Annotated in this window: 411 protein-coding genes, 6 tRNA genes and 74 pseudogenes (2 of these 491 cut by a window edge); 254 read left to right on the forward strand and 237 right to left on the reverse strand. The window is 42.0% G+C overall.

Annotated features, from left to right (window positions below):
* The 4 genes and pseudogenes from VL20_RS12995 to VL20_RS13010 all read left to right on the forward strand — a co-directional run.
* Positions 1-415: pseudogene (locus tag VL20_RS12995) on the forward strand (ISL3 family transposase) (it extends 799 nt beyond the left edge of the window).
* A 257-nt stretch (positions 416-672) separates the two neighbouring features.
* The gene (locus tag VL20_RS13000) at positions 673-927 is read left to right on the forward strand and encodes a hypothetical protein (protein WP_052276743.1); all 255 of its coding nucleotides are present in this window, start codon (positions 673-675) and stop codon (positions 925-927) included.
* A gap of 244 nt (positions 928-1171) precedes the next feature.
* Positions 1172-1519 (forward strand): PIN domain-containing protein, encoded by a 348-nt coding sequence (locus VL20_RS13005; protein WP_052276744.1) that lies wholly within the window; start codon positions 1172-1174, stop codon positions 1517-1519.
* 178 nt (positions 1520-1697) lie between these two features.
* Positions 1698-2474 carry a class I SAM-dependent methyltransferase gene (locus VL20_RS13010; protein WP_052276745.1) on the forward strand — a complete coding sequence of 259 codons (777 nt, stop codon included), beginning with the start codon at positions 1698-1700 and terminating at the stop codon, positions 2472-2474.
* On the opposite strand, the gene uvrA is transcribed toward VL20_RS13010, so the two are convergent.
* Positions 2431-5343: an excinuclease ABC subunit UvrA gene (uvrA, locus tag VL20_RS13015; RefSeq protein ID WP_052276746.1), complete on the reverse strand. Its 2913-nt coding sequence runs from the start codon at positions 5341-5343 to the stop codon at positions 2431-2433. The genes VL20_RS13010 and uvrA overlap by 44 nt on opposite strands.
* A 97-nt stretch (positions 5344-5440) precedes the next feature.
* On the reverse strand, positions 5441-6214 hold the full coding sequence (gene cysE, locus VL20_RS13020; RefSeq protein ID WP_052276747.1) for a serine O-acetyltransferase: 774 nt from the start codon (positions 6212-6214) through the stop codon (positions 5441-5443).
* A 214-nt stretch (positions 6215-6428) separates the two neighbouring features.
* Here cysE and VL20_RS13025 point away from each other — a divergent pair, with 214 nt between their 5' ends.
* Positions 6429-8054, forward strand: coding sequence for a choice-of-anchor I family protein (locus VL20_RS13025; RefSeq protein ID WP_052276748.1), 1626 nt, complete (start codon positions 6429-6431; stop codon positions 8052-8054).
* On the opposite strand, the gene tsaB is transcribed toward VL20_RS13025, so the two are convergent.
* The 3 genes from tsaB to VL20_RS13040 form a co-directional block, all read right to left on the reverse strand.
* Entirely contained in the window at positions 8055-8657 is a 603-nt protein-coding gene (gene tsaB / locus VL20_RS13030; protein ID WP_002785414.1) for a tRNA (adenosine(37)-N6)-threonylcarbamoyltransferase complex dimerization subunit type 1 TsaB, read from the reverse strand.
* A 25-nt stretch (positions 8658-8682) separates the two neighbouring features.
* Positions 8683-8754 (reverse strand) — tRNA-Lys (locus tag VL20_RS13035).
* A gap of 63 nt (positions 8755-8817) precedes the next feature.
* Positions 8818-9690 (reverse strand): aldose epimerase family protein, encoded by an 873-nt coding sequence (locus VL20_RS13040; RefSeq protein ID WP_052276749.1) that lies wholly within the window; start codon positions 9688-9690, stop codon positions 8818-8820.
* On the opposite strand from VL20_RS13040, the gene VL20_RS13045 reads away from it, so the two are divergent.
* Positions 9670-9957, forward strand: a complete 288-nt coding sequence (locus VL20_RS13045; protein ID WP_284526143.1) for a hypothetical protein — start codon at positions 9670-9672, stop codon at positions 9955-9957. The genes VL20_RS13040 and VL20_RS13045 overlap by 21 nt on opposite strands.
* 503 nt (positions 9958-10460) lie before the next feature.
* Here the strand turns inward: VL20_RS13045 and VL20_RS13050 are convergent.
* Entirely contained in the window at positions 10461-11147 is a 687-nt protein-coding gene (locus tag VL20_RS13050) for a diacylglycerol/polyprenol kinase family protein (protein WP_052276750.1), read from the reverse strand.
* 55 nt (positions 11148-11202) lie between these two features.
* On the opposite strand from VL20_RS13050, the gene yidD reads away from it, so the two are divergent.
* Complete coding sequence (gene yidD / locus VL20_RS13055) at positions 11203-11433, forward strand: membrane protein insertion efficiency factor YidD (RefSeq protein WP_002757748.1); 231 nt, start codon at positions 11203-11205, stop codon at positions 11431-11433.
* Between the two features lie 154 nt (positions 11434-11587).
* Here the strand turns inward: yidD and VL20_RS13060 are convergent, their stop codons facing one another.
* The gene (locus VL20_RS13060; RefSeq protein WP_081417871.1) at positions 11588-12346 is read right to left on the reverse strand and encodes an LmeA family phospholipid-binding protein; all 759 of its coding nucleotides are present in this window, start codon (positions 12344-12346) and stop codon (positions 11588-11590) included.
* A gap of 198 nt (positions 12347-12544) precedes the next feature.
* Between VL20_RS13060 and VL20_RS13065 the strand changes: the two genes are divergently transcribed.
* Entirely contained in the window at positions 12545-13684 is a 1140-nt protein-coding gene (locus VL20_RS13065) for a ferrochelatase (protein WP_052276752.1), read from the forward strand.
* An 88-nt stretch (positions 13685-13772) separates the two neighbouring features.
* Positions 13773-13845: transfer RNA gene (locus tag VL20_RS13070), tRNA-Arg, on the forward strand.
* 546 nt (positions 13846-14391) lie between these two features.
* Here VL20_RS13070 and VL20_RS28560 read toward each other — a convergent pair.
* Positions 14392-15047 (reverse strand): annotated as a pseudogene (locus VL20_RS28560) (IS1 family transposase).
* Between the two features lie 325 nt (positions 15048-15372).
* Positions 15373-15810 carry a DUF29 domain-containing protein gene (locus VL20_RS13080; RefSeq protein WP_052276754.1) on the reverse strand — a complete coding sequence of 146 codons (438 nt, stop codon included), beginning with the start codon at positions 15808-15810 and terminating at the stop codon, positions 15373-15375.
* Positions 15811-16515: 705 nt separating this feature from the next.
* On the opposite strand from VL20_RS13080, the gene VL20_RS13090 reads away from it, so the two are divergent.
* Positions 16516-18432, forward strand: a complete 1917-nt coding sequence (locus VL20_RS13090) for a pentapeptide repeat-containing protein (protein WP_052276756.1) — start codon at positions 16516-16518, stop codon at positions 18430-18432.
* A gap of 50 nt (positions 18433-18482) precedes the next feature.
* Here the strand turns inward: VL20_RS13090 and VL20_RS28565 are convergent.
* Together VL20_RS28565 and VL20_RS13095 are read right to left on the reverse strand one after the other, a co-directional pair.
* Positions 18483-18548, reverse strand: a pseudogene (locus VL20_RS28565) (DUF29 domain-containing protein); the annotation flags it as partial.
* Positions 18549-18870: 322 nt separating this feature from the next.
* Entirely contained in the window at positions 18871-25992 is a 7122-nt protein-coding gene (locus VL20_RS13095) for a LamG domain-containing protein (RefSeq protein ID WP_052276757.1), read from the reverse strand.
* Between the two features lie 504 nt (positions 25993-26496).
* Here VL20_RS13095 and VL20_RS13100 point away from each other — a divergent pair.
* Positions 26497-26754, forward strand: coding sequence for a ribbon-helix-helix domain-containing protein (locus VL20_RS13100; RefSeq protein WP_249264916.1), 258 nt, complete (start codon positions 26497-26499; stop codon positions 26752-26754).
* Positions 26744-27190: a PIN domain-containing protein gene (locus tag VL20_RS13105; protein ID WP_052276759.1), complete on the forward strand. Its 447-nt coding sequence runs from the start codon at positions 26744-26746 to the stop codon at positions 27188-27190. Before VL20_RS13100 ends, VL20_RS13105 begins: the two co-directional genes overlap by 11 nt.
* Positions 27191-27351: 161 nt before the next feature.
* Here the strand turns inward: VL20_RS13105 and VL20_RS13110 are convergent, their stop codons facing one another.
* The 5 genes from VL20_RS13110 to VL20_RS28570 form a co-directional block, all read right to left on the reverse strand.
* Positions 27352-28218, reverse strand: a complete 867-nt coding sequence (locus tag VL20_RS13110; RefSeq protein WP_052276760.1) for a transglutaminase family protein — start codon at positions 28216-28218, stop codon at positions 27352-27354.
* Positions 28218-29219 carry an alpha-E domain-containing protein gene (locus VL20_RS13115; protein ID WP_002785396.1) on the reverse strand — a complete coding sequence of 334 codons (1002 nt, stop codon included), beginning with the start codon at positions 29217-29219 and terminating at the stop codon, positions 28218-28220. The genes VL20_RS13110 and VL20_RS13115 overlap by 1 nt, the downstream gene beginning before the upstream one ends.
* Before the next feature lie 68 nt (positions 29220-29287).
* Positions 29288-30724: a circularly permuted type 2 ATP-grasp protein gene (locus VL20_RS13120; RefSeq protein WP_052276761.1), complete on the reverse strand. Its 1437-nt coding sequence runs from the start codon at positions 30722-30724 to the stop codon at positions 29288-29290.
* Between the two features lie 41 nt (positions 30725-30765).
* Entirely contained in the window at positions 30766-31830 is a 1065-nt protein-coding gene (locus VL20_RS13125) for an RNA-guided endonuclease InsQ/TnpB family protein (protein ID WP_284526145.1), read from the reverse strand.
* 100 nt (positions 31831-31930) lie between these two features.
* The gene (locus VL20_RS28570) at positions 31931-32410 is read right to left on the reverse strand and encodes an IS607 family transposase (protein ID WP_002747192.1); all 480 of its coding nucleotides are present in this window, start codon (positions 32408-32410) and stop codon (positions 31931-31933) included.
* Positions 32411-32692: 282 nt separating this feature from the next.
* Between VL20_RS28570 and petB the strand changes: the two genes are divergently transcribed.
* Positions 32693-33361: a cytochrome b6 gene (gene petB / locus VL20_RS13130; RefSeq protein ID WP_002738970.1), complete on the forward strand. Its 669-nt coding sequence runs from the start codon at positions 32693-32695 to the stop codon at positions 33359-33361.
* A 51-nt stretch (positions 33362-33412) separates the two neighbouring features.
* Entirely contained in the window at positions 33413-33895 is a 483-nt protein-coding gene (gene petD, locus VL20_RS13135) for a cytochrome b6-f complex subunit IV (RefSeq protein ID WP_004267928.1), read from the forward strand.
* A 164-nt stretch (positions 33896-34059) separates the two neighbouring features.
* Here the strand turns inward: petD and VL20_RS28575 are convergent.
* The 4 genes and pseudogenes from VL20_RS28575 to VL20_RS34075 form a co-directional block, all read right to left on the reverse strand.
* Positions 34060-34182: pseudogene (locus VL20_RS28575) on the reverse strand (transposase); the annotation flags it as partial.
* A gap of 16 nt (positions 34183-34198) precedes the next feature.
* Positions 34199-35413, reverse strand: a complete 1215-nt coding sequence (locus VL20_RS13140) for an ISL3 family transposase (RefSeq protein ID WP_052276763.1) — start codon at positions 35411-35413, stop codon at positions 34199-34201.
* Positions 35414-35810: 397 nt separating this feature from the next.
* Positions 35811-36617: an FkbM family methyltransferase gene (locus tag VL20_RS13145; RefSeq protein ID WP_052276764.1), complete on the reverse strand. Its 807-nt coding sequence runs from the start codon at positions 36615-36617 to the stop codon at positions 35811-35813.
* A gap of 258 nt (positions 36618-36875) precedes the next feature.
* Positions 36876-37010, reverse strand: a pseudogene (locus VL20_RS34075) (IS30 family transposase); the annotation flags it as partial.
* Between the two features lie 190 nt (positions 37011-37200).
* Here VL20_RS34075 and VL20_RS28580 point away from each other — a divergent pair.
* A pseudogene (locus tag VL20_RS28580) lies at positions 37201-37921 on the forward strand (IS1 family transposase); the annotation flags it as partial.
* A gap of 47 nt (positions 37922-37968) precedes the next feature.
* Here VL20_RS28580 and VL20_RS28585 read toward each other — a convergent pair.
* Positions 37969-38808: pseudogene (locus VL20_RS28585) on the reverse strand (IS30-like element ISMae39 family transposase); the annotation flags it as partial.
* 227 nt (positions 38809-39035) lie between these two features.
* Here VL20_RS28585 and VL20_RS13170 point away from each other — a divergent pair.
* Positions 39036-39368 (forward strand): annotated as a pseudogene (locus tag VL20_RS13170) (zinc ribbon domain-containing protein); the annotation flags it as partial.
* A gap of 56 nt (positions 39369-39424) precedes the next feature.
* Here the strand turns inward: VL20_RS13170 and VL20_RS13175 are convergent.
* The 3 genes from VL20_RS13175 to hmpF form a co-directional block, all read right to left on the reverse strand.
* On the reverse strand, positions 39425-40234 hold the full coding sequence (locus VL20_RS13175) for a squalene/phytoene synthase family protein (protein WP_052276767.1): 810 nt from the start codon (positions 40232-40234) through the stop codon (positions 39425-39427).
* Positions 40235-40503: 269 nt separating this feature from the next.
* Positions 40504-40728 carry a hypothetical protein gene (locus VL20_RS13180; RefSeq protein ID WP_002757610.1) on the reverse strand — a complete coding sequence of 75 codons (225 nt, stop codon included), beginning with the start codon at positions 40726-40728 and terminating at the stop codon, positions 40504-40506.
* Positions 40729-41149: 421 nt separating this feature from the next.
* Positions 41150-42790, reverse strand: coding sequence for a pilus motility taxis protein HmpF (hmpF, locus tag VL20_RS13185; protein ID WP_052276768.1), 1641 nt, complete (start codon positions 42788-42790; stop codon positions 41150-41152).
* A 788-nt stretch (positions 42791-43578) separates the two neighbouring features.
* On the opposite strand from hmpF, the gene VL20_RS13190 reads away from it, so the two are divergent.
* The 8 genes and pseudogenes from VL20_RS13190 (at position 43579) to VL20_RS13225 (ending at position 54011) form a co-directional block, all read left to right on the forward strand.
* Complete coding sequence (locus tag VL20_RS13190) at positions 43579-44766, forward strand: RNA-guided endonuclease InsQ/TnpB family protein (protein ID WP_052276769.1); 1188 nt, start codon at positions 43579-43581, stop codon at positions 44764-44766.
* A 349-nt stretch (positions 44767-45115) separates the two neighbouring features.
* Positions 45116-45426: pseudogene (locus VL20_RS13195) on the forward strand (helix-turn-helix domain-containing protein); the annotation flags it as partial.
* A 737-nt stretch (positions 45427-46163) separates the two neighbouring features.
* Positions 46164-46812: pseudogene (locus VL20_RS28620) on the forward strand (RNA-guided endonuclease InsQ/TnpB family protein); the annotation flags it as partial.
* Between the two features lie 416 nt (positions 46813-47228).
* Positions 47229-47594, forward strand: a complete 366-nt coding sequence (locus tag VL20_RS13205; protein ID WP_002785387.1) for a response regulator — start codon at positions 47229-47231, stop codon at positions 47592-47594.
* Positions 47595-47685: 91 nt separating this feature from the next.
* Positions 47686-48216: a chemotaxis protein CheW gene (locus VL20_RS13210; RefSeq protein ID WP_002757615.1), complete on the forward strand. Its 531-nt coding sequence runs from the start codon at positions 47686-47688 to the stop codon at positions 48214-48216.
* A gap of 89 nt (positions 48217-48305) precedes the next feature.
* The gene (locus VL20_RS13215; protein ID WP_052276771.1) at positions 48306-50939 is read left to right on the forward strand and encodes a methyl-accepting chemotaxis protein; all 2634 of its coding nucleotides are present in this window, start codon (positions 48306-48308) and stop codon (positions 50937-50939) included.
* A 73-nt stretch (positions 50940-51012) separates the two neighbouring features.
* Positions 51013-52224: a glycosyltransferase gene (locus VL20_RS13220; protein WP_052276772.1), complete on the forward strand. Its 1212-nt coding sequence runs from the start codon at positions 51013-51015 to the stop codon at positions 52222-52224.
* A gap of 449 nt (positions 52225-52673) precedes the next feature.
* Complete coding sequence (locus VL20_RS13225) at positions 52674-54011, forward strand: AAA-like domain-containing protein (RefSeq protein WP_052276773.1); 1338 nt, start codon at positions 52674-52676, stop codon at positions 54009-54011.
* A 21-nt stretch (positions 54012-54032) separates the two neighbouring features.
* On the opposite strand, the gene VL20_RS13230 is transcribed toward VL20_RS13225, so the two are convergent.
* The 4 genes from VL20_RS13230 to VL20_RS13245 all read right to left on the reverse strand — a co-directional run bounded on the left by VL20_RS13230 (position 54033) and on the right by VL20_RS13245 (position 63238).
* Complete coding sequence (locus VL20_RS13230) at positions 54033-59816, reverse strand: AAA family ATPase (protein WP_052276774.1); 5784 nt, start codon at positions 59814-59816, stop codon at positions 54033-54035.
* A gap of 72 nt (positions 59817-59888) precedes the next feature.
* A complete protein-coding gene (locus tag VL20_RS13235; protein ID WP_052276775.1) occupies positions 59889-61268 on the reverse strand; it encodes a radical SAM/SPASM domain-containing protein in 1380 nt (459 codons plus the stop codon).
* Positions 61269-61472: 204 nt separating this feature from the next.
* On the reverse strand, positions 61473-62129 hold the full coding sequence (locus tag VL20_RS13240) for a hypothetical protein (RefSeq protein ID WP_052278461.1): 657 nt from the start codon (positions 62127-62129) through the stop codon (positions 61473-61475).
* 23 nt (positions 62130-62152) lie between these two features.
* Positions 62153-63238, reverse strand: coding sequence for an amidohydrolase family protein (locus VL20_RS13245; protein ID WP_052276776.1), 1086 nt, complete (start codon positions 63236-63238; stop codon positions 62153-62155).
* 294 nt (positions 63239-63532) lie between these two features.
* On the opposite strand from VL20_RS13245, the gene VL20_RS13250 reads away from it, so the two are divergent.
* Both VL20_RS13250 and VL20_RS13255 read left to right on the forward strand, forming a co-directional pair.
* Complete coding sequence (locus VL20_RS13250; RefSeq protein ID WP_045357897.1) at positions 63533-63805, forward strand: BrnT family toxin; 273 nt, start codon at positions 63533-63535, stop codon at positions 63803-63805.
* The gene (locus VL20_RS13255) at positions 63789-64043 is read left to right on the forward strand and encodes a BrnA antitoxin family protein (protein ID WP_002738362.1); all 255 of its coding nucleotides are present in this window, start codon (positions 63789-63791) and stop codon (positions 64041-64043) included. The genes VL20_RS13250 and VL20_RS13255 overlap by 17 nt, the downstream gene beginning before the upstream one ends.
* Before the next feature lie 88 nt (positions 64044-64131).
* Here VL20_RS13255 and VL20_RS13260 read toward each other — a convergent pair whose 3' ends face one another.
* Together VL20_RS13260 and VL20_RS13265 are read right to left on the reverse strand one after the other, a co-directional pair.
* Positions 64132-64347 (reverse strand): hypothetical protein, encoded by a 216-nt coding sequence (locus tag VL20_RS13260; RefSeq protein ID WP_002757627.1) that lies wholly within the window; start codon positions 64345-64347, stop codon positions 64132-64134.
* Positions 64344-64670 carry a DUF4258 domain-containing protein gene (locus tag VL20_RS13265; protein WP_202861585.1) on the reverse strand — a complete coding sequence of 109 codons (327 nt, stop codon included), beginning with the start codon at positions 64668-64670 and terminating at the stop codon, positions 64344-64346. The genes VL20_RS13260 and VL20_RS13265 overlap by 4 nt, the downstream gene beginning before the upstream one ends.
* A 479-nt stretch (positions 64671-65149) precedes the next feature.
* On the opposite strand from VL20_RS13265, the gene VL20_RS13270 reads away from it, so the two are divergent.
* From VL20_RS13270 to VL20_RS13305, 8 genes are all read left to right on the forward strand, one after another.
* Positions 65150-66517: a hypothetical protein gene (locus VL20_RS13270; RefSeq protein WP_052276777.1), complete on the forward strand. Its 1368-nt coding sequence runs from the start codon at positions 65150-65152 to the stop codon at positions 66515-66517.
* Between the two features lie 110 nt (positions 66518-66627).
* Entirely contained in the window at positions 66628-68439 is a 1812-nt protein-coding gene (locus tag VL20_RS13275) for a hypothetical protein (protein WP_052276778.1), read from the forward strand.
* 223 nt (positions 68440-68662) lie between these two features.
* Positions 68663-68950, forward strand: a complete 288-nt coding sequence (locus VL20_RS13280; protein ID WP_052276779.1) for a BrnT family toxin — start codon at positions 68663-68665, stop codon at positions 68948-68950.
* Positions 68928-69200, forward strand: coding sequence for a hypothetical protein (locus VL20_RS13285; RefSeq protein ID WP_002799473.1), 273 nt, complete (start codon positions 68928-68930; stop codon positions 69198-69200). The genes VL20_RS13280 and VL20_RS13285 overlap by 23 nt, the downstream gene beginning before the upstream one ends.
* Positions 69201-69464: 264 nt before the next feature.
* Positions 69465-69755 (forward strand): type II toxin-antitoxin system TacA family antitoxin, encoded by a 291-nt coding sequence (locus VL20_RS13290; protein ID WP_002778803.1) that lies wholly within the window; start codon positions 69465-69467, stop codon positions 69753-69755.
* Entirely contained in the window at positions 69752-70246 is a 495-nt protein-coding gene (locus VL20_RS13295) for a GNAT family N-acetyltransferase (protein WP_052276780.1), read from the forward strand. Before VL20_RS13290 ends, VL20_RS13295 begins: the two co-directional genes overlap by 4 nt.
* Before the next feature lie 234 nt (positions 70247-70480).
* On the forward strand, positions 70481-70825 hold the full coding sequence (locus VL20_RS13300; RefSeq protein ID WP_002798095.1) for a type II toxin-antitoxin system RelE/ParE family toxin: 345 nt from the start codon (positions 70481-70483) through the stop codon (positions 70823-70825).
* Positions 70826-70827: 2 nt separating this feature from the next.
* Entirely contained in the window at positions 70828-71127 is a 300-nt protein-coding gene (locus tag VL20_RS13305; RefSeq protein WP_012266232.1) for a helix-turn-helix domain-containing protein, read from the forward strand.
* A gap of 34 nt (positions 71128-71161) precedes the next feature.
* On the opposite strand, the gene VL20_RS13310 is transcribed toward VL20_RS13305, so the two are convergent.
* Complete coding sequence (locus tag VL20_RS13310) at positions 71162-73459, reverse strand: TOMM precursor leader peptide-binding protein (RefSeq protein WP_052276781.1); 2298 nt, start codon at positions 73457-73459, stop codon at positions 71162-71164.
* Positions 73460-74013: 554 nt separating this feature from the next.
* On the opposite strand from VL20_RS13310, the gene VL20_RS13315 reads away from it, so the two are divergent.
* The 6 genes from VL20_RS13315 to VL20_RS13340 all read left to right on the forward strand — a co-directional run bounded on the left by VL20_RS13315 (position 74014) and on the right by VL20_RS13340 (position 76236).
* On the forward strand, positions 74014-74361 hold the full coding sequence (locus tag VL20_RS13315; RefSeq protein ID WP_052278463.1) for a rubredoxin: 348 nt from the start codon (positions 74014-74016) through the stop codon (positions 74359-74361).
* 106 nt (positions 74362-74467) lie between these two features.
* Positions 74468-75460, forward strand: coding sequence for a photosynthesis system II assembly factor Ycf48 (locus VL20_RS13320; RefSeq protein WP_052276782.1), 993 nt, complete (start codon positions 74468-74470; stop codon positions 75458-75460).
* A 78-nt stretch (positions 75461-75538) separates the two neighbouring features.
* The gene (gene psbE / locus VL20_RS13325) at positions 75539-75784 is read left to right on the forward strand and encodes a cytochrome b559 subunit alpha (RefSeq protein ID WP_002749269.1); all 246 of its coding nucleotides are present in this window, start codon (positions 75539-75541) and stop codon (positions 75782-75784) included.
* A 25-nt stretch (positions 75785-75809) separates the two neighbouring features.
* Positions 75810-75944, forward strand: coding sequence for a cytochrome b559 subunit beta (psbF, locus tag VL20_RS13330; RefSeq protein ID WP_002736175.1), 135 nt, complete (start codon positions 75810-75812; stop codon positions 75942-75944).
* Positions 75945-75954: 10 nt separating this feature from the next.
* A complete protein-coding gene (locus VL20_RS13335; protein ID WP_002735805.1) occupies positions 75955-76074 on the forward strand; it encodes a photosystem II reaction center protein PsbL in 120 nt (39 codons plus the stop codon).
* A 42-nt stretch (positions 76075-76116) separates the two neighbouring features.
* Positions 76117-76236, forward strand: coding sequence for a photosystem II reaction center protein J (locus tag VL20_RS13340; protein ID WP_043995402.1), 120 nt, complete (start codon positions 76117-76119; stop codon positions 76234-76236).
* A gap of 240 nt (positions 76237-76476) precedes the next feature.
* On the opposite strand, the gene psbB is transcribed toward VL20_RS13340, so the two are convergent.
* Positions 76477-78003, reverse strand: coding sequence for a photosystem II chlorophyll-binding protein CP47 (gene psbB, locus VL20_RS13345; RefSeq protein WP_002785360.1), 1527 nt, complete (start codon positions 78001-78003; stop codon positions 76477-76479).
* A gap of 636 nt (positions 78004-78639) precedes the next feature.
* Here psbB and VL20_RS13350 point away from each other — a divergent pair.
* Positions 78640-79891 (forward strand): annotated as a pseudogene (locus VL20_RS13350) (IS1634 family transposase); the annotation flags it as partial.
* Between the two features lie 50 nt (positions 79892-79941).
* Here VL20_RS13350 and VL20_RS13355 read toward each other — a convergent pair.
* Positions 79942-81006 (reverse strand): annotated as a pseudogene (locus VL20_RS13355) (ISKra4 family transposase).
* A gap of 424 nt (positions 81007-81430) precedes the next feature.
* Between VL20_RS13355 and ltrA (VL20_RS13365) the strand changes: the two are divergent.
* The 4 genes and pseudogenes from ltrA (VL20_RS13365) to VL20_RS13380 all read left to right on the forward strand — a co-directional run.
* A pseudogene (gene ltrA / locus VL20_RS13365) lies at positions 81431-82792 on the forward strand (group II intron reverse transcriptase/maturase); the annotation flags it as partial.
* Between the two features lie 180 nt (positions 82793-82972).
* Positions 82973-83971, forward strand: a complete 999-nt coding sequence (locus VL20_RS13370; RefSeq protein ID WP_052275630.1) for an IS630-like element ISMae24 family transposase — start codon at positions 82973-82975, stop codon at positions 83969-83971.
* A 48-nt stretch (positions 83972-84019) separates the two neighbouring features.
* Entirely contained in the window at positions 84020-84421 is a 402-nt protein-coding gene (locus VL20_RS13375; protein WP_128575212.1) for an HNH endonuclease, read from the forward strand.
* A gap of 297 nt (positions 84422-84718) precedes the next feature.
* Complete coding sequence (locus VL20_RS13380) at positions 84719-85474, forward strand: HMA2 domain-containing protein (RefSeq protein ID WP_260441324.1); 756 nt, start codon at positions 84719-84721, stop codon at positions 85472-85474.
* A 321-nt stretch (positions 85475-85795) separates the two neighbouring features.
* Here VL20_RS13380 and VL20_RS13385 read toward each other — a convergent pair whose 3' ends face one another.
* The 7 genes and pseudogenes from VL20_RS13385 to VL20_RS13420 form a co-directional block, all read right to left on the reverse strand.
* The gene (locus VL20_RS13385) at positions 85796-86587 is read right to left on the reverse strand and encodes an IS5 family transposase (protein ID WP_052276784.1); all 792 of its coding nucleotides are present in this window, start codon (positions 86585-86587) and stop codon (positions 85796-85798) included.
* 381 nt (positions 86588-86968) lie between these two features.
* Positions 86969-87389, reverse strand: a pseudogene (locus VL20_RS28645) (IS1634 family transposase); the annotation flags it as partial.
* Positions 87390-87445: 56 nt separating this feature from the next.
* A pseudogene (locus VL20_RS13395) lies at positions 87446-88510 on the reverse strand (ISKra4 family transposase).
* Positions 88511-88567: 57 nt separating this feature from the next.
* A complete protein-coding gene (locus tag VL20_RS13405; RefSeq protein ID WP_284526148.1) occupies positions 88568-88933 on the reverse strand; it encodes a transposase in 366 nt (121 codons plus the stop codon).
* A 371-nt stretch (positions 88934-89304) separates the two neighbouring features.
* A complete protein-coding gene (locus VL20_RS13410) occupies positions 89305-89991 on the reverse strand; it encodes an ISAs1 family transposase (protein ID WP_052275253.1) in 687 nt (228 codons plus the stop codon).
* A 154-nt stretch (positions 89992-90145) separates the two neighbouring features.
* A complete protein-coding gene (locus tag VL20_RS13415; RefSeq protein WP_052275585.1) occupies positions 90146-91258 on the reverse strand; it encodes an IS630 family transposase in 1113 nt (370 codons plus the stop codon).
* 53 nt (positions 91259-91311) lie between these two features.
* On the reverse strand, positions 91312-91683 hold the full coding sequence (locus VL20_RS13420; RefSeq protein WP_052276786.1) for an ISAs1 family transposase: 372 nt from the start codon (positions 91681-91683) through the stop codon (positions 91312-91314).
* A gap of 171 nt (positions 91684-91854) precedes the next feature.
* Here VL20_RS13420 and VL20_RS28650 point away from each other — a divergent pair.
* Positions 91855-92028 (forward strand): annotated as a pseudogene (locus VL20_RS28650) (IS1/IS1595 family N-terminal zinc-binding domain-containing protein); the annotation flags it as partial.
* A 60-nt stretch (positions 92029-92088) separates the two neighbouring features.
* On the opposite strand, the pseudogene VL20_RS28655 reads toward VL20_RS28650, so the two are convergent.
* Positions 92089-93333 (reverse strand): annotated as a pseudogene (locus VL20_RS28655) (ISL3 family transposase).
* An 86-nt stretch (positions 93334-93419) separates the two neighbouring features.
* On the opposite strand from VL20_RS28655, the gene VL20_RS32700 reads away from it, so the two are divergent.
* The gene (locus VL20_RS32700; RefSeq protein WP_052276787.1) at positions 93420-94508 is read left to right on the forward strand and encodes an IS4 family transposase; all 1089 of its coding nucleotides are present in this window, start codon (positions 93420-93422) and stop codon (positions 94506-94508) included.
* A gap of 168 nt (positions 94509-94676) precedes the next feature.
* Positions 94677-94952 (forward strand): annotated as a pseudogene (locus tag VL20_RS13440) (transposase); the annotation flags it as partial.
* 166 nt (positions 94953-95118) lie between these two features.
* Here the strand turns inward: VL20_RS13440 and VL20_RS13445 are convergent.
* The 3 genes from VL20_RS13445 to VL20_RS13455 form a co-directional block, all read right to left on the reverse strand.
* Positions 95119-96015, reverse strand: a complete 897-nt coding sequence (locus tag VL20_RS13445) for a tRNA (5-methylaminomethyl-2-thiouridine)(34)-methyltransferase MnmD (RefSeq protein ID WP_052276788.1) — start codon at positions 96013-96015, stop codon at positions 95119-95121.
* Positions 95975-96769: an alpha/beta fold hydrolase gene (locus VL20_RS13450; RefSeq protein ID WP_052276789.1), complete on the reverse strand. Its 795-nt coding sequence runs from the start codon at positions 96767-96769 to the stop codon at positions 95975-95977. Before VL20_RS13450 ends, VL20_RS13445 begins: the two co-directional genes overlap by 41 nt.
* Before the next feature lie 184 nt (positions 96770-96953).
* A complete protein-coding gene (locus tag VL20_RS13455) occupies positions 96954-97553 on the reverse strand; it encodes a superoxide dismutase (protein WP_002765257.1) in 600 nt (199 codons plus the stop codon).
* Positions 97554-98006: 453 nt separating this feature from the next.
* Between VL20_RS13455 and psbH the strand changes: the two genes are divergently transcribed.
* From psbH to glgB, 3 genes are all read left to right on the forward strand, one after another.
* The gene (gene psbH, locus VL20_RS13460; RefSeq protein WP_002736544.1) at positions 98007-98201 is read left to right on the forward strand and encodes a photosystem II reaction center phosphoprotein PsbH; all 195 of its coding nucleotides are present in this window, start codon (positions 98007-98009) and stop codon (positions 98199-98201) included.
* Between the two features lie 104 nt (positions 98202-98305).
* A complete protein-coding gene (locus tag VL20_RS13465) occupies positions 98306-98554 on the forward strand; it encodes a TatA/E family twin arginine-targeting protein translocase (protein ID WP_002743526.1) in 249 nt (82 codons plus the stop codon).
* Positions 98555-98870: 316 nt separating this feature from the next.
* A complete protein-coding gene (gene glgB, locus VL20_RS13470) occupies positions 98871-101150 on the forward strand; it encodes a 1,4-alpha-glucan branching enzyme (protein ID WP_052276790.1) in 2280 nt (759 codons plus the stop codon).
* A 169-nt stretch (positions 101151-101319) separates the two neighbouring features.
* Here glgB and VL20_RS13475 read toward each other — a convergent pair whose 3' ends face one another.
* From VL20_RS13475 to VL20_RS13485, 3 genes are all read right to left on the reverse strand, one after another.
* On the reverse strand, positions 101320-101589 hold the full coding sequence (locus tag VL20_RS13475; protein WP_052276791.1) for a hypothetical protein: 270 nt from the start codon (positions 101587-101589) through the stop codon (positions 101320-101322).
* A gap of 163 nt (positions 101590-101752) precedes the next feature.
* Positions 101753-102154 carry a fasciclin domain-containing protein gene (locus tag VL20_RS13480; RefSeq protein WP_002803963.1) on the reverse strand — a complete coding sequence of 134 codons (402 nt, stop codon included), beginning with the start codon at positions 102152-102154 and terminating at the stop codon, positions 101753-101755.
* A 70-nt stretch (positions 102155-102224) separates the two neighbouring features.
* Positions 102225-102488, reverse strand: a complete 264-nt coding sequence (locus tag VL20_RS13485) for a hypothetical protein (RefSeq protein WP_128575213.1) — start codon at positions 102486-102488, stop codon at positions 102225-102227.
* 476 nt (positions 102489-102964) lie between these two features.
* Between VL20_RS13485 and VL20_RS13490 the strand changes: the two genes are divergently transcribed.
* Together VL20_RS13490 and VL20_RS13495 are read left to right on the forward strand one after the other, a co-directional pair.
* Positions 102965-103921 (forward strand): ribonuclease Z, encoded by a 957-nt coding sequence (locus VL20_RS13490; protein WP_052276792.1) that lies wholly within the window; start codon positions 102965-102967, stop codon positions 103919-103921.
* A gap of 2 nt (positions 103922-103923) precedes the next feature.
* Positions 103924-107159: pseudogene (locus VL20_RS13495) on the forward strand (tubulin-like doman-containing protein).
* A gap of 317 nt (positions 107160-107476) precedes the next feature.
* On the opposite strand, the gene VL20_RS13500 reads toward VL20_RS13495, so the two are convergent.
* A complete protein-coding gene (locus tag VL20_RS13500) occupies positions 107477-108568 on the reverse strand; it encodes an ISAs1 family transposase (protein ID WP_128575457.1) in 1092 nt (363 codons plus the stop codon).
* A 384-nt stretch (positions 108569-108952) separates the two neighbouring features.
* Here VL20_RS13500 and argF point away from each other — a divergent pair, with 384 nt between their 5' ends.
* Positions 108953-109879, forward strand: a complete 927-nt coding sequence (argF, locus tag VL20_RS13505; protein WP_052276793.1) for an ornithine carbamoyltransferase — start codon at positions 108953-108955, stop codon at positions 109877-109879.
* Positions 109880-110010: 131 nt separating this feature from the next.
* Positions 110011-110436 (forward strand): hypothetical protein, encoded by a 426-nt coding sequence (locus tag VL20_RS13510; RefSeq protein WP_052276794.1) that lies wholly within the window; start codon positions 110011-110013, stop codon positions 110434-110436.
* Positions 110437-110486: 50 nt separating this feature from the next.
* Here VL20_RS13510 and malQ read toward each other — a convergent pair whose 3' ends face one another.
* Complete coding sequence (gene malQ, locus VL20_RS13515; RefSeq protein WP_052276795.1) at positions 110487-111989, reverse strand: 4-alpha-glucanotransferase; 1503 nt, start codon at positions 111987-111989, stop codon at positions 110487-110489.
* Positions 111990-112167: 178 nt separating this feature from the next.
* The gene (locus VL20_RS31750) at positions 112168-112332 is read right to left on the reverse strand and encodes a hypothetical protein (RefSeq protein WP_167341546.1); all 165 of its coding nucleotides are present in this window, start codon (positions 112330-112332) and stop codon (positions 112168-112170) included.
* Between the two features lie 621 nt (positions 112333-112953).
* Between VL20_RS31750 and VL20_RS13520 the strand changes: the two genes are divergently transcribed.
* The 10 genes and pseudogenes from VL20_RS13520 to VL20_RS13570 all read left to right on the forward strand — a co-directional run bounded on the left by VL20_RS13520 (position 112954) and on the right by VL20_RS13570 (position 121365).
* A complete protein-coding gene (locus VL20_RS13520; protein ID WP_052276796.1) occupies positions 112954-113826 on the forward strand; it encodes a hypothetical protein in 873 nt (290 codons plus the stop codon).
* A 647-nt stretch (positions 113827-114473) separates the two neighbouring features.
* Entirely contained in the window at positions 114474-114800 is a 327-nt protein-coding gene (locus VL20_RS13530; protein ID WP_052276798.1) for a DUF433 domain-containing protein, read from the forward strand.
* Positions 114797-115156 carry a DUF5615 family PIN-like protein gene (locus VL20_RS13535; RefSeq protein WP_052276799.1) on the forward strand — a complete coding sequence of 120 codons (360 nt, stop codon included), beginning with the start codon at positions 114797-114799 and terminating at the stop codon, positions 115154-115156. Before VL20_RS13530 ends, VL20_RS13535 begins: the two co-directional genes overlap by 4 nt.
* Positions 115157-115210: 54 nt before the next feature.
* Complete coding sequence (locus VL20_RS13540; protein ID WP_052276800.1) at positions 115211-116134, forward strand: RpnC/YadD family protein; 924 nt, start codon at positions 115211-115213, stop codon at positions 116132-116134.
* A 169-nt stretch (positions 116135-116303) separates the two neighbouring features.
* Entirely contained in the window at positions 116304-116528 is a 225-nt protein-coding gene (locus tag VL20_RS13545) for a hypothetical protein (RefSeq protein ID WP_016516632.1), read from the forward strand.
* Positions 116512-116934 (forward strand): type II toxin-antitoxin system VapC family toxin, encoded by a 423-nt coding sequence (locus VL20_RS13550; protein WP_052276801.1) that lies wholly within the window; start codon positions 116512-116514, stop codon positions 116932-116934. The genes VL20_RS13545 and VL20_RS13550 overlap by 17 nt, the downstream gene beginning before the upstream one ends.
* 436 nt (positions 116935-117370) lie before the next feature.
* Positions 117371-118732: pseudogene (locus VL20_RS13555) on the forward strand (molybdopterin-dependent oxidoreductase); the annotation flags it as partial.
* An 81-nt stretch (positions 118733-118813) separates the two neighbouring features.
* A pseudogene (locus VL20_RS13560) lies at positions 118814-119811 on the forward strand (IS630-like element ISMae24 family transposase).
* A 6-nt stretch (positions 119812-119817) separates the two neighbouring features.
* Positions 119818-120693: pseudogene (locus VL20_RS13565) on the forward strand (molybdopterin dinucleotide binding domain-containing protein); the annotation flags it as partial.
* 246 nt (positions 120694-120939) lie between these two features.
* On the forward strand, positions 120940-121365 hold the full coding sequence (locus tag VL20_RS13570; protein ID WP_052276802.1) for a lysozyme inhibitor LprI family protein: 426 nt from the start codon (positions 120940-120942) through the stop codon (positions 121363-121365).
* Positions 121366-121424: 59 nt separating this feature from the next.
* On the opposite strand, the gene VL20_RS13575 is transcribed toward VL20_RS13570, so the two are convergent.
* The 7 genes from VL20_RS13575 to VL20_RS13605 all read right to left on the reverse strand — a co-directional run bounded on the left by VL20_RS13575 (position 121425) and on the right by VL20_RS13605 (position 129034).
* Positions 121425-121495 (reverse strand) — tRNA-Gly (locus tag VL20_RS13575).
* Between the two features lie 85 nt (positions 121496-121580).
* Positions 121581-122318 carry an HAD family hydrolase gene (locus VL20_RS13580; RefSeq protein WP_052276803.1) on the reverse strand — a complete coding sequence of 246 codons (738 nt, stop codon included), beginning with the start codon at positions 122316-122318 and terminating at the stop codon, positions 121581-121583.
* Between the two features lie 695 nt (positions 122319-123013).
* Positions 123014-125074, reverse strand: coding sequence for an AAA family ATPase (locus VL20_RS13590; RefSeq protein WP_284526149.1), 2061 nt, complete (start codon positions 125072-125074; stop codon positions 123014-123016).
* A 62-nt stretch (positions 125075-125136) separates the two neighbouring features.
* Positions 125137-125664: a hypothetical protein gene (locus tag VL20_RS28685; protein ID WP_284526150.1), complete on the reverse strand. Its 528-nt coding sequence runs from the start codon at positions 125662-125664 to the stop codon at positions 125137-125139.
* 429 nt (positions 125665-126093) lie between these two features.
* Complete coding sequence (locus VL20_RS13595; RefSeq protein ID WP_128575398.1) at positions 126094-127185, reverse strand: ISAs1 family transposase; 1092 nt, start codon at positions 127183-127185, stop codon at positions 126094-126096.
* A gap of 238 nt (positions 127186-127423) precedes the next feature.
* Complete coding sequence (locus tag VL20_RS13600; RefSeq protein ID WP_052276805.1) at positions 127424-128719, reverse strand: S1 family peptidase; 1296 nt, start codon at positions 128717-128719, stop codon at positions 127424-127426.
* Between the two features lie 9 nt (positions 128720-128728).
* Positions 128729-129034, reverse strand: a complete 306-nt coding sequence (locus VL20_RS13605; protein WP_002762380.1) for a CU044_2847 family protein — start codon at positions 129032-129034, stop codon at positions 128729-128731.
* 219 nt (positions 129035-129253) lie between these two features.
* Here VL20_RS13605 and VL20_RS33785 point away from each other — a divergent pair.
* A pseudogene (locus tag VL20_RS33785) lies at positions 129254-129464 on the forward strand (hypothetical protein).
* 142 nt (positions 129465-129606) lie between these two features.
* Here VL20_RS33785 and VL20_RS32705 read toward each other — a convergent pair.
* Both VL20_RS32705 and VL20_RS13610 read right to left on the reverse strand, forming a co-directional pair.
* Positions 129607-129822: a hypothetical protein gene (locus VL20_RS32705; RefSeq protein ID WP_071825119.1), complete on the reverse strand. Its 216-nt coding sequence runs from the start codon at positions 129820-129822 to the stop codon at positions 129607-129609.
* Between the two features lie 14 nt (positions 129823-129836).
* Positions 129837-131342: a UbiD family decarboxylase gene (locus VL20_RS13610; RefSeq protein ID WP_052276806.1), complete on the reverse strand. Its 1506-nt coding sequence runs from the start codon at positions 131340-131342 to the stop codon at positions 129837-129839.
* Between the two features lie 180 nt (positions 131343-131522).
* Between VL20_RS13610 and VL20_RS13615 the strand changes: the two genes are divergently transcribed.
* Both VL20_RS13615 and VL20_RS13620 read left to right on the forward strand, forming a co-directional pair.
* Positions 131523-132617, forward strand: coding sequence for an AAA family ATPase (locus tag VL20_RS13615; RefSeq protein WP_002762378.1), 1095 nt, complete (start codon positions 131523-131525; stop codon positions 132615-132617).
* The gene (locus tag VL20_RS13620) at positions 132610-133311 is read left to right on the forward strand and encodes a DUF3226 domain-containing protein (protein ID WP_002762377.1); all 702 of its coding nucleotides are present in this window, start codon (positions 132610-132612) and stop codon (positions 133309-133311) included. Before VL20_RS13615 ends, VL20_RS13620 begins: the two co-directional genes overlap by 8 nt.
* A 52-nt stretch (positions 133312-133363) precedes the next feature.
* On the opposite strand, the gene psbV is transcribed toward VL20_RS13620, so the two are convergent.
* Positions 133364-133849 (reverse strand): photosystem II cytochrome c-550, encoded by a 486-nt coding sequence (psbV, locus tag VL20_RS13625; protein ID WP_012264644.1) that lies wholly within the window; start codon positions 133847-133849, stop codon positions 133364-133366.
* Positions 133850-133977: 128 nt separating this feature from the next.
* Positions 133978-134184, reverse strand: coding sequence for a hypothetical protein (locus tag VL20_RS13630; RefSeq protein ID WP_002735525.1), 207 nt, complete (start codon positions 134182-134184; stop codon positions 133978-133980).
* 458 nt (positions 134185-134642) lie between these two features.
* Between VL20_RS13630 and remA the strand changes: the two genes are divergently transcribed.
* Positions 134643-134912, forward strand: coding sequence for an extracellular matrix/biofilm regulator RemA (remA, locus tag VL20_RS13635; RefSeq protein ID WP_002737924.1), 270 nt, complete (start codon positions 134643-134645; stop codon positions 134910-134912).
* Between the two features lie 12 nt (positions 134913-134924).
* Entirely contained in the window at positions 134925-135479 is a 555-nt protein-coding gene (gene gmk / locus VL20_RS13640; protein ID WP_002762373.1) for a guanylate kinase, read from the forward strand.
* 1131 nt (positions 135480-136610) lie between these two features.
* On the opposite strand, the gene crtH is transcribed toward gmk, so the two are convergent.
* Positions 136611-138122, reverse strand: coding sequence for a carotenoid isomerase (gene crtH / locus VL20_RS13645; protein ID WP_052276807.1), 1512 nt, complete (start codon positions 138120-138122; stop codon positions 136611-136613).
* Between the two features lie 758 nt (positions 138123-138880).
* On the opposite strand from crtH, the gene VL20_RS13650 reads away from it, so the two are divergent.
* The gene (locus tag VL20_RS13650) at positions 138881-140785 is read left to right on the forward strand and encodes a polysaccharide biosynthesis protein (RefSeq protein ID WP_052276808.1); all 1905 of its coding nucleotides are present in this window, start codon (positions 138881-138883) and stop codon (positions 140783-140785) included.
* 333 nt (positions 140786-141118) lie between these two features.
* Here VL20_RS13650 and VL20_RS13655 read toward each other — a convergent pair whose 3' ends face one another.
* Positions 141119-141307: a hypothetical protein gene (locus tag VL20_RS13655; RefSeq protein WP_052278468.1), complete on the reverse strand. Its 189-nt coding sequence runs from the start codon at positions 141305-141307 to the stop codon at positions 141119-141121.
* 201 nt (positions 141308-141508) lie between these two features.
* On the opposite strand from VL20_RS13655, the gene cobW reads away from it, so the two are divergent.
* From cobW to VL20_RS13690, 8 genes are all read left to right on the forward strand, one after another.
* Entirely contained in the window at positions 141509-142543 is a 1035-nt protein-coding gene (gene cobW, locus VL20_RS13660; protein ID WP_052276809.1) for a cobalamin biosynthesis protein CobW, read from the forward strand.
* Between the two features lie 950 nt (positions 142544-143493).
* The gene (locus VL20_RS13665; RefSeq protein ID WP_002759920.1) at positions 143494-145545 is read left to right on the forward strand and encodes a M3 family metallopeptidase; all 2052 of its coding nucleotides are present in this window, start codon (positions 143494-143496) and stop codon (positions 145543-145545) included.
* A gap of 293 nt (positions 145546-145838) precedes the next feature.
* Positions 145839-146063 carry a hypothetical protein gene (locus VL20_RS13670; RefSeq protein WP_052276810.1) on the forward strand — a complete coding sequence of 75 codons (225 nt, stop codon included), beginning with the start codon at positions 145839-145841 and terminating at the stop codon, positions 146061-146063.
* On the forward strand, positions 146060-146341 hold the full coding sequence (locus VL20_RS13675) for a type II toxin-antitoxin system RelE/ParE family toxin (RefSeq protein ID WP_004163338.1): 282 nt from the start codon (positions 146060-146062) through the stop codon (positions 146339-146341). Before VL20_RS13670 ends, VL20_RS13675 begins: the two co-directional genes overlap by 4 nt.
* Positions 146342-146729: 388 nt before the next feature.
* Positions 146730-149030 carry a sensor histidine kinase gene (locus VL20_RS13680; protein WP_052276811.1) on the forward strand — a complete coding sequence of 767 codons (2301 nt, stop codon included), beginning with the start codon at positions 146730-146732 and terminating at the stop codon, positions 149028-149030.
* Positions 148975-149421, forward strand: coding sequence for a response regulator (locus tag VL20_RS13685; RefSeq protein ID WP_052276812.1), 447 nt, complete (start codon positions 148975-148977; stop codon positions 149419-149421). Before VL20_RS13680 ends, VL20_RS13685 begins: the two co-directional genes overlap by 56 nt.
* A 3-nt stretch (positions 149422-149424) precedes the next feature.
* On the forward strand, positions 149425-149568 hold the full coding sequence (locus VL20_RS31180; protein WP_158499349.1) for a hypothetical protein: 144 nt from the start codon (positions 149425-149427) through the stop codon (positions 149566-149568).
* Positions 149569-149571: 3 nt separating this feature from the next.
* Positions 149572-150747: a hybrid sensor histidine kinase/response regulator gene (locus VL20_RS13690; RefSeq protein WP_052276813.1), complete on the forward strand. Its 1176-nt coding sequence runs from the start codon at positions 149572-149574 to the stop codon at positions 150745-150747.
* Between the two features lie 51 nt (positions 150748-150798).
* On the opposite strand, the gene VL20_RS13695 is transcribed toward VL20_RS13690, so the two are convergent.
* A complete protein-coding gene (locus VL20_RS13695; protein WP_052276814.1) occupies positions 150799-151674 on the reverse strand; it encodes an N-acetylmuramoyl-L-alanine amidase-like domain-containing protein in 876 nt (291 codons plus the stop codon).
* An 822-nt stretch (positions 151675-152496) separates the two neighbouring features.
* On the opposite strand from VL20_RS13695, the gene VL20_RS13700 reads away from it, so the two are divergent.
* The 4 genes from VL20_RS13700 (at position 152497) to VL20_RS32710 (ending at position 158373) form a co-directional block, all read left to right on the forward strand.
* Positions 152497-152853 (forward strand): pentapeptide repeat-containing protein, encoded by a 357-nt coding sequence (locus VL20_RS13700; RefSeq protein WP_052276815.1) that lies wholly within the window; start codon positions 152497-152499, stop codon positions 152851-152853.
* Between the two features lie 76 nt (positions 152854-152929).
* Positions 152930-153238 (forward strand): pentapeptide repeat-containing protein, encoded by a 309-nt coding sequence (locus tag VL20_RS13705; protein WP_052276816.1) that lies wholly within the window; start codon positions 152930-152932, stop codon positions 153236-153238.
* Between the two features lie 551 nt (positions 153239-153789).
* Positions 153790-157776, forward strand: coding sequence for a magnesium chelatase subunit H (locus VL20_RS13720; protein ID WP_052276819.1), 3987 nt, complete (start codon positions 153790-153792; stop codon positions 157774-157776).
* A 60-nt stretch (positions 157777-157836) separates the two neighbouring features.
* Complete coding sequence (locus VL20_RS32710; protein WP_284525780.1) at positions 157837-158373, forward strand: bZIP transcription factor; 537 nt, start codon at positions 157837-157839, stop codon at positions 158371-158373.
* Here VL20_RS32710 and VL20_RS13730 read toward each other — a convergent pair.
* Complete coding sequence (locus tag VL20_RS13730; RefSeq protein WP_052275466.1) at positions 158363-159517, reverse strand: ISL3 family transposase; 1155 nt, start codon at positions 159515-159517, stop codon at positions 158363-158365. The genes VL20_RS32710 and VL20_RS13730 overlap by 11 nt on opposite strands.
* Before the next feature lie 33 nt (positions 159518-159550).
* Here VL20_RS13730 and VL20_RS28710 point away from each other — a divergent pair, with 33 nt between their 5' ends.
* Positions 159551-159688 carry a hypothetical protein gene (locus tag VL20_RS28710; RefSeq protein WP_284525781.1) on the forward strand — a complete coding sequence of 46 codons (138 nt, stop codon included), beginning with the start codon at positions 159551-159553 and terminating at the stop codon, positions 159686-159688.
* 7 nt (positions 159689-159695) lie between these two features.
* A complete protein-coding gene (locus tag VL20_RS13740; protein ID WP_052276821.1) occupies positions 159696-160205 on the forward strand; it encodes a hypothetical protein in 510 nt (169 codons plus the stop codon).
* Positions 160206-160919: 714 nt separating this feature from the next.
* On the opposite strand, the gene VL20_RS13745 is transcribed toward VL20_RS13740, so the two are convergent.
* The gene (locus tag VL20_RS13745) at positions 160920-161954 is read right to left on the reverse strand and encodes a hypothetical protein (RefSeq protein WP_052276822.1); all 1035 of its coding nucleotides are present in this window, start codon (positions 161952-161954) and stop codon (positions 160920-160922) included.
* A 468-nt stretch (positions 161955-162422) separates the two neighbouring features.
* Between VL20_RS13745 and VL20_RS13750 the strand changes: the two genes are divergently transcribed.
* Positions 162423-163289, forward strand: coding sequence for a 6-pyruvoyl trahydropterin synthase family protein (locus tag VL20_RS13750; RefSeq protein ID WP_052276823.1), 867 nt, complete (start codon positions 162423-162425; stop codon positions 163287-163289).
* A 61-nt stretch (positions 163290-163350) separates the two neighbouring features.
* On the opposite strand, the gene VL20_RS13755 is transcribed toward VL20_RS13750, so the two are convergent.
* From VL20_RS13755 to VL20_RS13780, 5 genes are all read right to left on the reverse strand, one after another.
* Positions 163351-164160 carry an SDR family NAD(P)-dependent oxidoreductase gene (locus tag VL20_RS13755; RefSeq protein ID WP_052276824.1) on the reverse strand — a complete coding sequence of 270 codons (810 nt, stop codon included), beginning with the start codon at positions 164158-164160 and terminating at the stop codon, positions 163351-163353.
* Positions 164161-164684: 524 nt separating this feature from the next.
* Complete coding sequence (locus VL20_RS13760; protein WP_052276825.1) at positions 164685-165155, reverse strand: hypothetical protein; 471 nt, start codon at positions 165153-165155, stop codon at positions 164685-164687.
* Between the two features lie 18 nt (positions 165156-165173).
* Positions 165174-165560: a hypothetical protein gene (locus VL20_RS32715; RefSeq protein WP_284525782.1), complete on the reverse strand. Its 387-nt coding sequence runs from the start codon at positions 165558-165560 to the stop codon at positions 165174-165176.
* A gap of 283 nt (positions 165561-165843) precedes the next feature.
* A complete protein-coding gene (locus VL20_RS13770) occupies positions 165844-166701 on the reverse strand; it encodes an IS5 family transposase (RefSeq protein ID WP_052278013.1) in 858 nt (285 codons plus the stop codon).
* Between the two features lie 792 nt (positions 166702-167493).
* On the reverse strand, positions 167494-168648 hold the full coding sequence (locus VL20_RS13780) for an ISL3 family transposase (protein WP_052275466.1): 1155 nt from the start codon (positions 168646-168648) through the stop codon (positions 167494-167496).
* Between the two features lie 17 nt (positions 168649-168665).
* Between VL20_RS13780 and VL20_RS13785 the strand changes: the two genes are divergently transcribed.
* From VL20_RS13785 to VL20_RS28750, 4 genes are all read left to right on the forward strand, one after another.
* Positions 168666-168899, forward strand: coding sequence for a UPF0175 family protein (locus tag VL20_RS13785; protein ID WP_052276827.1), 234 nt, complete (start codon positions 168666-168668; stop codon positions 168897-168899).
* Positions 168892-169119, forward strand: a complete 228-nt coding sequence (locus VL20_RS13790; RefSeq protein ID WP_260441178.1) for a PIN domain-containing protein — start codon at positions 168892-168894, stop codon at positions 169117-169119. Before VL20_RS13785 ends, VL20_RS13790 begins: the two co-directional genes overlap by 8 nt.
* Positions 169120-169290: 171 nt before the next feature.
* Positions 169291-169620: a PIN domain-containing protein gene (locus VL20_RS13795; protein WP_260441177.1), complete on the forward strand. Its 330-nt coding sequence runs from the start codon at positions 169291-169293 to the stop codon at positions 169618-169620.
* A gap of 715 nt (positions 169621-170335) precedes the next feature.
* Positions 170336-171030 (forward strand): IS1 family transposase gene (locus tag VL20_RS28750; RefSeq protein ID WP_128575271.1). Its coding sequence is split into 2 segments (ribosomal slippage): positions 170336-170678 and positions 170678-171030, totalling 696 coding nucleotides; the frame shifts between segments, so codons are not numbered across the junction.
* Between the two features lie 205 nt (positions 171031-171235).
* Here the strand turns inward: VL20_RS28750 and VL20_RS13805 are convergent.
* Positions 171236-171571: a type II toxin-antitoxin system PrlF family antitoxin gene (locus tag VL20_RS13805; protein ID WP_052276828.1), complete on the reverse strand. Its 336-nt coding sequence runs from the start codon at positions 171569-171571 to the stop codon at positions 171236-171238.
* Between the two features lie 274 nt (positions 171572-171845).
* Here VL20_RS13805 and VL20_RS13810 point away from each other — a divergent pair, with 274 nt between their 5' ends.
* From VL20_RS13810 to VL20_RS13825, 4 genes are all read left to right on the forward strand, one after another.
* Positions 171846-173024 (forward strand): AI-2E family transporter, encoded by a 1179-nt coding sequence (locus tag VL20_RS13810; protein ID WP_002770865.1) that lies wholly within the window; start codon positions 171846-171848, stop codon positions 173022-173024.
* A 1092-nt stretch (positions 173025-174116) separates the two neighbouring features.
* Entirely contained in the window at positions 174117-174626 is a 510-nt protein-coding gene (locus VL20_RS13815) for an inorganic diphosphatase (RefSeq protein WP_002770856.1), read from the forward strand.
* Between the two features lie 203 nt (positions 174627-174829).
* Positions 174830-175873, forward strand: a complete 1044-nt coding sequence (locus VL20_RS13820; protein WP_128575216.1) for an IS630 family transposase — start codon at positions 174830-174832, stop codon at positions 175871-175873.
* A gap of 122 nt (positions 175874-175995) precedes the next feature.
* Complete coding sequence (locus VL20_RS13825) at positions 175996-176679, forward strand: N-acetylmannosamine-6-phosphate 2-epimerase (protein ID WP_052276829.1); 684 nt, start codon at positions 175996-175998, stop codon at positions 176677-176679.
* A gap of 161 nt (positions 176680-176840) precedes the next feature.
* Here VL20_RS13825 and VL20_RS13830 read toward each other — a convergent pair whose 3' ends face one another.
* Positions 176841-177890 (reverse strand): aromatic ring-hydroxylating oxygenase subunit alpha, encoded by a 1050-nt coding sequence (locus VL20_RS13830; RefSeq protein ID WP_052276830.1) that lies wholly within the window; start codon positions 177888-177890, stop codon positions 176841-176843.
* An 87-nt stretch (positions 177891-177977) separates the two neighbouring features.
* Positions 177978-178229, reverse strand: a pseudogene (locus VL20_RS13835) (zinc ribbon domain-containing protein); the annotation flags it as partial.
* A gap of 91 nt (positions 178230-178320) precedes the next feature.
* Here VL20_RS13835 and VL20_RS13840 point away from each other — a divergent pair.
* Positions 178321-179364: an IS630 family transposase gene (locus tag VL20_RS13840; protein ID WP_128575217.1), complete on the forward strand. Its 1044-nt coding sequence runs from the start codon at positions 178321-178323 to the stop codon at positions 179362-179364.
* A 5-nt stretch (positions 179365-179369) separates the two neighbouring features.
* Here the strand turns inward: VL20_RS13840 and VL20_RS13845 are convergent.
* The 3 genes and pseudogenes from VL20_RS13845 to speB all read right to left on the reverse strand — a co-directional run.
* A pseudogene (locus VL20_RS13845) lies at positions 179370-180329 on the reverse strand (RNA-guided endonuclease InsQ/TnpB family protein); the annotation flags it as partial.
* Positions 180330-180562: 233 nt separating this feature from the next.
* Positions 180563-180636 (reverse strand) — tRNA-Val (locus tag VL20_RS13850).
* A 46-nt stretch (positions 180637-180682) separates the two neighbouring features.
* The gene (speB, locus tag VL20_RS13855; RefSeq protein ID WP_052276832.1) at positions 180683-181582 is read right to left on the reverse strand and encodes an agmatinase; all 900 of its coding nucleotides are present in this window, start codon (positions 181580-181582) and stop codon (positions 180683-180685) included.
* Between the two features lie 658 nt (positions 181583-182240).
* On the opposite strand from speB, the gene VL20_RS13860 reads away from it, so the two are divergent.
* Both VL20_RS13860 and VL20_RS13865 read left to right on the forward strand, forming a co-directional pair.
* On the forward strand, positions 182241-182573 hold the full coding sequence (locus tag VL20_RS13860; protein WP_052276833.1) for a hypothetical protein: 333 nt from the start codon (positions 182241-182243) through the stop codon (positions 182571-182573).
* A gap of 22 nt (positions 182574-182595) precedes the next feature.
* Positions 182596-183024: a hypothetical protein gene (locus VL20_RS13865; RefSeq protein WP_052276834.1), complete on the forward strand. Its 429-nt coding sequence runs from the start codon at positions 182596-182598 to the stop codon at positions 183022-183024.
* A gap of 635 nt (positions 183025-183659) precedes the next feature.
* Here VL20_RS13865 and VL20_RS13870 read toward each other — a convergent pair.
* Both VL20_RS13870 and VL20_RS13875 read right to left on the reverse strand, forming a co-directional pair.
* Positions 183660-184055, reverse strand: a pseudogene (locus VL20_RS13870) (type II toxin-antitoxin system VapC family toxin); the annotation flags it as partial.
* Positions 184052-184297, reverse strand: a complete 246-nt coding sequence (locus VL20_RS13875) for a type II toxin-antitoxin system Phd/YefM family antitoxin (RefSeq protein ID WP_008201147.1) — start codon at positions 184295-184297, stop codon at positions 184052-184054. The gene VL20_RS13875 and the pseudogene VL20_RS13870, both read right to left, overlap by 4 nt.
* Positions 184298-184353: 56 nt before the next feature.
* On the opposite strand from VL20_RS13875, the gene VL20_RS13880 reads away from it, so the two are divergent.
* Together VL20_RS13880 and VL20_RS31190 are read left to right on the forward strand one after the other, a co-directional pair.
* Positions 184354-184620 carry a DUF433 domain-containing protein gene (locus VL20_RS13880; protein ID WP_052276835.1) on the forward strand — a complete coding sequence of 89 codons (267 nt, stop codon included), beginning with the start codon at positions 184354-184356 and terminating at the stop codon, positions 184618-184620.
* Positions 184601-184927, forward strand: a complete 327-nt coding sequence (locus tag VL20_RS31190; protein ID WP_052276836.1) for a DUF5615 family PIN-like protein — start codon at positions 184601-184603, stop codon at positions 184925-184927. The genes VL20_RS13880 and VL20_RS31190 overlap by 20 nt, the downstream gene beginning before the upstream one ends.
* Positions 184928-184959: 32 nt before the next feature.
* Here the strand turns inward: VL20_RS31190 and VL20_RS31195 are convergent.
* A pseudogene (locus VL20_RS31195) lies at positions 184960-185262 on the reverse strand (arginase family protein); the annotation flags it as partial.
* Positions 185249-185377, reverse strand: a complete 129-nt coding sequence (locus VL20_RS32720) for a hypothetical protein (RefSeq protein ID WP_284525783.1) — start codon at positions 185375-185377, stop codon at positions 185249-185251. The gene VL20_RS32720 and the pseudogene VL20_RS31195, both read right to left, overlap by 14 nt.
* A 234-nt stretch (positions 185378-185611) precedes the next feature.
* On the opposite strand from VL20_RS32720, the gene VL20_RS13890 reads away from it, so the two are divergent.
* The 10 genes and pseudogenes from VL20_RS13890 to VL20_RS13930 all read left to right on the forward strand — a co-directional run bounded on the left by VL20_RS13890 (position 185612) and on the right by VL20_RS13930 (position 191898).
* Positions 185612-185839 carry a hypothetical protein gene (locus VL20_RS13890; RefSeq protein ID WP_052276837.1) on the forward strand — a complete coding sequence of 76 codons (228 nt, stop codon included), beginning with the start codon at positions 185612-185614 and terminating at the stop codon, positions 185837-185839.
* Positions 185836-186109: pseudogene (locus VL20_RS28770) on the forward strand (ParE family toxin-like protein). Before VL20_RS13890 ends, VL20_RS28770 begins: the two are co-directional and overlap by 4 nt.
* Before the next feature lie 361 nt (positions 186110-186470).
* Positions 186471-187100 (forward strand): hypothetical protein, encoded by a 630-nt coding sequence (locus VL20_RS13895; protein WP_128575219.1) that lies wholly within the window; start codon positions 186471-186473, stop codon positions 187098-187100.
* A 141-nt stretch (positions 187101-187241) separates the two neighbouring features.
* Entirely contained in the window at positions 187242-187532 is a 291-nt protein-coding gene (locus VL20_RS13900; protein WP_046661678.1) for a type II toxin-antitoxin system RelE/ParE family toxin, read from the forward strand.
* 9 nt (positions 187533-187541) lie between these two features.
* Positions 187542-187832: an addiction module antidote protein gene (locus tag VL20_RS13905; RefSeq protein ID WP_002757266.1), complete on the forward strand. Its 291-nt coding sequence runs from the start codon at positions 187542-187544 to the stop codon at positions 187830-187832.
* Between the two features lie 269 nt (positions 187833-188101).
* Positions 188102-188902 carry a uroporphyrinogen-III C-methyltransferase gene (gene cobA, locus VL20_RS13910; protein WP_052276839.1) on the forward strand — a complete coding sequence of 267 codons (801 nt, stop codon included), beginning with the start codon at positions 188102-188104 and terminating at the stop codon, positions 188900-188902.
* A gap of 10 nt (positions 188903-188912) precedes the next feature.
* Entirely contained in the window at positions 188913-189332 is a 420-nt protein-coding gene (locus tag VL20_RS13915; RefSeq protein WP_002757262.1) for a secondary thiamine-phosphate synthase enzyme YjbQ, read from the forward strand.
* A gap of 132 nt (positions 189333-189464) precedes the next feature.
* Positions 189465-189959 (forward strand): photosystem I reaction center subunit III, encoded by a 495-nt coding sequence (locus VL20_RS13920; RefSeq protein ID WP_002735968.1) that lies wholly within the window; start codon positions 189465-189467, stop codon positions 189957-189959.
* Positions 189960-190004: 45 nt separating this feature from the next.
* Positions 190005-190133 (forward strand): photosystem I reaction center subunit IX, encoded by a 129-nt coding sequence (gene psaJ / locus VL20_RS13925; RefSeq protein ID WP_002738148.1) that lies wholly within the window; start codon positions 190005-190007, stop codon positions 190131-190133.
* Between the two features lie 166 nt (positions 190134-190299).
* On the forward strand, positions 190300-191898 hold the full coding sequence (locus tag VL20_RS13930) for a peptide ligase PGM1-related protein (protein ID WP_052278471.1): 1599 nt from the start codon (positions 190300-190302) through the stop codon (positions 191896-191898).
* On the opposite strand, the gene VL20_RS13935 is transcribed toward VL20_RS13930, so the two are convergent.
* Both VL20_RS13935 and sipA read right to left on the reverse strand, forming a co-directional pair.
* Positions 191899-192846, reverse strand: coding sequence for a hypothetical protein (locus VL20_RS13935; RefSeq protein ID WP_052276840.1), 948 nt, complete (start codon positions 192844-192846; stop codon positions 191899-191901).
* 66 nt (positions 192847-192912) lie between these two features.
* Positions 192913-193125, reverse strand: a complete 213-nt coding sequence (gene sipA / locus VL20_RS13940) for a regulatory protein SipA (RefSeq protein WP_043996918.1) — start codon at positions 193123-193125, stop codon at positions 192913-192915.
* Positions 193126-193482: 357 nt separating this feature from the next.
* Between sipA and VL20_RS13945 the strand changes: the two genes are divergently transcribed.
* A complete protein-coding gene (locus VL20_RS13945; RefSeq protein WP_052276841.1) occupies positions 193483-194223 on the forward strand; it encodes a PEP-CTERM sorting domain-containing protein in 741 nt (246 codons plus the stop codon).
* A gap of 141 nt (positions 194224-194364) precedes the next feature.
* Here the strand turns inward: VL20_RS13945 and VL20_RS28780 are convergent.
* Positions 194365-195145 (reverse strand): annotated as a pseudogene (locus tag VL20_RS28780) (IS1 family transposase).
* Between the two features lie 405 nt (positions 195146-195550).
* On the opposite strand from VL20_RS28780, the gene VL20_RS13960 reads away from it, so the two are divergent.
* Positions 195551-195931 carry a type II toxin-antitoxin system VapC family toxin gene (locus VL20_RS13960; RefSeq protein WP_052276843.1) on the forward strand — a complete coding sequence of 127 codons (381 nt, stop codon included), beginning with the start codon at positions 195551-195553 and terminating at the stop codon, positions 195929-195931.
* Here VL20_RS13960 and VL20_RS13965 read toward each other — a convergent pair.
* Positions 195928-196971, reverse strand: coding sequence for an IS630 family transposase (locus VL20_RS13965; protein WP_052276844.1), 1044 nt, complete (start codon positions 196969-196971; stop codon positions 195928-195930). The genes VL20_RS13960 and VL20_RS13965 overlap by 4 nt on opposite strands.
* A gap of 340 nt (positions 196972-197311) precedes the next feature.
* Here VL20_RS13965 and VL20_RS13970 point away from each other — a divergent pair, with 340 nt between their 5' ends.
* Positions 197312-197542: an addiction module protein gene (locus VL20_RS13970; protein WP_052276845.1), complete on the forward strand. Its 231-nt coding sequence runs from the start codon at positions 197312-197314 to the stop codon at positions 197540-197542.
* 183 nt (positions 197543-197725) lie between these two features.
* The gene (locus VL20_RS13975) at positions 197726-197944 is read left to right on the forward strand and encodes a type II toxin-antitoxin system RelE/ParE family toxin (protein WP_284525784.1); all 219 of its coding nucleotides are present in this window, start codon (positions 197726-197728) and stop codon (positions 197942-197944) included.
* Between the two features lie 222 nt (positions 197945-198166).
* Here the strand turns inward: VL20_RS13975 and VL20_RS13980 are convergent, their stop codons facing one another.
* Both VL20_RS13980 and VL20_RS13985 read right to left on the reverse strand, forming a co-directional pair.
* Positions 198167-199066: an amino acid ABC transporter substrate-binding protein gene (locus VL20_RS13980; RefSeq protein WP_052276847.1), complete on the reverse strand. Its 900-nt coding sequence runs from the start codon at positions 199064-199066 to the stop codon at positions 198167-198169.
* Positions 199067-199107: 41 nt separating this feature from the next.
* Positions 199108-199314, reverse strand: a complete 207-nt coding sequence (locus tag VL20_RS13985) for a hypothetical protein (RefSeq protein ID WP_002732891.1) — start codon at positions 199312-199314, stop codon at positions 199108-199110.
* A 445-nt stretch (positions 199315-199759) separates the two neighbouring features.
* Here VL20_RS13985 and VL20_RS13990 point away from each other — a divergent pair.
* The 5 genes and pseudogenes from VL20_RS13990 to VL20_RS14015 all read left to right on the forward strand — a co-directional run bounded on the left by VL20_RS13990 (position 199760) and on the right by VL20_RS14015 (position 202998).
* Positions 199760-200696 (forward strand): annotated as a pseudogene (locus tag VL20_RS13990) (IS110-like element ISMae40 family transposase).
* 187 nt (positions 200697-200883) lie between these two features.
* Positions 200884-201510: a TenA family protein gene (locus VL20_RS14000; protein WP_052276849.1), complete on the forward strand. Its 627-nt coding sequence runs from the start codon at positions 200884-200886 to the stop codon at positions 201508-201510.
* Positions 201511-201525: 15 nt separating this feature from the next.
* Positions 201526-201933, forward strand: coding sequence for a DUF2605 domain-containing protein (locus tag VL20_RS14005; protein WP_081417918.1), 408 nt, complete (start codon positions 201526-201528; stop codon positions 201931-201933).
* 101 nt (positions 201934-202034) lie between these two features.
* Entirely contained in the window at positions 202035-202340 is a 306-nt protein-coding gene (locus VL20_RS14010) for a DUF2973 domain-containing protein (RefSeq protein WP_052276851.1), read from the forward strand.
* Between the two features lie 11 nt (positions 202341-202351).
* Positions 202352-202998 (forward strand): annotated as a pseudogene (locus VL20_RS14015) (YqiA/YcfP family alpha/beta fold hydrolase).
* Positions 202999-203335: 337 nt separating this feature from the next.
* On the opposite strand, the gene VL20_RS14020 reads toward VL20_RS14015, so the two are convergent.
* Entirely contained in the window at positions 203336-203902 is a 567-nt protein-coding gene (locus VL20_RS14020) for a hypothetical protein (RefSeq protein ID WP_002757226.1), read from the reverse strand.
* 499 nt (positions 203903-204401) lie between these two features.
* Complete coding sequence (locus tag VL20_RS14025) at positions 204402-205904, reverse strand: hypothetical protein (RefSeq protein WP_052276852.1); 1503 nt, start codon at positions 205902-205904, stop codon at positions 204402-204404.
* Positions 205905-206370: 466 nt separating this feature from the next.
* Between VL20_RS14025 and psaA the strand changes: the two genes are divergently transcribed.
* The 8 genes and pseudogenes from psaA (at position 206371) to VL20_RS14055 (ending at position 214398) form a co-directional block, all read left to right on the forward strand.
* A complete protein-coding gene (gene psaA, locus VL20_RS14030; protein WP_002734764.1) occupies positions 206371-208620 on the forward strand; it encodes a photosystem I core protein PsaA in 2250 nt (749 codons plus the stop codon).
* Positions 208621-208798: 178 nt separating this feature from the next.
* The gene (gene psaB, locus VL20_RS14035) at positions 208799-211012 is read left to right on the forward strand and encodes a photosystem I core protein PsaB (RefSeq protein ID WP_002785240.1); all 2214 of its coding nucleotides are present in this window, start codon (positions 208799-208801) and stop codon (positions 211010-211012) included.
* Between the two features lie 57 nt (positions 211013-211069).
* Complete coding sequence (locus VL20_RS14040) at positions 211070-211561, forward strand: DUF29 domain-containing protein (RefSeq protein WP_052276853.1); 492 nt, start codon at positions 211070-211072, stop codon at positions 211559-211561.
* Positions 211562-211878: 317 nt separating this feature from the next.
* Positions 211879-211959, forward strand: a pseudogene (locus VL20_RS28795) (nucleotidyltransferase family protein); the annotation flags it as partial.
* An 81-nt stretch (positions 211960-212040) separates the two neighbouring features.
* A protein-coding gene (locus tag VL20_RS14045; protein ID WP_223213110.1) for an ISAzo13 family transposase occupies positions 212041-213241 on the forward strand; the annotation gives its coding sequence in 2 pieces (ribosomal slippage) (positions 212041-213042 and positions 213044-213241; 1200 coding nt in all).
* Positions 213242-213363: 122 nt separating this feature from the next.
* Positions 213364-213576, forward strand: a pseudogene (locus VL20_RS14050) (nucleotidyltransferase family protein); the annotation flags it as partial.
* Positions 213566-213733 carry a HepT-like ribonuclease domain-containing protein gene (locus VL20_RS31755; RefSeq protein ID WP_167341547.1) on the forward strand — a complete coding sequence of 56 codons (168 nt, stop codon included), beginning with the start codon at positions 213566-213568 and terminating at the stop codon, positions 213731-213733. The pseudogene VL20_RS14050 and the gene VL20_RS31755, both read left to right, overlap by 11 nt.
* Before the next feature lie 452 nt (positions 213734-214185).
* Positions 214186-214398: a HepT-like ribonuclease domain-containing protein gene (locus VL20_RS14055; RefSeq protein ID WP_284525786.1), complete on the forward strand. Its 213-nt coding sequence runs from the start codon at positions 214186-214188 to the stop codon at positions 214396-214398.
* A gap of 63 nt (positions 214399-214461) precedes the next feature.
* Here the strand turns inward: VL20_RS14055 and VL20_RS14060 are convergent, their stop codons facing one another.
* The 5 genes from VL20_RS14060 to VL20_RS14090 all read right to left on the reverse strand — a co-directional run bounded on the left by VL20_RS14060 (position 214462) and on the right by VL20_RS14090 (position 218982).
* Complete coding sequence (locus VL20_RS14060) at positions 214462-214650, reverse strand: PEP-CTERM sorting domain-containing protein (protein ID WP_052276856.1); 189 nt, start codon at positions 214648-214650, stop codon at positions 214462-214464.
* Entirely contained in the window at positions 214650-215114 is a 465-nt protein-coding gene (locus tag VL20_RS14065) for a hypothetical protein (protein WP_284525787.1), read from the reverse strand. The genes VL20_RS14060 and VL20_RS14065 overlap by 1 nt, the downstream gene beginning before the upstream one ends.
* A gap of 454 nt (positions 215115-215568) precedes the next feature.
* Positions 215569-216522, reverse strand: a complete 954-nt coding sequence (locus VL20_RS14080; RefSeq protein ID WP_284525788.1) for an IS4 family transposase — start codon at positions 216520-216522, stop codon at positions 215569-215571.
* A 115-nt stretch (positions 216523-216637) separates the two neighbouring features.
* Complete coding sequence (locus VL20_RS14085; protein ID WP_052275229.1) at positions 216638-218143, reverse strand: IS5 family transposase; 1506 nt, start codon at positions 218141-218143, stop codon at positions 216638-216640.
* 290 nt (positions 218144-218433) lie between these two features.
* Positions 218434-218982 carry a DUF262 domain-containing protein gene (locus VL20_RS14090; RefSeq protein ID WP_369800475.1) on the reverse strand — a complete coding sequence of 183 codons (549 nt, stop codon included), beginning with the start codon at positions 218980-218982 and terminating at the stop codon, positions 218434-218436.
* Positions 218983-219056: 74 nt separating this feature from the next.
* Between VL20_RS14090 and VL20_RS14095 the strand changes: the two genes are divergently transcribed.
* Positions 219057-220257, forward strand: a protein-coding gene (locus VL20_RS14095; RefSeq protein ID WP_223213110.1) for an ISAzo13 family transposase whose coding sequence is annotated in 2 segments (ribosomal slippage) — positions 219057-220058 and positions 220060-220257 — 1200 coding nt in all. Because the reading frame shifts where the segments join, the coding sequence is not laid out codon by codon here.
* A gap of 181 nt (positions 220258-220438) precedes the next feature.
* Here VL20_RS14095 and VL20_RS14100 read toward each other — a convergent pair.
* From VL20_RS14100 to VL20_RS28815, 10 genes are all read right to left on the reverse strand, one after another.
* Entirely contained in the window at positions 220439-220774 is a 336-nt protein-coding gene (locus VL20_RS14100; RefSeq protein WP_002741682.1) for a ribulose bisphosphate carboxylase small subunit, read from the reverse strand.
* Positions 220775-220789: 15 nt separating this feature from the next.
* Positions 220790-221188 (reverse strand): RuBisCO chaperone RbcX, encoded by a 399-nt coding sequence (gene rcbX / locus VL20_RS14105; RefSeq protein ID WP_002732424.1) that lies wholly within the window; start codon positions 221186-221188, stop codon positions 220790-220792.
* 130 nt (positions 221189-221318) lie between these two features.
* The gene (locus VL20_RS14110) at positions 221319-222734 is read right to left on the reverse strand and encodes a form I ribulose bisphosphate carboxylase large subunit (RefSeq protein WP_002753365.1); all 1416 of its coding nucleotides are present in this window, start codon (positions 222732-222734) and stop codon (positions 221319-221321) included.
* 551 nt (positions 222735-223285) lie between these two features.
* On the reverse strand, positions 223286-223948 hold the full coding sequence (locus VL20_RS14115; protein WP_052276858.1) for a beta-carboxysome scaffolding protein CcmN: 663 nt from the start codon (positions 223946-223948) through the stop codon (positions 223286-223288).
* Between the two features lie 131 nt (positions 223949-224079).
* The gene (locus VL20_RS14120; protein WP_052276859.1) at positions 224080-226038 is read right to left on the reverse strand and encodes a RuBisCO small subunit-like domain-containing protein; all 1959 of its coding nucleotides are present in this window, start codon (positions 226036-226038) and stop codon (positions 224080-224082) included.
* A 70-nt stretch (positions 226039-226108) separates the two neighbouring features.
* The gene (locus tag VL20_RS14125) at positions 226109-226420 is read right to left on the reverse strand and encodes a beta-carboxysome shell vertex protein CcmL (protein ID WP_002734360.1); all 312 of its coding nucleotides are present in this window, start codon (positions 226418-226420) and stop codon (positions 226109-226111) included.
* A 32-nt stretch (positions 226421-226452) separates the two neighbouring features.
* On the reverse strand, positions 226453-226794 hold the full coding sequence (locus VL20_RS14130) for a carbon dioxide-concentrating mechanism protein CcmK (protein ID WP_002733426.1): 342 nt from the start codon (positions 226792-226794) through the stop codon (positions 226453-226455).
* 64 nt (positions 226795-226858) lie between these two features.
* Positions 226859-227170 carry a carbon dioxide-concentrating mechanism protein CcmK gene (locus tag VL20_RS14135; protein WP_002734613.1) on the reverse strand — a complete coding sequence of 104 codons (312 nt, stop codon included), beginning with the start codon at positions 227168-227170 and terminating at the stop codon, positions 226859-226861.
* Between the two features lie 885 nt (positions 227171-228055).
* Positions 228056-228340, reverse strand: coding sequence for a Nif11-like leader peptide family natural product precursor (locus VL20_RS14140; protein WP_002759324.1), 285 nt, complete (start codon positions 228338-228340; stop codon positions 228056-228058).
* 81 nt (positions 228341-228421) lie between these two features.
* Positions 228422-228640 carry a hypothetical protein gene (locus tag VL20_RS28815; protein WP_284525789.1) on the reverse strand — a complete coding sequence of 73 codons (219 nt, stop codon included), beginning with the start codon at positions 228638-228640 and terminating at the stop codon, positions 228422-228424.
* Positions 228641-228698: 58 nt separating this feature from the next.
* Here VL20_RS28815 and miaB point away from each other — a divergent pair, with 58 nt between their 5' ends.
* Entirely contained in the window at positions 228699-230039 is a 1341-nt protein-coding gene (miaB, locus tag VL20_RS14145) for a tRNA (N6-isopentenyl adenosine(37)-C2)-methylthiotransferase MiaB (protein WP_052276860.1), read from the forward strand.
* 64 nt (positions 230040-230103) lie between these two features.
* Positions 230104-230490, forward strand: coding sequence for a C6orf136 family protein (locus tag VL20_RS14150; RefSeq protein WP_052276861.1), 387 nt, complete (start codon positions 230104-230106; stop codon positions 230488-230490).
* 9 nt (positions 230491-230499) lie between these two features.
* Here the strand turns inward: VL20_RS14150 and VL20_RS14155 are convergent, their stop codons facing one another.
* Entirely contained in the window at positions 230500-231912 is a 1413-nt protein-coding gene (locus VL20_RS14155) for a slr1306 family protein (RefSeq protein ID WP_052276862.1), read from the reverse strand.
* 177 nt (positions 231913-232089) lie between these two features.
* On the opposite strand from VL20_RS14155, the gene rpmG reads away from it, so the two are divergent.
* From rpmG to VL20_RS14195, 8 genes and pseudogenes are all read left to right on the forward strand, one after another.
* The gene (rpmG, locus tag VL20_RS28820; protein WP_002734724.1) at positions 232090-232284 is read left to right on the forward strand and encodes a 50S ribosomal protein L33; all 195 of its coding nucleotides are present in this window, start codon (positions 232090-232092) and stop codon (positions 232282-232284) included.
* A gap of 40 nt (positions 232285-232324) precedes the next feature.
* The gene (gene rpsR / locus VL20_RS14165) at positions 232325-232540 is read left to right on the forward strand and encodes a 30S ribosomal protein S18 (RefSeq protein ID WP_002732313.1); all 216 of its coding nucleotides are present in this window, start codon (positions 232325-232327) and stop codon (positions 232538-232540) included.
* Positions 232541-233045: 505 nt separating this feature from the next.
* The gene (locus tag VL20_RS14170) at positions 233046-235274 is read left to right on the forward strand and encodes a sensor histidine kinase (RefSeq protein WP_052276863.1); all 2229 of its coding nucleotides are present in this window, start codon (positions 233046-233048) and stop codon (positions 235272-235274) included.
* A gap of 76 nt (positions 235275-235350) precedes the next feature.
* Positions 235351-235423: transfer RNA gene (locus VL20_RS14175), tRNA-Phe, on the forward strand.
* Between the two features lie 440 nt (positions 235424-235863).
* On the forward strand, positions 235864-236607 hold the full coding sequence (locus VL20_RS14180; protein WP_052276864.1) for a HEAT repeat domain-containing protein: 744 nt from the start codon (positions 235864-235866) through the stop codon (positions 236605-236607).
* Entirely contained in the window at positions 236591-237208 is a 618-nt protein-coding gene (locus VL20_RS14185; RefSeq protein ID WP_052276865.1) for a flavin prenyltransferase UbiX, read from the forward strand. Before VL20_RS14180 ends, VL20_RS14185 begins: the two co-directional genes overlap by 17 nt.
* A 223-nt stretch (positions 237209-237431) precedes the next feature.
* Positions 237432-238046, forward strand: coding sequence for a LapA family protein (locus VL20_RS14190; protein WP_052276866.1), 615 nt, complete (start codon positions 237432-237434; stop codon positions 238044-238046).
* A 499-nt stretch (positions 238047-238545) separates the two neighbouring features.
* A pseudogene (locus VL20_RS14195) lies at positions 238546-239535 on the forward strand (RNA-guided endonuclease InsQ/TnpB family protein); the annotation flags it as partial.
* A gap of 127 nt (positions 239536-239662) precedes the next feature.
* On the opposite strand, the gene VL20_RS14200 reads toward VL20_RS14195, so the two are convergent.
* Positions 239663-240817, reverse strand: coding sequence for an ISL3 family transposase (locus tag VL20_RS14200; RefSeq protein WP_052275346.1), 1155 nt, complete (start codon positions 240815-240817; stop codon positions 239663-239665).
* A 598-nt stretch (positions 240818-241415) separates the two neighbouring features.
* On the opposite strand from VL20_RS14200, the gene ltrA (VL20_RS14205) reads away from it, so the two are divergent.
* The 4 genes and pseudogenes from ltrA (VL20_RS14205) to VL20_RS14215 all read left to right on the forward strand — a co-directional run bounded on the left by ltrA (VL20_RS14205) (position 241416) and on the right by VL20_RS14215 (position 246419).
* A complete protein-coding gene (gene ltrA / locus VL20_RS14205; RefSeq protein ID WP_052275675.1) occupies positions 241416-243227 on the forward strand; it encodes a group II intron reverse transcriptase/maturase in 1812 nt (603 codons plus the stop codon).
* 101 nt (positions 243228-243328) lie between these two features.
* Positions 243329-243478, forward strand: a pseudogene (locus tag VL20_RS32725) (RNA-guided endonuclease TnpB family protein); the annotation flags it as partial.
* 49 nt (positions 243479-243527) lie between these two features.
* A complete protein-coding gene (gene ilvN / locus VL20_RS14210; RefSeq protein WP_002743360.1) occupies positions 243528-244052 on the forward strand; it encodes an acetolactate synthase small subunit in 525 nt (174 codons plus the stop codon).
* 114 nt (positions 244053-244166) lie between these two features.
* The gene (locus tag VL20_RS14215) at positions 244167-246419 is read left to right on the forward strand and encodes a PBP1A family penicillin-binding protein (protein ID WP_052276867.1); all 2253 of its coding nucleotides are present in this window, start codon (positions 244167-244169) and stop codon (positions 246417-246419) included.
* Positions 246420-246628: 209 nt separating this feature from the next.
* On the opposite strand, the gene VL20_RS14220 is transcribed toward VL20_RS14215, so the two are convergent.
* A complete protein-coding gene (locus VL20_RS14220) occupies positions 246629-247315 on the reverse strand; it encodes a calcium-binding protein (RefSeq protein ID WP_284525790.1) in 687 nt (228 codons plus the stop codon).
* Between the two features lie 58 nt (positions 247316-247373).
* Between VL20_RS14220 and VL20_RS31480 the strand changes: the two genes are divergently transcribed.
* On the forward strand, positions 247374-247634 hold the full coding sequence (locus VL20_RS31480) for a hypothetical protein (protein ID WP_162490491.1): 261 nt from the start codon (positions 247374-247376) through the stop codon (positions 247632-247634).
* Here the strand turns inward: VL20_RS31480 and pgsA are convergent.
* Both pgsA and VL20_RS14230 read right to left on the reverse strand, forming a co-directional pair.
* Positions 247620-248153 carry a CDP-diacylglycerol--glycerol-3-phosphate 3-phosphatidyltransferase gene (pgsA, locus tag VL20_RS14225; protein WP_002759356.1) on the reverse strand — a complete coding sequence of 178 codons (534 nt, stop codon included), beginning with the start codon at positions 248151-248153 and terminating at the stop codon, positions 247620-247622. The genes VL20_RS31480 and pgsA overlap by 15 nt on opposite strands.
* Positions 248154-249237: 1084 nt before the next feature.
* On the reverse strand, positions 249238-250332 hold the full coding sequence (locus VL20_RS14230) for a fatty acid desaturase family protein (protein ID WP_052276869.1): 1095 nt from the start codon (positions 250330-250332) through the stop codon (positions 249238-249240).
* A 245-nt stretch (positions 250333-250577) separates the two neighbouring features.
* On the opposite strand from VL20_RS14230, the gene VL20_RS14235 reads away from it, so the two are divergent.
* From VL20_RS14235 to gyrB, 7 genes and pseudogenes are all read left to right on the forward strand, one after another.
* Positions 250578-251726 carry a helix-turn-helix domain-containing protein gene (locus VL20_RS14235; protein ID WP_052276870.1) on the forward strand — a complete coding sequence of 383 codons (1149 nt, stop codon included), beginning with the start codon at positions 250578-250580 and terminating at the stop codon, positions 251724-251726.
* 16 nt (positions 251727-251742) lie between these two features.
* On the forward strand, positions 251743-253107 hold the full coding sequence (locus tag VL20_RS14240; RefSeq protein ID WP_052276871.1) for a DUF1822 family protein: 1365 nt from the start codon (positions 251743-251745) through the stop codon (positions 253105-253107).
* Positions 253108-253139: 32 nt separating this feature from the next.
* A complete protein-coding gene (locus tag VL20_RS14245) occupies positions 253140-255758 on the forward strand; it encodes an ABC transporter substrate-binding protein (RefSeq protein WP_052276872.1) in 2619 nt (872 codons plus the stop codon).
* Between the two features lie 107 nt (positions 255759-255865).
* Positions 255866-256585: a PspA/IM30 family protein gene (locus tag VL20_RS14250; protein ID WP_052276873.1), complete on the forward strand. Its 720-nt coding sequence runs from the start codon at positions 255866-255868 to the stop codon at positions 256583-256585.
* A gap of 11 nt (positions 256586-256596) precedes the next feature.
* On the forward strand, positions 256597-257946 hold the full coding sequence (locus tag VL20_RS14255) for an ABC transporter substrate-binding protein (RefSeq protein ID WP_052276874.1): 1350 nt from the start codon (positions 256597-256599) through the stop codon (positions 257944-257946).
* 253 nt (positions 257947-258199) lie between these two features.
* Positions 258200-258910, forward strand: coding sequence for a response regulator transcription factor (locus VL20_RS14260; RefSeq protein ID WP_052276875.1), 711 nt, complete (start codon positions 258200-258202; stop codon positions 258908-258910).
* Positions 258911-259250: 340 nt separating this feature from the next.
* Positions 259251-261916: pseudogene (gene gyrB / locus VL20_RS14265) on the forward strand (DNA topoisomerase (ATP-hydrolyzing) subunit B).
* 78 nt (positions 261917-261994) lie between these two features.
* Here the strand turns inward: gyrB and VL20_RS14270 are convergent.
* On the reverse strand, positions 261995-262192 hold the full coding sequence (locus VL20_RS14270) for a hypothetical protein (protein WP_052276876.1): 198 nt from the start codon (positions 262190-262192) through the stop codon (positions 261995-261997).
* 63 nt (positions 262193-262255) lie between these two features.
* Complete coding sequence (locus VL20_RS14275; RefSeq protein ID WP_052276877.1) at positions 262256-263470, reverse strand: aminotransferase class V-fold PLP-dependent enzyme; 1215 nt, start codon at positions 263468-263470, stop codon at positions 262256-262258.
* Positions 263471-263749: 279 nt separating this feature from the next.
* Here VL20_RS14275 and VL20_RS14280 point away from each other — a divergent pair, with 279 nt between their 5' ends.
* Both VL20_RS14280 and VL20_RS14285 read left to right on the forward strand, forming a co-directional pair.
* Positions 263750-265183: a TM0106 family RecB-like putative nuclease gene (locus tag VL20_RS14280; RefSeq protein WP_052278472.1), complete on the forward strand. Its 1434-nt coding sequence runs from the start codon at positions 263750-263752 to the stop codon at positions 265181-265183.
* Positions 265184-265285: 102 nt separating this feature from the next.
* On the forward strand, positions 265286-265528 hold the full coding sequence (locus VL20_RS14285) for a hypothetical protein (RefSeq protein ID WP_002738501.1): 243 nt from the start codon (positions 265286-265288) through the stop codon (positions 265526-265528).
* Between the two features lie 10 nt (positions 265529-265538).
* Here the strand turns inward: VL20_RS14285 and VL20_RS14290 are convergent, their stop codons facing one another.
* Entirely contained in the window at positions 265539-265919 is a 381-nt protein-coding gene (locus tag VL20_RS14290) for a hypothetical protein (protein ID WP_002760482.1), read from the reverse strand.
* A gap of 357 nt (positions 265920-266276) precedes the next feature.
* Between VL20_RS14290 and mtnB the strand changes: the two genes are divergently transcribed.
* A complete protein-coding gene (gene mtnB / locus VL20_RS14295; protein WP_052276878.1) occupies positions 266277-266912 on the forward strand; it encodes a methylthioribulose 1-phosphate dehydratase in 636 nt (211 codons plus the stop codon).
* On the opposite strand, the gene VL20_RS14300 is transcribed toward mtnB, so the two are convergent.
* A complete protein-coding gene (locus VL20_RS14300; protein WP_052276879.1) occupies positions 266897-268183 on the reverse strand; it encodes an RNA-guided endonuclease InsQ/TnpB family protein in 1287 nt (428 codons plus the stop codon). The two genes, mtnB and VL20_RS14300, sit on opposite strands and share 16 nt — an antisense overlap.
* A gap of 336 nt (positions 268184-268519) precedes the next feature.
* A tRNA-Cys gene (locus VL20_RS14305) sits at positions 268520-268590 on the reverse strand.
* A gap of 134 nt (positions 268591-268724) precedes the next feature.
* Here VL20_RS14305 and VL20_RS14310 point away from each other — a divergent pair.
* The 5 genes and pseudogenes from VL20_RS14310 (at position 268725) to VL20_RS14330 (ending at position 272543) form a co-directional block, all read left to right on the forward strand.
* On the forward strand, positions 268725-269060 hold the full coding sequence (locus tag VL20_RS14310; RefSeq protein WP_052278473.1) for a hypothetical protein: 336 nt from the start codon (positions 268725-268727) through the stop codon (positions 269058-269060).
* A gap of 637 nt (positions 269061-269697) precedes the next feature.
* Positions 269698-269940 (forward strand): annotated as a pseudogene (locus tag VL20_RS14315) (winged helix-turn-helix domain-containing protein); the annotation flags it as partial.
* A gap of 179 nt (positions 269941-270119) precedes the next feature.
* Positions 270120-270800: pseudogene (locus VL20_RS14320) on the forward strand (restriction endonuclease); the annotation flags it as partial.
* A gap of 75 nt (positions 270801-270875) precedes the next feature.
* On the forward strand, positions 270876-271457 hold the full coding sequence (locus VL20_RS14325; RefSeq protein WP_002803416.1) for a phycobiliprotein lyase: 582 nt from the start codon (positions 270876-270878) through the stop codon (positions 271455-271457).
* A 333-nt stretch (positions 271458-271790) separates the two neighbouring features.
* Positions 271791-272543, forward strand: coding sequence for a phycobilisome rod-core linker polypeptide (locus VL20_RS14330; protein WP_016515545.1), 753 nt, complete (start codon positions 271791-271793; stop codon positions 272541-272543).
* Positions 272544-272632: 89 nt separating this feature from the next.
* On the opposite strand, the pseudogene VL20_RS14335 reads toward VL20_RS14330, so the two are convergent.
* The 5 genes and pseudogenes from VL20_RS14335 to VL20_RS14355 form a co-directional block, all read right to left on the reverse strand.
* Positions 272633-272995 (reverse strand): annotated as a pseudogene (locus VL20_RS14335) (aminomethyltransferase beta-barrel domain-containing protein); the annotation flags it as partial.
* 231 nt (positions 272996-273226) lie between these two features.
* Entirely contained in the window at positions 273227-275584 is a 2358-nt protein-coding gene (locus VL20_RS14340) for a CHAT domain-containing protein (RefSeq protein WP_052276881.1), read from the reverse strand.
* 119 nt (positions 275585-275703) lie between these two features.
* On the reverse strand, positions 275704-276321 hold the full coding sequence (locus tag VL20_RS14345; RefSeq protein ID WP_052276882.1) for a COP23 domain-containing protein: 618 nt from the start codon (positions 276319-276321) through the stop codon (positions 275704-275706).
* 46 nt (positions 276322-276367) lie between these two features.
* On the reverse strand, positions 276368-277357 hold the full coding sequence (locus VL20_RS14350; protein ID WP_052276883.1) for a serine/threonine-protein kinase: 990 nt from the start codon (positions 277355-277357) through the stop codon (positions 276368-276370).
* Positions 277358-277486: 129 nt separating this feature from the next.
* Positions 277487-277636: pseudogene (locus VL20_RS14355) on the reverse strand (IS630 family transposase); the annotation flags it as partial.
* A 1-nt stretch (position 277637) separates the two neighbouring features.
* Here VL20_RS14355 and VL20_RS28845 point away from each other — a divergent pair.
* Positions 277638-277763: pseudogene (locus VL20_RS28845) on the forward strand (phycobilisome rod-core linker polypeptide); the annotation flags it as partial.
* Positions 277764-277852: 89 nt separating this feature from the next.
* On the opposite strand, the gene mnmA reads toward VL20_RS28845, so the two are convergent.
* Positions 277853-278911: a tRNA 2-thiouridine(34) synthase MnmA gene (gene mnmA / locus VL20_RS14360; protein ID WP_052276884.1), complete on the reverse strand. Its 1059-nt coding sequence runs from the start codon at positions 278909-278911 to the stop codon at positions 277853-277855.
* Between the two features lie 102 nt (positions 278912-279013).
* Here mnmA and VL20_RS14365 point away from each other — a divergent pair, with 102 nt between their 5' ends.
* Positions 279014-279658 carry a hypothetical protein gene (locus VL20_RS14365; protein ID WP_052276885.1) on the forward strand — a complete coding sequence of 215 codons (645 nt, stop codon included), beginning with the start codon at positions 279014-279016 and terminating at the stop codon, positions 279656-279658.
* A gap of 477 nt (positions 279659-280135) precedes the next feature.
* Here VL20_RS14365 and VL20_RS14370 read toward each other — a convergent pair whose 3' ends face one another.
* Positions 280136-281113 (reverse strand): alpha/beta fold hydrolase, encoded by a 978-nt coding sequence (locus tag VL20_RS14370; RefSeq protein WP_052276886.1) that lies wholly within the window; start codon positions 281111-281113, stop codon positions 280136-280138.
* Positions 281114-282133: 1020 nt separating this feature from the next.
* Between VL20_RS14370 and VL20_RS14380 the strand changes: the two genes are divergently transcribed.
* A complete protein-coding gene (locus VL20_RS14380) occupies positions 282134-282988 on the forward strand; it encodes a universal stress protein (RefSeq protein ID WP_052276888.1) in 855 nt (284 codons plus the stop codon).
* Positions 282989-282991: 3 nt separating this feature from the next.
* Here VL20_RS14380 and VL20_RS31765 read toward each other — a convergent pair whose 3' ends face one another.
* Complete coding sequence (locus VL20_RS31765; protein ID WP_167341548.1) at positions 282992-283165, reverse strand: hypothetical protein; 174 nt, start codon at positions 283163-283165, stop codon at positions 282992-282994.
* Between the two features lie 481 nt (positions 283166-283646).
* Positions 283647-284615, reverse strand: a complete 969-nt coding sequence (locus tag VL20_RS14385; RefSeq protein ID WP_052276889.1) for an integron integrase — start codon at positions 284613-284615, stop codon at positions 283647-283649.
* A gap of 298 nt (positions 284616-284913) precedes the next feature.
* On the opposite strand from VL20_RS14385, the gene VL20_RS14390 reads away from it, so the two are divergent.
* From VL20_RS14390 to VL20_RS28870, 8 genes are all read left to right on the forward strand, one after another.
* On the forward strand, positions 284914-285177 hold the full coding sequence (locus tag VL20_RS14390; RefSeq protein WP_052276890.1) for a hypothetical protein: 264 nt from the start codon (positions 284914-284916) through the stop codon (positions 285175-285177).
* Between the two features lie 26 nt (positions 285178-285203).
* A protein-coding gene (locus VL20_RS28860) for an IS1 family transposase (protein WP_128575271.1) occupies positions 285204-285898 on the forward strand; the annotation gives its coding sequence in 2 pieces (ribosomal slippage) (positions 285204-285546 and positions 285546-285898; 696 coding nt in all).
* 74 nt (positions 285899-285972) lie between these two features.
* Complete coding sequence (locus VL20_RS28865; protein ID WP_284525792.1) at positions 285973-286986, forward strand: YwqG family protein; 1014 nt, start codon at positions 285973-285975, stop codon at positions 286984-286986.
* Between the two features lie 55 nt (positions 286987-287041).
* Positions 287042-287410 (forward strand): hypothetical protein, encoded by a 369-nt coding sequence (locus tag VL20_RS14405; protein WP_128575221.1) that lies wholly within the window; start codon positions 287042-287044, stop codon positions 287408-287410.
* Positions 287411-287653: 243 nt separating this feature from the next.
* Positions 287654-288082 carry a putative toxin-antitoxin system toxin component, PIN family gene (locus VL20_RS14410; protein ID WP_079209789.1) on the forward strand — a complete coding sequence of 143 codons (429 nt, stop codon included), beginning with the start codon at positions 287654-287656 and terminating at the stop codon, positions 288080-288082.
* The gene (locus VL20_RS14415) at positions 288079-288324 is read left to right on the forward strand and encodes a hypothetical protein (RefSeq protein ID WP_052276892.1); all 246 of its coding nucleotides are present in this window, start codon (positions 288079-288081) and stop codon (positions 288322-288324) included. Before VL20_RS14410 ends, VL20_RS14415 begins: the two co-directional genes overlap by 4 nt.
* A 224-nt stretch (positions 288325-288548) precedes the next feature.
* A complete protein-coding gene (locus VL20_RS14420; protein WP_052276893.1) occupies positions 288549-289679 on the forward strand; it encodes a caspase family protein in 1131 nt (376 codons plus the stop codon).
* Between the two features lie 15 nt (positions 289680-289694).
* Positions 289695-290389 (forward strand): IS1 family transposase gene (locus tag VL20_RS28870; protein WP_128575271.1). Its coding sequence is split into 2 segments (ribosomal slippage): positions 289695-290037 and positions 290037-290389, totalling 696 coding nucleotides; the frame shifts between segments, so codons are not numbered across the junction.
* 437 nt (positions 290390-290826) lie between these two features.
* On the opposite strand, the gene VL20_RS14430 is transcribed toward VL20_RS28870, so the two are convergent.
* The 3 genes from VL20_RS14430 to VL20_RS14440 form a co-directional block, all read right to left on the reverse strand.
* Positions 290827-291219: a pepsin/retropepsin-like aspartic protease family protein gene (locus tag VL20_RS14430; RefSeq protein ID WP_002753443.1), complete on the reverse strand. Its 393-nt coding sequence runs from the start codon at positions 291217-291219 to the stop codon at positions 290827-290829.
* Positions 291212-291430, reverse strand: a complete 219-nt coding sequence (locus tag VL20_RS14435) for a hypothetical protein (RefSeq protein WP_002753442.1) — start codon at positions 291428-291430, stop codon at positions 291212-291214. The genes VL20_RS14430 and VL20_RS14435 overlap by 8 nt, the downstream gene beginning before the upstream one ends.
* 191 nt (positions 291431-291621) lie before the next feature.
* Positions 291622-291846 carry a DUF433 domain-containing protein gene (locus VL20_RS14440; protein ID WP_002753441.1) on the reverse strand — a complete coding sequence of 75 codons (225 nt, stop codon included), beginning with the start codon at positions 291844-291846 and terminating at the stop codon, positions 291622-291624.
* A gap of 124 nt (positions 291847-291970) precedes the next feature.
* Between VL20_RS14440 and VL20_RS14445 the strand changes: the two genes are divergently transcribed.
* From VL20_RS14445 to VL20_RS14465, 5 genes and pseudogenes are all read left to right on the forward strand, one after another.
* A complete protein-coding gene (locus VL20_RS14445) occupies positions 291971-292828 on the forward strand; it encodes an IS5 family transposase (RefSeq protein ID WP_052278476.1) in 858 nt (285 codons plus the stop codon).
* 606 nt (positions 292829-293434) lie between these two features.
* On the forward strand, positions 293435-293632 hold the full coding sequence (locus tag VL20_RS14450) for a type II toxin-antitoxin system HicB family antitoxin (RefSeq protein ID WP_043995943.1): 198 nt from the start codon (positions 293435-293437) through the stop codon (positions 293630-293632).
* Positions 293633-293634: 2 nt separating this feature from the next.
* The gene (locus tag VL20_RS14455) at positions 293635-293847 is read left to right on the forward strand and encodes a type II toxin-antitoxin system HicA family toxin (protein ID WP_002763902.1); all 213 of its coding nucleotides are present in this window, start codon (positions 293635-293637) and stop codon (positions 293845-293847) included.
* Between the two features lie 316 nt (positions 293848-294163).
* The gene (locus VL20_RS14460) at positions 294164-294439 is read left to right on the forward strand and encodes a hypothetical protein (protein WP_002776327.1); all 276 of its coding nucleotides are present in this window, start codon (positions 294164-294166) and stop codon (positions 294437-294439) included.
* Between the two features lie 8 nt (positions 294440-294447).
* Positions 294448-294615, forward strand: a pseudogene (locus VL20_RS14465) (clan AA aspartic protease); the annotation flags it as partial.
* A 219-nt stretch (positions 294616-294834) separates the two neighbouring features.
* Here VL20_RS14465 and VL20_RS14470 read toward each other — a convergent pair.
* From VL20_RS14470 to VL20_RS14480, 5 genes are all read right to left on the reverse strand, one after another.
* Positions 294835-296838, reverse strand: a complete 2004-nt coding sequence (locus VL20_RS14470; protein ID WP_052276894.1) for an aromatic acid exporter family protein — start codon at positions 296836-296838, stop codon at positions 294835-294837.
* Positions 296835-297065, reverse strand: a complete 231-nt coding sequence (locus VL20_RS14475) for a hypothetical protein (protein WP_158499351.1) — start codon at positions 297063-297065, stop codon at positions 296835-296837. The genes VL20_RS14470 and VL20_RS14475 overlap by 4 nt, the downstream gene beginning before the upstream one ends.
* 34 nt (positions 297066-297099) lie before the next feature.
* Positions 297100-297276, reverse strand: coding sequence for a hypothetical protein (locus VL20_RS31770; RefSeq protein WP_002735384.1), 177 nt, complete (start codon positions 297274-297276; stop codon positions 297100-297102).
* A gap of 64 nt (positions 297277-297340) precedes the next feature.
* Positions 297341-297781 carry a hypothetical protein gene (locus VL20_RS32735; protein WP_284525793.1) on the reverse strand — a complete coding sequence of 147 codons (441 nt, stop codon included), beginning with the start codon at positions 297779-297781 and terminating at the stop codon, positions 297341-297343.
* 38 nt (positions 297782-297819) lie between these two features.
* Entirely contained in the window at positions 297820-298848 is a 1029-nt protein-coding gene (locus VL20_RS14480) for a biotin/lipoyl-binding protein (protein WP_284525794.1), read from the reverse strand.
* Positions 298849-299465: 617 nt separating this feature from the next.
* Here VL20_RS14480 and VL20_RS14485 point away from each other — a divergent pair.
* The 6 genes from VL20_RS14485 (at position 299466) to VL20_RS14510 (ending at position 304641) form a co-directional block, all read left to right on the forward strand.
* On the forward strand, positions 299466-300089 hold the full coding sequence (locus VL20_RS14485) for a DUF3782 domain-containing protein (RefSeq protein ID WP_052276896.1): 624 nt from the start codon (positions 299466-299468) through the stop codon (positions 300087-300089).
* Positions 300090-300335: 246 nt separating this feature from the next.
* Positions 300336-301001: a DUF3782 domain-containing protein gene (locus tag VL20_RS14490; protein ID WP_052276897.1), complete on the forward strand. Its 666-nt coding sequence runs from the start codon at positions 300336-300338 to the stop codon at positions 300999-301001.
* Between the two features lie 165 nt (positions 301002-301166).
* The gene (locus VL20_RS14495) at positions 301167-301727 is read left to right on the forward strand and encodes a DUF3782 domain-containing protein (RefSeq protein ID WP_052276898.1); all 561 of its coding nucleotides are present in this window, start codon (positions 301167-301169) and stop codon (positions 301725-301727) included.
* 165 nt (positions 301728-301892) lie between these two features.
* Positions 301893-302453 (forward strand): DUF3782 domain-containing protein, encoded by a 561-nt coding sequence (locus VL20_RS14500; RefSeq protein WP_052276898.1) that lies wholly within the window; start codon positions 301893-301895, stop codon positions 302451-302453.
* A 205-nt stretch (positions 302454-302658) separates the two neighbouring features.
* Positions 302659-303750 (forward strand): ISAs1 family transposase, encoded by a 1092-nt coding sequence (locus VL20_RS14505; RefSeq protein WP_128575373.1) that lies wholly within the window; start codon positions 302659-302661, stop codon positions 303748-303750.
* Positions 303751-304254: 504 nt separating this feature from the next.
* Positions 304255-304641: a hypothetical protein gene (locus VL20_RS14510; RefSeq protein WP_284525795.1), complete on the forward strand. Its 387-nt coding sequence runs from the start codon at positions 304255-304257 to the stop codon at positions 304639-304641.
* 523 nt (positions 304642-305164) lie between these two features.
* Here VL20_RS14510 and VL20_RS28875 read toward each other — a convergent pair.
* The 5 genes and pseudogenes from VL20_RS28875 to VL20_RS28880 all read right to left on the reverse strand — a co-directional run.
* Positions 305165-305275 (reverse strand): annotated as a pseudogene (locus VL20_RS28875) (ISKra4 family transposase); the annotation flags it as partial.
* 15 nt (positions 305276-305290) lie between these two features.
* On the reverse strand, positions 305291-306484 hold the full coding sequence (locus VL20_RS14515; protein WP_052276899.1) for an IS4 family transposase: 1194 nt from the start codon (positions 306482-306484) through the stop codon (positions 305291-305293).
* 97 nt (positions 306485-306581) lie between these two features.
* Positions 306582-306921 (reverse strand): annotated as a pseudogene (locus VL20_RS14520) (ISKra4 family transposase); the annotation flags it as partial.
* Between the two features lie 3 nt (positions 306922-306924).
* A pseudogene (locus tag VL20_RS14525) lies at positions 306925-308061 on the reverse strand (IS630 family transposase).
* A 90-nt stretch (positions 308062-308151) separates the two neighbouring features.
* Positions 308152-308789 (reverse strand): annotated as a pseudogene (locus VL20_RS28880) (ISKra4 family transposase); the annotation flags it as partial.
* A 316-nt stretch (positions 308790-309105) separates the two neighbouring features.
* Here VL20_RS28880 and VL20_RS14540 point away from each other — a divergent pair.
* The 14 genes and pseudogenes from VL20_RS14540 to VL20_RS14605 all read left to right on the forward strand — a co-directional run bounded on the left by VL20_RS14540 (position 309106) and on the right by VL20_RS14605 (position 314698).
* A complete protein-coding gene (locus VL20_RS14540) occupies positions 309106-309687 on the forward strand; it encodes a DUF3782 domain-containing protein (protein WP_052276901.1) in 582 nt (193 codons plus the stop codon).
* A gap of 45 nt (positions 309688-309732) precedes the next feature.
* Positions 309733-310083: pseudogene (locus VL20_RS14545) on the forward strand (tetratricopeptide repeat protein); the annotation flags it as partial.
* A 72-nt stretch (positions 310084-310155) separates the two neighbouring features.
* Positions 310156-310377, forward strand: coding sequence for a hypothetical protein (locus VL20_RS14550; protein WP_052276903.1), 222 nt, complete (start codon positions 310156-310158; stop codon positions 310375-310377).
* Positions 310355-310612, forward strand: a complete 258-nt coding sequence (locus VL20_RS14555) for a ParE family toxin-like protein (protein ID WP_052276904.1) — start codon at positions 310355-310357, stop codon at positions 310610-310612. The genes VL20_RS14550 and VL20_RS14555 overlap by 23 nt, the downstream gene beginning before the upstream one ends.
* A 16-nt stretch (positions 310613-310628) precedes the next feature.
* A complete protein-coding gene (locus VL20_RS14560) occupies positions 310629-311066 on the forward strand; it encodes a tetratricopeptide repeat protein (protein ID WP_052276905.1) in 438 nt (145 codons plus the stop codon).
* Between the two features lie 79 nt (positions 311067-311145).
* A complete protein-coding gene (locus tag VL20_RS14565) occupies positions 311146-311388 on the forward strand; it encodes a DUF433 domain-containing protein (protein WP_002744173.1) in 243 nt (80 codons plus the stop codon).
* Positions 311385-311753 (forward strand): DUF5615 family PIN-like protein, encoded by a 369-nt coding sequence (locus tag VL20_RS14570; protein WP_002744172.1) that lies wholly within the window; start codon positions 311385-311387, stop codon positions 311751-311753. Before VL20_RS14565 ends, VL20_RS14570 begins: the two co-directional genes overlap by 4 nt.
* Before the next feature lie 136 nt (positions 311754-311889).
* Positions 311890-312147 carry a hypothetical protein gene (locus tag VL20_RS14575; protein ID WP_002770064.1) on the forward strand — a complete coding sequence of 86 codons (258 nt, stop codon included), beginning with the start codon at positions 311890-311892 and terminating at the stop codon, positions 312145-312147.
* A gap of 1 nt (position 312148) precedes the next feature.
* The gene (locus VL20_RS14580; RefSeq protein WP_052276906.1) at positions 312149-312589 is read left to right on the forward strand and encodes an HNH endonuclease; all 441 of its coding nucleotides are present in this window, start codon (positions 312149-312151) and stop codon (positions 312587-312589) included.
* Between the two features lie 37 nt (positions 312590-312626).
* Positions 312627-312848, forward strand: a complete 222-nt coding sequence (locus VL20_RS14585) for a tetratricopeptide repeat protein (RefSeq protein ID WP_052276907.1) — start codon at positions 312627-312629, stop codon at positions 312846-312848.
* 193 nt (positions 312849-313041) lie between these two features.
* Complete coding sequence (locus tag VL20_RS14590) at positions 313042-313284, forward strand: hypothetical protein (protein ID WP_002760184.1); 243 nt, start codon at positions 313042-313044, stop codon at positions 313282-313284.
* Positions 313285-313286: 2 nt separating this feature from the next.
* Positions 313287-313712 (forward strand): type II toxin-antitoxin system VapC family toxin, encoded by a 426-nt coding sequence (locus VL20_RS14595; protein ID WP_052276908.1) that lies wholly within the window; start codon positions 313287-313289, stop codon positions 313710-313712.
* 276 nt (positions 313713-313988) lie between these two features.
* Positions 313989-314303 carry a nucleotidyltransferase domain-containing protein gene (locus VL20_RS14600; protein ID WP_024971013.1) on the forward strand — a complete coding sequence of 105 codons (315 nt, stop codon included), beginning with the start codon at positions 313989-313991 and terminating at the stop codon, positions 314301-314303.
* Entirely contained in the window at positions 314300-314698 is a 399-nt protein-coding gene (locus tag VL20_RS14605) for a HEPN domain-containing protein (protein WP_052276909.1), read from the forward strand. The genes VL20_RS14600 and VL20_RS14605 overlap by 4 nt, the downstream gene beginning before the upstream one ends.
* 294 nt (positions 314699-314992) lie before the next feature.
* Here the strand turns inward: VL20_RS14605 and VL20_RS14610 are convergent, their stop codons facing one another.
* The gene (locus VL20_RS14610) at positions 314993-315529 is read right to left on the reverse strand and encodes a DUF2062 domain-containing protein (RefSeq protein ID WP_052276910.1); all 537 of its coding nucleotides are present in this window, start codon (positions 315527-315529) and stop codon (positions 314993-314995) included.
* Positions 315530-315582: 53 nt separating this feature from the next.
* Here VL20_RS14610 and mnmE point away from each other — a divergent pair, with 53 nt between their 5' ends.
* Positions 315583-316956: a tRNA uridine-5-carboxymethylaminomethyl(34) synthesis GTPase MnmE gene (gene mnmE / locus VL20_RS14615; RefSeq protein ID WP_052276911.1), complete on the forward strand. Its 1374-nt coding sequence runs from the start codon at positions 315583-315585 to the stop codon at positions 316954-316956.
* A gap of 62 nt (positions 316957-317018) precedes the next feature.
* Here the strand turns inward: mnmE and VL20_RS14620 are convergent, their stop codons facing one another.
* The 3 genes from VL20_RS14620 to VL20_RS14630 all read right to left on the reverse strand — a co-directional run bounded on the left by VL20_RS14620 (position 317019) and on the right by VL20_RS14630 (position 318126).
* On the reverse strand, positions 317019-317315 hold the full coding sequence (locus VL20_RS14620; protein ID WP_052276912.1) for a polyhydroxyalkanoate biosynthesis repressor PhaR: 297 nt from the start codon (positions 317313-317315) through the stop codon (positions 317019-317021).
* A gap of 113 nt (positions 317316-317428) precedes the next feature.
* Positions 317429-317737 carry a DUF4164 family protein gene (locus tag VL20_RS14625; protein ID WP_052276913.1) on the reverse strand — a complete coding sequence of 103 codons (309 nt, stop codon included), beginning with the start codon at positions 317735-317737 and terminating at the stop codon, positions 317429-317431.
* A gap of 113 nt (positions 317738-317850) precedes the next feature.
* Positions 317851-318126: a polyhydroxyalkanoate biosynthesis repressor PhaR gene (locus VL20_RS14630; RefSeq protein WP_052276914.1), complete on the reverse strand. Its 276-nt coding sequence runs from the start codon at positions 318124-318126 to the stop codon at positions 317851-317853.
* Positions 318127-318492: 366 nt separating this feature from the next.
* On the opposite strand from VL20_RS14630, the gene alr reads away from it, so the two are divergent.
* Together alr and VL20_RS14640 are read left to right on the forward strand one after the other, a co-directional pair.
* A complete protein-coding gene (alr, locus tag VL20_RS14635) occupies positions 318493-319689 on the forward strand; it encodes an alanine racemase (RefSeq protein ID WP_052276915.1) in 1197 nt (398 codons plus the stop codon).
* Positions 319690-320022: 333 nt separating this feature from the next.
* Positions 320023-321327 (forward strand): cytochrome P450, encoded by a 1305-nt coding sequence (locus VL20_RS14640; protein WP_052276916.1) that lies wholly within the window; start codon positions 320023-320025, stop codon positions 321325-321327.
* Positions 321328-321449: 122 nt separating this feature from the next.
* Here the strand turns inward: VL20_RS14640 and VL20_RS14645 are convergent, their stop codons facing one another.
* From VL20_RS14645 to glyS, 8 genes and pseudogenes are all read right to left on the reverse strand, one after another.
* Positions 321450-323441, reverse strand: coding sequence for an ABC1 kinase family protein (locus tag VL20_RS14645; RefSeq protein ID WP_052278477.1), 1992 nt, complete (start codon positions 323439-323441; stop codon positions 321450-321452).
* Between the two features lie 401 nt (positions 323442-323842).
* Positions 323843-324931 (reverse strand): glycosyltransferase family protein, encoded by a 1089-nt coding sequence (locus VL20_RS14650; RefSeq protein ID WP_052276917.1) that lies wholly within the window; start codon positions 324929-324931, stop codon positions 323843-323845.
* Positions 324932-325005: 74 nt separating this feature from the next.
* Positions 325006-325695 (reverse strand): HNH endonuclease, encoded by a 690-nt coding sequence (locus VL20_RS14655; RefSeq protein ID WP_052276918.1) that lies wholly within the window; start codon positions 325693-325695, stop codon positions 325006-325008.
* The gene (locus VL20_RS14660) at positions 325692-327062 is read right to left on the reverse strand and encodes an AAA family ATPase (RefSeq protein ID WP_052276919.1); all 1371 of its coding nucleotides are present in this window, start codon (positions 327060-327062) and stop codon (positions 325692-325694) included. Before VL20_RS14660 ends, VL20_RS14655 begins: the two co-directional genes overlap by 4 nt.
* A 127-nt stretch (positions 327063-327189) precedes the next feature.
* Positions 327190-328263 carry a magnesium chelatase ATPase subunit I gene (gene bchI, locus VL20_RS14665; protein WP_052276920.1) on the reverse strand — a complete coding sequence of 358 codons (1074 nt, stop codon included), beginning with the start codon at positions 328261-328263 and terminating at the stop codon, positions 327190-327192.
* Positions 328264-328346: 83 nt separating this feature from the next.
* Positions 328347-328736, reverse strand: a complete 390-nt coding sequence (locus VL20_RS14670) for a hypothetical protein (RefSeq protein ID WP_052276921.1) — start codon at positions 328734-328736, stop codon at positions 328347-328349.
* 47 nt (positions 328737-328783) lie between these two features.
* Positions 328784-328971: pseudogene (locus VL20_RS33790) on the reverse strand (hypothetical protein).
* Between the two features lie 160 nt (positions 328972-329131).
* Positions 329132-331264: a glycine--tRNA ligase subunit beta gene (gene glyS, locus VL20_RS14675; protein WP_052276922.1), complete on the reverse strand. Its 2133-nt coding sequence runs from the start codon at positions 331262-331264 to the stop codon at positions 329132-329134.
* 270 nt (positions 331265-331534) lie between these two features.
* Here glyS and VL20_RS14680 point away from each other — a divergent pair, with 270 nt between their 5' ends.
* Positions 331535-332038: a DUF3122 domain-containing protein gene (locus tag VL20_RS14680; RefSeq protein WP_044034850.1), complete on the forward strand. Its 504-nt coding sequence runs from the start codon at positions 331535-331537 to the stop codon at positions 332036-332038.
* Between the two features lie 46 nt (positions 332039-332084).
* Positions 332085-332669 (forward strand): MiaE family protein, encoded by a 585-nt coding sequence (locus VL20_RS14685; protein ID WP_052276923.1) that lies wholly within the window; start codon positions 332085-332087, stop codon positions 332667-332669.
* Positions 332670-332699: 30 nt separating this feature from the next.
* Here VL20_RS14685 and VL20_RS14690 read toward each other — a convergent pair whose 3' ends face one another.
* Positions 332700-333890, reverse strand: coding sequence for a GNAT family N-acetyltransferase (locus VL20_RS14690; protein WP_052276924.1), 1191 nt, complete (start codon positions 333888-333890; stop codon positions 332700-332702).
* 36 nt (positions 333891-333926) lie between these two features.
* Positions 333927-334607: a RibD family protein gene (locus tag VL20_RS14695; protein WP_052276925.1), complete on the reverse strand. Its 681-nt coding sequence runs from the start codon at positions 334605-334607 to the stop codon at positions 333927-333929.
* A gap of 91 nt (positions 334608-334698) precedes the next feature.
* Here VL20_RS14695 and VL20_RS14700 point away from each other — a divergent pair, with 91 nt between their 5' ends.
* Positions 334699-336627 (forward strand): sensor histidine kinase, encoded by a 1929-nt coding sequence (locus tag VL20_RS14700; RefSeq protein WP_052276926.1) that lies wholly within the window; start codon positions 334699-334701, stop codon positions 336625-336627.
* A 41-nt stretch (positions 336628-336668) separates the two neighbouring features.
* Here VL20_RS14700 and pheA read toward each other — a convergent pair whose 3' ends face one another.
* Positions 336669-337523: a prephenate dehydratase gene (gene pheA, locus VL20_RS14705; RefSeq protein WP_052276927.1), complete on the reverse strand. Its 855-nt coding sequence runs from the start codon at positions 337521-337523 to the stop codon at positions 336669-336671.
* 157 nt (positions 337524-337680) lie between these two features.
* Positions 337681-337986 carry a ribonuclease D gene (locus VL20_RS14710; RefSeq protein ID WP_072924041.1) on the reverse strand — a complete coding sequence of 102 codons (306 nt, stop codon included), beginning with the start codon at positions 337984-337986 and terminating at the stop codon, positions 337681-337683.
* Positions 337987-338004: 18 nt separating this feature from the next.
* On the opposite strand from VL20_RS14710, the gene VL20_RS14715 reads away from it, so the two are divergent.
* A complete protein-coding gene (locus VL20_RS14715; RefSeq protein WP_052276928.1) occupies positions 338005-338493 on the forward strand; it encodes a universal stress protein in 489 nt (162 codons plus the stop codon).
* Positions 338494-338502: 9 nt separating this feature from the next.
* Here VL20_RS14715 and lepB read toward each other — a convergent pair whose 3' ends face one another.
* The 7 genes from lepB to VL20_RS32740 form a co-directional block, all read right to left on the reverse strand.
* Complete coding sequence (gene lepB / locus VL20_RS14720) at positions 338503-339078, reverse strand: signal peptidase I (protein ID WP_002770106.1); 576 nt, start codon at positions 339076-339078, stop codon at positions 338503-338505.
* Positions 339078-339911, reverse strand: a complete 834-nt coding sequence (gene mazG / locus VL20_RS14725) for a nucleoside triphosphate pyrophosphohydrolase (RefSeq protein ID WP_052276929.1) — start codon at positions 339909-339911, stop codon at positions 339078-339080. Before mazG ends, lepB begins: the two co-directional genes overlap by 1 nt.
* Before the next feature lie 502 nt (positions 339912-340413).
* Complete coding sequence (locus VL20_RS14730; protein ID WP_002760125.1) at positions 340414-340785, reverse strand: hypothetical protein; 372 nt, start codon at positions 340783-340785, stop codon at positions 340414-340416.
* A gap of 694 nt (positions 340786-341479) precedes the next feature.
* Entirely contained in the window at positions 341480-341881 is a 402-nt protein-coding gene (locus tag VL20_RS14735) for a phosphomannose isomerase type II C-terminal cupin domain (RefSeq protein ID WP_002760121.1), read from the reverse strand.
* A gap of 126 nt (positions 341882-342007) precedes the next feature.
* Positions 342008-342304 carry an Asp-tRNA(Asn)/Glu-tRNA(Gln) amidotransferase subunit GatC gene (gene gatC / locus VL20_RS14740; protein ID WP_002770116.1) on the reverse strand — a complete coding sequence of 99 codons (297 nt, stop codon included), beginning with the start codon at positions 342302-342304 and terminating at the stop codon, positions 342008-342010.
* Positions 342305-342491: 187 nt separating this feature from the next.
* On the reverse strand, positions 342492-343013 hold the full coding sequence (locus tag VL20_RS14745; protein ID WP_002770118.1) for a photosystem I assembly protein Ycf3: 522 nt from the start codon (positions 343011-343013) through the stop codon (positions 342492-342494).
* Positions 343014-343191: 178 nt separating this feature from the next.
* Positions 343192-343416 carry a hypothetical protein gene (locus tag VL20_RS32740; protein WP_081417815.1) on the reverse strand — a complete coding sequence of 75 codons (225 nt, stop codon included), beginning with the start codon at positions 343414-343416 and terminating at the stop codon, positions 343192-343194.
* Positions 343417-343828: 412 nt separating this feature from the next.
* Between VL20_RS32740 and VL20_RS14755 the strand changes: the two are divergent.
* From VL20_RS14755 to VL20_RS14765, 3 genes and pseudogenes are all read left to right on the forward strand, one after another.
* Positions 343829-344831, forward strand: a pseudogene (locus tag VL20_RS14755) (IS630 family transposase).
* A 451-nt stretch (positions 344832-345282) separates the two neighbouring features.
* A pseudogene (locus tag VL20_RS34080) lies at positions 345283-345639 on the forward strand (helix-turn-helix domain-containing protein); the annotation flags it as partial.
* Positions 345640-345885: 246 nt separating this feature from the next.
* Entirely contained in the window at positions 345886-346749 is an 864-nt protein-coding gene (locus VL20_RS14765; RefSeq protein ID WP_284525796.1) for an RNA-guided endonuclease InsQ/TnpB family protein, read from the forward strand.
* Positions 346750-346831: 82 nt separating this feature from the next.
* On the opposite strand, the pseudogene VL20_RS28910 reads toward VL20_RS14765, so the two are convergent.
* The 6 genes and pseudogenes from VL20_RS28910 to VL20_RS14790 all read right to left on the reverse strand — a co-directional run.
* Positions 346832-346957: pseudogene (locus VL20_RS28910) on the reverse strand (PEP-CTERM sorting domain-containing protein); the annotation flags it as partial.
* A gap of 243 nt (positions 346958-347200) precedes the next feature.
* Positions 347201-348418, reverse strand: a pseudogene (locus VL20_RS14770) (IS1380 family transposase); the annotation flags it as partial.
* Positions 348419-348610: 192 nt separating this feature from the next.
* Positions 348611-348880, reverse strand: a pseudogene (locus tag VL20_RS14775) (transposase); the annotation flags it as partial.
* A 210-nt stretch (positions 348881-349090) separates the two neighbouring features.
* Positions 349091-349714, reverse strand: a complete 624-nt coding sequence (locus VL20_RS14780) for a hypothetical protein (protein WP_052276934.1) — start codon at positions 349712-349714, stop codon at positions 349091-349093.
* A gap of 243 nt (positions 349715-349957) precedes the next feature.
* A complete protein-coding gene (locus VL20_RS14785; protein WP_052276935.1) occupies positions 349958-351367 on the reverse strand; it encodes a hypothetical protein in 1410 nt (469 codons plus the stop codon).
* Between the two features lie 289 nt (positions 351368-351656).
* The gene (locus VL20_RS14790) at positions 351657-352598 is read right to left on the reverse strand and encodes a glycosyltransferase family 2 protein (protein WP_002788812.1); all 942 of its coding nucleotides are present in this window, start codon (positions 352596-352598) and stop codon (positions 351657-351659) included.
* A 47-nt stretch (positions 352599-352645) separates the two neighbouring features.
* Between VL20_RS14790 and VL20_RS32750 the strand changes: the two genes are divergently transcribed.
* The 9 genes from VL20_RS32750 (at position 352646) to VL20_RS14835 (ending at position 361048) form a co-directional block, all read left to right on the forward strand.
* Positions 352646-352777, forward strand: coding sequence for a hypothetical protein (locus VL20_RS32750; RefSeq protein WP_284525797.1), 132 nt, complete (start codon positions 352646-352648; stop codon positions 352775-352777).
* A 378-nt stretch (positions 352778-353155) separates the two neighbouring features.
* On the forward strand, positions 353156-354595 hold the full coding sequence (gene glmM, locus VL20_RS14800; RefSeq protein WP_052276937.1) for a phosphoglucosamine mutase: 1440 nt from the start codon (positions 353156-353158) through the stop codon (positions 354593-354595).
* Positions 354596-354652: 57 nt separating this feature from the next.
* Positions 354653-356380, forward strand: a complete 1728-nt coding sequence (gene hpsL, locus VL20_RS14805; protein WP_052276938.1) for a hormogonium polysaccharide biosynthesis protein HpsL — start codon at positions 354653-354655, stop codon at positions 356378-356380.
* 3 nt (positions 356381-356383) lie between these two features.
* Positions 356384-356608, forward strand: coding sequence for a hypothetical protein (locus VL20_RS14810; RefSeq protein ID WP_052276939.1), 225 nt, complete (start codon positions 356384-356386; stop codon positions 356606-356608).
* Positions 356609-357286: 678 nt separating this feature from the next.
* Entirely contained in the window at positions 357287-358282 is a 996-nt protein-coding gene (gene hpsN / locus VL20_RS14815; RefSeq protein WP_052276940.1) for a hormogonium polysaccharide biosynthesis glycosyltransferase HpsN, read from the forward strand.
* The gene (gene hpsO, locus VL20_RS14820; RefSeq protein ID WP_052276941.1) at positions 358279-359448 is read left to right on the forward strand and encodes a hormogonium polysaccharide biosynthesis glycosyltransferase HpsO; all 1170 of its coding nucleotides are present in this window, start codon (positions 358279-358281) and stop codon (positions 359446-359448) included. Before hpsN ends, hpsO begins: the two co-directional genes overlap by 4 nt.
* 126 nt (positions 359449-359574) lie before the next feature.
* Positions 359575-360159, forward strand: coding sequence for a sigma-70 family RNA polymerase sigma factor (locus VL20_RS14825; protein ID WP_002788823.1), 585 nt, complete (start codon positions 359575-359577; stop codon positions 360157-360159).
* A complete protein-coding gene (locus tag VL20_RS14830; protein WP_052276942.1) occupies positions 360159-360533 on the forward strand; it encodes a hypothetical protein in 375 nt (124 codons plus the stop codon). The genes VL20_RS14825 and VL20_RS14830 overlap by 1 nt, the downstream gene beginning before the upstream one ends.
* A 20-nt stretch (positions 360534-360553) precedes the next feature.
* Complete coding sequence (locus VL20_RS14835) at positions 360554-361048, forward strand: Spy/CpxP family protein refolding chaperone (RefSeq protein WP_052276943.1); 495 nt, start codon at positions 360554-360556, stop codon at positions 361046-361048.
* A gap of 101 nt (positions 361049-361149) precedes the next feature.
* Here the strand turns inward: VL20_RS14835 and VL20_RS14840 are convergent, their stop codons facing one another.
* The gene (locus VL20_RS14840; protein WP_052276944.1) at positions 361150-362301 is read right to left on the reverse strand and encodes an NAD-dependent epimerase/dehydratase family protein; all 1152 of its coding nucleotides are present in this window, start codon (positions 362299-362301) and stop codon (positions 361150-361152) included.
* A 945-nt stretch (positions 362302-363246) separates the two neighbouring features.
* Complete coding sequence (locus tag VL20_RS31200; RefSeq protein ID WP_158499352.1) at positions 363247-363387, reverse strand: hypothetical protein; 141 nt, start codon at positions 363385-363387, stop codon at positions 363247-363249.
* A 172-nt stretch (positions 363388-363559) separates the two neighbouring features.
* Between VL20_RS31200 and VL20_RS14845 the strand changes: the two genes are divergently transcribed.
* A complete protein-coding gene (locus VL20_RS14845) occupies positions 363560-365410 on the forward strand; it encodes a polysaccharide deacetylase family protein (protein ID WP_052276945.1) in 1851 nt (616 codons plus the stop codon).
* Between the two features lie 160 nt (positions 365411-365570).
* Here the strand turns inward: VL20_RS14845 and VL20_RS14850 are convergent, their stop codons facing one another.
* Genes VL20_RS14850 through VL20_RS32760 form a run of 3 tightly spaced genes read right to left on the reverse strand, consistent with a single transcriptional unit; the run spans position 365571 to position 366382 of the window.
* The gene (locus VL20_RS14850; RefSeq protein WP_052276946.1) at positions 365571-365987 is read right to left on the reverse strand and encodes a hypothetical protein; all 417 of its coding nucleotides are present in this window, start codon (positions 365985-365987) and stop codon (positions 365571-365573) included.
* Positions 365984-366211, reverse strand: a complete 228-nt coding sequence (locus VL20_RS32755) for a hypothetical protein (RefSeq protein WP_249264888.1) — start codon at positions 366209-366211, stop codon at positions 365984-365986. Before VL20_RS32755 ends, VL20_RS14850 begins: the two co-directional genes overlap by 4 nt.
* A 45-nt stretch (positions 366212-366256) precedes the next feature.
* The gene (locus tag VL20_RS32760; protein ID WP_283160180.1) at positions 366257-366382 is read right to left on the reverse strand and encodes a hypothetical protein; all 126 of its coding nucleotides are present in this window, start codon (positions 366380-366382) and stop codon (positions 366257-366259) included.
* 38 nt (positions 366383-366420) lie between these two features.
* On the opposite strand from VL20_RS32760, the gene VL20_RS14860 reads away from it, so the two are divergent.
* On the forward strand, positions 366421-367113 hold the full coding sequence (locus VL20_RS14860; protein WP_052276947.1) for a Uma2 family endonuclease: 693 nt from the start codon (positions 366421-366423) through the stop codon (positions 367111-367113).
* Here the strand turns inward: VL20_RS14860 and VL20_RS14865 are convergent.
* The 10 genes and pseudogenes from VL20_RS14865 to VL20_RS14910 form a co-directional block, all read right to left on the reverse strand.
* Positions 367110-367888, reverse strand: a pseudogene (locus tag VL20_RS14865) (DUF1350 family protein). The gene VL20_RS14860 and the pseudogene VL20_RS14865 sit on opposite strands and share 4 nt — an antisense overlap.
* A 161-nt stretch (positions 367889-368049) precedes the next feature.
* On the reverse strand, positions 368050-368598 hold the full coding sequence (locus tag VL20_RS14870) for a response regulator (protein WP_002788834.1): 549 nt from the start codon (positions 368596-368598) through the stop codon (positions 368050-368052).
* A gap of 252 nt (positions 368599-368850) precedes the next feature.
* Positions 368851-370623, reverse strand: a complete 1773-nt coding sequence (locus tag VL20_RS14875; RefSeq protein ID WP_052276948.1) for a S8 family peptidase — start codon at positions 370621-370623, stop codon at positions 368851-368853.
* A gap of 134 nt (positions 370624-370757) precedes the next feature.
* A complete protein-coding gene (locus VL20_RS14880; protein WP_052276949.1) occupies positions 370758-371192 on the reverse strand; it encodes a VOC family protein in 435 nt (144 codons plus the stop codon).
* Between the two features lie 231 nt (positions 371193-371423).
* Positions 371424-372779 carry a 5-histidylcysteine sulfoxide synthase gene (gene ovoA, locus VL20_RS14885; RefSeq protein ID WP_052276950.1) on the reverse strand — a complete coding sequence of 452 codons (1356 nt, stop codon included), beginning with the start codon at positions 372777-372779 and terminating at the stop codon, positions 371424-371426.
* Between the two features lie 40 nt (positions 372780-372819).
* Positions 372820-373830: an L-histidine N(alpha)-methyltransferase gene (gene egtD, locus VL20_RS14890; protein WP_052276951.1), complete on the reverse strand. Its 1011-nt coding sequence runs from the start codon at positions 373828-373830 to the stop codon at positions 372820-372822.
* A gap of 230 nt (positions 373831-374060) precedes the next feature.
* A complete protein-coding gene (locus VL20_RS14895) occupies positions 374061-374345 on the reverse strand; it encodes a DUF7734 family protein (protein ID WP_002788842.1) in 285 nt (94 codons plus the stop codon).
* 32 nt (positions 374346-374377) lie between these two features.
* Positions 374378-374971 carry a DUF3177 family protein gene (locus tag VL20_RS14900; protein ID WP_002770135.1) on the reverse strand — a complete coding sequence of 198 codons (594 nt, stop codon included), beginning with the start codon at positions 374969-374971 and terminating at the stop codon, positions 374378-374380.
* A gap of 173 nt (positions 374972-375144) precedes the next feature.
* Complete coding sequence (locus VL20_RS14905) at positions 375145-375369, reverse strand: Calvin cycle protein CP12 (RefSeq protein ID WP_002788843.1); 225 nt, start codon at positions 375367-375369, stop codon at positions 375145-375147.
* A 376-nt stretch (positions 375370-375745) separates the two neighbouring features.
* Entirely contained in the window at positions 375746-376069 is a 324-nt protein-coding gene (locus VL20_RS14910) for a hypothetical protein (protein WP_052276952.1), read from the reverse strand.
* Positions 376070-376302: 233 nt separating this feature from the next.
* Here VL20_RS14910 and VL20_RS14915 point away from each other — a divergent pair, with 233 nt between their 5' ends.
* Positions 376303-376431 carry an element excision factor XisI family protein gene (locus VL20_RS14915; RefSeq protein ID WP_002770124.1) on the forward strand — a complete coding sequence of 43 codons (129 nt, stop codon included), beginning with the start codon at positions 376303-376305 and terminating at the stop codon, positions 376429-376431.
* Between the two features lie 12 nt (positions 376432-376443).
* Positions 376444-378096, forward strand: coding sequence for a DNA mismatch repair endonuclease MutL (mutL, locus tag VL20_RS14920; RefSeq protein WP_052276953.1), 1653 nt, complete (start codon positions 376444-376446; stop codon positions 378094-378096).
* A 147-nt stretch (positions 378097-378243) separates the two neighbouring features.
* Here the strand turns inward: mutL and VL20_RS14925 are convergent, their stop codons facing one another.
* Positions 378244-379350, reverse strand: coding sequence for a sensor histidine kinase (locus tag VL20_RS14925; protein ID WP_052276954.1), 1107 nt, complete (start codon positions 379348-379350; stop codon positions 378244-378246).
* A 576-nt stretch (positions 379351-379926) separates the two neighbouring features.
* Between VL20_RS14925 and VL20_RS14930 the strand changes: the two genes are divergently transcribed.
* Positions 379927-380343 (forward strand): DUF1816 domain-containing protein, encoded by a 417-nt coding sequence (locus VL20_RS14930; RefSeq protein ID WP_002788849.1) that lies wholly within the window; start codon positions 379927-379929, stop codon positions 380341-380343.
* Positions 380344-380369: 26 nt separating this feature from the next.
* Here the strand turns inward: VL20_RS14930 and VL20_RS14935 are convergent, their stop codons facing one another.
* The 4 genes from VL20_RS14935 to VL20_RS14950 all read right to left on the reverse strand — a co-directional run bounded on the left by VL20_RS14935 (position 380370) and on the right by VL20_RS14950 (position 384517).
* The gene (locus tag VL20_RS14935; RefSeq protein WP_002770192.1) at positions 380370-380564 is read right to left on the reverse strand and encodes a hypothetical protein; all 195 of its coding nucleotides are present in this window, start codon (positions 380562-380564) and stop codon (positions 380370-380372) included.
* 411 nt (positions 380565-380975) lie between these two features.
* A complete protein-coding gene (locus VL20_RS14940; protein ID WP_052276955.1) occupies positions 380976-382637 on the reverse strand; it encodes an NAD(P)H-quinone oxidoreductase subunit 4 in 1662 nt (553 codons plus the stop codon).
* Positions 382638-382760: 123 nt separating this feature from the next.
* Entirely contained in the window at positions 382761-383462 is a 702-nt protein-coding gene (locus VL20_RS14945; RefSeq protein WP_002788859.1) for an ABC transporter ATP-binding protein, read from the reverse strand.
* 350 nt (positions 383463-383812) lie between these two features.
* The gene (locus VL20_RS14950) at positions 383813-384517 is read right to left on the reverse strand and encodes a septal ring lytic transglycosylase RlpA family protein (protein WP_052276956.1); all 705 of its coding nucleotides are present in this window, start codon (positions 384515-384517) and stop codon (positions 383813-383815) included.
* A 515-nt stretch (positions 384518-385032) separates the two neighbouring features.
* Between VL20_RS14950 and VL20_RS31205 the strand changes: the two genes are divergently transcribed.
* On the forward strand, positions 385033-385209 hold the full coding sequence (locus VL20_RS31205; protein WP_158499353.1) for a hypothetical protein: 177 nt from the start codon (positions 385033-385035) through the stop codon (positions 385207-385209).
* Positions 385210-385476: 267 nt separating this feature from the next.
* Here VL20_RS31205 and VL20_RS14955 read toward each other — a convergent pair whose 3' ends face one another.
* The 6 genes from VL20_RS14955 to VL20_RS14975 all read right to left on the reverse strand — a co-directional run bounded on the left by VL20_RS14955 (position 385477) and on the right by VL20_RS14975 (position 390380).
* Complete coding sequence (locus VL20_RS14955; RefSeq protein WP_052276957.1) at positions 385477-385809, reverse strand: DUF5615 family PIN-like protein; 333 nt, start codon at positions 385807-385809, stop codon at positions 385477-385479.
* A complete protein-coding gene (locus VL20_RS14960; RefSeq protein ID WP_002745983.1) occupies positions 385806-386030 on the reverse strand; it encodes a DUF433 domain-containing protein in 225 nt (74 codons plus the stop codon). Before VL20_RS14960 ends, VL20_RS14955 begins: the two co-directional genes overlap by 4 nt.
* A 338-nt stretch (positions 386031-386368) precedes the next feature.
* Complete coding sequence (locus VL20_RS14965; RefSeq protein ID WP_052276958.1) at positions 386369-386674, reverse strand: DUF1257 domain-containing protein; 306 nt, start codon at positions 386672-386674, stop codon at positions 386369-386371.
* Between the two features lie 78 nt (positions 386675-386752).
* On the reverse strand, positions 386753-386905 hold the full coding sequence (locus tag VL20_RS34085; RefSeq protein WP_284525799.1) for a hypothetical protein: 153 nt from the start codon (positions 386903-386905) through the stop codon (positions 386753-386755).
* Between the two features lie 822 nt (positions 386906-387727).
* A complete protein-coding gene (locus VL20_RS14970; protein WP_284525800.1) occupies positions 387728-389932 on the reverse strand; it encodes an NACHT domain-containing protein in 2205 nt (734 codons plus the stop codon).
* A gap of 61 nt (positions 389933-389993) precedes the next feature.
* Complete coding sequence (locus tag VL20_RS14975) at positions 389994-390380, reverse strand: DUF29 domain-containing protein (RefSeq protein ID WP_052276959.1); 387 nt, start codon at positions 390378-390380, stop codon at positions 389994-389996.
* A gap of 123 nt (positions 390381-390503) precedes the next feature.
* Here VL20_RS14975 and VL20_RS14980 point away from each other — a divergent pair.
* Positions 390504-391710 (forward strand): annotated as a pseudogene (locus tag VL20_RS14980) (RNA-guided endonuclease InsQ/TnpB family protein).
* Here VL20_RS14980 and VL20_RS31485 read toward each other — a convergent pair.
* Together VL20_RS31485 and VL20_RS14990 are read right to left on the reverse strand one after the other, a co-directional pair.
* A complete protein-coding gene (locus VL20_RS31485) occupies positions 391672-391887 on the reverse strand; it encodes a hypothetical protein (protein ID WP_052276960.1) in 216 nt (71 codons plus the stop codon). The pseudogene VL20_RS14980 and the gene VL20_RS31485 sit on opposite strands and share 39 nt — an antisense overlap.
* Before the next feature lie 316 nt (positions 391888-392203).
* Entirely contained in the window at positions 392204-392911 is a 708-nt protein-coding gene (locus tag VL20_RS14990; protein ID WP_052276961.1) for a hypothetical protein, read from the reverse strand.
* Between the two features lie 573 nt (positions 392912-393484).
* On the opposite strand from VL20_RS14990, the gene VL20_RS14995 reads away from it, so the two are divergent.
* From VL20_RS14995 to VL20_RS15005, 3 genes and pseudogenes are all read left to right on the forward strand, one after another.
* Positions 393485-394213: a Uma2 family endonuclease gene (locus tag VL20_RS14995; RefSeq protein ID WP_052276962.1), complete on the forward strand. Its 729-nt coding sequence runs from the start codon at positions 393485-393487 to the stop codon at positions 394211-394213.
* A pseudogene (cobJ, locus tag VL20_RS15000) lies at positions 394210-395653 on the forward strand (precorrin-3B C(17)-methyltransferase). The gene VL20_RS14995 and the pseudogene cobJ overlap by 4 nt, the downstream one beginning before the upstream one ends.
* A gap of 697 nt (positions 395654-396350) precedes the next feature.
* Positions 396351-396716 (forward strand): DUF1815 family protein, encoded by a 366-nt coding sequence (locus VL20_RS15005; protein ID WP_002764683.1) that lies wholly within the window; start codon positions 396351-396353, stop codon positions 396714-396716.
* 42 nt (positions 396717-396758) lie between these two features.
* Here VL20_RS15005 and VL20_RS15010 read toward each other — a convergent pair whose 3' ends face one another.
* The 8 genes from VL20_RS15010 to VL20_RS32770 all read right to left on the reverse strand — a co-directional run bounded on the left by VL20_RS15010 (position 396759) and on the right by VL20_RS32770 (position 403816).
* A complete protein-coding gene (locus VL20_RS15010) occupies positions 396759-397724 on the reverse strand; it encodes a glycosyltransferase family 2 protein (RefSeq protein WP_052276963.1) in 966 nt (321 codons plus the stop codon).
* A 231-nt stretch (positions 397725-397955) separates the two neighbouring features.
* Positions 397956-398204 (reverse strand): hypothetical protein, encoded by a 249-nt coding sequence (locus VL20_RS15015; RefSeq protein WP_052276964.1) that lies wholly within the window; start codon positions 398202-398204, stop codon positions 397956-397958.
* A gap of 29 nt (positions 398205-398233) precedes the next feature.
* Entirely contained in the window at positions 398234-399511 is a 1278-nt protein-coding gene (locus tag VL20_RS15020; RefSeq protein ID WP_052276965.1) for a glycosyltransferase, read from the reverse strand.
* Positions 399512-399651: 140 nt separating this feature from the next.
* Entirely contained in the window at positions 399652-400722 is a 1071-nt protein-coding gene (locus VL20_RS15025; protein WP_052276966.1) for a formylglycine-generating enzyme family protein, read from the reverse strand.
* Positions 400723-400905: 183 nt separating this feature from the next.
* Positions 400906-401880 carry a methyltransferase domain-containing protein gene (locus VL20_RS15030; RefSeq protein ID WP_052276967.1) on the reverse strand — a complete coding sequence of 325 codons (975 nt, stop codon included), beginning with the start codon at positions 401878-401880 and terminating at the stop codon, positions 400906-400908.
* Positions 401881-402159: 279 nt separating this feature from the next.
* Positions 402160-402324, reverse strand: coding sequence for a hypothetical protein (locus tag VL20_RS31210; protein WP_158499354.1), 165 nt, complete (start codon positions 402322-402324; stop codon positions 402160-402162).
* 35 nt (positions 402325-402359) lie between these two features.
* Positions 402360-403373: a glycosyltransferase family protein gene (locus VL20_RS15035; RefSeq protein WP_284525801.1), complete on the reverse strand. Its 1014-nt coding sequence runs from the start codon at positions 403371-403373 to the stop codon at positions 402360-402362.
* Positions 403310-403816, reverse strand: a complete 507-nt coding sequence (locus tag VL20_RS32770; protein ID WP_284525802.1) for a hypothetical protein — start codon at positions 403814-403816, stop codon at positions 403310-403312. Before VL20_RS32770 ends, VL20_RS15035 begins: the two co-directional genes overlap by 64 nt.
* Before the next feature lie 533 nt (positions 403817-404349).
* Between VL20_RS32770 and VL20_RS15040 the strand changes: the two genes are divergently transcribed.
* From VL20_RS15040 to VL20_RS15060, 5 genes and pseudogenes are all read left to right on the forward strand, one after another.
* Positions 404350-405720: an ArnT family glycosyltransferase gene (locus VL20_RS15040; RefSeq protein WP_052276968.1), complete on the forward strand. Its 1371-nt coding sequence runs from the start codon at positions 404350-404352 to the stop codon at positions 405718-405720.
* Positions 405721-405759: 39 nt separating this feature from the next.
* Positions 405760-407363, forward strand: a pseudogene (locus VL20_RS33795) (hypothetical protein).
* A gap of 64 nt (positions 407364-407427) precedes the next feature.
* A complete protein-coding gene (locus VL20_RS15050; RefSeq protein ID WP_052278479.1) occupies positions 407428-408285 on the forward strand; it encodes a glycosyltransferase in 858 nt (285 codons plus the stop codon).
* Between the two features lie 238 nt (positions 408286-408523).
* A pseudogene (locus tag VL20_RS32785) lies at positions 408524-408823 on the forward strand (hypothetical protein); the annotation flags it as partial.
* 68 nt (positions 408824-408891) lie between these two features.
* Positions 408892-409425: a MogA/MoaB family molybdenum cofactor biosynthesis protein gene (locus tag VL20_RS15060; protein WP_004159364.1), complete on the forward strand. Its 534-nt coding sequence runs from the start codon at positions 408892-408894 to the stop codon at positions 409423-409425.
* Position 409426: 1 nt separating this feature from the next.
* Here the strand turns inward: VL20_RS15060 and VL20_RS15065 are convergent, their stop codons facing one another.
* Complete coding sequence (locus tag VL20_RS15065; RefSeq protein WP_052276969.1) at positions 409427-410038, reverse strand: hypothetical protein; 612 nt, start codon at positions 410036-410038, stop codon at positions 409427-409429.
* Between the two features lie 129 nt (positions 410039-410167).
* On the opposite strand from VL20_RS15065, the gene VL20_RS15070 reads away from it, so the two are divergent.
* The 4 genes and pseudogenes from VL20_RS15070 to VL20_RS15085 all read left to right on the forward strand — a co-directional run.
* The gene (locus VL20_RS15070) at positions 410168-410833 is read left to right on the forward strand and encodes an urease accessory protein UreF (RefSeq protein ID WP_052276970.1); all 666 of its coding nucleotides are present in this window, start codon (positions 410168-410170) and stop codon (positions 410831-410833) included.
* A gap of 149 nt (positions 410834-410982) precedes the next feature.
* Positions 410983-411933, forward strand: a complete 951-nt coding sequence (locus tag VL20_RS15075; RefSeq protein WP_052276971.1) for a glycosyltransferase family 2 protein — start codon at positions 410983-410985, stop codon at positions 411931-411933.
* A 5-nt stretch (positions 411934-411938) separates the two neighbouring features.
* On the forward strand, positions 411939-412529 hold the full coding sequence (gene hpsU, locus VL20_RS15080; RefSeq protein WP_052276972.1) for a hormogonium polysaccharide biosynthesis acetyltransferase HpsU: 591 nt from the start codon (positions 411939-411941) through the stop codon (positions 412527-412529).
* 269 nt (positions 412530-412798) lie between these two features.
* A pseudogene (locus VL20_RS15085) lies at positions 412799-413107 on the forward strand (helix-turn-helix domain-containing protein); the annotation flags it as partial.
* A 6-nt stretch (positions 413108-413113) separates the two neighbouring features.
* Here VL20_RS15085 and VL20_RS15090 read toward each other — a convergent pair.
* Positions 413114-414326: pseudogene (locus VL20_RS15090) on the reverse strand (ISL3 family transposase).
* Between the two features lie 182 nt (positions 414327-414508).
* On the opposite strand from VL20_RS15090, the pseudogene VL20_RS15095 reads away from it, so the two are divergent.
* Positions 414509-415523, forward strand: a pseudogene (locus tag VL20_RS15095) (RNA-guided endonuclease InsQ/TnpB family protein); the annotation flags it as partial.
* 38 nt (positions 415524-415561) lie between these two features.
* Here the strand turns inward: VL20_RS15095 and VL20_RS15100 are convergent.
* From VL20_RS15100 to VL20_RS15155, 13 genes are all read right to left on the reverse strand, one after another.
* Positions 415562-417313 carry a mechanosensitive ion channel family protein gene (locus VL20_RS15100; RefSeq protein ID WP_284525805.1) on the reverse strand — a complete coding sequence of 584 codons (1752 nt, stop codon included), beginning with the start codon at positions 417311-417313 and terminating at the stop codon, positions 415562-415564.
* A 171-nt stretch (positions 417314-417484) separates the two neighbouring features.
* Positions 417485-418888: a glutamate decarboxylase gene (locus tag VL20_RS15105; RefSeq protein ID WP_052276974.1), complete on the reverse strand. Its 1404-nt coding sequence runs from the start codon at positions 418886-418888 to the stop codon at positions 417485-417487.
* A gap of 28 nt (positions 418889-418916) precedes the next feature.
* Positions 418917-419525, reverse strand: coding sequence for a DUF1345 domain-containing protein (locus VL20_RS15110; RefSeq protein WP_052276975.1), 609 nt, complete (start codon positions 419523-419525; stop codon positions 418917-418919).
* Between the two features lie 54 nt (positions 419526-419579).
* Positions 419580-420341 (reverse strand): Coq4 family protein, encoded by a 762-nt coding sequence (locus VL20_RS15115; protein WP_002760903.1) that lies wholly within the window; start codon positions 420339-420341, stop codon positions 419580-419582.
* 51 nt (positions 420342-420392) lie between these two features.
* Positions 420393-420998, reverse strand: a complete 606-nt coding sequence (locus VL20_RS15120; protein WP_052276976.1) for a hypothetical protein — start codon at positions 420996-420998, stop codon at positions 420393-420395.
* A gap of 96 nt (positions 420999-421094) precedes the next feature.
* Positions 421095-421769 carry a MarC family protein gene (locus VL20_RS15125; RefSeq protein ID WP_052276977.1) on the reverse strand — a complete coding sequence of 225 codons (675 nt, stop codon included), beginning with the start codon at positions 421767-421769 and terminating at the stop codon, positions 421095-421097.
* 89 nt (positions 421770-421858) lie between these two features.
* Complete coding sequence (locus tag VL20_RS15130; protein ID WP_052278480.1) at positions 421859-424228, reverse strand: arylsulfatase; 2370 nt, start codon at positions 424226-424228, stop codon at positions 421859-421861.
* Between the two features lie 56 nt (positions 424229-424284).
* Positions 424285-424443: an addiction module toxin, HicA family gene (locus tag VL20_RS32790; RefSeq protein WP_128575227.1), complete on the reverse strand. Its 159-nt coding sequence runs from the start codon at positions 424441-424443 to the stop codon at positions 424285-424287.
* Positions 424424-424663, reverse strand: a complete 240-nt coding sequence (locus VL20_RS15135; protein WP_002788899.1) for a type II toxin-antitoxin system HicB family antitoxin — start codon at positions 424661-424663, stop codon at positions 424424-424426. Before VL20_RS15135 ends, VL20_RS32790 begins: the two co-directional genes overlap by 20 nt.
* Positions 424664-424862: 199 nt before the next feature.
* Positions 424863-425060: a hypothetical protein gene (locus tag VL20_RS15140; RefSeq protein ID WP_002788900.1), complete on the reverse strand. Its 198-nt coding sequence runs from the start codon at positions 425058-425060 to the stop codon at positions 424863-424865.
* Positions 425061-425105: 45 nt separating this feature from the next.
* Positions 425106-425585 carry a BrnT family toxin gene (locus VL20_RS32795; RefSeq protein WP_249264923.1) on the reverse strand — a complete coding sequence of 160 codons (480 nt, stop codon included), beginning with the start codon at positions 425583-425585 and terminating at the stop codon, positions 425106-425108.
* 232 nt (positions 425586-425817) lie between these two features.
* Positions 425818-426147, reverse strand: coding sequence for a DUF5615 family PIN-like protein (locus VL20_RS15150; protein ID WP_002788902.1), 330 nt, complete (start codon positions 426145-426147; stop codon positions 425818-425820).
* On the reverse strand, positions 426131-426367 hold the full coding sequence (locus VL20_RS15155; RefSeq protein ID WP_002788903.1) for a DUF433 domain-containing protein: 237 nt from the start codon (positions 426365-426367) through the stop codon (positions 426131-426133). Before VL20_RS15155 ends, VL20_RS15150 begins: the two co-directional genes overlap by 17 nt.
* On the opposite strand from VL20_RS15155, the gene VL20_RS32800 reads away from it, so the two are divergent.
* Positions 426353-426475 (forward strand): hypothetical protein, encoded by a 123-nt coding sequence (locus VL20_RS32800; RefSeq protein ID WP_284525806.1) that lies wholly within the window; start codon positions 426353-426355, stop codon positions 426473-426475. The two genes, VL20_RS15155 and VL20_RS32800, sit on opposite strands and share 15 nt — an antisense overlap.
* Before the next feature lie 100 nt (positions 426476-426575).
* Here the strand turns inward: VL20_RS32800 and VL20_RS15160 are convergent, their stop codons facing one another.
* Positions 426576-427037, reverse strand: a complete 462-nt coding sequence (locus VL20_RS15160) for a hypothetical protein (RefSeq protein ID WP_052276978.1) — start codon at positions 427035-427037, stop codon at positions 426576-426578.
* 303 nt (positions 427038-427340) lie between these two features.
* On the opposite strand from VL20_RS15160, the gene VL20_RS31215 reads away from it, so the two are divergent.
* Positions 427341-427505 (forward strand): hypothetical protein, encoded by a 165-nt coding sequence (locus VL20_RS31215; RefSeq protein WP_158499355.1) that lies wholly within the window; start codon positions 427341-427343, stop codon positions 427503-427505.
* On the opposite strand, the gene VL20_RS15165 is transcribed toward VL20_RS31215, so the two are convergent.
* The 4 genes from VL20_RS15165 to VL20_RS15180 form a co-directional block, all read right to left on the reverse strand.
* Complete coding sequence (locus tag VL20_RS15165) at positions 427490-427981, reverse strand: YMGG-like glycine zipper-containing protein (protein WP_052276979.1); 492 nt, start codon at positions 427979-427981, stop codon at positions 427490-427492. The two genes, VL20_RS31215 and VL20_RS15165, sit on opposite strands and share 16 nt — an antisense overlap.
* Positions 427982-428149: 168 nt before the next feature.
* Complete coding sequence (locus VL20_RS15170; protein ID WP_002764743.1) at positions 428150-428674, reverse strand: type IV pilin-like G/H family protein; 525 nt, start codon at positions 428672-428674, stop codon at positions 428150-428152.
* Between the two features lie 24 nt (positions 428675-428698).
* Positions 428699-429391, reverse strand: coding sequence for a hypothetical protein (locus VL20_RS15175; protein ID WP_052276980.1), 693 nt, complete (start codon positions 429389-429391; stop codon positions 428699-428701).
* Positions 429392-429764: 373 nt separating this feature from the next.
* The gene (locus VL20_RS15180; RefSeq protein ID WP_052276981.1) at positions 429765-430547 is read right to left on the reverse strand and encodes a DUF2092 domain-containing protein; all 783 of its coding nucleotides are present in this window, start codon (positions 430545-430547) and stop codon (positions 429765-429767) included.
* A 372-nt stretch (positions 430548-430919) separates the two neighbouring features.
* Between VL20_RS15180 and VL20_RS15185 the strand changes: the two genes are divergently transcribed.
* Together VL20_RS15185 and VL20_RS28940 are read left to right on the forward strand one after the other, a co-directional pair.
* A complete protein-coding gene (locus tag VL20_RS15185; protein ID WP_052276982.1) occupies positions 430920-431936 on the forward strand; it encodes an AraC family transcriptional regulator in 1017 nt (338 codons plus the stop codon).
* 658 nt (positions 431937-432594) lie between these two features.
* A pseudogene (locus tag VL20_RS28940) lies at positions 432595-432804 on the forward strand (helix-turn-helix domain-containing protein); the annotation flags it as partial.
* 202 nt (positions 432805-433006) lie between these two features.
* Here the strand turns inward: VL20_RS28940 and VL20_RS32805 are convergent.
* Together VL20_RS32805 and VL20_RS15190 are read right to left on the reverse strand one after the other, a co-directional pair.
* On the reverse strand, positions 433007-433219 hold the full coding sequence (locus VL20_RS32805) for a hypothetical protein (protein WP_052275239.1): 213 nt from the start codon (positions 433217-433219) through the stop codon (positions 433007-433009).
* Positions 433194-434027, reverse strand: coding sequence for a transposase (locus tag VL20_RS15190; protein WP_284525807.1), 834 nt, complete (start codon positions 434025-434027; stop codon positions 433194-433196). Before VL20_RS15190 ends, VL20_RS32805 begins: the two co-directional genes overlap by 26 nt.
* 380 nt (positions 434028-434407) lie before the next feature.
* Between VL20_RS15190 and VL20_RS15195 the strand changes: the two genes are divergently transcribed.
* Positions 434408-434797: a reverse transcriptase/maturase family protein gene (locus VL20_RS15195; RefSeq protein ID WP_284526175.1), complete on the forward strand. Its 390-nt coding sequence runs from the start codon at positions 434408-434410 to the stop codon at positions 434795-434797.
* Positions 434798-434803: 6 nt separating this feature from the next.
* Here VL20_RS15195 and VL20_RS15200 read toward each other — a convergent pair whose 3' ends face one another.
* The gene (locus tag VL20_RS15200; protein ID WP_052275466.1) at positions 434804-435958 is read right to left on the reverse strand and encodes an ISL3 family transposase; all 1155 of its coding nucleotides are present in this window, start codon (positions 435956-435958) and stop codon (positions 434804-434806) included.
* 271 nt (positions 435959-436229) lie between these two features.
* Here VL20_RS15200 and VL20_RS15205 point away from each other — a divergent pair, with 271 nt between their 5' ends.
* Positions 436230-436895, forward strand: coding sequence for a group II intron maturase-specific domain-containing protein (locus VL20_RS15205; protein WP_284526176.1), 666 nt, complete (start codon positions 436230-436232; stop codon positions 436893-436895).
* 109 nt (positions 436896-437004) lie between these two features.
* The gene (locus VL20_RS31780; protein ID WP_052276984.1) at positions 437005-437355 is read left to right on the forward strand and encodes a hypothetical protein; all 351 of its coding nucleotides are present in this window, start codon (positions 437005-437007) and stop codon (positions 437353-437355) included.
* A 75-nt stretch (positions 437356-437430) separates the two neighbouring features.
* Here VL20_RS31780 and VL20_RS15215 read toward each other — a convergent pair.
* Positions 437431-437598: pseudogene (locus VL20_RS15215) on the reverse strand (transposase); the annotation flags it as partial.
* Positions 437599-437766: 168 nt separating this feature from the next.
* Between VL20_RS15215 and VL20_RS15220 the strand changes: the two are divergent.
* The 4 genes and pseudogenes from VL20_RS15220 to VL20_RS15235 form a co-directional block, all read left to right on the forward strand.
* Positions 437767-438955 (forward strand): annotated as a pseudogene (locus tag VL20_RS15220) (IS1634 family transposase); the annotation flags it as partial.
* A gap of 136 nt (positions 438956-439091) precedes the next feature.
* Positions 439092-439617: pseudogene (locus VL20_RS28955) on the forward strand (IS1634 family transposase); the annotation flags it as partial.
* A 246-nt stretch (positions 439618-439863) separates the two neighbouring features.
* A pseudogene (locus tag VL20_RS15230) lies at positions 439864-440544 on the forward strand (ISL3 family transposase); the annotation flags it as partial.
* 520 nt (positions 440545-441064) lie between these two features.
* Positions 441065-441577, forward strand: a complete 513-nt coding sequence (locus tag VL20_RS15235; RefSeq protein WP_052276987.1) for a dihem cytochrome c family protein — start codon at positions 441065-441067, stop codon at positions 441575-441577.
* 110 nt (positions 441578-441687) lie between these two features.
* Here VL20_RS15235 and VL20_RS15240 read toward each other — a convergent pair whose 3' ends face one another.
* On the reverse strand, positions 441688-442551 hold the full coding sequence (locus VL20_RS15240) for a helix-turn-helix domain-containing protein (protein ID WP_052276988.1): 864 nt from the start codon (positions 442549-442551) through the stop codon (positions 441688-441690).
* A gap of 264 nt (positions 442552-442815) precedes the next feature.
* Between VL20_RS15240 and VL20_RS28960 the strand changes: the two are divergent.
* The 3 genes and pseudogenes from VL20_RS28960 to VL20_RS15255 all read left to right on the forward strand — a co-directional run.
* A pseudogene (locus VL20_RS28960) lies at positions 442816-443279 on the forward strand (RNA-guided endonuclease TnpB family protein); the annotation flags it as partial.
* Positions 443280-443412: 133 nt separating this feature from the next.
* A pseudogene (locus VL20_RS32810) lies at positions 443413-443622 on the forward strand (hypothetical protein); the annotation flags it as partial.
* 518 nt (positions 443623-444140) lie between these two features.
* A complete protein-coding gene (locus VL20_RS15255; RefSeq protein WP_002760891.1) occupies positions 444141-444611 on the forward strand; it encodes a DUF4079 domain-containing protein in 471 nt (156 codons plus the stop codon).
* 190 nt (positions 444612-444801) lie between these two features.
* Here VL20_RS15255 and VL20_RS15260 read toward each other — a convergent pair whose 3' ends face one another.
* Positions 444802-445356, reverse strand: coding sequence for a hypothetical protein (locus VL20_RS15260; RefSeq protein WP_002788909.1), 555 nt, complete (start codon positions 445354-445356; stop codon positions 444802-444804).
* Positions 445357-445630: 274 nt separating this feature from the next.
* Here VL20_RS15260 and VL20_RS15265 point away from each other — a divergent pair, with 274 nt between their 5' ends.
* From VL20_RS15265 to VL20_RS28970, 4 genes and pseudogenes are all read left to right on the forward strand, one after another.
* Positions 445631-446785, forward strand: a complete 1155-nt coding sequence (locus tag VL20_RS15265) for an ISL3 family transposase (protein WP_052275466.1) — start codon at positions 445631-445633, stop codon at positions 446783-446785.
* A 172-nt stretch (positions 446786-446957) separates the two neighbouring features.
* Positions 446958-447701 carry a transposase gene (locus tag VL20_RS32815; RefSeq protein ID WP_284525808.1) on the forward strand — a complete coding sequence of 248 codons (744 nt, stop codon included), beginning with the start codon at positions 446958-446960 and terminating at the stop codon, positions 447699-447701.
* Between the two features lie 64 nt (positions 447702-447765).
* Positions 447766-447978, forward strand: coding sequence for a hypothetical protein (locus VL20_RS32820; protein ID WP_052275239.1), 213 nt, complete (start codon positions 447766-447768; stop codon positions 447976-447978).
* Positions 447979-448156: 178 nt separating this feature from the next.
* Positions 448157-448862: pseudogene (locus tag VL20_RS28970) on the forward strand (IS630 transposase-related protein); the annotation flags it as partial.
* Positions 448863-449108: 246 nt separating this feature from the next.
* Here the strand turns inward: VL20_RS28970 and VL20_RS15285 are convergent.
* From VL20_RS15285 to VL20_RS15295, 3 pseudogenes are all read right to left on the reverse strand, one after another.
* Positions 449109-450769, reverse strand: a pseudogene (locus tag VL20_RS15285) (IS1634 family transposase).
* A 168-nt stretch (positions 450770-450937) separates the two neighbouring features.
* Positions 450938-451417: pseudogene (locus tag VL20_RS15290) on the reverse strand (ISL3-like element ISMae37 family transposase); the annotation flags it as partial.
* 213 nt (positions 451418-451630) lie between these two features.
* Positions 451631-452033, reverse strand: a pseudogene (locus VL20_RS15295) (bluetail domain-containing putative surface protein); the annotation flags it as partial.
* Here VL20_RS15295 and VL20_RS15300 point away from each other — a divergent pair.
* The 4 genes from VL20_RS15300 to VL20_RS15315 all read left to right on the forward strand — a co-directional run bounded on the left by VL20_RS15300 (position 452017) and on the right by VL20_RS15315 (position 455704).
* The gene (locus VL20_RS15300) at positions 452017-453018 is read left to right on the forward strand and encodes a hypothetical protein (RefSeq protein ID WP_284525810.1); all 1002 of its coding nucleotides are present in this window, start codon (positions 452017-452019) and stop codon (positions 453016-453018) included. The pseudogene VL20_RS15295 and the gene VL20_RS15300 overlap by 17 nt on opposite strands.
* Before the next feature lie 108 nt (positions 453019-453126).
* On the forward strand, positions 453127-453984 hold the full coding sequence (locus VL20_RS15305; RefSeq protein WP_052278013.1) for an IS5 family transposase: 858 nt from the start codon (positions 453127-453129) through the stop codon (positions 453982-453984).
* Between the two features lie 264 nt (positions 453985-454248).
* Positions 454249-455382 (forward strand): CHAT domain-containing protein, encoded by a 1134-nt coding sequence (locus VL20_RS15310; RefSeq protein ID WP_284525811.1) that lies wholly within the window; start codon positions 454249-454251, stop codon positions 455380-455382.
* Positions 455372-455704, forward strand: a complete 333-nt coding sequence (locus VL20_RS15315; RefSeq protein WP_052276991.1) for a hypothetical protein — start codon at positions 455372-455374, stop codon at positions 455702-455704. Before VL20_RS15310 ends, VL20_RS15315 begins: the two co-directional genes overlap by 11 nt.
* A 92-nt stretch (positions 455705-455796) precedes the next feature.
* Here VL20_RS15315 and VL20_RS15320 read toward each other — a convergent pair whose 3' ends face one another.
* From VL20_RS15320 to VL20_RS15345, 7 genes and pseudogenes are all read right to left on the reverse strand, one after another.
* Positions 455797-456324 (reverse strand): hypothetical protein, encoded by a 528-nt coding sequence (locus VL20_RS15320; protein WP_052276992.1) that lies wholly within the window; start codon positions 456322-456324, stop codon positions 455797-455799.
* Positions 456325-456329: 5 nt separating this feature from the next.
* Entirely contained in the window at positions 456330-456611 is a 282-nt protein-coding gene (locus VL20_RS15325; RefSeq protein WP_052276993.1) for a hypothetical protein, read from the reverse strand.
* Between the two features lie 274 nt (positions 456612-456885).
* Complete coding sequence (locus tag VL20_RS15330; RefSeq protein WP_052276994.1) at positions 456886-458103, reverse strand: ATP phosphoribosyltransferase regulatory subunit; 1218 nt, start codon at positions 458101-458103, stop codon at positions 456886-456888.
* A gap of 180 nt (positions 458104-458283) precedes the next feature.
* Positions 458284-459626: pseudogene (locus VL20_RS15335) on the reverse strand (chloride channel protein).
* A 149-nt stretch (positions 459627-459775) separates the two neighbouring features.
* A pseudogene (locus VL20_RS33800) lies at positions 459776-460014 on the reverse strand (hypothetical protein); the annotation flags it as partial.
* 104 nt (positions 460015-460118) lie between these two features.
* Complete coding sequence (locus VL20_RS15340) at positions 460119-460574, reverse strand: peroxiredoxin (RefSeq protein WP_002760875.1); 456 nt, start codon at positions 460572-460574, stop codon at positions 460119-460121.
* A gap of 50 nt (positions 460575-460624) precedes the next feature.
* Positions 460625-461373, reverse strand: partial view of an ABC-F family ATP-binding cassette domain-containing protein gene (locus VL20_RS15345; protein ID WP_052276995.1) — the 3' portion only. It continues 946 nt past the right edge of the window; only the last 749 of its 1695 coding nucleotides appear in the window; its start codon lies off the right edge, out of view; its stop codon occupies positions 460625-460627.

Raw genomic sequence — 461373 nt, forward strand, 5'->3', positions numbered from 1 at the left:
GAAGCTAGAAGTTTTAAAGCGAAGTAAATATAGTCTGTTAAAAAATGAAGAAGATTTAACGGAAACTCAAAAAATCAAACTAGAAGCTATCAAAGAAAAATTCCCAAATTTGAAAAAGATGCAGGAATTAAAGGAAGAATTTAGAAAGATTTATGAAACCTCAGAGAATTCGACAGAGGGAATGCTATCCATCTCGGAATGGTTGGCAAAATCCTCCAGTGTTTTTACCAAGAGTTGTCAAACAATCCGAAACTGGTTTGGAGAAATCATTAGTTATTTCGAGCGAAGGACAACGAATGGGGTGGTCGAGGGAATCAACAATAAACTGAAACTAATAAAACGGAGAGCCTATGGCTTGAGAAACTTTCGTAATTTTTGGGTTAGAAGTATGTTATCTTGGCATCTTGTCTGTTGATTTAGCATAAATAGTAACGAAGAGCCATCTTTTCTTAAAGATGGTAGTAGGAAAGAGCGGCTACCGTGAGAGAGTAGTATCCATCGTCTCGGTCTTGAGTGGGATGTATGGCCATTCTCATCGGATGGTGGTTTCTGTCATGTCCGACCTGTTTGGGGTGAAGATGTCTTTATGGTTAAAAGATCGCAAGGGACGCACCTTGTCAGGCGAGGACATATTACACTATCCTTATGATAGTAGTAACCTGAGCCGAAACCATGAAAACAATTAGTTTTAAAACCCATGTAGGAGAAGATGGAACATTACAAATATCTTTACCACCTGAACTTAAAAACACAGATTTAGAAGTCACCTTAGTTGATCAGCCAATATCTCTAAAAGAAAAAGAAGAAAAAACCACATTTAGCCAATGGCAAGAAGGCTTTTTTGAAGAAGTAATTGGCGGTTGGGAAGGTGAATTATTAGTAAGAGAAAAACAGCCAGATTATGAGGAAAGAGAACAACTACTATGACTTATCTGTTAGTACAAATGTTTGTATTAAGCTACTTAATAATAGTAGTTTGGCTGTTACTCATGAGTTAGCAAAACATCAGCCAGACGAGATTTATTTATCTACTGTGGTACAATTAGAATTATATTATGGGGCTTATAAAAGCAGTAGAAAAGAGCAAAATTTAGGTTCTTCGGTTTGTGTTATGCAATGTACGGGGGTTATAAGGGATGGAACCCCTATATAGAAAAGCATTTAGCGATTTTTGTCAATTATTTTCGATCTAGAGCGAACTAATCAATTAAATCCCTTGCCAGATAAGGATTTAGTCGATTTATGCCCCCCTATCGAACCATACCAAGTAACGAAGAGCCAAAATTTAGCGAAGCTAGAGCGTTTCTTTAATCAATTTAAGATTTTACCTTTTGACCAAAATTCTGCAAAAATTGCTGGAAGAATTCGGTCTCAATTAAATCAATTAGGTATTCCTGTCGGTGGTTATGATTTACAAATTGCAGCTATTGCTATGGCTAATGAGTTAATTTTAATCACTCATAATATCCGTGAGTTCAGTCGTATAGATGGTTTAAAATATGAAGACTGGGAGATTTAATTATGGCTAATACTATAAAATAACTTTACATTTCTTTTATCACTTTTGGAAAATGCTATCCTTGTAGATAAGACAAAAGAACTAAAAATCTCCATTGATGCCAATTGGATAATTTAAGCGCATCTTATGATAGTCTAAATCTTTTCTTAAAGATGGTAGTAGGAAAGAGCGATCGAGAATGATTAAGGACAAAAATCAGCAAACCTATAGAGACCCTAGTATTGTCGGTTATTATGCCCAATTAACCGCGCTACAGCCGGCAGAAAGGACAATTTTAACTCTGCTGCAAGAGCGTTTATCGACGATGAAAATGCTTGATTTAGGGGTAGGTGCGGGACGGACTACGAAGTATTTTGCCCCTCTTGTGGGAGAATATATCGGTGTTGATTATTCTACGGAAATGATCGCCGCTTGTCGTCAAAAATTCCCCCATTTAGTCTGGCAAGTGGCTGATGCCAGAAATCTAGAACAATTTGCGGATAATTATTTTGACTTTATTCTCTTTAGTTTTAATGGCATTGATTATATTTCCCATGCTGACCGTTTTCTAGTTTTAGAGGAAATTAGCCGCATCGGTAAAGCGGGTGGTTATTTTTGCTTTTCTAGTCATAATCTTCAGGGAATTATCCCAGAATTCGATTGGAAAAAAAAGATTAGTTTCAATCCTTTTAGTAGCTATGTCAATTTAGTCATCTGGGCGATTTTGCGGGTCTGTAATCCCTCTCTTAGCTACCAACAGTTATTGACTGCTGACTATGCAATTATTCGGGATGAACCCCATAATTTTCGTCTGCAAAATTATTACGCCACACCCAAAGAACAATTAAGACAGTTAAGGTCTTACTTTCAAGATATTAAAATTTATTCTTGGAAAACCGGTCAGGAAATTAACAGCGAACAAGAGTTAAATACTAATCTTGATCATTGGCTTTATTATCTCTGTGTTCTTCCCTAACATTATCCCGCTTTTTTGGGGGATATTGAAGTAATGCTTGGGCAAGATAATGACCAGTGTAGGATTTTTCACATTTAGCCACGGTTTCCGGTGTTCCCACCGCGATTAATTCTCCTCCCTTGTCCCCTCCTTCTGGTCCCAAATCAATAATCCAATCGCTACAGCGAATCACGTCGAGATTATGTTCGATGACGATAATCGAATTACCTTTATCGACCAATCTTTGTAACACATCTAAGAGATGATGCACATCATAAAAAGATAAACCCGTAGTCGGTTCATCGATCAAATATAGGGTTTTTCCCGTGGCCCGTCGGGATAATTCGGCCGCTAATTTCACCCTTTGCGCTTCTCCACCGGATAAAGTGGGCGCGCTTTGACCGAGTTTACAGTATCCTAAACCCACATCCACGAGAGTTTGTAATCTGGTGGTGGCCCGGGGGACATTTTCAAAGACCTTTAATGCTTCCTCGATCGTCATATCTAAGACATCGGCGATCGAATAACCTTTATACTTAACCTGTAGGGTTTCCCGATTGTAACGCGCCCCTTTACACACATCACACTGCACATAGACATCGGGGAGAAAATTCATCTCAATCACGTTTACCCCTTGGCCTAAACAAGCTTCACAGCGTCCTCCCTTAACATTAAAAGAAAACTGCCCCGCTTTGTAACCCCTAGCTTTTGCTTCGATGGTTTCGGTGAAAATCTCGCGAATAATGTCAAAAACCCCCGTATAGGTGGCAGGATTTGACCGAGGAGTGCGTCCTATCGGTGATTGGTCGATGACAATTACTTTATCAACCGCGTCCAATCCTTCCACTTTATCTAACTCTTTGGGGAAGGGAGTTAAACGGGTTAAATGATGTTGTAAAGCTGGATATAATAACTCATTAATTAAGGTGGATTTGCCCGAACCAGATACCCCCGTAATCGAGACTAATTTTCCTAAAGGAATCGTTACATCAATATTTCTTAGGTTATTTTGATGGCAATTTTTTAAGACTAAAGCATTACCATTCCCAGACCTTCTTTGGGGAGGAGTTTCAATAACTTTGCGTCCCGATAGGTAGGCCCCTGTTATCGATTTTTTCGACTTTAAAAGACTTTTAAAACTGCCTTGACAGATGATTTCTCCGCCATGAATCCCCGCTTTTGGACCAATATCGACCACATAATCGGCTGCCCGAATCGTTTCTTCATCGTGTTCGACGACAATTAAAGTATTACCTAAATCTCGCAATCTTTGCAGGGTTTCTAACAGTTTACTATTATCTCTTTGGTGTAATCCAATGCTAGGTTCATCGAGAACGTATAATACTCCCGTTAATCCCGAACCGATTTGAGTAGCTAATCTAATTCGTTGGGATTCCCCCCCGGATAAAGTCATCGCTGGTCGATCGAGGGTAAGATAATCTAATCCCACATCGATTAAAAATTGTAGTCTCGCTTTGATTTCTTTGAGAGCTAATTCCCCAATTAATGCTTGTCTTGGGGTTAAATGACAATCATTAATTCTCTGCAAACAATCCCGAATCGGAACTCCGGTAAAATCCGTGACCGTATATTGTCCTAAACGTACCGATAAAGCTTCTGGTTTTAATCTTTTTCCGTGACAAACTTCACAGGTTTGGTTAACAATATATTTCTCTAGTCTTTGTTTGATAACTTCCGAGGTGGTTTCTTGATAATTCCTATCTAAGATATTGATAACTCCCGCAAATTCTCGATAGTAACCGCGGCCAGTATCGTAACGGTAATCATCTTCAAAATAGATCGGTTCTTTACTCCCATAGAGAATGATATCTTGCTGGGTTTTTGTGAGTTTCTGCCAAGGAGTTTGAATTTCAAAACCTAAAGCTTGCCCTAAACCGTAGAGGAGAGAAAGATAGTAGGAGTTATCCTTATCTGACCAGGGGGCAATAGCAGAATATACCGGTTGTTTCGGGTCTGGAATGACTAAATCTGCCGAAAATTTCCGTAAACTGCCCAATCCGTGACAGTTGGGACAAGCACCATAGGGAGAATTAAAAGAGAATAAACGGGGGGATAATTCTTCCATAACTGCCCCGTGTTCGGGACAGGCAAATTTTTCGGAAAAGACAATTTCTTTGGTAACTTCGGGATTATCTTCGTTATTCTCATCGAGAATTTCCACAATCGCTACACCGTCGGAATGCTTTAAACAAGTGGTTAAAGAATCCACTAATCTTTCCTGTAAACCCTCTTTTTTGATCAGGCGATCGATAACAATTTCAAGATCATGAAGATGTTTTTTATCTAACTCGATGCCCTCGGATAATTCTACTACCTTGCCGTCAATCCGCACCCGGGCAAAGCCTTGGGAGGCCAAACTAGAGATTAATTGCTTATGAGTGCCTTTTTTGCCGCGAATTACTGGGGCTAAGATTTGAAATCGGGTTTTATCGGCTAATTCCATCACTCGATCGCACATTTGATCGATGGTTTGGGGGGCAATATTGCGATCGCAATGGGGACAATGGGGTTCCCCAGCACGACCGAACAATAAACGCAAGTAATCGTAAATTTCCGTTACAGTTCCCACACTAGAGCGGGGATTGTGGGAAGTGGATTTTTGGTCGATGGAAATAGCCGGACTTAAACCCTCGATCGCATCCACATCGGGTTTATCTAATTGTCCTAAAAATTGGCGCGCGTAGGCGCTGAGGGACTCCACATAGCGGCGCTGTCCCTCGGCAAAAATAGTGTCGAAAGCGAGGGAAGATTTGCCCGATCCCGAAACTCCCGTAAAAACAATCAACTGATTGCGGGGTAATTCGATATCAACATTTTTGAGATTGTGTTGTCGGGCGCCACGGATACGGATCGAGTCAGTTTGAGCCATCGGATGGTGCCAAGTAGTCCTTAACAATAATAGCTTTGACGAATGGATTTCAGCCACTAGAAAACCAGTCTTCTATCATATCAAAAGATTCTCGGGGTTAAACCGCTCTTTCGAGAAACTCGCGCATATCTTGATCGGCCGCGGGACAACAGCTATGACTCGCTTCTTCTTCTAAATGGGCTAAAACTGGGCAATTAATCCGATAATCTGGTTCTTTTGACCGTTCTAGCCGCAATTCGTACACTTGTTTTTCCAGTTGTTCAATGCGGTCAACCAAAGCGCGAATAGCCACCGCTTCCGAGTCGGGTAAATCACCGTGTTCGAGGGGTTGCACCCGCGTCCCAGCGCGATAGATTAAACGACCGGGTACACCAACAACGGTACAATCGGCGGGAATATCGCGCAGCACCACAGAACCAGCGCCGACGCGAACGTTATTACCCAGATAAATATTACCTAAAACCTTAGCCCCGGCACCGACGACCACATTTTCCCCCAGAGTCGGGTGACGTTTACCGCTTTCTTTCCCCGTCCCTCCTAAAGTAACTCCTTGATAGATGAGGGCATAATCACCGATAATGGCGGTTTCTCCGATGACAACTCCCATGCCATGGTCGATAAAAACACCCTGACCAATTTGGGCACCGGGGTGAATTTCGATACCAGTCAGAAAACGGGCAAAATGGGAAATTAAACGGGGAATAAAGGGAATCCCGAGCTGATATAGCCAATGGGCGAAGCGATGGCACAGTAAAGCTTGTAATCCAGGATAACAAAACAGTACCTCTAACCAGTTGCGGGCAGCGGGGTCACGTTCAAAAATGATCTTGAAATCGGCTAGGAGAGTGGATAACACGAGTCTTGATTCCATATTGATCGAGCTTATACTAAACCATGTTATCACCCTGGTAAATGAGCCGTTCAACTAAAAAGCGATCGAGTAAGCTGTTTTCCTAGTTCTCTTGTACTTGCATTAGCCAAATTTTGAAGATATCCTTAATTTCCCTCTTGTTTAATCTTCCTTTAACTTGGGGCTGAAAAAATGCGATTGTTTAGCCTTTTTTTGCAGGTTTTTAGCTAAAAATATGATTCATCCTATCTATCGTCACCATTGGCAATTTTTATTAACCTTGCTGTCAATTGCTGGCAGTATCAATATTGTTACCGAATCTGCCTCAGCTTTAAATATCACCCGATTGAGCAGTCTTGGCAATAGTACAACTGCTGCTAATAACTTCGGGGCAGAAATCCCCGCTTATGACCCAGCTAGTCGAAAATTATTCGTGACCGGTCCTAATAATCGTCTAGATATTGCCGATATCAGCAATCCCGCTAGTCCAATTCGCTTACCCTCGATCGATCTTAGTCCCTACGGTGCAGGGGTTAACAGCGTTGCCATCAAAAATGGTATCGTGGCCGTGGCCATGGAAGCTAGTCAGATTACCAATAACGGCAGTGTGGTCTTTTTCAATACTAATGGTGTCTTTCAGAGTCAGGTTACTGTGGGTGCTTTACCAGATATGTTAACCTTTACTCCTGACGGTAATCGGGTTTTGGTCGCTAACGAAGGGGAAGCAAGAGGGGCGATCGATCCCAATGGTTCCGTTAGTATTATTGACCTTAGCACTGGTGTTCTCAATGCCACGGTCAACACTGCTACCTTTACCCGTTTTAATGGTCAAGAGAACACTTTAAGAAATCAGGGAGTCCGTATTTTTCCCGGTCAAACGGTTTCCCAAGATGTGGAACCAGAATACATCACCGTTTCCGACGATGGAACCACTGCATGGGTGTCTCTACAGGAAAATAATGCTGTTGCCGTAGTCGATGTTGCTAACGCTCAAGTCACCAGTATTGTACCCCTAGGAGCCAAAAATTTTAACGCACCAGGTAATGGTTTGGACCCTAGCGATCGAGATGGAGGGGTAAATATTAATAATTGGCCGGTTTTTGGCTTATACCAACCGGATACGATCGCCACCGTTACCATCGCCGGACAAACCTATTTAATTACTGCCAACGAAGGGGATACTAGAGATGAGGCCAGACGAGTTTCTAGTTTAACCTTAGACCCCAATGTTTTTCCTAATGCCGCCGAATTGCAATTAGCCCAAAATCTCGGCCGTTTGGATGTTTCTAGCATCGACGGACGTAACGACCAAGGTCAATATAGTCAACTTTTTGCCTACGGTGGTCGTTCTTTTTCGATTTGGAATGTCACTAATGGACTGTCCCAAGTCTTCGATAGCGGCGATGATTTTGAACAAATTTTGGCGGCTTTTTCGGCAACTCCCCTAACTCCTAGTATCTTTAATTCCGATGGTACTCCTAGTAGTTTCGATAGTCGTAGCGATAACCGCGGCCCAGAACCGGAAGGTTTAGCCGTGGGAACTGTAGGCAATCGTCTCTATACTTTTGTGGGAATAGAAAGGGCTGGCGGTTTCATGGTTTATGATATCACCAACCCTAGTCATCCTTTCTTTGTTGATTATATCAACGATTGGCAATTAGGTGATATCTCTCCCGAAGGATTATTATTTATTCCCGCTGCCGATAGTCCCAATGGTACTCCCCTGTTAATTGTGGCCAATGAAGTTAGTCGTAATCTGGCGATTTATTCCGTCAAACCTGTCCCAGAACCCAGCGCAGTTTTAGGATTGCTAACCCTCGGATTAGCTGGTTATAGTTTGAAAAAAAGAGGGAATTGCTAATCACATCCCGTAAAATGGTAGCGCCTCCGACCAATGGGGGCGTTTTCCCGTTTGCCAGTCCAAATGGGCTAAATCGAGGATATCGGGGGCATTTATGCCTAAATAACTGGGTGTAGCTAATCTTTGATAGGAAATAGTTAAGTTTTCTAAAGTGTGCTGCCATTGTTCCAAAGTCATCAGGCTATCAGCTAAATAAACCCGATTACCCCGATAGATACCCACATACAATTGTCCCCTAGTGGCGGGCATTTCTAGGGCTAGATGGGTATCAAGGGGATAAAAATCCCGTTGTGACCAAGCAAAGGCCGCTAAACTGGAGACGGTAAAAATCGGTAGCTGTAATTGTTGTGCTAGGGTTCTAGCGGTGACTATACCGATGCGGGTACTGGTAAAGCTCCCCGGCCCCTTAGCAGTGGCTAGAAAGGCTAAATCAGCCCATTTTTGCGGGGCTAGGAACTGTTTTAGATAGGGGTGGAATAGGTTTGATAAGTCCCTGTCTAAGTCCCAAGTTTGTTGACGACTATCATCGCTGAAATTAGAGAGGGCCAGTCCTAGTTGGGGACTGCTGGTATGCAAGGCTAATCCATAGACAGGGGAAGACAAGTCAATCTTTATCAGTAAGTTTTTATGGGTCGCCTGGGATTCGAACCCAAGACCAATCGGTTAAAAGCCGAGTGCTCTACCGCTGAGCTAGCGACCCGTTTCGTGTTCTGCACACGATTTATCAATATAACATCTTATCTGGGCTAAGTCAAGGGGTAATTTAAATTTGATTGACTCGCATTTCCACGATCGCCTCACGGCTACTATGGGGTTCTAGGTAGGTCAAATGTTCGCCTGTGTTAAGGGCGTTGCGGGGGGCGCTCCAGGGTTCGAGACAGATATAATTTTTGTCTTTCAGGGTCCAAAAAACTATAGTTGTATAGAGATCGTCGTAACCGATAACAATTTGACGTTGATGATAGGAATCGCTAAAACTACTTTGATGGCGCGTAATTTGCAGAAAAGCGGCATCAATTTCTTCGAGATTAAAGTCAAAGTTGCCGGAGTAGGAATGGAGGGTCTTCGTGCCTTGGTCGAGGTATTGGGAGGAGGGAATATCAAAGGATAATCGGGTTTTATCTGTCACTTTAAAATAGGGATGAAACCCGATAGAAAAGGGCATTTTTTCGGGGGAAAGATTAATTACTTTTTGGTGAATTTTGAGGCTGTTTCCTTGCAATTGATAGGTAAAGATTAATTTAAAATCAAAAGGATAGACTTGACGAGTGGCTTCATTACTGTTTAATTCTAGGGTTAAATTAGCGGCAGTTTCGGTGCTTTGTTTGCTCACTTGCCAGGGTAAATCACGAGCAAATCCGTGTTGTTTCAGGGTATAGTTTCGGCCTTGGTGTTGATAGGTATTATCGGGTAAGTTGCCACAGATAGGGAATAAAATCGGGACTCCTCCGCGGACGCTGAGGTTAGGATCTTTGAATCTTTCTCTGTCCAGATAGAAAATATCTTCTCCGCAAATTTGCCAACGGGTGATGATTCCTCCCCTAGCGGGAACCACTTCCAGATAAGCGTCAGCCTCTTCATCCTTGAGACAATAGGTAAGATATTGATTTTGGTTTTGAGTGATAGTAAAGGTCATATCAGTTATCAGTTATCAGTTATCAGTTATCAGTTATCAGTTATCAGTTATCAGTTATCAGTTATCAGTTATCAGTTATCAGTTATCAGTTATCAGTTATCAGTTATCAGTTATCAGTTATCAGTTATCAGTTATCAGTTATCAGTTATCAGTTATCAGTTATCAGTTATCAGTTATCAGTTATCAGTTATCAGTTATCAGTTATCAGTTATCAGTTATCAGTTATCGGCTCTTCTGGTTTCTGTGTGGAAACGAGGTCTATACTGATAGAATATCCGCAAAATAGTCTTAAAAGTCTTGTCCAGTAAGCATTTCACGATTCCATAAGCAAAAATTATCACACAAAGCCGAGAAGAGCCAGTTATCAGTTATCAGTTATCAGTTATCAGTTATCGGTACAGCTGACTAAAAAGCTGATTGCTAACTATAGAACGTAGGTTGGGTTGAAGCATGAAACCCAACACCCGCTCATGTTACGCTACCACTAACCCATCCTAACAAATAATTGTGCCTCCCTACTTAGCTTAACCAATGAGGTTATCAGTTATCAGTTATCAGTTATCAGTTATCAGTTATCAGTTATCAGTTATCGGTACAGCTGACTAAAAAGCTGATTGCTAACTATAGAACGTAGGTTGGGTTGAAGCATGAAACCCAACACCCGCTCATGTTACGCTACCACTAACCCATCCTAACAAATAATTGTGCCTCCCTACTTAGCTTAACCAATGAGGTTTTAGATTCGGCCCTTGTGAATAAGCTGAGATAGACTAGCTTGAGATGAAAATTTGGGTAAGAAAATAGGCAATGGCGGCGCTACCAATCGGTACAGTGAGATTATCTATACCTAGTTTCGAGAAAGTTTCTAGAATAGTAGCTCCGATCGCCGTTAATAAAGATACTAGAATAATTGGCGGATTAATGCCATTAATAAAAGATAAAATAATCAAGCTGACTAGAAAGCTGACTCCTAACATAGTCAGGGAACCTTCCAGACTTTTGCCACTGCCGAAAATTTTGTAGGGATGTTGACCAAAATTTTGTCCCACTAGGGCTGCTAATCCGTCTCCTAAAGCCATAATTAAAATACCCATTGCTGCGTATTCGGGGTGAGAAATTGGCCAAAAATAAGCCACGAGAACACCGATACTAACAGCATAAAAAAAAGTTCCCCAACTGCGGCGACCGACACTATTAAGACTGGGTAAAATGGGGAAAAAATAGGATAGGATAGCGATACTTGCCGCTAGGATGGCCGCACTTATTCCCACCCAAGCGGGGATATTTAACCACCAAGCAAAAAGGATGACGTTTCCCGTGCCAATGTGGACAACTTTGCGGGTAATTTCGCCATCGGTACTGAAAACACTTTTTAATTTTTCAGCGATCAGAATCAAAACAGCTAGATAACAGGCGACCAAACCGATCGAAAATAGGAGAGAGTGGGATAGTTCCACGTGGCAAAAGCGAAAATTGACTATCTATTTAGTTTAGGCGATCGAGGTGACATCGATGAAAGGAATTTTTATTGGCTTAATTGAGGGATATAGACGGTTTATTTCGCCGCTATTTCCCCCTTCCTGTCGTTTTCAACCCACCTGTTCCCAGTATGCCATGGAAGCGATTGATCGCTTTGGTGTGCTGCGGGGTTCTTGGTTGGCAATTAAGCGTATTCTCCGTTGTCATCCCTTTCACCCCGGAGGTTACGATCCTGTGCCTCCCTGTAGCCACAAGCACGATTGAAACCTACAGCAGTTATCTCAATGGTGAGATACGAGGTTTTCGTTTTGGGGATTCAGGAGTCAGGATTCAGGAGTCAATACCAAATTAGGTTATACTTCATCTTTAGGGTAAAGTCTGTAAAACTATTGATATTTTTACACCCGTTGATGATTGCCTATTTTCTTTGGGGAAAACGCTCGATATCGGCGATACCATAAAAGATAATCTGTTTATCTTTTAAACGTAGTCGATCGACCCTTAATTGAGTACCATCGAGGGCAAATTTATCTAAATCCATGAGGTTGTTAACGTGGCTGATTAAAGCTTCTCCTAAAGCTTTCGATCTTTCGTCGCCTTGATAAACCACCTCAACAAATTGAATTTTTCGCCGTTCTTCCACAACCACAGCAGTGGTCATTTCTAGAAGAATTGGTTCTTCTTCTCCCAATTTGATGAGACTTTTCAGAGTTAAAGTTTTATCGTCATTGAGAATTAATTCCGTGTTCTGACAGTGAATTGATTTACCTTCGTACTCTAATCTTTGCAGTTTTTCGACAATAAAAGGTGTATTAAAAGAGGTGGTTAAGTCTTCTTCCGTTAAAACTACCCGCAAAGTGGCCCGCGTCGGTTGACGGAGTTTTACCTGTCCGGTAAAAATGGCACTAAAATCGATCGCCACCGCTTGTACATACAATTCCATGGCTTCGATGCGTAGGCCATTGTACATCAGCATCGACTGACCGATAAAGTCAAAACCGTCGATACTGCCTTGCAGTAATTTGGCTACGGGTTCGGCGCGGACAGTCGCTGTCAGCTTGCCTGTGCGTTTGAATAATGCAGCGATCGCAGCACTCACCGCCTTACTGATGAGTTGATCGCCGCTCTGATTGGGAAAAGGTAAGCTACCAAACACGCCTGCTGTCATATCTCTCATAGGTGGGACTGCAACGATCTTAACATTATTTAAAGTTTCTTTACATATCGTTTTGTTAATGAAGATGATAAGCAATCTGTATGATTCTGTAGAGGTTATAAATTTTTAGCGGTCTATCCCGTGCGAGGGGATAGGATAGAAAAGTGCTACTATCCCAGTGATATAGCGTTTTTCACTTAGAAAATCGGGGTTAAAAACGTGGTTGCCATTTCAGATCAACAACAGTTAGCCGCTACCCACAACCACAGCGATCGAGTGGCGGTATTATTGATGGGATACGGGGAAGTGGAGAGTTATGAGGACTTTGCCAACTATAATGAACAGGCCTTAAATTTGCTGACGGCTAAGTTCGCTCCTGTACCGACTTGGGTTTATCCTCCCCTAGCGAAATTATTGGCCCTATTTGACCTACACGAATGGCAGCACCAGCATAATCACTTTATTTCGCCCCATAACCACATTTTCGAGCATCAAAGACAGGAAATCGAGCGCAATTTACAGGCAAAATGGGGTAATCGGGTGGAGGTATTCAAAGCGTTTAACTTCTGCGCGCCTTTTTTACCGGCACAGGTGTTAACGGAAATCCGCGAACGGGGATTCGAGAAAATTTTGATCTATCCTCTCCTCGTTGTTGATTCTATCTTTACCAGTGGCATTGCGATCGAACAAGTTAACAAAGCTTTAGCTCAGGGACAAACGGGGGAACATTGGGTCAAAGGATTGCGCTATATTCCCTCGTTTTATAACCAACCCGCTTACATAGAGCTAATGGCGCGGTTAGTGGAGGAAAAAATCGCGGCCGAGGTAGCTAGTAGCTGTCTTCCCTCGCAAATTGGCATTATTTTAATGAATCACGGTTGTCCCCACGAAGCTAAGGGATTTACGTCGGGAATCGATGAAAGTCAAGCTTTATACGAGTTAGTCCGGGAAAAATTAATCTATCGTTATCCCTTGATTTCTGTGGGTTGGTTAAATCACCAAACCCCTTTAATTAAATGGACGCAACCGAATGCAGAGTTAGCGGCGAAGAATTTAATCGAATTGGGGGCCAAAGCTTTAATTTTCATGCCAATTGGCTTTGCTACGGAAAATCACGAAACTTTGCTGGATGTGGAGCATATTATCGAAGCTTTACGCCGCAAACACAACCAGGTTAATTATGTGCAGATGGCCTGTGTCAACGATAACCCCGAATTTTGCCAGATGGTCGCCGATTGGGCCGAGGAACATATCGAAGCTTTACTATCACAAGAGGCTTTATCTGTCAATAGTTCTGTAACAATTCCTCACATTCATTCCGATCACCATCATCACCACGGACATCACCACCATCATTAAGCTTGGACAGTGGCAAAGAGGGGCAACGGCGAAAATTAGTCCTACCACTTGTCACTGTTGGAGCTATAATCTATAATTGTGCTTTCTTGGGTACGTAGCTCAATGGATAGAGCATCCGCCTTCTAAGCGGACGGTTGTAGGTTCGATCCCTACCGTACCCGTTATTGCCGACTAGGTATGGGAAGGCGGATGTGGTGGGCTGCCAATTGCGAATCAAGTTGCTCTGATGAGCTTCTGGTCTGGCATTGAACTTGAGGTGGTGTGAATTCTGCGTAGAGGAATGAAATTTGGGTAGTGATTTTATTGTAGTGGTGATAGCTCAAACCTTTGCTAATTGGGCATTGTAGTCATGAATAAAATACCAAAGGGTTCCCCAACGTGATTCTCCATTTTTTTAGAGAAAGATAGACTCTCTCTCACCAGCCGAGAAATCCTTTGTCGAAAGGTATTATTTAGGGTCTGCTGAAAAAGTTTTTCCTGGGGGTAGGAGTCAGTAGCCGGTCGTCAGGAGTCAGGAGCCGGTCGTTTTAGGCTTTGTTGCCCTTGTTTTTTGTACCAAGCGATGTACTACAAGAAGGATAATGCAAGGTTTTTGAACGTCCCAATCCTATTTTCTTGCACTAACATCGGACTTTAACAGGTCAAAAGCCTTATTTTAAAAGGGTTTTACCATTATTCAGCAAACCCTATTTAATCCTTCAATAGGATTAGTTTGACCAGTTTCTTTCCCGACCGGTCGATGACGTTTACTGGGAATTACTGTCTTATAAGACTCCCAAAAGTCTGTGTAAGCAACCGCGCATTGTCGGTAAACACCGGGTAAACTAGCCCCAAAGTTTTTGGGCTGATTGACGACTCCTATCTCCGCGCATAGCAACCAATAATTTCTTGCGTAGTTCTATCGATAGCTAACCAAATATATACCTTGATTTTCTGACAAAATACGAATGACCATAACTCATCACATTCTCTGATTAATTTGCCTTTAGGTTTGTCTGTTACCTATACCTGGCGGGGAACTTGGCTAAATTTATTATTAACATAGTTTGGTAACCATGACTAACTCACTCCAGTTACTCTAGCAATTCCTCGTCAGGAAATTCGTTCGAGCAAGAGTTGATCAATTAATTGTTTGGTTTCGTCAGAGACGGTTTTATTAGTGGGATTGATCACAAACGGTTGACCACATTCTTTACCTTGACGTTTGGGTTTTCCCTTAGGAATATAACCATTCTTGATCCTATGGTGAGAACCACAATTAGGACAGGGGAATAGAGGTGAAGGGGGGATTTTGTTCGGTGCTAGACTGATATTTGAGTAAGCCAGACAGGAGCCAGAAAAAGATATTTATCAGAAAAGTCATGAGCAAGCTAGAGGTTTAAAGACTGAGCGGGTTCCAATTATTTTTATTCATAAATATTTTACACAATTCATACCAGGTAAGCAAGAGAGCTACGCCACTACTACCGAATCATTACCTATACTTCAACTGGCTATGGTCGGCAAAGTCCGCAAGCAAATTTATATCTTTGTCTTTCATAACTAGCCTATACTCAACGGATTTAGTATTAAGTACCTAAGCAAAATTAATTACACATATCTAACCACCTCTTGCCTCTTGCCCCTTGCCTCTTGCCTATCTTCACTAGGAAATTAATTTTGCACGACTACTTACTCCTAATGAAGAACTATTTTTCAGCCGAGGGAAACCAATTATCATCTAATATTTGTTCTAGGGATATATGAGCGTCTGAATTGAGGTAAAAAAGCTGAGAAACTGATTTAATCGCCACTGGATAAACTTTATCATACATAGCCGCTAATTCTGGCCGTAAGCTGGGACTATCTTCTAAACGATGCTGAATTTGGGCGCGAAAATTGACTATTTCTGCCGCCCAATGATTACCTGACCGTTTTTTTTCTTCTTGCCAATAAGCCAGCTTTAAAAGATGTTCGATAAGACGGGTTAACAGACTCATTAAAGCTCGTCTATCACTTTTCCCCATACTCTCGATTTCTTCAATTAAATTATCCCAATCTACCTGCTCAAAATTGCGCTCTCGTAACTGTTTTACCGTCTCTTTTAGCCATTGATTATAATCAGTTTCGTAGGCAGTTGACGACATAAGACCTCTTGTAAAAATCAAAAATTGTTGTTGGGGTTAGGAGTCAGTAGCCAGTAGTCAGGAGTCAGGAGAATTAAGAATGAATAATAATTCATTAAATGGTCTATTTACATATTTTATGCAATTTAATCCTTATTTTTGCCGTTTTTGAACCCTGAAAAATTAATTATGCAACAGGTTTATAATTTAACTCTCCATAGAAAATTACTTAAATGGCTTTCTAAGTAGGTAGGTGTTAAAAGTTCTCAGAAACCCCCCTTATCAAGGGGGGCAGGGGGGATCGAACCCACAATCCATAATTTAATTATAACCAGCTACTTATCTAGGGTTGGCTGAATAAATCTACTTTTCTGGCACAGGAGAATTAGGGTCAGTAAATTCTAGCAAATATACTCCATCCCCGTCTATTAAGAAATATTACAAGAAACATGAGTAGATTAAGAAAGGTTAATGGGTGTATCCATTGATAGATAGGGGTTTTCGGCTATTGTAGTAGATATCTATGGGGGAAATCCAGATATATTCTAGAACGCGAGGTGTGGAACCTAACGCGATTGCCCATAAAAATGCCAGGTTTTTGAACGTGGACTCGTTGAACCAAGAATCCCGAAGCGCTGGGGTGGGAGTATCAATCGGATTCTCTCAAGAAACCCGCTTTCTGACTTGTAGTAAGATTGAGGGCATAGTATGGCAATTTCGTAGGCGATGAAGGCAGCGGCAGTTATTGAACAGTACAAAAACGGGCGGCGGGATTTCCGGGGGGAATCCTTGCGAGGAGGTAACTTTCGCGGTGCGGACTTAGCGGGGGCGGATTTTAGTGGCTGTGATATACGCGGGACAAATTTTAGTCGGGCGAATTTGACGGGGGTGAAGTTTGCTGGTGCGAAGGCGGGATTGCCGAAGCGGTGGCTGGTGATTTTGCTGGGGTTGGCTTTGGTGTTAATTCTGTTTTCGAGTTATTTCTCCACCATGGCTGGTTATCTGGTGGGCTTAATTTTTGATTCATCCAGTACACAAAACCAAGTTATTGGTTGGTCAATCTTAATTCTTCTCATCTGTTTTTGCGCTGTCACTTGGCGTAAAAATATTTTGGCCGGAGCCGTAGCCGGAGCCGGAGCCGTAGCCGGAGCCCTAGCCCTAGCCGTAGCCGGAGCCGTAGCCGGAGCCCTAGCCGTAGCCGGAGCCGGAGTCGGAGCCGTAGCCGGAGCCGTAGCCAGAGCCGTAGCCGGAGCCTTGACATTACTTTTCTGTTGGCTCGGTTGGTTGACCCTTAAACAAGAACACCGCGATCCTTGGTTGCGTAAAATTGTGATAGCCTTTGCTGCTATTGGTGGCACATCCTTTTTTCAAGCCAATTTAACCGCAACAGATTTTACAGGAGCCACCCTAAAAAGTACCAATTTTAATCAGGCAATCTTGAATAAAACAATTTTTAAACAAGCAATTAAATTGGAATTAGCCCGCCCCGGCAATACCTTATTAGCCAATCCCCGGGTTAGAGAATTTTTGATTGATTCCCGCACCGGAAGCGGAAAAGACTTTGCCCAAGCCGATTTACGGGGGGCATATCTGGAGGGGGCAAACCTGCAAGCTGCCAACTTGCGCCTAGCGAATATCAGTGAAGCCAGCTTGCAATACGCCAACCTTGCGGGGGCAAATCTCACCGAAGTCAACGCCGTCAATGCCGATTTGCGCCATGCTACTCTGACGGGTGCTTGCGTGGAAAATTGGAATATTGATGCCACCACCCAACTGGATGAGGTGGACTGCCAGTACATTTATCTGCTTAATGGGCAGAAAGAGCGCCGCCCCAGCAGTGGCGAATTTCAACCGGGCGAATTTACTAAATTATTTGCCGAAATGTTCGACACCGTTGACCTGATTTTCCGCAATGGGGTAGATTGGAAAGCTTTCATCGCTGCCTTAAAAGAAGTACAAGTGCAGAATGAAGATACGCCGCTTCAGATACAGAGCATTGCCAATAAAGGAGATGGCGTGATAGTGGTAAAAGTCCATGTACCGCCCGATACTGATAAAGAGAAAATTCATCAAGAATTTAACCAAAATTATCAACTACAACTCGCAGCCATTGAAGCCCAATATAAGGCACAACTCACCGCCAAAGAGACAGAAATTGCCATCTATCGCCAACAAAGTGTTGATATGATGGAAATTACCAAAACCCTCGCCAACCGTCCCATCCATGTAGAAGCAAAAGCCATGAGCCACAGTAACGACAGTTCCCCAAATATTACCATCCGCGATATTAATAATTCCGCCGTCAATTTCGGCGAAATCATCGGCGATGTAACTAATACCATTAACCAAATTGCAGCCGATGCTTCCCCAGAAAATGCCCAACTTAAAGCTTTACTGCAAGAACTAACCCAGGCGATTGAAATTGACAGCCATTTAGATGAAGAAGAAAAAGCCGAAGCCGCCAACCAAGTGAAAAAGATTGCCCAAGCTAGTCAAAATCCTGATGATGCCGGACTACAAAAGAAAGCCCAACGAGCGGTTAATTTTCTCGAAACAATTGCTAAAGCTTTGGAACCTGCCAGCAAACTTGCCCAAGCCTGTCAAAAAGCCTTACCGATAATTTTGAAAACATTAGGCTTCTGATAGGTTTGTAGTTGCGCTTTAGCGCAGTTCTAGTTAGGGCTATAGCATCCTCGTAACTGTTTTACCGTCTCTTTTAGCCATTGATTATAATCAGTTTCGTAGGCAGTTGACGACATAATTTAACTCTCCATAGAAAATTACTTAAATGCCTTTCTATCTAAGGCCAGCTGAATAAACCTAAATGAGGGATTAAGAGAATTTCTCCTATCCCGTTACTGGGTACAAATCAAGGAAACCCCTAATAAATCTAAGGCCTTTTCTTGCAGAGGAGAATGACTGTTAGGAACTTTTTCTATCTATATGACTGCCATTCTAGCAAATATACTCCATCCCCGTCTATTAAGAAATATTACAATAAAAATGCAAGGTTTTTGAACCACATTTTGCTCAAAACCTTGCACCTAATTTGAGATTTATTTGGCAGATCCTAATGAGCAATTATTTCTGCCCTTTCAACAAACTGATGATAGTATCCAGTTTCTTCTCAAGTTTTTGGTTTTCTTCCTCCAATTTAGCAATCTTATCCAACAGTGCTTGATTGTCACTGACTGCCGCAGCAGCGCGTAATTTACGCACATCCCGACCAAAGCCCATCAATGCCGGACGTTCCACATAAGTAACCCGGTGCAGTACCCGCCAGGCTTTATTGGGTTTACCTGCTTGGGCCTGACGCAAAGCCACCGCTTCCTCATCATTACTGCGTAACCATTCAGGATCGACGACATAGTTAAAGAAGTCGTGGAAGTGATTGGTACTGCCTTCGAGGTAGAAACTCATAAAGCGATAGCGATCTACTTTTTCCCCAGGCATAATCGGGCGATCGTTGTAATCGGTGATGCCTTTATACTCTAAACCACTCAGATCTACACTTAACTCAAAACCCTTACTCCGAGCTTCAGTTTTGCTCATGGTTTGGGTGAGGTTAACAGTGGCTAGGGCGGACAATTCAAACATAGCACCAGCTACACCAACATTCGCTTCTCCTCCCAAACTTGCATTCATGCTAAAAGAGCCACCAATGGTATGCTCTACCGTATTCGCAAAGCTTTGTTGCTCCGTTCGCAAGCCCCCATCAGCATCCCAAACGTAGGTATTGACGATGTTGCGTTTGCCAGCCCGAATTTGCAAACTTTCCATCCGTTTTTGCCAACCAGCAAAACTGTTCGTTGCTTGGACTCGTTTCTCTTGGTCGGCAATTTTGCTTTGAATTTCTGCTTGTTTCTGCTGGGAAGCGGTTTCTTGCTGCTTGGTTTTTGCTGCGGCTTCAGCTTTTTCCTCCTGAAGTTTTTCCTCCTCAGCCTTTTTCTTCTCCTCATCACTCATCTGAGTGCTGGGTTTATCTTCTTCCCGTTGTAGCCCAATAGTGCTTGGTCCCTGACCACTATCGATATTCCGATCTAAAGAGAGTTCATCGACTAAACGCACATCAAAGTTAGAAAAGTAAGATTCTCGGCGTTTATCTTCCGCTTCAATTTGGCGTTTTAATTCATAAGCCTCTTTCAGGCGATAGTAACTAGCGGGATAGAGAGAACCGTACTGGCTACGCATTTCGGGAACGTGCTTGAAGAAGCGCTGGCTCGTGGCAATGCTGCCGGTCATCCCATCCAAGCTACCGTTCATCGTGTAGGCAGGATTCATCAAAAAGGTGATGGTGTTGACATCTGGAGGAATGCCATCTACCGGCTGCACTTGGTAGCCGACCATTTTGCCAGTGCGGGCGAGTCGGGTGACAAACACATCTGCCAATGCAGAAACAACCAACGCATAGCCAATGTTTTTGGGAATAAATCGTGTCCCCAAATGGGGGAACTTAGTGCTTTCTTCTGGTGTGCCGCGTAGTTCCAGTTTATCGGTCATGCTCAGGGATGAACTGGAGGTGATACTACTCTCATTCTGGAATTGGTAGCTGAAGTCAAAGTTGGCTTTGTAACCCGCACGGAATTTGGCAATCCTTTTGGAAACTACAACCCCTCCCTCGACTTCATCATCTAATCCAGCAAAAGCTTCTATACTTCCACCCAAACCGCTATCTTGCGATCGGTTCCAGCTAAACTCGACATCTTCAGACATGGTTAATTCCACAGAAGTCGCACCATTGTAATCGTCTGACAAGGTTAGGTTTTCACTGGGTACGGGGGGTGGACCCTCAATATACCCCAACAAAGTGGGAGCAAATTGGGCGTTACCAATCCATTTAAGTTCTAAGGTTTCAATCCGCTTATCTGGTAGCAGGGTGACTCCATTAGTAGCAGGATAAGCAAAGAAGCGCCGCATGATGGCCACCTTGGTTTTCGTGGATGATTCCACAGTCACGGTGCTGTACTCAGCAGAAACTAGGGCATCGCTACCAATGGGTGGGGTATTATTATCATTGTCAATTTTGCCAATGGGTGCCGTACAACCCCACCAATTTGCCCCGGATACCGTGGCATTATAGCCATTACCGGAATAGTCGCGCACTTCCACTCCTGTGGCTTCACTCATGGGATAGTAAGCCAACAAACCTGGTTCGTTGCCACTCAGAAGTAGGGTGCTGTTGACAGCAATTTCATCATCACTTAGGGCAACTTTCCAAATACGGACTTCTGCCAATTTACCGAACTGCTCACCTCGGATGAAGGGGGCAATAGATAGGGTTTGATCCTGCACGATGTTCGCTTCCACCACAGTGCCACGATTATTCGCCACTAGGTCTAAAACTTTACCTCCTTCGAGCTTATTCAGGGGATAGTAAGCCACTAAATTTGCTTCTTTTCCACTAAGGCGTTGGGACATATTCGCCTTAATTTCTGCTTGGGTGCGGGCTGTATTCCAGATGCGGACATCGGTAATTTGGCCATTAAAATATTTGTCAATAGACCAGTTACTTCGGCCAATATAGTTAGTCGTCCGTTTCAGGGGATTGGGAAGATGCACTTTGGCTGTTTGAATCCGCTCACCATTTTTATAAAGGGTTGCCATTCCTGAAGCATCAATGGTTGCGGCTATATGAATCCATTTTTTTGTTTCTAATGCACCTGTTGCCGCAACTAGCTGTTCGGTGGATTGCCGATATATGCCAAAGCGTAGTGTGTTAGATGATCTTTCATTGCAAAGCAGGATATTTTCATTAGCAGCGCCATTACCAAAGTCAATAATTCTGGACCAAGATTGGAAACTGTCATACCATACCCAAGCTTCGACGGACATTCCTTGGGATAAGTCATAGTTGATTTCTGGTAAAGATACACAATCATTTACCCCATCAAACTTCATCACTGAATAATCAGGAGACTGATTAATAGCTAAATGATTGTTCGCGATCGCATAAACATCGCTCTTAGATTTCAGACTAGCTTTCTTAATGTCTTCAACCTTTTGCTTCGCGGCGGCATCATTGGAGTTTTTATTCAGATTCTCTTCCGCATCTTTTAGGGCTTTTGCTTTCACATCACCCACTTTTTTGCCATCAACATAAAACAGAGTCGTATCTCCCCGACCGACAGCAGCGACATGATGCCATCCCTCGGTTAACAACTCCATATTGAAACCGCTATCATAGAAATAGCCCCCCAAGGAATCATTGGTCAGATAAATCCCTAACTGTTTACGATTTCTGACCAGAATGTGATGATCGGCATCTTTTCCTCGGATTAAAGTATTCCATTCTGCCGTTTCTGTTAATGGATAAGCGAACCAAGCTTCAATACTCCAGTCTAAGGGAAGATACAAAGGTTGATTTAAGTTAACGACACTATTGCTGTTGCTAAATTTCAAACAAGCCCGTTGAGCATCAGGAATCCACTGTTCAAAGGTCGCATTTTGACTGTCCGCAGTGGCATCATAGTTGGTTTGCCGCATCCGTCCTTCGCTGTCCACATAACTCAATTGGACATTGCCTTCACAAGTTTCAATGGCATTCAGACGGCTTGCCGGTTGCACAAAACCAAGTAACGCTCCTTGAGTCACTAACCCCTTGCTATCTTTAGCAACTTGGGGCATAGTTTGGGGAGTTTGTTGGGTGTTTTTGAAAGCATTCAGGAAGTCAGTGTTCAGGGTACTTAACTCAGTTTGAATCGTGGTGAGTTCTGCCTTGACTGCATCCAGGCGCTTCTGAAGTTCGGCTTTCTTAGCATCTTGATTACTTCCATCCAACTTTAAGAGGTTTAGTTCATTTTCAAGATTTCTCAAACGTTCTTGCGCTGTTTTCAACTCTGTTTGCTTCGCCAACAAAGCTGAGTGAGCATTGTAAATATTGTTATTACTTTGCCCTCCAATGATCACAATTTTCCACTGTTCCCATGTTACATTACTTTCAGGCCAAGTACAAACTCCATAATCGCCACCACCCCGATTTAAGACCTCTCCATTTGATCGTTGACGAATTAAATAATAATCACCCCAAAGTTTTTCAGGCCTCCATTCATACTCCCAGCCAATACCATATCCGCTATATACTTGAGCTTTTGAACCTCCATACAAGGCTCGATCCTCATAATATGAGACAATCCGATAATACCCACTATCTGTTGCTACAAACTTGAACTCGTTGTTAGAGTAGTAAGGGTTGCCATCAGCCCCGACATCAGCATAAAGAAGCCCCTTTGATTGAGTGTAAATACGAGCAATCCAGCTTTCATTAACTCGGCAGACTAATTTACACCAATAGTTTAAGGGATTATTCTGCTCTGTTTCATAAGTATTTTGGCATAGACTTATTTGCTGATTGATGTCGCTAATTGTCGTTTTTTGCTCACTAATTTCATTGTTTTTGGCAGTTATGGCGTATTCCTTTTGCGCTCCTTGAAGACTCAGATTAGCGATATCTAGTTCTAATTGTCGCTTTTCTTTGAGTAATACTCTTTCCTGCTTCTCTTTCAACTCCAGTGCTTTTAACTTCGCCGCTAATGTGGCATGGTCATCCACCAAAGTTGCCAAAGTCACACCATCTGTGTACTTCGCCTCTGTAATACTATCGGACAAAAAACGAATGCGGTGTTTGCGAATTTCTAACGATTGCCAATCTCCTTGAACATTGGCAATTTCAAAGGAACGTAACAGACTCACTTCATCGGGAATTGTCACATTACAGGAAGCGCGATACCAGCCATTCCCCAAGTCTTCAAACTTATTCTGCACCGCCGAAATGGTCTTTTTCTCTTCCGCACTGCGGCTGGTTTTTCCCCAATAGGAAAAGGTAAAAATCTTGGTGTCAATATTTTTACCATCGGCATTGTCTAGATAGGCTAAATTAACCGGATTTGCTGAGTTAATCTTAAACTCAAAACTTTCCTCATAAGTTGCCCGTTCGCTGACGGCAAATAGCTCAGGATTGCTATATTTAACCGCTGCGGTTCCTCCGGCAAGTTTGCGGTTGAGAGTTGCCGCACTGACATAAGGTTCACCATAAACGGTGCCGTCATTGCCGTTCACAGAAAAGTCAACTACTTTGCCTTCAGAGATACCACCTAAGCGCCAATACCCTACTAAACCGACTTCTTTGCCCGTCAGTTGTAGGTACATACTGTTTTTAATGTCTTCAGCAGTCCGGACTATTTTCCAAACACGGAGATCCGCAATTTGCCCTTCAAAATTCGTGACTCCTTCCCGACTATCACGCCCGATTCTGTGAGCAATTACAGCCTGCTTATCAGAAACTGCTCCAGAATATTCAAAATCAAGCACACCATCAATGTAGCCTGATATCTTTTTGTTTTCCCGATCTCTGACAAAGCTGATAAAATGCCATTGATTGTCTCTTAAATCTTTGGCTCCAACTAGACTCTGTTCACCACCCCAGAAAAACCGTAGTTTCCCCTCGGCCGAAACTTCAAAATTAACGTCAATTGACTTCGGTAGTTGATAGTCTCCTAGCAAGACACCTCGGTTGGAATTTGCGGGAACTTTTACCCACATAGAAATCGTGAATGAACTGGAAAAAATCGGCAGTGGTTGCGTCAGTTCAATATAATCATCCACGCCATCAAACACGATCCCCCGCCGCTTTTGGGACACCAATTTCACATTGACAGCCTCTCCGATTGCCCATTTGCGTTCGATGACAAAATGGGTATCATCAATTTTTCGCACGGGGTAGCTGTCTTTGTAGTCTTCTGTGCCGGTAATTTGGACGCGATCGCCATTTTCCAAGCCATGATTAGCACAGGTGACTCGTAATTTGCCATCGGCAGTTTTTTGATAAGCGGTAATCATGCCATCAAAAATCAAACCACCTTCTTCTTGGTCTTCTTTTTCCCAATAACCCAATCCGCGATCCAAGGGGATGTCAATATCAAAGGTATCTTGATCTACTTTAATCGTCCGATATAACCCTTGATAATCACTGGTGCCGCTGATTTTTACTAAGTCGTAATTGGCTAACTCTGAAGCGCCGCCATTGGTAGATATTTTAACTAAATCTTCGATATCTTCCTCATCAGTTCCTGCGGAGAATCCGCTAATAATTCCTTGGGGAGGAGGGGTTTTGTCACCAATTGCTTTAATTTCATCTAAGGTGTTTAAAGGCAACAAAACTTCTCGCTGACGACTGCGAATAAGCTTGCTATCGGGGGTTTCGTCAATTTCTCCTAAAGTACCATCTCCTGCGATCGCAAAACTGAAAGCGGCCGCCCCTTTATCGGTGGGAATCGCTAACATTAATCGCGTGGCAGTTTTCAACAGTTGTTCTTCACCAGACTGGGTTTGCTGGGCCTGTTGTAAATCATATTTAGTGGCAGATAAACCGTTGGTGACTGTCACCCCATTAATGTCTAAAGTCCGCTTAATCACCCCCGGAATCCGCCGGGGAACTAGGCTATCGTTTGATTCTTCAAAAACGGTGTAATCTTGAACGTCAAATAGTCCTGCTTCCGAGGCGCGAATGGTGGTTACTTCCACTTTCTGGGTTTGGCTGTTGTAGGCGAAAATATGCCAGCGATAAACATCATTTTCAATCGTCGGAACCAATACGACGGAAAACCAGCCCTTATGCAGGTTATTGACTAAACTTAATTCGGTAGTGGGTTCATAGAAAAAGCTACCGTTGGCATCACGAAAGTCTAAGGTATCAATATCAATCAGTCCACTAGACCCCCGTTTCATATTTTTCGTGGGGGTGTGTTTCTGCTTACTCCGCTTAAACCGAACTTCTAGCTTGCGGTTCAGCTTATTGGTCATGCCGTCTAACACAAATCGGTCCACTAATAGCGTGTTAGATTTGGACTGACGAAAAACGTAAATATGTTCCAGGGCGGCAATGACTTGTACTGGCGCAACTGCGGTTATATTTTCGGTTTTGTAAAGGGATTTGAGGAGATATTGACTGGGATTTTGTTGGTGAGTCAGTTCGGCTTTTTCTTTCTCAATTACCGACTGGTCATCAGCTTCATCGGGGAATTCTAGAGTTTTCCAGTTTTCCCAGCCGGTTCTTTGGTCGGCGGGGGTGTTGAGGTAGCTATCTTCAAACCCATCTTGCTTGACTGTGTAGGAAATTTTCCCCTCGGCATCGGTGGCGAACACCACTATCTTGCTCTCGTGGGTAATCGTACTAATATGTTGTAGTTTGTCTTTGAGTAGGTACATAAGCGTCTTTTCAGTTAGTTGGTTTACAGATCCGACAAAACAAAAACGATGACCGCACTATCCCCGGCCATCTAGCCTAATCGGCCTTTGGGTTCCGGGATAACTACGGATTATTCAGGAAAGTTTCCTTGACTTTTACCTTTAATCCGCCAGCCATCCGTAATCATAATTACCGATTATCCGCCCGATTCATATTTGTTGCAAATCTTCACTTTTAACCGTTCAGGAGGGAGATGAAGGAGAAATAATAAACTACCAATTAGCGCATTGGCTCTTCTGGTTTCTGTGTGGAAACGAGGTCTATACTGATAGTTTATTCCGCCAAATAGCACTAAAAGTCTTGCCTGATAAGCATTTCACGATTCCATAAGCAAAAATTATCACACAAAGTCGAGAAGAGCCGCGCATTTACCAACAAAACTGACTCATATATAAAAAAACTGGCGATTACGATTCACGACGGTTATAGTAATGTATGATGTAATGTATATAATTAAACTGGCTATGGTCAGCAAAATCCGCAAGCAAATTTATATCGAAGCCGAGCAGAATAATTTACTGAAAGAGAAGGCCCGACAGACGGGACTGAGCGAGGCCGAGATCATCCGACAGGCGATCGACCAACACATAATTTCCGTCAAATCTCCTACCCCGAACTTGAGCGCTTGGGAGCGAGAAAAGGCCTTTATCGCCGGTCTCGAAAACCGCCCATCACAACCGGGTAAAAGGGATTGGCGAAGGGAGGATCTCTATGAACGATAGAGTCCTGCTCGATACCAATATTCTGGTCTATCTCTACGATATCGCCGAGAAAAGCAAACGGGAACGGGCATTAACCGTTGTCGATGACCTGATCCGCACCACCCGCGCTGTCATCAGTCCGCAGGTGATGGGAGAATTCTTTCAGTCCGTCACCCGCAGCCGTCGCCCCCTGCTAACCCAGGAAGAAGCTCTGGCCCGCATCCGTCAATATCTAATAGCCTGTGAGGTAGTTCCGATTACCGAGTTGATCGTTCTGGAAGCCACCCGTGGAGTAGAAAGTTACCAGTTTTCCTACTGGGATGCCCAGATCTGGGCGACCGCTCGCTTAAATCAAATCACCACGGTCTATAGCGAGGATTTTAATTCCGGGGCTACCATTGAGGGAATTCATTTCGTCAACCCCCTGAACGATGGCGGCAGACTTTCTTTTGGGTAAGATAGCTGTAGTTTCGCCAAGATTCCCAAGAAGGCGAGGGCGGCGGCTTCTTAACGAAGGCAGGAGGCGGTCGGCCGTTTTTGTAACGGGGATTTATGCCCCGCTCCCAAAACTTTTCGCCTTGTTGCTGTGCCAAATCCTTGACCCATAAACAATCATCCTCAAGATAACAAATCGATTGCAATTGTCGATGATAGCTGAGATTCTATCACTTGATGACCGAGATTAACCGGTCGAGCATTTCCCTCTACCGGCGCGCAATAACGGGGAATTGGACTAGAAACGAGGCTTATATGACGGTCACTCACCGCTAATCCATGGCTAGGATCATAGCCTTTCCAGCCGCCCCCCGGCAAATACACCTCCACCCAAGCGTGTAAATGTCTTTCTTCTTGGTCTAAATCTCCTTCTTGATAGCCACTGACAAAACGGGAAGCCAATCCCACACAGCGACACACATCCATAAATAAAACCACAAAATCGCGACAGGAACCCTGCTTATTTTTCCAAGTGTTTCCGGGTAGATAGGGTTCCCCGGTAATACGAATAATTTGCTGACAATTTCGGTAAATTTTGTCATTAAGATTAAACAGGAAAGATAGCACCTGTCCCTCGGTTTCCTGCATAACTTCTTGGGCTAATGCTGCCACATCAGGATCATTATTTAACCCATAAAATTGTCTGTAGGGTTGTAATTGACTGTGGAGAGAAATGGGATAATCAAAGGGTAAACAGGTCGCCCAAGGTTCCAACAAATACTGAAAAGGATTAACCCCATGGGTTTCCACTTCACTCACCACATCAATCAATAATTCTTCCGTCGGTTGATTAAACCAAATTTGTAAACAAGAATTACCATCGAGGTCGATAATATTAGTTATTGTTAAAGGTTCTGGGTTAATTTTGAGGGTAAACTCTCGCAAAGTTTGCCCACCATCGGATTTTGGTCGCAAGCGCAGCAGATGGGGGGATAAAATCACGGGTTGATTATAGAAATAGTTGGTTTGATGCCGAATGTGATAACGCATTAAGTTGTTAATTGGGATTGATATTGAAAGTTATTTACTGGCAGAGGTGGGGCAAGTTCGGGATTAAAAACGAAGAAAGTTTCTGTCATTTTTATTCCCACATCATTAACTCTTTTTTGAATATGGTCGAGGAATTCATGTAATCCCATTTCAATAATATCCTCGATAGTTAGATAGCTCATTTCGGCACAAAGTCGCCCTAAACTTCTTTCTACCGAATTCCCCCAAGTTCCTATAGGAGTCCCTGTAACTTGATGCAAACAGTGGTCTAATTCCCGCAGACAAAAGTGAATTGAACGAGGAAATTCTCGGTTAAGAATTAAAAATTCAGCCACGTCACTAGGAGTAATCCGTCGTTGACATTTACGATACATTTCGTAGGCACTCACGGACCGCAGTAAAGCAATCCATTGAATTTGGTCTAGAGAAGTTCCTACCCATTGGGCGGAAGGTAAGAGATAATAGTATTTAACATCAAGAATTCTGGCGGTTTTATCGGCGCGTTCCTGTAATCTTCCCATAACGCCAAAATGCCAACCTTCATTATGAGTCATCGTTGCATCCATCACCCCCGCAAAACGGTGACTAGCCAATTTAACTTGGGTAAAAAAGTTAGGTAAAGTAGTTTGAGGATGGTAAGAGGAAGCATCTTTTACCATCAAGAAAAAACCATTAACCTGTTCCCACATTTCCGAAGAAATAATCTCACGAACTGACCGAGCATTTTCTCTGGCCCAGCGCAAACAAGAGATAATTGAATTACTATATTCCGTGTCAAATGTCAAGAAATTGATCACATTTTCTGCGGTGGCTGTGCCGTAACGTTTCTTGAATTGTTCTAAATCTCCCGTGGTTAAAACCAAAGGTTCCCACTGTTGCAAAACACTGGTAGGTACATCTAACATTAAATTAAGGTTAACATCCATAAACCGGGCGACATTTTCTGCCCGTTCAATATAGCGATTTAACCAATAAATTGAATCAGCAACTCTACTAAGCATAATTAACTGGGAAAAAGGAAAGGGTAGGGTGGGTTAGTAACCCACCAAAATTTTGATTATTGTCCTGATTACTTGGTTAAAACCCAAGTGTCCTTACTGCCACCACCTTGAGAAGAATTAACCACTAAAGAACCCTTTTTCAAAGCCACGCGAGTTAACCCCCCGGGATGCACATAAATTTCATCGCCACGATGGAGAATATAGGGACGTAAATCCACATGACGACCTTCAACTTCCGTGTCAATTAAAGTGGGAACCCTAGAAAGACTTAACACCGGTTGAGCGATATAATTGCGAGGGTTAGCGGCAATGCGTGGGGCAAATTCTTCTCGTTCTTTCGAGGTAGCTTGGGAACCAACTAACATCCCATAACCTCCCGATTCATTGGCGGCTTTCACAACTAACTTATCGAGATTATTTAAGACATAATCTAAGTCCTTTTCTCGCCAACAAAGATAGGTAGGAACGTTATTTAAAAGCGCTTCTTCTCCCAGATAATAACGAATCATATCGGGGACAAAAGCATAAATAACCTTATCATCAGCGACTCCCGTACCAGGAGCATTAGCTAAAGCGACGCGGCCTTCCTGAAAAACTTTTAATAATCCGGGTACACCTAACATCGAATCGGGACGAAAAACCGCCGGATCTAAAAAGTCATCATCGAGGCGACGATATACCACATCTACCCTTCTTAATCCCTTGGTGGTTTTCATTTGTAGATAACCATCAAAGACGACTAAATCACGCCCTTCCACTAATTCTACCCCCATTTGTTGGGCGATAAAAGAATGTTCAAAGTAGGCAGAATTATAGGTTCCGGGGGTTAAAACTACTACGGTGGGATTAGGTAATTGGGGTGGGGCTAAATTAAGGAGAGTTTCCAACAGATGGGAAGGATAATCATCCACCGGTTTAACATTCATTGTCTGGAAAATATCGGGGAAGGTGCTTTTCATTACCCGACGATTTTCCAGGACATAGGAAATACCGGAAGGAACCCGCAAATTATCCTCTAAAACGTACCATTGACCATCTTTATCGCGGACTAAATCGGTTCCCGTGATGTGACACCAGATACCTCCGGCGGGTTTCAGTCCCACACAGGGTTTCAGAAATCCCGTCGCCGAGGCGATTAGTTCGGGGGGAATAATGCCATCTTTAATGATTAACTGGTCATTGTAGATATCGGAGAGAAAAAGATTGAGGGCTTTGATGCGTTGTTTCAGGCCTCTTTCTAAATAATCCCAGTCCTCAGCTGCGACAATTCGGGGAATAATATCAAAAGGAAAGATTTTTTCTACCCCTTGATTGTCGCTATAGACATTGAAAGTCACCCCCAATTCAAACAGGGCCGACTGAGCGGTTTCCCGGTGTTGTTGAAGTTCTCGGGGCGGCAGATTCTGCAACCATTTGATTAAAGGGGACGAGTGGGGACGAGGTTGACCATCATCTAAGAATAGTTCGTCGTAGAAGCCTTCGGGATCGTAGGTATTTAATAGCACGCTGACCTCATTTCATACCGATACTTTTTTGCTAACATACATTAACAATGCACTCTAAGAGAGTCTCTTAAAGAGGGGGTATCTCCCAAAGCACGAAGAAAAATTCCTCGTGCGCCATTAATATCTCTATCCATCGTCTTGCCATCAATCTTGGATTTAATGACTTTTTTTCCACCTAAGTTATGTATTAATTCACCAGTCCAGCTAACTGTTTTCGACGTATAGGCTTCACAGCAGTCTATTACTAATTTACCCATCTCAAAAGCCTTATGCTTGAGAAATTGCTTAAATCGGTAATGAGACCAGTTAAGCATCTGTCTAACAGATTTTGAGCGAATCTTCCTGCTATTTTTTAGAACCATTTCTGACACTTCAAAAGTAGGCAAAAGAATCACATCAAAGTTATCAACTAGGAATCTAGCAACTTGATGATGAAGTTCATCTACTAAATTCCTGATTTTATTTCTTAGTCGATTAGCTGCTTTTCGATAACGGTTTCTGGTTTTAGCATTAACTTTGGTAGAACGAGAAATTAAATCATCAAGGTGATAGCATAATCGTTGGATTTTACCTATATCCTGACTCCCGATTGAGCCAAAACTATTAGGCGAGAATAGTGCCAGAAAATCTCTAACACCGGGGTCTAGGGCGACAATGCGTCCTTGGTTATCGGATTCGCATCGTTGCACCTCATGGGGAATAGCTAAATAGTATTGTCCATTTCTGGATACTAATCGGCTATCCCCAAAATTGTCGGGCAGTGATTCGGTGAAGCGTATTTGCCCTAATTTTGTGTGATATATTCCTTTTTCTGAAATGGCTGACTTAGGAATATAACATGATTGCTGTTTATCTTTACGGGAACGGAATTTTACTTTCTGGATTTCCCCAGTTTTTTGATATTTTCTTTGAGCATTTTGAACGGCTTCACAAGCGTCTTTGACTGCTATTGATTTAATCTGGTAGGGGACTTCTTTAGCCCATTCTGGTAAATCATTAATGATTCCGGTCTTGATAGCCTTCCAATTAGCTTTTCTATCTGGTTCCTGTAGATATTTAATGGTTTGGTTGAAGACAAACCGAGATACTCCCCACCAGTGTTTCATCAGTTTCTTCTGTTCTGTTGTTGGATAAATCCGCACTTTCTTTGATTTTTTGAGCGTACTTCCTGAGTCCGGACATTCGGCAAGAGAAGATGTGAAGTATTTATAACAAGTCTGCTGTAAGTTCTGATTCGGGACTGTGAACAGTTTGGTCGAGAACCAAGATTTTGCCACCGTTTTGTTCGACCATATACTGTATAAGCTCGAATCTAAATCGGCATAATCTGTCCAGTGTGGACATAACAATTGTGAGTTTATTTCCCCACAATAATCTGTCCAGTATGGCTCTAAGTCCTTTTCTTTGGAAGTTAAGCCCACTATCGAGGTCTTTGATGATTTCTGCCTCTGGATAGAATCCGCGCATAAAGCTGACTTGTCTCTCAAGGTCATCTCGTTGCTTGATTGAACTGACTCGGCAGTAGCAAACAAGGGAAGCTCTAGCTGCACCATTGACGTAAGACTGGACATCGTACAATCGTTGCCCTGCTTCGTTTTTGATACTTTTGATTTTCCCTTCATCGGCATATTCTCTTAATGTATTGGGATGTAATCCCCATAGCTCAACGGCTTTTCTTAGGGTCACAAACGTTCGCCTAAATAGTGGAGTATGTAGGTCAATGTGAGCAAATCAGTAACTAGCTGTCAACCTTACCTATTCCCAGTGTCGGACAATTAGCCCGATTTTTTGTAGTCTAGGAGACATTTTAAGGGAAATTTTAGGAAGTTACGTTTTTTGAGGCTGGCGATCGCTGATTGATCCCCACCGGTGGAGAAACCTGACAAGAGCGAGAATTAGCCCTGAAAACTGTGTTACATTTTTTAAAGGTCACACCTTAAATCTTTCATTTTTCTTACTGGTTACGCGATGTTTACCAAACAAGTAACGGATTCTAAAGCCTATCAATGGTTTGAGGAACGCTTAGAAATTCAAGGGATCGCTGATGATATCAGCACCAAATACGTTCCCCCCCACGTTAATATCTTCTACTGTCTGGGTGGTATCACCCTTGTGTGCTTCGTGATCCAGTTTGCCACTGGTTTTGCCATGACCTTCTACTACAAACCCACTGTAGCAGAGGCCCTCTCCTCCGTACAGTACATCATGAACGAAGTTAACTTTGGTTGGTTAATTCGTTCTATCCATCGCTGGTCCGCCAGTATGATGGTCTTAATGATGATCCTGCACGTTTTCCGCGTCTATCTGACCGGTGGCTTCAAAAAACCTCGCGAATTAACCTGGGTGACTGGGGTTGTCCTGGCCGTGATCACCGTTAGCTTCGGTGTCACCGGTTACTCCTTGCCCTGGGATCAGGTGGGTTACTGGGCGGTTAAAATTGTTTCCGGTGTACCTGCTGCTATTCCCGTCGTCGGTGATCAACTCGTCACCCTGATGCGCGGTAGCGAAAGCGTCGGTCAAGCAACTTTAACCCGTTTCTACAGCTTGCATACTTTTGTACTACCCTGGTCGATCGCGGTCTTCATGTTGCTACATTTCTTGATGATCCGTAAACAAGGCATTTCTGGGCCTCTATAATTCAGAAAAATATCTCTGTCGATCCGAAATCATTTTTAGGAGACATTATCCATGTCCACATTAAAAAAGCCCGATCTCAGCGATCCCGCTCTCCGCGCTAAGTTGGCTAAAGGTATGGGTCACAACTACTACGGTGAACCCGCTTGGCCCAACGATCTGCTCTATGTCTTCCCGGTGGTTATCTTCGGTACGATCGGACTCTGCACCGGTTTAGCGATTATGGATCCCACCATGATTGGTGAACCTGCCGATCCTTTCGCTACTCCCTTAGAAATTCTGCCAGAGTGGTATCTTTATCCCGTTTTCCAAATTCTCCGCATTCTTCCTAACAAACTCCTAGGTATCGCTTGCATGGCTGGCGTTCCCCTAGGCTTGATGTTAGTTCCTTTTATTGAAAGCGTCAATAAATTCCAAAATCCCTTCCGTCGTCCCGTCGCTACCGCTATCTTCCTATTTGGTACTGTGGTCACGATTTGGTTAGGTATTGGTGCCACTTTCCCCATCGATACATCTTTAACTCTCGGTTTGTTCTAAGTTACTGAACTTCACCGGTTTTTTGCCCACGCTTGTGATTCCTGACTTTGGAAGAGCGATCGTGGGCAATTTTAATTTTGATTTCTCCTATCTCAATGGAGCGACAGGACTCCCGTTAAACCGCTACGCGGTTTAACGGGATATGAATCGCCACCAGAATGAAACTAACGCGGTAGCGTTTCCACTTTCGGGGAGTTTTGGTTCTCGACGTATTTTTTTAGTTGTTCGACGGTAACGCCGCCACAACTAGCCACAAAATAAGCCCCCGTCCAAAAATGGCTCTTCGTTACCCTTTATGCTAAATCAACATACAAGATGCCAAGATAACATACTTCTAACCCAAAAATTCCGAAAGTTTCTAAAGCCATAGCCTCTCCGTTTTATTAGTTTAAGTTTATTGTTGATTCCCTCGACCACCCCATTCGTTGTCCTTCGCTCGAAATAACTAATTATTTCTCCAAACCAGTTTCGGATTGTTTGACAACTCTTGGTAAAAACACTGGAGGATTTTGCCAACCATTCCGAGATGGATAGCATTCCCTCTGTCGAATTCTCTGAGGTTTCATAAATCTTTCTAAATTCTTCCTTTAACTCGTGCATCTTTTTCAAATTTGGGAAATTTTCTTTGATAGCTTCTAGTTTGATTTTTTGAGTTTCCGTTAAATCTTTTTCATTTTTTAACAAGCTATATTTACTTCGCTTTAAAACTTCTAGCTTCGCTTCTTTTTCCGCTTTCTGTTTTTTATTTTTCTGCGCTTCTACGGCTCTTTTTTCTGCTTTTCTTTGTTCGTCTAACTCTTGATTAATTTGTTTCATTACATGGAATCTATCGGCGACTACCTCGGCCGATGGCATCAATTCTTTCACCAAATTTTTATAGGGCAACCAAAGGTCTATGCTGACTTCTTCAATTTGCTCTAACACCTCTTTTCCCCACCCTGTAAGCGTTTCCCTCAATTCTTCTTGTGTTCGCTTCTCTAGAATAGCTATTAGTTTTCCCGTATCTAAATTTACTAAAACCGCACAGTAATTTTTTTGTCCTTTGACTAGAGCGATTTCGTCAATTCCTAGTCTTTTTAATTTCGATAGGTCTGTCTCTGTAATTTCTTCAGCTATGTCCTCTATCATTCTTTGAATCTCTTCTTCCGTTACGTCATTTCTTCGACTAACATTTAAAATATCTCCTTCTTTTAATTGTTCGAGTATATTCTCGGCTAGTCTTTTCGTATAGGTTCGTTTCTTGGCGACAAAATCTAACTCTTCGCTAAAGGGTTTCTGACAATTATCGCACTTAAATTGACGACGATTAACCTGTAGGTACACTGGTTGTCCTGAGATTGGTAAATCTTTGACTAAATGTCGATGATTTTGGTGGAGTTTATCGCTCTCTAACCCACAACGAGGACAGGTTGCTTTTTGATTTTTCGATTCGATTCGGCAAACTATACCGATATTTTCTAGGTGTAGATAGCCTTGAATACAGGTTCCTTTTAGGTTCAAAAATTTGTCAAGTATCATAAGTAAAATAATCTCGTTTTTGGCTATTATATCAAATCTTAACTCAATTGTCTATCTTTTGGTATTAACCTGTTTGTGCCTTAAGTCCTTCCCTGTATGGATTTCAGCTACTTTTGAGCGTAGGCGCTCTCATCGAATTTTATTTTAAGTTAATTATTTGCATAACAATTCCCGAAGAGCCAATACGGCTCTTCGGTTTGTGTTATGCAATGGACGGGGGTTATAAGGGATGTAACCCTTATATAGAAAGGCATTTAGCGATTTTTGTCAATTATTTTTGATCTAGAGCGAACTAATCAATTAAGTCTCTTGCCAGATAAGGATTTAGTCGATTTATGCCCCCTATCGAACCATAACAAGTAACGAAGAGCCTAATTAATTTTGCTTAGGTACTTACCTAAGCAACTGAGAGAACTGAGTTGATATGAACCTTTCCCTTGACCTTATACCCAAGAGTAAAAAGGTTCGCGGATAACCAATCTTCATCTGGGAGACTCTCCAAAATCAACATTGGTTTACACCGTCTAATAGTTTCCATCGCCCCTGCTAGTGCTTGTTGTTCAAAACCTTCTACATCTAACTGTATGATTGATATGTTCCTATCGGAAGAAATAACATCGTCTATTCTCAGGACTTTAACCCTAACACTTTGTCCTTGAGATTGACTATCCGATTTAATTAGTTTACTCCCCCCGCCAAGGGCTCGGCCAATTCGGTCAGTAATCAACATTGACATAGAACCTTCTTGGAAACCTAGGCCAGCATTAGCTATCTCCACATTATCAAGTCTATTAATATTAATTGTGATGACAGAACAACGATAATTTTCTGGGTGTGGTTCAAAAGCCCAGACTTTAGCATGAGAAGAACAAGCCCGAGAAATGGCGGGTAAAAAATCGCCAAAATATGTCCCAGCATGGATTATATCGCCAGTTCCACAATTTTTAGTAATAATTTCAATCGTCTTCGGTTCCCAGACCTCACCAGACAGAATTGTTTGGGCAGCTGGTCTATGGACTGAGGACCAAGGTAGACAGTAACCACCATATTTATTGTAAGCAATACAACACTGCAGTACAGAGGCGTCATCCCCAGGATATTTGGTAATCAAAGGACTAGAAAACAGCTGCTTTCGGCGATACAAAAGGTCTTGTATTGCTTGAAGCATAGAGTTTGGAAATAACCGAATAATTAGTTCTTTCATTGATGATTTTCTCCGTGGTCGCCTGGAGACAAGACTTAGGTTGTGCCAGTATTAGGTTTTGCCAGTGTATAGCAATCCCAAATGAATTGTAGAATAGTACCCTTACTGGACAAGGCTTTCAGGGGGTTTTGATTTACGACTCAAATGAACTAGCTCTAGCGCTCTTCTGGGACTTTCGGAAATCCCTAACCGAATCCAGATTCTGAAACTCTTGGTTGACAAGTGATCGCTAACTTTTTTTCTAATAAAAAGGCCAATTCAAGTCTGAATTGCATCACTATCTGATCTACCTTTATAGAATACCTCATTGGGGGTCTGATAGTCAAGACATTTTCGAGGACGATTGTTAATCAAGTTTACGGCTATTTCCACCTGCTCTGGCTTAACAATTTTGGTAGTGATTCGGTAGTAGTGGTAAGCCATCTTGCTTATCTGGACTGAGTCGTGTAGAATATTTACTAATAAAAATAATTGCTTGATAAATGTTGGGGATTTGCTTTTTATGATTGCTATTTTTATCAATATCTTCTCTTGGATAATTAAACTTTGGTTAAATTACGATGAAGATTTAGAACATTGTCTTCTGACAAAAGATTCACAAACTTCAACATCTTGTTGTCCTAAATGTGGTTCTTATCATACCATCAAAAATGGTTCTACACATAATGGCAAGCCGAAACGTCAGTGTAAAGATTGCGGTCGCCAGTTTGTGATCAATCCCACTAATAAAACCGTCTCTGACGAAACCAAACAATTAATTGATAAACTCCTGCTCGAACGAATTTCCTGACGAGGAATTGCTAGAGTAACAGGGGTAAGTTGGTCATGGTAACAAAATTATGTCAACAATAAACTGGCGGCTGTTCCCCGTCAAATAAAGGTTTCGGACAAACCAAAAGGTAAATTGGTTATAGAATGTGATGAAATGTGGTCTTTGGTTTTTTCTAAGACGATAAAAGTCTATATTTGGCTGGCAATTGATAGAAATACAAGAGAAATTATTGGTTGCTATGCGCGGAGATAGGAGTCGTCAATCAGCCAAAAAACTTTGGGCTAGTTTACCAGGCGTTTACCGACAATGTGCAGTTGCTTACACAGACTTTTGGGAGTCATATAAGACAGTAATTCCCAGTAAACGTCATCGACCAGTTGGTCAAGAAACTGGTCAAACTAATCATATTGAAAGATTAAATAATACCTTTCGACAAAGGATTTCTCGGCTGGTGAGAGAGAGTCTATCTTTCTCTAAAAAAATGGAGAATCACGTTGGGGCTGTTTGGTATTTTATCCATGACTACAATGCACAGCAAAGCAAAGGATTAAGCCGCCATCACTACTACCGAATCACCACCACAATTTTAAAATTCGTTCCCTTGGGAAAAAATTGTCTTAATAGTCCATTAGTATGCTCGTTTAATCCCCTCTCCCACGAATGATAAGGAGTAGCAAAATAAAAATCTGCTCCTAGTTTCTGACTCAACTCTTGATGTCCACAAAATTCTTTGCCGTTGTCACAAGTAAAGGTTTTTCTTTGGTCAGGGTGAATCTCTTGAAAAAGTTTTTCTGTGACTCTATTGATTTCCGATGCGGTTTTGTTTTTGGCTAATCCTGCTACTAAAAATTTCGAGGCTTTGTCTACATGAGTAACGAGAACTCCTAGATGATTGCCTCCAATCATTGTGTCACTTTCCCAATGACCGATTTCAGTTTTCTGGTCAGCAATTACTGGTCGCTCGCTGATATCTACACGCCCTGGAATCCCTCCACGCTTACTTTTTGCTCCGCCTCGACTCTTTCTTTGACAAAGCCCCCGGCGTAAATATTTCCGGTACTCTCCACATCCGTGATAGTTCTGATAGATCATTTGATAGATGGTTTCGTGACTGAGAGATTCTTGACTGGCTTTTTTCAGACGACCTGCTATTTGTTCGGGGCTATGATAATCTTTCAATCCTTTTTTCACCAACTCTAAGGCTGACTCGCTGACATTTTTAAAGGGTTGTTTGGCATTTTTTCGCCTTGTCTCGCTTTGAGCTTGTGCTGTGTCAGGTAGATAGCAGCCAAGGGAACTTTGATTCCTTTTTAATTCCCGTGATATTGTGCTTTGATGACATCCGAGCCAGACGGCCATTTGCCGTTGAGATAAATTTCCCTCCTGACTAAGTTGGTAGAGCAAGTTTCTTTGTTCTATGTTAAGATGTTGGGGGCTTCGTTTTTGGGTCTGATTTGTTTTTGTTAATGATCAGACAGTACCTGATGAGCCTTTCTTTGTCAACTCTTGAGGTTGATGCGTTTCATTTTTGAATTGGCGAAACTCAAATTTCGGGTTTCTGTTAGTTAGCGATAGCTTGAAGGCTTACCCCATAAGAGAGCTAGAGTTTAGAGACTGTAAGATTTTTGCCAGAGTTCCAGAAGAGCGATAGAAAACAATCTCTGGATTCGGGCATCGGTAGTTTTATTAACGAGATACTACCATTTGTTGTTTGGAAACGGGGGAAATATTATCTTAAGGTCGATAAAAACGGAACTTCGCAAGAGTGTCCTAATTGTGGTGCTTTCACTAGTAAAAAGTCGTTATCCGAAAGAGTTTACTGGTGTGATTCTTGCGGCCACATTGAACCAAGAGACACGGCATCAGCGAAGGTAATCGAGAACCGAGGAAAAAACGCGGTCGGGCTGACCGTGTTAGAAAACGCTTGCGGAGGCGGTCTGACAGGGATCGACCGGGTTAAACCAAGTCGATCTAGTTAAAAGCCTAAGAACCGAGAATCCCCCGCTACAGCGCGCGAGCGGTTAGCGGGGGAGAGTCAACGGGTAATTTGTTGTACCAAAGCGATAACATCGCTGCGGCTGAGTTTTTCCTTACCTAAAGCTAGAACTTCGAGAGTGCCATGGGCTAAAGCGAGGGGAATCTTACAAAAATCAAGGGCCGGCCCTTTCGGCAGCGATTGAGTGTAATAATCGGCTAATTTCAGATTACGACGGGCATAATTATGAATATCACTAATTGTCCAACCCTGGGGCAGAAAACTTACCCCCCGGCGCAGATCCTCGCCATGGTTGCGGGCAATATTAACCGCTTGTAAACCCCGACCAAAACCGATGGCATAACTGCGATTAGTTTCGGTGCCATCGTACCAATTCCAGAGGTCAGACAGCAATAAACCCACGGCACCGGCCACACTAAAGGTATATTGATCTAATTCTATTTCTGTGCGAATATCCCAGTTATTCCCAGCCCAGTAGGCCATGCGATCGGCCATGGCCGCCGTGGCATCCCAAACCCGCGGGGCGATCGAATCCGGTGCTAACAGGGCCCATTCGCCAATTCTCAGGGTTACTTCTGGCAAAATCTCCCGATGGACTAAGCCAAAAGTAAAATCCTCTTTGGTAGAATTTTCAGTACCTGCTTGTAAATTCAGGCTAATTTGTCTTAATATCTGGGCTTTACTGAAGTTATCTAGGTCGGGATGGTCTTCTACTTCATCGATCGCCCTCATACAGAGATAAGCTGAGGCTACTGCCTCGAGCAGACGATCTGGTAAACGACTTATGGGAATATAAAAAGTTCGACTCGTTTCTTGCAGAATCGTTAAAGCATTATCGCGCAAATTCATTCAGTCCTCTCCTCACGCCAACTTAGGTAACTACGAGTTAAACCAATCAGACAGATCGGTTTAGGTTATTCCGATGTTCCTAAGACAAAGTTGCTGTCTATTGTAGTATTATTATCCAAAATTTCGAGATTATTCTCGAAAAAATCAACCTCTAGGGTATTCTTGACAATTTTTCTTTCTGGGATAGCTGAGGGACAATTACGGCAATTGTTCGAGATTACAGGCTTAAAAAAACGATTTTACCCTTTTTTAAGCAGTATTTTTTGGCTTCATGGCAGGGATTGAAAGGAGATCACTTGTAAAACTGGCCCGATCATGGCCAGGGTCATCACATCTGAGCGAATTTGACCTATAACTGTCACTTTTGCCTTTTTTTGGGTTAATTCGGCGGGAGGGTCTATTAATTCGTAGGTTTGACCGTTATCGGCAATTAATGCCCAAGTTCCCGTGCCTATTTCGATTCTTTTTACCTGACCCGTTACACTAATACTCATGCTTTAATTTCGCTGATTGAGGCGATCGCAATTGCTGCCCCTGTCACAAGCATTCTATCGATATCTTTCCTCGGCATTGATTGCCAATTTTGCCCGACTTTAACCTCATAAATCAGTTTTTTTTATCTAAAAAGCGATCGCCACTTCCGCCACCACCGCTAAGAGGGAGGCCAAAGCCGCTAAAATCATTATTTCTCGATCGGATTGTCCCATAACCATCTGATACCAAATCCGTTTTTAACAGTGTGATTAACTCTCAAGTTATGGATTGTTTCTCCACGCTCCCTGCTCCCCGCGATCCTATACTTTTTAAACAGGATTTGGTATTAATAGATAAAAAGCTATAAAAGTTATCAGCAAAAACGCCGAAATCTTTGTCAGGATTGCCCTGTATTATTTGTTCAGCAAGCTCTAATTAAGCCTAACTGTTAATGGCGTAATGATAGGCACTACCATTAGATTCCATAGGCATCAACCACTGGGAGATAGTTTCTAGTTTTTGACGGATTTGATCGAGTTGATCCTGCACAGGTTGCAGGAAAGTTTCGTACTGTTGTACCTGAGTTTTTAAACGCAATAATGCCAGATTAGTATCGCGCCATTGTCGCTCCTGTTCTTCAAATTCACGAGTTTTTTGCTCTAAATCCGACCATTGACCGTCAATACTATCGCTGCTTTTTTGTAAATCCTCTTGTAGTCCCTTGATTTCTGCTGCTAAACGTTGACTTTCTTGGAGACTATTTTGATAATTATCGGCCAACAGCATTAACAATGGTTCAAAGCCAGATTTTTGAGTATCTTCTGAGGATAAAATCCCCTGTCTCCGTTGCAGAATTTTCAGATGTTGAGAGCTAATAGCTTGCCTTTCTTGGAGATTACGTCTTTGTCCGACTAAAGTTGCCGCCAGCATTCCTTTTTTTTCCTGTTCCTCGGCTAATTCGGATTCTAAATTAGCTCGCTCAGATTGATCTATTGTAGCCATTCTTGCTTCTAATTCTTCCACGGTTTGGCATTGGAGAGTTAATTCTTCCTCTTGGTCGTTGACAAAAATTTCCCAGCGCTTGAGGTCTGTTTGTAAGTTCTTAACTAAGCTCTCCAATTCTTCTAAAGGCATTTGTTCAAGAGCTTCTAGATCGATTTTACCATCAAAACCTAGTTCTTCCCCTCCGAGGAGACGAAGGAGCATTTGTCGAGTAGAATCAGTGGTTTGTAGGGTGAGGTTAAGGTGCTCGAATAATTTCTGTTTTTGACTCAGAACAGTTTCTTGTATTTGTAATTCTATTTTAGCTGTTTCCAAAGCCCTGCGACTCGTCTGTAATTCCCTAGCTCTTTTTTCTAGATAATCGAGCATTTCATCGTTGGCGACCTGACGATTTTCTACAGCTTTTTTCTGCCCCTCTAAACTCTGCCAACAACTATTTAAAATTGTCTGTTGTTCCTGCACAGATTCAAGAGTGGAATGGAGAATTTGTGAGGGAGAATTGCCCCGATCATGATGAGCAGCTAAACGCTCCGCTAGAGAGCGAATAAATTGTTGTTGTTCTGGGGAAAGATTGGGGTAGGAGTTACAATTTATTTGTCCTTCTTCCAGGTGTCGCTGTTGCTCGTTTAATTGTTGTTTTAGGGTTTCCAGTTCTTGTCTTTTGCGCTCTAAATACTCTAATTCTGCCTCTATTTGTTCAATTTGCTCGATTCTTGTCTCCATTTCCATTTTCTGGCGGTTGAGAATCTCGCTTTGATAGGTGAGGGATTGTTTCCACTGCTCGATTTTCTCTTGATCTTTCTTGCTGCGCTCCATCAAACGGGAAATCTTTTGCAGTTGCCGCACCATCTCCGCTCCCGCTAATTCCGGGTTTCCTTGTAGTTGACGATTATTGCTCAAATTTACCAAGAGAAGCGCACCTTCACCCAGGGAGTTAGTTTCGTCGTAGGTTAGGATATCTTCCCCTGGTATGGCACTCCACGTCTGATCCTTATGCTGACAGGCCAATAGTTTCAATTCGGTTTTGTAACCGCCGATAAAACCTCTAGTCTGTTTTTTTACTTCTGCAAGGTATAGCACGAGTAGTCGTCCTCTATAATAAAAGTCTTTGTCATCGATTTTAGAGAGCGTTGGCAATCAAGGCTAGGAGCGGCCCGTCTATGGTTTGGTGTGTAACCATCCGATCCCAAAAATTTTTTAATTTCTATCATTCGAGTTTTTCTTTTTTATCCATACATTTGTTCTCAATTCTTCTCCTTACCGACTGGAAAATTTTTGATGATTTTTCAGTTCCGATGTACTATCTTGATCTCAAAAAATTCGGTAGTCAATCTCTTAAATGCAGTAAAGCCGCTCTTCTCGACTTTGTGTGATAATTTTTGCTTATGTAAGGTTAAATGTTTACTGGGCAAGACTTTTAGGACTATTTTGAAAGAAGAAACTATCAGTATAGACCTCGTTTCCACACAGAAACCAGAAGAACCGTAAAGCTTACTGAAAAATATGTTACATAATTAGCTTATCAGATTTATTATTAGTGACAAGAGGAGGGAAGAGAGCGTTTCTCATCAAGAGGGAGTGGGACGGGATTGGGCATCATCTCTAGATCACCAGCGATGGATTGTTTCTCTGGCGCTCCGCAGCTCCAGCACTCCGCAGTACCCCCATACCTTATTAAACAGGATTTAACTGAATGTCAGCATTCATCCCTCGCGCTTAGCGCAATGGGACGGCGCTTTTAAAGGGGCGAAGCAATTCGCCCCAGGGTTCACCTCATCGGAAATTTTGGGTCTGAAACCCCGCCGTTTTAGGTTGGCTTTGCTGTTAAATCTTAGCGCATTTACAAAATATGTGTTAGAATGTGAGGTATGGAAAAAGCCTATTCGTTTCGATTTTACCCAACACCCGAACAAGAGTCGCTATTGCGGCGCACTTTGGGCTGTGTAAGATTGGTTTACAATAAGGCACTCCATCTCAGAACACAAGCATGGTACGAAAGACAAGAAAGAGTAGGATATACTGAAACTTCTTCAATGCTAACCGATTGGAAAAAACAAGAAGAATTAGAGTTTTTAAACGAAGTTAGCTGTGTACCTTTACAACAAGGGTTAAGACATTTACAAACAGCTTTCACTAATTTCTTTGCTGGTCGTACTAAGTATCCTAGCTTTAAGAAAAAACATCAAGGAGGAAGTGCCGAATTTACCAAATCTGCTTTTAAGTTCAAAGACAAACAAATCTATTTAGCTAAATGCACAGAACCCTTACCTATTCGATGGTCAAGACAAATCCCAGAAAGCTGTGAACCAAGCACAGTAACAGTCAGATTACATCCTTCTGGACGTTGGCATATCTCAATTAGATTTGATGACCCAACGATTAAGCCTTTACCAGTAACAGATAAAGCCATTGGAATTGACTTAGGAATTAGTAGCCTTGTGATTACCAGCGATGGTGACAAAGTATCTAATCCCAAGCATTTTAAAAAGCATTATCGGAGACTGCGAAGAGCATCGAAAAGTCTTTCTAGAAAACAGAAAGGGTCAAAAAATCGGGAAAAGGCAAGAATCAAAGTAGCAAGGATTCACGCTCAAATCACCGATAGCAGAAAAGACCATTTACATAAGCTAACCACTCAATTAGTTCGTGAAAACCAAACGATTGTGGTTGAGAATTTAGCCGTCAAGAATCTGGTCAAAAACCCGAAATTATCTCAGGCAATATGTGATGTAAGCTGGGGAGAAATCACTAGACAATTAGCCTATAAATGCCGTTGGTATGGGAGAAATTACATCGAAATAGATAGATGGTTTCCTAGCTCTAAAAGGTGTAGTAATTGCGGGTATATTGCTGAAAAAATGCCGTTAAATATTCGAGAGTGGGATTGTCCAGACTGTGGGACTCACCATGACCGAGATATTAACGCGAGTAAAAATATTTTGGCCGCAGGGCTTGCGGTGTCAGTCTGTAGAGCGACCATAAGACCAGAACAGAGTAAATCTGTTCAGGCAGGTGCGGAACCCCGCAAGGGAAAGAAGCAGAAACCTAAATCGTGAGGTTTGGGAATCACCGTCCGTTTACGGCGGTGAGGATGTCAAGAATGCTGACCAGCATATAGACAATTCCTCAACAACTATGTTATAGCAACTTCTATAGTTGTGAGGTACAGAGTCTTAGGTTTTGAGGAGTCAGGAGTTAAGATTTTGGTGTACCTCATGAGATTGGGAAACGCTATATCATAGTTATAGTTTCTTGATAATTCTTATGTACAAAGCGTACAAATTCAGACTTAAGCCTAATAAGTAGTCATGCAAAATTAATTACCTGCCCGATCGAGCTAAAACCCTTACGGGGCAATGATCGTCATGTGTAAATAATTTTGCCTAGGTACTTACCGAGCAAGAAATAGCCTTAGCAAAAAGCTTTGGCTGTGGTCGTTGGTTTGGGAATTTTCCCTGAATTTATGCCAAGAAACCTATAAAACCAGAGGAAAAGGACTGACACGAAACTATATTCAAGGACTATTGCCTAGTCTCAAAAAAGAATATGAGTGGTTGACAGATGCTTATTCCCAGTGTTTACAGCTTGTTGCTTTGAACTTATCGCAAGCTTATCAAAATTTCTTTGAGAAACGAGCTAGACTACCAAGATTCAAATCTAAACATGGTAAACAATCAATTAGCTATCCAGCTAATATTAAATTTGAGGGAGATTACTGACAGGGGGACAAGCGAGCTAGAAGCTTTGCTCACACAGGCTTCGAGCTTCTCTCACTAGAAATAGATCTAGCGATTCTAGGCAAAAAGCTAACGAAAGAATTAGGGATAGGAGCGAGCTTACTAGGAATTATTATTAAGTAGGGTTTGCTGAAAAAGTAGGGGCGAAGCATTCGGGCAATAACCTATCGCTGAAACCTTAGATTTCCTATCCGAATGCTTCGCCCCTACAGGATGGGATCGCTGATGAAGAGGCAAGGTTTTGAACCACGATTCTCGCAAAACAGGTGCAAGGTTTTGCGAGAAAGGCCCTAAAGTCCTTACCTCGCCTACATTTCATATTTATTCAGCAAACCCTAAGTAGTCATGCAAAATTAATTACCTGCCCGATCGAGCTAAAACCCTTACGGGGCAATGATCGTCATGTGTAAATAATTTTGCCTAGGTACTTAATAAGTGAGAGATGGTGCGGCGAACTTTTTCGAGCTAAAACCATGAAAAGCTTATGCTATATGGATTTCAGCCTTCTTGTCCCCCTGTCAGATCTAAAGCTTCCTAAAATTGGATTGGTTTATTGTGTTCGTCACTGGGAATTTGCAGGAACAATTAAAACTGTTACTATCTCAAAAAACCCAGACGGTAAATAAGTAGTCATGCAAAATTAATTACCTGCCCGATCGAGCTAAAACCCTTACGGGGCAATGATCGTCATGTGTAAATAATTTTGCCTAGGTACTTACTACGCTTCTATTTTAGTTGATGATGGACAATCCCTCCTGCCCCCCTTGATAAGGGTGGTGACGAAGACGGGGGGATAGAAGGTAAAGCCATAGGAATTGATTTAGGACTGAATCATTTTGCTATTACCAGCAATGGCAGTAAATATGATAATCCTAGACATTTAGCCAAACATCAACGTAACCTAAAAAGGAAACAACAAAAGCTATTGCGTAAAAAGAAAGGAAGTAACAACCGTCAAAAAGCTAGAGGTAAAGTAGCTAAAGTTCACTCTAAAATCTCAAGATGTCGTGAGGATTTTCTGCACAAACTATCCCGTCAGATAGTTAACGAAACCCAAGTTATTGCGGTAGAAAATCTCAATGTCAAAGGCATGGTATGCAATCATAATTTAGCTAAGGCTATTAGTGATTGTGGTTGGGGAATGTTTTGTACAATGCTTAAATACAAGGCAGAATGGCAAGGAAAAACTTATACCGAAGTTGATAGGTTTTTCCTAGTTCTAAAACTTGTAATGTCTGTCTAAATCAAGTGGGTAGTTTGCCGCTTGAGGTTAGAAATTGGACTTGTGTGCATTGTAAAACAACCCATGACCGGGACATAAATGCGGCGATAAATATCAGAAATGAAGCCTTAGGGATATTAAGTAGTCATGCAAAATAAATTTCCTAGTGAAGACAGGCAAGAGGCAATAGGCAAGAGGCAAAAGCTTTATCGAAATGTGTAATTAATTTTGCTTAGGTACTTATCGTTAGGAAAAGCGCGATACTGCCTATAGAGGGGATGTAAGACCAAAAGCTGGGCGTAAGTCCGTCTTGAGGGAATCCCCCGTGAAATAGGAAGCTCTCAACCACCTTGAGAGTAGTTCACCGGTAGAATTGGGAACTATAGAGATGAAACCCGAAAGGGTGAATCAAGTCCTTGTTTAGAGGGAAACCCCTGATAAATTTCAGATTGCGTTGGAGGCAAAAATGAGAGCAATTTCCGAGCATCCGGTCAAAGGGGACTATTATCGGGCATCTTTTGCCATTGTTGTTCTTGGCAGCCGAGCTAGGTAGGGAGTTATGAGCGAAATCTTGCTGGTAGAAGACAGCCAAACGCAACGGGAACTGATCTGTGATCTACTCCGCAATAGCGGCATCAAGGTCACGATCGCCACGGATGGGGTAGAAGCCCTCGAACATATTCAGAGAGCCAATCCCGATCTCGTCCTCCTCGATATCGTCATGCCCCGCATGAATGGTTATGAGGTGTGTCGTCGTCTCAAGTCGGATCCAAAAACCAAAAATGTCCCGGTGGTCATTTGTTCCTTGAAAGGGGAAGTCTTTGATCGCTATTGGGCCATGAAAATCGGAGCCGATGCCTACATTGTCAAGCCCTTTGAACCGATTGAGTTCATTTATACCATTAAACAACTGTTGCGCCGATAAAATCGCCCTCACCAGAGACAGTGTATCTATGGTATAGGTCAAGACAGCTAAAAACGCCGCCCGAATTATTAGTTGCAAGAGAACTAAACTCATGCTTAACAACGCCGATTTTTTTACTGGTAACGCTCAAGATATCGCCCCCGACAATCAGGAATTAGAAACTCCCGTCGGTGAACTGTACTTGCGATTTTATCTGCCCTCTCAGGAGGAGTTTGCCCTTAGTGCCGTGGGCATTGGCGAGGTAATACAGCAACCACTCGATCGGATTACCCCCATTCCCAATGCTTCACCCTTGCTTCTCGGCACGATCAATCTCCGGGGTCAAGTGATCTGGGTGGCGGATCTCGGGCAATTTTTGGGGGATAGCAGCCGCTTAAACACCGATCGAGCCGAAATTCCCATAATTGCGCTCAAAGAAGAGGAAACGATCCTCGGTTTAGCGGTGGAACGTTTGGGAGATATGGAATGGCTCGACCCAGATAAACTAGGTAGTGCCGCCAGTATTCCCGCTCAGATCGCCCCCTATGTGCAGGGGGAGTGGATTCTGGGCCAAGAATCAAAAAAAACCTTAGGACTACTCGATCATCTGGCCATACTCCGTTCTGCCCGTTGGGCGGCTTAAAACCTGAAAAAAATAGCAGAATAGGATTTATAGGAATTCTTTCTTGAAACTACTAACTACTTCATTTAACTTTACTAGGGGAGGGGCAAATGCCGTCAGGGACAGAATACGCAAAACTCTATAGAAAGGCTAACACCGCCTATTGCCAGGGCAACCTTGAGGATGCCGCCGTCATTGTCAAAGAGATGATCAGCAAGTATCCCGAGGATGCCAATGTCATGCTTTTACAGGGTCACATTCATCTAGGACTACAACAATACAGATTGGCGGAGGAGCGTTACGAAAAAGTGCTGCAATTGGCTAAAAATTCTCCCAATAGTTCCGATCTAGCCGATTATGCCCAGCGTGGTCTCGATCAGATTCGGCAATTGCGTTTTGAAGCCGAGGAGGGAGATTTTACGATCGCTGCTACGGAAAGCATTGCCTACAGCGAGGCAGCGTTCGATCTAGGTCAAGGTTTTAACCATTCTCGCCCCAGGAAGTCGCAAGGGGCTGACCCCGATGGACAAAATAAAGGGCTGGATTGGAATAGTAGTCTTTTCAATGAGGAGGATCCCAGCGAGCCTACGGTAAGTAAAGTCCATTCCTATGACGATGATTTTGAGGAATCGGAGGAAACCGCCTTTAGTTCCCTTACCCTGCCGGGCCCTGGCTCTCACGGTTCCCAGTGGTCTAGCGATTCGGCGGAGGGGGAAGCCCCTTTCCCCTTTTTAGAAGCGGCGGAGATTGACTCGCTGGAGGAAGGGTGGGACGGTGAGTTAGGGTCAACGGGAGAAGCCACTTTTATGGTTTCCTCTGATCTGGGGGGAAATCCCCTGACCGGTAGAGATCAGGAGTTATCCTATAGGGATACCCTAGAAGAAAGCACTTTTGCCATTGACCTGGAATCGACCCACCCACAAGGGGCAAAAACTGGCCTTAATCAGGGCAGAGTCACTCAAAAAAGATACGAGGAAGACGAAACCGGAGATTTTGGGCAACCAGAACTCAATGATGAGGATTTAGACGGTTTTTCCCCACTGGCTCTGACGGATACGGTTCAAGGACTGGGGGACTGGGAGCTATTTACCGGTTCGGGGGGGGAAGCTTTAAGTGGTGGTTTTCTCCCCGAACCCGGTGCGCGCCTTAATGCCAGTTCTGGTGTGGGAGAGCCTAGTTTTAATCCTTCTAGTCTAAAAATCCCCAATGACAAAAGAGATAGTCATCTTACCCATGCTTCCGAGCACTTGCTCAAGCCAGTGGTGGAAGTCAATCCGGGCAAATTAGGCTTTTTTGTCAACGCTTCTTTAGGCAAAAAGCAATTAATTTTAGCGGCTTTAGCGGGTATTACCCCGGTGGTGTTAATTTTTGCCGTTAGCACCACCTCTTGGCTTTCTGCAAAAGTTGCCCCCAAACCAGCCCCAATACCACCAGCACCAGCCAGCCTTTCTCCTTGGAGTCAACCGAAACCAGCAATGATGTTATTAACTGGATTGGGAACCTTTGCCCTGACTTGGCTAGGTTTACAGTTGCTAATTAGTCAGATTAAGCGCAGTCTCAACGATCTGCAAAGCCAATTCGATCATCTCTCGGAAGGTAATTTTAACGCTAAAGCGACGATCTACTCGGAAGATGAATTCGGTCAACTGGCCAATCGTTTCAATCAGATGGCTCGGGTGGTGGTAATTACCACCACGGAAGCCCAACGCCGCGCCGCCGAAACGGAACGGGAACGGGAAGACTTACAACGGCAAGTGATTCGACTTCTCGATGATGTGGAAGGAGCGGCTCGGGGAGATCTGACCGTGGAAGCGGAGGTAAGCGCCGATGTTTTAGGGGCGGTGGCCGATGCTTTTAATTTGACGATCCAAAACCTGCGCGAAATTGTCCGACAGGTGAAAAAAGCGGCAAAACAGGTGAATCAAGGCAGTACCAATAGTGAATCTTTCGCCCGCAATCAGTCTAGCGATGCCCTGCGGATGGCGGAGGAATTGGCCGTCACCCTTAATTCGGTACAGATGATGACCGACTCAATTCAACGGGTGGCGGAAAACGCCAGAGAAGCCGAAGAAGTCGCTCGCACTTCCTCGATTACCGCCCTGAAGGGGGGCGATTCCGTGGAAAGAACCGTGGCGGGAATTCTACAAATCCGCGAGACCGTATCAGAAACGGCGCGAAAAGTCAAGCGTTTGGCGGAAGCTTCCCAGGAAATCTCGAAAATTGTCGCGGTAGTCTCTCAGATTGCCTCGCGGACCAATTTATTGGCTCTTAATGCCTCGATTCAAGCGGCGCGAGCAGGAGAGGCGGGCCGGGGTTTTGCGGTTGTGGCCGATGAGGTGCGTCAGTTGGCCGATAGAGCCGCTAAATCTCTTAAGGAAATTGAACAGATCGTTTTACAGATTCAATCGGAAACGGGTTCGGTAATGATGGCGATGGAGGAAGGGATTCAACAGGTTATCGATGTCACCGAGCGCTCGGAACAGGCGAAGAAGTCCCTAGAAGATATTATCCAAGTTTCTAACCGCATCGATACGCTGGTGCGATCGATTACCGCCGATACGGTTAAACAACGGGAAAATTCCCTCAATGTCGCCCAAGTTATGCAGTCGGTGGAGTTAACTGCTCAGGAAACTTCCCAAGAATCCCAACGGGTGGCGGGTTCTCTGCAAAAATTGGTGAGTATCTCCCGGGAGCTGCTTTCTTCGGTAGAACGGTTTAAGGTAGACTCAGAGGATGATCGATAATCGGTGAGCGCTAATCAGTGGGTTATTGATTAGCCGCTATCCCTCAAGATTGACCGCTAGAGTGAGTAAAGTTATGCCTAAACTTAGTCTCTGCATGATTGTCAAAAATGAAGCCGAAAATCTCCGGCGCTGTTTGGATAGCGTTAAAGGGGTGGTGGATGAGATGATCGTTATGGATACGGGTTCGACCGATGATACGATCGCTATTGCTCAAAGTTACAGTGCCATAGTTCCTAGCTACGATTGGCGGGGTAATTTTTCCGATGCCAGAAATGAGGCTTTAAAATATGTTACTGGCGATTGGATTTTAGTCCTTGATGCCGATGAGGAATTAAATCCGGCTATCGTACCGAAAATGCGTCGGGCAATGGAAAAAGAGGAAAATTTAGTGATTAATTTAATCCGCCATGAAATCGGAGCCATACAATCACCTTATTCTCTAATTTCGCGGCTATTTCGCCGACATCCTCAGGTCACTTTTACCCGTCCCTATCACTCAATTATTGATGATAATGTGGCTATTTTATTAAAAAAAGAGCCTAATTGGAAAATAGTTGAACTGCCAGAAATTGCTATCTTTCACTACGGTTACACCGTCGATAAAATAGCCAGCTTAGATAAGTTTGAACGGGCAAGAAAAGCGATGGAGGGTTTTTATCAGCAACATCCTCACGATCCCTATGTGTGTAGTAAATTGGGAGGGTTATATCTGAAGATTGGCAGGGATAAAGAGGGTTTTAAGCTGCTCAAACACGGTTTAAAATGCCATGGCTCTAATCCGCATATTTTATACGAGTTGTATTATCATCTCGCTAATTATTATTATTCAGTAGAGGAATTTAAGCAATCAGCCGATAATTTTATTAAAGCGATTAAGCAGCCAATTTTAGATAAATTAAAACTGGGTGCTTATAATAATTTCGGTGGGTTATTATACGAAGCAGAAAAATACGAAACTGCCTTATCTGTATTTGAGAAAACCGTAGAAATTGATCCTAGCTATGCCGATGGTTACTATAATTTAGGACTGGTTCTCAAACAACTGCACCGGCTACCAGAATCGATTAAAGCTTATAAAAAAGCTCTCAAGTTAAACCCGGATAATCCCACTATTTACCAAAATCTAGGGGTTGCTTATATAGTTTTCGGTAGTTATAATGAAGCGATCGAGATTTGGCAAAAAGGCCTACAATTATTGAAAGATCAGGGTAATGTATCTCGCGCTGAAATGCTGCAAGAAACCCTAGAAGCTCTGGGAGCAAGTGTATTGAGGGATGAACAGTAACTGTTAACCGTTGTTGGCAAGATTGGGAGCAGCCACTGTACTAAAATTACCAATAGGCAGTTGAAATGCAGTACATCTGATTGCTAAAACCCTGTCTAGTCAACTCCTGTGAGGATTTTTCCGAATTAATTCTTAATAGGATTATCGAGTAGTTAGACGCTGAAGACTTAGGGGTTTTGATAGAAATTATCAAGAGATAATTGCTCGCCGTGTAATTGACCTTGACAAGAAATGCTATAATTTCCTAGCAAGGGGGGAAATTAATCCCTCTCGGTGTTGCCGTCGCACAATTTTGTCGGTTACTGGTTCTCGTCAGCTTGTTTGTCAAAAATATACCCATTGCGGTTTGAATCGCTGCCGTTATGTCAAGATTCAATATTTCTGGCTGCAACGGAACTGGAAAATCAAATAATCTATTTCTTCAAATCTTCTTACCTTGGACAAAAATAATGAAATTCGAGGAAATCCAAGAGATTCTTAATGGGCAACTGCTCAAGCTTGAGAATCGCTGTCTCAATGACACAGAACAATTATTATTGCGAGGACTTTGGCAGAAAAAGAACTATCAAGAAATTGCCCAAGAAAATGGTTATAGTAGCAGCTATCTTGCCAATGTAGTTGCCCCAGGACTCTATGATAGACTCTCGCAACTGATCGGAGAAACGATCAATAAAAAAAATTTTTTATCTAGACTACAATCTCATTTTACCAACTCCACATCGCTTCAGTATTGCGGTAATGAATATCCCCAGAATGAGCGTCCAGAATACCCCGATGCTCCTGTTCCCTATAATTCTTATTATTATCTAAAACGAACAAACCTTGAAGCAAAAATTATCGAGGAGATCGGCCGATCTGGGTCGTTAGTTCGCATTAAGGCTCCCAAAAAATGGGGGAAAACGTCTTTATTATTAACAATTTTAGAGGCTTGTCAACAACGATTCGGTTATCAAATTGTTAGTTTAGATTTACAAAAAGCAGACCAAGACATTATAGCAAATTTTAACAAGTTCTTACGCTGGATTTGCCGTAATTGTGCTCGGCAGTTGAATTTAGAAGCCAAATTAGATGATTATTGGGATGAAGATATAGGAATTAAAATGAGTTGGACAATTTATTTTGAAGAGTATATTTTACGAGAGATAAAACAGCCACTGGTATTGGCTTTAGATGGAGTGCATCGAGTCTTTGAACATCCGAAAGTAGCGGAAGATTTTTTACCTTTAATCCGAGCTTGTTATGAAGAATCTAAGCGATCTCCCCTGTGGCAGAAATTACGTTTAATTATTGTTCAATCCACAGAATCTTATGTTTCTCTGCGATTAGAACAGTCTCCTTTTAATGTGGGATTACCCATAGAGTTACAGGGTTTTGGTCAAGAAGAAGTGGCAGAATTGGCCAAAAAATATCAATTAAATCAATTAGCCACCAACGAAATTCAACAATTGAACGACTTAGTGGGGGGACATCCTGCCTTGATTCATTTAGCGATTTATCATCTTAGCCAAGAACAAATCAGGATTGAAGATTTAATCAAATCAGCAACTACATCAACGGGGATTTATTCCTCTCATTTACAGCTGCACTGGGTCACTTTACAAAAACAACCCGAACTTGCCGATGTTTTTCAACAGATTTGTCAAGGGAATCAACCAATAATAGTCGATCCAATTATTGCTTATAAACTTAATAGTATGGGTTTAATTAAACTCAGAGAAAATCAAGCAATTGTCAGTTGTCAGTTGTATCAAAAGTACTTTGTAAGTCAATATACTGGTTCAGTATAAACAAATTTTTGAACCATGGTTTTAAGATAGCGATCGCTCAAGCCAATCGGTATTAAATATCGTCTGATAAATCCGATTATGAACGTCCATTTTACCATGTCGTTTTACCACTAATCCAGATAAAAACAACTCAGGTAAATAGGGATTGTTATCAATCTGTATTGCTTCTTGATGCAGAATTTGTCGATACAAGGTTAATAATTGGGTTCGGTTTGGACTTTGAAGAAGGCGATCTTGAATAGTTTTTAAATGTTCGGGTTGATCCTGCATCTCCCAATCTTGAATAATTTTTTCTGCTACTAAGTTGGCCAACCATTGTTCTTCTTGATTAGAGGGGATTGGTTGCTCACTATCCCGCATCAGTTGACAGAGTTTTTGAGTTAAGAAAGGTTGCCCTCCCGTCCAGCTTAAGACTTGTTTGAGCATTGTCTGAAGATTACTGACTTTTTCTGTTAACCCATATAATAAAGGTTGAGCTTCGTGTTCTTTAAAACTTGCTAATTCAATAGCGTTACCAATATTAAAAGGTGTTTTCTGGGGGTCAGTAATTAAAGCTGAAGGTGTGGTAGCACCAAAAAAGGCAAAAGTTAGCTCTTGAAATTGAGGTTGAATCGCTCTCTGGTTATAAAAAGAACGAATTAAAGCAAAAAAGTCAGAGACATCAAATTTTAACCCTAAAATGCTATCAATTTCATCAATAAATATAACAGTCGATTGTCTAGATTGCCGCTGATTAAAATCGTCATTAACTAGAAGAAACTCTTCCATAAATTGTCCTAATCGTTGTACAGGAGGCAGGTCTAATTGTTCATTCCACCAAGCTTTAAAAGTTTTCAATTGTTTGATTAATCCAAAACTGCGGAGCAGATCAACTGCTAATCCTTTATACCATTGTTCGGGGGTAATATTATCTGTTCCTAGCCGAGTTAAGTCAATTACTGCACATCTAATTCCCTCCTTTTGTAATTGGCTCATCATCCGCACCATTAAGCTAGATTTTCCCATTTGACGTGCATTTAAAACATAGCAAAATAGACCTTGTTTGAGAGCTTTATAAAGATTGCGATCGGCTTGTCGAACCACATAATTCGGCGCATCCATCGGTAAACTTCCCCCCACTTGATAGACAAATTTGGGAGGTTGTTCAGCACTTTTAAGCAGGTCATTTTCAAAGATAAGTTCTGCTTGAGTTGCTTTCAGTACCTCTAAAGTGTTTGTGAGTTCTTTTGTCCGTTCTTCTACTCTTTGTTCTAAGGTTTGATAGAGTCTTGAGTTATCAATAGAGATAGCAGCTTGAGCTGCTAGAATATTTAATAGTTCAACTCTTTCTGAGGTAAATGCGCCTGTTGTTAAATTATTTTCTAAATAAACAATTCCTTTTAATTGACCTTGATTGAGTAAAGGAGTACAAAGAATAGATTTAGTTTCTTTATCCACAATATAATAATCGTTGGTAAATTGACCTTCAGATGTGGCATCATTTAAAACGATAGTTCCTTTTGTACGAGCGACATAATTAATAATGCTAGTGGGTAAAATGGGAATTGAGTTATCATGGTCGATAGATTCTATGGGAATTGATTGTAAGATATTAATAGTTTCTTGATCAATTGTTCCTTGAGCTTCAATGACCCAATTTCCTTCCTGTTCTAAAATCAGACAACCTTTCTGCGCTCCTGCATTTTCAATGACAATTTTCATTAAATTTGTTAGGAGATTTTCCAGTTTAATTTCTCCAGAAATTGCTTGTGAGGCTTTGAGAATAGTGGTTAAATCAAGAACTGCTCCATCATTACCAGTAGTTGAAATAGTGGTACTCAGTCCTTTAGATTTGTTTTCATTGCTGATACCTAATAAATATTGAGGGTATTCTTCTTCTAATTGTTTAACTTTGGCCTTTGCACCCCAACGAATGTAACAATGATAGGCATTTCTGAGGTATAATTTCCCGATTTCTTCTCTACCTAAAGTAAAATAAAATTCAGAGGCACGTTCATAAGCTAAAGCCTCTTCATGGATAAATTCGTATTTTTTTGCTCCTTGAATGGCTTTTTCATAAAATTCTTGAGCTTCCCAATTTTGACCTAAGACTCTCGCTTTTTCTGCTTCGACTAAATCATATTTATGTTGAAAATTTGCTGGACAATGACTTGCCCATTTTGCCATATTTTTCTGATTGTTATCTACTTGTTGTAGTAATTTTCTTTGATCATTTTGCTCTGTGTCATGATAATAAGCTAGAAAACTCAAAGATGAATAGAAATTATGTTGAGGAGAAATCAAAAATGAGTTTATAGTTGGGTTTGAAATATATTGAAGTCCTCTTTCTCCATAAGTAACTGCCGACTTGTAAATCTTAAGAAGATAAAATAATAATAGTTTAGCAAAGTAAATCAGAAAAAGTAACCATTCATTGTTAGTCTGATTTAATTGGTCTAAAACTGCATTTTCTTCTTCAGGGGATTTACCGACAAATAAAGCAATTTCTTTTTTTAAGCTTTTTTGTAAATTATTGACTATATTATAAGAAATTTCTTGGTAAAAAGAGGAAAAAGTTTGCTTGAGTTTTTTAATAACTCGATTATACTTGATATATTCCTGTTCAACTTCTTCCAAATGATAACCTCCCAACAGTCTATAAATACAATAGTCTATAGCTACATAAGAGGCAAACTGGTTATCCCCTACATCTAAACCGATTTGAAAACTCTTTAGTAACTCGTTATCGATCTCTTTATTTCTCAGATACTCTTTCCAGTGATATATACATCCATAATGTGTCTGTATAATAAGAGCTTGTACTTGACGAATATTATATTTATCGAGCAATTTAAGGGCTAATTTACCAAATTCATATCCTAAATTATAATTATTGATAGAGCCACATAATATCATTCCATAGTAGCTATATGTTGCTGCTGATTCAGGAGAATTTCCATGGTTGATAAATAAATCAATCTGTTTGAGGATTATTTTTATATGTAATAGGGGATCAGTAGTTGCCGTCGAAGACATTATTTGTTGTAAGATTTGAATGGCTTTAAGCTTATAGGGATCAGTCATAACAGGAAGGCTTTCTAAATCGTCAATTTTCCTTTTTTGTAGAATTAAATTTAAGGACTTATTAATGCTTTGATTAATATTACTTTTGCCATTTCTTCTATAAATTAAAATTCCCAGTTCTTTCAAAGTTTTTAAAGCGGTATCAATCGCCTGATCAGGTTGAAAATTTGCATAGTAAAATTCAATCTTTATCTGATATGTTTTGACTTTATCTAAGATCGATTTAGCTTGGTTAATAATGATATTTGAATAAAATAAAATTTGCTGAAATTCTGTATTAAGAAAGAGAGAATGTAATTTTTCTTCATGAAGTTCTAAAGTCAATTGATACTGCTCACTCCAACTATTAGTTGTTAATAAACTGAGACCAGAATCTAAATACTTTAATGCTGTTTCATAAGCAGTTGATGCTTTAGCTTTTTTAGCAGCTTTAAGATTTAATTCTGCCAAGTTATCTTTTTCTTGTTGCTCAGTAATTAGCTCAGAACCTTCATTAAGTTGATTAACAATTTCAAAAATATTGTTTAATAATTCATCGTCTGTAATGTTTTTTAGCAGTAGGCGACCAATTTGTAGATGAGTCCTTTTCTTTTCTTCCTCTGGAATTAAAGAATAAACTGCTTGCTGCACTCTGTCGTGTAAAAATTTATAGGAAACATAGTTAGAATACCCACCCAAAGTTTCAGTTTCTAAGAGTTGCCTCGATAATTCTTTTGAATCCCAGAGTAGAGCTAGTTTATAGTTATTATCTAATGGTATTACTAACCCTTTATCAAGGGCTAATTGTAGTTGTTGAGCCGTAATATGTTGAGATGTATTATTTACAATAGAAAGAGCTTCTAGACTAAATTGATTACCAATACAAGCGGCTAATTTTAGAATATTTTGAGTTTTTTGAGCTAATTTTTTTATTTTATGGGTCATTAAATCAACGACATTATCGGTAATTGATAGACTTTTAATTTCGGTAAGATCCCATTGCCAATAACTTTGCTTATTATTTTCCAATTTAGTAGAAGAAGGATTAAATATTATGAAACCATCTTGGTATAAAGAATAGAGAAACTGAGCGATAAAAAAGGGGTTTCCACCTGTTTTCTGTGTCACCAAATCTGCCAAAGGCATAGTAACTTCTATCGAACAACTTAAGGTATCAGCAATTAATTGATTAATGTGCTTCATCTGCAAAGGAGCAAGAGTAATTTTCGATACAGAAACTTGTGATTGCTGAATTTTCTCTAAAGTATTCATTAAAGGATGAATCGAACTAACTTCATTATCTCGATAGGCTCCAATTATCAGAAAATATTTAATGTCAGAATCTGATATTAATTGTTCAATTAAGTTTAAAGAGGGTAAATCTGCCCATTGTAAATCATCGATAAATATCACTAATGGATTTTCTTTTTGAGAAAAAACATTGACAAATCGTTTAAAAAATAAATGAAATCTATTTTGACTTTCACTTCCTCCTAATAGTTCAACAGGTTGCTGTTTGCCAATAATTTTTTCAACTTCGGGAATAACATCGATAATAATTTGACCGTTCTTACCCAATGCTTCCAAAATTTTCTCTTTCCAAGCTTGCAGGATATTTTCTGGCTCACCTAGAAGTTGACGGATTAAGATTTGAAAGGCTTGAGAAATAGCTGAATAAGGAGTATCTCTTTGTAACTGATCAAATTTTCCTCTAATTAATCGCCCTTGCTTATATGTAACTTGTTGGTAAATTTCATGAACTAAAGCTGATTTCCCAATCCCTGAATAGCCAGAAATGAGGATCATTTCATTGGTTCCTTGACTAACCCGCTCAAAAGCCTTCAAAAGTTGAGTAACTTCCCGTTTTCGACCATATATTTTTTGAGAAATCTGAAATTTATCAGTCAGATCCTGACCACCTAAAGAAAACTGAGCAATCTGTCCTAACGTCTTTAATTGATGAAGACAGATTTCTAAGTCAGCTTTAATACCCAAGGCAGTTTGATATCTTTTTTCTGGGGTTTTTGCGAGCAGTTTGTTAATGATATTAGAGAGAGTTAAGGGAATCTCTGGAATGAGTTGATGAACAGGTAAAGGTTGTTGGGCAATATGACAATGAACTAACTCCATAGGATCGGTGGTTTCAAAGGGCAATTGATTGGTTAAAAGTTCATATAAAGTAACTCCAAGGGAATAAAAATCACTACGGTAATCTAGACCTCGGTTCATTCTTCCTGTTTGTTCTGGGGCAATATAAGCTAAAGTCCCTTCTAATTGGTTAGGAGGACAAGCTGTGAAAAATTCTTGGGATAAACGGGTGGAAATATCAAAATCAATGATTTTCAGTTGTTCGGTTTCAGGGTTATAGACAATATTAGATGGGTTAATGTCTTTGTGAATAATATTAGCCTGATGAATAGCAGCTAACCCCTCAGTTATTTTAATAGCGATCAAAAGAAAGTTTTCCAAATTTAATTTACCTTGAGATAGCAATAACTCTAAAGATCGACCTCCAAAATCTTCTAAAAACATTATCAAACTATTATAGTGTCGCTGTAAATCATAAGCTTTAACAACACTGTCTATGTTCAAAGAACGGATAATTTCATATTCCTGTCGATAACGGGTAATCTCTGAAGGAGTTGGATAATTTTCTTTAAGAATTTTAAGAATAATCGGTTGAGCATTTGCCTTAAAAATACCTCGATAGACTAGAGAACTAGAACTTTCATAAATTTTTGTGATTAGTTGATAATCTTTCATAACTCACTTTTTAATAACGTTTTTACTTATTTTCTAGCATTTGAGCAGAAAAATGTCCATTAAACTCTTAGATCAGACTTGAGAATAAATTTCTGTCACCGTTGTGGTTAGCACTGAGTATCCATCTTTTAGTTCTTGATCAATTATTTGCGATTTCCACATCTCACAGTCTTGACAAGCTCTTCTTTTTTCTAATTGATTAAGAATTAAATCTTGTCGTAGTTGCTGGAATAACTCTCCCGACCAAATATCTTGTAAAGTTTGTTGATTATAATCCCCTAAACTTTCAATCTCTTGATCAAAACCTAGTCTAAATAAGGTTTCTATACAGTAGTAGATTTTGCCATTGGGTAAAACTGCCATTTCCAGAAAAGGGAATAAACAAGTCCAGCGCCCTTGCGCTTTTTGTTGATAATATTGGAGGGATTTTTGTACCCCTTGATTGTGTTTTTTTAGTCGCATATTATTTTCTTGATATTCAGCAATATTAAGGATAAAAACACTATTAACTTTTGATAACCAACGATTTAAAAATGCTTCTTCTTCCTCAAGATTAACATTGTAATTTCTGACAAAAGAGGTTCTAATTTCGCAGTCAATACCCAACTGATCTCTAATTCTTAACAGATCAATTGTATTGGATTCGACCTGGCTTAAATCTCCACCTCGAATTCTTAAATAAGTCTCTGGAGTCGCCGCATCAAGACTAATATCAATACTGGTTAAACCCGATTTTAACAGAGCTTTAATATAAGTTTTATTCAGAAGTTGACCATTAGTAGTTAGATGAACTTTTGGAACACCTTGCTGTCGGCAAAGTTGAATAAAGTCTATAAGTTTAGGATGAAGTAATGGTTCTTCAACACTACCTATTACAATGGTAGTTGCTGCTTTTCCACAGTCTGCTGCTAGTTTCTCCATCATCTCCCAAGACATGACTTTTTTCTTTTGAAAAAAATCTGTAGTATGATTAGACTTTATCGAAGAACTATGATAGGGACACATAACACACTTAAGATTACAAGTGTTACCAACAACAACTCTGACATAAGAAGGTGCGATCGCTTTTCCATAATGACAACTAAAATAATGTAACTGCTCATCTCTATCTATTGCCGATAGTAAAACTAATGGAATAGGCTGAGGTTGAATAGTTTTGCTTGTTAGGAATGTCTCTATGTGGGGTTGTAATTGATGCCAAATATCACTTAATTCTTGGGGATATAAATACGCTAGTATAGGATAACTAGGCAAACCCAAATCTGAAAGAATGGGTAAAGTTGGCTGAAAGACAACAACCGCATATTTATCCTTAGCCGTCATTAGCAATTTTTTGATACTATGAGGATGCAAAGGAATATTATGGGAGGGAATCTCAAGAATTCTATCTGAAAAGATAGAAGTATTTATTGTCAGATCGGATAAAAGGTTCTGAGGATCTTTAATAATCATTTTTTGACTAATTTAACGATAAAATCCTCACCCTTGAGGTGAGGCGAGCAATTCTTATTTTTGTTCAATTAAGTAGGTGGGTGGAATTAAATATAAGATGAACGTAGGTTGGGTTGAAGCATGAAACCCAACCCCCGATTATGTTACGCTACCGCTAACCCATCCTACAAATAATTGTGCCTCCCTACTTAGTTTGTAAGGCTTCTAGGAACAAGTTGTCGGAATATAAGGATTGTCGGCAAAATATTTCCCTGGTTTTCGGTTTGATATCCAGTCGGACAAATCATCTGCATTTAAAGTGGCATTTCCCCATGACGGCTCAGGTGGATAGGGAATAATCATTTTAAACAACTCTGGTGCATTGTTATCTGCATCCAATATTTGACCAATAAAGCTACTATACGTCACTTCAAATAAGTAACCCAAGCTTGGGTTTTGCTCTCCCAGTTCATATTCATCAAAGATTGGAAAAATATATTCATCGGGTGGTTTACCTTGTGGAAAGAAGACTTGTTTCAGTAAATAAGCTGGATCAGATTCATCAACGGTTTCTAGTGGTTGTTTGGGATTAGCTCCAAACAATTTTTTGAGGTGATCAGCATTCTTTCCTTTTTTCAATCCCTGGTCTGAGGTCGGATGTTCAAAATAAGTCCTTAAGAGATTGGCCACTCTCTTTTGCTCGGCGTATTTCTCTTCATTTTCATCAGCCCATCGCCAAATATAAGCAATAATTTGAGAAACTTGTTTTGACTGTTGATAAAGACGCTGTAAAAAATTAATGTGTGGGGATTTATGTTTCATTTGATGAGCGGCTTCATTAACTTTTTCTGCCTTGTAGAATAAGCTACGAGTTTCAAACATAAGTGTGCTTCCTTTTTGAGAAATTAAATTGGACAATAAAATCGCTGAGGATTTTCCCAAACGATTTTTTTGACTATCTCCTGAGATAAGTTGTCTTCAAGTCCTATAACTTTTTTTACCCCATCAGCCTGATGATCCATGTGAGGATAATCAGACCCGAAGATTAAGTTATCAGAACCGATAAAATCAATGACCTGAGCCAAACAAGGTTCAGAGGGTTCCCCTGCAATGTAACACTGACGGCGGAAATACTCCGATGGTAGTAATTTTACCCGATCTTGGACTTCCCAATGTAAATTTTTATACTCCTCGTCAAGCTTCCATAACCAATAGGGAAGCCAACCACACCCTGACTCTAGAAACGCCACCCTCAGCCTCCGATGACGTTCTAAAACCCCCCCTTCAATTAAGGCTAACAGTGCCATCATTTGTTCCATCGGGTGAGAACAAGCATGAAGCGCAAACCGACTATTAAACCGCTCTGCACCAGTGGTGGGTAAGCGGCTATGAGTGCCTTCATGAATTCCTACAGCCATGTCCAAATCCTCGCAGGCCGCCCAAAAGTGTTCATAGGCTCGATCGCTCAAAATTCTGCCTTTAACGGGATTAGGGCGCAAAAAAACCGCCTTCCAGCCCAAGTTCGCCATGCGGTGTAGCTCTTTGACCATATCTTCGGGATCATGTTGATTGACTGCAGCCACTCCTTTCAGTCTAGCCGGGTCATAGCTACAATATTCTTCATATAACCATGTATTGTAGGCACGGACAAAAGCCCCCATCACTTCGGCAGGTAGGCTATCAATGGCAAATAACCACAGTCCATAGGTAGGATAAATAAAGGCCCTATCTACCCCCATTTGTACCATTGCTTGAACATGGGACTCTGGGTTATAGCGGTTGAGATAAGCATGGGGATGAGCTTGCATCATCTGCTTATTCCCTTCTGCTTGGACTTGTGGGGAGATTTTTTGACTAATCGGTTCTCCTTTGATTTTCATGTCAGCAGAAGGAGCAAATTCCCTAAATTTAGGGTCTAGGTATTGGCCCCACATTGCGGGGGGTTCAATGACGTGGGAATCAGCATCAATAATTTTGTACCCGTTGAGCATAGCGATTTTTCGGCAATTTTCTACCTAAATTATATTTGATTGGGAAAAAGCGATCGCTTTTTTTAGGCTTTTTTTTCATCCCCTAAAACTCCATGGATTGATTGGGTTAAACTTGATACAACACTTTATTAAACTTAACGAATGGAAGCGATTGAATTTAAAATGATTCTTCATCATGGCACAGTTGTCATTCCCCCTGAATACCCCTCTAAGTGGGAAGGTAAGGCGATCCGTGTGATACTCTGAAGGGGTTTTGAGCTTGACTCAACCTTCTAAGATACATATAATGTATGTATAACATTTGAATATGATCCCAGAAAAGCAAAAACCAACTGGCAAAAGCACGGTGTTTCCTTTGCAGAAGCTGAAATGGTGTTTTTTGATCCCCTCGCTATTCATGATCTTGATCCCGATTGTATAACAGAAGAACGTTTTATTGCAGTGGGGATGGGAAACATGGGATCACTATTAGTGGTTATTTATACTTTGCGGGGTGAAGTCATTCGCTTGATTTCCGCTCGTCGTGCTACAAAACAAGAGAGAAAAACTTATGAGAAAGGAATATGATTTTTCTAAAGGAAAACGAGGGGCGCTCATTTCCTCTCAGGGAAAAACACGCATTACCATTTATCTAGATGATGAGATTCTAGCTTATTTTCGAGAACAGGCTGAAACCGCAGGAATGGGTTATCAAACCCTAATTAATGAGGCTTTAAAACAATATATCCAATCTCCTTCTGAGCGATCGCTCACTCAGTCCGATTTACGTCGTATTCTTCGGGAAGAATTATCAGCCCTCCAATAATGTTGCTTATGATAGTTACAAGTTAGCCGATCGCTGTCTGTTTTCAAGGATTGCGATCGCTTTTTAATTTTTTCTTGTCAAAGTTTAGTTAAACGGTAAGAGGGGTAATTTTGTAAAGATGTGCTAAATTGGAAGCTTTTTGTAGATCACCTTGACGAAGGGCTTCTCGGACATCATCTAATTTTTGAGCGTCTTCTAATGATAAATAGGGCGACCATCCTTCGGGAGTCTCAATCAGTTCTACTTCCACTTCAGCCATGTACTCTCCAATGTGGATGAGTTTAATGTGAGGCTTTTTTGTCATGGTTTTCTCCTTGTAAAATCACTTGACCAACGTGCTGGATCAGGTCTATAGGCAGTGACTAGAACAGCAGGCGATTCGGTATTCTTGGCTATACCCCAAACCACATGAACGGGTTTACCCTGACTATCTTTCTGTAAGACTAGCACACAACGCCCTTTAGGATATTCCAGGTAATCTTCGAGAATGACAGCTTCTCTAATACCTGTTATCACATCCCTTACCAGAATACCGTCATTTGCTAGTTCATCGTAGCCATGGGCTGATATTTTGACTTGCCCACGGGAAAGTAAAGCCAGAACTAATTGGAAGGTTATACTCATCATCTAATCATAGCATCTCTTTATTCAAGGAAGAAGGCGATCGCTGTCTGTTTTCAAGAATTGCGATCGCTTTTTTGCTGCCTTCTTTTCATCCCCTAAAACCGCTACAAGTCAGAGGGTAAAAGGGTTTTGATGATTTTAGTCGCCAGATTAATTCATTAGTTCTACTTAAGGAATTAGGGAGTCATACTATAAAGTGACCCTTTAAATCTAATATAAATCTAATATAAATCTCATATAAAAGTTAATATTCTACTCAAAAAAACCTATTAGAAAAGTATTAACTTTAGAGATTGCCATTACTCAAAATAAAACTTATTCTGGTATCAAAGGTGATTAAACAAATCACTTTTAACCCCAAAGACAAGGCATTTTGCTTAAGGCACTATGGCTAACTCGAAAATTTCACGAATAGATTTTTGAGAATGTCTTGAGGGTGTAAAAAACGACAAAACTCTCAAATATAACGGAGAAAATTTATCATGGCTTTAACTTCTCAAAATGCTTGGTCTGCATATGCTAAAGCGATATTAGATCAAGCCACTTCTGGACAGTTCGATCCGAAAACTCAGACTTTTTCATTGGCAGGACAAACGCTTAATGTTGATTTAGCCAATGCCGATACAGAAATTATTAATGCCAACGTTTTTGAGATTGGTAATACTATTCCTGCCGCTGGGGGGGCCTACACACCATCCAGTAGCTTGATATCTTCATATTTCTCATTTCTCAATTGGATCAAGCTCCAAGGAGATCCTAATCCCAACTTACAAAGTCAAATTAATCTTGCTGCTAGTGCAATACAACCTGCTCAAGACAATTACATCAGTGTTCAAACTAAAGCAGTTGCTGCTTGGACTGCCTATAAAGCAATCGATTCAGCAATCTCTTTTCCAGATTATGTGCGAACCCAATACCCTACCTATGGTCAGGCAAAATTAGCATTGGATGCGGCACAATCAAAATATAATCAACTAATGCAACAGGCGTATGGTCCTGACTATCAGACCATTGTTGCTGCACAAGGTAAAGCAGGTTTTGATGGAGCGCAAGCACTCTTAAAAAATACTCTGAATATGCCCGTAAAACTTGGTAGTTCTGCACCAGCAGGGAGTGGTGCGCCCGTGCTTCCCGGTCAAAATCCACCCACCACACCAAGTTCATTGATTTCAACCTATGCTCCCGGATTCACACTCGATTCAGCCTTTACGGCAAAGTACCAAGAATGGCAGACATACAGTGTACAGCAACCACCTGTTTTTAATGGCTTAAAGATTCGTTTGGATGCTTCATCCAGTGCGGCAAACTGGAGTGATTTTGGTTGGAGTGCAGCAGCGAATGCTCGTTTCCCTGTTGGATGGTTTACTGCTGTCTATGTCTCTGGTCAGGCATCCTATAAAGAGCAGACCTTCGATTATACTGCCAGTAATTTTTCCTTTGAAGTCGAGTTTTTAGGATCTGGTCTCTTCCCCATCTTTTCCAATCTCTGGTTTGATCTAGGCATCGTCAAAAACTATGGTAATAGCCTTCGTCAAGGTCATCCCAACTTTTTCAGTGAAAATGGAACACTAGCACGAATTCCGGCTCAAGTTTTGATTGGTTTTCAGCCCAAAATTACCATGACAGTCTCTGCTAGTGACTACTCAAATTTCAAATCCCAATTCCAACAATCAGCCAATATTGCTTACAAGTTTGGACCATTTACTATTGGAAGTGTGAGCGAGTCGAGTTACTCGGATAAATCAAAGGTTACTTTTAACGACAGTAATAATTCCTTTACAATTGGTCCTGTCGTATCTACAGTGCCACAAATCATCGGAGTTCTCTGTAACAAGGTAACTATTTCATAGGAATACACACCCTTGATTGGATGTCTATCAGATAGGTTGAATTTAATCTACTCGGATAGACATTCAATTCAAATAACATGATCTGAATTCTACCAAAGAAGAATATGATAATGTCTAGTAACTTTTTTCAACAATACGCTATCAAATTACTTCAATTAGTAACTAATGGTAATTTTGACACAGAAACTCAGTTTATTTCTTTGGCTGGAACAACACTGGTTGTTGATCTTGGTAATGCAAATTCAAAGATCATCAACAAAGAAGTATTTGACATAGGGAATGCTATTCCAACTTGGAGTACCCGATACTCCTCTAACAATAGTTTATTAACTAGCTATACTCTTTTTCTCTATTCTATTGACTTAGACGGGGATCCTGATCCTCAACTAGATAGCGAAATTGAGAAAGCCTATAACAGCCTGATGGACTCACAAAGCAAATTTAATGATATTGATACTCAGGCCAGAGAAAAATACAATACTTATAAAAATCAAGCAAGCGAAAACATTACTTTTGGGGATTATATTAATCAGTTTTACCCAGCTTACAGTATAGCTAAAGATAGTTTAAACGCTAAAATTATCCAATATGAAGACTTAATGAAACAAAAATATGGTGATGGTTACTCAGTCATTGCAGAAGCTAGAAAAGCAGTAAGTCCTACAGGGGGAGCAGCCGACATAACAGATAAAAATTCCTATAATATGCCTATTATTACAGGATCTCTAGCATCAGCAGGGGGAACGACCACGTTACCCGGCCAAACTCCACCCCCACCTGATTCTACATTAGTTGAAAGTTATGCACCAGCTTTTTCTATTGATGGTTTTACAACCAAGTATCAAGAATGGCAAGCTGCAAGTGCTGATGATAAAAAAGCTGGCTATACAATTACTATTAAAAAAAGTAACTCTGTTATTGATTCAGAACCATATTTTAATGAAATTCCGTTTGATTTTTCTACCTTTCCTAATTTTCTAAATTTTTCCAATTCTGACAGTGACGATAATTGGTGGGATGAACAATTTGAATTGACGATAAGTTTTATCGGTTTGGCAACATTCTCTATCTCACCTGGGGTATGGTTTGATAAAAGTATCGTGTCAAACTATTGTCACAAACTTAAGTCTGATTATCCTTCATTTTTCGGAAAAAATGGTTCAATGAGTCTCCTACCAACTGAAATTATTGTTGGCTTTCAGCCACAGATCAAGCTTAGACTTAATAATAAGGCTTACCAGTCGGCAAAAAATTCTCTAAATAGTCAAAAATTAATTACAATAGGCTCGTTTAATATTGGGAGTTCTCAGTGCTCAACCTATGGAAGCAAATCCGATATCTTGTATGAAGATAGTGGCAACACAATTACGATTGGTCCAGTCAAGAGTACCTTGCCTCTGTTGCTAGGTGTGACCTCTACTAAACTAGGTTTATCATCACCAAAACCCCCCATATCTAAATCTGTTCAGTTTGGTGATCAATTCTATTTAAGAAATCAAAATGGTCAATATATCGTAGGTGCAGATAAATCTTTGGGATTAAATGGATCACAATATTATCCCAGATTGGGAAACACAGGTAAAATTGCCTTAGAATTTACAGGTGGGATAGGCAATGTTGAGAATGGAATGATTGTTCAAATCAAATCTACTGAGGAATTTGTCGGTAAATATAACGTCTTGGGTGCTTGGACAACCCCAAGCTGTTATTACTACTCTACTGAAACAAACTACCAACAACAAAATTGGCAAATTTTTAAAAATAATCCTAATGATAAACTCATCCAAGATGGGGATCAAGTTTATTTTAAGAATATATACTATAAAGACCAGAATCTTGTTAGTAATGGTCTTTATTTAACCACTAAAAAAGATGTTGATGAATTTTGGATTATTGAAAAGGTTGAGGATCAAGATAGCTAAATTGCGATCGCTTCTTCTTCTCGATTGGGTTGAAACAACGAAACCCAACACTAATAAAGGTGTGTTACTGCGGTGACATACCTTTTACTATCAACGGCGATCGCTTATATATCTCTCTATTGGTCAAACTTTAGGAAGACGCGATCGCAGAGGAAAAATTGTTATTCCGCCATCAGGATATGCTATAAATTGGAGATATTTCAGTTGGCAAAGTGGCAATGATTTGGAACTAGCATTTGAAGGGGATAAACAGAAAGCAAAAATAAATCAAAGAAAACATAACATTTCTTTTGAAGAAGCATCCACCGTATTTGATGATCCCTTAGCTGTAAATTTCGATGATCCTGACCATTCTACAGGGGAGAATCGCTATCTTATAATAGGTTTATCAGATCAAGGTAAATTTCTATTTGTTTCTTATACGGATCGTGATCATAAAATTCGTTTAATTAGTGCAAGATTAGTTACACCCAAAGAAAGGAGATATTATGAACGAGAAAATCCAAGATGAATTAGAAGATGACTTGCGAGAAGAATATGATTTAAGTCAACTTAAAAATCCTGTTCGCGGAAAATATTACCAACAGTATCGGGAAGGTCATAGCGTTACTATTCATCATGAAGATGGAACAAAAACGGTTGAACATTTTCCAGCGCAAAATGATGTAATTATTCTTGATCCTGATGTTAAAAAATATTTTCCTAATTCGGAATCCGTTAATGCGACCTTAAGAAGTTTAATTAAATTAATTCCTCAATAATAGTGCGATGCCTACGGCACTGCATAGCAGCACGCCCCTTCTTCTCGATTAGTTTGAAACAACAAAAACCAACAATAATAAAGGTGTGTTACTGCGGTGACACACCTTTTACCTATCAGTTATAATGGAAAGGTTTGAAGCCTAGACTTTCATCAAATGATGCTCATCTCTCTGAAAAATCCTGGTATCGTATCGTACATAGTGTAATGTCGTTGTCACTACATTATGTTAAAATAATTAAGTTTGGAATTACACACCCATCTTATGAGTAGTAAAACAAAAAGTAAGACTCCGCGTAATACCCTAAATTTGCGAATTAAGCCAGAAGAACGCAATTTGATCGATATGGCAGCCAAAGTGCAAGGTAAGAATAGAACTGATTTTATTTTGGAAGCCGCGCGGAATGCTGCGGAGGAAACTTTGCTCGAACGTACTATTTTTTGGGCTAGTCCAGAGGCTTATGCAGAATTTATCGCACTTCTAGATGCACCACCTCAACCTAATGAACGTTTACGCAAAACCATGCAGACGCTCGCACCTTGGGAGAAGGAATGAATTTGACACCACCTGAACCTCTGGCTAGTTATCACTCAATCACTGATTTTTCCTGCGGAATTACTTCTCTTGATGATTGGTTGAAGCGTCGAGCTTATGCTAATCAAGCCAGTGGTGCAACTAGAACTTTTGTTACCTGCGTTGACAATAGGGTAGTTGGGTATTACGCCCTTGCTTCCGGGGCGATTAGTATACAATCAGCTAATGGTAAATTTCGGCGGAATATGCCTAACCCAATTCCAGTGGTAATTTTGGCACGATTGGCAGTAGATACTTCTTCCCAAGGTCAAGGTTTAGGATGCGGTTTATTTCGTGATGGTGCGCTACGGGTTGTTAAAGCGGCTGATACCATTGGTATTCGGGGAATTATTGTTCATGCTATTTCAGAAGAAGCTAAGAATTTTTATTTGGCTTTAGGTTTTGATGTGTCTCCTCTTGAACCGATGACGTTGATGATTACTCTTAATGATTTACGCGCTTGTATTGCTTAGTGCGCTACAGGGGCAACACGGGGTCAACCACAGGGGGTTTGCCCCTACAGGTACGTTTAAGTCCAGAATAACTTTGCTTATGGCCTCATGAACGAGATATTTGCCCTGATACACTTTACTTAGATTCAGTTAAACTAAAATGATCATCATCTTGCTTGTCAACTAACGAACAATTGACAAACTGATGATCATATTATACTAAATTAGGTATCAACCTTAATCATTAACCCCAACATGGGAGATAAACCCATTTACTGGATTGGGACGTCAAGGGAAGATATTAGAGATTTTCCTGAAGACGCAAAGCGTAAAGCAGGTTTTCAACTGAGAGCTATTCAACAGGGAGAGAAACCCAATGATTTTAAACCCATTCCCATTATTGGTCAAGGAACAGAAGAAATTAGAATTTGGACAGGAGAAACCTACAGAATCTTTTATGTGGCAAGGTTTAAAGAAGCGATTTATGTCCTTCATGCTTTCGGTAAAAAAACACAGAAAACCTCGAAAAAAGAAATTGAATTGGGACAACAACGTTATCAACAAATGATTCAATTTAGACAACAATTACAGGAGGGATAACCATGACACAATCTAACCCTATTGAGATCACTTTTGGTAGCGATAACATCTTTGAAGATTTAGGATTTAACAGTGAAGAAGCAACTAACTTAAAAATTAGAGCCGATTTGATGTTAACCTTGCGGTCTTTTATCCAAGAAAAAAGATGGACACAGCAAGAAGCCGCCACTTTTTTCGAGGAAACACAACCGAAAATTAGTGATTTAATGAATGGAGAAATTAGCCGTTTTACTGTTGATAAATTACTCAGTCTTTTAGATAAAACGGGAATGAAAGTTAAACTCGAAATCTTCACCAAGTAACTTAAAATCATCAATAATTGACCATGAACAAGGGTTACATCCACATGGGAAAAGGATTTAATTCATCTTCCGTCAAAGTCTCTTTTAACCATCCCATGCTAACAGGAACATCATACAATCTTCCTGCCCCTAAACGCTTCCACATATGACGCATTCCGGGGACAATGACTTTAGCCACCCTTAAACCAATATCGGGACGAGTCTGATCTAAGACTAACATTTCCATCTCCTTTGACTCAACAATTCGCTGACACAATTTAACATCCGCTAATAAATCATCACTAGCTAATTGTAAATAATTATGACTTTTTTTGGGTATTATTTTACTATCGGGAACTAAATAAGATTGATTGCTTAACCTTGCCGTTTGCCACCATTTAACCGCCAAAGGATCAGCAGAGGGAGGATAAATCGTTGTCCCATCTTCCTTAAAAGATAACACATTGGGTAAGATTTGATTAACCTCTGTTAACGCTCGACTAATAGCAATTTTCGGGTCAAAATGCGCCCCATACCCTAACAAAATGTCCTCCACTTCCCGCTCCTTTCTCGGACTAATAGCAGCAAAACAGGGAATATTCAAATCACTGGTAATATCTAACACCCATAGCTCCCGATTTAACCCCTCATAATATTGCTTTAATTGCTCAAAATATGGCTCATTAAAGCTCTCTAAATTAACGGAAGGTTTAACTAATTGATTATACCACCATAAAGCCACACAATCTCGTTCCACTAACTCCATAAACCCTTGTAAAATCGCTTCTTCTATCGTATTTCCTGCGGCGCAGCCATTAGAATCAGCCCAACAATCTAAGGGTTCAGATTGAGAATAACCATAATAACAATATCCCGTCGGTAAATACTTAAAATCTTGAGCGGTTAAAGACCATACAGGAGTCCAATCAATGATTCTAGTTTCATCAAAAGGTTCAGGGACTTTTTGAAACCATCCTTGATTCTTCCCATTCCATTCTTCTCGATGTTGATATTGTTTTTCACTAAAATTCATACATTTGTTAGGATGAATAGCTTTATCTCCTAACTCTTGATAACTCGCTTTTTCTCTGATTTCATTCCCTTGAAAAACTCCCGAATAGCGCTCAATAGCTTCACAAAATCCACTTGCTTTTGCTTGACTATCTGTACGGCCTTTTCCCGCACTTCTACCTCCAATATTTTGCCGTAAACTGTCTAAATCATCAAAGACACTACGAAAATGATGTTTAGCTACATAAGTATGAACTAAAGCATTCCCTTGTATCTTATTTAATTCTCGCACAATTCCCGTAATAGGACCGATATGATGTTGATAGGTTCTTAAGGTTTCTTCAGGAGAACAAAAACGATGTCCCCCATCACTGGTAAAAGCCTTTTTACGATGTCCCAAAACCACGGGTAAAGGTGTTTTATTTAGAGAATATCCACAACTAGGACAGTTCGGACGTTTAACTAAAATATGCTCTTGAAATTGTAAATTTAAAGTATCATAAGTCATTAGCATTCCTTCTAAACGTTGATTTTTACCTTGAATAATCCACTTAAAAACCTCCATAGCCGTCAGATTTAAAACCGTCTGTATTGTCGCTGAAGAAAACCCTAAAGGAGAAATTAAAGAAATCTTATTGTCTCTCTGTCTAATGATAAATTCCTCCACGGGACGATTATCTCGTAATCGTTGAGCCAAACAATGCCAACAACCAGTTTTATCGGGATCAAATAAGGGACCAATCCATGCTAGATTTCCCAGGGGATTAACTAATAACCAAGGCTTTTGCGAGACTAAAGCTTGTTGATTAATACTATCTAAATCAGGATGAAGATAATTATCGGTTAAAATAATGGTTAAATCCCCTTCATCTGCGACTTGAATTTGCAAGGAATTTAAAATATTGATCAAATCTTGCTGGGGAATTGAGCCTAGGCTTTTAACCGTAACCTTCAGAGATTGTAATCGTTCAAAAGCTTGGTCTTGAGAAACCTGAAGATGATGGCATAAAATTGCTAAATTAGACGGTAATAATTCTTTTTTTTCTAACAAAAACCCTCGTTTATATAACTGAAAAATTGCTTTTTGAATTGCCAGACTATAATTAATAATAACTGCGAACGAATTAGTATTACTAGGATTGATTTCTTGATTTTGTAACAGTTCTAACTGAAGAATATCAATAATTTCATCAAGATTACGTTGACCATCGATTAATCTTACTAAACGATAATAAAGCGGCTCTTGAAAACAGATTGATTCTCGCTCAGATAGAAAAAATACCGTATTTGGTTCTAGGGTTTCAATTGAATAGGCAGGATTCCAATCAAGCTGGTTGAACATAATTTTTACTCTCTTTTTAAGGGATAGGTAAGGTTGATGATATACCTATAATATAAGGTTGATAGCAGTTATCTTAATTGTGAGCTGCGAAGTTTTCGTTTTCGGGAACGGCGAGGAAGCAGCCCATTTATGCCAAAATATAAAAGCGATCGCTAAAAGTGATTAAATTTATTCAATATGAAGACAAGTAATTTAGCTTCACTCTCGCCTCTAAGAAGAAATTAAGCCGGGGATTTAGTCAATTTGGTCAAGAATAATCGGTTAGAGGTGAGAAATCAGACCCCTAATTTCTTCCCTGCCTGAAATTTCTCAATTTCTCGGAATAAATTTGACTACCAAAATCAGGGTAAATAGCCCAAATATCAACTTAATAAAGTTTTAATAGACATTTAAGCCCTAATAGATTAATCTTACTTTTTTTAAAGCCGATATGCTGCCTCGCTAATCCTTTTAAGACTTGAAAACTTGGTATTCTGTCAGGGGTTGGCCGTGAGAGGGGTCAATTTTCAAGGATAATTTGTAACAGAGTGTTGAAAATTCCTTTAATCTTAGTTATGAGCGATCGCCCACCAGAACTAACCCTAGCCGACCAGGCCCCTGCCAACTACGAATGTCGCTCCTGCGGCTACGTTTACGACCCCAGCAAGGGAGATAGTAAAACCAACACTCCCGCTGGAACCCCCTTCGAGGAATTGCCAGAAACGTGGCGCTGTCCCGTGTGTGGTGTGCGTCGTTCCCAATTTATCAACATCGGAGCCAAAGATGCTCCTTCGGGATTCCAAGAAAATCTTAGCTATGGTTTTGGAGTTAACCGTCTGACTCCGTCACAAAAAAATATTTTGATTTTCGGGGCTTTAGCGCTAGGATTTGTTTTCTTTATTAGTTTATATGGTTTAAACTAACTCAAGCACTCATTATCTTTAATCCAACGGCTCTTATGAGCCTGTAACCCATCGGGTACAAACCCTAATCCGTCCCGATTCCTTGACCAATACCTCTGAACCATTGATGAGAAAACTGAAACAATTCGTAATAGTTCTAGCTGTAGCCTTTTTCTGCTTTAGCTGTAGTAGTGTGCCATCCCTGAGCAGTAGTCCTTGGCAAATCCTCACCCTCGACACTGACTCCACTTTTGCCGATATCGCCTTTACCGACGACCTGCAGCACGGTTGGTTAGTGGGAACCAAATCTACCCTCTTTGAAACCACCGATGGGGGGGACAGCTGGCAGCAAAAAGTCCTCAACCTTGGCGAAGAAAAAGTTAGCTTTAGCGCCGTCAGTTTCCACGACCAAGAGGGTTGGATTGTCGGTAAACCCTCAATTCTTCTCCATAGCGAAGACGGGGGCAGCAGCTGGTCCCGTATCCCCTTAAGTGAAAAATTACCCGGTTCCCCCTACGGAATTATCGCCCTTAACGACAAAACCGCCGAAATGGTCACGGATTTAGGCGCTATCTACCGCACCAAAGACGGGGGCAAAACTTGGCAAGCTTTAGTGGAAGGTGCTGTGGGTGTGGCCCGGACAATTGTTCGTTCCCATGATGGTAAATACGTGGCCGTTTCCGCACGCGGTAACTTTTATTCCACCTGGGAACCGGGGTCAACAGAATGGCAACCCCACAATCGTCTTTCCTCCCGCCGCTTACAAAAAGTCGGTTATGGTGAAAATGGGGAACTGTGGGCCCTGGCCCGGGGTGGTCAACTACAATTTACTAGCCCCAATGATCTCGATACATGGGAAGATAAGGTATTCCCCGAGTTTTCCACCAGTTGGGGACTTTTGGACCTCAACTACCGCACTCCCGAAGAAATTTGGGTCGCTGGTGGTAGCGGCAATCTGTTGGTCAGTGATGACAACGGCCAATCTTGGCAAAAAGATCGCGCCGTGGAAAGTGTCCCCTCCAATCTCTATCGAATTGTTTTTATCAATTCCGACAAGGGTTTTGTCTTGGGACAAAATGGGGTTTTACTGAAATATAATCCCCCGAGCGAACCGGCCTAAAACTTGTCTCAGGGTCAAGAAAGTCTCTATTATAGAGATTGAATTTTTCAAGTCCTATCATTCCGAGGAGAACCGTCCATGTCAGGTAGTACCGGCGAACGTCCTTTTGGCGATATCGTTACCAGTATTCGTTACTGGATTATCCATAGCATCACCATCCCCATGCTGTTTATCGCAGGTTGGTTATTCGTGAGTACCGGTTTAGCTTACGATGTTTTTGGCACTCCCCGTCCCGATGAGTATTACACTCAAGAGCGTCAAGAATTACCGATCATTAATGATCGCTTTGAGGCCAAAAATCAAATCGAGCAGTTTAATCAGTAGTTTACTTTAATTAAGGATAAAAACAATGGCTAGTGGTAATCCCAATCAACCCATTTCTTACCCCATTTTCACCGTTCGCTGGTTGGCAGTTCATACCTTAGCGGTTCCCACTGTCTTCTTTATCGGTGCAATTGCGGCAATGCAGTTTATTCAACGCTAGGAGAACAATTATGGAAAGAACACCTAATCCGAATCGGCAAGCCGTCGAGTTAAATCGTACTTCTCTTTACCTAGGTTTACTCCTAGTTGCTGTCTTGGGAATTTTATTTTCCAGCTATTTCTTTAACTAATTAGTCCCGATTTATTCTCATCGCAATTAGGAGGTGTTATTCATGTTCGCAGAAGGTCGTATTCCTTTGTGGTTAGTCGCCACCATCGCCGGTCTAGGCGTTATCGCCGTGGTTGGTCTTTTCTTCTACGGAGCTTACGCCGGTTTAGGTTCCTCTATGTAATTCCATATACGGGTAATTTCCCCGGGCAAAAAACCGTTAGTTATAGAAATAACTAGCGGTTTTTTCACTATTCGGTTTAAAGTAAAGCTCGATCGAACTTTAAAAACCCACACCCTACACCCCACTTTCCTATACCTTTTAAACAGGATTTAGTCTCACGTTTGCAGGAGAACTAATAATCAACAAAAAAAAGGAGTCAAAGACTTGACTCCTTTAGTTATATAGATGATTTAGCTAAAACTAAACTTCTTGTTTACGAGTGCTAAGATCACCCAATTTTTGGAATAAACCGAATTCCACTTGTTCTTCCAGATCCGGATCGACCCCGGCGAATACGTCGCGGTAGATGGTACGAGAACCGTGCCAGATGTGACCGAAGAAGAATAGTAAAGCAAAGACAGCATGACCGAAAGTAAACCAACCCCTCGGAGAAGTGCGGAATACCCCGTCAGACTTCAGGGTTTCGGTGTCAAACTCGAAAGCTTCACCGAGTTGCGCTTTACGGGCAAATTTCTTCACATCAGCAGGATCGCTGAAGACCTGACCATCGAGAGCGCCACCGTAGAAAGAAACGGTAACACCACTTTGTTCGATACTCAGTTTCGATTCCGCACGACGGAAAGGAATATCAGCGCGAACGATACCTTCCGAGTCAGTCAGGACAACGGGGAAGGTTTCAAAGAAGTTAGGCATCCGACGCACGCTCAGGACGCGACCTTCGCCATCTTTGAACACAGGGTGTCCTAACCAAGATTTAGCGATACCGTCACCGCTATCCATGGCACCAGTACGGAATAAACCACCTTTAGCGGGGCTATTACCGACATAATCATAGAAAGCCAGTTTTTCGGGGATTGCTTGGTAAGCTTCGGCGATGGTGGCCCCATTGGCGATGCTGGCCTCGACGCGACGCTCAATTTCTTCTTGGAAATAGCCCTTATCCCATTGGTAACGGGTCGGGCCAAAGAGTTCGATCGGCGTGGTAGCATTACCGTACCACATGGTTCCAGCCACGACGAAAGCCGCAAAGAAAACGGCGGCGATACTGCTAGAAAGCACCGTTTCGATATTACCCATTCTCAGGGCTTTATAGAGTCTTTCGGGGGGACGAACGGTTAAATGGAATAAACCGGCGATAATCCCGACGATACCCGCAGCAATGTGGTGAGCTACCACACCCCCGGGGTTAAAGGGGTTAAAACCAGCAGGTCCCCATTCGGGAGCTACGGGCTGCACATGACCGGTTAAACCGTAGGCATCGGAAACCCACATCCCGGGACCCCAAAGGCCTGTTTGATGGAAAGCACCGAAACCAAAGCAAAGTAAACCGGATAAGAACAGGTGAATACCGAACATTTTCGGCAAATCGAGGGCAGATTCGCCCGTGCGGGGATCGACGAATAATTCTAAATCCCAGAAAACCCAGTGCCAAACCGCCGCTAGGAATAGCAGACCGGATAAAACGATATGAGCGGCGGCAACGCCTTCAAAAGACCAGAAACCGGGGTCAACACCAGTTTCGCCGGTGACGCTCCAGCCACCCCAAGAACCGGTGACACCTAAACGGGCCATGAAGGGCAGCACGAACATTCCTTGCCGCCACATCGGGTTTAATACGGGGTCACTGGGGTCAAAAATAGCAAGCTCATAGAGGGCCATGGAGCCAGCCCAACCCGCTACCAGTGCGGTGTGCATCAGGTGAACGGAAATTAAACGGCCCGGGTCGTTGAGAACGACTGTGTGTACTCGATACCAAGGTAGTCCCATTGACTACGCTCCTCCTATTGACAATTTAGTGTCCACTTAGACGCTTTTTATATTCAGGGTCAAATATAAGCCCAACAATCTCGACGGTTAAGTGCAAGAGTTAGCCGACCTACATTATCCCTTGAAAAGTGTATCTATTCTAAAGAAGTGTAACTATTGTTAGAACAGATTTCAAGTGCTTGCGATCGATCTTCCGCCAGAATATTCCAACCCACATTCCGCACCCTAAAGTGTCACATTGAAAATTTTATCTAAATCGTCAAAACGATTGCCGGCTCTGAATTACAGGCTAATTTGTTTGCCCAGCAGATGCACAATTAGCCCTAAAAATCTGATAGCTCTGATACCAAATTATTGAGATAAACTCTCATTAACGTGGCGATCGCTGACTAGAGTGTGACACTTCATAATTCTTAGTAATCGCTAAAAGTCTTACTATACAAGGGCTAGAGCAACTTTTGATTTCAACCCACATTCCGCACCCTCAACTGTCACATAAGCTGTCCCCCTCCAGAGACTTGAGTAAAAATACTTATCTGGTGAAGGTTTTCTCGGTGGCCGTTAGGGGGATATTGAGACCCCTAATTATGAAAAAATAGGAATTGTTGGAAAACTTAGGCAGTGGGCTGTTCGACCATGAATCAATCAACAGAAATTGAAGTCAAAAATCTAGACCATCTGGGATTAGTAGCCGGAATTATCGATGAAATAGGAATCGTTGAAATTATCAACGAACAAGTCTCAATTGAGCGAGGAGAAATTGTCACAGCGGGGCAAGTCGTGAAAGCAATTATCCTGAACGGATTGGGATTTGTCTCCCGGGCCTTGTATTTATTTCCTCAATTTTTTGAAGATAAAGCAACCGAACATCTGCTGGGAGAAGGCATCGAAGCAAAACACCTGAATGATGATAAAATTGGTCGAGTGATGGACAAACTTTATCAACTGGATGTTTCGGGGATTTTCCTACTCATTAGTTTAGCAGCCGTGAAAAAATTTGGTGTAGCAACCGAGAACTCCCATTTAGATTCGACTTCTCTATCAGTAGAAGGAGAATATAACAAGGAATACCCAACAGTAGAAATCCTGAAATCAGGAGCAGTGGGAGAAGAAATTGAAACCAGACAACAGCCAATAAAAATTACCCACGGATACTCCCGCGACCGACGACCTGACTTAAAACAATTTATGATTGACTTAATCGTAAGTGGGGATGGAGATGTACCTTTATTCCTGAAAGTAGGGGACGGAAATGAAGCAGACAAAGCGGTTTTTGGTCAAATCGCCCGAGAATTTCAAAAACAAGTTGACTTTGACAGTTTAATAGTCGGCGATAGCGCCCTCTATAGCAAAGAGAATTTAAAACTAATGAAAGAAATGCGTTGGTTGTCTCGAGTCCCCTTCAGCATTAAAGAGGCTCAAGAGTTAGTCGATAGCATCTCAGAAAAAGAGTTAACCGATGCAGAAATACCGGGTTATTCCTGGCGGGAAACAAGCTCTAACTATGGGGGAATAGAACAAAGATGGTTGCTAGTTGAAAGTCAAGCTAGACAAGAATCAGACTTGAAAAAATTAGAGAAAAAAATCGAGCAGGAAAAGAATTCTGCCCAAGAAAAAATCCGGCAACTATCCCGAAGAGAATTTGAGAATAGAGGGGCGGCGTTGGCGATAGTCAAGGGATTATCTGACTCCTTAAAATATCATCGGTTAACGGAGATTAAAGTCAATCTCATTCCGCCTGAGACGAGAGCAGTCAAAACTCAAATCAAAAGACGATTTGCCCTCTCAAAGCTATCAGGTTCAAGCCGAATTAGAGTTGAATTTGGCTGTCATTGAGAGGCTCAAGAAACGAGCAGGACGATTCGTTTTAGCAACTAACGATTTGGAGCATCTCACCTTTGCAATAAGTAGAAATGCTTAATGAGATCAATAAAAAAGTTAAAAAAGGCAACCATTTAGATAAGCACAGCGATGACGAAGGACTTGCGGTACATTACAAGATTGCCAACTTGCACCAGTAATTTTAAGACGATGAGCAATTTGTTTAATTTTTGATTCGACGGAGCCAGAGCCAATGGAAATCCCCTCTGCCTGCAAATAACCATAATTGACAATTCGATGTTTATGCTTGTTTAAATAAGTAATAAAATTCTCAACTTGCGGCTCTGACCATCCTTCACAACAAGAGATAGCGGCGTCCACGTCCCCCTTCCTCAAGAAAACATTTTACCTCCTCAATTCGCTGGAATGACCCGCCAACTTTATAGAGGTTTTCGATTAAATGATACCAATCCAATATTTCAATTCTTTCCTGTTTCTCTCCGAGCTCACGAAATAAATTCCAGATACCATCATGTCCATCTCCTAAACAAATTAAAGGCTTGGCCAAAACTTGAGAATTAACCAAATCTAATAAAGCTGAGTTATCTTGAAAAAAAGCCGCTACCCCCAGTTGATGAAAACTCACTGCTTTATAATCACGCCAAATTAAGGCTTTTCCCTTGGCAGTTCTTAGTCGTACCTTACCGCCATCTAGGCTCATTTCTTCCACTTCCACTTCTGGGTTAGACGGTAATTCTTCAAAAGCATATCGATGTACGAGGCGTTGTTGGGTACTGTGAGAAACAGCAATCCCTGTCAATGATTTGATTTTCTGCGCCGATTTTTCGTAGGATTCATCGCCACTTAATAGCAAACAGTTCTTCTCTAACATTGGACTCATCTGAGTCCGAGACTTTATTTCTAATTTTTTCGCTTGTTTTTCTGTAATTGGTAATTCCCCCAAAATACTTTTCACTTTTCTCGTCCGACCGGCAGTTTCTTCTGTGCTTGTTTTGACAAAAAAATACCGATTTCTGGGTTAACATAATGAATCATTAAATCTCTGACTGTCTCCTCTATCTCTCCCAAGTTATTAAATTTCTTAATTTGGGATTGCTCATAGAGACATTGCCCTAACTCTTGACATAACTCTTTAATTCTTTTTTCATTTTCTGATAACATTGAATTATTCCTCCCATCGAGAGCTATTCTGAATTGTAAGTTATAACTATTATAATCTCATTTCTCTTTGTGATCAAGTTGAAGATTTTCTAGTTTTTGACTGCTATAAGTATTAATACTCATTGCATAAGTGAGATGCTCCCGATTTGTATCGATATACCAAGCGTTACCCAAAAACTCGGTAAAAAGATGACATCCTAAAGGGAACAAACCAAAGGTTATGAGGAACGAAGTAACCCTATTATTACTCTTTAGTAAAGGTCGAAAACTAAGAGCAGTCAGCTAAGACGAAAACTCTGCAATACAGCAGGTAATAGTAGGGAAAGATTGAGTCAAAAGCCAACGCCTATTTGTAACGAATAGGATATGCAGACGGACTCACGATTACATGGAATGAAAAGTTGTAAGTAGTAATGTAAAAGTTATGACCACTGTTCAACAGATGGATAAATGGAAGACTTGGCAAGACATCAATTGGAAAAAGGTTGAACGTCAGGTTTTTAAGTTACAAAAACGAATTTTCAGAGCGTCTAGTTGTGGAGATGTCAAGAAGGTTCACAGACTCCAAAAATTATTGTTAAAGTCCTACAGTGCTAAAGCGTTAGCGGTGCGTAGAGTAACCCAAGACAATCAAGGAAAGAAAACCGCAGGTGTGGATGGAGTTAAATCTCTAACCCCAAAACAACGGTTAACCCTAATGACTGAACTAAACTTGGGAACAAAGGTCAAACCCACACGCCGAGTATGGATTCCCAAACCCAACGGCGAAAAACGACCTTTAGGAATACCTACCATGAAAGACCGTGCCTTACAAGCACTAGCTAAACTGGTACTAGAACCAGAGTGGGAAGCCAAATTCGAGCCTAACAGCTATGGATTTAGAGTAGGACGCTCTTGTGACGATGCTATAGCAGGGATATTCCAAGCCATTAACAAAAAGGCAAAGTATGTTCTTGATGCAGATATAGCTAAATGCTTTGACCGCATTGACCATCAAAAACTGTTAGAAAAACTTAACACCTACCCAACCATGAGGAAACAAATCAAATCATGGTTAAAAGCAGGAGTCATAGACGACAAACAGTTATTCCCAACCTCAGAAGGTACACCGCAAGGCGGAGTGTTATCGCCATTATTGGCAAATATAGCACTTCATGGGTTAGAGGAATTGGTTATGAATCTAGCACCCTCATTTGACATGAAACGCAAAGACGGGACACAAATGAGTGTTAGAGACAAAATAAAATCAGTGACCTTAATCCGATATGCAGACGATTTTGTGGTACTACATGAAAACCTAGGGGTTATTCTCCTAATCAAAAAGGAAATAGAGGGATGGTTACAAAACATCGGACTTGAGTTAAAACCAAGTAAAACAAGAATAGCCCACACACTGAGAGAAGATGAAAGCGAACAAGCTGGATTCGACTTTCTAGGGTTTAATATAAGACAATTTCCCGTCGGTAAATACACCTCGGGAAAAGTCAGAGGTAATCTGCTTGGTTTCAAAACAATAATAACCCCTAACAAAGAGAGTCAAATAAGACACTATAGAGAACTTAAACGCATCATAAACACCAGCAAGGGAATCAACCAAGCTGAACTCATTAAAAGGTTAAACCCTGTAATAAGAGGATGGTGCAATTACTTCTCAACAGTGGTTAGTCAGAAAATCTTTGAAAGATTAACCCACATCCTAGGGCATAAACTCATCAAATGGGGGATAAAACGCCATCGAAACAAAGGAAGAAAGTGGATTTCTAAAAGACACTTTCACACAATAGGTGGCAATAAGTAGTCATGCAAAATTAATTACCTGCCCGATCGAGCTAAAACCCTTACGGGGCAATGATCGTCATGTGTAAATAATTTTGCCTAGGTACTTAAGTAGTCATGCAAAATTAATTACCCAAATAAAAAATTAAGAAGTATAATACATAAAAAAACGAAGCAGCAGGAAAATACAATGAGATTGATTAGAGACCTAAACCCCGAGAGCCAGAAAATGCTAGAGAGAATTTATCGAGCTAGTAAACATCATCAAGTAAGAGAGCGAGCGAAATGTATACTCTTAAGTTTTCAGGGAACCACGATAGAAGAATTGAGCGGAATATTTGGAGTTACGAGAAAGACCATCTATAATTGGTTGACGGCCTGGGAAGATAGAAAACTAATTGGTTTTTATAATCGTCGAGGAAGAGGGAGAAAACCTAAATTGACAGAAGCACAAGGTCAACAAGTTATTGACTGGGTAAAAGAAGAACCGAAAAGCTTAAAAAAAATCCAGATAAAAATTGTAGAAGAATGGAAATTAACCGTAAGCAAAGACACGATAAAAAGACTCATAAAAAAAATCAACATGAGGTGGAAAAGGGTGAGAAGAGGGGTCGCCAAAACCCCTGATGAGTGGGAGCTTGAGGTCAAACTACCTATTTTAGAAGAACTAAAAAAACAGGAAAAAAGAGGAGAGATTGAGATAGGATATTTGGATGAAATGGGATGGGATTCAAAGCCTTGTATTCCTTACGCTTGGCAAGAAGAAAAAACCACGATAAAGTTACCACCAATTGAAGGTAAAAGACTAAATATTTTAGGAATAATGAAACGAGATAATCAATTATTTTATGAGACACAGGTCGGAACGGTTACTAGCGAGATAGTTATTAATTTTCTGGATAAATATTGCCAAAATATACAGAAAAAAACCGTCATAATAATTGACCAAGCTTCCATTCATACCAGCGAGGCATTTATGGAGAAACTTGAGGAATGGGAAAAGAAAAACTTGAAAATATTTTGGTTGCCCACTTATTCACCTCATTTAAATTTAATTGAAATATTATGGAGATTTTTAAAATATGAATGGATTGAATTTAGCGCCTATAAAGACCGAAAGAGCCTCCTCGCTTACGTTAAAAAAGTGCTGGACAATTTTGGAGGCGAGTATGTAATTAATTTTGCCTAGGTACTTAACTGGGCTTTCACAACCAGAGAAGAAAATAATCCTCTAAGGTTGTACGAACATAGAGAAACGGAAATCCGACGCTATGTGAAGGTCAAAGGGAACGCCTCACCCTACGATGGAAACCTAGTTTATTGGAGTTCAAGAATGGGGACTCATCCCGAAATGCCAACAGAAATTTCAAAACTGTTGAAAAAGCAAAAAGGGAAATGTACTCACTGTGGACACTTCTTAAGAGATGGGGATTTAATGGAGATAGACCACATCACCCCTAAATCACTAGGGGGGAATAACAGTTACAATAACCTCCAACTTCTTCATCGACATTGCCATGATGAAAAGACAGCCAATGATGGCAGTCTAGGCAACAAATCTGACTGCAATAGTGTCAAGCCAGAACCGCCCATACCAGATAATTACATCTGGGTAAAGGATATGTTGGTAATGACGTAGGAATGACAAACCCCGTGTAGTTGAGGAGCGGAATGACGAGAAATTGTCACGTTCCGTTTTGTAGAGCAGTAGGAGAGGCGACTCTCTTACTGACTTTAATCATTCTCAAAAAGGGACTAAGTACGGTAAGCTAAACGGCACTTAACCTGCATGATCCAATAGCTATAACCCTTTTGGAGTCTATATCGGTGATCCGAAGTAAAAGCCGTTTAGCTTAGGGCATACTGAAACTAATACGCTTGGGGAGAGATTCCCTCTGGTTTGGCTGGATACGTCCTGCCAGATTAAGGAAACTCTATGAACCAAGAATCCTTCGCTTTTAGCGACGGGAGTGTCAATATGCTATTTGGTGGCACGTCTGAATTTTCCACAAATGCTACCCCCCCAATCTCCTATCAAGTGGTTAGCTCACTTCCTGGGCGAATCCGCTTGCGTGTCCCTTTCCTGCGCCAAAACCTAACAGGACAAAATATTCTCCAGGGAGCGATCGCTGCTCTAGAAAGCGTTACCAGCGTCCGCATCAACCCCTTGGCGAACTCAATCATTGTCACCTTTGCTGAAGGGAAAATGTCTCCCGCACAATTAGAGCAAGAACTGGCAACCGCGATCGGCAAGGCCGCAGCTTCGGCGAACCCAGGGGCAGAAGTCCCCCAGAAAGCTGAATTCAAAGCGGAAAAACAAGTTCCTCGTCCCCCAGAAGAAAAATTGCCAGTGAGGGAAAATCTGGCCGATGCAAAGGTGGAACGAACCAAAACAGTGGTCAGTCCCCAGACAGGGGAAAGTAAAGATGATAAAAATCCTCTAAACGAGATAACGAGCCAAACTTTAGTTTATCGGCAGCTGGAAGCCTTACCCGTCAATTCTTGGCAGCGCCAGTGTCAAGAGCAGGCTGAATCGATCGAGAAACTAGAAGATCGCCTCGCCGCCTTACAGCCGGTGGCAGCGATCGGTTCAGCTTGGCTGAGGCGGTGGTACGTCCACAGTCCAGCAACCATAGATCCCACATTCCGCACCCTCAACTGTCACATAAGCTGTCCCCCTCCAGAGACTTGAGTAAAAATACTTAGCTGGTGAAGGTTTTCTCGGTGGCCGTTAGGGGGAGCTTGAGACCCCTAATTATGAAAAAATAGGAATTGTTGGAACCCACATTCCGCACCCTAAGTAGACCTCCTGCAAAAGTCTTATTCAGCTACTTGATGATAGCCTAAAGCAAGTTCATAGTTGTAAATGCCAGCGATTAAATTAAATCTCAGACCAAAACGCCGGCTCTTCTGGTTTCTGTGTGGAAACGAGGTCTATACTGATAGAATATCCGCAAAATAGCCCTAAAAGTCTTGCCCAATAAGCATTTCACGACTCCATAAGCAAAAATTATCACACAAAGTCGAGAAGAGCCAAACGCCGTCTCCGATTCCTATATCTTGATGATAAAATTCTAAATATCTTCAGACTTCTGTGAATATGTTCGATAATAATTCTTTCTCTTGATAACTGGCGATTAAATTCTTTCTCTTCTGAACTTAATTCTTGATTTTTCTTCTTTTTGTCAGGAATCCTACTATTTTCATGCTGTTTTTGGATTCCTTGATAGCCCTTATCTGCTAAACATTCAATACTTTTATCTATCCCAATTTGACTATTTTTCCAAAGGTTAAAGTCATGTATTCTTCCCTTTCCATGAGCGGTACAGATTATCATTCCTGTTTTTTGAGCCGCAAGAACTTGAGATTTTATTGTATGATAGCCCTGTTTCCCGCTATAGTAATCTTTCTGCTTCTTTTGAGGTCTTTCTATCTCATGCTCTGCTACATCTACTACCACTACCTCTAGGTCACTATTGGCTTGTTGAACTGTCTTTTTACCTGGCAGATTAAATAATCCTGATTTCATGAGAATACCTTCTACCCTTCTAGTGATTCGTAGGGCTGTTGTCTCATTAATCTCCCAGTTAATTGCGAGATGGAAATAAGTCCTATATTCCCGCAAATACTCTAAGGTCATCAAGATTTGGTCTTCTAAACTTAATTTACTTGGTCTTCCCGATTTTTTTTGCAGAACTTTTTCGGCGGCCAGAACTTTCACCATATCCTTAAATGTTTCAGGATATACTCCACAAAAGCGTTTAAACTCTTCTGGATTCAAATTTTTTACTTTTTCGTAAGTCATTGTTTTTCTGAGTGTTTTACTTTAAGTAGTCATGCAAAATTAATTACCTGCCCGATCGAGCTAAAACCCTTACGGGGCAATGATCGTCATGTGTAAATAATTTTGCCTAGGTACTTATTTTACATAATCAGTTCCTATTTTTGCAGGAGGTCTAGTGTCACAACGTCTCAAAAGAGGAAGGGGCGTGAGTCAAAATACTTATCTAGAGGAGTGAGTTGGCGGCAAGCTGCCGGCAACTAAGTCGAAAAATTCAGGGTTCCCCCGGTCATTCGCAATAAACAGTGCTTGTTGAGAATGGCTGGGCAATCAGACTTAACATCTAGCGTCGAGATGTTCGAGTAGTGCTTAAGTTTTGTCACCCCTTGAAGTCAATCCATCTGGTCAAGATAAGAGATAATATTCCTGGCAAGGTTTGGGAAAAAATCTCAAAATGTTGCGCCTCTCATCCGTTAAGTTGCTAATCTTTTGATTGTCTTGAATACGTAGGAGATGAATCCCTTGAAAGTTCTGAAATATCCAGCGTAATGTTGGTCGGTCAGTTAACTTACCCAACTGATTTTTCAGTCCCGTCTCCTGCTGTTTTAAACTTAAACGAAGTTGTCTTTGACCAATAGTATAAACCAACAGGCACGAGCAACGTGAGCAGGGCCATGACCTCGATTCTATGGGGAGATTTGAGAAAGACACTGTGGGCAAAAAAGCCGGGGTCTTTGAGAAAAGAAAATCCTCTTTCTGGAGCTTGTTGCCCCTTATATTTTTTGAGTATATCCTCACTGCTTAATCGTTTTTTCTCCAAATCGTTAGGGAGCATCTCACCTTTGCAATAAGTAGAAATGCTTAATGAGATCAATAAAAAAGTTAAAAAAGGCAACCATTTAGATAAGCACAGCGATGACGAAGGACTTGCGGTACATTACAAGATTGCCAACTTGCACCAGTAATTTTAAGACGATGAGCAATTTGTTTAATTTTTGATTCGACGGAGCCAGAGCCAATGGAAATCCCCTCTGCCTGCAAATAACCATAATTGACAATTCGATGTTTATGCTTGTTTAAATAAGTAATAAAATTCTCAACTTGCGGCTCTGACCATCCTTCACAACAAGAGATAGCGGCGTCCACGTCCCCCTTCCTCAAGAAAACATTTTACCTCCTCAATTCGCTGGAATGACCCGCCAACTTTATAGAGGTTTTCGATTAAATGATACCAATCCAATATTTCAATTCTTTCCTGTTTCTCTCCGAGCTCACGAAATAAATTCCAGATACCATCATGTCCATCTCCTAAACAAATTAAAGGCTTGGCCAAAACTTGAGAATTAACCAAATCTAATAAAGCTGAGTTATCTTGAAAAAAAGCCGCTACCCCCAGTTGATGAAAACTCACTGCTTTATAATCACGCCAAATTAAGGCTTTTCCCTTGGCAGTTCTTAGTCGTACCTTACCGCCATCTAGGCTCATTTCTTCCACTTCCACTTCTGGGTTAGACGGTAATTCTTCAAAAGCATATCGATGTACGAGGCGTTGTTGGGTACTGTGAGAAACAGCAATCCCTGTCAATGATTTGATTTTCTGCGCCGATTTTTCGTAGGATTCATCGCCACTTAATAGCAAACAGTTCTTCTCTAACATTGGACTCATCTGAGTCCGAGACTTTATTTCTAATTTTTTCGCTTGTTTTTCTGTAATTGGTAATTCCCCCAAAATACTTTTCACTTTTCTCGTCCGACCGGCAGTTTCTTCTGTGCTTGTTTTGACAAAAAAATACCGATTTCTGGGTTAACATAATGAATCATTAAATCTCTGACTGTCTCCTCTATCTCTCCCAAGTTATTAAATTTCTTAATTTGGGATTGCTCATAGAGACATTGCCCTAACTCTTGACATAACTCTTTAATTCTTTTTTCATTTTCTGATAACATTGAATTATTCCTCCCATCGAGAGCTATTCTGAATTGTAAGTTATAACTATTATAATCTCATTTCTCTTTGTGATCAAGTTGAAGATTTTCTAGTTTTTGACTGCTATAAGTATTAATACTCATTGCATAAGTGAGATGCTCCCTTTTAAACTCCGATGAAGCGGCAAAAAATGATAGCCAGTTCCAGTCTAATCCTCTTAAAACTTGTTGGGAAACTTTAGCGGGTAAAGCTTGATACTGTTCTGTCTTTTTCATGAGAGAGGCCATCTGATTATAGGTCAAATAGCCATGACCATAAATGAAGTTTTGTCGGATTAAATAATTGGCTGAGTTGTAGAGATTTTTAGACTGCCAAGATAAATTATCTATCTCAGCCCAAAATCTATGTCCTTTCTTGATAATGTGTCTTTCGGCTACTAACATTATTGTCCGTTGTCTTTTAACTCAGCGTCGGGTTTTGAAGGGTTGTCATCCGTTGTGATAATTGTACCAGAAGGCAATTGATAGCCTGTTAAATTCCCTTATTTCCACCACCTCCAAGCCGTTCGATAACTTATTGCTGCAGGGTAATCGCGCGTTGACCGAGCCCTTGAATTCCGAGAAGTTAGTCTAAATTTTGGCGTTTGTTCCGATTCTATCCGAGTAATTTTCCGAAATTTAGGGGGTTTCTAATCCTCGAAAACCGATGAACTCAGAAGGAACTTTATCTACTGGGTTCTTTCATTCCAGACTGGATTGGTCGCAACGCGCTCGCTGCGCGAGAACGCTCACAAGTCTAATTGACACCTCCTTTTTCAGTCAACCGCACTGGCCTCCAAGATTTTTACCATGAAATTATCATCCATGCTCGCCCTATAACGTTTCATTTTCAGACTCATTTTCGAGGGCTCCTGCTTCAACAAATTCACACTTAAACGGCGCAACAGACCTAGGTTTTCCGCTCCATGCCCCAGACGAACCCGACTGGCATCTTCATTAAAGGTAACATCGAGTACCCAATGGAGACTATTTTCAATACTCCAATGTCCGCGAATCACCTCGGCGTGTTTTTGGGCATCCGCTGCTAAACTACTGATGAAGAAGCGAATTTCTGTCGTAGTTTTATTCCATAATTGGCGGACACTGCGAACCATGACTACGGTGGTTAGGCCAGGCCACAGACTCTGCCGATGCAGGGGCGGTAATTGGGACACCGGCACCACCCAAATTTGACGGGTTTCGATCCGGTGATGCCCCGACTCCACCTTTTCGTGGTAGCTGTATTCAATCCCTTGCCAATCCCCGGCTATAGCTTGGTCAAACCAGCCTTCTACTTGTTGAAAGAGCTTGCCCTGATTGCCTTTGAGGGCTAAGACGTCATCTCCGCCCCCAGACTTGATTTGTTGGGCAATTTCCGTCTGGGTTCCCATGGCATCCAAAGTGACTATCGCTCCCTTGAGATTGAGCAATTGCACTTCTGAGCGGCACGGCGGTAATTTCATTGGATTTACTGTCCACTTTTTCTTGGGCTAAGACTAACCCATGTTCGCTACTCCAAGCACTTACTGTGTGCAAAGCCTTTAGTTTCTTTTCACGGTCATAGGAACCCTTGGCGGTTTTCCCATCTATGTGGATTAGTTCTAAGCTTTTACGCATTTAAGTTACATTGACAGCATTACCCTTATTTTTAAGTTTTCTACTCCATTTAATAATCAATCCCCCTTCATTTAAAAGCTGATTGACTACTTTTTCCAGTTCTTCTTTATTTTCAAATTCTCGATTAGCTATGTACTCTTTAGCGGAATGCCACACTAATTCTATTAGGTTGTAATCTGGACTATAAGCTGGTAAAAACTCTAGCCTAATATTGGGCAACTCTTTTTCCACCTGCTCAATAACATCTTTCTTTTTGTGATAACTAGCATTGTCTAATATGATGATAATTTTCGGTCCTTTTTCTCGAAAATCTTCGGGCAGATTTCCCAAGTTTATCCATTCTTGACGAATCTCTTCATGAAGTTTCTTTAATTGTTCATGGAAAGTTTCTGAATTTCCTTTTTTGATCATAAAACAGACTCGTTTTTTGTCATTATATCTTAAGGCTCCCATCACATTCACCCTTCCTCTTTTTCTTTGTCCATTCACTTTTTTTCGCTTTCCTTTTTTTGTCCAAGCTCTCCTTCTTATTACTCTCAAACTAAATCCACACTCATCCCAAAACCATACCTGGATTGACTCTGGCTTTTCTTTAGCCAACCTTAAATATTCATCTAATTTTTCTTTAAATGCTTTTCTTAATTTCTTGTCTTGCTTATCTTCTAGACTATATTTCGCCCAGATATACACATACTTTTTTCTTCTCAATATTCTTCTCACTTGCGAGCCACTCAGTTTAATTCCTGTTTCCTTTTCTAGATGCTCTGCTAATCTTGCCGCTGTCCATCTCCCGAATTCATATCCAAATTCCTTCGGGTCTTCATCAACTATTTTTAATAGTAAATTAATATATTCCTCTGTGGCTTTTTTATGATTTCCATTTTTTCTCCCATCTTCTAGACTTTCTAAATTGTTAGGATCGCCGTGAACACACCAATGGGCGACCGTTTTGAGTGAACAGCCAATAAAGTCAGCTATTTCTCGTTGAGTTTTTCCGTCGTTTAGCAAGAGAAACATTAAAATTCTTTCCCTAACCTCTGCTCTTTCTTCTTCTTTAAGAGCTTTTTGTAAGTTTTTCTTTTCTTCTAAGTCTAGGAAATCTTTGGCTGGCATAAGTAGGATTTTTCTAAAATTACTATTTCTATTTTAGGTGGTTTAAGTGCGTTTTAGCTTAGGTTCAATTTTTCGGTGATTTCCCCGATCCACCCTAGGAATCCCGACCTTAATTGCTCGGGTTCTAGCATTCCTAAGACTCGACCCAAGGTGTCGTGGGAAGGTATCCCATTGGGTAATTCCAAAAAGGTTTTCAACCAGGATTGTTTGGCTTTTCCGTAGGCTTCTATGGCGACAAACCCGTCGGCACCCGCTAAGACCGCCAAAATGGCTAGGGCAATTAGGGATACCAGGCTGTGATTGCGTCCCCTGTCCGCTCTGGGGTCTTCTAGGTGCTGAAAATGTTTCAAGACACTCTTTCTTAAAAGTTTTGCCTCTCGCTCTTGCTTGGGGTTCAAGACTAGGGGACCAAATCCTTCTGCCATACTCAACCACTAAAATACAGGATTTTTCACTTCCTCTCAGATTAACTCAGGCCAGTTCGTCGTCACCAAATTAACAGTTAGGGATTTTTGTCTGTTACCATCTATACAAAACGACGCGCGATTACCCTGAAACTTTGGTTAAATTACGATGAAGATTTAGAACATTGTCTTCTGACAAAAGATTCACAAACTTCAACATCTTGTTGTCCTAAATGTGGTTCTTATCATACCATCAAAAATGGTTCTACACATAATGGCAAGCCGAAACGTCAGTGTAAAGATTGCGGTCAACCGTTTGTGATCAATCCCACTAATAAAACCGTCTCTGACGAAACCAAACAATTAATTGATAAACTCCTGCTCGAACGAATTTCGGCTCTTCTGGTTTTCGTGTGTTAATTTTTGTTATGAATTAAAGCAAGCAAACAGCTTAAGTCGAAGATGTTCAAAATTGGTAAATCCATAACTCATTCTTTTAATAAGCTTTATTTTGGTATTCATTCCCTCAATTAATCCGTTGGTTGTCTGATTTTCAAAGTAATTAAGTACCTAGGCAAAATTATTTACACATGACGATCATTGCCCCGTAAGGGTTTTAGCTCGATCAGGCAGGTAATTAATTTTGCATGACTACTTACAAATACCTGGCAAATGCTTCTGGATCATCCTGGCACTACTTTGATATAATATCCCGCCTATTCTTATCCATTTTTCCAATTTTCTCTCAGCACCTCTGAACGTTCTACTACTTTGATAAATTTGTCTAATTTCTTCTTTCATTTCCCAGGCTATTCCTAAGCATGGATGTTCTTTCAGAATAACTTCTAGTTGTTGTTTTTGCTCGTCCTTTAAGTCCTCTTTATTCTTCCATAATAAATGAGGTAATCCTTTTTCATGCACCCCCATTAACTTTCTCAATTTATTAAGCTCGTCATTGATGATAGCCATTACATGAAAACGGTCATAGATGATTTTAGCATTGGGAAATAATTCCTTGATCACTGCTGTAAATCCTGACCACATATCGACGCTCACTTCTTTCACTTTCTCCCGAACTGCGTCTGGCTGTGCTTTTAAGGCTTCCATTAATTCTTCTTGCTTATGTCCTTTAATCACATCTAGTAAAATTTTCTTGTCCATATCTACGACCGTTGTGATGAAATCTTTATGTCCTTTTAAGTTACTAAATTCATCTAAGCTTATTCGTTCTGGTGCTTCCCACTCTTCCTTTTCTAGTTCTTTAGCACAGTGATTAAATATTAACTCAACTTCTGACCATCCTAACCCTTCTTCTCGACTTATTTCTTCGATGCTACAATTTTTTACTCTCTCATAAATCATCGATTCATAGCGAATTGTATGATGCTGTCTTAATCTCATAAAACTCAGTCTTTCGCTGATATACTTTTGGCACTTTTGACAATGAAACTGACGGCGTGGTACTTCTAAATATACTGGATTACCTAATATTGACAAGTCTCTGACTAGATTATACTCTGTCTGATTGATTCTGTCTAAGGTTTGATGGCAATTCGGACATTCAATTGTTTCATTTAAAAGAGCAAGCTTTAGGAAAATTGTCTGAGCAATTTTTTGATAATTGACCACTGTTACATTTGGTAAATCGAGGCTGACAGGGGGACAAGCCAGCTGAAAAGCTTATGTAGCATGGAATACAGACACAGACTCCCAAAAAAGATAAGTCATATTTACCATATATGACCTAAATAACGAAAATGATAAGTGAACTATACCAGAAAGTGTTAGAAAATGAACTGGGGCGAGCCAGATATCTACTGTTGTTAATGATAGTTGGAACCTTGCAAATATTGAAGCAAGCAAAGTTAGAGATATTAGCTGAAGCCTTACCAATACCAATCCTGTTTGAGAGTCGGAGAAAAAAACTAAAAAGATTTTTAAAGCTGGAAATTCTGAATATTGAAAAAATCTGGTTTCTCTGCTTAAAAGAGATGTTAAAACAGCAGGAGAGATTCACAATAAAAGGATTAGTATATATTGCCATAGACCGAAGGAGTTGGGGAGCAATTAATATCTTGATGGTGAGTCTAATTTATGACAAGAGAGCCATCCCAATCTATTGGGAGATATTGGATAAAAAAGGAAGTAGTAATCTCGAAGAACAGCAGCGAGTATTGGGGAAAATATTGACGGTGCTATTAGGTCATAAAATCCTGGTGTTAGGAGATAGAGAATTTTGCTCGGTCAGTCTTGGAAAGTGGCTTCAGAAGCAGAGTTTGTACTTTTGTTTAAGACAAAAAAAAAGTACAAATGTCAAGACAAAAGAAGGAATTTATCAAGAAATGAGAGAGTTAGGTTTAAGTCCAGGAACTCAACTATTTTTAAATGATGTTAATCTTACAAAAGAGCAGGGATTTGGCTCGTTTAACGTAGCTGGTAAATGGGAAAAAACTTACCGAGGTTTTCGCACAAAAGAACCTTGGTATATTCTGACAAATTTTGGGGATTTAGAGACGGCAATAATTGCCGATCAAAAAAGATTTGATATTGAAGAGATGTTTCGAGATTTTAAGTCTGGAGGCTATAGCTTAGAAGGTTCTCAATTAGCACCGCAATACCTATCAAAGCTGATAATTGTTATAGCTATCGCCTATACAAGTGCCACACTGCAAGGTAAAAAAATTAAGGATATGGGAATCCAAAAATATGTCACAAGACCTGAAAAAAGATATAAAGGTCAACGCAGACACAGTAGTTTTTATGTGGGTCAACATCTCTATCATTGGCTCCAGCTACATCAAATGTTCCCAAAAAATATAGAAGAGCTAATGCAAATTAGCCGCTAAGTAGTCATGCAAAATTAATTACCTGCCCGATCGAGCTAAAACCCTTACGGGGCAATGATCGTCATGTGTAAATAATTTTGCCTAGGTACTTATCGGTTGAAGGATTACATCAAAGGACAAAGAGCGATATCGCTTGCCCTATCTACCTTCTAGCTCGCTTGTCCCCCTCTCAGCAATGCTAGTTATCACAAAAAGAAAGATGTTATTGAGCAGGTGGAAAAAGAGTTGCCCAATATTAGGCTAGAGTTTTTACCAGCTTATAGTCCAGATTACAACCTAATAGAATTAGTGTGGCATTCCGCTAAAGAGTACATAGCTAATCGAGAATTTGAAAATAAAGAAGAACTGGAAAAAGTAGTCAATCAGCTTTTAAATGAAGGGGGATTGATTATTAAATGGAGTAGAAAAATTAAAAATAAGGGTAATGCTGTCAATGTAACTTAAATGCGTAAAAGCTTAGTCGTTAAAAATTATCAGACACCCCCCTTATCAAGGGGGATTAAGGGGGACTAAGGGGGGATCGGCACCCCCCTTATCAAGGGGGGCAGGGGGATCAGAGGCAAAATCTATCTTCAATTTAATTATAACTACTTACTTACCTACATTAATCTCATTCCGAGATTTCGATCGAACTCACCACTCTTTGCCAACGTTTTTTCCAGTGGCTAGTCGGTTCTAAATCAGAGAGAGCCTGTTCGCTGCGACGACGTTGTATGATAACTTCGGCTGGGTCGGTTAAAGTCGCGTCTCGATAGGGAATAGCGGCTTTAGTTTGCAGATGTTCCCGTTCCTGTGCCGATAGAGATGGGGGTAAGGACAAAAAACTGGCTATTGTCCCTGGCGATCGCCGTCCGACGCTATCGGTGGCTCCAATCTGCAATCCTGCTAATTGTAAAGCCCTTCGCACCGAGGCAGCACAGGAATAGGTGACTAAATAACCCGTCGGACTCAGACATTTGGCCACTAAAGCTAAAAACTCCACCGTCCACAGTTGCGGACATTTACCCGGGGAAAAGGGATCGAGAAAAATTGCCTCTGCTTGAAAACCCGCCTCAATCACCTTGGTTATCGTCTGTCGCGCATCCCCGATTAACAGTTTAGCGGTGAGATTAGGCAAGTCTAGCCGGTGATTATGGGCAAAATCGTTTAAATATTGGGGAATTGGTTGACTCCAACTATTTAAGAGATTTTCTCTAATAGCTGCTAGGGGAACCATTTGATCGCTTTCCAAAGCTAATAATTCTACCCGACAATCCCCCCTAACTTGCCAAATGGCCGCTAAGGCTGCGGCGGCATTATACCCTAAGCCGTAACAAATGTCAAGAATTTTCAGATTATTGCTCTGGTCTGCTTTCGCTGCCAGACGACTGGAGAGGATAAATTTTTTCTCAGCCTCTTCCCTTGCCCCGGAGGTAGAATGATAACATTCGCCGAATTCGGTCGAAAAAAAGGTATAAGAACCATCCTCAGTGACTTTTTGCGGGTAAGCTTCGGGGGAGACAAGCATGGTGATGGAGAATGTCTTTGAGGTGAATATCGGTTTCTAGCAAGCAAGCGTGACCACTATTGGGCAGAATCGTTAATTTTGCGGCGGGTAACTGCTGAATTAGGCGTTTAGCCTCCGCTACCGATGGTAACAGTCGATCTCCTTGACTGGCTATCACTAACACCTCCAATTGCAGATCTTTTAACTCGCTGGCACTAACCTGAAACCGTTGTAACTGGGATAAACGCCAGCTAATCGTCTTCGGTGGGACGTATTGCATGGCTTTGAGGAGAGAGCGGCGATCTTCCCTGGATATTCGACCCAGAGCGGCGAGAAAGGGTAAAATAGTTAGTGCCGAGCTGCCGTGGATGAAATCGGGCATTATCTGGGTGATACCGATTCCCAAGCTTAAAAGAGGTCTTTGATTAAAAGAAGAAGCGGGGTTAATTAAAATCAGTTTTTTAATTAATTTTGGTGATTTTGTCGCTATTTTCAAGGCTAAACAGCCACCAAAAGACTCACCGCAGAGATAGACTTTTCTCGATTGTCCCTTTAATTCCTGTGCCAATAAAGCAATCACGCAATCGCTTAATTCCTCCCAATCACCGAGATATTGCGGGGAAATCGCCAAACAACGCAGATCGAAGTAAGGAGCAAGGTTTTTAATCTGACGATGGTAGAGTTGGCCGCTGCCATCCATTCCGGGTAAAAATACAAACAGGGGATAATCGGGACGGGGATGACGGGGAATAATCCAACTGACAGTTTGTTCCATTGTGCAACAAGCGCGATCGATGTTAAAAAAGTTTTTTCTAGTTATCTATACTTAAGGATAATTAATGTTAGAGAGATTTGCCAATTTTAATAGTAAGACTAACCCCCAACCTATGGATGGTTTCTCCCTGCTCCCCAATCCCTGATAACTGATAACTGATAACTGGATTAACTGAGCTAAATTTTTAGGCCGCTGCTAAATTAGCAGCCACGAAATCCCAATTAACCAACTTGGTTAAAAAGTCGCTGATGTAATCGGGACGACGATTTTGGTAGTCGAGATAATAAGCGTGTTCCCACACATCCATAGTTAAGAGGGGAACCTGTCCGGCGGTTAAAGGATTGTCAGCGTTGCCGGTTTTGGTAACTTTGAGAGTACCGTTATCGAGAACCAACCAAGCCCAACCGCTACCGAATTGAGTAGCGCCCGCAGTTTTGAAAGCTTCGACAAATTTCTCGAAACTACCGAAATCTGCGTTAATTTTAGCGGCTAAAGCACCGGTAGGCGCACCGCCACCACCCGGTTTCATGCAGTCCCAATAAAAACTATGATTCCATGCTTGGGCGGCATTGTTGAAAACCCCAGCTTTAGAGGCATCACCAGCAACCTTAACGATAACTTCTTCTAAAGAGAGAGCATCGAGTTCCGTATCTTTGACCAAACCGTTATAGTTATTGACATAAGCGGCGTGGTGCTTGTCGTGGTGGAATTCTAGGGTACTTTTGGTGATACAAGGCTCTAAGGCAGTGTAATCGTAGGGTAAAGGGGGAAGTGTGTAAGCCATGTGTGGTTCTTTATATCCTCTCTTGAGAGCTTGTTTAAGTTAGTGTTGATAAAACTTTACATACTCGATCATAGCACCGAAGGAGACTTGATCAGTGATCAGTGATCAGCTTTTTCTCCCTTCTCCCTTCTCCCCCATCACCCCAACCCTAACTCCTGACTGATAACTGATTACTGATAACTGATAACTGAAAAATCACCCCAACCCCCATCGACCGTCTCCTAAATCCTGAGAAGATTACCAAACAATGTTAAAATAATTCCCGTACTGTAGGCGCTTGCAGATTCCTGTGGGCGTGGCAGGGCGGGAGAAAAATGATTCCGTTCGGAATTAAACCAAAAAAGCTCCACTGGCAACGGCAGTAGATTTTATCTCACTGGGTTGACTGGTTGGCACTTCCTCAAATTACGGATCAATACAAAATTATCATTTACAGATCTTTCTTGGTAACTTATGGCACAGCGTACACGCTTAGGTGAAATCCTTCGTCCCCTCAATTCGGAATATGGTAAAGTTTCCCCCGGTTGGGGAACTACCTTGCTGATGGGAGTGTTTATGGCTCTGTTTTTAGTCTTTTTGCTGATTATTTTACAGATCTACAACTCCTCCCTAATTTTAGAAGGATTTAATGTAGATTGGGGTCAGTAAGCAGATTCCAACAATCTTGTCGGCATTTTTGGACGCAGAATTGTCCCGCAGACTTTAGCAGGTGGGTTATTGCCCACCGCGATTTTTTTATTAGGAGCAGAAAAATGAATATTTTTGGGATTGGATTGCCGGAAATGGGGTTAATTCTCTTGATTGCCCTGCTAGTTTTCGGACCGAAAAAATTACCAGAAATCGGTCGCAGTTTAGGCAAAACGATTCGAGGATTTCAAGAAGCATCCAAGGAATTTGAAAGTGAATTTAAGCGAGAGGCCCAGCAGATTGAAGACTCGGTAAAAATCAAAGCGGAATTAGAAGAAAGTCAATCTCCTAGGGATCAAACTCGTTCCAGTTAAAAACTGTGTAGAGATGTAGAGTAGGTCAAATTCGAGGCTATCCGCTAGATTAACATCGAGAATGACCAAATCGAGGTTAAATTGGCAGTTTTACCATCGGCCACCATTTCTACTTGTTAGTTTTTTTGACCGAGAAAGGGGTAAATCAGGTTTCGGAGCGCAAAATCGTCTTTAAACATGATAATTTTGGCAGCAGTCACAGCCATAGTTGAATGAGTAGGCAGAATATATCATTAGTTTGAGAATTCCCAGAAGGCAAGGAAAAAATGACTATTTCCTTGCTATAAGTATTGTAAATGTCAAGAGTGTTAACTGAATGTCTATAGTGGTATCCCCCGAACAAGTCCATCAAATCGTCAACAACCTCCATCACGATCCCTTTGAGGTTTTGGGGGCCCATCCCCTAGAAGAAGAAGGAAAAGTCAATAAATGGGTTGTTAGAGCCTATTTACCGAAAACCACGGCCGCTTGGGTTATTTTACCGTCCCAAAGACAAGAATATCCCATGACGACCGCTTATCACCCCCATTTTTTCGAGTGCGTTATCGATATCAGTGAACTGAACAATTATCAATTACGCATCCACGAGGGAGAACAGGAACGAGTAATCTATGATTCCTATGCCTTCCGTTCTGCCAAACTGAGCGATTTTGATTTACACCTGTTTGGGGAGGGCAACCATCATCGCATTTATGAAAAATTAGGGGCGCATTTAGCCGAAATCGAGGGTATTAAAGGGGTTTATTTTGCCGTTTGGGCCCCTAATGCTCGCAACGTCTCGATTATTGGTGATTTTAATAGCTGGGATGGTCGTGATCACCAAATGCGGAAACGTAATAATATGGTCTGGGAATTGTTTATCCCGGAAATCGGTGTTGGCACTAAATATAAATACGAGATCAAAAATTGGGAAGGTCATATTTACGAAAAATCTGATCCCTACGGTTTTGCCCAAGAAGTACGCCCGAAAACCGCCTCGATCGTGGCCAATTTAGATAGCTATACTTGGGATGATAGCGATTGGATGGAAAAACGCCGCCATAGCGATCCTTTAACTCAACCGGTTTCCGTTTACGAATTACACCTCGGTTCTTGGCTGCACGCTTCTAGTGCCGAACCACCCCGTTTACTTTCCGGGGAAGGGGAACCGGTTCCCGTGTCGGAATGGAACACTGGGGCGCGCTTTTTGAGTTACTACGAGTTAGCCCAAAAACTAATTCCCTACGTTAAAGAATTAGGTTACACCCATATCGAATTATTACCGATCGCCGAGCATCCTTTTGATGGTTCTTGGGGTTATCAAGTGACGGGTTATTTTGCCCCCACCAGTCGCTACGGCAATCCTGAAGATTTCATGTATTTTGTCGATCAATGTCACCAAAATGGCCTTGGTGTGCTAGTGGATTGGGTCCCCGGTCACTTCCCCAAAGATGGCCACGGGTTAGCTTTCTTTGATGGTACTCATCTTTATGAACACGGCGACCCGCGCAAAGGGGAACACAAGGAATGGGGAACCTTAATTTTTAACTACGGTCGCAACGAAGTCAGAAATTTCCTGGTGGCTAATGCCCTATTTTGGTTCGATAAGTACCATATTGACGGTATTCGCGTGGATGCGGTGGCTTCTATGCTCTATCTCGATTATTGTCGTAAAGATGGGGAATGGGTGGCCAACGAGTACGGTGGCCGGGAGAATTTAGAGGCCGCCGAATTCCTGCGTCAAGTCAATCATGTAATTTTTAGCTATTTCCCCGGAATTCTGTCAATTGCCGAAGAATCCACCGCTTGGCCGATGGTGTCCTGGCCCACCTATATGGGCGGTTTAGGCTTTAATTTGAAGTGGAATATGGGCTGGATGCACGATATGCTCGATTATTTCGGCATGGATCCCTGGTTCCGTCAATTCCATCAAAATAATGTCACTTTTAGTATGTGGTATAACCACAGCGAGAATTATATGCTGGCTTTGTCCCACGATGAAGTGGTTCACGGCAAAAGTAATATGATTGGCAAAATGCCGGGGGATGAGTGGCAAAAATTTGCCAATGTCCGGGCATTATTTGGTTATATGTTTACCCACCCCGGCAAGAAAACCATGTTTATGAGCATGGAATTTGGCCAGTGGAGTGAGTGGAATGTTTGGGGTGATTTGGAGTGGGGTCTTTTGCAGTACGAACCCCATCAACAGCTAAAACGCTTTTTTACTGATTTGAACGCCACCTATAAGAGTGAACCTGCTTTATATACCCAGGATTTTGGTCAGGATGGCTTTGAGTGGATCGACTGTAGTGATAATAGTCATAGCGTCGTTTCTTTCCTGCGCTGGAGCAAAAATTGGCAGGAGTTTCTGGTGGTGGTCTGTAATTTTACTCCCCAACCCCACAGCCATTATCGCGTTGGTGTACCCCATCCCGGTTTTTATCAGGAAATCTTTAACAGCGATGCGGGTAAATATGGCGGTAGTAATATGGGCAACCTTGGCGGTAAATGGTCGGAGGAATGGTCCTATCATAGCCGTCCCTACTCGATTGATCTCTGTTTACCGCCTTTAGGGGTTTTAGTTCTCAAAATCAGTCCTAATGCTTCTGGGGAATAGGTAAGCTTTTTTCAGTGATCAGTAAACAGTAAACAGTGAACTGAAAACTAACATCTGATAACTGATAACTGATAACTGATAACTGATAACTGACTAACCCCTAACAAAAAAATTTAGAGGTCATCTTGCAGAAAGTGGCCTCTTTTTTGGGTGAATTTTCCAGAAACTATTAAGTTGTCAAATTAGCGAGCAGTGTTTGCACCCATTCTTGAGCGAGTTCTTCCACGTTGCCATTACTGTCGAGATGGCTAAGAATATATTTTTGTCGTTGGTGAGCTAATTCAGCGAGACTACCGATATCAACAAAACTTTTTGGCAAACGATCATTCTCAAAGGAATATTGACCGACGTGGTTGGCTTCGATCTGCTGACGATCAATCCAGAATCCCCATCCTTGCGGTGCGGTATTCAGTTCCGAGAGAAATTCTAAGGTCTTCATTGGCGTACTCCTTAGCGGGAATTATCTGGTTTATAACCGCAGAAAGTGGGCATTTTCCTCCGTCGAGCATCAAAACCATAAACAAGCAAAAGTATCTGTATATTTAGTGACTAAATAAGACAGATCCGCCCTGGATGCAGCCCAGAGAAAAGCCAGTCAAAAACTAACCCATCAGGATCACCGTATCGATGACGTGGATCACACCATTATCCGCCTCGATATTACCCGCGACCACCGTGGCATTTTTCACCTCAAAACCTTCGCTACAATCAATGGGAATCGGTGAACCCTCTAGAGAAGTCACTACAGCCAATTTCGCCAAATCTTCCTGCATATATTTGCCCGCAACGACGTGATAGGTGAGAATTCGGGTTAATTGGGGGATATTCTGCACTAGGGTTGTAATCGTCCCGGGGGGCAATTTGGCAAAAGCTTCATCGGTGGGGGCAAAAACCGTGAAGGGGCCGGGACTTTTTAGGGCATCCACAAGATTAGCGGCTTGTACCGCCGTCACTAGCGTTTTAAAATTATCGGCACTGACCGCAATATCGACAATATCTGCCATAAACTTGACTCGATCCTCAAAAAAATCATCTATTTCAGATTTTAAACTTAATCTTGTCCCAAAGATCGTTCTAGGGATGGGGTGTGGGGAAGTAGGGTGTGGGGTGTAGGGTGTGGGGTGTGGGGAGTTTTCTCAGTGAACTGATAACTGATAACTGATAACTGATAACTGATAACTGATAACTGATAACTGATAACTGATAACTGATAACTGATAACTGATAACTGATAACTGATAACTGATAACTGACTTCTAACCCGATTTTGGACAAAGATAAGCAAAAATTATTTATTGACTCCAAAAACTTGAGAATATTTAAATTAACATTTCGCAATATTTACAAATTCTTAAGAATTAATTGAGAAAGATTTTTATTTAACAACGATGTTATGAAGGTAACAGCGATTTGATAGAATTTCATAATGGGTTACTCTGTGCTTTTTTGGGCAACAATGGTTGAAACCCTTGCCACATCTACAGGGTGATCCTAATTAAGACGGGTAAATGAGTCAATTTCACCCACAACGATGATCTTTTTTTTGTGTAGTTTTATTGCAAAAAAAAAGTTTTTTTGACAAAAAACACAAAGTATGATAAGTGCGCCAATGTATTTCTGGCTGCGATTAATTATTGCCGAGTGGGGGTTGGGGAAACGGGAAGCTAAATCATTTGTACTAAAATTAATTGAGGTTAAAATCAGAGCATTTCCTGTTTCCAAGTGATCAAATACAGAAAAGCAGCAATTCGATCGAGAAATCGATCAAAACAGCCTAGACTAGAAAAATAATCCTCTATCCTGACAGCTATCCTGTGGAGATTACTTTTTTAGGAACCAGTTCCGGGGTTCCCACTCGTTCGCGTAATGTCTCTAGTATCGCCCTTCGTTTGCCGCAACGGGCGGAAATATGGCTGTTTGACTGTGGAGAAGGAACTCAACACCAGTTACTGCGTAGCGACCTAAAAAGTTCCCAAATCCGACGCATTTTTATCACCCATATGCACGGGGATCATATCTTTGGTTTAATGGGATTGTTAGCCAGTATCGGATTAGCTGGTTCTGCTCAGGATATTGATATCTACGGACCCCCCGGACTAGGGGACTATCTGCGCGCTTGTGCTAAGTATTCCTATACTAATTTAGCCAATCGGGTGCGTGTCCATCCCGTTTCCCCCGGCATACTCTACGAAGATGAAGAATTTACCGTCTCCTGTCAGCTATTAAAACATCGTATTCCCGCCCACGGTTATCGCATCGCCGAAAAAGACCGTCCTGGACGTTTTGATGTGGAAAAAGCCAACGCTTTAGGTATTCCCCCCGGACCAATTTACGGCAAGCTGAAAAAAGGGGAAACTGTCACCCTTCCCGATGGCAGAAAAATTCGCGGTCAGTCCCTCTGCGGGGAAACGGAAATCGGCCGTAAAATAGCCTATTGTACCGATACTATTTTCTGTGAAGGCTCGATCGAATTGGCACGGGATGCAGATGTGCTAATTCATGAGGCGACTTTTGCTCACCAAGATGCCGGATTAGCCTTTGAAAGTGTTCATTCCACTTCGACGATGGCAGCCCAGGTGGCCTTGGCAGCCCAGGTAAAATTGTTATTAATGACCCATTTTAGTCCCCGTTATCTACCGGGGAATTCTCTGGATATTTCCAATCTGTTAGAGGAAGCGCGGGCAATTTTTCCTAACACTAAATTAGCCTACGATTTCCTCACCTACGAAGTCCCCCGCAACCGTCAAGAAATGGTCTTAGGAGTTAAATAATTATGCCAGCAGCAGTAGAAGAAAAAAGCATGGTTCCCACGGTTTTAGTGGGTATTGGTGGCACGGGTAACGAAATTTTATCGCGATTGCGTCGCTTAATCGAGGAAAGTTATGGCAGTTTGAGTAATTTTCCGATTGTCAGTTTTTTGGTGGTTGACACGGATAAGGATTATAAAATCAGTAATCCTGAAGCTGCTGGCAGTGCTTTTAAAGATAACGAAAAACACTGGGCCCGGGTGAGTGGAAAACAGGTACAGGAGATGGTATCTGACATGGATAGATATCCCTGGATTAATAGTTGGTTTCCCCCGGAATTAGAGAGAAATATTACTTCCCTGGAAGCGGGAGCGGGACAAATTCGCGCCTGTGGCCGTTTTGCTTTATTTTGTAATTATCATGAGATTCAAAGGAAATTTCTGGACGCGGTGAGACGGGTAAAGGGACAAGAAAACTTTATGCTCGATCGCTATGGAATTAAAGTTAGCAATAGTGCCATTAATGTCTTTACCACGGGGTCTTTAAACGGTGGTACGGGTAGCGGAATGTTAATCGATCTAGGCTACTGTATTCGTAATTGGTTACGAGGAGAAAGTAGTCCTTTAAGTACGGCAATTGTTCCCACTCCTGAAGCATTTGCGGGGATTAGTGTCGGCGATCGAGTTTTGGCTAATGGTTACGCTGCTCTGATGGAATTAAATTACTTTTCTGACTACAGAACCGAATATCATCAACAGTTTAGCAGTGGTTTGGTCGATGAAGTTGTTAGTAAATTACCCCCTTTGATTTTACCTATTTAGTGGGGACAAAAAACGGAGAAGGTGATTTTAAACTCAGTCAAATTCGGGAAATGATCGCCCAAAATATCTTCCTAGATATGACCTCTGATTTTGCCCCCCATAAGCGTTCCATTAGAGATAATATTAAGGGTTCTTGGGCGCAAGCTGACCCGGGGGGTCGCGGTTATCCTAAGCAATTTATGAGTTTTGGGCTATCAACTATTGAAATTCCTCTTGCCCAAATTCGTGCTTCCTTATCGGAACGTTTAGCCAAAGATTTAATTAATTGGTGGCTGAATGATTCCGTGATTTTACCCGCTCAAATGTTGGACTTAGTCAGAGGTGATATCCTCAAGAGAATGCGCTTGAGCGAAGGGGAATTAATTATGGATTTATGTGCCGACAAGGATCGCTCTTTAATTGCCATAATCTCCCAATGGACTAACGAAACTCGTCAGGAAATTAATCAAGATAATTGGCTCTCTTGTACCAAACAGGGGGTTAATATTTTAGGCAATGAACAGGGTAAAATTCTGCAATTTATTAATGATTATTTGACACCAAGAGTCGAGGAATTTAAACGCAATCATTTACTAGAATTGAGTCCCGATGAACGGCTGCACGGCGATTACCTGAAAAAGATTTATAATAACCGGGATGAAATTATTCAACGGGGTAAAAAGTCCCTAGAAATGGAGTTTTATAATATCCTTGAGGATCGGAACCGTGGGGTAAAATTTGCCGAGAGTTTTATTGTTTTAGTACGACAAATCTTCACCGACATAGCAGAAAAATTCCGTCGCGATCAAGAACAGGTTTGGAGTCAAAACGAAAGTAAACGTCAACGGGAATACGATACAGCCTTAGCGGAAATTAATGATCTGAAAGATAAACTTCATATCTCCAAAAAAGATAAGATGGAAGAATATTGTGAACAAGCTTTAACGGGATTGGAAGGCTATTTAATGGCCAATATTCAACGAAAAACCAGAGGTGCAGGAGTAGAGGTTATTAATCGTTTATTGGAACATCTTAATCAATTAGAAAGCCGTTTTAATCGCTTTCGTCAGAAATTAATTCAAAGTCGCGATCTATTTAATCTCCAAGCTAATCAACAGATTGATAGTGCCGATGCTTTGTTAATTAATGGGATTAAATTATTTGACAGACAAGAATTAAATAGTCTTTATCAAGACTTTATCGAACAATTTGCCTCGGGGATTGCTGGTAACAAAAATGCCTACGATACGGGTATGGATAACCTTTGTTTACCCCTCTCAGAAGAGATTTTAAAGCAATCTAGCCCCCTCTGGAAAGAAACGCGCCGCACCGATGAAAATATGCGTTTATTTGACATCACCGAGATTGCCGATATTCGTCAAGGTGATTTTCAAAAAGTTATCCTAAACCAAGCTAATCAACTCCTACAAAATGCTCCCGCTAGTAGTCGAATTCAGCAGGAATTAGCCGCTTGCGATCGCTTGTTAAAAATTTATAACAACGATGCCGAGATTATCAATAATCTTCGCATTGCCTACCAAAAATCGCGACCCCTAATTATGCTCAATCCTGCGGTTTTGCGGGGAAAAGATGCGGGTTTTACACCGCAATTAAATCAAAATGTTGCCCTGATTGGGGGAAGAAATACCAATAACCCAGCAGCCCAAAAAATTATGCCGAAACTGCGGGAATTTATCCCCAACGAAGACGATATTAAACCCTTAGCAGAAGTGGAAAAACATCGTCTTGTCTTCGTGCAGGAAATTGGCGGTTTTTCCCTACGCTGTCTCGATGGAATGAGAGAGTTGCGGCAATCCTATCAGGACTGGAAAGGAGAATTTATTCTCGCTAAACGCGCCCAACAAATGGGGGAAAATCGCGATTTACCTATCCCCGTGCATATCCAAAAGGAACCTCCTTTCTGGGATGTTTTTCCCGAAGATCCGAGTATTTATCAATTGGTGGTGACGTCCCGGGCTTTAAAAGTGCTTTTTCCAGAAGTCAATCGAGTCACTAATGAGAAAACAATTCGCTATGAAATTAAAACCGCAACGGGATTAAAAAAAGTCGATATCGCCACCAGTTGGGAAGATGCGGTACAGGTGTTAGAAGTAAAAGCTTGTCGCGAAGATAAGGAAAAAATTCAAAGTCAGGTGACAGCTAAGTTACAGGATTCGGCCACTCTGGAGAAAAAACAAGCTTTGTATCGGAATTTTATCGAATATTTACAACAACGTTCCGAGGAGTTGACAGGAGGAAAAGATAATACAGAATATAAACGGGAAGATGCAGTTATTTTGCAGTTAATCCATAACTATAAGTTGGATAGCGGTGGAGAAATTCCTCTTTCTCCGGTGACGGAAGTGGCTAACCCAGCTTTAATTATCTGCGGTAATTGTGGACACAAAAACCCGCCTTCGTCTAATTTTTGTTCTAAGTGTGGGGCGAAATTAGTTAAGTAGAAATTAGATTTTGGGTTTGATCCCCCCTGCCCCCCTTGATAAGGGGGGTGCCGATAGGCGGGGGGATCCTCCTTGATAAGGGTAGGGTTGATTCATTTAAATTAAGTACAGCTAATTTTGAGTCAATAAATTTGACTGAAGATTCTCAAGTTTATCTTTTTCTAATCAAAATAGTTAGTCACAATAACTAATCTTTAATCCTCTGCCAAATTTATTATGAATAAATTGATAAAGCTTGTTCCCAAGCCACTAAAAGCCTATCTCTCTTCAAATTTTCTGAGAGTACATCCTGTTAATTTAGCTAATTTTTCTGCTTCTTACGTCGATAAAACTATCAGTTTTTCCCAACGTTCAGCTAACCACCTCTGTCCCTCTGTGATTGAGAGAAAACCCAAACCTCTGAAAAGATTCAATCCTATGGTTGTGAGAATTGACCAATTGCTGGCCGCTTGAAAATCACTAATTTCGCTTTTATCTTCCTCAAAAATTACATCTTTTACCCAATGTAACTGATTTTCTATTTTCCAGTGTCCTCGAATAATTTTAGCAAATACTTCGGCGGATTCGGTTAGGCTACTGATATAGTAAGCTGTTTCTTCATAGGTTTTATCCCCGCGACTACCCCTTCTTTCTACTTTAATAACTCTTCGCAGATTTTCAAACCCTTGTCTTTCATTGTTCCTCACTTTAAAAACTTCTATTTTTCTTGATATTTTTCGTCCATGACTATTATCTTGTTCAAGAAAGCAACTTTCTGGCTTTGAGGAATTACTCAGGTCTTGTATTCGCTGATCAAGATTTTTCTGATTTCCTTTAACGGTGATAACATAATCATTTTTAGTCTTGGCTATTAAGCTGATTGTTTTTTTCTGACAGTGTAAAGCATCCCCGGTAAAAACTTGATTTTGGAGAGAGCAATCCTCAATTATAGCTTGACCTTCGTTGATTTCAGACCCTTTTTTGTTTTCGATTCTTTTTAAGTGTAATACTAAGCCACTTTCTTGACTAAACAATGAGACAAACATGATAAAATTTTGTTGTTCATTATTAGGATTCTTTAGGGTGTTTTTGAGACTTTTTCCATCCATCCCTAGCCAATTTATGTCATCTCTTTGTCCATATTCTTGTAATGCCCATTCATTAAACATTTTTAACAAACTCTGCCAGTCAACTCCCATCATTACCCTTCTAATTGTTGAATAGGACGGGACTCTTTCTGGAATTATGTTAAATTCTTGACTGAGCCTGTGCCGATTATTTTTAGCCAACTCTCCTAGTTCTCTATAACCTGAGTATCCTAGCATTGTTCCCAGTATTATTACTACTAATACTATCCATAAAGGGGGTCTTTTTCCTTGATCTTTCCGAAAGTCCTTGACTTGTTTTAGTTTTTCTATTAAGCTCAACATATCTTTCAAAAGTTCGCGTTCACTTCTCATTTTACAAAGACAGTGATCGCTTTTACTTTTGATATTCTGATGGGAGAATGAAACAGCCCTACCTTGATAAGGGGGGTTTGATCCCCCCTGCCCCCCTTGATAAGGGGGGTGCCGATAGGCGGGGGGATCCTCCTTGATAAGGGGGGAATCTGACAATTTTTAACACCCCCCCAATTTAACAGAAAAAGTGGGGGGGTGTTAGCTGGACTAACATCCCCCAAAATGAAAATTTTCCGGAAAAATTGCCTAATAGCGAAAAAACTGGATTATAATAAGGTCTTTACTCAAGATTTTTGCTAACCGTTAACTGCCATAAAGCCCAATCAAGACCCCTGTTTATCGAGAGAAAAACCAATGGTAGCCACTTTAAAAGGACGAGATGTTTTAAGAATAACCGACATGAGTAGCGAAGAAATCAGCGCCCTACTCAATCTATCGGCACAGCTTAAAGCTGGCACTCTTAACCCTAGCTCCAAAAAAGTCTTAGGATTGCTATTTTATAAAGCCTCCACCAGGACCCGGGTTTCCTTTACCGTCGCTATGTACCAGTTAGGGGGACAGGTGATCGATCTCAATCCTAGTGTAACCCAAGTGGGGCGCGGGGAACCCTTAGCCGATACGGCCCGGGTACTCGATCGCTATCTCGATATTCTCGCAGTTCGCACCTTTAAACAAGAGGATTTAGAAGCTTTTGCCAATTACTCGCGCATCCCGATTATCAACGCTTTAACGGATTTAGAACATCCCTGTCAGATATTAGCCGATTTACAGACTATCCAAGAGACTTTTCAGACTTTACGGGGAATTAACCTCACCTATGTGGGGGATGGTAATAATGTCGCTAATTCTCTCCTCTTGGGTGGTGCTTTGATGGGGTTAAATGTGCGAGTTGCCTCCCCCGCAAACTATCAACCGGATGGGGAAATTGTCGCCAGCGCCAAGGCTATTGGCGAGAAAACCGGTAGTAAAATCTTAATTACCGACGATCCCGTTACCGCAGTAAAAGACTCTCAGGTGGTTTATACTGACGTCTGGGCGAGTATGGGACAGGAAAGCCTCGCTGATGCCCGAATTCCCATTTTTCAGCCCTACCAAGTCAACGAACAGCTAATGAGTCACGCTGACAAAGACGCGATTATTCTCCATTGTTTACCTGCTCACCGGGGGGAAGAAATTACCGACGGGGCGATCGAGGGTGTACAATCAAAAGTCTGGGAGCAAGCGGAAAATCGGATGCACGCCCAAAAAGCTTTAATGGTGAGTTTATTGGGATTAATCTAGCTCCCGATGCTCAGTTAGTAAAATAATCATTAAACTCGATCATCAATCGTCCTAAGACCTGTCCGACACCAGAAGTTAACGCTAGGATTGATGGTAAGAGCAATCATCAGGGCAGCCTCCACACAAACTATATGTCAGACACCTCCGCAGTTAAACAATATCTCGCCCATTGGTTTCAATTGGGAAAAAAAGTTATTTGTCCCAAAAACCAAGCTATGCTATTTCCGCTGCCAATTTTCAATGCTGATCGCTATTCGTCGGAGTTTGAGGATTGTTGGCAAAAAATGCTTGATCCTGAAAGTGGCGATTGTTACCTAGAGGGTACTCAACAAACCATCCAAGACTTACTTTCCCCTCAATGGGAATTTCATCCCTGCGCTCGTTGTACTATACCCGTACCAATTGAAGTGGTGGGACAATCGAGTTTATCCTGTCCCTGCCATGATTTGAGTAATTGGCCCAATTTAGAATTACCCCTACCCCATTTACCCGTCAATAGTCAAGAAAATCTCGATCGCATCCGGCAAAGATTGCTAAAAAATTCTCACCCACATTAACCGGACAAAAAGAGACGTTAGGGGTAACGTCTCGACAAAAGGGTTGGGATTTAACGATTTCTGCCAAAAAGATTGACTAAATCTCGCAATCTCTCGCTATATTCTCCGGTTAAAGCTTCCTGACGATAGCGCCATGACCAATTCCCTTCTGCGACACTAGGGGTATTCATCCGCGCATCCGATCCTAAACCTAACACATCCTGTAACGGTACGATCGCCTGATTAGCCACGGAACTATAGGCCAGTCGAATCAGATCCCAAGCCACTCCCTGACCACTGGGAGCGCCAAGATATTGATATAGTCGCGCTTTTTCGTAGTCATTGGCGTTATCCTGAAACCAGCCCACAGTAGTATTATTATCGTGAGTGCCGGTATAAATCACACAGTTGCGTTCGACGTTAAAAGGAAGATAGGGATTACCCGCATCACCCCCAAAAGCAAAGTGGAGAATCTTCATCCCAGGGAAAGCAAAGTGATCGCGAAAATCTAGGACTGCTTGGTCAATATCGCCCAAATCTTCGGCAATAATCGGCAATTTACCTAAACGAGCGCCAATAGTATTAAAGAGATCATAACCTGGGGCCTTCAGCCAATGACCATTAATAGCGTTTTCCTGGCCAAAAGCCACCGCCCAATAGGCCTCTAATCCGCGAAAATGATCGATACGGATGATATCGACTAGGGAAAGAACCGCTTTTAAACGGCGTACCCACCAGTCAAAGCCCGTATTTTTGAGATAATCCCAGTTATAAAGAGGATTTCCCCATAATTGCCCCGTTTCTGAGAAATAATCCGGGGGAACCCCTGCCACTTCCAAGGGATTACCGGTTTGGGGATCTAGTCGGAAAACCTGCGGATTTGCCCAAACATCGGCGCTATTATGGGAGACATAAATGGGGATATCACCGATAATCTCGATACCGAGGGAGTTAGCATAGCGTTTTAGGGCTAACCACTGCTCAAAAAACTCAAATTGCAGGAATTTGTGCAGAAAAATCTCCTCTTGTAACTCCTGTTTCGGTGTTTCCAACGCACCCCAATGACGTTCGCGAATTTCTGTCGGCCATTCCATCCATGCTTTACCCGGGTAAGCGTGGGATAGGGCCATAAATAGGGCATAATCCTCTAACCAATCAGCATTGCCACCACAAAAGCCGGCAAACTGTTTGTAAAGAATTGTGTCAGAACCCTTGACAAAATTGCTCGCCGCCTTTCTAAGTAGGGGAATTTTCCAAGCGATCAATTTATCAAAATCCACTTGATCGAGGGGAAAATCGGGAATATCCTCGAAATCTGCCTCACTAAGCAGGTTTTTTTCCCGAAGAATATCGAGACTAATCAGGAGATGATTGCCAGCAATGGCACTAAAACTCATGTAGGGAGAGTTACCGTACCCTGTGGGGCCTAAAGGGAGAATTTGCCAGAGTTTTTGACCACTTTGAGCCAAAAAATCGATAAATTGATAGGCTTCCCTACCTAGTTCTCCAATCCCGTAACGGCCGGGATGACTGGTGGGATGAAGCAAAATACCGCTAGAACGGCTAAAAGCCATGAAAAAACCCCCTTATCAGTGATTCGGTTAGCAGTTATTAAGTGTTTAAAGCTGAATGCTCACTGCTATCTCCAAGCTAACCCGATCTCGATCGATAAGGGCAATACTTAACAACTTTATTAGACCTATAGGACAAAATGAGGCATTACAGCCGTACATTAACAGATCGTCTTTCCAGTTAAAAAGATTCCTTCGGATCACGTTCCACGTTACCCGGGTAGGTGAAACTGGCACTCGTTGTCGTCGGTTTGACGCGGCTCGATAGTTGGCAGAGGGCAGCCCTTTCCTCTTGGGTGAGGGGGCGATCGATAGCTTGGAATTCGTAATATTGGTATTCGCTCATGGTGTGCAACCTATCTCAAGGTTTATGATCGATATGCTGATAATTGTACGGGGATAGTTAGGGTTTAAAGATAAATTCGACAGGACGGGCGCTCTCGGATGTATTAGGAATAGCAAGAATATGCAAATCGCCCGATCTTTACCGATAAGGAAAAAGTTCGGGTGATCGATCGGTAATTTCCCCGCATCGGTCTTTTCAAGAAATCTAATCTATTCCTTTGGATAGTGGCACGGTTAAAATCGATAAGATTATAATTTCTTTTGTTAAGCACTTTAGCGATCTCTGGATATTTCTGCGATTCATTGTCGGCTATTCATTATCAGCTAATTATTAAATTTTATGAAAACAGCCTCATTTGTTGAGATTATTGGGGATAGAATCAGAATAGTTGAATAAGGGGGAAATAATTAGAGCCTTTTGACATGGTTTCTCGATGGAAAATTCTATAGATAAAAAAGCACTAGGTCTGCTTTTCCCGACTATTACCAGAAGATCGGTTTGGCGAGTACGGCGGCGGCGTGTTTTTGAATTTAAAGTGCGATCGCTGTTCTTAGGGAGCAGTATGCTGTGGGGATGATGACGGCGAAGATTGTTCAGCTGAATCTGGAGGCATTTTAAGCAATGACAGACAATAATAAAAGAGATTGGTTCAAAATATTCGATGTTTCCGCAAATGTTTTGGGTACTATTGGTACTATAGCAATTGCAGCAATTGGTTTTTGGTTTACTTACTCTTATAACCAAAGCCAACAGGAGCTTGACCGAAACGAAGCTCTAACATCGTTAATAACATTTCTTGATGAGACAAAAACAGCAGAACCACAAAGAAAAACAGCTTACAACATTCTAATAAGATTAGGATATGAAAAAGATTTTAGGAACTTAGCAGTTGAGTATCCAAATCGTCTAGCCACCCAAAAGCTGATAGAGTTGGCAGCAGAGAAAAAAGAGACAAGAAAACAAAAACAAACCAAAGAATCGCCTCAAGAAAATATAATATCTCTTGAAGATATTCAAATAACTCTTGATGACTTTATTACAAAATATTCAGAATCAATAAAAAGAAATGAGACAGAAAAACAAAAAGGATTAAGAGAATCTGTTCTTGCTATTGACGCTCAAAAAGTTTACCCAGAATTAGCCGATAAAGCTGATGCGCTATTGAGTGAACCAGTGGTTAAACGAGAATCAGAAGAAAAGTTAGGGGATTTGTGGGCTGTTATTTTCGGGAGCTATAGGTCGAAGGAAATTCCAGAAAAAGACATCAAAAAACTAGAGGCAACATTAGGGAAGGAGAGCTTAGGTATTAGAGTATATCAGCGTGACGGAAAATACAGACTTGTTTCGGTGTACAGAGATCAGGCAACAGCCAGAAATGCTCTCGATGAAGCCCAAAAGGAGAGACCAAGTTCCTATCTTAGAAATTTAGAGGATTGGTGTAACCAGAAGAAGTGTACTCCCATCCCCCCTAAACGAGACGATACTAATAATTAACCCCTCCCAGCGTGCATCTATACCGCTAACTTGCCCAACCTGCTCCCACTAGGACTCGCCCTCCCCAACCTCAAAGTATATTACTCTTTTCTTCTTTTCTGGGAGAGGGATTGGGGTTGAGGGCAATTAACCATCTCTGCCATTACTTTTGAAAAATGGCATTAGAGAGCGTTAGGCAGGGACAGTGACCGCCGAAATCAGCAAAGACCGTTCAATTCCCCCAAAACAGCCTGATGCTTCTGCCGCGCTGACCTTTCCTCGGTCGATGTGCGCTGGTTGCCGATAGTCGATAGGTGGATTTCGATAATCCCGCCAATTCTTTCGCTCGATGGCATCGAGTTCCCGACATATTTCGGCGGCCAGCCGATAATCCACACTTCCCGTTAAAGTAGCTCCGTCATAGTGGCTGCCAGCATAGCAGCCGGGGTTATGGCAGCGGGGGTTTATCCCGGTTAAAGGTTTGAAAACAAGGGAAGCACAAGGTAAACTAATTATGATAAAACATTAATATAACGGTTCTCACACCTGTGTGGCACAGTTAAACCTTTGCTGATTAAACTTTTTAACATTGATAATGTACCTCCTGCGAACAGGAAATACTATAAATAAGCGGTAAAAATGAAATAAAATTAAGGGAAAAATTAATTATGCAACTAGAAGATTATTTCTTATTTATCTCCGAAGATGATATTAGAATCAAAGGTCATCGCCTCGGAATTGACAACGTACTCTTTTATTTCTCGGAAGGCTATACCCCAGAAGAAATAAATGCTATCTATCCCGATCTAAGTTTAGAGAAAATCTACGCAACTATTACTTATTATTTACAGAATCGGCAAAAAATTGATGCCTATTTATTGCGTCTCAAGAATTGGCGAGAGACTCGCTATCAAGAATCCTTGAAAAATCCTTCGCCTCAACGAGAAAAGATGAGAAAAATTAAACAGCAAAGGCAAGATTCTGTCAGGGTATGAAAATCAAGTTTTTACTCGATGAAAACTTATCCCCCCGCTTGAAAGTTGCTGTCTTAAGGTTAAATCCAGAGATAGATATTTTACGCATTGGAGAGCCGAATACACCACCGTTAGAAACTCTTGACCCTGATGTTTTACAGTATTTAGGATTATCTCAACGACTCTTGGTGACAGATAATCGTACCAGTATGCCTGAACATTTAGAAGAATATTGGCAAAAAAATCAACAAATCTGGGGACTGTTTTGGATACGTCCCACAACAACAATGGGAAAACTAGCCGAAGAATTAATTATGATTTGGGAAACTACCGAAGCAGAAGAATGGATCGATATTGTCGATTGGATTCCTTTTTAATTAATGATATAATAAAATTATTACCGTCCTTTTTATGCTTGATTATTAATTTGAATGACTCGCCAAATTCATGACCAATTTGCTAAGGAATATTTAGAGGAATTACTAACACCTCTAGGGACGATTAGAAAAAGTAAGAAAGTAAAAAGTGAGGTTCAAGAAATCGATGTCTGGTTTGAACCATTTAGCTCACCTCCTCCCACTGAGTTACCTTTAGGATTACTCGGAAAAATGGCGGCTACTTCCTGTTTATTTGAACCTTTTCGCAATCCCCCGACCGAGGTAGAGATTCGCAGTTGTTTGTCAAAGTTATACGCGGTTCATGGCGAAATCTTGAGAAAAGCGAAACGGTCAAACAAAACTCTAACAGAAGCTGAACTACCAGTTCTCTGGATTCTAACGCCCACCTTTTCAGCTAGAATGATTGAAGATTTCGGGACTCACAGCGATGAGAGTAATTGGTTAACAGGGGTTTACTTTTTAGCGAAGTCTCTCAAAGCGGGCATCATTGTCATTCATCAATTACCAGTAATTGAAGACACCTTATGGTTGAGGGTATTAGGTAAAGGAGGAACTCAAAAACGAGCAGTTGAAGAGTTAGTTGAACTGCCAGAACGCAATCCTTTTCGAGAGAATTTACTAGAAATTCTGGCCAACTGGCGCAAAAACTTAGAATTGAGAGATAATTTAAGTACAGAAGAACAGGAGGACATCATGAACTTATCACCAGCTTATTTACAACAAAGGGAAGAGTGGAAATTAGAAGGAAAGCAAGAAGGGATACAACAAGGTAGTTTAGAAGAACGGTATTCCCTGATAGCCAGTCTTCTGGAAGGACGCTTTGGCAGCCTAGATTCGGAATTATCTGGTCTGGTGGAACGGATCGCCCAACTTCCCATCTCGGAACGCACCGGATTGCTTCTTTCTTTGGCAAATTTATCCCGTGAAGAACTGCTACAAAGATTCAGGGAAAATTAAAACTCCAGCCCGTCCAAACCATGAAGAATCATCCCTAAACCCTGATGGTCGTTTGTCCGAGGAAATCTCTGCCCAATCATCGCAATTTTCTCCATACAATTTTTTTCCTGTACTGAGAGTTTTTCCATACCCATTATGATAAAATATTAATAAATAATCAGGAGAAATTATGACAATTACTCCAAAATCAGAACAATTAAACAGCGATACTTTATTAGAGCAAGAGGCTAAAACCTTGAAGACTTCCTTTCCTTCTAACTCTTCGCCAAATAGTAAAGCTATTTTTCTGCAACAGGCAGGTGCTTTAAGCGATGATAGTTCTTTGGCCGACCTAAGAGATTCTATTTACCAAGCCAGGGGACGTTCGGAAACTGACAATGATGTATCTTCTTGACACGGATACTTTAACTCATCTTCACTCAGGTAACACTAACGTTATTAATAGATTGGAAAACTTACAAGATGAGGAAGTCGCCATTACGATTGTCACCAAGCTCGAAATTTTGCGCGGGCGAATAGATTATCTGCTTAAGGCTTTTTCAGGGAGTGATTTACTGAAAGCACAAGAGCTTTTCTCTCGTTCAGAAACCTTATTAAATCAACTTCCTGTAATTTTAATTGACCCAAATGCAGCCAATCAATTTGACCGCTTACAAGATATTTCTAAATTTCGCAAAATTGGCAGGTCTGACCTGTTAATTGCTAGTATCGCCTTAGCTAATCAAGCCAGGCTAGTAACCAGAAATCTGCGACATTTTAGACAAATTCCTCATTTATTCTTAGAAAATTGGGTCGATTAATTCCCGTTCCTAATTGTTAGCAAGATTGGGAGAAAAGTCCGCTCAAACCATGAAGAATCATCCCTAAACCCTGATGGTAGTTTATCCGTTGAGGTTACTGTCAAGTCCGGCTTTAACACAGACGCTCCCCTGTCTGGACAGCAAGTAAAGAGTGCGAGTTGACCCAAAACGCGATCTCGAAGATATCCGTTTCGTTAACAATCATCTCTTCTAAATGTTGAAAGTCTTCATTTTCATCCATCGGAATTATCATTTCAATAGACCTTTCCCTAGTCTGATAAAATCACAATCAGGGGATATTGTCAACAACTAACCGTAGCTTACCCAGTCGTTTATGTCTTGATGATGCACTTTTTTAAAAATGGTGATAAACTTAACTGTACTGGGGACACTCTCCCTATCGGAGGGATTTGAGAAAAAATCGGGAGAAAAAGCGATGAAAGAACGAGAAACATCGGACAAAATTGAAGCGGGCGGGGGTTTTCCCGTATTGCAATATTGGGCAGAAAAAACCCTCTCTCCTCAAGGGATTAAACTATGGCAAACCTTAAATCATAAAAGTGCCTGTTTAGCTTGCGCTTGGGGAACGGGGGGACAAAAAGGCGGTTTTGTCAACGAAGCGGGGGAAAGTCTGCAACGTTGTCTCAAAAGTGTCGAGGCAGTTACTTCCGAATTAATGCCAGGTATTAAAACCGATTTTTTTCAAACCTATCATCTCGCTCAATTACAGTCCTTAACCTCCTTAGAATGCGACCGCTTGGGTCGTTTTAGTTATCCCGTCCTCTTAAAAGCCGGAGAAAGTCACTATCAACGTATTAGTTGGGAAGAAGTGTATCGATTAGCCGAACAAGCTTTTCATCAACCGTCCGAGACTCTAGCCTCCTATAGTTCGGGACGTTCTTCTAATGAAGCCGCCTATCTCTTACAATTGTTTTTCCGGGCATTAGGAAGTAATAATTTAGCCGATTGTTCCGATCTCTGTCATGCCGCCTCGACCGTAGGCTTAAAACAGGTTTTCGGCTCCGGAACTTCGATGGTCAGTCTGGAAAGTTTAAAACAAGCCGATTGTGTGGTATTGATCGGTTCTAACGCTCCGGCTAATCATCCTCGCCTGATGAATGAATTAATTCAAATTCGTGATCGCGGCGGTAAAATTATTATTATTAACCCGCAAATTGAAGTCGGATTGGTCAAATTCTCCTCACCCGCTTTTCCGATTAAATCTTTATTGCGGGGCGGTTCCGATATTTCAACTCTCTACCTACAGCCGATACCGGGTAGCGATACTGCCCTATTCGTCGGATTACAAAAATCTTTAATTGAACAAAATTTAGTGCGGTGGGATTATCTCAAATCCCATACAGAAAATTGGCAATCTGTTATAGATTATGCCCGACAAACACCCTGGGAAACCATTACTAAAACCTGCGGTTTATCCCGAGAAGAAATTGAAGCAACCGCCGCCCTTTTCGGCAATTTAGAGCGTGTGGTTTTCGCTTGGGCGATGGGGGTTACACAACAGGAAAACGGGGTAGATAATATTATCAGTATTGCCAATACCGCTTTAATGACGGGAAATGCTGGCAAAATCGGAGCCGGAACCATGCCAATCAGAGGTCATTCTAATGTACAGGGCTTCGGTTCTATGGGCGTTACAGTGAGATTACGTCAGGAAATCGCCGAGGCACTTGCTCAACTTTTAGGAAAGCCATTAAATATAACCGGCGGTTATGATACCAGGGCATTAATTGAAGCTGCCGAACGGGGAAAAATCAACACCCTTTTCTGTTTGGGAGGTAAGTAGTCATGCAAAATTAATTACCCAAATAAAAAATTAAGAAGTATAATACATAAAAAAACGAAGCAGCAGGAAAATACAATGAGATTGATTAGAGACCTAAACCCGAGAGCCAGAAAATGCTAGAGAGAATTTATCGAGCTAGTAAACATCATCAAGTAAGAGAGCGAGCGAAATGTATACTCTTAAGTTTTCAGGGAACCACGATAGAAGAATTGAGCGGAATATTTGGAGTTACGAGAAAGACCATCTATAATTGGTTGACGGCCTGGGAAGATAGAAAACTAATTGGTTTTTATAATCGTCGAGGAAGAGGGAGAAAACCTAAATTGACAGAAGCACAAGGTCAACAAGTTATTGACTGGGTAAAAGAAGAACCGAAAAGCTTAAAAAAAATCCAGATAAAAATTGTAGAAGAATGGAAATTAACCGTAAGCAAAGACACGATAAAAAGACTCATAAAAAAAATCAACATGAGGTGGAAAAGGGTGAGAAGAGGGGTCGCCAAAACCCCTGATGAGTGGGAGCTTGAGGTCAAACTACCTATTTTAGAAGAACTAAAAAAACAGGAAAAAAGAGGAGAGATTGAGATAGGATATTTGGATGAAATGGGATGGGATTCAAAGCCTTGTATTCCTTACGCTTGGCAAGAAGAAAAAACCACGATAAAGTTACCACCAATTGAAGGTAAAAGACTAAATATTTTAGGAATAATGAAACGAGATAATCAATTATTTTATGAGACACAGGTCGGAACGGTTACTAGCGAGATAGTTATTAATTTTCTGGATAAATATTGCCAAAATATACAGAAAAAAACCGTCATAATAATTGACCAAGCTTCCATTCATACCAGCGAGGCATTTATGGAGAAACTTGAGGAATGGGAAAAGAAAAACTTGAAAATATTTTGGTTGCCCACTTATTCACCTCATTTAAATTTAATTGAAATATTATGGAGATTTTTAAAATATGAATGGATTGAATTTAGCGCCTATAAAGACCGAAAGAGCCTCCTCGCTTACGTTAAAAAAGTGCTGGACAATTTTGGAGGCGAGTATGTAATTAATTTTGCCTAGGTACTTAATCTTTATGGGGCAAATCCAGATTTAAATCAAGCCAAAAAAGCCTTAGCTCAAATTGATACGATTTTCTATGTTGCCACCAAGCCAAATTTAGGACATTTTCAGGGATTAGCCCGACAAAATACGGTAATTTTACCCGTATTCGCTCGCTTTGAAAATCCTCACCCGACAACCACCGAATCGGGCAATAATTTTGTCCGTTTTAACGAGCGGGGAAGCAGTCATCTACAGGGTTCCGATATGGATATCATCTCGGAAGTAGAACTATTAACAAATATTGCCGTCAAGGTTTTAGGCACAAACCCAATTGATTGGTCGAGATTACACGATACCGCCTATATTCGTCAGTTAATCGCCAAAACGATTCCGGGTTATGAAAAGATCGGGCAATTAGATCAAACCCAAACAGAATTTACCATTAGCGGACGGATTTTTACCGAACCCCATTTTCCAACATCGACCGGAAAAGCGCAAATGTCTGTCACCCCTTTACCCACTTTAAAAGCACCGCAAAAGCAAGATTTCAATCAACCAGAAAATGCCCCCGGAATTGCCCTGATTCTCGGAACAGGACGCAGTTATGGACAACATAACACCGTTGTTTATCAAATGGGCGATAAATATCGGGGAATGCCTCACCGTCATTGTTTATTGATCAACGCCGAAGATGCCAAAAAAGCCAGCTTTCAAGAACATCAACGAGTCACCGTTCAAGGAGATGCCGGTAAATTAGAGAATATTGAACTTATTTTCGGTCCGATTCGCGAAGGTGTTGGCTTTATGTTCTATCCCGAAGCCAATATTTTATTCAAGGCTAAAATCGACCCTCGTTGTGGAACCCCCGCTTATAAACGAGTTCCCGTCTGGGTTTTTTAGTGATCAACTCCTCTGATTTTCTTTTTTGGAAATAATGAAATAGGGTTAAGCAGGTAGGCGTTAAAAATTATCAGACACCCCCCTTATCAAGGGGGGCAGGGGGATCGAACCTAAAATCCATTTTTAATTTAATTATAACCAGCTACTTAAGCAATCCAACCAACAAATCGAGCAGAATGAAAAAGCTATGGTCGATTTGATCGCATTTCTGTTATCCTATTCTTACCATTATTAAAATAAGTGGCCATGGGAGAGTTTTTACTAACCTTATTAAGCATAGCAAGTTTATTGGCCGTCGCGATGGCTACCCCTAGCATTGCAAGTCCCGCATCTGGAACGACGAACTTGCAACTAGCTCAAAATCCTAACTGTAACAATCCCCAGACTCAAAGCGAAATGAACATTTGTGCCAGCATCGCTTATCAAAACGCCGATCGCAAGTTAAATCAAGTTTATCGACAACTACTGCCAAAACTGTCAGCTGCTCGCAAACAAAAATTAATTAGCGCCCAACAAGCTTGGATTAAGTTTAGAGACAGCAGTTGCGAATTTGAAAGAAGTGCGTTTGAGGGAGGCTCTATAGCTCCCATGATTTACAGTAATTGTTTGGCAGCTGTCACCGAGCAGCGTACCAAAGATTTGCGGAGATATTTAGAAGATAGCGATCTCTAAGTCAGAATCGCCGTTGATATTACCGATAATTCCTTAGACGTTTACTGCACAACAGCTTAAGCGGGTGAGGGGAATCGAACCCCTATCATTAGCTTGGAAGGCTAGGGTTTTACCACTAAACTACACCCGCATTTTCTTAGCACTTTCGTTAGTATAACACGAATTGCCAATTTTTGCAAGTAGGGATTTTCAGCTTGTTAATCACCCCTAGATGGTTATAAATTGCCTAAAAATCCCGATCGCTCGGTTATTTCCCCGATTTGGCTAAAAGTTTTCTCCACGCGATCGAGGTCTAGTTGGGAGAAATTATCGATCGCCCAGTTAGACACTCTCTGCATAAAATGGAAGGGGTAGGTATGAGCGATTCCCACCACCTGCATTCCCGCTCTTTTTGCCGCTTCGCAACCGGCAAAAGTATCTTCAATCACCAGACATTCCCAGGGTTGCAACTGTAGATTAAAATTCCAACGATTGAATCTTTCTACGGCCAGTAAATAACCATCCGGTTGAGGTTTACTGGTGCTGATATCATCCCCGGTGACAATGACACTAAAGTAATCCCCAAGGCCCGTCTGTTGCAAGATTGATTCTACTTCCGAGCGTATTGCTCCCGTCACCAAACCGATTTGTAGATCCCTGGCCTTAACCCGTTTTAAAAAAGAGTATATCTCTTCATAAATAGGAAGTTTCTCTAATTTTCCTATTCTTTCTCGGTATAAACTGGTTTTTTTGTTAATTAACTTAGTCAGATACTCCTCGGTCACTTGACGACCGCGACGGGTGAGAACATTACGCAAACAGACGCGATCGCTTCTTCCCAGACATAACTCCGCAAATTCCGACCCTAGGGGCAGTAAATTTTCCCCGATCAAGATTTCATTGATTAACTCTTGATGGATCGGTTCATCATTGATGATCACCCCATTAAAATCGAACAGAACAGCCTTTAACATCAATCTTAGACAGAAAAGCTAATAAATAATAAGTAGGTGGGTATTAAAAATTGTCAGACACCCCCATGATCAAGGGGGATCCCCCGCCTATCGGCACCCCCCTTATCAAGGGGGCAGGGGGTATCAAAACCCCCCTTATCAAGGGGGGCAGGGGGGATCAAAACCCCCCTTATCAAGGGGGATCCCCCGCCTATCGGCACCCCCCTTATCAAGGGGGGCAGGGGGGATCAAGGACAAAATCTATCTTCAATTTAATTGAAACCACTTACTTAAATATTCTTGATTATACTAAAGTTTTTCGTCGGGGCCGGGCGGGTCTTGCCCCTTACCCCATCTCAACAAACAATTTTAACCAGAAAATTGCCAAGGCCTTGACAAATTTCCAGATTTGTTCTATTATTTTGTTATAGTGGGAATCCGTGCTGCCCTGTAACCCCCCTATTTGGGGTTTGCTGAAAAAGTACGGGCGAAGCATTCGGATAGAAAATCTACGGTTTCAGTGATAGGTTATTGCCCGAATGCTTCGCCCCTACAGGACGCGGGCCGATGAAGACGCAAGGTTTTGAAGCACGATTCTCTCCTTGCACCTGTTTCGCAAGACAGACCCCCAAAACCCTTACCTTGCCTACATTTCACATTTATTAAGCAAGCCCCATTCTGGGCTGAGATATTAGCCAAAAATATAACAAAAGAATTTAGGTCATTGTTTCTTGTTTCGTTTCCGATACCCAACGACGGAATAATTCCACAGCAATCCGATAACGGCAGTCTTGGCATTCGATGACATGATGATTTTCAAGGGTTTTTAGGGCCCGGTCGAGAGTTGTGGCAGTTAATCCGGTGCTGGACAGTAAATCTGCCCGGGTTAATCCTTGCAGATGGGGAGAAAGAACTATTAAAATTTCCTGTTGTCCGGCCGGCTCTTGTTTAGCCTGTTTCCAGACACCCGTAAAATAATAATTCCCCCTTTGGAAAAACTCGTCATCGATGGCTTTTTCCACATCTTCCACCTGAAAACGAATATCTTGGGGACGTTGCAACTCAAAGACCTGTTTATTATAAAAACGTACCAGATGAAAGCCGATCAGTTGTACTAGATAGGGTTGACCGTGGGTAAGTTGATAAATTTTGTCCAAAGCGGATGGGGTATAGTCTAGGGGAAAATCCTCGTCTTCCCCAACGGGATTAGCGAGGATAACGCGAGTAGATTCAGGAGAGAGGAAACTGACTGGAATCGGGTAAACACTGCCAAAAAAAGGATGAAAATAATCGGCAGTCATCTCCTCTAGGGTATGTAATCCGGCAAAAACAAAAGCTAGACGCGGACTACTCTGGACAAGGGAACGCAGATAGCCGAGGAAATTCTGGGGGAGGGTATTCGCTTCGATTAAATCCTCAATTATCTCGAACTCATCGAGGGCAATAATTAAACCGGTTTTAGCTTTTTCCGGCAGAATCTGGCGCATCAGACGGTCTAAATAACGATTAAAATACATTTCTGGATGTTGGGAGATTTTTTCCTCTTCCGGGGCATCAATTGCCAAAGTTTGGGCGATTTCCTCAGCCATAGTCAGGAGAACTTCGGCTAGGCTGGTTACTGTGGCCAAGCGCTGTAAATTAATGTAGATAACCGAGACATTTGGTGGAAGATATGCCTCCAGATTGCGTAGAATCGAAGTTTTACCCATGCGACGATGACCATAGAGAACCACGGAGGATAGGTTATCTCCCGACCACATTGACTGAAGTTCCCGCAGGATATCCCCACGACCAACAAAGCGTTTACCGATCACCGGATCACCGATAATGTAGGGATTAGGAATCGGTTGGGTAATAGTTACCGTTCCCACCGTTCCCGCGATGGATGTGCTAATTTCTGCCCATTTTTCGGCGATAGAAAGGATTAATTCTTTTTCTGCTTGGGGTAAAGTAGCCGCCTGTTGGTCGGTTATATCCCTTAATTCCCCGATAATCCGATTAAGAGCGAGGGATCTGACCTGTTGGGAGTAACTTCTCTGGACTAAAGCCATTTCTGCGATAACTAGATTTAAACTGCTGATAGCTTGCCAAGTTTGCGGACGTAATGACGGTTCTGCGGCAATGGGGGCAACCTCCAGGGAAGCGATACTATCGGGAGTTGCTGCCAGACTAAATCGGTATAAAGTTTGGGCGAGGCTATACATTTCTTCCCCGTAGGCGAGGGAACGTACCACAGCAAAGGCTTTTTCGGCTTTTTCGGTGTCCTGTTGGTGAAGATACCAAAAACCAGCGGCGGCGGCGCGAGCAGGAGTATCTAGACGGATTTTGCTGTCAGGAAAAGAAAACGGTTTCGCGGACGCATATTTTAACAATTGCCAATCGGAGGGATTTTCTGCCAGACGGGAGACGCGATAGATAATTTCTGCCTCTGGGAATTGCGATAAAACGCGGTTAATGGCGACAAGGACAGGAATAAACTGGCGGCTGTACTGAAGGTATTGATTGAGGTTATTAATAGCCGTTTCCCAGTCTTGCTGTAACCATTGTTGTAGAGTCGAGGTTAACCCCGGCAGCGGTAGAAAGGTAATACGGGGAAAAAGTCGCCCTTGAGGGCCAGCAAAAAGCCCGATTAGCCAATTATCAAGACGGAAAAAGGCGAATATAAACACCCCGCCCAACACCCCGCCCAACACCACGCCGGACTCCACGCCCGACACCACGCCGGACTCCACGCCCGACACCACGCCCAACACCACGCCGAACCCCACGCCCAACACCGCACCACGCCAACATCACGCCGACACCACGGCCAACATCACGCCCGACACCACGGCCAACATCACGCCCGACACCACCACGCCGACACCACGCCGGACTCCACGCCGTACACCACGGCCAACATCACGCCCGACACCACGCCCAACCCCACGCCGAACACCACGCTCGACGCCACGCTCAACACCACGCCCGACACCACGCCCGACACCACGCTCGACGCCACGCCCAACACCACGCCGAACACCACGCCGAACCCCACGCCGAACACCACGCCGAACCAATCAACAGAAAGTCCTAAATTTGCCGCTATGCTAAAGATAATCAGAGGGGTAATTACAGTTAAGAGAAGACCCTGAATCCCTAGACGCAATTGTACGGGATGGTCGCGGAGAAATTGCCTTGTATCGCGCCATGTTTTCTGTTCTGTTAATTTATCGCCGCCGCCTCTCGTTTCCACATACCAGCGCACTGCTTGGGGAAAATAAAACACCCAGTACAACAGCAAAAGATAATCAAAAGGATTCCATAAAGATAAATCGCGTTTGAGTTTAGGAGCGAGATTAATTCTGGGGACGGTGCTTTCCTTCATAATTTTTATCTCTAGCTATTTACCCGGTGATGGTTTATTAAGTAGTTAGGTGTTACTCAAGGTAGGGTTGATTCATGAATCAACCCTACTATTCAGCACCCCCCTTATCAAGGGGGGTAGGGGGATCAAACCCCCTTATCAAGGTAGGATCAAACCCCCTTATCAAGGTAGGATCAAACCCCCCTTATCAAGGGTAGGGTTGATTCATTTAAATTAAGTACAGCTAATTTTGAGTCAATAAATTTGACTGAAGATTCTCAAGTTTATCTTTTTCTAATCAAAATAGTTAGTCACAATAACTAATCTTTAATCCTCTGCCAAATTTATTATGAATAAATTGATAAAGCTTGTTCCCAAGCCACTAAAAGCCTATCTCTCTTCAAATTTTCTGAGAGTACATCCTGTTAATTTAGCTAATTTTTCTGCTTCTTACGTCGATAAAACTATCAGTTTTTCCCAACGTTCAGCTAACCACCTCTGTCCCTCTGTGATTGAGAGAAAACCCAAACCTCTGAAAAGATTCAATCCTATGGTTGTGAGAATTGACCAATTGCTGGCCGCTTGAAAATCACTAATTTCGCTTTTATCTTCCTCAAAAATTACATCTTTTACCCAATGTAACTGATTTTCTATTTTCCAGTGTCCTCGAATAATTTTAGCAAATACTTCGGCGGATTCGGTTAGGCTACTGATATAGTAAGCTGTTTCTTCATAGGTTTTATCCCCGCGACTACCCCTTCTTTCTACTTTAATAACTCTTCGCAGATTTTCAAACCCTTTTCTTTCATTTTTCCTCACTTTAAAAACTTCTATTTTTCTTGATATTTTTCGTCCATGACTATTATCTTGTTCAAGAAAAAAACTTTCTGGCTTTGAGGAATTACTCAGGTCTTGTATTCGCTGATAAAGATTTTTCTGATTTCCTTTAACGGTGATAACATAGTCATTTTTAGTCTTGGCTATTAAGCTGATTGTTTTCTTCTGACAGTGTAAAGCATCCCCAGTAAAAACTTTATTTTGGAGAGAGCAATCCTCAATTATAGCTTGCCCTTCGTCGATTTCAGACCCTTTTTTGTTTTCGATTCTTTTTAAGTGTAATACCAAGCCACTTTCTTGACTAAACAATGAGATAAACATGATAAAATTTTGTTGTTCATTGTTAGGATTCTTTAGGGTGTTTTTGAGACTTTTTCCATCTATGCCTAGCCAATTTATATCATCTCTTTGTCCATATTCTTGTAATGCCCATTCATTAAACATTTTTAACAAACTCTGCCAGTCAACTCCCATCATTACCCTTCTAATTGTTGAATAGGATGGGACTCTTTCTGGAATTATGTTAAATTCTTTACTCAGCCTGTGCCGATTATTTTTAGCAAACTCTCCTAGTTCTCTATAACCTGAGTATCCTAGCATTGTTCCTAGTATTATTACTACTAATACTATCCATAAAGGGTGTCTTTTTCCTTTATCTTTCCGAAAGTCCTTGACTTGTTTTAGTTTTTCTATTAAGCTCAACATATATTTAAAAAGTTGGCGGTCACTTCTCATTTTACCTGATAGTGATCGCTTTTACTTTTGATATTCTGATGGGAGAATGAAACAGCCCTACCCTTATCAAGGGGGGTAGGGGGGATCAAACCCCCCTTATCAAGGTAGGAGCAAACCCCCCTTATCAAGGGGGGCAGGGGGGATCAAACCCCCCTTATCAAGGTAGGATCAAACCCAAAATTAAATCAACTTATTATTTAGTTATAACCTAAGTTCGGGATGCTGAGTTATTGACTTTGGTTTGATAAAGTTTAAAACAATTTTGCATCACCTCTCGCGGCTTTCCTTGACTTTGGCTAACAAGAGAACTTATTTCCTCCTCAGTAAAAGTCACTCCAGTTTGACTTAGACGATGACTAATAAACTCTTTAATTTTAGCTTCATCCCATAATTTAATCGGAAATTGTTGACAAATTCCCTCGAAAGGTGAATCACCTCCTTTGTTATCAGGAAATAAAACATCAAGGGAACGATTAGCCGCTACTACTAATCTTAAAGGTGGATCGGGACGATTAGCTAACTCTCTTAATTGACTTCTAAGCTGATAGCTGAAATATTTTTGAGTCATATTATCTACCACATCCAATAATAACAGGATTTTGTGTTTTTCTAATTCCCTAGTTAATCTAGTTCCTTTGAGCGGTTTATCGTAATTCGCAGCTATACCAATCTGATGACATAATTCATAATAAAAATCCTTATCTCCTGCTAATCTTTCTAAGTTTAGATACAAGGGTTGTCGCTGACTAAGTAAATACTCCCTTGCTTGATGGTAAATTCCCCAAAGCAGGGTGGTTTTTCCCGTTCCCCTTTCCCCGATAATAGCAGCACTACTGCCGGAATTTAAAACCTCAAAAATATCTTTAATTTCTTGTTCCCGGCCAAAAATCTGCTGAATTTCTTTAATACCTCCGGAAGTGGGTTTAAAAGGATTATGGGCATTTTTTTGGGGTTGTAATTGCGGAAAATATTTAAAAATAGTCTGAACTGGAATCGCTCTTCCTCCTAAATCACTGTACTCATCTCTGGTTTTATTCACCACTCCGCACACTTTCCCCGTGCGTAAATTTACAAGCGGTGAACCACTAAAACCGGGTTGTACTTGCCCTAATTTAAACTTGATTAAGGGGTTTTCATCCCCCGTTAAACCTATATACTCAAAGTCACTAGGATCACCGTTCGGATAATCGTTGGTATAGCCAAAAGTGTATAATTTATCTGTTAATTGTAAATCGTGATCAAAATCGACATATTTGTGATCTAAAGACGAGTTTAATTGTAAAAGAGCCAGATCGATCCCGTCTAGATTCGGTAAGTCGATAATTTTAGCCCCAGAAATTTGACCTTGCCAAATTATCTCGATAGTCTCCTGATTATCCCGCGCATCTTTCACCACATGAAGACAGGTCAAAATTAACCCTTGTCCCACAAAAAAGCCTGTTCCTGACCCATAGATTAACTTTAACCTGACAGTGTACGGGGGTAGAGATTCCGGGGTAAGCATTTAATCAATTTATCCTCCCCATTCTAGGGTAATTTTTAAATTTCCCTTTCCTTCACCTTCCACAATTAAAGCGGTTAGTTTACCAGATTTTACCCTGACTTCTACCCCAAATTCTACGGTTGCCTTTTTGGGCTGCACTTTACTTATCGTAGCAGCGATCGATTCAGTAACTGCCTCAATTGTATCAGCCACACTTTGAAAGTCAAATATTTGATCGGATACTTCCCGTTCACCACCGAAACTTCTCGCTTCCACTAACATGGTGACATTTTCTTTAACTTTCACTGAAATAATCTCAGATCTAGATTCTGGCATAAGGCTCCTCCAATGACCCGTTTATGGTTTTCTCGATTGCTTCTCGGACAAACTTATAGCGGAAGTAAAAAGGCTTATATATATTTCGGCACGGATTCCCATTATAATAAAAAGTATAGGTCAAATCGAGGGATTTTGTCAAGTCTTTTTTGCCACTAATCTATATAATTTTCGGGTTGCCTACCAGTCATTGCCCTGAAAAAAATTAGGTTCCCCTATTTGTGCCACGCAACGGAGGGGGTTATAAGGAATAAAACCCCGATAGAGACAGACATTGCTGCGATTTTTGTCAATTGTTTTCGCTCTAGAACAAACTAATCAATTAAGTCTCTTGCCAGATAAGGATTTAGTCAATTTATGCCCCTATATCGAACCATACCAAGTAACGAAGAGCCTTTCAGTTTTTCTATTAAGCTCAACATATATTTGAAAGTTTGGCGGTCACTCCTCATTTTACCTGACTGTGATCGCTTTTACTTTTGATATTCTGATGGGAGAATGAAACAGCCCTAGGAGCGCATTAGCTTTTCGGTGGGATGCTTATACGCGATTGTTCATATTTTTGTACCAATTTAAGAGTCACTGATAATTGCTGATTGTCGGTATTTCTGCAAATGTGAGATGTACCCATCAAAAAGTAGCAGCGATTGGAGTGATTGGGGGGAAAATTCCGGGACTTTTTCCCTGAAAATTAGGTAATTGGCCACCTCAAAACCGGTAAAACCCCACACCCCACACCCCACACCCCACACCCTGCCCCCAGGAAAAACTTTTTCAGCAGACCCTATTTAGTCAGTTAAATCTACATTTCGTAGCCAAACTTATTGGCATCTACTTCTTGTAAATTAATATCGATTAAACCGTATTCTGACCAGCGTTGGGAAACCTTGACCGCCATGGCTGGATCCGACTCCAAAGGTTCCCCCCACTCGTGGTCAGTTTCGGGATACATTTTTGTCGTGGCATCAATTCCCATTCTCCCCCCCAAACCGACCTTTTCGCTGGCAAAATCGAGGCTATCAAAGGGGGTTTCCGGGAGAATAAACACATCGCGAACTGGATCCACTTTAGAACTAATTGCCCAAACCACTTGCCGGGGGTCGCGAATATTAATCTCCTTATCGACGACGATGACAAATTTAGTATAGGTGAACTGGGGTAAGGCACTCCAAAAAGCTAAGGCCGCTCGTCGCGCTTGTCCGGGATAGGCTTTATCAATGGAGATAATCGCCGCTTTATAGCTTAAAGCTTCCATCGGTAGGAAAAAATCCCTGATTTCTGACACCTGTTGCCGTAAAATCGGTGTATAAATACGATTAAGTGCGATGGCCATCATCGCTTCTTCCTTGGGAGGACGACCGCTAAAAGTGGTTAAATAAATGGGGTCGCGACGATGGGTCATGCAGTGGAAATGAATCAGAGGTGAATCTTCCACACCGCCATAGTAACCCATGTGATCACCAAAGGGTCCATCTGGCAATACCTCTCCGGGAGTAATTGTTCCTTCGAGGACGATTTCTGAGTCGGCCGGCACTTCCAAAGCAAGGGTTTTACATTTGGCTAACTGTACCCCGGAACCGCCGTACAATCCCGCAAACAGCCATTCTGAGAGATCTACGGGGATAGGAGTGGCAGCGGCCATGATAATCAGAGGATCAACCCCTAAAGCGATGGCTATTTCTAATTTTTTGCCCATCTGTGCCGCTTTTCGCAGGTGACGCGCCCCACCGCGCACGGATAACCAGTGGACGGTCATGGTATTGTGAGACTGTAGCTGTAAGCGATAGACACCGACGTTAGGGGTTCCCGTTTCGCAATCTTTAGTAATTACTAGCCCTAAGGTGATAATCTGGCCTGCATCGCCAGAATAGGGGCGAATCATCGGAATTTTCTTTAAATCTACCTCATCCCCCTCTAAAATCACCTGTTGACAGGCAGGGAAAAAGTTACGGTTGGGTTTGGCTTTCAGGACATCAAATAAAACTTTACCAAAATCGATCGCTTGGGAGAGTTTTTTCGGCGGTTTCGGTTGTTGCAAGAGGGCGAGTTTTTTGCCTAAATCTTCCAATTCTTCGGGTTTATTCAGGTTCATCGCCCAACAGATACGTTCTACCGTTCCCATCAGGTTAATAGCGACGGGAAACTCGGCCCCTTGCACGTTTTCAAACAGTAGGGCCGGTCCCCCCACCTGTAGCATCCGATTAGCGATCTCGGCAATTTCTAAATCGGCAGAGACCGATGCACTAATGCGGCGTAATTGCCCACGCTCTTCTAAAAGCTTAATAAATCCTCGTAAGTCTCTAGCCATGATGAAGAAATGTAAATAAATCCCTGTCTTTATTATCTCTTAGGGCGGCAGTTTCGGTGGGGGATAGTCACCTTTTTGAGAGTTGGAGGCGATTCTCGTCTAGAATTAAGTAAAACAACCCCTATCTTGCCAGGGTCATTCCTAACCCTAAATTTATGCTTATCCAGCCCAGAGGTCAACATGATTAAGGATATTGAAATTAGTAATTTTAGATGTTTTGAGCATACCAAAATTGAAGGTTTTGAGCGAGTTAATTTAATTGGTGGTAAGAACAATTCAGGGAAAACTGCCCTGTTAGAGGCAATATTTTTGTATAGTTATCCCTATCCAAATACTATTCATCCCTACATCAGAGGAATCATTCGTAGGCAATCTTTAGCAGTTGTTCGGGCTGTTCCCAAAAATGCTTGGGATGATTTATTATTCAATCTTGATAGAAAAAATATTATTGAGTTAAAAGGCTCCCAATCTAACCAAGGAGACAAATTGGTAAAAATATCGATTTCTGGTTCTCTTAAAGATAGTGTTCTAGGCATCTCTGAAGACTGGCAAAAATTATACGATTTTATCGCTAAAGATAAATCAGTTATTTCTATCTTAAATATTCACACAAGTTTTGACCATGATCATGACTCAAATGATGAGCAAATGAACTATTTTTTAATTGCCAGTTCTAAGGAGATACTAGCTTTACCTAATGGGGGTGATGAGGAACCAGTAATCATTGCCGCATCTGTCAATAAATCTTTGCAAGAATTGAGCGAGGCCTATACTAAAATAGTTTTTAATGAACAGGAAGAAGAAGTGCTAAAAGCTCTACAAATTCTCGATCCGTCCATTGAAAAAATAGAAAGTTTTTTTCTGGGTGAACCAAATTTATATCTGAAAATAAAAGAGAGAAAACGCCTACCCATATCTCTGTTTGGTGAAGCTATTAATCGTCTGATAGAGATGATTTTTGCTCTACTCATCAATCCTAAAAAAATTATTTTTATCGATGAAATAGAAAATGGTCTTCACTATACTGCTTACCCAGATATTTGGAAAACTTTATTCCGATTAGCTATCGAACTAGATAGCCAAATTTTTGCCACAACCCACAGTTTAGAGATGATCCAAGCTTTTGCCGATGTGGGGTTAGAATATTATCCAGAACAGGGGGCCTATTTTGAACTAGCAAGGAGTCCCAGAACTGATAAAATTATTGGTATTAAAAGACAATTAAGCACTTTAGAGTACGCCTTAAAACATGGCAATGAGGTGAGAGGTGAGTAACTTATTAATCGTCGAGAGCAAGAATGATAAAATTTTTATCGAAGCCCTAGTAAAATACTTAAATATTAACAAAATTCAGTTAGATAAACCGATTTGCTTTGAGGAAGATGACTATAAATGTTTACAGGGTTTAGATAAAGCTAAATTAACCAGCACTTTCGATGAAATTAAGGCGACTCTTGGTAAAAAAGCTATCCCTAAAGTTGGTATTATTATCGATCAAGATTCTGATACTAAGACAGAGCGACTAAATTGGCTTAACGATTGTCTGAAAAAGGTGTATCCAGAAGCGGAAGATATTAGGGAAACCAGTCAGCTTTATAGATTGACAACAATAGAAGATCAAATCACAGAATTTGCTTGTTATTTTACCAATGTGGAAGGACAAGGAGAACTAGAAACAGTTCTCAAGAAGATTAAAAATCAAGATTCCACCTATGCGGATTGTTTAGAAGACTGGAGAAATTGTTTAAACAAGCAAGAAAAATCGATTAAAGACAAAGATTTTGATAAGTTTTGGATTAGTAACTATTTACGATTTGATACCTGTTCCACAGAAGACAAAAAACAAGCTGGCAGGAAATGCAGTATGAATGGATTTGATTATGTTATGAAAAACAAACGTCATATTTGGAACTTTGAGCATGAGGTATTAAATGAACTCAAAGAATTTTTACAACTATTTGCTGTCTAATCAAAAATCCCCCTAGAAATCTAGAGGGATTGAGAGATATATGGAGGGCAATTTAGAAGTAAATTGTACCACCCCAGCGCTCGTCTAGACGGGGAGCAACCAACATATAAGCGGCGACGTTATACACATCATCTTCGGTCAGATTGCGTAATTCTGGGAAGATATCCGGACGGCTAACATTGGGATGGAGTTCGCTTAGATCATCTTCACCATCGTAACTGGTGGGATGTTCTAGATAATCAATCAATGCTAACAGATTATCTCTGGGAGGTTCCGCTTTTGCTAGATCACCCAGACCCAAACTGACGTTATTATTAGTTTTGGTTTTACCTTGCAGGTGACACTTAGTACAATTGGCGACAAAAAGTTTCTGTCCTTCCGTCGCTTGTTCAGAAGTCAAAGTCACCGATTCCCCTGCGTCATTGAGGGTGATGGTGAGGGTTTTTTCATTGAGTTCTAAGGCACTAGCGCCGTTAAGATTGAATTGTAATACAAAAAAGACTACAGCGATCGCTGCTACAATCAAACGTTTGATCATTGTTCTCCTACTCGCAATTGTTCCAAGAAAGGGGATTTTAAGGTGACTAAAAAATTTTCTCCTCTGGGAGGGTATCGATCGATTCTAAGTGATCACGGACACCGAGAAGATCGCAGTTGGGAATAAAGTCAAGGGGACGTTTCCGTTTTAGAGGCGGTTACTCCTGAGCGTTGGGATAAAATCAGTGAGATAATTGCTTTAGCATCTTCTAGGGCGAGATTAGTCTGCCGATCTTTATAGGAGATGCCTAATTGGTCGCAAAGTGACAACACAGATTCATCGGCCAGATCGTACTCTGCCGCAATATCAGCGATCGATAGATCAGCAAAACCCATAGTCTAACACACCCACCAAGGATAGAGAATACTTATTAGTCACCATAATTATCATGCCATTGCCGGGGACATTCTTAACAGTGATCAGTGATCAGTGATCAGCAGTCAGGAGACAGGAGACAGGAGGCAGCTTTGTTCTCCCCATCACCCTACACCCCACACCCTACACCCTACACCCCACTCCCCACACCCCACACCCCACTCCCCACACCCTACACCCCACTCCCCCATCACCCCACACCCTCAAAATTCCCTAATTTTCCCGACTTTTGGACTATTTACTCCCTAAGATAGAGACTCGTGTAAACAAATTTAATTAAAATCGCAAAAAACCTGAAAAAATACTAAAATGTGATTAAGAATGTTATTTTTAGCGTTGTAAGGCTAAATCTTTCCCGATAACATTGTAATCATACCTCCACACTCTTTTGTACAAAGGGCTGCACCTTTGTTAACTTATGGATATACAACTGATCAACATCGGCTTCGGTAATATTGTTTCCGCTAATCGGGTTATCGCCATCGTTAGCCCAGAATCGGCTCCTATCAAACGCATCATCAGTGATGCTCGGGATAAAGGCTGTTTAATCGATGCTACCTACGGAAGACGGACTCGTGCGGTGATCATCACCGATTCTAGTCATGTAGTGCTGTCGGCCATTCAACCGGAAACCGTGGCTCACCGTTTCGTGGTCAACAAGGAAGCCCCTGTTAATAGTAGCAACTAAGTTATTAACCCCATGCAACCCGGTCAATTAATCGTCATTACTGGCCCTAGCGGTGTGGGCAAGGGTACGCTAGTACGGCATTTACTAACTCGTTTCCCTAACCTCTACCTGTCCGTATCCGCTACTACGCGCCCACCTCGACCGGGTGAAATTGAGGGGGAAGATTACTACTTTCTCGACCGTCCCAGTTTCGAGGAGAAAATGGCAGCCGGAGAATTTCTCGAATCGGCCGAATATGCGGGCAACTACTATGGAACACCCCAATCAGCGATCGCTGCTCAATTAGCAACAGGCCAGACCGTAATTCTAGAAATCGAATTAGAGGGAGCCAGACAGGTGTGTAAAAGCTTCCCCGAAGCGCGGAGAATCTTTATCCTACCCCCCACTTTCGAGGAATTAGAACGTCGTTTGCGCGACCGGGGCAAAGATGCCGAAACAGCGATCGCCCGTCGTCTAGAGCGCGCCCGAGAAGAATTGGCCGCCAGCGAGGAATTCCCCTATCAAATCGTCAACGATGACCTAGAAACCGCCCTAGATGCCATCGAGAAGATTATTTTTAGCCGTTAGCCATCCCATCAAGGGGCAGGAGGCAGGAGGCAGGAGGCAGGAGGCAGCCTTGAATCAGTTATCAGCTCCTGAAGGACGCAAAGCGCCCTAAAAAGAAAAAGAGAAACTAGGGGCAAGCCCTGATCTTCTAAATCTGGAAGTATCCTGAACTCAAACCGGAGTAACAATGGTGTCATGAGACCCGATTATCAGCAAAGGTCCCTAGGAAAGAGGAAAAAAGAATTGGCGGCACGAGGATTAACTCGTGAACCCGTGGTCGAGAATCAAGTAAAAAACCGGCTCTTCGGTTTGTGTTATGCAACGGACGGGGGTTATAAGGGATGGAACCCTTATATAGAAAGGCATTTAGCGATTTTTGTTAATTGTTTTTGCTCTAGAGCGAACTAATCAATTAAGTCTCTTGCCAGATAACGATTTAGTCGATTTATGCCCCCCTATCGAACCATACCAAGTAACGAAGAACCTCAATAATTGATTTTTTCTGAGAAAAAAAATTACAATTCTTCACCTTGAGAAAAATCAATCATTGTAGCTATAGTCCCTACTGGCAATGGGTTTTAACTCTCTTTTCGTACCAACTTGTGTACTAAGAAAAAGGATAATGCAAGGTTTTTGAGAGTCCCAATCCGATTTTCGCAGCACTAACATCGGATTTTAACAGGTCAAAAGCCTTATCTAACAAGGTTTTTAGATTTATTCAGCAAACCCTAAATAGGGTCTGCTGAAAAAGTTTTTCCTGGGGGTAGGAGTCAGTAGCCGGTCGTCAGGAGTCGGTCGTTTCAGGCTTTGTTGCCCTTGTTTTTTGTACCAAGCGATGTACCACAAGAAGGATAATGCAAGGTTTTTGAAAGTCCCAATCCTATTTTCGCAGCATGAACATCGGACTTTAACAGGTCAAAAGCCTTATTTTAAAAGGGTTTTACCATTATTCAGCAAACCCTAAATAATCATTCTTTAATAACCAGATTTAGTTGAATATCCACAGCGTTTCTCATCAAGGTGAAGTATAGATTAAACCTTGCCGAAGTAAGGATTCCAGTCGCAAAAATGCGCTTCATCCATCTGAGAAACGCTGTCAAGTCTTACCTTCCCGTTTCCGAATTCGCCGGTAAAAATCCTGATTTTCAGCTTTTAATCTCTGGGACGAGGTAAACCCAGATCTACCGATAGAAGATGACTGCAAGCAAAACCGGAAAAGGCCACCGCGTTTAATCCTTGACCAGGGAAGGTACTATCTCCCACACAATAAAGATTAGGAATAGCTGTGCGATTAAAGGGCATTCCTAATAAGCCTAACAGTTTTCTTCGCGGTATTGGGCCGTAACTGCCATCGATTCTATTCAAAAAGCGGCGATGGGTGCGGGCTGTGCCAATTTCGATATAATCTAATCCTGTATCTAGTTTGGGAAAGAGTTTTTTCAGGCGATCAATGAGACGATGAGCAGCGGCCTCTTTTTTCTGTTGATATTCTTGAGGGGGCAGTTTTTGCCATTGATCAATCCAGCTAGGGGTGAAAGTATGAATGATATGATGGTCCGGGGGTGCGAGGGAGGGATCGAGTAAGGTAGGAATAGAAACAAAGATAGTTCCCTGTTCTGCTTCCATATTTTCCCAATCTTCTAGTAAAATATGGTGACATTCGCTTCCTGATGGTAACACATCGGCCTTAACTCCCAGATGCAAACTGAGGAAACTGGGGGATTTTTGATAGCGTTTTTGCCATTTTTTTTCGCTGCCCGGGAGAGATTCCGGGGGGAGTAGTTTCTCGAAGGTATCCCAACGGGTGGCATTAGAAACAATCTTTTTAGCGTAGTATTCCTTACCATTGGTCAATTTTACCCCGATCGCCCGTCCTGCATCTAAAATAATCTTATTCACTCTCGCTTGATACTGGATTTCACCACCAGCTTTTTCCAATCCCGCGACTAACTTGAGAGCAATCTGTCCCACTCCCCCCCGGGGATAGTTAATTCCCCCGTAATGGCGATCGCTAAAGACCATTCCCGCGTTAATCATCGGAGTGCGATCGGCGGGTACTACCGACCAACAATAACATTCCATGTCGATAAATTTCAATAATTTCGGGTCTTTAATATATTTTCTGGCCACATCTCCCGCATTTTGGGGTAAATACTTGACCAATCCCAAACAGGATAAGGGATGCTGGAAAAAAACCCTAGTCAGATAGCGGGGTTCTTCCAGCGATAGTAAATCCATACTATTGAGGCAATTAAAAACCTGCCAGCATTCATCGTAAAAGCGCCGGATGCCGGTTTTTTCTGCGGGAAAATGGCTAATTAATTCCTGTAAAAATTGTTCGTAGTCGCGATGAACTTTTAAGTCTAATCCGTCCGGGAGATGATAATGGATCTGGACGGGATCGGCAATGGTTTCGATACTTATATCCACCGCTGCCAAAGCCTTGGTTAGGAGGTTAGTCGTCCCCTTTTTGCCAAAACCAAAAATCATCGAAGCACCCACATCAAAACGATAACCCTCTCGTTCAAAATAACCTGCGCTGCCCCCCGGAATCAGATAACTCTCTAAAACTAAGACTTTTGCCCCTTTTGCCGCTAATTGCGTCGCTGTCACCAATCCCCCGATTCCCGACCCAATCACGATCGCATCGTACTGATTACTCATAACTTGACTCGATAAATTTTTGTATCAATTCTTGATTGTAACCCTTGACTAGCGGTCATTTATCGGCTAGTTTGCGGGAGCAAAAAATTTTTTGCCAGCGATGAAAAGCTGGTGATCTGTATTGCATTGAAACTGCCTAGGGAAAATTTTAGTACAAATGATCGACCTTACTCCTCGGCGCTCCCAACTCTGGTGCAGTCTTAACGAGTAATTTAGATAGTCAACAGCTTAAAGGCAAGAGCGACGAATCTACTTTTGGGGGAGAAATACTTAGTGGTCTGTCAAGATTGAATTGCAGGATAAATATCTGCCAGCTTCCTCCCCCCGTCTGCTACCCCTGCTTGTCTCAACCAGTCATTTTAACAGCCAAAACCTTTTGCTGTTTGGTTCTTCGGTTTTTGTTATGCAATGGACGGGGGTTATAAGGGATGGAACCCTTATATAGAAAGGTATTTGGCGATTTTTGTCAATTATTTTTGATCTAGAGCGAACTAATCAATTAAGTCTCTTGCCAGATAAGGATTTAGTCAATTTATGCCCCCCTATCGAACCATACTAAGTAACAAAGAACCTGCTGTTTTTTCTTTCTCCTGTTCTTGTTTGAGATTAGAACTTGATTATGTAGTCAATTGAGATTGAGAATATCAATGCCAGAGTTTATAAGGTTTTCATCGGTCTAGAGCGTATCAGAACCATCTGAAATGATTATAATTTGTCAAGTACACTTTATACTAATTTAGATGAGCTTACCCCAGATGATGTATAGAAAACTGGCGAACAAAATCCTTAAATTGGCTAATTCCCTATCTAGGTCATCGAAGCGATCTCTTTTAATGGTCAGCGATTGCCTGATTTTTTGTCTGACCATCTATCTAGCCTTCTCTCTCAGGTTGAATCTGAGCCTCGAATATCAGCAAATTAGACCTTTTTTCAGGGAAATATTCAGCTTAATTGCGATTAAACTTCTAGTTTTCTATCTCAGAGGTATTTACCGTCCCGTAGTACGTTATACAGGATTAGAGTTTCTTTCGTCCGTAATGCAAGCGGTTCTCTATAGTTCAGGGGTTTTAATCAGTCTGGCCTACTTTCAAAGGGATGCCTTTTTGCCGCGTTCAGTCCTGATTATCGACGCATTGTTAACCCTAGTATTGGTTATTGGGATCAGATTGTTGATTCGTTCTGTCTTTCACCGTCTTAACATTTACGTCAGTAGTGTCGATAGAGAACCGACAATTGTTATCTATGGTGCGGGGGTTGTGGGTCGTCAATTGGCACGTTCCCTACAAAATGACCCCCACTATCGTTTATTGGCCTTTGTTGATGATAATCCCGATTTGCAGCAGCGAGTTATCCAAGGCATTAGGGTTTATTCCCCCTCTCAATTGGCACTACTGCACCAAAAACGGGCCTTTGACTGGGTTATTCTCGCTATTCCGAATGTAGCCAAGGACAAAAAGCGGCAAATCATCGAAAGTCTAGAAACTTTACCCATCGACATTAAAACCATTCCTCCCCTCTCAAAAATTTTATCGGGAGAAGCGGTCATCAATCAGATTCGCAGTGTCGATGTCTCGGAATTATTAGGACGGGAAGAAATTCTACCCCATCCCGAACTTTTGGCAAAAAATGTCACGGGTAAAGCGGTGTTAGTCACCGGGGGTGGCGGTTCCATCGGTTCGGAATTATGCCGACAAATCGCCTTCCTCAAGCCAAAATGCTTGGTAATCTACGAATTAAACGAGTTTTCCCTCTACAAAATCGATCTCGATTTAAGTGAAAATTATGCCGATTTACGCAAGTATGCCTATCTAGGCAATGTTCTCGACCGCAATCATCTGGCCCGAGTCATCCAACAACACCAGATTGAGACAATTTATCACACGGCCGCCTATAAGCACGTTCCTCTTGTGGAAGCCAATCCTAGTCAGGGGGTTTACACTAATGTTTGGGGTAGTTTAAATGTCGCTCAGACCGCGATCGAGAATTCGGTTAGTAATTTAGTTCTCATTTCCACCGATAAGGCCGTCAGACCGACTAACATTATGGGGGCCAGCAAACGCTGTGCTGAGTTAGTCGTGCAAGCTTTGGCCGCTTTACCCGACACTTCCACCTGTTGCGCGATCGTCCGCTTTGGCAATGTTCTCGATAGTAGCGGTTCCGTGGTGCCGCGTTTCCGGGAACAAATCGCCCAACGTAAGAATATTACCCTCACCCATCGCGATATTATTCGCTATTTTATGTCTATTCCCGAGGCGGTGCGTTTGGTTATACAAGCAGGAGCCATGGCCCGAGGGGGTGAGGTATTCCTGTTAGATATGGGTGAACCGGTAAGAATTTACGATTTGGCCCTACAGATGATTCGTTTAAGTGGCTTGGAATTAGGGCAAGATATTGATATTAAAATCACGGGATTAAGACCAGGGGAAAAACTCTACGAAGAATTATTAATCGATACCGATAAAGCTCGTCCCACCGCTCACCCCAAGATTTTTTGCGCTCATGAACACTTTCTTGTTTGGGACGAATTGCAAATCAAATTAGAGCAACTGCTTAATTCTATTCAAGTTAATGACCGTCAGGGCTTAGTTAAGTCCCTACAAGATTTAGTTCCCGAATACCGGACCTCGCAGCAAATAGCCGGTAATTTGTCAAGTAAAAAGTAAAAAAGAGCAGTTTTAGCGAGTGCATCCCACATTTGCAGAAATACCGACAATTAGCAATTATCAGTGACTCTTAAATTAGTACAAAAATATGAACAATCGCGTGTAAGCATCCCACCGAAAAACTAATGCGCTCCGGGGTTTGGGCCCCAACGGGGGGTTTGGGTAGGGTTGATTCATGAATCAACCCTACTATCACTAAACCCTAGGGTTGAGTGATAAAACCGAAAGTAACGCCCAATTTTAGGAGAAAGTTTCCCCTTAAAAATCCCAAATTAGTAGATTTACAAAAATGAGATGCACCAGTTTTATATCTCGTCTTTTTCACCAAATTTATTAATCTAATTGAACCGAATGCTCTTGTTTTAATTGCTTTTGGATAGTTTTTACTGTCCGCTCAATTTTATTGATCCCGCGAGAAGAAGGGCGATTTATTCTATCAGCTAGAGGAGAAGTTTGTTGAATAGCAATGCTTAAATAAAGAGGAAAAGCGAGGGTAAAGGCTAAAAAAAGACGTTGTAACATGATCCACTCCCACAAAAGTTCTTCAGCGAATTTTAACCGGCCGAAACTTTTCCCAGAATAACCACTAACTAGGAAAATTTCAGCTAGTTTGTGACAGTCCGGCAATTGGTGGGGCAATCCTAAAGAATTAGCGCTGAAACCCTCAACCCTAGACCGAGAGTCTGATACATTGATCTAGGAACATGATCGATCGCTCTATCTATGCACAAAATTCCAGTTACTGTGATCACGGGTTTTCTGGGTGCGGGAAAAACTACCCTCATCCGTCATCTACTGCAAAATAATCAAGGCCGACGGGTGGCCGTTATGGTCAATGAATTCGGAGAAGTGGGAATTGATGGTGATTTATTGAAAAGTTGTCAGACCTGCGACGACAACCCCAACGATAATATTGTGGAATTGACCAACGGTTGTCTGTGCTGCACAGTACAGGAAGAGTTTCTCCCCACCATGCAGAAATTGCTGGAACGACGGCAACAGTTGGATTGTATGCTGATCGAAACTTCGGGGTTAGCTTTACCTAAACCTCTGGTTCAAGCTTTTCGCTGGCCGGAAATCCGCAACGGTGCCACGGTGGACGGAGTAATCACGGTGGTGGATGGTTTTGCTGTCGCTAGGGGTCGTCTGGTGGCGGATTTGGACGCTTTAACGGCACAAAGGCAAGCAGACCCCAATTTAGAACACGAAACGCCCATTGAGGAGTTATTTGAGGATCAGTTAGCCTGCGCTGACCTGGTACTTTTAACTAAAACCGATCTCATCAGCGAAATTGAATTAGAAAAAATTATTAATTGGCTGAAAACACAACTGCGATCGACGGTAAAAATAGTTACTTGTGCCGATGGACAAATTAGCCCCGATGTGCTATTGGGATTTAATGCCGCCGTCGAGGATGATTTAGCTAGTCGTCCTAGTCATCATGATCACGAGGAAGAACACGATCACGATGAGGAGATCAATTCTGTGCAGTTTTGCCTCGATTCTCCCGTAGATGCCCGAATTTTGACCCAACGGCTCAAAGAATTGGTGGCCCGAGAAGAAATCTATCGGGTCAAGGGATTTGTTAACGTGGCCAATAAACCGATGCGTATGGTGTTACAGGGAGTCGGCGATCGCTTTGATTCTTTCTTCGACCGACCCTGGCAATCCACGGAAATGCGGCAAACTCGCTTGGTCTTTATCGGCCGCTCCCTCGATAGTCAGAGAATCGAGCAGGCCTTAACTAGGGTTGGCTGAATAAATGTGAAATGTAGGCAAGGTAAGAGTTTTGTGGCTTTTCTCGCGAAACAGGTGCAAGATTTTGAGAGAATCGTCGTTCAAAACCTTGCGTCTTCATCGGCCCGCGTCCTGTAGGGGCGAAGCATTCGGGCAATAACCTATCGGTGAAACTGGAGATTTTCTAACCGAATGCTTCGCCCGTACTTTTTGCCGCAAACCCTAACTAGGGTTTGCTGAAGAAGTTTTTCCTAGGGACAGGGTGTGGGGTAGGGAGATTATTTTTATTTATTCTCCCCTCTCCCTTCTCCTTTCTCCTCCTCTACAATAATTACTCGCAGCCAGAAATACGTTGGGTACTATCATACTTTGTGCTTTTTGTCAAAAAAACTTTTTTTTTGCAATAAAACTACACAAAAAAAAGATCATCGTTATGGGTGAAATTGACTGATTTGACCGTCTTAATTAGGATCACCTTCTAGGTGTGGCAAGGGTTTCAACCATTGCTGCCCAAAAAAGCACAGAATAACCCACTATGAAATTCTATCAAATCGCTGTAACCCTTGTAACATCGTTGTTAAATAAAAATCTTTCTCAATTAATTCTTAAGAATTTGTAAATATTGCGGAATGTTAATTTAAATATTCTCAAGTTTTTGGAGTCAATAAATAATTTTTGCTTATCTTTAGCCCACATTGGGTTAGGAGTCAGGAGTCAGGAGTCAGGAGACAGGAGACAGGAGTCAGGAGACAGGAGATAGGAGACAGGAGATAGGAGATAGGAGACAGGAGACAGGAGACAGGAGAGAGGAGACAGGAGACAAGGGGCAGCTTTGTTCTCCCCACACCCCACACCCCACCTCCCACTGATCACAGAAAAAGCTCCGGCGCTCGATCGCCCGGATAGATGGTCGGGGATTTGGGTTAGGGTAGTAAAAGATACAGATTACCCACCCTTCCAGACCAACAATTATGACGAACACCAGTAACCCGCTGCTTGCCGGTCAAGGATTACCGGCTTTTGACCAAATCCAACCCGGCCTAATTGTCCCTGGCATGACGCAACTTTTGCAGGAACTGGCCAGAGAATTAACCGATTTAGAAGCGCAGATTGCCCCCACCTGGGAAAAATTAGTCGAACCCCTCACCCGGATCGAAGAACGTTTAAGCTGGAGTTGGGGGATTATCGGTCATCTGATGGGGGTAAAAAATAGCCCGGAATTGCGTCAAGCTTACGAAACCGTACAACCACAGGTAGTCGAGTTTATTAGCCGTTTAAGCCAAAGTAAACCCATTTATGAGGCATTCTCGTCCCTGCGTCAAGGGGAAAGCTGGGGGCAATTAGACGAGGCACAACAGCGCATTGTCGAAGCTTCTCTGCGGGATGCCCAATTGGCCGGGGTGGGATTGGTAGGGGAGAAAAAAGACAGATTTAACGCGATTCAACTGGAATTAGCGGAAATCACCACGAAATTTTCTAATAACCTCCTCGATGCCACCAAAGCTTTTCAACTAAAACTAACAACCCCAGAAGATATCGCCGGTTTACCCCCTAGTCTCCTCAGTTTAGCCGCCCAAACCGCCCGGGGCCAAGGGGAAACTAACGCCAGCACCGAAACTGGTCCCTGGGTGATTACCCTCGATTTTCCCAGTTATTTCCCCTTTATGAAGTACAGCGATAATCGGGAATTGCGGGAAAAACTCTATAAAGCCTACGTTAGTCGGGCTGATCTGGGAGAATTGGATAATAATCCCTTAATCGATCGCATTTTGCAACTTCGTCAGGAACAGGCCCATCTTTTAGGTTATAGTACCTACGCCGAGGTCAGTCTTGCCCGGAAAATGGCCAATTCTGTGGATGAAATCGAGAAATTGCTTGACAATTTACGCCAAGTAAGCTATAAAGCGGCAAAACAGGATTTAGAGGCCTTAAAAACTTTTGCGGGAACCGACGATCTCAAGCATTGGGATATAGCCTATTGGTCAGAAAAACAGCGTCAGGCCAAGTTTAACTTTAGTGCCGAGGAATTACGCCCCTATTTCCCCCTACCACGGGTTTTAGAAGGCATATTTAGCCTCGCTAAACGGATTTTTGGGGTGGAAATTATCGCTACCGACGGTAAAGCACCTATCTGGCATCCTGATGTGCGTTATTTCCAGATTAACGACGAAAAGGGCGAAAAAATCGCCTATTTCTACCTCGATGCCTACAGTCGTCCCGCCGAAAAACGCGGCGGTGCTTGGATGGATGTCTGTATCGGTCGCGCCAAAACCGGTGCCGAGGTGCGTTTACCTGTGGCTTATTTAATCTGCAATCAAACGCCTCCAGTGGACGGAAACCCCAGTTTAATGACCTTTGAGGAGGTAACTACCCTATTTCACGAATTTGGCCACGGTTTACAGCATATGTTAACCACTGTGGATTATTCTGGCGCGGCGGGTATTAATAACGTTGAGTGGGACGCGGTGGAATTGCCCAGTCAATTTATGGAAAATTGGTGTTATGATCGCCCTACTTTAATGAGTATGGCCAAACACTACGAAACCGGTGAAACTCTCCCCGAACATTACTATCAAAAACTGCTCCTAGCTAAGAATTATATGAGCGGTTCGGCTATGCTGCGTCAGTTACATTTGTCTTTAGTAGATTTGGAATTACACCATCGTTATCAACCCAATGGCGGCGAAACTCCTAAACAAGTCAGACAGCGTTTAGCGGCGACGACGACGATCATTCCTCCCCTACCAGAAGATGCTTTCTTATGTTCTTTTGGGCATATTTTCGCTGGCGGTTATGCGGCGGGTTACTATAGTTATAAATGGGCAGAAGTTCTCAGCGCCGATGCTTTTGCCGCTTTCGAGGAAGTGGGATTAGATAACGAAGAAGCAGTGAAAGCGATCGGCCGCCGTTTTCGCGATACTGTCTTAGCTATGGGGGGAAGTTCCCATCCTATGAATGTTTTTAAAGCTTTCCGCGGTCGCGAACCTAGTACCGAGCCTCTCCTCCGTCATAGCGGCTTATAAAAGTAACCAAACACTTTTCTTTGTGGTGCGTTACGGCAATATTTAGCTCTTGATTTTTTCCCTAAAAACAAGGGATTGTCTGACGCACCCTACTTGACTATCTTGTGATAAGTAGGTAGGCGTTAAAAGTTGTCAGACACCCCCCTTATCAAGGGGGGGACTAAGGGGGGATCGGCACCCCCCTTATCAAGGGGGGACTAAGGGGGATCGAACCTAAAATCCATTTTTAATTTAATTATAACCAGCTACTTAGCATATCAGGAAAAAAAGTTAACTAACAGGAGTCAACTTTAATGAGTATCGCATTTTTTCAAGATCTGATCGAATCGGTAGAGAGTCTATCCATTGAAGACCAAGATTATTTGTTTGAGCTAATTCGTAAAAGACGCATTGAGAAACGCCGGGAGGAGATGGCTAAAAATGGCGAAGAAACCTTAAAATCTTTAGCGATGGGAACAGCAAAAAAAGGCAGCACTGAAGAGATAATGGCTTATTTGTTAGAGGATGAAGAAGAATGAAATTAGTTGCTGACAAAAGCTTTAAAAGAGCTTTTCAACGCTTAATCAGCAAAAATCCTCAACTACAAAGCAAGGTATCAGAGGTTCTACATTTGTTAGAAGATAATCCCTTTACCCCTTCTTTAAAATCTCATAAGCTGACAGGTAGATTAGAAGGTTATTGGTCATGTTCTGTTAGTTATGATTGCCGTATTATTTTTACTTTTCGTCAAGATACTGATTCAGGAGAAACTTTAATTGTTATAGTTGATATTGGCAAACACGATCAAGTTTACTAATTTATCTCTTGAATTTGTTCTTTCTTATCAATTGTATAATCACAGTACGATATCGCCTACTTTTCTAGGGTGCGTTCCTGGAAATTTTTGGGTCTGAAACCCCTTAACTACTGTATATTTTTATTAAGAATTATCTGTCCCTTGTAACATTAAATCTTAATTCTTAACAAATGACCATAGATTATCAGAGAAAAACTGATTATAATAAAGGGAACTGAACAGAACTGCTCGATCGATAGATAACTGATTAATTAAAGTTTTATTACTTTTGATGGCCTGGGATTAAGATAAGTAAATTTATTCTTGATCGCCCCTTGGAAGTGAGAAGAAATAGTTTTAATAAACAAAGAGTTTTCAACTTGGCAAAAATCCTCTGGGGGAAATACACATGGAAGTTCTAACCGAGACAATTAACCCAACTTCGATCGAACGGGAACCGATCCATCTCTATAACCGAATTCAACCGCACGGAGTGCTTTTAGTTCTCAGCGAACCAGAGCTAAAAGTCAGCCAAACTAGCAGTAATAGCCGCAGTTTATTGGGGATTTCTCCGGGGGAAATTATCGGTAAAACCCTAGAGGAAATCTTCGATCCCTTTCAGATCGATCCTCTAAAATCAGCCATAGAAAATAACGATTTTGATGCTATCAATCCCTCCAAAATTTGGGCGCGGGTTAAAGGGGATGATTTTGCTGTCTTTGATGCTATTTTCCACCGCAACGCCGAACAAATGCTGATTTTAGAGTTAGAACCAGCTATTTCCTATGAAAACATTCCTTTCCTGAGATTCTATCACCTAGCCAAAACTTCGATCGATAAACTTGAAGCCACCCGTAGCCTGAAAGATTTCTGTAATATCATCGTTAAAGAAGTGCGAAAAATGACAGGATTCGATCGAGTTATGTTATACAAATTCGACGAAGAAGATAACGGTGATGTGATAGCAGAAGACAAAATAGAGCAACTAGAACCCTATCTCGGTTTACGTTATCCCGCTTCCGATATCCCTCTCCCGGCACGAAATTTATTAAGTGCTAATTGGATTCGACAGATTCCCGATGCTACCTCTGAACCCGTCGATCTAGTGCCTAGTCTTCATCCCGAAACCCAACAACCCTTAAATTTAACCCTGTCCAGTCTTAGAAGTGCTTCTCCCTGTCATTTAGAATACCTGCATAATATGGGAGTGGGAGCATCTCTAACGATTTCTCTGATTGAAAATAAACGTCTCTGGGGCATTATTGCCTGTCATCACCGCACCCCTAAATATGTACCCTACGAACTCCGTAAAGCTTGTGAGTTCTTAGGAAGAGTAATTTTCTCGGAAATATCGGCACGGGAAGAAACCGAGGATTATGACTATCGAGTAAAATTAACCTTTGTGCAATCGCAATTAATCGATTATATGGCGGAAGCTAATAACTTTATTGATGGATTAATTGCCCATAAACCGAATCTGCTCGATCTAACTAAAGCCACGGGAGCTGCTATTTGTTTAGGCGGCAATTATACCTTAATTGGAGTAACACCGAGCGAAGAAGAACTAAATTATCTGATTACTTGGCTAGAAAAAAACGTCCATGAAGATGTTTACTATACCAATTCCTTACCGCGAATTTATGCCGATGCGGGTAAGTTTAAAGACATTGCCAGTGGTTTACTAGCAATTCCCATTTCTAAACGTAATTATCTCCTCTGGTTTCGTCCGGAAGTAATTCAAACCGTGAACTGGGGTGGTGATCCGGGTAAAGCGATCGAAACGACTGCCATAGATGGTGATATTCGTCTCTGTCCGCGTAAATCTTTCTCCCTCTGGAAAGAAACCGTTCGCCTCAAATCTTTCCCCTGGAAAGCAGTAGAAATTAACGCCGCACTAGAATTACGAAAAGCGATCGTCAATATCATCTTAAAACAAGCCGATGAATTGGCCCGTTTAGCGCGGGATTTGGAACTATCAAACGCCGAATTAAAAAAATTCGCCTACGTCGCCTCCCACGATTTACAGGAACCCCTCAATCAAGTCGCCAACTATGTGCAGTTGCTAGAAATGCGCTACACCGAAGAACTGGACGAAGATGCTAAAGAATTTATTACTTTTGCCGTCGAAGGTGTCAGTTTGATGCAAACATTAATAGATGATGTGCTGGCTTACTCGAAAGTGGATATGCAGGCGGTAGAGTTTAATACCATCGATGCTAATCTGGCACTGGAAAAAGCTCTCGCTAACCTGAAAGGGAGAATTCAGGAAAGTCAAGCTGTGATCACCGTTGATCCTTTGCCAATTGTCATGGCAGATAAAACCCAGTTAATGCAATTGTTCCAAAATCTCATCGGTAATGCCATTAAATTCCGAGGAAAAGCAACCCCCACTATTCATATTGCTGCTCAACGTCAAGAGGAGGAATGGCTGTTCTCTATTAGCGATAATGGAATTGGCATCGATCCCCGATTTTCCGAACGCATTTTCGTGATTTTCCAACGACTGCACACCCGCGACGAGTACCCCGGCACAGGTATGGGTTTGGCGATTTGCAAGAAAATTATCGAGTGTCATCGCGGACGAATTTGGGTAGAATCCCAATTAGGCAAAGGAGCGGTTTTCTATTTTACAATTCCCCTAGGAGGTAACGAGCGTGAGCGCTGGCGAGGACGTGCCACACAAAATTATCTTATTAGTGGAGGACAGTAAAGCTGATATTCGCCTCATCCAAGAGGCATTAAAAACTAGCACCGTCCCGCATGAATTAGTTATCGTTAGGGACGGTGTCAACGCCATGGATTATCTGCGTCGAGAAGGGGAGTATCTCGATTCTCCCCGTCCTAATCTGATTCTTCTCGATCTGAATTTGCCCAGAAAAGACGGACGGGAGGTATTAGCGGAAATCAAAAACGATCCCAGTTTAAAAAGAATTCCTGTGGTGGTTTTAACCACGTCTCGCAACGAGGAGGATATTTTTCATAGCTATGAACTGCACGTTAATTGTTATATAACCAAGTCGCGCAATCTCAACGATTTGTTCAAAATTGTCAAAAATATCGAGGCTTTTTGGTTAGAAACCGCTACTTTACCAACGGAGTGAATCATGATCAGTTATCAGTTATTCAGTTATCAGTTATCAGGAGTCAGGAGTCAGGAGTCAGCTTTATTCTCCCCACACCCCACACCCCACACCCCACACCCTACACCCCACTTCCTAACCTCCCAAATCTCTTTAACTCTTGATTAAAAAATGGGACTCTCGCAGGATATAAAAGTTCTTTTAATCGAGGATAATTTAGCCGAAGCTCGATTATTAAAGGAAATTCTTAAGGGTAATGAAAAAAAAGAATTTCATCTGGTTAATGTGTCAAGATTATCCGAGGCGATTTCTCTGTTACAACAAACAAATTTTGATGTAATTTTATTAGATCTAACTTTACCAGATAGTCAGGGTTTGGAATCCTTAGCTCCCCTTTTAATTACCGCTCCGAAATTGCCAATCGTGGTTTTAACTAATACTAATGATGATAATTTAGCTTTGGCAGCACTGCGTCAGGGAGCGCAGGATTATTTAATTAAAAGAGAAGTAAGTTTAGAAATTTTAACTCGATCGCTATGTTATGCGATCGAGCGAAAACAGATGGAGGAAGCTTTACGAGAATCCAACGAAGCTTTAAAAATGAGCGTGATTGAACGCACTAATCAACTGGAAAAAGCTCAGGAATTAAATCAGTTAAAAACTGAATTTGTTTCCATGTTATCCCACGATTTTCGCAATCCTTTAAATAAAATTTTACTCTCGGCTGGATTATTAGAAGAAAGTCGCGATCGGTTGACAAAAGATCAGCAAGTTAGCTATTTTCGCATGATTCGATCGGCCATTAAAGACATGGATCAATTGCTCACAGAAGTGTTATTAATTGGCCGGGCCGATTCCGGGAGATTATACTGTCAATTTGATCCGGTGGATTTGCTGGATTATTGTCAGAAATTGGTAGAATCTTTTACGGTTAAGCCGGAGCCGCAATTAGCAATTATTTTCCAAATTGAGGGCAGCTTAGAAAGAGGACTTTGGGATATAAATTTAATTAAACATATCTTGACAAATTTACTGGGAAATGCTCTCAAATATTCACCCCAAGGAAACCCCGTAGAATTTAAGATTATTGTCGAATCCGAGCAGGTAGTCTTTAAAATTATTGATCGAGGAATTGGTATTCCCAGCAAAGATAAAGGAAATTTATTTAAACCTTTTTATCGCGGTAGCAATGTCGATAATATTCAAGGAACGGGATTAGGATTAGCCATTGTCGGACGCTGTGTGGAAGCGCACAAAGGACAAATTTACCTGGAAAGTGAGGAAGGAAAAGGCACAAAGATCACGGTAATTTTACCGATTATTACCGACATTGAACACCTAAATTGAGATGAATAATAGGGTGAGATCACAATTTTTTTTTCTGTCCTCGCTCCCTATCTACCTATTTCTTGGATTAAGGGGACGAACGACAAAAATACCGATGGCTTTGTCCACTTTAGTGATATATTTTTCTAGGTCTTTAGCAATGGTAACTTGACCAGCAGGAGAGGCATGAATTAAGCCAATTTTGCCATCGGAAAAGCGATAAACTAGACCGGTATGGGTGGTATCTAAACCAGGGATATTAGTCACGACACCGATAATATCGCCAGCTTGTAGTTGTGGATAAATATCTTTAATCTTAGGGGTGGGAATATAGGTTAAGGATAAACTCTCTAATTGCCGTTCTACCTGTTGAATACAATCGTAATTACTTTGAGTTTTTAACTGGGGATATAGAGGTCGATTTTTACTCATAAAATTGAGCTTTTTGTCAAGAGTAATTCCTCCTAATTTGTGAGTAATATTTTCTAGATTACCTCGTTTTTGGTTGTCATTAATCCAATCGGAAAAGTAATGCAAGCGACTACAATAACCGTCGAGAATACCGTGGCGATAACGCTGATTTAAAACCTGCTGACTAAAAGCAGAATACTGATAATTTTTTAAAGCAAAATTGTGACTCAAAGCGAGAACTGTTTCCACAAAAAGGACACAATCAAACTCTTTTAAAGAGATAAATAATTTTTCTGTTGCCGAGCGATCGAGTAATCCTGCTTGATATTTTGCTCCTAAAAATTGAGTGGCGATATTCTGAATTATATCAGCCATGGGTAAGCGATCGAGTTGTTGATTTTGGGCATACTGTACCAGTTTTTGATAATTAGGATCCCTGACTTCTCGAACAAGAATAGTTTCCGATCGAGCTATACTCAAGGGAATTAAAACAGGATTAATTAATAAATAGGGTAAAGTTATCCAATTAAAAAACATTGTCGATCGATTACTGAAAATAATAAGGGTTTATCACCGACTAATACAAATTAACTACCGGAGTTATAATCTGCTGGGTTTAACTGGTATTTCTCATTGTATTCTACTACATAAGTAGGTGGTTATAATTAAATTAAAAATGGATTTTAGGTTCGATCCCCCCTGCCCCCCTTAATAAGGGGGGTGCCGATAGGCGGGGGGATCCCCCCTTAATCCCCCTTAATAAGGGGGGCATCTGATAATTTTTAACGCCTACCTACATATAGCAATTATCTTAATGGTGAGTTATCAGGGTTTCGTTTTGGGGAGACTCCGAGACGATGGAATTGAATTAGCAATGATCAATTCCGAGACAGAAAAGGGGTTTCTCGGAGAAACCCCTTTTCTACTCATGCAAAAGGGGGAATACATAATCATTTTTTAATAACTGGATTTAGTATCAGTCATCGACACAATTTTGAGTAAACCTCTAACCTAGTTATACTAAATCCGTTTTTAATAGTACGCTTAACTCCTAAGTCTAGGTACTTAAGACGTGCGATAGTCAAAGGATTTTCGCGGTCGCTGGTTGATAAAATCCGTCACTCGATCTACGCTTGTTTGAAGATTTGACGGATGCCATTCTCGTCATTTTCTTGATTCCTAAACATCTGTCTCATTGCATTACTTCTAATGGGCTTCTGACTTTTGCCATCATTGATTTTTATAGATATTTGTGGTACATTACATTACAAAAGACGTAGCAATCAGCAGAGAACCTTGTCTATGACTGTCTGCTCGTTGAATTAATCCTTTCATATACCCTAAATTAAGGAGAAGACTATGGCTAATCGATTGGATGTAAGGAAGGTGATGCGGGGTGATAAAGACCTGAGCGGTGCTGACCTGAGCGGTGCTAACCTGAGCCGTGCTATCCTGAGCCGTGCTATCCTGAGCCGTGCTATCCTGGTCGGTGCTGACCTGAACCGTGCTAACCTGATCGGTGCTCACCTGGGCGGTGCTGACCTGAGGGGTGCTAACCTGAGCCGTGCTAACCTGATCGGTGCTAGCCTGAGGGATGCTGACCTGAGGGATGCTGACCTGATGGGTGCTGACCTGAGCGATGCTGACCTGCTCGGTGCTAACCTGGAAGGTACGAAAATGCCCGAAGGCTGGGAATTTAGTGTCAGAGCTCGTTAATCAGCAGAGAACCTTGTCTATGACTGTCTGCTCGTTGAATTAATCCTTTCATATACCCTAAATTAAGGAGAAGACTATGGCTGATCCATTCGATCTAACGAAGGCGATACGCGGTGATAAAGACCTGAGCGGTGCTAACCTGAGCGGTGCTAACCTGAGCGGTGCTAACCTGAGCGGTGCTAACCTGAGCGGTGCTAACCTGAGCGATGCTAACCTGAGCGGTGCTGACCTGAGCCGTGCTTTCCTGAGCGATGCTGACCTGAGCCGTGCTAAACTGAGGGGTGCTAACCTGAAAGGTACGAAAATGCCCGAAGGCTGGGAATTTGGCTCTTCTGGTTTCTGTGTGGAAACGAGGTCTATACTGATAGTTTATTCCGCCAAATAGCACTAAAAGTCTTGCCTGATAAGCATTTCACGATTCCATAAGCAAAAATTATCACACAAAGTCGAGAAGAGCCGGAATTTAGTGTCAGAGATAGTTAATCATTTCTGAAGCATTCGATCGAAATCTGGCGTTGCTGAGTAGCGGTATGATTTGGCAAAATTCTCAACCAGTTTTCAGAGCTTTTAGCAGTCAACTCATTCTTTGAATCGGCAACGCTTGTCTCAAACTTATTGGAAACGACTATAACAGCGACATCTCGTCCGAGATGCCATTTTCTACCACTTTTTATTAAAAAAGTCAATAGATTAAATATTAATTTTTGTGAAGAAAAGCTTGAGCAGTTACTCCGAAAGCTCTTTACCATCTGTTACAAAATATGGCAAGATATTTATCGAATTGTGTCAAAACCCAGAGTAAATGCTCATTAGGGTTACATTTTCTGATACAAAACAGAAACATATATCTAAATACCTTAAACAAAGGGCGATCGTCATCTGATGACGAAAATCCCTTCATACCAGACTCAGCAATTCTAAGGAGAACCATCATATATGTTCACTCACGTCAAGTCCACCATTCGTCACATAGTTCCTGACGGGTTGAATGGTCGATCGCTGGTCAAGGTGGTCTATGTCGTGCTAGAACCTCAGTACCAAAGTGCGCTGAGTAGTGCGGTCAGGGAAATCAACGCTAACAACCCGAAACTAGCGATCGAAATTAGTGGTTATTTAATCGAAGAACTGCGCGATGGGGAAAACTATCGCAATTTTCAAGAGGATGTGGCCAAAGCTAATATTTTCATCGCTTCTCTTATCTTTATCGAAGATTTAGCCGATAAAGTTGTGGCCGCTGTCGGTCCCCATCGGGATAAATTAGATGCGGCGATCGTCTTTCCCTCCATGCCCCAGGTAATGCGCTTAAATAAATTAGGTTGCTTTTCCATGGCTCAATTGGGACAGTCTAAGAGTGTCATCGCTAACTTTATGAAAAAGCGCAAGGAAAACTCCGGCGCTGGTTTCCAAGACGCGATGTTAAAGTTATTGCGAACCTTACCGCAAGTCCTGAAATACCTCCCCATGGAAAAAGCTCAGGACGCACGCAACTTTATGTTAAGTTTCCAGTATTGGCTAGGAGGTTCCGCAGAAAATTTAGAGAACTTCCTGTTAATGTTGGCCGATAAGTACGTCTTCGATAACAAGGATGACAGTGTAGTTTACAAGGAACCGGTAGTTTATCCGGATCTGGGTATCTGGCATCCTTTATCCATGAAAATGTTCGAGGATGTCAAGGAATACTTCGCTTGGTACAATAATCGCAGTGATATTGCCGATGACCTAAAAGACCCCTTAGCTCCCTGTGTTGGCTTAATTTTACAGAGAACTCACCTCGTTACTGGTGATGACGCTCATTATGTCGCTCTCGTGCAGGAATTCGAGTCTATGGGTGCGCGAGTCCTTCCCGTTTTTGCCGGGGGATTAGACTTTTCTAAACCGGTAGAAGAATATTTCTGGGATAAAAGCTTAAAAGGAGTGGAAGCGGTTGCTATTGTTGATACGGTAATTTCCCTGACGGGATTTGCTTTAGTGGGGGGTCCAGCGCGACAAGATCATCCGAAAGCGATAGAATCCTTAAAACGTCTCAATCGTCCCTATATGTGCGCGTTACCGCTAGTTTTCCAAACCACTCAGGAATGGGAAGAAAGCGATTTGGGGTTACACCCGATTCAAGTAGCGCTACAGATTGCCATTCCCGAATTAGACGGTGCGATCGAACCTATTATATTATCAGGCCGGGATGGGGCTACGGGTAAAGCGATCGCTTTACAGGATCGGGTAGAAGCGATCGCTCAACGGGCGCTAAAATGGGCTAACCTAAGAAAGAAACCGAAACTCAATAAAAAAGTCGCCATCACTGTCTTTAGTTTCCCCCCCGATAAAGGGAATGTGGGAACCGCAGCCTATCTAGATGTGTTCGGTTCCATCTACGAGGTGATGCAAGCGTTACAAAATAACGGTTATGACTTGCAGGATCTACCCGCATCTCCCCGAGAACTGATGGAAGCGGTAATCCATGATGCCACCGCACAATACCATAGTCCGGAGCTAAATATCGCTTATCGGATGTCTGTACCTGAATACGAACGTTTAACCCCCTATTCCGTCCGTTTGGAGGAAAATTGGGGACCACCACCGGGACACCTCAACAGTGATGGACAAAATCTATTAATCTACGGGAAAGAGTTCGGTAATGTTTTTATTGGGGTTCAACCCACCTTCGGTTATGAAGGGGATCCGATGCGTCTGCTCTTTTCTCGTTCTGCTAGTCCCCACCACGGTTTTGCAGCCTACTATACCTATCTCAATCAAGTCTGGAAAGCAGATGCGGTTCTTCATTTTGGCACCCACGGTTCCCTAGAATTTATGCCGGGGAAACAGATGGGAATGTCTGGAGAATGCTACCCCGATAACCTCATCGGGATGATTCCCAACCTCTACTATTATGCCGCTAATAACCCCAGCGAAGCGACGATCGCTAAACGTCGTAGTTATGCGGAAACTATCTCCTATCTCACTCCCCCCGCAGAAAATGCCGGACTCTACAAAGGGTTAAAAGAACTAAGCGAGTTGATCGGTTCCTACCAAACCCTGAAAGATAGTGGGCGTGGGGTGCAAATTGTCAATACCATTGTCGATAAATGTTTATTAGTTAATCTTGACAAAGATATAAGTTTACCTGATGGTGACACCGCCCATCTCAGTCAAGAGGAACGGGATAATATTGTCGGTTCGGTCTATCGTAAACTGATGGAAATTGAATCGCGCTTGCTTCCCTGCGGACTTCATGTTATTGGGAAACCCCCCTCGGCGCTCGAAGCGGTGGCAACTTTGGTCAATATTGCCAGTTTAGACCGGGAAGAGGACGATTTACTCTCCTTACCCCGGATTATTGCCAACAGCATCGGCCGGGATATAGAGGAAGTTTATCGCAATAGCGATCGAGGTGTGTTAGAAGATGTGGAACTACTGCAAAACATCACCCTCGCGACTCGCGCTGCCGTCGCAACTTTAGTCGAGTCTCAAACCGACGCGGAAGGTCGGGTATCGATGCTTTCTAAGCTGAATTTCTTGAATATAGGCAAGAAATCACCTTGGATCGAAACTTTACGGTCGATGGGTTATCCAAAAGTTGATTCGGAAGCGTTAAAACCCCTGTTTGAATACCTAGAATTCTGTTTAGAACAGGTTTGTGCCGATAATGAATTAGGGGCCCTATTAAAAGCATTAGAAGGGGAATACGTTCTTCCCGGTCCCGGTGGCGACCCCATCCGTAACCCCGGAGTTTTACCGACGGGTAAAAATATCCACGCTTTAGACCCCCAATCTATCCCGACCCTAGCGGCGGTAAAATCGGCTAAAATCGTGGTGGATCGTCTGTTAGAACGGCAAAAACTGGATAATGGCGGTAAATATCCCGAAACCATCGCTTGTGTTCTCTGGGGAACCGATAACATCAAAACCTATGGGGAATCCCTAGCACAAATTCTCTGGATGGTGGGAGTTCGTCCCGTTCCCGATGCTTTGGGACGGGTGAATAAACTGGAATTAATTCCCCTAGAGGAGTTAGGAAGACCGCGCATTGATGTGGTGGTCAATTGTTCTGGTGTTTTCCGGGATTTATTTATCAATCAGATGAATTTGCTTGACCAAGGGGTAAAAATGGCCGCGGAAGCAAATGAACCGGTAGAGATGAATTATGTCCGCAAACACGCTAGGTCACAAGCAAAAGAAATGGGTTTAACGGTTCGACAGGCAGCCACCCGCATCTTTTCTAATGCTTCTGGTTCCTATTCTTCTAATATCAATCTCGCGGTGGAAAATAGCAGTTGGGAAGATGAAAAAGAGTTACAGAATATGTATCTCAACCGTAAGGGTTTTGCTTTCGATTCTGATAATCCGGGGATGATGGCCGATAATCGTCAGTTGTTTGAAGCATCCTTAAAAACTGCGGAGGCAACTTTCCAAAATTTGGATTCTAGCGAGATTAGTTTAACCGATGTTTCCCACTATTTCGACTCGGACCCGACAAAAGTTGTCGCTAGTTTACGCGATGATGGCAAAAAACCGGCGGCCTATATTGCCGATACTACCACCGCTAACGCTCAAGTGCGTACTTTATCGGAAACCGTGCGCTTGGATACCCGCACCAAGTTACTCAATCCCAAATGGTACGAGGGAATGTTAAGTCACGGTTACGAAGGAGTCCGAGAGTTATCGAAGCGTTTGGTTAATACCATGGGATGGTCGGCAACTGCTGACGCGGTGGATAATTGGGTGTATGAAGATGTCAACACCACCTTTATTCAAGATGAGGAAATGTGTCAGCGTCTGATGAATCTCAATCCTAATTCTTTCCGCAAGATGGTGGGAACCCTGCTAGAAGTTAATGGTCGCGGTTACTGGGAAACTTCTCAAGAGAATTTAGACCGCTTACAGGAACTTTATCAAGAAGTGGAGGACCGTATCGAAGGAATCGAGTAGAATAGATAGATAAGACTTGAGAGACTGGCTAATTACCGGTCTCTTGAGTTTTGAACAAAGATGAAAAATAACTTTTGGGGGTTAATTTGGTCTAGTTTTAACGAAATTCAAGGGGTTTTACTCGGTCTTCTTGGATTTTTAGGAGGTATTGCCTTAATTCGTTATCCATTCAATACTTCTATCCCTTTAGACCTAGTAATTATTGTCAGTTTCTTCACCTTGCTGTTAATCGCTACTTTGTTAAGCGCTGTTAACACGCTTCTTAGACAGAAGCAAAAATTAGAGGCAGAAGTTAAGCAACTTCAGGAGGTAAACCAAAAGCTAGAGACTGAAATTAAACAGCGCATTATCCCTAAAATTCTAAGAGTTCAAAAGGATGCAAATAATAATATTCTATGCTTACTCGAAGCCTCCAATTTATTTGCGTATGATATCTATATTTCTTTCTACTACACGGATGATGACGGGTTTGAAAATTTAATTGGAATAGGTTTCGTAAACGTGATCCAAAATGATGGAAAAATACAAGCTATTCTAAATCAGCCGTCTCCTAACGGCTCTTCTGGTTTTCGTGTGTTAATTTTTGTTATGAATTAAAGCAAGCAAACAGCTTAAGTCGAAGATGTTCAAAATTGGTAAATCCATAACTCATTCTTTTAATAAGCTTTATTTTGGTATTCATTCCCTCAATTAATCCGTTGGTTGTCTGATTTTCAAAGTAATTACAAATACCTGGCAAATGCTTCTGGATCATCCTGGCACTACTTTCATATAATATCCCGCCTATTCTTATCCATTTTTCCAATTTTCTCTCAGCACCTCTGAACGTTCTACTACTTTGATAAATTTGTCTAATTTCTTCTTTCATTTCCCAGGCTATTCCTAAGCATGGATGTTCTTTTAAGATAACTTCTAGTTGTTGTTTTTGCTCGTCCTTTAAGTCCTCTTTATTCTTCCATAATAAATGAGGTAATCCTTTTTCATGCACCCCCATTAACTTTCTCAATTTATTAAGCTCGTCATTGATGATAGCCATTACATGAAAACGGTCATAGATGATTTTAGCATTGGGAAATAATTCCTTGATCACTGCTGTAAATCCTGACCACATATCGACGCTCACTTCTTTCACTTTCTCCCGAACTGCGTCTGGCTGTGCTTTTAAGGCTTCCATTAATTCTTCTTGCTTATGTCCTTTAATCACATCTAGTAAAATTTTCTTGTCCATATCTACGACCGTTGTGATGAAATCTTTATGTCCTTTTAAGTTACTAAATTCATCTAAGCTTATTCGTTCTGGTGCTTCCCACTCTTCCTTTTCTAGTTCTTTAGCACAGTGATTAAATATTAACTCAACTTCTGACCATCCTAACCCTTCTTCTCGACTTATTTCTTCGATGCTACAATTTTTTACTCTCTCATAAATCATCGATTCATAGCGAATTGTATGATGCTGTCTTAATCTCATAAAACTCAGTCTTTCGCTGATATACTTTTGGCACTTTTGACAATGAAACTGACGGCGTGGTACTTCTAAATATACTGGATTACCTAATATTGACAAGTCTCTGACTAGATTATACTCTGTCTGATTGATTCTGTCTAAGGTTTGATGGCAATTCGGACATTCAATTGTTTCATTTAAAAGAGCAAGCTTTAGGAAAATTGTCTGAGCAATTTTTTGATAATTGACCACTGTTACATTTGGTAAATCGAGGAGTTGATCAAAATTTATCCACATAACCCACCTCCTGTTCTGTGTTACTATTATACCATGCTCACACAGAACCTAGAAGAGCCTCCTAACTATCAAAATATTATCGATGCCCTAGATGGAAACGATCCCAAATTAATTGAAAAAATAATCATCAAGCCTAGCAGTCCTAGAAATTTCAATACCGGTCAACCCTAGAAGAAACATGGAAAACCTAACTGAAACGACATTATTATCGCCTAAAGGTACATTCCCCGCCCAGATAGTTAATATCCTTGATCCGTATCGATTAGTCATGAATCGAGGCGAACGAAATAGAATTCAAGTGGGTCGCCGAGTATTGATATATGGGATAAGCGAGGAAGAAATTATAGACCCTAATACGGGAGAATCTTTAGGGTTTCTCGAATTAGTAAGAGGTACGGGAAGAATTATTTTGGTTCAAGATAAAATATCTATTATAGAATCAGACAAAAAGCCAGACATAGATTTAAATAAACTTTATTATTTGATCAGAGAATATCATTTGCTGCAACCTAGAGACTTGTCTGAATTATCTTATATCCCCCCCTTGACTCCTTCTGGAATTGAATACTTAGCAAAGAAAGAGTTACAGTCAACGAGAGAAAGAGAGTTAAAATCAATGATTGATAAATTAGGAAAAAGACTACCGTTTGAAAATCCTCAAGTTGGCGATCTAGTCAAGCCTATTTAATCGTTATAATCAAAAATTAGTCCAGTTGTGCATTTTATTCAGCAAAAAAAGGATTAAGAGGGTTTCTGTCGGGTTGTCGGGTTTCGTAGCCTCAACCCGACCTACGAATTTACTACGAATTTACTACCATTTTTGTCTAGGAAAAACTAATTCCAGATTTACCCGGATGTATGAGTCAGGGTGAAACTTGAGAAGAAGTGATTATTAATATTGAAGAAGCGAGCGAATTTGGATAGAGACGGTTTATTTTGGTAGCTCTTTTTGCGTAGGTTGGGTTGAACGAAGTGAAACCCAACAACTGAGGGTTTCTGTCGGGTTTCGTGACCTCAACCCGACCTACGAATTTACTACCATTTTTGTCTAGGAAAAACTAATTCCAGATTTACCCGGATGTATGAGTCAGGGTGAAACTTGAGAAGAAGTGATTATTAATATTGAAGAAGCGAGCGAATTTGGATAGAGACGGTTTATTTTGGTAGCTCTTTTTGCGGAGGTTGGGTTGAAGGAAGTGAAACCCAACAACTGAGGGTTTCTGTCGGGTTTCGTAGCCTCAACCCGACCTACGAATTGACATAATCTGAGAAAATTGAAAAAAGTGCCAAGTCAATCTCAGTAACGAGTCGCCATCTAAGAGAGATAAGTGAATACTACCCCAAAAACTGGGTAAAAAGAGGACTTCAAACATTACTGTCCGCAATCACCGAGAACCATTGGCTATTGAGCAGTGATGATTTTCAGGGTTTTCATTTGCAGTTGATTCAATTTCGACAGGACACGACGACGCAAAAAGAACTGTTGTTGTTGCCAGAGAGAAAGGGAACACCATTGATTATAGGCGGGAACACATTCATTCAAGATAAACTGATGCCAACATTGAACAAGATGGCTAATAGTCACGGTTTTCGACCTTTCTTGATAATGAGACTTTATTTGCTGCCTTAAGTAATTGTTGTCCCGCAATTGTTTGAGATAATAAATAATATCATTCTCATTATTAGCAGTAAAGAAATCTAGCTCACTTTTGTACTCTGCTTGAAAAGCGGATTCATTTCCTAAAATGGCAGGAACACCTGCTAACCAGGCATTATACAGCTTAGTGGCGGGTTTCCAAGGATAAGTCTCCTTGGAGTCGAAACAACGAACAGCGACGATTGCATCTGCTTGACGATAATCATGCCAAAACTCATCATTAGTTTGAATGCACCAGTTTAAACCTAAATGATCTACCTGCTGTTTCCATTCCGGTTTGCGTAAGGGGGGAGCTAAATTGTAGGTAATGCCAAAATAAACTACATTTTCAAACCGATCGCCCCGTCGGGGATCGCGAGGAATTAAGCCCGGTTGAGTCCAATGGGGTAAAAAGTATCGCTTACCAGGTAAAAGATATTGATCTGCGGCTATTGATTGTATATAAAGTTGAGAAGCAGTTAATTCCTGTCGATTCTGGACGATATGAATTTGAGCGTAGGGTTGAGGATTTCGATCTCCTTTAACACAAACCAGTAATAACTTGGGATAGGGTTGAAAATCATAAGCTAACGATACTCTATGACTAATTACGATACCTTCTTTAGGGATAGTATCTACTAATTCACAGGGAAAGTTAGATTCGCATAATCGCAAATAAGTTTGTAAAATCCAAGCCCATGAACCTCGACCCTTTCGTAATTGATCGGCGTGATCGGGCAAAGGGTCGGGTCGATCGGAAGCGGGAAGATGAAAATAAATAGGAGGTATTTGCTCGGTCATAATTATATTACTTACGAACTAAGTAGTCATGCAAAATTAATTACCTGCCCGATCGAGCTAAAACCCTTACGGGGCAATGATCGTCATGTGTAAATAATTTTGCCTAGGTACTTAACAAAGTGGCGATTCAGAGCCGAAGTGCAACGAATTCTGAAGCGTGCTTGTAGAATACTTGAGCGGGTGTTTGATAGTCAAGGGGTTTTCGGCGTTGCTGATTTGAGACCTGAATCTTATTTTGTGGGATTTTTAAAACCTAGACCCAAATTAACTTTTGGATACGATGCAGGGTTGGCATTCATACCTTGATTCAGCAACGCCATTTTCTCACTCTCGACTCACAGCGATCGCATTCTGCCGGAATTGAGGGATAACTTTCCCCGGTCTGCAAGCAGGAGGAGACAAAACTGGTTTATGCTAGAAAGGGTTACTCTTAACGTAACTTTACAAAGTCATTGATCGCCCACATTTATGGATTGCATCATCAATCGTCGAGCGCGGTTTTCAGCCAGCCATCGCTATTATCTACCAGAATGGGACGAAGCCGAAAATCAAAGACTTTTTGGTCTTGGTAGCCGTTTTCCCGGTCATGGTCACAATTACGAATTATACGTCTCCCTACACAAAGAACTCAATCCTTATGGCATGGTGGAGAATCTCTCCACCGTTAAACAGGTAATTAAACGAGAGATAACCAGTCAATTAGACTACTCCTATCTCAATCAAGTCTGGCCGGAATTTCAGCAAACCCTACCCACCACAGAAAATATCGCCAGAGTTATCTGGCAAAGATTAGCACCCTATTTACCATTGGTCAAAATTCAACTATTTGAACACCCCGAATTGTGGGCAGAATATCAAGGAAAAGATATGGAAGCAACTTTAACCGTCAAAACCCATTTTAGTGCCGCTCATCGTTTGGCTTTACCGCAATTAACCCTCGAACAAAACTCGGAAATCTACGGCAAATGCGCCAGGGTAAACGGTCATGGCCATAATTATCACCTAGAAGTATCCGTGGCGGGGGAAATCGATCCCCGCACCGGTATGATTGTAGATCTAGGGGATTTACAAAAAGCGATCGATGAATTGGTAGTAGAACCCTTCGATCATGCTTTTTTAAATAAGGATATTCCCTACTTTGCCGAAGTGGTTCCCACTGCGGAAAATATTGCCTTACATATCGCTCAACTATTAGGGGAACGGATCCGCCAATTAGGAGCCGAATTAGATAAAGTTAAACTGATTGAAAGTCCCAATAATTCTGCGGAAATCCACTGTCGTGGTTTGGTTCAAGCTCCCCGACAACTTCTAGAAAAAACCCTGACAGCCGTTTAATTGCCTGTTAGTTAAGGTGATTAGGGTGAGCTATGCTCACCCTGATGGATTTAATTAAACCCTAGTTAAACACTTCTCGCCATCCTCGCTTTCCTTTGCCTTGGCGTAAGGGAGAGGCTAAATCGACAATTTTCTCGAGCAGTTTCGGGGCCAATTTTTGACACCAAAGAGCTAGATGACTTTGCCAACCGACGACAATTTCCGTTTTTTCCCTATTTAACCCGGTAATTAGGGTTTGGGCGACTTCTTCGGCGCTCATCGGTTTTAACCATCGAAATAACTGCAATTCTCGCACCATATCCGTATCGGTTAAAGAGGGTAAGAGGGTGACAACTTTGATGTTATGTTCCCGTAATTCCGACCTGAGAGCTTGACTAAAACCCAAAATGGCAAATTTGGTAGCCGAGTAGGTAGCGAAGCTAGGAGCGGCAATTTTACCCATCATGCTGGAAACATTGACGATGGTTCCCTGCCCCCGAATTGCCATCCGGCGGGCAATTAAGCGAGTAACCGTGTACATGGCCATCAGATTTAAAGATATTTCTGCTTGCACTTGCGAGAATTGCGAGCGTAGAAAGGGGGTTTGATGGGCAATACCGGCACAGTTAACGAGGATATCGATGCCACGGCATTCTTGCCAAACCCGGATAATTGAAGGACTAACAAGGTCATTTTCGGTTAAATCTAGGGCTAAAGGTGTGGCAATGACCCCTAGGGACTCAATTTCTTTGGCTAGTTTTTCTAATCGCTCTTGATCTCTGGCAACAATCACAATTCTGCTTAAACCTTGTCGGGCTAATTCTAAGGCGATCGCTCGTCCAATGCCCCGGGATGCCCCCGTGACTAGGGCTGTTTTTCCCTGTAATTTCATGATCAAACTCCTGTTTTAAGCAACAGTACGGGAATTTATTGGTTTTGCTTCTGAAATCTTTGATTTGTGCATCTATGCCCTACATAAGTAGTGAAGCAATCGAGGGATAGATGGATAGGTTAGGGTGCATGGGATTTTTCCTCCTTCAAAGCGCACTCTTGAACCCACGGTAACAGTTGTCTTTACAAACAGCAATCTTTTTTAACACTTTTTCCCCAAAATCACTCGATCGGATGAACGCTCAGGGTGATCCTCGATCGGATGGAAACCCCAGGGGACTTGCAGATATAGGTAGGGTATGCTGAAAAAGTTTGTTGGTGGGGGCAGGGTGTGGGGTCTGACAGGTGTAGGTATTTTACAACTAAGAGGAAGGGGAGTAGTAAAAAGCATCAACGGGGGTGGGAGGGAAAGAACTCCAACGATGAAGGTGAATCGACAAACCTTTTAGTAAATCAGCAACTAGGGTAATAGAACCCAGAAGAAAACAAGAAATCCGACGTAAGGGTTTGAGGTTGAGAATTTTTCTAAAGGTAGTATGTTGGGGGGGAAGTTGCTCTAAATCGGGTTGAGGAGATTGATTTTCCGCTTCTCCACCCAGCATAACCATCTTTGAGGGTAGCTACAGCCATGGCTAACCAAAGGCGTTCGGCACGCTGTGGGTCAAGCAGACGAGTGTTTTGCCATTGCCAGCCGTCGGATTTGAGGTCGCGGTAAACACACTCTGTAGAAGGACGTAACCCATACCAAAGGGCATCAGCCATTTGGGGTTCCAAGTCGGTCAAAACCAACCAAGGCTCTTGATAGCCAGAATCCCAACGGGCAAGCAAGGTACAGGCCAAGGGATTAGTTTTAAAGCAAACCACCTGACCCGACCAAGATTGTCCTGGAGCTGAAACCAAAGCATCTAAGGGCTGCCATTGACCGTGAGGGGAAATTTTGACCAGTCCTTGATGGTTAATGCGTAAAAACGGATGCCAGCCGGCTTCGACAATCACTTGATAGAGCCAAGGCGCTTATAAGCCTCGGTCGGCAGGCACAATCACAGTCCAACCAGTAGGAACTGCTTCTTTGAGCTGTCTGATCAGTTTTTGCCAGTATGGTTGACCACTTCCTGGTTCATTGGCTTTGACGATACACCAAGCTATGGGAATCCCACAGCCCGCCAGCAAGCTTTCCCCCTTCTCCTTCCAAGTCTCGATGGCTTTCAATATTAAGGGGATGTATATCTTTTCCACCGCTACTCTTCCATTCTGGCAAAAGCGATTCCACCGTCTCTGATAACTATTGGCTTGTTCGGCTCTGCTTTGTACAAAGGGTTCCCATCTGGCTTGATTGAGACTTTGACTACTGAGTAGGGCTGTCACCATCCAACTGAGGACGGTTAAATGTCTTTTATCCACAAATCGGCTTCCTTGTTCTAGATAGGAATAAACTTGGGAGAAGATTAGAACTCTTGCAAATTAATTATATGTTATAATGATGGGTTAACTAATTTTCCCCAAAAAATTAGTTAACCAGTACATTAGTCCTGAATGAAAACTTGAAGTTTAACTTTTAACTCAAAACTCTTTAGATATGCTTTAATTTGGTTATCAAAACCTCTTTATTTAAGCAGCACAAACTATCTCAATTTTTATAATTGAGAATAAATTCTCCTTGACTTGATTAATCTTTAGGCAACTTTTAAGAAGCTGCTATACCTATCCCTAACTCACAGTTATAAATAGCCGCCAACAAGTTAACTCTTAAACTATATCTTCGACGACGATTCCGATATTTACAGGATAAGATTTTAAAGATTTTGAGTTTCCTATTTATAGGTTCAATGATAATCCTTTCTTTGGCTAAAGCCTTGTTATACTCTTTTTCTAACTCTGTTAATTTTCTATTTTTCGATTTCTTTTTCGGTGTATAACTATTACTATGGTATGCAGCTATTCCCTGATAACCACTGTCTTCTATGCTGGTAGTTAAAGGATGAAAACGAACTCGACTTTTTTTAAATAAACTAAAATCATGACCTCTACCTTTCCCACAAAAGACACAGATAATTTCCTCGGTATTTTGATCAGCTACTAATTGGGATTTTAAAGTATGATAACCTCTTTTACCCCCCAAAAAATCTTTCTGTTTCTTTTTGGGGCGTTCAATGGGAGTTTCCGTTACATCCATTACCGTTACGACCGGTATCTCTGCTTGATTGAGTAAAGCTTTTTTTCCTTTTAAACGGAAGTTTCCCGATTGTAAAAGCATTTTTTCCGTCTTATTTACAATCCGACATATAGTTGATTCTGATAGTTCCCAGCTTGTACCAATGTGAAAATATGTTCTATATTCTCGCCAATATTCTAACGTTACTAAAACTTGTTCTTCTATAGATAGTTTAGGTTTCGGTCCCCTTTTAGATGGTGAATTAGAGTCGGCTTCAACACTTTTTACTGATTCTACCATCTTTCTATATGTTGGTTTATACACACCGAAACGGCGTTTGAATTGTTCATCTGATAAGTTTTGATAATCCATAATTTTGCTAATAAACATAGCAAAATTATAGATGATTTCCTCACCTAAGATCACATTTTATTCTTTTTTCCACTTCAATCTAAGAATTGAGAAAAAAGCAAAACCTTATATTATACCATAAAAAAATTATGCAAGAGGTCTATTCTTGAACTTTGAGTTATACATTTCATGGCTTAATCAAACCTCAAACCTTTATAAACAGTCAAAACAAATAAGTAATGATGCATGGGCAAAGTTCAGATCGTATCCCCAGTCAAACAACAGCCCAACCCAAAACCAATTGCGACTCTACCCAATATTCACCCCCCCCTCAAAAAAAAGTATTCTACGCTACAATTCAATAAATTCCTACAAATCTTTACATTCCTCATCCCAGCCAGCGACTCACAGGAGAAAGAGTCTCAGATGATTTCCCCTGTTTTACTCCTTCTCAGGCAAATCATCGTCTTCCGTAAGGGATTGTGGCGCGGTATGTCGGATTCGCCTTTGCGTTCTCCCTTGACTGCCTCTCAACTCGATCGCTAACCCAAATTAAGCACGATTATATTGCCATAAAGCCGAAGAGGCTTGGTCTTCACCCCCTTGAGGACAAGATAGACTGCACCTGCTCATTCTGTCGGCTGGAGAGGGGAAACCCGTTACTGATTCTGCTCACAGAGAAAGACTAATTTTATTGGTGTAGAATAGAGACAATTATTGAGAGAGAAAGAAAATGAGCACTATTTCCCTTGAAATTCCTGAAGAAATCTTAATTAGTCTCAAAGAAACTCCTGAAAATCGGCTCTTCTGGTTTTCGTGTGTTAATTTTTGTTATGAATTAAAGCAAGCAAACAGCTTAAGTCGAAGATGTTCAAAATTGGTAAATCCATAACTCATTCTTTTAATAAGCTTTATTTTGGTATTCATTCCCTCAATTAATCCGTTGGTTGTCTGATTTTCAAAGTAATTACAAATACCTGGCAAATGCTTCTGGATCATCCTGGCACTACTTTCATATAATATCCCGCCTATTCTTATCCATTTTTCCAATTTTCTCTCAGCACCTCTGAACGTTCTACTACTTTGATAAATTTGTCTAATTTCTTCTTTCATTTCCCAGGCTATTCCTAAGCATGGATGTTCTTTCAGAATAACTTCTAGTTGTTGTTTTTGCTCGTCCTTTAAGTCCTCTTTATTCTTCCATAATAAATGAGGTAATCCTTTTTCATGCACCCCCATTAACTTTCTCAATTTATTAAGCTCGTCATTGATGATAGCCATTACATGAAAACGGTCATAGATGATTTTAGCATTGGGAAATAATTCCTTGATCACTGCTGTAAATCCTGACCACATATCGACGCTCACTTCTTTCACTTTCTCCCGAACTGCGTCTGGCTGTGCTTTTAAGGCTTCCATTAATTCTTCTTGCTTATGTCCTTTAATCACATCTAGTAAAATTTTCTTGTCCATATCTACGACCGTTGTGATGAAATCTTTATGTCCTTTTAAGTTACTAAATTCATCTAAGCTTATTCGTTCTGGTGCTTCCCACTCTTCCTTTTCTAGTTCTTTAGCACAGTGATTAAATATTAACTCAACTTCTGACCATCCTAACCCTTCTTCTCGACTTATTTCTTCGATGCTACAATTTTTTACTCTCTCATAAATCATCGATTCATAGCGAATTGTATGATGCTGTCTTAATCTCATAAAACTCAGTCTTTCGCTGATATACTTTTGGCACTTTTGACAATGAAACTGACGGCGTGGTACTTCTAAATATACTGGATTACCTAATATTGACAAGTCTCTGACTAGATTATACTCTGTCTGATTGATTCTGTCTAAGGTTTGATGGCAATTCGGACATTCAATTGTTTCATTTAAAAGAGCAAGCTTTAGGAAAATTGTCTGAGCAATTTTTTGATAATTGACCACTGTTACATTTGGTAAATCGAGGAGTTGATCAAAATTTATCCACATAACCCACCTCCTGTTCTGTGTTACTATTATACCATGCTCACACAGAACCTAGAAGAGCCGAAAATCTATCAAGAGAATTAAAAATATTGGCAGCCGTTAAACTTTTTGAACTTGACAAACTATCTTCAGGACGTGCAGCACAATTAGCCGGAATGTCACGAGTAGAATTTTTAACTATTTTGGGACGTTATCAAGTTTCCCCATTTTCTTTAACAACTGAACAATTGGAACAAGATATTGTCAATGCCTAATCCTCAAGTCATTGTCAACACCTCTCCTCTACTGTACTTACATCAAGTGGGCTACTTGGAATTGCTCCAACGCTTGTATTCTCAAATCCTGACTCCTCCAGCAGTGGTCGAAGAATTAGCAATCGGTAAAAATAAAGGAATTGATGTTCCCAATATTCAGGCGATTGAATGGATTTCAATTACTCTGGTTAAATCACTGACAGGGGGACAAGAAGGCTGAAATCCATATATCATAAGCTTTTCATGGTTTTAGCTCGAAAAAGTTCGCCGCACCATCTCTCACTTATTAATAATAATTCCTAGTAAGCTCGCTCCTATCCCTAATTCTTTCGTTAGCTTTTTGCCTAGAATCGCTAGATCTATTTCTAGTGAGAGAAGCCAGAAGCCTTTGTTGGCAAGTTTTCTAGCTCGCTTGTCCCCCTGTCAGGTTAAATCAGTCAGTCTAATTCCGGCTATTATTGATTTAGGGCAAGGAGAAGCAGAGGTCTTAGCTTTGGGATTAGAAAATCCAGATAGTTTACTGATTTTTGATGATCAATTAGCCCGACGTATTGCCAATTTATATCGCTTAAAATATTCAGGAACGCTTGGTGTTTTAGTTAAAGCGAAGCAGCAGGGCTATCTATCTTCTGTTGCTCCCGTTATTGCTAAGTTACGCCATCAAGGAATGTGGCTAACTGATAAAGTTGTCAATGATGTTCTTCGATTAGCTGGAGAGTAAGTATGCTTAAAAAAAAGGCTCTTCGTTACTTGGTATGGTTCGATAGGGGAGCATAAATCGACTAAATCCTTATCTGGCAAGAGACTTAATTGATTAGTTCGCTCTAGAGAAAAATAATTGACAAAAATCGCTAAATGCCTTTCTATACAAGGGTTACATCCTCTATAACCCCCGTTCATTGCATAACATAAACCGAAGAGCCAGATAACTAAAATTCTTTGATATAACTGAACTTCTCCAGTGTAAATGTACTAGCTATCTAAACATGGCTACAGAGGGAATCGCTTACTCTAGAGATTGATGACACTATCTGTTACGATCAAGTTAGCGATCGCTAGACAGCGAACTCTAGGGAATCGCTCCACTCCAGATACAGTCAACGGTAAAGCCATTTTCAAGTGAAAAATGTACCCAGTAGCCTCTTTTCAATTTTTTCTGAGAAGCGACCTGCAGTCAGGGTTTTGTTGATTTTTTAGTATTTCTGTATGGGGAAGTCAAAGATCACAGTTGGGGCTTCGGCCGTCAACCAAACCCACCAGAGCGACGTACTGCTACGCAGTGCCTTCGGCATCGCACTTAAACCCACAACTTCAATGAGCGTGCATGGTGCGTTCCCCAAAATTGATTGGTGAAGCAGTAGGACTTGCATTAGGGAACGCACCCTACGGCTTTTTCAGGGCGTTGCATAATAGAGATATGAATGGAGGAAATCAAAATGCAATGCCCTGAATGTAAATCTACCCATATCCGTAAAAATGGCATCAATAAACAAGGTAAACAAAATCATATTTGTGTAACCTGTGGCCGTCAATTTATTGATAACTATGAAAAACAGAAAGGCTATGACGAAAAAACGAAGCGAGAATGCCTAACTGCCTATGTTAATGGGATGGGATTTAGAGGAATAGAAAGGCTAAAGGGAGTTCATCATACGACCGTAATTAATTGGGTAAAATCTGTGGGAGAATTATTGCCAGTCGCCTATGACCCAGAAACAATTCCTGAAGTAGGGGAACTGGATGAATTGGAAACCTTTGTTGGCTCAAAAAAAACAAAATCTGGGTGTGGACAGCCGTTGACCACTTTAAAAAAGGAATTTTAGGTTGGGTAATCGGAGATCATAGTAGCGAAACGTTTCGCCCATTATGGGAATTAGTTAAGTCTTGGGGATGCTATTTTTATGTGAGTGATGGATGGTCAGTTTATCCATGTTTTATAGCAGAGGGCGACCATATAATTAGTAAGACTTATATGACCAGAGTAGAGGGTGAGAACACACGTTTAAGACATTATCTAGCCCGATTGCATCGCAAAACACTCTGCTATTCTAAGTCTACAGAAATGTTAGGATACTCTATTCGTTTATTAATTCATTATCTGAAGTTTCAAGAAGTGCCTATTCCTTACTGATTCATAGCTTAATTCAGCAACGCCGGTGAAGCAGTAGGACTTGCATTAGGGAACGCACCCTACGGCTTTTTCAGCAAACCCTAAGCAGCTTTCCGTAAACTGCTAATTGCACTTTTCGCCTCTTTGAGTAAGTCATTCCAATCATCTGGAGGATGAGCAAATATGCTCCATCCATTAATCATTAGGGGCTGATCTATAGACAACCTTATTCGTCCTCATCCAGAAGTGGTGCATCAAGATCCAGATCAACCCCACAGACCAAGGATTGAACATGATTGACTAGGTTAGAACTAATTGCCTGTATATGTTGAGGGTTCTGTTCCATATCTTGTGCAAGAAAATTCAGAAATTTCCCAAGCACTGGATCACTTTCTTCTGCCCCGTCAGCCCGGGAAATCCATACTTTGCCGTCGGCCTGTATGTTGTAGCAGATTTTATCACGCTTATTCAAGCCAAGGGCTTTGCGAACAGAATCGGGAATTGTAGTCTGATAGCGATCGGTAAGAGTGGATTCTGGGCATGGGGCCATCGTTGCAGCCATAGCGACCTCTAAGCCTGTCCATAAAAACTAGATCTTGACGGTAATGCAACTGCATTGTCTTGTCAAGTATGGAGTGACTAGATCTACAGCCTAACGGATCCGTTCACCTTAAATGTCGGCAGGATGCCCCCGTTACACCCATAAGGTTGTTGTAATAAACCTACACCTGTCAGCATCCCACACCCCATCTTCCCACTTCCCCCCGGTTGAGTTAGCGGGTTCGGCTTCGATCTGTCAGAATACAAGTATTGAAACAACCCTTTTAAGAGGCTTCATGGTGGAAATTAAAGTCGTTCCCCCGAAACGCAATTGGGTTCAGACGTGGTGGCAATCCCTGAATTCCCTATCTCGCTTACTGGTGATTGCTCTAGCTGCACCACTTATAGTTCTGAATGCCTGGGCATTATCGGCAATTTTTGGCTATTTTGAATCTTTATTTGTTATTTTACTGATAGCGGCCGTTCTATCTTTTCTCTTGGGTTATCCGGTGACTTGGTTGGAACGTCAGGGATTAAAACGGGGTTTAGCTGCGATTGTGGTTTCCCTGATCACGATTTTAATTTTTGTGGCCGTGGGAATCACCCTAGTTCCCTTAGTCTTCACCCAAGCACAGCAATTTGTCAACAGATTGCCAGAATGGTTAGACTCAGGACAGCGCCAACTGATGCAACTAGATACCAAAATCGACACGATGAATCTACCGATTCCGATCAGTTTCGATGGTGTTATCGCTCAGTTTAACAGTCGTTTAGGGGCAGAATTGCAAATTTTAGCGGGAAGAAGCGTTAATTTAGCCCTTAATCTCACCGTTTTTACCGTGGTGCGAGTGCTTGATGTGCTGCTAACCATTATCCTCACCTTTTATCTACTTCTCCACAGTCCCGATATCTGGAGGAGTATTATCCAATGGTTGCCCAAACCCGTCCAACAACCCTTTTCCCTAACCCTACGCTTAAGTTTTCAGAATTACTTTGTCGGCCAGGTGATTTGTGCCACCTGCATGGCCCTGGGATTAGTCACGGCATTTTTATCGATTAAAGTCCCTTTTGGTCTTCTATTCGGCCTCTTGATTGGCACCATGGCCTTAATCCCTTTTGGGGGAACTGTAGGCATTGTCACGGTGACAGCTTTACTAGCTTTGCGCGATATTGGTTTAGCTCTGCAAGTTTTAGCCGTAGCTGTAGTGGTGCAGCAAATTGTCGAAAACGGCATTGCTCCCCGGATTTTGGGCAGTGTCACCGGGTTAAATCCCTTTTGGGTGTTGGTCTCGGTCTTGACGGGGGCGCGAGTGGGCGGTTTACTAGGGGTGATTATCGCGGTTCCCATGGCAGTAATGATCAAGGAAGCTTTGGAGGTTATCCGTCAAGTGACACCGGAGGAGACAAAATACGGGATAATTAAACCCTCTCTCCCCCTAGAATCGGAATCCTCTAGCGAGGTGGTTTCTCGCTGAAAAATGACTGACGGTATGATCTGAGGTGATCGGCATTTTTCTTGCAGGTTCTTGGTTTTTCTCCCTCGATCGAGTTATGATGTAAATATTGGTAGATTGACCCCACTTGCCCTGATTGCTGTCCATGACAAGCAAGGACAAATCAAGGCTTGAGGATGCCTTGCTGGTCTCTGAGACCTAGCTTATCGGGAGATTAGCTGACCAATTGTCTCCAAACTCGGATAATTTCTAAGAAAAGGTGATTGTCTATCCCGATAAATCAGCAAAAAATCGATATTTTGGTTAAATAGGCTACATTAACAGCCAGGTTTCTATCGTAAGCTCAAAGTTAAGACATAAAGTCAATATCACCCTCCGATTGCAATGAAAAAATGTTTGGATCGCTTAGTATTTAAGCCTTTCAGACATTTTTTTTGTAGATTGATTAGGAAACAACTTGATTTCGGGATCAGACAAGGAAGCTGTGCTTGCACCCACAGTATGACATGGACAAACACCAACAGACCATGATCTGGAGAGATCGTCAAGAAAAGTATCAGAGTGAACTCTTGGAAAAGAATTGGTAAAATATAATTAGTAGGGAGAGTATTGCCGTTAATGTTTCGCTTTTTAACGGGACATTAACCAAGCCCAAAAGCAAAAAAACAGCAGTAATTTGCTAAAAGCTCAAGGCCGATAGCTGACTGCTCTATATATCTCTCGTATTCTTTACTTGTCGAGTTCAACACGACCCCTTTATGGAATCAAGCAACCCGTCAGGGAAGACTTCCGAACCTCCTAGTCATAGGTGGGCCAATTTACTCGGAACCATGATCGCAATTCTGACCCTAACGTTACCCTTGTTAGCGATTGGATATAACTCCACGCCTAACTATACCGAAGAACCCCTTACCGGTAACACATCCTACTCCCTAACGAGGCAAATGAGGTGACAGAATTGAGATAGACGATTGCCAAGGTAAAATTTTTTTCTTCGTCCCGATCCCCCTTATGGGTAGAATTTGGATCGGAGTCAATCAAAGTGTGTTTTAATTTTGCTTGCGCTTTTAGGTGACTCTAAAGGCGCTATTGTCTTGTATTTGGAGAAAGCTTGTGGATTTATCGCGCATTCCTGCCCAACCGAAACCCGGTTTAATTAATGTTTTAGTGGAAATTACCGCCGGTAGTAAGAATAAATACGAGTTTGATAAGGATTTAAACGCCTTTGCGCTCGATCGCGTTCTCTATTCTTCGGTACAATATCCCTGTGATTATGGTTTTGTTCCCAATACCCTCGCCGATGACGGCGATCCTTTAGATGGTATGGTGATCATGGATCAGCCTACTTTCCCCGGCTGTGTGATTACGGCGCGTCCTATTGGTATGTTAGAAATGATCGATGGTGGTGATCGCGATGAAAAAATTCTCTGTGTTCCCGCTAAAGATCCCCGTTATGCAGAGGTAAAATCTCTTAAAGATGTCTCTCCCCATCGCTTGGAAGAAATCGCCGAGTTTTTCAAAACCTATAAAAATCTAGAGAAAAAAGTCACAGAAATTCTCGGTTGGAAAGATGTGGACGCAGTAAATGCTTTAGTTGAACAGTGTATTGCTGCTTATAAGTAAGGTTTGCGGCAAAAAGTTTGTTGCTGGAGTCAGTTATCAGTTATCAGTTATCAGTTATCAGTTATCAGATGTGAGTTTTCAGTTCACTGATTACTGATTACTGTTTACTGATATACTTTGCACGGCTACAACTTGCATTTTTTACTCAAGGACAATAATATAGTTTAAGAGTCATAATTAGAAGCAAAGCACTCATTAAAAACATGATTAACCTAGAATTCACGGAAGAAGAAAAGAACTCACTGTATTATGAAAGATTTCATCATCCCCATCCCCGGGTTCAACTGAAGATGGAAGTTCTCTGGTTAAAAAGCCAAAAGATACCGCACCAAAAAATTTGTCAGTTAGCAGGAATCTCGCCAAATACCTTATTAACCTATCTTCGAGATGAGCAAGAGGGCGGAATAGAAAAATTAAAAGAAATCAACTTCTATCGCCCTAAAAGTGAATTAGAGTCTCAAAAAGAAACCCTCAAAAAATACTTCGAGAAAAATCCACCAGCCACAATAAATGAAGCTGTATATAGAAGAGAAGAATTGACAGGAATAAAACGAAGTCCTACCCAAGTGAGAAAATTCTTAAAATCAATGGGAATGAAATGTTTAAAAATAGGTTCTCTTCCTTCTAAAGCTGACCCAGATGAACAAGAGGACTACAAAGAAAAAAAGCTAGAACCCAGACTAAATGAGGCTAAAGAAGGAAAAAGGGCTGTTTTTTTTGTTGATGCCGCTCACTTCGTCATGGGAGCATTTCTCGGTTTTGTTTGGTGTTTTGAGAGACTTTTTGTTAAGTCACCGAGCGGGCGTAAACGCTTCAATGTTTTAGGAGCATTAAATGCAATAACTCATGAAGTTATTCTGGTTACGAATGACAATTATATTACGGCAACTCAAGTCTGTGAACTCCGGTCAAAAATAGCTGCTTTAGGACTAATGATTCCCATCACTCTCGTATTAGATAATGCCCGCTATCAGAAATGTAAAATTGTTGAAGAATTGGCTCTTTCTTTGTCAATAGAGCTGCTCTATCTGCCGTCTTATTCACCTAATCTAAATTTAATTGAAAGGCTGTGGAAATTGGTCAAAAAGAAATGTTTATATGGTAAATATTATGAGAACTTTTCTGACTTTTCTTCAGCTATTTATGAATGTCTGAATGATGCCCATCTGAAACATAAAAAAGAACTGGATTCCTTGCTGACTCTACGATTTCAGAAGTTTAATAAATCTCAGATTATGAACGTCTAAAGTATAACTGAAAAGTTTCCCCACTTCCCCACTTCCCCATTTCCCCATTTCCCCACTTCCCCACTTCCCCACTTCCCCACCTCCCCACCTCCCCATTTCCCCACTTCCCTACACCCCAATTTATGAGAATAGAAACCTTAAAATCGGGTTTAATCGTCTCCTGTCAAGCGCCAGTGGAGTCATCTCTGCACGATCCTATAATTATTGCTGCCATGGCTCATGCTTGCGTGGATAGGGGTGCTTGTGGGGTAAGAATTGATAGTCCCGCTCATCTGAAAGCCACCCGTCAACAATTGCCGGATATACCGATAATTGGACTCTGGAAACGCAATTATCCCCATTGTTCGGTATATATTACTCCCAAATATCAAGATGCTCTCGCCATTGCCGATGCGGGGGCCGATATAATTGCCTTGGATGCTACCCCAAGAAAGCGCCCCGATGATGAAAATTTAGCCACAATTATCGATCGTATTCATCGGGAAACTGGTAAATTAGTCATGGCAGATATAGACTCGCTCGAAAGTGCTATTTATGCCGTGGCAGCCGGTGCTGATATTGTCGGTACAACTCTTTACGGTTACACAGAAGCCACTAAACAGCTGCAGCCGCCGAGTTTTTCTTTCCTAGAAGAATTAGTTAATAAGTTATCAGTTCCTATTATCTGTGAAGGAGGAATATCGACTCCAACAGAAGCCAAAAAAGCCCTAGAAGTTGGTGCATATTCGGTAGTTGTTGGCACGGCAATTACAGGGATCGATTTAAAAACTAGCACTTTTTTACAAGGAATTTTATCAAAAGATTAATGGGAGGTAAAAAAACAAAAAGTTTAGCCGCACCTCCTAAAATACCGACAACCAAAGCGATTAAAATCCCCCGGTTTGTGAATTGAGGAGAGGCAATAGCCAAAAGGCAAAACGGAGAATAAATAATCAGTGGGCAAGTTCAGTCATAAAATCATCGAATTCTAACTGCGCCACCGTAAAATTTGTGCTTTAATGGGGTTGACAAAATCCCGTTTTTCTGCTTGAGATTTTTCGTATTCTTGCTTGAGGCGATAATACCATTTGGCCTGGGTATCGGCATCATCAATTAACATCAAAGCTGGATGATAACTAAGTCCTTCCTGTTGTTTAATCACCACATCGCGATCCTGTTTGAGGAATTGTCGAGTTAAATAACGCAAAAGAGGGGTTAAAAATGCCAACCAAGGGATCGTATAGTATAAACTTTGATGGACTTCGCAGTGATTTTCATCGATGGGAGTAATTGCCGTAAAAGCACAGGCCAAATACCGATCACCTCGTAGTATTTCTGTACGCACCGAGGGCAATTCAAAAACAATTTCAATCGATACCTTATTGCCCAAAATTTTATAGGGTTTCGCACTTACAGGCATATCATAGGGAGCAAGACGAAAACCGAGGGGAACAGGTTCGTATTGTTTTTCCTTGACCCGAAATTTGCGCGGACCGCTGCGCCACCACCAAGAAGTATGAACGTAGGGACCGTGGGCCGGATCCATCAATCCCACCACTGCATGGTCAATATTGCAGTCAAAAGTGATAGTTTCGGCTATTTTGGGGGTAAGTTTGCCAAAATCGGCAATAGTCGGCACAGGAGGCAGATTTTCTTGATTAATTTCTCTTTTTGAGTCTGCCGGAATAAACACCCAGATATGACCTTGTATTTCACGACAGGGATAACTGGTGACACAAATTCTGCTAATATCAAGGCGATCGTGTTCGGTTAATGAGGGAATCTCAGAACAAACGCCATCGCTAGTATTAAATTTCCAGCCATGATAGCAACAGTACACCCCATCCCCTTCAATCCAACCATGGTGCAGCGGAATGCCACGATGGGGGCAAATATCCCGCAATGCGAACACTTCTCCATCCTCTCTCCTACCGACAACAATCGGTTCACCTAGCATTTTTTTGGCCATTAGCTGACCGGGTTTAAGTTTATTTGCCGGTGTGGCCACATACCAAAAGTCGCGCAGTAAGCTAGTCATAGGATTTGTCTGGAGAGCTTCGATCGTTGATCCTATCATTAGAATTGACATCCTCGCCGCCGTAAAACGGACGGCGATTCCCAAACCTCACGATTTAGGTTTCTGCTTCTTTCCCTTGCGGGGTTCCGCACCTGCCAGAACAGATTTACTCTGTTCTGGTCTTATGGTCGCTCTACAGACTGACACCGCAAGCCCTGCGGCCAAAATATTTTTACTCGCGTTAATATCTCGGTCATGGTGAGTCCCACAGTCTGGACAATCCCACTCTCGAATATTTAACGGCATTTTTTCAGCAATATACCCGCAATTACTACATCTTTTAGAGCTAGGGAACCATCTATACTTTGCACGGCTACAACTTGCATTTTTTACTCAAGGACAATAATATAGTTTAAGAGTCATAATTAGAAGCAAAGCACTCATTAAAAACATGATTAACCTAGAATTCACGGAAGAAGAAAAGAACTCACTGTATTATGAAAGATTTCATCATCCCCATCCCCGGGTTCAACTGAAGATGGAAGTTCTCTGGTTAAAAAGCCAAAAGATACCGCACCAAAAAATTTGTCAGTTAGCAGGAATCTCGCCAAATACCTTATTAACCTATCTTCGAGATGAGCAAGAGGGCGGAATAGAAAAATTAAAAGAAATCAACTTCTATCGCCATAAAAGTGAATTAGAGTCTCAAAAAGAAACCCTCAAAAAATACTTCGAGAAAAATCCACCAGCCACAATAAATGAAGCTGTATATAGAAGAGAAGAATTGACAGGAATAAAACGAAGTCCTACCCAAGTGAGAAAATTTTTAAAATCAATGGGAATGAAATGTTTAAAAGTAGGTTCTCTTCCTTCTAAAGCTGACCCAGATGAACAAGAGGACTACAAAGAAAAAAAGCTAGAACCCAGACTAAATGAGGCAAAAGAAGGAAAAAGGGCTGTTTTTTTTGTTGATGCCGCTCACTTCGTCATGGGAGCATTTCTCGGTTTTGTTTGGTGTTTTGAGAGACTTTTTGTTAAGTCACCGAGCGGGCGTAAACGCTTCAATGTTTTAGGAGCATTAAATGCAATAACTCATGAAGTTATTCTGGTAACATATGAAACTTATATTACGGCAACTCAAGTCTGTGAACTCCGGTCAAAAATAGCTGCTTTAGGACTAATGATTCCCATCACTCTAGTCTTAGATAATGCCCGCTATCAAAAATGTAAAATTGTTGAAGAATTGGCTCTTTCTTTGTCAATAGAGCTGCTCTATCTGCCGTCTTATTCACCTAATCTAAATTTAATTGAAAGGCTGTGGAAATTGGTCAAAAAGAAATGTTTATATGGTAAATATTATGAGAACTTTTCTGACTTTTCTTCAGCTATTTATGAATGTCTGAATGATGCCCATCTGAAACATAAAAAAGAACTGGATTCCTTGCTGACTCTACGATTTCAGAAGTTTAATAAATCTCAGATTATGAACGTCTAAAGTATATCTATTTCGACGTAATTTCTGCCGTACCAACGGCATTTATAGGCTAATTGTCGTGTTATTTCACCCCAGCTTACATCAGATATTGCCTGAGATAATTTCGGGTTTTTGACCAGATTCTTGACGGCTAAATTCTCAACCACAATCGTTTGGTTTTCCCGAACTAATTGAGTGGTTAGCTTATGTAAATGGTCTTTTCTGCTATCGGTGATTCGAGCGTGAATTCTGGCTACTTTGATTTTTGCCTTTTCTCGATTCTTTGAGTCTTTCTGTTTTCTAGACAGATTTTTTTGCGCCTTTCGCAGTCTCCGATAATGCTTTTTAAAATGCTTAGGATTAGATACTTTGTCACCATCGCTAGTAATCAGAAGGCTACTAATTCCTAAGTCAATTCCGATGGCTTTATCTGTTACTGGTAGAGGCTTAATCGTTGGGTCATCAAATCTAATTGAGATATGCCAACGTCCAGAAGGATGTAATCTGACTGTTACTGTGCTTGGTTCACAGCTTTCTGGGATTTGTCTTGACCATCGAATAGGTAAAGGTTCTGTGCATTTAGCTAAATAGATTTGTTTGTCTTTAAATTTAAAGGCTGATTTGGTAAATTCGGCACTTCCTCCTTGATGTTTTTTCTTAAAGTTAGGATACTTAGTACGACCAGCAAAGAAATTAGTAAAAGCTGTTTGTAAATGTCTTAACCCTTGTTGTAAAGGTACACAGCTTACTTCATTGAGAAAGTTTAATTCTTCTTGCTTTTTCCAATCGGTTAGCATTGAAGAAGTTTGAGCGTAGCCTACTCTTTCTTGTCTTTCATACCAAGCTTGTGTTCGTTCGTGGAGAGCTTTATTGTAAACTAATCTTACACAGCCCAATGTGCGCCGCAATAGCGACTCTTGTTCGGGTGTGGGGTAAAAGGCTCTTCTGGTTTCTGTGTGGAAACGAGGTCTATACTGATAGAATATCCGCAAAATAGCCCTAAAAGTCTTGCCCAATAAGCATTTCACGACTCCATAAGCAAAAATTATCACACAAAGTCGAGAAGAGCCGGTAAAATCGAAACGAGTAGGCTTTTTCCATACCTCACGTTTTAGCATATATTTCGTAAACGATGCTCATATTTAACAGTAAAGCCGTCGTAGAACGACGGGGTTTCAGACCCAAATTTTCGATGAGCAGGACTAGGGCAGATAATTTATGGACGTAACTGGATTCGAACCAGTGACCCCATCGATGTCAACGATGTACTCTAACCAACTGAGCTATACGTCCGCACGAATTGTTATTATAACACGATTGCTTCTAATTAGGCAAGCCCCTAGGCAGTAAATTGATAGCCAATTAACTTATAAATTAACTTGGCAGTGGTAAATTCCGAGACCACCGAATCACTAATCGGGGCCAATTCCATCACATCACAGCCAATCACCTGATGAGTTTGGAAAAGACGACGGAGAAAGCCTAGGGTGTGATGCCAACTTAAGCCACCCGGTTCAGGTGTTCCCACCCCCGGAATTAAAGCCGGATCTATGCCATCCACGTCTATGGTTAAAAATACCTTCTCGGTGCTAATTTTGGCGATCGCATTTTCGATCCAATCCGCATCCCTGGCGATATCTCGATCCCAAATCACGGGAATCTGCTGTTTAGCGATTAATTCGGCTTCTTCTCGACAAATAGCCCGAATTCCCACGGGTAAGGTCGGTAAACCCATTTCTAACACCCGACGCATCACACAGGCGTGGTTATGGTGCGATCCTTCGTACTCAAAACGCATATCGCCATGGGCATCAATTTGAACCACCGTAAAAGGGTCAGATAAAGCCTGTCGATAAGCTTGTACTACTCCCGTAGTGATAGCGTGTTCACCCCCGACGGCGACGACAAATTTATCATCGGCAATTAAACGCGAAACTGTAGCTGTGGTGACGGCTAACATCTCCTCGGCGGACAATTGCGGTTGTTGACGGGTATCGGCGATCGCATCATGGGTATAGATGCCCACTTCTAAACAGGTTTCCCTCTTAAGTTCCTCGTCATAAGCTTCCAATTGTTGGGAAGCGGTAATCACCGCCGCCGGTCCAGTTTCACAACCCTTGCGATAGGTGGTGGTGGCCTCGTAGGGAATCGGCAGGATCACGGCCTTAGCTGTGGCGTAAGATGCGATCGCTTCACTCCCTAAAAATTGTTCGCTACCGGTGGCGCAAGACAATAACATGGGCAAGTCACAGAAAATTTTAGTCTAATCTTCTATTATAAATATTTTGACTATTTTTGTCTATCTCAACTGACCCCAGACATATCTACTGCAATAGCAAAAAACCCTTATCCATCAATGGATAAATCCCTCGATTTCTCGATCAAGATGGGTTTGCTGCGGGCGATAATCTGGAAATATAGCCATCAGTTAGGCTGCTTCATACTGCTGTAACAAAAAACAATTATCCCCGATAGCGATCCCTAAAGGTCGAATAATTATAAATTTTTGTCAAGGGGTGCGGTCAGATATTAGGAGTCATCGCTAGAATGAGCCTAGTTGTCAGGAATTTAGTTAAACAAGGTTTTTGGCAAGATGCTAATCTGGCTAACACGCTTTTGGGCGTGATATAGGGAAAAGTTCTGGCGATCGCGCCTAAATGGGGTGATATACTGAAAGTTGACCCATATCGTTACTCTGGAGAGTGTTATGCAGAAATTTTCCGTGTAATATGTAGTTATGCAGCTTGAACTGTTTGTTTAGACAGCATTCAAGATTAACTCTAGAAGCTCAATTTCCAATTCCTTTGATTCCAGGCATGGGGAAGGATCTAGATTTAATTCATACTGTCTGCTAGAGCTATACTATACATGAAACGAGATTTAAAGGATTTAGGGCTATGGCAGACAAACTTCAATCTGGGGATAATACTAGAATCATTGATACTTCTCAGCAGAACGTTTATGGCATTTCCCAACGTGGAACAGGCATTATCAATCAATCGGAAATTTTTCAGGTGGGTATTGATAAAGCCGCAAAAAGTGTTGTGATGGATAGCGAAGTCGCTAATCTCCTTATCTGGCTTGCAGAGCAGCAAGGTATCAGTCCTGAAGTTGCGTTAAAAAAAGCTGTGGCGATCGCGGCATATATTTATGACATCACAACCAGCCAAGGGGATAAGTTGTTAGTGAAACGCAAAGATAACTCTGTTGGGGAGATTGTTTTGAAGTAAGTATTTCTGGATTGTTGAAATAATGCCAATCGAACCTGAAAAGCAAAAAGCACCTCTCCCTGAATCTTCCTCTGAAGAAAATGGCACTCCTGATCTTCCAAATGATGAAATGATTAAGCGTTATGTTCAGACTCAAGAGGTTGATATTAAAAACTTGTTGCCATCTCAGGTGGAAACGGGTATTAAGCTTGAAGAGAGACAGGAGACGACTCGCTCACAATTAGCGACTTTTTTGATAAAAATCTTAGCAGGAACCTTAACTGCAAGTTTTGGATTAATCATAATTCTGACAGTTATGTCGGGTTTTATAGATGAAAAGAAGATAGAGTCATTCGATAAGACAAGTTCATTGGTGAAAGATTTAATCACATTTATATTGACCGCTCAGACAGGTTTAATTGGTACAGCCCTTGGTTTTTACTTTGGCTCTAGAGGTAATAATGCAGATTAATTAATCTGAGCGCAATCGCCGATATTGTAGGGTGCGTTCATGAAATGTAACGCATCTTATTTTTGCTTATGTAAACAGTAATTTGAATACGATGACAATTTTTTAGCTAGACTAGAATAAATTATTGCGCTATGCAATTAAATTATACCTTTCAATCTAGGAGCAGCCATGCTAGACACAGCAACTCTTGAACGACGCTTGATAACCCTTGAACAAGTGCGATCGCTATCGCTGTAGGGTGCGTTCCCTAATGTAACTTCTACCGACGATCGATTTTTGGGGAACGCACCATGCACATTGATTGAAGCTGTAAGAACCATTTCTGCAAAGGCTGTGAAATTGAAGGCTCTTGTGCAGGTCAGTGTCAAGTCACTTTGGAGTCTTCCAGAAATGACAGTCAATTAGTTGCAAAAATGTGCGAGTTAATAATTGCAACTACACAGAATTTGGTTGACGAACATCTAGAAGGCAGCTGAAATTCTGTGTTTATGACTAAGAACTAGGCTCTTCTGGTTTCTGTGTGGAAACTAGGTCTATACTGATAGTTTATTCCGCAAAATAGTCCTAAAAGTTTTGCCCAATAAGCACTTCAGGATTCCATAAGCCAAAATTATCACACAAAGTCGAGAAGAGCCAGAACTAGCTGCCCAAAGCAAAGACACTTCATATTGATTAAATGTTGAATCCGCACTCACAAGTGTCATATCTTCTACCTGAGCTTGTGCAATCAGCATTCGGTCAAAAGGATCACGATGATGTAAAGGCAATGCAGCCGCCCGCAAAGCATGAGAAGCATTGATCTCTAACGATCTAGCTCCTAGTTGGGTCATTCGAGTAGAGACATAATTATCTATTTGCTCTGGCAGTGGTAATTTACCGATTGAGACTTTAATTCCCATCTCCCAAACACTGGCAACAGAAAACCACACTTCATTGCTTTCGTTGGCAATTTGTTCAATTACATTCTCACTTAACTTGTCTGGTTGGGCAAACCACCACAGCCAGCATTGTGTATCCAGTAAAAGTCTCACTCCGCACCACCCTCAAATGCTACCAAAATATCTTCTGGTAAAGGGGCATTAAAATCATCTGGTACGGTAAACATCCCTCGATCTTGTCCTAAACTAGACCGTCGATCTAAAGATGTCCGAAATGGAACAAGTTTAGCAATTGGAATACCTCGGTTTGAAATAACGATTTCCTCTCCGAGTTCCACACGGGACAATAGCCGAGAAAGGTTTGTTTTAGCCTGATGAATGTTTACAGTTTCCATGCTCTTAAAAAACTAAGTCCACAAACTAAGTTTAGTTTAAATGACTTTAGGATACAATGACTATAAAAGCTAGTAGCCAGTTGGATATATTTGTTATGGAATTAATATCCCGTGTTGTTCACAGTGATCCCGACATTCTAGGGGGAACCCCTGTTTTTGTAGGAACTCGTGTGCCGATGAGAACCCTACTTGATTATCTTGAGGCTGGTGATTCATTAGAAGTATTTCTAGACCATTTTCCCAGTGTCAGTCGAGAACAGGCGATCTCAGCCCTTGAATTAGCAAAGGAAATGTTGACAGCCTATGCGAATCCTGCTCGATGAATGCGCCCCACGTCCGTTAAAGCGTGAGCTTGCCGATTACGAGGTATGCACAGTTGTTGAGATGGGATGGTCAGGGAAAAAGAACGGTGAGTTGCTGAGGCTGATGATTCAGGAGGGTTTCACGATTCTCCTCACTACAGATCAAAATTTGCGTTATCAGCAAAATTTACAGCAAGCTGGAGTGGCAGTTATTGTTTTTGTAGCAACCAGCAACAAACTTTCTGACTTACTTCCCCTAATGCCAGATGCCTGTAGCGTATTAGATAAAGTTGCTCCAGGAGAAGTGATTGAAGTTGGAGGCTCCTGAAAGTTGTGTTGGCGAAAGCAGCATAACTCCGCATCCCTAGCGATATCTCGATCCCAAATCACGGGAATCTGCTGTTTAGCGATTAATTCGGCTTCTTCTCGACAAATAGCCCGAATTCCCCTGGGTAAAGTCGGTAAACCCATTTCTAACACCCGACGCATCACACAGGCGTGGTTATGGTGGGAGCCTTCGTACTCACAACGCATATCGCCATGAGCATCAATTTGAACCACAGTAAAAGGTTCCGATAAAGCTTGTCGGTAAGCTTGTACTACTCCCGTGGTGATAGCGTGTTCACCCCCGACGGTGACGACAAATTTATCATCGGCAATTATTGGTTTCCTGCGGGCGATAATCTGGAAATATAGCCATCAGTTGGGCTGCTTCATATTGCTGTAACAAAAAACAATTATCCCCGATAGCGATCGCTAAAGATCGAATAATTATCAATTTTTGTCAAGGGGGGCGGTCAGATATAGGAATCATCGCTAGAATGAGCCTAATTGTCAGGAATTTAGTTAAACAAGATTTTTGGCAATATGCTAATCTGGCTAACAAGCTTTTGGGCTTGATATAGGGAAAAGTTCTGGCGATAGTTGACCCATATCGTTACTCTGGAGATTGTTATGCAGAAAGTTGACCTATAATATGTAGTTATATTTTCAAGAGAAGAGAAGAGAAAAAATGTTATCAACACTTCTAAGTAAAGCCGTACAAAAAGCTCAAGAACTGCCAGAAGCAATTCAAGACGAACTGGCAGAGCAGTTTATTGAAGACATCGAAAATGAAATCCAATGGCAAGAAACATTATCTAAACCCCAAGACAGCTTAATTCTCAAAGAACTTGCTCAGAAAGCTATTGCGGATTCAGAAAACGGACAGACTGAAGAAATGGGATTTGATGATCTATGAAGTCGGAACTAAATCCAGATTTCGTCGGCTTATTTCAACAGCTACCAGAAAGAGTGAAAAGAACAGCCAGAAAAAATTACAAGTTATGGAAAGATAACCCAAGTCATCCAAGCTGAGAATTTAAGGAGGTCAATCAAGAAGACCAGATCTGGTCAATCAGAGTCGGTATAGGTTGGAGAGCGCAAGGGAAGAATCAAGAGTAAGAATGTAATTGTTTGGTTTTGGATAGGCTCTCACGCAGAGTATGACAAATTGTTAAAGAAGTTGTGAACCAAGAAACATAACAAATCACTGCACCCGAAATAATAGTGAAATTTTGTGACAAAGTGCAGTCATATCTAAGAATCTTTGCTATAACTTTGGAAAGCTTCTGTGATAAGTTTCCTTAAAGGAGATTGTTTGCAGTAAGCTGATATGGCTAACAGGCTTTTGGGCGTGATATAGGGAAAACTTCCGGCGATTGCGCCTAAATAGAGTGTTATACAGAAAGTTGACCCATATCGTTACCCCAGAGAGTGTTATACAGAAAGTTGACCTATAATATGTAGTTAGCTGGCTAATTTGAAATGCTTCTGAGGCATTTGAAGAAACTTATTTGAGCTATCCTTACCATTTCATGCGACACAATTTCATGCGACGAAAGAAGAAAGCTCAGCAAAGATTGTCACCCTGGTTATCTGCACTACCAGTTGCGATTTTCCTGACCAGTTGCGATAGCATAATTGCGACTGGAGTCCGTTTTAGCTCTCCGCTTCCTGAACTCAGCCAAATTGCAGTCTTCTCGATCATATGGCTTATACCCGCATTCCTGATTGGGATATTTGTTAGTATAGATCATGATGAGATGACTACAGGGTATGGATCTGATGGTATAGTTTTTTTGCCAACAGGCAAGACAGTTCCTGGAGATCCACAGTCAGCTAATTTCTTGGCGAACCTTTGGCTTGTGGCTTATCCCATCGGCTATTTTTACTACACACATCTTGATAAACTAGCCTTGACATTGACGACTTTCCCTAATTTGGATTGGATTTTACTTAGGATTATTTTCCCGGCGTTGTCTCTTGCTTTGATTGCTTGGGTTATCTTAGCAATTTGGGAATTTTCTGATTCATTCTTCATTTTTAGGTGGTTAATTCTTGGTTGGAAAATCTTAGTCTCGCTTGCAACGATTAATTTGATAGGGTGGCTGCTTGCACTATTTGTTCCTTGGTTGTTAAACCTGGTTATTGATTTAGCTTCATGGCTCTTTCGGCGATAGGTTGAACCAAAATTTTGTACTGCGATAGTATTTGGGTACTCAGTGTGATCGCCGATCTGGTAGGGTGCGTTAATGAATGAAATGTAACGCACCTTATTTTTATTGCTTGTCCTTCTGTATCCCATAGGATACACTTAAGGCATGATTGAAATTCGCCAGACCGAAACCTACTCTCAGTGGTTTAGCAATTTGCGGGATCGCCAAGCAAAAGCACGTATAGACATTCGTGTTCGTCGCCTGTCTATGGGCAATCCAGGCGATGTTAAACCAGTAGGAAAAGGTGTATCGGAACTGCGGATCGATTATGGCCAAGGCTATCGGGTGTATTTCATTCAGCGAGGAGAGACCTTGATCATCCTCTTGGCAGCAGGAGATAAGCAAACTCAAGAACGGGACATCAAAACAGCATTAAATTTAGCACAAGACTTATAGGAGATTTTCATGGCTACTATCCAAACCTATCCTTGGGATGCGGCAGAACATCTCGAAACAAAAGAAGATATAGCTGCATATCTTGAAGCAGCCCTTGAAGATGGCGATCCAAGCTTAGTGGTAGCAGCATTAGGTGATATTGCTCGATCTAAAGGGATGACACATATTGCCCGTGAAACAGGGTTGGGGCGTGAAAGTCTCTATAAAGCTTTGTCAATCGAAGGCAATCCAGAGTTTGCCACAGTTCTTAAGGTCTTACAATCACTTGGGTTACGCCTCCAAGTCGTACCAATTGCCTAACTTCACCGTTATACTGAATCGGTTTTTAATAGTATGATTAACTCCCAATCCCACTTTAAAAACCCGCTCTCCCCCATACCTGTTAAACAAGATTTAGGATCAGAGTGATCGCTAGATTAAAGGTTAAGTAATGTTAAGATCATAATTCTTCATGAAGAAAGCGCATGATCGCCGAGTAACTGTAGCCAAAATACCAAATTTTGCCCCAGTCACAATAAAGTAGGGATCAAGCGCATTCGATCGAAGCAAGAATTTTCTCCCCAGTATCTATGAATCAATCAGAAAGTTGCGGTAAGGTCTATCTCGTCGGTGCGGGTCCCGGGGATCCCGGTTTGTTGACCTTAAAAGCGAAAGTTCTCTTAGAAAATGCCGATGTTGTCCTCTATGATGCCCTAGTCAGCCCCTCGATTCTAGCCATGATTAACCACCGGGCCGAACAAATCCATGGGGGTAAGCGTCGCGGTCGTCATTCTCTGGTACAGGAGGAAATCACCGCTTTACTGATCGAGAAGGCCCAGACTAATGCTGTGGTTGTTCGTCTTAAAGGAGGGGATCCCTTTGTTTTCGGTCGCGGGGGTGAAGAAATGCTCGATCTGATTGCGGCCGGAATTAGCGTCGAGATCGTGCCGGGGATCACTTCAGGAATTGCTGTGCCTGCCTACGCCGGTATTCCCCTCACCCATCGCGATTATAGTTCCTCCGTTACCTTCGTCACCGGCCACGAGATGGCGGGTAAATATCGTCCTCAAGTTAACTGGTCAGCGATCGCCCATGGTGCGGAAACAATTGTCGTTTACATGGGTGTGCATAATTTACCCTATATTATCGGCGAGTTAACCAAGGCGGGCAGAAGTCCAGAAACACCGATCGCCCTGATTCGCTGGGGAACAACACCGCAACAACAGCAGTTAATCGGTACTTTCACCACGATTATGGACCAGATCGAAGCCACCGGCTTTGAAGCCCCAGCGATCGCTGTTATCGGTGCAGTGGTGAACCTTCACGATCTCTTGCAAGCGGGACAACCTTTGCTATCGAGGACAATCCCCCCCACCCCCATTTCTCTCTGATTCGGTTCCCATGCGTCAATATCAAAAATCCCTGACAATTGCCACCAGTCCCAAGAATTTCCATCGTCTGACTGCCCCCATAGAAGCGATCGTGGCTGAATCGGGCATAACGACGGGATTATGCAGTATATTTGTCTGTCACACCTCCGCTTCTTTGCTGATCCAAGAAAATGCCGATCCCGATGTTCTCACCGATTTGGCCAATTTCTTCGCCAAGTTAGTCCCGGAAGATAGCAGTCTCTACTATCACTCTACCGAAGGGCCAGACGATATGCCCGCTCACATTCGCTCGGTCCTAACCCGGACATCGGAACAAATCCCGATCGCTAGAGGTAAATTAGTTTTAGGGATCTGGCAAGGTATCTATCTCTGGGAACATCGTCAGAGTCGTCATCAAAGGCAAGTGGTGGTTCATATCACCGGGGTCTAAAGCGTTGCGTATAGTTTTGTAATAGAAACTTTACTCGTACCCCTCATCGGAGTAAGATTTTTTCCGTGTACGATCAAATTGTTCGCTTTTTGAACAAAGAACTTCATATTTCGTAACAAAAGGAAACAATTTATGCGAAAATTGTTCGCTCTGGCCCTGGTGCTATCTCTCTGGTTCACCTTTGCCGCTCCAGCGTCGGCTGATTTGTCCAATCTGACCCCTTGTAGCGAAAATCCCGCTTTCCTACAAAAAGCGAAGAGTTTCCGCAACACCACTCCTGACCCCGAATCGGGAGCCAAACGCGCTCAAACCTACTCCCAAGCTCTCTGTGGACCGGAAGGCTATCCGCACCTAATTGTTGATGGTCGTTGGGACCACATGGGCGATTTCTTTATCCCTAGCATCCTATTCCTGTACATTACTGGTTGGATCGGTTGGGTTGGTCGGGCCTATTTAATCGCCGTGCGCGACGACAAAGATGCCGAAATGAAGGAAATCATCATCGATGTTCCCCTCGCTCTCAGCAAAATGTTAACGGGTTTTCTCTGGCCCTTGGCGGCTTTACAAGAGGCCACTTCCGGTAAATTAACCGTTAAGGATTCGGAAATTACCGTTTCCCCTCGTTAATTTTTGTGTCAAACCCTTGACTTTTTATTCCCTAGGAGAACTCAGATGGAAGGACTTACTAAATTTCTCTCGTCCGCACCCGTGTTAATTATGGCGCTGCTGACTTTCACCGCCGGGATTTTAATCGAATTTAATCGCTTTTATCCCGATCTCTTATTCCACCCGCTAGGTTAAAGACAATCTCAGGTGATTAAAAGGGATACAGAGTCCACTGTATCCCTTTTTAATGGGAATGATCCCAGGGATTGGGGGAATATTAAGAAAAGAAAGACACTGGAGACGACAGGCTCTCAAAATCGATAAGATACAGGTATCTGCAACCCCAGAGGTGGGACAAACCATGCTGTTAGATAAAGATTTGATGCTAGAAAAGCGGCTGCGGTATCAAGAATTACAAGAAAAATTAAAAGAGATTTGGCAGGGAGAAAACGTTCTCGAATCGGATGAATGCGATTATGATATCCTAGTTATCCCTTCTTTTAGTATCGATCAGAGAGTCGGTCAAAAAGTGGCGGGTTTTTTACATTACGAAGAAAGATTATTATTTTCTCTGATTCGGTTGCGACACCCGAAAACCCGTTTAATCTATGTAACAGCGCAGCCACTTTCGCGGATGGTGATTGATTATTACCTGCAATTGTTACCGGGGATTCCCTTTTCCCATGCTAATAATCGTCTGTTATTACTGACAACTCACGATAACTCTTTTCAACCTTTAACCCAAAAAATTCTGGAAAGACCGCGCTTAGTAGCAAGAATCCGGCAAGCGTTGCGTCGAGATCGGGCCTATATGGTTTGTTTTAATTCTACTAATTTAGAGCGAGAATTGTCTTTACAATTAGATATTCCTTTATTTGCCTGTAGTCCAGATTTATTGTATTGGGGTTCTAAAAGTGGCAGTCGCGAGATTTTTGGACAAGGCAATATTCCCCATCCTGACGGTAGTTTACAGATAAATACGGTCAAGGATTTGTTATACGAAGCCGCTAGTTTGTGGTCCCGTCAACCGCAATTAAAACGCATGGTAGTGAAGTTAAATGAGGGGTTATCGGGAGAAGGAAATGCGGTTTTAGATTTACGTCCTTTAGGGGAAATTGTGGATAGTAACAGTCTAGATTTAAGCGAGAAAATGAATCTCTTGTCCAAACAATTAGAGAAGATGAGTTTTCAAGCAAGCGATGAAAATTGGGAGAGTTTTTCTGGCAAAATTGCTGAATTAGGGGGAATTGTCGAAGCTTTTATTGAAGGAGAAGAAAAGCGATCGCCAAGTGTGCAAGGTTATATTACACCCACGGGAGAAGTGAAGATTCTTTCCACTCACGATCAAATTTTAGGGGGTCCCGATGGTCAAATTTATCTAGGTTGTCATTTTCCTGCCGATGAAAATTATCGCCTACAATTACAGGAATTAGGCCTAAAAATAGGGGAAATTCTGGCAGCCAAGGGAGCAATTGAACGCTATGGAGTTGATTTCGTCGCTGTCAAAAATCCAGAAACTTTAGTCTGGGATTTACAGGCGATCGAAATTAATCTGCGAAAAGGAGGAACTACCCATCCTTTTATGACTTTAAAGCTTTTAACTAATGGTGAATATGATCAAAAAACTGGATTATTTTTCAGTCAACCTCACCAGGAAAAATACTATATTGCCTCCGATAATCTCCACAAACCCCAATACAAAGGTTTACTTCCCGATGATTTAATGGATATTATTGCTAAACATCACTTGCATTTTGATAGTAGCAGTAAAACGGGAACAGTTTTTCATCTCATGGGTGCGCTGTCAGAATTTGGTAAATTAGGGTTAACTTGTATCGGCAATTCTAGTGAGGAAGCGGCGGCAATTTATCAGCGTGTCGAACAGGTTTTAGATTGGGAAACAGAGCCTAGTTCCATAAATTTAGGTTATTGTTCTGGATTACCGATCACTTGGATATAACTAGACTGATTTACTGGGTATAATTTTTTGTCTCAGAGATTTAATCATCCAAGCAGGCAGTTCTAAAAATTGATAGATAGCTAGATTCCAAAGATATCCATACTGAGGGAATTTTCTTAATAACATAACTTCCGATAAAAAGTAAAATCGCCAAGTTCTTTGGTATTCAGGGGGATTATCTTCGATTCGTATTTGTTCGGGAGACTTCGGCATCCAGTGACCGATTATGCGCTCTTTTTCAAAATATTTAGCCTGAATATATAACCCTAGTAATCTATCTAAACACCAAAAAGGAATATATTTAATCGGACCCAATAAGTTCATGAGATTAGTAATTTCTATCGTCGCCGCTTGCACAAGTTCACTTTTCCAAACTTTTTTATCAAAATTTTCTAAATGGGGACCATTTTGATCGCGACGTTGATTGAGAAAAACTTGGGGATTAAAAGGATTATCTAAAGGAGCGATCGGTAATTCTAATAAATAATTATTATCTTTAAATAAGTTACTATTATTTTCTCTTCTGCTACAGATAGCTAAACTGTTTACATCGGGAATTGTTGGCCAAGTACTCTCTAATTTTTCTCGTTCACCGTAGGGAAATTCACATCTGGCTAATCGTAATACCCAACTATTGGGGAAGCGTTCAAAATAGTCTTTAACTAAGGTGACGATAGCAAACTCCGGGTGTAAATATTCATCGCAATTGATTGTGAGAATATAAGTACCTCTGGCATTTAAAAATCCTGTACTTCTTTGAATAATTTCACCTCGTAAAGCACAGACAATCTGTTTCATGCGTGGATCATTTACTGGCGAAGGTTTGACCCCGGGAGGATGAACTAAAATAAATTCTATATCTCCCTTGACTTTCAATAGTTCTCCTAGCCAATGCTCGCTAAATCCCTCGCGCATCGGGATAACGATCGATAGAAAAGTATTGGACATAAATTAACTGGTTAGATTTGCCTGTGATTTATCAAAGTTGTCTTGACCGCGATGCACTTAACTGGTTTAAATAGCTTCTAAATATTTGCTATCGAGCAGAAATGAGCCTCGCTCGAATTTTACACCCCAATAACCCCCCGGCCGGCGATCGATCACCGTGCCGATATCGTCGATATTGAGTAGCTCCGGCGGCCGTAACATAGGCATAGGATCGGCGGTTTTCAGGTAAGGGGGAATGGCAATCAGACGGACTTTTCCCCCGACGCTAATTTCACTCATGGTACTGACTAGATGCGATCGTGACATAGTATCTCAACTTAGCATATTTCAAATCATTCTTAAGATAGATTCCCCAGAGAATAGGTATTGTGTAAGCTGTTTTCGTCCCCCTTTCCCCTTGGGTTGGGGTGTTGCTTGACCTAGCGGTGCGGGTGGCGATCGCTATCAGTACAATCAAAAAAAACCAAAATCTGAATCCCTAGTTGGGGAGAGAAATGTAAAGATTTATTAATTGTATATTTTAATACAGTTGTGGGGGGGGAATGTGTATAATCCCGTTGTCTCCCTTTGGAGTTGGGTTAAGGTGTTGCCTGACCTAGCTGTGAGGGGATAATCACACTATTGAGAAGAAAAAAAATGAAAAACAGCATCTCAGCCGCGATTCTTGGAGCGGCTGTAACCACTGCACTCATCGGACTATCTACAAGTTCTGTTCAGGCCGCTCAACTTAGCTTCAAGTTCAACTTTTTAACTTCGGACGGTGATTTATTTAAACTGAATCTGACTACGGAGGACACGCTTACAACAAAAAACGCCCCTTCTTACACTGATCCAACCAGTGGTTTAACTTCTCCAGCTTATACCTTTACAGGCTACAAAATCCTTGGCGTGACGGGAACAGAGACTGACCCAGGCGGCATCACTAACCCTATTACTGCAATACTTCCCGCAGGCTCTGGCGTTTTTAATGCACCTGTCAATGGTGTTCCAACCATAGACTTGATTCCTCACTCGAAGACGGATAACCTTTACAATCCCAATGGTGGCTTTGCTCCAGGAGTGCTTCCAGCCGGGAATACAGCCGGTAAATTTTCGTTTGGAGGTTTAGCTTTCCATGTAGGGGGTACTAAAAATGAAGATTATCAAGTATTCACCCGGTCGGATTTTGATAACCCCTTGAAGCGGCCGGGGCCAGGCTATGACTATGGCGGTTGCCCCGGTAGCTGCGTTGGGGCTATACAAATTGTTCCTGAACCCTCCTCAACCGCTGGACTTTTAGCTATTGGCTCCTTTGGTGCATTAGGTGCAGCTTCAACCCTGAAACGCAAACTAAAATCATCCAAAACATCAGAAAACAAAACCATAAAAGTAGGCTAAATTGCTTACCAAAGTAGAATTAATTCCCCTTCATTCAGTCGTTTAAGGGGGTTTATTGTATAATAGGGACATGATTAAATCAAGAGGATTTTGGTTATGCAACAGGTGACGATTGAGCTACCCACCACCATAATTAATGCTCTAGCCGCCTACGGTGGTGATTCGGTAGTAGTGATGGCGGCTTAATCCTTTGCTTTGCTGTGCATTGTAGTCATGGATAAAATACCAAACAGCCCCAACGTGATTCTCCATTTTTTTAGAGAAAGATAGACTCTCTCTCACCAGCCGAGAAATCCTTTGTCGAAAGGTATTATTTAATCTTTCAATATGATTAGTTTGACCAGTTTCTTGACCAACTGGTCGATGACGTTTACTGGGAATTACTGTCTTATATGACTCCCAAAAGTCTGTGTAAGCAACTGCACATTGTCGGTAAACGCCTGGTAAACTAGCCCAAAGTTTTTTGGCTGATTGACGACTCCTATCTCCGCGCATAGCCACCAATAATTTCTCTTGTATTTCTATCAATTGCCAGCCAAATATAGACTTTTATCGTCTTAGAAAAAACCAAAGACCACATTTCATCACATTCTATAACCAATTTACCTTTTGGTTTGTCCGAAACCTTTATTTGACGGGGAACAGCCGCCAGTTTATTGTTGACATAATTTTGTTACCATGACCAACTTACCCCTGTTACTCTAGCAATTCCTCGTCAGGAAATTCGTTCGAGCAGGAGTTTATCAATTAATTGTTTGGTTTCGTCAGAGACGGTTTTATTAGTGGGATTGATCACAAACTGGCGACCGCAATCTTTACACTGACGTTTCGGCTTGCCATTATGTGTAGAACCATTTTTGATGGTATGATAAGAACCACATTTAGGACAACAAGATGTAGAAGTTTGTGAATCTTTTGTCAGAAGACAATGTTCTAAATCTTCATCGTAATTTAACCAAAGTTTAATTATCCAAGAGAAGATATTGATAAAAATAGCAATCATAAAAAGCAAATCCCCAACATTTATCAAGCAATTATTTTTATTAGTAAATATTCTACACGACTCAGTCCAGATAAGCAAGATGGCTTACCACTACTACCGAATCACTACCCCGCCTACAATCAAGAGCATAAGGTATCTTCTTCTGATACAGTACAAACGGCTATAGAATCCTTTTTAATAGCGAAAGGCTATTTATCCAAACCGAAAAAATCTTTTCACTTATCTCCCGCACCCAAAGGAAGTGGCTATACTGACACATCCATCAATCATGACGCTGTTTTAGCCGAATTTACTCTGTCCTATAAATTACCTTAAGCTCAAATCTTGAAAGCGATTATTGCTGACACAACCCCCCTTTACGGAGCGATAGATACCAGTGATCAATATCATAGCAGAGCGCAAGCAGAGCTAAGACGCATAGAATCGGAAGATTTAACAGTTATTATCTCTTTCCCCGTATATATAGAAACTTACAGCTTGCTTCTATATAGATTAGGATTTGAACAAGCCACTCATTTCACACAAAATTGCTTAGAATCTGCTAATTTGATCAATCCGACAGAAGATCAGTATTTCGCATCCATAGCAAAAGCTAAACAATTTCCTGATCAAACTATTACTATTGTTGATGCTTTGACTGCTATCATCTCAATCGAATTAGATCTACCTGTTTGGAGCTATGATTATCATTTTGATATACTTTAGACGTTCATAATCTGAGATTTATTAAACTTCTGAAATCGTAGAGTCAGCAAGGAATCCAGTTCTTTTTTATGTTTCAGATGGGCATCATTCAGACATTCATAAATAGCTGAAGAAAAGTCAGAAAAGTTCTCATAATATTTACCATATAAACATTTCTTTTTGACCAATTTCCACAGCCTTTCAATTAAATTTAGATTAGGTGAATAAGACGGCAGATAGAGCAGCTCTATTGACAAAGAAAGAGCCAATTCTTCAACAATTTTACATTTCTGATAGCGGGCATTATCTAAGACGAGAGTGATGGGAATCATTAGTCCTAAAGCAGCTATTTTTTCAATAAGTTCACAGACTTGAGTTGCCGTAATATAATTGTCATATGTTACCAGAATAACTTCATGAGTTATTGCATTTAATGCTCCTAAAACATTGAAGCGTTTACGCCCGCTCGGTGACTTAACAAAAAGTCTCTCAAAACACCAAACAAAACCGAGAAATGCTCCCATGACGAAGTGAGCGGCATCAACAAAAAAAACAGCCCTTTTTCCTTCTTTTGCCTCATTTAGTCTGGGTTCTAGCTTTTTTTCTTTGTAGTCCTCTTGTTCATCTGGGTCAGCTTTAGAAGGAAGAGAACCTACTTTTAAACATTTCATTCCCATTGATTTTAAAAATTTTCTCACTTGGGTAGGACTTCGTTTTATTCCCGTCAATTCTTCTATCCTATATACAGCTTCATTTATTGTGGCTGGTGGATTTTTCTCGAAGTATTTTTTGAGGGTTTCTTTTTGAAACTCTAATTCACTTTTAGGGCGATAGAAGTTGATTTCTTTTAATTTTTCTATTCCGCCTTCTTGATAATCGCGAAGATAGGTTAATAAGGTATTTGGCGAGATTCCTGCTAACTGACAAATTTTTTGGTGCGGTATCTTTTGGCTTTTTAACCAGAGAACTTCCATCTTCAGTTTAACCCGGGGATGGGGATGATGAAATCTTTCATAATACAGTGAGTTCTTTTCTTCTTCCGTGAATTCTAGGTTAATCATGTTTTTAATGAGTGCTTTGCTTCTAATTATGACTCTTAAACTATATTATTGTCCTTGAGTAAAAAATGCAAGTTGTAGCCGTGCAAAGTATATAATGCGGGTGAAAGTATGGAGATAACCCTCAAGTGCAAACTAAAACCCTCCAAACCCTCAGAAAAGGAAACCACAAAAGTCTCCTAAAAACCATTAATCAAAAACTTGCGATCGCCCCTTCATTCAGTCACTTGAGGAGGTATTGTTGCCATAACTCTCTCAATTTCCATGATTTCAAGGAGTAGGGTTTATCTGGCAAGCCGAGAGCTGCTACAATCTAAGATGATTGGTTATAGATGCTTTCAAGATGACTAAAACAGCAGAAACCCTTAAAATAGAACTTGCTCAACTTTCTGTGCAAGATCGCGCTGAACTAGCTTACTTTCTCATCCATTCCTTAGATGAAGGTGTAGATGACAATGTTTTAGATGCTTGGGATAGAGAATTAACTGAAAGATTAGCCGAAATTTATGCTGGAACAGCCAAGGGTGAACCATCAGATAAAGTATTATTGGAATTACGAGAGAAATATTCGTGAAACCGGTTATTATTCACAGTGAAGCAACAGGAGAACTTGACAATGCTATTCAATATTACGAGAAGCAAAAGATAGGATTAGGGCTAGATTTGCTAAGTACCTAAGCAAAATTAATTACACATATCTAACCACCTCTTGCCTCTTGCCTCTTGCCTTTTGCCTTTCTTCACTAGGAAATTTATTTTGCACGACTACTTATCTGAAATTGAACAAGTTCTCGAAAAAATTAAAATTAACCCTAATCTGGGAACAGCCCATACTATCGAAGGGGTACGCCGTTATGTCATTCGCCGTTTTCCTTACATCATCTTTTATGTAGAATTTGAAGCATTTATCTGGGTGGTTGCGATCGCACATGGAAAACGTAAACCTGATTACTGGAAAAAGCGAAATTTAGAATAATGGAGATACTCGAACGAAAACAAAACCACAAAAGTAGGCTCAATTACCCACAAAATACGATAAATGCCCCTTCATTCAGTCAGTTGAGGGGGTTTATTTTTTCCCTTTATTAACTTGGTTAATAACAAATCCAACTTTAAAAACCCACTTCCCCACTTCCCTATTCATAATTCCCACTTGCAAGAGTGCCTTTTTGAACCTTTCCCTAAAAAGGTTTTGATTTTAGGGAAATACAGTTAAAGGAATCCATTCGTAGGTGTTGACAATGCCTTGAAAATAATCATTAATAGTTTCTCTGGAATAGGGAACAACACCATCTTCACCAAACCAACGTTCATAAATTGTCACCGCTTGTTGTTGGTCACTAACGATCCCTTCCATGAATTTTAATAGGGTATAATTCACTGTATCGCGCCATTTAGAATCATTTTCAGGTAAAGTACAGGCATAGGATTCGTAGGCGTAGGGATAGGAGGGAACTATGGCTAAATTATTGGGATTTTTAGCACTTTTCCTTAAACCTTCTAGGGTAATGCCATCGCTGGCAAAACCATCAATTTCTCCCGTTTCTAGTTTTTGTAAACCCTCGCCACGACTTTTAACTTTGACCAAAATAGCGGCGGGTTGTTGGGTTTTAATTACCGCTTCATTAGTAGTATTGGCAATCACTCCAATGCGTCTGCCTGCCAAGCTACCGATGTCATCAAGATTACTACCTTTGCGGGTGAGCAATTGAGTACCACCGGCAAAGTAACTAACGGAAAAATCCACTTCATTTTCTCTTTTCCAAGTAAAAGTAGTAGAGCCACATTCGATATCGATAACCCCTGTTTTCAACTTTTCAAAACGATTTTGGGGATTAATCTCAACAATTTTTAACTTAATTGGTTTTCCTAACTTCCGTTCGGTTTCCTTGCGAATTAACTCTAACATATCAAGGCTGTAACCCACCCACTTGCCCTGGGAGTTGACAAAACCAAAGGGAATAGCATCTTTACGAGCGCCGGCAGTAATTACCCCAGTTTTTTGAATGCGATCGAAGATTGCTCCCGCAAGGCTAGAATGGTTACTGGTGACGGTTAAAGCTACTGTCATCGTCATGACGGCAAGTGTACGCTTCATTTTTTTCCCTAATCTGAAAGTGGCTCAAGTCTGGGACTGTTTTAGGAGACTGAGAGTTTCCCAGAGGAAGATTTTTTAGCGGCGATTGCTGGGGACAAAAAAAGAGGAGAGATGTTACTCTCTCCCCCTTTTAGTTTTTTCGACAACATTTTAAATTGTTTTTTCAGTTGTCGCTGTCGGGCCGAACCGCCCTTGCCTTTGTCGTTACGTCCCTGACGGCGGGGGGACTCCCATCGCTTAAGTCGCATAGTTTTTAATTCCAATTTAGTCAGTTATATTTTTTATTGTAACAGGTTTAACGTCAGTTTGGGTTAAGGAAATGAACTGACGGGGTGTGGGGTGTGGGGTGTGGGGTGTGGGGTTTTACCCATTTTCAGTAACCCATGCGGGCGTTGGGTTTCATGCTTCAACCGTTCGGCAAAAGCTCACGGCCGAAGCCCAACCTTGTATCTTGAGAAGTAGGCAACCCGTCCCAACCTAGGTAAAAAATACCGCTTTGTAGCTTGGGTGCCTATATTCTGAAAAAGGGCGTGGACATCCAGTTCAACCGAGGTGCTTGACACCGTTGGGTAGCCACCGGAGCCACGCCGTCATCCCGAGGAGACAAGCTCGAACAATCGCCCTTAGGATTAACCTCGTCTTCGCAAGGACGAGTTACCAAAGGGACAAAATAACTTAACCCCAGCATAAACGATGACAGAAGAAAAAACATGGGTAGGGATCGATGTCAGTAAAGAGGTTCTAGATATCTACGTGTTGCCGCAAGGTCTGACCTTGCAACAACCCAACAGCGACGTTGGCGTTCAATCGCTGATTGAACAATTACATCCTCTCTCACCGAGTTTGGTGGTGGTGGAATCGACGGGTGGATTAGAGCGCGCACTCGTATCGGGCTTACAAGCCGCCACCATACCGGTAGCGATCGCCAACCCCCGCAAGGTCAAAGGGTTTGCGACGGCATTGGGGAAAGCAAAAACGGACAAATTGGACGCACAGGTAATCGCTCAATTCGCACGAGCCGTGCAACCCCAACCCCAACCCGTGGTTGCCCCCCAAGCCCAACAATTGAGCGACCTAGTACGACGACGACAGCAGTTGGTGGAGATGCAGGTGGCGGAGAAAAACCGCCTCAGTCGTGTGTCTGAGACGGTGCAACTAGATATCAAAGCCCATATTGAGGAAATCCAACAGCGTATTGAAAGCCTCAACGAGCAGATTCAGTCCCTCGCCCAACAGCAAGCCGATTGGCAAGGCAAAAATGAAATCTTACAATCCGTTAAAGGGATCGGCAAAGTTTCATCTGCCCTATGTTTGGCGGAATTACCCGAGATGGGAACACTCTGGCGAAAAACAGATTGCCCGGCTGGTCGGGGTCGCTCCTATCAACCACGATAGTGGCCAGCACAAGGGTAAACGCATGATTTCGGGGGGACGCACCTCGGTTCGCTGTGGCTTGTACATGGCCACATTGGTAGCCATTCGTCATAACCCGGTGATTCGGAAGTTCTACGAACGGTTGTTGACCAATGGCAAGTTGAAAAAGGTGGCCTTAGTTGCCTGTATGAGGAAATTGCTGGTTATCCTCAATGCCATGATTCGTGATAATAAATGCTGGCAAGCACCCGCTTAGTCCAGTTTTCCGAACAATTTCATCGCTGACAAAACGGATGACTGGTGCCGTTACTTTGTCTTGCCTATTTGGGGTACAAAAGATTTTCTTTATTCCCCTTGACTTTTAAGACAATCGCTACATTCATCTTATATTTAATTCCACCCACCCACTTAACCAACCTTGTCCACCTAATTAGTATTTTCCTATGCTTAGTCAGCAACTTTGGCACAGCCATCAAGATCTAGTACAAGCTTGTCTAGAACACCCTTTTGTGCGAGGTATCGCCACAGGAGAGCTTAAACGGGACTGTTTCGCTTTCTATGTCGGTCAAGATGCTTTTTTTCTGGAATCTTTCGCCCGTGCTTACAGTATCGCCGCCGCTAAAGCTCCCGATTGGCAGGGATTCACTAGCTTTCATCGGTTAGCGGCGGGGGTATTACAGGAATTAGGATTACATGAAAATTATGCTTTACAGTGGGGAGTTGACCTGAGAAAGGTTCAGCCCGCTAATGCCACCCGTCGCTATCGGGATTTTCTTCTCGCTACCGCTTGGATGGGTGACATCGGTGCGATTGCCGTGGCGATGAGTCCCTGTATGCGTCTTTATGCTTATCTGGGTCAACAATTAGCCTTAGAGCCGATTTCTGAGAATCCCTATCAAGCTTGGATTGATAGTTATAGTGGGAATGAATTCGCAGCTTTAGCAAGCCAGTTAGAGGAATTAGCGGATAAATACGCCCTGATGACGGAAAATATCTCTTTATCCTATCGTTATGCCCTTAGTTGTGAACAGGACTTCTTTAGTGCCGCCTACAGCCGGGGCAAATCTTAAAATTTTCCCGTCACAATGTTAAGAAATATAAATAACGCTAAGATTAAGGTAAGCAAAATCGTCATTATAAGAATAATGTTCCCTTCGCAACCCACCGAAAACGAACTCCTGAAAACTATCTTGGAACCTCTACTAGAGGATTTCACCTATTGGTTTTCCCGTTCCCGTCTCCTCCTCGAATCCGAGAGATTATCCTTTCTCAGCCTCGAGGAACAAAACGATTTATTAGCAAGAGTCAAAAACGCTCAACAGGAGGTAGCCACGGCTCATTTACTCTTTAAAACCACAGGTGGTCAGGTGGGTATCGAGGCCAAGATGTTGTTGCCTTGGCATCAGCTGGTGGCAGAGTGTTGGGGGGTCAGCAGTCGTCGTCGTCGATTACAGGGTTGGGGAGAATATCAATCTCCTCAAACTGACGCTTAACTTGAAACTTTTTTGGTAAGCTAGAGAGTTGAGCGAATTTTTAGCATAAAGTTTTGGCAATTGTAGGAATATTCACGCATAATTCACGGGAGACTCGGCCAATGTTACATCTGCTCTATATCCTCGCCTTCACAGTTATCGCTTTTTTGACCATTAATAATTTAATTCGGAGTCTGATTACTGTCAGCATGGATTCCCAGAAACGTCCTGCTAAATCGGGTAATTCCTATAATCCCTACGGTTATCCCATGACTTCCCATCCCGAACTTTTGGACGAGACTGGACAACCGATTAATGAACCTCTGTTAGTGATTCGTTCTCTCACTGTCGAAGATGCTCGTCAACAGTTAGATGCCATTTATAATTCTTCTCCCAGTGCCACCAAAGAGCAAGATGAAGAAATCTAATTGGTTCTAGAATGGCAGTCCTTGAAAACAGATATATTTATCTACACGGTTTTGCTTCTGGCCCCCAATCTACAAAAGCGCAATTTTTGAGACATTGTTGGCAAAAGAGGGGTTTAGCAATGGAAATTCCCGATCTTAACGGTGATGACTTTTCTAGCTTAACTCTCACTCGTCAGATTGTTCAAGTCGGCCAATTGATTGAACAATCTCAGTTTCCCGTTACACTGATTGGTTCCAGTTTTGGCGGTTTAACGGCAGCTTGGCTGGCAGAAACTTATTTTCAGGTGCAAAGGCTCGTTTTATTAGCTCCCGCTTTTAATTTCGGGCCGATTTGGTTAGGACAATTGGGAGCAGAAACCCTAGCCAATTGGCAAAAATCTGGGAGTTTATCGGTTTATCACTACGGTTATCGTCGTTATCTGCCGATTTATTACAAGTTTATTGAGGATTTAGCTAATTATCCCCAAGAAAAGTTAATCAGGCAGCTCCCCACCCTGATTATTCATGGCAGTAACGATGGGTAATTCCCCCAGAAAATAGTCGCTATTATGCTTTTTCTCGTCCTTGGGTACAGTTAATCGAATTAAATAGCGATCATGCCCTTACCGATGTTTTGACGAGAATCTGGGCTGAAATACAATTATTTCTCAATTTTTGACTAAATAGGGTTGGCTGAATAAATCTAAAAACCTTGTTGGATAAGGCTTTTAGACTTTTTTTCCCTCAAAAAGTGCCAACCCTTGGAGTGATCGGGGGTAAAATTCCGGGACTTTTTCCCTGAAAATTAGGTAATTGACCCCCTCAAAATCGGTAAAACCCTACACCCTACACCCCACACCCTACCCCACGAAAAACTTTTTGCCGCAAACCCTAAATAAAAAACCCCCCTTCGATCGGAAAAAGAGGAGGAATTTTAGTGCATTTGTATTGGGCTTTGAGAAGATTTTTCAGCTTCTCAGTCTAAAGACAAGAGATTTTCTCCTGATGTCTTCCCACTACCAAAGTCCGCGGATAGGAGATACACTAGGCTCGGGAGCGGGTTGAGGAGCAACTTCAGTAAAGGTTCTGGTTTCCGGCGGTAAAGCGGGAAGTCCCCAAGCGGGTTCTTTTTGGTTAACTTCTCTTAAAAGTTGCGAGCGAGTAGCGCTGGTGGAGATTTCCGATTTTAGTTTCAAGCGGGAAACCCAATAGGGACGAGCTTTACCCACATAAACTAATTTGCCATCTACCACTTGCAAAATCACGTCATCACCACCCATGGCATCCCCAACAATACGAGCGGTGGTTCCGTCGGCAAAGTCACCACTGAAAATTTCTTTGCCATCCACTGTCACAGGTCTGATCAATTGGATGGACAGAATTCCACCCACGGTTCCCCGGACGCGACCCAGTATATAGTCACCGGGGTTGAGTTGTGGCTCACCTCTGTAGGTGTTATGGCCGCGCAGTTGACTGATCAAGATTTCGTTATTTTGTGGTCCTGCTTGTGCGGGTACAGCGCCAAGGGTAGTTAGGGCAACTAAACCGGCAAAACCAGCGACAAGGGAAATTTTGTTAAACACAATTACCTCAAGCAAAAAATTGGTAAATTACCTAGAGACGTTCTAGATTATAACCTAGTTCCCAATTTTGTCTATATTGCGAAATATTAGTTTAATAATTTCTCGATCGAGCGGTTGGAGGTTTCAGTTATCAGTTATCAGTTATCAGTTATCAGATTGCAGATTCCAGTTTTAAGTAGGGTTTACCGAAAAAGACCTAGGATGGGGTCAGACAGAGGGCAGGAGGCAGTTATTCAGCCAGCCCTAAGTAGAAAGTTTTAGGTGAAAACTTCGGGGTCTTCTGGACATCAGGTGAAAAATGTTCACTGTGTTACATAATGGTTATTAATGCTAGGGACATAAGGCTTATGCCCTTTTTTCGATAAGATAAGCTTATCACTTTAACTCCAATAGAACCAAACTTGGGAACTTTCTTTTCACTGATTACTGTTTACTGTTCACTGCTCACTGAAAAATCCCCACCTCCCCACTTCCCCTAAAAACAGGATTAAGCTGGGTTTTAAGAGCGATCGACATTGCTGAATAATTGAGGATCGAGGGTGGGTAGTTCGATATCTTTTTCTGCTGGGGAAGAGGCCAACTGGAAGCGGTTTAAGGTTTGTTGAACGCGATCAAAAATGGTGATTTTTTGCTCGCTATTGTTCTGGGGTTCGGGAATAGGTTCCACTTCTAGCGGAGGCTGAATCCCAGGGGCAGGTTCGTTAATCTCCTTTGTCTCTGGTATGGTGGTTAGGGGAGATTCGATCGCTTCAGGGGTTTCCTCGACCTTTTCGATTGTTTCTGTCTCTACTGGTTTTTCTTCCACTATTGGGCTTTCTGGCTCAATAACAGGGCTTTCCTCAACTATTGGGCTTTCTGGCTCAATAACAGGGCTTTCTGGCTCAATAACAGGGCTTTCCTCAACTATAGGGGTTTCTGGCTCAACTACAGGGGTTTCTGGCTCAACTACAGGGGTTTCTTCCTCAACTATAGGGGTTTCTGGCTCAATAACGGGGGTTTCTTCCTCTAGACTAGGAATAGTTTGATAGTTGGGATCAACAATGCTACGGGCAGTTATAGGGGATAAATCGCCGCGGACTAATTGACTGAGGCCGTCTTGGTAAGAGGGATCAAAGCTAATCACGCGCACGCTGGTATTAAACTCGTTTTCGATTTTATTTCCCTTACCATCGATGAATTCTAGTTGTACCCAGTTATTGCCCTTGTTAAAACCCTTGAGATAAATCGGTTCCCAAGTATCAAGCAGAAAACTTTCACCGTTGACGGTGACACGAATGCGCCAATCTTGAAGATTATTATCCCCGTTGGCAGTATTGGACAGACGTAGAGGAGCATTACTCAGATAAAAATCGAGCAGGATCGGTTCTGCACCGTAGATTCCCTGCGGATGACTGTAGGTTAATAGGGGTAAGTTATGATCAGGGGCATTTTTGCCTGTTTTTGTCAGAATATGAAAGGTTGTTTCAGCGAAGGCCCCATCATTTTTAAAACTTTCCTGCCAAGGCCGCAGGGCCAAGACGCGGAGGGTATGAGTACCGGGGGCAAGATTTTCTAGGATAATCGGTTGCTTGAGGTCGTAAATGGCTGCTGCTGGTTCATTATCGACAATTAGGCTCAAGTGGGGTCCTAATTTCAGGGTATCGTCTTGGAAAATTGGCAGATCTGACACTTGTAGTTTAACTGTCACCTGAGGGTCATCGAAAACTTGTTCGGCCAGAGGACTGAGAATCGTTACTTGGGGAGCGTAACGATCTAAACTGGGGCGCAGTTCCTGAATTAGGACCGGGGGGGCAACCTCAGAAATGCGGCCTTGGACGACGGGAAGATTAGAGGTTTCCGAAGTGGGGAGATTGGTAGCCGTTAGGCGATCGCCACAGGCGGTTAACAGGGTGGTCAGTAAACCGATCACAAGACATATACGAAGGGTTTTGACTGGGATTAATTTATGTAGTAGGGATAGCACGTTCCTCCTAGAGCCAAGGCCAAAATCTATACAAACCATTGATTTTTGCTAGAGTCATTGAATGCTCCGGTGTCAGCAAAAGCGGGAGAAGATCAGGTTATGGCCTCAATTTTACAGAATTGTTTGATTGTTTTTTGAGAATCTATCTATTGAATTTTCTATATGGTCTGGTGAGGGAGAAAAGGGGAAATTGGCGTCCGGAGCGACAATTGATAAACTTTTGTAAAGAAAAATCACTGGTCTGACCCTGACTAAGACCGTCCATAGCAGAAAATGTCTCTCCTATCAAGGATTGAGAGAATTTTAATTATTGTTAAGCATAACGAACAGACAAGAGAACAAAGACTTATCATCTACTATTGATGCTTTCGACTGGAATCTCACCCAAGAGGAAAGTCAAGCAACATTAACAAAAGGTGGGTCAGATTTCAACTTGCCTTTTTTAGGTTAAAAAATCTATCCTCAAATAAAACGCTAAGTCTATTGTCGAGAGAGGAGAATCCTCATGGCACTCCCCCCCAAAGAGGCGGTAGCTAAAGTGATTGTAGATAAAGACCCAGTACCTACTTCCTTTGAGAAGTGGGGTCAACCGGGGCATTTTGATCGCACTTTAGCCAAAGGACCCAAAACCACTACCTGGATTTGGAACCTACACGCCAACGTCCACGATTTTGATAGTCAAACCAGCGATCTCGAAGATATTTCTCGGAAAATCTTCAGCGCCCACTTCGGACATCTCGCCGTTGTCTTCGTTTGGCTAAGTGGAATGTACTTCCACGGCGCGAAATTTTCTAACTATGAAGCTTGGTTAACCAACCCGCTGGCCATCAAACCCAGCGCCCAAGTGGTCTGGCCGATCGTCGGTCAAGGCATCCTCAACGGCGATGTGGGCGGCGGCTTCCACGGTATTCAGATCACCTCTGGTCTGTTCTACCTCTGGCGTGCTTCTGGGTTCACCAACAGCTATCAGCTATACTGCACCGCTATCGGTGGTTTAGTTATGGCGGGCCTGATGCTGTTTGCCGGTTGGTTCCATTACCACAAAAGCGCACCGAAACTGGAATGGTTCCAAAACGTGGAATCGATGATGAACCACCACTTGGCGGGTTTACTCGGCTTAGGTTCCCTAGGTTGGGCTGGTCATCAGATTCACGTTTCTTTACCGGTGAACAAACTCCTCGATGCTGGAGTAGCTCCCCAAGACATCCCCTTGCCCCACGAGTTCATCCTCGAACCGAGCAAGATGGCGGACTTATATCCCAGTTTCGCCCAGGGTTTGACCCCCTTCTTTACCCTTAACTGGGGTGCTTACTCGGATTTCCTCACCTTCAAAGGTGGCTTGAACCCCGTGACCGGTGGTCTCTGGCTTTCCGATACCGCTCACCATCACTTGGCGATCGCTGTATTATTCATCATTGCTGGTCATATGTACCGTACCAACTGGGGTATCGGTCACAGCATGAAGGAAATCCTTGAAAACCACAAAGGTCCCTTCACCGGTCAAGGTCACAAAGGACTGTACGAAATCCTGACCACCTCTTGGCACGCTCAGTTAGCGATTAACCTTGCTCTCTTAGGTTCGCTAACCATCATCGTGGCCCACCATATGTACGCCATGCCGCCTTATCCCTATCAGGCGACTGACTACGCCACCCAACTATCCTTGTTCACTCACCACACTTGGATCGGTGGCTTCTTAATCGTCGGTGCGGGAGCGCACGGAGCGATCTTCATGGTGCGGGACTACGATCCAGCCAAAAACGTCGATAACCTGCTCGATCGGGTGATCCGTCATCGCGACGCAATTATCTCCCACCTGAACTGGGTATGTATTTTCCTTGGCTTCCATAGCTTCGGTTTATACATTCACAACGACACCATGCGGGCTTTTGGTCGTCCCCAAGATATGTTCTCGGATACGGGAATTCAACTACAACCCATCTTTGCTCAATGGGTACAAAGTCTCCACACCCTAGCCCCCGGCAACACCGCTCCTAACGCTCTCACTACCGCTAGTTATGCTTTCGGTGGCGACGTGGTAGCAGTGGGTGGCAAAGTGGCCATGATGCCGATCACTCTCGGTACTGCCGATTTCCTCGTGCATCACATCCACGCCTTCACCATCCATGTCACCGTGTTGATTCTCCTCAAAGGGGTTCTCTACGCTCGCGGTTCCCGTCTGATTCCCGATAAAGCGAATCTCGGTTTCCGTTTCCCCTGCGATGGTCCCGGTCGCGGCGGTACCTGCCAAGTTTCGGGTTGGGATCACGTTTTCCTCGGCCTGTTCTGGATGTACAACTCCATCTCGGTCGTAATCTTCCACTTTAGCTGGAAAATGCAGTCCGATGTCTGGGGAACCGTCGCCCCCGATGGCACTGTCACCCACGTTACCCTCGGTAACTTCGCCCAAAGTGCCATCACCATCAACGGTTGGTTACGGGATTTCCTCTGGGCGCAAGCAGCTCAAGTGATTAACTCCTATGGCTCCGCTCTGTCTGCCTACGGAATCATGTTCCTAGCCGGTCACTTCGTCTTCGCGTTTAGCTTGATGTTCCTGTTCAGTGGTCGCGGCTACTGGCAAGAATTAATCGAGTCGATCGTCTGGGCGCACAACAAGTTAAGAGTTGCCCCCGCTATCCAACCTCGCGCCCTGAGCATCATTCAAGGTCGTGCCGTTGGTGTGGCTCACTACCTCTTAGGCGGTATTGTAACCACTTGGGCATTCTTCTTGGCCAGAAGTCTCTCGATTGGCTAAACTTGCCTATAAGGGCTTGCCAGTCCCCCGGGGATTGGCAAGACTAGGCTGAACCAGCGTCGATTGACCGATACCTCTGTAAGCGTTTCCTATTACAGAAGGTGAATTGAAAAAAGGAAATAACCAGCACTCGTGTAAGAGCCTCAGTTATTTAGAGAGGAGAATTTCCTAAACAGCTATGGCAACTAAATTCCCTAAATTTAGCCAAGATCTAGCCCAAGATCCGACCACCCGTCGGATTTGGTACGGGATCGCCACAGCCCACGATTTTGAAAGTCATGATGGCATGACGGAAGAGAATCTCTACCAAAAGATTTTCGCGTCGCACTTCGGCCACATTGCAATCATTTTCCTGTGGACTTCCGGTACTATATTCCACGTCGCTTGGCAAGGTAACTTCGAGCAGTGGATCAAAGATCCCTTAAATATCCGTCCCATCGCCCACGCGATTTGGGATCCCCAGTTCGGTAAAGGCGCTGTGGATGCCTTCACCCAAGCTGGCGCTTCTAATCCGGTTAACATCGCCTATTCCGGGGTTTACCACTGGTTCTACACCATCGGTATGACCTCCAACCAAGACCTATACCAAGGTGCGGTGTTCCTGCTGATTCTCTCGGCGATTTTCCTCTTTGCTGGCTGGTTACACTTACAACCTAAGTTCCGTCCTAGCCTCGCTTGGTTCAAAAACGCTGAATCTCGCCTGAACCACCACCTCGCCGCTCTGTTCGGTGTTAGCTCTCTGGCTTGGACCGGACACCTCGTTCACGTTGCTATCCCCGAATCCCGCGGTCAGCACGTTGGTTGGGACAACTTCCTCTCCACTCCCCCCCACCCGGCGGGTTTACTACCCTTCTTCACCGGTAACTGGAGTGTGTACGCGGAAAACCCCGATACTGCTAACCACATTTTCGGTACTGCCCAAGGCGCGGGAACTGCGATTCTCACCTTCTTAGGTGGTTTCCATCCCCAAACCGAGTCCCTCTGGTTAACCGATATGGCTCACCACCACTTGGCGATCGCTGTTATCTTCATTGTGGCTGGTCATATGTACCGCACCAACTGGGGCATCGGTCACAGCATCAAGGACATCCTCAATGCACACAGACCCCCCAGTGGTAAGTTAGGAGCCGGTCACAAAAATCTTTATGACACGGTTAACAACTCTCTCCACTTCCAACTCGGTTTGGCTCTCGCTTCTTTAGGCGTGATCACCTCTCTGGTGGCGCAGCATATGTACGCGCTACCCCCTTATGCCTTTATCGCTAAGGACTACACTACCCAAGCGGCTCTTTATACCCACCACCAATACATCGCTGGTTTCCTAGCGGTGGGTGCTTTCGCTCACGGTGCTATCTTCTTCGTGCGTGACTATGATCCCGAAGCGAACAAAGATAACGTGCTGGCGCGGATGCTGGAGCATAAAGAAGCGATCATCTCTCACCTAAGCTGGGTTTCCCTTTTCTTAGGTTTCCACACCCTCGGCCTCTACGTTCATAACGATGTGGTCGTCGCTTTCGGTACTCCCGAAAAACAAATCTTGATCGAACCTGTGTTTGCTCAATTCGTGCAAGCAGCTTCGGGTAAAACCCTGTACGGCATGAACGTACTGTTGTCTAACCCCGATAGTATCGCTTACACCGCCTATCCCAACTACGGTGATGTTTGGTTACCCGGTTGGTTAGACGCAATCAATAGCGGCACTAACTCCCTATTCTTAACCATCGGTCCTGGCGACTTCCTCGTTCACCATGCGATCGCTCTTGGTTTACACACCACCGTTCTAATCCTGGTTAAAGGTGCTTTAGACGCTCGTGGTTCCAAATTAATGCCCGATAAAAAAGACTTCGGGTATTCCTTCCCTTGCGACGGTCCCGGCCGTGGCGGTACTTGCGACATCTCTGCTTGGGATTCCTTCTACCTAGCCATGTTCTGGATGTTGAACACCCTGGGTTGGTTAACCTTCTACTGGCACTGGAAACACCTCGGTGTCTGGTCGGGTAACGTGGCTCAGTTTAACGAAAACTCCACCTACCTGATGGGCTGGTTCCGCGATTACCTCTGGGCTAACTCGGCTCAGTTAATCAACGGTTACAACCCCTACGGTGTTAATAACCTTTCTGTCTGGGCCTGGATGTTCCTCTTTGGACACCTCGTTTGGGCAACCGGTTTCATGTTCCTGATCTCTTGGCGTGGTTACTGGCAAGAGTTGATCGAAACTATCGTTTGGGCCCACGAACGCACTCCTCTGGCGAACCTCGTTCGTTGGAAAGACAAACCCGTGGCTCTCTCGATCGTTCAGGCTCGTTTGGTTGGTTTAGCTCACTTCACCGTTGGCTATATCTTCACCTACGCCGCCTTCTTGATCGCTTCCACTGCTGGCAAGTTCGGCTAAACCTTGAATTAGGTAACTAAAAAACCCCCCGCCCATTGGTGGGGGGTTTTGTTGTTTATGATTGATCATAAAAGCGCGGCTCAATCTCAAAAATCTATGCAGTGGGAAGAATTAAAACAGCTTTATGATCAGGACTTTGTTTTGTGGATTGAGCGAACCACCGAACAAATTCGACGCGGGGAGATGAAAAATTTAGATTGGGAACATCTTTTAACGGAGATAGAAGATTTGGGGAGAGAACAAAGGAACAAAGTGGAAAGCTATCTAATTCAAACCGTTAAACATTTATTAATGTATCAGTATTGGCTGACTGAAAAAGGTAATTGTGGCCGGGGATGGGCCGATGAAATCGATAATTTCCGTCTAGAACTAGAAATTTTATTCCAGTCAAAAACCCTCTACAATTATGGGGCTTCTAGGTTAGATATAATTTATGATAAAGCCAAGCGATCGGTGATCAAAAAAACTGGTTTATCTGTTGATACGTTTCCGCAAGTTTGTCCTTATACCTTTGCAGAAATTATAGATTTTGACTTTTTGCCAGTTTAGAATACGAGAATTAAAGCGGAGAAAGACATTCATAAGTTATCCTCTTGTTCAAGAGACATCTCCAAAAATTATCACCCAATCACAGCTTGCTTTTATACTATGTACTAACTAAGTAGTTCTATAGCTGAAATGTATATCTATCGTTGCCAATTTGATTTCATTGAAAAAATATGGGGCGATTAAAATCATTTTTATTTGGGTAAGTTTCTTAACTAAAAAGACTTTGAGCCTTGAGATAATATTAGATCGAGGTCTAATGTTATTCATCAAACAAACATTAAGGTTACAATGAAGGAATCAGATTTCAGAAAATAGCCATGAAACGAGATGAGGTACTAACAATTCTTGCAACACACCGAGAACAATTAGAAAAACTAGGGGTAAAATCTCTGTCTCTAAGAGAATTACAGAGAATGATTGATCCTATAATAACGGGAAAATCCTCAGAGTGAGGAACTCGCATGAAACCAGCATCCCTGATTCAACTAACCGATAGTCTGAAAGCCCTTTATATCAAAACTGCCCAAAAGCTGAAAGGCAGTGACAGACGACAATTTATGGCAGAAGTGGTGAAAACGTTAGGTATTGGAGGGCAAACCTTTGCCGAACGAGAATTGGGCTGGAATCGGCGAACAATCCGCAAAGGGATGGGGGAATTGACCAGTGGACAAGCACTCGAAGATGGTTATCATCGCAGTGGACGCAAGCGAGTAGAAGAAAAATTACCTAATTTGCTCGAAGACATACGAGCCTTGGTAGAACCCCAGGCACAGACCGATCCTAGTTTCAAAAGCACCCGTTTATACAGCCGGATAAGTGCATCGGAAGTGCGTCGTCAATTGATAGAGCAGAAAGGCTACCATCCGGAGGAATTACCCAGTGAGGAGACAATTCGTTGCCGATTAAACGAGATGGGATATAGATTAAAACGAGTAGTCAAGGCGAAACCGCAAAAGAAAATACCGGAAACGGATGCCATCTTTGAGCAAATCCACTCGGTTAATCAACAGGCCGATGCTGACCCGCAGACCTTACGTATCTCAATGGATGCCAAAGTAGCGGTCAAAGTTGGAGAGTTTGACCGAGGAGGCAAAACGCGAGTGACCACTATTGCCTTAGATCATGATTTTGATGCGAGCACCACCCTCACCCCCTATGGTATTTTCCTCCCCGAATACAATGAACTGTACTTGTTCTTTGTCAGCTCTAAACTGACCGCAGATTGTATTGTGGACTTGCTGGAGCAGTGGTGGGCGATGGTAAAAGACCGCTTTAGCCACATTCACAAATTGGTGATTAACCAAGACAATGGGCCGGAGAACCATTCTCGTCGTACTCAGTTTATGAACCGGATGGTAGCCTTTGCCCAGCAGTCGCAATTGAACATTGAGTTAGCCTACTATCCCCCCTATCACAGCAAGTACAATCCAGTAGAACGTACCTTTGGCTGGCTGGAGCAGCATTGGAAGGGGAGTTTACTCTTGGGGTGTGGAAACGGTGCTTCACTTTGCCGAAACCCTTACCTTCAAAGGAAAAAATCCGGTCGTCAAGCTCATTGAGAAGGTTTACCACACTGGGGTAAAGTTGATTCAGAAGGCAATGGCAGAGTTGGAAAAACAGATTAATCGACTTCCCCATTTGCCAAAGTGGTTTGTGGAAATCCCTTATCAAACCACTTGACTATTGGATCATCTTTTTTATGGAGTTCTCTAAGTACCTAGGCAAAATTATTTACACATGACGATCATTGCCCCGTAAGGGTTTTAGCTCGATCAGGCAGGTAATTAATTTTGCATGACTACTTATTTGGTTCAGTAGCAAGGGATGAAGCACGTTTTGACAGTGATGTAGATTTATTGGTAGAATTTAGTAAAGCGGTAGGGTTATTTGAGTTTATCGAGGTACGACTTTACTTAGAAGATATATTAGGATGTTCTGTTGATTTAGGGACTCAAGATTCTTTAAAAGAACATTTACGACAACCTGTATTAAAGGATGTGATTAATGCCTTTTAGAGATTGGCAACTTCGTCTTCAAGATATTATTGAATCCATTGATGAAATCTTGGAATGGACGGCTAATATGACCTTTGAAGATTTTAGCTCAAATCGACTGACTCTTAAAGCAGTTCTGGCTCTTCGTTACTTGTTATGGTTCGATAGGGGGGCATAAATCGACTAAATCCTTATCTGGCAAGAGACTTAATTGATTAGTTCGCTCTAGATAAAAAACAATTGACAAAAATCGCTAAATGCCTTTCTCTATAAGGGTTCCATCCCTTAAGTACCTAGGCAAAATTATTTACACATGACGATCATTGCCCCGTAAGGGTTTTAGCTCGATCGGGCAGGTAATTAATTTTGCATGACTACTTATAACCCCCGTCCATTGCATAACACAAACCGAAGAGCCGCAGTTCTTTATAATTTAGGAATTATTGGTGAGGCATCTAGAAATATTCCGGTTCTTCGTTACTTGGTATGGTTCGATAGGGGGGCATAAATCGACTAAATCCTTATCTGGCAAGAGACTTAATTGATTAGTTCGCTCTAGAAAAAAACAATTAACAAAAATCGCTAAATGCCTTTCTATATAAGGGTTCCATCCCTTATAACTCCCGTCCATTGCATAACACAAACCGAAGAGCCAATATTCCTAGTGATATACAATTGCGTTATTCTCAAATTCCTTGGCGTTTAATGGGAGATATGCGAAATGTCATTTTTCATGAATATTTTCGGGTAGAATTGGCAATTGCTTGGCGGACGATTGAAAATAATCTAACTCCATTGCGTTCACAATTACAGGAAATTTTAGAAAATGAAGCCGAAAATTAATTTATAAAAATCCCCCTCAACTGGTCTAAAATTAAGGGGGAATGAGTTATATAAAAAGGCAATTTAACCGACGTTAGTGGGTTCTTTTTCGATGGAATGAGTGCGTTTTACTTTGCGTTTTAGGGTTGCACCTGCACCAAGTATTCCCAGGGAAAGAAGACTTAGGGTTGAGGTGGGTTCGGGGATTTCGGCTCTTCTGGTTTCTGTGTGGAAACGAGGTCTATACTGATAGTTTATTCCGCCAAATAGCACTAAAAGTCTTGCCTGATAAGCATTTCACGATTCCATAAGCAAAAATTATCACACAAAGTCGAGAAGAGCCGGATTTCTCTAGATCTATAAACTTCGTCCATGGATTCTGCTCCGTCCATAAGCAGTGTTCCACCCCTGCCATCATAAACAAGACCAAAGGCAGATGCGGTTACATTTTTTACAAATACCTCTCCAGGTTTACCAACGGCCTTAACATTTTTTTCACACTTAATGGGACTGAGACCATCAACAAACGTATCTCCGACACAAGCCGGATTCTTTCCAATGCTAGTTTGGGTTAAAGCACCACTAATTGATGCTATTGAACTAACTTGTCCTTTTTTTTCTACTGTTCGTTTATTAATGCTTACTAGACTATTACTTTGAGATTCATCCTTATCACAGATTCCATTGACACACGCAACTGAGAGGGGGACAAGCGAGCTAGAAGGTAGATAGGGCAAGCGATATAGCTCTTTGTCCTTTGATGTAATCCTTCAACCGATAGCGGCTAATTTGCATTAGCTCTTCTATATTTTTTTGGAACATTTGATGTAGCTGTAGCCAATGATAGAGATGTTGACCCACATAAAAACTGCTGTGTCTGCGTTGACCTTTATATCTTTTGGCTCTTCTCGACTTTGTGTGATAATTTTTGCTTATGGAATCGTGAAATGCTTATCAGGCAAGACTTTTAGTGCTATTTGGCGGAATAAACTATCAGTATAGACCTCGTTTCCACACAGAAACCAGAAGAGCCATCTTTTTTCAGGTCTTGTGACATATTTTTGGATTCCCATATCCTTAATTTTTTTACCTTGCATTGTGGCACTTGTATAGGCGATAGCTATAACAATTATCAGCTTTGATAAGTATTGCGGGGCTAATTGAGAACCTTCTAAGCTATAGCCTCCCGACTTAAAATCTGGCTCTTCTGGTTTCTGTGTGGAAACGAGGTCTATACTGATAGAATATCCGCAAAATAGCCCTAAAAGTCTTGCCCGATAAGCATTTCACGATTCCATAAGCAAAAATTATCACACAAAGTCGAGAAGAGCCAAAATCTCGAAACATCTCCTCAATATCAAATCTTTTTTGATCGGCAATTATTGCCGTCTCTAAATCTCCAAAGTTAGTCAGAATATACCAAGGTTCTTTTGTTTGAAAACCCCGATAGTTTTTTTTCCACTTACCAGCTAAGTTAAACTGGCCAAATCCCTGCTCTTTTGTAATATTGACATCATTCAAAAATAGTTGAGTTCCTGGACTTAAACCTAACTCTCTCATTTCTTGATAAATTCCTTCTTTTGTCTTCACATTTGTACTTTGTTTTTGTCTTAAACAAAAGTATAAACTCTGCTTCTGAAGCCACTTTCCAAGACTGACCGAGCAAAATTCTCTATCTCCTAACACCAGGATTTTATGACCTGATAGCACCGTCAATATTTTCCCCAATACTCGCTGCTGTTCTTCGAGATTACTACTTCCTTTTTTATCTAATATCTCCCAATAGATTGGCATGGCTCTCTTGTCGTAAATTAGACTCACCATCAAGATATTTATTGTTCCCCAACTCCTTCGGTCTATGGCAATATATACTAATCCTTTTATTGTGAATCTCTCCTGCTGTTTTAACATCTCTTTTAAGCAGAGAAACCAGATTTTTTCAATATTCAGAATTTCCAGCTTTAAAAATCTTTTTAGTTTTTTTCTCCGACTCTCAAACAGGATCGGTATTGGCAGTGCTTCTGCTAATATCTCTAACTTAGCTTGCTTTAGTATTTGCCAGGTTCCAACTATCATTAACAACAGTAGATATCTGGCTCGTCCCAGTTCATTTTCTAACACTTTCTGGTATAGTTCACTTATCATTTTCGTTATTTAGGTCATATATGGTAAATATGACTTATCTTTTTTGGGAGTCTGTGTCTGTATTTTATGCTACATAGGGTTTGCTGAAAAAGTAAAAAACAAAAACTCTCAAAAATCAGCCCGAATTTAAGATAAGTTTTTCTGTTGAGAAATCAGCTTTTTTATCATCTTTTCTAATCAAAGAGGGATGAATAAAGCTAAATTTAGATGTATAAAGAAATAGGGACAAAAAAAGACAGTTAACCTGTCTAAGCAGGTTAGAAAGATTGATGACTAAAAAAGTAATGGCAATGGAAGTTTCTGAAGTTTTATCAAGTTTTGTCATGATACAATCAAGACTATATCTTCTTTTTGCTTGACCAAATTTACCTTCAATTGCATTCCGAATTCCTTCATCCTCAAGAGCTTGTTTTTTAGTTTCTTTACTAATATTTTTAGGTGGTCTTCCTAGAGGAACTCCACTGATTCTAATTCCTCTTTCTTTACACCAAGCTAGATTTTTTCTAGTTCGATAAATTTTATCAACATGAACTGATTCTGGATAATATCCTGTGAATTCTTTATACTCTTCTACTTGCGCTTGTAAGTCCCCAGATTCATTAAAATTATCCCAACTTAAATGGTCTAAAAATACATAACTCTCAAAACAGCTTACTGAGATTTTTGCTCCAAATTCAACTGGTTTTCCTGCTTTTCCTCTAACGATAGGGCGGATGTGTGGTTGGGTTATACTCACAATTCTATCATCAATTCTCGATGATTTATTTTCCCACATCCACAATTGTTGACGATAAACTTCTGTCACCACTAACAACATTTTGTAGTTTCTTTTGCTGAGACTACTTAACTCTGATCCCCCCTCGATTAATTTCTCTATTTGAGATAGATTTCTTTTGATATATTGCAGTTGCTTCTTGATAGCTTCTCGTCTTTCTTTTTGAGAACAACGACGTTTTTTGGCTACTTTTAAATAATCTTTTCTCGCTCTTTTTCTATAAGTTCTTGGCTTTTTCTTCAGCTTGATTCTCAAACTTTGATAGAGACAATCTAGAATGTTTTCTGTTTTCTTTCTTGCTTGATTTAATATCCCTAAATCCTGGGGATAACTTAGATCAGCAGGTGCGCAACTTGCATCTAATATTAATTTTCCTTTATTTTTTATTTGACTCTCTTTTTCTTCTTCTTTTCTTTCACTTTTTTCTTCAATTTCCTTCTTTTTTCTCTCTCTCATCACCATTCTTTTATTAATTTTATTGATTAAATTCTTACTGATTCTTTTACGAAAATTAACGAACATTGTCGCATCAAATAGAGCTTCATTACTATAGGCTGACATCCCTAGAAAATACTGTAAATAGGGGTTTTCCTTGATTTGCTCTATGGTTTCCCTGTCGCTTGTTTTTAATTTTTCCTTAATAATTAATGCTCCTAATGCCATCCTAAATGGTTTGGCTGGCGCACCCATTTCTTCGTCAAAATTTTGGGCATATTCTTCTTCAAATTCTTCCCAGGGAATTAACTCTGCCATTATTATCCAGCGATTATCTGCTGATAATTTTCCCTCAAAAGGCAACTCAAAGTTTTCTGGGGCAATTGAAGACTCGTTCGTTTTTCGGTACATATGTTCTTGTCGGATAAGTGCAAGGGTATTTTAGCAATTTTAGCCGTTTTCTGTCCCTTTTTCTTGACTTTTTGGGAATTTAATATGGCTGTAATCCTTATATCATAAGTATTTCACAGTTATTCAGCAAACCCTACATAAGCTTTTCAGCTTGCTTGTCCCCCTGTCAGCGTTTAGGGTCTCGAAAACCGTATACGCATTCAATTCATCTTCAACATTAATCTGAATAAATAAGAGTCTTTTGGCAACGGTATCCGTTAAAAAAATTGCCAGTTCTTTTCCACTGTTAACTACGCTTGTAAGCTTTGGCAATGAATCCGAAAAGTATTGAAAAGCTTTCCATAGGAGTTGGTTGGATTTGCGAGCGATCGAGGATTGCGAGGAAGTCTAAAGTTAATGAGACGACTTTGATAAAAATCATTATTATTTTCATTCAAAATTAATTTACTAGATTCTTTTAAAGAACCCAGATCTTTATTACTCAAATAACCGCTTTTGAGAAGCCGTTGTCGTTCTCTATTCGCTTCCGCTTCTTCCCCCCGATCGATTAACATTTGAATTTTTTCGATAATCGCTATAGCGAGAATACTAATCGTTACCAATCGTTGTTGTCCGTCAATAATTGTAAAATCCGTATCCGATCGCTGGGAACCCTGTAAAACGATCGCTCCCATGTAATGACTAGAATCGGGGTTTTCATAGAGCGTTTGAATATCCTGCCAGAGATCTTCCCAATTTTCTTCCTTCCACGAATAATCTCTTTGAAAAAGGGGAACTCGGTAGATTTTGCCATTGCCGATGAGATCGCTAAAATTGCTGGTTCGGGTATCTAAGAGAATTACAGAGAATGATTGATCCTATAATAACGGGAAAATCCTCAGAGTGAGGAACTCGCATGAAACCAGCATCCCTGATTCAACTAACCGATAGTCTGAAAGCCCTTTATATCAAAACTGCCCAAAAGCTGAAAGGCAGTGACAGACGACAATTTATGGCAGAAGTGGTGAAAACGTTAGGTATTGGAGGGCAAACCTTTGCCGAACGAGAATTGGGCTGGAATCGGCGAACAATCCGCAAAGGGATGGGGGAATTGACCAGTGGACAAGCACTCGAAGATGGTTATCATCGCAGTGGACGCAAGCGAGTAGAAGAAAAATTACCTAATTTGCTCGAAGACATACGAGCCTTGGTAGAACCCCAGGCACAGACCGATCCTAGTTTCAAAAGCACCCGTTTATACAGCCGGATAAGTGCATCGGAAGTGCGTCGTCAATTGATAGAGCAGAAAGGCTACCATCCGGAGGAATTACCCAGTGAGGAGACAATTCGTTGCCGATTAAACGAGATGGGATATAGATTAAAACGAGTAGTCAAGGCGAAACCGCAAAAGAAAATACCGGAAACGGATGCCATCTTTGAGCAAATCCACTCGGTTAATCAACAGGCCGATGCTGACCCGCAGACCTTACGTATCTCAATGGATGCCAAAGTAGCGGTCAAAGTTGGAGAGTTTGACCGAGGAGGCAAAACGCGAGTGACCACTATTGCCTTAGATCATGATTTTGATGCGAGCACCACCCTCACCCCCTATGGTATTTTCCTCCCCGAATACAATGAACTGTACTTGTTCTTTGTCAGCTCTAAACTGACCGCAGATTGTATTGTGGACTTGCTGGAGCAGTGGTGGGCGATGGTAAAAGACCGCTTTAGCCACATTCACAAATTGGTGATTAACCAAGACAATGGGCCGGAGAACCATTCTCGTCGTACTCAGTTTATGAACCGGATGGTAGCCTTTGCCCAGCAGTCGCAATTGAACATTGAGTTAGCCTACTATCCCCCCTATCACAGCAAGTACAATCCAGTAGAACGTACCTTTGGCTGGCTGGAGCAGCATTGGAAGGGGAGTTTACTCTTGGGGTGTGGAAACGGTGCTTCACTTTGCCGAAACCCTTACCTTCAAAGGAAAAAATCCGGTCGTCAAGCTCATTGAGAAGGTTTACCACACTGGGGTAAAGTTGATTCAGAAGGCAATGGCAGAGTTGGAAAAACAGATTAATCGACTTCCCCATTTGCCAAAGTGGTTTGTGGAAATCCCTTATCAAACCACTTGACTATTGGATCATCTTTTTTATGGAGTTCTCTAATAGATGAGTACGGGGCATAGGTTCGATCGGCAGTCAGTTCATCACTTCTAACTTACCAAATATCGGCCGATCGTTTACCCGTGTTAAAAACCACCAAAAAAAGGATGGCCTCGCGGCCATCCCTACAAACCTTTAAACTACAGCCAAATTAGTAGCGGCCGGCATTGGGTTTATGAACAATAAAGCTCATGGTTTGACATTGTTTGATGTTGTCAAAAGCGATAACGCGGATATAGCAATCAGAATACTCGGTGCGGCACTCGCGAACTTCATTAAGAACTTCTTGGGGGCCAGAAACAGAGAATAAAGGCAGTTTCCACATCGTCCAATGATAATCTGCGGGTTTGGGATCTTTTTCAAATTCCACAGCAGGAATATAACCCTGATCGATCATGTATTGAATTTGTTTAGCAATTTGTTGATCGGTGAGGGGGGGCAAGTAGGAAAGAGTTTCGTAACGCTTCTCTTTAGGTAAAGTTTTCATGGGTTTCTTGATTCCTTATGGGTTGGGTAGATCATCAACATCGAGATTTAATTCCGATGTCTCTGGTTGACTTATAGCAGTACGGGTGAGACGTTCCAAAAGTTGCCGACGATGTTCGGTGTTGTCATTAATAATTCCCGTTTTTACCATCTCTGGCAAGAACTCTAAAACCTGTTCGGCTAGATGTTCTCTTACCGTCATGATCCGCAAAACTAACTCTTTATTCTCAGTCATCAACCCCGCAATATAGGCCTCGCCATCCTGAATGGAATGGCTAGAAGTATAGTGACTCAGCCAAATAGCCAAAGTGGGATTAGTTTCTGACAATTGATCGATAATCGTGCGAACCGCTTGGTAAGTTAGGTAACTTTGTAAGACTTTCGCGGTATCTTGAACAACTTTTTTCGGATACATTTTATACAGTTTTCAGTTATTGGCTAGACAGTTATCAGTGTTGAAATTCTAGCGACTGCTTCCCGATTTTGGGCAAGTCCCCGGCATTATTTTGCACCGATAACTGCTAACAACCTTCTGAATGGCTGTATTAGAGGGTATCCATAGCCTCGAACTCGAATTTGATTTCTTTCCAGAGTTCGCAAGCGGCAGCCAGTTCAGGACTCCAACGGCAAGCTTCCCGGATAACGTCGTTACCTTCGCGGGCCAAGGAGCGACCTTCGTTACGAGCTTGGATACAAGCTTCCAGAGCCACACGGTTAGCGGTGGCACCCGGTGCGTTACCCCAGGGGTGGCCGAGGGTTCCACCACCGAACTGTAAGCAGGAATCGTCACCGAAGATTTCCACCAGCGCCGGCATATGCCAAACGTGGATACCACCGGAAGCAACGGGCATTACCCCGGGTAAGGAGGCGTAGTCTTGGGTGAAGAAAATACCACGAGCGCGATCTTCTTCTACATAGTCTTCACGCATCAGGTCAACAAAACCCATCGTGATGCCGCGTTCACCTTCGAGTTTACCGACAACGGTTCCCGAGTGCAGGTGATCACCACCAGAGAGACGTAAGCACTTAGCTAAAACGCGGAAGTGGATACCATGATTTTTCTGACGGTCGATAACCGCGTGCATTGCCCGGTGAATGTGGAGCAGTAACCCTTTGTCGCGGCAGAATTTCGCCAGGGTGGTGTTAGCGGTGAAACCACCAGTGAGGTAGTCGTGCATGATGATGGGGGTTTTGATTTCGGCGGCGAATTCAGCCCGTTGCATCATCTGCTCGCAGGTAGGAGCGGTTACGTTTAAGTAATGTCCTTTAACTTCGTTGGTTTCTGCTTGGGATTTAACGATCGCCTCTTGGACAAAGAGGAAACGATCGCGCCAACGCATGAAGGGTTGAGAGTTAATATTTTCGTCGTCTTTGGTGAAGTCTAAACCACCGCGGAGACATTCGTAAACGGCACGACCGTAGTTTTTAGCGGAAAGGCCGAGTTTGGGTTTGATGGTGCAACCGAGTAAGGGGCGACCGTATTTGTTTAATTTGTCCCGTTCAACGGTGATACCGTGGGGAGGACCTTGGAAGGTTTTGATTAAAGCGACGGGGAAACGGATATCTTCTAAACGGAGACCGCGTAGAGCTTTGAAACCGAAAACGTTACCAACGATCGAGGTGAGGATGTTGGTGACGGAACCTTCTTCAAATAGATCTAAAGGATAGGCAACGAAACAGAAGAACTGGTTATCTTCGTTGGGTACGGGTTCGATATCATAACAACGACCTTTATAGCGATCGAGGTCGGTTAAGTTATCGGTCCAAACGGTGGTCCAGGTACCTGTGGAAGATTCCGCCGCTACTGCCGCACCTGCTTCTTCCGGAGGAACTCCTGGTTGGGGTGTTACCCGGAAGCAAGCTAGTAGATCGGTATCTTTGGGGGTGTAGTCGGGGGTGTAGTAGGTCAGTCGGTAGTCTTTTACGCCGGCCTGGAAACCTTTGGATTTGGCTTGCACCATTGGGATTATTCCTCCATAAACTGCATGATTAGTCGCACCTGTAAAATCTCGCCGTCAACCGACATAGATTTTTCTTAAGCTCCTTTCCCCTGCTGCTAGGAGCGAAGTTAGGGAGCAATTTTCACTAATGTTTTTTTCAACTGATCATCTTAACACGAACTTTATCCTATTCTGATCATTTTTTTTCTCTATCCCTAAAATTTTGATTGTTTTTTTTTCTCGGGGGGATTAGTTTCTTTAATCTGTCGTCATCTAACTTTGACAATCTCTACAAAAACACAAAAAAATCAACAAAAATTTACCTGATTGACACACAGAAACTTCTGCTCATCAGGCTTTGAGCTATTAAAACTACTCCTTAATTGAGGAAGATTATCAATAATTACAACCTCAAAAAATTGTCGGCAATCGCTAAATATTAACAGGATTTCTAAGCAATTATACTCAGTACCTAGAGGACAGTTAGACAGCAGTGAACTCTAGATAAATTAGGTCTAATTACTCAGTAATTATTGTTGAGATTTTTGGCTTGTGAACGATTATTTTCCCCTTCAAGAATTATGGTTATTGTTGCCATTAAAACGATGACGTTCTGGAAATAGCGTGACCAATAACTGATTGATATAGACCTTTCCGACCACCGATGCTTGATTCGGTCGGTTAGTAGTAGATGCTTGTTCTCTGGTTTCCGCGGGACTGGCCTCGGCGACCATTTCCTCGCCATCCCAAGGACTGGCCACGGTTTCGGATATCACTTCCTCCACTGACGGCACTGGGGACACTTGACTGACTACGGGTTGCGGTTCCGGTAAAGGGGGTCTTTCCGGTTCCGATGGGGTCGCTGACACCTCGATGGTAATTTGACGGGAAGTATCTCCGATCAGGGAACCAGACGGCACGATCGACATCGCTGCCACAGAAGCATTAAAAATCGTTGTGGTTGACCCAATACAGGCATTTTCACCGATTTCACCCCGACCGACTATTAGAACACCTGTACCTAAAATTGCCCCTGCACCGATACTAATCACACCCTGATAGGCGGTTAAAATTGTTCCCATACCCAGACAAGCACCCGCACCGATAATTATTTGGCTATTGGGGGCTGCTCGGAGAATCACCCCCGGAGCCACGATCGCACTCTCATCAATGGTTACATCACCATTGACATAGAATTCCGAGCGGCTAATAGGTTGAACGGGGGGTAAGGACATAATTGACAGTTATTCAGTGATCAGTGATCAGTGATCGGGGGTTAGGGGGTAGGGGTTAGAGTTTCGGGTATTTTTCCCAGTCCGCCAACACCTAACACCTATCTCCCTTCACCGATCGCCGAGTCCTGAAATTAAGGGCGTTGAATAATCGATTCGAGAACACGGCGTTTCGCTTGGGAGTCAATCCCGATCAGACGAACGTATTCCCCTTGATGGTCGCGCAGACAGGTTTCTAAAGCGGCCACCACATCGGATTCGCGACTGCTCTCGATCGGGGTGCAGCTTTGCCAAGAACTGGTTTTAAAACGACGTTTATCCGCGTGTTCGGCCCCGATTTTGTGACCTTGGTTCAATAAAGAGCGAATTTGAGTGATCGTTTCTGCGGTTAAGGTACTGGTTAAAGTGGCAGTACCGCCGCCAGAAGAACCAGAAGCATAGCTTTTGAAACTCGGTTCAGCAACGGTGGCGGTTTTACTGCTGCCATTACTACTCACCGAACCATCGGGACGCTGGATCACCGTTTCTAAAACCCGTTTTTTGGCTTTAGCATCGATACCGAGTAAGCGGACGTATTCGCCGCTATGTTCCCGTAAACAATCTTCCAAAGCAGTAATTACATCAGATTCGCGATTGCTTTCGATCGGGGCGCAACTCTGCCAAGAACTGGTTTTAAACCGGCGTTTATCCGCGTGTTCGGTGCCGATTTTGTAGCCTTGGGCGAGCAGGGAACGAATTTGAGCGATCGTTTCCCCACTTAAGCTACCACTGCTGCTATAACTGGCTCCGTTACTAGCGGGGGCGCTGTAGCTGCTGGCTTTGCCGCTGCCGTTACTAGCGGGGGCGCTGCCGGGGCGGTGAATAATCATTTCGACGACGCGTTTTTTCGCTTGCGGGTCGATCCCGATCAGGCGGACGTACTCATCGCTATTTTCAGTCACGATCGCTTCAATATCGCGAATGATGCCCGCTTCGCTCTTGGTTTCGATCGCAGGTCCGGTTAACCAAGAACTGGTTTTAAACCGGCGTTTATCCGCGTGTTCGGTGGCGATTTTCAGCCCTTGGGCCAGCAGGGAACGCACTTGTACCGACAGGTCGGAATGGCCGTTACCGTTGCCATGACCGCCGTGGACGGCGGTGGTGGTGCGGGCCGGTTCTCCCGGGGTGTCTTCGGGGCGTTGGATAATCATTTCCAGTATGCGCCGTTTAGCGGCGGGATCGACTCCGATCAGGCGGACGTATTCGCCTTGCAGGTCTCTCAGGGAGGCTTCTAGGGATTGGGATACCTGTTCTTCGCGGCCGCCGTCGATAAAGCCGGCACTTAACCAAGAACTGGTTTTAAAGCGGCGTTTGTCAGCGTATTCGATGCCGATCTTGTAGCCTTGGGAGAGGAGGGAGCGAACCTGCGCTCGAATGTTTGTATTTAAACTCATAGGTGTCACCGAATTTCTATATAGCGTCTCATTAGCGATGTTTATAGCGGCTGCCGGTGGAGGAGTCGCTGGGCTGTGGGCTTTGACCGGGACGCTGGGGGCGAGGTCGATATCGACAATGTGACGGGTGAAGGCTCGATCGATTTCTGTGACATCGGGTAAGCGGTCGGCCTGTTGTTGGCTGGTGATCACGGAACCGGATGGCACGAATTTCCCGGCGGGGATTTCCACGTCTTGAACGAGGGCGTGCATCATGACGATGCAATCGGCACCAATGCGGGCATTAAAGACGGTGGAGCGAAAACCGATAAAACAGCGATCGCCCACATAGGCAGGCCCGTGAATGAGTGCCATGTGGGTGATACAGCTGCCCCGGCCGATCCACACCGAATATTCTCGGCCGTCATCTCCCACCACACGGCTTTTTTCTAAACCGTGGATGATTGCTCCGTCCTGAATTTTGCTGTCGTCGCCAATGTGAAAGGGGGTTCCTTCATCGGCGCGGATGGAAGTCCCCGGAGCAATCACCACTCGCGCCCCGATCTCGATAGCGCCACTGAGGTTAGAGAAGGTGTGGACTTTGGCACTCTCGTCTATGCGCGTTTCCTCTGGGGATTTGGTCCGCTTTTTCGGACTAGCCGCCGTTGTGCGGACGACCATAGTTAGTCTTCCTCCATACTGAATTTGGCTGGCTGGTTGTTAATTAACTGTGTTTGGGTTCTATCGATGTTTAACCGGATTGACGAAATTCGTCCCTCTTGCTGTAGAGGGTGCGATTTTCTACGGTTATAGTGTCAATAATCCCCACCACCATCGCGTCAAGGGGGCGATTGTTCTGCCCGTCTTCGATCCGAGCCGCTCCTCCCCGGGACACTAGCACCCATTCATTAAGCCCCGCTCCGACAATATCACCCGCTACTTCGTATTTAGGCAAAAGTTGCCCTTGAGCGTCGATGAATTGCAAAAGCAGAAGTTTCACTCCCGTCATACTGCGAGGTTTCAGGGTGCTAACGACGGTTCCGCAAACTTTGGCAATTTGCATGGAATTTGTTTACACTAAAAGTTAGTTGCGCTCTAGATTCGTCTTAAAGGTTGCGGGTTAACACTTTCACGAAACTGTTCCACGGCTTCTGTATAACGAATGGGAAGAACGTATTCGAGGTTTTCGTGGGGACGGGCGATGATGTGGGTCGAGAGGACTTGACCACCTTTAACACGATTAGATGCCGCTTCTGTCCCCGCCGATACGGAGGCCTGTACTTCCGAAACGTCCCCCCGGACGATGACGGTGACGCGACCACTACCAATTTTTTCGTAACCTACTAGGGTTACGCGGGCGGCTTTTACCATGGCATCAGCCGCCTCGACGACGGCTGGGAAACCCAAGGTTTCCACCATGCCCACTGCAATTGACATAATATTTTTGTCTCCTAATGGTTGGCTTTCTTCGACTCTATAGATGCTGACCCCGAAACGGTGTTTAATAGCTGCGGAATTGCTCTACTTCTTCGGTGTAGCGAATGGGCAGCACGTATTCGAGGTTTTCGTGGGGACGGGCGATGATATGGGTAGATAGCACTTGTCCTCCGTTAACCCGGTTGGCGTTTTCCACTCCGGCAGCCACAGAAGCTTGCACTTCTGAAACGTCTCCCCGGACAATGACAGTGACGCGACCACTACCGATCTTTTCGTAACCCACTAGAGTCACCCTGGCGGCTTTGACCATGGCATCTGCCGCTTCCACAACGGCGGGAAATCCTAGGGTTTCAATCATTCCTACTGCAATTGGCATTTTTTTGTTCCTCGCTTGTCAAGCCAAACTAAACTATTAATCTCGTTAGCGTTATCAACTTTGTTTCAGTCAAATTCTTTCCTTGTTACTTTTCCTGCTCTAGCTTTGGTGGCAGTCGGGATCGTGGCAAGGTGGGGGTAAGACCATCCTAGATTTTATCTCGATCGTGACCGTTTTCATCCACTAATTTTATTTTCTAGGGCTGGTTGGTAAAAATTTGACGAGTCAGGCAAAATTATCAACCTAAAAAAAGCATAGGAAACTATGACACCTTTGACAATATAAAACATTATGATTATTTCTCATCTTCACGTTAACGAAAGTTAATCATTCCTTCCCTTCGTCCATCAGCCTCAGCAATTCTCAGGACATTTACGGCCAAAACCTTTGCTATGACTGCATTTGCGCTTTCACTTTTCTTTTGGCAGCTTGATTGTCGCTGCCAGATTTACTGGCAGATAAAAGCCTATTTTTCGCTGATTTCGGCTTTTTTATAATTTTTTTATACTATATACGGCTGGGGTTGGGGAGTGGGGGAGCCTTTGTCAGTGTTGCCAAAGGCACGGCGTAGCCGTCCAGTAAACAGTGATCAGTAAACAGTGAACAGTAATCAGTCAGGGTGAGAGCATCTCAACCGCTATTGACAATTAAATTTTGTGAGCCGTTTGCTGTATAGTTACGAAATCGACCAAATGGGTCGATTTTTGCTTAACAATTGAGATGGCCAATTCTCCTCAAATATGGCTGAATCGCTCTCAGGGTAAGCAACTCACATAAAGTTCATTTTGTCAAGGATTGTTAAGATGCGCTTACCCTGAGTAATCAGTGAACTGAAAACTCACATCTGATCACTGGTCACTGGTAACTGATCACTGATCACTGATTCTAGCGATCGATCTCACCTTCGTAGGGTTGGACACCGATCGAGGGATAATTATCGTGGTTAGGACTGAAAACTTCTAACACTGCATGAGCTAACTTTTGGAAAAAGTCGGGACTCTCGTGCAAGGATTTGAGTGCCGCTTCTAATTCAGGAAGGGAGAAATCGAAGCCTTGGGAGCGAGCTATCTCTAGTAATTGCTGAGGATCTTGGGTTGAACGCATTTTTTGACCCAATTCTTCGTTTTTAGCGGCTAAGGCGAAAAAGTCGAACACTTGATTTTTAGACATATAAATACTTTTCCTTTGATGATTAAAGGTGTGGCCTCGGCGGCGTGGAGGTTAAACTGCCTAGTATGGTTCATTTTTATCCTACCAGTCAGGAGATATCCTCAAAGCAAAAGTTTCGTTTTTATTTGCTTGTATGGCTGAGTATGCTTTTTCTGGGGTGTGGGGTGTGGGGTGTGGGGAAGTGGGGTGTGGGGTGTGGGGAAGTGGGGTGTGGGGTGTTTTCTCAGTGAACTGATAACTAATAACTGATAACTGATAACTGATAACTGATAACTGAATCCTGCCTTCTGCCTCTTTCAAGTCAGAGGATAAATAGCCTAAAATAGAAAGCTACACTCTTGTTTCTGTGACCAGCATCATGAATAAATCCCCACGTCGTTACCATATCACCACCTTTGGTTGTCAGATGAATAAAGCTGACTCCGAACGCATGGCGGGTATTTTAGAAGATTTGGGGTTTCAATGGTCTGAGGATGCCAACGAAGCCGATTTAATCCTCTACAATACCTGTACAATTCGCGATAATGCCGAACAGAAGGTGTATTCCTATCTCGGTAGACAGGCTAAACGCAAACAAACTCAACCCGACCTTACTTTAATTGTCGCTGGCTGCGTGGCTCAACAGGAAGGGGAACAATTATTAAGACGAGTTCCCGAAGTGGATTTAATTATCGGTCCCCAACACGCAAACCGCTTGGGAGACTTATTACAACAAGTTTTTGACGGTTCCCAGGTGGTGGCCACCGAACCCATCCACATCATGGAAGACATCACCAAACCGCGCCGGGATAGTAATATTACCGCTTGGGTGAACGTCATCTATGGTTGCAATGAACGCTGTACCTATTGTGTGGTTCCGGGGGTGCGCGGGGTGGAACAATCTCGCACTCCTGCGGCAATTCGAGCAGAAATGGCACAATTAGGACAACAGGGTTATCAAGAAATCACCCTTTTAGGTCAAAATATCGATGCCTACGGACGGGATTTACCCGGAGTGACGGCAAGCGGCCGACATCTGCACAATTTCACCGATTTACTCTACTACGTTCACGATGTGGCCGGCATTGAACGTCTCCGTTTTGCCACCAGTCACCCCCGCTATTTTACCGAACGTTTGATTAAAGCTTGTCAGGAATTACCTAAAGTTTGTGAACATTTTCATATCCCTTTTCAATCAGGGGATAATGATATCCTCAAGGCTATGAAACGGGGCTATACTCAGGAAAAATACCGACAAATTATTGCTAATATTCGCAATTTAATGCCGGACGCTGCCATTAGTGCCGATGCGATTGTCGGATTCCCCGGAGAAACAGAGGCACAGTTCGAGAATACTTTAAAATTAGTCGATGAGATTGGTTTTGATCAATTAAATACGGCGGCCTATTCTCCCCGTCCCGGTACTCCGGCCGCTATTTGGGATAATCAATTAAGTGAGCAGGTAAAAAGCGATCGCTTACAAAGATTAAATCATTTAGTGGCCACAAAAGCTGCTGAACGTTCCCAAAGATATTTAGGCAGAATTGAGGAAATTTTAGTGGAAGACGTTAATCCTAAAGATGCTAGTCAAGTTATGGGAAGAACTAGAGGCAATCGCTTAACTTTCTTTACGGGAGATATTGAGGAATTGCGAGGCAAATTTGTTAAGGTTAAAATTACCGAAGTCCGTCCCTTTAGTTTGACGGGAGTGATCTTTTAATAGTTCACAGTGACCCCTCAGCAGTGAAAAAAGGCAATAGCTATCGGGAATAATTTGGTACTTTATGGATATTATCGCTATTTTGCAGCAAGATTATCAGAGATTTCCTATTGATCAAACCTATGACATTTATGCTGATAACGTTTATTTTCAAGACCCTCTCAATCAATTTCGGGGGATTAAACGCTATCGGGAAATGATTGGTTTTATGAGTCAATGGTTCCAAGCTATCAAGATGGATATCCACGCAATTGAACAGCAGGAAAATATTATTAATACCCGTTGGACATTGCACTGGACAACCCCTTTACCTTGGCGGCCTCGCATCGCTATTTCTGGACGCAGCCAATTAACTCTCGATGACAATAATCTGATTATTTCTCATATCGATTATTGGGATTGTTCGCGCTGGGATGTGCTGCGTCAGCATTTACCTTTCCGCACTTCTTAACCATATTTTTTAACCAGAAAATGCCGACCAACGAGCGCTCGTTTGCTTGACAAGATCCTGTAAAAATGCTAGGCGCTGATTTTGTTCCCAAACCTGTTTAACTTTATTCTGCAAACTCGTCCAATTCCAATCATTATTCAGTTGCTCGTTAATTTCCTGTTCTTGGAAATATTCAACTAAACTTAAACCAGCTAAACGAGTTAAATAGGCTGCTCCAATTCCCTGCACTGTACCACCAGCAATATAAGTAATCGCATTTCCCTTGAGAATCGTTCCCAATGCCTGAGTTGTCACCTCTACCATGCCCAATTGTACCATCATTTTCCCCAGGGTAGTCATGGCTGTTTTTGCTTGTTCAAGGGACATTTTTTGTTGATAAATTGCCCCTAAATCCACTAACATTTGAGCGTTAGTGGCCGCCGCTAAAACTAAATCTAGGGCCGCGAGAGGATTAGCAAAAGTGGCAGTAGCGGCTATCCATTGGTATTGTTCGATAACAGGTAAAGCCTTTTTGCGTCGGGATTGATTAAGTAATTGTTTGGTTTCCTTGGCTAATTCGAGCGCTTGTCTCCAGATAGTTCCCAGAACTAATTCGGACTTTTCTTGTTCGATAATTTGTCGGAGATGATTATCTAGATTATCAATAACAATAGCTTGGGGTTCCGTCCATTCCTTGATTTCTCCATTGCTTTGATGTTGACGAACTTTTAGGGGTTTGGGGGCAGCGGCTATGGCTAAAATATTATGAGCAGGAATAGTTTCTTTCAGTCTTTGTTTCAGGGAAAGGAGTATTTCTTCTCTGGTTTCGGCGGGTAAACGATCCTGTTTATTCAGTAACAGGATAACACGCTGGTGCATTCGATCGAATTGCTGGAGAATTTGCCATTCGGAATCGCTCAAATCCCCATTGATGAGATACAAAACTAAGTCGGCTGCCAGAGCTTTTTTCTGGTTAGCGGTGGAGTCGAGAGTTAGAAGCGGTTCCGTTTCCATAAAAGCGACAGATTCCCCAAAGTTGCCGCTTTCTAGTAGTTTTTTTAAGGCAGTTTTACCAGTTTTTCTCGCACCAGTAATGGCAATTTTCAGGTCTTGGCGACTAAATTCTTGATTTAATTGGGTTAAACTGGTTTTGAGTGGGGTTAAGTCTTGATTAGGGTCTTCTTTGTCCAGATAATTAATTATCTGCTCAGCCTTGCTAATCGCTTGTTTAACCTTTTCTAGACTCAGGGGAGTGGGAAGGGAAAAATCGATTTTCGAGTTGGGTTTTTGCCAAAACCAGATACCGGCACCAAGAGCAATCGCACCGAAAATACCCCATGAACCGATTTCGCTCAGTCTGCTATTGAGAGTTTCCCCCAGGGTGAAAGCGATGGTAATGCCTATCCCCGTCACTAAAATCGGTTTACCCAATCTTACCGTCATTTTTCCTCATCCTCGCCAACTGCTATGATTATTCTAGCTTTTTTGTGCTGGATTTCATCCCAAAATCAACTTTTCAGCCGACAATTCCTCGCCGGTGTCCCGGCCGCTCTTGCCTAAAAAGCCCTAGATATGTCATAATGATCGATTGCGTGTAAATTTACCCGATCCCCTGTTGTTATGGCTAGTAAAAAAGGCGTTCGCCTAATCATCACTGTAGAATGCACGGAATGCCGCAGTAATCCCGATAAGCGTACCCCCGGCGTTTCTCGCTACACCACCAGCAAAAACCGTCGCAATACCACCGGCAGACTGGAAATCAAGAAATACTGTCCCCACTGCAATAAGCACACCGTCCACAAGGAAATTAAGTAAGCACACTTTAGTTAAAAAGTCAAGCAATCTTTACAAATCTATGAGCTACTATCGTAAACGTCTCTCCCCCATCTCCCCCAGTCAACCGATTGACTACAAAGACACCGAACTCCTCCGCAAATTCATCACCGAACGCGGCAAACTCCTACCTAGACGCATCACCGGTTTAACTTCTAAACAACAGCGAGATTTAACGGAAGCGGTAAAACGGGCCCGTTTAATGGCTTTATTGCCTTTTGTCAACCAAGAAGCCTAAATTCAGTGATCAGTAATCAGTAATCAGTGAACAGTGATCACTGAAAATAATTGGCTAATTAAAGCAGTTATCCTAATGGTGGGGTAGGAAGTTCTCCTTTTGGAGAGCCGGTCGTCGATACCAAATTAGGTTATGCTTCCTCTTGATAAGAAACGCTGTAATTGAACTCCGATAAGTAATAGGACAAAATTAACTTCTTGGTGAGGATAGGCACTCATGCACTCATGGAAGAAGTAGTTAGATATGTGTAATTAATTGTATCTAGCTACTTAACTTAAAACTTAAACCTGATCACTGATAACTGATAACTGATAACTGATAACTGATAAGCGATCTCAGTATATTGGGGTTGCTTTCTCGTTTTTGCAAAGAAATATATCGAAATCGGCAGCGGATGGGAAAATTCGTGCGAGAATCTAAAGAAATTGTTAAATCGCCCCAGGAGTAGCCAACGATTTTGTGATTATCGATCCAAATCCACCAATTAGCACAATGGGAGGCTCTTATGGAAAAGCAGCCATCAGAAATCGAGATCGAGCTAGATACACAGCTAAAAGAGGAGGATTCCGAACAGTTTCTGCGTAGTATATTTAATTCCGTGCAAGCGTCGATTTTTGTAGTGGACGTGCTGGAAAATAGAGATTTTCGCTATGTGGGAGCAAACCCCGTTCATGAACGCTGGACAGGATTGCGCTCATCAGATATTAAAGGCAAAACTCCCGAACAAATCCTTCCCCCCGATGATGCGCGCAGTGTGCGGCAACACTATAGTGATTGTGTGCGTTACGGAACGACTATTTCCTACGAACAGTATTTACCTTTTCAAAATATACCCTACTGGTGGCTGACAACTTTAACACCCCTACGGGATAACAATGCGCGTATCTATCGTTTGGTGGGAACCAGTACCAATATCACCGAACGCAAACAGGCCGAAGAAGCTTTAAGATTACAAGCAGAACGGGAACAACTACTGGGGGTAATGCAGGAAAGAATCCGGCAATCGTTGGATCTCGATCGCATTTTGCAAAGAACTGTTAAAGAGGTGCGACAATTCCTCAACTGCGATCGAGTGTTAATTTATCGTTTATTCCCCGATCATAGTGGCATGATTGTGGTGGAATCCCATACTGCGAGGATTAATTCCGTCTTAGGAAACAGCATCGAGGATCCCTGTTTTAATTTATCCCCAGAACGTCTGGAAAATTATCGTCGCGGGAGAATTCAAGTTATTGAAAATGTCCATAATTCGGGACTTGATCCCTGTTATCGCAGCCTACTCACCTCTTTGCAAGTACAGGCTAACTTGGTGGTGCCAATTATCTGCGATAACCAACTCTGGGGGTTACTAATTGCCCAAAATTGCCAAAAAACTCGCTCTTGGCAATCCCAAGAAATCGATCTGCTTAAACAATTAGCCATTCAAGTGGGAATTGCCATTCAACAAGCGGAACTGCACCAACGGGTAAAATGCTTGAATACTGCCTTGGAATCGGAGGTTCAGCAAAGAACTGCCGAATTGCAGATGAGTTTGAAGTATGAAGCATTAATCGGACGGATTACCGAAAAAATTCGCGATAGTCTCGATGAAAATCATATTCTGCAAACCACCACTAGGGAATTAGTCCAGGTTTTACCCGTAGAACGGGCCCAAATTGAGCTTTACAATCCCAGTCGCAGCCAAGCCACTATTGTCCACGAATATACCACTCAAGAGCTTATCTGTCAGGGAATTAGCTGTCAAATTAGCGATTTTCCTGAAATCTATCAACCGCTGCTGCACAAACAAATTTTACAATTTGTTGATCGTCTTCCCCTTGGCAATCCCCAAATCTGTCGTGTTAACCGTTGCGCTTGTCCTATCTTTGACGATCAGGGTTTTTTGGGCAATATTTGGCTAATTAGACCAGCTAATCAAATTTTTAACTCCTTAGAAACTAATTTGATCCAACATATTGCCACCGAATGTGCGATCGCCATTCGCCAGGCACGACTGTACGAATCTTCCCAAGCACAAGTGAGGGAATTAGAAAAACTGGAAAGATTAAAAAGCGAATTCCTGAAAACCCTTTCCCATGAACTGCGAACCCCGATTACCAGCATTCGTCTAGCGGTGGAAACCTTAGAAAGTCTCCTGGAATATCAAGGGATCGAGATCGATCCAGAGGATTCGATCGGTCAACTGTTGCAAATTCTTAACATTGAATCTCAGCGTCAGAGTAAGTTAGTTAATGATCTGTTGACTTTAACCTATCTGGATGCGGAAACCGAACCCCCGGCGATCGAAACAATCGACTTACTTTCTTGGCTACCCTTATTAGTGGAACCTTTTCGCACTCTCACCCGCGAGCGACAACAGCAGTTAATTTTAGATATAGATGGGGATATACCGGAGATTAACAGCAATCTTTGTGATATCGAACGCATCATAGCGGAATTACTGACCAATGCTTCTAAATATACCCCAGAACAAGGGATAATTAGGGTAAATGTCTGGCGTGCAGACGAGCAAATATTAATTAGTGTGAGCAATTCAGGAGTAGAAATCCCTCCAGAGGAATTATCAAGAATATTTGCTCCTTTTTATCGCATTCCTCACCACGATCCCTGGCGCTACAGTGGCACCGGTTTAGGTTTAGCTTTAGTCCACAAACTGATTAAACCCCTGAATGCCACCATCGATGTCACCAGTGCCAATGCTGTCACCACTTTTACCCTCACCTTGCCAATCTAGTCAAGCAGAAAACTTTTTGGAAAAAAACCTTGCAATTATTTCGAGGGCGTGCTATATTGATAAAGGACTGAAAAAAGCCGAGATAGCTCAGTTGGTAGAGCAGAGGACTGAAAATCCTCGTGTCCGCGGTTCAAATCCGCGTCTTGGCATCGAAAAAACACGAAAGTCTGCCCTGTATTTACTTTCTATTCTGCTAGGTTTTGTAAATGCAGCTGACTGTCTTAGGTTTGGTGGGTAAAATGTATTCTAAGATACAGTCTTGCGGGCGAACGACTGGAACGAACCACTCCAGACACAAAGGACACAAAGATTGATCGCCACTATATCAGTTAAACTTATCACACAAAGAATAAGAGAGCCTGCAGCCTTTCTCGTCAAGATGAAGTGTAACCTAATTTGGTAAGCTAAAAGCTTTGATGTACTTAGTTTCTGACCTTGTTTTTAGGTGGGAGAATTGCCAGATTCTTTCTTTTGCCTGTTGCCTGTTGCCTCTTGCCTATCTTCACTAGGAAATTAATTTTGCACGACTACTTACTTTTTGATTTTGGGCTTGACGTGAGCGGTCACGGATTAAGATAATCTAACAAGTATGTACGACAATGAAATCCTAGACTCTAGCAATTCCTTAAATAATCCTCTCGATGCGAGCGATCCGGATCAAGCAGCGGAAATCCCTCCCGATCCCGAGGAAATGCTCTTATTGCTTACTTCTGCTGATGTGAGCGAGAGGATGATCGCGGCCCGCGCCTTTTGTGAATTGCGGGACGAAAGAGCGATCGCCCCGTTACTGGAGATGTTAAACGATGTCTGTCCCCTGGTGCGTGTTAGTGTCGCCTACGCTTTGGGCCGAAATCCCAGTCTTAGCTCTGTGGCTCCCTTAATCGATTTACTGGCCAGGGATTGGAATGGTTACGTCAGAAAAGGGGTAGTTTGGGCCCTAGGTAACTGTGGCGATCGCAGAGCGATCAATCCTTTGGTTCATGCTCTCAAAACTGATATTTCGGCCGTGCGATTATGGGCAGCCAGTAGTTTGGCCCAGATTGCCAAGGTCAATTATGAAGATATCATCACCGTGTTGCCGCCTTTAATTGAAGGATTGCGCCGAGATTTAATCGCAGCGGTGCGGAGTAATTGCGCTTGGTCGATCGGTCAATTATGCCGAGAATTGCCCTTAAATGTGATTTATGCCACGGCGATCGATGCTTTGATCGAGGCCTTGGTGGAAGATGAGGATTTAGGTGTCAAGGAAGATGCTAGGGGTGCTTTATTAAAAGTGGGCGACCCGAGAGGATTACAATTGATCGAGGAATTAGAGCTTGAAGGAATTATCTAAACCGCTAATTTTGGGCGTTACGGGGGCATCAGGACTGATTTATGCTGTCCGTACTCTCAAATATCTACTTTTAGCCGACTACACGATCGATCTAGTGGCCTCCAGATCAGCTTACACTGTCTGGCAAGCGGAAGATAATATTCGGATGCCGCCAGAACCGGAGCTGCAAGAACAATTTTGGCGCAGTCAATGCGGGGTGATGGAAGGGGGAAAACTACGCTGTCATCGTTGGGGTGATGTGGGGGCAACGATCGCCAGTGGTTCCTATCGCACCCTTGGTATGATAATTATTCCCTGTAGCATGAGTACAGTGGCCAAATTAGCGGGGGGATTAAGTTCCGATTTGCTAGAAAGAGCGGCCGATGTGCAGATTAAGGAGGGCAGAAAATTGGTTTTAGTGCCGCGAGAAACCCCTTTTAGTTTAATTCATCTGCGTAATTTAACCACTTTGGCCGAGGCGGGCGTTAGAATTGTGCCAGCAATACCGGCATGGTATCACCATCCCCAATCGATCGAGGATTTGGTCGATTTTGTCATCGCTCGTACTCTCGATCAGTTAGATATCGATTGTATGACAATTAATCGCTGGCAAGGACATTGACAGTTATCAGTTATCAGTTATCAGTTATCAGTGGGTAAGTTATCAGTTATCCGTTATCAGTTATCAGTGGGTAAGTTATCAGTTATCAGATGTAAGTTTTAAGTTTTAAGTTAATTAGTTAGTTATCTTTATCTTTATACCTGTTTACTGTTTACTGATCACTGTTTACTGATCACTGTTTACTGATCACTGTTTACTGATCACTGAGTCAAGGGAGGTAAAAATGGGCTGGATTATGGTCTTATTTGCGATCGCTGTAGGCGGATTACTGATCTGGCAGAATCTGGGGGTGATCACTTTGGTCTTTTTTGGCGGTATTATGACGGTAAAACTGCCCCTAGCGGTCTGGGTGTTACTTTTCACCCTAGCGGGAATTATCAGTGGTTTAACCCTGCAATTTCTCTATAGTTTTGGTCGTCCTTTGGCCGCCCCAAAAGCTTCCCCTCGTATAGCGAATAATCCTACAGTCCCACCCCCGTCTTCCCGACCCACCTATATTCAGGATTCTGCTGCTTCTGCACCGGGTAACGATTGGGAAAGAGATAGCGGTGATGATTGGAATTTTGATGCACCCCCCGAAAAACCGACTACCATTCAGGATCGGGAAGAATTCCCGCCTAGGGTTGCTGATGGGAAAAAAGCGAATTTTGTCAAGCCTCCAGAGGACAGTTCTCAAACTGGCTCAGTTTATTCCTATAGTTACCGCACAGCCAAACAGACTCGCGGGGAAAAAGCCGATCAAGTTTACGATGTCAATTATCGGATTATTACGCCCCCTGCTCAGGATGAAAACCAAGAGCGGGAGGTAAACAAAGGGGATGAGGAAGATTGGATATAAACTTTGACAGAGTAGAGGTTTCTACCTGAATCCCTCAGAGAAGATAGACTGTTCTGGCCTTGCCTCCTGTCTTACCGAAAACTTGGGTTTAAGGTTCCCCGCCATGCCCGCGTAGCAGAGGGCGGCTTTTAGGTGATGGGTTGTCAGTTTAATATTTAATGTGTTAAAATAAGTTTATTCTTAAAATTTTAGAGTAAATGTTTGTCCTAGAGTTTAAAGTTGAGGCTAAATTAAAACAGTATCAGGCTATAGACGATGCTATCCGCACCGCTCAATTCATCCGTAATAAATGCTTAAAGTATTGGATGGACAACAAAGGTGTAAATGGGAGCATCTCACTTACGCGATGAGTAATTATACTTAGCCTAAAAGCCACTCTTAATCGTGTCTTGGAACGAAATAGAGGCTTTTAAAGACCGCGTACATGGAGAATTAAAACAAGAATTACCCTCGAAAAGCCTATTTTTCTACTAAGTATTTATGCTCATTGCAAAGGTGAGATGCTCCCGGTGTAAATAAGTATGATCTATCAGCTTATTGTCGAGTTTTGTCCCATGACTTTAAATTTGCTAGTCAATTAAATTCTCAAGAAAGGCAAGCATCGGCTGAAAGGGCATGGTCTTCTATTTCCCGTTTCTTTGACAACTGTAAGCAGAAGGTAATCGGAAAGAAAGGCTATCCTCAGTTTAAAAAGTTTTCCCGCTCGGTTGAATACAAAACAACAGGATGGAAGCTAATTAATCCTAAAACTATTCACTTTAGCGACCAAAAGGGGATTGGAACACTTAAACTAAAAGGTACTTGGGATTTAGGATACTTTCAGCAGTCTGACATTAAACGAGTTAGGCTTATTAAATGCGCTGACGGCTATTATTGTCAATTTGTTCTTTCTTGTGAAGTAAAAGAGGATGTTAAACCATCAGGTAAGTGTATCGGACTAGATGTGGGATTAGCTTCTTTTTATACTGATCATGAGGGTAACAAGGTTGACAATCCTCAATTCTTGAGAAAGTCTGAGAAACGATTAAAACGACTTCAAAGACGATTATCTAAAAAGAAAAAGGGAAGTAAAAATCGTCAAAAAGCTAGACAAAGATTGGCTAAGGCTCATCTTAAAATAAGTAGGCAACGTAAAGACTTTGCTGTGAAGTTAGCAAGGTGCGTAGTTCGCTTCTTAGATGTGATAGCCGACGAGGATTTAAGAATTAAGAACTTAGTCAAGAATCATTGTTTAGCTAAATCGATAAATGATGCGGTCTGGTATCAGTTTCGAGAATGGCAGGAGTATTTTGGGGTTAAATTCGGCAAGATAACAATTGCTGTCACGCCGAACTATACAAGCCAAAACTGTTCACACTGTGGTAAAACTGTCAAAAAATCTTTATCGACTAGAACCCATAAATGCAAGTGTGGATGTATTTTAGATCGAGATGAAAACGCCGCTATCAAGTGCGATTCGTTCAGTCGAAACCTAGAAATAGGGGGATGACTGGCCTCTGTTGAGTAACCCTAACTGGGTTGAGTACGCACTTTAATCCTCAGCAGATGACAACTTCATAACCTTGTAAGTGAGGGCTAGTATCCTGGCTCTTCTGGTTTTCGTGTGTTAATTTTTGTTATGAATTAAAGCAAGCAAACAGCTTAAGTCGAAGATGTTCAAAATTGGTAAATCCATAACTCATTCTTTTAATAAGCTTTATTTTGGTATTCATTCCCTCAATTAATCCGTTGGTTGTCTGATTTTCAAAGTAATTACAAATACCTGGCAAATGCTTCTGGATCATCCTGGCACTACTTTCATATAATATCCCGCCTATTCTTATCCATTTTTCCAATTTTCTCTCAGCACCTCTGAACGTTCTACTACTTTGATAAATTTGTCTAATTTCTTCTTTCATTTCCCAGGCTATTCCTAAGCATGGATGTTCTTTTAAGATAACTTCTAGTTGTTGTTTTTGCTCGTCCTTTAAGTCCTCTTTATTCTTCCATAATAAATGAGGTAATCCTTTTTCATGCACCCCCATTAACTTTCTCAATTTATTAAGCTCGTCATTGATGATAGCCATTACATGAAAACGGTCATAGATGATTTTAGCATTGGGAAATAATTCCTTGATCACTGCTGTAAATCCTGACCACATATCGACGCTCACTTCTTTCACTTTCTCCCGAACTGCGTCTGGCTGTGCTTTTAAGGCTTCCATTAATTCTTCTTGCTTATGTCCTTTAATCACATCTAGTAAAATTTTCTTGTCCATATCTACGACCGTTGTTATGAAATCTTTATGTCCTTTTAAGTTACTAAATTCATCTAAGCTTATTCGTTCTGGTGCTTCCCACTCTTCCTTTTCTAGTTCTTTAGCACAGTGATTAAATATTAACTCAACTTCTGACCATCCTAACCCTTCTTCTCGACTTATTTCTTCGATGCTACAATTTTTTACTCTCTCATAAATCATCGATTCATAGCGAATTGTATGATGCTGTCTTAATCTCATAAAACTCAGTCTTTCGCTGATATACTTTTGGCACTTTTGACAATGAAACTGACGGCGTGGTACTTCTAAATATACTGGATTACCTAATATTGACAAGTCTCTGACTAGATTATACTCTGTCTGATTGATTCTGTCTAAGGTTTGATGGCAATTCGGACATTCAATTGTTTCATTTAAAAGAGCAAGCTTTAGGAAAATTGTCTGAGCAATTTTTTGATAATTGACCACTGTTGCATTTGGTAAATCGAGGAGTTGATCAAAATTTATCCACATAACCCACCTCCTGTTCTGTGTTACTATTATACCATGCTCACACAGAACCTAGAAGAGCCGTATCCTAGAAACCCCAAGTCTTACCTTCCAGACGCAGGAATGAAAGCAAACGCCCTTACGGTAGCGACTAGCCATCAATCCGTAAAGCAGGGAATCGAGCGGAAAAAGCGACTTATAGCCTAAATAAGTCAACCGTAAGCAAGTTCCTATGGATAACGAAAGTTAAGTCATCGTCCGAATTACCGTTACGGCGAAGCAGTGAAATAAGGCTGACACACTGCCAGTACCAAAAGGTCAATAGTATAGGGTGGTATAAGGATTTGTATCGATATACCAAGCGTTACCCAAAAACTCGGTAAAGAGATGACATCCTAAAGGGAACAAACCAAAGGTTATGAGGAACGAAGTAACCTTATTATTACTCTTTAGTAAAGGTCGAAAACTAAGAGCAGTCAGCTAAGACGAAAACTCTGCAATACAGCAGGTAATAGTAGGGAAAGATTGAGTCAAAAGCCAACGCCTATTTGTAACGAATAGGATATGCAGACGGACTCACGATTACATGGAATGAAAAGTTGTAAGTAGTAATGTAAAAGTTATGACCACTGTTCAACAGATGGATAAATGGAAGACTTGGCAAGACATCAATTGGAAAAAGGTTGAACGTCAGGTTTTTAAGTTACAAAAACGAATTTTCAGAGCGTCTAGTTGTGGAGATGTCAAGAAGGTTCACAGACTCCAAAAATTATTGTTAAAGTCCTACAGTGCTAAAGCGTTAGCGGTGCGTAGAGTAACCCAAGACAATCAAGGAAAGAAAACCGCAGGTGTGGATGGAGTTAAATCTCTAACCCCAAAACAACGGTTAACCCTAATGACTGAACTAAACTTGGGAACAAAGGTCAAACCCACACGCCGAGTATGGATTCCCAAACCCAACGGCGAAAAACGACCTTTAGGAATACCTACCATGAAAGACCGTGCCTTACAAGCACTAGCTAAACTGGTACTAGAACCAGAGTGGGAAGCCAAATTCGAGCCTAACAGCTATGGATTTAGAGTAGGACGCTCTTGTCACGATGCTATAGCAGGGATATTCCAAGCCATTAACAAAAAGGCAAAGTATGTTCTTGATGCAGATATAGCTAAATGCTTTGACCGCATTGACCATCAAAAACTGTTAGAAAAACTTAACACCTACCCAACCATGAGGAAACAAATCAAATCATGGTTAAAAGCAGGAGTCATAGACGACAAACAGTTATTCCCAACCTCAGAAGGTACACCGCAAGGCGGAGTGTTATCGCCATTATTGGCAAATATAGCACTTCATGGGTTAGAGGAATTGGTTATGAATCTAGCACCCTCATTTGACATGAAACGCAAAGACGGGACACAAATGAGTGTTAGAGACAAAATAAAATCAGTGACCTTAATCCGATATGCAGACGATTTTGTGGTACTACATGAAAACCTAGGGGTTATTCTCCTAATCAAAAAGGAAATAGAGGGATGGTTACAAAACATCGGACTTGAGTTAAAACCAAGTAAAACAAGAATAGCCCACACACTGAGAGAAGATGAAAGCGAACAAGCTGGATTCGACTTTCTAGGGTTTAATATAAGACAATTTCCCGTCGGTAAATACACCTCGGGAAAAGTCAGAGGTAATCTGCTTGGTTTCAAAACAATAATAACCCCTAACAAAGAGAGTCAAATAAGACACTATAGAGAACTTAAACGCATCATAAACACCAGCAAGGGAATCAACCAAGCTGAACTCATTAAAAGGTTAAACCCTGTAATAAGAGGATGGTGCAATTACTTCTCAACAGTGGTTAGTCAGAAAATCTTTGAAAGATTAACCCACATCCTAGGGCATAAACTCATCAAATGGGGGATAAAACGCCATCGAAACAAAGGAAGAAAGTGGATTTCTAAAAGACACTTTCACACAATAGGTGGCAATAACTGGGCTTTCACAACCAGAGAAGAAAATAATCCTCTAAGGTTGTACGAACATAGAGAAACGGAAATCCGACGCTATGTGAAGGTCAAAGGGAACGCCTCACCCTACGATGGAAACCTAGTTTATTGGAGTTCAAGAATGGGGACTCATCCCGAAATGCCAACAGAAATTTCAAAACTGTTGAAAAAGCAAAAAGGGAAATGTACTCACTGTGGACACTTCTTAAGAGATGGGGATTTAATGGAGATAGACCACATCACCCCTAAATCACTAGGGGGGAATAACAGTTACAATAACCTCCAACTTCTTCATCGACATTGCCATGATGAAAAGACAGCCAATGATGGCAGTCTAGGCAACAAATCTGACTGCAATAGTGTCAAGCCAGAACCGCCCATACCAGATAATTACATCTGGGTAAAGGATATGTTGGTAATGACGTAGGAATGACAAACCCCGTGTAGTTGAGGAGCGGAATGACGAGAAATTGTCACGTTCCGTTTTGTAGAGCAGTAGGAGAGGCGACTCTCTTACTGACTTTAATCATCCTTCAAAAAGGGTTAAGTACCGTAGGGCATACGGGAACTTTTGGGCTAGACCCGATGAACGCTTGGGGAGAGAATACCTCTACTTTTTCAGAAGTAATTCTGTCTAAGCAAGTAATCTCTTTGAACCAAGAATCCCCGTCGCTTTAGCGCGGGGAGTGTCAAAATGGTGAAATATAGGTTGTGCAGACAGAGCGCCATGAAACACACATTATCCGTATTAGTTGAAGATGAAGCGGGAGTCTTAACCCGTATTGCTGGATTATTCGCCCGTCGCGGCTTTAATATTGAAAGTCTGGCTGTGGGTCCGGCTGAACAGATGGGAGTTTCTCGGATTACGATGGTAGTACCCGGGGACGAGGACAGCATCGAACAGTTAACCAAACAACTTTACAAATTAATTAACGTCCTCAAGGTGCAGGATATCACCCAAACCCCTTGTGTGGAAAGGGAATTAATGCTGATTAAAGTTAATGCTACCGCCGAGCGCCGAGCGGAAGTGATCGAATTAGCGCAGGTATTTCGGGCCCGGATTGTGGATATTTCCGAGGAAACCCTGACCATCGAAGTGGTGGGGGATCCGGGTAAAATGGTGGCAATTATGCAAATGCTGAATAAATTTGGCGTTCGCGAGGTGGCCCGTACCGGTAAAATTGCTCTGATTCGCGAGTCGGGAGTCAATACGGAATACCTGAAAGCTTTAGAGGCTAAAATGGCAATTTAGGCATATTGGGGATGAATTGGGGTGTTAGGGTGTTAGGGTGTTAGGGTTTTAGTTGAAATTTACCACTTCCCCACTTCCCCACTTGCCTTCAGAAGCTGATAACTGATAAAAACTATGTCTAACCAGTCGCCGAAAACCCAAATTAGTCAACTTGTCACCGTTGCCGTGCAGAAATTGCAAGGAAAGGTGAATTTTCAGGCGGTAAATCTCAAAAAAGGGGCGATAGTTCCTGAATTACGCCTTAAAAACGAGAATGGCAGCGGGGAAAGCAAATATCCCCTCATTGGTGATCGCTATTTGTTAGGTCGTAGTTCCAGTTCCTGTGATATTACTATCCGTAATACCGTGGTGAGTCAGATTCATTGTTCCCTGCAGCGGGACCCGAAAAATCCCCATAATTTCCTGCTCACAGATGAAAACTCCACTAACGGGGTTTATATGGGTAAACGTCGTCTGAAAAGCGTTTCCCTGCGTCATGGTGATACCTTTACCCTGGCCCCTCCAGATTTAGCCAATTGTGTCACCATCTCCTATTACTGTCCCCCTCCCCTGTGGGCGAAACTTTTGCGCTATGGTTTCTATGGTGCGGGGGGTATTTTCGGTTTATTAGTTCTAGCGGTTATCTGGGAAAGTCGCAGAGTTAATGTTTATCCACTCCCTTCCGGGGTGAGCGGTCCGGTGGTGGTTTATGCTAGGGATGGTCAAACTCCCCTCAATCCCAGGCGACAGGAAACTCACCAAGAATTAGATAATCTGGGCGATTTTTCTCCCTATCTGCCCAAGGCGGTTGTCGCTTCCGAAGATAGTCGTTTTTACTGGCATTTTGGCGTTGATCCTTTCGGGATTGTCCGGGCTGTTATGATTAATTGGCAAGGTCAAGGCATTCGTCAAGGGGCCAGCACCCTGACTCAACAGTTAGCGCGTAGTTTATTCCCCGAAGTCGGTCGCCAAAATACTGCCGATCGCAAACTCCGGGAGATGGTTGTCGCCTTACAATTAGAAGCAGTCTATAGTAAGGATACAATTCTCAAAACCTATCTCAATCGAGTTTATCTCGGTTTGGCCGGTTACGGTTTTGAAGATGCAGCCCGCTTTTATTTCGATAAATCCGCTAGAGATTTAGATATCTCCGAGGCTGCCACCCTTGTGGCTATGTTACCCGCCCCGAATCTATTTAATCCCATTCAAGATTACGACACTTCCGTACAATTACGCAATCGTGTCATCGATCGCATGGCTCAATTAGGCATGATTTCCCCGGAAGCGGCCGCCAGCGCTCGCAGATCCCGCATTGAAATCAGTCCCCAAGCCAAAAAATCCCTGTCTAGTACGATTGCACCATATTTTTATAGTTACGTTTTCGAGGAATTACAGGATCTTTTAGGGGAAGAAGTGGCGAAAGAGGGCAATTTTATCGTTGAAACCAGTTTAGACCGCCGGCTGCAAGCGATCGCAGAAAAAAGCTTAAAAAATAATGTCTTAAACCAAGGCCCCCGCTATCGATACTCCCAAGGAGCTTTAGTTACCCTAAACAGTCAAACTGGGGAAATTCTCGCTTTAGTCGGGGGAGTTGATTATCAAAAAAGCCAATTTAACCGCGCTATCCAAGCTAAACGTCAACCCGGTTCCACTTTTAAGGTATTTGCTTATGCTGCCGCCCTAGAAAAGGGAATATCGCCCTATAAAACCTATACCTGCGCTGGACTCTCTTGGCAAGGACAGGCCTATTCTCCCTGTGAACGCAGTAGCGGGGCCATCAATATGTTTCAAGGTTTAGCGCAATCGGAAAATAGTGTCGCCCTTCGCATTGCTCGCGAGGCAGGATTAAGTAATGTGGTCAATGTGGCGGAACTTTTGGGGGTAAAATCACCTTTAAATCCCGTACCGGGGCTAATTTTAGGGCAAAGCGAGGTAAATGTCTTAGAAATGACCGGCGCTTATGGGGTTTTTGACCATGGCGGGCGCTGGAATCGTCCCCACGCCATTAAACGCATTCTCGACGCTTCCGACTGTAAAAATGTGGAGGATTTGAGTACCTGTCGGGTTATTTATGACTATGGCAAGGATAGCGAGAGAAATCAGCAGGTAATTTCCCCTAAAACCGCCGAAACGATGAATAGTTTATTGCGGGGGGTGATAACTAATGGGACAGGCGGCGCTGCCAGTATTGGCATGGGAGAAGCGGGTAAAACGGGAACTACTAATAATTATGTGGATCTCTGGTTTATCGGCTATCTTCCCCGTCGCGACTGGGTGACAGGCATTTGGTTAGGGAATGATAATAATTCTCCCACTTCCGGCAGTAGTCAACAGGCAGCCCGGTTATGGGGCGATTATCACCGTCAGTTAATCACTACACAAAACTAATGCCAATAGGACTAGCTACTGTTCCCATTGCCTGTTCCAGAGTTCCCTAAAACCAGAGACTTCGTACCTCACTATCAAGATAACTGCTTTAAACTAATAAGGGTGTCCTAGCCCTAGCTAACACACCCCTACCGATTATTTCTGGTGGTTAATTTTCCCGCAAAAATCAACAATTGTCCGACTCACCGCAGGGGATGGACAGGGATAGATTAGATAACGACAATATTGGCTGCAGTGAGGGTTGGAAAACCAATAAGATTTGCGATTCGAACCGAAGCAACGCCACCAACACCATCTACGTCAAACCATAAAGCACCATTGGCAGTATTGTAGATAAATCTTTGATCTGCAGTAGCAGCGCTATTGATTCCCGCACCAGAACGGAATTGTGCAGTACCCAAAGGACCAGCAGTCAGTCCACCAGCGAAACCAGTGGCGGAAACATTGATAACATCACCTTGAGAGGAGCTAAAACCCGAGATCCAATCAAATCCTTCGCTGGGACTGTTGAAAACAAAATTGTCAGCACCAGCACCACCAGTTAAAGTATCGGTTCCAGCACCACCAACTAAAGTATCGTTTCCATCACCACCGACTAGGCTATCGTTTCCAGTGCCACCGACTAGGCTATCGTTGAACGCACTACCTGTGATGAAATAGGAATCAGTGAGGGGGAGTGGTGCGATCGTACTTACTATTTGCGGACCCGACGCTTTCGTGAAAGTAACACCGCCGGTTGTTAGTTGATAAGTGCCGGCAGTCGAAGCTCTAACAAAGGTAAGGCTATCTGCTGGCAGGGAAAGGGTCGTAGAAAAGCCTCCACCGACCCTGGAAAGGGTTGCTGTGTTATCAGCAACGCCTGCTTTGGCTATTCTCCAAACTGTATCGCCGCCCATACTTAAAAGGCCTAGGGAAGTGAGATTATCGTCGGCAAGGCCTGTTGCTGATATACTAATGGGGACAGTAGGATGGGCGTTCAGGAAAGCGGCAACTGAAGTAGTCACAGCAGGATTGAAAGTAACACCAGAGGTGGAGTCAGCGAATGATATGGTTACAGTGGGCATGATTTTTTCTTTGAATGATTTGTTTGAATTTGAAGAGTCTGATAATCTTCCTCCCGATTATTATATACCAAGAAAAAAAATGCAATCATGTTTGCGAGGCTTGTTTCCTGAATTATTGCTAATGGTTAAGTTTTTATCAATTTTGGGTTAATTTTTGGCTGGGTGTGATATAAATCAGACCAGAAATTAAAGTTAATATCACCGATAGCCAAAAAGCCACCAGAGCAATTAAATTATATTCAGAAGGCAAGGGAGCGATTAAGAGAGCGATAGCGACAATTTGGCTGACTGTTTTGCTTTTTCCCCACCAATTAGCCCCTTTTATGTCGCTATTTCCTGTTAAATTCGGATTAATGCGCCAACCAGCGATCGCTAATTCGCGAGCGAGAATCAAAAATACTCCCCAAGCAGCAATTAAATCCATTTCAATCAGAGCTAAGAGGGGAGCGAGAACCAGTAATTTATCGACCAAAGGATCGAGAAATTTACCTAATTCGGTGATTTGATTTAATTTTCGCGCTAAATAACCATCGAGCCAATCGGTGCTGGCAGCAATCAGAAAGATAATTAAACTTAACCAGCGATCGATTTCTGTGCCTTGGTGCAACCAGTATAAAATTAATGGCAGTCCCAAGAGTCGTGATAGGGTAATCGAGTTGGGTAGGTTCATTTTTCAGTAAACAGTAATCAGTAATCAGCCAACAGTAATCAGGCTCTCTTAGGTTTGGTGGGTAAAATGTATTCTAAGATACATTCCTCCTAGCGAGTGAGTGGAAGGAACCACAAAAACACAAAGGACACAAAGACTGATCGATCCTATGTAGGGCTTGCTGAAAAAGTACGGGCGAAGCATTCGGATAGAAAATCTCCGGTTTCACCGATAGGTTATGCCCAAATGCTTCGCCCCTACAGGACGCGGGCCGATGAAGACGCAAGGTTTTGAAGCACGATTCTCTCAAAATCTTGCACCTGTTTCGCAAGAAAAGCCACAAAACCCTTACCTTGCCTACATTTCACATTTATTCAGCAAGCCCTATGTAAGTTAAACTTATCACACAAAGAATAAGAGGGCTCTTCTCGACTTTGTGTGATAATTTTTGCTTATGGAATCGTGAAATGCTTATCAGGCAAGACTTTTAGTGCTATTTGGCGGAATAAACTATCAGTATAGACCTCGTTTCCACACAGAAACCAGAAGAGCCATAAGAGAGCCGTAATCAGTAATCAGTAAACATTAAACAGTCAACAGTAATCAGTAAAAAGGCAGCTCCGAGCTTGTCGCTTAATACTATTCACTTAAAACTTAAAACTTAAAACTTAGGCTCTTCGGTTTGTGTTATGCAATGGACGGGAGTTATAAGGGATGGAACCCTTATATAGAAAGGCATTTAGCGATTTTTGTTAATTGTTTTTTTCTAGAGCGAACTAATCAATTAAGTCTCTTGCCAGATAAGGATTTAGTCGATTTATGCCCCCCTATCGAACCATACCAAGTAACGAAGAACCAAAACTTAAAACTGATAACTGATAACTGATAACTGATAACTGATAACTGATAACTGATAACTGATAACTGATAACTGATAACTGATAACTGATAACTGATAACTGATAACTGATAACTGATAACTGATAACTGATAACTGATAACTGATAACTGATAACTGATAACTGATAACTGATAACTGATAACTGATAACTGATAACTGATAACTGATAACTGATAACTGATAACTGATAACTGATAACTGATTTTAGCTGGCTAATTTGAGATCGAAATTACTTTGTTTATTGCCTAATTGCCTGAGCCAACGATAATTATAAGCTAAAGCACCCCAGAAGGTGGGATAAACGGCATAATTAACGCCAAATTCTTGGCAAACTTCTGCTAAAATTGGGGCAATTTTAGGGTAGTGAATATGACAAATTTGCGGAAAAAGATGGTGAACAACTTGATAATTTAATCCCCCTAAGTACCAATTTAAAAAGATATTTTTAGGGGCAAAATCTACGGTAGTTCGCACTTGAAAGATTGCCCATTCGTCTTCGATTTGGTTAGCTGCCGAGGGTTGAATAAATTCGGCGGGTTCCAAAACGTGAGCTAACATAAATACATGACAGGCAAGCACTCCATAGGTCATAAAAGTAATGAGAAAACCGATCGCTATTTCTAGGAGACTATAACCAACTAAGAGAGGAATGCCAATAAACCAAAAGAGATAAACAACTTTTCCGCTCAATAAAACAAATAGATCGATCGCTTTAGGATTGGGAATTTTAATCTCGCCAAAACGATGACGAAAGAGGATGGAGCGCACATCGGAAAATGACCAATAGATAGGAATTATACCGTAGAGAATCGGGATAAATAAATGTTGATAACGATGATACCATTTATGCTCGGCATGGGGAGTCATTCGCACCACACCATCGCCATGAATTTCCAGATCGTACCCTAAAACATTGGTGTAGGTATGATGGAGATAGTTATGACGAAAACGCCAGAGATAACTGGAAGCACCGATGATATAATCGTAGGTCATGCCAATGAGGGAATTAACCCATTTTTTACTAGAATAGCCGCCATGGTTGGCATCATGACCAATGCTAAAACCAATCCCTGCTAATCCTCCTCCTAAAACCAGACAACCGATAATTTTTAGCCACCAGATATCCGGACCAAAAAGTACAAATAGCCAAGCGGCAATTACCCAAGTTAAAATCGTGATCGTCTTCAGGTACATGGCCAAATTATCTCTGGTGGGGATGCCGTTTTCGGTAAAATAAGCATCAACCCGTTTATTCAATTCCTTTCTAAAACCCTGATTTTCGGTAAAAGTTACTCGCATTCCTAATTTTTGTCCTAGAAGTTGATATGACGGCAATTTGTGGCAGCTCAGAGTGAATTTATGAGTCTTTTACTGGTTTACTAAGGCTGTCTCACTATAACTGATAGTTTCTCATCAGTCCCTCATCCATTGTCAGAGAAAGAGGTGCGCTTGGCAAGGGAATCGCTCAATTTCTTTGCTACTCTTGCATAAAATCCTCTGATTTTACCTAATCAGATATCAGATACCTGTAGCCGGTGATAGAGATGAGCGTTAGGTACTTTTATACTACTATTAAAGCCATTGAAGGCGATCGAGTTTTCTGGTACGAAGTGCCACAATTAAGAAGATCGATCGCTGCGATCGCTGGAAAGGTGGCCGATGACGAAGCGGTGTATCTTGATCTGTGGCAATGGTTACAGAATGATCCTAATAACCAATTAGTCAAGTCCCATTGGATGGTTTTTTTACAATATCGCTCCTCTATGGTAACTCAAAGGGTCTATCAAAATGTTGGCCATCGGATCGATGCTGATTATGAAACCCTATTCTACTATTTGCTGAATTTGCTTGCCACGGCAATCACCAACAATCCTAGCAATTTTTACGGTAACTTTCAGGATAAAAAGACCCAACCGGGATTTTTTCGCTTAATCTTAGAAAAATGGACAGATAAAAAATTGAGAAATACTCTCTATAATTTCCTGCGAGGAGAGTATAAAACTATTGGCAGGACTAATCTCGGTATAGTCAGTCTTTTTAGTGCGAATAAAATTCAAAAAGTTTTACGAACATCGGGTATCTTTACCGAGAATCACCTGCTAATATTTAACTGTTTTCGAGAGGTAAAAAAAGCTTCTCTTAGATCATTAGATAAATGGCAAGAGGAAGATTGGCAACAAGTAATTGATCGCTTACAGCAGTTACAACCGCAAGTTATTCTCACCGTGGGGGAAGTGCAAGCAAAACTCAATCAAATAGGGGAGATAATGCGTAATCACATCGATCCTTCTTACTCTAAATTTGAGCCGACTAATTATGACCATGATAGCAATTACTTTTGGGAAAATCTCCCCAGCAAGAGGCCAAGTCAAGACTTACTACAACAGCAAGAAATCTGGGAAAATATTAATAAGTTATTAATCACTCTTGAGGATGAAGTTAAACAGATTGTATATTATTACTATCATCAAAAGATGACGCAGGTACAGATCGCTAATCGATTGGGAGTTCATCCATCTACTATTAGTCGAGAAATAACCCAATTATGTAAAAAAGTTTATCAGCTACTCTGTGCAAGGGAAGGCAAAGATTGTCCTAAGTTGTTAAATGAGATTAAATTACAATCTCGGCAAAAACAAGAGATCGATGCTTATCTAGAATATTTTTGTCAGTCCTACTTAACTCAAAACTAATCTGTTAGGAGATACCATGAAAGTCAACCTCGATATTTTGCAACAAATTAACCCGAAATCCCTTTGGCTAACTTTTTCGGAAACAGAGATCAAGCAAGCTCGATCGATTCTTGGTCAATACTCTAATCAAACCGCCAAAAATCAGGCTTTGATTAATTACTTAGTGCAAATATGCTTAAGCAATTGGCTGAAAGATAATCTTGATTCTTCTCTTCAAATAATACCTAAAAACCATCAGTATCTTTGGGAGTTTATTAACGGGTTTACCTGGCAAATTCAAGATAAAAAAGTTACTACTATTCCCAGTCAAACTATTGACATTGAGGGATTGACAATAGAGCAAGAATGGGTTGATATTCCCGATTTAGCGGCAGATTTTTATCTAGGAGTGCAGGTAGATTTAGCAGAAAAATTCCTCAATATCTGGGGTTTTATATCCAGAAAAGATGTTAAAAATCTCGCAGAATACGATCCAATTTACCATCAATATTATTTGGACAGTGAGCAAATTATTGATGATTTAGATATTCTTTGGCAGAGTTGTTTAGAGGGAGAGAGTGAAAAAGGAAAGCTGGAATCTTTAGCAAAATTATCGCCAGCAGCAGCAGAAAATTTAATTAAAAAGTTAGGTCAAGTTTCACCCTATTCTCCGAGATTAGATATTAGTTGTCAGCAGTGGTTAGCTTTGTTGAATAATCAGCAATGGCGAGAAAAACTTTATCAGCAGCGTCTAGAAATAATTCCCACTAAACTTAGTCAATGGTTACAGGGAATTATTACAGAGAAATGGCAGGAAATCCTCAGCACTATCGACAGTTATCGTCCAATTAATCCAGGTTTTTTGTTGGCTGCTGAAAAAATCAGCAGCCGAGAATCTCCGGCAGATATTCAGCGAGAAATTAGACAACTGTATGCTAGTCAAAAAGAGGTGGAATTTTCGGAACAGTTAACCCCACAGGAAGCTTTAGCAAAACTACAACATCAAACCCAAGATGAAACTATTCGCTGGCAAGCGGCCGAATATCTCTGGAATATCGATCCTCATTATCCCAATGCTGCTATCCGTAAAATGCTCGATGTGGGTAGTCAATTAATGGGTTATAAAATCGCTTTAATGGTGGGAGTTTTATCGACCAGTGACCAGAGAATTGCTGTCTTAATTCGTGCCTATGCCATGGACAATTTTGCCAAACTACCCCCCGGTTTATCTTTGCAAATTAGCGATGAAATAGGCCAATTAATCCCCAGTTTAGAAGCAATAGCAAGGGAGAAACCCTTAGATAGCTATCTGCAACTTTATTTTCTAGCTGATGCCGACGATCGCTTTAATGTTAACCTAAGTTTAGGGGATAGTAGCATTACCGAACAGTTTAGGATTTAATAGAGATAGCAGAAAATGTCAAGGGTAAAGACATGAGCAGAGTTGTGATTCTGAAAATTGGTGATGGCAGTTTTGAAACGGGATTTTCCGTCACTCTAGAAATTCGTGACAATCATCGCTTGATAGCGCCTTTTGCTGACGGGAAATTAGTCCCTAACCTTGACATTGCTGACGCTTTGCAAAATTATCGTCGAGCTTATTATCATTGGGTAGAAAGTCAACCCAGTTTAGGAATTACCGTTCCTCATAGTATGATCACCCATGCAGCGGTAGGTGATCCTAGAGACAACCTCAGAAAAGCCACTCAAACTTTAAAAGATAGCTTAAATGAATGGCTAAATTCCAGTTCTCTGAGTTCGATACAAAATCGTATCTTGTTCCATATAGGTAATCAGTCAGAAGTAAGATTTTTTATCCAAACTAACCATTTTGATCTACAACAAATTCCCTGGGAGTGTTGGAATTTTTTACACGAATGGTGTCCTGATGTGGAAATTGCTCTTACTATCCAGAGAAATCCTCCGATAATTAACCTTACTCCTCCGATTAAGGTTTTAGTAATTTTGGGCAATATTGACATCGAAAGCAAGCATACTTCCCTGTGTTTATCCAGTTTGCAAACGTTACTAGGAAACCAAGATAAGGTTTCTCTGCATATATTAAGTCCAGGTTTAAAAGATACTCTTTCACCGAAAAATATTCACAAAATATTAAGTCCAGGTTTAAAAGAGCCTCTTTCACCGAAAAATATTCGCCATGAGTTGATCAAAAATCCATGGGATATTGTAGTTTATTTAGGTCATAGTCAAACCAGTAGCGACGGACACGATGGAGTTTTTATCATTGATAATGATACGGCTTTATCTGCTGACGATAACTTAAGAGATTCCCTAGAAATAGCTGTTAGAAAAGGCTTAAAACTTGTTATCTGTAACTCCTGCGATGGGTTGGGTATTGGTCGTCAGTTGGCTAATATCGGAGTACCGCATATTATTGTTATGAAAGAACCCATCGCTGTGCGGGTTGCTTTGAGATTTCTAGAAGTTTTTCTTCCCAATTTTCTTGGACATAAATCCCTACAAGAATCCTTAACAATCGCTCGGCAAGAATTAAAATTACACGGATTTGAGGAGGATGCTGCTGGTTCTTCTTTACTGCCTCTTTTGATAGAAAATCCCGAAGAACCACCGTTGATTTTACCTAAAAATAAAAGGTTATTACGTCTATCTAGTCGCTGGAAACAAGCTCTGTTATTTATTTTAAGTCTTCTGGTAACTTTATCAATTTTATATGGGGGAGGAGTATTTTCCGATGATGCTAGTAAATACCCAGAAATTAGCTTAGGTGAAGAAATATTATTAGAGACAAACCGACAAGATAACAGTCTTGAACGGGGAAGACAAGCTTTTAAAAACCAAGAATATAAACAAGCAATTCAGCTTTTTAAACAATCCCTCGATCGCTTGCCCAATAATCCAGAGATTCGCATCTATTATAATAACGCTCGTGCGGCCTATCAAGACAGAAATCCCTTAAAAATTGCCACCAGTGTTCCTCTTGGTAATAATCCAGAAATTGCTGAGGAAATTTTACGAGGTATTGCTTTATTCCAACAGGAGTTAAACGATGAACAGGCCAAAAACCCCGATTTTCACTCTCTACAGGTAGTGGTCGCTAATGATAATAATAATGCCGCAGATGCCGAAGATCGAGCCAAAAAATTTGTTAAAGATCCGTCAATCATAGCAGTGGTTGGTCATAATGCTTCTGCTGCTAGTGAAGCGGCCAAAGATATCTATGTACAAGGGAAAATTGTTGCCCTATCTCCTACGAGCTTTTCCTCGAAAATCTCTGGCAATGGCTATGTGTATAAGATGGTTCCCGAGATGGAAACTTTTGCCACAACCCTAATTGAATATATCCGGGAACAAACTGAGAAGCTAATTATCCAAAAACCCAATAATTTAATTTGTTATGATAATCGCTCTGGGGATAATTATAACTTCGCTGAAAAATATAAAAACATTCTCCGAGGTCAGAGCTTGCAAAAACTTGTTAAAGATGGAAATTTTGACTGCAATATCGAACCCAAAATTAATTTAGATGAACAGGAAATTTATCAAAAAATCGCTCAATATCAAGTAAATATACTGATGATTGCTCCCTATGTTAACGATCTGAAAAGAGCCGCTAATATCTTTAAGCAACGTCCCGCAGAACAGTTAAACTTAGTGATTTTAGGTTCCCCCACCTTTCAAAGTTATCTCACCCTTGCAGAAGGTAAACAGGGGGTAGAAAATTTAGTTATCGCCGTGCCTTGGTATGATCTCAAACAAGATAATTATATCCACAGTTTTTGGCAAAATAAGATCAACGTTTGGCGCACTCCCATGGCCTACGATGCGACTAAAGTTATCCTCACCGCTTTGCGACAGTTATCCCAACAAGGACAAAAATTCGATCGAGAATTGTTAAATCAAGTTTTAAGAAACGATTTTTCTATTGAAGGAATGACTGGCACTGTTAGATTCGATGAGAATGGTGTCCGCAACATGAATAATAATCCTGACGATCGCCGCTACTTGATTCTACAGGTCAAAAATGGTCAATTTGTCCCCCTCGCTCCCATTAAATCTGCCGGTCCAGTCTAAACCTTCCTATCCTTGTCAAGACTTTTTACAAAACTTAACCTTATCCACTGCATTAAAGTTGACCATCACTCCTAATTAACAGGTAATACCTCTAGGAGACAGACGGCATGAAATTGTTAAAAAAATTAACCCCCAAGGCCTTGATTTTTTGGCTGATCGGTGATAAGGCAGGAAATTCTCTCGTTGCGATCTGGAATTGGTTGTGGGGTATTCCCATCGAATCCGGCGGAAAAATTGCCGTAGAATCGGCCAAAGAATCCCTAGAATTGATGCAAAAATCCCTAGCGGAATTGACAGAATCGGTGGCGAAAGTAGTAGCCGCCCAGCAATCGGCTCAAGCACAATACGAGGCAAAAAAACAGGAACACACAAACTACTTGCAGCAGGCTGTCACCGCTCAAAAAAAAGGTCTTCAAGAAGCGGCAAGACTGGCTATGGTTAAGGTTATCTCCCTAGAAAAAATTCTACCCGCCATGAAAGATCGGGTTGATAATGCCGAAAAAGTGGTCATTGCTGCTAAGGAAAAACTTCGTAAAGAGCAGGAAAAAATCGAGCATTATAAGTTAGAAATGAGCAACTTAAAAGCGATTAGTTCCATGAATGAGGCTTTAGGTAAAATAAACGAATTTGATAGTAGTCTCAACCTCAATAACTCCCGCGATCGCTTTGAGGATGCCAATGAAGCGATTAACGACCGTTATCGAAAAGAAAACGTCTATAGTGAATTAAGCGAGAACTATAGCGAGAAATTAGCTCAAGAAATCGATTTCTTAAGCCTTGATGACGAAATTAACCGCCGTTTAGCCGAATTCAATCAGCAAAGTTAAGGAGTAAAGCAATGACAAAGACTGGCAAAAAAGCGGGTTTACCGCCAATTTCCTATGTTTTACTGGGGTTGATCGGTTGGTTTCTTTTTCCCCAAATCTCGGCAATATTTGCCCCAAAAGCCGATAATAATCCCCGCATCAGTTACGGCAATCATCTCCTGATCAAAACTAATTCTAACACCACCAAAGAATCAGCGATCGCTGCCATTGCTCAAGGTAATCACCAAGAAGCAGAGCAACTCCTGCAAAAATCCCTCGCTCAACATCCCAACGATCCCGAAAGCGTAATTTATCTCAGCAACCTGCAAACTGGCTCAAATCCCTTCAAAATCGCCGTTGTTGTGCCAGCGACAACTAATCCCAACGTCGCTCAGGAAATATTGCGAGGAGTCGCCAGCGCACAAACCCAGATCAATCAACAGGGAGGGATCAACGGCAGAAAACTGATGGTTATCGTGGTTAATGACGATAATCAGCCGCAGATATCGAAAGAGGTAGCCAGGGAATTAGTCAAAAATCCCGATATTATCGCCGTTATCGGTCATAATGCCTCCGATGCCAGTTTAGCCGCCGCTCCTATCTACGAAAAAGGCGGTTTGGTGATGATTTCTCCCACCTCCTTGGCTAATAATCTCTCCGGTGCGGGAAATTATATCTTTCGTCTGGTGGCTTCTAACGGCAAAATTACGGAAAAATTAGCAAATTACATAGTAAATACTGCTAAAGTCCAGAAAATTGCTTTTTGCTACGATTCTCAAGCTCCCGATAATATTTCCTTTAAAGATGAGTTGATGGCTAATGTGGCGAAAAAAGGCGGTCAAATTGTGCCGATTGTCTGCGATCTGAGTGTCCCCAATTTTAAGGCCGATCAAGCCCTTAATCAGGCGATTTCTGGGGGTGCTAACGGCCTATTTGTCGTCGCTCATGTTGATCGTCTCGATCCCGTTTTTGAGGTTATTCGCTCCAATCGTCAGCGTTTGCCTCTGTTTAGTAGTCCCACCCTCTACAATATTCGCACCCTCGAAGATGGCGGCAAAAACGTCCAAGGTTTAACCCTTGCCGCACCCTGGCACCCCTCGGTTAACCAGACTTTTGCCAATCTTATGCAGGAACAGTGGCGCGGTCCGGTTAGTTGGCGCACAGCCACCAGTTTTGACGCTACACGGGTGATTATTGCCGGTTTAAGGGAAAATCCTCAACGTCAGGGCCTACAATCCAGGCTGCGCTCCAGCAGTTTTCATCAAACAGGGGCCACCGGAAAAATTAGCTTTGATCCTAATACTGGCGATCGCGTTGGTCAACCTGTCTTAATTCAAGTGCGCTCGACTCCCTCTGGTGAGCAGTTTGTCCCTTTACCTTGAAAAGTTCCCAGTCCACAAAAGTCGGGAGAGTTGCCAACTCTCCCCCCCAAAAAATCTCAAAAATTACAATTATTTCAATGTTCAACCCCGAGCAAGAAATGAATGACTCATATGTTAAAATATGCCTAATTAGGTAGGTTTTAAAAATTGTCAGATGCTCCCTTATTGAGGGGGCATCTGCACCCCCCTTATTAAGGGGGCAGGGGGGATCAAAGGCAAAATCTATCTTCAATTAAATTATAACTACTTACTTATGGACATCGTTATTATCGAAGATGAAATTGAAATCGCCCATTTGATTCAGCAAACTTTAGAGCGGGAATCATTTAATTGTCATCTGGCTTATAATGGTAGGGTAGGACTAGAACTATTTTATCAAAAGCAACCAGACTTAGTTATTTTAGATTTAATGTTACCGGAATTAGACGGACTAGAATTGTGTGCTATAATTCGCCAAAAACCTGGGACAAAAGACCCCTATATCCTAATGTTAACCGCTAGGGGAGAAGAGATTGATCGCATTATCGGTCTATCTACGGGAGCCGATGATTATATGGTCAAACCCTTTAGTCCCCGGGAATTAACCGCGCGGGTAAGAGCCTTATTAAGACGTAGTTTAAGACACGATAGTCAACCCCAGCAACTCCATCGCAGCCGTCATTTTATTATCGACTTAGATCAACATTCTGCTGTTCGTAAATTGGAGGGAATGCCCGAGGAAACCCTCGATTTAACCACCTTAGAATTTAATTTATTAGCTACCTTTGTCAGTTATCCCAATCGCGTCTGGAGTCGCACCCAATTAATCGATAATCTCTGGGGAAATGATTTTTTTGGCGATGAAAGGGTAGTAGATACCCATATCCGACGCTTACGCAAAAAAGTAGAACCCGATCCTGCTAATCCGATCTTTATCAAAACTGTAGTCGGTGTCGGTTATAAATTTGAGGATGACATTATTTAAAGACTATTGATCAGTTATCAGTTATCAGTTATCAGTTATCAGTTATCAGTTATCAGGTGCGAGTTTTCAGGTGTGAGTTTTCAGTGAATAGTATTAAGGGACAAGCTCGCAGCTGCCTTTTTACTGTTTACTGCTCACTGTTTACTGCTCACTGTTTACTGTTTACTGCTCACTGTTTACTGTTTACTGCTCACTGTTTACTGACCAACACCCCAACCCCAATAAAAAATTCTCCCTAAAGGCATTTAAGCAGTCTTTAACCCTTATGTGCTACAATTTTTGAAGATTTTGCCATTCATTTAGGTTCAATCAGGGATCACAGCCTTTTCAGGGAAATTTTATGACAAGTAACTACGGCGCGGAACAGATACAAGTTCTCGAAGGGTTAGAACCAGTCAGGAAGCGGCCGGGGATGTATATCGGTACGACTGGGCCGCGGGGACTACATCATTTAGTCTATGAAGTGGTGGACAACTCGATCGATGAGGCCCTAGCGGGTTACTGTACTCATATCGAAGTGGATATCAAGGCCGATGGTTCCGTCAGCGTCACCGACGATGGCCGGGGTATTCCCACCGATGTCCACCCGACCACGGGTAAATCTGCTCTCGAAACCGTTCTCACTATACTTCATGCCGGCGGTAAATTTGGCAGTGGTGGTTATAAAGTGTCGGGAGGGTTACACGGAGTCGGGATTTCCGTCGTTAATGCTCTTTCTGCATGGGTCGATGTCACCGTCTGGCGCGATCATAAGGTACATATCCAACGCTACGAAAGGGGTATCCCCGTCACAGAATTGGTCAGCAGTCCCAGTCAAGAGGAAAAAACGGGAACTAGGGTTAATTTCCTGCCAGATACCGAAATTTTTAGCCAAGGTATCGAATTTGATTACAGTACCCTCTCCGGACGTTTACGAGAACTAGCCTACTTAAATGCCGGTGTTAAAATCACCTTTAGCGATTACCGTCCCGAAGAACCCCACATCGAAACCTATTGTTATGAGGGGGGTATTAAAGAATACGTCGCCTATATGTGTCGGGAAAAAGAAACCCTGCACAAAGATATTATCTATGTATCGGGGGAAAAGAACGGAATTAATATCGAAGTGGCGTTTCAGTGGTGTATAGATGCCTATAGCGACAATATTCTCGGTTTTGCTAATAATATCCGCACCATTGACGGGGGAACTCACTTAGAAGGATTAAAGGCAGTTCTGACTCGTACTTTAAATAATGTCGCTCGTAAACGCAATAAAATTAAAGAAAACGAGCCTAATCTAGCGGGGGAAAACGTCCGCGAGGGTTTAACCGCCGTTATTTCCGTAAAAGTCCCCGAACCGGAATTTGAGGGACAAACCAAGACCAAATTGGGTAACACTGAAGTCCGGGGTATTGTTGATTCCCTGGTGGGGGAAACTCTCAACGAATACCTAGAACAAAATCCCCAAGTGGCCGACACGATTATTGAAAAAGCAGTACAAGCGTACAAGGCGGCGGAAGCAGCCCGACGGGCCCGGGACTTAGTACGACGGAAATCGGTCTTGGAATCCTCCCCTTTACCGGGTAAATTGGCTGATTGTAGCGAAAGAGACCCAGAAAAGTCAGAAATTTACATCGTTGAAGGGGACAGCGCCGGCGGCTGTTTTCATGGTGATACAGAAATCGCCCTTGTCGATGGACGCAACCTCAGTTTTAAACAGCTAGTGACCGAACAAGCGCAAGGAAAGGAACATTTTTGTTATACCATTCGTGACAATGGCACGATCGGGGTTGAACGAGTTATTAATGCCCGCATCACCAAAAAAGACGCAGAAGTAATTAAAATTACTCTCGATCATGGTGAAGCGATTATTTGTACTCCTGACCATCTTTTCCTGTTAAGAGATGGTAGCTATAAACCTGCTGCGGCTTTAACTCCAGAAGATGCTTTAATGCCTTTGTATCGGAAATTGTCCGATCTTCGTGACCCCGGAATCACCATTAACGGTTATGAAATGGTCTGGAATCCCGCTTCCGATTCTTGGTTGTTCACTCATGCGATCGCTGATGGGTATAATCGTTGGCAGGGAATTAACACAATCAAGAAAACTTACTATCAAAAAACCCTAGCGACCTTAAAACAAATTGAGATCGATCGAGGTTATATTGATTTGGAAGCTTATCAAAAATATCGGCTTCAGACGCGGGATAAATCAATATTGCGATTCGATTCTTTCTGCGATCGCTACTTTGATGGTGATAAAAATAAAGCCTTAGAAGCGGTGGCTAATTACAATCATCGAGTTGTGGCGATCAAGCGATTAGAAACAAGATTCGATGTCTATGATATCGAGGTTCCTCATACCCATAACTTTGCCCTTGCTTCCGGCGTTTTCGTCCATAACAGTGCCAAACAGGGGCGCGATCGTCGTTTTCAAGCGATTCTACCTCTGCGGGGAAAAATCCTCAATATCGAAAAACCGATGATGCCAAAATCTACAAAAATACGGAAATTCAATCCTTAATTACGGCCCTCGGTTTAGGGATTAAAGGAGAAGATTTCGACCCCTCACAATTGCGCTATCATCGCATTGTTTTAATGACTGATGCTGATGTGGATGGCGCACACATCCGAACTTTGTTGTTAACTTTCTTCTATCGTTATCAGAAGAATTTAATTGACCAAGGTTATGTATATATCGCCTGTCCTCCTCTCTATAAATTGGAACGCGGTAAAAATCATTCCTACTGCTATAGCGATCGAGAATTACAGCAAAAGATAGCGGAATTTCCCTCCAATGCTAACTACACAATCCAACGTTTTAAAGGGTTAGGAGAAATGATGCCCCAACAACTTTGGGATACTACTATGAATCCCGAAACTCGCACTTTAAAACGGGTAGAAATCGAAGACGCAGCCAAAGCTGAGGAATTATTTACGATTCTTATGGGCGATCGAGTTGCCCCCCGGCGAGAATTTATCGAAACCCACGGACCGCGTTTAAATCTTACAGATTTGGACATTTAAACGGTAACTTTGGGCTGTGTTAGTCTAGGCTAATACAGCCCCCGATAAAATCCCTAAATCCAGTTACTAATCGGAGGGTTAGGGATTCAAGGAAACTGGGGTGCATTCCACGACTTCATCGAAAAAATCAGCCGGCAGCGGTGGATTATCGGGGTCTTCTAGGGCATTTTTGGCAATTTCCGCATCGTTCATCCCTTTAACTTTCTCCCAGTCCGTTTTGGCTTTCAACTTCGCCCACTGTTCGCGGGTGACTCTGGTAATATGTTCTTCGTTCACGGTTGTTAGCCCTCCTAGCACTAATTATTCGACGAACCGAGCCACGCCATGTATAGTGTGATTTTAAACTAACTTTTGGATAGCTGCTACTAACTGCTCGATTTCCGAGGGCAAAGTGAAATAATGAACACAGGCACGCACACAGAGGGGGTCGAGGAGAGTTCGCAGTAAAAACCCTTGTTTTTCTAGCTGTTGCACTAACTTTTGTGGGGTGATAGCCGAGTCAATTTGAAAGGAAACTAAACCGGATTCCGGTGGAGAATTTTTTAAACATTTCACCCCTTTAATATTCTTTAATTCTTCCCAGAGATAAGCCGCTAATTGACAGATTTTTTCGTATCTTTGTCCCCCATCACCCCAGGTGTTATGTACCGCAATAGTTGCCCTTAAACCCTCAAATTGAGGATAGGCAGAAGTGGCCACTTCAAAGCGTCTGGCATCCGGTTTCCAACCGATAGGCTGTCCTCGGTTATCTGTTTCAACACCGCGCCAACCGATAAAAGTGGGCTGTAAACTAGGGAAAATTTCGGGACGAATATACAACCCCCCCACACCGGCCGGTCCACACCACCATTTATGACCCGTAAAAGCATAACAATCGGCGGCAGTAGTGCTTAAATCTAAGGGCAAACAACCCACGGATTGGGCAGCATCCACCACCACTAAAACGGGTTTTTCGGTGACGGAATTATCATGACAAAGTTGCGAGATTTCCTTGAGGGGTAAAACCTGTCCGGTATTCCAGAGAACATGACTAACCACCAAAACCCTAGTTTTTGGACGTAGATGAGCGGAAATCACTTCTATCGGGTTGCCACCGTTTAAAGTTTCCCGAATAGGACAAGTGGAGATTTCCAGATGATAACGACGGGCAATTTCCCGAACTGTGGCCATAATTCCGGGGTGTTCACAATCGGTTAGTAAAATATGTTCCCCCGCTTGCCAATCAACTCCCCAGAGGGCGATATTACAGCCCACAGTGACATCCTCGGTGATAGAGAGATTGCTGGGGCTAATTCCCAACTCCTGAGCCATTTCTTGCCTGAGAAGTTCCGTTTTTTTGGTAATCCAATCGTTTACCTGTCCTGAAAAAGGCCCCTTTTGTTGGAGAAAATTATGGGCATCGATAATTGCTTCTAATCCGGCCTTGGGCAAGGTTCCCTGACCACCGAAATTAAAATAAACTTTATTGCTAAGTCCCCGAAATTCCTGTCTTTGTTCGGCTAAATCCGCTTTACTAACGGGGCAATCGAGGCTATTTTCGTCTAAATTCTGCATAAGCGAGGAGATGGGGGGTCAGTTATCAGTTATCAGTTATCGGTTATCAGTCAGAAGGTGTTGGGTTTTGGGGTTTTAGGGTTTTAGTTGAATTCCCCATTTCCCCATTTCCTGACGACGGACGACCGAAGGCTGAATTCTATCGACGGATTAAGTCGCAATTGTCACAATAGTATTAGAGTAGAGGAAACATACTTGGGAATGTTTTCTTTTTTTAAGTTTATTATTTTTTACTTTACCTCACAGGTCCAGGAAAGCTTAACTTTTCTCCTTGATAGAATGCTACTGACCGATGATTTACTTCTAGACTACCAACGTTGTCAACGCCGTGGGTTTTTAAATCTCTACGGCAATAGCCAAGAAAAAGACCCTGAGCGAGATTTTTTGCTTAAATTGCGCCAGGAGAGTCAAATTCACGTTAAAAAAGTCCTGCAAGACTCCTATCCCGATTATTGTTCCCTGACTACCCCCAGCACTGATATTTTGGCCGCCGCTAGGGAAACGGAAGCTTTGATGCGTCAGGGGGTACCCTGTATTTATCACGGAGTCCTTTTGCAATCTACCTATCCCGTCTCTTTAACCGGTTCCCCGCATTTATTAATTAAACAGGCAGGAGAGTCGAAATTTGGCGATTGGGTTTATTATCCCCTCAATATTCAACTCGGGCGCCGTCCTAAGCCTGAATATAAGCTGCTGGCTACTTTTTACGCCTATTTATTGGCTAGTATGCAGGGAGTTTTTCCCAGTTATGCGGAAATTGTCCTACGTCGTCATAATCGCTATCGGGTGGAATTGAATCTCTGGTTAACTAAACTAGAGGAAATAATCAAAAAGTTCGGCGCCATGGTGATTAATCGCCAAGAACCAGAAGTTTTTATCTCGCGTCAGCGTTGCAGTTTATGTCATTGGTATAGTCACTGTTATGGTATCGCCCAAGCGAGTCAACATCTTTCTTTAGTCCCGGGGGTGACTCCTAGTCGTTACCAATTTTTACAGTCTTTGGGGGTTTCCACCATGGAATCCCTGGCGCTTACCTGTCCTACCCGTATGGGGGAGGGGATGGGGTTAGAGGTGGCTAATCAGTTACAATTACAGGCCCAAGCAATTATTGAAAATCGGCCCTTTCGCAAAAGTAACGGCAAAACTGCTTATTTGTCTCCCCTACCGAGGGCCGAGATTGAATTTTATTTTGATATCGAAGCGGAACCAGAACAGAATTTAGATTATCTTTTGGGGATTTTACGGGTTGATTATCGAGTTAATACCCAGCAATTTTATCCCTTTTTGGCAGAAAAGCCGGAAGATGAAGGCAGGATATGGCAGGAATTTTTAACCTTAGTCATGCAGGATTATCAAGCACCAATTTTTCACTTTTCTGAGTACGAAGTGGAAACAATTAAGCGATTGGGTTATCTTTATAAAACTCCTTCTTCTTTGATTAATCAGTTAGTTTCTCGCTGTTTTGATCTGCACTATCATGTAGTTAACTCGGTAACTTTTCCCGTGGAAAGTTATTCTTTAAAATCCCTCGCTAACTGGATTGGCTTTCAATGGCGCGACCGGGGAGTAAGCGGGGATCAATGCGTTTGGTGGTATGACCAGTGGTTAAAAACAGGAGATCGGACTTTATTGGCGGCTATTTTGCGTTACAATGAGGATGATTGTCGCGCCACCTTTAGGCTAAAAGATTGGCTTGTAAACTTTTTAATTTGATTCTAAAGATTTATGACAAATAGGGGGTAATGTAGCCGCTGCTACCCGTAGCCGTCAAGGGAAAATGATAGGCTATGGATGTGAAGACAGTCCCCTCACCCAATGGTGATCCCCATGTTCTCCCCACTTTTTCCGCTTCTACTCCTACTGCTTTCCTTCCTTAGTCTTCTCTGGTATCAAAAGACCGATAATGATATTTTTAAAGCTCTTGCCGTTAGTAGTTTGATTTTTGCAATTATTTGGGGCTTAGTTCTCGTTCACTGGTCAATTCACCTGCTGGGACTGCTGTTATTGTTAAAATTCAGAACCCCCGCTTTCAGCTTGGTGCGCGTGCCTAGATGGTGATGGTTTGACCCTAATCTTCCAACTGTCCGGTAGGTACTTCGATCGCCTGTACATCGATCGTACCGGGAGGGGTGAGAATAATAAACTTACCCCCTGCCACTTTTAATGGTTCACCACAGTTAGGACATTGGCATTCCGTGCGATTAAAACCCGTAAATTCGTAGCTGCAGACGGGACAGCTATCTTCAACTAAATTGCGTCGTAACCACCAGCGAAAAATACCCCAAGCAATCACAGGGGAAATGATTAGGAATGCCACGAGAATTAAAAAACCATTGACTAACCAACCCAGTCCGATCGAGCCTAACAACAATCCGACTAAAATCAAAGATAAGAAACAACCCAAACCAGAATCATTGACAGAATAGCTGCGGAAAAAGTTGTTATTCACGGCTCAACCCTCGATTCATCAAAGCTGCAATTATCTTTAACCTAACACATTCCCAACACATTAAGTAGCTGGTTATAATTAAATTAAAAATGGATTTTAGGTTCGATCCCCCCTGCCCCCCTTGATAAGGGGGGTGCCGATAGGCGGGGGGATCTGATAATTTTTAACGCCTACCTACTTACCACGGTTAAATCTTCTTTTTGACTCACTGGTTCCTCACCCTATTCTGCCTTGGCTTTAGTTTTGAGCGAGATTATCCAGATTGACATCCTCACCAAATCTGCTGGCGAGTGGGTCGTCTGCTCGCTTCAACTTGTTATAATAGGTCGATACCTATCCACCATATCTCTAAAAACCATGAGCGATCCTCGTCTGTCTCTAGTGGCAGCTGCCCGAAGATTTTATCAACTGGGTTGGATGCTTGGCACGGCGGGTAATTTATCCGCTAAAGTTGATGATCATAGTTTTTGGATTACTGCCAGTGGCAAAAGTAAAGGTAAACTCACAGAACAGGATTTTGTGCGCGTGGATCTGACGGGAAAAGTCAGAGAATTAGCTCATCGAGATAATCGTCCTTCGGCCGAAACTAGCATTCATCAGGTGATTTATTGTCTCTTTCCCCAAGCACAAGCTTGTTATCATGTCCACTCAGTGGAAGCGAATTTAGTTTCCCGTTTTGCTCGTGAGGATAAGTTATCGTTACCTCCCTTAGAAATGTTGAAAGGTTTAGGTATTTGGGTAGAAAATCCTCAAGTATTTATGCCGGTTTTTGCTAACTATCTCGATGTGCCGAAAATTGCCGCAGAAATAGAAAGTAGATTCTCAACTTTCCCCCCGGAAATTCCCGCTTTACTGATTTCTTACCATGGTGTGACGGTGTGGGGTGAGTCTCTAGAAACTACCGAGAATTATTTAGAGATAGTTGAGTATATTTTTCGTTATCTAGTGGCAGCCTATCAATTGACATACTCCCACCGTCAAGCTACGCTGTGACGGGGGATTCTTTCCACATCGCTGTTAGAAATTCCTTGTTCAACGAGACAGCTTAGATTCTCAATGTCTCCACTGAAAACCCAGAGACCGGACTCTCCCAAGGCGTTTGGGTCGGTTTCTGTTTGCCCAACAGTACCGTTGAGATGATTTCCCAAATATTGCAACCCTTTTTTAAGAATATTTATTGCTGCATTATGATCCCTATCCAAGACTGTTTTACAATTGGGGCATTGATGAGTTCTAGTGCTTAAGGTTTTTTGAACTCTCGTCCCACAAACTGAACAATCTTGAGTCGTGAAATGGGGAGTAACAGCAATACAAACAATCCGATAAATCTTGGCAAAATAATTCAACCATTCAGTGAATTGATACCAAGAAGCATCAGAAATCGACTTGGCAAGCTGACGATTTTTTACTAAGTTTCTTACCTTTAAAGCTTCATAAACTACCAGATCATTAGACTGGACTAACGCCAAAGCGTCTTTAATTGCTTTGTCTTTACGTTGTCTTGATACTTTCAGGTGAAGCCTAGCTACTTTTATCCGTTGCTTGTGATAGTTTTTAGACTGTTTTTTCCCTTGAAGAAATCGTTTTGATAATCTCCTTTGTGCTTTTTTCAGTCGTTTTTCTGACTTTCGTAAATAACGTGGATTCTCTACAGTATTGCCTTGGGCATCAGTATAAAACTCTTTTAACCCTAAGTCAATTCCTGTTATTTGTCCCGTTGGTTTATGGTATTCTTTCCGTTCTATGTCAATCAAAAACTGGCAATAATAACCATCAGCACGTCTAACAACTCTTACCCGTTTAATCTGTTGCTCTGAATAATAAACTAATGTCTTTTGACTACACCATAAATCAAATTCTCCTGCTTTAAACCCGTCAGTAAATCTGATTTTACGTCGCTCATTAGATAGTTTGTAGCCCGTTAGTTTATACTCAACGGAACGGCTATGCTTTTTGAACCGAGGAAAACCCTTTTTCCCAAGTATCTTAGCATGACAATTCTGATAAAACCTATTAATTGATTGCCAGGCTCTATCAGCAGCCGATTGACGAGCTTGAGAGTTTAATTTATTAACCCATGGTGTCTCTTTATTGTTAGCTAGTACCGCGCAAAGTTTTTGGAGGTCATTACGGGTTGTCCCCTTATTGTCCATCCAATAACGAACACAAGAGTTACGCACAAACTGAGATGTTCTAATTGCTTCATCAAGCCGGTGATATTGCTCTGGTGTTCCGTTTTTTAACTTCGCTTCTACGACTAGCATCTAATAATCCTCGACCATTGGTTAAATTAATTATAACACTAAATCCAGTTATTAAAGACTGATTATCTATTCCTCCTTTTGCCTATTGCAAGAGTGCCTTTTGCCTATCTTCACTAGGAAATTTATTTTGCCTGACTACTGATAACACAGTTTACCGACAGATGGGGGAATTAAACCGATGCTCCGCGGTTGATATTCTGGTCGGATTTCATCCCCCGCAAAGGTGAGTATCTTGTCGAAAAATGTAGCGGGGGCATTCATCCGACATTCTAGGTAAAACCTTGGTAAACCTTAATTTAGACAAGGCAATCAAGAAAAGATTGCCGATATTTTCCAAGGCGCCACCCAGATTCGAACTGGGGGTAAAGGTTTTGCAGACCTCTGCCTTACCACTTGGCGATGGCGCCGATCAAGCAGTATTCATCGTAGCATAACAGATGACAGTTTGCCAAGACTGGAACCCAAGAGTTGAGCGATCGATCTATAATTTATGCAGCAGTTCTCTAATCTAGTGGGGGATTTCAGGCTTAAAAAAGCGATTATGATGAGAAATCAAAGATATTTACTAACTTTTATCGGTTTATTGGCTTTATCCTTGCCAGTACAGGCTAATAATGCCGTTTACCTTAGCCAAAGTTCTAATACTGCCACGACTTTCGATAGTTATCGTCAAGAATGTTTACAAAGAGCGCGGGGGGAAGGATTAGCTGCTGATGTGGCAAAAGACCTATGCGACTGCACGATTAAAAAATTCCAAGCTCGTTACAATCTACAGCAATTCCGCGCCCTCGTGCAGAAGTCGAAAACCGATAAAGCTACCGCTAGAACTTTAGCGAGTGTGGGAGAAGCTTGTTTTGATGAGATTTTGTACGAATAGCAGGGATAGGGATTTTTTAGCTAAGTAGGTAGGCGTTAAAAATTATCAGATCCCCCCGCCTATCGGCACCCCCCTTATCAAGGGGGGCAGGGGGGATCGAACCTAAAATCCATTTCTAATTTAATTATAACCAGCTACTTATGACATTGACACTCCCTGCTACCCGCTCTGGCGCTCATAGACAGTCTTAACAAGTAATTTAGATAGTAAACAGCTTATTTTGGAGTATCAAGACGATTATCAATAGCGATAATTTCTGTCTCAAATTCTTTAGGAATGCCTCCCAATCATTAATAATTTCAGGTGTATTATACTAAATCCTGTTTTAAAAGTATAGGAGGGTAGGGAGTGGGGAATTAGGTAAGTAAGGAGTGGGTTTTTAAAGTTCGATTGGCAGTTAATCGCACTATTAAAAACAGATTTGGTATTATTATCTATCTAAGTAGGTAGGCGTTAAAAATTATCAGATGCCTCCTTATTAAGGGGGATCCCCCCGCCTATCGGCACCCCCCTTATCAAGGGGGCAGGGGGGATCGAACCTAAAATCCATTTTTAATTTAATTATAACCAGCTACTTAAATTCTTGGAGATTGTTGCTGTATAATCGGAATGACTGACCCCGCTTTTCATCTGAACTATGCCTATTCCAGATTTTCAATCGATTATGTTGCCGCTATTAAAAATACTTGCAGATGGCAAAGTTTATAAATATCGAGAAATTTTTGAAGCCTTGGTCAGAGAGTTTCAAGTCACGGAAGCGGAAAGAAAAGAAATGCTTCCCAGTGGACAACAAGAAATTTTTGCTAATCGAGTCGGTTGGGCAAAAACCTATTTAAAGAAAGCGGGATTAATTGACTCAACCCAAAGGGCAACTTTTGTAAGTACCTAAGCAAAATTAATTACACATCTAAGCTCTCAGCCGTCAGCCTTTTGCTGATGTGAGTAAACAGTGAACTGAAAACTCAAATCCGATCCCTAATAGCTGTATCCCGTCTCGGAGTCTCGGAGTCTCGGAGTCTGGGAGTCTCGACTAGGAAATTAATTTTGCACGACTACTTAATTTCTGAGAAAGGAAAAGAAATCTTATCTCAAAATCTAGACCATATCGATACAAAATTTCTCAGGCAATTTCCTGAGTTTCAAGAATTTACTAGAGTCAATAAGCAAAATGAAACTATTACTTTTGAAAGCAATTTATTAGCTTCTGATCAAGAACAAACACCCTATGAATTACTAGAAAACTCCTATCAAGAAATTCGTCAAGCATTAGCGACAGAATTACTTTCTATTCTGCGAAAATTATCCCCAGATGCTTTTGAAAAATTAGTAGTAGAATTACTGGTAAAAATGGGTTATGGTGGCTCGATTAGAGATGCAGGTAAAGCAGTGGGTAAGAGCGGGGATCAAGGGATTGATGGGATAATAAAAGAAGATAGACTCGGTTTAGATATAATCTATATTCAAGCCAAAAGATGGGCTGATAATAATGCCGTTGGTCGTCCAGAAATTCAGAAATTTGTCGGGGCATTAGCGGGACAAGGAGCCAAAAAAGGTATTTTTATCACCACCTCATATTTTACCAAAGAGGCGTTAGAATATGCCCCCAGAAATGAGATAAAAATAGTGCTGATTGATGGGGAAGAATTAGGTCAATTGATGATTGATTATAATTTAGGTGTATCGACAAAAGAAATCTATGAAATCAAGAGAATTGATCATGATTATTTTGGGGATGAATGAGAGAGAGAGGAGGACAAGGGTTACAGAAAACGGCCATGGCGTTAAAATAGATGGGAAAAATAGAGGATAAAAACTATGGACGGGATGACCTTTTTTCAGAAAAGTGCGGGACAGTGGAAATCTCAGCGCACCACCCATCATTTACCCTTTCGACGCTCAGAAACCGGCGATTCCGAGATTTATGTGGAAGCTTTAAGCGCCGATAACCCGAAAATTATCGCTATCTGTGAAATGCACGAAGTGGATCCCGCTAAGACTGTGGGGGGTGCCTTTGTCAGTTGGGATGGTTCGATGCAGTGGGACAAAGAAGACGAAAATCATCAAGGAACCACCGTTTTTGCGCTAATTCCCGATGAAGATAATCCCCAAGCGGGTGTTCTCCTGCGGGAGCGAGGTTATGCGGAAATCATTCCCGTGGCGGGCCGTTATCACATTGATGAACAGGAAGGTTTAGTCTTAATTACAGAATACGAAACTATGACCTCGATCGAGCGTTTTTGGTTTGCCGATGCCGATTTACGTCTCCGCACTAGCACAGTTCAACGTTTTGGCGGTTTTAATACGGCCACTTTCTGTGCTGAATCCCGCAATCAGTCATCGGAGTCAGTCTCTAGTGATTCCCCCGAACCTTCATCCTATTCGATTAGTGGCTGGTAAATTCAGTTAAGTAGCTGGTTATAATTAAATTAAAAATGGATTTTAGGTTCGATCCCCCCTGCCCCCCTTGATAAGGGGGGTGCCGATAGGCGGGGGATCTGACAACCTTTAACGCCTACCTACTTATCAGTTATCAGTCATCAGTCATCAGTCATCAGTTTTTTCTCCCTGCTCCGGCACTCCCTGCTCCGGCGCTCCCCAACACCCCGGATGATAAGCAAGTTTTCTTAACAATTGTAAGAATTTTTAATATTTCTTTTCTAGTTGGCACTTACTCCCTTATCATTAGGAGGAAAGTTTTTTAAGCATTTCTAAGGATACGGAGGTTTACCCTTGGCCATTCCTCTTTTAAATTACGCCCCCAAGTCCCAAAACGTGCGGGTAGCTGGTTATGATGTCGGTGGAGACGAAAAACCGAAAGTTTACACGACGGAAAATGTCCTCTCCCCTACCGACCTGGACGATTTAATCGAAGCCGCTTACCGTCAGATTTTCTTCCATGCCTTCAAATGGGATCGGGAACCCTTCCTCGAATCCCAATTACGCAATGGACAATTATCGGTGCGGGATTTCATTCGTGGTTTACTGTTATCGAAAACCTTCTATAACAGCTTCTACGAGAAAAACAGCAACTATCGCTTTGTCGAACAGGTAGTACAAAGAGTCCTCGGTCGCGATGTCTATAGCGAAAGAGAAAAAATTGCTTGGTCGATTGTCGTTGCCACCAAAGGGATTCAAGGTTTTGTCGATCAACTTCTCAACAGTGACGAGTATCTGCAAAGCTTTGGTTATGATACTGTTCCCTACCAACGTCGTCGCACCCTAGCCAGCCGCGACATCGGTGAACGTCCATTCAACATCACCTCGCCTCGCTACGATGGCTACTATCGTGGTATTTTGGGCTTCCCCCAAATCGTTTGGCAGAATGCTGTCCGTCGCTATGTTCCCCAAGAGCAAAAACCCAAAGCCGGCGATCCTTCCAGCTTCTTGGCTATGGCCCGGGGTCTCGGTAGCGCCAAAGGCAATCCTGTACCAAGAGTCTCCGCTATGAATATTAACATCGAGGCTTCTGTACCCCGTCGTTAATTTTTAGCTCAACCTGCTGGGGAGAGTCCCTAATTGGCAGAATGACCCCCGAACCATAATCAGGTTATTTTGTGAATTGGTGGCTCTCCCTATGGGGTTACTCCTGAGATAATCCCCCCACCGAGAACGATTTCCCCTTCATAAATCACGGCTGCTTGGCCCGGGGTGATGCTAAATTGTGGTTCATCGAAAACCAGCTTCACTTGCTCATTTTCTAGGGGAATAACATTGACAGGAACGGCCGGAGAACGATAACGGACCTGTACTTGAGCGCGGATAGGGGTGGTGGGTTCAGCAATAGAAACCCAGTTCATCCGTCCGACAAGACAATCGGCACTAACGGCACTGGCGCGATTACCGACGATAACCCGATTCATGACGGGATCGAGTTTTACCACATAGAGAGGTTCGGCGGCGGCGATGCCGATGCCTTTGCGTTGTCCCATTAAGTGAAAGATAGGAAAAGGTAGTGTTGCGTTTCGTTGCCTCAACCCAACCGACAAGATCGGCGTACTGCTACGCAGTGCCTTCGGCATCGCACTATACAATTTGTGTTAATCTTCTTTTTGTACCAGATCTAAAGCATTGCGTTTGGAGAAACCCCAGACAGAAATAACAGCGATCGCACCAATCATATCATAACCCATTCAGGCAAAACCCATAGGACACCTTCCAGTAATCGCTTACTCTGCTTCTCCAACTAATATAAATCCAGCCCAGTTAACAGGTTCAGGGTGTTGTTTCATAATAGTTAACATTGCTTGTTGTAAAGCTTGGGCTTTATTGGGTTTAGTTTTAAGATTGTTGTAAAATTCGATCATTAAATCAGAAGTTGCTGCATCGGGAACAGACCATAAAGAAACAACTACACTTTTGACTCCTGCTGCCATAAAAGGTCTTGCTATACCTACAACTCCATCACTGGTAATATCTCCTAATCCTGTATCACAAGCACTTAAAACAACTAAATTAGCGCGTAAATTCATTCCATAGATTTCTCCACTCAAAAAGCCAGTTTGTCCCTCAGCAGGAGCTAAAGCAATTGATTGAGAATTTCCATGAGTTGCTAAGTGAATAATATCAGCATTAGGCATTTGTCCGGTGACATTTTGTATATTCGCTTGTTCACCAATTAGGGGTTGAGTTCCTAAAAAATTAGAGATAACTTGTGCTTCTTTTTCTGTTCCGGGTAAAGCAGGAAGTTGTTGACCATTTTCCATTTTAGGCATGGTAGGATTCCCAACAATTAGAGCATTTGAGGTAAGATTTAGGGTATTGTTACTAGATTCTTGATCAATTAGTTGTAGGGTTTGAATAGAGGGAAAAATCTGGATTGGATGCTTTTCTATTATATATTTTCCATCAGCAGTTTTTAAAGCAGCAAAAGGAACTCTAAAGAGTTCTCTATCAGGGATAAAAATAACGGATTCTTCTGGATTTTTAGGTAAAAATTTGGCAATAGGAGCAATAAGAATCTGAGATAATCTGTCTAAGCATTGGGTTTGATCTTCACAGATTGTTGCTGTCACAGCATTAGATAGGGTATCTCGATTATTACTTCTGACAGTTGCAAAAGTTTGTTGAGTGAGTTGGACTAAACTTTTATTGTCAATATTCAAGGAAGGGGTTTGATTTTGTTGAAAGAATAAGAAAGAAGATGTTAAACCACTAGCTACAATTCCTACAATCATTAAGGGTTTACGATGACGTAATAAGAAATAGCTCAAGGAAATGCCTATAAGTAAAATTCCCAAAGGAATCAACAATTTAGAATTAATATAAGAATTAGAATTGAGACTAATTCCTCTTGCGAATGAATGTCCTTGAGTTTGTTGAGGGTTAATTGATGGTTGAGAAAGATCAACTTGAGAAAAATGAATTTCACCACTAGGTTGAATTACCCAGATATAAATTTTAGGACTCTCAAGCCAAGAATATTTAACTATCGTCGCATTTTTCTTTCTGGCAAGTTGCTGAATTTCTGAAATAGTTATAGATGTATCATTTGATTTAGAGATTAAATAGGAAAGAATGCGAGTTCTTCCCATTTCTGCCAACTCTAGAGCTTCATTGTATTTACCTTGTTTAACTTTTAATTCTTGTAATCCATAAGGGTATGAAAAAACTTCATTAACTAAATTTCCCTCTGTCATACCTCCCTCAATGTACGGTGGTTTTAAAAAGCTAACTGTTTGTTCCCAAGAGATTTCATCATTTTTCATTGCTTCTGTAAATGATTTTTCTGCTTCCTGCAAATTTCCCTGCCAAAGTAAAGCAAATGCTATCCCTTCATGTATTGAAGATACTATCCCATGAAATTCACTCGTTTGACAGGTTTCACACATAAATGCTTGTTGGTTTGATAATACATTATCTAATGCCTGTTGGTAATATTTAATTGACTCTTGATAATTCCCTCGCTTCAAATAAATTATTCCTAGATTCATTGATAATAAATATGAAAATTTAAAATTTGTTTCTTTTGGTAATCCCAATAGATGACCAACTTGAGAAAATTCAAGACCTTTGTTTAAATAATTAATTGCATTGTCATATTCTCCAGCACCTATGTAGGCTTCAGCAAGTTGAGTAAAAGGATCATTTATTCCTAACTCTCCTAGAACTTGTCCTTGTTCTATATTAGATTGTTGAGATTCTAATTCCTTCTTACAAGCATTAATTGCTCTTTTCCAATCTTCAGCAATTTGATAAACTGTGCATATTTTATCCCATTCAATTTTTCCGTCATTTTTTTCTAAAAATTCCTGAATTTTTGGCATATCTTCAATAATAGCTTTTTTATCCGCTTCCGAAAGAGTATTACCATACTGCACTAAATTTTGAGGAAGAAAAACTAAATAATAGGCTTTTTCTAAAGTTAGAGGCTTACCATTGATAGGACGATCTGGATTATTTACATAAAAATCTGCTGCTAAAACTGAGGAAATACCTAAACGATTGAAATTGCCATAATGAAAAGGATTAAAGAGACTTGACGTTAGAGCAATAATTACGGTAGTCGCTAATTGAGATAGTTTCATGATTACCTCCAGAGAATTACTTCAATTGTATATATAGAGCATGATAATTTAGATAATGATTCAGACAAAATTTTATCTGATCATATTAATATGATCAGATAAAATTTTGTTTTTTGAGTCTAAAACGCTGCACCATTGTTTGGATTAGATGGCTGTTTTGGGGATTTTTCTACTTTCAAAACCTCAGATAAATCATAAAAAACTTGCTGCTTTTTACCAGAATTTTTAGAATCATTTACTCCTCTAGTTAAGGGTGTATTGTTATCAGGTGCTTGACGAATTTCCATAAGATCATCTAATACTGCATAAGGCTCATCCTTAGTTTCCAAAGTAAAGAGTAAATCATCTTGATCACAAGTAGCACTTTTGGATTTTACTCCACAGACAACGGGAACTTCTCGATCGCTAATCCAAGTTGCTACGGTAGCTGTGACATACTGTAGTCCATCCCGATCATAAATATCTTGGAATCGTCTAGAAACTTGATCACATCGTTTTCGAGGATTCCATTGATTACCAAAATAATAATTATCTGGTTTCCAAATAATTATAGTAAAATCTCTGTCTGAATTTGGATTATGGACAATAGTAGCTGGCACATTTTTACCTAAATATTGAGCATTTCCACAAAAAAACTTAGATTTTGTTGCAGCATTAGAATTTCCTTGACATCCTGATGTCAGCATTAGCAAACCAAATAAAAGTGAGACTGCTATTCCCGAAGTCTGACGCTTCATAAATCTTACTTACTCCTGTTAAACTTGTTCCTATTACCTTTATAGCTTAAAAAGCAGGTTGATGTTGTGTCTCATTGTTTTGTTGTCTCTCAGATAAATTGATCACCCCAATACCAATTACTCCTCCTAAAAGTAACATTAAAATTAGGGGAATAACGGCAATTTTACCCACTTTATTTTGTATAGATGAAGAATGAGACATAGAAACTGTTGGCGCAATGGTAGGGGAGACTCCCTGTAAACCTTGAATTGCTTGCAAAGCTTCTGTAGCTGAGGGATAGCGTTGTTGAAAATCTGGATGACTCATTTTAACTAAAATATCAGTAAATTTAGGTGTTGTTTTGACTTTATTTTGCCAATGTATTTCTCCTGTTTGACTATCAACTAATTGGGTAGGATAATATCCCGTTAACATCTGAATAGCAATCATTCCCACAGAATAAATATCACTGCTAAAGGTAGGTTTTCCTAGATTTTGTTCATTTGACATATATCCTGGTGTTCCTATTCCAATTGTCTTAGGTTGGTTTTGAGGATTACTTAAATTAATAATCTGTTTTACCGCACCAAAATCAATTAAAATAATTTTATTATCTCGTTTGCGTCTAATTAAGTTATCAGGTTTAATATCCCGATGAATAACGTTATGCTGATGTACAAAAGCTAAAGTTGATAATACATCTTCTAAAAATTCAATTACTGCTATTTCTTCCCATTGTTTCCCTAGTATAGTTTCCTCACCTAAAGGATGTCCCTCAATATATTCTTGAACGAGATAAAATTGATTATTTTCAGAAAAATGGGCAAATAATTGGGGGATTTGAGCGTGTTTTCCCAATTGATAAAGACTTCTTGCTTCTGTATCAAATAAACGCATTGCTATTTGCCAAGATTGGGGATCAGATTGGGGTTTAAGTTGCTTGACAACACACCAAGGATGATCTGGTAATTGGGTATCTTTAGCTAGAAAAGTTTCACCAAATGCACCAGAAGCAAGCGATCGCACAATTTGATAACGATGGACTAATAAATTCACCCTTATCTTACCTGCTGATAAATAGTGGTTATTATAGCATTGATTGATCCCCCCTAGTCCCCCTTAAAAAGGGGGGAACCGGATTCAAAGTCCCCCTTTTTAAGGGAGATCGCAGATATTGTATATACTTTAGACGTTCATAATCTGAGATTTATTAAACTTCTGAAATCGTAGAGTGAGCAACGAATCCAGTTCTTTTTTATGTTTCAGATGGACATCATTCAGACATTCATAAATAGCTGAAGAAAAGTCAGAAAAGTTTTCATAATATTTACCATAACCCAAAGCCGGCGATCCTTCCAGCTTCTTGGCTATGGCCCGGGGTCTCGGTAGCGCCAAAGGCAATCCTGTACCAAGAGTCTCCGCTATGAATATTAACATCGAGGCTTCTGTACCCCGTCGTTAATTTTTAGCTCAACCTGCTGGGGAGAGTCCCTAATTGGCAGAATGACCCCCGAACCATAATCAGGTTATTTTGTGAATTGGTGGCTCTCCCTATGGGGTTACTCCTGAGATAATCCCCCCACCGAGAACGATTTCCCCTTCATAAATCACGGCTGCTTGGCCCGGGGTGATGCTAAATTGTGGTTCATCGAAAACCAGCTTCACTTGCTCATTTTCTAGGGGAATAACATTGACAGGAACGGCCGGAGAACGATAACGGACCTGTACTTGAGCGCGGATAGGGGTGGTGGGTTCAGCAATAGAAACCCAGTTCATCCGTCCGACAAGACAATCGGCACTAACGGCACTGGCGCGATTACCGACGATAACCCGATTCATGACGGGATCGAGTTTTACCACATAGAGAGGTTCGGCGGCGGCGATGCCGATGCCTTTGCGTTGTCCGATCGTATAATGATGGATACCGCTATGTTTACCCAAAACTTTGCCATCGAGATCGACGATATCGCCCTCACTAACAGCGATATACTTATCCAAGAACGATCGCATAGTTCCGTGAGCTTCAATCAAGCATAAATCCTGACTATCGGGTTTATCTGCCGTTTTTAAGCCGAATTCCTGGGCAATTCTGCGGGTTTCTGCCTTGGTTTGTTCTCCCAAGGGAAATAAAGTCCCACGCAGTACATCTTGAGTTAGATCATAGAGAAAATAGGATTGATCTTTATTTTTATCGACGGCACGCAGCAGTTGATAACGGTTGTTTTCAGGAGAAAAACGAATTCTAGCGTAGTGACCAGTGGCAATAGTATCCGTTTCTAAGGTTTCCCTAGCATAATGCAGCATCGGGCTAAATTTTACCGCTTTATTGCACTGAGAACAGGGCAGCGGTGTGATTCCCGCTTCGTAACCGGAAACTAGATAATCAATAATTTCTTTTTGGAAAAGCTCGCGACTATCGACGATATGATGGGGAACCCCCAACTGCTCACAAATAAAGGCCGCATCTACCATCCCCTCGGAGCAGCATTGACCTTTACCCTTCATTAACCACAGGGTCAAGCCAATAACATCATAACCTTGAGCGTGTAAGGCGGCAGCGGCAACAGAGCTATCTACTCCCCCCGATAGACCGACAACAACTTTTCCCATAAACCTTGTCATGATTTTTAACCAATATACTTTCTAGACTAGCATCTCCTCCTTTAAAATTTGGACATGGTGTACCCAAATCTCGTGTGAGGACAAGCTAGTATGATGAGAACAAACCTACTGTTTTTCTCGGCCTTATTTTGGTTAAAAGTCGGGATAATCGCTCAAGCAACCGTGCTGCTAAAAGCAAACTTATCTTTTGCCCAGAATCTTTATCCCGGTCGTCGTTTGCCCCCACCGCCGGCGGTGAGACAACCAACTAAACGTTCAGACAGTCCCAGTGCTGTTAATTGTTCCCAATGTTCACCCTTAAATTTACCCCTCGTTAATTCTCCATCAGTTCGCCCCCCGGTGGCGGACGCAGTTTCCGGTAATCAACCCCTGAGAGAATACGTTTTTCAAGCTCCCGCTACCGTGCGTCCTGCCGATGCTACGCTGGTTAATAATCATAATCGTCAAACTGTCAATCCACCTGCTCCCACACCGCAAAATCGCACCAATAAACCCCCTTCTCCCCCACCACAGCAGCGGGTTATTGCGACTAATCAACTCTTTCGGGTTGAAGTTAGGAGTAATAGTACAGAAGCGTTGGCAAAAATTCAAGAAATTGAACCCCTCGCATTTATCCGCGCGGGAGAAAATGTTATTCAAGCGGGGTTATTTCAGCAACAATACCAAGCTAAACAACGGGTACAAGAGTTGACTAAACAGGGTTTTAGCGCTCAGATTATTACCCTCAATAATTAGGGTTTGCGGCAAAAAGTCTGTTGGTGGGGTGTAGGGTGTGGGGTGTAGGGTGTGGGGTGTAGGGTTTTATTCCCCCCCGTTCACTCCAATGGCTGACACTTTTTGATATCAAAAAAGTCTAAAAGTTTTATCGAACAAGGTTTTTAGATTTATTCAGCAAACCCTAATTAGGGTCTGCTGAATAAGTACGGGCGAAGCATTCGGATAGAAAATCTACGGTTTCACCGATAGGTTATTGCCCGAATGCTTCGCCCCTACAGGACGGGGGACGATGAAGACGCAAGGTTTTGAAGCAGGATTCTCTCAAAATCTGGCACCTGTTTCGCCAGAAAAGCCACAAAACCCTTACCTTGCCTACATTTCACATTTATTCAGCAAACCCTAATTAGGCAATAAGTCTCTAGGATTTCAGCTAATCTCGATCGAATCTCTTGCCTTTTGCCTATCCTAACTAGGAAGTTAACTTTACCTTATTACTTAGCACACAGAGTTAATTTTGTCAAGCAAAATTCTGACCGCATCGATCATCACATCCGGTTGATCCATCCAGACAAAATGACCACTTTTATCTGCTTGTATTTGCAGAAAATCTTTGGATAACTTGCTTAATTCTAGGTGCATCTCCTCCCGGAGTTGGTTGGCACTTTTGAGGGGAATAAAGCGAGTCCAAAGGGAAGGTTTAAAAAAAGAATTAGCTTTAATACTAACTATCGGTAAATTACCGAAATTGTTAGCCTCGCTCACCTGACGAGCGCTTTGGTCGAGATTAAACATTTCTCTACTCATCGTCATCCAGTGTTTAGCGCGACAGAAAGAACGCTTAACTCGATGACGAGAATCTGGGGAAAAGCGACGCAATTCTGGTTTTAATAATTCAAAAACTCCCAGAACTCTCAGAATTCGGATAATGCCTAAAATTGAGCCAATAATCGACATCAAAAATCCAGAGATGAAAAATAATTTTAATGCCTTTAATGCTGGCGACATTTTCAGCATTCCTTTGTCGTGTAAACCATCTGTGAGTACCAAACCTACTACTTTTTCTGGGAACAGATGAGCATACAGTCGAACATTATAACTGCCAAAAGAATCACCAACTAAAATATAAGGTGGTTCTATTTTTGCTTGGGTTAGTAATTTATCTAATTCCTGAACAATTTGGTAGCTAGTTCGGGGATATGGACTAGGATCACTCCAACCATAACCGGCTCGATCATAAATACAAACCCTAGCTAATTGTGACAATTCTTCTATCAAAAAATATCCCTCAATTCCCCCTAAACTATGGTCAATAATAATAGTGGGACTAGCCTCTCCTGCTAGACAAAAATGTAGGCGATATTTACCCAGATTAATCAAATTACCCGGAGGTGCTTTTTGTTCTTCTAACCAAACAGATAACGTCTGATAAACTGTCGTCGCTATTAGGATAATTACCCGAATTGATAAAGACATAACTAGACCTCTTGTAAAAATCAAAAATTCTCGTGGTTGCTGGAGAATTAAGAATGATTAAGTAGCTGGTTATAATTAAATTAAAAATGAATTTTAGGTTCGATCCCCCCTGCCCCCCTTGATAAGGGGGGTGCCGATCCCCCCTTAGTCCCCCCTTGTTGACATCCTCGCCGCCGTAAAACGGACGGCGATTCCTCACCACGCCACTTTTTTAGGGTGGTCGCGTCAACGGGGTTGACGCAGATAGCGAAAAACGCTTAATTGCTTAAGTCTGACTCTTTCGACCCGTCCGTTTTGAGTGTCCGGATGCCGGACGGCCACTTTGAACAAGTCGAAAAAATCTCATGTTCAACCTTATTTCCTAGAAAGTTTTACTCGTTCAAGGCCGAATTTGAATTCTTTTCTGAACAAAACCCCCTACTATCTGTTGTCAAGGTTCAGTTTTTGGCTCTTCTCGACTTTGTGTGATAATTTTTGCTTATGGAATTGTGAAATGCTTATCGGGCAAGACTTTTAGGGCTATTTTGACGAAGAAACCATCAGTATAGACCTCGTTTCCACACAGAAACCAGAAGAGCCAGTTTTTAGCTTGGTTATCGCTTTTTCCATTGTAGCTTAAAGCCGTCCTAAAAGGACGGGGTTTTAACCCAAATTTTCGATAAGGGGGGTGCCGATCCCCCCTGCCCCCCTTGATAAGGGGGGTGTCTGACAACTTTTAACACCTACCTACTTAATCATCAATTAAATGGTCGATTTAGCTGTGATTAAAAGAGAGCGCCAGCATTGCAACCAAAATATAATACAAATGAACGCTTGATCCGATGATTTTGAGCCAAGTATTTCTAGTCAATTAAGCATAAATACTTAAAACATCCTCAAATGCGAGCTGCTACGCAGTGCCTTCGGCATCGCATGAAGCTAAGAAAAAGCGCTTAATAAGTTGTTAAATTTCGAGAACAACATTAGCAGTATGCTGAAAATTAGCGAAAACTATTAAGATCATAGACCGAGTTTAATCTTATGCTAGAGAAAATACTATACGCTGATTCCGGCGCAGGTCAAACCCAAGAAATGCTACAAGCGTTGATGGATCTCCCGGCTATCCGGAAAGCGTCGATTACCATTCTCCGGGTTGTTCCCCCTCAGATTACCACCGAAGCTCTGGCCAGTAAATGGGAAGAGGGAACCCAAATGCTGACTAAAATCCTGCAAGAAGTCAAAATTGAACCCAGCAAAGTTTCCACTATTCTGCGCCAAGGAGATCCCAAAGATACCGTCTGTCAAGTTGCCGACGAAATCGGGGCCGATTTGATCCTGATGGGTTCCCGAGGACTGAAGCGACTGGAGGCAATTCTAGAAAATTCCGTCAGTCAATACGTCTTTCAACTGACTAATCACCCGATGTTATTGGTAAAAGACGATATTTACGTCAAAAAAATCAAAAAGGTGATGGTAGCTCTCGATAAGTCTAGTTCGGCTGATTTAGCTCTCGATCTGGCTATTTATCTCCTGCGGGATTATCCTTCAGCAGAGTTAATTCTGGCCCGCGTCAACCCCGACTTAAAACCGGAATTTGCCCCCACTTCCGCCAAAGAAATGGAAGAAAACCCGATTTTAGGGCCAGCAGTGGCAAAAGTAAAACGGATGAATATACCCTATCGCTGCGTGGTGACGGGGGGTAAACCGGGAGAACAACTCTGCAAACTCGTCGATGATTATAATGTGGATCTCTTACTGTTGGGTTCGCCCGATCGCCGTCCTTCCGTGGCTAAGAGTTTACCGGATCTCGATCGCCTTCTCGGTACTTCCCTCTCGGATTATGTGCGGGTTAATGTCAATTGTCCCGTCCTTTTAGCTAGAAAAGAAGGGATTTAGCCCCTATTGGGTGTAGGCAGGTAAGTCTTGACTCATTTGATTTAAGTTGCTGGCAATGGCTTTCATCGTCATAAAAGCCGAGCTAAAGGCGATTAGCTCATTTAAGGGATAACTTCGACTCTCAACCCGCAAGCTCAGTAACTGCTTCTCAAGAGATTCAATTTCTTGGATGAGCAATCCTAACTTTGGTGGGTTGAGAATTACCTAGGCAGCGATCGCAGTTTGTTATGCGGTCTCGCGTAGCGAGCGCGTTGCGACCGCTGGTAATTCATTTGGTTGCTAAAACTGTGAAAATTTGTTCGAGACCGGCAATCTTAACCGAGGCTCGCTCGACCCCGTGTCGGTTGAATGACAGTGACCACTGCACCTACTATCTAACAAAAATAGCATTTTCTGAATTAGAAATTATTTGTCTTGCTGACTTACTCAGAGTTTTATTATTATCTAACCACCAAAGCAAAATATGAGTATCTAGTAAATATTTTAAAATTACTCTCTTTCAAAACTGTTAATAATATCATCGGGTAAAACATCAAAATCATCAGCCATTTTTAGCTACTAATAATTAAGGTTCCAATATCGATAACGGTAGCAGTCAGAATTTAATAATTCCCTGGTTTATTATGTAAATTATAGACTATCTGTCATTACCAATCAGTCAATCATCAAGGGGACTTCTCACACCTCTGCCACCTCTGGCTAAAACGTGGGTATAAATCATCGTCGTCCTCACATCTTTATGACCTAACAATTCCTGCACCGTGCGAATATCATAGCCATTTTGCAGTAAATGGGTAGCGAAACTATGGCGAAAGGTATGGCAACTGACTCGCTTAGGCACGCCAGATAGCTGAACGGCTTGTTTGAGAGCTTTTTGGATGGTGCTTTCGTGGAGATGATGGCGGCGAGTTTCGCCGGAACGCGGGTCTTGGGATAGAGTGTAGGAGGGGAAAATATATTGCCAAATCCATTCACGGTCAGCCGTTGGATATTTGTGAGCCAGGGCAGAGGGCAAATAAACAGAGCCGTAACCTCTGTCTAGGTCTTGTCGATGTAGGCGTTGTACAGTTTGGAGATGTTCTTTGAGAGAGGCTTGAATGCGTTGGGGTAGGGGGGTTACGCGGTCTTCCTTGCCTTTGGTATCGCGGATAATCAGTTGATTTTGGGCAAAATCTACATCCTTGACGCGCAAATTGAGGGCTTCAGCCAATCTCAACCCGCTACCATAAAGGAGTTGAACGATAAGATGCTCTACGCCACTGAGGTGCTTCATGACGTTTTGCACTTCTTCTTTGGTGAGGACGGTGGGTAGGCGTTTGTGACCTTTTGCCCGTAAATATGTACTGATATTTTCCAGTTCAATTTTAAGAACTTCTCGATCAAGGAAAAGGATGGCGTTGAGGGCTTGGTTTTGGGTGGTGGCGGCAACGTTTTTATCAACGGCAAGATGGGTCAAAAAGGCTCTAATTTCTTCACCCCCCATTTCACGGGGATGTTTTTTCTGATGGAAGAGCAGATAACGCTTAATCCAGTCCAGATATGTTTGTTCGGTGCGGTAGGAGTAGTGTTTGAGGCGAATGGTTTCACGCACTACGTCTAGGAGTTTTCGAGGTGGGGGAGGGTTCATAAAAGAGTACGCTAATCGGCATAACACGCTTATTGTAATGTTATACGGAAAACTTCTTACGATCACTCGAATTTGGAATGATATATGGAAAGATTCTTTAAAAAATGCATATTTGGCGTGATATACGGAAAATTTCCGCATAATATATAGTTAGGCGAAGCCAATGATTCGCAAAGGAGGTGGTCACTATGATTTTGCTCTAATGCCAGAGATGAATCACAACTCATCAGGATTGACCGAACGTTTTTTGTCCGAGTCCATCCAATGATCATCAGTCAAGTCAAAAGGAGAGAAAACAATGGCAAAGCAAAGTTTCGACCTTGCTAAGTTACGACTCGGCATCTATCAGGATCGCATTTTTCTAGGGGTGCCACTCCAGGAACTGCTGGTGGCTGTTGAAATCACAGCGATTTGCCACTACCCCACGTTCACGATCAATCTGGATGCTGGTTCAGATATCGCCTATCACTTCGATGCGCGTTCCTCTGAAGGGCGAATTGTGCAAAATACCTGTGTTGCTGGAGCTTGGGGTGCAGGGGGAGAAATTTTGGGCGTTGCATAATAGAGATATGAATGGAGGAAATCAAAATGCAATGCCCTGAATGTAAATCTACCCATATCCGTAAAAATGGCATCAATAAACAAGGTAAACAAAATCATATTTGTGTAACCTGTGGCCGTCAATTTATTGATAACTATGAAAAACAGAAAGGCTATGACGAAAAAACGAAGCGAGAATGCCTAACTGCCTATGTTAATGGGATGGGATTTAGAGGAATAGAAAGGCTAAAGGGAGTTCATCATACGACCGTAATTAATTGGGTAAAATCTGTGGGAGAATTATTGCCAGTCGCCTATGACCCAGAAACAATTCCTGAAGTAGGGGAACTGGATGAATTGGAAACCTTTGTTGGCTCAAAAAAAACAAAATCTGGGTGTGGACAGCCGTTGACCACTTTAAAAAAGGAATTTTAGGTTGGGTAATCGGAGATCATAGTAGCGAAACGTTTCGCCCATTATGGGAATTAGTTAAGTCTTGGGGATGCTATTTTTATGTGAGTGATGGATGGTCAGTTTATCCATGTTTTATAGCAGAGGGCGACCATATAATTAGTAAGACTTATATGACCAGAGTAGAGGGTGAGAACACACGTTTAAGACATTATCTAGCCCGATTGCATCGCAAAACACTCTGCTATTCTAAGTCTACAGAAATGTTAGGATACTCTATTCGTTTATTAATTCATTATCTGAAGTTTCAAGAAGTGCCTATTCCTTACTGATTCATAGCTTAATTCAGCAACGCCAGTTCGTCTCTTCTCAGCCCTTTACCCTCAAGATTGCGGTTGAGCAAGAGTTGGTAGTTTACCTCAATGGCCGGGTGCTAACTCGGTATGCCCACTGCCTGCCTCTGACTCAAATCAATACCGTTCATATTGTTTATCCGCCTGAAAATTTGCAGGTGCAGTCAGTGCAGGTATTTGAGCAGACTGCACCTGCCATAGAGCAACCCCCATTACCACCGCAGGAGATAACCGATATGCCAGCGTTTCTGGAAAATTTGCCGCCTCAGTTTGAGCCGCTGCGATTGTTTCTGGAAGCCAACTTAGTGCCTTACATCAAATTCACGGCGACAGACGCGGGACATCTCAATTCTGCGAGCTTCCGTGGCCCCGCCGACTGGAGTGGCGATCCGTTAGAACTTTGGCAAAGTAAAATTGGCGGTCATCCTTACCTACCGAAAGGCACGAGCTATCCTACCGATGCCGAAACGGGTGAGATGATGATGTTTCTCATGCAGATCAACTGCGCCGATCTGCCGGTAATCGAAAGTCTTAACTTGCCACGACAGGGGCTTTTGCAATTTTACATCGGTTTAGATGTCCCCATGTGCACGCTGAGTCCTGAACAACACCGCGTTCTGTATTACCCCGACGTTTCTAAAGATAAAAATGACTTAATCACTGACTTTAGCTTTTTAGCAGAACCTGCTAGCTCTCTGGAATGGTACGACGATGTTTATGCCTTAAATTTTTCTGTGCAGCGGGACGTGTTCTGGAATGCTCGTCGGCAACTGGATGAATCGTTTGAGATGCCCGAAGCGTTGACGGAACTGGGGGAAGACTTTACTGAATGGATTTCAGACTATGAGGACGAGTGTACGCTGAGGCATGGGCGGATCAATAAACTGGGTGGATATCCAGAACTTCACTCCTATGTGGATGAAACCATAGAGGGATTTAGAGGACGCTTATTGCTAGAACTTCAACATCCTTTTGATATCGATAATAACTTTTACTTTTTTATCGAAGACTTGGATTTGGCAAACCTGAACCTTAGCAACGTTGAATCCTATTTCGTTAGCGTTTAATGGTGTAGTCAGTCGATGGAATCAAGCGATGCTAAGTTATCTATATCTTATACTCGTGGTTACACCGCTGATTGCATCTGGAGTGATCGCGTTTCTGTTCAGTCAATCTCTCATGTCGCTGTTGATGGTATTGGTGGGAGCGATCACTGGAACGATCAGCATTGTGCCGTTTGGGATTTTCTGGTTACAGCTTTTTCACCGTGACTGGATGGAATCACAAGCCGCAGGATTTATCTTTGTTCCTGTAATTTTGCCATTCTATGGTTATATCGGTGCGGTTGCTGGAGCGAGTCTGTTTGCTATTCTGTGCGGTTACGACAGGAACGATTTACCAGTAGTTGTATTTCAGGCGATCGCAATCTGTTGCACTGTGATGTTGGGGGATTCATTCCGGCTGCGATCTTTGCCATTCCATCTTTTGTGACATCAGCCCCTGAAGTGAACACGGAAGTAGAAAGAGTTGCGGTTGTACTTATTTTTGCGATATGTGTTGGGCTAGCAAGTTCCTGGCTTGCTAGTCAGTTGGCATATCTCCTTGTAATCCAGTTTGTTTAGGAAGTGCGATCGCCGATCTGGTAGGGTGCGTTAATGAAATGTAACGCACCTCATTTTTATCCTGTGATGATAGAGTTGAGTTGTACTGATAGTGATAGTTGTCTAGTTCCAAATGCCATTACCTCAAGTGGTTATTGATACCAACGTCATTGTTGCTGGGTTGAGGTCTAGGCGAGGTAGTGCATTTCAATTGCTCACGCTCATCGATACAGGGCAGTTTGATATACATTTGTCAGTGCCTCTGGTACTCGAATATACAGAAGTTTTACTGCGGGAATTGCCAAACCTTTGCCTGAGTCGTGAAGAGGTTGACGACCTAATTGATTTCTACTGTGCAGTAGGCGTACAGCATGAAATTTTCTTTCTTTGGCGACCATTCCTGCGCGACCCCAAAGATGAAATGGTATTAGAGCTTGCAGTCAAAGCAGGATGTCAGAGTATAATTACATATAACACTCGTGACTTTGCAGGCATAGAGCAGTTTGGGTTAAACGTGCTGGAGCCTTCAGAGTTTTTACGCTTGATAGGAAAGTTGCCATGAGTATAGTTCAAATTCAAATTCCTGACTCATTACAAAAAAGCCTGTATGATCTTGCTAGTCGTGATGGAATTTCTATAGATCAATTTATATCTACTGCGATCGCAGAAAAGCTCTCTGCTCTAATGACTGAGAATTACCTCAACGAAAGAGCCAAAAAGGGGAGTCGATTGAAGTATGAAGCAATTTTAGCAAAAGTTCCTGATGTAGAGCCAGAATCATATGATAGGCTACCAAATGTCTAACACTGCATTGGAGCCGACTTTATCAAGGGTCATCTGTAAAAGTCAAAGCCTGACTGCGGCGGCTCAACTTCACCGTTAGCGACCGACAGCGCTACGCACCTTCAGGGTGAAAGAAATTAGAAAAAAACCATAAGTGCATATACTCAGTCAAAATCTAATTTCTTAGAAGACGGAAACTTCCCTCTCAATGAACTTAATTCCACAATACCTACGGAGGCTAAACTATGGATCCAGTAACATTTTGTGTCGGCACAGTTATCATTGGCGTTACGTCAATAGCACTACAGCAATGGTTACTGTCGAGTGGGGATAAAAGGGTCTCAACGGAAAATTCTCCACCCACGAAAGAACCTCCAAAGCCCACTCGTTCCCCTCAAGTGTTTGTGCTTCAGGTTCTGCATGCAGTGCAAAATGACCCAGTGGCAGACGAACTGCAAGCAGATAAAGAGCTTTTTTGGAAACTCTTCTCAAATTCGGTTGTTTTGAGAGGGAGAAAAGTTCAAAGATTTGAAGAATCAACAAAACTTGGAACTCTTGGAAAGCTCGATGAATTGAGTAGATTGGCTGAATCTGGTGATACCGTTCTGATTTCAATAAGCTCCCATGGCACGCGAATAAAATCAACAGAAGAACCCGATGGAATAGCAGAATATATGGTGTTGGAAGATACAAATTTGAGCGATAGGGATTTTACAACACGGCTTGCGAAATTGCAGTTGGGGGTTAGAGCCTATGTCTTTGCCTCCTCGTGTCATGGCGGAGGATTTCTAAACGTATGGCAACCTCTTGAATGGAAGGCAAATGTCATGAGTTTTGGGGTAAATGAGGAGTTTAAAAATATTGTAATTCCGGGAACAATGCCATATTCACTGCTTGGCAAATGCTTCAGTCAGGTGCTAAAGAAAATCGAGACAAATAGAGAGATACTCTCCAACAAAGAAATTTTTAATCGTGTTAAGGATATTGCGGATCAATTATCTATCCATGCAGGTCCTGGTTATTCGGACGTTACCATCCAAATGGCGATTGTAACTTCTTCGATTCCTGAACAACAAGACTTCCTAAATGCCCCCTTCCTTTCTGAAAGAGTAATAAATACACAATCTAATCTCCCCGAAGTTACAGGTATTAGTTGGAACCCTCCTAACCCGGTGTATACAAATACTGCAATGACTATTTCTTGGAAATCTGTAGATAAGGCAGTTGAATATGATGTTATCGTTCTCCGTGATGATACTACTCAAATTCTGCATCAAGTAGTGAATAGCAACTCTTTAAATTATTCTCTTCAAGGGGCAGATATGTTTCATTCACTAACAGTAAAGATTTCTGGGCGTTGCATAATAGAGATATGAATGGAGGAAATCAAAATGCAATGCCCTGAATGTAAATCTACCCATATCCGTAAAAATGGCATCAATAAACAAGGTAAACAAAATCATATTTGTGTAACCTGTGGCCGTCAATTTATTGATAACTATGAAAAACAGAAAGGCTATGACGAAAAAACGAAGCGAGAATGCCTAACTGCCTATGTTAATGGGATGGGATTTAGAGGAATAGAAAGGCTAAAGGGAGTTCATCATACGACCGTAATTAATTGGGTAAAATCTGTGGGAGAATTATTGCCAGTCGCCTATGACCCAGAAACAATTCCTGAAGTAGGGGAACTGGATGAATTGGAAACCTTTGTTGGCTCAAAAAAAACAAAATCTGGGTGTGGACAGCCGTTGACCACTTTAAAAAAGGAATTTTAGGTTGGGTAATCGGAGATCATAGTAGCGAAACGTTTCGCCCATTATGGGAATTAGTTAAGTCTTGGGGATGCTATTTTTATGTGAGTGATGGATGGTCAGTTTATCCATGTTTTATAGCAGAGGGCGACCATATAATTAGTAAGACTTATATGACCAGAGTAGAGGGTGAGAACACACGTTTAAGACATTATCTAGCCCGATTGCATCGCAAAACACTCTGCTATTCTAAGTCTACAGAAATGTTAGGATACTCTATTCGTTTATTAATTCATTATCTGAAGTTTCAAGAAGTGCCTATTCCTTACTGATTCATAGCTTAATTCAGCAACGCCGATTTCTGCTCGTGCAGAGGGATATTTACCTGCCCCTTATGCTAGTAAAAGTTACTATTGCGGTAATTCGGTTGGTTGATATCAATCTAAATGACTATTTTTTGGGTGTTGCAGTCTACGGGAAAAGGTTATGCATGAGCAGGTCTAACAATTGCAATGCACCGGAACAGTTCAGTGCGATCGCTGATCTTGTAGGGTGCGTTCACTTCGTTAACGCACCTTATCTAATGTTCAAAATCCGTGCGTTACGCTAACGCTAACACAGGCTACATCATATCGATCGCCAGGATTAAGTGATTGCCAAAGCGATCGGGCATAACACAAGGCTGGGTTGACGGCAGGAAACCCAGCATTGCTTTTCTCTATCAACACTAACCAGAAGCGCGATCCCACCCAAAACACATCGACCCTTATTAGAAGCGGATAATTTCGATCGTGCATCGCGATCGTTGAAAACAGACATCAAATTCTCGAAAAAAGTTCGTTTGCCCAAGAATTAAGGGTATCTGAGAGGTTTTTGCCCAAGCAAAGGCTAGACGAACAGGTTCCAAATTCCCAATTTGAACATACACAAATAACCCTCGTGCTTCAACCCTTGCAAGATTTCCGGCCAATGGCAAGCGGACAGTTTGTTCCTCCCAAATTGCACCCAATTGCGGCCCGATGTCGTAAGGTAATAGATTGACCGTAGATCCGGTATCCAGCAGGGCATTCGCAGAAACAGAAAGGCCTGCATGACTCAGAGTGATGGGAATCGTGGGTAATGCTTCATCGTCGGAAAGGGGAAATTCGACTGTACTAGGCATGGGTAGATGCCTCTCGGTCATCCTGAATCATATGCATCAGAATATTGGCGGCTTCCGTGGCATCGTAGGGCGACCAAATCGGATACTCTGATGCGGAAAAGATAACCTGTAGTTCAGCATCCGGGATTTGTGCAGCTAGGAGTTTGAAGAGTGATAATTTGTCTGTCTGGCTCAGATTGTTGACCAGAAGAATTAACTCAGTGAGTGACATGGCTTAAACTTCTAGATATGCGAGAATAAATTGATCATAAGCGATCTGTGAGGTACGGTCTAACAATCCCGTTGCACACCGACCGTATCAGGTTGGTCGGTGCTGAGTAACAAGAACCACATCATGTCCAGCATCAATTAGAAATCTCGCAGTGATTGCGTAAACGTCTTGATCGAGAAGAAATTTCATTATTAAGCCGACACGAGTTTAATGTCTTCAGCCGCTACTAAAGCGATAGCATATTGCAGACAAGCACGAATGTCTTCAATTTGTAAATCAGGGTAATAATCCTGAATAATTATACTGAAAGAGAGTCCCTCATTTAGCAACTCAAGAACACTCTGCACAGTGATGCGCGTCCCTTCTATGCAGGGCTTCCCAAAATGAATTTGAGGGTTAACAGAAATTTTATACATTAGACCTCTTGCATAATTTTTTTATGGTATAATGGAGGGTTTTGCTTTTTTCTCAATTCTTAGATTGAAGTGGAAAAAAGAATAAAATGTGATCTTAGGTCAGGAAATCATCTATAATTTTGCTATGTTTATTAGCAAAATTATGGATTATCAAAACTTATCAGATGAACAATTCAAACGCCGTTTCGGTGTGTATAAACAAACATATAGAAAGATGGTAGAATCAGTAAAAAGTGTTGAAGCCGACTCTAATTCACCATCTAAAAGGGGACCGAAACCTAAACTATCTATAGAAGAACAAGTTTTAGTAACGTTAGAATATTGGCGAGAATATAGAACATATTTTCACATTGGTACAAGCTGGGAACTATCAGAATCAACTATATGTCGGATTGTAAATAAGACGGAAAAAATGCTTTTACAATCGGGAAACTTCCGTTTAAAAGGAAAAAAAGCTTTACTCAATCAAGCAGAGATACCGGTCATAACGGTAATGGATGTAACGGAAACTCCCATTGAACGCCCCCAAAAGAAACAGAAAGATTTTTTGGGAGGTAAAAGAGGTTATCATACTTTAAAATCCCAATTAGTAGCTGATCAAAATACCGAGGAAATTATCTGTGTCTTTTGTGGGAAAGGCAGAGGTCATGATTTTAGTTTATTTAAAAAAAGTCGAGTTCGTTTTCATCCTTTAACTACCAGCATAGAAGACAGTGGTTATCAGGGAATAGCTGCATACCATAGTAATAGTTATACACCGAAAAAGAAACCGAAAAATGGAAAATTAACAGACTTAGAAAAGGAGTATAACAAGGCTTTGACCAAAGAAAGGATTATCATTGAACATATAAATAGGAAACTCAAAATCTTTAAAATCTTATCCTGTAAATATCGGAATCGTCGTCGAAGATATAGTTTAAGAGTTAACTTGTTGGCGGCTATTTATAACTGTGAGTTAGGGATAGGTATAGCAGCTTCTTAAAAGTTGCCTAAAGATTAATCAAGTCAAGGAGAATTTATTCTCAATTTTTATAATTGAGATAGTTTGTGCCGCTTAAATAAAGAGGTTTTGATAACCAAATTAAAGCAGCTCTAAAGAGTTTTGAGTTAAAAGTTAAACTTCAAGTTTTCATTCAGGACGAATGTACTGATTAACTAATTTTTTGGGGAAAATTAGTTAACCCATCATTATAACATATAATTAATTTGCAAGAGTTCTATTGTTGTCACCTAGTCGTAAGATGCCCTTATTTTAGATCACATTGCACAAAAAAAGCCGTATAACAAGTCGCTGCACCGGAACGCCGTCATTTGGTTGGTTAAGTGCGATGCCGAAGGCACTGCGTAGCAGCACGCCGATCTTGTAGGGTGCGTTAATGAAATGTAACGGTGCGATTCGTTTCTAGGGGAATAAATAGCCTAGAGTAGCCTGTAGGTTGGGCTTCGGCCGTGAGCTTTTGCCGAATGGTTGACGCAAGGAAACCCAACCATATCAAGTTTGCTGTGAGGTTCCGCTGTTGCTACAATTTGATCCCACATCCATAATTCTATCAAGCTAAAATGGAGTGCTATCTAGAAGGAACTTATGATGAAATACAAAATTGTCCTTTATCGTTCTGAAGAAGGAATTACTGTTGGCGTTCCTGCGCTCCCCGGTTGTTGGTCCGAGGGAGATACTGAGGAAGAGGCATTAACCAATATCCAAGATGCAATTCGTGAGCATCTTGCAGCCTTAGAAGAACGCTTGCAAGATGGGGAAATTCGTGAAATTGAAATGCAGGTGTAACTATGCCTAGAATTCCTGGCGTAAATCACCTAGATGCAGTACGAGCCTTGGAGAAGGTAGGCTTTCGGATCATTCGCCAAGGCAAACATATCATCATGAGTGATGGGGTGCGTCAAGTTGCTCTTCCAAGGCACAATCCAATTAAGGCATTTACAATGGGTGGAATTGTTCAAGATGCTGGTTTGACAGTCGCAGAATTTCGTAAACTATTATGAGTGCGATGCCAAAGGCACTGCGTAGCAGATCGCCTCGCCCGTAGGTTGGATTGACCCAAGGAAACCCAACATCAATCAACTCATAACAGAGTGCGATGCCGAAGGCACTGCGTAGCAGCACGCCGATCTGGTAGGGTGCGTTAATGAAGTGAACGCACCTTATCTAATGTTCAAAATCCGTGGGTTACGCTAACGCTAACACAGGCTACATCATATTCGATCGCCAAGATTAAGTGATTGCCAAACACACCCTATCAATTCAAAAGAGCGAGATCGTTCAGGTTAAAATGGAGAAGGCAGTCAATGGGGCAAGGCTATGACAGTTCGGCAAAGGCGTTACAGCAAAGAGGAGATGGCTCGTCGGGGGAAAGAACTCTACGAGTCTGGCATTCGGCAGCAAGTCGAAGCGGGTAATGAGGGGAAAATTATCGCGATCGACATCGAAACCGGAGATTTTGAGGTTGATGAAACGGTCGTAGCTGCAACCAATCGGCTATTTGAGCGTAACCCTGATGCCCAGCCTTTTGGAATTCGGATTGGACACCGTGCCGTGTATCACTTTGGTTCGCGGAGCTTAAAGAAGAATTCATGATACATGGAGTCTTGTTTGATTTTTACACTGCAACAGTCATTTGGGATGGGCAATATCGCGAGGTTGATATCGCAGCATCAGAGACAGAGCCGTTGCTCGGAATGGCGATGCTCTACGGTTATCGATTGCAGGTGGATAATGTTGAGGGCGGCATCGTTGAGATCAAAGCATTGTGATCCCATTAAGAAGTGCGATGCCGAAGGCACTGCATAGCAGATCGCCGATCTTGTAGTGGACTGTTTCAGCTAAAATAGGGCAATAGATTTCGGCTTAAAGTCTTAGATTATAGAATTTCTAGCATTTTTCTAATACACCAAATTAGCTGAAACAATCCACTACTGAATATACAGCCCTGAGAGCAGAAATCCTTCAGGCTGATAATATTTGCCTATTACCTATTGGGTGTAGGCAGGTAAGTCTTGACTCATTTGATTTAAGTTGCTGGCAATGGCTTTCATCGTCATAAAAGCCGAGCTAAAGGCGATTAGCTCATTTAAGGGATAACTTCGACTCTCCACCCGCAAGCTCAGTAACTGCTTCTCAAGAGATTCAATTTCTTCGATGAGCAATCTTAACTTTGGTGGGTTGAGAATTACCTGGGCAGCGATCGCCTCAGCCATTTGATCAAAAGCGATCGCGGTCTGTTGTGCGATCGCTTGTAATTCAGGTAAAAACTTTTGTCGTATCGGTTCAGGAAGCGGTTGCTGTAGCACATCTTGTAAAGCATCCAGTTGAGCCGAGAGTTTTTGTTCGTAGCCGATGGAGAAATTCCAAAAATTTTGGTGTTTGGTTGCTAAAACTGTGGAAATTTGTTCGAGACTGGCAATCTTAACCGAGGCTGGATGTTGAGCGATCGCCACTGTGATTGCCTGCTTAAGTTGGGCGATATCTGACGGTGGTATCGTATCCTGAAAATAGCCTGACAGCAGTTTTTGATATAGCTGTCCCATTTTCTTAAAAGTCACAGAAAAATCTGTTTCCAGTTGGTTTGTAGCCGATTTTGTCATAAATACAGTGGTCAGCAACACCCCCAGAAACGCACCTACGGGAACTGAAATCAGTGCAGCCCAAATTCCTTGCTCGAAAAAAGGAAAAATATCCTTCCCGATGGCATCGGCTGCTACAATCGCACCGATGCGAGCGATTGGCGTAAACCCCAGCCAAGCACAACTGAAGTAGGCGAAAAAATAAGCCAGACTGCTACTAAAAGGATTATAACCAAAGGACTTGACCAACAGGTAAATACAGAGAATCGTCAAACTCAAGGAAACAGTGGCTGCCCAACCGATCGCGATCGCTCGCCCCCTTGTCGGTTGAATGACAGTGACCACTGCACCTATTATCACAATATCTGCCACTTTTTCGTAAGCAGAAGGATAGGGAAACTCAATGTGACGAATAATAGCCAGTAACAAACCAATAACCACGCCAAGACTGACAATTTCTCTTAGTCGTTTTAGGGATATAGGAGCCCATTTGGGAAAGGTAATCAGGTTTTTTCGCCTGAAAGTTGCAGTTACTTTCGTTTTATCGATTATCCTGCCTCGTAGTCCCTCGCATTGTTGGATAAATCGAGATACAAGTTGAATAAATTGATAAAACTGTAGTGATTCTTGAACATCATACCGATCAATCTCTCCACTTGTTCGGAGATGATCAAGTTTACCCCCAATATTCGCTAAATCTTCTTCTAATTCTGTCAGGTAAGGGGTAGCTAAGATTTTTTTGGCGTTACTCAGATCCCTCAAGCTATCAAAGCTGTCGGTAAGATGAGTCGCCAATTGGTTTAATTCATCCCTGAACTGATGCACTAAATTTTGTTCATGCTTTTCGCCCTTAAAAGCCATCAGATCAGCTAATTGTCGAGTCAATTGGTTCTGAATTGCCAAGATTTCACTCCAATTTTCTGCCACCAATATCTCACTACCGAATTCATTGGTTGCTTTTGTGAGCATTGAAAGGCTAGTTTGTGTTGATTTTTTAATCTGATTGAGTAAGTTAAGCTCGTTCTGCTCAATAGAAAGAGGATAATCCCGCTCGTCGCCATCAGTTTTTAGGTAGCGATCGAGGATTTTTTGGAACAAGTGCGGTATATCTTGAAGGATTCCCATCAAGTTTCGGTTGAGATCGGATCGAGTATTCTGGGGCCAAAATAGTAAGGCCACAGCAATTCCCACAGCGATTCCGATCCAGTTATCGATCAGGCGCGATCGCAAATAGAGCCAGATATTTTGTTGTGCTGATGTTCCTACCACTCTCATGGCAATTAAAGCGCCCAGTAGTGTGGCTTGGGAATAAGCGGCTTGCCATCGGTAAGTTTCACAGATCAGGGCGGCTAAAATGTAGGTAAGAGAGGGAATGACAAAAAAACTTGAGCCTTGGATTCCGTAGGCGTTCACCAGGATAGCGGCAATGATTCCCCCAAAGCACTTCCCCCCAAACGCCCCAAACCTGCGGCGATCGCACCTCCCATGGATGGCTCAATCAGTACAGATACATACCCAAAGACGGGATAGACAAAGTTGTCTAATACATTTCCTCGGTGCCAAAAGAAACTCGTTAAGAGAGCAGCACCCAGGGAAAATTTCAATCCCTGTCTGATCATTAGCCCGTTTTTACTGTCCAAGGTATCTCTATATCCTTTTTCGACTTACTCATTGTTACCCATTAATCGCTCGCTCAATCCCATATAAAATTAGTGCCAAAAACGTCACCAACCAAAACCAAAGCTGAGGAGGCTCACTATGGATCAGGATTACTAAGACAAACGCTGCGGCGATAATCCACCACTTAAACCACCAAGTCCACCATTGAGAACGTCTTTTCGGATTTTCCATATTAGGTTTAACCGTTTATTCTAGTCGTTGTTTCTTTCAGCTACTTACGCTCGCAAGATTGTGGTTAACGGTCGTAAACCCCTGTAATCCAGCGAAAAGCAGGGGTTATGTAACTCACTAAAGAACGCTCTTCCACCACAGCATGGACATCTGCGGTAGTCCCGTTGGTGATTCTTTGGGGCGCTCCCTTGGCTTGAGTCCAGTAAAAACCACTCGGTGTATTGCGATCGACCTTCAGCGCTAAAGTCGCTTTGATAACACTTGCATTGACGGGTATAGGCTTATCGCGATCGTCTTCATCTCTACCCAGAAACAGCTTGCTGGCGAGTTCATTACTTCCGACTATATTTGCCAGTTCTGCCACAGTTACCGGCTGCTGATCGACGGAAACGACCTTAGCGACGATACCCCCATAGCGTTCGCGATCATAGAGATCGGGAACGACTTCTACTTCCTGGCCTGGTTCTAATCGTTTGGCATCACCACTCTTAAACAATGCCACCACGTTGGTCTTGGCCTTTAGATTGGAGACTTCTAATGTACCTATGCGCCCCCCGGAGCCAGGACTTCCCCCGGATTCACAGATAAGTCTAAAATCTGGCCGTTGTACAGACTCACTACATTTTTGTTGGCTTGAATAGTGGTTTTTAACGTATTAATCTCTCGTTGCTGGTCAGCGATCGCATTGTAACGAAGAATATCACTGGCTGTATCTTGCAGGTCTATTTGCCGTTTTTCTGTGTTTAGTATATTATTCTGGGCCGTCAATGCGTTCATCTGCGCTCGCAGGCTTTCATCAACCCCCTTCAGGCGATCGAGTTCTATTTGGACGCGATTGATACTATTAGAAGCCTCTAGATTATTGAACTGAAATAAATAGGAGGGAAAATCTAGCTTGGCGACAGCCCCCTCTTCGATAAGTTTATCGTAGGCGGCTAGTCTTTCATCCGTTGAGTTCTGGAAATTTTTAAGGTATCGAGCATGGGAGAGATAAGCCTCTCGCTGTTTTTGATTACTGGATAATTGAACTTGAAGTGCTTTAATCTGAAGCTGATTGGCCTTTTGCTGGCGCTCTACTGAGGCTGCATTCAATTGGCGACGACTCACTTCAACAGAGTCCACTCTTTTATCCTGCTGCTTGAGATCTGCTAACCTATCCTTTTTATCTTTTAATTCTGTTTCTAATTCAGGAAACTCTAAAGTTGCCAGTAATTGCCCTTTTTTGACAGAATCTCCCGGTTGAATCAGGAGGGTTAACACCCGCCCACCTTGACGGGGTTCGATATTAACAATAGAACGAGGAATCAAAATGACCGCTCGTCCTTGAACAGGAGTCGGAATCTTGCCAACTATCGCCCAATAACTCAGTCCTCCGAGCAAAAGACCCACCGGCATTAAGCGCAGCATTATCTCCCCTAATCTTCCTGTTGGCTCCGAATATTTAAACGGTTTTTCCGAATCAATTTTAGGATCAATTCCCGTTTTTATTTGATTATCATTCTGATGTTCTATCCTAGCCTGCGTTGTTTTCTTCGCACCCATATCTGGATGCTGATGATTCTGATCAGACATAGATTCGGCTTGATTTTTGCCATTGTAATGAGTAAAAATCACTTAATTTGTAACATGATAAACACCCAGAGGATATTACTTTAGACTAGGAAAATCCCCTGAAAAAATCGCTCAAGCTATTTTTGACATAATATAACTAGGCTACCTCGAAAGACTTACCGAAGGCTCAAACCTTTAAAATTTCCTGTAAGAAACCTAATAAAGTAGCAAACTTGATGTGACCTAAAACAACCTAATTAGGGATCAAGTGTTTGAGTCCAACACTCCGACTAGAGAGATAATCTATCGAACGAGTTTACACCATTCCAGCTTCTAACTTACATAAGGCGTATAGTCTCATTGTAACCGTTCAGGGGGGGGATGTCAAGCCGCCAGTGGCATTGACTCAGTGGAAGGACTCTCCTGGGGCAGCACAGAGATGGATACTACTATTTCACATTAGCCGCTCTTTTCTAAGTCTTTTTAGATTACTAGATTTTGTCCCCCCCTGAACTAGGGTTGATTCATTGTAGGGTTGATTCATGAATCAACCCTACCCCCTGAACGGTTACTTCAAGGGAGAAAAAGCGATCGGGCTATAATAGAGCAAATTTCATTTTCACTTGAGAAAATTCATTATGACAGCTACTATTGAAGACATTCGGGAAATACTAAAGGAATTGGCCCAATCCCAACAAGAGTTATCCCAATCCCAACAAGAGTTATCCCAAGCTCAACAAGAGTTATCCCAAGCTCAAAAAGAGTTATCCCAAGCTCAAAAAGAAACAGATAAACAAATCAAGGAAACAGATAAGCAAATTAACAGAGTTAGTAAGCAGATTGGGGAGTTGGGCAATCGTTTAGGAGAGTTTGTCGAGTGGCAAGTACGTCCTGCGGTGGTGCGTCTGTTTCAGGAGCGGGGCATTGATGTGCATGAGTTTCACCCTGGTATTTCGGTAAAACGGGATAATGAGGGTTTAGAGATTGATCTATTGGTAGTAAATGATACCGATGCCATTTTAGTGGAGGTCAAAAGTAAGTTAACTCAAAGGGATGTGGACGAGCATTTACAACGTTTGGCTAAGTTTAAGCGGTTAATGCCTCGTTTTCGAGATGTAAAGGCTTTGGGAGCGGTAGCAGCGATGATTGTTCCCAATGAGGTGGCGAGTTACGCTTGTCGTCAGGGTTTATTTGTGTTGGTGCAGTCAGGGGAAAATGTAATAATTTTAAATGATGCGGAGTTTACGCCCCGGGTTTGGTAGGTTTAGCTTTTTCTCGAAATCTTATAGGTTCTGTGTGATCAGTTTAACTTACATTATGAGCGATCTTTGTGTCCTTTGTGTCTTTGTGGTTCCTTCTACTCCCTTGCTAGGAGAAATTTATCTTGGAATACATTTTACCCACCAAATCCAAGAGAGCCGATTCCATTCCCGCCAATAATCAACGCTAAAATTATACTAAATCCCTTGAGTATCGGCTACATCACTTTAACTTGAGAGAAATTCATTATGACAGCTACTATTGAAGACATTTGGGAAATACTAAAGGAATTGGCCCAATCCCAACAAGAGTTATCCCAATCCCAACAAGAGTTATCCCAATCCCAACAAGAGTTATCCCAATCCCAACAAGAGTTATCCCAAGCTCAACAAGAGTTATCCCAAGCTCAAAAAGAAACAGATAAACAAATCAAGGAAACGGATAAACAAATCAAGGAAACGGATAAACAAATTAACAGGGTTAGTCAGCAGATTGGGGAGTTGGGCAATCGTTTAGGAGAATTTGTCGAGTGGCAAGTGCGTCCTGCGGTGGTGCGTCTGTTTCAGGAGCGGGGTATTGATGTCCATGAGTTTCACCCTGGTATTTCGGTAAAACGGGATAATGAAGGTTTAGAAATTGATCTATTAGTAGTGAATGATACCGATGCCATTTTAGTGGAGGTCAAAAGTAAGTTAACTCAAAGGGATGTGGATGAGCATTTACAACGTTTGGCCAAGTTTAAGCGGTTAATGCCTCGTTTTCGAGATGTAAAGGCTTTGGGAGCGGTAGCAGCGATGATTGTTCCCAATGAGGTGGCGAGTTACGCTTGTCGTCAGGGTTTATTTGTGTTGGTGCAATCAGGGGAAAATGTAATAATTTTAAATGATGCGGAGTTTACGCCCCAGGTTTGGTAGGTTTAGCTTTCGTTCCACCCCTTCGCTAGGAAGAATGTATCTTAGAATACATTTTACCCACCAAATCCAAGAGAGCCGATTCCATTCCCGCCAATAATCAACGCTAAAATTATAGTAAATCCCTTGAGTATCGGCTACATCACTTTAGCTTGAGAGAAATTCACTATGACAGCCACTATTGAAGACATTCGGGCAATACTAAAGGAATTAGCTCAATCCCAACAAGAGTTATCCCAATCTCAACAAGAGTTATCCCAAGCTCAAAAAGAAACAGATAAGCAAATTAACAGAGTTAGTCAGCAGATTGGGGAGTTGGGCAATCGTTTAGGAGAATTTGTCGAGTGGCAAGTGCGTCCTGCGGTGGTGCGTCTGTTTCAGGAGCGGGGTATTGATGTCCATGAGTTTCACCCTGGTATTTCGGTAAAACGGGATAATGAAGGTTTAGAAATTGATCTATTAGTAGTGAATGATACCGATGCCATTTTAGTGGAGGTCAAAAGTAAGTTAACTCAAAGGGATGTGGATGAGCATTTACAACGTTTGGCCAAGTTTAAGCGGTTAATGCCTCGTTTTCGAGATGTAAAGGCTTTGGGAGCGGTGGCAGCGATGATTGTTCCCAATGAGGTGGCGAGTTACGCTTGTCGTCAGGGTTTATTTGTGTTGGTGCAATCAGGGGAAAATGTAATAATTTTAAATGATGCGGAGTTTACGCCCCAGGTTTGGTAGGTTTAGCTTTCGTTCCACCCCTTCGCTAGGAAGAATGTATCTTAGAATACATTTTACCCACCAAATCCAAGAGAGCCGATTCCATTCCCGCCAATAATCAACGCTAAAATTATAGTAAATCCCTTGAGTATCGGCTACATCACTTTAGCTTGAGAGAAATTCACTATGACAGCCACTATTGAAGACATTCGGGCAATACTAAAGGAATTAGCTCAATCCCAACAAGAGTTATCCCAATCTCAACAAGAGTTATCCCAAGCTCAAAAAGAAACAGATAAGCAAATTAACAGAGTTAGTCAGCAGATTGGGGAGTTGGGCAATCGTTTAGGAGAATTTGTCGAGTGGCAAGTGCGTCCTGCGGTGGTGCGTCTGTTTCAGGAGCGGGGTATTGATGTCCATGAGTTTCACCCTGGTATTTCGGTAAAACGGGATAATGAAGGTTTAGAAATTGATCTATTAGTAGTGAATGATACCGATGCCATTTTAGTGGAGGTCAAAAGTAAGTTAACTCAAAGGGATGTGGATGAGCATTTACAACGTTTGGCCAAGTTTAAGCGGTTAATGCCTCGTTTTCGAGATGTAAAGGCTTTGGGAGCGGTGGCAGCGATGATTGTTCCCAATGAGGTGGCGAGTTACGCTTGTCGTCAGGGTTTATTTGTGTTGGTGCAATCAGGGGAAAATGTAATAATTTTAAATGATGCGGAGTTTACGCCCCAGGTTTGGTAGGTTTAGCTTTTTCTCGAAATCTTATAGGTTCTGTGTGATCAGTTTAACTTACATAAGTAGGTAGGCGTTAAAAGTTGTCAGATCCCCCCGCCTATCGGCACCCCCCTTATCAAGGTAGGGCTGTTTCATTCTCCCATCAGAATATCAAAAGTAAAAGCGATCAATATCAGGTAAAATGAGAAGTGACCGGCAACTTTTTAAATATATGTTGAGCTTAATAGAAAAACTAAAACAAGTCAAGGACTTTCGGAAAGATAAAGGAAAAAGACACCCTTTATGGATAGTATTAGTAGTAATAATACTAGGAACAATGCTAGGATACTCAGGTTATAGAGAACTAGGAGAGTTTGCTAAAAATAATCGGCACAGGCTGAGTAAAGAATTTAACATAATTCCAGAAAGAGTCCCATCCTATTCAACAATTAGAAGGGTAATGATGGGAGTTGATGGTCAGATTTTGTTAAAAATGTTTAATGAATGGGCATTACAAGAATATGGACAAAGAGATGATATAAATTGGCTAGGCATAGATGGAAAAAGTCTCAAAAACACCCTAAAGAATCCTAACAATGAACAACAAAATTTTATCATGTTTATCTCATTGTTTAGTCAAGAAAGTGGCTTGGTATTACACTTAAAAAGAATCGAAAACAAAAAAGGGTCTGAAATCGACGAAGGGCAAGCTATAATTGAGGATTGCTCTCTCCAAAATAAAGTTTTTACTGGGGATGCTTTACACTGTCAGAAGAAAACAATCAGCTTAATAGCCAAGACTAAAAATGACTATGTTATCACCGTTAAAGGAAATCAGAAAAATCTTTATCAGCGAATACAAGACCTGAGTAATTCCTCAAAGCCAGAAAGTTTTTTTCTTGAACAAGATAATAGTCATGGACGAAAAATATCAAGAAAAATAGAAGTTTTTAAAGTGAGGAAAAATGAAAGAAAAGGGTTTGAAAATCTGCGAAGAGTTATTAAAGTAGAAAGAAGGGGTAGTCGCGGGGATAAAACCTATGAAGAAACAGCTTACTATATCAGTAGCCTAACCGAATCCGCCGAAGTATTTGCTAAAATTATTCGAGGACACTGGAAAATAGAAAATCAGTTACATTGGGTAAAAGATGTAATTTTTGAGGAAGATAAAAGCGAAATTAGTGATTTTCAAGCGGCCAGCAATTGGTCAATTCTCACAACCATAGGATTGAATCTTTTCAGAGGTTTGGGTTTTCTCTCAATAACGGAGGGACAGAGGTGGTTAGCTGAACGTTGGGAAAAACTGATAGTTTTATCGACGTAAGAAGCAGAAAAATTAGCTAAATTAACAGGATGTACTCTCAGAAAATTTGAAGAGAGATAGGCTTTTAGTGGCTTGGGAACAAGCTTTATCAATTTATTCATAATAAATATTGGCAGAAGATTAAATATTAGTTATTGTGACTAACTCTTTTGGTTAGAGAAAGATAAAATTGAGAATCTTCAGTCAAATTTATTGACTCAAAATTAGCTATACTTAATTTAAATGAATCAACCCTACTTATCAAGGGGGGCAGGGGGGATCGAACCTAAAATCCATTTTTAATTTAATTATAACCAGCTACTTATGAGCGATCTTTGTGTCCTTTGTGTCTTTGTGGTTCCTTCCACTCCCTTGCTAGGAGAAATATATCTTAGAATACATTTTACCTACCAAATCCAAGAGAGCCATGAGAGTGGAGAGATTTAAAATTTAGAGATTTTATTTTTCTCCAAACGTTGAGAGTCTCAAACCCAATTTGAATTACTATTAGAGGAAAATTTAAAAATGACTGAGCCATTAACAGCAGGTTTACTGATCACCTTAGCAGTACAAGAGTTTGTGAAGTCTGGGACGGGGGATTTAGCGAAACGGTTTACGGCTGAAGCTTTGGCTAAGATTCCTGTTTTATGGGAAAAAATCAAAACTCGCTTAACAGGAAAATCTTCTAAAGTTGATGAAGCATTGGCTAAGGTTGAAAGTGGTGATAGTACAGCGATCGCAACTTTGACTAAAAATTTAGATGTGATTTTAGATGAAGACTCCCTTTTTGCTGAGGAGTTACAGATTTTAGGACAAGCAATTCAAGCAGGGGAAATCACCCAAGTTGGTTTAAGAGATGTTACGGCAGGGGCTCTTCTGGTTTCTGTGTGGAAACGAGGTCTATACCGATAGTTTCTTCCGCAAAATAGTCCTAAAAGTTTTGCCCAATAAGCACTTCAGGGTTCCATAAGCAAAAATTATCACACAAAGTCGAGAAGAGCCCGGCAGGTCGCATAGAAGCAGAAATCAAGCAAAAAGCTAAGGGCGATCGCGTTGAACAGGTTGGCGCGGAGCAGATCAAAGGGGAGCATCTCACCTTTGCAATAAGTAGAAATGCTTAATGAGATGGCTCTTCGGTTTGTGTTAAGTACCTAGGCAAAATTAATTACACATATCTAACCCCCCCTTTGCCTCTTGCCTCTTGCCCTTTGCCTTTCTTCACTAGGAAATTTATTTTGCACGACTACTTATGCAATGGACGGGAGTTATAAGGGATGGAACCCTTATATAGAAAGGCATTTAGCGATTTTTGTTAATTGTTTTTTTCTAGAGCGAACTAATCAATTAAGTCTCTTGCCAGATAAGGATTTAGTCGATTTATGCCCCCCTATCGAACCATACCAAGTAACGAAGAACCAATGAATCAATAAAAAAGTTAAAAAAGGCAACCATTTAGATAAGCACAGCGATGACGAAGGACTTGCGGTACATTACCAGATTCCCAACTTGCACCAGTAATTTTGAGACGATGAGCAATTTGTTTCAAGGGGTGACAAGGCGACTAAAAGGCTTGCTGGATAAGGCGCATAGCCGTTAGACCCCTAGAAAAATCGGGGTGTTTTCCTGGCTTGAGGCGGATCAAAGAAAAGGCGAGTTCCGAGTACGCGTCCATCGACTCGATCCAGAAGCTCCCATAAGTACCTATCCAAAAATCGCTATGTCTTTCCGGACCGCGTTTCGCTTCTTTGGAGCGACAAATATAATCGCGAGTTCCCGATTTCTTGAGATTTTGACCACGGGTTGTATTCAAAGAGTAAGCGATAGCGATTAATAAAATTAAGGCGAGAAAGCGAGGCTCGCTCACTTTCGTTTTTTCAAGATTATATCCTCCCGTTTGACAATCTTTGAACATCGCTTCAATCCCGAATCGAGATTTATATAACTTGAGAGTTATCTCTAAAGATTCTAGGTTGGTCAATAAATACCAAGGCTCTTTAGACCCTTTAGTTCGATAACCTCTTTTCCCATAAGTTGCTAGGTTGAACCCCTCGATCTCATGGCTTTTCGTGTGGGTCACTCCCCGAAAGAAGTTTCGCTCGCCCCGGTTCGGTTCTAACTCGGAAAGGGCTTGATAGTTTTCTCCATCTTTCAATCGCGTGTAGGTACTTTTCTTTTGACGGAAGATAAAAGCTACACCTCTGTCGTCAAGCCACTTCCCTAATTGCGCTGACTGAAATTCACGGTCTCCCATTACGACGAGCGGATAGGGTTTCAACAACCCTAAGACTGGCTTGAGGAATTTTTTCGGTTCCCCGAGAGCGCTACTTCCTTTTTTATTCAGTAACACCCAATATACGGGCAAAGCTCTCCGACCACAAATCACACTGGCGACGAATAAATTTCTACCCTTCCAATCGGTTCTATCTATGACGACTAATAATCTTCCCGCGTGTTTCAGTTTTTTGAGCCTTCTTCTTGGCTCTCGATTTTTATTTTTTCCGCTAAATTCTAGCTTGACGATCTGTTTGATCAAAGGAAACCACAAGAGTTTCACGTTTAGTTGCGGGAGCTTAAGAAATCTCTGCAAATTCCGTCTTCTACTTTCAAAGGTTATCGGTTGCGGGAAAAGAGCGGCCAGTTTCTCTAGTTGGACTATCCGATGACTTTGTAAGAGCAGGATTAGGAGCTGTAAGGTCAAATAGCTCGCCTCGCTAAGGTTCGCCTGTAAACAAGCCTGATAGAATGAAGGTAACATTTTAAAATTTTGAGTGGTTGTCCTAACCACTCTATTTCTTTAGGGGGTCGTTTGGCTAGACCCCCCGCTCTATCTAGCTTGTAGCCCCTCTGTCACCCCTTGAAGCAATTTGTTTAATTTTTGATTCGACGGAGCCAGAGCCAATGGAAATCCCCTCTGCCTGCAAATAACCATAATTGACAATTCGATGTTTATGCTTGTTTAAATAAGTAATAAAATTCTCAACTTGCGGCTCTGACCATCCTTCACAACAAGAGATAGCGGCGTCCACGTCCCCCTTCCTCAAGAAAACATTTTACCTCCTCAATTCCCTGGAATGACCCGCCAACTTTATAGAGGTTTTCGATTAAATGATACCAATCCAATATTTCAATTCTTTCCTGTTTCTCTCCGAGCTCACGAAATAAATTCCAGATACCATCATGTCCATCTCCTATACTTTAGACGTTCATAATCTGAGATTTATTAAACTTCTGAAATCGTAGAGTCAGCAAGGAATCCAGTTCTTTTTTATGTTTCAAATGGGCATCATTCAAACATTCATAAATGGCTGAAGAAAAGTCAGAAAAGTTTTCATAATATTTAAGTACCTAGGCAAAATTATTTACACATGACGATCATTGCCCCGTAAGGGTTTTAGCTCGATCGGGCAGGTAATTAATTTTGCATGACTACTTACCATATAAACATTTCTTTTTGACCAATTTCCACAGCCTTTCAATTAAATTTAGATTAGGTGAATAAGACGGCAGATAGAGCAGTTCTATTGACAAAGAAAGAGCTAATTCTTCAACAATTTTACATTTTTGATAGCGGGCATTATCTAAGACTAGAGTGATGGGAATCATTAGTCCTAAAGCAGCTATTTTTGACGTGAGTTCACAGACTTGAGTTGCTGTAATATAAGTGTCATATGTTACCAGAATAACTTCATGAGTTATTGCATTTAATGCTCCTAAAACATTGAAGCGTTTACGCCCGCTCGGTGACTTAACAAAAAGTCTCTCAAAACACCAAACAAAACCGAGAAATGCTCCCATGACGAAGTGAGCGGCATCAACAAAAAAAACAGCCCTTTTTCCTTCTTTTGCCTCATTTAGTCTGGGTTCTAGCTTTTTTTCTTTGTAGTCCTCTTGTTCATCTGGGTCAGCTTTAGAAGGAAGAGAACCTACTTTTAAACATTTCATTCCCATTGATTTTAAAAATTTTCTCACTTGGGTAGGACTTCGTTTTATTCCCGTCAATTCTTCTATCCTATATACAGCTTCATTTATTGTGGCTGCTGGATTTTTCTCGAAGTATTTTTTGAGGGTTTCTTTTTGAAACTCTAATTCACTTTTAGGGCGATAGAAGTTGATTTCTTTTAATTTTTCTATTCCGCCTTCTTGATAATCGCGAAGATAGGTTAATAAGGTATTTGGCGAGATTCCTGCTAACTGACAAATTTTTTGGTGCGGTATCTTTTGGCTTTTTAACCAGAGAACTTCCATCTTCAGTTGAACCCGGGGATGGGGATGATGAAATCTTTCATAATACAGTGAGTTCTTTTCTTCTTCCGTGAATTCTAGGTTAATCATGTTTTTAATGAGTGCTTTGCTTCTAATTATGACTCTTAAACTATATTATTGTCCTTGAGTAAAAAATGCAAGTTGTAGCCGTGCAAAGTATAAACAAATTAAAGGCTTGGCCAAAACTTGAGAATTAACCAAATCTAATAAAGCTGAGTTATCTTGAAAAAAAGCCGCTACCCCCAGTTGATGAAAACTCACTGCTTTATAATCACGCCAAATTAAGGCTTTTCCCTTGGCAGTTCTTAGTCGTACCTTACCGCCATCTAGGCTCATTTCTTCCACTTCCACTTCTGGGTTAGACGGTAATTCTTCAAAAGCCTAGCGATGTACGAGGCGTTGTTGGGTACTGTGAGAAACAGCAATCCCTGTCAATGATTTGATTTTCTGCGCCGATTTTTCGTAGGATTCATCGCCACTTAATAGCAAACAGTTCTTCTCTAACATTGGACTCATCTGAGTCCGAGACTTTATTTCTAATTTTTTCGCTTGTTTTTCTGTAATTGGTAATTCCCCCAAAATACTTTTCACTTTTCTCGTCCGACCGGCAGTTTCTTCTGTGCTTGTTTTGACAAAAAAGTACCGATTTCTGGGTTAACATAATGAATCATTAAATCTCTGACTGTCTCCTCTATCTCTCCCAAGTTATTAAATTTCTTAATTTGGGATTGCTCATATAGACAAGCTCCCAACTCTCGGGATAACTCTTTAATTCTTTTTTCATTTTCTGATAACATTGGATTGTTCCTCCCATCGAGCTATATTCTGAATTGTGAGTTATAACTATTATAATCTCATTTCTCTTTGTGATCAAGTTGAAGATTTTCTAGTTTTTGACGGCTATAAGTATTAATACTCATTGCATAAGTGAGATGCTCCCCTTTGTGTCTTTGTGGTTCCTTCCACTCCCTCGCTGGGAGGAATGTATCTTAGAATAAATTTTACCTACCAAATCCAAGAGAGCCGATTCCATTCCTGCCAATAATCAACGCTAAAATTATACTAAATCCCTTGAGTATCGGCTACATCACTTTAACTTGAGAGAAATTCACTATGACAGCTACTATTGAAGACATTCGGGAAATACTAAAGGAATTGGCCCAATCCCAACAAGAGTTATCCCAATCCCAACAAGAGTTATCCCAAGCTCAACAAGAGTTATCCCAAGCTCAAAAAGAAACAGATAAACAAATTAACAGAGTTAGTCAGCAGATTGGGGAGTTGGGCAATCGTTTAGGAGAGTTTGTCGAGTGGCAAGTGCGTCCTGCGGTGGTGCGTCTGTTTCAAGAGCGGGGTATTGATGTCCATGAGTTTCACCCTGGTATTTCGGTAAAACGGGATAATGAAGGTTTAGAAATTGATCTATTAGTAGTGAATGATACCGATGCCATTTTAGTGGAGGTCAAAAGTAAGTTAACTCAAAGGGATGTGGATGAGCATTTACAACGTTTGGCCAAGTTTAAGCGGTTAATGCCTCGTTTTCGAGATGTAAAGGCTTTGGGAGCGGTGGCAGCGATGATTGTTCCCAATGAGGTGGCGAGTTACGCTTGTCGTCAGGGTTTATTTGTGTTGGTGCAGTCAGGGGAAAATGTAATAATTTTAAATGATGCGGAGTTTACGCCCCGGGTTTGGTAGGTTTAGCTTTTTCTCGAAATCTTCTAGGTTCTGTGTGATCAGTTTAACTTATATCTAGAAGCATTAGATTTGTATAAACGACTCTTGGGAGACAATCATCCCCTTGTGGCAACTTCCCTCAACAATTTAGCACTATTGTACGAATCCCAAGGCAGGTACACAGAAGCAGAACCTCTCTATCTAGAAGCATTAGATTTGAGAAAACGACTCTTAGGAGACAATCATCCCGATGTGGCAACTTCCCTCAACAATTTAGCACTATTGTACGAATCCCAAGGCGGGTACACAGAAGCGGAACCTCTCTATTTACAAGCTTTAGCAATTGCCGAGCAAGCTTTAGGGGAGAATCATCCTAATACTGTTAGGATTCGGGAAAACTTAGAGTCGCTCCCGTAGGATGGGTTATTAACCCATCCGATAATACAACAATATAAAATAATACAATCACCTTCAATCAACCAAACAATCATGACTACACTCAAAGATATTGAATCCGCGATTCTCCAGTTGCCTGACGAAGAAATCCATCAATTATCAGCTTGGTTACAAGACTATCTTGATGATAGTTGGGACAAACAGATAAAAAACGATCTCGAATCAGGGAAACTCGATCGACTATTACAAAAAGTCAACAATGATATCAGTAACAATCAAGTTAAGTCTTTAGATGAAATCCTTAACAACTCCTGATTTTTGGCAATGTTATGCCAACTTACCTCCCTACATTAAGCAACAGGCAAAAAAAGCCTATCGTCTCTGGATTAGTAATGTTTTCCATCGATCATTACATTTCAAGAAAGTAGAGAAAAATGTCTGGTCAGTCCGAATAACTGAGAATTATAGAGCTTTAGCATTGAAAAAAGGTGAAGATTATTACTGGTTTTGGATTGGTTCTCATGATGAGTATGAAGAGTTAATTAAATAGAAGGAGAAAATTAACCATGCTAGATACTAAAGAATTTCGCAATATTATCCACCAAGATTTTACTGAAGTTACCTCACAGGAATTTCTGGCAAATCTAAAAAAATACTGTCCAGAAATTTTTGAAGGCGATAACTATCCCAATGTCACTGAAAATCTTAATAATTTAGCAAAACTCTACCAATCTCAAGGAAGATACGAAGAAGCTGAACCACTCTTAATACAAGCATTAGAATTGAGTCAACGACTATTAGGGGAGAATCATCCCTCTGTTGCTATTTCCCTAAACAATTTAGCAGAATTATACTCATCTCAAGGAAGGTATGAAGAAGCAGAACCCCTCTATTTACAAGCTTTAGCAATTGCCGAGCAAGCTTTAGGGGAGAATCATCCTACTACTGTTAAGATTCGGGAAAACTTACAAACGCTGCGACAACAGCAACATCCATCGTCTTAACTGTGATTGATGGGATTATGTCAAGTTTTTAGGAAATTAAATCAGTTTATTCTTAATCAAACTTAAACGGAGAAAATTAATGACAACCAACTTATTAAATAATGCTATTACCATAGATAACGAAATTCAACATGGTAAACCAATCTTAACAGGAACCCGAATCCCGATCGCCATTGTTATTGGTTCCCTGGCAGGAGGAATGAGCTATGAAGAAGTCATGGAGGAATATGGAGTTACTCAAGAGCAAATTCTTGCTTCTTTAGCATATTTTTCTGAACTTTTAAATAATGAAATCATTTATCCAATGGAGAAAACCAGTTGAAAATTCGCTTTTTAATTGATGAAGACTGCCCCTTAAGTTTAAGCAACTTGCTAAATTCTAAAGGTTATGACGCTATTCATGTAAAAACCTCTGGACTAAGTGGCACAAAAGACCCTGAGCTATTTCGATTTGCTCAACGAGAACAGCGAATTATTATTAGCCGTGATTTGGGATGGGCTAATATCAAAAATTATCCTCCCAATACCCATTGTGGTCTGATTATTTTACGATTTCCTTTTGAGGCGATAGCGGTAGAAATTAGACAGGTTTTAGAAAATTTTATCAATACCGTAGATATAGAAGAAATTATTGGCTCAACGGTAATTGTGGATAAAAATAAGTTTAGGATCAGAAAATCTGGTTGACAAATTAATAGTGTTCCTAATATAAATTAAACAGCGATCACCACTTTTAAACCTGATAGAAAAACAGCAATTCTTTTACAGTTCATTAAATTGTAATTGCTTTTTCCCTACCCAATAAACCCAACAGAATAAACCCATGAATACAGCAACCCAAACCATCAAAGTCTATAACGAAATTATTGAACTAATCGCAAGGGGAACCACCCCCCAATCGGTGATTAACTTTCATCTTTCCGATACCGCTCAAAATCGCCTAGAAGACCTAATTTATAACGCCAAAAATAATGAACTTACCCAAGATGAAAAACAGGAACTCGATGCTTATTTAATGCTAGAACATATCATGACCCTAGCAAAAGCAAAAGCTCACCAATATCTCAATGGAGCTAACTAAAATGGCTCGACCTTACATTAGTTTAGAATTGCGAAAATTAGTTGCTGAACGTGCCGATTTTCTCTGTGAATATTGCTTAATTTCTGCTTCTGATAGGGTATCTGGCTGTCAGGTGGATCATATCATTAGTTTTAAACATGGGGGAGCAACTTCGGCTGATAATTTGTGCTACGCCTGTATTTTTTGCAATTTACAAAAAGGTACAGATTTAGGCTCAATTAATTGGGAAACTGGAGAACTTGTCCGTTTTTTTAACCCGCGTCGAGACTTGTGGAAAGAACATTTTCAACTTAAAGAAGCTTTTATCCAACCCATTACTGATATTGGGAACGTGACAGCTAGGATTTTAGATTTCAATAACAAAGAACGCTTACAAGAGCGACTATTATTAATAGAAATTGCTAAATATCCACCTGTTTCTGCAAAACACAGACTTCTTTAAATTTATTTCATAACCTCTCTCTCTACAAGCATTAGAATTGAAAAAACGACTCTTAGAAGACAATCATCCTGATGTGGCACAATCCCTCAACAATTTAGCGCATTTGTACTATTTTCAAGGCAGGTACACAGAAGCAGAACCTCTCTATTTACAAGCTTTAGCAATTGCGGAGCAAGCTTTAGGGGAGAATCATCCTACTACTGTTACAATTCGGGAAAACTTACAAAGGCTGCGACAACAGCAACATCCATCGTCTTAACTGTGATTTATGTGTGGGATGGACTATGATTGATTATTGATGAAGGTTTGTTGAATGCAACACAATCATAGTATTCATTCAATCATTCAAATCATAGTTTAGACTTATTATGGGATTATGGGATGGACTATAATTGAATTAATCACTGATAACTGATATAGGCTATATTTGAAGAACTTACAAAGGTAAAATTATGACTATCAAAGAACAACTAATTCATGAAATTGAAACAGTATCTGATGAGGTAATAGAAGAAGTTTTTGACTTTTTATTATTAGCCAAAATCAAACATAATCGATCGCAAGAACAATCTAAACCTTTTGCACAATTTATAGAAGAACTCACTGCTGATATTCCTCAAGAAATTTTAGATACCTTACCAACCGATAGTGCAGAGCAACATGATCATTATATTTACGGTACTCCTAAACATTAACCATGAAGCAAATTTTTGCCGACACCTTTTATTGGATCGCTTTACTCAACCCTAAAGATAACTGGCATCAAATTGCGCTTAATTATGCTCATAATTGTATCAATGATCAGCTAATAACGACGGATGGCATTATTGATGAGATACTGAACTATGCTTCATCTAGAGGAACTATTATGAGACAGAAAGCACTCTTGATGTGTACGCAAATGCTACGGGAAAAAACAATAAAAGTTATTTCCTATACACCAGAATTACGTCAATTAGGTTTTGAATTATATAAACAACGGTCAGACAAAGGTTATAGCATTACAGACTGCATATCAATGGTAATTATGCAACAAATGGATATTTTTGAAGTGCTTACCCATGACAAGCACTTTACCCAAGAAGGTTTTATTATTCTTTTTCAAAAAATAGAACTACTATAAAATGGAGTCAACGACTATTAGGAAAAATCACTCTACTATTGTTCAAATTCGGAAAATTTTACAAATGATGCGACAACAGCAACATCCATCGTCTTAACTGTGATTGATGGGATTATGGGATGGACTATGATTGATCATTGATGAAGACTTGCTGAATACAACACAATCATAGTATTCATTCAATCATTTCAATCACAGTTTAGACTTATTATGGGATTATGGGATGGACTATATTGTTAATATTGTTGTGCAGTACAAAAAAGGTCATAAAAAATCATGGAAAAACAACTATTACTCAATAAAATTAAACAAGCAGTACAAGCGATCGAACCTCAAGCGCAAATATTTCTTTATGGTTCACGGGCGCGAAACGATGCTCAACCAGACTCTGATTGGGATATATTAGTATTAGTTGATGGGATCACCAACCCTACTCGCACATCTCAAATCCGTCGTCAAATTTATGAAATCGAATGGGAAACAGAAGAGGTTATTTGTACCATTGTTCGCAGCAAAAATCAATGGGAACATCCCTTATTACAAACTACTCCTTTCTGGCAATCAGTTAACAAAGAAGCTATTATGCTATGAGTAAAAATTCCCTTCACGATCAACTAATTAGGTATCGTTTAAATCGTGCAGAGGAAGCTTATCAAGATGCTTGTTCTCTTGCTGATGGTGCAAGATGGAATAGTTGTATCAATCGTCTATACTATAGTTGCTTTTATGCTGTTACGGCTTTACTTGCTTATGATAATCTCTCATCTCCAAAACATACAGGTGTCCGTAGTCTCTTCAACAAAAACTACATCCGTAGCGAAATTATTTCAAAAGACTTTGGTGCAGTTTATAACGAATTGTTTGAATACCGTCTCGAAGCAGATTATACAGACTTTGCAGATTTTGATGAATTACAAGTTCTTCCTTTCATTGCACAAGTGAGAGATTTTTTAAATATAATTTCAGACCTACTTCCTACTGATTAAATGACAAAAGTATTGTATGTCAATACATTAAGTAAAGAGCATCTCAATACACAAATGATTCGTAATAATTTACAAATGATGCGACAGTCACAGCCATCGTCTTAACTGTGATTGATGGGATTATGGGATTGACTATAATTGATCATTGATGAAGACTTGCTGAATACAACACAATCATAGTATTCATTCAATCATTCAAATCATAGTTTAGACTTATTATGGAATTACCGTTGGTGCTTCTCATCCATGCCTCTTAGATTACCGGATTTCCTCCCCCCCCTGAACGGTGACAATTTATCGGCGTTTTCTACCTGTTTGTCGGCGGTGATACCGTTGATGAACTAGGCGATAGCTAACAAAATAGGTTATCGTAGCAAATACCGTCGCTGATAGTAAGCAACCAAAAAACAGGGTTAAAAGAAATTGGCCGCCAGAACTAGCTAACTTTTCGGTGAAGCTTTGATTAGTTTGAAAAATGTCGCCCAGATTCGATCGCCCGCTTTGACCAAGAATAAACTCTCCTAATTTATAATTAAACAGGAAAATTGGCAGATCGGTCAAGGGATTGCTGATATAAGTACCGGCAGCAGCCGCGATCTTGTTGGCGCGAAATAGGGTGGCTAAAAAGATAGCGACGATGATTTGAAGGCCCATCCACGGGAAAAATCCCGAAAAAACTCCCAAGGCAAAACCCCTGGCAATTTCCCTAGGATGTCCTTGTAATCGCATTAAGCGAATATACCAATAGCGCAAAAATCGCAGTAAGCGATTACTCGAATATTTGCGGCTTTTTCTCGCTTTTAATGACCGTGAGCGCATATTTTCGGGCATAAATGCTGACAAAATTGATACCGACTTCAATTTTAGCAAGGGGTGATTAAGAGATGTTAAACACAGGGGATACGATCGCCGCCATCGCTACGGCGATCGTTCCGGAACAGGGTAGTATCGGTATTGTCCGTTTATCTGGTAGTGAGGCAGTGGCGATCGCTCGTCGGCTTTTCCATACCCGCAATCGTCAACCCTGGAAAAGTCATCGTCTTCTCTACGGTTATATCCGACATCCCCAAAGTCAGGCAATTATCGATGAAGCTTTGCTGTTGCTCATGTTAGCGCCCCGCTCTTTCACCCGCGAGGATGTGGTGGAATTTCACTGTCATGGCGGCATTATGCCCGTACAACAGGTGTTACAGTTATGTCTAGAAAATGGGGCGCGTTTGGCCCAAGCGGGGGAATTTAGCCTGCGTGCCTTTCTTAACGGCAGAATTGACCTAACTCAAGCCGAAAGCGTCGTCGATCTCGTTGGGGCGCGTTCTCCCCAAGCGGCACAATTTGCCCTCTCTGGTTTACAGGGGAAACTCGCGCAACCGATCCGCCATTTGCGCGCCACCTGTCTCGATATTTTGGCTGAAATTGAGGCCCGTATTGACTTTGAAGAGGATTTACCGCCCTTGGATCACGAGGCGGTTCTCCATAGCATAGAACAGGTTTTTTGTCAAGTAAATTTAATTTTAGCTACCGCCGAGCGCGGGGAATTGCTGCGTAGTGGTCTAAAAGTGGCGATCGTGGGGCGGCCGAATGTGGGGAAATCCAGTTTGTTAAATGCTTGGAGTCGGAGCGATCGAGCGATTGTCACCGATTTACCCGGCACTACCCGCGATATCGTCGAATCTCAGCTAGTTGTGGCGGGAATCCCCGTACAAGTCCTCGATACGGCAGGAATTCGCTCGGCCAGTGATCGAGTTGAACAAATTGGGGTGGAACGTTCCCGTCAAACGGCCCGGTCTGCTGATTTAGTTCTATTAACCGTCTCCGCAGAGTCAGGATGGACCGAGGAGGACGAGGAAATTTATCGCTCTGTCAGCGATCGCCGATTAATTTTAGTGATTAATAAAATTGATTTGGTTAATCCAGAAACTGTAATTTACCCAGCAGAAATTGAGCGAGTTGTCAAGCTATCCGCCGTCCAAAATCAGGGTATTGAAGACTTAGAAAAAACTATTATTAATGCTGTCCAAAATCAGGAATTACAGGCGGCTAATTTGGATTTAGCCATTAATCAACGACAAGCGGCAGCTTTAACTAGGGCGAAAATTGCTTTGGAACAGGTAAAAAAAACAATTGACCAAGATTTGCCTTTTGATTTTTGGTCGATCGATCTGCGTACTGCCATTCAAGCTTTAGGAGAAATTACTGGCGAAGAAGTAACTGAATCGGTACTTGATCGCATTTTTAGCCGTTTTTGTATTGGGAAATAAGCAATGAGGAAATCTGGTCAACTGTGTTGGGTTAACTGTGGTCTTGTTGAGGATTGGAGAAATCAGATATTACTGGAAAAAAATACTTTCCACCCAGCCGTAATAATGGCACTTCCCAAAAGGATAATCAATGTCCAGACCTGATTTTTTTGGGTTCCCTCTACCGATATTAGCCGATTATCGATGCCTTCGATTTTCTCGCCTAACACTTTAATATCGCCTTTGAGATCGGCTATTCCTATTTCTACTTTTGTCAACCGCTCATCAATCTTATCGAATTTTTGACTAACTTCCTTGATGCTGTCTTTGATTTCTTTAAGGACGACATCCAGGGAATAAGTAACAGTTTCGTTAGACATTGGCTAAACTCCTATACTGCATCTGGTTAGAATATAATTTTATCTTAGTCTAGGCTTTAAGAAAATTTTCTTTCAGGAGCGGTTAACTGTAGTCTTATTGAGGATTGGATAACTCAGATATTACTGGAAAAAAATACTTTCCAAGCAGCCGTAATAATGGCACTTCCCAAAAGGATAATCAATGTCCAGACCTGATTTTTTTGGGTTCCCTCTACCGATCTGAGCCGATTGTCGATGCCTTCGATTTTCTCGTCTAACACTTTAATATCACCTTTGAGATCAGTTACTCCTATTTCTAGTTTGGTTAACCGATCTTCTACCTTGTCAAATCTTTCGTTAACCCGCTTCTCAAGCGAGTCAATCTTCCCCTCAATCCTTGTGAGGACAGCTTCTAGGGAATAAGTAACAGTTTCGTTAGACATTGGGTAAACTCCTATACTGCATCTGGTTGGATATAATTTTATCTTAAGTCTAGGCTTTAAGAAAATTTTCTTTCAGGAGCGGTTAACTGTAGTCTTGTTGAGAATTAGAAAGATCAGATATTACTGGAAAAAAATACTTTCCAAGCAGCCGTAAAAATGGCACTCCCCAAAAGGATAATTAATGTCCAGACATGATTTTTTTGGGTTCCTTCCACTGATTTTAGCCGATTGTCCATGCCTTCGATTTTCTCGTCTAACACTTTAATATCTCCTTTGAGATCGGTTAATCCTATTTCTACTTTTGTCAAGCGCTCATCAATCTTATCGATCTTCCCCTCAATCCTTGTGAGGACAGCTTCTAGGGAATAAGTAACAGTTTCGTTAGACATTGGCTAAACTCCTATACTGCATCTGGTTGGATATAATTTTATCTTAAGTCTAGGCTTTTTGGCATTCCTTACCCCACAGTTAACTTCACTTCTGTCCAACCACTGAGATAGTGTTAGGTGAAAACTTCGCTACTTTCTTGTCACTGATTACCCGTTACTGTTCATTCTCTACGGAAAAACCCTAACCCCTAACACCGATAACCCTAACTGCCAATTTTTTCGGGAACTTCCTAACATCCCATTCATCTTAAAACCCAGATTCCACAGGCAAAAAGGAGGAAATCCAGAGGAGTTTCAGGCTTTTTTCCTAGCCCTCTCGGTTTTCTTTTGGTATAAATTGGGTTATGTGTGCAAAGGAGTGAGCGAGTGACGTTTAGCATCGAACCAAAAATCATCAATCCGCCCAAAAACCGTCATGATTATCAATTGTCGGAAGTAATTCGCTATCGTGCTTGGGTAGAGATTGATCGCTCGGCCTTACAACAAAACGTGCAAAAAGTCAAGGCCTTATTAGCCCCAAAAACGGAATTAATGGCGGTAATTAAAGCCGATGCTTACGGACACGGGGCAGTTAAGGTGGCTAACAGCGTTTTAGAAGCTGGAGCGCAGTCTTTAGCCATCGCAACTATCGGGGAAGGTATCGAACTACGGGAAGCGGGAATCGTTGCCCCAATTATGATTTTAGGGGCAGTCAATACCCCAGAAGAAGTGGCAGCCTTAGCCCATTGGCAATTGCAACCCACCCTGGTGCAAATCGAACAGGTGCAGATTTTTGCCAGCGTTATGAGACGCTTAGAGCAGCGGCTGCCGGTTCACATCAAACTAGATACGGGGATGTCTCGCTTAGGCACACCATGGCAAAACGGCACCAAATTCGTCGAACAGGTTTTAGAGGCTCCTAACCTGAAAATTGCCAGTATATACTCGCATTTTGCCACGGCTGATGATCCGAATCCCGAAATCATGCAGTTACAACGGCAAAAATTCCAACAAGCGATCGCCGAGTTAAAATCAAAAGGTTATCATCCCCCCTGTCTGCATTTAGCCAACTCTGCCGCTACCCTAAGCGATCGATCTCTGCACTACGATCGAGTTAGAGTCGGATTAGCTCTTTACGGTCTTTATCCTGCCGATCATCTCACCGATAAAGTCCCTTTGCAACCGGTGCTGCAAGTAAAAGCACGCATTGCCCAAGTCAAAACCATTGCCGCTGGCTCTGGAGTGAGTTATGGTCATCAGTATATAGCGGCAAAAGACACCCGTATTGCTGTGGTCGGTATCGGTTACGCTGATGGAATTCCCCGCAATCTCTCCAATCGTTTAAAAGTATCCCTGAGAGGACGTTTAGTACCCCAAATCGGCGCAATAACCATGGATCAGTTAATGATTGACGTGAGCGAGATTCCAGAGGTAAAAACAGGGGAAATCGTCACACTTATCGGTAAAGATGGCCCACAGTGCATCACCGCCGACGATTGGGCGCGGGATTTAGGTACGATATCCTGGGAAATTCTCTGCGGTTTTAAGCATCGTTTGCCGCGAGTTATTATTAGCAATGGCTAATTATGGCGGTGATCTTAAAAAATTTCAATTGGCGGCAATTCTCGCTGTTAACTGACTGGCGATATCTGTGATTAATTTTGCCTAAGTAGGTGGGTGGAATTAAATATAAGATGAACGTAGGTTGGGTTGAAGCATGAAACCCAACGCCCGATTATGTTACGCTACCGCTAACCCATCCTACAAATAATTGTGCCTTCCTACTTAGATACTTGCCTTGGTCAAGTGCGATCGCTAATTGTCAGGCTAGATCAGGAGATGAATTCTCCGGTGCTTTAGGTTAGAATAAACAGAGTTAATCGACGGCAACTGATCAGTTTTACCCTAGAGGCAGCGATGACTATAAGCAAAGATATACCCCTACCCCCCGGCAGTTTCGGATTACCCCTATTAGGAGAAACAATCGCTTTTTTGACCGATGGGGATTTTGCCAGTAAACGTCATAATAAATATGGTCAACTTTTCCGTACTCATATTTTTGGCAGTCCCACGATTATTTTATCCGGTACCGAAGCTAACCGTTTTCTCCTCAGCAACGAGAATAAATACTTTGCAGCAACTTGGCCTAAAAGTACCAAAACTCTCCTAGGTAGCGCATCTTTAGCGGTGCATACGGGAGATGTTCACGCTTCCCGTCGTCGTTTAATCTATCAAGCTTTTCAACCCCGGTCCCTAGCAAGTTATATTCCTACGGTAGAAACAATTACCGCTCACTATTTAGAGCGTTGGCAAACTGCAAAAACCCTGTCATGGTATCCTGAATTAAGAAACTATACTCTCGATATCGCCTGTAAATTATTTATCGGTCTTGACCAGGGTTCTGCTACCAAATTAGGAGAAGTTTTTGATACTTGGTGTGCGGGACTATTTACCCTTCCTCTTCCCCTTCCCTGGACAGCTTTCGGCAAAGCATTACGCTGTCGAGAAGAATTACTGCAAGCGATCGAAACTATCATTTTAGAAAGACAAAAAAATGATGACTTAGGCCAGGATGCTCTGGCTATCCTTTTACAAGCTAAAGACGAAAACGGTGAAAGTTTATCCTTAGCGGAATTAAAGGATCAAGTGCTATTATTACTCTTTGCCGGTCATGAAACTTTAACCTCCGCTATCGCCACTTTCTGCCTACAAATGGCACTGCATCCCGATATTTTTCAGCTTGTATTGGAGGAAATAACTAATTTTGATCTATCCACTCCTTTAAGCGTCGATACCCTCAAACAGATGACCTATTTAGATCGCGTTTTAAAGGAAGTTTTACGTTTTACTCCCCCCGTGGGAGGAGGATTCCGTCGGGTAATAGAAGACTGTCAATTTAACGGTTATCATTTGCCGAAAGGATGGGTAGTGCAGTATCAAATCAGCAATACCCATAAAGATAATAATATTTATTCTCGTCCTGAAAGCTTCGATCCCGATCGCTTTTTAGCCGAGGAAAAACCCTACGGATATATCCCCTTTGGTGCGGGATTGCGCGAATGTATTGGCAAGGAATTCGCTCGTTTAGAGATGAAAATTTTAGCCGTCCGTTTAGTAGAAAAATACGATTGGCAATTACTCCCCAATCAAGATATTACCCTCACCACTATCCCCACTCCCCATCCTCGTGACGGTTTACAAGTCACCTTTAAACCCCGTTAACCAGTTAGGATAAAAAAACTTTAAAAACAGTTTAGCGTTTTTCTCGTAGCCGTGAAATTTATTTCACGGCCTTTATTGTCGGAAATGCTCAGATTTTGAGCAGTCGGTGGAACTGACAGAGGTTAATCGGCAGCGGGTAAAGCTTTCGATAATTCTCCATTTTGCTGATGATTTGGTCTATCAAATTCGAGAACTAGGTAACGAATTAAACGCGCTAGGGATTTTTGTAGCAAACCTTCAGCAATTTTTTGTCCCATCTGTTGAGTTTCCGGTTTAGCGATTAGTTTCGTCATCACTGGCACCATAGCCATGGCATCAAATCCTTTCGTTTCCTGTAAAATACTAAAGATGTTGCGAAGATGCTCAAAACTCTTAGCATCACCCAACAATTCTGGGGGAGTTTCTTGCACCGCTAAACCCACCTGTTGCCGGAAATTAACCGTGAGATTAAACCAAGTGCGACGACCGAAGTTATCTAGCGCATTGACTAACTCATTAACTAATTTTTCTCGGATAAATACACCCCTGTCTGACAGAAGAAAATCTAACGCTTGATCGGTGACTTTCTCGAAGTTAAAATCATTAGAATCTTTAGCATTACGCAAGAGATTTTCTAAACGATTCCAGCGAAAAGTACCGTCTTTAAACAATAAATCCCGCAGGGAATCTCGCAACTCCGTGGAAGGATCGGTGAGCAGACGTTTAGCAATATAAGGATAGGCTTTACTCAGTACCTTAAAATTGGGATCGATGCCAATTGCTATTCCCTCTAAAGTCACCATCGAGCGAATAATTAGGGCATAATAGGCAGGAACTCGAAAGGGAAACTCATACATCATCGCCGACATTTTATCGGTGATACTTTTAAAGTTTAATTCTGCCACACTCGCCCCCAAAGCATTACCGAAAACTTCCGAAAAAGCGGGAACAATTGGCTCTAAATTGGTGGTTGGTGATAGGAAGTCTAACTTAACATAATCCTTGGCCAAAGACTCAAAATCCCGGTTGACTAAATGCACCACCGCTTCGATTAAACCGTAGCGTTGATAGGGTTCAATATTGCTCATCATGCCGAAATCAAGATAAGCTAATTTACCGTCGGGAGTCGCTAATAAATTACCCGGATGGGGATCTGCATGGAAAAATCCGTGTTCAAGTAATTGACGCAAAGAACACTGCACCCCCACATTAACTAAGTGGGTGGCATCAATACCCTGGGTCTGAATTTCTTTGATATTAGTTAATTTTGTGCCGTCCACCCACTCCATGGTTAAAACCCGTCTCCCGGTATATTTCCAGTAGATTTTGGGGATGTAAATTTCGGCAATGTGACCATAAAGTTGAGCGAATTTTTCGGCGTTTTGTCCTTCGTGCAGATAATTAATTTCTTCAAAAATACGAGCGGCTAATTCGTCGGTAATTGCCACTAAATCGGAGCGAAGTCTTTTAATATTACCTTTCACCCAAGTCGCCAAACTACGCATGATATACACATCTAAAGTTATACAGCGAATCAAATCGGGACGCTGTACTTTAACGGCGACTTTCTCTCCGGTTTTTAATTTACCTTTGTAAACTTGTCCTAGGGAAGCGGCCGCTATGGGATTGGGGGATAATTCTGCATAAATTTCTTCAGGAGAATAACCTAATTCTTCCTCGATAAAACGATAGGCAATTTCGTTAGGAAAAGAGGGTATTTGATCCTGGAGAGTGGTTAATTCTTCTAAATATAAAGGCGGTACTAAATCAGGCCGGGTAGAGAGAGCTTGACCGATTTTAATATAGGTCGGTCCCAATTTGGTCAACATTTCTCGCAATTGTACGGCCCGTCTAATTTCATTTTTCGGCGATTTTCCCCGCAGTTTATCCGACCAGATACCGATGACAAAAGATAAAACCGGCAGGGCAATTTCGATTAATCTCCCCACAACTTCTAGAGGTCGCCGACGGTAATAGTCGTTAATAACTTGGGGGTTGTAGCGCCAACTTTCGGCTACGTTGTCATCCATGGGGCCGATATCTTCCCGATGCTCTTCGGGAATATGCACGGGCTGCACTTCAACAGTAATCGCTTCTTCGGGTTGCGTCTCTGGGGAGATCATCTGTTCGGACATAGTTCGGTGACAAGGCAGGGTGATTTGTAAACTATTGTAACAAGTATCGGCTTTCCCCGGATGGTTATCGGTGTTTTTGACGATTTCGAGACTGATACTGCCCTGATTATCCCAGGCTCTCTTCGGTTTGGTGGGTAAAATGTATTCTAAGATACAGTCCTGATGGCGAGCGCGTGGAAGGAACCACAGAGACACAGAGGACACAAAGATCGATCACTACTATATAAGTTAAACTGATCACACAAAGAATAAGAGAGCTTATCCCGAATGTGATTATCAAAAAATAGTGCGGTAATTTGGCTGGTTTCTAGGACTTTGTTAAATAAATAAGGGACGGCTGACCGATAACTAAATTCACCGCTAATCATCCGAGGTTAAATTGGCTAAGTTAATCATTTTTATCACCTCTCAAAGTATTCTACGATAGCTCTTGCTATCGATTCTGCACCATCTTTAGGCAGTTTAACCTTTAATCTTGGCGGTTGGGGGGCTTGGCGTAAAAAGTCCCAATTACCCTGAAAAAATTCTTCACTGCTAATGATTTGATGATAACTATAATCTTGGATTCCAGCCAATAAAATCGCTGATTCGGCGAAACCTTCTCGCATCAGAGAAACAATCGGAACCTCTAATTTTAAAGCCTCGGCAAAGGTACTATATCCCGGTTTGGAAATAATTCGATCGCACAGGGGCATAAAATCCACAGGACGATAGCTCCGATCTGGTTTATCCTGTAAGCGGACTAAATTGGGCAGTTCGGGCGCGTTTTTTTCAAAAGTGATAAATTGCCAATCGGGAAAACTGGCGAGGTTATCATAGGGAATTGCTTCTAATCCTAACCCCCCAAAACTCAATAAAATAGTTTTTTCTTTAGGGGTATTTAGCTTAAACTCCTGTCGCAATTCTTCTTCACTGTAGCGAGGTGTACCCCCGGTTAAACCTGCCTCGGTAACATGGGGAAATGCTGTCATTGCTTCTGCTAAAGGCAGTTTAAACAAGCGATCGCATTGATTATAACAACGACTAATCCAATCACTAATACTGGCAAATTCTTCACCCCAATCACGATAGATAAAATCCCAGCCGAAGTTACCGATCATCCAACAAGGAAGCCCCGCACTTTTGGCAATTAGTGCCGCTAAAGGCGGTAAATCAGCCACAACTAAACCCACACGATTAGTTTTAATAAAATTAACTTCACTGGCAATAATTGCCCTTGATTGAGCAATTATTTGTTCTAATTTTTCTTTGGTAGCTAATTTATCCATCGTTAAACTATCCGATTGGATTACTCCCACATCAAACCCCCGATGTCTTTGAATATATTCTCCAGATATGTAGGAATCTAATAACCAGCGCGGGGCCGTGGTGACTAAGATCGGCAAAATTTCGGGATTAAGTTCAATAATATTAGCTACCACCGAAGCACTGCGGACAGCATGGCCAAAACCATGATTAGTAACGGCAAAATAAACAACAGGACGAGACATAAATAGCAAGTAAGGTGAGAATAATAAGCGATAAATTTTGTTTTTCAGACTGTAGATAATAATTACCCTTGATTTTAGGGAGGCAAATGAGGCAGTATATAAATACTAGCAAAAGCATAATATTCCGCTCCCGGTTGACAAGCTTCTTGCAGTACAGATAAAACCTCCGAGTCTCCTTGTTTTGCGTAACGTAATAATGCTAACAACTTTTTAATATATTGACTACGATAGTTAATTAATTCTTTTCGTCCACGCATACCATTGAGATCGAACAAATCTTCAACAATTTGACCACGCCGATCCCGACCATAAACACTGGCCAATTTTGCCATTTCATCCCAAACAAATTCAAGATGTGTATTCGTATCGCTTACTCCATCCGTGGGGTCTATTAACAGAGGATTTCCCGTGATATCATCGAGAGGAAAATTTGTGCCTTTGTGATTGGCATCATTACATTTATCACAAGAAAGCAGTAAATTCTCCCAAGTAAAAGTCAGATCAGGATACTGGCTTTTTGGATAAAAATGTTTGATCGCTCCGTAAGTTACCACTGTAATCTTACTTTCACAGTAAGCGCATTTCCCATTAAACATTTTAACTAATGCGTCTTTAACTTGCGGATGACTGTATTTATTTTGTGCTTGGTTAATTTGAGCTTTAGTTGCCTTGTTGTTTGATTTTATTGATTCTAAAGCCTCTAGCCAACGAGCGGCATTTTTAGCTAATACGCGTGGCTCTGATATTCTGGTGACAGGAATCAAGATAAACGCTCCTCTAGTAAGGCATCAATTCGGGATTCTAAACTATTAGGTTGACTAATTTCGCTAAAGGGTTTAACTTCTCCAACAAATAATGACAGTTGTTCATATTCTTCCTTTTCTTCTGCTGCCAGATTTTTATTTTTACGATTTAGTTGGTGGTAACGCTTAATTTTATTTTCTGTATCAGTGGGAAAGGTTGATTTCAAACCAAAAGCAGCACTTGTTAAAGTACGATCAACATTAGCCGCTAATTCTAAATAAGGAATTTCTACAATCTCTAATTCACCCTCTACCAGATCGATTCGTAGGGTTAAAGACTTTTCCCCCGCACCGGCAGCGATTAAAGGACTATGAGTAGCGACAAAGAATTGAAGCTTGGGAAAAACTTCCTGTAACCATCCAGCAATTTCCCTTTGCCAAGAAGGATGTAAATGAATATCTAACTCATCGATTAAGACGACTCCAGAAGCCTCTGTGGGGTTATCTAGATTGGGGAAGGATTGTAATAATCGCCAAATTAAATCCCCAGCTAAAGCAATCATACTCCGAAAACCATCGGATAAACTAATGGTTGGAACTTTTTGACCGTTAACTAGAAACTGAATCAAGCCATCGGCAGTTACTTCAGCAATTTCTACATTACCGGGTAACAGTTTAGTAATTGCTTCTTCGCCGATTTTTTTCATTTGTTTGGCTTGACTATCTTCAGGATTTTTGGCTATTCGATAATCTAAATACACCATCCATCTCTCAAAAGAACTTAAAGATGTATCCTCATTAAATTGGCTGAAAAAGTTGCTAGAGCGTTGCGGAGGTTCAAGACTAGGAATAATCACTTGACTCACTCGTGTCAAACGACGGAAAGCTCCATAACCGACGGCAAACCAACCATGATTATCGGAGGCAAAAGCATTGGCTCGCAACCAACTTAAAATTTTGCTATTTTCTTCGATTAATGCTGGTTCTGTATAGGTTTGTTTGTCCTTACTGCCTCCTAACTCTAACCTTTCCTTGCCTGTAACAAAATAGGAATAAGCAAAAGTTTTTCGAGTTTTATCCGTACCAAATTTTCCCGCATCCCCATCTTCCTGATGAAGCACTGCGGTTAATTTACCCGGTGTTTTAGGATTACATATCCAACCAGTCGGACGTGGTAATAATTCTTTGGCTGCTTCTGGTCCTGCGAGCAGTAAAGCTAAAGCCTGTAAAATCGTGCTTTTTCCTACTCCATTTTCTCCTAATAAAGTGATCCAATGATAAGGTTTAGCATCCTGACGACGTTTATTATCGGGATTACGAATAATAAATTTAATCTCTTGATTCTGGAAGCATTTAATGTTTTCGAGTGTTATACTTTCAACCCACATCGACATTCCCCCAGAGAATAACAGCGATCGATAAAATTCTAGCTTATTTGGCCACATCTAGCCCTTTTTGGCCTTCATCTCTCAATCCAGTCAAAAACCCTCTCTGGGAAGAGAGGGTGAATTAGATTTAGGAATTTTCCTCTAATCCAAAGACGCGATTAAAAGCTTTCAAGACTTTATAACCAGAATCGATCGATTCTAGCGGATCTTTCCGCAAACGGTGACGTAAACAGAGAACAATTACCCGACGGATATCATCTACCGTCACAGTCGTCCGTCCTTCCAAAGCGGCCAGAGCTTTAGCGGCGCGATTGGTAACGATATCGCCGCGCAATCCATCCACGTCCAACTCGGAACAAACCTCGGAAATTTTCACCCGCAGATCATAATCAAGCTCCACAGAAGGCAAAAGATTCTGGGCCTCCACGAGCTTTCTTTGCAGTTCTTCCTGTTCTAAGTTATATTTCTCTAAAAACGAGAGGGGATTGCCATCAAATTCCGCACGCTGTTCCACGATTTTGACCCGTAGAGGCGGTTCTTTGACGGTGTGAATCTCTGCGTGCATTCCGAAGCGATCGAGCAGTTGTGGGCGCAATTCTCCCTCTTCTGGGTTGCCCGATCCCACCAAAACAAACCGGGCCGGGTGACGGATGGAAATTCCTTCCCGTTCCACCGTATTCCAACCACTAGCGGCCGAATCCAATAGCACATCGACGAGGTGATCGTCAAGTAAATTGACTTCATCCACATAGAGAATGCCGCGGTTAGCTTTGGCCAGCAAACCAGGTTCAAAAGCTTTTACCCCTTCTGACAGGGCCTTTTCGATGTCAATCGTGCCACAGACCCGATCCTCCGTCGCACCGAGGGGCAGATCTACCATCGTCACTTTTTTCTTGGCAATGGTCAAGGGAATGGATTCATCCACCTTTTGCCGCACCTCATCGCTCATTAAATCGGTATCATTGGGGTCAGAATTAAAGGGATCGTTAGCAACTACGTCAATTTCTGGTAAAAGGTCAGCTAAAGCCCTAATTGTGGTCGATTTTCCCGTACCTCGATCCCCCATAATCATCACCCCGCCAATTTTGGGGTCGATGACGTTGAGCATTAGGGATAATTTCATTTCTTCCTGGCCGACAATAGCGGTGAAGGGAAAAACCACGCGGCGAGTTTTCGGAGGAGCTTGGGGAGTCACGGTCATAGGTGGATTCAAAAGTCAATAGTTGTTGCGTCAAGAATTATATCTAGTGGGGATTCTAGCCTTCAGCTTTCAGCAAAGCTTTATTATTGTAAGTCTTTTTTCCTGCTTTTTAAGATCCAGCGCCAGAGGGGATGACTCGGCCCTTTATCCCGAATTTTCTGCACCCGTTGTTCTAAGCGCAGTTTTTCTCTGGGGGAAAGTCCTAAAATAATGTTGCGACTTTGCCAGACTAACACTGCTCCTGTAATGGCAAGACAAAAGGCTAGACCGATAGAAGCCCAGTAATTGAAAGCTAAAGCGTATCTTAGGGCTGTCCAAGTAAAATACTGCCGTATTAAGGCTATATCATCGAGTAAAAGCCATAAACTAGCCGAACCAATCCCTAACCAACAACCCAACACGAATAACCAACGACCCCATACCGTCAGTCGATGTAATCTTTGGACTTGTTGCTGTAGTTCGGAATCGGCCATTTCAGTTATCAGTGAGCAGCAATCAGTGAGCAGTGGGGAATTATGAATTATGAATTAGGAAGTGTTTTCAGTGAACAGTGAACAGTAATCAGTGAACTGAAAACTCGGCTCTCTTGGATTTGGTGGGTAAAATGTATTCATAAGATACATTCTTCCTAGCGAGGGGGTGGAACGAACCACAAAGACACAAAGGACACAAAGATCGATCACTTCTATGGTAAGTTAAACTGATCACACAGAACCTAGAAGAGCCAAAACTCAAATCTGATAACTGATAACTGATAACTGATAACTGATAACTGATAACTGATAACTGATAACTGATAACTGATAACTGATAACTGATAACTGATAACTGATAACTGATAACTGATAACTGATAACTGATAACTGAATTATCCCTTGACAATTGCCCCAAAATCTGCTAAGACTCGGGCGTGATTTCGCAGTAAACCCAACAGATTTAAACGATTGCGACGGACGGATTCTTTTTCTGCCATGACTAATACACTATTTTCGCCATCAAAAAAGTCAGCCACCAGGGGAGAAATTGCCGTTAAAGCAGTGACAAGACGCTGATAATCTCTTTGCTCTCTTGCGCTAATAGTTTCGGGAATTAGGGCAATTAAAGCGTCATAAAATGCTTGTTCGGAGGATTGTTCAAATAACTCCCTATTGATGATTCCCTTGGTTTCTAGGGTAGTTGTATCTAAATCTCCTTTTTGTGCCAAACGGGTCGAGCGATTGACGGTTTCATAGATGTTGGCTAACTGACCATCCTGACGAATTTGGCATAAAAAGCGAGCGCGTTCACGGGTATCTAATAAATTTTCTAAAGCGCGAGACTTATACTCTGGATCGTTTTCCCCTAAAACTGCATTAACGAGATCATAATCTATCCTCAAATCATCAATTAAGAGAGTTTGCAGACGTTGTAAAAAGAAATCTTTAATCAGATTTGCAGGGTTGGGTTTATCGGGATGACAGGTAACAAAATCCTTAGCTATCTGCTCAATTAATGCCAAAAGATTGATATTAAAATTGGCTGACCAGATAATACTAATTATTGCATTGGCAGCCCGACGGAGAGCGAAGGGATCTGAGGAACCAGTGGGCAGCATTCCCAGTCCAAAAATACCGACTAAAGTATCCAAGCGATCAGCAATTCCCACCACTTGACCAGTGATTGTTTCCGGGAGTAAATCCCCGGCATTGCGAGGCAGATAATGTTCAAAAATGCCCCGGGCAACTATAGCCGATTCACCACTAATTAAAGCATATTTTTCGGCCATTACTCCCTGTAATTCTGGAAATTCATAGACCATTTGGGTAACTAAATCCGCTTTACAAAGCATGGCAGTGGACTCTATATCACTGCGACTTTGTTCATCGAGATTTAACTGTTCGACAATCATCTGGGCAATTTCCATAATCCGATCGACTTTATCGCGCATGGTTCCCAATTCTTCTTGGAAAGTGACGGTTTCCAGTTGGGGAAGAAAACTATCTAAGGGTTCATCACAATCGGCAGTATAGAAAAATCTGGCATCAGCTAACCGTGCGCGGATAACCCTTTCATTTCCCGCGGAGATAATCTCAGATTTCTGGGGATCGCCATTGGAAATAGTAATAAAATAGGGTGACAAACCCTGGGGAGTTTTCACTGGGAAATAACGCTGATGTGTCACCATCACGGTAATAATTACTTCCGGGGGTAATTCCAGAAATTCATCGTCAAATTTGCCGACAATTGCCGTGGGATATTCGACTAAGTTAGTCACTTCTGCTAATAAATCGGCGGGAATTTCTGCCACTCCCTGGAGTTTTTTAGCCAGGGTGGTAATCTGATCAGTAATTATCTGTTGACGCACTTGCGGATCCGCTTCCACAAAAATTGATCGCAAACTGGTTAAATATGCTTGGGGGTGACTAATGGCTAGGGATTGCGGGTGTAGAATGCGATGACCAAAAGTTAAGCGATCGCTGGTTAAAGTGGTAGAGCCATTAATTAATTCTAGGGGCAAAACTTCCCCATCCACTAAAGTTAATAACCAACGAATTGGCCGGGGAAATCTTAAATCTCCATCTCCCCAACGCATAAAACGTCTTCCTTCCAAACGGGTAATCCATTGGGGAATTAATTCAGTTAAAATCTCGGCTGTTGGACGACCCGGAATCGTTTTTTCAATATAGACAAATTCTCCTTTGTCTGTGGCACGAATGGAGAAAGCAGCGGTGCTAACTCCCTGTTTTCGAGCAAAACCCTCACCAGCGGGGGTAATTTGGCCATTTTTGTAGGCGGCACTAACTGGCGGTCCTTTTATCTCCTCGCTGCGAGCTTCTTGCTCCTTCGGTAATCCTGTGATTAACACGGCCAAACGGCGCGGGGTTCCGTAAACTTGAATAGCAGTCGCATCCAGAGATTCCGTCTCTAAACTCTTGCTAACTCTTTCCTGCAATTGTGCGATCGCGCTATCGACAAAATCTGCGGGTAGTTCTTCTGTACCGACTTCAAGTAAAAAATCCATCTGATTGATTGGCCGTGTTTATGCTTCACCAATCATCTAGGCTATCACAGAAGCCGTGTCCTTAGTTTTTGATCAGCTGTACTGCATTTAAACTGCATATGGGAAATTTTAGTACAAATGCTCAAACTTCCTCGACCTAGCTTTGGTGCTGCCCACTCTCCTATCCCTTTTAAACAGTATGCTAGTATAACTATATGGCGATACAATTGCCTTAGCTTGGCTAAGGGTGCAAAGTTGATCTCATATTTTATCTATTATGTCAATAAAGTTATGAAACGATTTCTATTATTATTTTGTGTTCTCGTGAGTTTTTTGCTGTTTATCAGCTTTGAGATTGATGTTTCCTTGTCTGCACTAGCTCTAACTCGACAACAGCTAGAGGGGCCAGGGCAGCTGTTGTATCAATCCCGTCATAGTTTGCGCGATGATACAGGTAGTCCTTGGCAGGTGGTGTTGTTCAAACGAATTAAGGATGGGGAAACCCTAGAAATTAGTTTGCGCTTGGTGGGATTTCCTGAAGGGATTGAGTTTCTCCATGGAGAAAGATTGACGATAACGACAGCTAAAGGCGAAATTTTAGCGGCTAAGGATGCTTTTGCCGAAAAATCACCAGCAGCTAACGTCGGTCAGTACGAGATGCAGGATATCTTACCGCAGCTACCCGTTACTGAAGCGATCGAACTTTCCCTACCCCTAGAGGCTCCCCGTCATCTTAACATCCCGATTCCTGTACTTTTAGAATGGCAAAGTCTGCTTTTTTCGGCAAATATTTGACTTTTTGGGTTAGGGTGAAAGAGGCAGCAAATTGGAATCAGCGACGATGGGAAAGATTAATTTATTAGTCAGTGCCACCTCTGAGGATTGGATAGAACAGGCAATTAATAATTTAGAGATTATTCTGCTCGATCATTCCCATTGTGAGCGAAAAGCGGCAGGAGTGGCCTTAAATCTCATGTTTCGTTATCCTTCCTACGCTTCCCTCGTGCGGAAATTAACAGCGATCGCACAAGAGGAATTAGAACATTTTGAACAGGTAAATCAATGGTTAGATAAATGGGGAATTCCCCTCGCTCCCTTAAATTCTCCCCCTTATGGTGCTAAATTAAAGGCGCAGATTCGTCACCAAGAACCCGATCGCCTTTTGGATTCGCTGTTAATATCAGCTTTAATCGAGGCGCGTTCCCACGAAAGATTGGGTTTATTGGGAGAGTATTGTCCCGATCCTCAATTAGCTCAATTTTATCGCGGTTTAATGGCTTCCGAAGCGCGTCATTATGGTATTTACTGGCTATTAGCAGCGGATTATTTTGAACGTACAGTGATCGAGCAACGTTTAGAAACCCTAGCGGCGATCGAAAGTGAGATTTTAGCCAATCTGCACCCAGAACCTCGTATTCATAGTTGATTGCACTAATAGGGACAAACCCTATCTAAATTACTCGTTCAACTCAATTTCTCTCTTAGAAAAGGGTAAATCTTGATTGATTGCCTCGATTTCTTCCTGTTCCATTTGATTAATTTCTTGGATATAATTGCGGAGAATTTGATTCATTTTGCCATGATAAAAACGGTGCAAACTATGATTAGCAGTAGCGGGAAACCCCCGTCTTTTTTTGTGTTGTCCTCCCGCTCCAGGGTCAAACATGGTAATACCTTGACTAATTGCCCAATCGATCGGTTGATAGTAACAAGCTTCAAAATGTAAACAGTCGTACTCCTGAAAACTGCCCCAGTAACGACCATAAAGATTAGTATCTTTGCGAATACAAAAAGATAAACCCACGGGTTTAGTATCCTTTTCATTTTGGTAGGCAGTAATCAAAACCACTCGCTGACGATAATTCGGATATAATTGTTCAAAAAATTTCTGTGTCAGGTATTTACTTCCCCAGTAAAATTTATCACAGGTACTGCTATAAAACCGATAAATTAACGGGAACAAATGATGGGGAATTTCTTCGGCAGCCAGAGTTTTAATAATTAACCCCGCATTAGTCACCGCTTTCCGTTCCCGTTTAATATTGCGGCGTTGATTAGCATTAAAAACCGTCAGATAATCTTCAAAATTTTGAAACCCTTTGTTATTCCAAATATAACTATGATGTAACCAGGGAGTAAAGCCAAAATTTTCCATTAAAATTCGCCATTGGGGATCCACAAAAAGAAAATGACAACCCGACAGATTATTTTGATCACAAAAATGATCAATTGCCGCTATCATTAAAGCCGTAATCTCCAGTTCATTTTCCCCCGGAGCAATTAAAAAACGATAACCTACCGCCGGAGTAAAAGGGGTCATTCCTAACAGTTTCGGATAGTATCTAATCCCCAAACGATGGGAAAGATCTGCCCATTGGTGGTCAAAGACAAATTCACCGTAACTATGACTTTTAATATACAAAGGAGCGGCGGCAATTAACTCAGCACCGCGCCAAACTGTGAGATGAGCCGGTTGCCACCCGGTGCGTCCCGTGGCACTGCCAGAAGTTTCGATATTATGTAACCATTCCCACTCTAGAAAGGGAGTAGTTAGGGGTTGAGCGAGAGCATCCCATTTTTGTTGGGGAATCTCACTCATTTTATCAATCCAAGCGACAGAATATTGAGGTTTAAGCTGTTCTACCATGGGACAAGATAAGTCAACCTTTTTATTTAAGGTAATCTAGTTTTGAGATTTGTGGGAATCTCGTTCAAGGGAATAATGTAGGAAAATTTCTGCTTCCACGGTTTCCACGCTCAAAAGTCGTAATTTTCTGGCAGAATCTGCCAGAAATCCAGTTCCTCCCAGGGGAGTTGCCGCTTTATTGCCTCCTAACAGCAACGGACAAATGGTTAGGTAGATTTCATCGATTAAATCTTCAGCTAAAAGAGAGGCAATTAATTCACCTCCTCCCAGAATCGCCAGTTTTTTGATACCTAGGGCGGTAAATTGACTAAAAATAGCCTTCCAATCGCCGCAGACTAAGACAAGCTCAAATAAACCCCGATTTTCCCATGCCGCCACTTTTTCCGCTGCCGTGATTAACCAGCGCGGGAAAGGCTGCTGAAAAAATTTCATCTGGGGATCAAGCTGTCCTGAATAAGAACAAACGATCTGTATCGGCTGCGGAGATAATCCCCGTTGTTGACGGTATGCGAGAAAATCGCCATGACGGATAGGAAGACTGGTGTGATAAGCACGCAGGGTGTTAGCACCGAATAAAGCGGCATCCATGGAGGATAAATGTTGTTCTAGACGCATTTTATCGGTAGCAGAGGCAAATCTGGCCGCTGACTGGTAAGCGTCGGCAATTTTACCATCGGCACTCATGGCTAAAATAACGGTGGTGTGAGGACGATTCATGGCAAATGCTCGGGGTTATCACCCAGTCTGATTGGTGAATAGGCTAGTATAGTCTGGAGTTTGATAGCAAGAATCAAAGCAATTTTCGCCCATGTCTATCGGTCAATCCTCCTTTCGTCGTATTCTGCTCTCTCGCTTACTCCTAGTCAGTGTACCTGTACTACTGATGGGAGTTTATGTCACCTATCGTAAGGCGCGATCGGCTTTTTTGGAAACGGCCCGTCAAAATCTCACCGAAAGTGCCATCAGAAAAGCAGACAATATTGAGCAATCAATTCAATTTTTGCGGGCCAATCTTATCACTGCGGGTGAGAGTCTGGTTTTAAAACAGGGAACCTTAGCCGAAAAAGAAACTTTTTTACAAGAATTCACGGACCAGCTTCCTAATCAGATTAACTGTCTGGAGTTAATTGATATTAAGACCAAGAAATCTTTATTAAATCGAGCCTGTGACCCAGAAACTATCAAAGTTTTGCCTCTGGAAAAATGGACAAAAAAACGGACTAGCTTTGCTGGAAATATGGAAAATATTTTAATTAGAAGTTTACCTCGACAACTTTTAAGCAAATCTCCCAATAATAATCGTCAATTAGAATTAGTTTTTGCTGTTCCCATCTACGATAATCAAGGACAATTACAATCTAGTCTGATTCTGCAAACTTCTCTACTTTACCGTGAGAAGGTTTTACCCGGTTCTTTGTCAGGTTATCCCGTGGTTATTTCTGAAAATGGCATTATTCTCGCTCATCCCTATTTTGATCGCATTGGTAGCCATATCAGTCAAGAAGCTGATGCTGAACGCTTAAATAGTATTATCAATAATGCTATCCGAGGAAAACAAAATTTCTTGCATTTATTTTCTTTCGAGAAAGATGGCAAAGAATTAGTCGCTGGTTATAGCTCCCTTCCCAGTCCAGTTACGGGAGAATCATCCCAAAAATGGATAGTTTTAGCCATTAGTCCCCTCTCCCAAGCTCTGGCTCCTCTACAACAAATTTGGGAGGCAATTTTTTATCTAATTTCTGGTTTATTATTAGCTTATTTAGTAGTTATTGTACTCATTGCTAGGGATTTAGCTATACCTTTAGAAAAACTGCGAGATTATGCCTTAAATATTCAGAAAATTCCCTCCGAAAAGATTACACCACAAAACTTTAATATTCGAGAAATTAATCAGTTAGCGTCGGCCCTAGAGGAAATGCTCGAACGTTTACGTCTTTGGGGAGAGGAAATAGTTAAGAGTTGGCAAGAAGCGGAAAATGCTAATCAATTAAAAAACCAATTTTTGGCGAATACTTCCCACGAATTACGCACCCCTCTCAATGGTATTATTGGCTCAATTCGTTGCGTTATGGATGGATTTTGTAATAGTGAGGAGGAGGAAAAAGAATATCTGCAACAAGCGGATAATTCAGCCGTACATCTTTTGGAAATTATTGATGATATTCTCAGTATTGCTAAAATAGAAGCGGGCAAACTTTCCGTTAATCCTGAACCAGTATATTTACACCAAATTATCAATGAAGTTATTAATTTACAAACAGCCTCGCTGCAAGGTAAGCACTTAAAATTAAATTTACTTTTCTGTCAAGAAAATCCAGTAGTCTATGCTGATCCAACTAAATTTAAACAGGTAATTTTGAATGTTATTTCTAACTCAATTAAATTTACCGAAACGGGAACTATTTCTCTGATAACTCACCTAGAACATCCACAGGCTATTATCACTATAATCGATACAGGAATCGGTATCGACCCCCAGCAGCAATCAAAATTATTCCGTCCTTTTGTGATGATTGATGGTTCCACAACTAGAAAATTTAGCGGTACGGGTTTAGGATTAGCTATTTCTAAGAATTTTATGAAAATGATGGGGGGAGATATTACTATCTTTAGTCAAGGTCAAGGTTTAGGAACAACTGTGGAAATTATTCTTCCTCTGGTGGGGGAAAGAAAGCTTGATTTTACTCCACCAGAGGAAAACTCATCTTTGCCGATTCTTCCCTCTCTTAAAAGCTAAAATATCTCTATTTAACTACTGTAATTTCTGGGCAACTTAGTTTATAATTCCTCTAAACTTTCTACGGGTAAATTAACTACCTGATAAAAACCAAAAACCTCGATCGCATCGGTATAATTTGTTAATTCTTCTAAAGTTTCTGCGATTAAATGCTGTTGATCCAGATTAATCTCTAGATCGATAAAAAATATGTATTCCCCTAAAGATCGTTTAGTTGGTCGCGATTCAATACGAGATAAATTAAGCTGACGTTTGGCAAAAACTTCTAAAGGTTTGACTAAAGCACCAGGTTGATCTAAAACCTGAAAAGCGAGGGACATTCGCTCCCCTTGGGGATGGGAAGTTAAAGCCATTACCCAAAAACGGGTACAATTATCGGGATAATCATTAATTGGTTGTGTTAATATTGGTACATGATACAGTTTTGCTGCCCGGGGAGAAGCAATAGCGGCCGAATTGGCCTCTCGATCGAGAATTTGAATCGCTTCTGTGGTAGAATTAGTAGGAATAATCGGCACGGTAGGCAAATTATTTTCTAGCCATTTTTGACATTGAGCTAAAGCTTGGGGATGGGAATAAACGGTGGTAATTTCTGTTAGCGATTGTCGAGGAGATAGAAGTGCATGGGAAATCGGTAAAACTAATTCTTGTTGAATCTGTAACCCAGGTAATTGCCATAAAGCATCAAGAGTCATTACCACACTTCCCTCGGTGGAGTTTTCCACCGGGACCACTGCTAAATCGGCCTGATTTTGGACAACCGATCGCAAGGCCAGGGCAATGCTAGGATAGGGTATTAATTGATGAGGCTGGGATGCTAAACTGTTAGCATATGCTAAAGCGGCTGTTTCTGAATAGGTTCCCACTGGCCCCAGATAAGCGATCTTTACAGTCATTGAAATTATCCCCGCAAGCAATTTTTTCTAGCTATTACAGCCTTTCTCATAAATACTAAGTATAACCTAATTCAGCCAGGGTTTTCAGTTGATAATTGGGTAAAGGAGCAATATAGTAGGGAACCTTTTTAGCTAACTCTAGGGTACAGGTAATTTTTTAAACTTTGCCCTTACCGCCCAAAAATTGACAATCATAACTAGCATTGTGAAAAACCTTTTCTATCCGGTCAAGCAACAGGATTTTAGTGATAAAATAGTCAGTAATATCCGGTCGTTCGAGAACATCCAAAATTGTCACCCGCTCCCCCGTTAAGTCCGTGGAATCAGCCAGAATTTGAATCAGAGACAAACGGGGAGTCTTGCTATTGTAATCGGCCACTTCCGTATCTAACCAAAGAATGGGAAAATGGCAAAAGTGATCGATCGCATTCCTAATAGCGTCGGATTCCGTTAAATAAGGCATGGTTGCAGAGGCTGAAAAATGTATCAAAAAATCTTGATAGCAGTAGATTTGTCGGAGATGGGGGACAGTGTTTTTAAGGAGGCTGTATCCTTAGCCAGTAAGTACGAAGCTAACCTCCTACTACTGCACGTCCTTTCCCCTGAGGAAGATTATAGCCCTTTACCGATTCCACCCAATTTAGCCGATATTTACCCCGCCCAGGGTAATGATCTCACTCTTGATTTTTGGCGGCGACAATGGGAAGAATTCGAGCAGAAAGGGGCGGCTATGTTGCAAAAAAGAGCTAATCAGGCGGCAGAAATGGGTGTAAAGGGAGAATACCGGCAAATTTACGGTCATGCCGCCAAAACTATCTGTAAAGTGGCGCGAGAGGAGAATATTGATTTAATTGTTATCGGTCGGCGTGGGCGCTCGGGTCTAGGAGAGTTATTCTTAGGTAGTGTGAGTAATTATGTTCTCCATCATGCCCCCTGTTCCGTCTTAATTGTTCAACATCGTCAGGACTAAAAATTCCTGTTAGCGATTCCCCCCTAAAATCCCCAAACGATTAAAAGGAAAAAAGCGAAAAACCGCCCTACCAATCACGTTATTTTCCGGTAAAAACCCCCAGATATGGGAGTCATTGCTATTATTGCGATTATCTCCCATCACAAATAAATTATTTTCTGGCACGAGCAAAGGCATTAAATTATATTGAGGGGATTCTAGAATATAATCCTCTGCCAAGGGTTGATTATTCAGATAAATTTTGCCCTCCTTGACAGCAATCACATCCCCTGGGGTGGCAATCACTCTTTTAATAAAAGCTTGATCCTTTTGATATCCCTGTAATTGTAATTGTGCCGGCGGTTCAAAGACGACGATATCCCCCCGTCGAGGAGGATGGAAATCGTAGGAAAGTTTTTCCACCACTAAGCGATCGCCTTGTTCTAAAGTGGGTAACATAGAATCAGAGGGGATAAAACGAGGTTCAGCCACAAAAGTGCGGATCAGTAAGGCTAAAACTAAAGCTATAGTGATAATTTGCAGATTTTCTCGAATAGAAGCCCAAAAACTCTTGGATTTGTCCTTATTAATTTCTTGCTCTTGCATTATTGCCCAGATGATGGTTGATGTAACTTAGCTTTCGCTTGCTGCCAGAAAACTGTTAATTCCTCTAGTGTATAGTCATGGAGAGGCTTTTCTGCCACAGATTCCACTAGGGAAAAACGTTGAATAAAACGCAGATTAGTCTCTTGTAAAGCGATACTGGGATCTAAATCATACCAGCGAGCAAGATTGACAATAGTAAAGAGTAAATCGCCTAATTCGGCCTGTTGATGCTCTTTATCGCCCGATTCTAGGGACTCTTGCCATTCTGCCAACTCTTCGCCAAATTTTTCCCAGACTCCCGCGATATTTTCCCACTCAAAACCGACTCGCGCCGCTTGCCGAGAAATTTTCATCGCCCCGATCAAGGGTGGTAAAGTTTGGGCATAACGGGTTAATTTGCCACTAATAGTCGGGTCATTTTTTTCCTCAGCTTTGATTTTCTCCCAATTTTGACGCACCTGTTCGGGATTTTCTAGGGATAGATCCCCGAAAACGTGGGGATGACGACGAATTAATTTATCAGTGATGCCTCTAGCCACTTCTTCTAGGCTAAAATTACCCTCATCACTGGCAATTTGGGCTTGTAAAACCACCTGTAGCAGTAAATCGCCTAATTCCTCAGCAATGGCAGTTTTATCACCGCTTTTAATCGCCGCTACCACCTCATAAGCTTCCTCGATAACGTAGGGAATTAGGGTTGCCGGGGTTTGGGCTAAATCCCAAGGACAGCCGCTTTCTGGGTCTCGTAAACGGGCAACAACGCTGATTAAATGGTTTAATGCCGCTAAGATGGCCTTGTAACTGGGATTTTCGGTTTCTGGAAGGCTAGACATCGATTTTTTCCGGTTTTCTCGCCCATTATACCGGTTATCAGTGATCAGTTATCAGTGATCAGTGATCAGATGTGAGTTTTCAGTTAACTGATTACTGTTTAAGTAGTCTTGCAAAATAAATTTCCTAGTACAATTATTTGTAGGATGGGTTAGCGGTAGCGTAACATAATCGAGCGTTGGGTTTCATGCTTCAACCCAACCTACGTTCATCTTATATTTAATTCCGCCCACCTACTCATCTCCCTATCTTCCTAATATTCAGTCACAGCCTTTCTCATAATAGATGAAGTTTAACCTAATTTGAGCGAAGACCTACCCCCCAAAACGAAAACTTCGTACCTCACCATTCAGATAACTGCTTTAGCTAAATAGCAATGAAAAAACCCGGTAAAACCGGGTTCCACTAGCTTGGAATCTGTATAGTCAACCGATAAAGCAGTTGAAAACTTAAATAAATCTAAATAGAAAAAAGGTAAGTAATTCCACTGTAAGAAAATCAGATTTAATGAATCATCCCGCAAGTTAGGGGACAAGAAGCATAAACAGCTTGATGAGAAGTTTTTGCCTCACCGTGTAACCAGTGCAACCAGCTAACTTCATGGGGATGAACACCTTTTGCTGCTAACAAAGCGGCACTAATTAGGATAGCCAAAATGTTAATACCAATAATCATTCCCGCCACTAAAAGCACGGAACTAACCGGTAAAACCGACTGTAAGATAATCGCCGACAATGCCCCCACTGTCATCATTAATACTACTAAAGGAAATCCCACTACTAATAAACAGACAGTGAGGACGAAACTCCAGAGAAGAAAGCTTTTTAGCATTGCTAAAGAAACGTGGCCCCAGTTATTTCTTGCGGTTAATTGCATCTTCCTGACCTCTTACAAACTTGGTGGTCTAACTTTTCTGCACGTCGGCTCAAAGTTGATGAGAACCAGTATAGGGAAAACACCGAAGAAGATGAGCTATTCGCAATATAAATTTACAATCATCGCTGATTATCTATGTTATATGTATCGAACTATTACAAGAATCGGCGAGATGTATCGAAAACTTTACAATCGGTTTCCCTTGATCCCCAATCCAATTTCCTACTGAAATCCTTGATCCCCGTCGATAATCCTTTCTTGTCTCCCTGTCCGCAGATTTCTCCCCGTCTCCTTGTAACAAATCTTTACAAGTACCTCTAGAATTCTCAGAAAATAAGTGGACGACAGTAACCAGTAATCAGTCACCAGCAATCAGTAAACTGAAAACTCGCATTTGTCACAGAATTGACATCTGGCTGTTATAGTCCTGACAAATGAGAGTTATATGCTAAAGTTAATCCAGCAAAGGAATAAATTATTTCCCCTAGCCCAGCTTTCCTCAAGCTTCCCACACAGGGCCTAGGGGAAGTTTATTTTTCTGCCATGGAGGAAAACCGCTACCCGGCCCGAAAAGAAAATTTTTCTAGAACTTGACAAGCCTTGACAGCAGGGAAGACAGTCAGGCAGACTAACCTCAAAAGGTTTTTGGAGCGAAAATATAGTTTCTTGCCCTTCTGTCTCCCTAAACACGGTCTTAGCTCTGATGACGAGCATAATCATCCTGAAAACGCACTATATCATCCTCTCCTAAATATTCCCCATTCTGCACTTCGATTAATACCAATTTAATCACCCCAGGATTTTCCAGACGGTGAGCGGTACACTGCGGCACATAGGTGGACTGATTAGCGCCGAGAATTTCCTCGTTATCTCCACAGGTGACTTTTGCCGTTCCCGAAACCACAATCCAGTGTTCACTGCGATGGTAGTGCATCTGTAAACTGAGACGATGACCCGGATTCACTTCAATTCGCTTGATTTTATAACCAAGACCTTCTTCTAGAGTGGTGAAAGAACCCCAAGGTCTAAATTCTGTTGCTGCCGATTCTACGCTCGAAATAAGCTGAAATGGTGCCACATCTTGAGATGCGATCATTATATTATGTCTCCATTGCTAGGTCTGATCTTAGTCCAAGATAGCAGCAAAAACCCTAGATGGCATCTAAATCAGTGATCAGTAAACAGTAAACCGAAAACTCACATCTGATCACTGATCACTAATTCACTCTTCGTCGGTGTTGAGAATACGGGGAACCCGGAAATAATCCCCTTCTGGAGCCGGCGATTCCTGCACTAAGACCTCGTGATCGGGATAAGGTCTATTACCATCGGCGCGAGTGATATTTTGAATTTCGATCGCTCGCGTGGTGGGTGGCACATTTTCCGTGTCTAATTCGCTTAACTGCTCGAAATAATCGAGGATTCCGCTTAATTGCAGGGCAAATTGTTCTTCTTCGCCGCTATTAATCTCTAAACGGGCTAAATGGGCGATTTTTTCAACTGTAGCTCGATCGATCATGGGAGAAATGGGGTGTGGGGTGTGGGGTGTGGGGTGTGGGGAGCAGGGAGATGGGTGTGGGGTGTGGGGTGTGGGGTGTGGGGTGTGGGGTGTGGGGAGAATAAATAAAAATAATCTCCCGTCTCCCGTCTCCCGTCTCCTATCTCCTGACGACCGACTCCTGTCTCCTGACGACCGACTCCTCAATTTAAAAGAAAACATCAATTTCCGAGCGCCCGGTGATTTTCAGCCAGTTTTGGGCTTCAATGTAGTTATTGGGGGCTAATCGGATGGCTTGTTTCCAGTATTCTGCCGCTTTGTCGTAGAGTGCTTCCGCTTCGGCCTGTTGACCGTCTTCTCTGGCTTTTTCCCCCTGAAAATGGTAAATAACGGCGATATTATTCAAAGCGGAGGGCATTCTGGGATTAAGTTGAATAGCTTCTTCGTAGTATTCTAGAGCCTTTTCATGCTCGCCGTTACTAGCGTGGATAATGCCGATATTGTAGAGGATATAACTGCGATCGTTAGGATCCTCTTCTAATGTTAAAGCCTCATAGTAATTATCGAGGGCTTCGGCGTATTCGCCGTCAGCTTGGGCAGACATCCCATCGCGGTAATAAACAAACGCTTCCTTGGCTTTTTTATTGGCGGGGAGTATCTTTAAAATGATATCCGCCATGACGGTAAAAGATTTATCAATAAAATTATCGTTACGTTGAGTGCGTGGCATAGTTAGAACGATTAGGCGATCGAAATGACTACTTACCTTTATAGCACTCGCCAGCACCCCCAGGGCTGTTTTTCTAATTTTTCTGGCTAGGGTTTCGATTTAGAGTATCTTTGCTAGTCCGGCAATGGCAAGAAGTTAATGGCTCATTCTCCAGCCAAGAACCTAGTCGGAACACATCTCATTCCGACGAGCATTGGTGCAACTTTACCCAAGATTCTGAGTAATTAGGGCTGGCTGAATAAATATAAAAACCTTGTTGGGTAAGACTTTTAGACCTTTTGTCAATCAAAAAGCACTGGATATGGGAGTGATCGGGGGGAAATTTAGGCACTTTTTCCCTGAAAATTAGGTAATTGGCCACCTCAAAACTGGTAAAACCCCACACCCCACACCCTGCCCCCACCGAAAAACTTTTTGCCGCAAACCCTAATTAGGTTGGTTCCTATCGCTCTTGGAGGGACTTTCGGAAATCCCTAACCGAATCTAGGTTCTGAAACCCTTGCTTGACAAGGGAACGCTAACTTTTTTTCTAATAAAAACTCAAATTTCGGGTTTCTGTTAGTTAGCGATAGCTTGAAGGCTTACTCCATAAGAGAGCTAGGGTTTAGAGACTGTAAGACTTTTGCCAGACTCCCTCCAAGAGCGTTAGAAGCAAAGCACTCATTAAAAACATGATTAACCTAGAATTCACGGAAGAAGAAAAGAACAAAGAAAGGTAGCATCTCACCTTTGTAACCCCTAAATCAGGTTTTTATGTCAAGCTATTTTGAAAGCCTTGCTAGAAACCAGTTTTAGGGATAAGTATAATTACTCACTTGCATAAATTAGATGCTCCCAAAAGAAAAAAGAACTCACTGTATTATGAAAGATTTCATCATCCCGATCCCCGGGTTCAACTGAAGATGGAAGTTCTTTGGTTAAAGAGTCAAAAAATACCGCACCCAAAAATTTGTCAGTTAGCAGGAATCTCGCCAAATACCTTATTAACCTATCTTCGAGATGATCAAGAAGGCGGAATAGAAAAATTAAAAGAAATCAACTTCTATCGCCCTAAAAGTGAATTAGATTTTCAAAGAGAAACGCTCAAAAAATATTTTGAGAAAAACTCACCAGCCACAATAAATGAAGCTGTATATAGAAGAGAAGAATTGACAGGAATAAAACGAAGTCCTACCCAAGTGAGGAAATTCTTAAAATCAATGGGAATGAAATGTTTAAAAGTAGGTTCTCTTCCTTCTAAAGCTGACCCAGATGAACAAGAAGACTACAAAGAAAAAAAGCTAGAACCCAGACTAAATGAGGCTAAAGAAGGAAAAAGGGCTGTTTTTTTTGTTGATGCGCCTCACTTTGTTATGGGAGCATTTCTCGGTTTTGTTTGGTGTTTTGAGAGACTTTTTGTTAAGTCACCGAGCGGGCGTAAACGCTTTAAGGTTTTAGGAGCATTAAATGCGATAACCCATGAAGTTATTCTGGTAACATATGACACTTATATTACAGCAACTCAAGTATGTGAACTCACGTCAAAAATAGCTGCTTTAGGACTAATGATTCCCATCACTCTAGTCTTAGATAATGCCCGCTATCAAAAATGTAAAATTGTTGAAGAATTAGCTCTTTCCTTGTCAATAGAGCTACTCTATCTGCCGTCTCGCTAATCTAAATTTAATTGAAAGGCTGTGGAAATTTGTCAAAAAGAAATGTTTATATGGTAAATATTATGAAACCTTTTCTGACTTTTCTTCAGATATTTATGAATGTCTGAATGATGCCCATCTGAAACATAAAAAAGAACTGGAGGCTCTTCTCGACTTTGTGTGATAATTTTTGCTTATGGAATCGTGAAATGCTTATCGGGTAACACTTTTAGGACTATTTTGTCGAAGAAACTATCAGTATAGACCTCGTTTCCACACAGAAACCAGAAGAGCCAACTGGATTCCTTGCTGACTCTACGATTTCAGAAGTTTAATAAATCTCAGATTATGAACGTCTAAAGTATATTTAGGGTTTGCTGAAAAAGTACGGGCGAAGCATTCGGGCAATAACCTATCGGTAAAACCGTAGATTTTCTATCCGAATGCTTCGCCCCTACAGGATGCGGGCCGATGAGGACGCAAGGTTTTGAAGCACGATTCTCTCAAAATCTTGCACCTGTTTCTCGAGAAAAGCCACAAAACCCCTACCTTGCCTACATTTCACATTTATTCAGCCAACCCTATTTAAGCGGTAAGTCTTATACCAAAAAAATAACACAGATGGGGTCAGGCTGATGTTAAATGTTTTAAAAGTGAGAATATACCCAAACAAAGAACAAGACTGTCCCTTAGCTAAAAACTTTGGTTGCGTTCGTTTTGTTGGGAATTACTACTTAAATAAAACTAACAATCAGTACCTAGAGACGGGTAAAGGAATGACCTACTGTGACATGGCAAAAGACCTTACCCAACTCAAGAAATAACCGGATTTTGAATGGTTAGCTGAGGCTACTGCCGCTGCCTTGCAGCAATCATTGAAAAACTTAGAATCTGCTTTTAAGAACTTCTTCTCAAAAAGAACAAAATTCCCTAAGTTTAAAAGTAGGCACAAAAAACAATCAATCCGTTATCCTGAAAGTTGTTCAATTAAAACCCATCTTCCGCACTTCTTAACATTCAATTGATAATTTTTACTAATACATTGCTTACAACCCATTGCCAGTAAGGATTATAGCTACAATGATGGATTTTTATCAAGGTGAAGAATTGTAATTGGTTTTCTCAGAAAAAATCAATTATTGAAAATAGTTCTCAATAGTATTCTCTACAATGACAGTTTTTCGTAAAAACATCTTGGGGAATGTAAAAACATATAAAAATATATGAAGATGTGCGGAATGTCGGTTAAAAATAAGGGAATTAAGCTACCTAAATTAGGGGTTGTAAAAGCTAAGATTTCTCAAGTGATAAACGGCAAAATTAAATCCGTAACTGTTTCTAAAACCAGTACAGATAAATATTTTGCTGCCATCTTGTTTGAGATGGATGACTCAACAACCATTGAAAAACTAAAAATATCAGGGATAGACCTAGGTTTATCTTCTTTAGTTACGGTTTTTGATGGTGAAACAACCTACAAGATTGACCCAATCAAACCTACCAGAAAATATGCTAAACGTTTAAAGCGGAGACAACAAGCATTGTCTCGTAAAGCCAAGGGGTCTAATAATCGCCAAAAAGCCATTAAGGAGGTAGCCAAGGTTCACGAAAAGATAGCAAATACTAGACAAGATTTTCTTCATAAACTCTCCAGAAAGTTGTGCGATGAAAACCAAATCGTTGTAGCCGAGAATCTGAATATTAAAGGGTTAGCAAGGACTAAATTAGCCAAATCAATACATGACGATGGTTTGGGTATGTTGCTTAATTTCTTGGATTACAAGCTAGAAAGAGAGGGAGGAAAACTTGTAAAAGTTGACAGGTTTTATCCGAGTACAAAACTCTGTTCTTGCTGTGGATTTAAAAATGATTCGTTGACTCTCAGTATTCGTGAATGGATTTGTCCAGAATGTAAGAGTCATCACGATAGAGATGAAAACGCAGCCAAGAATTTAAGGGAAGAAGGTATGAGAATACTGTCAACAAATACCGATGGACAGTCGGAATTTCAAGCTTGGGGAGAAACTGTAAGACTCCTTGGTACTTGTACCCAAAAGCGGGTTTGGGGTGAATCAAGAATCCCCGTCACAGCGTCAGCTTGACGGCGGGAGTGTCAAATGTTGGGCATTCATCTCATCCCTAAAAGCGAGGGACTTCTAGCGAGGGAATTCTGCTGACACTAAGTTAAATTCTTTTTCCCAAACTCACGCCCGCTAAACCAAAGGCTAACAGAGCAAGCAAGGAAGAAGGTTCGGGGATTTTGGTTCCTGCAAACTGAATCTCTGAGAAGCCAATGCGATTGTTTGCGGTGGCGTTACCCGCATTTCTCACAAATTGAGTTGGGAAGCTGATTTGGATGCAGAAAATTGCGGTTATTTGTAAATCAGAAAGAATTCTCAAATTGGGAAACAAGAATCTGACTAAACTAGCCAAAAAGCTGGCAAAAAATTGGCTAAAATTGAGTCAATCAGCCAAATTTCTCACGACAAAATAGACTGAATTATCTTCTCAGCCTGGGAACCAACTATTTAGTTATTTTTGCAACCCTAAGATTTATCCAGTATCAGTCAGAGCTTGAATTCTAGAATAAGCTATCGCTAAGATATCTTGAGAGGGACAAGCACTAGCGATCGCTATTAAAATCCTCCTGACACTCATCGTAATTCTCGCCCCTAATTTCAGGAAACTGAGGCGAATTGTGCCGACAGTCGCTTGAGCAAAAGAGGTGTTAGATAAACAATGTTGACGAAAAGCCTGCATTAAGACATAAGCCATTGAGGATAACCAAAGTCTTAATTGATTACTCTCGAATGTCTGAGTCGAAGTTCGGTCGGCGAATAAATCCAATTGTTGCTCTTTAAGCCGATTTGACCTCTCACCTCTGGGGCAATATTTCTCAGTATAAAGTTTAGATGGAGGTATTTTTGAAGCTGGTAAAGACGTGACAACATGACGAATTTTTAAACCCTCACTGCCCTGAGAAACTTTGGTGACTACTCTTCTTTGACGACTCCAAGATTTTTCAGTTTGATAGCATAAAGAACGATACCAAGTGGAATCAGGGACTAATTTTCTGACCAATTCTAAGTCTTCTTCTTTCGCAAAAAGCGTCTCCATTAATTCAACTACAGGTTCAAGTCTCTGTTCATAATCTCTCTTAGATTTCTCAATTATATCTGAGGCTCGTAACTTTAATTGGTTATTAGTTCCCATTGCTATAGCATAGTCAACTCGGTCTTCTTCCTCACAGAATTTAAAGATTTCTTCCCGAGCGTAGGCACTATCAGCTCGCAGTAAGATTTGAGTGGTTGGCCATTTTTCTCTAATTAATTCAATGACTCTTTGTAATTCCTCTAAGGCCCCATCGGCTGGATCTACATTAGAAGAACGGAGTTTAGCTACTAATAAATGATGCCCACAAAATATAGACAAAGGCGCATAACATACTCCGTTATAATAAGTATTGAAAAAGGCTCCCTCTTGATTACCATGTACTTGATCATCTGTTACATCCATATCCAAAATAATTTGACGAGGAGGATTTTTATAAGATCGTAAAAAGATGTCAACAAAAAGTTTTTCTATCTTTTTTGGGTCCTGTTCAATACGATGATAACGACTTTCTTCTTGATTGAGAATAGTTTCGGGACAATATTCCAGTCGATTAATTGTACTTTTCCCCGCTAAACTCCCTTGATTTGATTCAATGAAATCAAGTTTTTTTAAAGCAATGGCTAAGGCTGGGTCATGCCGCAATTTGTCGTGATCATGGTTCTTCGTTACTTGGTATGGTTCAATAGGGGGGCATAAATCGACTAAATCCTTATCTGGCAAGAGACTTAATTGATTAGTTCGCTCTAGAGCAAAAACAATTGACAAAAATCGCCAAATGCCTTTCTACATAAAGGTTCCATCCCTTGTAACCCTCGTCCATTGCATAACACAAACCGAAGAGCCGTGATCATTAACATCTTCATAACCTAAGATAAGTCCATAAATTCTTTGAGAGACTAATTGATGAACTGAATAATCTATATAAGATAAACTTCTATGATCTTGAAAACCCTCAGCGAATTTATCGCTAATTTTTAGTTTTTTATCTAACTCTGCCATTAAGATAATTCCAGCATCTGAGGTGATTCTCCCTCCCTCAAAATTAGCGATTATTTCTTTCCCTTTGATTCTTCCAAAGTTGAGTTGGTGGCTGATTTTTTGGCTAGGATTAGAAGTCATAAATTGGTCGTACTTAAATTATTCTATTCCTAAATTGTAGCAGATTGTGTGGCTTTTTTTAACGTATAATTTTTAATTAAACAATTAATTTATCTAAAAAATACGCACTTAGAACATTTTTTATCTAATGTCTAATTGATTATGATCTTCAGTCTTGAACGGTCAACACACTGTTGTTTTTATTCCGAGGCGATCACTGGATTCAAACCCTTATCCAGTAAGACTTCTGGGATTAGTGATCGCATTTTTTGTGAGAAATGCGGGGTTAGTGAACCCCCCAAAGTTACTCAGATTAGTAAATCTAACATTAGTCGCAGCGACTGAGGTAAAACTGAACTGCTGTGCGGGCTGAAGCAAAGGTGTAGTACCAAAAAGTCCTTTTGCAAAGGAAGCCAGAGCGCCACTCAGGGTACTCCAAGTTGTTCCACCGTTGTTGGAGTATTGAATCGTCACATCTTTAATTCCCTGATTGGCAAGCTCCTCAGTCGTATTGCCAAGGTTCCAGAAAGTAAACCCAGATAGATTATAGCTACCATTGAGATTAAAAGTGATAGTACCTGAGGGAATTGTGGTGCCCTCCGTGTTAGTTAAAATACCTGACCGCCAAGAATTACCAGTCTGCGACGGCACATGATTTCCCGTAAGACTGGGAGTGTTACTGGGCAGCCCTTTGCCGTTGACGGTATCGATTAGATTCCAATTAGCCTGTCCTGTTATGGTCGTTGAGGCAGTGACTCCAGGAATTAGAGTAGCAGCTTGGGCGTTTTGTGCCACACCCCACATTAAGCCGAAAGTGGCAGTGGACAAAACAAGGGTTTTGATAGTGAGTTTCACGGGAAAATCTCCTTAAAAGGCTAGGTACAGTCAAAAGGGTACAACGTACCCTCCCACATCGTATTTGTTTTTTTTGACAATGTCCACTACTTTTGATGTAGATTTTTTTACTATTCTATGTTAGGGGAATCGGGGGACAGGGGGAAAACGCCCATCTGGCTGGTGGCGCAGTTAGGAAAGTCAGAAGCCAGAAATCGGGTGGGGAAGAAATTCTGTCTTCTGCCTTGATGGCGGGCAATCTGCCTACTGATGAGATTCTAGCCTCGTGGTTTTGCTATTGTCCCCATCCGAGAATAAATCATCGCTAAATAGATCATCAAGGGGCAGTTCTTCGTCAGAAGGTAAGGATTCTAGATTAGCCATTTCTTCATTATCCAACATACTGAAGAAATCTAGTTCTTCTTGGTCACTCGCAACAGAAGCAACATTTTGGCGGTTAGATGCAACTGTGGGGGTTTCTTCCGCAAAATAATCGAATAATTCGGGGTTATTGCTGTCATCGGTATCAGCAAATAAGTCATCGAGAAAATTTTGGTTATCAGCGAATTTTTCGGCATCGGTGGCTAATAAATCAGAGAAACTGGTGTCACTGCTAACGGTTTCTTGAATCTGACCGTAATTACCCGATAATTCTTCTAGGCTACCGATAGTTCTCGTTTCTTCCTCTAATGTTAAACTATTGAGAAATTCTATCTCAGCAGCGGACATCTCCCAGTCAGAGATTGCTGGTTCTGCCATGACGGGAAAATCTTCGCTCTCAGTCATTTCTGGAGAAACTAAGGTTTCTTCTGGGCTGTTTAAACCGTCAAATGTCTCCTGGTCAACGGAGGTTTCTAGGGGCATTTCAGGGGCAAATTCTGGTTCCAATCCTAGGTTTTCTTCAGTGATAAAACCATCAAAAGGATTCATATCACTGTTGAATTCTGGTTCGGAAATGGACGTTTCTAGTGGCGTTTCAGGGGCAAATTCTGGTTCCAATCCTAGGTTTTCTTCGGTGATAAAACCATCCAAAGGATTTATTTCTTCGTCCCTGGGGCTATCGGGGAAATCATCCCAGGGTTCGACGATTTCAGTGGTTCGATCATCCACTACTGCTTGGCGGGCATTTTCTAGTCCTAACAGTTGGCTTTGATAACTCTGTTCTAGTTGTTGAATTTGCCACTGATAGCCCTCTTCTAATTCTAGAATCTGCGCCTGTTGACTTTGACGCAGGGCTTCTATTTCCCCTTGCTTCCCGTCTATAATCTCTTGTATTTGACTTTGGTAGCTTTGGCGCAATTCCTCGATTTTAGCCTCGTATTCCTGTTCAAGTTGCTGAATTTGGGTTTTATCGGCGACTTCCACTGCTTGAGCGGCAGTGGCGCTGGCTGCCCCTTGTACACGTCCTTGGCTATCTTCTAACTCTTTCTGCAATTTAGCCACTTCTTCTCTATAGGTGGCTTCGATATTGCGAATCCGTTCTTCGGAGAGAGCGAGTTGTTTTAACTGTCCTTTGCTGTCTTTTAACTCCGCTTCGGTTGCACCTAAAGCCGTCCGAATTTTCTGATATTTTTGCCGTTCTTCCTTGATTTTTCCCTCTTGGAGGGCATATAAAGCCCCACCCCCGATCGCACCTCCACCGACAAAACCGATTAAAATATCGAAGATATTCATTATGGGATTCCTCCTCTAGGAAAATTTACTTTATAATATGCCCAATTTCAGAGGATAATTCACAAGGGGCAAATGTGGTCAGTGTTTTCCGCCGCTCTTTATGCTGATTGCTTTTGATTGTGGCAGCAATTATCAGAAAAAGAAAGCAAATATTCAGTTTTTTATCGGCAAATGTTCACCCTTAGGGCAGTTATCTCGATGGTGAGGTACAAAGTCTCTGGTTTTAGGGCGGGGTTAGTGACACCTCGTCTTTGTGAGAAACGCTTTCATCGGTGTTCGCCAAGACATTTTACTGAAGCTGCATTTCCCGATAAGCTTGATAAACGCCGCGCACATTGTACCAATTGAGAAAAATGCGGGCAATTTCTAGGGCTAATTGCGGTTTACCTCGATCGATTAACCATTGTAACAGCGGGGAGAGGCTGCGTTCATTCAGGGTTCCCCCTAGGGAAAGTAAACCCCACAACAATCGGTGAATCCAAGTCATTTGAATCATCATCCGCACTTCCCAGGTGGGATGTTTTTGATAAAAAAGCACTCCCATTCGTCCCCGTTGAATTTCCTTATCGATGAGATTGGGAATTTGAGCGAGACTAAAGGGGGGATGCCAATGATAACCGACGGCTTCGGGACATTTAATTAATTTTAGTCCCAATTGCTTCAATCTCACCCCTAATTCTAAATCTTCCCAACCGTAGAGTTGAAACTGAGTATCAAATAATCCCGCCGCTAATAACCATTTTTTAGCGATCGCCACGTTGCCCGTGGCAAAATAGGCAGCGGAGAAATCGGTGATTTTATAGGGTTCACTGGTGGGATGCTCGAAGTTACAGGTATTAATGACACTGCCGTAGGTAAATAAGCGATCGCTGCTGAGACTTTCTGCCCCGGCGGTTAAAGCGTCGGCGTGAGCTTGCAGAAAATTTTCTGTCACTACCAGATCGCTATCGATAAAAATAATCGTATCACCACTAGCTTTTTCTACCCCTAGATTCCTAGCGATCGCTGGTCCGCCGTGATCCTGTTGCCACAGTTGCAGATGGGGTAAATTAGCCTTTTGAGTTTCTAGCCAAGCGATCGTCCCATCGGTAGAGCCATCATCGACAAGGACTATTTCGTAGTTTTCCACCTTATTATCGGTTAAACGCTGATTTTCTAGGGCGAGTAAACATTTTTTTAAGATTGCTTGGCGATTGTAGGTAGGGATGACAACACTGATCAGCACGCGCATTCGGGGGTCAAGATTACCGTTTCAGCTTACCAAATAACTTGGGTTCCTTGATTAGACCTCCTGCAAAAATCAACAATCTTTATTCAGGAGGCAGGATTCAGTTATCAGTTATCAGTTATCAGTTATCAGTGGGTAAGTTATCAGTGGGTAAGTTATCAGTCAATAGTATTAAGCGATAAGCTCGGAGCGGGAGCATCTCACCTTTGCAATAAGCATAAATACTTAGTAGAAAAATAGGCTTTTCGAGGGTAATTCTTGTTTTAATTCTCCATGTACGCGGTCTTTAAAAGCCTCTATTTCGTTCCAAGACACGATTAAGAGTGGCTTTTAGGCTAAGTATAATTACTCATTGCGTAAGTGAGATGCTCCCCTCGGAGATCGGAGCTGCCTTTTTACTGAAAAAGCTCCCCACACCCCACTTCCCCACACCCCACACCCCACACCCCACAGTGTCAGGAACCCTGGGAGGAGGATTAAGGTCAACTGGGAACATTGATTTTAAAAAATCGGTGATCATGTTATCCTCTGAATGTGTTGTGTGAGGAAAGGAATCGGCCATGGTAGCGTCTCTATCGTATCAAAATGGGCAAAAAGCTCGATCGCATCCCCTGTTATCCTTAGGGGGTTTGATTGAATTACCGCCATCCCCCCTGTTTGGCACGGACGGAATTCGCGGCCAAGTGGGAGAATTATTAACTGCCCCCCTAGCGCTACAAATCGGATTTTGGGCGGGACAGGTATTAAAAAATCAAGCTGGTGTCACCAAACCAGTAATTATCGGTCAAGATTCGCGTAATTCCAGTGATATGTTAGCCAATGCTATCACTGCGGGTTTAACTTGGGCGGGAATAGAAGTCTGGCAACTGGGATTATGTCCCACTCCCTGCGTCGCCTATTTAACCAGAGAAAGCGAAGCGATGGGGGGGATCATGATTTCTGCCAGTCATAATCCTCCTGAAGATAACGGCATTAAATTTTTTGACGGCAGCGGTTTAAAATTATCTGGCAGTTTAGCGGCACAGATAGAAGCGGGTTTAAGAGGCAATTTAGAATTAGCAGATAAACCGGAAAATTGGGGAAAAGCGACTTTTTGTCCCGAATTAATCCAAAAATATGGTCAAGCTGTCATTGATTCCGTCGGGAAGGATATGAACCTATCGGGATTAAAAATAGTTTTGGATCTAGCTTGGGGGGCAGCCGTTAACCTAGCACCTTTAGTGTTCCAAACCTTGGGGGCGGAAGTTATCTGCCTACACGATCGAGCCGATGGCGATCGCATTAACGTTAATTGTGGTTCTACCCATTTAGAAAGCCTACAGGCGGCGGTGATTAATCAGCAAGCGGATTTAGGGTTTGCCTTCGATGGCGATGCCGATCGAGTCTTGGCCGTGGATAGTCAAGGTAGAGTAGTAGATGGCGATTATATCCTCTATTTTTGGGGTCGTTCCCTCTTAGAAGCCGGACAGCTACCCGATGGGTTATTAGTAGCCACGGTGATGGCTAATTTAGGTTTTGAACGCGCTTGGCAAAAACTGGGGGGTCAATTCTTGCGGACTGCCGTGGGCGATCAGCACGTTCAGGCGCAAATGTGGGAAACTGGAGCCATGCTAGGGGGTGAACAATCTGGTCATATTCTCTGCCATCATTACGGGGTTTCTGGGGATGGAATGCAAACCGCCCTACATTTAGCGGCTTTAGTGCAGAAATCGGCGGTTTCCTTGGCTAATTTAGTCGATCATAGCTTTGTCACCTATCCGCAGATTTTACGCAATGTGCGGGTGGAAGATAGAGAAGTGCGACGTAATTGGCAGCAATGTGAACCTTTACGGCGGGAAATCCGCCAAGCTGAGACAGCCATGGCAGAAAAAGGCAGAATTTTGGTGCGAGCTTCCGGGACAGAACCGTTAATTCGGGTGATGGTGGAAGCAGAAACCCTAGAATTAGCCAATTTTTGGACAGAAAGGCTAGTGGCAGCGGTGCGAAGCTATCTTTTGTAGTCGATCGAGGGGGACAGGGATTATAATGCCCTTAGCGTAGCGTAGCAAGGCCTAATTATGACCGGACTAAGTATTGATCGCCAGAAAAAAAAGAATAAACAAGGCCAAACAAAAGCTGATAGTCCCCCGCTTAACATCAAAGAGAAACTTGCCCTCAAAAAAGAAGAAAGGCAAAGGAAACAAAAGTTAACGGGGTTGATTATTTTTGCTATTTGTGTAGCAATTTTGCTCGGATTACCCCTCAGCTTATTATTTGATGCCACGATAGGAGCTGCAGTAAGTTTAGCCTTAATTTTAGTAGTTTTCTCCTTTAGCTATCCTCGCATGGCTCTTTGGGCATTTATTATCTATGTCCCCTTCACTGGCACTATTATCTATTGGTTGGGCGGTAATCAAATCCTACAAATCAGTAAAGATATCTTTTATCTACCCGCTTTAATCGCCTTAGTTTTAGAATGTCGAAAAAAGCAATTACCGATTATTGTCCCCAAACAATTAGGTACAACCCTATTATTAATCTTTGTTTTCTGTGTAGTCTGTCTATTAGCCGTCAATTTACAGAGACAATTTCTGCCTACTTGCGATTCCGTGGCTGGGATGAGTATCTTTAGGGATGGTCGTTTGCGCGGGATTCCCTGTCGGGAAAGTGAGACTTTTCTGCAAGGAATATTAGGATTCAAAGTTTTGCTGGGTTATGTCCCCTTGATCTTCTGCACTTATTACTTAATCAAAGACAAAGCGACCCTATTATTTTTTGGTCGTCTTTTAGTGACTTTAGCGATTATTTGTTGTGTCCTAGGACTAATGCAATACTGGATGCTGAAAACCGGTCGTTGTGTAGGAACTAGAGGCTTTGTAGCTGATGCACTATTCAAAGCCCACTTAGATGCAAGGTGTTTGGTTGGTGGGGCATTAGTGTATAGTCCGGAAGTGAATATGATCCGCCTACCGGGTACCTTTGTTTCTCCCTGGCACTGGGCTTGGTTTTTGGTCTCTAGTGCCGTAGTTTGTTATGCCAGTGCCTTTAGTGAAATTTCCCAAAAATGGCGACTAGCAGCCCTAGTGGGTTTAACCCTAGTTTTTATTAATGCAGTGGTCTCTGGGCAAAGATTAGCTTTCTTTGCTGTACCGATGATTATTGGTCTGATGACGATTCTTACGGGACAAATCGCTAACTTAAAAAGATTTTTGCCGATCATTTTTGCCGCCGCTTTACTTCTAGCTATCGGTTTTTCTTTCCTTAACCCCGATTTTGTCCAACAACGCTACGATAGTGCCATCAGCCGTTGGCAACAGGCTCCCCCCACCGCTTTTATTCAAGAACAGTTGGATTTTGCTATCCGTAATCAGGGCGGTATTTTAGGTCGTGGACTTGGTGTGGCCACAGCTTCTGCTAGGGTTTTCGGTGATATTTCCTTTGTGGAAACCTATCACACTAAAGTTTTATTCGAGTTGGGATACATTGGTTTTGCCTTGTACATGATATTCATGACCCATCTAGTTTATCTGGCCTTCCGCACCTATCGTTCCCTCAAAGATCCCACTCTGCGAGGTTTTGCCGGTAGTTATTGGGTTTTGCTGCTCTTTGTTGCCTATCTTCCCTATTGGTATGCCCTCGATACGGATCCTGTGGGCGTTTATTACTGGATATTTGCGGGCGTAATTTTTAGATTACCCGTGATCGAAAAACAGGAAAAAGAAGCCAAAATTCTGGCGGGGGAAACCGCCACAAAATCCTCCAAAAAGGGCTTAAATTTTAAACGCAAAGGTGTTTCTTTAGCTTGAAATATGGGTGTTGGTGATTTCAGTTATCAGTTATCAGTTATCAGTTATCAGTTATCATATCAGTTATCAGTTATCATTATCAGTTATCAGTTATCAGTTATCAGTTATCAGTTATCAGTTATCAGTTATCAGTTATCAGTTATCAGTTATCAGTTATCAGTTATCAGTTATCAGTTATCAGTTATCAGTTATCAGTTATCAGTTATCAGTTATCAGTTAAGTACCTAGGCAAAATTAATTACACATATCTAACCCCCCCTTTGCCTCTTGCCTCTTGCCCTTTGCCTTTCTTCACTAGGAAATTTATTTTGCACGACTACTTATCAGTTATCAGTTATCAGTTATCAGTTATCAGTTATCAGTTATCAGGCTCTTCTGGTTTCTGTGTGGAAACGAGGTCTATACCGATAGTTTCTTCCGCAAAATAGTCCTAAAAGTTTTGCCCAATAAGCACTTCAGGGTTCCATAAGCAAAAATTATCACACAAAGTCGAGAAGAGCCGTTATCAGTTATCAGTTATCAGTTATCAGTTATCAGTTATCAGTTATCAGATGTGAGTTTTTAAGTGTGCGGTATTAAATAAGTACCTAAACAAAATTAATTACACATCTAAGCTCTCAGCCGTCAGCCTTTTGCTGTGAGTAAACAGTGAACTGAAAACTCAAATCCGATCCCTAATAGCTGTATCGGAGTCTCCCGTCTCGGAGTCTCCTGTATCGGAGTCTCCTGTATCGGAGTCTCCTGTATCGGAGTCTCCCGTCTCGGAGTCTCGACTAGGAAATTAATTTTGCACGACTACTTAGAAGTTTTCTACTGTCTTTTTACTGATTACTGATTACTGTTTACTGATTACTGATTACTGATTACTGATTACTGTTTACTGATTACTGTTTGCTGTTTACTGCTATGAATTTTCCCTTGATTTCTGTCATCATACCCACCTATCGACGCGAAGAGCCTCTTAAAGATACTCTCGATGACCTGCTCAAACAAGATTATCCCGATTTTGAGGTGTTAGTTATCGACCAAACCGCTACCCATAGCCCTGAAATACAATCCTATCTAGAAAATCTGGCTAATCAGCACAAAATTAGCTGGTATCGGCTAGATTGGGCGAGTTTACCCGGTGCCAGAAATTATGGAGTCCGTCGCGCCCAGGGCGATATCGTTCTTTTTATTGATGATGATGTGCGGCTACCGGATAATTATCTCAAAGCACATAGTGAGAATTTTGTCAAGAACCCTGAGATAGGTGTAGTGGCCGGTCGGGTATTCGATCGCATGAAATTAGGTGACTCCCAAAAAATGGTGACAGATACCGGCAAACCCTACGAAATCGACTTTTTACCCCCCCAAGCGATGGACCCGGGCATTGCTTGGTATTACATCGATCTTGTCCACACCACTAAACCCCAGCAGGTAATCTCGGCCCGGGGCTGTAATATGTCTTTTAGAAAGGATATATTTACGAAATATGGCATTTGGTTCGATGAACGCTTTCGTGGCAGTGCCGTGCGCGAGGAATCGGATTTTTGCTTAAGGTTACGCCGGACTCCCTATCATGTCTGGTACGATCCCACCGCTTATCTGGTTCATTTAGGGGAAGAAACCGGCGGCTGTCATGATATTAGCACTCGTTCTCTGAGTTATCAGACGACTTTTTATCATAATCACTTTCTGATGGCCCTGAAAAATCTCACTCCCGCTCAACAATTGCGACTCTATGCTAAATTATTTGATTGTCACGTTCTTGGCAATCCTCCCTGTAATAAAGGTGGTTCCCCGATTAAAATCCTTTCTAGGGGAATTTTTTATGGTTTAGGTTTTCTGGATGCTCTGAAAACTCAAGTTAAGTCCCTCTGGAATGATGGCCAAATTTATACAAAACTAGATAATCTATGAGAATTTTAGTCGCTAGTCATACATATATAGTTGATCTCAACTGTGAGAAACTGCGCTCCCTGACAAGATTAAATCCCAATATTGAGGTTACTATTGTTGTTCCCCAACGTTGGCAACCGGGAGGAGTCCAAAATAAAATCATTGAAAGTCAACCGAAAATAGCCGATAATTTCCGAGTCATTCCTATCTCTAATTTTAGCCAGAATAACCAATCTTTATTAACTTTTGGCACTGATATAATTCCTTTATTGCAAAAATTTAGACCCGATATTATTCAGGTGGAACAGGGTTCTAAATCTCTCGGTTATGCACAATTTATTACTCTGAACCGTTTCTTAAATCTACGAGCTAAAAATGTATTTTTTACTTGGTGGAATCTTCCCTATACTCCTAAATTTCCCATCTCTTGGTTAGAAGCTTATAACCTGAAAAATACCGATGGTTTAATTGCCGGTAATCAGGACGGAGTAGATGTTTTAAAAGAACGGGGTTACAGGGGTAAATACACCGTTTTACCGCAATTAGGCGTGGATGAAGTTCTTTTTTCCCAAGGCAAGCAACCCGATTTAGCCCGATCTTTAGGCATTGAAAGCGATGAATTTGTGATTGGGTTTATCGGTCGTTTTGTGGAAGAAAAAGGCATTTTAACCTTGATTAAAGCTGTAAATAAATTAACAGGTAAGTGGAAGTTATTACTGTTAGGTCGGGGCATCCTGAAAGATAAAATAGTCAGGGAAGCTACAGCCGCAGGAATAAGCGATCGCTTGATGATAGTGGAAAGTGTTCCCCACGATCAAGTAGTTAATTATATTAACCTGATGAACACTTTAGTTTTGCCTTCAGAAATCACCTATCGGGTCAAAACTTTAACGGCCGTCGGTTGGAAAGAACAATTCGGTCATGTTTTAATTGAAGCTATGGCCTGTCAGGTTCCTGTTATTGGTTCCGATTCAGGAGAAATTCCCTTTGTTATTGCTGATACGGGGTTAATTTTTCCCGAAAAAGATGGGGAAGCACTGGCTAAATCTATACAAATTCTCTTAGATAATCCCAGCTTCGCTCAAGAATTAGGCCAGAGAGGTTATCAGAGAGTAATGACCAATTATACTAATAAAGCCCTCGCTCAAAAACAATTGGATTTCTATCAACAATTACTCCCTCGGTGATCGGGTGTGGGGTGTGGGGTGTGGGGAGAAAAAAGCTGATAACTGATAACTGATAACTGATAACTGGTTATGAACCATTCTTGGCATCCCCTAGTCTAAAGGGACAAGTAGCTAGGGGTGAGGGGAATGATCGAGGTGATAACCGAGAAGCAAACAAGTGTGAGCGATCGAGAGTTAATTTTAAAATGTCAAAGGGGTGATAGGGGTGCTTTTCGTCACCTTTACCGTCTCTATCAACCAAAAATCCGCTCTACTCTCTATCAACTCTGTGGACAGGAATTCCTAGAGGATTTTGTCCAAGAGGTATTTTTAAGAGTGTGGCACGGGTTGCCGAAATTGCGTTCACCTGAATACTTTTCCACTTGGGTTTATCGGATCACCTGGAATGTGGCGATCGATGGTCGGCGACAATTAGCCAAAAGACAAATGAGGATGGCCAAAAGCACTGATCAGGAAAACTCCCTTGATAGCGAATCCCGTCCCCAAGATAGTCCCGATTTGATGCAACTGCATTATGAGGAAGTGGTCCGACAAGGGTTAGAAATTCTCAGTTTAGAACATCGCGCTGTCCTTGTCCTTCACGATCTAGAGGACTTACCCCAAAAGGAAATCGCTCAAATCTTAGAAATTCCCCTCGGTACGGTGAAATCACGTCTTCATTATGCGCGTAAAACCATGGGTCAATTTTTGCAAAAACAAGGAGTTCTCTAATGTCCCCAGAAGATGACAAAGTGGTTAATTTTCTGCGTCGATATCGTCCATCGCTGCCACCTCGACCGATAGATGAAGAAGAACAATTAATGCAAATGATTAGGGGAGAAAGACCGGTAACTTGCCCAAAATTGCTGCCTTTATTGGGGTTGATCACTGGTATTACTGCCTTATCGGCACTGATTTTTGCTTCCTATCGTTGGTCTGATCCTCATCCACAACTGAGCCAAATTTCCGACGAGCAGTTAGAAGCTTTTTTAGTGGAGAGTTGGAACCATAGCATCGCTCCACCGATTGCTGCTCCTAGCGTTTATAGTTCGCCTTGGATGAGCTTAAACGAGCCTCAACTCACCTATTCTACCTATAATCCTTAATTTCTTTGTGGAGATCAATTATGTCCCTTTCTACTGTCTCGATTCTTGGCACGACCATGGCTTTAACTCTGGCCGCTAACCTGGCCCCAAGTGCCACTGTACTATCCTATCCCCACGATGGTCTATTTATTGCTCAAACTAGCTCTCCCCAGCGTCCTGAGAGTCGTCGAGTGAATAATTCTCGAGAAAGACTAATCGAACAATTAAACCTTACCGATGACCAAAAGTCGAAAATTGCCGCTATTGGTCAGAAATACCGGGGACAAATGCAAAAATTGCGAGAAACCATGAGAAGCAACCAACAAGAATTAAATAGTTTATTATCGAATAATGCCTCTGATCGAGAGGTCCGTTCTAAACATCAGCAAATATCTCGGAATCGCCAAGAAATGAGTAACCTGCAATTTGAAAGTTTTTTGGAAATTCGCCAAGTGTTAACTCCCGCTCAAAGAACGGAATTTTCCCAGTTAATGCAGCAACGTCGCTCTAATTCCCGCAATCGCGGACGACAATAATTCCCATCAGTGCGGATTAAGATCGAGTTTGATGCCGATACATTAGAAAAACGGAAAGGATGGGTTACTTGCCCATCCTCAACTTATCATTGACTAATAAATTATCGTTTCCAAGTGACCTTTGGTAGGATATGATTCATATCTACCCGATTTTTATACTTGGTGGCGAAGTTCAAGAGGGAATCGAGGAGAGAATCGGAGAGATAGTGAGGTTGTAGGCCTAGATCGAGTAATTTTGTGTTTTTAGCGTTAAAATAATGTTCCTCTAACTCGATGCGCGGGTTGTCAAGATTGTTAATCTCCACATTTAACCCTAACGCAGAACCAGCTTTTTTCACCATCAGTGCCAAGTCACCGACGCTAAACAGTTCGGTAAATTGGTTAAAAACGCGAAATTCCCCCGATTGAGCAGGATTAGCGATCGCTAATTCCAAACAACGCACGGTATCGCGGATATCTAAAAATCCTCGCGTTTGACCACCTTTACCGTACACTGTCAGGGGATGACCGATCGCCGCTTGAATACAAAAACGGTTTAAAGCAGTGCCAAAAACCCCATCGTAATCGAGACGGTTAATTAACATCTCATCCATTCCTGTCTCTTCGGTGAGGACTCCATAAACCACCCCTTGATTGAGATCTGTAGCTTTTAAACCCCACATCCGACAGGCAAAATGGATATTATGGCTATCGTGGACTTTGCTGAGATGGTACATACTACCGGGCTGTTTGGGATAGGGTAAAGTATCCTTACGACCGTTATGTTCGATCGTGATGTAGCCTTCTTCAATATCTATATTAGGTGTGCCATACTCACCCATGGTTCCCAGTTTTACTAGGTGCGCTTCGGGAAATTCCTCTTTCATCGCGTAGAGGATGTTTAAATTGCCAACCACGTTGTTAACTTGGGTTAAAACCGCGTGTTCGCGATCAATCATGGAGAAGGGTGCAGATCTCTGTTCTCCAAAGTGAACAATGGTGTCTGGTTGAAACTGTCGCAGGGATTGAATCAAAAAGTCGTAGTCATTAATATCCCCGACAAAAAGATCGATCGATTTTCCCGTTAGATCTTGCCAGCGTTGAATCCGATCAGATATGGGTGCGATCGGTGTTAAGGTATCGCAGCCTAATTGTAAGTCCCAATAGCGACGAACTAAACTATCAAGTATGCCTACTTCGTAACCTCTATTTGATAGATGGAGTGCCGTTGCCCAACCACAATAGCCGTCTCCGCCAATAACCAAAACTCTCATACAATATCTGTAAAGTTTATATACTCGTCTTTGGTAACTCTAGCAGTTTTGTGTCACGCTTTACCAGCTTAATCCCCTGAACATAGCGGGGGTGTAGGGTGTGGGGTGTGGTGCGATTCGTTGGCTAGAAACTAGACAGTAAGACGTTTAGAGGATTAGCCGCTTGGTAAATGTAGTACCTTGATAACTTGATAACCCTACAGGTGCGGGTTAGTAATAACCTTAGTCCTGTCCTCTAGATGCCTAGAGTGACGGCATTTCCTGCTGCTTTAGACTTGGTACATCTGAGGTAGTGAGCGAGGAAAAAAAGCGGTATCTGATAGCCTAAATCAGAAACCCGTTGAGCCAGAACCTATGGATAGCCCTGGGGCGAAGATACGAATTAACCATCGTCAACACCCACGAGCCAAAAGGCTGACAGGCTCGAAACAAAAGTTAACAGAGTTGGGGCTGATAGCTTATACCACTATCAGTAAGGCATTCCCGTTACTCTGTTGTGGACAGTATCATCAAATACGGTTCAACCAATGGTTATAGGGAACGAAGTAACCCTGATTGACTCTGCCCGTTCGGGGCAGTAGGAAACCATCCGCAAGTCAATAGAGGGAGAGGATGTCCTTAAAAGCCAAGGCTTTGAGTAATATCAAAGATATGCTGACAAAGGACGGGTAACTAGGAAGTCTAAGCAACAATCAACGGTCATATACGCCCTAAAACCAACAATCTTGTCTGGTGGGGATACAGCCAAGAGAGTTGAATAGACAAGGAAATAATAATTCCCATTATTATTCTACTAATGACAGTAGCCTAGTTACTCAGGAGCCGGATACGGCGAAAGTCGTAAGTCCGGTTTTGAAGCAGGGGGTGGGAAGGCGACTTCCTGCTCTACTGTAACGGGTGTGGGGTGATGGGGAGAATCAATAAAGGTAGTCTATTGACAACTGCTCACTGATTACCACTGTCCACTGAAAACTCAAATCTGCTCACTGATGACTGATAACTGATAACTGATAACTGCTCACTGATAACTGATAACTGATAACTGATAACTGATAACTGATGAGGGTGTTCTAGAAAACTTGACAAGGGAACGGATTACAGGGAAACTCAGCTTGTAATCAGTGGGCTTTGCTGACGAGAAAACAAAAGCCAAAAATCTAGATAAAAGGCAGTTTTTTCGGTAACTCAGGGCCTATCTGCTTTTTACTTTTTACTTTTTACTTTTTACTTTTTACTTTTCACTTTATTACTTGATCTTATGCGTTGGCAAGCTCGGCAAAAATCTTCCTTTTCTTTCCTTCCCCTATACGGATTTTTGGCATTTATCGTCACTTGTCTGATTATTTGGGCAATTTCTCTCTATCCTCGTTCTAATGCTCTGGTGGGGGGTGATTCTCTCCCCGCACCTTTTAGGGAGTTTCAACTGGAATGCGCGGATTATGTCCGAGAAAATAGTTCTTTTAAGGATATATCGAGAGTTTTTGATTGTAAAACCTATAAAAACCTATCCGATCGCGTGATTGTTCCCCTATCTCTCCAAAAAAACGATATTAGTCTCGATAATTGGCCAAATAACTCGGCAACAGCGATCGAATTAGCCCCCTGGCCGGAAATTCATCCCCGCGCTCAAGAGACAAAAGTACCGATTTTAATGTATCACGACATTTTACCGGAAAAAGAGGTATTCTTTGACGTTACCCCCGCCGAATTAGAGGCACATTTTCAGTTTTTGCAGGAAATCGGGGCAACTCCTATCAGTATCGATTGGTTAATTTCCCATCTGCGGACAGGGATCCCCCTTCCCGATAAACCGGTTTTATTGACTTTTGATGATGGTTATGGGGGACATTACCAGTATGTCTATCCTTTATTGAGAAAATATAACTATCCTGCTGTTTTCTCGATTTATATCAATAAAATGACTCAAAAAACTGGCAGAACCAGTGTCACTTGGCAACAACTCCAGGAAATGGCCGCCGATCCTCTAGTACAGATTGTCTCCCATAGTGTTAGTCATCCCCGGGATTTAAGATTATTGTCCGATGCAGATTTGGAGCAAGAAGTCAAGCAATCGAAACAAATCTTAGAAAAAGAATTGGGCATTCCGATTAATTATTTCACCTATCCGGAAGGGAAGGCGGACGATCGAGTGAAGGAATTCGTCAAAAAAGCGGGTTATCGGGCGGCTTTATCGATGAATGACCTCGATGAGCATTTTGCGGGACAATCCCCCGATTTACTCACGATTGGACGCTTTGGGCAATCACGCACGCGAGAAGTTGTACCGCAAGCTTGGGGGGGTGATCCCTTACCCCGTAGGGATGGCGGTTTTAACTTTGCCACCACCATCCAAAAACGGGAAGTGGAATTTCCAACCAATACACTTGTATTGATTAGTGGCGGGATTCCCAAAACCATCCACGCTGATAGTCGTTATCAAGTGGAGGAAATTATCGCCAGTACAGAAGCGATCGCAGCCGTGGATGGCGGTTTTTTCTCTCTCAAGGAATTGGACTCAAATCAGATGATCGGTCCGGTTTTAAGCCAAAATGGCGGCTTTATCCCGGGATATGAGGGAGAAATCGACAAGTTAGAGGGTCGTCCTTTAGTAATCATTACCGATCAATGGGTGCGTTATCTTCCCTTTGATCGGGCCCGTCATAATACCCTAGAAGGAATCGCAGCGGAGGCTGGAGATGATCTCAAGGTTACGGATGCTTTTGTCGCGGCCGCTTGGTTAGTCAAAGATGGACAACCACAACCGCGGGAATCCTTTGGTACACTTTACGGTTTTGATGCCCTGCGTCACCGGGCTTTTTGGGGGATTAATCAGGCAGGACAGCCAGTTATCGGGGTTTCCAGAGAGCCGATCGATTCGATGGCTTTGGGAGAATTATTAGTACAGGCAGGTTTTCGGGACGCAGTGATGTTAGACTCAGGAGCAAGCACCTCCCTCGCTTATCAAGGTCAATCGCAAGTGCATTATACTCCCCGTCCCGTTCCCCACGTTGTCGCTTTATTTCCCCCCACAGAAACCTATATTGTTCCCATTAGTCATGTGGGGATTCCCTGCGTAATTTTCACCGATTCCTGTGCTGCGGGGAGTTAGGTTAGCACTAAGCTAAGACGCATTTTAACCGCCTATCCTTAGATTAGCTGAATCTCCCCCACCCCCCCTTGCCCCCCGACGTCGGGGCGGCAAGGGTAGGGTGTTGAATATACGGGAAAATCAAGGAAAATAAATCATGCACTTTTTCTGTCAAAATTTGTCAGGAGGAAAAAACAACTTTTCTTTTAGAAAGAGTGGATTGTCCAAAAACTTGCTCTTGCCAAATATTAACATCCTTCGACCTGATAGTTTCCAACGCCTCTTTAATCAAATTGACAGTGAAATCGGTAGTTACTAGCACTATTGTTAAAACCATAACCCCCAGTTCGTTTATAGGACATCTTTGCGAAAAAAGCTTATACTTACCAAAGATATATTCAATGACATCGGAAGTTCCCAGAAATATCTCACCTTCTGGGATAGTAGAAGTTTGTTCTAATAAATAACGCTGTATTTTCTGGTAAATAGGGATAATACTTTCGGGAAGGTAAGACTGGGGAAAAAGCTTATCCCATTGAGATAAAGATGTTTGAGTTAACCCCTCATGTTTGATTTGAGCTTCAAGACTTCCGGTCATAGCCAAGATGGTAGCCCAGACAGGGAGAGAATCTTGATTGATAGTCTAGGAGCCAGTCCAAAGACCCTATCTAAGTTAAAATAACGAGATTTTGTCCGTTGACAAGGCGGCATTAAAAACAATAATTCGGTTTGTTGTATCTCTTGACGACACTGATGACATTTTTTGACAAATGACTGATATTGTTCATCTTTTTCCAGTTCTGACTTTAAAATCAATGCCATCTGATGAGTTACCTCATAAGTGTGAGCAACTTCTGGATTTTTCTCCTAATATAATTGGATTCCTCTGTATAAATCCCTGCCGTGGTCGGACACTATTTGTCGAGGAGTTCCCATCTTATTTGTTACTTGTTCTAACACTGCCGCTATCAATTCTCCCTTTGTTGATGTCATAATCTCTAGTTATAGTTATTACGCTAGGGAGTAGAACGATGATCAAGGCGATATCTTTCTCTGGGTCGGAGATTATCTATCCCGATAGTGATGGTAAACCGATGGCCGATAATACCAAACAGTTTCGCTGGATTGTGACGATCAAGGAAAATCTCGAATGTTTATTCGCAGACAATGACAATGTGTTTATCGCCGGCGATCTGTTGTGGTATCCGGTCGAGGGGGATAATAAAACCTGTCAAGCGCCGGATGCTATGGTAGTGTTTGGCAGACCCAAGGGCGATCGAGGTTCCTATAAGCAATGGTTAGAAAACCAGATTGCGCCGCAGGTGGTCTTTGAAATTCTCTCTCCGGGCAACACTAAAGCGGAAATGCGCCGAAAATGGCAATTTTATCAGCGTTTTGGCGTAGAAGAATATTATCTCTATGATCCCGATGCTAATTATCTACAGGGTTGGTGGCGAAGGGGTGATCAATTGGAGATGATTGCCGCGATCGATAATTGGCAGAGTCCGCTTCTACAGATTCGTTTTCAACTGGAGAGTCCCCAGTTAGCTATTTTTTATCCCGATGGCTCGCGGTTTTTGACCACCCTAGAAATCAAGCAAAAAGCGGAATTAGCCGAACAGCAAGCCCAACAGGAACGTCAACGGGCCGAATTAGCTGAGGCAAAATTAGCCCGCTTAGAGGCGCAATTACGGGCCCTGGGGATTAATCTAGAGGAAAGCTAACGAGAGGCGGGAAGGACGGGATTTAACCACTGGAGAATCTCATCTTTGAGACGGGAATTATCCCGGGCAAGTCCCTGTTTTAACCATTGGCCGATCGCATCGAGGGGAGTAAATACTTCTCCGGTTTGCCAACTGACATCTTGACTCAAGGGAGTGAGATGATTGCCCGGGAGAGTTCGCAGGGCAATTAAATCATTAAAACGTTTTTTTAGCAGGGGATTTAATACCAGAGATTGATCGATCGTGTCGTCTTGAAAACGGATTAAAAGATTGCGACGAATGGCATAATCTTGGAAAATTAACTCGTTTGTTTCTTCGGGGGAAGGGGTAAATTCGAGGTTAAAAGTGGTGTCAATTTGCAAAGGTTCAATAAAGGGAATAGCTCGACGAATGGGATAATTATTAAAGGAAATGAGGATATTTCCCGCCCGTTCCACTTCGTAGAGACTACCGATTAATAAATGTAGTTTACACCCCATACTGTGACCCAATCCGTAGATGGGGAGATAACCTTGGGGCAGACTATGATTCCAGCGCAGACGTTCAATAATATTATCAAAACGGTTTAAAACTGTGCGGGCGATCGATTTGTGATCGAGGGTATTAACAAAGGGAGTCGCGACAATAGCGTATCCTGAATTCCCAAGACTTTCTAATAACCAACGATAGGTAATATTCGGGGCCGCTGCCACAAATGCCCCCCTAAAAAGTGAATGATACCCCGGGGACGACGGGGGAGAAAAACCCAATTACCCGCTATTTCTTGCCAATTCATAATTAGTTATCAGTTAATTAATAACTTAGTCACTCACCAAATAAAGACTACCTCATATTATACTAAATCCTGTTTAAAACGGATAGGAGATTAGCCCGAGATTTGCCCGCCGGATAAGGATAACTGCTTGCCCAAGTTATAAAAAATCGGGATGAATAGTTCTAGGGCAGTTTTTTCTTAATAAAAGCCACTAATTGAGACATTTGTTTCTTCATAGTTTCCATTTCTGTTTGCATTTGGGCAATTTGGGACTGGAGAGTCTGAATATCGGTGCCATAATCCCCGGTGAGTTCCTCTAGTTTCGGGCTAAAAACTGTTGGTTTCGGAGAATATTGTTTGGCCTTAGCCATCGCTTCTTTAATCGCTTGTACCAATTGTTTTTGGTCGAAAGGCTTCTCAATAAAGGCAAAATGCGGGAAAGGTTCGGGGATTTTCTCTACTACCTCCTCTTTCCGTCCCGACATTAACACTAGGGGGATACTTTTGAGATTATCTTCGGTTTGGATTTGCTGAAACACCTCCCAACCGCTCATTTTCGGGAGAAGGAAGTCCAAAATAATCAAATTCGGGTTTTCGGTACGGATGAGATGATAGCCCTCTAATCCGTCTTTAGCTTCGAGTAATTCAAAGTTACCCTCTGGTAACATATCGCGAACGTGCATCCTGATCACTTTACTGTCATCGATAACGAGAATTTTATGATTTGACACGATAGACACCTTAGACAAGAAATAGATAAGCTCGATGATTCGAGGGGTATTGGGGGAAACTTTCGGGATACGGATTGAGAATTCCCAAAAAACCCCTAGAAACTAACATACATCATAAAGAAAAAACCTCGGTTAATGTCCGAGGCTGCTGTTGTAGGAGAACTCAATGCAAAACAAAAGGAAGATACCAAAACCAAAAAGGTTTTGAACGGTAAATCACCTTTGTTGTCCCATTGTAACCCCTGTTTAAGCTTATCGGGAGGAAGTAGCACTTTTTAGGGCTAAATAACCTAAACCGAGACATAAAAGCGCATTTACGCCCAAAAATGCCTGAGCGATCGTACCAGAACCTAACCAGATCAGAGTAGGATGGATAACAGCACTGATACCTAAAGTCACCGCCATAGCTAAAGATACCCCCACTGCTAACCATTTTGCACGGGGATGACCCAAAAGCAGAGCAATCAGGACAAAGGGCAGGATAACACTGGCAAAAAGCGGATTAAGGGCAGAACTTCCCTGAATAACACCTCCTAGGTCGGAAAGAGAACTCCCCATCACTCGGAAAGGCCATTGAGGTAAATCGAAGATATAAAGACCTCTGAGGAAAAATAAGCCAGAACTGCCAAAAATTAGACCAGCATTCAAAAATCCGTTCCAGGAGAAGGGAAAATAACTTCTTAGCCACCAAGCAAGAAGATAAGAACCCAAAACCATGGCCATTTTGGGCAAAACCGCCACCGCGCCGCCATCAATCCAGAAACGGGGATTGAGATAACCGTTATCGCGCAACCAACGCCAAAAATCCCGGAAAGTAATCTGTCCTTTTAGGGCCAATTGTAGAGCATTGCCCGCGTCTAATTGTCCGGCGCCAAAATGATTAAAGGGATCATCATTGATCTTACGGGCTGACTGTTGCAAAACCTCTAAAACTGCACTGGGTTCTTTAATTCCCGCAGCTTTGATTAAAGCTACCACCCCAGCAACGTGAGGGGCTGCCATGCTGGTTCCCTGAAAACCGAGGAACGCCGGTTCACCCCCTTTAGCGGGATCGATGGTTTCTTGGATAATTTTACCCGTATCGGAGCCGCCGGGGGCAGCAATATCGATTCCGGCCCCGAAATTAGAATAGGGGGCCTTATTTCCGGAGGCATCTACCGCAGAAACGCCGATAACGTGCGGAAAACGGGCGGGATAGGCGGCGGAATTATCATCGGCATTACCGGCAGCGGCGACGATTACCACACCTTTACTATAGGCGTATTCGATCGCCTCTTTCATTACTTGGGTTTCGCCTCCACCCCCTAAACTCATATTGATGACATCGGCTTTATTATCGACGGCAAAACGGATCGCTTCGGCAATATCTCCCACGGTTCCCCCACCCGTCCCGGAAAGCACCTTGAGGGGCATAATTTTGGCTTTGTAGGCGATGCCAGCTACCCCGTAGTTATTATTGGTCGATTGGGCAATTGTTCCCGCTACATGGGTTCCGTGACCGTTATCGTCCTCGGAATTGCTGCGATCATTGACGAAGTCGTAGCCTTCCACAAACTCGGTTTCTCGCAGATCGGGAACTTTTGATACACCTGTATCAATGACGGCGACGGTGATTCCTTCACCGTGATTTTCTTCCCAAGCGCGTTCGATGTTAATTCCCCGCAGGTTCCACTGTTTGCTATAGTCGGGGTCATTGGGGGCGATAAAAGCATGATAAATATAATCGGGTTCGATCGATTCAGTGTATTTTTTTAGGTCGGAATTGCGGAGAGTTTTCAGAAGTTTGCTATCTCCATCGACGATGTAAAGATGTTCATCGATGGAAAAGATACTATTTAAACTGGTGGGGGTTCCCGCTTTTTTGTTGATAGCATTTAACTGCTCATCGAGTACGCTGACGGGTATATCGTCTTTAAAGTCGATCAAAATTGATTGATATTCGCCCCGATTTGCTAATCCAGTAAAGTTAAATAGAGCAAATCCTAGACCGATAACGAATAGGGTTAACAATAAAATTTTTTTCATAGATTTCCTAAGAATTTATCATTGCAAGGCAAGGTTTTTTTAGTTTCGATGAGAGAATCTGAGGGAAGTTCCCCTATTTTTGTCGCAGTTGAAGATAGGACTAACCAGTCACAAAAAGTCACCTGTTGTTTATTTTAAGCTCGATCGCCGATCGCTGTTAATTGCCGACTGGCAAAAATAGCTTCGTAGTGGCGATAATGTTTAAATTCGAGGAGATTATAGAAAGGATCCTCTAGGAAAAAGGTTTTATGTTCGGTTATCTCCCCAGTAAAGCGAGTTTTTGGTTCTAGATAAAATTTTAGTTGATTGACTCGTGCTTGTGCGAGAAGATTGTCCCAATCCCTGGCATCCGGCAGAATTAGACCAAAATGGCGAGGATAAATGCTATTTTGGGGAGTAAGAGGCATTTCGGTGACGTGAGCGACCACCTGATGACCATAGAAATTTAAGATAATCGCTTTCTCGGTTTCCCTTCCCGCTAAACAACCTAAACCATCACAGTAAAAGCTTTTAGCGGTGGACACATCGGTAATCGGAATAGCGAGATGAAAAATTGCAGGTTGATTCATGGCGATCGAGTTTATCCGCATTCTACTAGGTTCCATTGTAGCGATCGAGGGGCGACCCTTCCGGGAATTTTTTTTAATTGGCAATTACCTAGAATTGGCCCGATAAATCTCAAGATATCAAAAAGTGCTGGCCCTTGGAGTAATCGGGGGGGAAATTTTAGGCACTTTTTCCCTGAAAATTAGGTAATCGACCCCCTGAAAATGGGTAAAACCCCAAACCCCACACCCCACCTAAAGACTTTGTGCGATTCTAAAACCAGCGTGTTGATAAAAATTCCGGCGAAACCAATTGCGATAGTAGGGTAGGATTTCTGTGCCGTTAGTCACCCAAGCTCCTCCTAACATCATTTTATGTTGACTATTAAAGAAAGGAGTGGAATTGTCAGCATAGAGGTAATGGGGTTGAAAGTCAGTTAAGGGATTAAAATCATCTTCTAGCCATTCCCAGACGTTACCGCGTAAGTCATAAATTTCTGAGTTATTGCCCGTATTTTTTAACATTCCTACGGGAGTGGGAGAAGAGAATTTTAAATTGAGGTTATAGTCATCAAAGTTATCGTTTTCTAGGGTATAACATCGATTTTTTTGACTGCCATAGGTGGCTAAATTCCACTCAGCTTCCGTCATTAAACGTATTCCTTGACCTTGAAAACGACAGTAAGCGATCGCTTCATAATAGTTCACTTCTACCGGCCAATCAAGCGGTAAATCAAGAACATCAAACATGGCTCGATATTGATAATTTCCGCGCTCATCTACCAGCCAAAATTTAGGATATTTGACTCGATAATGATTTTTCCATTGCCAAGCTTCCTCATCCCAATAGCTAGGATTTTCGTAGCCACCATTATGGACAAATTCTTTAAATTCTCCATTGGTAATCATATATTTACTCACCAGAAAATTGTTAACTTTAACTTGCCGATAACCATACTCATTATCCCAACCATAAATAGGAGAATCTTGGGGTTTACCAATTTCTACTATTCCCCCAGAAACCTCCACCATTTGATTAGGACTAGCTTGACCAAAAGAAGGAGCATAATGCCAACCGGGAGGACGTTGCAGACAATCTAGAGGCAGTTGTCTGAGTAACATTGAAGAGGTTTCAAAGTGAACACGCTGATGCTCAATTCCCATCATTAATGACCAGAGAGAATGCCGAGGATGAATAGGAAGATTGAGGGGGATATTTTTAATTATTTCGACCACAATTTCATAGACTTGTTGTCGATATTCCCAAACTTTAGCCACCCCAGACCACTGAATCTGAGCGATAGCAGAGTTTAATTCTTCAGGAGTTGCCGGATCTACCCCCACTCCAAACAATAATTCGTAGTCAGGATTAGGGCTTTTTTTTAATAGGTTAACCAGCTGCAATTTATTCAGATAAAAAGCGGCAGCATGACCTAAATAAAAGATGAGGGGATTTCTTAAATCGTCAGGGTTACAATAAAAAGCTTCTTCTTTGATGATGCTTTTTAACAGCATATCTTCTAATTGCCAAGCATTTTCAAAATAGTCTAGTATATTTTCTCGACTACAGTTACTTAGAGAGATAGGAGCCTGTGCTTGAATCTTTTCCATGTTTTTGTGCCTCTATTACTGATGATAATGTTTTCGTTAATTACAGGGATAACTGACAGAGAATTAACCCGAATAAATTTTCAGTATCGGTGAAAACCTTGAGCGGTTTTAATCCCTTTGATTCTAGGTCTTTTTGCATAGTTTCTAGGTTAAATTTACGGGAAATTTCTGTTAAAATACTCTCCGATGCTTGAAAATTAACTGTTAAATCGAGTTTTTTAAGATGAACAGGGTGAGTTTTTTGACAAATTAAATACATTTCAATTTGAGATTGATCTTGATTATAGATAGCTTGATGACTAAATAAATCAAGATTAAAATCAGCTTGAAAACGCCAATTTAAATGGGAAAGCATATTTAAATTAAAAGCGGCTGTCACCCCTTGGGCATCATTATAAGCTGCTTCTAAAATTGCTGATGGTTTTTGCAGATCAATCCCTAATAAAAAATAATCTCCAGCTTTTAAGACAGTGGCAATTTCTTCTAAAAAATTATCACATTCAGCCGCAGAAAAATTACCGATCGAACTTCCCAAGAAAAAAATCATTCTGGTATTATCAGAAGCATTTTTATAGTAGGCTAAGGCCTGTTCATAGGTTCCAATTAAACCCTGAATTTGTAAATTAGGATATTCTTTTTGTAATTCTATGGCACTAGCTTTGAGAATAGTTTCACTAACATCGATAGGTACATATTTAGAGGATTTTTGCTGCTGATAATAAGCGTCCAACAACAGACGAGTTTTAGTGGAACTACCACTACCTAATTCGACCAATTCGCAGGCCCCTGTATAGGCGACAATTTCTTGAGCATATTCTTGGAGAATAGCCGCTTCTGTCCTAGTGGGATAGTATTCTAGCAATTGACAGATTTCTTCAAAAAGTTGTGAACCTTGCCGATCATAAAAATATTTAGATGGTAAACTTTTGGGGGTTTTAGTTAATCCTTCAATCACATCTTTGCCATCATCTTTAACCATGTTTTGTCCCGTGGCACCGGTGGCTAAATACTCAATTTGTAACAGTTCTTGGTTAGATTGTTTAAGTTGCATAGATTCTCCAGATTATTCTCCAGTTTTTTGATTGTTCTCGATCGATACCGAGGATGAAATCCACTTTGACAGCTTGAATACTGGCAGAGATTATCATTCCCCGGTAATCTTACCACTAAAAGGCCGCAAAATTTACCTCTTGTCTAGATAGACAAAGTTTATGGATGGTAAATAAAAGCTGTTAAATCCATCGAGATGAGTGCTGATGTTATCTAAGTAAAATTACTGGTTTAATTAATCAGTAAAGACTGCATTTCCTCTAAGGTAAGATTTTCTTGAATGTAGCGAGGTTTAAGGGGATGATAGGGACTAGCAAGACGATCTATCTTAATAATTCTAGCAGTTTCAGGAATGATCGGAATATCGGGATCGTAGGGAGTGCTGCGGGTAAGGGAACTAGAAAAACCTTTAAAAATAGAGATTTCTTCCTCCTCCCCATCCACAGCAATAGTCACTAATAAAACCTCGTGGGGATTTTTGAGGGTGTATTGTTCGAGTTGTTGACCAATATTCATAGAAAAATGGCTAATCATCGATAGCTAAAAACTTACTGTTGTAAAGCTGAACGTCCCTGTTTGCCAAGGCGAATAAGAAGAAAATGGGCAAAATAGAGAGTATAAAAAGAGAGGCCAACTAAACCAAAAAAGCCCAAAACATTAGCGGTAGCTTCTGAATGAAAAATCTCGCGAAACTGCCAGGGTGCTTCCTGCCAAACCTGACAATAGGGAGAATTTAGCAATTCCCCTGACATAGCACAGGAGAGAAAAGGTAAGGTAGAAATTGCGCCCAAAGGACAATAAATCGTTACTGCCCAACGCCAAGCAGTGGTGACAAATTTAATCGGACTGGCGGGTAAATCTTTAATTTCATCGTTAATATCCACCCAAAACCAGAGGGAAATCGGGATTAAAATCTTAGCTAAAAAACTGGTGACAAAACCAATCGGCCAGGAAGCGATCATTAAATATACGGTAATTAACAAAAGACTAGCCACTCGCCAATAGATAATCAACAATTTTTGTAATGATTCGATTTTTGCAAATAAAGACCAAATTAACAAAATTGCCGGAATAATCACCGTAAATAGGACGGCTAAACGATAATCTATCCAAACGAGAGGACGAAACCAAAGTTGATTCATAAATTATTTAGACAATTACACTGTCAACATTTTACTGTCTTCCGACGCGGGAGCCAAAATCGGTCACAGCTTGACCAACAAACCAAAAAACGAGAGGCGATCTCTTTATAGTTGAGATCGCCCTAAAGCTAGGATTCTACTGTGAGGAGAGAAAAAACTGCTGCCTGACTGGATTAATCTTCATAAAGGCGACACTCGGCGGCATCGGGATTATCAGCACAATACTTTTCAAAGTAGGTTTTTTGGGGATGGTCTTGACGTTGGTGAGCAGCTTCTGCTTGTAATTCTTCCACCGCATCCCAAGCGGCGGCACATTCACCAGAGGTGGAACCTTCTATACTACAGACGGCTCTGGCATTTTCTAGCTCTTCTTGAATTTTATCCTGGATATTGCTCATGATTCCTCTGGAATTGATCTATTGATACTCTAACAATTATACAGTCACCTTCTCAAACCACAGGATCGGTTATCCCACTTGATCGCCTTTCCTGTGCTATGAAGCCGATCCTAGCGCAATTTTTGGGGAATTTAACATCAAGATTTCCTGACGGGGCCAATTTTTAGCCCAGATTTCGCACTAGAGAAATGCCAGAGGGATTTCTCCCCGGCATAGACAGCGAGCAGAACCATATATCGACTTATTTAGGCCGTCTTACACCAAATCCGTTTTTAATAGTATGATTAACTGCCAAGTTATCGATTGTTTTTCCCCGCTCCAGTGCTTTGGCACTCACCTACTCTCCTATACCTTTTACACAGGATTTAGTATCATTCTAGGGACTAGGGGAAAAAGACTGTTTTGCTGCAATAGTCAGCATTCCTGTCACCAAAATGCCGACAATGCTAAGGAATCCAATGGTCGTAATGTTGACTCGTGCGTTAAGATCGTCAACCCGCTTTTCTAGTCCCATAACTTTGGCATCTAAGGCCTTAATATCTCCTTTAATTTCTCCTAGACTGTTCTCGATCGCCTTCTGTCCATTTTCTAGGTTTGTCAGTCGGGACTCGATCACTGTCAGTCGGGACTCGATCGCTTTCTGTCCGCTAACGATTAAATCTTCTAACCTTTTCAGATCATTCTCGGTAACTGCTGTCATCAGTGACAATCCTCTTATAGTTGAATTTTTGCCAGTCTCCTAATCAATACTCTATCAATATTTTCTCGGTCGGGGACTCTTTCAAACAGTAATTGGCAAAAATCAGATTCCCTACTGAGAGAGCCTAGTGATCCCGTCAAAACTGAAACAGTTTTTGATTCGGTTACGGGGACAGCAGCGCGCGCATTTAGGGCTGTATAATTGCCGTTGATATTATTAACAATAAAATCTGGGTGCAGCAGGACGGCACGGTAGCAGCGATTGGCGATAAATTGGTAGCTAGGGGAGTCCCCAAACAAGACATCGTTTTAGCTTACCATGGGCCCCCTGTGCGACAATATACCGAGTTTGCCCTTGGCTAAAACCATTAATTGATGACTTTGCCCATACAAGTTTTACCCCAAGACGTAATCGATTTAATTGCCGCAGGAGAGGTAATCGACTCTTTAGGCGCTGTGGTGCGAGAATTAGTCGAAAATGCCATTGATGCGGGGGCAGATAGGATTACCATCGATATATTTCCCCAAAACTGGCGAATACAAGTATCGGATAACGGCAGGGGAATGTCTAGAGAAGATTTGCAACTGTGTAGCTATGCCCACAGTACCAGCAAAATCCGCCAACGGGACGATCTTTGGCAGATTACCAGTCTCGGATTCCGTGGTGAAGCTTTGCACAGTATCGCACAGGTGGCGCATCTGCGGGTTGCCAGTCGCCATGACGATGATTTGGGTTGTTATTGTCTTTACAATCACCAAGGCGAGCCGGATAATTTAGAAACGATTCCTATAGCTATCGGCACTATCGTGACGGTAGAGAATCTCTTTGGTAACTTTCCTGTGCGTCGTCAAGCTTTACCGTCAATTAACAAACAATTAAAGGATATACAGACTTTAATTCATAATTTTGCTCTCTGTCATCCCCAAATTACTTGGCAGGTTTTCCAAGATCATCAAGATTGGTTACGCATTAGTCCGGGTAAGGATGCCAGTCAAATATTACCGCAATTAGTTAAATCTCTGCATTTTAACGATTTAGCATCGCTAAAACTTGACTTGACGACTCCTGACGCAGAATCTGCTCAAATTGAATTAGTCATTGGTTTGCCCGATCGCATTTCTCGCCATCAACCAGATTGGGTTAGAATTGCTGTTAATGGGCGAATGGTGCGCTCATCGGAGTTAGAACAGGCAACATTTGAAGCTTTCGCTCGCACAGTCCCTAAAGATCGCTATCCCGTTTGCTTTCTCCATCTACATCTTAACCCTCGTTCGATCGATTGGAATCGTCACCCAGCCAAAGCGGAAATATACCTGCATAACCTCATTTTTTGGCAAGAACAGATAATTTCAGCCATAGACAAGGCGTTAGGACTAAATCCCGAACATATACCCGAAAAAGCGCAAAATCAGCGCGTCAGTCAAATTCTCAAGGCTGCCGAAGAAAAAAGCACCTATACAATAGGGGAGAAATCCCCGAAAAATCGGCTGGAATTAAAGGCAGTAGCCCAAATTCACCAAACTTACATAGTTGCCGAACATCCTCACGGATTATGGTTAGTCGAACAACATATTGCCCATGAGCGGGTTTTGTACGAACGTTTAGAGGATAACTGGGAAATCGTGCCGTTAGATACTCCGATCATCTTAAATCAGTTAACTACTCGACAAATCGAACAATTACAACGTTTAGGATTAGAAGTTGCTAGTTTTGGCGATCGCTCTTGGGCAATTCGTAGTATTCCTGTTCTACTAAAAGAACGGGAGGATCGGGCTGATGCTTTACTAGAATTAAGTTTAGGGGGGGATTTACAAACCGCTCAGGTGGCTACCGCTTGCCGGAGTGCTATCCGCAACGGTACAGCTTTGAGTTTAGAAGAAATGCAGAATTTACTCGATGATTGGCAAAATACCCGTAATCCCCGCACCTGTCCCCACGGAAGACCGATTTACTTATCCTTAGAAGAAACTTCGCTCGCTCGCTTCTTCCGTCGTCATTGGGTAATCGGCAAAAGTCACGGCATTTAATCAGTTATCAGGAGTCTCCGAGTCTCCGAGTCAGGAGTCGGGAGATAGGGTGATAGGGTGATAGGGATTTAGGGGTTTAGGGAAATTTCAGCCAAATGCTCCACTTCCCCAGTTCCCCAGTTCCCCACTTCCCCACTTCCCCATCTCTCAATTGGCCGATATTGCTAGGGAAAAACGGAAAGTGCTGCCTTTACCTAATTGACTTTCCACCTCGATTTGACTTTGGTGTAATTCCACTAAACGACGGGTAATCGCTAAACCAATACCACTACCCCCAGAATAACGGGAACGAGAACGATCGGCCCGCCAAAAGCGCTCGAAAATAAAGGGTAAATCCTCGGCTGCGATGCCGATTCCCGTATCGATAACGGCAATTTGTAGGTGGTTTTTGTCCCTTGTCACTTGCAGGGTAATTGCACCATTATCAGTGTAACGAATGGCATTACCGAGCAGATTAACTAAGATTTGTTCCAGGCGATCGGGATCGGCCATGACAGCTGGTAAATTGGGGGGACAATCTAACTGTAAAGTCGGTCCATCTTCTAATAATTGATCGGCAAATTTTTCGATGAGAGAATTTAACAAAGGTAATAAATTAACAGGTTGCAGTTTAATCGAGAGATAACCAGATTCCGCTTGCGATATCTCCTGTAGATCGTGGGTTAAACGTTCTAACCTGCGGGTTTCTTTCACTAATTTCTGATAAAGTTCTGGATTAGGTTTGATCGCACCATCGGCTAATTCTTCTAAATATCCCCGTACCACGGTTAAGGGTGTGCGTAATTCGTGGGTAAGATCACCGATTAATTCCCGGCGCCTTTTTTCCACATCGGCTAAACTAATCGCCATCTGATTAAAACTGATGGCTAATTGATTTAATTCGGGGATTTCGCTTTCTGGAACTCGCGCCGATAAATCCCCTTCAGCAAAATTTTTAGTGATTTGTTTCATTTGTTTTACCGGTTTCATAATGCGTTGAGAAACCAAAAAACTTAGATAACCAGCTGCGCTTCCTCCGGCAATGAATGACCAAACAGCACTACTATCCCAAGCTGTCTCAAAACCCCTAACCAAGAAAGTTCTCGCTGATCGCACGGTAAAAAATCCCTGCCTTTCTAACTGTTCTAAACGCAAAACAAACATTCGCGGAGAAGATAATTTAGCAATGATAATAAAGCTACTCAATCCCACCACCATAACGAGGAGATGGGATAAAAATAATCTGGTTCCTAAGCTTAATTTTGGTGGCTGCATATTTGTTTAAAAACTCTATTTGTTGTCAATATTATTGAGAGACTGCTGCATAAATATAAAAACCTTTTTGGCTAATATCTTTTGGTCTTTTTGAAATCAAAAAGTGCCAGCCATTGGATTGTTCGGTGGGAAAATTTAGGGACTTTTTCCCTGAAAATTAGGTAATTCGCCAATTCAAAAATGGGGAAACCCCTACACCCTACACCCCACACCCTACCCCTAGGAAAAACTTTTTGCCGCAAACCCTATTGACAGGGTTTATCATAAAGATGAAGTATAACAGGATTTGGCATCGACGACCGACTCCAAAAAACACAAAGTTTGTACCTCACCATTAAGATAACGGCCATATATCCAGCTACAGCATCATAAAGAACTCTATCCGGTTCTTCTTGTTGAAGAATCTCTCGTCAAGCTATGCTGTGAGGGGAGAGTAGGTCAAAACCTAACTTTTTGCCGCTCTATGCTATCGTATCAAGATGCGCTACTCTGTTAGGAGATGATTTTGCTTGAGTCATCTGCTCAAAGTAGCGTCTGTTTTTTTAACCCTTACCCCCAAAAGAGAATCTTTTCTGTATGCTAGAGGCTAATAATCAGGGAGAGAATCAAATATTTCTCTATGAAGTTGTTTTTTCCGGTTCTTCTGGCTCTTTGCCTCAACGCTTCTCCCGGACAGTCCTGCGAGTACCTAAAAGCCGCATGAGTCAAGAAACACAGCGCCTCCTGCGCCAAGGTGCCAAGATTCTCAGTATAAGGCCTCTTGACCCAGAAACTGCCCAGATTAAGCCTAGTTTGCCACCTCAACCCTGGTGGATAGAGATCACCACCAGTCAGCCGAAATGTCTCTATTATTTCGGTCCTTTCGAGAGTTTTTCTGAAGCTTTATCCTATCAATCCGGTTATATCGAAGACCTCCAATCGGAATCTGCCCTGGGAATTAACAGCGAAATTAAACAATGTCAGCCAGAGGTTTTAACTCAAGAAGATTTTTAATTTATGGTATCTAATTATACAGATTTTTAGGAATAGTTAGCTTCCTCTTGTTTTCGTTTAATAATGCCTTTACCCTCACAGAATTTACAGGGGACGGATTCATTCTCTGTCTCTAGATAGATTCTTCCTTTGCCCTGGCAGTGGGGACAGATAACTTTTTCTTCCCACCAATAATTCTCTAAAAAAGCCTCATCGGTAATATAGGTAAAATCTTCAAACATTGGCTTGTCCTCTTATCGTTGAGATAGCTTAATCTGGATTCATCTTTCAACCTGAGAAATTGAAAATCACTTTTACCCCCATCGTAAAAAAGATCGGGTTCATTCTTCTTGAAACTTAAATTACTTCATATTTATTTATGTTTATTAATATATAATGAGTGTTCACTATCAATCGGGTGTATCTCATATTTGTGACTTTCTCTCACTTCTGGTGATCAGCAGAAGTTATACTAAATCCGTTTTTAATAGTGTGATTAACTCCCAAGTTATGGATTGTTTCTCCCCGCTCCGGCGCTCCGGCGCTCCCCACTCTCCTATACCTTTTAAACAGGATTTAGTATTATCTCCTCGAAAAAAAATCAGGAGCAGAATTTCTACTCCTGATAACCTATTCACTTTAGACTTGCCAATTTATTGGAGGATGCTGGCAACTTTGGCGCTTACGTCCAGTTGAGTTTCAGCGTAGATATTTTGACGAGTAGCGGCGATTTCTGTGTAAGCTTGACGCACTTCCGAGTTAACTGCCACCGTTTTCACATCGTAGATACGGGTAGCCAGTTGGGGATAGAAACCGATAGCGACAATCAAAGCGAGGAAAGAGACAGCGATAAAGATTTCTCTGGGTTTAGCGTCACTATATTCTGATTCATGAGGGAGGACACAGCTAGTACCAAAACAAACTGCCTGTTCGTTACTTTTGTTGGGGAGAATGTTAGTAATATCGCAGGAAGAACCATCTCCGTAGAAAACTTGACGGAGCATGGAGAGTAGATAAATCGGGGTGAGGATTAAACCAACGGAAGCGAGGAAGACAGTCACAACCCGGAAGGTTTGGCTATAAACGTCACTGCTAGTGACACCGATGAATACAGTAATTTCACTGGCAAAACCGCTCATTCCGGGTAACGCTAGGGAAGCCATGGCGCCGGCAGTAAAGAGAGCGAAGACTTTCGGCATCGCTTGGGCAATCCCACCCATCTCGTTTAAAGCTAAGGTATGGGTGCGGTCATAGGTGACACCAGCAAGGAAGAATAAGACGGCGGCAATTAAACCATGGGAGAGCATTTGTAACATAGCACCGCTAATACCCACATCGGTAAAGGAAGCAATCCCTAAAAGGACGAATCCCATGTGTGAAACCGAGGAATAAGCGAGACGGCGTTTCATGTTTTGTTGACCGAAGGAAGCGAAAGCACCGTAGATAATATTGACGACACCGAGAATCGCTAGAATCGGAGCAAAGTAGATGTGTGCATCGGGTAGAAGCCCCATATTAAGGCGGATTAAACCGTAACCACCCATTTTGAGGAGAACACCAGCGAGAATCATCGATACAGGTGCAGAAGCTTCACCGTGAGCATCGGGGAGCCAAGTATGGAGGGGGAAGATGGCGAGTTTGACCCCGAAAGCGATTAATAAACCAGCGTAAAGGACTAATTCTAAAGCGAGGGGATAATCTTTAAATCCTAATTCCGCCATATCAAAGGTCATCGCACCACCACCGTAAAGGGCCATGGCTAGACCGGCAACGAGGATGAAGATAGAAGCGGCGGCGGTGTAGAGTAAGAATTTAGTGGCGGCATAACGACGTTTTTGACCACCCCAGATGGAAACGAGTAGATAAACGGGAATTAACTCGATTTCCCACATTAAAAAGAATAATAATAAGTCTTGGGCGACGAAAACACCAATCTGAGCGGCGTAGAGCAACAGCATCAGGAAGTAGAATAAACGGGGTTTACGGTCCACTTGCCATGCGGCCAAGATAGAAAGGGTTGTCACCAATCCTGCTAATAAAACTAACGGTGCCGATATACCATCCACCGACACCGCCCAACTTAAACCTATTTGGGGAACCCAATCGATTTTTTCCACTAATTGTAGGTTGGGGTTGCTTAAATCATATTTTTGTAAAAAGACGTAACACATTAATATAAAGTCTGCTAGTCCGACTCCAAGAGCGAACCAACGAACAGTTTTTCCTTCCTTGTCGGGGATTACAGGGATTAGGAAGGAGGCAAGCAAGGGGAGCAAAATGATGGCAGTGAGCCAGGGGAAGTTAGCCGTTAGCATGGCAGTAAGAAAAAATACCTATTTCGTTATGTGTTCATTCTATGCGACTTTGTAAAATTTTGTTAATATTTTTTACCAAGTTTTACTATAGATTTTCTTCAATGATCCCCGCACTGTGATTGATCAGCCCAAATAAGCTTGTTTGACTCGCTCATCCTTGAGTAAATCCCCAGCTTCTCCCGCAATAGTCAAGCGTCCCGCTGCCAAAACATAGCCGCGATTGGCAGTTTCTAGGGCTAAATGGGCGTTTTGTTCCACTAACAGGATAGTTACTCCCGATTCATTTAATTTACGGATAATACTGAAGATTTCTCGCACTATCTGCGGCGCTAGTCCTAAACTGGGTTCGTCTAGTAACAATAACTTGGGACGACTCATTAAAGCTCTGGCGATCGCCAGCATCTGCTGTTCCCCACCGCTTAGGGTTCCCGCTAACTGCTCTCGGCGCTCCGATAGTCGGGGAAACAGTTGCCACTGCTCTTCGATATCACTTTTTACTCCTAGGCGATCGCTTCTCGTATAAGCACCTAACTGCAAATTTGTCAAGACTGTTTGACGAGCTAAGATTCTTCTCCCTTCTGGACTATGGGCAATTCCCCGTTTAACGATTTCATGGGGCGGTAAATGGGTAATATCTTGACCCTGATAGATTATTCGCCCCGTCTTTGCTGTTAAAAGCCGAGATATCGTCTTTAGAGTCGTCGTTTTTCCTGCTCCGTTCGCTCCAATCAGGGTGACAATTTCCCCCGTTTCTACCCTTAAACTAACCTGCTGTAATGCCTTTATTCCGCCATAATTAACCGATAAATCGTTAATTTCTAACATAAACCCCGTCAAATCCCAATAGGATCACTATAGCAGTTATCAGTTATCAGTTATCAGTTATCAGTTATCAGTTATCAGTTACCAGTTATCAGTTATCAGTTATCAGTTATCAGTTATCAGTTATCAGTTATCAGTTATCACTGATCAGATGTGAGTTTTTAGTCAGTCCCGATGAAAAAATTTTCACCACCAGAGATGAAAGAGGTTTCCTTCCCTACACCCCACACCCTACACCCTCTTTCAAGTCAGGGATAAGGAGGAAGCCTGAGCATTTGTACTAGATTTTCCCAGAAGCAGATTAACAGTGCTGTCTTTTCACTGATAACTGTTTACTGATAACTGTTTACTGATTATCTACCTAAAACTTCCAAGACCACTGGGGCAACTCCCGACTGGAAGACACCGATAATCGCTGCCGCACCTCTGGAGAGGTCGATGACGCGACCACCGCTAAACGGACCGCGATCATTAATTCGCACCACCACCGAGCGCCCATTACGCAGATTAGTTACCCTAACCCTAGTGCCGAAAGGCAGATAGCGATGAGCGGCAGTTAAACCACCAGAGTTAAAAGTCTCACCACTAGCGGTGCGACGACCGTGGAAACCAGGACCATACCAGGAGGCCATTCCCTTTTTACGGGGGCGACTGCTGGTTTTTACCGCTGGGCTTGTTTTCGGCTTCTCTGCTGGTGTCACTGAGGTGGGTTGTGATTGGGGTTGTACCGTCGGGGGAATGGCCTCTTGGGTCTGGGGTGTAACGCTTGCAGGGACGGTATTTTCTTTGTCCACTAGGGACTCCAAAGTTTTTAGAATTTCGTTAGCATTATCTTGAACAGAACGTGATAGTTTAATATCTGAATCAGTTGTTCGACTATTAGAAAAAGCGGACAGAACGGTTTGAGTGGTTGACTCGATAACAGTTTGACGATCTACGCTAATATCCGTCAGGCTGTTGCTGTGTCCTGCTGTCTGGGAACAAATTATCGAGGCTGTAGTCCCCACTACGGTAAGGGCAGTTACAGCTTGTAGTTTGTTGATCAGTTGTTTATTCATAGACTTTCTTATTGCTCGTTAGCAAGTTCCCAATGCAAAGCTGAAGGAATTTGCTAACATTCCTTTTTGCTTGCAAAGCTAACTTGGTTGCGTTCTGTTCAACCGTATCACGGAAAATCGGTTGGTCATTACGAGAATTTATATCGTTATCGGGCAAGAGAATCAAAAATTTAAATAAAGGGTTGACTTGCGCTAAAAACCAAGTTAAGATGGGAAGTTTTTAATTTTTTGTCTCCTAGAGGGGGGCAAGATTAGGAAAACTTGGGGAATTAGTGAAATTTCGAGAGGTAATAACGCTAGTATTGACAAGGCTTTCAGGGATTATCAGCCTCCCTCGATTTCCCTCTATAAATGCAGATAATGATTAATAAAACTGTTGTCTTCGCTACAAAAAACCAGATTTTTAATATTAATGTTAAATCGGACTAAGGATCAGAGATTAAAAATTATAATATGGGCTTGACAAGCAACTAAAAATAAGCTGTTATTAGCCAAACTTAACTATAGAATCAGAAATGCTGATACAGGCTAATACTAAATCCTGTTTAAAAGGGATAGGGAAGTGGGGAAGTGGGGAGTGGGAAGTGGGGAAGTGGGGAAGTGGGGAAGTGGGGGATTGGGGAAGTGGGGGATTGGGGAAGTGGGGGATTGGGGAAGTGGGGGATTGGGGAGTATTTTGCTGTGAACAGTGAACTGAAAACCCGCATCTGAATCACTGAATACTGGATACTGAAGACCGACTCCTAACCCCACGAAAAGCTTTTTCGGCAAACTCTATCTAATTGTGTGTTGGGTTTCCTTAGGTCAATCCAGTTAGAAAATTAATCGCAGTAACGCACCAATTTAATGACAAAGTTGGTGCGTGGGGTGCGGATTGTTAATTTTGGTTTTTCATCAAAATTAGTAACCGCCTAACGCACCCTACAAGATTAGGCGATCGCAAAATGATGCGATCGCACTCAACCTAATATCAACAGACTTTCTGTTTCACTATCAAAAAATTCAACAATAATTAAAAAATAACCTCTTAAAATTTCGATAATTTTTGAAGTGGGACTATTACCAATACGAAGATAGATAAATTTTGGTGGATGACCATATAATAGACTGCGCTGATGAAAATCGGCATCTTTAGAGACAATTATAAAATCGTTGAATTTGGCAAATTCCCAGATAAGTGCATCATCAGTATTGATCAGTCCTAAAGTCTTGACGTGCTGAGAATCAGCATATAAATCAATTATTTTATCAATAATCCGATCTGACAAATTTTCATCTAATAACAGTTTCATAAAGAGGTGATAAATAATTTTTTCTCTCGATCAGCAGCAAAAGCCAAACAAGCTTTGATATCCTCGGAAGTTAATTCTGAAAAATCCTCAAGAATTTCTGCTTCTGTCATTCCTGCTGCTAAATATTCTAGAATATCGTACACAGTTATACGCATTCCTCGAATGCAGGGTTTTCCGCTTCGTTTTCCTGGTTCAATGGTAATAATGTTTTGGTAACTCATAATGCTTTAATTATTTGGACTTTCCCAATTATATCTTATTTGATGACAGAGATCGCACTCCACCCCACCGACAAGAACGATCACCCTTCAACTTCGTAAGTACCTAGGCAAAATTAATTACACATATCTAACCCCCCCTTTGCCTCTTGCCTCTTGCCTTTTGCATTTCTTCACCAGGAAATTTATTTTGCACGACTACTTACCACTCTTAGGGTGTAAAGTGCGAAAGCATAATGCACCAATTTAATAATAAATTTGCTGCGTGGGGTGCGGATTGTTAATTTGAGTTTTTTAACAGAATTAGTAGCCGCAAACACGCACCCTACAAAATTAGCAGATTAGAGATTGCGCTTATTTAAACCTCTCTCTTTAATTTCTTTAAGGGTTTTATTAACAGCATATTTTGCATTGATACTCTTAATCAATTCAGTTTGATCATGTTTTTTAGCAACTCCCGATAAATCAGCAATTAAGTCAAAACTTCCGTCGGTATTAAGATTCCAACCTAGATCATAATCTCCCTCTAGCACAGCAACAATATCTGCTCTAACTCTTTGACCGTTAAAACCACGAACATCTGCTTCACGTTTAACTATTATTCCTAAATCCTGCAAAGATTTTACTAAAATTTCAGGATCAGTTATTTTAGTTGTTAAAGTAGAAAAATAACCGCCAGTGCTTCTTTTGTTCTGACTATCCCACTCTCTTTTGTTCTGACTATCTTAATCGGGATTTCTCCAATCTCTGAAATTACTATAGTAAAGAAATTCTTGAAAACCTTCTTTGATTTTAGCATCTACATCCGTTCTAGCTAATATGGTTTCGATAATTGCTCCTATTTCCGAGTCATTTGTTATTCTACCTAATGCCGTCAAAAATCCAATAATTTCCCCTTCAGCCTTATTAGCTAGTTGTTGAATAATGGGTAAAGTTTGAGGATTATCTCGCCAATGGGTTACTAAAGCTACAATTGCTTCTGATTCACCCTTATTAGCTTGTTGTTGAATAATGGGTAAAGTTTGAGGATTATCTCGCCAATGGTTTGCTAAAGCTTGAATTGCTTTTGATTGACCCTTGTTAGCTTGTTGTTGAATAATGGGTAAAGTTTGCGGATTATCTCGCCAATGGGTTACTAAAGCTTTAATTGCTTCTGATTTACCCTTATGAGCTTGTTGTTGAATAATGGGTAAAGTTTCAGGATCATCTCGCCAATGGTTTGCTAAAGCTTCAATTGCTTCTGATTCACCCTTATTAGCTAGTTGTTGAATAATGGGTAAAGTTTGAGGATTATCTCGCCAATAATTGGCTAAAACTTCAATTGCTTTCCATTGACTTTTATTCGCTTGTTGTTGAATAATGGGTAAAGTTTGATGGTGATCTCGCCAATGAATTACTAAAGCTTCAATTGCTTCTGATTCACCCTTATTAGCTAGTTGTTGAATAATGGGTAAAGTTTGCGGATTATCTCGCCAATAATTGGCTAAAGCTTGACCTGCTATACCTGCCGCTGATTCACCTTGTCTAGCAACTTCCTGTAGATAAACTAACGCCTCAGAATGAATTTTAGCAATTCTAGATAATTGATTAACAGCTTTTCTTTCGCAATTCCGGTAATTTTGCTCAACTGCTATGGCTTGAAGAACACTCCATCCTGTCCGATCATTTTGCCAGATATTTCCGATTTTAGCAATTATTATTTACTTAAAATAATTACCAGCATACCTATAAGACGTTAAGGATTGAAGACTATCTAACAATCGCTGACTTAGTTCAACATAAATAGACTGGTTTCGCAATTCTCCATAACAATCTGCTGCCAAAAAAAGATGAGAAATTTTTTTATATGTTTCCTCCATATCAAGGAGATAGTTAATTAATTCTTCAGCAACTTCTTTGGGAAATTCTGCACTTAGCATCCCCATCAATAAACATAAAACTTCTTTCCAAACAGGATCTGAATAATGTTCTCCAAATACTTTGGTTTTCAATTCCTCAAGAGTAATTCCGTCTGGGAATCCTCGGTTTTTAAATCTTTCATAAAACTCGCAAGCACAAAAGTATTCTAAAAAAGTTCGATGAACAAAAGCAAAAGCATTGCCACCTAAAGAACAAAGAATAAAATTACGATAGCGCAGTTGTTTGATAATTAAATCAGTCAGATCACTAGCATCTCGTTTGTTAATTCCCGTTCCTTCAAGATATTGAGTCAAAATATTTTCTAATTCTTCCTTATAGATTAAATTAGCATCTAACCCTTTTTCTCCTGCTTGCATGGCACTTGCGACTAAACGCAGAATGTCCCTTTTATCTCGTAGATCAATATTATAAAGATATTTTTTCAGTTCAGGATCAATTAATCCTTCCTTGGTTTCAAAATCCCATTGATGTAATAACACCTCTGACGCTTTTTCATAAAGTTTTGAGCGATCTCTTGGTAATTCTTGAGTTCGATTTAGAATAGCCATCATCGTTAATAATAAAGGATTTCCTGCTAATTCTCGAATCGCTTTTGACTCCTTAATTGCCTTTTGTAAACGTTCTTGTTTTTGGGTTTTATCATCTCGATTTTCAAAAGCTAAATCATGCCAACGTTTGATAAAATCTTCAATCTGATCTTTATCTAAATCTTGGATCATAAAATGTTCAAAACCAGCATGATTTAATTCTTCTGCTTTATATCCTAACCAGCGAGAAGTGACAATAATCTGCACTTGAGGATATTGAATACTAAAACGTTTGATATCCGTGACAATTTCTTGTCTTAATTGAGGATTAAAAACTTCATCTAAACCATCAAAAAGCACAAGAGCCTGACCTTTTTTAAGCTTATCATCTAAAGCAAGTTGATTGAGATGACAAATCAGATTACCTTGATGGAAAAATTCTAGAATATTCTTACACTTTTTTTCATCCTTATCTCTGGCATAAATACGCAATTCTATCAAAAGAGGAAGGGGAAGCAAAACACGCTGACTGAGTTCTTTTTCAGCCCAATTTAAAGCTAAATACTGTAATAAACTCGATTTTCCCGCACCCGGATCACCTAAAATTACAGTTCTTGGGTATTCAGAAGAATTGACGATATTCAAAACAGGATCTAATTTTTCATTGACATATTCTTGCCGTTTTCGTTGTAGTTCTGCTTGAGTAATTTCTCCCCTATCTACAAGTTCCTGCAGCACTTCTTTAGGTAATTCATAAAGTTGAGGAATAAACTGTTTGCATCGTCTCACATTTTGCGGCACAAACATTCGCCAGAGTTTGATTTGCTCATAAGTCGTTGTGTCTAAAAATTCTAATTTAAGATGGCCATATTCCTTTTTTAAGCCTTCGGCATAGTCATCTAAATTGTAATCTGTTTTAACTCCTGCTATTTCTTGAATATTTTGGCTATCTTTATTCTGTAACTTAACTAAAAAAACGGCTCTTAGCTTTTCAGAATTTTGAATAATTTCCTGAGTTTTTCTCAAATAAAATTTACCGAGTTTTTCCCAGTTAAATTTAGCAGGTAACGGCGATAAATTGAGTCTTTGCCAAGATTGAGCTAACGTCAAAGTATCAAGAATTTGACAATCAATATCAAAAGCATCCCCTAAAATAGGTTTAACTTGGTCATCTTTAATAAAAGTCTTGAGAGGTTTTTCAAAGTTTTTAATTTGATCATCTTCCAGATCGGCCATTTCTAACTGTTGCTGAAAGAGTTCTAAAAACTCCTTCATTGCTTTGCCATAAGCTTCTTTTTGAACATCTTTTTCGGGTAAGTGTAACACTTTACCTAGACTATTTTTAAAAAATTCCTTTCCGTAATCTTTTGCACCCTCTATTGCCAACTCTTGCATTACTGAACGAACAAGCGAACCTGCGGCTTGAGTAACCCCCCAGACAATTAACGGGTCAACCATGGCGATAAACTTAAGATTCTGTGGATACTATCTAAGCTTACCAACTTTAATCGTTTTTCGCCTATCGTTCCGACAAATGAAGAGAACGATTTAAAATATCCTCAATACCGTAGGGACAAACGGGGGGAAACTCTAATCCCGTCTCTCTAAAGGCATCGCAACAAGCAACAGCATAGAGTTTAAATAGGCTTTCATCGGTTAAATATCGCTTTAAACTGGGGCTATCGTCCAAATAAAGCCTAATATTAGCTCTTTCTCCTTGAATAGTTCCCAACCAACCCCTGGATCGCCGTTGAGGTTGATACTCCCACTTTAATAAATGATGCAAAATTAATCTGAGACTAGCGAGTAAGCGATCGCGATCCCGTTTCGACAAATCCCGCACCTCTTCGACTAAATTCTCAATATCTAACTCGGAAAACCGACCAGAGGCTAATAAATCGGCCATTTGTTCGGCCCAAAGTCCAAAGTCTTGCTCATCGAAAATTTGGGTCTGAAACCCCGTCGTTCTACGACGGCTTTACTGTTAAATATGAGCATCGTTTACGAAATATATGCTAAAACGTGAGGTATGGAAAAAGCCTACTCGTTCCGATTTTACCCCACACCCGAACAAGAGTCGCTATTGCGGCGCACATTGGGCTGTGTAAGATTAGTTTACAACAAAGCTCTCCACGAACGAACACAAGCTTGGTACGAAAAGCAAGAAAGAGTAGGCTACGCTCAAACTTCTTCAATGTTGACCGATTGGAAAAAGCAAGAAGAATTAGACTTTTTAAACGAAGTTAGCTGTGTACCTTTACAACAAGGGTTAAGACATTTACAAACAGCTTTTACTAATTTCTTTGCTGGTCGTACTAAGTATCCTAACTTTAAGAAAAAACATCAGGGAGGAAGTGCCGAATTTACCAAATCTGCTTTTAAATTTCAAGACAGACAAATCTATTTAGCCAAATGCACAGAACCTTTACCTATTCGATGGTCAAGACAAATACCAGACGGATGTGAACCAAGCACAGTAACAGTCAGATTACATCCGTCTGGACGTTGGCATATTTCAATTAGATTTGATGACCCAACGATTAAGCCTTTACCAGTAACAGATAAAGCCATTGGAATTGACTTAGGAATTAGTAGCCTCGTGATTACCAGCGATGGCGACAAAGTGTCTAATCCCAAGCATTTTAAAAAGCATTATCGGAGACTGCGAAAGGCACAAAAAAATCTTTCTAGAAAACAGAAAGGCTCAAATAATCGAGAAAAAGCAAGAATCAAAGTAGCAAGGATTCACGCTCAAATCACCGATAGTAGAAAAGACCATTTACATAAGCTAACCACTCAATTAGTTCGTGAAAACCAAACGATTGTGGTTGAGAATTTAGCCGTTAAGAATATGGTCAAAAACCCGAAATTATCTCAGGCAATATCTGATGTAAGCTGGGGATAAATTACCCGACAATTAGCCTATAAATGCCGTTGGTACGGCAGAAATTACATCGAAATAGATAGATGGTTTCCTAGCTCTAAAAGATGTAGTAATTGCGGGTATATTGCTGAAAAAATGCCGTTAAATATTCGAGAATGGGACTGTCCAGACTGTGGGACTCACCATGACCGAGATATTAACGCTAGTAAAAATATTTTGGCCGCAGGGCTTGCGGTGTCAGTCTGTAGAGCGACCATAAGACCAGAACAGAGTAAATCTGTGGCTCTTCTCGACTTTGTGTGATAATTTTTGCTTATGGAATTGTGAAATGCTTATCGGGCAAGACTTTTAGGGCTATTTTGACGAAGAAACCATCAGTATAGACCTCGTTTCCACACAGAAACCAGAAGAGCCAATCTGTTAAGGCAGGTGCGAAAAATCCTTCGGGAAAGAAGCAGAAACCCAAATCGTGAGGTTTGGGAATCGCCGTCCGTTTTACGGCGGCGAGGATGTCAAAGGATGCCGTCATCGATTTATCTCCTTCTAAGCTCAATTAACATTATATTGAACCCCTTGCATAATTAATTTTTGATGGTTAAAAAACGGCAAAAATAAGGATTAAATGGCATAAACTGTGTAAATAGACCATTTAATTGATTATTATTCCAAATCCGTTTTTAATAGTGTGATTAACTCTCAAGTTATGAATTGTTTCTCCCTTCTCCCCACACCCCACACCCTACACCCCACACCCTACACCCTACTCTCCTATACCTTTTAAACAGGATTTAGTATTATTCATTGATAGCCGAGAAACCGGTGTTTTTTCAAAGATCGCCGAACCATTAACGGGTTTTGCGTCTTCGGATGACATTATTAGAATAACGAGAAGGTTTTGGCCGGGGTTCTTTTCCCCCTCCCAATTCGCGACTAACTTGCTGAAAAATATCCCGTCGCAGCACGGGATATTCCCCTATCCACTGGTCGAGTTGGGGAAGATGGACATCAGAAAGCTGATTGATATCCCCTAAATCGGGTTCTCGAGACATTAACAAAGCTTCGGCCACCATTCCGGGACGGATCGATTTATGGATGCGTTTGAGGGGAGCGCGAATGATCGCCGAAAAGCCAGTTTGATCACCGATTTCTAGATTAATACAGCGTTGGCGATTTTCGATAATCTCTAATTCCCCGCGTTTATTGACCCTTTCTTCTTCCCCGATTAATTCCTCGGTTACAAAAGCATCGAAAACGCGACCGCGCCAAAACCCCCCGTAGGGAAGACGACGATAGGTATTATTACGAACACTGGCCCAGTAAACCGGACCCCAGAGCCAATATAAACCGGCGATAATGTCGAATATCAGTTTAATTGTTAAACCACCTGGGCCGAATAAATTACCGATTAACCAAGCTGCGGTGAGAGCGATGATAGAAATGAATAAACGGCGCAGAAAATCAGACCATTTACCCCAATAGTGAGCGTACTGGGGACCTGTGGCGATAATCGGGACAATTTGCTCGATCGATTGACGGGTAAGGGGAACCAACATTATCAGTTATCGGTTATTCGTGAACGGGTAGGCTCTAGAAGAGGACGTTTACCTTTCATTTAGGTGCGCTATATCAGTTATGACAGCGTTTCTCATAACTAGATGAAGTGTAACCTAATTTGGTATCGACTACCGACTTCCCAAAACGAAAACTTTGTACCTCACCACTAAGATAAATGCTATATTTTTGGGTAATTGTCTATCTGTTGGTCGCCATTCATCCCATCGCTAAAAGCTCAGGACTTCTGGCGAAATTTCAGCTAAAAGTTAAATCCCGCAAGAAGTCCAATAAAACAATCTAAGTAAGTAGTCATGCAAAATTAATTACCTGCCCGATCGAGCTAAAACCCTTACGGGGCAATGATCGTCATGTGTAAATAATTTTGCCTAGGTACTTAGCTGGTTATAATTAAATTAAAAATGGATTTTAGGTTCGATCCCCCCTGCCCCCCTTGATAAGGGGGGTGCCGATAGGCGGGGGGATACCCCTTAATAAGGGGGGCATCTGATAATTTTTAACGCCTACCTACTTATAATAAAATCAATGCTGTTTTGTTCCCAAAGACTGCCACCATGACTTCTTCTCCGGTTAAATCCTTAACTTCTCAGACTGTAACCACTCAACATTTACCCCCGTTAGAAAATGGGGATCGCTTAATTCGTCCCGAATTCGAGCGCCGTTATCAAGCTATGCCAGGATTAAAAAAAGCCGAACTGATCGAAGGAGTTGTGTATATGGCATCCCCATTAAGGTTTAAATTTCATGCTGAACCCCACGGACGTTTAATCACTTGGTTGGGAGTTTATCAAGCTGCTACACCCCAAGTACAAATGGGTATTGAGCCAACCGTTCGCTTGGATATCGACAACGAACTACAGCCGGATGGGGTGTTATTAATCAGTCAAGAAAGCGGGGGAAAATCAACCCTAACTGTAGAGGGATACCTAGAAGGAGCGCCGGAATTAGTGGTAGAAATTGCCGCTAGTAGTGCCGCCATAGACTTAGGTGATAAAAAACGTGCTTATCGGCGCGGTGGCATTCAAGAATACCTTGTTTGGCAGGTATTTGACCAAAAAATTGATTGGTTTAGTTTAGAAAATGGCGATTATATTTCTTTGTTACCCAACCAAGAAGGAGTGATTTGCTCTCTAGTATTTCCGGGTTTGTGGTTAGATATTTCAGCCATGCTCAACGGCAATATGTCACGGGTGTTAGACATCTTAAAAGCTGGAATTAACTCGGCAGAGCAGCAAGAATTTGTCCAAAAGTTAACCGCAGCGCAGTCGGGGGAAGCCAAATGAAACCTCCAGCTATTTTCATTTTAGGAGAAACCAGTATCCCCGTTGCTCGTCAAGTGCAAATGGCCCTACCAGAAGCAGTGGTTTATGGATTAATAGATCGTACCCATTCGGCTGATTTTACCTATACTAATTTTGGCGAAACGGTGCGAGAATTTTTCCAGATGGGAACGCCAATTATTGGCATTTGTGCTGCGGGTATTTTGATTCGCACTTTAGCACCTTTATTAACTAATAAATGGCAAGAACCGCCTGTATTAGCAATCGCAGAAGATGGCAGTGCCGTAGTGCCTTTGTTGGGGGTTTACAAGGGGTTAATGATCTCGCTCGTCAAATTGCCTCGGTTTTGCAAATTTCCCCCGCAATTACCACCACTGGTGATATTAGATTTAAAACTACTTTATTATCGCCACCACCGGGTTATCAGTTAGTTAATCCCGATGATGCTAAGAAGTTTCTTGCCGATTTATTGGCGGGTGAAAAAGTAAAATTAATCGGTGCAGCGGACTGGTTAAAAATAGTAACTTACCGATTTCATCAGCAGCAGAACTGAGCATTGAGATTATCGATCAAAATAACTTAAACTTGGCAAAACCTAGCAGTGACTGTTTAGTTTATCTCTGGGAGGAAAGCCAGCAAATTAAGGAAAAATCCAGTTTACCCCCAGGGGATTTGGCCCAGGAAAGTCAAGGTAAATTAGCCATAGTCGGAACTGGACCGGGTGCGCTAAATTGGATGTCGCCGGAAGTTCGAGAAGTGTTGGAAAAAGCCACGGATTGGGTGGGTTATAAAACTTATTTGGATTTGGTAGAATCCCTGAGAAAACCAGAAATTGTCCGCCATGAATCGGATAATCGGGTGGAACTCGATCGCGCAGAAATAGCCCTAGATTTAGCGGCTAAGGGGCGATCTGTTGTCTTAGTTTCCTCCGGAGATCCTGGCATTTATGCCATGGCCGCGGCCGTGTTTGAGGTATTAGAAAAAAAAGCAAAACAGGAATGGCAGCAGGTGGCCATTCAGGTCTGTCCGGGGATTTCGGCGATGCAAGCGGCGGCCGCGAGGGTTGGCGCACTTTTAGGACATGATTTTTGTGCGATTTCCCTATCAAATCTTCTCAAATCTTGGCAGGTGATTTCTCAGCGCATTGAGTTAGCAGCCCGAGCAGATTTAGCGATCGCATTTTATAATCCTGTGTCTCAAGAGCGCACTTGGCAATTGGAGAAGGCAAAAGAGATTTTATTACAATGGCGATCGCCGCAAACTCCTGTGGTATTAGCGCGTAATTTAGGACGAAAAGGGGAAACAGTGACGGTGAAATTCCTAGGGGATATGACTATTAAAGATGCGGATATGCGGACTATAATTTTGATCGGATCCAGTAAAACTCGCCTTATTGAGCAAGGTAAAACCAAGCAGTGGGTTTATACTCCACGTCACTATTAAGTAGGGTTTGCGGCAAAAAGTTTTTCGGTGGGTGTAGGGTGTAGGCTTCGGCCGTGAGCTCAGCCGAACGGGTGTAGGGTTTTAGCGATTTTGAGGGGGTCAATTACCTAATTTTCAGGGAAAAAGTACCTAAATTTTCCCCCCGATCACTCCGGGGTCTGGTACTTTTTGGTTGACAAAAAGTCTAAAAGTCTTACCCAACAAGGTTTTTAGATTTATTCAGCCAACCCTAATTACCGGTTACTGTTTACCGATCGCTCAAACAAGCTCCCATCTCCCTCCCCATCTGCAATAGAGCCATAGCTTTATGTAATTGTCAATATAGATTTACGAACTTTTTTGTCGAAACTGGATCATAAACTTTAAAAATAGGCATGATGGGAATATACCAAATTTCTAAATCCATTACAGACATCCACGCTCGAATGCTTGCCAAGCCTGCATTCGTTGTGACGCCAATAAAGAAAAATGGGAATAGTTGGGATCGAGGGGGCGGAAAGACGGATAAACTGGTAGCTTTGTACTTACATATACTTGGCGATATCAGGAATTCACGCTACTCTAGGTATCGGGTTCTTTACATTTTGTTACTTAACATCCGTAACAAAAACTGGTTCGTATACATTATTGTCTCAAAAAAGAATCTTAAAAAAGTGTTAAGGTTTTATAATTGGGGAGTGTTATCAGGAGGAATATTGTGTTTAAACGACTTGCAGAACAGCATCGCCAACTGGTCAAAGACTTAGTCATGGATTTACAGGCCTTAGCGACCGCACTAGAAAATCAAGGTTATTTAGCATCCTGCTACACCTGTGGCGGTCAACTGAATAGCGCATCTTTTATGGTGGGATTGGGGGAAACCCATCTAATTCGGTTTCTCGTGTCCGATTACGGCATCACCTGGACAGAAATGCGCGATGATCGAGAGTTAATGAAACTCGAAGGCGCGGAAGCCATCAGCCAACTACAGGAATTAGCCAATCTGATTAAATATCAAATTTCGCCGGCGGAATTTATTGACAAAAAACCCTCCTCCGTGCTGCAACGGTTAGAGACGGTTTAACTCAGATGTTACCTAAACTTGTATGTTTAGGTAACTTTTTCCCTAAGCTTTCAGCCAACTGTTAGCTAGATAGGCCATTCGTTTCATCTCTTTTCGTCCCCGGGAGACGGAATCGAGGATCATGCCACAGGTCAAACTTAAAAAGGCTAAAAGTATGATCGAGGCCGATAAAATAGCGGTGGGAAAACGTGGTACTAAGCCAGTTTCGAGGTATTCAAACAGGACGGGAATCGCTAAGAGAAGGGAAATAACCGCCAAAATTAGCGAGACAAGGCTAAAAAAGAGAAAAGGACGAATTTCTTTAAATAGTAGGATAGCGGTTCCCAATACCCGCCAGCCATCTTGAAAGGTTTTTAACTTACTTTGGGAACCCTCGGGACGTTCCCCGTAGAGGGTTGGTTCTTCGGCGAAGGGAATTTTTAATTCTAAAGCGTGGATAGTTAACTCGGTTTCAATCTCGAAACCATTGGACAAAGCGGGAAAAGATTTGACGAAACGACGAGAAAAGACGCGATAACCAGAAAGCATATCGATTAAACGCGCTCCAAACAGAAATTTCACGAATCCTGTTAAAAATAGATTACCAGCGCGATGACCCGGACGATAAGCCTGGGAGGATTTTGGCGCTTCCCGACGCGCACCGACGACCATATCCAATTGTTCCCGCAGCATTCGTTCAATTAAGCGTCGTACTGCCGCAATTTCGTAGGTATCATCACCATCGATGAGAATATAGATATCGGCCTCGATATCGGCAAACATCCGCCGGACAACATTGCCTTTTCCCGGTTGGATTTCCTGACGAACGATCGCCCCAGCTTTGAGTGCCTCCGTCACGGTATCATCGGTAGAGCGGTTGTTATAGACATAAATTGCCGCTTCTGGCAAAAAAGTTTGGAATTGGGAGACCACTTTAGCGATCGTTAGTTCTTCGTTGTGACAGGGAATAATCGCAGCGATACGGTAGTTTTGCAGAGAAATCGGCGGAATAGCGGTCATTTCGATCATGGCTGATGACAATGTTTAATGATAGTTAGGGTCTGCTGAAAAAGTTTTTCGGTGGTGGCAGGGTGTGGGGTGTGGGGTGTGGGGTGTGGGGTTTTACTCATTTTCAGGTGGTCAATTACCTAATTTTCAGGGAAAAAGTCCAGGAATTTTACCCCCGATCACTCCAATGCTAGGCACTTTTTGAGGTCAAAAAAGCCTAAAAACCTTATCCAACAAGCTTTTTAGATTTATTCAGCCAGCCCTAGTTAGGGGGATTTCTTGGCGTTGGACGGCGTGAACAATGGGACAATGGGGGAAAGCATAATAATCGGGGTCGGCGGCCTTTGCCCAAGCAAAGTCATCGGCATTGTGATCAAGCCATTCCATCCCCTCTTTGAGACTTAATCCCCAGTAATCGGTTTCCTGTTGACCTTGGGCTGCTTTTAAGTCCCAAAAATTAAGGCTGCCAGAGGTTGAACGAGAGTTAAAAAGGGTTTGCATCACTAGAGGCCAAGTTTTCCCAGGCTTTCCTATTGCTTGCCGGACTTTTCGGGTTTAACATCCGTCGAACGCCAACTGAGTTTTAAATTCATCCAGAAGTTCCAAACGGTAACTATAGCGATCGCTATTAAGTTAGCAATATAGCGATTAATATGTAAGACATTGAAGAAAAAGTTTAAGAGCAGCACGTTGAGGATCAAACCGGCCAAACAAATAAGATTAAATTTCAGAAAACGTTTGCAACGCTGCTGCCACTGATTTTGGCCGGTGGACAAATCGCCAAAAGTCCAGCGATCGTTCCAAAGAAAATTATTAATAATAGCCACCTCGGCGGCGATAATCTTACTGCGAGTTACTCCCCAAGCGAGGGTAGTGGGATCGCTGAGGAGATAAAAGATAGCCATATCGACGAATACGCCACTAAACCCGACTAAACTAAAGCGAAGAAAGCGAGCGAGGGGGAATTGCCAACGCCTTTTCAGACGACCGAAACGACCGCGGGAACGCAATTTCAGCAAGTGCAGGATATATTCGATGTATTGTTGCCAGGTGACTTTGCTTTCACCGTCTTGACGCTCTTGGAAAACGTAACCCACTTCGGCGATCTGGTCGATATTGCCGCGGCCGATAACTTCGAGGAGAATTTTATAGCCCATCGGGTTTAAGATTGGGCCAGCGATCGCTTGTCGATTAACCATGAAATAGCCACTCATCGGATCCGATACCCGTCCCACCACATTGGGCAGAATGACTAATCCCAACAGCTGCGCCCCCCGGGAGAGGAAGCGTCGAGTCAGACTCCATTGGCTGACTCCACCCCCTTCCACATGGCGACTAGCCAGGGCGAGATCGGCTCCGGCTCTGGTTTGCTCGAATAATTTTAATAACACTTCCGGGGGATGCTGTAAATCGGCATCGATGACCCCAAGGATGTCGCCCCGTGCCACTTGCCACCCCCTCACCACTGCCGAGGATAGGCCTTTTTCTCCCTCCCGGCGCAGCACTCGCAGCTGGGGATATTCAGGGATTAAAGATGCGGCGACTTCCCAAGTGCGATCGGGACTATTATCATCGACAACGATCAGTTCGTAATCGTTGGGAAGGGCTTCGTCAAGTATTTGACTGAGAATGTTGACTAATTGAACGATATTTTGCCGTTCATTGTAGGTGGGAATGACTAGAGACAGGCTGAGAGGATAATTTTTTTCTTCTTCTAGGTTGCCGTCGTCCGGGGGAGGAGGAGATAAAGGTACCTGTAGATCTCCTGTGGGGGGAGTTAAGAAAAGATGAGACTGCTGTATCTTCATGAAAAATTTGACCTCACTCGCGGTTGATTTAGCTACAGACGCACTGACAACGGCAGAAGATTCTAAATACTTTTGGTCTTTTGGCAACCTACCCTATTGAACCATGCCTTTGTCGTCTCTTGGGCGGACACAAGCATTGATTAACCGGTACTATCGGCCATGACTCGTAAACCCAAGACGCTGTGGTGTTGATCGGGAAGGCAAAAGGTGCGATTGGCACTGCGTAGGTGCCTAGCTTCATCGCCCCAACTGCCCCCTCGCACTAAACGGGCGGAACGATAACGGGGCTGCAAGCGAGTATCCCTGTCTAACCAAGCACTACCATCCAGGGGCGGAGTTCCCTCGTAATTCCGGTGCCAGCTATCGGCGCACCATTCGCCCACGTTGCCGTGCATATCGTAGAGACCGAAATTATTGGGGGCGAAACTGCCCACCGGGGTAGTCCTGGCCAGATAGGCGCTGGCTGGTTCTTCCGCGTAGGGATCATAGACGGCAAAGTAATTGGCGCGCTCGCTGGTGAGGGTTTCCCCGCAGTAAAAGGGGGTGGTTGTACCGGCGCGACAGGCGTATTCCCAGCGCGATTCACTCGCTAGTCGGTAATCTTTGCCGGTGGCCTGGGAGAGTCGTTGACAAAATTCGATCGCCTCGTACCAGGAGACTCTTTCAACGGGCAAGTTATCCCCTTGAAAAAAGGAGGGCGCCGGGTTGAGTTCGAGATTAATTTTCGGAAGTTGGGCGATCGCTCGCCATTGTGCTTGGGTGATCGGGTATTTGCTCAGAAAAAAAGCCGCCGTCGTCAGGGAATTTTCTGGTTTTTCACTGCTAGTATGATCGCCTTTTTCCTCATTTTTCGAGCCTCGTTGAAAACTGCCCCCCGGAATAGCCACCATTTCTAGTTCGCTGCCGTTGCCTAAAGGTTCGCGCCAGGAGCGAGCGCTACCCTGACGGCGATCGATAATTTGCCCTTGACGATCAACGGTGACTGTTTCAAAGCTATATTCTGTCCACTGGAGATTTTGCGAATTTACTGGGCGAATTTGCCGCAAAAATTCCTCTATTGCCTCTATATTCTCGGCACTAGCTTGGTTTTGGTCGGCAGAATAACTGAGCCGAGAGGAGAGAAGGGTAGCTAGTCCGGCACTTCCTCCGGCTAGGACCGCTAATTTCAGCAAACTACGTCGGTTTAAGAGGGGATTAGGGGGATAGTTCATATTTTTAGGAGACTGGTCTGATATTTAGGCATTTCTAAGTAAGTAGTTATAATTAAATTGAAGATAGATTTTGGGTTCGATCCCCCCTGCCCCCTTGATAAGGGGGGTGCCGATAGGCGGGGGATCCCCCCTTAATCCCCCCTTGATAAGGGGGGTGTCTGACAACTTTTAACACCTACCTACTTAATCTTGATAGAAACGACTTTTTACTAAACAATAGGCTCTTTCATCGCCGTCACGACTGGCGGGATCGGAGTTTTCGGTATTACCTACTGTTATATAATCGCAAATTTCCCAGCCAGTTCGCTGTAAAATGCGGCGTAACCCGGCATTAGAAAAGATCCAATAGTTGGTGGAATCATTATTTGCTTCTAGTTCATCGAGTAAATAGGCTAGAGGAATCGCGGAAAGATCGACTCGATTAGCGGTATTACTCACCGTATTAAACTTAGTGACGCGGGTGCTAATCAGGCAATAATTGGCAGATTTTGCTAAGGTTTCGAGGGCATAGTAGGGATTTTTGAGATGGTATAAAATTCCTAAGAAGATGACTAAACTATAGCTTTTTTCGGGAAGGATAAACTGGGAATCTAAGTTAACATCATGAATCTCCACAGAGGAAGAAAGAGCAGTTTTGAGCAGTTTAACTCCTTGCATAAGATTAAAGTTAGTAGGAGCGTAGTCAACCACCTGTACTTTACAGCCCAAAGATTCCAGAAAAAACGCCAGATCCCCATCGGCACAACCAATATCAACAATCGGGTTTTCCGAGATTAATTCCAGGAGAAAACGGTTTTTACCCGTTAATAGTAATTCGAGAATCTCGAAGCAGGTTAAAGTGTTGTAAGGATACCAGCCAAAATTGTCGGGAGCGAGTTTTTCTTTTTCGGCATCCAATTGGACTCGGAACTGCCTGGACTTATTTTTGATGACGCTAATATCGAGCAGTTTGGGACTAATTTCTTGCAGTTCGGGAATGGTTAAGGATAACTGACCTAATCTTTCATAAAGAGCGTTTTTTTCCCGAATCATTTCTTGTTTTTCTTGATTCAAACTCTTCAGATGATCTTTGAGAGAATCTCGTTCTTCAATTAAAGTCTCTCGTTCATCAACTAAGCGAGGATATTTCCAGAACTTAAGATATTTCTTGATTTTCATCTATCAATAGGGAGGAATTAATTTTACTAAGTTAGTCTAGGGGGTGTCTGGCTGTTGGATATTTTTACCAAAACCACTCTAATAATACCATTAATCGGGATCATTTGTCAAGATATTTACCAAAAATTTTGAGGTTTAAAGTCAGCTTATTATTGGCTTTCGTTAATATATAAGCTGAGAATTTTTGCAGATAATTGATTTTGAATAATTATAGATTCTGGGTAACTTCCTTAGATAATTTTCCAATATTTGGGAAAATCTCGACAACTGGGACAGTATTCAATCAAAACAGTGGTGGAGAATTTCCCGGGCATTCAGTCCAAACCAAGCCTCATCTCCGTGCAATCTGGGGAAAGAGGAGAGGTTGACGATGATCACAAAAAGTATGTAGATTAAAATCAGAAAACTTAGGTAAATTGGCAAGATTTTAACTTTTTTCATCATCGAAGTTATCCCGCTTTGCCTAAGTATCTATGATCCTACTCGCCAGCTTCTTTGAGATAGCGATTGATATGATAATTCGGGTTAATTTGACAAGAATTCGAGCGCCTGTAAACGCAAGTTCCGTTAAAGCATTTCTCCCGTTGATAATCTCCGACGGCGGCCCTGTCTTGATTAAATAATAGATAATTAAAATAAGGTTGTAGTGCCTCAAAATTTTGGTTATCTTTGAGGAAATAAATCGGTACATCTTGGTGTAAGTAGGCGTATCCCCCCGTATATTGCCACGCCAATCCTTTTACTCCTAAACCGCAGAGTTTTTTCTCGCTACTTAAATACTGATAGGCCTGTAATTGTCCGCCGTGGGTTTGCCAGTGAGTATAGCCCGGTTTTTGCCAAGGCGGTCCGAAATTAAAAGTCTGGTCGGTATTAAAACGCCCCGCCAATAACCAGGATAGAAAAGCCCAAAGAAGTAAACTACTAAAAATAACAATAGTTTTGCTGGCGAGGGAACCTCGCATTAACGATAAACGCGAGACGAGAGTGGCGGTTCCCAAACCGGCGAGAATAATAATTAATGGTAGGGCAGGGAACATATAGCGATATTCTTTGTGACCTAAAAAGCTGTGAGAAAGGATAATAACTAGGGCCAGAAGGGCGAGAATCCAGTGACGACGAGCAGCGATTGCAGAGAAGAAGAGGATCGGAAGCAGCCACCAGGACCAATTGAGGGCTAACCAAGTAAAATATTGCTGCCAGGGGGATACGCCAAAACTATTAAATTTTCCTTCAAAAATATTAATCCAGATCAGTTTCCAAATCGATTGGAAGGGGGTGGACAAAGTGAAAGCGTCTAAAGCGCCACCCAGCAAAACTGGACCGAGAAAACCGAGGGCAAGGGGCAGTAATTGGGGAAAATTTTTTTGTCTAACTTGATAAATGAGGGCGATGGCGATGGCCGGCAGTAAATGAAATCGAAGATAGGTGGTCAATCCGTAGAAAAACCCCGTCCAATACAGTCGCTGACGAGAGGGGGATTTTTGCCGTAGCATCCTAAATAAACGCCCACCAGCAGGGAATAAGCGGCAATAACTTCGGTGAAGGCTTTCGGGGCAAAATAGATAAATTCAAACCAAATCGCACAAATACCGCCGGTTAGGATAGCGCCGGCCAAACCGATGCTTTCGTAGGCGATCGAGAATCCGATCCAAACGGGGATTAAAGATAGTAAACTGAGGAAAATCTTGACGCTGGCCAGATAGCCACTGGAGCCTTCCGAAAAACCAGCAGTTAGCTTCATAATCCCGCCAAGAATGCCCGGAAATAACCAAGAACGAATCCCGTCCCGAAAATCCCAAGGTATCATCCCATTGCCAAAAGCTAGTCGATGAGCCTGTTCTAAGGTCTGAAAAATTTCATCTGGCCAGAGAATATTAGGATAAGAGAAAGCGGCATTTAGACGCAGGAAAAGGGCAAAAATAAGAATTAATAACAACCAAACTCTAGAATAATTTAACTGACGAATCATGTGGGCAACTAAGGTAAAGATGTTGGCTTTAGGGGAAAATATAGGAATTTTTAACGGAGTAATTGTTGTTACTCGGCTATTGAGTAGGTGGGTGGAATTAAATATAAGATGAACGTAGGTTGGGTTGAAGTATGAAACCCAACGCCCGATTATGTTACGCTACCGCTAACCTATCCTACAAATAATTGTGCCTCCCTACTTAAGCTAATGTTTTTTAGCATATTGCTGATGGTAATGTCAATCTCTTAAGTTATAGTTTAGTAGGGAGAAACTGGGGAACTTTTCTGCTAGAAATGAGTCCCTTGCCTAGAGTTGGCTATAAAGATGAGTTTGCCCTTTGATACCCCTGAGAATTTACCAAGGAGAAATTATCAAGGTTAAGTCATCTCGATAATCAGGTATTTAATTGATCTGGGTTTGCCAAAAAATATAACCGTCAAACTGTGATACAATAGCGCGGGTTCACCCCAAAAGATAAATAGCGAGCCAATTTCAGAATAATGATGCAGCGAGATTTTATATTTAAGAATTTTGAAAAGTTTGATTACCGTCTATTTCTAGGTGTATTAATTACGGTCTTGGGATTTATCTTAAGATATTATCAGTACGATTCCTTACCCCCCTATAACTGGACTCAAGATGAATTTGCTTTTGCTTGGAGTGGCATGAGTTTGATTCAAGAGGGAGTTCCTACCAGTTGGTCTTTCCTCAGTCCCACGGATGATTTTCTGGTGAAAGTTTGGGAAAAAACTGCTGTTCGTTATCGTTTTGTTACCCCTTGGTTTGATCATCCTCCCTTGTTTGGATTAATTGTGGGTATGACGGCTATTTTATCGGGAGCAAAGGAATTTTTTGACTGTAGTTTAACAGTAATTAGGATTCCTTCTTTAGTTTTTGGCACTCTCTCTATTTTCTTGCTTTATTTATTAGCTTTACGTTTGACTAATACCGGGGTGGCGATTATAACTTCTTTAATTTTTGCCACTAACCCCAATACGGTTTTTTTATCTCGTTTAGTAGTTAGTGAAAATTTATTATTATGTCTAAGTTTAGCGGTAGCACTTTTATTCCTTCAGTACAGTGAAAAGTCTCAAAAAAAGTATCTATATTTGGCTATATTTCTAGGTGGTTTAGCACCTTTAGTTAAGGTGACAGGATTATATATTCTAGGTTCTCTAGTCGCTTTACTATTATTCCAAAAAAATTGGCGAGATAGCTTAATCGCTTCTCTGACGGCAGTTTTATCCTTTGGTTTGTATTACCTTTACGGTTGGTTTTATGATTTTAGTTGGTTTTTAACCACTCTCCAAGAACATAAAAATCGCTTTACGGATTTTGCTATGTTAAAAAATCTAGTTTTACCTACAGTTTTTTTTGAGGATGGTTGGTTAATTTTTAGTTGGATCACTCTGCTGTTAGTTTCCAGATTTACTTTAAAAATATCTAAGATACGATTAATTATTTTTCCTATATTAATTTATACAATTCTTCTTATTTTTTCTGGCGCTCAAAGCCATTACTATGCTTGGTATGTAATTCCTTACTATGGATTTCTCTTTCTAGTGCTTGGTATATTCTTAGACGATTTTCGTAAGAACCCTGATTTTATCAGTGCTACCACTATCTTTATTTTTCTTGTCGTTTGGTCGGTGAATTTAAATATTAAGGATTGGGTTTTGAGTTCCCCTTACGGTAGATATTACTTTATTATCGGAACGGCAATTATTTTAGGGGGATTTTTCTTTAATGATTTAACCGAGAAAAAATCGAAAATTTTAACTAATTTTGTTAAAATAATCATGCTTATTGTCTTTGTGGGATTGTTACTAGGTAATCTTAATCTCATCCTTAACTATAAATTGCCAAGTTAAGCTAGTAAAACTAAACAAATAAATCTTGAACTTTTAATTATGACAACCCTGAAACGTTTTCCAATTTCTCATCCCTTATTTTGGGCAATTATCTACTTTATTGCTTTGGGAATTATCTCGGTTATTTTAGGTCAAGATGTTAGTTGGGACTTACGCAATTATCATTTCTATAATCCCTATATGTTATTGACAGGAAGGTTTAAGTATGATGTCCTACCCGCACAGATACAAACTTTTTTTAATCCCCTCATCGATGTTCCCTTCTTTGTCGCTATTTATTATCTGAAATTGCCTCCGATTGTCGTGGGTTTTTTCATGGGAGGATTTCACGGGTTAAATCAGTGGTTAGTTCACCTAATCACCTATCATTCCCTAGATAAAGTTTCGGAAAGATACAAGATAACTTTAAGCATAGCGGCAGCGATTACCAGTATTTTTGGGGCAGCCTATATCTCGGAGTTAGGAACCAGTATTGGTGATAATACCACCAGTGTTTTCGTTCTGGGAGGATTATTTTTTATAGTTAGTAGTTTAGGGAAAAATCTGCCAATTCCCTCTAAAAATATTCTTTTAGCTGGACTCTTATTAGGATTGGCAACGGGATTAAAATTAACCAATGCTTTATATAGTATCAGCTTTTTGGTGGCCATTAATTTTTTACCCAATTCTTGGTCAGAAAAGTTACGCAATTTAATTCTATCAATTATCTCAATGGCCGTGGGGTTAGTCTCACTGCTGGTTATTGGATAATCTTAATGTGGACAAAGTTTGCTAATCCTCTTTTTCCCTTCTATAATAAAATATTTCAATCTCCTTATATCGAAACCGACTACAATTTTAAAGGGATACAATATTTGCCTAAAGATATCTGGCAATGGTTGTTTTATCCTGTTTATTTTATCCAGAGACAAACTCTTGTCTCTGAGGTTCCTTTCCAAGATAGCCGATTAGCTATAACCTATTTATTGATAATTTTACTAATAGTAGTGATTATTTTTCGTGCTATTTCTAAGCGCAATCTATCTTCTGAACCTGACTTAACCCACGGTGCAGTTTTAGGGTTTTTACTGCCTTTTTCTCTGACCGCTTACTCTATTTGGTTAGTGGGATTTTCTATCTATCGTTATCTGATGCCATTAGAATTAATCACTCCCACTTTAATTATTTTGATTATTGCCTATCTTTATCCTCGCAAGAAACCATTATTAATCATAAATTTGGTAATATTTTCCTTAATTGTCACTACGGTTAAACCGATGGATTGGTGGAGAATGGGATGGTCAGATCATTATTTTGGTATCGATAGTCAAGCATTAAAACCCTACGAAAATTCCACGATTGTTATCTGGGGAGATGAAGGAACATCTTTTATCGTTCCTTATTTTCCCGCTTCGACTCGTTTTGTGAGACTCAAAGGCAATACTGGAGTCAGTGAGGGAACTTTAATGCGAAAAAATGCCGAGACATTTATTGCTAATACTCCCCCAGAATCTCTCTACATTCTCCAGACAGACTTTAATAAAAAATCTCCTGATATAGTGGAGGATTTAGCCAAGGAAAATCTCGTTATTGACTTCCAAAGTTGTCAACCCTTTCCCACCAAAATCGAAAATTTTAATCTCTGTCGTCTTCAGAAGAAGTAATTCTCACGGGAAAGCTATTCTCTAACCATTGTTAATTGCTAGTGACTCCTACCTTTTATCAGTAATGATTTATCTATTGACGGTTAACTACAATTGCGGGGAATTAATTAAGCGTTTAATTGCTTCCCTCAACGATGACTTATCTGCTACTCTCATCATTGTTAACAATTCCCCTGAAGATAAAAATATCCAATCTTTAGCAGCGCAAAGAGTCAAGATTATTGAAGCGGGGGAAAATTTAGGATTTGGGAAAGGATGTAATCTAGGACTTGATTGGATTTATCAACAAGACAGAGAAGCTATCGTTTGGTTAGTTAATCCCGATGCTTACTTATTACCGGACTCTCTGGAGAAAGCAAGCAAATTTTTTCAGCAATATCCCGAAGTTGCCATCGCTGGTACAGAAATTTACGAACCGGATGGTAAAATCTGGTTTGGTTGGGGAAAATTTAATGCCAAAATCGGCACAATTAACGTGGTGGAGGAATCCTTAGACTATGGAGATAAACCCTATTTTATTCCTGACTGGGTGACGGGATGCAGTTTATTAATTAATTTCTCGAATTTTTCCACTTGTCCCCATTTTGATCCCGATTACTTTCTCTACTACGAAGACTTTGATTTTTCCCGAAGATACGCAAAACAAGGCTATTTAGTTGTTGTTACCAATCAGATTAAAATCATTCATGAACCATCTTCTATTACCCGTCGCTATGGTTATCTAAGACTAACTCATAATATCTATAGTTATCTTCTCAGTCTCGAAAAACATACGACTTTAACTATCCTTGTTTATCGCTTGCTGCGGATGAGTTTTATGTCTTTACTGATCCTTCCTATTAAACCCAAATTCTCCCTAGCCAAGTTACAGGGAATTCAACTCTATTGTCAAAGAATTATCACTAAACTGCGTCTAGGTTGAAACCCGTATTTTTGCCGCTTCAGGCAGCAGGTATTATTCTTACTAAATCCTGTGTAAAAGCTATAGGAGAGCGGGGAGCGGGGAGTAGTGGTGATGGTGAGCTATCTTGCTGATTTAGTCTGACAGGTCTAATGACCCGAAAAATCAGGAAAAGTGAGCGATTCATGTTAATTTTTATCTCAAATGTCGGGGTGAAGACCGGAAGCGCTCAGCGCGACGGGATGAAACCCCGACCAATATAAAAGAGCGAAGCACGACTAAGAAAAATCTTGGCACGGTTAAACTGAAAGGAACTAGAGACTTAAACTTTTACCCTATAGACCAAATTAAACGAGTTAGGATTGTTAAACGAGCAGACGGTTACTATGTCCAATTCTGCCTTAGCGTTGATATTCGGGAATAGGCAAAACCCTTAAGACCGACTAAAAGATGTGTAGGATTGGATGTAGGCTTAAAAGTTTTCTACGCTAATAGTGATGGGGAAACGGTAGAAATACCGCAATACTATCGCCAGGCAGAAAAAAGATTAAATCGTCTGACCCCCCCTTGCCCCAAGGAGGCCCTCTGGCGAATGTTGGATACGTCCTGTCAGATTAAGGAAACTCGATGAACCAAGAATCCCTCGCTTTTAGTGACGGGAGTGTCAATCCCCATCCCGACACCGCCCCCCTTAACCTTACCTGTGCCGTAGTCACGGTGAGCGATACTCGTACCCCAGAGACGGATAGGAGTGGCCAAATAATTCAAGAGTTACTAACTCGATCGGGTCATGATATCGGCCTATACTTAATTATCCCCGATCAACCCTTACAAATTCAAGCAATCTTACCAGAGATTAGTAATCAAAATCAGATAAAAGTCTTAATTCTCAATGGGGGTACGGGTATTGCTCCCAGAGACAATACCTATGATGCTTTAGTACCTTTATTAAGGATTACTTTGCCCGGTTTTGGCGAATTATTTCGTTATCTCAGCTATCAGGAAATTGGCTCCCGTGCCATGGCATCAAGGGCAATAGCTGGGGTTTATCAAAACTTATTAGTCTTTTCTCTCCCCGGTTCCACTAATGCCGTTAAATTAGCCCTAGAAAAACTGATTCTTCCCGAAATTTTACATCTGGTTAAACAGATGAATGGATAATTTATTGGGATTTGATCTGGGCGGAAATTTCTTGAAAACATACATCCCAAAAATAGCCAGCTAGATTCACAGCACTTAACAGTTTAGGAATTCCTTCACTTAGACTAGCAAAACCTTGATTTTTAATCTGGAGAAAATCGATAGCGATTGCCAAAGTTAAAAGTGCTAAAGCGATGATTAAAATTTGGTAATAAGTTTGTCTTATTCGCCGCCAAAATGCTAAACCATAAATCAGAATTGCGAGGGCATAAACGGAGATAGTCAAGAATTTGGGAATATTAAAATAGAGGAGAATAATATGAATTCTGAAGATTTCATTGATGGCAAAAAGTCCCGTTATTATGCCAGAAACAAGTAAAAAATGGCGAGAATTATTGAAACTTGCCTTGCGGGACAACAAAGTATAACTAAAAAGGCAAACAATCGGGGGCAGACAACAAAGCAATTGAAAAGAATGGGTTAATAAACCAGCGAGCGGAGTTGGGGGAGTAGCGGGAGGATAAAATAAAAGACTAGAGTGTAATTTTTCCCGATCAACCCCAGCAATCAAAGCTAAAATCAAGAGGAGAACGACAAGATTTATTTTCAGAAAATGCTGTTCTCGTGAGGACATAAGTATAGTAGTTTATAATTGTGGCTATTAACCACGGTATAATTCACAGAGTGCCGCTTTCTACCGATCTACATACCGAAGTGCCAAGGGTTTCCCTAATTGTGTTAAGGACAATTTTCTCGGTTTTCTATGCTCAATCAAAAAGAACTTTTGTGTTTATTACAATTGGCTAGTCCCATTTTACCCGTGGGGGCCTATAGTTATTCCGAAGGGCTAGAAACCCTCGTCGAAAAGGGGATTATCTCTAATAGTGCCAGCTTAAATGATTGGTTAGAGCGATCGCTTTGTCAAGGCTCGATTCGCTTAGAAACGGCTGTTTTGCTAAGGGTATATCGTTGTTTTTGTCAAGAGGATTTTACAAAACTTAATTATTGGGATAACTGGTTATCGGCAACGCGGGAAACAGCCGAATTAAGACAGCAAAGCTGGCAAATGGGGCGATCGCTGTTAAACTTATTGCGGGAGTTAGCACCGGCCAGAGATAATCTACCAGAACAGGCTAATTATGCCACCGCTTTTGCGATCGGGGCAAGTCATTGGCAAATTGGCCAAGAATTAGCGGTTTTAGGCTATTTACACAGTTGGGCAAGTAATTTAATCAATGCAGGATTGCGTTTAATTCCCCTTGGACAAACCCTAGGACAAGCACTTCTGATCGGTTTACAGCCCAGTTTATTAACAGCAACAGCAGATATTATCAGTTTAGCCGATGAAAACCTGAGTAGTTGGAGTTGGGGGCTAAGTTTTGCCAGTATGAACCACGAAACCCAGTATAGCCGTCTATTTCGCAGTTAGAAATTTAGGGAGAAGAGCAGCACAATGACAGAAAAAACCGAATAAGGTATAGTATGATTGAAAAAAATCTTAAGTCCTAGTTCTCGCTTTCTGAGTAACTAAGGGTTTTAAGGAAAGGTGCGAACACTCTACCTAGCCACAGTGTACCAATGTTTAGTCAATCAGAAAAAATTCCCGTTTCGGTGTTAATTCCCGCCAAAAACGAGGAATCTAACCTTCCCGCCTGTTTAGAGAGTGTTGCTAGGGCTGATGAAGTGTTTGTCGTCGATTCCCAAAGTAGCGATCGCTCGATCGAAATATCTACCAACTATGGGGCTAATGTAGTCCAATTTTATTTTAATGGTCGTTGGCCGAAAAAGAAAAACTGGTCCCTCGATAATCTGCCTTTTCGCAATCAATGGGTATTAATCGTCGATTGTGATGAGAGAATCACCCCCGAACTATGGGACGAAATCGCCACCGTGATCCAAGATCCCGACTATAACGGTTATTATCTCAATCGTCGCGTCTTCTTCCTCGGACAGTGGATCCGTTATGGTGGCAAGTATCCCGACTGGAATCTGCGTTTATTTAAACATAAGTCGGGCAGATACGAGAATTTAAACACGGAAGATATCCCCAACACGGGAGATAACGAAGTTCATGAACACGTTATCCTTGATGGCAAGGTGGGATATCTGAAAAATGATATGCTGCACATCGATTTCCGCGATATCTATCATTGGTTAGAAAGACATAATCGTTATTCCAACTGGGAAGCGCGGGTTTATTACAATATTCTCACGGGTAATGACGAAAGCGGCACGATCGGAGCGAACCTGTTCGGTGATGCGGTGCAGAGAAAACGTTTTTTAAAGAAAATTTGGGTAAAACTGCCCTTTAAACCGCTGCTGCGCTTTATTCTCTTTTATGTTATCCGTCTCGGTTTCTTGGATGGCAAAGCCGGTTATATCTACGGTCGTCTTTTGAGTCAGTACGAATACCAAATAGGGGTTAAATTGTACGAATTACGGCAATTTGGCGGTAAATTAAACGTTAATGCCCAGGCTAATCCCCCGGTTAAACCCTCGGAACCTCAACCCGCAGAAATGATTAAATAAGTCCTATGTCCCCAGAAATCCGCACCGATGAGGAAGCGTGGCTAGATCTGCGTACCTACGATCAATCTTGGTTCGATCGCGGTCGTTCTAATCCAATTATCCTACTTTGGTGGTTAGTACAGGGGATTCTTTTCCCCCTTAGTTTGCACCAGATGGATAGCTTTCGCTGCGCTATTTTGCGACTATTCGGGGCTAAAATCGGCCTTGGGGTGAAAATTCGCCCGACGGCAAGGGTTTCTTATCCTTGGAAAGTGGCGATCGGCGATTATACTTGGATTGGCGATGATGTGGTGATTTATAGTTTAGATAACGTTACCATCGGCAGTCATTGTGTGATTTCTCAAAAATGCTATCTCTGCACTGGCAGTCACGATCCCTGCGATCGCTCTTTTGGCTTAAAAACCACTCCCATCCTCATTGGTAATGGTACTTGGATCGCGGCCGATTGTTTCCTGGCTCCGGGGGTAAAAATTGGCTCTAATGTTGTTATTGGGGCAAGAAGTAGCGTATTTGCCGATATTCCCGCTCAAAAGGTCGCTTGGGGCAGTCCCTGTCGTCCTCAATACGATAGAAAGATGAATTCTTATAGTAGTTAAGCTTAAGAGGCATTTTATCTCAAATGTCGGGGTGAAGACTCAAATCAGCAACGCCTAAATCAGCCATTTGTTCGTCCTAAAGTCGAAAGTCTTGCTCATAGGATACCGTCATTGATTTATCTCTTTCTAAGCTCAATTAACATTACATTAATAATCCGCCAAAAGTGAGAGCCTAAAAACGGATGTGGTGTCATCGAAAATTTTGGGTCTGAAACCCCGTCGTTCTACGACGGCTTTACTGTTAAATATGAGCATCGTTTACGAAATATATGCTAAAATGTGAGACATGGAAAAGCTATCGCTACCGATTTTACCCCACACCCGAACAAGAGTCGCTATTGCGGCGCACTTTGGGCTGTGTAAGATTGGTTGACAATAAAGCTCTCCATCTCAGAACACAAGCTTGGTACGAAAGACAAGAAAGAGTAGGATATACTGAAACTTCTTCAATGCTAACCGATTGGAAAAAACAAGAAGAATTAGAGTTTTTAAACGAAGTTAGCTGTGTACCTTTACAACAAGGGTTAAGACATTTACAAACAGCTTTTACCAATTTCTGGCTCTTCGTTACCCTTTATGCTAAATCAACATACAAGATGCCAAGATAACATACTTCTAACCCAAAAATTCCGAAAGTTTCTAAAGCCATAGCCTCTCCGTTTTATTAGTTTAAGTTTATTGTTGATTCCCTCGACCACCCCATTCGTTGTCCTTCGCTCGAAATAACTAATTATTTCTCCAAACCAGTTTCGGATTGTTTGACAACTCTTGGTAAAAACACTGGAGGATTTTGCCAACCATTCCGAGATGGATAGCATTCCCTCTGTCGAATTCTCTGAGGTTTCATAAATCTTTCTAAATTCTTCCTTTAATTCCTGCATCTTTTTCAAATTTGGGAATTTTTCTTTGATAGCTTCTAGTTTGATTTTTTGAGTTTCCGTTAAATCTTCTTCATTTTTTAACAGACTATATTTACTTCGCTTTAAAACTTCTAGCTTCGCTTCTTTTTCCGCTTTCTGTTTTTTATTTTTCTGCGCTTCTACCGCTCTTTTTCTGCTTTTCTCTGTTCGTCTAACTCTTGATTAATTTGTTCATTACATGGAATCTATCGGCGACTACCTCGGCCGATGGCATCAATTCTTTCACTAAATTTTTATAGGGCAACCAAAGGTCTATGCTGACTTCTTCAATTTGCTCTAACACCTCTTTTCCCCACCCTGTAAGCGTTTCCCTCAATTCTTCTTGTGTTCGCTTCTCTAGAATAGCTATTAGTTTTACCGTATCTAAATTTACTAAAACCGCACAGTAATTTTTTTGTCTTTTGACTAGAGCGATTTCGTCAATTCCTAGTCTTTTTAATTTCGATAGGTCTGTCTCTGTAATTTCTTCAGCTATGTCCTCTATCATTCTTTGAATCTCTTCTTCCGTTACGTCATTTCTTCGACTAACATTTAAAATATCTCCTTCTTTTAATTGTTCGAGTATATTCTCGGCTAGTCTTTTCGTATAGGTTCGTTTCTTGGCGACAAAATCTAACTCTTCGCTAAAGGGTTTCTGACAATTATCGCACTTAAATTGACGACGATTAACCTGTAGGTACACTGGTTGTCCTGAGATTGGTAAATCTTTGACTAAATGTCGATGATTTTGGTGGAGTTTATCGCTCTCTAACCCACAACGAGGACAGGTTGCTTTTTGATTTTTCGATTCGATTCGGCAAACTATACCGATATTTTCTAGGTGTAGATAGCCTTGAATACAGGTTCCTTTTAGGTTCAAAAATTTGTCAAGTATCATAAGTAAAATAATCTCGTTTTTGGCTATTATATCAAATCTTAACTCAATTGTCTATCTTTTGGTATTAACCTGTTTGTGCCTTAAGTCCTTCCCTGTATGGATTTCAGCTACTTTTGAGCGTAGGCGCTCTCATCGAATTTTATTTTAAGTTAATTATTTGCATAACAATTCCCGAAGAGCCCAATTTCTTTGCTGGTCGTACTAAGTATCCTAACTTTAAGAAAAAACATCAGGGAGGAAGTGCCGAATTTACCAAGTCTGCTTTTAAATTTAAAGACAAACAAATCTATTTAGCTAAATGCACAGAACCCTTAGCGATTCGCTGGTCGCGACAAATACCAGAAAGCTGTGAACCAAGCACAGTAACAGTCAGATTACATCCTTCTGGACGTTGGCATATCTCAATAAGATTTGATGACCCAACAATTAAGCCATTACCAGTAACAGATAAAGCCATCGGAATTGACTTAGGAATTAGTAGCCTCGTGATTACCAGCGATGGTGACAAAGTATCTAATCTTAAGCATTTTAAAAAGCATTATCGGAGACTGCGAAGAGCATCTAAAAGCCTTTCTAGAAAACAGAAAGGGTCAAAAAATCGGGAAAAAGCGAGAATCAAAGTAGCCAGAATTCACGCCCAAATTACTGATAACAGAAAAGACCATTTACATAAGCTAACCACTCAATTAGTTCGTGAAAACCAAACGATTGTGGTTGAGAATTTAGCCGTCAAGAATATGGTCAAAAACCCGAAATTATCTCAGGCAATATCTGACGTTAGTTGGGGAGAAATAACCCGACAATTAGCCTAAGTAGTCATGCAAAATTAATTACCTGCCCGATCGAGCTAAAACCCTTACGGGGCAATGATCGTCATGTGTAAATAATTTTGCCTAGGTACTTATAAATGCCGTTGGTACGGCAGAAATTACATCGAAATAGATAGATGGTTTCCCAGTTCTAAAAGGTGTAGTAATTGCGGGTATATTGCCCTTGAAAATGCCGTTAAATGTTCGAGAGTGGGACTGTCCAGACTGTGGGACGCACCATGACCGAGATATTAACGCTAGTAAAAATATTTTGGCCGCAGGGCTTGCGGTGTCAGTCTGTAGAGCGACCATAAGACCAGAACAGAGTAAATCTGTTAAGGCAGGTGCGGAACCCCGCAAGGGAAAGAAGCAGAAACCTAAATCGTGAGGTTTGGGAGTCACCGTCCGTTTACGGCGGTGAGGATGTCAAAATGTGTTGTTTTCCTGATTGTCTGAAGATTGAACGCGAAAGGGAGGCGCGACATAATCGGAAGGCAAATAATTTTCGGGAATGGTTGTTGTATTTCCATCTCGTAGGGAGGTGTAACTGGGAGAGAGAATCTCAATCCCAGCTTCATTACACTTGTCTTGAATATTTTGATGGAGTTCTGAATAAATTATTACCATCAAATTGGGTTGGTTAGTGTAAGCGTTTAATTGATAACTGATGTAAAAATTATCTAGGCTAGTTTGCAGGACAAAAGGTGCGGGTTCTTTGAGAATATGCTCAGTTTCTAGAGCCGCTTCAATTAAGGTTTTGTGGGCTTTTCGCCAAGGCAGATCGTACCCTAGGGTAATCGTTGTCTGAATAATTAGATTTCTGTTTAATTCCCGTGAGGAAATACTAAAGTTAATCACATTACCACTTAATAAAGACGAGTTAGGAATAGTAATGATTTTATTAGTAGGAGTACAAATGCGAATAACTAGGAAGTTTTTTTCAATTAGATCGCCAATTACATCTCCTATTTGAATGTGATCTCCGATGCGAAAAGCACGGGTATAAATAAGAATAATTCCCCCAATAACATTGGCGATCGCTGAAGTAGAACCAAGGGATAAAAGAAGACCAAGAAAAACAGAAATGCCTTGAAAAGCTGGAGAATTAAAACCGGGCAAGTAGGGAAAAGCCACTATTGCTGCTATGGCAAGAATTATGACTAATAGGATATTGTAAGTCGGTTTAGCCCAATCAGTATAAAAACCCGGAATAACCAGATTTCCTCTTTCTATTGCTGTAAAAAAGGGCTTGATTAGCCGGATTAAGTAGTAAGTTATAAAAATGATTATGGCAATAATAAAGGCATTGGGAAGATATTTGCCAATGGACGACAAAACCAGTTCTAATGATTGATAAAAATAACCTAAAATACCCTCGCCAAAAACTCTTGTCCAGGGGAATAAACGAAGGACAAATGTAGCATAATTAAATAATAATAAAAACAGAACAAACAAGCGAATTATCCGAAGAACTCGCAGCCAAAAAAAGCTTATATTAGAGGAAGATATGATCTCAACATTCCCGATTTGAATGCCTGGCGTCAAGGATTCAATCAAACGTCTAATAAAGGGAAATAGCTTCCCTGAAATTTTGATAACTGCAAAGCTAATAATCAGGAAGGCAAAGCTGGCTATAACCGTATAAATGATGTTCTTAAGTAGTTGTTCGGGTTTTCGATCTTGGCGATATTGAGCGATAGCAACCTGAATTTTTTGTAAAGCTTGTTGAGCTAAAACCTCCGGCGTTGAACGATAGGCTTTTGCATCTCGCTCCGTCACCGTTAGAATTACTTCTTGATCTACACTTAAATAAAGTGAGTTATCATCAGGAATCTGCTTAATTGTCAGGTTATCAACAGGAATAGAATCATTTTGAGCAATTCTTTCAATTCTCCGGGTAATAGCGTTAGCTCTCTCCTCCGCCGAAAATGAAGAAACTCCCCGCCGGATAAAAAAGAGGGGTTTTCCATCTAACATAACTGGAAAGCCGTCAATTTTATTTTCCAGTTGTGTCGGATTTTGAGCTATTCCCAAAAGAGGGGAGGTTAGAGTCAGTAGTAAAACTACAAAAAATATGACCAAGGTATGCCCAATTTTTTTCATCCATCCTCTAGCTTTAGATGGTGTAGTTAGCATTAAATATCTTTGATTAATATCGACAACTGGTACAAATTGCATAGGATTAAGTCAGATTTTTTTGTGTGTATTCGGGTAATATTTAGGCATTACTGTCCTCGATGAGGTGCAGAGAGCCTAGGTTGAGACAGGAGTGGAAAAATTGGCAACACCAGGACTTTGTAAGGGTTGCCAATATTTAGGGAATTTAAGCGAGTTTTTCCTCAACATCTGTTAGTGATGAAAATGGGAACCAGATAATTTTGACTGATAATTAGACTGAGATTGAAAAAAGGCGATCGCTGAGTGAATATCCCGCAACAACAGAGCCGCCATATCACGACTAAATCCCTCCTTGATCACCACGCGCTGCACGGTTAAATCTTGGCGATTTTTGGGCATTGTATAGGCAGGAACTAACCAACCCCGCTCGCGCAATTTATCAGCTAAATCGAATAAACTATAATTAGATTGATCGCTAATTGTCTCCTTTAATTTCCAAGCAAAAACTGGAATAGTGCTGCCATCGGTAATCAATTCAAACGGTCCCATCTTAGCGATTTCCCCCGATAAATACAGGGCCGTATCTCTACAGGCTTGATGAATTTGTCGATAACCCTCTTTACCCAAGCGTAAAAAATTATAATATTGAGCGACTACTTGATTACCAGGGCGAGAAAAATTCAGAGCAAAATTAGGCAGATCACCGCCTAAATAATTACAATGAAAGATTAATTCTTCTGGTAATTCTTGCCGATCTCGCCAGATAATCCAACCGACACCGGGATAGACTAAACCGTATTTATGCCCGGAAGCATTAATCGATTTAACCCATTTGAGGCGAAAATCCCAGACTAAATCGGGATCGAGAAAAGGGGCAATAAAACCACCACTAGCACCATCGACGTGCAGGGGAACTTGCCAGCCGGTTTCTCTGTTCAATTTTTCCAGGGCATCATTAATTTCTTGGACGGGTTCGTAACTACCATCAAAGGTACTACCCATAATTGCAATTACCCCGATCGTATTCTCATCAATTAGTTTAATTGCCTCGGTCGCATTGAGATGAAAACGACTCCCTTCCATCGGCACAAAACGCGGTTCTACCTCCCAATAACGAGAGAATTTTTCCCAACAAACCTGCACATTAATGCCCATGACTAAATTAGGTTTGTCGGTGGGTTTACCCTCTTTTTGTCGGCGTTTGCGCCATTGCCATTTTAAAGCCATGCCTCCCAACATCGCCGCTTCACTGGAACCAATGGTAGAACAACCGGTTGCAGCTTCGCTTTCGGGAGCATTCCAGAGTCTAGCGATCATATTCACACAACGCAGTTCAATTTCGGCGGTTTGTGGGTATTCATCCTTGTCAATCATGTTTTTATCGAAGGTTTCCGCCATTAATTGTTTGGCTTCCGGTTCCATCCAAGTGGTGACAAAAGTAGCCAGATTCAGGCGAGAATTACCATCAAGGGCGAGTTCATCGCGGATTAAATTGTAGGCCACCGCCGGCGGCATTTCTCCCTCGGGAATCTCGTATTTAGGTACAGCGGAAGTCAGGGCGCGGGAAGCATAGGTGGGGGTAATTAGTGCTTCTTCCGGACTGAGGCGATCGAGATTAATTTTCTGATGAACCATGACTTCCTTAATAAAATATCTTTTTTGCTTAGAGTAAATTACCAATCATGCCAAAAATAATAGCAATAATCGAGACGGATAAAAAATAGGAAAGCATCCCGTGGGTTGCTACCAGCTGCCGCATTGCCGTACTATTAATACTTGTATCAGAGGTTTGATAACAAGCCGCCATACAAAAACCTTGATAGAGAAATTCCGTCCAATTAGGTCGATCGCAATCGGGAAAAACTAGGCCTTTACCATCGTGATAGTAGCGTACTGCATATTCTTGGCTGTAGATCAATTGTATGGCTAACCAAGCACTAATAATACCCAAAAAACCACAGGCAAAATGAACGATGGCGTGTTCGGAAGCGATCAGATAAATTAATAGTCCGAAACTGCCGATCGTATAAAATAGGGATTCCAGAAATGCCCCCCGATGATTGGGAGGTTTTAATAGTTCTAGCTGCCAGGGGGCAAGGCAAGAAATTCTGTAAGCTAGTAACATAATTGCCACTATCAAAGCGAAAAGAAAAGCTAAAACCAGTCGCAGAGTAATAGTTACCGGCAGCATTAAGACAATCAGAGCGACAATTATTTGACAGAGCCAGCGAATTTGAGTATAGCTGGGTTTTCTAGCGGTTTTTTTGACCATAGATCAAAGCAGAATTATCCCTAACTATTCTCTCATAAAAATCTGCGGGGTAAATTAGGCGATCGCGGCTTGTAATTCCGGGCAACTGTACCAACTCCAAGGCCCGTCTAAAACTGGTTTGATATTCAGTTCTTCACGCCATTGATCTAAGGGTTTTTCTAATCCTTCTTCCCACTTGATCGGGAATAGAGGTTGGGCCTGGCGACCGATGGTAATTCCCCGAGAAATTAAATCGAATTTGTAACCGAGAGTTTTATTTAAATCGGCATCACTTTCTACCTCACTTAACAGAGTATCACTGGTAAAAAAAGTCATCAGTAAAGAGAGGATATCGATGAGGAGAAAAGTAGGATAACGAGTTTGAGCGACCGTGACAGAAATTACTCCCAATTCTCCAAGAGTATCTAAACTAAACCCGGTGAGAATGTGATGGATATCGTGGGTTTTATCAATGCGAAAACCAATATAGTCGGCATCGGAATCAAATTGCTCGCGTTGGGGATAAAATTGCGGATCATAGCCCAAAGTGTGCATAATTGTGCCGTAAGTCCAACCGAGAGAACCTTTCGGCATTTTTAACATTGCTTCGAGATCGTAGGGTTTGCCGATGTATCTTTCTTGCACTAATTGAGCGGAAGCTGGTTCTTGCAGAACTGCTTTTACACATAACTCCATCGGGCGACTATTGACCAATCGGCGCTCGATTTCCCAGACATTAGCCGTTTCTTGGCCAGCGCCGGCCGCTAGATCGACAAATTCCAGAAATCGATGCAAATTTTCGGGTGTGGCTAATTGATTGATGTATCTGTAACTCATGGAATTCTCCTCATCGGTAGATAAATTTACAGGCTGCTTAGAACAAGTGTATTAATAGCGCAGGGGGCCACCGTAACCACCGTATAAACCGACCCCGCGGGTACCGGCCCCCACCCCGTAAAAGCCAGGACCGACACCACCACCAACACCAATCCAATCGATAAATAGGGAAGTTGCCCCGCCGGTTTTAGGTAGAGTCCCTTCGATTAGCTTGTAGCTGTAAATCAAGTCCTTGCCATCGATGACGGGATTGCTAATCTCGACGACAATTATGGTATTGTCTTGACGGCCAGGTTCATAGACCGAGAGGGTAGCATTGGGGGGATCGTTGGCAAAATTATCTTTTCCCGCCCTAGCTGTCCACTCATCCATGTAGGCTGCCATGGTCAGATTACCAGCAATCCGGTTTGGGCGATCGGAAAAGTATAATGTCTGTTTGTTGACATTCACCAGGCGAATTGTTTTTGCGACGGGATCTACCTTAATATCTTCTGCCGTTTGCACGAACATTAACTGCACTTTTTCTTGAGCAGGAGTAGTCTGGGCTACAGAAATATTGGGCATCCCCCAGCTATTGATTGCCATGGCCGCTACTCCCAGAAAAAGTGTATAACGAAAACGCTTCAGGGATTTGGTCAATTGCTCAGAATTTCTCATGATTGCTCTCCTTAATACCCAGTTTAAATATACAACAGCTTATTTGATATTTCCAGTAATTTTCTTAGCTAACTATTTAGACTAATTAGCAATTGGCTATGATGGTAGTTTCGGAACGATCTGATCGACAAAAATATTAATCAAACCTGTCACCATAAATTGTACTCCGATCGCCGCTACAAATAGGCCCATAACTCGCTGAGTAATACTCAAGCCAATATCTCCTAAAAGTCTTTGTAACCATTTGCCAGCCGCGAGGATGAGAAAGACTAAAAAACTGACTAAAATTGTCATCAAAATCAGTTCAATGCCCGTACCACTACCTACCCTTGATTCGGCTTCACTGGCATAAAGGATAACGTTAGCAATCACCCCAGGCCCCACTAATAAAGGCATAGCCATAGGAATAACAATCTGCCGATAAACTGACTTAGCTTCGCTGAGATAATCCCCGCCTTGCTCATTAATTAAAAGCTCTTTTGTCCCTGCCCCAGAACCGTTAACAATGTTGATACCGATAATCAACAAAAGCACGCCACCAGCTAGGCGAAAAGAGTCTAAGGTGACGCCAAAGAATTTTAGCATTGCCGTTCCGATAAACATAAAAATCAATAACAAACACAAGACAGTTAACGAGACAAATAGAGCCACGAGTCGTTGTACTTCTTTACGTTCGCGAGCGGTGTAACTAATAAAAATCGGCAGCATTCCCAGAGGATTTAAGAGGGCGAATAAAGTGATGGCAAAGTTTCTCAAAAAAGACCATTCCATAGGACAAAGTTGCTAATTTAAGCTCAATTTTTTTGCTTTTAACCGAGGGATAGTCTAGATAAAGCTACCAGTATCACAAGTCCCCTTTTCTACTGCCGGGCCATGATAATTTTCAGACGTTCCTCCGGGTCGATCAGGTGGTCATGATCGTCCGTACCCAGATCGAGTTGAACCCAACCGATCTTGCCGGTGAAACGACTGGTTTTCGAGGTATATTCCGCCGCCACGGGGGTGCCGGATTCGTAGCCGATATCCGTGGTTTCGTCGGCGGAGAAAATAAAAGCCTGAGTTCGTTCTACCCGACCCGTACCCACCGGTTGACCGTCGTAGTAGAGGGTGACATTTCCCCCCCGTCCTAAACCACCACCATCGTAGGCAAACTCCATCCGTACCTGATGCTTGCCAGCCGGGATCGTCTCCGTCGCCTCGGTGACAAAACTTTCAATCCCCAGCACGTTATAGACGAACTTGGCTTTTCCATCGTGGCTATAGACACTCCAACCACCGAAGCGGCCGCCTTGGGCGATAATCACCCCGTCCGCGCCTTCCGGGGGAATTTCCAGTTCCGCCGTTACCGAGAAGGATTTATTTTTGATGTTGATGACGCTATTTTCGGACAAACGCCCCATTCCGGCGAAAAATAATTGCGAGTTCCCCCTGGCGAGGGTGGGTCGGCCGGCGGTGGCGGGATCGATCCGTTCCACTTGGCGATCATCTAGGGGCAGTACATTATATTTAACCGCCTCGATCAGAAATTGTCGCTGTAGTTCGTGCAGTTTCTCTGGCATTTCCTGGCAGAGATCCCGAGCTTGCGTCCAATCCGTACTGCCGTCGTATAGTTCCCAGATATCATCGTCGAAAGGAACCATCGTCTGTCCAGTCATCACCCACGGGGTGCGGTGCTTGGTAATCGCGCTCCAACCCTTGTAATAGATGCCCCGATTGCCAAACATCTCGAAATACTGCACATCATGACGTTCGGGGGCGGCTGCGTCGTTAAAGGTATAAACCATACTCGTACCCTCGTAGGGACTTTGTAGGACACCGTTAACCATCGTCGGTTCGGGAATGCCTACCACTTCCAACACCGTCGGGGCCACATCAATGACGTGACAGAATTGGTGACGAATCCCGCCTTTTTCCTGGATGAGTTTGGGGTAACGAACAATCGTACCGTTGCGGGTGCCGCCCCAGTGGGAAGCGACCTGTTTCGTCCACTTATAGGGGCTACTCATCGCCCAGGCCCAACCGACCGCGTAGTGATTATAGGAATCGGGCGCACCGAATTCATCTAGTTTCGAGAGGAGAAATTCCGGGGTTTCTAGACCCGCTAACCCGTTAAAGTTGGCCATCTCGTTAAACGCGCCCTGAAGCGTTCCCTCGGCGGAGGCACCGTTATCACCGACGATGACGTAAATTAGCGTATCGTCGAGGATTTCTAGCTTTTCTAAGGCTTGAATCACTCGTCCCACCTGATCATCGGTATGTTCCAGAAAGGCGGCGTACACCTCCATCTGGCGCTCTAATACCGGCTTCAGGCGCTCGTCCATGTCATCCCATGGGGGAATTTCGGCGTGACGGGGGGTGAGTTCGGCATTTTGGGGAATTACGCCCAGTTCTTTCTGTCGGGCAAAGGTGATCTCACGCTGGCGATCCCAACCGTGAGCGAATTGGCCTCGATACTTGTCGATCCACTCCTTCGGGACGTGGTGGGGGGCGTGGGTTGCGCCGGGGGCGAAGTAGGCAAAGAAAGGCTTATTGGGGGCGAGAGCTTTTTGTTGACTAATCCAAGCGATCGCTCGATCGGCCAGATCCTCGGTCAGGTGATAGCCTTCCTCCGGAGTTTTCGGCGGTTCGATCGGGGTTGTTCCCTCGTACAGTGCCGGCTCCCACTGGTTATTTTCGCCACCGATAAAGCCGTAGAAATACTCGAATCCACCCCCGCCAGAGGGCCAAGCGTCAAAGGGACCGATCGGGCTGGTTTGCCAAACCGGTACTTCGTGGCATTTACCGAACTGCGCCGTGGAATAGCCGTTTAGCTTCAGGGTTAAGGCAAGGGGGGCTTTGGTGTTGGGACGGACGGAACTCTGTCCAGGGGCGGAGGTGGCGGTTTCGGTGATGTTGCCCATGCCGACCGAGTGATGATTCCTTCCGGAGAGCAAAGCCGCACGACTGGGAGAACAGAGGGCAGTGGTATGAAAACGGGTGTATTTTAACCCAGCCGCCGCTAATCGCTCGAAAGTGGGCGTATTGCAGGGACCACCGAAGGCACTGGCGGCTCCAAAACCCACGTCATCGAGCAGCACGATCAGCACGTTGGGTGCGCCAGCCGGCGGTCGGATATCTCGAATCGGGGGATAGTGGGTGTCGGGATTCTTGGCGTCGTAGGTGGTTAGACCGAAGGGGGTCAAGTCGGGAATCGGTAGAATTTGGCGTTGGATCGGTTTGTCTTGGGTCATCTTGAGGGCTCCTTTTAAATTTGCGATCGAGAGTCTAAAATATGATCCTTGCCAAACTAAAAAGTCCAATAGCGGTTCTCCTGAAGGGTTTTGACGACGCCGGCTTTATCCTTGGTCATGATGCTGTCATAAATTGAGTGATTACCACCTTCTCTCAAAAGATAGAAACTGTTTTCTTCAAGGTAGCGAACTAAATCACGCCGTTTGACCGACATAATTAACCTCAACGGGGATTTGTTCGATCAGGCTGTTGCCTAGCGGAATCTCTTTATTCTGCTGTTGATAGGCTAAAACCATTTCCTGGGTAGCATCTCGCAACATCTGTCTGCATTCCTCCAGATATTTACCTTCGGTCACAACTTCTGTCCACTCAACGAGTTGCCCCATATAACCTGTATCAATTTTAGTGTATTTAGCCGTATAGCTCTGTATCATTTACTTGTCACCTTGAAAGCTTGAGACCTATTCATTATTTATTGCCGCAGGCACTGCGTTCTCGAAGAGGGGCGAAGCCTAGCAGACTGCACTATGATGACAGTAATACAATACCGCATTTTTAAAGTTTAATCAACAAGAGGACGGCGTTGCCGAAGGCACAGCGTTCTCGAAGAGGGGCGAAGCCTAGCAGACCGCACTACAAGATCGGTGTTTGTATTGATATACGGCGAAACTCATTTAATTCTTGTTGAGATAAGGGGAGACAGTCCGAATCTGCTTCAGCGGCTTTGTCAATTTCCTCCTCAGTCATTGCTTCGACTTTTTCCCAATCTGTCTTGCCATGACTAGCCTTTTGGGGATCAAGTTTAACTCTGGTAATATTGTCGTCGTTCATTTTTATTGGCTCTCCTTGCTGAAATAAGTACCTAGGCAAAATTATTTACACATGACGATCATTGCCCCGTAAGGGTTTTAGCTCGATCGGGCAGGTAATTAATTTTGCATGACTACTTAATACGATATCTGCCGTTTCTTTTGGTATAGACAACAAATAAAACTGGTTCTTCGTTACTTGGTATGGTTCGATAGGGGGGCATAAATCGACTAAATCCTTATCTGGCAAGAGACTTAATTGATTAGTTCGCTCTAGAAAAAAACAATTAACAAAAATCGCTAAATGCCTTTCTATATAAGGGTTCCATCCCTTATAACTCCCGTCCATTGCATAACACAAACCGAAGAGCCATAAAACTACTTGATTAACTATACCAATTACTTGAATTCTGGTTTCATCATAATCACGTTTATCTTCTCTTTCCAAACGGTTGGGATCTAGAAAAATATTTTTTGCATCCTCAAAATCAATCTTGTGCTTGATCAAGTTGGAAGCGGCTTTATTATTGTCCCATTCTATCTCCATTTTATCGAGATGTTATATCTAGTTAATAACATCTGGGGTTACACATGATAGGGTTATATTTAGATTTGTTAGGTTTCGTCACCTCAACCTACATATCGGCGTACTGCTACGCAGTGCCTTCGGCATCGCACTACAATTTTCCTGTACGCATTGTACAACAAATCTCGAACAAATAAGGTACGTTACATTTCATTAACGCACCCTACCAGAGCGGCGATCAGACTAAAAAATATCAAGCAAGGATTAATATTGAGTCAGAATTATTGGAAAAAACCTCAATCTGCTCTTTATATCTTGTGATTAATTGCAAGAGAATGTCACGACTACAATTCCCAATCCGAAGCCAAATTAATTTGGGTGGATGACCGTAAAGTAATGCCCGTTGATAAAAATCCGAATCTTTAGAAATCACAGTGAAATTATTATTTTTGGCATATTCCCAAATTATTTCATCAGCAAATCCTTTCATCCCAATATCCCTAACGTGAAGACTATTCGGAAATTCAGTAGCTAGTAAACGTGGCAATTTGGGTGATAAATTTTCATCAAACAGTAATTTCATTGGGAATAATCATCAGATGGCGATCGCGGTCAGCGGCAAAAGCGAAACAGGCTTGTATATCTTCTAAGGTTAGATCGGGAAAATCGTCTAAAACTTCCTCAATGGTCATCCCTCCACCTAAATAGTCTAAAACATCATTAACGGTGATCCGAGTATTAATAATACAGGGCTTTCCGCTACGAATGGAGGGGTTAATTGTAATCCGTTGACGATAATTCATCGTTTTTTCCTCAATAAATTAACAGAAGAAACTCATTGGCGATCGCCTCTTGATTCAAAAAGCGATCGCACTTTGAAAAGCCCAATTGATCGCAGTTTGCAAGTTTAATCGACAATGTGACAGCAATCACTCTTTTAAAAGCCAAAATGATCGCGGTTTTAAGATTTAATCAATAACAAGACAGCGATCGCACTCAACTTACAAGAGATTATGGCGATCTGTTAATCCATGGATACCACACTTCTAGTGTACCCTGTTTTGGTTTATTTTCATAGTCATAATGTGGATCAACTATTGCTTGACTAGAAGGTGATAATCCGGTCACTAAATCCGCTGCACATCGGTCAGTTCTGTAGAACACCCTTACGGAAATGTTTTTACTAGGAAAGGTACCATCATCATTGTTTGTTTTTGAAACAAGTTGAGGACTGTCTGGGATATAATCAGGACGCTGCTTTCTAATTTCATCTAAATAGGCTTGAGCATCATTCCGCTGTGATTTGGATGAGATATGCACACCAGTAATCTTAATACCTTGTAGATTACAAGATTGATCAGGTGGTGGGAAAAATCGTCCCCAATTGGCAATCACTGCACTACCCAATGTTCCTATCAGAGCTATGATAGCGAGTAAGATAGCGACTTTAGGAGGTTGATTTTCGGTACTCATAGAAACATTATGCCCGACGGCGACTGATTTAATTTTGGTTTATACATACCGACACAAGGTATGTTTTGCCTCTAGCATGGAGTTCCCAGCGGCCGTCAGCTTCCCCTTACTCATCGTTGACCCGTTGCAGGAATTTCAACCTAGTATATTTATTCGGTCGTATCTATGATAAGGCGGGTTTTTTAGACCAGCAAGACTTTAACACAAAGCCGCCCTAAAAGGGGCGGGGTTTTCAACCCAAATTTTCGATCAGCGAACTGACGGTCACGAGGACGAGAACGACCGCGACTAAGGGCGAGCGTTTTGTCAGGTGGAAAAAGTGAGCGAGTAGAGTTGGCAGTTTTCTCAACATGGTTAACCGGTTATGTCAAAAATCGCTTAGATTTCGGGACAGAAATAACGGGGAAAGGAAGCGGATTTCCAGAGATTTCTGCTTCTGCGATCGCCGAAAATTACTGGACGCTGTAACCCCGTCCCTCCATACAGGCTGTCCAGGCTTGATAGTAGGTTTGTAATCGCTGGTTTTCCTCTTGGGTCGCTTCGACTTGCGCTTGCTCGGCCTGCTGTTGTTCTTCTCGTTCTCGGAACAGTCCCGCCAAAGCCCCGACTCCCGCCCCGATCGCTGCACCTTCCCCAGTATTCCCAGCGATCGCTCCTCCGACCGTTCCTAATAAAGCGCCTGTGGCACTTGCGCGAAGCAATTGTCCCTGTTGCGAGGATTGGGCGGCAGTGGCGGGGGATATCTGATCCGGCTGACTGGGATCGACCCCGGTTTGCTGTTTTGCCCAAGAATAACAAGCGTAATGGTCTTGCTGTTGTTGTTCTTGGCTTTGTCCTTGACTGGGATAGGCGAAGGGTTCGGCCACTTGAGCTAAACTGACATCGGTAGGGAAAAGAATACTTCCTAATACGATCACGCTCAGGGTTTCGATCGATCTTTTCATGAGATACTCCGATCAACTGAATCGATAATTAATTGTTAAAAACGAGAGAAAAACTCGATAAATTTAGACAGATTACCGAGAGGATTAAATCGTTCCCGAAAAGTCAAGTGATCAACTGTCCGGGGCCCGCTACCAGCAAGACAATTAACTGTTCTCCCAACCTCAACACTACTCGTTCACCTCGGAAGCGGGAACCTGTACGGAGAAGTCGCCGCACTGGAGGGTCAGTTTTCCGGGGTTATTAAACTGATTGCCGCGCACCAATTGCGGATCCGCCGGACGCGTCTGACCGGGATTGGTATTCTGACAGATAATCGTCGTGATTTTCGGGTCTTGGTTAGGAGTGATAAAAGCCGCACCCACATAAGCTTTTAGCTGATTGCTGACGGTTGAGCGAGCGGGGATAACGTAGCTATAGGCGGCCTCGGAAGTGGTGCGAATGGCATAATCAAAGGTTTTCGGCAAAGTAACCCCGAAATCTTCTTGAACATTGTCAACTTGCGCTCGAAAATTCCCGTTATTCTGATAATAGGTGCGCTGTCCCTCGGTCATCTTGGCGACGGCTTGCAAAGCGGCGTTTTGGTCTTGAGCGATCGAATTACCTGTTTGACTTAGAGTCAGATTGCCTGTAGCGAGGAGAGCGAGAGAACTAAAAAGGAAAGCGAGGGAAAAATGTCGGTTAGGTTTTCTCATGGGATATTCAAGGCTAATAAATCTTTAAAAAGGTGCGGTCACGACCCGATAGTAAACCCCGTTAGCACCGTAGGCGGGACTTAACCAAGCCGTACCGCAGCGGTAATAAGTGCTTGTACCAACTGGGTTATAAACGCATCCCCCTGGGAGGTTAGTATAGATCGCTCCGAGGGCGTAGGCACTGCCCGCCGCAAATCCTGCATTGTAGGATTCCGCTTGATTGGCAGTGGCAGCCGTGGCGCCGAGGGCGACTCCTGTGGTGGCCGCCGCTCCAGCTGCGGCCCAACCACCGCAGTTATAACAGCCCGCACCGTAGTAACTATTGACAACGGTGGGCGGATGATAGGTGGCGTAGGTGCCGCCGTAGTAGGTGCCGTGATAGCCATAAACTGAGGTTCCGTAGGGGGTAGTACCGCTCCAAGAACCGTCACCACCGGAGGCCGAGCCACCCCGATAGCCGTTGACACCCCAAGAACCATCGTCCCCGGAGGCAGTGGTGCCACGGAATCCCGTCCCACTCCAAGAACCGTCACCACCGGAGGCCGAGCCACCCCGATAGCCGGAGGCACTCCAAGAACCATCACCCCCGGAGGCGGTACCGCGAAAACCGGAGGCACTCCAAGAACCTCCCCCGGCATGGAACCAAGCGGCGGCCGGTGAGGAAGCAAGCAGTATAGTGGTTAGAAAACCCATGACACTAAAAACGAGATTTTTCATCGGAAATTTTGGGTCTGAAACCCCGCCGTAGAACGGCGGCTTTACGTTAGAATTAAAAGGCCAGTCTCGAAAACCAAGTGGACGGCGCAGCACCTTGAAAACTCGGCTTAGGGGGTTCCGACCAGAAAAGCTTGGCCGGGTAAAAAGTCGCGCGCAACAAGTACAAGAAGCTATAGGCGGTCAACGTACCGTGGGACACAGGGAATCGGGCTTCTGAAATGGGGCGAAAGTCTGTGGACTCTGTGTAAGACAGTACATGGTTTTTTAACTGTGGTATGCGACGGTGGTGGAAGCAGAAACTTAAATCGTGAGGTTTAGGAATCGCCGCCCTAAAAGTGCGGCGAGGATGTCAACAGCGAAATCCTCCAGATATTTAAGGTTGGGGAGAGGGAGCTAAAGCCGGGGGTTCGGGACGAGCGAAAGGAATCGGTTTAGCTTGATTGCTATTAGTAAAGGTAAAGGTGTTCGGAGCGTTCGGAATATCGAGTTGCCAGTTATCAAAGGCGACCTGATGACGAAGACGGGCGGGATCGTCGCGATAGACGGCGCGGATCATGCGGGGCAGTTTATCTTCGACCCCGATCCACAATTGGGCAAAAATTTTGTTATTAGCGATCGCTATCATCTTGGTGGTGGTTCCTCCCACCACTTGCGATTGTCCGATCAAGAAGGCATAGGTCAAACCGGGGGCGATATCTTGGTAGGGATCGGCAACGATGATATCGGTAAAGGGGAAATAGATGGCGGCGGCATCGTAAGCCAATTTTAAAGCGGCATCGAGATTGTTAGGCGCTTTGGTGACAGCCACCAGATTTTCCGTTGGCAAATAGGCGGTAATAGTTTTGCCATCGTAGTAGAATTGGTTAGCCTGACCGTCTCCCGGACTAATCACCCTGAGCTTATTGGGCCGTTCCAGGGTGACATCGGCGATCGTTGTGTACACCAGAGGTGGGCCGATACGACTGGGACTCTCGTAGGTGATAGTGGCGGTAAAGGCCAGGGAACGAGCGGCACTTAAGCGATCGCTCATTTGCTTGAGAATTGCTAGGGCCTTGGGTTCAATTTTTGGGGGAGTTTCTGCTGAGACCGGGGAAACGATTCCCAGCCCAGAGGAGCTAATTAGACCCAGTAAAAGGATTTTTGGCAGAAAATTCATGGCAGCTCTGAAAATCTGGTTTTTGTTAATGTGCTTAGACTGCTCGCAAAAATAACCGAGGAATTATTAATTAAACTGGTGACTTGTTTTTTGATTGATTGATGGCTTTTACCGCTTCTCTTGCTGGAGAACCTCTATTTTATTCCTCAATTCTAAGATTTGGTTGTTTTCATCAGCAAAAGTTTATAAATTTGACCTGGGGGAAGTCAGGGCATTGTTCTGTCGAAAAAGAGTCACGAGTCGAGGTAATAGATGGTAGTTTTCACAATTTCGACATTCAATATAGCGTGTCATCAAAATTTTTCTTGCCATCTCACGCCAAAATCGCGATAATCTTCACAGTTTCCTTTCGCCGACTTGTTCTCTAATGAGATGAAATATATCCCCCTGCTTCGGGTTAATACTTTGTTACCCTTTGTTACGTTTCTTCATCGCATCGGTTCCCCCACGGAAAAATTATTAGAGGAGGTAAAATTACCCTTATTTGCGCTCGATCATCCCGAATCTTTAATCCCACGTCATCAGGCCTTCTCGTTGATCGAGAAAGCGGCGCACAGAGAAGGTATAGACAACTTAGGATTATTAGTAGGGAAGGCAACTTCGATCGCTGATTTAGGGACTTTCGGGCGAATTATTTGTCAGTCTTTGACTGTCTATGATGCTTTTAATACGGTCAAAAACATGATCACTGCTAACAATTCAGGGGAAATATTCTGGATTAAAGAACAGGAAGAAACCGCTTATTTTTGTCAGCGTTATCTCCACAATCAGGAGGTTAATTGTCATTATGCTGCCCAATTTGCTTCAAGACTGATGATCGAATTAGTTAGTATCGCCCTAGGAAAATTATGGCAGCCGCCGAAAATTTATCTTCAGGGTGAGCGGGGCTGCGACTTAAAAGATGAATCTTTAAGCAGAACTAAAATTCGTGCGGGAATGGGGTTTACTGCTATTGTTTTTCCTCGTTCTTTTCTGAGTTTACCTCTTAAATTTCCCGTAGCTTTAGATAATAAACCGAGTCAAAAAGATCGGGAAAATCTCTATTCTTCCTCCCCTGTACAGAATATAAGTGGCTCTTTAAAACAGGTGATTACTCCTCTTTTACCCAACGGTTATCCCGATATTAACTTAGCCAAAGAAATCACCGGCATGAGTGTCCGTACCCTACAAAGAAGGTTAGGAGAAGAAGGTTTAACCTATACTCAGGTAGTGGAAAAAATTCGTTTTGAGCAAGCAGTTTTGTGGCTGCAGGAACCCCAGATAAAATTAATTGATATTGCCATGGAATTAGGTTACAGTGATCCCGCCCATTTTACTCGCGCTTTTAAGCGTTGGACAGGATTATCACCTCGGGATTTTCGTCGTCAAAAATTGGCTAATTATCAATAGACCTCTAGAGGAGGGGTAAGGGGCCAGTGTTCTCGGAGTCTGGACAAGAAAACACCAAGAGATTGAACAAAATTAATTACACCTATGGAAGGGACTATTGCAAGAGTGCCTATCCTAACCAAAAAATTAAGGCTCTCTTGGTTTAGCTTGGTTAAATATGGCCTAGCATACAGTTTTTCTCAGGTGATCCCAGAAAGATTAAGGATAAACCACAGAGGCAGAAAGAACAAAGAGAGGAAGACAGATTCGAGCGGTAAAACTTATTTATCGAAAATTTGGGTTAAAACCCCGTCGTTTTACGACGGCTTTTCCTGATTTTTGATGTAGCACTTAAGAACTTCCAGTGGCGCACCTCTCAGTTATCAGTTATCAGTTATCAGTTATCAGTGGGTAAGTTATCAGTTATCAGATGTGAGTTTTTAAGTGTGCAGTATTAAATAAGTAGTCGTGCAAAATTAATTTCCTAGTGAAGATAGGCAAGAGGCAAGAGACAAGAGGCAAGAGGCAAGAGGTGGTTAGATATGTGTAATTAATTTTGCTTAGGTACTTAGAAGTTTCCTACTGTCTTTTTACTGATTACTGATCACTGATTACTAACCGACTTGACATTATTAACAGACCTAGTTAAAATAAATACAGACACACACATATTAACCCAATGAAAGCGAGGTATCAATACCGTATTTACCCAACAGACCAACAAAAGAGGCTTTTGTCTCATTTGTTCGGGTGTGTGCGTGTTGTCTGGAACGATACCTTAGCTTACTGTCAAGAACTCTATCGACAAGGGGAGAAAAAGCCATAATATACTGAGTTATCTAAAAGACTAACTCAAGTCAAGAAAACAGAAGAAAAACAGTGGTTAACCTGACTGACGGACACATTTTTCAATACAAAGACAAGTACTGTTATGTGAAAGCCTCAAACTCCTGAATAAAAGAAAAGGTAATTTTGCCATAATAATCCTGACGAGCTTTGCGAGAAGCAAAACAGGGAAAAGGGTCAACAGAAAATAAGTGGTCAAGTCGCAAGAAGGGACGCGCCTTATGAACAACTCCCGCCAGCCAACGTCAACCAATTTTCAAATAACTCAAACCACGCCGAAAATGAGCATCAACCTGACGGCGAGAGCCAGATTGTTGAACCGCCATGCCAGTTAAAGTAGCAAAGAGAATAGAAATGGCAACAATGAGATAGAGACGTTCTAAACAAGCAGCAGAGCGAACACGAGAATGTTCCCAGTCAAAAACGCCCGATTTACTGCCCTTGAAAGAGATGTTCAATGGGAAAACGAAGACCATACTGCCAGAAGGTGTCAAGGGTAGGAGGTTCATCGCTCAGAATTGCCCAATTATCCTTAACCCCTGGAACAGAGGCTAAAGCAAGATGAGCAGTGATTCTAGCCTCCTGCCAGACTTGAACGTTGCGATCAAAGCAGGCTTGCCGTTTGGGAGGATAGAGTTCTCTGACCTCATAGCCAAAACCCCGACGGCGAACACCGTAAATGAGGGTATCGCAAGGTAAGCGAAGACACCAATGCCAAGTATTTTTCCTGAGCCATTGAATTAATTGCTGATTGGCAAAGCCTCGGTCGGCTAACAGCATGACATTCTCAAAGCCCTGAAGATAGCCTTTGGCTCTGTCCAACAAGGGTTCGTATTTCTCAAAAGCTAGGCTGGCACTACCATGTTCTAATCCCATCCACATCAAGGGGACGGCTCTCCCCCCGCAGACCACCGCTAGATAGACAAAGCAGTATTGATTCCACAACAGAGTGGTATCTATTGCTAGATACAGTCTTTCCCCCTTCTCCTTCCAAGTCTCGATGGCTTTCAATATTAAGGGGATGTATATCTTTTCCACCGCTACTCTTCCATTCTGGCAAAAGCGATTCCACCGTCTCTGATAACTATTGGCTTGTTCGGCTCTGCTTTGTACAAAGGGTTCCCATCTGGCTTGATTGAGACTTTGACTACTGAGTAGGGCTGTCACCATCCAACTGAGGACGGTTAAATGTCTTTTATCCACAAATCGGCTTCCTTGTTCTAGATAGGAATAAACTTGGGAGAAGATTCTGTTCTCGGTTTTCATCTTGTAGGGATTCTTGCTTTTTCCCTATCTACCCAGATATTTTTCTTTTTGGCAACCCTTGTCTTGTCAGGTTTTGACCCACTTGTGTCCGTCAGTCAGGGCAAAGTATGTTCTTGATGCAGATATAGCTAGGGTTTGCTGAATAAATCTAAAAACCTTGTTGGGTAAGACTTTTAGACTTTTTGTCAATCAAAAAGTACCAGGTATGGGAGTGATCAGGGGGAAAATTCAGGTACTTTTTCCCTAAAAATTAGGTAATTGGCCACCTCAAAACCGGTAAAATCCCACACCCCACACCCCACACCCCACACCCTGCCCCCACCGAAAAACTTTTTCAGCAGACCCTAGCTAAATGCTTTGACCGCATTGACCATCAAAAACTGTTAGAAAAACTTAACACCTACCCAACCATGAGGAAACAAATCAAATCATGGTTAAAAGCAGGAGTCATAGACGACAAACAGTTATTCCCAACCTCAGAAGGTACACCGCAAGGCGGAGTGTTATCGCCATTATTGGCAAATATAGCACTTCATGGGTTAGAGGAATTGGTTATGAATCTAGCACCCTCATTTGACATGAAACGCAAAGACGGGACACAAATGAGTGTTAGAGACAAAATAAAATCAGTGACCTTAATCCGATATGCAGACGATTTTGTGGTACTACATGAAAACCTAGGGGTTATTCTCCTAATCAAAAAGGAAATAGAGGGATGGTTACAAAACATCGGACTTGAGTTAAAGGCTCTTCTGGTTTTCGTGTGTTAATTTTTGTTATGAATTAAAGCAAGCAAACAGCTTAAGTCGAAGATGTTCAAAATTGGTAAATCCATAACTCATTCTTTTAATAAGCTTTATTTTGGTATTCATTCCCTCAATTAATCCGTTGGTTGTCTGATTTTCAAAGTAATTACAAATACCTGGCAAATGCTTCTGGATCATCCTGGCACTACTTTCATATAATATCCCGCCTATTCTTATCCATTTTTCCAATTTTCTCTCAGCACCTCTGAACGTTCTACTACTTTGATAAATTTGTCTAATTTCTTCTTTCATTTCCCAGGCTATTCCTAAGCATGGATGTTCTTTCAGAATAACTTCTAGTTGTTGTTTTTGCTCGTCCTTTAAGTCCTCTTTATTCTTCCATAATAAATGAGGTAATCCTTTTTCATGCACCCCCATTAACTTTCTCAATTTATTAAGCTCGTCATTGATGATAGCCATTACATGAAAACGGTCATAGATGATTTTAGCATTGGGAAATAATTCCTTGATCACTGCTGTAAATCCTGACCACATATCGACGCTCACTTCTTTCACTTTCTCCCGAACTGCGTCTGGCTGTGCTTTTAAGGCTTCCATTAATTCTTCTTGCTTATGTCCTTTAATCACATCTAGTAAAATTTTCTTGTCCATATCTACGACCGTTGTGATGAAATCTTTATGTCCTTTTAAGTTACTAAATTCATCTAAGCTTATTCGTTCTGGTGCTTCCCACTCTTCCTTTTCTAGTTCTTTAGCACAGTGATTAAATATTAACTCAACTTCTGACCATCCTAACCCTTCTTCTCGACTTATTTCTTCGATGCTACAATTTTTTACTCTCTCATAAATCATCGATTCATAGCGAATTGTATGATGCTGTCTTAATCTCATAAAACTCAGTCTTTCGCTGATATACTTTTGGCACTTTTGACAATGAAACTGACGGCGTGGTACTTCTAAATATACTGGATTACCTAATATTGACAAGTCTCTGACTAGATTATACTCTGTCTGATTGATTCTGTCTAAGGTTTGATGGCAATTCGGACATTCAATTGTTTCATTTAAAAGAGCAAGCTTTAGGAAAATTGTCTGAGCAATTTTTTGATAATTGACCACTGTTACATTTGGTAAATCGAGGAGTTGATCAAAATTTATCCACATAACCCACCTCCTGTTCTGTGTTACTATTATACCATGCTCACACAGAACCTAGAAGAGCCAGTTAAAACCAAGTAAAACAAGAATAGCCCACACACTGAGAGAACATGAAAGCGAACAAGCTGGATTCGACTTTCTAGGGTTTAATATAAGACAATTTCCCGTCGGTAAATACACCTCGGGAAAAGTCAGAGGTAATCTGCTTGGTTTCAAAACAATAATAACCCCTAACAAAGAGAGTCAAATAAGACACTATAGAGAACTTAAACGCATCATAAACACCAGCAAGGGAGTCAACCAAGCTGAACTCATTAAAAGGTTAAACCCTGTAATAAGAGGATGGTGCAATTACTTCTCAACAGTGGTTAGTCAGAAAATCTTTGAAAGATTAACCCACATCCTAGGGCATAAACTCATCAAATGGGGGATAAAACGCCATCGAAACAAAGGAAGAAAGTGGATTTCTAAAAGACACTTTCACACAATAGGTGGCAATAACTGGGCTTTCACAACCAGAGAAGAAAATAATCCTCTAAGGTTGTACGAACATAGAGAAACGGAAATCCGACGCTATGTGAAGGTCAAAGGGAACGCCTCACCCTACGATGGAAACCTAGTTTATTGGAGTTCAAGAATGGGGACTCATCCCGAAATGCCAACAGAAATTTCAAAACTGTTGAAAAAGCAAAAAGGGAAATGTACTCACTGTGGACACTTCTTAAGAGATGGGGATTTAATGGAGATAGACCACATCACCCCTAAATCACTAGGGGGGAATAACAGTTACAATAACCTCCAACTTCTTCATCGACATTGCCATGATGAAAAGACAGCCAATGATGGCAGTCTAGGCAACAAATCTGACTGCAATAGTGTCAAGCCAGAACCGCCCATACCAGATAATTACATCTGGGTAAAGGATATGTTGGTAATGACGTAGGAATGACAAACCCCGTGTAGTTGAGGAGCGGAATGACGAGAAATTGTCACGTTCCGTTTTGTAGAGCAGTAGGAGAGGCGACTCTCGGCTCTTCGGTTTGTGTTATGCAATGGACGGGAGTTATAAGGGATGGAACCCTTATATAGAAAGGCATTTAGCGATTTTTGTTAATTGTTTTTTTCTAGAGAGAACTAATCAATTAAGTCTCTTGCCAGATAAGGATTTAGTCGATTTATGCCCCCCTATCGAACCATACCAAGTAACGAAGAACCCGACTCTCTTACTGACTTTAATTATCAAGGTCGCCGGTGGGCAATCGGAGACCTTAAAAAACGGACGGGTCGGACAGCATAAGACTTCTGTTAAAGAAGCAGCGTCCTGTGAAGCGTCAACCCAGCCGAAGATCATTCAATTAAGCTTGTTTGATCTGCCGGTCATCACCGTCCGGCCCCGGCGGTGAGGATGTCAAGCCACTTTTCTGATCGGCTTCTGGCAAAAGTCAAAAAGTATAGTTATTTCAAATAAGAACGAGACACTAGGCGACACAATAAGTACGAATAATTTCATCAAGGGGTGTCCCCACAGGAGCATACATTCTTGCCCTCTTTAATGCACTAAAATCATGTTCGATATCATTTAAATCAGGAGAGTATTTTGGCAAAAACACGACCTGATGACCTGCTTCCTCTACCAGTTGTTTAATCCCACATTCCGCACCCTCAACTGTCACATAAGCTGTCCCCCTCCAGAGACTTGAGTAAAAATACTTATCTGGTGAAGGTTTTCTCGGTGGCCGTTAGGGGGATATTGAGACCCCTAATTATGAAAAAATAGGAATTGTTGGAAAACTTAGGCAGTGGGCTGTTCGACCATGAATCAATCAACAGAAATTGAAGTCAAAAATCTAGACCATCTGGGATTAGTAGCCGGAATTATCGATGAAATAGGAATCGTTGAAATTATCAACGAACAAGTCTCAATTGAGCGAGGAGAAATTGTCACAGCGGGGCAAGTCGTGAAAGCAATTATCCTGAACGGATTGGGATTTGTCTCCCGGGCCTTGTATTTATTTCCTCAATTTTTTGAAGATAAAGCAACCGAACATCTGCTGGGAGAAGGCATCGAAGCAAAACACCTGAATGATGATAAAATTGGTCGAGTGATGGACAAACTTTATCAACTGGATGTTTCGGGGATTTTCCTACTCATTAGTTTAGCAGCCGTGAAAAAATTTGGTGTAGCAACCGAGAACTCCCATTTAGATTCGACTTCTCTATCAGTAGAAGGAGAATATAACAAGGAATACCCAACAGTAGAAATCCTGAAATCAGGAGCAGTGGGAGAAGAAATTGAAACCAGACAACAGCCAATAAAAATTACCCACGGATACTCCCGCGACCGACGACCTGACTTAAAACAATTTATGATTGACTTAATCGTAAGTGGGGATGGAGATGTACCTTTATTCCTGAAAGTAGGGGACGGAAATGAAGCAGACAAAGCGGTTTTTGGTCAAATCGCCCGAGAATTTCAAAAACAAGTTGACTTTGACAGTTTAATAGTCGGCGATAGCGCCCTCTATAGCAAAGAGAATTTAAAACTAATGAAAGAAATGCGTTGGTTGTCTCGAGTCGCCTTCAGCATTAAAGAGGCTCAAGAGTTAGTCGATAGCATCTCAGAAAAAGAGTTAACCGATGCAGAAATACCGGGTTATTCCTGGCGGGAAACAAGCTCTAACTATGGGGGAATAGAACAAAGATGGTTGCTAGTTGAAAGTCAAGCTAGACAAGAATCAGACTTGAAAAAATTAGAGAAAAAAATCGAGCAGGAAAAGAATTCTGCCCAAGAAAAAATCCGGCAACTATCCCGAAGAGAATTTGAGAATAGAGCGGTGGCGTTGGCGATAGCCAAAGGATTATCTGACTCCTTAAAATATCATCAGTTAACGGAGATTAAAGTCAATCTCATTCCGCCTGAGACGAGAGCAGTCAAAACTCAAATCAAAAGACGATTTGGGAGCATCTCACCTTTGCAATGAGCATAAATACTTAGTAGAAAAATAGGCTTTTCGAGGGTAATTCTTGTTTTAATTCTCCATGTACGCGGTCTTTAAAAGCCTCTATTTCGTTCCAAGACACGATTAAGAGTGGCTTTTAGGCTAAGTATAATTACTCATCGCGTAAGTGAGATGCTCCCGACGATTTACCCTCTCAAAGCTATCAAGTTCAAGCCGAATTAGAGTTGAATTTGCCAGCGATTGAGAGGCTAAAGAAACGAGCAGGACGATTCATTTTAGCAACTAACGATTTGGAGAAAAAACGATTAAGCAGTGAGGATATACTCAAAAAATATAAGGGGCAACAAGCTCCAGAAAGAGGATTTTCTTTTCTCAAAGACCCCGGCTTTTTTGCCCACAGTGTCTTTCTCAAATCTCCCCATAGAATCGAGGTCATGGCCCTGCTCACGTTGCTCGTGCCTGTTGGTTTATACTATTGGCCAAAGACAACTTCGCCTGAATTTAAAACAGCAGGAGACGGGACTGAAAAATCAGTTGGGTAAGTTAACTGACCGACCAACATTACGCTGGATATTTCAGAACTTTCAAGGGATTCATCTCCTACGTATTCAAGACAATCAAAAGATTAGCAACTTAACGGATGAGAGGCGCAACATTTTGAGATTTTTTCCCAAACCTTGCCAGGAATATTATCTCTTATCTTGACCAGATGGATTGACTTCCAGGGGTGACAAAACAAAGCGAGCAACTGGAACATCTCCCCCTAGATGTTAAGTCTGATTGCCTAGTCATTCTCAATAAGCACTGTTTATTGCGAATGACTGGGGGAACCCTGGAATTTTCGGCTTAGTTGCCGGCAGCTTGCCGCCAACTCACTCCTCTAGATAAGTATTTTGACTCAGGCATCTTCCTCTTTTGAGACGTTGTGACACTTAGGGTGCGGAATGTGGGTTAAAAGGACATAAAGATTTCATCACAACGGTCGTAGATATGGACAAGAAAATTTTACTAGATGTGATTAAAGGACATAAGCAAGAAGAATTAATGGAAGCCTTAAAAGCACAGCCAGACGCAGTTCGGGAGAAAGTGAAAGAAGTGAGCGTCGATATGTGGTCAGGATTTACAGCAGTGATCAAGGAATTATTTCCCAATGCTAAAATCATCTATGACCGTTTTCATGTAATGGCTATCATCAATGACGAGCTTAATAAATTGAGAAAGTTAATGGGGGTGCATGAAAAAGGATTACCTCATTTATTATGGAAGAATAAAGAGGACTTAAAGGACGAGCAAAAACAACAACTAGAAGTTATTCTGAAAGAACATCCATGCTTAGGAATAGCCTGGGAAATGAAAGAAGAAATTAGACAAATTTATCAAAGTAGTAGAACGTTCAGAGGTGCTGAGAGAAAATTGGAAAAATGGATAAGAATAGGCGGGATATTATATGAAAGTAGTGCCAGGATGATCCAGAAGCATTTGCCAGGTATTTGTAATTACTTTGAAAATCAGACAACCAACGGATTAATTGAGGGAATGAATACCAAAATAAAGCTTATTAAAAGAATGAGTTATGGATTTACCAATTTTGAACATCTTCGACTTAAGCTGTTTGCTTGCTTTAATTCATAACAAAAATTAACACACGAAAACCAGAAGAGCCGATCGGGCAGGTAATTAATTTTGCATGACTACTTATAAGTAGCTGGTTATAATTAAATTAAAAATGGATTTTGCCTCTGATCCCCCCTTAGTCCCCCCTTGATAAGGGGGGTGCCGATCCCCCCTTAGTCCCCCCTTGATAAGGGGGGCATCTGATAATTTTTAACGCCTACCTACTTAATTTTTGCTTAGGAAACCGTGAAATACCTATCAAGCAAGACTTTTAGGGCTATTTTGACGTTCGGCGATGCTCAGTCGAGCCGCGGAAAAAACTAGAAAATATCAGTATAGACCTCGTTTCCACACATAAACCAGAAGAACCCAAATACTGATGGGCAGTCAGGAGTTTAAACTTGTGGAGAGACTGTCAGACTCGTTGGGATTCGTCTCAAAAAGCAGGTTTCTGTGAAGCAAGAATCTCCCATCACACAGCTTGGCATTGTGATGGCGAGAGTGTCAAAATTGTGTTCAATTACTCGTCATCCCAGTCATGCCTTCCAGCGGTCAAGTGAAATCGATTTTTTTTCTGATCCTCTTTCTCCTCAGTATTCTAGGGGGTATTCTACTGGCTTCGCTACTTCAACAACCAGCGATCGCCCAATCCCCTGCCTCGGATACAGTGCTGAATCGTTATCAAATTGGAGAGCAAACCTATCTAGAAAATTGTGCCACTTGCCATATTGCCATTGCTCCCAGCATCCTACCGAGTCAAACTTGGAAAAAAATCCTAGAAAATCCTAATTCTCACTATGGTATCCGTTTAAAACCAATTGTTGGCATTACTCAGCGTCTTATCTGGGATTATCTCAGTTATTCTTCCCGCCCTCTTACCCAGACTACTTTTGTTCCCCTCCTAATTGAACAGTCCACCTATGTAAAGGTTTTGCATCCTAGGGTCAATTTACCCACTCCTCTCGGTCATACCACCTGTGTCAGCTGTCATCCTAACGCTTCCCGCTACGATTATCAGACCCTTACCCCCATCTGGGATGATGCAGCCTAATCAGTGATCAGTTATCAGTTATCAGTTATCAGTTATCAGTGATCAGTTTTCAGTTTTCAGTTATCAGTTTTGAGATGTGAGTTTTTAGTTCACTGATTACTGTTTACTGTTTACTGATCACTGAGAGGGGGTGCAGTTAGGGTGATTTCGCCAATTTGGCCAGCTTTACCCATTAATTGGGCAGGTTTTTGGTTAAGAGAGATTTTAACACCGCCAGCATTGCCCGATCGAATATTTAAACTCTTTTGGGCTGTCCAAGTTTGTTTAGTCCCGGGTTGGAGATTGCCTTCATGGACTTTTTTGCCATCGGCAATTACCCTTACCCAAGCGGCCTGTTCAATAGTTACCTGGGCTGAGAGGGGAACTTTTGGCTGAGGAGAAGGGGAGGGAGAGCCTACCAGTGCAGGAGAGACTACTGGTGCGGGGGAACCCACGGGGGAAGGAGAGGGAGTAACGGCAGGGGGGTTAGAGAGAGGGGGACGGAGGAAAAGATAGCCAATACCACAAAATATGCCCGCCAGCAAGCCTAGCCAGAGATACATCCCGAAAAAGGTTGATTTAGCCAGTTGGGGGCTAGTTTCCAGGGCTGGTTTTTCTGGTTTCACCGGTTCCACTTTTGGGGCAGCGGGTTCAGCCTTGGGGAGAGGGGTAGCTTTTGTGGGCAGTTTTTTCGGAATAGTTACCTCTTGAGCTAATTGTTCCGCACTAGGAGACAAGCGATCGGCTAAAGCTTTACCATCAATTTTTAGAGCATCACCGTAGCGTTTGATAAATCCCTTGACATAAATTAATTCTGGTAATTTCTCCCAATTCCCCGTTTCCAACGCTTCTAGCATTGGTACTCTAATCATCGTCAGGGCGGCGATATCGTCTATGCTCAGGCAGCTTTCTTCCCGTTTTTGACGTAAATAAGTCCCGATTTCCTTGATTTGTTCGGCTTGTAGGGGACTGAGTTGACTCATAATTCCAGTCATAATCTATACCAACTTAGATGATAATCTCGATTTTGTTATTTTGGGATAATCTGTTCTCTAGAAGCTCCTTTCACCTTGTCATCATTACCGGCGAAAAGGTTCCAAAAACCAGCAAAAATCAGCAATACTTGCAAAAGTTAAGTTTTTTATCTCAAATGTCGGGGTTTCACCCCGACCAATATAAAAGAGCGAAGCACGACTAAAATCTTGACAATCTCTGCTGTATAGGTTAACTTAAAATAAGTTGTTTGAGGTCGATAAACAATGATTATCTTAGAAATGAAAGCAGTGGTCAAACCAAGTCAGTCTTCTGCCATAGATGAAGCTATTCGTACAGTACAATTCATCAGAAACAAAGCATTAAGACTTTGGATGGATGCCAAGAGAGAAGACAAAATCGATAAATATTCTCTCAATAAATATTGTGCAGTTCTCGCCCAACAGTTCAAGTTTGTCGATACTCTAAATTCTACGGCTAGACAAGCATCGGCAGAACGGGACTGGTCAGCTATTGCTCGTTTCTATGACAATTGTCAGAAAAAAATAAAAGGGAAAAAAGGTTATCCCAAGTTTCAGAAAAATAATCGTTCTGTGGAATATAAAAACTGTGGCGGTCAACTATCGGAGGATAGAAAAAAATTACTTTCACAGATAAGAAAAATCTTGGCACGGTTAAACTGAAAGGAACTAGAGACTTAAACTTTTACCCTATAGACCAAATTAAACGAGTTAGGAGGCTCTTCTGGTTTCTGTGTGGAAACTAGGTCTATACTGATAGAATATCCGCAAAATAGTCCTAAAAGTCTTTCCCAGTAAACATTTCACGATTCCATAAGCAAAAATTATCACACAAAGTCGAGAAGAGCCGTTAGGATTGTTAAACGAGCAGACGGTTACTATGTCCAATTCTGCCTTAGCGTTGATATTCGGGAATAGGCAAAACCCTTAGAACCGACTAAAAGATGTGTAGGATTGGATGTAGGCTTAAAAGTTTTCTACGCTAATAGTGATGGGGAAACGGTAGAAATACCGCAATACTATCGCCAAGCGGAAAAAAGATTAAACCGTTTGACCCCCCCTTGCCCCCCCGACGTCGGTTGGGGGGGGGGGAGAGATTCCCTCTGGCGAATGTTGGATACTTCCTGTCAGATTAGGGAAACTCTATGAACCAAGAATCCCTCGCTTTTAGTGACGGGAGTGTCAATAAGAAGCGATCTTTGTTGACATCCTCGCCGCACTTTTAGGGCGGCGATTCCTAAACCTCACGATTTAAGTTTCTGCTTCCACCACCGTCGCATACCACAGTTAAAAAACCATGTACTGTCTTACACAGAGTCCACAGACTTTCGCCCCATTTCAGAAGCCCGATTCCCTGTGTCCCACGGTACGTTGACCGCCTATAGCTTCTTGTACTTGTTGCGCGCGACTTTTTACCCGGCCAAGCTTTTCTGGTCGGAACCCCCTAAGCCGAGTTTTCAAGGTGCTGCGCCGTCCACTTGGTTTTCGAGACTGGCCTTTTAATTCTAACGTAAAGCCGCCGTTCTACGGCGGGGTTTCAGACCCAAAATTTCCGATGAGAACAGACAACTATGAACTTCGAGATTCCCAGTGCCGTAAAAACTTGGTCACAATTTGGCCATCCCATTCTCATGTGGGTTTTATTAGGATTAACTATCTATGCCCTCTATTCGGGGCTACAATGGCGACGGACGCGTACAGCAGATAAAGACCTAAAAAAAGAATTATTGCCCAAGGATTTTCGCACTAAACACTATCAAATTGGCTCCCTAATCCTCGCTTTAATGGTATTGGGGACGATCGGGGGTATGGCGGTGACTTATATTAATAACGGTAAATTATTTGTCGGTCCCCATCTGCTGGCGGGTTTAGGGATGGTGGGTTTAATCTCGATCAGTGCCGCTTTAGTACCTTTAATGCAAAAAGGCAATGAATTGGCCAGAATCACCCATATTACCCTTAATGCCGTCATTTTAGGTCTTTTTGGCTGGCAAGCCTTCACGGGAATGGATATAGTCCAGCGTATTCTCAGCAAAATGTAAGAAACTTTGAAAATATAGGATGCGTCATCAGACGCATCCAACCCTAAAAAGTGCTTTCAAAGTTAATCACAAGTTATAGAATCTTTCTCACGGGTAGAAACAAAAAGCAAAAAATCAGATAAAGAGATATAGCGTTTCTCATAAAGATGAAGTGTAACCTAATGTAGTCGTGCAAAATAAAATGAGATGACTATTCAGGAGAAGACAAGTCGGGGAAAATCTGGCTGGCAATGGCTGCACTCCGGCGAATTTGTTCAATTTCGGAAAGATTTTGCCAATTTTCGGTTTCGATAGTCGTTTCGCTCTGGCCATTACGCATAGTATAGGCGTAGGGACGAGCAAAAACCTGTAAATCTTCTGGAGACCATTGGGGAAAGAGATCGCTAAGACAAACAACAAGGCGCTCAAGGTTGTCTAATTGACTATCAACTAGATTTTCAGCGCTTTCTACTAGACGATTTAAATGTTCGGCCGGCAATAAAGAGGCAAATTTATCAAAGATATTAGACCGGGGTGAAACGGAAACTGTCGGGAATTTTTGGTGTAAACTGTTAAAGAATCTATCAGCTTGTGCTTCGATCGCCGTCGCTTCTAGTCCTTCACACAGAGAAAAGGGTGTTTCTGTCAGGTCTAAGGGATCATGACTCTCAACAGCGGTTACATCCCAAGGATAGGTGACTTCTTCTTCGATCAGGATTGCCAGAAGTTCCTCAGTAATCTGTTCGGATAGGGATAAATGGCTCATAAATAACACTCCATATATTAGCCTTTGTGGTGTTCAATGAGTAACTACATCTCGGTTTTGACAATTTCCGAAGCTACAAACAGACTTCTGGTGCAAGTCAGGCAAGAGGCACTGTTGCCATAGGAGCAATAATTAACCCTTGCATATCATTATTGATTATAGTCATTTCAAATAAGTGTGAGACGAGGGAAAAATAAGGTAAAATAAAGGGAAACGGCTCTTCTAGGTTCTGTGTGAGCATGGTATAATAGTAACACAGAACAGGAGGTGGGTTATGTGGATAAATTTTGATCAACTCCTCGATTTACCAAATGTAACAGTGGTCAATTATCAAAAAATTGCTCAGACAATTTTCCTAAAGCTTGCTCTTTTAAATGAAACAATTGAATGTCCGAATTGCCATCAAACCTTAGACAGAATCAATCAGACAGAGTATAATCTAGTCAGAGACTTGTCAATATTAGGTAATCCAGTATATTTAGAAGTACCACGCCGTCAGTTTCATTGTCAAAAGTGCCAAAAGTATATCAGCGAAAGACTGAGTTTTATGAGATTAAGACAGCATCATACAATTCGCTATGAATCGATGATTTATGAGAGAGTAAAAAATTGTAGCATCGAAGAAATAAGTCGAGAAGAAGGGTTAGGATGGTCAGAAGTTGAGTTAATATTTAATCACTGTGCTAAAGAACTAGAAAAGGAAGAGTGGGAAGCACCAGAACGAATAAGCTTAGATGAATTTAGTAACTTAAAAGGACATAAAGATTTCATCACAACGGTCGTAGATATGGACAAGAAAATTTTACTAGATGTGATTAAAGGACATAAGCAAGAAGAATTAATGGAAGCCTTAAAAGCACAGCCAGACGCAGTTCGGGAGAAAGTGAAAGAAGTGAGCGTCGATATGTGGTCAGGATTTACAGCAGTGATCAAGGAATTATTTCCCAATGCTAAAATCATCTATGACCGTTTTCATGTAATGGCTATCATCAATGACGAGCTTAATAAATTGAGAAAGTTAATGGGGGTGCATGAAAAAGGATTACCTCATTTATTATGGAAGAATAAAGAGGACTTAAAGGACGAGCAAAAACAACAACTAGAAGTTATTCTGAAAGAACATCCATGCTTAGGAATAGCCTGGGAAATGAAAGAAGAAATTAGACAAATTTATCAAAGTAGTAGAACGTTCAGAGGTGCTGAGAGAAAATTGGAAAAATGGATAAGAATAGGCGGGATATTATATGAAAGTAGTGCCAGGATGATCCAGAAGCATTTGCCAGGTATTTGTAATTACTTTGAAAATCAGACAACCAACGGATTAATTGAGGGAATGAATACCAAAATAAAGCTTATTAAAAGAATGAGTTATGGATTTACCAATTTTGAACATCTTCGACTTAAGCTGTTTGCTTGCTTTAATTCATAACAAAAATTAACACACGAAAACCAGAAGAGCCGGGAAACGAGCAACCCATACAGAAAAATGTCTTATAGCCTAGCTGACTGACGGACACAAGTGGGTCAAAACCTGACAAGACAAGGGTTGCCAAAAAGAAAAATATCTGGGTAGATAGGGAAAAAGCAAGAATCCCTACAAGATGAAAACCGAGAACAGAATCTTCTCCCAAGTTTATTCCTATCTAGAACAAGGAAGCCGATTTGTGGATAAAAGACATTTAACCGTCCTCAGTTGGATGGTGACAGCCCTACTCAGTAGTCAAAGTCTCAATCAAGCCAGATGGGAACCCTTTGTACAAAGCAGAGCCGAACAAGCCAATAGTTATCAGAGACGGTGGAATCGCTTTTGCCAGAATGGAAGAGTAGCGGTGGAAAAGATATACATCCCCTTAATATTGAAAGCCATCGAGACTTGGAAGGAGAAGGGGGAAAGACTGTATCTAGCAATAGATACCACTCTGTTGTGGAATCAATACTGCTTTGTCTATCTAGCGGTGGTCTGCGGGGGGAGAGCCGTCCCCTTGATGTGGATGGGATTAGAACATGGTAGTGCCAGCCTAGCTTTTGAGAAATACGAACCCTTGTTGGACAGAGCCAAAGGCTATCTTCAGGGCTTTGAGAATGTCATGCTGTTAGCCGACCGAGGCTTTGCCAATCAGCAATTAATTCAATGGCTCAGGAAAAATACTTGGCATTGGTGTCTTCGCTTACCTTGCGATACCCTCATTTACGGTGTTCGCCGTCGGGGTTTTGGCTATGAGGTCAGAGAACTCTATCCTCCCAAACGGCAAGCCTGCTTTGATCGCAACGTTCAAGTCTGGCAGGAGGCTAGAATCACTGCTCATCTTGCTTTAGCCTCTGTTCCAGGGGTTAAGGATAATTAGGCAATTCTGAGCGATGAACCTCCTACCCTTGACACCTTCTGGCAGTATGGTCTTCGTTTTCCCATTGAACATCTCTTTCAAGGGCAGTAAATCGGGCGTTTTTGACTGGGAACATTCTCGTGTTCGCTCTGCTGCTTGTTTAGAACGTCTCTATCTCATTGTTGCCATTTCTATTCTCTTTGCTACTTTAACTGGCATGGCGGTTCAACAATCTGGCTCTCGCCGTCAGGTTGATGCTCATTTTCGGCGTGGTTTGAGTTATTTGAAAATTGGTTGACGTTGGCTGGCGGGAGTTGTTCATAAGGCGCGTCCCTTCTTGCGACTTGACCACTTATTTTCTGTTGACCCTTTTCCCTGTTTTGCTTCTCGCAAAGCTCGTCAGGATTATTATGGCAAAATTACCTTTTCTTTTATTCAGGAGTTTGAGGCTTTCACATAACAGTACTTGTCTTTGTATTGAAAAATGTGTCCGTCAGTCAGATAGCCTAGACTTGAGAAAAAAAGTAATCGATTATGTAGAGAATGGGGGAAGCATAACCAAAGCCGCCGCTCTATTTAATATAGGAAGAGCGACGATATATAGATGGCTAGGTAGGGAAAAACTGGAAGCAACAAAGGTAAAACACCGTCAGAGAAAGCTGGACTGGAAAGCACTGTCAAAAGATGTCCAAGAAAATCCCCAGGCAAGATTAAGAGACAGAGCCGAGAAGTTTGGAGTGAGACCAAGTGCCATTTGCTATGCCTTAAAAAAAATGAAAGTTACCAGAAAAAAGAAGGGAATTCGTTATAGAGAAAGAAACCGAGAAGAAAGAATGAAATACTACAGAGTGCTGAGAGAATTGATTAAAATATATGGAAGTGAAAGCCTTGTATTTATTGATGAGTCAGGGTTTGAAGAATTTCAAGCCTGTTTTTATGCTTGGTCAAAAAAAGGGAAGAAAGTCTTTGGAGATAGACAAGGAAAACGAGGAAAAAGAGAGAACCTTGTCGCTGGTAGAAGAAAGGGAAAAAAAGACTTTATTGCACCGATGGTATTTACGAGAAGCCTGAATGCCGAAGGTTTTGAAGGGTGGTTATCTTTATATTTGTTGCCCTCTCGCGCCCATAACATCAGTATTAATTATGGATAATGCACCAATTCATCGGAAGACAGTCATTAAACCCACATTCCGCACCCTAAGTGTCACAACGTCTCAAAAGAGGAAGATGCCTGAGTCAAAATACTTATCTAGAGGAGTGAGTTGGCGGCAAGCTGCCGGCAACTAAGCCGAAAATTCCAGGGTTCCCCCAGTCATTCGCAATAAACAGTGCTTATTGAGAATGACTAGGCAATCAGACTTAACATCTAGGGGGAGATGTTCCAGTTGCTCGCTTTGTTTTGTCACCCCTGGAAGTCAATCCATCTGGTCAAGATAAGAGATAATATTCCTGGCAAGGTTTGGGAAAAAATCTCAAAATGTTGCGCCTCTCATCCGTTAAGTTGCTAATCTTTTGATTGTCTTGAATACGTAGGAGATGAATCCCTTGAAAGTTCTGAAATATCCAGCGTAATGTTGGTCGGTCAGTTAACTTACCCAACTGATTTTTCAGTCCCGTCTCCTGCTGTTTTAAATTCAGGCGAAGTTGTCTTTGGCCAATAGTATAAACCAACAGGCACGAGCAACGTGAGCAGGGCCATGACCTCGATTCTATGGGGAGATTTGAGAAAGACACTGTGGGCAAAAAAGCCGGGGTCTTTGAGAAAAGAAAATCCTCTTTCTGGAGCTTGTTGCCCCTTATATTTTTTGAGTATATCCTCACTGCTTAATCGTTTTTTCTCCAAATCGTTAGTTGCTAAAATGAATCGTCCTGCTCGTTTCTTTAGCCTCTCAATCGCTGGCAAATTCAACTCTAATTCGGCTTGAACTTGATAGCTTTGAGAGGGTAAATCGTCTTTTGATTTGAGTTTTGACTGCTCTCGTCTCAGGCGGAATGAGATTGACTTTAATCTCCGTTAACTGATGATATTTTAAGGAGTCAGATAATCCTTTGGCTATCGCCAACGCCACCGCTCTATTCTCAAATTCTCTTCGGGATAGTTGCCGGATTTTTTCTTGGGCAGAATTCTTTTCCTGCTCGATTTTTTTCTCTAATTTTTTCAAGTCTGATTCTTGTCTAGCTTGACTTTCAACTAGCAACCATCTTTGTTCTATTCCCCCATAGTTAGAGCTTGTTTCCCGCCAGGAATAACCCGGTATTTCTGCATCGGTTAACTCTTTTTCTGAGATGCTATCGACTAACTCTTGAGCCTCTTTAATGCTGAAGGGGACTCGAGACAACCAACGCATTTCTTTCATTAGTTTTAAATTCTCTTTGCTATAGAGGGCGCTATCGCCGACTATTAAACTGTCAAAGTCAACTTGTTTTTGAAATTCTCGGGCGATTTGACCAAAAACCGCTTTGTCTGCTTCATTTCCGTCCCCTACTTTCAGGAATAAAGGTACATCTCCATCCCCACTTACGATTAAGTCAATCATAAATTGTTTTAAGTCAGGTCTTCGGTCGCGGGAGTATCCGTAGGTAATTTTTATTGGCTGTTGTCTGGTTTCAATTTCTTCTCCCACTGCTCCTGATTTCAGGATTTCTACTGTTGGGTATTCCTTGTTATATTCTCCTTCTACTGATAGAGAAGTCGAATCTAAATGGGAGTTCTCGGTTGCTACACCAAATTTTTTCACGGCTGCTAAACTAATGAGTAGGAAAATCCCCGAAACATCCAGTTGATAAAGTTTGTCCATCACTCGAACAATTTTATCATCATTCAGGTGTTTTGCTTCGATGCCTTCTCCCAGCAGATGTTCGGTTGCTTTATCTTCAAAAAATTGAGGAAATAAATACAAGGCCCGGGAGACAAATCCCAATCCGTTCAGGATAATTGCTTTCACGACTTGCCCCGCTGTGACAATTTCTCCTCGCTCAATTGAGACTTGTTCGTTGATAATTTCAACGATTCCTATTTCATCGATAATTCCGGCTACTAATCCCAGATGGTCTAGATTTTTGACTTCAATTTCTGTTGATTGATTCATGGTCGAACAGCCCACTGCCTAAGTTTTCCAACAATTCCTATTTTTTCATAATTAGGGGTCTCAATATCCCCCTAACGGCCACCGAGAAAACCTTCACCAGATAAGTATTTTTACTCAAGTCTCTGGAGGGGGACAGCTTATGTGACAGTTGAGGGTGCGGAATGTGGGTTTTAAGTTACTAAATTCATCTAAGCTTATTCGTTCTGGTGCTTCCCACTCTTCCTTTTCTAGTTCTTTAGCACAGTGATTAAATATTAACTCAACTTCTGACCATCCTAACCCTTCTTCTCGACTTATTTCTTCGATGCTACAATTTTTTACTCTCTCATAAATCATCGATTCATAGCGAATTGTATGATGCTGTCTTAATCTCATAAAACTCAGTCTTTCGCTGATATACTTTTGGCACTTTTGACAATGAAACTGACGGCGTGGTACTTCTAAATATACTGGATTACCTAATATTGACAAGTCTCTGACTAGATTATACTCTGTCTGATTGATTCTGTCTAAGGTTTGATGGCAATTCGGACATTCAATTGTTTCATTTAAAAGAGCAAGCTTTAGGAAAATTGTCTGAGCAATTTTTTGATAATTGACCACTGTTACATTTGGTAAATCGAGGAGTTGATCAAAATTTATCCACATAACCCACCTCCTGTTCTGTGTTACTATTATACCATGCTCACACAGAACCTAGAAGAGCCCCCGATCGAGCTAAAACCCTTACGGGGCAATGATCGTCATGTGTAAATAATTTTGCCTAGGTACTTAACACAAAGTCGAGAAGAGCCTCTTAACTTTTTTTGTATCAAAATTACTTCAACGGGAGCATTAAAAGGGGAGAATTACCCCATCAATCTAGACAAAGAAACTATTGACTGGAATAGGGCCGAGCGCCGGTAAACTACCCGTTAACCCGGTGAGATTAATCACCAAATCATTAGCACTTTGGAAACCCCCCGTACCGTCGTTCATAATTAGGTAAGTGGTAGTAGTATTAGCAACCCGCACTAAAGCAGCACTGTTCATCCCGATAGCTTGATTTCCGGCTGTTGCGCCATTAGCATCGGTAAAGACATTAGTAACAATGGTGTTAATGTTGGTCGTGGTGCTATTTGTTGCCCGGGTAAAAGCGAGAGGGGCATTAATTGCCGCACCAAATTGACAAGGCATTACCCGTGCCATTAAGATTACCAGTACCAGTGAGGACGAGATTTTCCACGTTGTCAGGAAGGGTATAGGAAATGGAAACTCGCAGTGAAACACCTCGTGAAACTTGGCTGCAACCGATTGTCGCTCTTCTGGGAGAAGGGGAATTCGCCGAGGCTTATGCTTTGGCTGCATACTTTCCTAACACTCGTAACAGACAACTCGTACAACTTGCTGCATTGCTGGGACAAAATAAGTTTAGTGAAGCTGATACTCTCTTAAAGAAATTTGCTGCTGAAACTCAAAGCCTTGTAGCTGAATTTGCAACTATTCTGAACCAAGTCGATTTGGACCTCCTTGAGACAGCTTATCAAGCTATTAAGGATCAATATTTCGAGTTGGCTGATTTCTGTATTCAATTTCAACTGCTCACTCATCCAGAAACAAGCTTATCAGTAATCCGTGAGGGACTAAGGCTAAGAAAAACTGAATTTGTTCAAGACATAAACTCATATGTAAAGGGGGAACCGACGATTAAGGTTCCACCCGGCAAATTGGCAGGTGGAGAAGCGGATTTAAACAGAAAATATATCGGCAACCCGGGTTATTTTAACTCGAATAAAGGGAGTATTAACGAGCGTGGGGAGTTTATTCGGCTGCCTTGCTCTGTGCCTTGCTCTGAGCAGCCTAAACCCCTTCCGTCGTCTAATAGCGTAACAATTCAACGCCACACTCGAATCGAATTCCCATCAGAATGTGTTCTTGAGCAAAAAGCTGAGTTAAAGATTCAGCTAACTCAAGAGATTCCAAAATTTACTCGTGTTCTAGAAAAAATTTGGCTTACAGTAGGACTTAATACTAAGCAAGTTAAACTAAATGTCAAGGTTACTGCTCCAGCATTTGCCATAAGACCTTATCAGCAGCAGTTGACTGTTCCAGTTAAAGGCGATTCCAACGAAGTGATTTTTACCCTTGTTCCTCTTGAAAGAGGTGAGCAAGTTATTGAGATTGAGTTTTTCAGAGGAGCAACAAGAGTTGGGTATGTAATCGTTCAAACTAACGTAACTTTCTACTCGTATAATAGACCTCTTGCATAATTTTTTTATGGTATAATATAAGGTTTTGCTTTTTTCTCAATTCTTAGATTGAAGTGGAAAAAAGAATAAAATGTGATCTTAGGTCAGGAAATCATCTATAATTTTGCTATGTTTATTAGCAAAATTATGGATTATCAAAACTTATCAGATGAACAATTCAAACGCCGTTTCGGTGTGTATAAACCAACATATAGAAAGATGGTAGAATCAGTAAAAAGTGTTGAAGCCGACTCTAATTCACCATCTAAAAGGGGACCGAAACCTAAACTATCTATAGAAGAACAAGTTTTAGTAACGTTAGAATATTGGCGAGAATATAGAACATATTTTCACATTGGTACAAGCTGGGAACTATCAGAATCAACTATATGTCGGATTGTAAATAAGACGGAAAAAATGCTTTTACAATCGGGAAACTTCCGTTTAAAAGGAAAAAAAGCTTTACTCAATCAAGCAGAGATACCGGTCGTAACGGTAATGGATGTAACGGAAACTCCCATTGAACGCCCCAAAAAGAAACAGAAAGATTTTTTGGGGGGTAAAAGAGGTTATCATACTTTAAAATCCCAATTAGTAGCTGATCAAAATACCGAGGAAATTATCTGTGTCTTTTGTGGGAAAGGTAGAGGTCATGATTTTAGTTTATTTAAAAAAAGTCGAGTTCGTTTTCATCCTTTAACTACCAGCATAGAAGACAGTGGTTATCAGGGAATAGCTGCATACCATAGTAATAGTTATACACCGAAAAAGAAATCGAAAAATAGAAAATTAACAGAGTTAGAAAAAGAGTATAACAAGGCTTTAGCCAAAGAAAGGATTATCATTGAACCTATAAATAGGAAACTCAAAATCTTTAAAATCTTATCCTGTAAATATCGGAATCGTCGTCGAAGATATAGTTTAAGAGTTAACTTGTTGGCGGCTATTTATAACTGTGAGTTAGGGATAGGTATAGCAGCTTCTTAAAAGTTGCCTAAAGATTAATCAAGTCAAGGAGAATTTATTCTCAATTATAAAAATTGAGATAGTTTGTGCTGCTTAAATAAAGAGGTTTTGATAACCAAATTAAAGCATATCTAAAGAGTTTTGAGTTAAAAGTTAAACTTCAAGTTTTCATTCAGGACTAATGTACTGGTTAACTAATTTTTTGGGGAAAATTAGTTAACCCATCATTATAACATATAATTAATTTGCAAGAGTTCTAATAAAATATCGCCAAAAGTTTTATCAATGGAAGACCCAATTGATGGTCTCAAAAACTTAGAAAGTATGACGGTTAATCCCGATAAACATACACTTAATGTTACGTGGATTGAGAGAGAAAGTAAATTACTCTATACTATCTTCCCAGCGAATCGATTAGGCGAGTGGGAGAAAACAATTCCTAATATTCAGCAACAAATTGAAGATGATTTGCGAAGTTTGAATGCTTTCCTGACAGAAGTAGTTCAACAAGGAAACCCCTCTGATGAGCGTTGGGAGAGTATCTGTTTCAATCTTCAGAGTGTTGGCGCTAACTTGTTCGAGATGTTAATTCCCTCTGAAGTAGCAAAAAAAGTGCGAGATTGGAAGATTGGTTCTCCTGTCATTATCTCCACTAATGAACAGTGGATTCCTTGGGAATTAATGTACGACGGCGAAGATTTTTGGGGAAAGAAGTTTATTATTGCTCGCTCTCCTCGCCTCAGCGATAGTCAAGATTTACCAGATAAAAATAGACCTGAAAGTAAGGGAAAAAGACAAATCAAGCGGATTGTCAATATTGTCGGTGGAGATGTACCTTCCTCGGAAGCAGAGCGAGCTACCCATCTATTCTCTAATCTTCTCCCCCCGGAAGCGGTACAATTGTTAGCTAAACAGCCAATTTCGTCCCTTGTAAAAGCTATTCCAGGCACAGATGCGCTTCATTTTACCTGTCACGGACATTTAGAACCGCACCTACTCCAAATTGCTGGCGATAAAAACAAAACCCGAATTGAAAACTTGCTCCCTGAAACCATTCTAAGGCTACCCCTTGAGCCAGGTAGTCTTGTGTTTGCTAACGCCTGTGCTTCAACCGTTCCCGTGTTAACCTTTGGAAAATTTAGCAGTTTTGGCTGGAAATTTTATCAGCGTGGTGCAGATGCTTTCATTGGAACTTTAGGAGCCGTACCAGTGAAATATGCCTTCAACTTTGCCGAAATTGTTTACCGTGAATTATTCAACCCAGATGAGAAAATTACTATCGGACAGGCTGTAGCCAAAGCCAAAGAAGTTGCAGCCAATGAGAGAAACTTATTTTGGCTACTGTATTGTATTTATGGCGATCCAGATTTCTCGATTGTGCAGCAAAAAAATTCCAAGGAGGAAGACCATGCCAATTAAAGTATATGCCACAGCCGTCGATCCAGCTTCAGTTAGTAGCTTACAAACTGAGGATGAGGAAATCCTGACTACTTTGGGGCCACAAGAGGAAACCATCGCAGTTCAGTTGCAAGAACTCTTTGAATCTGTCATGGAAGCTCTTTCTAGTAAGGTGGATGTAGAAAGTCAGTTGACTGTTGAAATTAATGGTTCAGTCAGCCTAAAGGCGAAGGGAGAACTCAAATATCTGTTTTTCAACATTGGAGCAGAAACAGCCAATACAAACACGATGAAAGTTACCCTATCTACAACTTTGCAGCCAAAAATACAGAAAACGAAGTAAATGTCCACCATCAAAACAAAAAGCCAGAGGTCGGTATCTGGTCTCTCAAAGAAAACGGGTTTCTCAAAGAGTTTCTCAAAGAAAACCGTTTTCTAGATATTGATTTTTGCCAAAGACTGCTTAAATTCTGCGAGAGAATTAGCGGTAGCTGCTAATTTTAGTAGCTCTTCTAAGATAGTAGGGTTAGTCATTTTGCCGATTATCTCTTCAATTTCTGAAGAAATCTGTCCAAAGCGCACGGTTAAAACTGTTTTTATGTCATCGCGGCTTTTTTCTAACGCTCCAATTTCCTTACCAATTTCCTTACCAATTTCCTTGCCTATTTCCTTACCAATTTCCTTACCAATTTCCTTGCCTATTTCCTTACCGCGTTCGATTCCTCGTAACTCCATATTACTTACTAAAGGCATGGTTCTTTCCTCCTCAAATTGTTTAATTTTACTCTCTAAACTTGACTGCAATTTAGGGGATAAAGTCATCATATTGTCGATGATTTCAAACAGTTTAATTATCTGTTCCCTCTTAAACTCCTTTTCATATAATCCCCTGATTAACTTCCACTTCCACTGTTCCCGTTCTGGCAGCTTCCCAGTAGTCGCTTTTGTTTTCAGGTGTGCCATGACTATTATAGCAAAGGGATTGCTACTTGTTTCCAATTAGTCACTGATAACTGATAACTGATAACTGATAACTGATAACTGATAACTGAATAGAGTTTGTCAGCGAAACGTTTTTTTGTCTTTGCTGAAGCGGTAATCCGTTTGAGTTCTTTTTCTAGGGATTCGGGAATTTGTGTCCAATCAATTAGTTGGTGAACTTCAGGAAAAAAGAAGTATAAAAACGCTTCAAAATACTCGGTTAATGCTTCTTTCCAGGGTTCATCATAATTGGCGGTTGGTTGTTTCATAGCAAGTCGCTACCAATTGGAAAGTTAGGCACTCATCTAAATCTATTATTTCCCATAAATATCATCAATGCTACTTGTAGTCACAAAACTTCCCATTAGAGCAACCTACATCTACATCTTTGTCCTGTAGGGGCGAAGCATTCGGATAAAAAATCTACGGTTTCACCGATAGGTTATTGCCCGAATGCTTCGCCCGTACTTTTTGCCGCAAACCCCTAGATAGAGTCCTATAGCAGCGGGCAGAAGGCAGTATTTTCGCCGCTTTTGCCCCCTTTTAGAGAGATTCTTCGATCACGGAACCATCTTCTTGCACCCAGGCGAGATTTTTAATCATTCGATCGCGGGCATAGGTGCGAATTTGTGCCTCGCTGCGACCACCTAAATCGATCGCCACCCTCAGATTAGGATCACTGGTGCGAAGGGAGCGAGCTTTACTAAAAGTCGCTATCTGGGCGTTATTACCCAAAGGGACAAGCAACCAGTCGAGGGGGGGAGCTTGAGTGGGTAAAGTCTGCCCCGATAATAGACTTCCGTGCAGTTCTTCGATATTCAGGGAAAAACCGATACCCGGAGCCGATTGGCCTTGGGGATGAAAAACGCCCAATAATTGATCATAGCGTCCGCCCTGGCCTAAAATACTGAGATTTTGCTGGTGATCACTAACCGCCTTAAAAACGATGCCGGTGTAGTAATCAAAGGTTTGAATGAGACTTAAATCGAGAATTAGGGGGAAAGGACTAGAGCGATCAGCATTAAGCAGCTCTACTAGGGATTTAAGGTTATTAACGGCTTTTTGGGCTGATTCTTCCTGGGCTAATAGGGCCACTTGTGCGAGGACATCCTCAGGATTACCGCGCAGATGAAATAATTGTCGGGCTTGCTGCCGGAGGATTTCGTTGGGATAGGGAAGATTTTCGAGGCTAACGTAGTCGAGGAGGGCTAAACAGCGTTTCACCTGTTCCCGTAAGGGATCCGGAAAGGGAGAAAGTAGCGAACGAGTCAAACCCGCTTCTCCTAAAATAATCTGCCAGTTAGGGACGGCCAAACTATCGAAACAGTCGGCCAGGAGCAGTAAAATCTCGGCATCGGCTAGTAAACCGCCAGAAAAGAGCAGTTCTACCCCCGCTTGATAGAATTCCACTTGACGACCGTGATAACCGGCACTAGGGCGACGAAAAACGTTGGCCCGATAACAGAGACGTTGGGGATAGGACTCCCCACTCATGCGGGTGACGGCACTACGGGCAATGGAAGCGGTTAATTCGGGGCGTAATCCCGATAGTCCTTGACTATCCCCGTGCAGTTGGATCACGGTGCTGGGATCGATCGCACCGCCTGCGGTGAGGGTATCGAGCCATTCAATGGTGGAGGTGACGATCCTTTGATAGCCCCAACGCTGAAAGACAGACTGAAGGCGATCGTTAATCCAGCCTTTTTGGGTAACTTCTAGGGGTAATAAATCCCTTGTCCCCGCCGGGGGTTGATGAATCATGGGAGTTTGCTAATCAAAATCGGTGGCACTGGTCAGTCCTATTTCACTTTACGACAAGTTGGGTTTAAAGCAGCAATTCTAAATTTGCCCTGTAGCAAGGCTTGTGGGGGTTAGTTCCCATAATACGGGGTCAAATTCAATGGGATTGCAAATTTGATTTCAATCCCCTGACGGTGGCTTCTAGCGGAACATTGCGCGCAGGGAACTGGAGAGTTGATTGGCTGCCCGTGCGGCCACCAATCCCGAAAGGGCGGCGACCACTACTGTGGCAAGGCAGGTTAGCTGGGCTGCCCCTGGTCCACCCACCCCCAGCACCATCGCCATGGCGGTCAGAGGTAGGCGATAGCCGCCCGCAATACCGGCCGCTGCCCCCGCCGCACCAGCCAGATCCCCCGAAATCTCAAAGGTGGTTGCGAACACCCGGCCGCTGAGGTCGCCGATCGCCAGAAAAGGGACAAACACGCCGCCACAGCCCCCGGCTAAAACGGCAGCGGTGGTGGCGGCAGCCCGGAGCAGAGCTACCGCCAACAGGTGGTAAGGAGTCGTTTCAGTGTTTTCGGCCCAGACGATAGCGGCTCCCCCTGGACCAAAAGCCGCTGCAGGGGTCGCCACCTGTCCGATCACGATCGCCAAGAATAGCATCACCAGGCCACCGATCAGGAGACGAGTGGCGGGCCTGTTCCGCAAGCCTCTGGCCCAGTAGATCGCCTCACCGGTGAGGGCTGTAATCGTGCCAGCGATCGCTCCGATCAACAAAGTAGCACCCACCGCATCCCAGAAGTCAGTCGGGGCAACCTGCGGCACCACCAGCCGGATCAGTTGCAGCTTAAAGGCAACGTTGACTCCCCATCCCACCAGTCCCCGGCTAACATCGCCGCCACTCGCTCCGGGGTGATCGGAACCTGGCGTCGCTGACTCAACTCAAACATAAAAAAGCTGCCCACCAGAGGGATTCCCATCAGAGCAGAAACACTTGCCGCACCGCCACCGATGGCCAGGGGACGCACCAGTTGACGCAGGGCTGGATTTATGATACCTAACCAAGTTCCCGTCGCCACGCCAATATGAGCCGCTGGTGATTCGGTTCCCATGGGCGCGCCCAGCCCAACAGTGGAGAGGATGGCCAGGGCGCGCAACGGTGCTAGATTCCAGGGGAATCGCTCTTCCGCGCCGGATGCGTTGACCACGTCACCGGTCAGATCGGCGCGAGCAATGTCATGGGGGAAGGAGTACCAGGCCATGAGAGAACCCCAGCGGCCAGAGGCAGTGGCCTCCCGGGGAGCTAAGGTCTGCACGGGTTGCCCCCTACCCAGTCCAAACAGGACTAGCACTGCTAAGGTAACGCCCACCAGAGGCAGCAGCAGTAGCCAGACACTATCCAGTCTAGAGGCAATCCAGAGGGTTTGCTTAATTGCCTCAGTCAGCAGCACCGCGGCCAGAGAGCCGATCAAACCGCCGAGCAGGCCGCCAACAGCCCATGGGCCTACCCTAGTTAACAGAAGTTGTAGTTTGTTATTTAGCATCGCGCCAAGAAAGGTGAACTTTTATCGTTCCTATAGCAAGTCCATTGGAGTCGTCAAGCAAAACACCCTGAAAGTCTTTACTATATAGTTAGTAAAAGTATAGTCAATTATAAACAGACTGAATTCCATTTGAGAAATTCCCTTCACTTTTACTTCGAGAGATTAATTCTCCTTGGCTGAACTACGCACCTCTCTATCCCATAGCTGAACGGATTTGGGAATGCTTTTCTTAGGATGTTGTAACTTGAAACCACTACTCAACGGATTTAGTATAAGTTAACATTTCAATTAGACGGTTATAAGGAATAACGACAAACTTTTGGGTGTTAGCTTTGCCTATGTTAGCCTTCTGTTTCCAGCCGTCATTTTTGCCAATAACTAAAGCAGATTGAGGGTGTGTTAGTCAAAATTAACACACCATTAATTTTATTTTTAAGTCAGAACTGTCCCAATTATGGGATAGATGTTTTAATTTCTTGCATAATCATCAACCTAAAAAGATTTAATCGTGTTCAAAGATTCGGTAACGTGAGCTTTAAAATCTAACATAGAATCGAAAATATGTCTGACGATTCCCTCTTGATCAATGATATAGGTAACTCGTCCGGGGAGGACGAATAAGGTAGAGGGAACACCGAATAATTTACGGACTCGGTTATCGCTATCACTTAAAAGGGTGAAGGGAAGATTATATTTTTGGGCAAATTGTTGATGAGATTGGGGACTATCGGCACTAATACCAATAACTTCCGCACCCGCATCGGTAAACACTTCGTAACTATCGCGGAAAGCGCAGGATTCTGCGGTACAACCCGGAGTGTCATCTTTGGGATAGAAATAAATTACCAGGGATTTTTTACCGATTAAATCGCTGACATTAACCGTTGCCCCTGTTTGGGAAGGGAGAGAAAAATTGGGAACTCGATCGCCTACTTTTATAGCTGCCATAAGATTAATTAATTGAATAGATAATCGTGGATAGGGTGATACTTTACATTCTAACCTTTTTTGGCCTTTTGTTTAGCCCGTTTCGCGGCAGCTTTAGCGGCTTTTTCTGCTTCAATGCGTTTTTGTTCGGCTTTTTGTTTTTCTTCGTCTAGTTTTTCTAGATAATAGTGATAATCTCCTGCATAGACAATTAATTCCCCATCCCGAATCTCGACAATTTTGTTAGCTACCTGGGAGATAAAATAACGATCATGGGAAACAATTAAAACCGTGCCTTCATAAACTTTTAAAGCCGATTCTAACATTTCCTTGGCGGGAATATCGAGGTGATTAGTGGGTTCATCGAGAATTAATAAGTTAGCGGGAGCAAGTAACATCTTGGCTAAAGCAAGACGCGCTTTTTCGCCACCACTCAAAGATTCTACTTTTTTTAATACCGTTTCCCCACTGAATAAAAATCGCCCTAAAAGACTGCGAACCTCCACATCTTTCCAATCGGGAACTTCATCATGAATGGTATCTAAAACAGTTTTAGTTAGGTCTAAAGCTTCCGCTTGGTTCTGCTCAAAATAACTAGGAATAACGTTGTGTTTACCGATTTCGATCGAGCCTTCTGTGGGAGCTTCTAACCCAACAATTAAACGTAAAAGCGTGGATTTTCCTGCACCATTTGGTCCTAAAAACGCCACTCGATCGCCCCTTTCTATTTCCAGATTTGCTCCCAAAAAGAGAATTTTATCATCGTAAATGTGAACAATATTTTTAATAGTTACCACTTCCCGACCACTACGCACTGCTG

This window comes from Microcystis panniformis FACHB-1757, assembly GCF_001264245.1.
Taxonomy (GTDB): domain Bacteria; phylum Cyanobacteriota; class Cyanobacteriia; order Cyanobacteriales; family Microcystaceae; genus Microcystis; species Microcystis panniformis.

Bases quoted from the DNA above. Each gene is read 5' to 3' on its own strand.
- cysE (WP_052276747.1), bottom strand. From the start codon at position 6,214: ATGGAATCAAGACTCGTGTTATCCACTCTCCTAGCCGATTTCAAGATC.
- uvrA (WP_052276746.1), bottom strand. From the start codon at position 5,343: ATGGCTCAAACTGACTCGATCCGTATCCGTGGCGCCCGACAACACAAT.
- VL20_RS14510 (WP_284525795.1), top strand. From the start codon at position 304,255: ATGACTGAGCCATTAACAGCAGGTTTACTGATCACCTTAGCAGTACAA.
- VL20_RS14990 (WP_052276961.1), bottom strand. From the start codon at position 392,911: ATGTTGGTTCCCCTTACCCGTCAATCGATCGAGCAAATTGTCCCGATT.
- VL20_RS14280 (WP_052278472.1), top strand. From the start codon at position 263,750: ATGCTACTGACCGATGATTTACTTCTAGACTACCAACGTTGTCAACGC.
- VL20_RS13680 (WP_052276811.1), top strand. From the start codon at position 146,730: ATGGAAGTTCTAACCGAGACAATTAACCCAACTTCGATCGAACGGGAA.
- VL20_RS13695 (WP_052276814.1), bottom strand. From the start codon at position 151,674: ATGTTTTTTAATTGGATAACTTTACCCTATTTATTAATTAATCCTGTT.
- VL20_RS14515 (WP_052276899.1), bottom strand. From the start codon at position 306,484: ATGTTACCTTCATTCTATCAGGCTTGTTTACAGGCGAACCTTAGCGAG.
- VL20_RS14695 (WP_052276925.1), bottom strand. From the start codon at position 334,607: ATGAATCGTCCTCACACCACCGTTATTTTAGCCATGAGTGCCGATGGT.
- VL20_RS14000 (WP_052276849.1), top strand. From the start codon at position 200,884: ATGCTTAGTCAGCAACTTTGGCACAGCCATCAAGATCTAGTACAAGCT.
- VL20_RS14485 (WP_052276896.1), top strand. From the start codon at position 299,466: ATGACAGCTACTATTGAAGACATTCGGGAAATACTAAAGGAATTGGCC.
- VL20_RS14215 (WP_052276867.1), top strand. From the start codon at position 244,167: ATGTCTAACCAGTCGCCGAAAACCCAAATTAGTCAACTTGTCACCGTT.
- VL20_RS13810 (WP_002770865.1), top strand. From the start codon at position 171,846: ATGGTGGAAATTAAAGTCGTTCCCCCGAAACGCAATTGGGTTCAGACG.
- petB (WP_002738970.1), top strand. From the start codon at position 32,693: ATGTTTACCAAACAAGTAACGGATTCTAAAGCCTATCAATGGTTTGAG.
- VL20_RS14610 (WP_052276910.1), bottom strand. From the start codon at position 315,529: ATGCCCGAAAATATGCGCTCACGGTCATTAAAAGCGAGAAAAAGCCGC.
- VL20_RS13410 (WP_052275253.1), bottom strand. From the start codon at position 89,991: ATGAAATTACCGCCGTGCCGCTCAGAAGTGCAATTGCTCAATCTCAAG.
- VL20_RS13510 (WP_052276794.1), top strand. From the start codon at position 110,011: ATGTCAGACACCTCCGCAGTTAAACAATATCTCGCCCATTGGTTTCAA.
- VL20_RS13770 (WP_052278013.1), bottom strand. From the start codon at position 166,701: ATGTTTATTAGCAAAATTATGGATTATCAAAACTTATCAGATGAACAA.
- VL20_RS14025 (WP_052276852.1), bottom strand. From the start codon at position 205,904: ATGGTTTGTATAGATTTTGGCCTTGGCTCTAGGAGGAACGTGCTATCC.
- VL20_RS13675 (WP_004163338.1), top strand. From the start codon at position 146,060: ATGAAATTAGTTGCTGACAAAAGCTTTAAAAGAGCTTTTCAACGCTTA.
- VL20_RS13935 (WP_052276840.1), bottom strand. From the start codon at position 192,846: ATGTCCAATACTTTTCTATCGATCGTTATCCCGATGCGCGAGGGATTT.
- VL20_RS15160 (WP_052276978.1), bottom strand. From the start codon at position 427,037: ATGAGTACCGAAAATCAACCTCCTAAAGTCGCTATCTTACTCGCTATC.
- VL20_RS14845 (WP_052276945.1), top strand. From the start codon at position 363,560: ATGCGTTGGCAAGCTCGGCAAAAATCTTCCTTTTCTTTCCTTCCCCTA.
- VL20_RS13215 (WP_052276771.1), top strand. From the start codon at position 48,306: ATGCCGTCAGGGACAGAATACGCAAAACTCTATAGAAAGGCTAACACC.
- VL20_RS13655 (WP_052278468.1), bottom strand. From the start codon at position 141,307: ATGTTACAACGTCTTTTTTTAGCCTTTACCCTCGCTTTTCCTCTTTAT.
- VL20_RS13445 (WP_052276788.1), bottom strand. From the start codon at position 96,015: ATGCTTGTCTCCCCCGAAGCTTACCCGCAAAAAGTCACTGAGGATGGT.
- VL20_RS14370 (WP_052276886.1), bottom strand. From the start codon at position 281,113: ATGTCTTTATCAATTCGGGTAATTATCCTAATAGCGACGACAGTTTAT.
- VL20_RS14240 (WP_052276871.1), top strand. From the start codon at position 251,743: ATGAAAGTCAACCTCGATATTTTGCAACAAATTAACCCGAAATCCCTT.
- VL20_RS32760 (WP_283160180.1), bottom strand. From the start codon at position 366,382: ATGACATCAACAAAGGGAGAATTGATAGCGGCAGTGTTAGAACAAGTA.
- remA (WP_002737924.1), top strand. From the start codon at position 134,643: ATGGATATACAACTGATCAACATCGGCTTCGGTAATATTGTTTCCGCT.
- VL20_RS13605 (WP_002762380.1), bottom strand. From the start codon at position 129,034: ATGCCAGAATCTAGATCTGAGATTATTTCAGTGAAAGTTAAAGAAAAT.
- VL20_RS14595 (WP_052276908.1), top strand. From the start codon at position 313,287: ATGAAGCAAATTTTTGCCGACACCTTTTATTGGATCGCTTTACTCAAC.
- VL20_RS13805 (WP_052276828.1), bottom strand. From the start codon at position 171,571: ATGGCTGCAACGATGGCCCCATGCCCAGAATCCACTCTTACCGATCGC.
- VL20_RS14250 (WP_052276873.1), top strand. From the start codon at position 255,866: ATGAAATTGTTAAAAAAATTAACCCCCAAGGCCTTGATTTTTTGGCTG.
- VL20_RS14640 (WP_052276916.1), top strand. From the start codon at position 320,023: ATGACTATAAGCAAAGATATACCCCTACCCCCCGGCAGTTTCGGATTA.
- VL20_RS31480 (WP_162490491.1), top strand. From the start codon at position 247,374: ATGGGGACAGTAGGATGGGCGTTCAGGAAAGCGGCAACTGAAGTAGTC.
- VL20_RS13295 (WP_052276780.1), top strand. From the start codon at position 69,752: ATGAATTTGACACCACCTGAACCTCTGGCTAGTTATCACTCAATCACT.
- VL20_RS14170 (WP_052276863.1), top strand. From the start codon at position 233,046: ATGGAAAAGCAGCCATCAGAAATCGAGATCGAGCTAGATACACAGCTA.
- VL20_RS14785 (WP_052276935.1), bottom strand. From the start codon at position 351,367: ATGAATATCTTCGATATTTTAATCGGTTTTGTCGGTGGAGGTGCGATC.
- VL20_RS14440 (WP_002753441.1), bottom strand. From the start codon at position 291,846: ATGTATAAAATTTCTGTTAACCCTCAAATTCATTTTGGGAAGCCCTGC.
- VL20_RS13145 (WP_052276764.1), bottom strand. From the start codon at position 36,617: ATGAAAGAACTAATTATTCGGTTATTTCCAAACTCTATGCTTCAAGCA.
- VL20_RS15260 (WP_002788909.1), bottom strand. From the start codon at position 445,356: ATGAGCCATTTATCCCTATCCGAACAGATTACTGAGGAACTTCTGGCA.
- VL20_RS14835 (WP_052276943.1), top strand. From the start codon at position 360,554: ATGTCCCTTTCTACTGTCTCGATTCTTGGCACGACCATGGCTTTAACT.
- VL20_RS14190 (WP_052276866.1), top strand. From the start codon at position 237,432: ATGGGCTGGATTATGGTCTTATTTGCGATCGCTGTAGGCGGATTACTG.
- VL20_RS15035 (WP_284525801.1), bottom strand. From the start codon at position 403,373: ATGCTACGGCAAAAATCCCCCTCTCGTCAGCGACTGTATTGGACGGGG.
- VL20_RS28685 (WP_284526150.1), bottom strand. From the start codon at position 125,664: ATGAAGGAAAGCACCGTCCCCAGAATTAATCTCGCTCCTAAACTCAAA.
- VL20_RS13285 (WP_002799473.1), top strand. From the start codon at position 68,928: ATGAACGAGAAAATCCAAGATGAATTAGAAGATGACTTGCGAGAAGAA.
- VL20_RS14445 (WP_052278476.1), top strand. From the start codon at position 291,971: ATGTTTATTAGCAAAATTATGGATTATCAAAACTTATCAGATGAACAA.
- VL20_RS14110 (WP_002753365.1), bottom strand. From the start codon at position 222,734: ATGGTGCAAGCCAAATCCAAAGGTTTCCAGGCCGGCGTAAAAGACTAC.
- VL20_RS13260 (WP_002757627.1), bottom strand. From the start codon at position 64,347: ATGACAAAAAAGCCTCACATTAAACTCATCCACATTGGAGAGTACATG.
- VL20_RS13265 (WP_202861585.1), bottom strand. From the start codon at position 64,670: ATGATGAGTATAACCTTCCAATTAGTTCTGGCTTTACTTTCCCGTGGG.
- VL20_RS32710 (WP_284525780.1), top strand. From the start codon at position 157,837: ATGAAAAATAACTTTTGGGGGTTAATTTGGTCTAGTTTTAACGAAATT.
- VL20_RS13890 (WP_052276837.1), top strand. From the start codon at position 185,612: ATGTTATCAACACTTCTAAGTAAAGCCGTACAAAAAGCTCAAGAACTG.
- VL20_RS14500 (WP_052276898.1), top strand. From the start codon at position 301,893: ATGACAGCCACTATTGAAGACATTCGGGCAATACTAAAGGAATTAGCT.
- VL20_RS15265 (WP_052275466.1), top strand. From the start codon at position 445,631: ATGTGGATAAATTTTGATCAACTCCTCGATTTACCAAATGTAACAGTG.
- VL20_RS15010 (WP_052276963.1), bottom strand. From the start codon at position 397,724: ATGATCGAAATGACCGCTATTCCGCCGATTTCTCTGCAAAACTACCGT.
- VL20_RS31750 (WP_167341546.1), bottom strand. From the start codon at position 112,332: ATGAGCGAATACCAATATTACGAATTCCAAGCTATCGATCGCCCCCTC.
- VL20_RS13900 (WP_046661678.1), top strand. From the start codon at position 187,242: ATGATTGAAATTCGCCAGACCGAAACCTACTCTCAGTGGTTTAGCAAT.
- VL20_RS13025 (WP_052276748.1), top strand. From the start codon at position 6,429: ATGATTCATCCTATCTATCGTCACCATTGGCAATTTTTATTAACCTTG.
- VL20_RS13090 (WP_052276756.1), top strand. From the start codon at position 16,516: ATGAAGGCAGCGGCAGTTATTGAACAGTACAAAAACGGGCGGCGGGAT.
- VL20_RS14155 (WP_052276862.1), bottom strand. From the start codon at position 231,912: ATGACGGTAAGATTGGGTAAACCGATTTTAGTGACGGGGATAGGCATT.
- VL20_RS13825 (WP_052276829.1), top strand. From the start codon at position 175,996: ATGAGAATAGAAACCTTAAAATCGGGTTTAATCGTCTCCTGTCAAGCG.
- VL20_RS13220 (WP_052276772.1), top strand. From the start codon at position 51,013: ATGCCTAAACTTAGTCTCTGCATGATTGTCAAAAATGAAGCCGAAAAT.
- VL20_RS13650 (WP_052276808.1), top strand. From the start codon at position 138,881: ATGTATAGAAAACTGGCGAACAAAATCCTTAAATTGGCTAATTCCCTA.
- VL20_RS14310 (WP_052278473.1), top strand. From the start codon at position 268,725: ATGATGAGAAATCAAAGATATTTACTAACTTTTATCGGTTTATTGGCT.
- speB (WP_052276832.1), bottom strand. From the start codon at position 181,582: ATGTTATTGTCTTGCGCCACCGGTAGCGAACAATTTTTAGGGAGTGAA.
- VL20_RS15175 (WP_052276980.1), bottom strand. From the start codon at position 429,391: ATGAAAAATCTCGTTTTTAGTGTCATGGGTTTTCTAACCACTATACTG.
- pheA (WP_052276927.1), bottom strand. From the start codon at position 337,523: ATGACTGTAAAGATCGCTTATCTGGGGCCAGTGGGAACCTATTCAGAA.
- VL20_RS13745 (WP_052276822.1), bottom strand. From the start codon at position 161,954: ATGACCGAGCAAATACCTCCTATTTATTTTCATCTTCCCGCTTCCGAT.
- VL20_RS15020 (WP_052276965.1), bottom strand. From the start codon at position 399,511: ATGAAGATACAGCAGTCTCATCTTTTCTTAACTCCCCCCACAGGAGAT.
- gatC (WP_002770116.1), bottom strand. From the start codon at position 342,304: ATGATCGATCGAGCTACAGTTGAAAAAATCGCCCATTTAGCCCGTTTA.
- VL20_RS13690 (WP_052276813.1), top strand. From the start codon at position 149,572: ATGGGACTCTCGCAGGATATAAAAGTTCTTTTAATCGAGGATAATTTA.
- VL20_RS14960 (WP_002745983.1), bottom strand. From the start codon at position 386,030: ATGAGTTACCAAAACATTATTACCATTGAACCAGGAAAACGAAGCGGA.
- psbF (WP_002736175.1), top strand. From the start codon at position 75,810: ATGGCTAGTGGTAATCCCAATCAACCCATTTCTTACCCCATTTTCACC.
- VL20_RS14880 (WP_052276949.1), bottom strand. From the start codon at position 371,192: ATGAATCAACCTGCAATTTTTCATCTCGCTATTCCGATTACCGATGTG.
- VL20_RS15305 (WP_052278013.1), top strand. From the start codon at position 453,127: ATGTTTATTAGCAAAATTATGGATTATCAAAACTTATCAGATGAACAA.
- VL20_RS14730 (WP_002760125.1), bottom strand. From the start codon at position 340,785: ATGCAATTAACCGCAAGAAATAACTGGGGCCACGTTTCTTTAGCAATG.
- VL20_RS14130 (WP_002733426.1), bottom strand. From the start codon at position 226,794: ATGTCAATTGCAGTGGGCATGGTGGAAACCTTGGGTTTCCCAGCCGTC.
- VL20_RS14660 (WP_052276919.1), bottom strand. From the start codon at position 327,062: ATGTGGGTTGAAAGTATAACACTCGAAAACATTAAATGCTTCCAGAAT.
- VL20_RS14345 (WP_052276882.1), bottom strand. From the start codon at position 276,321: ATGAAGCGTCAGACTTCGGGAATAGCAGTCTCACTTTTATTTGGTTTG.
- VL20_RS31770 (WP_002735384.1), bottom strand. From the start codon at position 297,276: ATGGAAAATCCGAAAAGACGTTCTCAATGGTGGACTTGGTGGTTTAAG.
- rpmG (WP_002734724.1), top strand. From the start codon at position 232,090: ATGGCTAGTAAAAAAGGCGTTCGCCTAATCATCACTGTAGAATGCACG.
- VL20_RS14910 (WP_052276952.1), bottom strand. From the start codon at position 376,069: ATGACAGCAGTTACCGAGAATGATCTGAAAAGGTTAGAAGATTTAATC.
- VL20_RS13920 (WP_002735968.1), top strand. From the start codon at position 189,465: ATGCGAAAATTGTTCGCTCTGGCCCTGGTGCTATCTCTCTGGTTCACC.
- VL20_RS14550 (WP_052276903.1), top strand. From the start codon at position 310,156: ATGACTACACTCAAAGATATTGAATCCGCGATTCTCCAGTTGCCTGAC.
- VL20_RS13115 (WP_002785396.1), bottom strand. From the start codon at position 29,219: ATGCTTAGTAGAGTTGCTGATTCAATTTATTGGTTAAATCGCTATATT.
- yidD (WP_002757748.1), top strand. From the start codon at position 11,203: ATGAAAGGAATTTTTATTGGCTTAATTGAGGGATATAGACGGTTTATT.
- VL20_RS15075 (WP_052276971.1), top strand. From the start codon at position 410,983: ATGTTTAGTCAATCAGAAAAAATTCCCGTTTCGGTGTTAATTCCCGCC.
- VL20_RS13320 (WP_052276782.1), top strand. From the start codon at position 74,468: ATGAGAAAACTGAAACAATTCGTAATAGTTCTAGCTGTAGCCTTTTTC.
- VL20_RS13720 (WP_052276819.1), top strand. From the start codon at position 153,790: ATGTTCACTCACGTCAAGTCCACCATTCGTCACATAGTTCCTGACGGG.
- VL20_RS14490 (WP_052276897.1), top strand. From the start codon at position 300,336: ATGACAGCTACTATTGAAGACATTTGGGAAATACTAAAGGAATTGGCC.
- VL20_RS15185 (WP_052276982.1), top strand. From the start codon at position 430,920: ATGAAATATATCCCCCTGCTTCGGGTTAATACTTTGTTACCCTTTGTT.
- VL20_RS14040 (WP_052276853.1), top strand. From the start codon at position 211,070: ATGATTGATCATAAAAGCGCGGCTCAATCTCAAAAATCTATGCAGTGG.
- VL20_RS32815 (WP_284525808.1), top strand. From the start codon at position 446,958: ATGAAAACCGAGAACAGAATCTTCTCCCAAGTTTATTCCTATCTAGAA.
- VL20_RS14200 (WP_052275346.1), bottom strand. From the start codon at position 240,817: ATGTGGATAAATTTTGATCAACTCCTCGATTTACCAAATGCAACAGTG.
- VL20_RS13480 (WP_002803963.1), bottom strand. From the start codon at position 102,154: ATGGCAGATATTGTCGATATTGCGGTCAGTGCCGATAATTTTAAAACG.
- VL20_RS13475 (WP_052276791.1), bottom strand. From the start codon at position 101,589: ATGAAGACCTTAGAATTTCTCTCGGAACTGAATACCGCACCGCAAGGA.
- psaA (WP_002734764.1), top strand. From the start codon at position 206,371: ATGGCACTCCCCCCCAAAGAGGCGGTAGCTAAAGTGATTGTAGATAAA.
- pgsA (WP_002759356.1), bottom strand. From the start codon at position 248,153: ATGAACCTACCCAACTCGATTACCCTATCACGACTCTTGGGACTGCCA.
- VL20_RS13550 (WP_052276801.1), top strand. From the start codon at position 116,512: ATGATGTATCTTCTTGACACGGATACTTTAACTCATCTTCACTCAGGT.
- VL20_RS13970 (WP_052276845.1), top strand. From the start codon at position 197,312: ATGACTAAAACAGCAGAAACCCTTAAAATAGAACTTGCTCAACTTTCT.
- VL20_RS13930 (WP_052278471.1), top strand. From the start codon at position 190,300: ATGCTGTTAGATAAAGATTTGATGCTAGAAAAGCGGCTGCGGTATCAA.
- VL20_RS14745 (WP_002770118.1), bottom strand. From the start codon at position 343,013: ATGCCACGCACTCAACGTAACGATAATTTTATTGATAAATCTTTTACC.
- VL20_RS14390 (WP_052276890.1), top strand. From the start codon at position 284,914: ATGGCAAAGCAAAGTTTCGACCTTGCTAAGTTACGACTCGGCATCTAT.
- miaB (WP_052276860.1), top strand. From the start codon at position 228,699: ATGAATAAATCCCCACGTCGTTACCATATCACCACCTTTGGTTGTCAG.
- psbH (WP_002736544.1), top strand. From the start codon at position 98,007: ATGGCACAGCGTACACGCTTAGGTGAAATCCTTCGTCCCCTCAATTCG.
- VL20_RS14810 (WP_052276939.1), top strand. From the start codon at position 356,384: ATGGGTGTTGGTGATTTCAGTTATCAGTTATCAGTTATCAGTTATCAG.
- cobA (WP_052276839.1), top strand. From the start codon at position 188,102: ATGAATCAATCAGAAAGTTGCGGTAAGGTCTATCTCGTCGGTGCGGGT.
- rcbX (WP_002732424.1), bottom strand. From the start codon at position 221,188: ATGTATCCGAAAAAAGTTGTTCAAGATACCGCGAAAGTCTTACAAAGT.
- hpsL (WP_052276938.1), top strand. From the start codon at position 354,653: ATGACCGGACTAAGTATTGATCGCCAGAAAAAAAAGAATAAACAAGGC.
- VL20_RS14860 (WP_052276947.1), top strand. From the start codon at position 366,421: ATGATCAAGGCGATATCTTTCTCTGGGTCGGAGATTATCTATCCCGAT.
- VL20_RS15100 (WP_284525805.1), bottom strand. From the start codon at position 417,313: ATGCAATTTGTACCAGTTGTCGATATTAATCAAAGATATTTAATGCTA.
- VL20_RS32755 (WP_249264888.1), bottom strand. From the start codon at position 366,211: ATGGCATTGATTTTAAAGTCAGAACTGGAAAAAGATGAACAATATCAG.
- VL20_RS31755 (WP_167341547.1), top strand. From the start codon at position 213,566: ATGCCTTTTAGAGATTGGCAACTTCGTCTTCAAGATATTATTGAATCC.
- VL20_RS14600 (WP_024971013.1), top strand. From the start codon at position 313,989: ATGGAAAAACAACTATTACTCAATAAAATTAAACAAGCAGTACAAGCG.
- VL20_RS13385 (WP_052276784.1), bottom strand. From the start codon at position 86,587: ATGACTTACGAAAAAGTAAAAAATTTGAATCCAGAAGAGTTTAAACGC.
- VL20_RS14735 (WP_002760121.1), bottom strand. From the start codon at position 341,881: ATGATCGCATCTCAAGATGTGGCACCATTTCAGCTTATTTCGAGCGTA.
- VL20_RS32795 (WP_249264923.1), bottom strand. From the start codon at position 425,585: ATGGAGATAGAATGGGACAATAATAAAGCCGCTTCCAACTTGATCAAG.
- VL20_RS14140 (WP_002759324.1), bottom strand. From the start codon at position 228,340: ATGTCTAAAAATCAAGTGTTCGACTTTTTCGCCTTAGCCGCTAAAAAC.
- VL20_RS14580 (WP_052276906.1), top strand. From the start codon at position 312,149: ATGGCTCGACCTTACATTAGTTTAGAATTGCGAAAATTAGTTGCTGAA.
- VL20_RS14480 (WP_284525794.1), bottom strand. From the start codon at position 298,848: ATGTCTGATCAGAATCATCAGCATCCAGATATGGGTGCGAAGAAAACA.
- VL20_RS13570 (WP_052276802.1), top strand. From the start codon at position 120,940: ATGGGAGAGTTTTTACTAACCTTATTAAGCATAGCAAGTTTATTGGCC.
- VL20_RS15115 (WP_002760903.1), bottom strand. From the start codon at position 420,341: ATGAGTTACAGATACATCAATCAATTAGCCACACCCGAAAATTTGCAT.
- VL20_RS13985 (WP_002732891.1), bottom strand. From the start codon at position 199,314: ATGCGACTTAAGCGATGGGAGTCCCCCCGCCGTCAGGGACGTAACGAC.
- psbB (WP_002785360.1), bottom strand. From the start codon at position 78,003: ATGGGACTACCTTGGTATCGAGTACACACAGTCGTTCTCAACGACCCG.
- VL20_RS31190 (WP_052276836.1), top strand. From the start codon at position 184,601: ATGCGAATCCTGCTCGATGAATGCGCCCCACGTCCGTTAAAGCGTGAG.
- VL20_RS13370 (WP_052275630.1), top strand. From the start codon at position 82,973: ATGAGATTGATTAGAGACCTAAACCCCGAGAGCCAGAAAATGCTAGAG.
- VL20_RS14495 (WP_052276898.1), top strand. From the start codon at position 301,167: ATGACAGCCACTATTGAAGACATTCGGGCAATACTAAAGGAATTAGCT.
- VL20_RS13245 (WP_052276776.1), bottom strand. From the start codon at position 63,238: ATGCTCAACGGGTACAAAATTATTGATGCTGATTCCCACGTCATTGAA.
- VL20_RS31205 (WP_158499353.1), top strand. From the start codon at position 385,033: ATGCTGATACAGGCTAATACTAAATCCTGTTTAAAAGGGATAGGGAAG.
- VL20_RS14430 (WP_002753443.1), bottom strand. From the start codon at position 291,219: ATGCCTAGTACAGTCGAATTTCCCCTTTCCGACGATGAAGCATTACCC.
- VL20_RS13780 (WP_052275466.1), bottom strand. From the start codon at position 168,648: ATGTGGATAAATTTTGATCAACTCCTCGATTTACCAAATGTAACAGTG.
- VL20_RS13610 (WP_052276806.1), bottom strand. From the start codon at position 131,342: ATGGCTAGAGACTTACGAGGATTTATTAAGCTTTTAGAAGAGCGTGGG.
- VL20_RS14650 (WP_052276917.1), bottom strand. From the start codon at position 324,931: ATGTCTCGTCCTGTTGTTTATTTTGCCGTTACTAATCATGGTTTTGGC.
- VL20_RS14365 (WP_052276885.1), top strand. From the start codon at position 279,014: ATGATGAGAACAAACCTACTGTTTTTCTCGGCCTTATTTTGGTTAAAA.
- VL20_RS14840 (WP_052276944.1), bottom strand. From the start codon at position 362,301: ATGAGAGTTTTGGTTATTGGCGGAGACGGCTATTGTGGTTGGGCAACG.
- VL20_RS15060 (WP_004159364.1), top strand. From the start codon at position 408,892: ATGAACCAAGAATCCCTCGCTTTTAGTGACGGGAGTGTCAATCCCCAT.
- VL20_RS13530 (WP_052276798.1), top strand. From the start codon at position 114,474: ATGCAACTAGAAGATTATTTCTTATTTATCTCCGAAGATGATATTAGA.
- mnmE (WP_052276911.1), top strand. From the start codon at position 315,583: ATGTTAAACACAGGGGATACGATCGCCGCCATCGCTACGGCGATCGTT.
- VL20_RS13140 (WP_052276763.1), bottom strand. From the start codon at position 35,413: ATGATACTTGACAAATTTTTGAACCTAAAAGGAACCTGTATTCAAGGC.
- VL20_RS13895 (WP_128575219.1), top strand. From the start codon at position 186,471: ATGCGACGAAAGAAGAAAGCTCAGCAAAGATTGTCACCCTGGTTATCT.
- VL20_RS13580 (WP_052276803.1), bottom strand. From the start codon at position 122,318: ATGTTAAAGGCTGTTCTGTTCGATTTTAATGGGGTGATCATCAATGAT.
- VL20_RS13125 (WP_284526145.1), bottom strand. From the start codon at position 31,830: ATGAAACACTGGTGGGGAGTATCTCGGTTTGTCTTCAACCAAACCATT.
- VL20_RS13455 (WP_002765257.1), bottom strand. From the start codon at position 97,553: ATGGCTTACACACTTCCCCCTTTACCCTACGATTACACTGCCTTAGAG.
- VL20_RS13740 (WP_052276821.1), top strand. From the start codon at position 159,696: ATGGAAAACCTAACTGAAACGACATTATTATCGCCTAAAGGTACATTC.
- VL20_RS14830 (WP_052276942.1), top strand. From the start codon at position 360,159: ATGTCCCCAGAAGATGACAAAGTGGTTAATTTTCTGCGTCGATATCGT.
- glgB (WP_052276790.1), top strand. From the start codon at position 98,871: ATGTCTATAGTGGTATCCCCCGAACAAGTCCATCAAATCGTCAACAAC.
- malQ (WP_052276795.1), bottom strand. From the start codon at position 111,989: ATGGCTTTTAGCCGTTCTAGCGGTATTTTGCTTCATCCCACCAGTCAT.
- VL20_RS13705 (WP_052276816.1), top strand. From the start codon at position 152,930: ATGGCTGATCCATTCGATCTAACGAAGGCGATACGCGGTGATAAAGAC.
- VL20_RS13310 (WP_052276781.1), bottom strand. From the start codon at position 73,459: ATGTTCAACCAGCTTGATTGGAATCCTGCCTATTCAATTGAAACCCTA.
- VL20_RS15255 (WP_002760891.1), top strand. From the start codon at position 444,141: ATGAACTTCGAGATTCCCAGTGCCGTAAAAACTTGGTCACAATTTGGC.
- VL20_RS14625 (WP_052276913.1), bottom strand. From the start codon at position 317,737: ATGTCTAACGAAACTGTTACTTATTCCCTAGAAGCTGTCCTCACAAGG.
- VL20_RS14010 (WP_052276851.1), top strand. From the start codon at position 202,035: ATGTTACATCTGCTCTATATCCTCGCCTTCACAGTTATCGCTTTTTTG.
- petD (WP_004267928.1), top strand. From the start codon at position 33,413: ATGTCCACATTAAAAAAGCCCGATCTCAGCGATCCCGCTCTCCGCGCT.
- VL20_RS14995 (WP_052276962.1), top strand. From the start codon at position 393,485: ATGACTTCTTCTCCGGTTAAATCCTTAACTTCTCAGACTGTAACCACT.
- hpsN (WP_052276940.1), top strand. From the start codon at position 357,287: ATGAATTTTCCCTTGATTTCTGTCATCATACCCACCTATCGACGCGAA.
- glmM (WP_052276937.1), top strand. From the start codon at position 353,156: ATGGTAGCGTCTCTATCGTATCAAAATGGGCAAAAAGCTCGATCGCAT.
- VL20_RS14150 (WP_052276861.1), top strand. From the start codon at position 230,104: ATGGATATTATCGCTATTTTGCAGCAAGATTATCAGAGATTTCCTATT.
- VL20_RS13095 (WP_052276757.1), bottom strand. From the start codon at position 25,992: ATGTACCTACTCAAAGACAAACTACAACATATTAGTACGATTACCCAC.
- VL20_RS15180 (WP_052276981.1), bottom strand. From the start codon at position 430,547: ATGAATTTTCTGCCAAAAATCCTTTTACTGGGTCTAATTAGCTCCTCT.
- VL20_RS14575 (WP_002770064.1), top strand. From the start codon at position 311,890: ATGAATACAGCAACCCAAACCATCAAAGTCTATAACGAAATTATTGAA.
- VL20_RS13980 (WP_052276847.1), bottom strand. From the start codon at position 199,066: ATGAAGCGTACACTTGCCGTCATGACGATGACAGTAGCTTTAACCGTC.
- VL20_RS14220 (WP_284525790.1), bottom strand. From the start codon at position 247,315: ATGGGCGGCGATACAGTTTGGAGAATAGCCAAAGCAGGCGTTGCTGAT.
- crtH (WP_052276807.1), bottom strand. From the start codon at position 138,122: ATGAGTAATCAGTACGATGCGATCGTGATTGGGTCGGGAATCGGGGGA.
- VL20_RS15125 (WP_052276977.1), bottom strand. From the start codon at position 421,769: ATGGAATGGTCTTTTTTGAGAAACTTTGCCATCACTTTATTCGCCCTC.
- hpsO (WP_052276941.1), top strand. From the start codon at position 358,279: ATGAGAATTTTAGTCGCTAGTCATACATATATAGTTGATCTCAACTGT.
- VL20_RS14380 (WP_052276888.1), top strand. From the start codon at position 282,134: ATGCTAGAGAAAATACTATACGCTGATTCCGGCGCAGGTCAAACCCAA.
- VL20_RS15130 (WP_052278480.1), bottom strand. From the start codon at position 424,228: ATGACCCAAGACAAACCGATCCAACGCCAAATTCTACCGATTCCCGAC.
- VL20_RS13175 (WP_052276767.1), bottom strand. From the start codon at position 40,234: ATGAATTTGCGCGATAATGCTTTAACGATTCTGCAAGAAACGAGTCGA.
- VL20_RS13535 (WP_052276799.1), top strand. From the start codon at position 114,797: ATGAAAATCAAGTTTTTACTCGATGAAAACTTATCCCCCCGCTTGAAA.
- VL20_RS14340 (WP_052276881.1), bottom strand. From the start codon at position 275,584: ATGAAACTATCTCAATTAGCGACTACCGTAATTATTGCTCTAACGTCA.
- VL20_RS13305 (WP_012266232.1), top strand. From the start codon at position 70,828: ATGACACAATCTAACCCTATTGAGATCACTTTTGGTAGCGATAACATC.
- VL20_RS14410 (WP_079209789.1), top strand. From the start codon at position 287,654: ATGCCATTACCTCAAGTGGTTATTGATACCAACGTCATTGTTGCTGGG.
- VL20_RS14415 (WP_052276892.1), top strand. From the start codon at position 288,079: ATGAGTATAGTTCAAATTCAAATTCCTGACTCATTACAAAAAAGCCTG.
- VL20_RS14685 (WP_052276923.1), top strand. From the start codon at position 332,085: ATGGGAAAGATTAATTTATTAGTCAGTGCCACCTCTGAGGATTGGATA.
- VL20_RS15340 (WP_002760875.1), bottom strand. From the start codon at position 460,574: ATGGCAGCTATAAAAGTAGGCGATCGAGTTCCCAATTTTTCTCTCCCT.
- VL20_RS14300 (WP_052276879.1), bottom strand. From the start codon at position 268,183: ATGCTAGTCGTAGAAGCGAAGTTAAAAAACGGAACACCAGAGCAATAT.
- VL20_RS13790 (WP_260441178.1), top strand. From the start codon at position 168,892: ATGCCTAATCCTCAAGTCATTGTCAACACCTCTCCTCTACTGTACTTA.
- VL20_RS15040 (WP_052276968.1), top strand. From the start codon at position 404,350: ATGATGCAGCGAGATTTTATATTTAAGAATTTTGAAAAGTTTGATTAC.
- VL20_RS13340 (WP_043995402.1), top strand. From the start codon at position 76,117: ATGTTCGCAGAAGGTCGTATTCCTTTGTGGTTAGTCGCCACCATCGCC.
- VL20_RS14940 (WP_052276955.1), bottom strand. From the start codon at position 382,637: ATGCTAACGGCTAACTTCCCCTGGCTCACTGCCATCATTTTGCTCCCC.
- VL20_RS13540 (WP_052276800.1), top strand. From the start codon at position 115,211: ATGACTCGCCAAATTCATGACCAATTTGCTAAGGAATATTTAGAGGAA.
- VL20_RS13100 (WP_249264916.1), top strand. From the start codon at position 26,497: ATGGTCAGCAAAATCCGCAAGCAAATTTATATCGAAGCCGAGCAGAAT.
- mazG (WP_052276929.1), bottom strand. From the start codon at position 339,911: ATGTCTAGCCTTCCAGAAACCGAAAATCCCAGTTACAAGGCCATCTTA.
- VL20_RS13830 (WP_052276830.1), bottom strand. From the start codon at position 177,890: ATGACTAGCTTACTGCGCGACTTTTGGTATGTGGCCACACCGGCAAAT.
- VL20_RS14765 (WP_284525796.1), top strand. From the start codon at position 345,886: ATGTCGGTTAAAAATAAGGGAATTAAGCTACCTAAATTAGGGGTTGTA.
- VL20_RS14875 (WP_052276948.1), bottom strand. From the start codon at position 370,623: ATGAAAAAAATTTTATTGTTAACCCTATTCGTTATCGGTCTAGGATTT.
- VL20_RS14850 (WP_052276946.1), bottom strand. From the start codon at position 365,987: ATGACCGGAAGTCTTGAAGCTCAAATCAAACATGAGGGGTTAACTCAA.
- VL20_RS13105 (WP_052276759.1), top strand. From the start codon at position 26,744: ATGAACGATAGAGTCCTGCTCGATACCAATATTCTGGTCTATCTCTAC.
- VL20_RS14975 (WP_052276959.1), bottom strand. From the start codon at position 390,380: ATGGCCGATTTATTAGCCTCTGGTCGGTTTTCCGAGTTAGATATTGAG.
- VL20_RS15110 (WP_052276975.1), bottom strand. From the start codon at position 419,525: ATGGTCAAAAAAACCGCTAGAAAACCCAGCTATACTCAAATTCGCTGG.
- VL20_RS14080 (WP_284525788.1), bottom strand. From the start codon at position 216,522: ATGATAAGTGAACTATACCAGAAAGTGTTAGAAAATGAACTGGGACGA.
- VL20_RS14955 (WP_052276957.1), bottom strand. From the start codon at position 385,809: ATGAAACTGTTATTAGATGAAAATTTGTCAGATCGGATTATTGATAAA.
- VL20_RS15235 (WP_052276987.1), top strand. From the start codon at position 441,065: ATGCCTTCCAGCGGTCAAGTGAAATCGATTTTTTTTCTGATCCTCTTT.
- VL20_RS13110 (WP_052276760.1), bottom strand. From the start codon at position 28,218: ATGCGTTATCACATTCGGCATCAAACCAACTATTTCTATAATCAACCC.
- VL20_RS32700 (WP_052276787.1), top strand. From the start codon at position 93,420: ATGATAAGTGAACTATACCAGAAAGTGTTAGAAAATGAACTGGGGCGA.
- VL20_RS14590 (WP_002760184.1), top strand. From the start codon at position 313,042: ATGACTATCAAAGAACAACTAATTCATGAAATTGAAACAGTATCTGAT.
- VL20_RS14670 (WP_052276921.1), bottom strand. From the start codon at position 328,736: ATGGCCGATTCCGAACTACAGCAACAAGTCCAAAGATTACATCGACTG.
- VL20_RS15300 (WP_284525810.1), top strand. From the start codon at position 452,017: ATGGAAACTCGCAGTGAAACACCTCGTGAAACTTGGCTGCAACCGATT.
- VL20_RS15165 (WP_052276979.1), bottom strand. From the start codon at position 427,981: ATGAAAAGATCGATCGAAACCCTGAGCGTGATCGTATTAGGAAGTATT.
- VL20_RS14235 (WP_052276870.1), top strand. From the start codon at position 250,578: ATGAGCGTTAGGTACTTTTATACTACTATTAAAGCCATTGAAGGCGAT.
- VL20_RS15320 (WP_052276992.1), bottom strand. From the start codon at position 456,324: ATGGCACACCTGAAAACAAAAGCGACTACTGGGAAGCTGCCAGAACGG.
- VL20_RS14420 (WP_052276893.1), top strand. From the start codon at position 288,549: ATGGATCCAGTAACATTTTGTGTCGGCACAGTTATCATTGGCGTTACG.
- VL20_RS15150 (WP_002788902.1), bottom strand. From the start codon at position 426,147: ATGAAATTACTGTTTGATGAAAATTTATCACCCAAATTGCCACGTTTA.
- VL20_RS14275 (WP_052276877.1), bottom strand. From the start codon at position 263,470: ATGCAGAATTTAGACGAAAATAGCCTCGATTGCCCCGTTAGTAAAGCG.
- VL20_RS13080 (WP_052276754.1), bottom strand. From the start codon at position 15,810: ATGTCGTCAACTGCCTACGAAACTGATTATAATCAATGGCTAAAAGAG.
- VL20_RS14135 (WP_002734613.1), bottom strand. From the start codon at position 227,170: ATGCCAATTGCAGTAGGAATGATTGAAACCCTAGGATTTCCCGCCGTT.
- VL20_RS13230 (WP_052276774.1), bottom strand. From the start codon at position 59,816: ATGAAAGATTATCAACTAATCACAAAAATTTATGAAAGTTCTAGTTCT.
- mtnB (WP_052276878.1), top strand. From the start codon at position 266,277: ATGAGCGATCCTCGTCTGTCTCTAGTGGCAGCTGCCCGAAGATTTTAT.
- VL20_RS13040 (WP_052276749.1), bottom strand. From the start codon at position 9,690: ATGACCTTTACTATCACTCAAAACCAAAATCAATATCTTACCTATTGT.
- hpsU (WP_052276972.1), top strand. From the start codon at position 411,939: ATGTCCCCAGAAATCCGCACCGATGAGGAAGCGTGGCTAGATCTGCGT.
- VL20_RS14790 (WP_002788812.1), bottom strand. From the start codon at position 352,598: ATGCGCGTGCTGATCAGTGTTGTCATCCCTACCTACAATCGCCAAGCA.
- VL20_RS14930 (WP_002788849.1), top strand. From the start codon at position 379,927: ATGCTAGAGGCTAATAATCAGGGAGAGAATCAAATATTTCTCTATGAA.
- VL20_RS14100 (WP_002741682.1), bottom strand. From the start codon at position 220,774: ATGAAAACTTTACCTAAAGAGAAGCGTTACGAAACTCTTTCCTACTTG.
- VL20_RS14325 (WP_002803416.1), top strand. From the start codon at position 270,876: ATGGACGGGATGACCTTTTTTCAGAAAAGTGCGGGACAGTGGAAATCT.
- VL20_RS14285 (WP_002738501.1), top strand. From the start codon at position 265,286: ATGGTGATCCCCATGTTCTCCCCACTTTTTCCGCTTCTACTCCTACTG.
- VL20_RS14505 (WP_128575373.1), top strand. From the start codon at position 302,659: ATGTTGAGCTTAATAGAAAAACTAAAACAAGTCAAGGACTTTCGGAAA.
- VL20_RS14895 (WP_002788842.1), bottom strand. From the start codon at position 374,345: ATGAATATTGGTCAACAACTCGAACAATACACCCTCAAAAATCCCCAC.
- VL20_RS14255 (WP_052276874.1), top strand. From the start codon at position 256,597: ATGACAAAGACTGGCAAAAAAGCGGGTTTACCGCCAATTTCCTATGTT.
- VL20_RS13380 (WP_260441324.1), top strand. From the start codon at position 84,719: ATGAACCAAGAATCCTTCGCTTTTAGCGACGGGAGTGTCAATATGCTA.
- VL20_RS14115 (WP_052276858.1), bottom strand. From the start codon at position 223,948: ATGTCCTTACCCCCCGTTCAACCTATTAGCCGCTCGGAATTCTATGTC.
- VL20_RS13275 (WP_052276778.1), top strand. From the start codon at position 66,628: ATGTCTAGTAACTTTTTTCAACAATACGCTATCAAATTACTTCAATTA.
- psbV (WP_012264644.1), bottom strand. From the start codon at position 133,849: ATGATCAAACGTTTGATTGTAGCAGCGATCGCTGTAGTCTTTTTTGTA.
- VL20_RS13465 (WP_002743526.1), top strand. From the start codon at position 98,306: ATGAATATTTTTGGGATTGGATTGCCGGAAATGGGGTTAATTCTCTTG.
- VL20_RS13965 (WP_052276844.1), bottom strand. From the start codon at position 196,971: ATGATTAACCTAGAATTCACGGAAGAAGAAAAGAACTCACTGTATTAT.
- VL20_RS15015 (WP_052276964.1), bottom strand. From the start codon at position 398,204: ATGCAAACCCTTTTTAACTCTCGTTCAACCTCTGGCAGCCTTAATTTT.
- VL20_RS13615 (WP_002762378.1), top strand. From the start codon at position 131,523: ATGATTAAGGATATTGAAATTAGTAATTTTAGATGTTTTGAGCATACC.
- VL20_RS13500 (WP_128575457.1), bottom strand. From the start codon at position 108,568: ATGTTGAGCTTAATAGAAAAACTAAAACAAGTCAAGGACTTTCGGAAA.
- lepB (WP_002770106.1), bottom strand. From the start codon at position 339,078: ATGCAAGAGCAAGAAATTAATAAGGACAAATCCAAGAGTTTTTGGGCT.
- sipA (WP_043996918.1), bottom strand. From the start codon at position 193,125: ATGAGTGAAATTAGCGTCGGGGGAAAAGTCCGTCTGATTGCCATTCCC.
- VL20_RS32790 (WP_128575227.1), bottom strand. From the start codon at position 424,443: ATGTCGGTCAAACGGCGTGATTTAGTTCGCTACCTTGAAGAAAACAGT.
- VL20_RS14970 (WP_284525800.1), bottom strand. From the start codon at position 389,932: ATGGTTGACCCGTTAATTGTCTGGGGGGTTACTCAAGCCGCAGGTTCG.
- VL20_RS13700 (WP_052276815.1), top strand. From the start codon at position 152,497: ATGGCTAATCGATTGGATGTAAGGAAGGTGATGCGGGGTGATAAAGAC.
- VL20_RS14645 (WP_052278477.1), bottom strand. From the start codon at position 323,441: ATGTCCGAACAGATGATCTCCCCAGAGACGCAACCCGAAGAAGCGATT.
- VL20_RS13335 (WP_002735805.1), top strand. From the start codon at position 75,955: ATGGAAAGAACACCTAATCCGAATCGGCAAGCCGTCGAGTTAAATCGT.
- VL20_RS15135 (WP_002788899.1), bottom strand. From the start codon at position 424,663: ATGATACAGAGCTATACGGCTAAATACACTAAAATTGATACAGGTTAT.
- VL20_RS13205 (WP_002785387.1), top strand. From the start codon at position 47,229: ATGAGCGAAATCTTGCTGGTAGAAGACAGCCAAACGCAACGGGAACTG.
- psaJ (WP_002738148.1), top strand. From the start codon at position 190,005: ATGGAAGGACTTACTAAATTTCTCTCGTCCGCACCCGTGTTAATTATG.
- VL20_RS14680 (WP_044034850.1), top strand. From the start codon at position 331,535: ATGAAACGATTTCTATTATTATTTTGTGTTCTCGTGAGTTTTTTGCTG.
- VL20_RS13300 (WP_002798095.1), top strand. From the start codon at position 70,481: ATGGGAGATAAACCCATTTACTGGATTGGGACGTCAAGGGAAGATATT.
- VL20_RS15310 (WP_284525811.1), top strand. From the start codon at position 454,249: ATGGAAGACCCAATTGATGGTCTCAAAAACTTAGAAAGTATGACGGTT.
- VL20_RS15140 (WP_002788900.1), bottom strand. From the start codon at position 425,060: ATGAACGACGACAATATTACCAGAGTTAAACTTGATCCCCAAAAGGCT.
- VL20_RS15200 (WP_052275466.1), bottom strand. From the start codon at position 435,958: ATGTGGATAAATTTTGATCAACTCCTCGATTTACCAAATGTAACAGTG.
- VL20_RS15120 (WP_052276976.1), bottom strand. From the start codon at position 420,998: ATGAGAAATTCTGAGCAATTGACCAAATCCCTGAAGCGTTTTCGTTAT.
- VL20_RS13240 (WP_052278461.1), bottom strand. From the start codon at position 62,129: ATGTTTGAAACTCGTAGCTTATTCTACAAGGCAGAAAAAGTTAATGAA.
- VL20_RS13225 (WP_052276773.1), top strand. From the start codon at position 52,674: ATGAAATTCGAGGAAATCCAAGAGATTCTTAATGGGCAACTGCTCAAG.
- VL20_RS13520 (WP_052276796.1), top strand. From the start codon at position 112,954: ATGACAGACAATAATAAAAGAGATTGGTTCAAAATATTCGATGTTTCC.
- VL20_RS13880 (WP_052276835.1), top strand. From the start codon at position 184,354: ATGACTATAAAAGCTAGTAGCCAGTTGGATATATTTGTTATGGAATTA.
- VL20_RS14125 (WP_002734360.1), bottom strand. From the start codon at position 226,420: ATGCAAATTGCCAAAGTTTGCGGAACCGTCGTTAGCACCCTGAAACCT.
- VL20_RS28710 (WP_284525781.1), top strand. From the start codon at position 159,551: ATGCTCACACAGAACCTAGAAGAGCCTCCTAACTATCAAAATATTATC.
- VL20_RS13450 (WP_052276789.1), bottom strand. From the start codon at position 96,769: ATGGAACAAACTGTCAGTTGGATTATTCCCCGTCATCCCCGTCCCGAT.
- rpsR (WP_002732313.1), top strand. From the start codon at position 232,325: ATGAGCTACTATCGTAAACGTCTCTCCCCCATCTCCCCCAGTCAACCG.
- psaB (WP_002785240.1), top strand. From the start codon at position 208,799: ATGGCAACTAAATTCCCTAAATTTAGCCAAGATCTAGCCCAAGATCCG.
- VL20_RS13060 (WP_081417871.1), bottom strand. From the start codon at position 12,346: ATGAGAGATATGACAGCAGGCGTGTTTGGTAGCTTACCTTTTCCCAAT.
- VL20_RS13315 (WP_052278463.1), top strand. From the start codon at position 74,014: ATGAGCGATCGCCCACCAGAACTAACCCTAGCCGACCAGGCCCCTGCC.
- VL20_RS14715 (WP_052276928.1), top strand. From the start codon at position 338,005: ATGTATCAAAAAATCTTGATAGCAGTAGATTTGTCGGAGATGGGGGAC.
- VL20_RS15170 (WP_002764743.1), bottom strand. From the start codon at position 428,674: ATGAGAAAACCTAACCGACATTTTTCCCTCGCTTTCCTTTTTAGTTCT.
- bchI (WP_052276920.1), bottom strand. From the start codon at position 328,263: ATGACCGTGACTCCCCAAGCTCCTCCGAAAACTCGCCGCGTGGTTTTT.
- VL20_RS15030 (WP_052276967.1), bottom strand. From the start codon at position 401,880: ATGAAAATCAAGAAATATCTTAAGTTCTGGAAATATCCTCGCTTAGTT.
- VL20_RS14180 (WP_052276864.1), top strand. From the start codon at position 235,864: ATGTACGACAATGAAATCCTAGACTCTAGCAATTCCTTAAATAATCCT.
- VL20_RS13730 (WP_052275466.1), bottom strand. From the start codon at position 159,517: ATGTGGATAAATTTTGATCAACTCCTCGATTTACCAAATGTAACAGTG.
- VL20_RS15325 (WP_052276993.1), bottom strand. From the start codon at position 456,611: ATGAAACAACCAACCGCCAATTATGATGAACCCTGGAAAGAAGCATTA.
- VL20_RS15315 (WP_052276991.1), top strand. From the start codon at position 455,372: ATGCCAATTAAAGTATATGCCACAGCCGTCGATCCAGCTTCAGTTAGT.
- VL20_RS14825 (WP_002788823.1), top strand. From the start codon at position 359,575: ATGATCGAGGTGATAACCGAGAAGCAAACAAGTGTGAGCGATCGAGAG.
- VL20_RS14620 (WP_052276912.1), bottom strand. From the start codon at position 317,315: ATGTCTAACGAAACTGTTACTTATTCCCTGGATGTCGTCCTTAAAGAA.
- gmk (WP_002762373.1), top strand. From the start codon at position 134,925: ATGCAACCCGGTCAATTAATCGTCATTACTGGCCCTAGCGGTGTGGGC.
- VL20_RS13290 (WP_002778803.1), top strand. From the start codon at position 69,465: ATGAGTAGTAAAACAAAAAGTAAGACTCCGCGTAATACCCTAAATTTG.
- VL20_RS14460 (WP_002776327.1), top strand. From the start codon at position 294,164: ATGACAGTTCGGCAAAGGCGTTACAGCAAAGAGGAGATGGCTCGTCGG.
- VL20_RS14555 (WP_052276904.1), top strand. From the start codon at position 310,355: ATGAAATCCTTAACAACTCCTGATTTTTGGCAATGTTATGCCAACTTA.
- VL20_RS15025 (WP_052276966.1), bottom strand. From the start codon at position 400,722: ATGAACTATCCCCCTAATCCCCTCTTAAACCGACGTAGTTTGCTGAAA.
- VL20_RS13600 (WP_052276805.1), bottom strand. From the start codon at position 128,719: ATGCTTACCCCGGAATCTCTACCCCCGTACACTGTCAGGTTAAAGTTA.
- VL20_RS13755 (WP_052276824.1), bottom strand. From the start codon at position 164,160: ATGAAATTACAGGGAAAAACAGCCCTAGTCACGGGGGCATCCCGGGGC.
- VL20_RS13665 (WP_002759920.1), top strand. From the start codon at position 143,494: ATGACGAACACCAGTAACCCGCTGCTTGCCGGTCAAGGATTACCGGCT.
- VL20_RS13415 (WP_052275585.1), bottom strand. From the start codon at position 91,258: ATGCCAGCCAAAGATTTCCTAGACTTAGAAGAAAAGAAAAACTTACAA.
- VL20_RS15240 (WP_052276988.1), bottom strand. From the start codon at position 442,551: ATGACTGGAATTATGAGTCAACTCAGTCCCCTACAAGCCGAACAAATC.
- VL20_RS14900 (WP_002770135.1), bottom strand. From the start codon at position 374,971: ATGAATCAACTTTGGTTTCGTCCTCTCGTTTGGATAGATTATCGTTTA.
- VL20_RS14435 (WP_002753442.1), bottom strand. From the start codon at position 291,430: ATGTCACTCACTGAGTTAATTCTTCTGGTCAACAATCTGAGCCAGACA.
- VL20_RS13875 (WP_008201147.1), bottom strand. From the start codon at position 184,297: ATGGAAACTGTAAACATTCATCAGGCTAAAACAAACCTTTCTCGGCTA.
- VL20_RS13750 (WP_052276823.1), top strand. From the start codon at position 162,423: ATGGATTGCATCATCAATCGTCGAGCGCGGTTTTCAGCCAGCCATCGC.
- VL20_RS13820 (WP_128575216.1), top strand. From the start codon at position 174,830: ATGATTAACCTAGAATTCACGGAAGAAGAAAAGAACTCACTGTATTAT.
- VL20_RS14260 (WP_052276875.1), top strand. From the start codon at position 258,200: ATGGACATCGTTATTATCGAAGATGAAATTGAAATCGCCCATTTGATT.
- ilvN (WP_002743360.1), top strand. From the start codon at position 243,528: ATGAAACACACATTATCCGTATTAGTTGAAGATGAAGCGGGAGTCTTA.
- VL20_RS15155 (WP_002788903.1), bottom strand. From the start codon at position 426,367: ATGAATTATCGTCAACGGATTACAATTAACCCCTCCATTCGTAGCGGA.
- egtD (WP_052276951.1), bottom strand. From the start codon at position 373,830: ATGCAACTTAAACAATCTAACCAAGAACTGTTACAAATTGAGTATTTA.
- VL20_RS14560 (WP_052276905.1), top strand. From the start codon at position 310,629: ATGCTAGATACTAAAGAATTTCGCAATATTATCCACCAAGATTTTACT.
- mutL (WP_052276953.1), top strand. From the start codon at position 376,444: ATGACTTTGCCCATACAAGTTTTACCCCAAGACGTAATCGATTTAATT.
- VL20_RS14710 (WP_072924041.1), bottom strand. From the start codon at position 337,986: ATGCCTTATTTAACGGAATCCGACGCTATTAGGAATGCGATCGATCAC.
- VL20_RS31485 (WP_052276960.1), bottom strand. From the start codon at position 391,887: ATGACGGCATCCTTTGACATCCTCGCCGCCGTAAAACGGACGGCGATT.
- VL20_RS15065 (WP_052276969.1), bottom strand. From the start codon at position 410,038: ATGTCCTCACGAGAACAGCATTTTCTGAAAATAAATCTTGTCGTTCTC.
- VL20_RS31210 (WP_158499354.1), bottom strand. From the start codon at position 402,324: ATGATGAAAAAAGTTAAAATCTTGCCAATTTACCTAAGTTTTCTGATT.
- ovoA (WP_052276950.1), bottom strand. From the start codon at position 372,779: ATGGAAAAGATTCAAGCACAGGCTCCTATCTCTCTAAGTAACTGTAGT.
- VL20_RS14120 (WP_052276859.1), bottom strand. From the start codon at position 226,038: ATGGTCGTCCGCACAACGGCGGCTAGTCCGAAAAAGCGGACCAAATCC.
- VL20_RS14945 (WP_002788859.1), bottom strand. From the start codon at position 383,462: ATGTTAGAAATTAACGATTTATCGGTTAATTATGGCGGAATAAAGGCA.
- VL20_RS13545 (WP_016516632.1), top strand. From the start codon at position 116,304: ATGACAATTACTCCAAAATCAGAACAATTAAACAGCGATACTTTATTA.
- VL20_RS13010 (WP_052276745.1), top strand. From the start codon at position 1,698: ATGATTAAGGACAAAAATCAGCAAACCTATAGAGACCCTAGTATTGTC.
- ltrA (WP_052275675.1), top strand. From the start codon at position 241,416: ATGACCACTGTTCAACAGATGGATAAATGGAAGACTTGGCAAGACATC.
- glyS (WP_052276922.1), bottom strand. From the start codon at position 331,264: ATGGATTTTTTACTTGAAGTCGGTACAGAAGAACTACCCGCAGATTTT.
- VL20_RS13905 (WP_002757266.1), top strand. From the start codon at position 187,542: ATGGCTACTATCCAAACCTATCCTTGGGATGCGGCAGAACATCTCGAA.
- VL20_RS14385 (WP_052276889.1), bottom strand. From the start codon at position 284,615: ATGAACCCTCCCCCACCTCGAAAACTCCTAGACGTAGTGCGTGAAACC.
- VL20_RS13630 (WP_002735525.1), bottom strand. From the start codon at position 134,184: ATGGGTTTTGCTGATCTATCGATCGCTGATATTGCGGCAGAGTACGAT.
- VL20_RS13595 (WP_128575398.1), bottom strand. From the start codon at position 127,185: ATGTTGAGCTTAATAGAAAAACTAAAACAAGTCAAGGACTTTCGGAAA.
- VL20_RS14450 (WP_043995943.1), top strand. From the start codon at position 293,435: ATGAAATACAAAATTGTCCTTTATCGTTCTGAAGAAGGAATTACTGTT.
- VL20_RS15070 (WP_052276970.1), top strand. From the start codon at position 410,168: ATGCTCAATCAAAAAGAACTTTTGTGTTTATTACAATTGGCTAGTCCC.
- VL20_RS14005 (WP_081417918.1), top strand. From the start codon at position 201,526: ATGTTAAGAAATATAAATAACGCTAAGATTAAGGTAAGCAAAATCGTC.
- VL20_RS15050 (WP_052278479.1), top strand. From the start codon at position 407,428: ATGATTTATCTATTGACGGTTAACTACAATTGCGGGGAATTAATTAAG.
- VL20_RS14630 (WP_052276914.1), bottom strand. From the start codon at position 318,126: ATGTCTAACGAAACTGTTACTTATTCCCTAGAAGCTGTCCTCACAAGG.
- VL20_RS14245 (WP_052276872.1), top strand. From the start codon at position 253,140: ATGAGCAGAGTTGTGATTCTGAAAATTGGTGATGGCAGTTTTGAAACG.
- VL20_RS14905 (WP_002788843.1), bottom strand. From the start codon at position 375,369: ATGAGCAATATCCAGGATAAAATTCAAGAAGAGCTAGAAAATGCCAGA.
- VL20_RS13420 (WP_052276786.1), bottom strand. From the start codon at position 91,683: ATGGCAGAAGGATTTGGTCCCCTAGTCTTGAACCCCAAGCAAGAGCGA.
- VL20_RS14455 (WP_002763902.1), top strand. From the start codon at position 293,635: ATGCCTAGAATTCCTGGCGTAAATCACCTAGATGCAGTACGAGCCTTG.
- VL20_RS15330 (WP_052276994.1), bottom strand. From the start codon at position 458,103: ATGATTCATCAACCCCCGGCGGGGACAAGGGATTTATTACCCCTAGAA.
- VL20_RS13670 (WP_052276810.1), top strand. From the start codon at position 145,839: ATGAGTATCGCATTTTTTCAAGATCTGATCGAATCGGTAGAGAGTCTA.
- VL20_RS13865 (WP_052276834.1), top strand. From the start codon at position 182,596: ATGCCAATCGAACCTGAAAAGCAAAAAGCACCTCTCCCTGAATCTTCC.
- VL20_RS14700 (WP_052276926.1), top strand. From the start codon at position 334,699: ATGTCTATCGGTCAATCCTCCTTTCGTCGTATTCTGCTCTCTCGCTTA.
- VL20_RS13255 (WP_002738362.1), top strand. From the start codon at position 63,789: ATGAGAAAGGAATATGATTTTTCTAAAGGAAAACGAGGGGCGCTCATT.
- VL20_RS13915 (WP_002757262.1), top strand. From the start codon at position 188,913: ATGCGTCAATATCAAAAATCCCTGACAATTGCCACCAGTCCCAAGAAT.
- VL20_RS15105 (WP_052276974.1), bottom strand. From the start codon at position 418,888: ATGGTTCATCAGAAAATTAATCTCGATCGCCTCAGTCCGGAAGAAGCA.
- psbE (WP_002749269.1), top strand. From the start codon at position 75,539: ATGTCAGGTAGTACCGGCGAACGTCCTTTTGGCGATATCGTTACCAGT.
- VL20_RS13210 (WP_002757615.1), top strand. From the start codon at position 47,686: ATGCTTAACAACGCCGATTTTTTTACTGGTAACGCTCAAGATATCGCC.
- cobW (WP_052276809.1), top strand. From the start codon at position 141,509: ATGCACAAAATTCCAGTTACTGTGATCACGGGTTTTCTGGGTGCGGGA.
- VL20_RS13945 (WP_052276841.1), top strand. From the start codon at position 193,483: ATGAAAAACAGCATCTCAGCCGCGATTCTTGGAGCGGCTGTAACCACT.
- VL20_RS31780 (WP_052276984.1), top strand. From the start codon at position 437,005: ATGGACGGGAGTTATAAGGGATGGAACCCTTATATAGAAAGGCATTTA.
- VL20_RS14605 (WP_052276909.1), top strand. From the start codon at position 314,300: ATGAGTAAAAATTCCCTTCACGATCAACTAATTAGGTATCGTTTAAAT.
- VL20_RS14690 (WP_052276924.1), bottom strand. From the start codon at position 333,890: ATGGTAGAACAGCTTAAACCTCAATATTCTGTCGCTTGGATTGATAAA.
- VL20_RS14925 (WP_052276954.1), bottom strand. From the start codon at position 379,350: ATGCAGCCACCAAAATTAAGCTTAGGAACCAGATTATTTTTATCCCAT.
- VL20_RS13840 (WP_128575217.1), top strand. From the start codon at position 178,321: ATGATTAACCTAGAATTCACGGAAGAAGAAAAGAACTCACTGTATTAT.
- VL20_RS14540 (WP_052276901.1), top strand. From the start codon at position 309,106: ATGACAGCTACTATTGAAGACATTCGGGAAATACTAAAGGAATTGGCC.
- VL20_RS13190 (WP_052276769.1), top strand. From the start codon at position 43,579: ATGGAAAAAGCCTATTCGTTTCGATTTTACCCAACACCCGAACAAGAG.
- VL20_RS14565 (WP_002744173.1), top strand. From the start codon at position 311,146: ATGACAACCAACTTATTAAATAATGCTATTACCATAGATAACGAAATT.
- VL20_RS14950 (WP_052276956.1), bottom strand. From the start codon at position 384,517: ATGAATAAACAACTGATCAACAAACTACAAGCTGTAACTGCCCTTACC.
- VL20_RS14085 (WP_052275229.1), bottom strand. From the start codon at position 218,143: ATGTACCGAAAAACGAACGAGTCTTCAATTGCCCCAGAAAACTTTGAG.
- mnmA (WP_052276884.1), bottom strand. From the start codon at position 278,911: ATGGGAAAAGTTGTTGTCGGTCTATCGGGGGGAGTAGATAGCTCTGTT.
- VL20_RS15190 (WP_284525807.1), bottom strand. From the start codon at position 434,027: ATGAAAACCGAGAACAGAATCTTCTCCCAAGTTTATTCCTATCTAGAA.
- VL20_RS13270 (WP_052276777.1), top strand. From the start codon at position 65,150: ATGGCTTTAACTTCTCAAAATGCTTGGTCTGCATATGCTAAAGCGATA.
- VL20_RS13235 (WP_052276775.1), bottom strand. From the start codon at position 61,268: ATGATTATTAAAGATCCTCAGAACCTTTTATCCGATCTGACAATAAAT.
- VL20_RS13860 (WP_052276833.1), top strand. From the start codon at position 182,241: ATGGCAGACAAACTTCAATCTGGGGATAATACTAGAATCATTGATACT.
- VL20_RS14935 (WP_002770192.1), bottom strand. From the start codon at position 380,564: ATGTTTGAAGATTTTACCTATATTACCGATGAGGCTTTTTTAGAGAAT.
- VL20_RS14230 (WP_052276869.1), bottom strand. From the start codon at position 250,332: ATGCGAGTAACTTTTACCGAAAATCAGGGTTTTAGAAAGGAATTGAAT.
- argF (WP_052276793.1), top strand. From the start codon at position 108,953: ATGGTAGCCACTTTAAAAGGACGAGATGTTTTAAGAATAACCGACATG.
- VL20_RS31180 (WP_158499349.1), top strand. From the start codon at position 149,425: ATGATCAGTTATCAGTTATTCAGTTATCAGTTATCAGGAGTCAGGAGT.
- VL20_RS13000 (WP_052276743.1), top strand. From the start codon at position 673: ATGAAAACAATTAGTTTTAAAACCCATGTAGGAGAAGATGGAACATTA.
- VL20_RS13180 (WP_002757610.1), bottom strand. From the start codon at position 40,728: ATGAGTATTAGTGTAACGGGTCAGGTAAAAAGAATCGAAATAGGCACG.
- VL20_RS13405 (WP_284526148.1), bottom strand. From the start codon at position 88,933: ATGTTAGTAGCCGAAAGACACATTATCAAGAAAGGACATAGATTTTGG.